411 protein-coding genes, 3 pseudogenes, 3 riboswitches and 2 other annotated features (2 of these 419 running past the window's edge) are annotated in these 461,373 nt (G+C 49.5%); of the genes and pseudogenes, 116 read left to right on the top strand and 298 right to left on the bottom strand.

Annotated elements, in window-relative coordinates; genetic code table 11:
• A protein-coding gene (locus ABEA66_RS03995; protein ID WP_345586241.1) for an aminopeptidase crosses the window boundary here: on the top strand, positions 1 to 312 show its 3' end. Its footprint begins 921 nt before the window's first position; only the last 312 of its 1,233 coding nucleotides appear in the window; its start codon lies beyond the left edge, outside the window; the stop codon is at positions 310 to 312.
• A 340-nt stretch (positions 313 to 652) separates the two neighbouring features.
• Here the strand turns inward: ABEA66_RS03995 and ABEA66_RS03990 are convergent, their stop codons facing one another.
• The 5 genes from ABEA66_RS03990 to ABEA66_RS03970 all read right to left on the bottom strand — a co-directional run bounded on the left by ABEA66_RS03990 (position 653) and on the right by ABEA66_RS03970 (position 5,858).
• Positions 653 to 1,192, bottom strand: a complete 540-nt coding sequence (locus tag ABEA66_RS03990) for a hemerythrin domain-containing protein (protein ID WP_192703694.1) — start codon at positions 1,190 to 1,192, stop codon at positions 653 to 655.
• Positions 1,193 to 1,294: 102 nt separating this feature from the next.
• The gene (locus tag ABEA66_RS03985; protein WP_079909658.1) at positions 1,295 to 3,337 is read right to left on the bottom strand and encodes a peptidoglycan D,D-transpeptidase FtsI family protein; all 2,043 of its coding nucleotides are present in this window, start codon (positions 3,335 to 3,337) and stop codon (positions 1,295 to 1,297) included.
• A gap of 21 nt (positions 3,338 to 3,358) precedes the next feature.
• Complete coding sequence (locus ABEA66_RS03980) at positions 3,359 to 4,072, bottom strand: HAD-IA family hydrolase (RefSeq protein ID WP_345586238.1); 714 nt, start codon at positions 4,070 to 4,072, stop codon at positions 3,359 to 3,361.
• A gap of 167 nt (positions 4,073 to 4,239) precedes the next feature.
• The gene (locus ABEA66_RS03975; protein WP_345586235.1) at positions 4,240 to 5,397 is read right to left on the bottom strand and encodes a transglutaminase domain-containing protein; all 1,158 of its coding nucleotides are present in this window, start codon (positions 5,395 to 5,397) and stop codon (positions 4,240 to 4,242) included.
• Between the two features lie 38 nt (positions 5,398 to 5,435).
• Entirely contained in the window at positions 5,436 to 5,858 is a 423-nt protein-coding gene (locus ABEA66_RS03970; protein WP_079909656.1) for a hypothetical protein, read from the bottom strand.
• Positions 5,859 to 6,233: 375 nt separating this feature from the next.
• Between ABEA66_RS03970 and ABEA66_RS03965 the strand changes: the two genes are divergently transcribed.
• From ABEA66_RS03965 to ABEA66_RS03955, 3 genes are all read left to right on the top strand, one after another.
• A complete protein-coding gene (locus ABEA66_RS03965) occupies positions 6,234 to 7,406 on the top strand; it encodes an MFS transporter (RefSeq protein WP_345586345.1) in 1,173 nt (390 codons plus the stop codon).
• A 143-nt stretch (positions 7,407 to 7,549) separates the two neighbouring features.
• Positions 7,550 to 7,651, top strand: coding sequence for a sporulation protein YjcZ (locus tag ABEA66_RS03960; protein ID WP_225948327.1), 102 nt, complete (start codon positions 7,550 to 7,552; stop codon positions 7,649 to 7,651).
• A gap of 287 nt (positions 7,652 to 7,938) precedes the next feature.
• Positions 7,939 to 9,519 (top strand): S-layer homology domain-containing protein, encoded by a 1,581-nt coding sequence (locus ABEA66_RS03955; protein ID WP_345586224.1) that lies wholly within the window; start codon positions 7,939 to 7,941, stop codon positions 9,517 to 9,519.
• A gap of 112 nt (positions 9,520 to 9,631) precedes the next feature.
• Here the strand turns inward: ABEA66_RS03955 and ABEA66_RS03950 are convergent, their stop codons facing one another.
• The gene (locus ABEA66_RS03950; protein WP_345586222.1) at positions 9,632 to 10,399 is read right to left on the bottom strand and encodes a pirin family protein; all 768 of its coding nucleotides are present in this window, start codon (positions 10,397 to 10,399) and stop codon (positions 9,632 to 9,634) included.
• Between the two features lie 263 nt (positions 10,400 to 10,662).
• On the opposite strand from ABEA66_RS03950, the gene ABEA66_RS03945 reads away from it, so the two are divergent.
• A complete protein-coding gene (locus ABEA66_RS03945) occupies positions 10,663 to 11,031 on the top strand; it encodes a toprim domain-containing protein (RefSeq protein WP_345586220.1) in 369 nt (122 codons plus the stop codon).
• A gap of 25 nt (positions 11,032 to 11,056) precedes the next feature.
• Here ABEA66_RS03945 and ABEA66_RS03940 read toward each other — a convergent pair whose 3' ends face one another.
• From ABEA66_RS03940 to ABEA66_RS03900, 9 genes are all read right to left on the bottom strand, one after another.
• Positions 11,057 to 11,980, bottom strand: a complete 924-nt coding sequence (locus tag ABEA66_RS03940) for an AEC family transporter (RefSeq protein WP_192703689.1) — start codon at positions 11,978 to 11,980, stop codon at positions 11,057 to 11,059.
• A gap of 22 nt (positions 11,981 to 12,002) precedes the next feature.
• On the bottom strand, positions 12,003 to 12,617 hold the full coding sequence (locus tag ABEA66_RS03935; protein WP_256865279.1) for an SCO family protein: 615 nt from the start codon (positions 12,615 to 12,617) through the stop codon (positions 12,003 to 12,005).
• Between the two features lie 86 nt (positions 12,618 to 12,703).
• Positions 12,704 to 13,654 (bottom strand): heme o synthase, encoded by a 951-nt coding sequence (gene cyoE, locus ABEA66_RS03930; protein ID WP_079909650.1) that lies wholly within the window; start codon positions 13,652 to 13,654, stop codon positions 12,704 to 12,706.
• A gap of 372 nt (positions 13,655 to 14,026) precedes the next feature.
• A complete protein-coding gene (locus ABEA66_RS03925) occupies positions 14,027 to 14,896 on the bottom strand; it encodes an urease accessory protein UreD (RefSeq protein WP_079909648.1) in 870 nt (289 codons plus the stop codon).
• Positions 14,889 to 15,554: an urease accessory protein UreG gene (gene ureG, locus ABEA66_RS03920; protein WP_079909647.1), complete on the bottom strand. Its 666-nt coding sequence runs from the start codon at positions 15,552 to 15,554 to the stop codon at positions 14,889 to 14,891. Before ureG ends, ABEA66_RS03925 begins: the two co-directional genes overlap by 8 nt.
• Before the next feature lie 50 nt (positions 15,555 to 15,604).
• Positions 15,605 to 16,309: an urease accessory protein UreF gene (locus ABEA66_RS03915; protein WP_079909646.1), complete on the bottom strand. Its 705-nt coding sequence runs from the start codon at positions 16,307 to 16,309 to the stop codon at positions 15,605 to 15,607.
• Between the two features lie 38 nt (positions 16,310 to 16,347).
• Positions 16,348 to 18,096, bottom strand: a complete 1,749-nt coding sequence (gene ureC / locus ABEA66_RS03910) for an urease subunit alpha (RefSeq protein WP_345586210.1) — start codon at positions 18,094 to 18,096, stop codon at positions 16,348 to 16,350.
• The gene (ureB, locus tag ABEA66_RS03905; protein ID WP_345586208.1) at positions 18,077 to 18,466 is read right to left on the bottom strand and encodes an urease subunit beta; all 390 of its coding nucleotides are present in this window, start codon (positions 18,464 to 18,466) and stop codon (positions 18,077 to 18,079) included. Before ureB ends, ureC begins: the two co-directional genes overlap by 20 nt.
• Positions 18,463 to 18,789: an urease subunit gamma gene (locus ABEA66_RS03900; protein ID WP_192703683.1), complete on the bottom strand. Its 327-nt coding sequence runs from the start codon at positions 18,787 to 18,789 to the stop codon at positions 18,463 to 18,465. Before ABEA66_RS03900 ends, ureB begins: the two co-directional genes overlap by 4 nt.
• A 426-nt stretch (positions 18,790 to 19,215) precedes the next feature.
• Between ABEA66_RS03900 and urtA the strand changes: the two genes are divergently transcribed.
• The 7 genes from urtA to gerQ all read left to right on the top strand — a co-directional run bounded on the left by urtA (position 19,216) and on the right by gerQ (position 26,151).
• Positions 19,216 to 20,481 carry an urea ABC transporter substrate-binding protein gene (urtA, locus tag ABEA66_RS03895; protein WP_079909642.1) on the top strand — a complete coding sequence of 422 codons (1,266 nt, stop codon included), beginning with the start codon at positions 19,216 to 19,218 and terminating at the stop codon, positions 20,479 to 20,481.
• Positions 20,482 to 20,582: 101 nt separating this feature from the next.
• The gene (urtB, locus tag ABEA66_RS03890) at positions 20,583 to 21,488 is read left to right on the top strand and encodes an urea ABC transporter permease subunit UrtB (RefSeq protein WP_079909641.1); all 906 of its coding nucleotides are present in this window, start codon (positions 20,583 to 20,585) and stop codon (positions 21,486 to 21,488) included.
• A gap of 206 nt (positions 21,489 to 21,694) precedes the next feature.
• Positions 21,695 to 22,813: an urea ABC transporter permease subunit UrtC gene (gene urtC, locus ABEA66_RS03885; RefSeq protein WP_079909640.1), complete on the top strand. Its 1,119-nt coding sequence runs from the start codon at positions 21,695 to 21,697 to the stop codon at positions 22,811 to 22,813.
• A gap of 145 nt (positions 22,814 to 22,958) precedes the next feature.
• Complete coding sequence (gene urtD / locus ABEA66_RS03880; RefSeq protein ID WP_345586201.1) at positions 22,959 to 23,747, top strand: urea ABC transporter ATP-binding protein UrtD; 789 nt, start codon at positions 22,959 to 22,961, stop codon at positions 23,745 to 23,747.
• Positions 23,734 to 24,429 carry an urea ABC transporter ATP-binding subunit UrtE gene (urtE, locus tag ABEA66_RS03875; RefSeq protein ID WP_345586199.1) on the top strand — a complete coding sequence of 232 codons (696 nt, stop codon included), beginning with the start codon at positions 23,734 to 23,736 and terminating at the stop codon, positions 24,427 to 24,429. The genes urtD and urtE overlap by 14 nt, the downstream gene beginning before the upstream one ends.
• Positions 24,430 to 24,712: 283 nt before the next feature.
• Positions 24,713 to 25,540, top strand: a complete 828-nt coding sequence (locus ABEA66_RS03870) for an aldo/keto reductase (RefSeq protein ID WP_079909637.1) — start codon at positions 24,713 to 24,715, stop codon at positions 25,538 to 25,540.
• Positions 25,541 to 25,686: 146 nt separating this feature from the next.
• Complete coding sequence (gene gerQ, locus ABEA66_RS03865; protein ID WP_192703677.1) at positions 25,687 to 26,151, top strand: spore coat protein GerQ; 465 nt, start codon at positions 25,687 to 25,689, stop codon at positions 26,149 to 26,151.
• Positions 26,152 to 26,435: 284 nt separating this feature from the next.
• Here the strand turns inward: gerQ and ABEA66_RS03860 are convergent, their stop codons facing one another.
• From ABEA66_RS03860 to ABEA66_RS03745, 24 genes are all read right to left on the bottom strand, one after another.
• On the bottom strand, positions 26,436 to 27,257 hold the full coding sequence (locus ABEA66_RS03860; protein WP_345586192.1) for an ABC transporter permease: 822 nt from the start codon (positions 27,255 to 27,257) through the stop codon (positions 26,436 to 26,438).
• Positions 27,258 to 27,262: 5 nt separating this feature from the next.
• Positions 27,263 to 28,075: an ABC transporter permease gene (locus ABEA66_RS03855; protein ID WP_192703675.1), complete on the bottom strand. Its 813-nt coding sequence runs from the start codon at positions 28,073 to 28,075 to the stop codon at positions 27,263 to 27,265.
• The gene (locus ABEA66_RS03850) at positions 28,072 to 29,118 is read right to left on the bottom strand and encodes an ABC transporter ATP-binding protein (protein WP_345586189.1); all 1,047 of its coding nucleotides are present in this window, start codon (positions 29,116 to 29,118) and stop codon (positions 28,072 to 28,074) included. Before ABEA66_RS03850 ends, ABEA66_RS03855 begins: the two co-directional genes overlap by 4 nt.
• Before the next feature lie 190 nt (positions 29,119 to 29,308).
• A complete protein-coding gene (locus tag ABEA66_RS03845; RefSeq protein WP_345586187.1) occupies positions 29,309 to 30,619 on the bottom strand; it encodes an ABC transporter substrate-binding protein in 1,311 nt (436 codons plus the stop codon).
• A gap of 203 nt (positions 30,620 to 30,822) precedes the next feature.
• Positions 30,823 to 31,539 carry a KDGP aldolase gene (locus ABEA66_RS03840; protein WP_345586185.1) on the bottom strand — a complete coding sequence of 239 codons (717 nt, stop codon included), beginning with the start codon at positions 31,537 to 31,539 and terminating at the stop codon, positions 30,823 to 30,825.
• Positions 31,540 to 31,582: 43 nt separating this feature from the next.
• Positions 31,583 to 32,683 carry a DgaE family pyridoxal phosphate-dependent ammonia lyase gene (locus tag ABEA66_RS03835; RefSeq protein ID WP_345586183.1) on the bottom strand — a complete coding sequence of 367 codons (1,101 nt, stop codon included), beginning with the start codon at positions 32,681 to 32,683 and terminating at the stop codon, positions 31,583 to 31,585.
• Positions 32,684 to 32,709: 26 nt separating this feature from the next.
• Complete coding sequence (locus ABEA66_RS03830) at positions 32,710 to 33,366, bottom strand: DUF4310 family protein (protein ID WP_345586181.1); 657 nt, start codon at positions 33,364 to 33,366, stop codon at positions 32,710 to 32,712.
• 1 nt (position 33,367) lies between these two features.
• The gene (locus ABEA66_RS03825; protein ID WP_345586179.1) at positions 33,368 to 34,156 is read right to left on the bottom strand and encodes a DUF4311 domain-containing protein; all 789 of its coding nucleotides are present in this window, start codon (positions 34,154 to 34,156) and stop codon (positions 33,368 to 33,370) included.
• A 51-nt stretch (positions 34,157 to 34,207) separates the two neighbouring features.
• The gene (locus ABEA66_RS03820) at positions 34,208 to 34,546 is read right to left on the bottom strand and encodes a DUF4312 family protein (protein ID WP_192703669.1); all 339 of its coding nucleotides are present in this window, start codon (positions 34,544 to 34,546) and stop codon (positions 34,208 to 34,210) included.
• Positions 34,547 to 34,551: 5 nt separating this feature from the next.
• Complete coding sequence (locus ABEA66_RS03815) at positions 34,552 to 34,917, bottom strand: glycine-rich SFCGS family protein (RefSeq protein WP_079912838.1); 366 nt, start codon at positions 34,915 to 34,917, stop codon at positions 34,552 to 34,554.
• 5 nt (positions 34,918 to 34,922) lie between these two features.
• A complete protein-coding gene (locus ABEA66_RS03810; RefSeq protein ID WP_345586176.1) occupies positions 34,923 to 35,294 on the bottom strand; it encodes a PRD domain-containing protein in 372 nt (123 codons plus the stop codon).
• Positions 35,285 to 36,418 carry an amidohydrolase/deacetylase family metallohydrolase gene (locus tag ABEA66_RS03805; protein ID WP_345586174.1) on the bottom strand — a complete coding sequence of 378 codons (1,134 nt, stop codon included), beginning with the start codon at positions 36,416 to 36,418 and terminating at the stop codon, positions 35,285 to 35,287. The genes ABEA66_RS03810 and ABEA66_RS03805 overlap by 10 nt, the downstream gene beginning before the upstream one ends.
• Before the next feature lie 2 nt (positions 36,419 to 36,420).
• Positions 36,421 to 38,283, bottom strand: coding sequence for a BglG family transcription antiterminator (locus ABEA66_RS03800; protein ID WP_377740233.1), 1,863 nt, complete (start codon positions 38,281 to 38,283; stop codon positions 36,421 to 36,423).
• A 112-nt stretch (positions 38,284 to 38,395) separates the two neighbouring features.
• Positions 38,396 to 40,135 carry a phosphoenolpyruvate--protein phosphotransferase gene (gene ptsP, locus ABEA66_RS03795; protein WP_345586172.1) on the bottom strand — a complete coding sequence of 580 codons (1,740 nt, stop codon included), beginning with the start codon at positions 40,133 to 40,135 and terminating at the stop codon, positions 38,396 to 38,398.
• Between the two features lie 46 nt (positions 40,136 to 40,181).
• Positions 40,182 to 40,439, bottom strand: a complete 258-nt coding sequence (locus tag ABEA66_RS03790) for an HPr family phosphocarrier protein (protein WP_079912587.1) — start codon at positions 40,437 to 40,439, stop codon at positions 40,182 to 40,184.
• A 337-nt stretch (positions 40,440 to 40,776) separates the two neighbouring features.
• A complete protein-coding gene (locus ABEA66_RS03785; RefSeq protein ID WP_345586170.1) occupies positions 40,777 to 41,307 on the bottom strand; it encodes a hypothetical protein in 531 nt (176 codons plus the stop codon).
• A gap of 137 nt (positions 41,308 to 41,444) precedes the next feature.
• A complete protein-coding gene (locus ABEA66_RS03780) occupies positions 41,445 to 42,008 on the bottom strand; it encodes a HupE/UreJ family protein (RefSeq protein WP_192703663.1) in 564 nt (187 codons plus the stop codon).
• Between the two features lie 25 nt (positions 42,009 to 42,033).
• Entirely contained in the window at positions 42,034 to 43,122 is a 1,089-nt protein-coding gene (locus ABEA66_RS03775) for a hypothetical protein (RefSeq protein WP_345586166.1), read from the bottom strand.
• A 121-nt stretch (positions 43,123 to 43,243) separates the two neighbouring features.
• Complete coding sequence (locus ABEA66_RS03770; RefSeq protein WP_345586164.1) at positions 43,244 to 44,254, bottom strand: Gfo/Idh/MocA family protein; 1,011 nt, start codon at positions 44,252 to 44,254, stop codon at positions 43,244 to 43,246.
• Complete coding sequence (locus ABEA66_RS03765) at positions 44,247 to 45,266, bottom strand: Gfo/Idh/MocA family protein (protein WP_345586162.1); 1,020 nt, start codon at positions 45,264 to 45,266, stop codon at positions 44,247 to 44,249. Before ABEA66_RS03765 ends, ABEA66_RS03770 begins: the two co-directional genes overlap by 8 nt.
• Before the next feature lie 14 nt (positions 45,267 to 45,280).
• Positions 45,281 to 46,372 (bottom strand): ComEC/Rec2 family competence protein, encoded by a 1,092-nt coding sequence (locus ABEA66_RS03760; RefSeq protein WP_345586160.1) that lies wholly within the window; start codon positions 46,370 to 46,372, stop codon positions 45,281 to 45,283.
• Positions 46,372 to 48,000 (bottom strand): extracellular solute-binding protein, encoded by a 1,629-nt coding sequence (locus ABEA66_RS03755; RefSeq protein ID WP_345586158.1) that lies wholly within the window; start codon positions 47,998 to 48,000, stop codon positions 46,372 to 46,374. The genes ABEA66_RS03760 and ABEA66_RS03755 overlap by 1 nt, the downstream gene beginning before the upstream one ends.
• Before the next feature lie 55 nt (positions 48,001 to 48,055).
• Entirely contained in the window at positions 48,056 to 48,937 is an 882-nt protein-coding gene (locus ABEA66_RS03750; RefSeq protein WP_079912595.1) for a carbohydrate ABC transporter permease, read from the bottom strand.
• A gap of 16 nt (positions 48,938 to 48,953) precedes the next feature.
• Entirely contained in the window at positions 48,954 to 49,859 is a 906-nt protein-coding gene (locus ABEA66_RS03745) for an ABC transporter permease (protein ID WP_079912596.1), read from the bottom strand.
• A 219-nt stretch (positions 49,860 to 50,078) separates the two neighbouring features.
• Between ABEA66_RS03745 and ABEA66_RS03740 the strand changes: the two genes are divergently transcribed.
• The gene (locus ABEA66_RS03740) at positions 50,079 to 52,343 is read left to right on the top strand and encodes a helix-turn-helix domain-containing protein (protein ID WP_345586153.1); all 2,265 of its coding nucleotides are present in this window, start codon (positions 50,079 to 50,081) and stop codon (positions 52,341 to 52,343) included.
• On the opposite strand, the gene ABEA66_RS03735 is transcribed toward ABEA66_RS03740, so the two are convergent.
• The 9 genes from ABEA66_RS03735 to ABEA66_RS03695 all read right to left on the bottom strand — a co-directional run bounded on the left by ABEA66_RS03735 (position 52,335) and on the right by ABEA66_RS03695 (position 62,386).
• A complete protein-coding gene (locus tag ABEA66_RS03735; protein WP_345586151.1) occupies positions 52,335 to 54,635 on the bottom strand; it encodes a sensor histidine kinase in 2,301 nt (766 codons plus the stop codon). The two genes, ABEA66_RS03740 and ABEA66_RS03735, sit on opposite strands and share 9 nt — an antisense overlap.
• Positions 54,613 to 55,305 carry a response regulator transcription factor gene (locus ABEA66_RS03730; protein WP_345586338.1) on the bottom strand — a complete coding sequence of 231 codons (693 nt, stop codon included), beginning with the start codon at positions 55,303 to 55,305 and terminating at the stop codon, positions 54,613 to 54,615. The genes ABEA66_RS03735 and ABEA66_RS03730 overlap by 23 nt, the downstream gene beginning before the upstream one ends.
• Before the next feature lie 200 nt (positions 55,306 to 55,505).
• On the bottom strand, positions 55,506 to 56,297 hold the full coding sequence (locus tag ABEA66_RS03725) for an energy-coupling factor transporter transmembrane component T family protein (RefSeq protein ID WP_079912599.1): 792 nt from the start codon (positions 56,295 to 56,297) through the stop codon (positions 55,506 to 55,508).
• Positions 56,276 to 57,184 carry an energy-coupling factor ABC transporter ATP-binding protein gene (locus ABEA66_RS03720; protein ID WP_345586147.1) on the bottom strand — a complete coding sequence of 303 codons (909 nt, stop codon included), beginning with the start codon at positions 57,182 to 57,184 and terminating at the stop codon, positions 56,276 to 56,278. Before ABEA66_RS03720 ends, ABEA66_RS03725 begins: the two co-directional genes overlap by 22 nt.
• The gene (locus ABEA66_RS03715; RefSeq protein WP_345586145.1) at positions 57,181 to 57,993 is read right to left on the bottom strand and encodes an ATP-binding cassette domain-containing protein; all 813 of its coding nucleotides are present in this window, start codon (positions 57,991 to 57,993) and stop codon (positions 57,181 to 57,183) included. Before ABEA66_RS03715 ends, ABEA66_RS03720 begins: the two co-directional genes overlap by 4 nt.
• A gap of 18 nt (positions 57,994 to 58,011) precedes the next feature.
• A complete protein-coding gene (locus tag ABEA66_RS03710; RefSeq protein ID WP_079912602.1) occupies positions 58,012 to 58,506 on the bottom strand; it encodes a CD3072 family TudS-related putative desulfidase in 495 nt (164 codons plus the stop codon).
• Complete coding sequence (locus ABEA66_RS03705; protein ID WP_079912603.1) at positions 58,493 to 59,089, bottom strand: CD3073 family putative ECF transporter S component; 597 nt, start codon at positions 59,087 to 59,089, stop codon at positions 58,493 to 58,495. The genes ABEA66_RS03710 and ABEA66_RS03705 overlap by 14 nt, the downstream gene beginning before the upstream one ends.
• A 604-nt stretch (positions 59,090 to 59,693) precedes the next feature.
• Positions 59,694 to 61,217, bottom strand: a complete 1,524-nt coding sequence (gene arfA / locus ABEA66_RS03700; protein WP_345586140.1) for an arabinosylfuranosidase ArfA — start codon at positions 61,215 to 61,217, stop codon at positions 59,694 to 59,696.
• Positions 61,218 to 61,396: 179 nt separating this feature from the next.
• Positions 61,397 to 62,386: a LacI family DNA-binding transcriptional regulator gene (locus ABEA66_RS03695; RefSeq protein WP_345586138.1), complete on the bottom strand. Its 990-nt coding sequence runs from the start codon at positions 62,384 to 62,386 to the stop codon at positions 61,397 to 61,399.
• A 273-nt stretch (positions 62,387 to 62,659) separates the two neighbouring features.
• On the opposite strand from ABEA66_RS03695, the gene ABEA66_RS03690 reads away from it, so the two are divergent.
• The 4 genes from ABEA66_RS03690 to ABEA66_RS03675 are packed head-to-tail and all read left to right on the top strand — an operon-like array spanning position 62,660 to position 65,142.
• Positions 62,660 to 63,028, top strand: a complete 369-nt coding sequence (locus ABEA66_RS03690; protein ID WP_345586136.1) for a GntR family transcriptional regulator — start codon at positions 62,660 to 62,662, stop codon at positions 63,026 to 63,028.
• The gene (locus ABEA66_RS03685) at positions 63,025 to 63,918 is read left to right on the top strand and encodes an ABC transporter ATP-binding protein (RefSeq protein WP_345586134.1); all 894 of its coding nucleotides are present in this window, start codon (positions 63,025 to 63,027) and stop codon (positions 63,916 to 63,918) included. Before ABEA66_RS03690 ends, ABEA66_RS03685 begins: the two co-directional genes overlap by 4 nt.
• Positions 63,918 to 64,601 (top strand): hypothetical protein, encoded by a 684-nt coding sequence (locus ABEA66_RS03680; protein WP_345586132.1) that lies wholly within the window; start codon positions 63,918 to 63,920, stop codon positions 64,599 to 64,601. The genes ABEA66_RS03685 and ABEA66_RS03680 overlap by 1 nt, the downstream gene beginning before the upstream one ends.
• 49 nt (positions 64,602 to 64,650) lie before the next feature.
• Positions 64,651 to 65,142 (top strand): CcdC protein domain-containing protein, encoded by a 492-nt coding sequence (locus tag ABEA66_RS03675; RefSeq protein WP_345586130.1) that lies wholly within the window; start codon positions 64,651 to 64,653, stop codon positions 65,140 to 65,142.
• 138 nt (positions 65,143 to 65,280) lie between these two features.
• On the opposite strand, the gene deoD is transcribed toward ABEA66_RS03675, so the two are convergent.
• From deoD to ABEA66_RS03615, 12 genes are all read right to left on the bottom strand, one after another.
• Positions 65,281 to 65,994, bottom strand: coding sequence for a purine-nucleoside phosphorylase (gene deoD / locus ABEA66_RS03670; protein ID WP_345586128.1), 714 nt, complete (start codon positions 65,992 to 65,994; stop codon positions 65,281 to 65,283).
• A 218-nt stretch (positions 65,995 to 66,212) separates the two neighbouring features.
• On the bottom strand, positions 66,213 to 67,337 hold the full coding sequence (locus ABEA66_RS03665; protein ID WP_345586126.1) for a glycoside hydrolase family 88/105 protein: 1,125 nt from the start codon (positions 67,335 to 67,337) through the stop codon (positions 66,213 to 66,215).
• 306 nt (positions 67,338 to 67,643) lie between these two features.
• A complete protein-coding gene (locus ABEA66_RS03660; RefSeq protein ID WP_345586124.1) occupies positions 67,644 to 68,489 on the bottom strand; it encodes a DUF4367 domain-containing protein in 846 nt (281 codons plus the stop codon).
• Positions 68,486 to 69,052, bottom strand: coding sequence for a sigma-70 family RNA polymerase sigma factor (locus tag ABEA66_RS03655; RefSeq protein ID WP_345586122.1), 567 nt, complete (start codon positions 69,050 to 69,052; stop codon positions 68,486 to 68,488). Before ABEA66_RS03655 ends, ABEA66_RS03660 begins: the two co-directional genes overlap by 4 nt.
• A 92-nt stretch (positions 69,053 to 69,144) precedes the next feature.
• Positions 69,145 to 70,461, bottom strand: coding sequence for a voltage-gated chloride channel family protein (locus ABEA66_RS03650; RefSeq protein ID WP_345586120.1), 1,317 nt, complete (start codon positions 70,459 to 70,461; stop codon positions 69,145 to 69,147).
• A gap of 76 nt (positions 70,462 to 70,537) precedes the next feature.
• A riboswitch (Fluoride riboswitch) is annotated at positions 70,538 to 70,597 on the bottom strand.
• Positions 70,598 to 70,656: 59 nt separating this feature from the next.
• Entirely contained in the window at positions 70,657 to 71,709 is a 1,053-nt protein-coding gene (locus ABEA66_RS03645) for a phosphotransferase (RefSeq protein ID WP_345586118.1), read from the bottom strand.
• Positions 71,710 to 71,956: 247 nt separating this feature from the next.
• Positions 71,957 to 72,358 (bottom strand): NUDIX hydrolase, encoded by a 402-nt coding sequence (locus ABEA66_RS03640; RefSeq protein ID WP_345586116.1) that lies wholly within the window; start codon positions 72,356 to 72,358, stop codon positions 71,957 to 71,959.
• A 161-nt stretch (positions 72,359 to 72,519) separates the two neighbouring features.
• On the bottom strand, positions 72,520 to 74,826 hold the full coding sequence (locus tag ABEA66_RS03635) for a glycoside hydrolase family 95 protein (RefSeq protein WP_345586114.1): 2,307 nt from the start codon (positions 74,824 to 74,826) through the stop codon (positions 72,520 to 72,522).
• A gap of 198 nt (positions 74,827 to 75,024) precedes the next feature.
• Positions 75,025 to 82,596, bottom strand: a complete 7,572-nt coding sequence (locus ABEA66_RS03630; RefSeq protein ID WP_345586112.1) for a pectinesterase family protein — start codon at positions 82,594 to 82,596, stop codon at positions 75,025 to 75,027.
• Between the two features lie 381 nt (positions 82,597 to 82,977).
• Positions 82,978 to 84,495 (bottom strand): extracellular solute-binding protein, encoded by a 1,518-nt coding sequence (locus ABEA66_RS03625; RefSeq protein WP_345586110.1) that lies wholly within the window; start codon positions 84,493 to 84,495, stop codon positions 82,978 to 82,980.
• Between the two features lie 14 nt (positions 84,496 to 84,509).
• Positions 84,510 to 85,637 (bottom strand): glycoside hydrolase family 88/105 protein, encoded by a 1,128-nt coding sequence (locus ABEA66_RS03620; RefSeq protein WP_345586108.1) that lies wholly within the window; start codon positions 85,635 to 85,637, stop codon positions 84,510 to 84,512.
• A gap of 62 nt (positions 85,638 to 85,699) precedes the next feature.
• The gene (locus tag ABEA66_RS03615) at positions 85,700 to 88,048 is read right to left on the bottom strand and encodes a helix-turn-helix domain-containing protein (protein ID WP_345586106.1); all 2,349 of its coding nucleotides are present in this window, start codon (positions 88,046 to 88,048) and stop codon (positions 85,700 to 85,702) included.
• A 151-nt stretch (positions 88,049 to 88,199) separates the two neighbouring features.
• Between ABEA66_RS03615 and ABEA66_RS03610 the strand changes: the two genes are divergently transcribed.
• Positions 88,200 to 89,042: an AraC family transcriptional regulator gene (locus ABEA66_RS03610; RefSeq protein WP_079912618.1), complete on the top strand. Its 843-nt coding sequence runs from the start codon at positions 88,200 to 88,202 to the stop codon at positions 89,040 to 89,042.
• A 75-nt stretch (positions 89,043 to 89,117) separates the two neighbouring features.
• On the opposite strand, the gene ABEA66_RS03605 is transcribed toward ABEA66_RS03610, so the two are convergent.
• Together ABEA66_RS03605 and ABEA66_RS03600 are read right to left on the bottom strand one after the other, a co-directional pair.
• A complete protein-coding gene (locus ABEA66_RS03605) occupies positions 89,118 to 90,683 on the bottom strand; it encodes a glycoside hydrolase family 43 protein (protein WP_345586101.1) in 1,566 nt (521 codons plus the stop codon).
• Positions 90,684 to 90,708: 25 nt separating this feature from the next.
• Complete coding sequence (locus ABEA66_RS03600; RefSeq protein ID WP_345586099.1) at positions 90,709 to 92,184, bottom strand: glycoside hydrolase family 28 protein; 1,476 nt, start codon at positions 92,182 to 92,184, stop codon at positions 90,709 to 90,711.
• A 279-nt stretch (positions 92,185 to 92,463) separates the two neighbouring features.
• Here ABEA66_RS03600 and ABEA66_RS03595 point away from each other — a divergent pair, with 279 nt between their 5' ends.
• The gene (locus ABEA66_RS03595; protein WP_345586097.1) at positions 92,464 to 93,843 is read left to right on the top strand and encodes a dipeptidase; all 1,380 of its coding nucleotides are present in this window, start codon (positions 92,464 to 92,466) and stop codon (positions 93,841 to 93,843) included.
• Between the two features lie 94 nt (positions 93,844 to 93,937).
• Here ABEA66_RS03595 and ABEA66_RS03590 read toward each other — a convergent pair whose 3' ends face one another.
• Together ABEA66_RS03590 and ABEA66_RS03585 are read right to left on the bottom strand one after the other, a co-directional pair.
• Complete coding sequence (locus ABEA66_RS03590; protein ID WP_079912622.1) at positions 93,938 to 94,597, bottom strand: MgtC/SapB family protein; 660 nt, start codon at positions 94,595 to 94,597, stop codon at positions 93,938 to 93,940.
• Between the two features lie 82 nt (positions 94,598 to 94,679).
• Positions 94,680 to 94,844: a hypothetical protein gene (locus ABEA66_RS03585; protein WP_179136151.1), complete on the bottom strand. Its 165-nt coding sequence runs from the start codon at positions 94,842 to 94,844 to the stop codon at positions 94,680 to 94,682.
• Between the two features lie 178 nt (positions 94,845 to 95,022).
• Between ABEA66_RS03585 and ABEA66_RS03580 the strand changes: the two genes are divergently transcribed.
• Positions 95,023 to 95,715, top strand: coding sequence for a metal-dependent hydrolase (locus ABEA66_RS03580; protein WP_079912623.1), 693 nt, complete (start codon positions 95,023 to 95,025; stop codon positions 95,713 to 95,715).
• A gap of 108 nt (positions 95,716 to 95,823) precedes the next feature.
• Here the strand turns inward: ABEA66_RS03580 and ABEA66_RS03575 are convergent, their stop codons facing one another.
• Entirely contained in the window at positions 95,824 to 96,375 is a 552-nt protein-coding gene (locus ABEA66_RS03575) for a PadR family transcriptional regulator (RefSeq protein WP_079912624.1), read from the bottom strand.
• A 133-nt stretch (positions 96,376 to 96,508) separates the two neighbouring features.
• On the opposite strand from ABEA66_RS03575, the gene ABEA66_RS03570 reads away from it, so the two are divergent.
• The gene (locus ABEA66_RS03570; RefSeq protein ID WP_345586092.1) at positions 96,509 to 97,699 is read left to right on the top strand and encodes an alpha/beta hydrolase family protein; all 1,191 of its coding nucleotides are present in this window, start codon (positions 96,509 to 96,511) and stop codon (positions 97,697 to 97,699) included.
• A gap of 140 nt (positions 97,700 to 97,839) precedes the next feature.
• Here the strand turns inward: ABEA66_RS03570 and ABEA66_RS03565 are convergent, their stop codons facing one another.
• The gene (locus ABEA66_RS03565; RefSeq protein ID WP_345586090.1) at positions 97,840 to 98,172 is read right to left on the bottom strand and encodes a winged helix-turn-helix transcriptional regulator; all 333 of its coding nucleotides are present in this window, start codon (positions 98,170 to 98,172) and stop codon (positions 97,840 to 97,842) included.
• A gap of 207 nt (positions 98,173 to 98,379) precedes the next feature.
• Between ABEA66_RS03565 and ABEA66_RS03560 the strand changes: the two genes are divergently transcribed.
• A complete protein-coding gene (locus ABEA66_RS03560; RefSeq protein WP_079912627.1) occupies positions 98,380 to 99,579 on the top strand; it encodes an MFS transporter in 1,200 nt (399 codons plus the stop codon).
• 130 nt (positions 99,580 to 99,709) lie between these two features.
• Here ABEA66_RS03560 and ABEA66_RS03555 read toward each other — a convergent pair whose 3' ends face one another.
• Positions 99,710 to 100,543 carry an AraC family transcriptional regulator gene (locus ABEA66_RS03555; RefSeq protein ID WP_079912628.1) on the bottom strand — a complete coding sequence of 278 codons (834 nt, stop codon included), beginning with the start codon at positions 100,541 to 100,543 and terminating at the stop codon, positions 99,710 to 99,712.
• Positions 100,544 to 101,229: 686 nt separating this feature from the next.
• On the opposite strand from ABEA66_RS03555, the gene ABEA66_RS03550 reads away from it, so the two are divergent.
• On the top strand, positions 101,230 to 104,568 hold the full coding sequence (locus tag ABEA66_RS03550) for an S-layer homology domain-containing protein (RefSeq protein WP_345586088.1): 3,339 nt from the start codon (positions 101,230 to 101,232) through the stop codon (positions 104,566 to 104,568).
• Between the two features lie 135 nt (positions 104,569 to 104,703).
• Here ABEA66_RS03550 and ABEA66_RS03545 read toward each other — a convergent pair whose 3' ends face one another.
• The gene (locus ABEA66_RS03545) at positions 104,704 to 105,945 is read right to left on the bottom strand and encodes an MFS transporter (protein ID WP_345586086.1); all 1,242 of its coding nucleotides are present in this window, start codon (positions 105,943 to 105,945) and stop codon (positions 104,704 to 104,706) included.
• 360 nt (positions 105,946 to 106,305) lie between these two features.
• On the opposite strand from ABEA66_RS03545, the gene ssuE reads away from it, so the two are divergent.
• From ssuE to ABEA66_RS03510, 7 genes are all read left to right on the top strand, one after another.
• Positions 106,306 to 106,860: an NADPH-dependent FMN reductase gene (gene ssuE, locus ABEA66_RS03540; protein WP_345586084.1), complete on the top strand. Its 555-nt coding sequence runs from the start codon at positions 106,306 to 106,308 to the stop codon at positions 106,858 to 106,860.
• Between the two features lie 143 nt (positions 106,861 to 107,003).
• On the top strand, positions 107,004 to 108,347 hold the full coding sequence (locus ABEA66_RS03535; RefSeq protein ID WP_345586082.1) for an LLM class flavin-dependent oxidoreductase: 1,344 nt from the start codon (positions 107,004 to 107,006) through the stop codon (positions 108,345 to 108,347).
• A 34-nt stretch (positions 108,348 to 108,381) separates the two neighbouring features.
• Positions 108,382 to 109,731, top strand: a complete 1,350-nt coding sequence (locus ABEA66_RS03530; protein ID WP_345586079.1) for an LLM class flavin-dependent oxidoreductase — start codon at positions 108,382 to 108,384, stop codon at positions 109,729 to 109,731.
• A 61-nt stretch (positions 109,732 to 109,792) separates the two neighbouring features.
• On the top strand, positions 109,793 to 111,151 hold the full coding sequence (locus ABEA66_RS03525; RefSeq protein WP_345586077.1) for an LLM class flavin-dependent oxidoreductase: 1,359 nt from the start codon (positions 109,793 to 109,795) through the stop codon (positions 111,149 to 111,151).
• A gap of 34 nt (positions 111,152 to 111,185) precedes the next feature.
• The gene (locus ABEA66_RS03520; protein ID WP_345586075.1) at positions 111,186 to 112,235 is read left to right on the top strand and encodes an aliphatic sulfonate ABC transporter substrate-binding protein; all 1,050 of its coding nucleotides are present in this window, start codon (positions 111,186 to 111,188) and stop codon (positions 112,233 to 112,235) included.
• A 148-nt stretch (positions 112,236 to 112,383) separates the two neighbouring features.
• A complete protein-coding gene (locus tag ABEA66_RS03515) occupies positions 112,384 to 112,920 on the top strand; it encodes a 3'-5' exonuclease (protein WP_345586073.1) in 537 nt (178 codons plus the stop codon).
• 29 nt (positions 112,921 to 112,949) lie between these two features.
• Complete coding sequence (locus ABEA66_RS03510; protein WP_345586071.1) at positions 112,950 to 113,510, top strand: SMI1/KNR4 family protein; 561 nt, start codon at positions 112,950 to 112,952, stop codon at positions 113,508 to 113,510.
• A 334-nt stretch (positions 113,511 to 113,844) separates the two neighbouring features.
• On the opposite strand, the gene ABEA66_RS03505 is transcribed toward ABEA66_RS03510, so the two are convergent.
• From ABEA66_RS03505 to ABEA66_RS03480, 6 genes are all read right to left on the bottom strand, one after another.
• Positions 113,845 to 114,711, bottom strand: coding sequence for an ABC transporter permease (locus ABEA66_RS03505; protein WP_345586336.1), 867 nt, complete (start codon positions 114,709 to 114,711; stop codon positions 113,845 to 113,847).
• Between the two features lie 30 nt (positions 114,712 to 114,741).
• On the bottom strand, positions 114,742 to 115,515 hold the full coding sequence (locus ABEA66_RS03500) for an ABC transporter ATP-binding protein (RefSeq protein WP_192703619.1): 774 nt from the start codon (positions 115,513 to 115,515) through the stop codon (positions 114,742 to 114,744).
• A gap of 174 nt (positions 115,516 to 115,689) precedes the next feature.
• On the bottom strand, positions 115,690 to 116,742 hold the full coding sequence (locus ABEA66_RS03495; protein ID WP_345586068.1) for an aliphatic sulfonate ABC transporter substrate-binding protein: 1,053 nt from the start codon (positions 116,740 to 116,742) through the stop codon (positions 115,690 to 115,692).
• 243 nt (positions 116,743 to 116,985) lie between these two features.
• On the bottom strand, positions 116,986 to 117,492 hold the full coding sequence (locus ABEA66_RS03490; protein ID WP_345586066.1) for a GNAT family N-acetyltransferase: 507 nt from the start codon (positions 117,490 to 117,492) through the stop codon (positions 116,986 to 116,988).
• Positions 117,493 to 117,570: 78 nt separating this feature from the next.
• Positions 117,571 to 118,458: an NAD(P)-dependent oxidoreductase gene (locus tag ABEA66_RS03485; RefSeq protein ID WP_144027961.1), complete on the bottom strand. Its 888-nt coding sequence runs from the start codon at positions 118,456 to 118,458 to the stop codon at positions 117,571 to 117,573.
• Between the two features lie 297 nt (positions 118,459 to 118,755).
• Positions 118,756 to 120,075: an ABC transporter substrate-binding protein gene (locus tag ABEA66_RS03480; RefSeq protein WP_345586063.1), complete on the bottom strand. Its 1,320-nt coding sequence runs from the start codon at positions 120,073 to 120,075 to the stop codon at positions 118,756 to 118,758.
• A gap of 442 nt (positions 120,076 to 120,517) precedes the next feature.
• Here ABEA66_RS03480 and ABEA66_RS03475 point away from each other — a divergent pair, with 442 nt between their 5' ends.
• Positions 120,518 to 121,531 (top strand): LacI family DNA-binding transcriptional regulator, encoded by a 1,014-nt coding sequence (locus ABEA66_RS03475; protein ID WP_345586061.1) that lies wholly within the window; start codon positions 120,518 to 120,520, stop codon positions 121,529 to 121,531.
• 61 nt (positions 121,532 to 121,592) lie between these two features.
• Here the strand turns inward: ABEA66_RS03475 and ABEA66_RS03470 are convergent, their stop codons facing one another.
• Both ABEA66_RS03470 and ABEA66_RS03465 read right to left on the bottom strand, forming a co-directional pair.
• Complete coding sequence (locus ABEA66_RS03470) at positions 121,593 to 122,171, bottom strand: VanZ family protein (protein WP_345586059.1); 579 nt, start codon at positions 122,169 to 122,171, stop codon at positions 121,593 to 121,595.
• A gap of 20 nt (positions 122,172 to 122,191) precedes the next feature.
• Positions 122,192 to 123,091, bottom strand: coding sequence for a M15 family metallopeptidase (locus ABEA66_RS03465; protein WP_345586057.1), 900 nt, complete (start codon positions 123,089 to 123,091; stop codon positions 122,192 to 122,194).
• A gap of 169 nt (positions 123,092 to 123,260) precedes the next feature.
• On the opposite strand from ABEA66_RS03465, the gene ABEA66_RS03460 reads away from it, so the two are divergent.
• Positions 123,261 to 124,946 (top strand): ribonuclease J, encoded by a 1,686-nt coding sequence (locus ABEA66_RS03460; protein WP_377740253.1) that lies wholly within the window; start codon positions 123,261 to 123,263, stop codon positions 124,944 to 124,946.
• 110 nt (positions 124,947 to 125,056) lie between these two features.
• Here ABEA66_RS03460 and ABEA66_RS03455 read toward each other — a convergent pair whose 3' ends face one another.
• The 4 genes from ABEA66_RS03455 to ABEA66_RS03440 all read right to left on the bottom strand — a co-directional run bounded on the left by ABEA66_RS03455 (position 125,057) and on the right by ABEA66_RS03440 (position 129,241).
• Positions 125,057 to 125,755 carry a response regulator transcription factor gene (locus ABEA66_RS03455; protein ID WP_079912646.1) on the bottom strand — a complete coding sequence of 233 codons (699 nt, stop codon included), beginning with the start codon at positions 125,753 to 125,755 and terminating at the stop codon, positions 125,057 to 125,059.
• 62 nt (positions 125,756 to 125,817) lie between these two features.
• Positions 125,818 to 127,041: a hypothetical protein gene (locus tag ABEA66_RS03450; RefSeq protein ID WP_345586055.1), complete on the bottom strand. Its 1,224-nt coding sequence runs from the start codon at positions 127,039 to 127,041 to the stop codon at positions 125,818 to 125,820.
• Positions 127,028 to 127,588 (bottom strand): RNA polymerase sigma factor, encoded by a 561-nt coding sequence (locus ABEA66_RS03445; protein ID WP_345586053.1) that lies wholly within the window; start codon positions 127,586 to 127,588, stop codon positions 127,028 to 127,030. The genes ABEA66_RS03450 and ABEA66_RS03445 overlap by 14 nt, the downstream gene beginning before the upstream one ends.
• A gap of 312 nt (positions 127,589 to 127,900) precedes the next feature.
• Complete coding sequence (locus ABEA66_RS03440; RefSeq protein WP_345586051.1) at positions 127,901 to 129,241, bottom strand: sulfatase family protein; 1,341 nt, start codon at positions 129,239 to 129,241, stop codon at positions 127,901 to 127,903.
• 183 nt (positions 129,242 to 129,424) lie between these two features.
• On the opposite strand from ABEA66_RS03440, the gene ABEA66_RS03435 reads away from it, so the two are divergent.
• A complete protein-coding gene (locus ABEA66_RS03435; RefSeq protein WP_345586049.1) occupies positions 129,425 to 130,297 on the top strand; it encodes a helix-turn-helix domain-containing protein in 873 nt (290 codons plus the stop codon).
• A 239-nt stretch (positions 130,298 to 130,536) separates the two neighbouring features.
• On the top strand, positions 130,537 to 131,940 hold the full coding sequence (locus tag ABEA66_RS03430) for an NAD-dependent malic enzyme (protein ID WP_345586047.1): 1,404 nt from the start codon (positions 130,537 to 130,539) through the stop codon (positions 131,938 to 131,940).
• 81 nt (positions 131,941 to 132,021) lie between these two features.
• Here ABEA66_RS03430 and ABEA66_RS03425 read toward each other — a convergent pair whose 3' ends face one another.
• Together ABEA66_RS03425 and ABEA66_RS03420 are read right to left on the bottom strand one after the other, a co-directional pair.
• On the bottom strand, positions 132,022 to 132,441 hold the full coding sequence (locus tag ABEA66_RS03425) for a MarR family winged helix-turn-helix transcriptional regulator (RefSeq protein WP_345586045.1): 420 nt from the start codon (positions 132,439 to 132,441) through the stop codon (positions 132,022 to 132,024).
• A 71-nt stretch (positions 132,442 to 132,512) separates the two neighbouring features.
• Positions 132,513 to 133,247, bottom strand: coding sequence for an SDR family NAD(P)-dependent oxidoreductase (locus ABEA66_RS03420; RefSeq protein WP_345586043.1), 735 nt, complete (start codon positions 133,245 to 133,247; stop codon positions 132,513 to 132,515).
• A gap of 246 nt (positions 133,248 to 133,493) precedes the next feature.
• On the opposite strand from ABEA66_RS03420, the gene ABEA66_RS03415 reads away from it, so the two are divergent.
• From ABEA66_RS03415 to ABEA66_RS03385, 7 genes are all read left to right on the top strand, one after another.
• On the top strand, positions 133,494 to 134,165 hold the full coding sequence (locus tag ABEA66_RS03415) for a response regulator transcription factor (protein WP_079912654.1): 672 nt from the start codon (positions 133,494 to 133,496) through the stop codon (positions 134,163 to 134,165).
• Between the two features lie 3 nt (positions 134,166 to 134,168).
• Positions 134,169 to 135,611, top strand: coding sequence for a HAMP domain-containing sensor histidine kinase (locus tag ABEA66_RS03410; RefSeq protein WP_345586040.1), 1,443 nt, complete (start codon positions 134,169 to 134,171; stop codon positions 135,609 to 135,611).
• A 43-nt stretch (positions 135,612 to 135,654) separates the two neighbouring features.
• Positions 135,655 to 136,440: a DUF3919 family protein gene (locus ABEA66_RS03405; protein WP_345586038.1), complete on the top strand. Its 786-nt coding sequence runs from the start codon at positions 135,655 to 135,657 to the stop codon at positions 136,438 to 136,440.
• 25 nt (positions 136,441 to 136,465) lie between these two features.
• On the top strand, positions 136,466 to 137,500 hold the full coding sequence (locus ABEA66_RS03400) for an ABC transporter substrate-binding protein (protein WP_345586036.1): 1,035 nt from the start codon (positions 136,466 to 136,468) through the stop codon (positions 137,498 to 137,500).
• A 109-nt stretch (positions 137,501 to 137,609) separates the two neighbouring features.
• A complete protein-coding gene (locus ABEA66_RS03395) occupies positions 137,610 to 139,268 on the top strand; it encodes an ABC transporter permease (RefSeq protein WP_345586034.1) in 1,659 nt (552 codons plus the stop codon).
• Positions 139,269 to 139,287: 19 nt separating this feature from the next.
• A complete protein-coding gene (locus tag ABEA66_RS03390) occupies positions 139,288 to 140,376 on the top strand; it encodes an ABC transporter ATP-binding protein (protein ID WP_345586032.1) in 1,089 nt (362 codons plus the stop codon).
• Positions 140,377 to 140,525: 149 nt separating this feature from the next.
• Positions 140,526 to 141,545, top strand: coding sequence for an extracellular solute-binding protein (locus ABEA66_RS03385; protein WP_345586030.1), 1,020 nt, complete (start codon positions 140,526 to 140,528; stop codon positions 141,543 to 141,545).
• 238 nt (positions 141,546 to 141,783) lie between these two features.
• On the opposite strand, the gene ABEA66_RS03380 is transcribed toward ABEA66_RS03385, so the two are convergent.
• From ABEA66_RS03380 to ABEA66_RS03365, 4 genes are all read right to left on the bottom strand, one after another.
• Complete coding sequence (locus ABEA66_RS03380) at positions 141,784 to 142,488, bottom strand: L,D-transpeptidase family protein (RefSeq protein ID WP_192703598.1); 705 nt, start codon at positions 142,486 to 142,488, stop codon at positions 141,784 to 141,786.
• 221 nt (positions 142,489 to 142,709) lie between these two features.
• Positions 142,710 to 144,821 carry an ABC transporter ATP-binding protein gene (locus ABEA66_RS03375; RefSeq protein WP_345586028.1) on the bottom strand — a complete coding sequence of 704 codons (2,112 nt, stop codon included), beginning with the start codon at positions 144,819 to 144,821 and terminating at the stop codon, positions 142,710 to 142,712.
• Positions 144,818 to 146,629 (bottom strand): ABC transporter ATP-binding protein, encoded by a 1,812-nt coding sequence (locus tag ABEA66_RS03370; RefSeq protein ID WP_345586026.1) that lies wholly within the window; start codon positions 146,627 to 146,629, stop codon positions 144,818 to 144,820. The genes ABEA66_RS03375 and ABEA66_RS03370 overlap by 4 nt, the downstream gene beginning before the upstream one ends.
• Before the next feature lie 133 nt (positions 146,630 to 146,762).
• Positions 146,763 to 147,089 (bottom strand): hypothetical protein, encoded by a 327-nt coding sequence (locus ABEA66_RS03365; RefSeq protein ID WP_345586025.1) that lies wholly within the window; start codon positions 147,087 to 147,089, stop codon positions 146,763 to 146,765.
• 227 nt (positions 147,090 to 147,316) lie between these two features.
• On the opposite strand from ABEA66_RS03365, the gene ABEA66_RS03360 reads away from it, so the two are divergent.
• Positions 147,317 to 148,297, top strand: a complete 981-nt coding sequence (locus ABEA66_RS03360; RefSeq protein WP_345586023.1) for a metal-dependent hydrolase — start codon at positions 147,317 to 147,319, stop codon at positions 148,295 to 148,297.
• A gap of 226 nt (positions 148,298 to 148,523) precedes the next feature.
• Here the strand turns inward: ABEA66_RS03360 and ABEA66_RS03355 are convergent, their stop codons facing one another.
• Entirely contained in the window at positions 148,524 to 148,748 is a 225-nt protein-coding gene (locus ABEA66_RS03355) for an alpha/beta-type small acid-soluble spore protein (protein WP_079912665.1), read from the bottom strand.
• A gap of 150 nt (positions 148,749 to 148,898) precedes the next feature.
• Between ABEA66_RS03355 and ABEA66_RS03350 the strand changes: the two genes are divergently transcribed.
• Positions 148,899 to 149,084, top strand: coding sequence for a DUF5325 family protein (locus ABEA66_RS03350; protein ID WP_345586021.1), 186 nt, complete (start codon positions 148,899 to 148,901; stop codon positions 149,082 to 149,084).
• Here the strand turns inward: ABEA66_RS03350 and trpS are convergent.
• Entirely contained in the window at positions 149,081 to 150,061 is a 981-nt protein-coding gene (gene trpS / locus ABEA66_RS03345) for a tryptophan--tRNA ligase (RefSeq protein WP_079912667.1), read from the bottom strand. The two genes, ABEA66_RS03350 and trpS, sit on opposite strands and share 4 nt — an antisense overlap.
• Positions 150,062 to 150,124: 63 nt before the next feature.
• Positions 150,125 to 150,397, bottom strand: a binding site (T-box leader).
• A gap of 178 nt (positions 150,398 to 150,575) precedes the next feature.
• Between trpS and ABEA66_RS03340 the strand changes: the two genes are divergently transcribed.
• The 3 genes from ABEA66_RS03340 to ABEA66_RS03330 all read left to right on the top strand — a co-directional run bounded on the left by ABEA66_RS03340 (position 150,576) and on the right by ABEA66_RS03330 (position 154,160).
• On the top strand, positions 150,576 to 151,724 hold the full coding sequence (locus ABEA66_RS03340) for a permease (RefSeq protein WP_345586018.1): 1,149 nt from the start codon (positions 150,576 to 150,578) through the stop codon (positions 151,722 to 151,724).
• 15 nt (positions 151,725 to 151,739) lie between these two features.
• Positions 151,740 to 152,699 (top strand): TIGR03943 family putative permease subunit, encoded by a 960-nt coding sequence (locus ABEA66_RS03335; RefSeq protein WP_345586016.1) that lies wholly within the window; start codon positions 151,740 to 151,742, stop codon positions 152,697 to 152,699.
• Positions 152,700 to 153,212: 513 nt separating this feature from the next.
• On the top strand, positions 153,213 to 154,160 hold the full coding sequence (locus tag ABEA66_RS03330) for an aldose 1-epimerase (RefSeq protein ID WP_345586014.1): 948 nt from the start codon (positions 153,213 to 153,215) through the stop codon (positions 154,158 to 154,160).
• 123 nt (positions 154,161 to 154,283) lie between these two features.
• Here the strand turns inward: ABEA66_RS03330 and ABEA66_RS03325 are convergent, their stop codons facing one another.
• Positions 154,284 to 155,594, bottom strand: a complete 1,311-nt coding sequence (locus ABEA66_RS03325; RefSeq protein WP_345586012.1) for an ABC transporter substrate-binding protein — start codon at positions 155,592 to 155,594, stop codon at positions 154,284 to 154,286.
• A 170-nt stretch (positions 155,595 to 155,764) separates the two neighbouring features.
• Between ABEA66_RS03325 and ABEA66_RS03320 the strand changes: the two genes are divergently transcribed.
• On the top strand, positions 155,765 to 156,550 hold the full coding sequence (locus ABEA66_RS03320) for an AraC family transcriptional regulator (protein ID WP_079912671.1): 786 nt from the start codon (positions 155,765 to 155,767) through the stop codon (positions 156,548 to 156,550).
• A gap of 81 nt (positions 156,551 to 156,631) precedes the next feature.
• Here ABEA66_RS03320 and ABEA66_RS03315 read toward each other — a convergent pair whose 3' ends face one another.
• On the bottom strand, positions 156,632 to 157,462 hold the full coding sequence (locus tag ABEA66_RS03315) for an alkaline phosphatase family protein (protein WP_345586010.1): 831 nt from the start codon (positions 157,460 to 157,462) through the stop codon (positions 156,632 to 156,634).
• A 503-nt stretch (positions 157,463 to 157,965) separates the two neighbouring features.
• A complete protein-coding gene (locus ABEA66_RS03310; protein WP_345586008.1) occupies positions 157,966 to 159,132 on the bottom strand; it encodes a serine hydrolase domain-containing protein in 1,167 nt (388 codons plus the stop codon).
• 170 nt (positions 159,133 to 159,302) lie between these two features.
• Here ABEA66_RS03310 and ABEA66_RS03305 point away from each other — a divergent pair, with 170 nt between their 5' ends.
• Positions 159,303 to 159,746 carry an Lrp/AsnC family transcriptional regulator gene (locus tag ABEA66_RS03305; protein ID WP_345586006.1) on the top strand — a complete coding sequence of 148 codons (444 nt, stop codon included), beginning with the start codon at positions 159,303 to 159,305 and terminating at the stop codon, positions 159,744 to 159,746.
• 312 nt (positions 159,747 to 160,058) lie between these two features.
• Here ABEA66_RS03305 and ABEA66_RS03300 read toward each other — a convergent pair.
• Positions 160,059 to 161,242, bottom strand: a pseudogene (locus ABEA66_RS03300) (MFS transporter).
• Positions 161,243 to 161,658: 416 nt separating this feature from the next.
• A complete protein-coding gene (locus ABEA66_RS03295) occupies positions 161,659 to 163,539 on the bottom strand; it encodes a rhamnogalacturonan lyase (RefSeq protein WP_455430504.1) in 1,881 nt (626 codons plus the stop codon).
• A 254-nt stretch (positions 163,540 to 163,793) separates the two neighbouring features.
• Here ABEA66_RS03295 and ABEA66_RS03290 point away from each other — a divergent pair, with 254 nt between their 5' ends.
• A complete protein-coding gene (locus ABEA66_RS03290) occupies positions 163,794 to 164,021 on the top strand; it encodes a hypothetical protein (protein ID WP_345586004.1) in 228 nt (75 codons plus the stop codon).
• A gap of 100 nt (positions 164,022 to 164,121) precedes the next feature.
• Positions 164,122 to 164,967, top strand: coding sequence for a helix-turn-helix domain-containing protein (locus tag ABEA66_RS03285; protein WP_079912677.1), 846 nt, complete (start codon positions 164,122 to 164,124; stop codon positions 164,965 to 164,967).
• Between the two features lie 82 nt (positions 164,968 to 165,049).
• On the opposite strand, the gene ABEA66_RS03280 is transcribed toward ABEA66_RS03285, so the two are convergent.
• The gene (locus ABEA66_RS03280) at positions 165,050 to 165,538 is read right to left on the bottom strand and encodes a hypothetical protein (RefSeq protein ID WP_079912678.1); all 489 of its coding nucleotides are present in this window, start codon (positions 165,536 to 165,538) and stop codon (positions 165,050 to 165,052) included.
• Positions 165,539 to 165,721: 183 nt separating this feature from the next.
• On the opposite strand from ABEA66_RS03280, the gene ABEA66_RS03275 reads away from it, so the two are divergent.
• Positions 165,722 to 165,949 (top strand): alpha/beta-type small acid-soluble spore protein, encoded by a 228-nt coding sequence (locus tag ABEA66_RS03275; protein ID WP_079912679.1) that lies wholly within the window; start codon positions 165,722 to 165,724, stop codon positions 165,947 to 165,949.
• Between the two features lie 203 nt (positions 165,950 to 166,152).
• On the opposite strand, the gene ABEA66_RS03270 is transcribed toward ABEA66_RS03275, so the two are convergent.
• Positions 166,153 to 166,548: an O-methyltransferase gene (locus ABEA66_RS03270; RefSeq protein WP_079912680.1), complete on the bottom strand. Its 396-nt coding sequence runs from the start codon at positions 166,546 to 166,548 to the stop codon at positions 166,153 to 166,155.
• A 234-nt stretch (positions 166,549 to 166,782) separates the two neighbouring features.
• Positions 166,783 to 167,175 carry a VOC family protein gene (locus ABEA66_RS03265; protein WP_345586002.1) on the bottom strand — a complete coding sequence of 131 codons (393 nt, stop codon included), beginning with the start codon at positions 167,173 to 167,175 and terminating at the stop codon, positions 166,783 to 166,785.
• 225 nt (positions 167,176 to 167,400) lie between these two features.
• On the opposite strand from ABEA66_RS03265, the gene ABEA66_RS03260 reads away from it, so the two are divergent.
• Positions 167,401 to 168,660 (top strand): methyl-accepting chemotaxis protein, encoded by a 1,260-nt coding sequence (locus tag ABEA66_RS03260; RefSeq protein ID WP_345586000.1) that lies wholly within the window; start codon positions 167,401 to 167,403, stop codon positions 168,658 to 168,660.
• Positions 168,661 to 168,765: 105 nt separating this feature from the next.
• On the opposite strand, the gene ABEA66_RS03255 is transcribed toward ABEA66_RS03260, so the two are convergent.
• Positions 168,766 to 170,553, bottom strand: a complete 1,788-nt coding sequence (locus tag ABEA66_RS03255) for a M3 family oligoendopeptidase (protein WP_345585998.1) — start codon at positions 170,551 to 170,553, stop codon at positions 168,766 to 168,768.
• A gap of 158 nt (positions 170,554 to 170,711) precedes the next feature.
• On the opposite strand from ABEA66_RS03255, the gene ABEA66_RS03250 reads away from it, so the two are divergent.
• The 3 genes from ABEA66_RS03250 to ABEA66_RS03240 are packed head-to-tail and all read left to right on the top strand — an operon-like array spanning position 170,712 to position 172,278.
• On the top strand, positions 170,712 to 170,891 hold the full coding sequence (locus tag ABEA66_RS03250) for a YycC family protein (protein WP_079912683.1): 180 nt from the start codon (positions 170,712 to 170,714) through the stop codon (positions 170,889 to 170,891).
• A gap of 3 nt (positions 170,892 to 170,894) precedes the next feature.
• Positions 170,895 to 171,134 (top strand): hypothetical protein, encoded by a 240-nt coding sequence (locus ABEA66_RS03245; RefSeq protein ID WP_079912684.1) that lies wholly within the window; start codon positions 170,895 to 170,897, stop codon positions 171,132 to 171,134.
• A 52-nt stretch (positions 171,135 to 171,186) separates the two neighbouring features.
• Positions 171,187 to 172,278: a diguanylate cyclase domain-containing protein gene (locus ABEA66_RS03240; RefSeq protein WP_345585995.1), complete on the top strand. Its 1,092-nt coding sequence runs from the start codon at positions 171,187 to 171,189 to the stop codon at positions 172,276 to 172,278.
• Positions 172,279 to 172,344: 66 nt separating this feature from the next.
• Here the strand turns inward: ABEA66_RS03240 and ABEA66_RS03235 are convergent, their stop codons facing one another.
• Both ABEA66_RS03235 and ABEA66_RS03230 read right to left on the bottom strand, forming a co-directional pair.
• Positions 172,345 to 173,040 carry a DUF2225 domain-containing protein gene (locus ABEA66_RS03235; RefSeq protein ID WP_345585993.1) on the bottom strand — a complete coding sequence of 232 codons (696 nt, stop codon included), beginning with the start codon at positions 173,038 to 173,040 and terminating at the stop codon, positions 172,345 to 172,347.
• Positions 173,041 to 173,148: 108 nt separating this feature from the next.
• Positions 173,149 to 173,538: a globin domain-containing protein gene (locus ABEA66_RS03230; RefSeq protein WP_079912687.1), complete on the bottom strand. Its 390-nt coding sequence runs from the start codon at positions 173,536 to 173,538 to the stop codon at positions 173,149 to 173,151.
• Positions 173,539 to 174,017: 479 nt separating this feature from the next.
• Here ABEA66_RS03230 and ylbJ point away from each other — a divergent pair, with 479 nt between their 5' ends.
• The 4 genes from ylbJ (at position 174,018) to ABEA66_RS03210 (ending at position 179,645) form a co-directional block, all read left to right on the top strand.
• Complete coding sequence (ylbJ, locus tag ABEA66_RS03225; protein ID WP_345585991.1) at positions 174,018 to 175,259, top strand: sporulation integral membrane protein YlbJ; 1,242 nt, start codon at positions 174,018 to 174,020, stop codon at positions 175,257 to 175,259.
• Between the two features lie 52 nt (positions 175,260 to 175,311).
• Entirely contained in the window at positions 175,312 to 177,861 is a 2,550-nt protein-coding gene (glgP, locus tag ABEA66_RS03220; protein WP_345585989.1) for an alpha-glucan family phosphorylase, read from the top strand.
• Positions 177,862 to 178,001: 140 nt separating this feature from the next.
• On the top strand, positions 178,002 to 178,679 hold the full coding sequence (locus ABEA66_RS03215; RefSeq protein WP_079912690.1) for a flagellar brake protein: 678 nt from the start codon (positions 178,002 to 178,004) through the stop codon (positions 178,677 to 178,679).
• 138 nt (positions 178,680 to 178,817) lie between these two features.
• Positions 178,818 to 179,645, top strand: coding sequence for an NAD kinase (locus ABEA66_RS03210; protein ID WP_079912691.1), 828 nt, complete (start codon positions 178,818 to 178,820; stop codon positions 179,643 to 179,645).
• Positions 179,646 to 179,721: 76 nt separating this feature from the next.
• Here ABEA66_RS03210 and ABEA66_RS03205 read toward each other — a convergent pair whose 3' ends face one another.
• The gene (locus ABEA66_RS03205; RefSeq protein WP_079912692.1) at positions 179,722 to 180,297 is read right to left on the bottom strand and encodes a YutD family protein; all 576 of its coding nucleotides are present in this window, start codon (positions 180,295 to 180,297) and stop codon (positions 179,722 to 179,724) included.
• Between the two features lie 132 nt (positions 180,298 to 180,429).
• Positions 180,430 to 181,338, bottom strand: a complete 909-nt coding sequence (gene lipA / locus ABEA66_RS03200; protein WP_256865467.1) for a lipoyl synthase — start codon at positions 181,336 to 181,338, stop codon at positions 180,430 to 180,432.
• A gap of 126 nt (positions 181,339 to 181,464) precedes the next feature.
• Between lipA and larB the strand changes: the two genes are divergently transcribed.
• Positions 181,465 to 182,253, top strand: coding sequence for a nickel pincer cofactor biosynthesis protein LarB (gene larB / locus ABEA66_RS03195; RefSeq protein ID WP_079912694.1), 789 nt, complete (start codon positions 181,465 to 181,467; stop codon positions 182,251 to 182,253).
• Between the two features lie 3 nt (positions 182,254 to 182,256).
• On the top strand, positions 182,257 to 183,324 hold the full coding sequence (larC, locus tag ABEA66_RS03190; RefSeq protein WP_345585982.1) for a nickel pincer cofactor biosynthesis protein LarC: 1,068 nt from the start codon (positions 182,257 to 182,259) through the stop codon (positions 183,322 to 183,324).
• Between the two features lie 42 nt (positions 183,325 to 183,366).
• Here larC and larC2 read toward each other — a convergent pair whose 3' ends face one another.
• Positions 183,367 to 183,840: a nickel pincer cofactor biosynthesis protein LarC2 gene (gene larC2, locus ABEA66_RS03185; RefSeq protein WP_079912851.1), complete on the bottom strand. Its 474-nt coding sequence runs from the start codon at positions 183,838 to 183,840 to the stop codon at positions 183,367 to 183,369.
• 192 nt (positions 183,841 to 184,032) lie between these two features.
• Between larC2 and ABEA66_RS03180 the strand changes: the two genes are divergently transcribed.
• Entirely contained in the window at positions 184,033 to 185,070 is a 1,038-nt protein-coding gene (locus ABEA66_RS03180) for a M23 family metallopeptidase (protein WP_079912696.1), read from the top strand.
• A 103-nt stretch (positions 185,071 to 185,173) separates the two neighbouring features.
• Here the strand turns inward: ABEA66_RS03180 and yunB are convergent, their stop codons facing one another.
• The 4 genes from yunB to ABEA66_RS03160 form a co-directional block, all read right to left on the bottom strand.
• Positions 185,174 to 185,959: a sporulation protein YunB gene (gene yunB / locus ABEA66_RS03175; protein ID WP_345585978.1), complete on the bottom strand. Its 786-nt coding sequence runs from the start codon at positions 185,957 to 185,959 to the stop codon at positions 185,174 to 185,176.
• Between the two features lie 341 nt (positions 185,960 to 186,300).
• Complete coding sequence (locus tag ABEA66_RS03170) at positions 186,301 to 187,365, bottom strand: dienelactone hydrolase family protein (protein ID WP_345585976.1); 1,065 nt, start codon at positions 187,363 to 187,365, stop codon at positions 186,301 to 186,303.
• Between the two features lie 6 nt (positions 187,366 to 187,371).
• Positions 187,372 to 188,190 (bottom strand): sugar phosphate isomerase/epimerase family protein, encoded by an 819-nt coding sequence (locus ABEA66_RS03165; RefSeq protein WP_345585975.1) that lies wholly within the window; start codon positions 188,188 to 188,190, stop codon positions 187,372 to 187,374.
• Positions 188,191 to 188,291: 101 nt separating this feature from the next.
• Positions 188,292 to 189,920 (bottom strand): hypothetical protein, encoded by a 1,629-nt coding sequence (locus ABEA66_RS03160; RefSeq protein WP_345585974.1) that lies wholly within the window; start codon positions 189,918 to 189,920, stop codon positions 188,292 to 188,294.
• 417 nt (positions 189,921 to 190,337) lie between these two features.
• On the opposite strand from ABEA66_RS03160, the gene ABEA66_RS03155 reads away from it, so the two are divergent.
• The 3 genes from ABEA66_RS03155 (at position 190,338) to speE (ending at position 192,884) form a co-directional block, all read left to right on the top strand.
• Positions 190,338 to 190,529 (top strand): hypothetical protein, encoded by a 192-nt coding sequence (locus ABEA66_RS03155; RefSeq protein ID WP_345585972.1) that lies wholly within the window; start codon positions 190,338 to 190,340, stop codon positions 190,527 to 190,529.
• 198 nt (positions 190,530 to 190,727) lie between these two features.
• Positions 190,728 to 191,984, top strand: a complete 1,257-nt coding sequence (locus ABEA66_RS03150) for an S-adenosylmethionine decarboxylase related protein (protein WP_345585970.1) — start codon at positions 190,728 to 190,730, stop codon at positions 191,982 to 191,984.
• An 18-nt stretch (positions 191,985 to 192,002) separates the two neighbouring features.
• Entirely contained in the window at positions 192,003 to 192,884 is an 882-nt protein-coding gene (gene speE / locus ABEA66_RS03145; RefSeq protein ID WP_079912701.1) for a polyamine aminopropyltransferase, read from the top strand.
• A 121-nt stretch (positions 192,885 to 193,005) separates the two neighbouring features.
• Here the strand turns inward: speE and ABEA66_RS03140 are convergent, their stop codons facing one another.
• From ABEA66_RS03140 to ABEA66_RS03115, 6 genes are all read right to left on the bottom strand, one after another.
• A complete protein-coding gene (locus ABEA66_RS03140) occupies positions 193,006 to 194,514 on the bottom strand; it encodes an extracellular solute-binding protein (protein ID WP_345585967.1) in 1,509 nt (502 codons plus the stop codon).
• A gap of 27 nt (positions 194,515 to 194,541) precedes the next feature.
• Positions 194,542 to 196,065 carry an extracellular solute-binding protein gene (locus ABEA66_RS03135; protein ID WP_345585965.1) on the bottom strand — a complete coding sequence of 508 codons (1,524 nt, stop codon included), beginning with the start codon at positions 196,063 to 196,065 and terminating at the stop codon, positions 194,542 to 194,544.
• Positions 196,066 to 196,359: 294 nt separating this feature from the next.
• Positions 196,360 to 198,675, bottom strand: a complete 2,316-nt coding sequence (locus ABEA66_RS03130; protein WP_079912704.1) for a helix-turn-helix domain-containing protein — start codon at positions 198,673 to 198,675, stop codon at positions 196,360 to 196,362.
• A gap of 431 nt (positions 198,676 to 199,106) precedes the next feature.
• Complete coding sequence (locus ABEA66_RS03125; protein ID WP_345585962.1) at positions 199,107 to 199,406, bottom strand: hypothetical protein; 300 nt, start codon at positions 199,404 to 199,406, stop codon at positions 199,107 to 199,109.
• On the bottom strand, positions 199,403 to 200,476 hold the full coding sequence (locus ABEA66_RS03120; protein ID WP_345585960.1) for an ABC transporter substrate-binding protein: 1,074 nt from the start codon (positions 200,474 to 200,476) through the stop codon (positions 199,403 to 199,405). Before ABEA66_RS03120 ends, ABEA66_RS03125 begins: the two co-directional genes overlap by 4 nt.
• 162 nt (positions 200,477 to 200,638) lie before the next feature.
• Positions 200,639 to 202,063, bottom strand: coding sequence for an AraC family transcriptional regulator (locus ABEA66_RS03115; RefSeq protein WP_345585958.1), 1,425 nt, complete (start codon positions 202,061 to 202,063; stop codon positions 200,639 to 200,641).
• 447 nt (positions 202,064 to 202,510) lie between these two features.
• Here ABEA66_RS03115 and ABEA66_RS03110 point away from each other — a divergent pair, with 447 nt between their 5' ends.
• Both ABEA66_RS03110 and ABEA66_RS03105 read left to right on the top strand, forming a co-directional pair.
• Complete coding sequence (locus ABEA66_RS03110) at positions 202,511 to 204,505, top strand: beta-galactosidase (protein WP_345585956.1); 1,995 nt, start codon at positions 202,511 to 202,513, stop codon at positions 204,503 to 204,505.
• Positions 204,506 to 204,698: 193 nt separating this feature from the next.
• Entirely contained in the window at positions 204,699 to 206,234 is a 1,536-nt protein-coding gene (locus ABEA66_RS03105; protein ID WP_345585954.1) for a leucine-rich repeat domain-containing protein, read from the top strand.
• A 135-nt stretch (positions 206,235 to 206,369) separates the two neighbouring features.
• On the opposite strand, the gene ABEA66_RS03100 is transcribed toward ABEA66_RS03105, so the two are convergent.
• Positions 206,370 to 207,107 carry an SDR family oxidoreductase gene (locus ABEA66_RS03100; protein WP_377740272.1) on the bottom strand — a complete coding sequence of 246 codons (738 nt, stop codon included), beginning with the start codon at positions 207,105 to 207,107 and terminating at the stop codon, positions 206,370 to 206,372.
• 188 nt (positions 207,108 to 207,295) lie between these two features.
• Between ABEA66_RS03100 and ABEA66_RS03095 the strand changes: the two genes are divergently transcribed.
• The gene (locus ABEA66_RS03095; RefSeq protein WP_079912710.1) at positions 207,296 to 208,222 is read left to right on the top strand and encodes an AraC family transcriptional regulator; all 927 of its coding nucleotides are present in this window, start codon (positions 207,296 to 207,298) and stop codon (positions 208,220 to 208,222) included.
• 228 nt (positions 208,223 to 208,450) lie between these two features.
• On the opposite strand, the gene ABEA66_RS03090 is transcribed toward ABEA66_RS03095, so the two are convergent.
• The 13 genes from ABEA66_RS03090 to ABEA66_RS03030 form a co-directional block, all read right to left on the bottom strand.
• Positions 208,451 to 209,086, bottom strand: coding sequence for a hypothetical protein (locus ABEA66_RS03090; RefSeq protein WP_345585949.1), 636 nt, complete (start codon positions 209,084 to 209,086; stop codon positions 208,451 to 208,453).
• Positions 209,087 to 209,498: 412 nt separating this feature from the next.
• Positions 209,499 to 210,482 (bottom strand): hypothetical protein, encoded by a 984-nt coding sequence (locus ABEA66_RS03085; protein ID WP_345585947.1) that lies wholly within the window; start codon positions 210,480 to 210,482, stop codon positions 209,499 to 209,501.
• A gap of 249 nt (positions 210,483 to 210,731) precedes the next feature.
• Positions 210,732 to 211,520, bottom strand: coding sequence for a pyruvate formate-lyase-activating protein (pflA, locus tag ABEA66_RS03080; RefSeq protein WP_345585945.1), 789 nt, complete (start codon positions 211,518 to 211,520; stop codon positions 210,732 to 210,734).
• 202 nt (positions 211,521 to 211,722) lie between these two features.
• Complete coding sequence (gene pflB, locus ABEA66_RS03075; RefSeq protein ID WP_345585943.1) at positions 211,723 to 213,999, bottom strand: formate C-acetyltransferase; 2,277 nt, start codon at positions 213,997 to 213,999, stop codon at positions 211,723 to 211,725.
• A gap of 58 nt (positions 214,000 to 214,057) precedes the next feature.
• Complete coding sequence (gene adhE / locus ABEA66_RS03070; protein ID WP_345585941.1) at positions 214,058 to 216,673, bottom strand: bifunctional acetaldehyde-CoA/alcohol dehydrogenase; 2,616 nt, start codon at positions 216,671 to 216,673, stop codon at positions 214,058 to 214,060.
• Between the two features lie 22 nt (positions 216,674 to 216,695).
• Entirely contained in the window at positions 216,696 to 217,241 is a 546-nt protein-coding gene (locus tag ABEA66_RS03065) for a hemerythrin domain-containing protein (RefSeq protein WP_345585939.1), read from the bottom strand.
• 40 nt (positions 217,242 to 217,281) lie between these two features.
• On the bottom strand, positions 217,282 to 217,827 hold the full coding sequence (locus ABEA66_RS03060; RefSeq protein WP_377740275.1) for a DoxX family protein: 546 nt from the start codon (positions 217,825 to 217,827) through the stop codon (positions 217,282 to 217,284).
• Between the two features lie 387 nt (positions 217,828 to 218,214).
• Positions 218,215 to 219,003: a formate/nitrite transporter family protein gene (locus ABEA66_RS03055; protein WP_345585937.1), complete on the bottom strand. Its 789-nt coding sequence runs from the start codon at positions 219,001 to 219,003 to the stop codon at positions 218,215 to 218,217.
• 19 nt (positions 219,004 to 219,022) lie between these two features.
• Entirely contained in the window at positions 219,023 to 219,541 is a 519-nt protein-coding gene (locus ABEA66_RS03050) for a hemerythrin domain-containing protein (RefSeq protein ID WP_345585935.1), read from the bottom strand.
• A 258-nt stretch (positions 219,542 to 219,799) separates the two neighbouring features.
• A complete protein-coding gene (locus ABEA66_RS03045) occupies positions 219,800 to 220,459 on the bottom strand; it encodes a nitroreductase family protein (RefSeq protein ID WP_079912721.1) in 660 nt (219 codons plus the stop codon).
• 274 nt (positions 220,460 to 220,733) lie between these two features.
• Positions 220,734 to 221,183, bottom strand: a complete 450-nt coding sequence (locus ABEA66_RS03040; RefSeq protein ID WP_079912722.1) for an RrF2 family transcriptional regulator — start codon at positions 221,181 to 221,183, stop codon at positions 220,734 to 220,736.
• Between the two features lie 232 nt (positions 221,184 to 221,415).
• A complete protein-coding gene (locus ABEA66_RS03035; RefSeq protein ID WP_345585929.1) occupies positions 221,416 to 222,828 on the bottom strand; it encodes a sensor histidine kinase in 1,413 nt (470 codons plus the stop codon).
• The gene (locus ABEA66_RS03030) at positions 222,829 to 223,542 is read right to left on the bottom strand and encodes a response regulator transcription factor (RefSeq protein ID WP_345585927.1); all 714 of its coding nucleotides are present in this window, start codon (positions 223,540 to 223,542) and stop codon (positions 222,829 to 222,831) included. It abuts the gene before it with no gap.
• Positions 223,543 to 223,709: 167 nt separating this feature from the next.
• On the opposite strand from ABEA66_RS03030, the gene ABEA66_RS03025 reads away from it, so the two are divergent.
• The 4 genes from ABEA66_RS03025 to ABEA66_RS03010 are packed head-to-tail and all read left to right on the top strand — an operon-like array spanning position 223,710 to position 226,504.
• Positions 223,710 to 224,627 (top strand): ABC transporter ATP-binding protein, encoded by a 918-nt coding sequence (locus ABEA66_RS03025; protein ID WP_345586328.1) that lies wholly within the window; start codon positions 223,710 to 223,712, stop codon positions 224,625 to 224,627.
• On the top strand, positions 224,624 to 225,376 hold the full coding sequence (locus ABEA66_RS03020; protein ID WP_345585925.1) for an ABC transporter permease: 753 nt from the start codon (positions 224,624 to 224,626) through the stop codon (positions 225,374 to 225,376). Before ABEA66_RS03025 ends, ABEA66_RS03020 begins: the two co-directional genes overlap by 4 nt.
• A 12-nt stretch (positions 225,377 to 225,388) precedes the next feature.
• Positions 225,389 to 226,120, top strand: coding sequence for an ABC transporter permease (locus tag ABEA66_RS03015; RefSeq protein ID WP_345585923.1), 732 nt, complete (start codon positions 225,389 to 225,391; stop codon positions 226,118 to 226,120).
• Between the two features lie 18 nt (positions 226,121 to 226,138).
• A complete protein-coding gene (locus tag ABEA66_RS03010) occupies positions 226,139 to 226,504 on the top strand; it encodes a YxeA family protein (protein ID WP_079912727.1) in 366 nt (121 codons plus the stop codon).
• 100 nt (positions 226,505 to 226,604) lie between these two features.
• Here the strand turns inward: ABEA66_RS03010 and ABEA66_RS03005 are convergent, their stop codons facing one another.
• From ABEA66_RS03005 to ABEA66_RS02990, 4 genes are all read right to left on the bottom strand, one after another.
• Entirely contained in the window at positions 226,605 to 227,048 is a 444-nt protein-coding gene (locus ABEA66_RS03005; protein ID WP_345585920.1) for a cell wall hydrolase, read from the bottom strand.
• Between the two features lie 107 nt (positions 227,049 to 227,155).
• Complete coding sequence (locus ABEA66_RS03000) at positions 227,156 to 227,773, bottom strand: FMN-binding negative transcriptional regulator (RefSeq protein WP_345585918.1); 618 nt, start codon at positions 227,771 to 227,773, stop codon at positions 227,156 to 227,158.
• Between the two features lie 130 nt (positions 227,774 to 227,903).
• Positions 227,904 to 228,422 carry a spermidine/spermine N(1)-acetyltransferase gene (gene paiA, locus ABEA66_RS02995; protein WP_345586326.1) on the bottom strand — a complete coding sequence of 173 codons (519 nt, stop codon included), beginning with the start codon at positions 228,420 to 228,422 and terminating at the stop codon, positions 227,904 to 227,906.
• Between the two features lie 27 nt (positions 228,423 to 228,449).
• Positions 228,450 to 228,902, bottom strand: coding sequence for a MarR family winged helix-turn-helix transcriptional regulator (locus ABEA66_RS02990; RefSeq protein WP_345585916.1), 453 nt, complete (start codon positions 228,900 to 228,902; stop codon positions 228,450 to 228,452).
• A gap of 114 nt (positions 228,903 to 229,016) precedes the next feature.
• On the opposite strand from ABEA66_RS02990, the gene ABEA66_RS02985 reads away from it, so the two are divergent.
• Positions 229,017 to 229,664, top strand: coding sequence for a YczE/YyaS/YitT family protein (locus ABEA66_RS02985; RefSeq protein ID WP_345585914.1), 648 nt, complete (start codon positions 229,017 to 229,019; stop codon positions 229,662 to 229,664).
• Positions 229,665 to 229,734: 70 nt separating this feature from the next.
• On the opposite strand, the gene ABEA66_RS02980 is transcribed toward ABEA66_RS02985, so the two are convergent.
• Entirely contained in the window at positions 229,735 to 230,808 is a 1,074-nt protein-coding gene (locus ABEA66_RS02980; protein WP_345585912.1) for a phosphotransferase enzyme family protein, read from the bottom strand.
• Positions 230,809 to 230,996: 188 nt separating this feature from the next.
• The gene (locus ABEA66_RS02975) at positions 230,997 to 231,635 is read right to left on the bottom strand and encodes a TetR/AcrR family transcriptional regulator (protein ID WP_345585910.1); all 639 of its coding nucleotides are present in this window, start codon (positions 231,633 to 231,635) and stop codon (positions 230,997 to 230,999) included.
• A gap of 181 nt (positions 231,636 to 231,816) precedes the next feature.
• Between ABEA66_RS02975 and ABEA66_RS02970 the strand changes: the two genes are divergently transcribed.
• Positions 231,817 to 232,575: a glucose 1-dehydrogenase gene (locus ABEA66_RS02970; RefSeq protein ID WP_345585908.1), complete on the top strand. Its 759-nt coding sequence runs from the start codon at positions 231,817 to 231,819 to the stop codon at positions 232,573 to 232,575.
• A gap of 52 nt (positions 232,576 to 232,627) precedes the next feature.
• A complete protein-coding gene (locus ABEA66_RS02965; protein WP_345585906.1) occupies positions 232,628 to 233,512 on the top strand; it encodes an SDR family oxidoreductase in 885 nt (294 codons plus the stop codon).
• 1,420 nt (positions 233,513 to 234,932) lie between these two features.
• Here ABEA66_RS02965 and ABEA66_RS02960 read toward each other — a convergent pair.
• The 5 genes from ABEA66_RS02960 to ABEA66_RS02940 form a co-directional block, all read right to left on the bottom strand.
• Positions 234,933 to 235,817 (bottom strand): ROK family protein, encoded by an 885-nt coding sequence (locus tag ABEA66_RS02960; protein ID WP_345585904.1) that lies wholly within the window; start codon positions 235,815 to 235,817, stop codon positions 234,933 to 234,935.
• A 20-nt stretch (positions 235,818 to 235,837) separates the two neighbouring features.
• Entirely contained in the window at positions 235,838 to 237,319 is a 1,482-nt protein-coding gene (locus tag ABEA66_RS02955) for a glycoside hydrolase family 32 protein (protein ID WP_345585902.1), read from the bottom strand.
• Between the two features lie 74 nt (positions 237,320 to 237,393).
• Entirely contained in the window at positions 237,394 to 239,004 is a 1,611-nt protein-coding gene (locus ABEA66_RS02950; protein ID WP_345585900.1) for an ABC transporter substrate-binding protein, read from the bottom strand.
• 61 nt (positions 239,005 to 239,065) lie between these two features.
• On the bottom strand, positions 239,066 to 239,947 hold the full coding sequence (locus tag ABEA66_RS02945; protein WP_079912740.1) for a carbohydrate ABC transporter permease: 882 nt from the start codon (positions 239,945 to 239,947) through the stop codon (positions 239,066 to 239,068).
• A 17-nt stretch (positions 239,948 to 239,964) separates the two neighbouring features.
• Positions 239,965 to 240,882: an ABC transporter permease gene (locus tag ABEA66_RS02940; RefSeq protein ID WP_079912857.1), complete on the bottom strand. Its 918-nt coding sequence runs from the start codon at positions 240,880 to 240,882 to the stop codon at positions 239,965 to 239,967.
• Between the two features lie 527 nt (positions 240,883 to 241,409).
• Between ABEA66_RS02940 and ABEA66_RS02935 the strand changes: the two genes are divergently transcribed.
• From ABEA66_RS02935 to ABEA66_RS02925, 3 genes are all read left to right on the top strand, one after another.
• Positions 241,410 to 242,447, top strand: coding sequence for a LacI family DNA-binding transcriptional regulator (locus ABEA66_RS02935; protein WP_345585896.1), 1,038 nt, complete (start codon positions 241,410 to 241,412; stop codon positions 242,445 to 242,447).
• A 285-nt stretch (positions 242,448 to 242,732) separates the two neighbouring features.
• A complete protein-coding gene (gene mreC / locus ABEA66_RS02930; protein WP_345585894.1) occupies positions 242,733 to 243,524 on the top strand; it encodes a rod shape-determining protein MreC in 792 nt (263 codons plus the stop codon).
• Between the two features lie 161 nt (positions 243,525 to 243,685).
• Positions 243,686 to 244,543, top strand: coding sequence for an SDR family NAD(P)-dependent oxidoreductase (locus tag ABEA66_RS02925; RefSeq protein WP_345585892.1), 858 nt, complete (start codon positions 243,686 to 243,688; stop codon positions 244,541 to 244,543).
• A gap of 100 nt (positions 244,544 to 244,643) precedes the next feature.
• Here ABEA66_RS02925 and ABEA66_RS02920 read toward each other — a convergent pair whose 3' ends face one another.
• Positions 244,644 to 245,156: a MerR family transcriptional regulator gene (locus tag ABEA66_RS02920; protein WP_345585890.1), complete on the bottom strand. Its 513-nt coding sequence runs from the start codon at positions 245,154 to 245,156 to the stop codon at positions 244,644 to 244,646.
• A gap of 252 nt (positions 245,157 to 245,408) precedes the next feature.
• On the opposite strand from ABEA66_RS02920, the gene ABEA66_RS02915 reads away from it, so the two are divergent.
• Positions 245,409 to 246,548 carry an NADH-dependent flavin oxidoreductase gene (locus ABEA66_RS02915; RefSeq protein WP_345585888.1) on the top strand — a complete coding sequence of 380 codons (1,140 nt, stop codon included), beginning with the start codon at positions 245,409 to 245,411 and terminating at the stop codon, positions 246,546 to 246,548.
• Positions 246,549 to 246,701: 153 nt separating this feature from the next.
• Here ABEA66_RS02915 and ABEA66_RS02910 read toward each other — a convergent pair whose 3' ends face one another.
• Positions 246,702 to 246,929, bottom strand: a complete 228-nt coding sequence (locus tag ABEA66_RS02910) for a hypothetical protein (RefSeq protein ID WP_345585886.1) — start codon at positions 246,927 to 246,929, stop codon at positions 246,702 to 246,704.
• 2 nt (positions 246,930 to 246,931) lie between these two features.
• Positions 246,932 to 247,912, bottom strand: a complete 981-nt coding sequence (locus tag ABEA66_RS02905; protein ID WP_345585884.1) for an ADP-ribosylglycohydrolase family protein — start codon at positions 247,910 to 247,912, stop codon at positions 246,932 to 246,934.
• 124 nt (positions 247,913 to 248,036) lie between these two features.
• Here ABEA66_RS02905 and ABEA66_RS02900 point away from each other — a divergent pair, with 124 nt between their 5' ends.
• Positions 248,037 to 248,438: a VOC family protein gene (locus ABEA66_RS02900; RefSeq protein ID WP_345585882.1), complete on the top strand. Its 402-nt coding sequence runs from the start codon at positions 248,037 to 248,039 to the stop codon at positions 248,436 to 248,438.
• A gap of 54 nt (positions 248,439 to 248,492) precedes the next feature.
• On the opposite strand, the gene ABEA66_RS02895 is transcribed toward ABEA66_RS02900, so the two are convergent.
• The 10 genes from ABEA66_RS02895 to ABEA66_RS02850 form a co-directional block, all read right to left on the bottom strand.
• Positions 248,493 to 249,128, bottom strand: a complete 636-nt coding sequence (locus ABEA66_RS02895) for a zinc dependent phospholipase C family protein (protein WP_345585880.1) — start codon at positions 249,126 to 249,128, stop codon at positions 248,493 to 248,495.
• A 35-nt stretch (positions 249,129 to 249,163) separates the two neighbouring features.
• The gene (locus tag ABEA66_RS02890) at positions 249,164 to 249,691 is read right to left on the bottom strand and encodes a nucleoside-triphosphatase (RefSeq protein ID WP_345585878.1); all 528 of its coding nucleotides are present in this window, start codon (positions 249,689 to 249,691) and stop codon (positions 249,164 to 249,166) included.
• 191 nt (positions 249,692 to 249,882) lie between these two features.
• Complete coding sequence (locus tag ABEA66_RS02885) at positions 249,883 to 250,383, bottom strand: SRPBCC family protein (RefSeq protein ID WP_345585876.1); 501 nt, start codon at positions 250,381 to 250,383, stop codon at positions 249,883 to 249,885.
• Positions 250,383 to 250,727, bottom strand: a complete 345-nt coding sequence (locus ABEA66_RS02880) for an ArsR/SmtB family transcription factor (protein ID WP_345585874.1) — start codon at positions 250,725 to 250,727, stop codon at positions 250,383 to 250,385. Before ABEA66_RS02880 ends, ABEA66_RS02885 begins: the two co-directional genes overlap by 1 nt.
• 21 nt (positions 250,728 to 250,748) lie before the next feature.
• Entirely contained in the window at positions 250,749 to 251,084 is a 336-nt protein-coding gene (locus tag ABEA66_RS02875; RefSeq protein WP_345585872.1) for a DUF1801 domain-containing protein, read from the bottom strand.
• A gap of 170 nt (positions 251,085 to 251,254) precedes the next feature.
• Positions 251,255 to 251,410 (bottom strand): hypothetical protein, encoded by a 156-nt coding sequence (locus ABEA66_RS02870; protein ID WP_345585870.1) that lies wholly within the window; start codon positions 251,408 to 251,410, stop codon positions 251,255 to 251,257.
• 153 nt (positions 251,411 to 251,563) lie between these two features.
• On the bottom strand, positions 251,564 to 252,166 hold the full coding sequence (locus ABEA66_RS02865) for a TetR/AcrR family transcriptional regulator (RefSeq protein WP_345585868.1): 603 nt from the start codon (positions 252,164 to 252,166) through the stop codon (positions 251,564 to 251,566).
• Positions 252,167 to 252,373: 207 nt separating this feature from the next.
• Positions 252,374 to 253,195 carry an SDR family NAD(P)-dependent oxidoreductase gene (locus ABEA66_RS02860; RefSeq protein WP_345585866.1) on the bottom strand — a complete coding sequence of 274 codons (822 nt, stop codon included), beginning with the start codon at positions 253,193 to 253,195 and terminating at the stop codon, positions 252,374 to 252,376.
• 423 nt (positions 253,196 to 253,618) lie between these two features.
• Positions 253,619 to 254,446, bottom strand: coding sequence for a sugar phosphate isomerase/epimerase family protein (locus ABEA66_RS02855; RefSeq protein ID WP_345585864.1), 828 nt, complete (start codon positions 254,444 to 254,446; stop codon positions 253,619 to 253,621).
• A gap of 197 nt (positions 254,447 to 254,643) precedes the next feature.
• The gene (locus ABEA66_RS02850) at positions 254,644 to 256,350 is read right to left on the bottom strand and encodes a glycoside hydrolase family 2 protein (RefSeq protein ID WP_345585862.1); all 1,707 of its coding nucleotides are present in this window, start codon (positions 256,348 to 256,350) and stop codon (positions 254,644 to 254,646) included.
• Between the two features lie 112 nt (positions 256,351 to 256,462).
• On the opposite strand from ABEA66_RS02850, the gene ABEA66_RS02845 reads away from it, so the two are divergent.
• On the top strand, positions 256,463 to 257,281 hold the full coding sequence (locus tag ABEA66_RS02845) for a helix-turn-helix transcriptional regulator (RefSeq protein WP_345585860.1): 819 nt from the start codon (positions 256,463 to 256,465) through the stop codon (positions 257,279 to 257,281).
• Between the two features lie 22 nt (positions 257,282 to 257,303).
• On the opposite strand, the gene ABEA66_RS02840 is transcribed toward ABEA66_RS02845, so the two are convergent.
• The 18 genes from ABEA66_RS02840 to ABEA66_RS02755 all read right to left on the bottom strand — a co-directional run bounded on the left by ABEA66_RS02840 (position 257,304) and on the right by ABEA66_RS02755 (position 276,279).
• Positions 257,304 to 258,923 (bottom strand): helix-turn-helix domain-containing protein, encoded by a 1,620-nt coding sequence (locus ABEA66_RS02840; RefSeq protein WP_345585858.1) that lies wholly within the window; start codon positions 258,921 to 258,923, stop codon positions 257,304 to 257,306.
• Positions 258,923 to 260,749: a cache domain-containing sensor histidine kinase gene (locus ABEA66_RS02835; protein WP_345585856.1), complete on the bottom strand. Its 1,827-nt coding sequence runs from the start codon at positions 260,747 to 260,749 to the stop codon at positions 258,923 to 258,925. The genes ABEA66_RS02840 and ABEA66_RS02835 overlap by 1 nt, the downstream gene beginning before the upstream one ends.
• A gap of 304 nt (positions 260,750 to 261,053) precedes the next feature.
• The gene (locus tag ABEA66_RS02830) at positions 261,054 to 262,403 is read right to left on the bottom strand and encodes an ABC transporter substrate-binding protein (RefSeq protein ID WP_345585854.1); all 1,350 of its coding nucleotides are present in this window, start codon (positions 262,401 to 262,403) and stop codon (positions 261,054 to 261,056) included.
• 128 nt (positions 262,404 to 262,531) lie between these two features.
• Complete coding sequence (locus ABEA66_RS02825; protein ID WP_345585852.1) at positions 262,532 to 263,362, bottom strand: carbohydrate ABC transporter permease; 831 nt, start codon at positions 263,360 to 263,362, stop codon at positions 262,532 to 262,534.
• Between the two features lie 21 nt (positions 263,363 to 263,383).
• Complete coding sequence (locus ABEA66_RS02820) at positions 263,384 to 264,328, bottom strand: carbohydrate ABC transporter permease (protein WP_345585850.1); 945 nt, start codon at positions 264,326 to 264,328, stop codon at positions 263,384 to 263,386.
• A gap of 316 nt (positions 264,329 to 264,644) precedes the next feature.
• Entirely contained in the window at positions 264,645 to 265,904 is a 1,260-nt protein-coding gene (gene tyrS / locus ABEA66_RS02815) for a tyrosine--tRNA ligase (RefSeq protein ID WP_345585848.1), read from the bottom strand.
• Between the two features lie 159 nt (positions 265,905 to 266,063).
• Positions 266,064 to 266,249 (bottom strand): hypothetical protein, encoded by a 186-nt coding sequence (locus tag ABEA66_RS02810; RefSeq protein WP_345585846.1) that lies wholly within the window; start codon positions 266,247 to 266,249, stop codon positions 266,064 to 266,066.
• A 14-nt stretch (positions 266,250 to 266,263) separates the two neighbouring features.
• Positions 266,264 to 266,851: a P-loop NTPase family protein gene (locus ABEA66_RS02805; RefSeq protein ID WP_345585844.1), complete on the bottom strand. Its 588-nt coding sequence runs from the start codon at positions 266,849 to 266,851 to the stop codon at positions 266,264 to 266,266.
• 9 nt (positions 266,852 to 266,860) lie between these two features.
• Entirely contained in the window at positions 266,861 to 268,324 is a 1,464-nt protein-coding gene (locus ABEA66_RS02800) for a serine hydrolase domain-containing protein (RefSeq protein WP_345585842.1), read from the bottom strand.
• 46 nt (positions 268,325 to 268,370) lie between these two features.
• Positions 268,371 to 269,480, bottom strand: coding sequence for a HAMP domain-containing sensor histidine kinase (locus ABEA66_RS02795; RefSeq protein WP_345585840.1), 1,110 nt, complete (start codon positions 269,478 to 269,480; stop codon positions 268,371 to 268,373).
• Positions 269,465 to 270,139 (bottom strand): response regulator transcription factor, encoded by a 675-nt coding sequence (locus ABEA66_RS02790; protein ID WP_345585838.1) that lies wholly within the window; start codon positions 270,137 to 270,139, stop codon positions 269,465 to 269,467. The genes ABEA66_RS02795 and ABEA66_RS02790 overlap by 16 nt, the downstream gene beginning before the upstream one ends.
• Positions 270,140 to 270,515: 376 nt before the next feature.
• Positions 270,516 to 271,370, bottom strand: a complete 855-nt coding sequence (gene ant(6) / locus ABEA66_RS02785; protein WP_345585836.1) for an aminoglycoside 6-adenylyltransferase — start codon at positions 271,368 to 271,370, stop codon at positions 270,516 to 270,518.
• 169 nt (positions 271,371 to 271,539) lie between these two features.
• On the bottom strand, positions 271,540 to 271,716 hold the full coding sequence (locus ABEA66_RS02780; protein ID WP_377768411.1) for an ATP-binding protein: 177 nt from the start codon (positions 271,714 to 271,716) through the stop codon (positions 271,540 to 271,542).
• Between the two features lie 15 nt (positions 271,717 to 271,731).
• Entirely contained in the window at positions 271,732 to 272,220 is a 489-nt protein-coding gene (locus ABEA66_RS02775) for an NUDIX hydrolase (protein ID WP_345586324.1), read from the bottom strand.
• A gap of 118 nt (positions 272,221 to 272,338) precedes the next feature.
• Positions 272,339 to 273,307, bottom strand: coding sequence for a proline dehydrogenase family protein (locus tag ABEA66_RS02770; protein WP_345585834.1), 969 nt, complete (start codon positions 273,305 to 273,307; stop codon positions 272,339 to 272,341).
• 82 nt (positions 273,308 to 273,389) lie between these two features.
• Positions 273,390 to 274,196, bottom strand: a complete 807-nt coding sequence (locus ABEA66_RS02765) for a helix-turn-helix domain-containing protein (protein WP_345585832.1) — start codon at positions 274,194 to 274,196, stop codon at positions 273,390 to 273,392.
• Between the two features lie 293 nt (positions 274,197 to 274,489).
• Positions 274,490 to 275,587: a sensor histidine kinase gene (locus ABEA66_RS02760; protein WP_345585830.1), complete on the bottom strand. Its 1,098-nt coding sequence runs from the start codon at positions 275,585 to 275,587 to the stop codon at positions 274,490 to 274,492.
• Positions 275,584 to 276,279, bottom strand: coding sequence for a response regulator transcription factor (locus ABEA66_RS02755; RefSeq protein WP_345585828.1), 696 nt, complete (start codon positions 276,277 to 276,279; stop codon positions 275,584 to 275,586). The genes ABEA66_RS02760 and ABEA66_RS02755 overlap by 4 nt, the downstream gene beginning before the upstream one ends.
• A 262-nt stretch (positions 276,280 to 276,541) precedes the next feature.
• Between ABEA66_RS02755 and ABEA66_RS02750 the strand changes: the two genes are divergently transcribed.
• Positions 276,542 to 277,222: a DUF2306 domain-containing protein gene (locus ABEA66_RS02750; RefSeq protein ID WP_345585826.1), complete on the top strand. Its 681-nt coding sequence runs from the start codon at positions 276,542 to 276,544 to the stop codon at positions 277,220 to 277,222.
• Positions 277,194 to 278,222, top strand: coding sequence for a DJ-1/PfpI family protein (locus tag ABEA66_RS02745; RefSeq protein ID WP_345585824.1), 1,029 nt, complete (start codon positions 277,194 to 277,196; stop codon positions 278,220 to 278,222). Before ABEA66_RS02750 ends, ABEA66_RS02745 begins: the two co-directional genes overlap by 29 nt.
• A gap of 98 nt (positions 278,223 to 278,320) precedes the next feature.
• Here the strand turns inward: ABEA66_RS02745 and ABEA66_RS36295 are convergent, their stop codons facing one another.
• From ABEA66_RS36295 to ABEA66_RS02735, 3 genes are all read right to left on the bottom strand, one after another.
• Positions 278,321 to 278,602: a DUF7674 family protein gene (locus tag ABEA66_RS36295; protein WP_425571472.1), complete on the bottom strand. Its 282-nt coding sequence runs from the start codon at positions 278,600 to 278,602 to the stop codon at positions 278,321 to 278,323.
• Positions 278,603 to 278,617: 15 nt separating this feature from the next.
• Positions 278,618 to 279,058 (bottom strand): VOC family protein, encoded by a 441-nt coding sequence (locus ABEA66_RS02740; protein ID WP_345585822.1) that lies wholly within the window; start codon positions 279,056 to 279,058, stop codon positions 278,618 to 278,620.
• Between the two features lie 291 nt (positions 279,059 to 279,349).
• Positions 279,350 to 279,709, bottom strand: coding sequence for an MmcQ/YjbR family DNA-binding protein (locus tag ABEA66_RS02735; RefSeq protein ID WP_079912782.1), 360 nt, complete (start codon positions 279,707 to 279,709; stop codon positions 279,350 to 279,352).
• A 950-nt stretch (positions 279,710 to 280,659) separates the two neighbouring features.
• On the opposite strand from ABEA66_RS02735, the gene ABEA66_RS02730 reads away from it, so the two are divergent.
• Entirely contained in the window at positions 280,660 to 280,812 is a 153-nt protein-coding gene (locus tag ABEA66_RS02730; protein WP_345586352.1) for a hypothetical protein, read from the top strand.
• 21 nt (positions 280,813 to 280,833) lie between these two features.
• Here the strand turns inward: ABEA66_RS02730 and ABEA66_RS36290 are convergent.
• From ABEA66_RS36290 to ABEA66_RS02675, 13 genes and pseudogenes are all read right to left on the bottom strand, one after another.
• Positions 280,834 to 280,974: pseudogene (locus ABEA66_RS36290) on the bottom strand (hypothetical protein); the annotation flags it as partial.
• Positions 280,975 to 281,095: 121 nt separating this feature from the next.
• Positions 281,096 to 281,635, bottom strand: coding sequence for an HAD family hydrolase (locus ABEA66_RS02725; RefSeq protein WP_345585819.1), 540 nt, complete (start codon positions 281,633 to 281,635; stop codon positions 281,096 to 281,098).
• A gap of 4 nt (positions 281,636 to 281,639) precedes the next feature.
• Positions 281,640 to 282,668 (bottom strand): ABC transporter ATP-binding protein, encoded by a 1,029-nt coding sequence (locus ABEA66_RS02720; protein ID WP_345585817.1) that lies wholly within the window; start codon positions 282,666 to 282,668, stop codon positions 281,640 to 281,642.
• Positions 282,643 to 283,704, bottom strand: a complete 1,062-nt coding sequence (locus ABEA66_RS02715) for an ABC transporter ATP-binding protein (RefSeq protein WP_345585815.1) — start codon at positions 283,702 to 283,704, stop codon at positions 282,643 to 282,645. Before ABEA66_RS02715 ends, ABEA66_RS02720 begins: the two co-directional genes overlap by 26 nt.
• A gap of 19 nt (positions 283,705 to 283,723) precedes the next feature.
• On the bottom strand, positions 283,724 to 284,869 hold the full coding sequence (locus ABEA66_RS02710) for an ABC transporter permease (protein ID WP_345585813.1): 1,146 nt from the start codon (positions 284,867 to 284,869) through the stop codon (positions 283,724 to 283,726).
• A gap of 3 nt (positions 284,870 to 284,872) precedes the next feature.
• On the bottom strand, positions 284,873 to 285,871 hold the full coding sequence (locus ABEA66_RS02705; protein ID WP_079912788.1) for an ABC transporter permease: 999 nt from the start codon (positions 285,869 to 285,871) through the stop codon (positions 284,873 to 284,875).
• Between the two features lie 60 nt (positions 285,872 to 285,931).
• On the bottom strand, positions 285,932 to 287,905 hold the full coding sequence (locus tag ABEA66_RS02700) for an ABC transporter substrate-binding protein (RefSeq protein ID WP_345585811.1): 1,974 nt from the start codon (positions 287,903 to 287,905) through the stop codon (positions 285,932 to 285,934).
• Positions 287,906 to 288,194: 289 nt separating this feature from the next.
• Positions 288,195 to 288,377, bottom strand: coding sequence for a hypothetical protein (locus ABEA66_RS02695; protein ID WP_345585809.1), 183 nt, complete (start codon positions 288,375 to 288,377; stop codon positions 288,195 to 288,197).
• Between the two features lie 23 nt (positions 288,378 to 288,400).
• On the bottom strand, positions 288,401 to 288,604 hold the full coding sequence (locus ABEA66_RS36285; protein ID WP_377740296.1) for a glycerophosphodiester phosphodiesterase family protein: 204 nt from the start codon (positions 288,602 to 288,604) through the stop codon (positions 288,401 to 288,403).
• A gap of 510 nt (positions 288,605 to 289,114) precedes the next feature.
• Positions 289,115 to 290,110, bottom strand: a complete 996-nt coding sequence (locus ABEA66_RS02690; RefSeq protein WP_345585807.1) for a glycoside hydrolase family 130 protein — start codon at positions 290,108 to 290,110, stop codon at positions 289,115 to 289,117.
• A 52-nt stretch (positions 290,111 to 290,162) separates the two neighbouring features.
• Positions 290,163 to 291,710: an extracellular solute-binding protein gene (locus ABEA66_RS02685; protein WP_345585805.1), complete on the bottom strand. Its 1,548-nt coding sequence runs from the start codon at positions 291,708 to 291,710 to the stop codon at positions 290,163 to 290,165.
• A gap of 66 nt (positions 291,711 to 291,776) precedes the next feature.
• Positions 291,777 to 292,649, bottom strand: coding sequence for a carbohydrate ABC transporter permease (locus tag ABEA66_RS02680; RefSeq protein WP_192702206.1), 873 nt, complete (start codon positions 292,647 to 292,649; stop codon positions 291,777 to 291,779).
• A 14-nt stretch (positions 292,650 to 292,663) separates the two neighbouring features.
• The gene (locus tag ABEA66_RS02675; protein ID WP_345585802.1) at positions 292,664 to 293,620 is read right to left on the bottom strand and encodes an ABC transporter permease; all 957 of its coding nucleotides are present in this window, start codon (positions 293,618 to 293,620) and stop codon (positions 292,664 to 292,666) included.
• Between the two features lie 173 nt (positions 293,621 to 293,793).
• Here ABEA66_RS02675 and ABEA66_RS02670 point away from each other — a divergent pair, with 173 nt between their 5' ends.
• On the top strand, positions 293,794 to 294,000 hold the full coding sequence (locus ABEA66_RS02670; RefSeq protein WP_345585800.1) for a hypothetical protein: 207 nt from the start codon (positions 293,794 to 293,796) through the stop codon (positions 293,998 to 294,000).
• Between the two features lie 10 nt (positions 294,001 to 294,010).
• Here the strand turns inward: ABEA66_RS02670 and ABEA66_RS02665 are convergent, their stop codons facing one another.
• The 3 genes from ABEA66_RS02665 to ABEA66_RS02655 form a co-directional block, all read right to left on the bottom strand.
• Positions 294,011 to 295,870 carry a sensor histidine kinase gene (locus ABEA66_RS02665; protein WP_345585798.1) on the bottom strand — a complete coding sequence of 620 codons (1,860 nt, stop codon included), beginning with the start codon at positions 295,868 to 295,870 and terminating at the stop codon, positions 294,011 to 294,013.
• A 15-nt stretch (positions 295,871 to 295,885) separates the two neighbouring features.
• Positions 295,886 to 297,502, bottom strand: coding sequence for a response regulator (locus ABEA66_RS02660; protein WP_079912796.1), 1,617 nt, complete (start codon positions 297,500 to 297,502; stop codon positions 295,886 to 295,888).
• A 93-nt stretch (positions 297,503 to 297,595) separates the two neighbouring features.
• Positions 297,596 to 298,639, bottom strand: coding sequence for a LacI family DNA-binding transcriptional regulator (locus ABEA66_RS02655; protein WP_345585793.1), 1,044 nt, complete (start codon positions 298,637 to 298,639; stop codon positions 297,596 to 297,598).
• Between the two features lie 154 nt (positions 298,640 to 298,793).
• Here ABEA66_RS02655 and ABEA66_RS02650 point away from each other — a divergent pair, with 154 nt between their 5' ends.
• Entirely contained in the window at positions 298,794 to 300,197 is a 1,404-nt protein-coding gene (locus tag ABEA66_RS02650) for an FAD-dependent oxidoreductase (protein ID WP_345586322.1), read from the top strand.
• A 20-nt stretch (positions 300,198 to 300,217) separates the two neighbouring features.
• Entirely contained in the window at positions 300,218 to 300,841 is a 624-nt protein-coding gene (locus ABEA66_RS02645; protein WP_079912799.1) for an SGNH/GDSL hydrolase family protein, read from the top strand.
• Positions 300,842 to 301,166: 325 nt separating this feature from the next.
• Here the strand turns inward: ABEA66_RS02645 and ABEA66_RS02640 are convergent, their stop codons facing one another.
• The 10 genes from ABEA66_RS02640 to ABEA66_RS02595 form a co-directional block, all read right to left on the bottom strand.
• A complete protein-coding gene (locus tag ABEA66_RS02640; protein ID WP_179136160.1) occupies positions 301,167 to 302,477 on the bottom strand; it encodes an ABC transporter substrate-binding protein in 1,311 nt (436 codons plus the stop codon).
• Positions 302,478 to 302,849: 372 nt separating this feature from the next.
• The gene (locus ABEA66_RS02635; protein WP_345585790.1) at positions 302,850 to 303,800 is read right to left on the bottom strand and encodes an MTP-1 family protein; all 951 of its coding nucleotides are present in this window, start codon (positions 303,798 to 303,800) and stop codon (positions 302,850 to 302,852) included.
• A 282-nt stretch (positions 303,801 to 304,082) separates the two neighbouring features.
• Complete coding sequence (locus ABEA66_RS02630) at positions 304,083 to 305,618, bottom strand: response regulator transcription factor (protein WP_192702199.1); 1,536 nt, start codon at positions 305,616 to 305,618, stop codon at positions 304,083 to 304,085.
• On the bottom strand, positions 305,615 to 307,345 hold the full coding sequence (locus tag ABEA66_RS02625; RefSeq protein ID WP_079912862.1) for a cache domain-containing sensor histidine kinase: 1,731 nt from the start codon (positions 307,343 to 307,345) through the stop codon (positions 305,615 to 305,617). Before ABEA66_RS02625 ends, ABEA66_RS02630 begins: the two co-directional genes overlap by 4 nt.
• A 212-nt stretch (positions 307,346 to 307,557) precedes the next feature.
• Positions 307,558 to 308,673, bottom strand: a complete 1,116-nt coding sequence (locus tag ABEA66_RS02620) for a glycoside hydrolase family 88/105 protein (protein ID WP_345585783.1) — start codon at positions 308,671 to 308,673, stop codon at positions 307,558 to 307,560.
• Positions 308,674 to 308,774: 101 nt separating this feature from the next.
• Positions 308,775 to 310,415 carry an extracellular solute-binding protein gene (locus tag ABEA66_RS02615; protein WP_345585781.1) on the bottom strand — a complete coding sequence of 547 codons (1,641 nt, stop codon included), beginning with the start codon at positions 310,413 to 310,415 and terminating at the stop codon, positions 308,775 to 308,777.
• A 44-nt stretch (positions 310,416 to 310,459) separates the two neighbouring features.
• Positions 310,460 to 311,338: a carbohydrate ABC transporter permease gene (locus ABEA66_RS02610; RefSeq protein ID WP_179136161.1), complete on the bottom strand. Its 879-nt coding sequence runs from the start codon at positions 311,336 to 311,338 to the stop codon at positions 310,460 to 310,462.
• Between the two features lie 13 nt (positions 311,339 to 311,351).
• Entirely contained in the window at positions 311,352 to 312,308 is a 957-nt protein-coding gene (locus ABEA66_RS02605; RefSeq protein ID WP_345585778.1) for an ABC transporter permease, read from the bottom strand.
• 345 nt (positions 312,309 to 312,653) lie between these two features.
• Positions 312,654 to 312,971 carry a hypothetical protein gene (locus ABEA66_RS02600; protein WP_345585776.1) on the bottom strand — a complete coding sequence of 106 codons (318 nt, stop codon included), beginning with the start codon at positions 312,969 to 312,971 and terminating at the stop codon, positions 312,654 to 312,656.
• Positions 312,972 to 313,020: 49 nt separating this feature from the next.
• The gene (locus ABEA66_RS02595; protein WP_345585774.1) at positions 313,021 to 316,137 is read right to left on the bottom strand and encodes a family 43 glycosylhydrolase; all 3,117 of its coding nucleotides are present in this window, start codon (positions 316,135 to 316,137) and stop codon (positions 313,021 to 313,023) included.
• Between the two features lie 417 nt (positions 316,138 to 316,554).
• Here ABEA66_RS02595 and ABEA66_RS36280 point away from each other — a divergent pair.
• Positions 316,555 to 316,638: pseudogene (locus ABEA66_RS36280) on the top strand (IS3 family transposase); the annotation flags it as partial.
• Positions 316,639 to 317,153: 515 nt separating this feature from the next.
• Entirely contained in the window at positions 317,154 to 318,092 is a 939-nt protein-coding gene (locus tag ABEA66_RS02590) for a VOC family protein (protein ID WP_345585772.1), read from the top strand.
• Between the two features lie 93 nt (positions 318,093 to 318,185).
• On the opposite strand, the gene ABEA66_RS02585 is transcribed toward ABEA66_RS02590, so the two are convergent.
• Entirely contained in the window at positions 318,186 to 319,295 is a 1,110-nt protein-coding gene (locus tag ABEA66_RS02585) for an ABC transporter ATP-binding protein (protein WP_345585770.1), read from the bottom strand.
• A gap of 284 nt (positions 319,296 to 319,579) precedes the next feature.
• On the opposite strand from ABEA66_RS02585, the gene ABEA66_RS02580 reads away from it, so the two are divergent.
• Both ABEA66_RS02580 and ABEA66_RS02575 read left to right on the top strand, forming a co-directional pair.
• Entirely contained in the window at positions 319,580 to 319,960 is a 381-nt protein-coding gene (locus tag ABEA66_RS02580) for a MerR family transcriptional regulator (RefSeq protein WP_345585768.1), read from the top strand.
• Positions 319,961 to 320,022: 62 nt separating this feature from the next.
• On the top strand, positions 320,023 to 320,784 hold the full coding sequence (locus ABEA66_RS02575; RefSeq protein ID WP_345585766.1) for an SDR family oxidoreductase: 762 nt from the start codon (positions 320,023 to 320,025) through the stop codon (positions 320,782 to 320,784).
• Positions 320,785 to 320,855: 71 nt separating this feature from the next.
• Here ABEA66_RS02575 and ABEA66_RS02570 read toward each other — a convergent pair whose 3' ends face one another.
• The 8 genes from ABEA66_RS02570 to ABEA66_RS02535 form a co-directional block, all read right to left on the bottom strand.
• Positions 320,856 to 322,253 carry an ABC transporter substrate-binding protein gene (locus tag ABEA66_RS02570; RefSeq protein ID WP_345585764.1) on the bottom strand — a complete coding sequence of 466 codons (1,398 nt, stop codon included), beginning with the start codon at positions 322,251 to 322,253 and terminating at the stop codon, positions 320,856 to 320,858.
• 38 nt (positions 322,254 to 322,291) lie between these two features.
• Positions 322,292 to 323,440, bottom strand: coding sequence for a DUF4179 domain-containing protein (locus tag ABEA66_RS02565; protein ID WP_345585762.1), 1,149 nt, complete (start codon positions 323,438 to 323,440; stop codon positions 322,292 to 322,294).
• Positions 323,415 to 324,023: an RNA polymerase sigma factor gene (locus ABEA66_RS02560; protein ID WP_377768406.1), complete on the bottom strand. Its 609-nt coding sequence runs from the start codon at positions 324,021 to 324,023 to the stop codon at positions 323,415 to 323,417. The genes ABEA66_RS02565 and ABEA66_RS02560 overlap by 26 nt, the downstream gene beginning before the upstream one ends.
• Before the next feature lie 147 nt (positions 324,024 to 324,170).
• Positions 324,171 to 324,719 (bottom strand): cysteine hydrolase family protein, encoded by a 549-nt coding sequence (locus ABEA66_RS02555; protein WP_079912819.1) that lies wholly within the window; start codon positions 324,717 to 324,719, stop codon positions 324,171 to 324,173.
• A 120-nt stretch (positions 324,720 to 324,839) separates the two neighbouring features.
• The gene (locus tag ABEA66_RS02550) at positions 324,840 to 325,199 is read right to left on the bottom strand and encodes a winged helix-turn-helix transcriptional regulator (protein ID WP_079912820.1); all 360 of its coding nucleotides are present in this window, start codon (positions 325,197 to 325,199) and stop codon (positions 324,840 to 324,842) included.
• A gap of 302 nt (positions 325,200 to 325,501) precedes the next feature.
• On the bottom strand, positions 325,502 to 326,506 hold the full coding sequence (locus ABEA66_RS02545; RefSeq protein WP_345585756.1) for a Gfo/Idh/MocA family protein: 1,005 nt from the start codon (positions 326,504 to 326,506) through the stop codon (positions 325,502 to 325,504).
• A gap of 86 nt (positions 326,507 to 326,592) precedes the next feature.
• Positions 326,593 to 327,681 carry a low temperature requirement protein A gene (locus ABEA66_RS02540; RefSeq protein WP_079912865.1) on the bottom strand — a complete coding sequence of 363 codons (1,089 nt, stop codon included), beginning with the start codon at positions 327,679 to 327,681 and terminating at the stop codon, positions 326,593 to 326,595.
• Between the two features lie 204 nt (positions 327,682 to 327,885).
• Positions 327,886 to 329,598: a methyl-accepting chemotaxis protein gene (locus ABEA66_RS02535; RefSeq protein ID WP_179136163.1), complete on the bottom strand. Its 1,713-nt coding sequence runs from the start codon at positions 329,596 to 329,598 to the stop codon at positions 327,886 to 327,888.
• A gap of 131 nt (positions 329,599 to 329,729) precedes the next feature.
• Positions 329,730 to 329,814: riboswitch (cyclic di-GMP riboswitch) on the bottom strand.
• Positions 329,815 to 330,089: 275 nt separating this feature from the next.
• Here ABEA66_RS02535 and ABEA66_RS02530 point away from each other — a divergent pair.
• Positions 330,090 to 331,121, top strand: coding sequence for a BMP family protein (locus ABEA66_RS02530; protein ID WP_345585754.1), 1,032 nt, complete (start codon positions 330,090 to 330,092; stop codon positions 331,119 to 331,121).
• Positions 331,122 to 331,684: 563 nt separating this feature from the next.
• On the opposite strand, the gene ABEA66_RS02525 is transcribed toward ABEA66_RS02530, so the two are convergent.
• Entirely contained in the window at positions 331,685 to 332,551 is an 867-nt protein-coding gene (locus ABEA66_RS02525) for a stalk domain-containing protein (RefSeq protein ID WP_345585752.1), read from the bottom strand.
• 264 nt (positions 332,552 to 332,815) lie between these two features.
• Between ABEA66_RS02525 and ABEA66_RS02520 the strand changes: the two genes are divergently transcribed.
• Positions 332,816 to 333,241, top strand: a complete 426-nt coding sequence (locus ABEA66_RS02520) for an exosporium protein C (RefSeq protein WP_079912824.1) — start codon at positions 332,816 to 332,818, stop codon at positions 333,239 to 333,241.
• 194 nt (positions 333,242 to 333,435) lie between these two features.
• The gene (locus ABEA66_RS02515) at positions 333,436 to 333,849 is read left to right on the top strand and encodes a MerR family transcriptional regulator (RefSeq protein ID WP_079912825.1); all 414 of its coding nucleotides are present in this window, start codon (positions 333,436 to 333,438) and stop codon (positions 333,847 to 333,849) included.
• An 82-nt stretch (positions 333,850 to 333,931) separates the two neighbouring features.
• On the opposite strand, the gene ABEA66_RS02510 is transcribed toward ABEA66_RS02515, so the two are convergent.
• The gene (locus ABEA66_RS02510; protein ID WP_345585747.1) at positions 333,932 to 334,864 is read right to left on the bottom strand and encodes an NAD(P)-dependent oxidoreductase; all 933 of its coding nucleotides are present in this window, start codon (positions 334,862 to 334,864) and stop codon (positions 333,932 to 333,934) included.
• A 139-nt stretch (positions 334,865 to 335,003) separates the two neighbouring features.
• Positions 335,004 to 335,261 (bottom strand): serine hydrolase, encoded by a 258-nt coding sequence (locus ABEA66_RS36275; RefSeq protein WP_377740307.1) that lies wholly within the window; start codon positions 335,259 to 335,261, stop codon positions 335,004 to 335,006.
• Between the two features lie 173 nt (positions 335,262 to 335,434).
• Here ABEA66_RS36275 and ABEA66_RS02505 point away from each other — a divergent pair, with 173 nt between their 5' ends.
• From ABEA66_RS02505 to ABEA66_RS02495, 3 genes are all read left to right on the top strand, one after another.
• Positions 335,435 to 336,610, top strand: a complete 1,176-nt coding sequence (locus ABEA66_RS02505; RefSeq protein ID WP_345585745.1) for a glycosyltransferase family 4 protein — start codon at positions 335,435 to 335,437, stop codon at positions 336,608 to 336,610.
• The gene (locus ABEA66_RS02500; RefSeq protein WP_345585743.1) at positions 336,611 to 337,627 is read left to right on the top strand and encodes a phosphotransferase; all 1,017 of its coding nucleotides are present in this window, start codon (positions 336,611 to 336,613) and stop codon (positions 337,625 to 337,627) included. It begins immediately after the preceding gene.
• A 165-nt stretch (positions 337,628 to 337,792) separates the two neighbouring features.
• Entirely contained in the window at positions 337,793 to 338,089 is a 297-nt protein-coding gene (locus ABEA66_RS02495) for a hypothetical protein (RefSeq protein WP_345585741.1), read from the top strand.
• Between the two features lie 167 nt (positions 338,090 to 338,256).
• Here the strand turns inward: ABEA66_RS02495 and ABEA66_RS02490 are convergent, their stop codons facing one another.
• The 5 genes from ABEA66_RS02490 to ABEA66_RS02470 all read right to left on the bottom strand — a co-directional run bounded on the left by ABEA66_RS02490 (position 338,257) and on the right by ABEA66_RS02470 (position 342,253).
• Positions 338,257 to 338,712 carry a DinB family protein gene (locus ABEA66_RS02490; RefSeq protein WP_345585739.1) on the bottom strand — a complete coding sequence of 152 codons (456 nt, stop codon included), beginning with the start codon at positions 338,710 to 338,712 and terminating at the stop codon, positions 338,257 to 338,259.
• A 393-nt stretch (positions 338,713 to 339,105) separates the two neighbouring features.
• The gene (locus tag ABEA66_RS02485; RefSeq protein WP_345585737.1) at positions 339,106 to 339,462 is read right to left on the bottom strand and encodes a hypothetical protein; all 357 of its coding nucleotides are present in this window, start codon (positions 339,460 to 339,462) and stop codon (positions 339,106 to 339,108) included.
• A 441-nt stretch (positions 339,463 to 339,903) separates the two neighbouring features.
• A complete protein-coding gene (locus tag ABEA66_RS02480; RefSeq protein WP_345585735.1) occupies positions 339,904 to 340,779 on the bottom strand; it encodes a cysteine hydrolase family protein in 876 nt (291 codons plus the stop codon).
• A gap of 149 nt (positions 340,780 to 340,928) precedes the next feature.
• Entirely contained in the window at positions 340,929 to 341,093 is a 165-nt protein-coding gene (locus ABEA66_RS02475) for a hypothetical protein (RefSeq protein ID WP_345585733.1), read from the bottom strand.
• Between the two features lie 197 nt (positions 341,094 to 341,290).
• Positions 341,291 to 342,253, bottom strand: a complete 963-nt coding sequence (locus ABEA66_RS02470; protein WP_345585731.1) for a phosphotransferase — start codon at positions 342,251 to 342,253, stop codon at positions 341,291 to 341,293.
• 259 nt (positions 342,254 to 342,512) lie between these two features.
• Between ABEA66_RS02470 and ABEA66_RS02465 the strand changes: the two genes are divergently transcribed.
• Positions 342,513 to 342,776 (top strand): hypothetical protein, encoded by a 264-nt coding sequence (locus tag ABEA66_RS02465; RefSeq protein ID WP_079912548.1) that lies wholly within the window; start codon positions 342,513 to 342,515, stop codon positions 342,774 to 342,776.
• Positions 342,777 to 343,307: 531 nt separating this feature from the next.
• Here the strand turns inward: ABEA66_RS02465 and ABEA66_RS02460 are convergent.
• From ABEA66_RS02460 to ABEA66_RS02415, 10 genes are all read right to left on the bottom strand, one after another.
• Positions 343,308 to 343,646 (bottom strand): hypothetical protein, encoded by a 339-nt coding sequence (locus ABEA66_RS02460; protein WP_345585728.1) that lies wholly within the window; start codon positions 343,644 to 343,646, stop codon positions 343,308 to 343,310.
• A gap of 117 nt (positions 343,647 to 343,763) precedes the next feature.
• Positions 343,764 to 345,644, bottom strand: coding sequence for an FAD-dependent oxidoreductase (locus tag ABEA66_RS02455; protein WP_345585726.1), 1,881 nt, complete (start codon positions 345,642 to 345,644; stop codon positions 343,764 to 343,766).
• Positions 345,645 to 345,984: 340 nt separating this feature from the next.
• Positions 345,985 to 347,094: a sensor histidine kinase gene (locus ABEA66_RS02450; RefSeq protein ID WP_345585724.1), complete on the bottom strand. Its 1,110-nt coding sequence runs from the start codon at positions 347,092 to 347,094 to the stop codon at positions 345,985 to 345,987.
• 35 nt (positions 347,095 to 347,129) lie between these two features.
• The gene (locus ABEA66_RS02445) at positions 347,130 to 347,822 is read right to left on the bottom strand and encodes a response regulator transcription factor (protein ID WP_345585722.1); all 693 of its coding nucleotides are present in this window, start codon (positions 347,820 to 347,822) and stop codon (positions 347,130 to 347,132) included.
• A gap of 573 nt (positions 347,823 to 348,395) precedes the next feature.
• Entirely contained in the window at positions 348,396 to 348,971 is a 576-nt protein-coding gene (locus ABEA66_RS02440) for a dihydrofolate reductase family protein (protein ID WP_345585720.1), read from the bottom strand.
• A 607-nt stretch (positions 348,972 to 349,578) separates the two neighbouring features.
• On the bottom strand, positions 349,579 to 350,796 hold the full coding sequence (locus ABEA66_RS02435) for an MFS transporter (RefSeq protein WP_345585718.1): 1,218 nt from the start codon (positions 350,794 to 350,796) through the stop codon (positions 349,579 to 349,581).
• A 68-nt stretch (positions 350,797 to 350,864) separates the two neighbouring features.
• Positions 350,865 to 351,440 carry a TetR/AcrR family transcriptional regulator gene (locus ABEA66_RS02430; protein ID WP_345585716.1) on the bottom strand — a complete coding sequence of 192 codons (576 nt, stop codon included), beginning with the start codon at positions 351,438 to 351,440 and terminating at the stop codon, positions 350,865 to 350,867.
• A gap of 252 nt (positions 351,441 to 351,692) precedes the next feature.
• Positions 351,693 to 351,776, top strand: a riboswitch (cyclic di-GMP riboswitch).
• Positions 351,777 to 352,383: 607 nt separating this feature from the next.
• Positions 352,384 to 353,205 (bottom strand): NAD(P)-dependent oxidoreductase, encoded by an 822-nt coding sequence (locus tag ABEA66_RS02425; protein WP_345585715.1) that lies wholly within the window; start codon positions 353,203 to 353,205, stop codon positions 352,384 to 352,386.
• A 60-nt stretch (positions 353,206 to 353,265) separates the two neighbouring features.
• Positions 353,266 to 353,652 carry a MerR family transcriptional regulator gene (locus ABEA66_RS02420; RefSeq protein WP_345585714.1) on the bottom strand — a complete coding sequence of 129 codons (387 nt, stop codon included), beginning with the start codon at positions 353,650 to 353,652 and terminating at the stop codon, positions 353,266 to 353,268.
• A 211-nt stretch (positions 353,653 to 353,863) separates the two neighbouring features.
• A complete protein-coding gene (locus ABEA66_RS02415; protein WP_345586317.1) occupies positions 353,864 to 354,298 on the bottom strand; it encodes a GNAT family N-acetyltransferase in 435 nt (144 codons plus the stop codon).
• Positions 354,299 to 355,127: 829 nt separating this feature from the next.
• On the opposite strand from ABEA66_RS02415, the gene ABEA66_RS02410 reads away from it, so the two are divergent.
• The 4 genes from ABEA66_RS02410 to ABEA66_RS02395 all read left to right on the top strand — a co-directional run bounded on the left by ABEA66_RS02410 (position 355,128) and on the right by ABEA66_RS02395 (position 361,300).
• Positions 355,128 to 357,467 (top strand): helix-turn-helix domain-containing protein, encoded by a 2,340-nt coding sequence (locus ABEA66_RS02410; RefSeq protein WP_345585713.1) that lies wholly within the window; start codon positions 355,128 to 355,130, stop codon positions 357,465 to 357,467.
• A gap of 404 nt (positions 357,468 to 357,871) precedes the next feature.
• Positions 357,872 to 358,759 (top strand): ABC transporter permease, encoded by an 888-nt coding sequence (locus ABEA66_RS02405; protein WP_377740359.1) that lies wholly within the window; start codon positions 357,872 to 357,874, stop codon positions 358,757 to 358,759.
• Positions 358,760 to 358,771: 12 nt separating this feature from the next.
• On the top strand, positions 358,772 to 359,650 hold the full coding sequence (locus ABEA66_RS02400) for a carbohydrate ABC transporter permease (protein ID WP_345585711.1): 879 nt from the start codon (positions 358,772 to 358,774) through the stop codon (positions 359,648 to 359,650).
• A gap of 57 nt (positions 359,651 to 359,707) precedes the next feature.
• Positions 359,708 to 361,300 (top strand): extracellular solute-binding protein, encoded by a 1,593-nt coding sequence (locus ABEA66_RS02395; RefSeq protein WP_345585710.1) that lies wholly within the window; start codon positions 359,708 to 359,710, stop codon positions 361,298 to 361,300.
• Positions 361,301 to 361,435: 135 nt separating this feature from the next.
• Here ABEA66_RS02395 and ABEA66_RS02390 read toward each other — a convergent pair whose 3' ends face one another.
• Together ABEA66_RS02390 and ABEA66_RS02385 are read right to left on the bottom strand one after the other, a co-directional pair.
• Positions 361,436 to 361,996, bottom strand: coding sequence for a nitroreductase family protein (locus tag ABEA66_RS02390; protein WP_345585709.1), 561 nt, complete (start codon positions 361,994 to 361,996; stop codon positions 361,436 to 361,438).
• A gap of 106 nt (positions 361,997 to 362,102) precedes the next feature.
• Positions 362,103 to 362,402 carry a hypothetical protein gene (locus ABEA66_RS02385; protein ID WP_345585708.1) on the bottom strand — a complete coding sequence of 100 codons (300 nt, stop codon included), beginning with the start codon at positions 362,400 to 362,402 and terminating at the stop codon, positions 362,103 to 362,105.
• 159 nt (positions 362,403 to 362,561) lie between these two features.
• On the opposite strand from ABEA66_RS02385, the gene ABEA66_RS02380 reads away from it, so the two are divergent.
• Positions 362,562 to 363,038, top strand: a complete 477-nt coding sequence (locus ABEA66_RS02380; protein ID WP_345585707.1) for a MarR family transcriptional regulator — start codon at positions 362,562 to 362,564, stop codon at positions 363,036 to 363,038.
• Between the two features lie 195 nt (positions 363,039 to 363,233).
• On the opposite strand, the gene ABEA66_RS02375 is transcribed toward ABEA66_RS02380, so the two are convergent.
• The 18 genes from ABEA66_RS02375 to ABEA66_RS02290 all read right to left on the bottom strand — a co-directional run bounded on the left by ABEA66_RS02375 (position 363,234) and on the right by ABEA66_RS02290 (position 383,303).
• Complete coding sequence (locus tag ABEA66_RS02375; protein ID WP_345585706.1) at positions 363,234 to 364,436, bottom strand: MFS transporter; 1,203 nt, start codon at positions 364,434 to 364,436, stop codon at positions 363,234 to 363,236.
• 318 nt (positions 364,437 to 364,754) lie between these two features.
• Positions 364,755 to 365,705, bottom strand: a complete 951-nt coding sequence (locus ABEA66_RS02370) for an ATP-binding protein (protein ID WP_179136143.1) — start codon at positions 365,703 to 365,705, stop codon at positions 364,755 to 364,757.
• Between the two features lie 445 nt (positions 365,706 to 366,150).
• Positions 366,151 to 368,277, bottom strand: coding sequence for an alpha-N-acetylglucosaminidase (locus tag ABEA66_RS02365; RefSeq protein ID WP_345585705.1), 2,127 nt, complete (start codon positions 368,275 to 368,277; stop codon positions 366,151 to 366,153).
• A gap of 14 nt (positions 368,278 to 368,291) precedes the next feature.
• Positions 368,292 to 370,862, bottom strand: coding sequence for a glycoside hydrolase domain-containing protein (locus ABEA66_RS02360; RefSeq protein ID WP_345585703.1), 2,571 nt, complete (start codon positions 370,860 to 370,862; stop codon positions 368,292 to 368,294).
• 38 nt (positions 370,863 to 370,900) lie between these two features.
• Positions 370,901 to 372,190 carry an ABC transporter substrate-binding protein gene (locus tag ABEA66_RS02355; RefSeq protein WP_345585701.1) on the bottom strand — a complete coding sequence of 430 codons (1,290 nt, stop codon included), beginning with the start codon at positions 372,188 to 372,190 and terminating at the stop codon, positions 370,901 to 370,903.
• Between the two features lie 338 nt (positions 372,191 to 372,528).
• Entirely contained in the window at positions 372,529 to 373,029 is a 501-nt protein-coding gene (locus ABEA66_RS02350; protein ID WP_345586315.1) for a DinB family protein, read from the bottom strand.
• A 49-nt stretch (positions 373,030 to 373,078) separates the two neighbouring features.
• Entirely contained in the window at positions 373,079 to 373,468 is a 390-nt protein-coding gene (locus ABEA66_RS02345) for a nucleoside 2-deoxyribosyltransferase (RefSeq protein ID WP_345585698.1), read from the bottom strand.
• 71 nt (positions 373,469 to 373,539) lie between these two features.
• On the bottom strand, positions 373,540 to 373,866 hold the full coding sequence (locus tag ABEA66_RS02340; RefSeq protein WP_345585696.1) for a GyrI-like domain-containing protein: 327 nt from the start codon (positions 373,864 to 373,866) through the stop codon (positions 373,540 to 373,542).
• Between the two features lie 270 nt (positions 373,867 to 374,136).
• Positions 374,137 to 374,346: a hypothetical protein gene (locus tag ABEA66_RS02335; protein ID WP_079912522.1), complete on the bottom strand. Its 210-nt coding sequence runs from the start codon at positions 374,344 to 374,346 to the stop codon at positions 374,137 to 374,139.
• A gap of 173 nt (positions 374,347 to 374,519) precedes the next feature.
• Positions 374,520 to 375,311 carry an SDR family NAD(P)-dependent oxidoreductase gene (locus ABEA66_RS02330; RefSeq protein ID WP_345585692.1) on the bottom strand — a complete coding sequence of 264 codons (792 nt, stop codon included), beginning with the start codon at positions 375,309 to 375,311 and terminating at the stop codon, positions 374,520 to 374,522.
• 199 nt (positions 375,312 to 375,510) lie between these two features.
• Positions 375,511 to 376,521 (bottom strand): AraC family transcriptional regulator ligand-binding domain-containing protein, encoded by a 1,011-nt coding sequence (locus ABEA66_RS02325; RefSeq protein ID WP_345585690.1) that lies wholly within the window; start codon positions 376,519 to 376,521, stop codon positions 375,511 to 375,513.
• Positions 376,522 to 376,661: 140 nt separating this feature from the next.
• On the bottom strand, positions 376,662 to 377,561 hold the full coding sequence (locus ABEA66_RS02320) for a phosphotransferase (RefSeq protein ID WP_345586313.1): 900 nt from the start codon (positions 377,559 to 377,561) through the stop codon (positions 376,662 to 376,664).
• Between the two features lie 210 nt (positions 377,562 to 377,771).
• Positions 377,772 to 378,278 carry a GNAT family N-acetyltransferase gene (locus ABEA66_RS02315; RefSeq protein WP_345585688.1) on the bottom strand — a complete coding sequence of 169 codons (507 nt, stop codon included), beginning with the start codon at positions 378,276 to 378,278 and terminating at the stop codon, positions 377,772 to 377,774.
• A 135-nt stretch (positions 378,279 to 378,413) separates the two neighbouring features.
• Complete coding sequence (locus ABEA66_RS02310; RefSeq protein ID WP_345585686.1) at positions 378,414 to 379,922, bottom strand: stalk domain-containing protein; 1,509 nt, start codon at positions 379,920 to 379,922, stop codon at positions 378,414 to 378,416.
• Between the two features lie 120 nt (positions 379,923 to 380,042).
• Positions 380,043 to 380,450 carry a GNAT family N-acetyltransferase gene (locus ABEA66_RS02305; RefSeq protein ID WP_345586311.1) on the bottom strand — a complete coding sequence of 136 codons (408 nt, stop codon included), beginning with the start codon at positions 380,448 to 380,450 and terminating at the stop codon, positions 380,043 to 380,045.
• 232 nt (positions 380,451 to 380,682) lie between these two features.
• Positions 380,683 to 381,087, bottom strand: a complete 405-nt coding sequence (locus ABEA66_RS02300) for a nuclear transport factor 2 family protein (RefSeq protein ID WP_345586309.1) — start codon at positions 381,085 to 381,087, stop codon at positions 380,683 to 380,685.
• A gap of 92 nt (positions 381,088 to 381,179) precedes the next feature.
• The gene (locus ABEA66_RS02295; protein ID WP_345585684.1) at positions 381,180 to 381,644 is read right to left on the bottom strand and encodes a DinB family protein; all 465 of its coding nucleotides are present in this window, start codon (positions 381,642 to 381,644) and stop codon (positions 381,180 to 381,182) included.
• A 372-nt stretch (positions 381,645 to 382,016) separates the two neighbouring features.
• On the bottom strand, positions 382,017 to 383,303 hold the full coding sequence (locus ABEA66_RS02290; protein WP_345585682.1) for a hypothetical protein: 1,287 nt from the start codon (positions 383,301 to 383,303) through the stop codon (positions 382,017 to 382,019).
• 244 nt (positions 383,304 to 383,547) lie between these two features.
• Here ABEA66_RS02290 and ABEA66_RS02285 point away from each other — a divergent pair, with 244 nt between their 5' ends.
• Positions 383,548 to 384,336, top strand: a complete 789-nt coding sequence (locus ABEA66_RS02285; RefSeq protein WP_345585680.1) for an S-layer homology domain-containing protein — start codon at positions 383,548 to 383,550, stop codon at positions 384,334 to 384,336.
• Positions 384,337 to 384,686: 350 nt separating this feature from the next.
• Here ABEA66_RS02285 and ABEA66_RS02280 read toward each other — a convergent pair whose 3' ends face one another.
• Positions 384,687 to 385,148 carry a hypothetical protein gene (locus ABEA66_RS02280; RefSeq protein WP_345585678.1) on the bottom strand — a complete coding sequence of 154 codons (462 nt, stop codon included), beginning with the start codon at positions 385,146 to 385,148 and terminating at the stop codon, positions 384,687 to 384,689.
• A 481-nt stretch (positions 385,149 to 385,629) separates the two neighbouring features.
• Between ABEA66_RS02280 and gap the strand changes: the two genes are divergently transcribed.
• Positions 385,630 to 386,640 carry a type I glyceraldehyde-3-phosphate dehydrogenase gene (gene gap, locus ABEA66_RS02275; RefSeq protein ID WP_345585676.1) on the top strand — a complete coding sequence of 337 codons (1,011 nt, stop codon included), beginning with the start codon at positions 385,630 to 385,632 and terminating at the stop codon, positions 386,638 to 386,640.
• Between the two features lie 93 nt (positions 386,641 to 386,733).
• On the opposite strand, the gene ABEA66_RS02270 is transcribed toward gap, so the two are convergent.
• The 23 genes from ABEA66_RS02270 to ABEA66_RS02160 form a co-directional block, all read right to left on the bottom strand.
• Positions 386,734 to 387,276: a copper amine oxidase N-terminal domain-containing protein gene (locus ABEA66_RS02270; RefSeq protein ID WP_345585674.1), complete on the bottom strand. Its 543-nt coding sequence runs from the start codon at positions 387,274 to 387,276 to the stop codon at positions 386,734 to 386,736.
• Positions 387,222 to 388,325 carry a hypothetical protein gene (locus ABEA66_RS02265; RefSeq protein WP_345585673.1) on the bottom strand — a complete coding sequence of 368 codons (1,104 nt, stop codon included), beginning with the start codon at positions 388,323 to 388,325 and terminating at the stop codon, positions 387,222 to 387,224. The genes ABEA66_RS02270 and ABEA66_RS02265 overlap by 55 nt, the downstream gene beginning before the upstream one ends.
• 178 nt (positions 388,326 to 388,503) lie before the next feature.
• Complete coding sequence (locus ABEA66_RS02260; protein ID WP_345585671.1) at positions 388,504 to 388,836, bottom strand: antibiotic biosynthesis monooxygenase family protein; 333 nt, start codon at positions 388,834 to 388,836, stop codon at positions 388,504 to 388,506.
• A 201-nt stretch (positions 388,837 to 389,037) separates the two neighbouring features.
• Positions 389,038 to 389,217: a hypothetical protein gene (locus ABEA66_RS02255; RefSeq protein WP_345585669.1), complete on the bottom strand. Its 180-nt coding sequence runs from the start codon at positions 389,215 to 389,217 to the stop codon at positions 389,038 to 389,040.
• Between the two features lie 105 nt (positions 389,218 to 389,322).
• Positions 389,323 to 390,411 carry an MBL fold metallo-hydrolase gene (locus ABEA66_RS02250; RefSeq protein WP_345585667.1) on the bottom strand — a complete coding sequence of 363 codons (1,089 nt, stop codon included), beginning with the start codon at positions 390,409 to 390,411 and terminating at the stop codon, positions 389,323 to 389,325.
• A gap of 170 nt (positions 390,412 to 390,581) precedes the next feature.
• Complete coding sequence (locus ABEA66_RS02245; RefSeq protein WP_345585665.1) at positions 390,582 to 391,040, bottom strand: GNAT family N-acetyltransferase; 459 nt, start codon at positions 391,038 to 391,040, stop codon at positions 390,582 to 390,584.
• A gap of 53 nt (positions 391,041 to 391,093) precedes the next feature.
• A complete protein-coding gene (locus ABEA66_RS02240; RefSeq protein ID WP_345585663.1) occupies positions 391,094 to 392,575 on the bottom strand; it encodes a copper amine oxidase N-terminal domain-containing protein in 1,482 nt (493 codons plus the stop codon).
• 239 nt (positions 392,576 to 392,814) lie between these two features.
• On the bottom strand, positions 392,815 to 393,714 hold the full coding sequence (locus ABEA66_RS02235; RefSeq protein ID WP_079912506.1) for an SDR family oxidoreductase: 900 nt from the start codon (positions 393,712 to 393,714) through the stop codon (positions 392,815 to 392,817).
• A gap of 351 nt (positions 393,715 to 394,065) precedes the next feature.
• Positions 394,066 to 395,025, bottom strand: a complete 960-nt coding sequence (locus tag ABEA66_RS02230; protein ID WP_345585659.1) for an AraC family transcriptional regulator — start codon at positions 395,023 to 395,025, stop codon at positions 394,066 to 394,068.
• 345 nt (positions 395,026 to 395,370) lie between these two features.
• Positions 395,371 to 397,413, bottom strand: coding sequence for a carbohydrate-binding protein (locus tag ABEA66_RS02225; RefSeq protein ID WP_345585657.1), 2,043 nt, complete (start codon positions 397,411 to 397,413; stop codon positions 395,371 to 395,373).
• A gap of 326 nt (positions 397,414 to 397,739) precedes the next feature.
• Complete coding sequence (locus ABEA66_RS02220; RefSeq protein WP_345585655.1) at positions 397,740 to 398,549, bottom strand: inositol monophosphatase family protein; 810 nt, start codon at positions 398,547 to 398,549, stop codon at positions 397,740 to 397,742.
• A complete protein-coding gene (locus ABEA66_RS02215) occupies positions 398,546 to 399,361 on the bottom strand; it encodes an HAD family hydrolase (RefSeq protein WP_345585653.1) in 816 nt (271 codons plus the stop codon). The genes ABEA66_RS02220 and ABEA66_RS02215 overlap by 4 nt, the downstream gene beginning before the upstream one ends.
• Before the next feature lie 23 nt (positions 399,362 to 399,384).
• Positions 399,385 to 400,149: an MgtC/SapB family protein gene (locus tag ABEA66_RS02210; protein WP_179136148.1), complete on the bottom strand. Its 765-nt coding sequence runs from the start codon at positions 400,147 to 400,149 to the stop codon at positions 399,385 to 399,387.
• 41 nt (positions 400,150 to 400,190) lie between these two features.
• Positions 400,191 to 401,330 (bottom strand): ABC transporter ATP-binding protein, encoded by a 1,140-nt coding sequence (locus tag ABEA66_RS02205; RefSeq protein WP_192702106.1) that lies wholly within the window; start codon positions 401,328 to 401,330, stop codon positions 400,191 to 400,193.
• A 1-nt stretch (position 401,331) separates the two neighbouring features.
• The gene (locus ABEA66_RS02200) at positions 401,332 to 403,170 is read right to left on the bottom strand and encodes an ABC transporter permease (protein WP_345585649.1); all 1,839 of its coding nucleotides are present in this window, start codon (positions 403,168 to 403,170) and stop codon (positions 401,332 to 401,334) included.
• 29 nt (positions 403,171 to 403,199) lie between these two features.
• The gene (locus ABEA66_RS02195) at positions 403,200 to 404,099 is read right to left on the bottom strand and encodes a sugar phosphate isomerase/epimerase family protein (RefSeq protein ID WP_079912499.1); all 900 of its coding nucleotides are present in this window, start codon (positions 404,097 to 404,099) and stop codon (positions 403,200 to 403,202) included.
• A 29-nt stretch (positions 404,100 to 404,128) separates the two neighbouring features.
• A complete protein-coding gene (locus ABEA66_RS02190; RefSeq protein ID WP_345585646.1) occupies positions 404,129 to 405,340 on the bottom strand; it encodes an ABC transporter substrate-binding protein in 1,212 nt (403 codons plus the stop codon).
• Positions 405,341 to 405,370: 30 nt separating this feature from the next.
• Positions 405,371 to 406,594, bottom strand: a complete 1,224-nt coding sequence (locus ABEA66_RS02185) for an ABC transporter substrate-binding protein (RefSeq protein ID WP_179136139.1) — start codon at positions 406,592 to 406,594, stop codon at positions 405,371 to 405,373.
• 92 nt (positions 406,595 to 406,686) lie between these two features.
• On the bottom strand, positions 406,687 to 407,886 hold the full coding sequence (locus ABEA66_RS02180) for an ABC transporter substrate-binding protein (RefSeq protein ID WP_345585642.1): 1,200 nt from the start codon (positions 407,884 to 407,886) through the stop codon (positions 406,687 to 406,689).
• Between the two features lie 89 nt (positions 407,887 to 407,975).
• Entirely contained in the window at positions 407,976 to 408,839 is an 864-nt protein-coding gene (locus ABEA66_RS02175) for a phosphatase domain-containing protein (protein ID WP_345585640.1), read from the bottom strand.
• 105 nt (positions 408,840 to 408,944) lie between these two features.
• Positions 408,945 to 409,952 carry a LacI family DNA-binding transcriptional regulator gene (locus ABEA66_RS02170; protein WP_345585638.1) on the bottom strand — a complete coding sequence of 336 codons (1,008 nt, stop codon included), beginning with the start codon at positions 409,950 to 409,952 and terminating at the stop codon, positions 408,945 to 408,947.
• A 202-nt stretch (positions 409,953 to 410,154) separates the two neighbouring features.
• Positions 410,155 to 411,009, bottom strand: coding sequence for a protein-tyrosine phosphatase family protein (locus tag ABEA66_RS02165; RefSeq protein WP_345585636.1), 855 nt, complete (start codon positions 411,007 to 411,009; stop codon positions 410,155 to 410,157).
• Between the two features lie 67 nt (positions 411,010 to 411,076).
• Positions 411,077 to 412,450 (bottom strand): sulfatase family protein, encoded by a 1,374-nt coding sequence (locus ABEA66_RS02160; protein WP_345585634.1) that lies wholly within the window; start codon positions 412,448 to 412,450, stop codon positions 411,077 to 411,079.
• A 258-nt stretch (positions 412,451 to 412,708) separates the two neighbouring features.
• Here ABEA66_RS02160 and ABEA66_RS02155 point away from each other — a divergent pair, with 258 nt between their 5' ends.
• Together ABEA66_RS02155 and ABEA66_RS02150 are read left to right on the top strand one after the other, a co-directional pair.
• Positions 412,709 to 413,035: an SPW repeat protein gene (locus ABEA66_RS02155; protein WP_079912491.1), complete on the top strand. Its 327-nt coding sequence runs from the start codon at positions 412,709 to 412,711 to the stop codon at positions 413,033 to 413,035.
• Between the two features lie 101 nt (positions 413,036 to 413,136).
• Positions 413,137 to 413,301 (top strand): hypothetical protein, encoded by a 165-nt coding sequence (locus tag ABEA66_RS02150; protein WP_179136136.1) that lies wholly within the window; start codon positions 413,137 to 413,139, stop codon positions 413,299 to 413,301.
• 80 nt (positions 413,302 to 413,381) lie between these two features.
• Here ABEA66_RS02150 and ABEA66_RS02145 read toward each other — a convergent pair whose 3' ends face one another.
• From ABEA66_RS02145 to ABEA66_RS02045, 21 genes are all read right to left on the bottom strand, one after another.
• The gene (locus ABEA66_RS02145; protein WP_079912490.1) at positions 413,382 to 414,458 is read right to left on the bottom strand and encodes a lactonase family protein; all 1,077 of its coding nucleotides are present in this window, start codon (positions 414,456 to 414,458) and stop codon (positions 413,382 to 413,384) included.
• A gap of 75 nt (positions 414,459 to 414,533) precedes the next feature.
• Positions 414,534 to 415,334 carry a polysaccharide deacetylase family protein gene (locus tag ABEA66_RS02140; protein WP_079912489.1) on the bottom strand — a complete coding sequence of 267 codons (801 nt, stop codon included), beginning with the start codon at positions 415,332 to 415,334 and terminating at the stop codon, positions 414,534 to 414,536.
• Between the two features lie 207 nt (positions 415,335 to 415,541).
• Positions 415,542 to 417,218 (bottom strand): collagen-like domain-containing protein, encoded by a 1,677-nt coding sequence (locus tag ABEA66_RS02135; protein ID WP_345585628.1) that lies wholly within the window; start codon positions 417,216 to 417,218, stop codon positions 415,542 to 415,544.
• A 29-nt stretch (positions 417,219 to 417,247) separates the two neighbouring features.
• Positions 417,248 to 419,608 (bottom strand): S-layer homology domain-containing protein, encoded by a 2,361-nt coding sequence (locus tag ABEA66_RS02130; protein WP_179136135.1) that lies wholly within the window; start codon positions 419,606 to 419,608, stop codon positions 417,248 to 417,250.
• A gap of 363 nt (positions 419,609 to 419,971) precedes the next feature.
• Positions 419,972 to 420,472, bottom strand: coding sequence for a DUF421 domain-containing protein (locus tag ABEA66_RS02125; protein WP_345585625.1), 501 nt, complete (start codon positions 420,470 to 420,472; stop codon positions 419,972 to 419,974).
• Positions 420,473 to 421,005: 533 nt separating this feature from the next.
• Positions 421,006 to 422,403 carry a sulfatase family protein gene (locus ABEA66_RS02120; RefSeq protein WP_345585623.1) on the bottom strand — a complete coding sequence of 466 codons (1,398 nt, stop codon included), beginning with the start codon at positions 422,401 to 422,403 and terminating at the stop codon, positions 421,006 to 421,008.
• Positions 422,400 to 423,863: an ABC transporter substrate-binding protein gene (locus tag ABEA66_RS02115; protein WP_345585621.1), complete on the bottom strand. Its 1,464-nt coding sequence runs from the start codon at positions 423,861 to 423,863 to the stop codon at positions 422,400 to 422,402. The genes ABEA66_RS02120 and ABEA66_RS02115 overlap by 4 nt, the downstream gene beginning before the upstream one ends.
• A gap of 37 nt (positions 423,864 to 423,900) precedes the next feature.
• A complete protein-coding gene (locus tag ABEA66_RS02110) occupies positions 423,901 to 424,716 on the bottom strand; it encodes a carbohydrate ABC transporter permease (RefSeq protein ID WP_345585619.1) in 816 nt (271 codons plus the stop codon).
• Positions 424,717 to 424,726: 10 nt separating this feature from the next.
• A complete protein-coding gene (locus ABEA66_RS02105; RefSeq protein ID WP_345585617.1) occupies positions 424,727 to 425,668 on the bottom strand; it encodes a carbohydrate ABC transporter permease in 942 nt (313 codons plus the stop codon).
• A gap of 13 nt (positions 425,669 to 425,681) precedes the next feature.
• Positions 425,682 to 426,686, bottom strand: coding sequence for a Gfo/Idh/MocA family protein (locus ABEA66_RS02100; RefSeq protein WP_345585615.1), 1,005 nt, complete (start codon positions 426,684 to 426,686; stop codon positions 425,682 to 425,684).
• Between the two features lie 30 nt (positions 426,687 to 426,716).
• Positions 426,717 to 428,105 (bottom strand): sulfatase family protein, encoded by a 1,389-nt coding sequence (locus tag ABEA66_RS02095; protein ID WP_345585613.1) that lies wholly within the window; start codon positions 428,103 to 428,105, stop codon positions 426,717 to 426,719.
• A 49-nt stretch (positions 428,106 to 428,154) separates the two neighbouring features.
• Positions 428,155 to 428,961 carry a sugar phosphate isomerase/epimerase family protein gene (locus ABEA66_RS02090; protein ID WP_345585611.1) on the bottom strand — a complete coding sequence of 269 codons (807 nt, stop codon included), beginning with the start codon at positions 428,959 to 428,961 and terminating at the stop codon, positions 428,155 to 428,157.
• A gap of 106 nt (positions 428,962 to 429,067) precedes the next feature.
• Positions 429,068 to 430,174, bottom strand: a complete 1,107-nt coding sequence (locus ABEA66_RS02085) for a Gfo/Idh/MocA family protein (protein WP_345585609.1) — start codon at positions 430,172 to 430,174, stop codon at positions 429,068 to 429,070.
• A gap of 234 nt (positions 430,175 to 430,408) precedes the next feature.
• Positions 430,409 to 431,839, bottom strand: coding sequence for a sulfatase family protein (locus ABEA66_RS02080; protein ID WP_345585607.1), 1,431 nt, complete (start codon positions 431,837 to 431,839; stop codon positions 430,409 to 430,411).
• The gene (gene cysC, locus ABEA66_RS02075; protein WP_345585605.1) at positions 431,836 to 432,456 is read right to left on the bottom strand and encodes an adenylyl-sulfate kinase; all 621 of its coding nucleotides are present in this window, start codon (positions 432,454 to 432,456) and stop codon (positions 431,836 to 431,838) included. The genes ABEA66_RS02080 and cysC overlap by 4 nt, the downstream gene beginning before the upstream one ends.
• 675 nt (positions 432,457 to 433,131) lie before the next feature.
• Positions 433,132 to 433,965, bottom strand: coding sequence for a carbohydrate ABC transporter permease (locus ABEA66_RS02070; RefSeq protein WP_377740329.1), 834 nt, complete (start codon positions 433,963 to 433,965; stop codon positions 433,132 to 433,134).
• Complete coding sequence (locus tag ABEA66_RS02065) at positions 433,962 to 434,828, bottom strand: carbohydrate ABC transporter permease (protein ID WP_079912477.1); 867 nt, start codon at positions 434,826 to 434,828, stop codon at positions 433,962 to 433,964. Before ABEA66_RS02065 ends, ABEA66_RS02070 begins: the two co-directional genes overlap by 4 nt.
• A gap of 114 nt (positions 434,829 to 434,942) precedes the next feature.
• Complete coding sequence (locus tag ABEA66_RS02060; protein ID WP_345585603.1) at positions 434,943 to 436,301, bottom strand: ABC transporter substrate-binding protein; 1,359 nt, start codon at positions 436,299 to 436,301, stop codon at positions 434,943 to 434,945.
• Between the two features lie 162 nt (positions 436,302 to 436,463).
• Positions 436,464 to 438,005 (bottom strand): response regulator transcription factor, encoded by a 1,542-nt coding sequence (locus ABEA66_RS02055; protein ID WP_345585601.1) that lies wholly within the window; start codon positions 438,003 to 438,005, stop codon positions 436,464 to 436,466.
• Positions 438,002 to 439,834, bottom strand: a complete 1,833-nt coding sequence (locus ABEA66_RS02050; protein WP_345585599.1) for a cache domain-containing sensor histidine kinase — start codon at positions 439,832 to 439,834, stop codon at positions 438,002 to 438,004. The genes ABEA66_RS02055 and ABEA66_RS02050 overlap by 4 nt, the downstream gene beginning before the upstream one ends.
• A 21-nt stretch (positions 439,835 to 439,855) precedes the next feature.
• Positions 439,856 to 440,749, bottom strand: a complete 894-nt coding sequence (locus ABEA66_RS02045) for a helix-turn-helix domain-containing protein (protein ID WP_345585597.1) — start codon at positions 440,747 to 440,749, stop codon at positions 439,856 to 439,858.
• A gap of 530 nt (positions 440,750 to 441,279) precedes the next feature.
• Between ABEA66_RS02045 and ABEA66_RS02040 the strand changes: the two genes are divergently transcribed.
• From ABEA66_RS02040 to ABEA66_RS02030, 3 genes are all read left to right on the top strand, one after another.
• Positions 441,280 to 441,573 (top strand): hypothetical protein, encoded by a 294-nt coding sequence (locus ABEA66_RS02040; RefSeq protein ID WP_345585595.1) that lies wholly within the window; start codon positions 441,280 to 441,282, stop codon positions 441,571 to 441,573.
• A gap of 47 nt (positions 441,574 to 441,620) precedes the next feature.
• Positions 441,621 to 441,896, top strand: a binding site (T-box leader).
• 63 nt (positions 441,897 to 441,959) lie between these two features.
• Positions 441,960 to 443,258 carry an aspartate aminotransferase type Ic gene (locus ABEA66_RS02035; protein ID WP_345585593.1) on the top strand — a complete coding sequence of 433 codons (1,299 nt, stop codon included), beginning with the start codon at positions 441,960 to 441,962 and terminating at the stop codon, positions 443,256 to 443,258.
• Between the two features lie 173 nt (positions 443,259 to 443,431).
• On the top strand, positions 443,432 to 444,793 hold the full coding sequence (locus ABEA66_RS02030) for a catalase (protein ID WP_345585591.1): 1,362 nt from the start codon (positions 443,432 to 443,434) through the stop codon (positions 444,791 to 444,793).
• 85 nt (positions 444,794 to 444,878) lie between these two features.
• On the opposite strand, the gene ABEA66_RS02025 is transcribed toward ABEA66_RS02030, so the two are convergent.
• Positions 444,879 to 446,240, bottom strand: coding sequence for a DJ-1/PfpI family protein (locus ABEA66_RS02025; RefSeq protein ID WP_345585589.1), 1,362 nt, complete (start codon positions 446,238 to 446,240; stop codon positions 444,879 to 444,881).
• 315 nt (positions 446,241 to 446,555) lie between these two features.
• On the opposite strand from ABEA66_RS02025, the gene ABEA66_RS02020 reads away from it, so the two are divergent.
• Positions 446,556 to 447,479 (top strand): S66 peptidase family protein, encoded by a 924-nt coding sequence (locus tag ABEA66_RS02020; protein WP_345585587.1) that lies wholly within the window; start codon positions 446,556 to 446,558, stop codon positions 447,477 to 447,479.
• A gap of 10 nt (positions 447,480 to 447,489) precedes the next feature.
• On the opposite strand, the gene ABEA66_RS02015 is transcribed toward ABEA66_RS02020, so the two are convergent.
• Complete coding sequence (locus tag ABEA66_RS02015) at positions 447,490 to 448,113, bottom strand: C40 family peptidase (protein ID WP_345585585.1); 624 nt, start codon at positions 448,111 to 448,113, stop codon at positions 447,490 to 447,492.
• 289 nt (positions 448,114 to 448,402) lie between these two features.
• Here ABEA66_RS02015 and ABEA66_RS02010 point away from each other — a divergent pair, with 289 nt between their 5' ends.
• The 3 genes from ABEA66_RS02010 to ABEA66_RS02000 all read left to right on the top strand — a co-directional run bounded on the left by ABEA66_RS02010 (position 448,403) and on the right by ABEA66_RS02000 (position 451,487).
• Positions 448,403 to 449,977 (top strand): stalk domain-containing protein, encoded by a 1,575-nt coding sequence (locus ABEA66_RS02010; protein WP_345585583.1) that lies wholly within the window; start codon positions 448,403 to 448,405, stop codon positions 449,975 to 449,977.
• A 228-nt stretch (positions 449,978 to 450,205) separates the two neighbouring features.
• A complete protein-coding gene (locus ABEA66_RS02005) occupies positions 450,206 to 450,682 on the top strand; it encodes a MarR family winged helix-turn-helix transcriptional regulator (RefSeq protein WP_345585581.1) in 477 nt (158 codons plus the stop codon).
• Positions 450,672 to 451,487: a class I SAM-dependent methyltransferase gene (locus ABEA66_RS02000; RefSeq protein ID WP_345585579.1), complete on the top strand. Its 816-nt coding sequence runs from the start codon at positions 450,672 to 450,674 to the stop codon at positions 451,485 to 451,487. Before ABEA66_RS02005 ends, ABEA66_RS02000 begins: the two co-directional genes overlap by 11 nt.
• 57 nt (positions 451,488 to 451,544) lie before the next feature.
• Here ABEA66_RS02000 and ABEA66_RS01995 read toward each other — a convergent pair whose 3' ends face one another.
• The 7 genes from ABEA66_RS01995 to ABEA66_RS01965 all read right to left on the bottom strand — a co-directional run bounded on the left by ABEA66_RS01995 (position 451,545) and on the right by ABEA66_RS01965 (position 460,342).
• Positions 451,545 to 452,120: a LysE family translocator gene (locus ABEA66_RS01995; protein ID WP_345585577.1), complete on the bottom strand. Its 576-nt coding sequence runs from the start codon at positions 452,118 to 452,120 to the stop codon at positions 451,545 to 451,547.
• A gap of 145 nt (positions 452,121 to 452,265) precedes the next feature.
• Positions 452,266 to 453,141: a sugar phosphate isomerase/epimerase family protein gene (locus ABEA66_RS01990; RefSeq protein WP_079912464.1), complete on the bottom strand. Its 876-nt coding sequence runs from the start codon at positions 453,139 to 453,141 to the stop codon at positions 452,266 to 452,268.
• Between the two features lie 50 nt (positions 453,142 to 453,191).
• On the bottom strand, positions 453,192 to 453,980 hold the full coding sequence (locus ABEA66_RS01985; protein ID WP_345586305.1) for a carbohydrate ABC transporter permease: 789 nt from the start codon (positions 453,978 to 453,980) through the stop codon (positions 453,192 to 453,194).
• A gap of 103 nt (positions 453,981 to 454,083) precedes the next feature.
• Positions 454,084 to 454,959 (bottom strand): carbohydrate ABC transporter permease, encoded by an 876-nt coding sequence (locus tag ABEA66_RS01980; protein WP_079912462.1) that lies wholly within the window; start codon positions 454,957 to 454,959, stop codon positions 454,084 to 454,086.
• 598 nt (positions 454,960 to 455,557) lie between these two features.
• Entirely contained in the window at positions 455,558 to 456,895 is a 1,338-nt protein-coding gene (locus ABEA66_RS01975; RefSeq protein WP_345585572.1) for an extracellular solute-binding protein, read from the bottom strand.
• Positions 456,896 to 456,995: 100 nt separating this feature from the next.
• Positions 456,996 to 458,573, bottom strand: coding sequence for a response regulator (locus ABEA66_RS01970; protein ID WP_345585570.1), 1,578 nt, complete (start codon positions 458,571 to 458,573; stop codon positions 456,996 to 456,998).
• The gene (locus ABEA66_RS01965) at positions 458,570 to 460,342 is read right to left on the bottom strand and encodes a cache domain-containing sensor histidine kinase (RefSeq protein WP_345585568.1); all 1,773 of its coding nucleotides are present in this window, start codon (positions 460,340 to 460,342) and stop codon (positions 458,570 to 458,572) included. The genes ABEA66_RS01970 and ABEA66_RS01965 overlap by 4 nt, the downstream gene beginning before the upstream one ends.
• A 168-nt stretch (positions 460,343 to 460,510) precedes the next feature.
• Here ABEA66_RS01965 and ABEA66_RS01960 point away from each other — a divergent pair, with 168 nt between their 5' ends.
• Both ABEA66_RS01960 and ABEA66_RS01955 read left to right on the top strand, forming a co-directional pair.
• A complete protein-coding gene (locus ABEA66_RS01960; RefSeq protein ID WP_345585566.1) occupies positions 460,511 to 461,176 on the top strand; it encodes a helix-turn-helix transcriptional regulator in 666 nt (221 codons plus the stop codon).
• A protein-coding gene (locus tag ABEA66_RS01955; RefSeq protein ID WP_345585564.1) for an alanine racemase crosses the window boundary here: on the top strand, positions 461,173 to 461,373 show its 5' end (the start). 924 nt of this gene lie beyond the right edge of the window; only the first 201 of its 1,125 coding nucleotides appear in the window; it begins with the start codon at positions 461,173 to 461,175; its stop codon lies off the right edge, out of view. Before ABEA66_RS01960 ends, ABEA66_RS01955 begins: the two co-directional genes overlap by 4 nt.

Here is a 461,373-nt window from a genome sequence, read left to right as displayed (position 1 = left end):
GACGAGGGCTCGCATTATTTGGGCGAGGTTGCGCTTGTCCCTCATCAATCCCCGATCTCGCAATCTAACATTTTGTATTACAACACGCTGTTTGATGAGAATGCTTCGAATCACCTGGCCATCGGCAGCGCCTACGCGTTTTGTCTCGAAGGCGGCAAAGGCCTGTCCCAAGAGCAGTTGAAGGAACGGGGACTCAACACGAGCATGGCCCATGTCGATTTCATGATCGGCTCCGGTGAGATGGATATTTTCGGAGTCACGGCAGACGGCAAGGAGGAGCCTGTGTTCCGTAAGGGGAATTGGGCATTTTGAAACGAGTGAAAAAGGGGGCGCTGCTAGCGCCCCCTTGTCTGTTTAGAAACCCGTAGAAATTAAACTATGACAATCTACTCCAGTGGGATATGCCCCTCCAGCCGCTGTTGAAACCCGTGAAAGGTGATCATGTTGAGCGGTATTTTCACGGGTTTCAAAGGCGGACGTAAACTCTTCCGAGGCATCCCCCACCTCCATATAGCATAGTTCTCGCAAAACAGGTTTCTAAACAACACGGGAGCGCTAAAAAAGCGCCCCTTTTTTTAATAATATAGAGTGAATACATTTTGGGTTTACCCGCAAAATGCCAGGTTCAGATTCGCCCCTCACTTTATAGGGCTCATGAAAATAAATAATCGATATCGGTGAGTACCCGCTCCGTCAAAGGAAAAACAAACTCCTCTTCCTTCTCCAGATGATCGATAAGGATACGACAAGCCTGGGTCAAATAAGCTCCGGCGCGTTTGATCTGCATCGCGTCCGAATCCGGCTTGAGCGCGTGAACGGCTCTGAAGAACGAGCTCAAATGATCCATCGCCCGCTCATGGTCTTTCTCCAGCATCCATAAGGAAGGTACGATCGTCGGCTTGTTCTGCTTATGGAAATAGACATTCAAGAATGGGTAGAGCACCTCTTCCTCCCATTTGGAATGGCGGTCCAGCTCCTCCTGAAAAGCCATCGCCCACAGCCTCAAATGCACCAGCGTTCCCCTTGCCTTGCCCTTGTCGGCTTCCTGCTCGGCTTGGATCGACTGCTCTTTCATTTTCAGCAGCACCTGCATTAACTCGGCATGCTCCAGCTTCAAACGGTCCACCAGCTCGTAAAGCCCGTTAGGATGAGCGGTTACCGACGCAGCCTCCGGCTTGTCGTGCATGTTCATGGTTCTTCGCACCTCCAAGGATAGTAATGATCTGTTCTTTACAGATTACTACGCTACCCCTTGGTTGTATGTGCGACTTCTAACACTTTTTTAGATGAGAGCTTACGGCTTGGGAGTTTCCGATTGCTTGCCTTTAGGCACACCGTCCAGACCGTAAGCTTGATCGTAAGCATCGAAAATTTTGCGCGCAATCGGAGCCGCGTTCCACGCCCCGAAGCCGCCCTCCGGTACGACGACCGCTACGGCAAGCTTCGGCTTTTCGGCAGGCGCATAGGCTATAAAGACCGCATTGTCGATCATTTTGCCGCCGACCGATTGGGTGGACGTACCCGTTTTGCGGGCCACCGAATAAGGGAAGCCCTCGAAGCCCTGCACATTAACCTTAAGCATCCCCCTGGTAATCGAATCCCAGTATGCATTAGGGAACGTCGTTTCCTCCAGCACCTCCGGCTTCATTTCCTTAACCGGCTGGAAGTCGTAGGTTTCGATTTTGTCGACCAGGAGCGGCTTCATTTTTTTGCCGCGGTTGGCGAGCGTTGCTGCGTACTGCGCCATCTGGAGCGTCGTATATTTCTCGTTCTGGCCCCAGGATGCGTAGACCATCCGGGATTGCAGCGTCTCCTTCGTATTCGTCTTGAATTCGCTGATCCCCGCCGATTCTCGCGGCAATCCGCTGCCCGTCAGGACGCCGAGTCCGAACTTGTTCAAGTAGGACTCCCAAATGTCGACGGCCTTTTGGCCGCTGCGCATGTACAGCGGATTACCGATCATTGCCGACATGAACGTATTCGACGAATGCCAGATGGCGTCCGCTGCATTAATCGGTCCGTAAGCCGCACGGTCCGAGTTGGTCAGCTTGGCGTTGTTATCTTTACCGTAGGTGAACTCCCCTGTATCGTTATAGGTCGTGTTCACTCCAAACAATCCTTCGTTTAACCCTATCAGCACGGACAGCGGCTTAATGATGGAACCGACATAAACGATGGAGGTCGGGTGATTTTTCAATTCGTTTTCCGGATAATCCGGATAAGCGGTCGTTATGGTGCCGTTGTTAATAAAAGGCTGGATGCGGCGGTATTCCTCCGAGGACAGCCCTCCGCTCCATACGCCGGGATAATAATCCGGCATGCTGGCCATAGTCACGACCCGCCCTGTGTCGACTTCCATAGCGACGGCATAGCCGGCCCTGGCATTAGGCGCATAGCCGTAATGCGAGGCGCGGGCTGTAGCGGACTTCGCATAAGCCAATTGGTCCATAATCGCCTTTTGGGCGACCTGCTGAATATCTTTATTAATCGTCAAGATCAGATTGTTGCCTTTCTTAGGCGGTTCAATAGAGACCTTTCCGATGATTTTTTGGGACGCGTTGACAGGATAGGTTTTCATCCCGTTCTTCCCGCGCAATTCCTCCTGATACATCAGCTCGATACCGTCATACCCGACATCCTCTGTATCCAGGTATCCCTCGGTATTGTTTTTATTTTTATAGAAATCAAGTCCGTTCTTAGGCTCTCTTGCCTGAGAAAACGGCCTCATGTACCCGACAAGCTGAACCGCGATTTGCGAAGGATCATAGTTCCGGACACTTTCCTCCATAACCTCGAGCCATTTCAGCTCGTCCCGATGCTCCAGCAAAAAAGCGATCTCCTTGTCCGTCAAGCCCGATTTAATCCGCCGCGGAACGAAGGAGTAGCTTGGGGCTGTGGTGGAATTTTTGTCCAGATCATACCCGACGTCCATCGCTTTAATAATATCCGCCGCCGTCAAAGGAGCCTTGGCAGGATCGCCGAACTGCTTGAACAATTCCTCCAGCCTTTTGGCCAAGGCAATAACCTCATCCTTCTTCTGGTCGGATTCCATCCGAAAATAGAGCGACTGCGTGGAGCTGGTGTAAGCCAGAGGATTCCCGTTGCTATCGAAGATGTTGCCGCGTATCGGGGCGATCGGCGTATCCCGCTTGGTCGTCTGGGCCTCTGCAGCCTTCAGCTGCTTGCCCTCTACGAATTGAAGAATAGCGAGTCTGACAATAAGGACGGAAAATAAAAAGAACGTACAGAAGAACAATAAATTAATCCGAACGGTAAAATGACGCCGCTTGTTCGTTTCATGCTTTTGCGGATCATCCGTCGACATGGACTTTCTCATGATGTGACAGCTCCTTTACTATTACCCGAGCAGCTCACGTAATGAATGAATGCCAATGCCCGAGTGATAATCGTAACGTTTGATTTTGACAGCATCGATACCCGCCTGATTCGGCGCCCAAATATCGTTCAAATCATGATCCCCTACATAGAGCACATCGGCCGCCGATAAGCCGGAACGCTCCAGTGCCAGGTGGAATATGGCCGGGTCCGGCTTCTCCAAGCCGACCAGTGTGGACACAATAACAGGGTCAAAATGATGCAAAATGCCTTTATGCTCCAGAATATCGGGCAGCGTTGCAGCGAAGTTGGAAATAATACCCAGGCGTAATCCCCGATCCTTCAGCGCAGCAATGCTTTCCTGGACATCCTCGAACAATTGGTATGGCTCCGGTCCTGTGAATAAATCATAAAGTCCGTGGCAGCATTCGTGAATCTGGTCCTCGGTCCAATCTTCCTCATGAACGCCGAGCTTTTCCAATATGTAGTGATAAATCTTCATCCAGAAAGCCCGGTCCGATTCCGGCGTGCATGCTTCAAAAGGATCCAGCTGCTTCCCGTAGTAAAACAGCCGGAACGCTTCGGTGAACAGATCCCCCACCTGCTCCTCCCCCCGATGAAGGGAACGGCTTGCCAGAAATTGCTGCATAATAATTCTTGATGCCGGTATCGTCATCAGCGTATCCCCTACGTCAAAAAAGACGGCTTTATACGCTTCTATTGGTTTTGGTAACATCCGAATGTACTCCTTTGCCGTATTTCTCCCAAGAACATCCATAAAAACGCTTATTTTCGACAATATTCCGCCAAAAATGCGAATCCTCTCTAGTTTATCATACTTTGCCCGAAAGAGAAAAAGCCGGCACTCCCCCATACGCATCGGAGAGGTCCGGCCTTCTTAAGCTAAGCTTCACGAATGTGCGTTTCATTAAAATTCGGCGGGTTAAACCAATTGCCTCCGCTGGCGACCCAGGTCGAGTCCAGCGGCACCCATTTCTTGCTCTCCGACAAATAGACTTCATTCCAGGCATGAGGACCATATCCGCCGCGCCCGTCATAGCCAAGCCCCGTCACTACCTTCACATCAAGACCGGCGGAACGGGCCATTACCGCATACAAGCGGGAAAAATCGATACATACGCCTTTCTTCGTCGCAAAGGTTTCTTCCGGCGTTTGCTCCTTCCAAATCCTCTGCTGCTCATACAGGTTGACTTTATCCCAATCATACTGAATCCGCGTCCCTACATAGCGGTACAGCAGACGAGCCTTTTCCTCGTCCGTCCCGGCTTTGGCTGTAATCTCTTTGGCAGCCTCAGCGATATTATTGGGAATTTTGGCATCCAGCACCTCATACTTGCGCTGCAGGATATTATCGAATTCCTGTTCGACCGCTCTGGTAAACACAGGCAGCCGGCTTGCGAGAAAATCCCCGGTTACCGGACGAATGATCTCGTTGGCACCTTTTTGATATAAGTCCGAAGCCTGGATGTAGTTGGCCGCCGGTGTCTGTGGAAATAATGTGGCAGCGATGAACAGCACGGCTATAATAAGCAGCGAGCGGCCAAGCCCGGTCACGCAGCCGATAACCCCGCCAAGAATGCTGCTGATCAAGGTAGGCCCCCCGCCCCGGCGACGCGCATCATGTCTTAATGTCTCGGCGACCCAGCCGTCCATGACGGGATCGATGATCCGATACAGCAGCTGCTTCAGCAGCATATACCCAAGGACGAACAGTACGCCGTAACGCAGCAGCGTAAAATCCCTCACACTTGTCATAAATGTATAATACAGCTGCTGGAAGAAGCCTATATCCGTTGCAGGAATGACCAACTGAAGCGAGATTAGCCATGCCTGCACCTTCGGCGACAGCCAGGAAGCTATCCGCCAGGCAAGAAGCACACTAACAACGACGGCGACGGCCTCAGCTACCATCAGCATCAAATGGCGTGCAGAGGAGGAGGCTCCGCGAAACATCCCTTGGATAACGGAAACTAGTAACGTGGCCGCTAATAGCAGGGTTATCCAGTTGGTCGATCCGATAACGCCGATCCAATCCGTCACATTCTCACCTCACTTGTATTCCGCTGCAAGCTGCAGGGTTAAATCTTCGTATTTTTCTTGGCTTGTTCGATAAGCGCGTTAATGACATCATCCATTTTCATGGTGAAGGTCTGATTCATGAAGGTAACCTTAACCTCATTGGATTCCGGATTGCCTTCGAGCTTCAAGCTTTTTGTCGTTACGGTAAAGGTACCGTCCGGGTTCTGCTTGTACTGTGCGTCCTTCATTTCCCCGGAAATCGCCTTCAAGGCTTGATTCTTCGCCTCCGCCGTCACTGCGGTTCCCATCTCCATCAATTGATCCTTATAATCTGCTCCGTAGTAGAACAGCCCCGCAAGTACAGCCAGTACGATAATCCATTTCACGACGGTTTTTACAATTTTAATAACCAAAAACAAAACGATGATCGCGCCGACAATAATAAACCAACGATCCTGCAAAAACGACATTAAAAAATCCAACTTCCATCTCTCCTCTAAGCGTAACCTTTTTTTGTTCCCCTGATTGCCCTTACTGATTGTCTTCTTCTCTACGGCGCCTTAGCTCCGCAAGCCTTTGTTGGATATGCTCCGACTTGTCCGCCCGTCTTGCCTTGCGGTAGGTGGATCGCAATCGCAATAAAGCGATGAGGACGATAAGTGCTAGCAACATAAGAATAACCGGATCCACTGTAAGCCGCCTTTCTTGATCACGAAACACGCGTATCGATGAATTGTACGTACGCCGGCGCAAAGGGTTGCAAAATAATGGTACTAACCCTAAGGCTCGTCACGTACAAGTAATGATAAGGCATTCCGTTGAACCGATTCACAAACATGAGATACGAGGTGAAGATGTTGAAAACCGCAATATGGCTGTATTTGTTTATGTTTGTCGCCTTTTTCGATCTCCATGCACAATACCCCATCTTGTCGCCGTTCGCTATTTCTCTCGGTGCCGTCCCATCCTTCATTGGACTTATATTAGGTGTGTATTCCATTACTCATCTTCCCGGAAACCTGCTGGCAGGCTACGGTGTCGATAAGTATGGCAGCAAACGGTTTATTGTGTTTAGCCTGATTGTAGCAGGTATCCTGCTATTAGTTCAATCCCGTGTTACCGATCCGTGGCAGCTGCTCTACATCCGATCGGTCAGCGGCTTCGTACTGGCCTTCCTGTCGCCTGCTTGCCTATCTATGCTCGCCAAAATCGCCAAGGATAAGGTGCAGCAGAGCAAGCTGATGGCAGGCAACGGCTTCGTTCATACGATGGCCTCCGTGCTGAGTCCGGCTGCAGGCGCTTATCTGGTAGCCAAGCTGGGCTTTGTCCAATCGTTCAACCTTCTCGGGTGGCTTCTTATTATTACCGGGGTATTGGCGATATTCGGCGTTAAAGAACCGGCCTATCGGGAAACTTCCCTGGCCGCATCCATACATGGACACGAAGCTCTTCCGGCCTCAACGGAAAACGCAGACCCATCCGTTCAGGACATCGGGAAGCAAGGGGTCCCTTGGCTGTTTTTTGGCATTCCTCTCGCACTCTCCTGTTCACAAGGGATTTTATTTTTCGAGCTTCCGCTTATGAAGGAAGCGAGCCAATCGATTCTGACTTCGGGAATTTTGTTTTCTCTAGTCAGCCTTGGAGCGCTGGTAACGCTCAGCATGCTGTTTATTAACCGGATCTCGCCTTTTCTGCGAACCAGCATGGGGAGCCTTGCATTGGCCTTTATCTTTTTCGGCATGTCCGTGAATTGGCCGATTCCCCTTCATGTCTCTTTATTCATGATCGGCATGGCCAAAGGAGTCATATATCCATCCATCGCTTCCTTGCTGGCTGCTCTTTCAAGCGCCAAGCGGTACGGCCGCATTTTTTCATTTTTATCGATTTCCTATTCTATCGGAGCTTTTATAGGACCCATTGTTGCCGGACATTGGAGAAGCCATACTTCCCCGTTCTTTATGGCGTTCCTCTGCCTGATGCTCGCTCTCTGTCTGCTCCCCCTCAAGACGTTCAAACCTGTCGAGGCCTGATAATCATCTCTCCACTACATTTACCGCCTAATACGCACCCACATAATTTGCCGTAAATGGGTCAACGCACAGACCTTCCCCCCTCTCCTACATACTATAAATCATGTCAGGAGAGTACTTTTCAGATTGAGGGGGTGAATTCAATGGGAGGAGTCGGTGAAGTAGGAGGCATCTGGACTTCCACAGCTGTAATCCTGGTCCTTTTCATTCTTTTGGTCATCGTTCTGAGAGGCTGCTTTTATTAATTTTAAGTAACATGGCATACCAACCGTCCGATAAGGACGGTTTTTTCTTTTTTGTTTCATTGTCATTAAAGCGGGGTAAAGCAAGGTTAGGATCGAGCATGTGTTTCAGCTTAAGGGGAGGGAATATTCCACATGGATTAAATTTCCACACGGGGACCACCCCAAAAGAAGAAATGCTTTCGAACGTTTGTAATTGAGAATTCGCAAGGAGGAGGTGAAAGTATTCGATGCAGGAGCCTACCGGCCATTCAAACCATTTTTCAGGTAAAGATAGGAGTGAACCATTCATGAAGCCAGCTGTCTTTAAAAAGACGGCGCAAGTAACCGTATTGATGATGCTCATCTCGGCATTACTGCCCGTTCTAGCTTTTGCGGCAACCGGTTTTAAAGACGTGACTTACCGCAACGGCACCGTTTCCGGTTCGGTCTATTCCGATGTATACAGCGTGAATGCGCAGGTGTACCTGTATGACCCGAACGGAACCTATGTAGGTACTGCCAACTCCGCTACATATAGCGTATATGAGGGTGTGTACACTTACAATTTCTCTTTGTCCAACGTTCCTTATTATCAATATTTGAACCTGCTGGAAAAAGTAACGGATTCCGTCTATCATACGGTTTATAACACGACCGGCAGCAGCGGAAGCGGCAGTGGTAGCCACGGCGGCGGTGGTGGCGGCGGATATATTCCATCCGGACCGAGCATCAGCGTTCCTTCCGATGGATCTATCGACGCTAATACGTTGAAAACCGCGCTGACTAACAACGACGTTGTTGAATTGGTATTGAGCGGCGACATTGCCCTCATTCCAGCCAAAGCTCTAGTTGATTTTGTAGGCGACAAGAATAAAGCGCTGAAAATCACCGGCAGCAAAGGAACTTATACGCTTCCTATTTATGTACTGAATTTGAGTGACCTTGCAAGCAAGCTTTCCATTACGACGGACGACATGTTCATCAAAGTGGGAATCAAAGCGGCAAGCGACACGAACGTAAGCGACATTAAAGCGGCTGCAGCTGCATTAGGCGCTACTGTAGCAAGCGATTCCGTCGACTTTACTCTGGAAGCCGTCGGCCAAGATGATAAATCCCAAGCAATCGACCTGGGCAGCAACTACATCAGCCGTACGATTTCACTTGCAAAAGCAGTTGATTCTTCCAAAGCAACTGCCGTTGTATTCGATCCAACCAGCAAAAAGCTCAGCTTCGTGCCTGCTTTGTTCTCTTCTTCGGAAGACAGCAGCGTAGCTACAATCAAACGCAACAGCAACAGCATTTATACTGTTATTGAATTGAATAAAAGCTTTGCAGATAGCAAAGGCCATTGGGCACAATCCTACATCGATTTACTTGCTAACAAGCTCGTCATTGACGGTGTTACTGACACGACTTTCGAGCCTGAACGCAGCATCACCCGCGCAGAATTCGCAGCATTGGTCGTTCGCGCATTGGGTCTTGACCAAAACACAGGAGCAAGCTCCTTCAAGGACGTAGCTTCCACAGACTGGTTCTCCAGTGTCGTTGCAACAGCTGTTAATGCTAAAATCATTGATGGCTACGAAGACAACACCTTCAGACCGAACCAGCCTATCAACCGCGAAGAGCTGGCTGCTATGGTAGTACGCGCACTGGCTTATGCAGGCGCTAAACCGGACGTATCCTCGGATCGTCAAGCACAGCTGCTCGCTAAATTCAGCGACTCGAACCAAATCGTTTGGGCTCAGCAGGAAATGGCCGAAGCTATCGAGGCGGGCATCGTAGACGGCATGACCGATACGACTATTGCTCCTACGAAACAAGCTACTCGCGCACAATCTGCTGCAATGCTGAAACGCTTGCTGAGGAAAGCGAATTTCATTAACTAGGCACCAGTTTTCTCCACTCTCCATTTCTTCTCTATGAAATAAGACGGCCTGACACAATGTCAGGCCGTCCTTTTATTTCCGCTGAGGAATGTTTACATTCGGATACATCTGCTCATCTCTTTTGGTACAACGGGTAATCCACATTGCCGGGTACTTCAATCAACAGCAGACGCAATCCTGCTTCTGTCTTCACCGTAACCTCGGACGCATGTCCGGAATCGGCTTCCAGCACCGAAAAGTCTCTATGGTGAAATGCCGCCGGTTCCCCTGCCCCGGTCCACTCCCCATCGCCGCGAACCGCCAGCGCTGCCAGCGTGCGTCCTGCAGAGAGAGTATGAGAGTAGGCTTTACCCGTGGCAAGCTCTACGTCCCACATACACGCATCGGCAACCAGCTGAACAGGAGCCCCCTCACCTATCACCGTTTTGACGGTTACCCCATCCGATACGGCAGCCGGGAAATGCTCGTGATCATATTGATGATAAGTCGGCGTACGCAGCAAAGCTTCCTTAATATAAGGCTCGAACCAGATCTGAAACCCTTCCGAATCAGGACCGATAAACCGTTCGCTATGGGAAACCCCCGACCCGGTCTGCATGACTTGCGCCCCTCCGGCTGCCACTCGGCTCTGTGTACCTAATGAGTCGGAATGCTCAGCATGACCATGAATCATGTACGTAATAATTTCAAAAGCCTGATGGGGGTGCATCGGGATATACCCTTCTTCCGGCGCATGCGCCCATGCCCAGTAAAATAACGGACCGATTCGCTTTACAGCCGAGCCTTCCCCCGGAAACCCGATAGGCTTCAGCTCCGTAATCTTCCCTCCGTCAAACGCTCCCTTTGCCTGCTTAGCCGGTGGATAAATCGTCAGCTTCATTAATAACCCCTCCTATTCAGACTAACCACAACATGTCGAGTAATAAACTTACTATTTTATAGTTGCTAATTACATTATAAGTGTTACCTCTTCTCTCGTCAATCCTTCTCCGGCGCAAGCCCTTGCCGAACCCTCGCCCCTTCATGATCTGAAAGCGCAAATTTCGACATTTCCTGGGAAATTATATGATGCCCCGCTTGGAACCAGTGACAAAACTGGATATACTACAGAAGAAGCCGATTTCGGAGAGCAGGAGGATGGCGATGAGTATAGCGATCATTGTAGAAGGCAAAAACGACAAGAGTAGACTGCGGCGGCTCTTAATGGAGGAAGTGACGATTCTGTGCACCTTCGGCTCTTTAAATACCGATCGTCTGGAGGATTTAAAGAAAAAGGTCGGTACCAGCGAGGTCTATCTGTTCACGGACAATGATTCCTCAGGCAAAAAAATCCGTGCGATTCTAAGAGATACGTTCCCCGACGCAGAACAAATTTATACCAGACGGGGCTATGCTGGAGTGGAAGGCACACCGGATGAATATTTAATCCAGCAATTAGAAAAAGCCGGTTTGGAGGAGTACATTATATACCCGCCCCAGGACCCGGCTCTGAATTACCCGACATCGTTATAAAACGCATTGATTATATAACCAGTACCTATGCAATGAACTTCATTAGATAGATGACCATAGTCACTGTAAAAATACTGAAGATAGTAGAAGAAAATACGACTTGAGAGGAAAATTCCGGTTCATTATCATACTCTACGGCAATCAGCACGCTGCTTAAGGAAGTCGGTACAGAGCAGGATAGAACCAATGCCTGTGCCATAATCCCATGGATGCCCATCAAGCAGACGATGGCAAATCCGACCGCAGGCCCAACCAAGAGCCGGAGCACGTTCGACAGCATCACATCGGACAGCTTGAGCTTCCATTTCATGCTGCCCAATTGAACGCCAAGAGTTATCAATGCTGTTGCTATGAAGGCGTTGGATACATAATTGATCGGCGCATAAACCGGTTCCGGCACAGGAATATGAAGCCAGCGCATGATGAAGGCGATCGGTATCATATAAATGACCGGCAGAGAAAAGATGGTCTTCAGCGTCTGTCTCGTATCCTTTTTATGAGCATTAACGCTGTAGATACCATAGGTATTCGGCAGCAAATTTTGCATCATCATAATGATGATTTGGATCGAGAGTGTGAACGCATCTCCGACAAAGACCAGTTGGTTAAGCGGAATAGCATAATTGGCGCTGTTATAAAAAATAACGCTGTTGCGCATCGCCGGTACCATCCCGCCCTGATAGCCCCTCATACGGATAACGATTTCAACCAGAATGAACATGGCAATGAAAAACAAAGCGAAAAAAGCAAGCGTTTGGACCAGAAGCCCAAACGTCAGCGTCGATTCGTATAGCATTTTAAAGACAAGTGCTGGCGAAAATAAATAAAAATTAAGCTTGGATAATGTCTTGATGTCCAGCTTGAACGCCCGGTATAAAATAGCTCCCAATGCGATCATGACCGATAGCGGGATTACGTTGTTCATTAAGATATGTGTAAAGTATGTCATGCCTTGACTCCCTGCTGCCTTTCTACTCTTTGCTCAATGTGATCATATCCTGAACAATTCGGTCGATATTAAGATCTGCGTCGTTGCCGTTGTAATACGTTCTTAGATCCCCTTTTTTGTCTACGAGAAGAATGACATTATTATGAGTAAAATTGCCCTGCTGATCCTTCACAACCATCACGCCGAACTTGTTAGCCAGATCCATCGTGGCCGCTTCATCTCCGCGCAGGAAATACCAGCCCTTCGGATCGGCATGATACCGTCCCGAAAATTCCTTCAGCTGAGCGATCGTGTCTTTGGTCGGATCGAATGAGATGGATACGATGGCGGTTTTATCCCCAAAGACGCCTTTCTTGATGAGCTCATCTTGTACCTTGGACAGCGAGTACGTAGTAGGAGGACACACGTCCGGGCAGGTAGAGAAGAAGAAATAAACAAGCTTCGACTTGCCTTCAAGATCCGTCAATCCGACCTGCTTGCCGTCGATGTTTTCGAGCTTGAAATCAGGCGCTTTTTTGATGACGCCCATTTTTTCTTCCTTTCCTTTTAACAGCATGTAGCTGAACGTTCCGATCATGGCGAGAAGTATAACCATGACGATAATTTTGAATGCATTGCTTTGGGCTTTGGCGTTCACCTTCGGACTCCCTCTTTTCTCAAAAAAAATATCCCATGCTGCCATGGGATTAGTACTTGCCTATCACCTAAACTCCCGGTGGTACATTATCCTTGCTTCACTGTTGTAATGACCATGATAATGAACATCAGCGTCAAATAATTGATGGAGTAAATGAACGTTTTTTTCGCCCATAGCACTTCATCCTCCGCTTTAAATCCTTTCATGGAGAGGAATGCCCAATACAAGCCCATAACCGCTGCTGCGATGAAAAAGAACACATTGACGTAGCCGTAAACGTAAAGCAGCAGAGATACCGGAACCAGCAGCACGATATAGCGCATCATACTGATTTTGGTCACATAAGTGCCTCTAACAACCGGCAGAAGCGGAAATCCCGCTGCACGGTACTCCTCCATACGACGAATACCGAGTGCCCAGAAGTGCGGCGGCTGCCACAAGAACAAAATACCGAACAAGATCAACGCCCCGGCATCAAGGGTCGGATGAACGGCACAGTAGCCGATGACCGGAGGCATTGCACCGGAAAAGCTGCCGACAAAGGTGCTCCAAACCGAGGTGCGCTTGAACCATGCGGTGTAAATCCATACGTAGACGAACAATCCGATCATGCCGAGCAGCGCAGACATTGGATTAACGAGAAAGAATAATCCTGCCAGGCCGATAACTCCCAAGATAATGCCGTAAGCCAATACCACTTGAGGAGATAACTTGCCGGTTGCAAGGGCACGCTTCTGCGTACGGGCCATTTTAACATCCATGTCACGGTCCAAGTAGTTATTAAGCACACAACCGGAAGCCATAACCAAAGCGGTTCCGATCATGGTATACAACAATTGCAGCCAATTGACATTCCATCCGGATGCAACCCAGAACCCGCCGAATGCCGTAATGGAATTAGAAAAAATAATTCCCGGTTTGGCTAGCTGAACGAAATCTCTCCAAGTAACGGGATCATGTTGAGTGGTTTCCAGTTTTGTTTCCGACGCAGCTGCTATTCCCTCCGCAGGAAGGTCTAGCCTTAATTGCTCTTCCACATTTATTACCCCCTTAAAGTTTTCCCGGAAGAAAACTTATATGTTCAAACAAAGATGAAGGAGGAACCCAATGTCCTCCGATTTGTCTATTTAATAATATCAACACGGGACCGGTTTGACAACAAAGCAGACCCCGAGTTCAAAATATTGTCGATATATAAACTTTAAGCTCCTTATTAATTCCTGTGCAGGAAATCATCCGCCGTTGAAAAAGCAGCCTTTATCCGGGCGATGTAAGCCTCCAAAAAGCTTCTCCCAGGCTTCGAAGCGGATTCAGATGCTTAGCAGGAAGCCCTGAATGTCAAAAAAGAGTCACATTCGTGACTCCAGATTGTCGATATTTCTACCTATTGTTCTTAGTATTTCCTACTATTATTTGCGTATAACTAAAGGCTCGGCTGAAAATATACGACTTCGTGAAAACCTCCAGGCCTTTTCCAGAAATTCCTGAACCTCATATCCTTTAAACCCCAGCACGGAGACCAGAACGCCCAACCGGCAGGAACGGCTTACCCCGTAAAATAAAGAAGACATACGAGGCGCGGGCGCAGCTAATCCGGTTATTTGGTCCAAATATTCCAGCAGAGCCTCCGCGAAAGAGGCATCCGCCTCCTCGCTGAACACATACAGGGTTCCGTAATGCGTGTAATTCCCCCAGCTGCCGATGCCCTTCAATGACTGTACGCTCGGTTGTATTCTCTGCCTTCCGCAAAAAATCCATTCATCGTCGTAATATACGTGGAATTCGTTCTTATACTGTTCATATTCGAACAGCTCTCCCCGGTGTGTCCGGCCGGGGCAAACCATCTCGGAGGCAATCAGCGTCGAGGACTTTTCCATCCGAACCTCGGTCAAGCTGTTAAAGCAAGCGTCTTTATACAGCATCAGCGGCTCCGGCATATACTCGACATAGCTGCCCTCCATCAGATGAAGCTTCTGGGTTTGCCGGCTCGGCTCGTGCAAACCCTGACCCTCCGCATCTCGAAACCTGGGATGTACCTTGGTATAGGATTGGTTCGTTACATATACTTTGGTGTTCTGGCCAAAGCGCCAATCCAGCTCGTAAGCATCACCGGACATAATGCCCGGCGACGCGTCCATGAGGTAAACCCCGAGCTGTCCTTCGTCAAACGGAAAGGCCTTTGCGATCTTCAGCGGATATGAATGATACCGGTCTCCGAGCCGCGTGACACCATTCACATCGGTGAAGGATGCAGACACACGGCCAGTTACTCTAGGCATGACGATATTCCTTCTCAATCCATTGCACGATCTCGTCCAGACCTTGCCCGCCGAACAAATTGGAGAATACAAACGGCCGTTCGCCGCGCATTCTAAGCGTATCCTCTTCCATTACAGCCAAGCTCGCTCCGACATAAGGAGCCAAGTCGATCTTGTTAATGACGAGCATGTCGGAACGGATGATGCCGGGCCCCCCTTTGCGGGGGATCTTCTCTCCCTGCGCCACATCGATAATATAGATGAAGCGATCCACCAGCTCCGGACTGAAGGCTGCGGCCAGATTATCCCCGCCGCTTTCAATGAAAATGATGTCCAGATGGGAGAAGCGGGCTTCCAGCTCCTCAATCGCTTCGAAATTCATCGATGCATCCTCGCGTATCGCGGTATGCGGGCATCCTCCGGTTTCCACCCCTATAATCCGTTCCGCAGGCAAAGCCTCCGACCGAATCAGGATATTGGCATCTTCCTTGGTATAAATATCGTTAGTAATGACGGCTATGCTGTATCTGTCGTTCAGCTTGCGGGCCAATCGCTCTACCAGAGCCGTTTTGCCCGAACCAACAGGCCCTCCGATACCGATTCGCATCGGGCGCTCCTGACGGTCACGTTGCGGTGTTTCCCATTGGTGGTGATGATGATGCGTTCCTCCTTGACACATAGACAATTCCTCCTTTTAAATGTTGAACCTGTTTTATTGAGAGCTAACGGCTATGACATAAACAATCGTGAATAGAGAGATTCGTGGCGCATCATGGCAATATCGGCTGACGGGGTATTGGAATAACCGTCATCGAGCACATCCAAATGGCTGACTTCCCGCCAAGAACGCGAGATCACAGGAAGCAGCTGCCCAAGCAGGCGCTGGCCCTCGGTTTGGCCAATGGACATCAATCTCAGCCCGCTGTTAATAGAAGTCATTGCACATGTATACAAATACCCTTCCGCCGCCATATCGAGCGGTACCTTCAAATGATAAGTGACCCATCCGTGAATCAGCGGATGCGTACCAAAGCAATGCTTGGCTCGAATCGCTTCCTGCAGCGGTTCCCAGGGCAGCTCAGGATGAACGGCTTGAGCCAGCTGACTCAAACGGCGCCCCATTTTGAGCACGCCTTCCCTCGTTTCAATCGCGATACGCTGAACATGCTGCATTCGGTCGACCTTCCAAAGCGACGGCCAAGCCTCCTCAGGCGCATACTGATAAACCGCTTTGACCGCAAGAGCATCTACAGGAGCCCAGCTATGCTTCAGCATCGTTTCAATATATTCGCGAAGCTGCTCCGGCCGTTGAACCATACCCAGCTGCACCAAAGTTTCTAATCCAAACGAGTGCGAGAAGCCGCCGATTGGGAGCGCAGAATCAAGAAGCTGCACATAAGAGAGCCATGATGGCGTAGAAGAGTCCGTCTCCATTCGTGGTTCCTCCTCCCGAATCCTAGTTACTTCATTATTTAAAATAAAAAGTACCTTTGGGCCATCGGAAGCACATCCGCCGGCTCGCATGTGATGACCTTGCCGTCCACCTTGACTTCATAGGTTTCAGGATTCACCTCTATTCCAGGGGTTTCGCCGTTATGAATCATATCCTTCTTGGTAACGGAACGGCAGTTTTTCACCGGCTCGACCCGCTTTTGCAGCCCTAGCTCGTTGTGTACTCCCTTATCAAAAGCAGCCTGGGAAACGAAGGTGATGCAATGCTTCAGTGCTTTGCCGTAGGAACCGAACATGGGCCTGCCGAATACCGGCTGGGGAGTCGGAATGGATGCATTGGGATCTCCCATTTGGGCATAAGCGATCATCCCCCCTTTGAGCACCAGCTCGGGCTTAACCCCGAAGAACATGGGGCTCCAGACGACCAGATCGGCGAGCTTCCCAGGCTCGACGGATCCTACAAGATGCGCTACCCCATGGGTGATGGCCGGATTGATGGTATATTTGGCAATATAGCGTTTAATGCGGAAATTATCCTGCTCACCCGCTTCGCCGTCATCGGCATTCGCTGCCTGAAGTTCATCCGGCGACGGCAAATGCCCGCGCTGCTTCTTCATCTTATCCGCCGTCTGCCACGTACGGAGAATGACCTCCCCTACCCGGCCCATGGCCTGGGAGTCCGAGCTCAGCATGCTGAACACACCCATATCGTGAAGAATGTCTTCCGCGGCTATCGTCTCCGGCCGGATCCTGGAGTCTGCGAAGGCGACGTCCTCCGGAATTCGGCTGTCCAGATGATGGCACACCATCAGCATATCCAGGTGCTCCTCTACCGTATTAATCGTATACGGCCGGGTCGGATTCGTGGAGGACGGCAGCACATTGGACTCCGCCGCTGCCTTGATGATATCCGGGGCATGGCCCCCGCCGGCACCTTCCGTGTGGTACGTATGAATGGTACGGCCGCCTATGGCTGCCAGCGTATCTTCCACAAAACCGGATTCATTCAAGGTATCGGTATGAATGGCTACCTGAACGTCAAAGCGGTCCGCAACCCGAAGGCAAGCGTCGATAGCCGCCGGCGTGGTTCCCCAGTCTTCGTGCAGCTTTAACCCGATGGCTCCCGCCTCTACCTGTTCAACCAGCGGTTCAGTAAAGGCTGCATTGCCTTTACCGGTGAAGCCGAGGTTCATCGGAAACGCTTCAGCCGCCTCCAGCATCCGATACATATGCCACTTGCCCGGAGTACATGTCGTGGCGCTCGTTCCCGCCGCAGGTCCGGTACCCCCTCCTATCATGGTGGTCACACCGGAGGCCAGGGCCGTTTCGATCTGCTGGGGACAAATATAATGAATATGAGTATCAATACCGCCGGCCGTTACGATCTTCCCTTCCCCCGCTATCACTTCCGTCCCGGCTCCGACGATCATGCCGGGATGAACGCCGTCCATGACATCGGGATTTCCCGCCTTGCCGATAGCTGTAATGATCCCGTCTTTAATCCCGATATCGGCTTTTACGATCCCCCAGTGATCGATGATAACGGCATTGGTTATCAGCGTATCGAGGACGCCTTCGTCCCGGGTATGCCGGCTCGATTGTCCCATACCATCGCGAATCACCTTACCGCCGCCGAATTTGCATTCATCTCCATATACGGTATAATCCTTCTCAATTTGAGCCCACAGCTCCGTATCGGCCAACCTTATGGAATCTCCGACAGTAGGACCGAACATTTGAGCGTAAGCGCTACGATTCATTAGCACCATGCGGTTGCGTACCCTCCTTCCATGCTTCCAGCCTCCGACCGACCTCTTCAGGCATCGAACCGTTCACAGCCTTGCCCTGAGATAACCCGTTCAGCCCGAATGAAAGCCTGTCACCCCCCAATTCCACAAGCTGGACCGGCTTCTCCTCTCCGGGCTCGAACCTTACAGCCGTACCGGCCGGAATATCAAGCCTCATGCCGAACGCCTTCTCCCTATCAAAGGAAAGACCCCGATTCACTTCGAAGAAATGATAATGAGAGCCGACCTGAATAGGTCTGTCACCCAGGTTGGTGACGATAAGCCGCACAGCTTTCTTTCCTTTATTCAGCTCCATGTCCCCTGAACGGACACGATACTCGCCAGGAATCATTCTCTCGCCTCCTTCCGCTTATACCCTATTGGGTGATGTACGGTCACCAGCTTCGTACCATCGGGAAAGGTCGCTTCGACCTGTACCTCGTGAATCATTTCCGGCACACCTTCCATAACTTGCTCAGCGGACAGCAGGGTCGTACCATACTGCATCAATTGAGCCACGGTCATCCCATCGCGAGCCCCTTCCATAATCTCCGAAGTGATCAATGCGATGCTTTCCGGATAATTCAGCTTCACACCCCGCTGCAATCTTCTCCGGGCCAAGTCAGCCGCTACGGTAATAAGCAATTTTTCTTTTTCTCTTTCTGTTAAATGCATAGGTAGTACTCCTCCCCAAGATCTTGTGTCATATTACATAACATAAAAACACGAATATTCGGGAATCTTTGCCTTTATTATATTCGCATTTTCATATCCTGTAAACTAAAATGTTAGTTTTTATAACAAAACTCAGTTCACATTTTACGACTATCCACATATAACTAACTCATAACCAACATATTCTCATTGTTTTTAAGTACTAAAACACGAACATAAGGCATTATAAAATATTTTGTGTAAAGTATATTGACATTTAAGTTACACGCGAACTATGATATGTCATGTGAGAAATGTTTCCACATACAAAACATAGCCATTGGAATCATGAATCACCCGATGGGCCAGCCCAATCTAGAAAACCATACTGAATCATTAGAGGCAGGCTTTCGACCAGGTATGAAAATTGAAAAGGAGTGGATCGTCATGAAATTAAAGAGAAAAGGAATTCCCGTACTTATGGCAGTCTGTATGTCAATTTCGGCATTGCTGGCCGGATGCGCTACCGAAACCAAGCCGGCCGCCTCCCCATCCTCAACCCCAGCAACCGCCAGCTCAGATGCAGGAAAGGATGATACCATTCCGGTCGGTATTCTGCATTCCCTTACCGGCACCATGTCTATCAGTGAGGTTTCCGTAAAAGATGCGGAGCTGATGGCCATCGAGGAAATTAATAAGGCAGGCGGCGTCCTGGGTAAGCAGCTCAAGCCGATTATCGAGGACGGAGCGTCGGATTGGCCTACCTTTGCAGAGAAAACGAAGAAATTGCTGCAGAAGGACAAAGCGGCCGTCATCTTCGGCGGTTGGACCTCGGCTAGCCGCAAGGCTGTGCTTCCTGTCGTAGAGCAAAATAAAGGACTCTTCTTCTATCCGGTGCAATATGAAGGGCTGGAGGCCTCCCCCAATATTTTCTATACCGGGGCAACGACGAACCAGCAAATCGTTCCTGCTGTAACCTGGCTGCTGCAAAATAAAGGCAAAAAGTTCTTCCTGCTCGGTTCCGACTACGTCTTCCCGAGAACAGCCAATAAAATCATCAAAGAACAGTTGAAGGCCGAAGGCGGCACTCTGATCGCAGAAGAATATACACCGCTCGGACATACGGATTACAACACGATCATCAGTAAAATCAAGAAAGAGAAGCCGGATGTCGTATTTAATACATTGAACGGGGACAGCAACGTAGCCTTCTTCAAACAGCTGAAGGATGCGGGAATTTCTTCCAAGGATTTGACTACCTTGTCCGTGAGTGTTGCGGAGGAAGAAATTCGCGGTATCGGCGCATCTGTTCTGGAGGGTCACTACACGGCATGGAACTACTACCAAACGACGGACACGCCGGAGAACAAAAAATTCGTCGAAGCCTATAAAGCGAAATACGGCAAAGACCGTGTGACGGATGATCCGATCGAGGCAGGCTATTTCGGAGTCTATCTGTGGGCTGAAGCCGTGAAGAAAGCCGGCAGCGTAGACGTGGATAAAGTCAAGGAAGCTGCCAAAGGCATTGAGTTCAGCGCGCCGGGCGGCAAAGTCAAAATTGACGGAGACAACCAGCACGTGTACAAAACTGTGCGCATTGGCCAAATTCAGGCGGACGGCATGATCAAGGAAGTATGGAATTCCGGCCAGCCGGTGAAGCCCGATCCATTCTTAAAAACCTACCCTTGGGGAGCAGAGGTAACCAAGAAATAGTCGCAGACTTTGTCGGGGAATGAATCGAACTTGGAATTTGAAAACGGGGCTGCCCCCTTTCCAGCGGGCGGTCCCCCGTTTTATGACGGAGGATGAGACCAATGAGCTTACTGCTATTGCAATTATTTAACGGCGTTTCGTTAAGCTCCATTTTGTTACTGATCGCTCTCGGTCTGGCAATTACGTTCGGATTAATGAACGTCATTAATATGGCACACGGAGAGTTCATCATGATCGGCGCTTATATGGCTTACACAATACAGCAGCTGTTTCAAAAGTTTTTGCCTGCTTCGGCGTTCGGATGGTACTTTGTCTTGTCGCTCGGCGTGGCGTTCGCGGTCGCATTCGGAATCGGCTGGCTGCTGGAGGCTGTCTTGATCCGTTACCTGTACGGCAGACCTCTTGATAGTTTGTTGGCGACCTGGGGCGTCAGCCTGGTTCTGCAGCAGATAGCCCGGCAAATTTTCGGAGCCCCCAATGTGGCCGTCAAAGCGCCGGAATGGCTGGAAGGAGGCTTGGCCCTCACCCCGGATCTGATGCTCCCCTACAAGAGGCTCTTTATTATCGGCCTTGTTATTGTATGTATCGCCATTATCTATTTCTACCAATACCACACCCGTGGCGGGCGCAATATGCAAGCCGTCATGCAAAACCGCAGCATGGCCTCATGCCTTGGCATCTCGACCCGGCGCGTCGATGCTCAAGCCTTCGCGTTCGGCTCTGGGATGGCAGGGATCGCCGGGTGTGCGTTAACGCTCGTGGGGCCGATAGGACCTACCATTGGCACCTACTACATCGTGGATGCTTTTATGGTCGTCGTTCTCGGAGGAATCGGGAAAATCATCGGTACGGTCGCCGGAGCGCTCGGGATCGGGGTGCTAAACACCGCATTCGAGTACACCACAAGCGCAACTATCGGGAAGGTCATCGTCTTCACCCTCATCATCGCCTTCCTGCAGTGGAAGCCTTCGGGGCTGGTCACCATCAAGTCCCGCGCTTTGGATTGAGGAGCTTTACGAAGTAAGTTTCCTTACGGAAACTCAGCGAGTGCTTACGAAGTAAGTTTTGCTTACGCAAAACCAAGTCTATGCTTTCGAAGTAAGTTTGCTTACGCAAACTCAGCGAGTGCTTACGAAGTAAGTTTTGCTTACGCAAAACCAAGTCTATGCTTTCGAAGTAAGTTTGCTTACGCAAACTCTCAGGAGTTGATACCATGACCATTACCAACACAAAAATGAAAATCGGAATCACTGTCATCCTGTTAATTCTGATGATGGCAGCGCCCATGTTTTTATCCGAATTCCGCTTGTCGCTGCTGGGCAAATTTCTAGCCTACGCCATCCTGGCTATGGGGCTGGACCTGATCTGGGGCTATACCGGCATATTGAGTCTGGGCCACGGTGTGTACTTCGGGCTCGGTGCCTACTGCATGGCTATGCATCTGAAGCTCGTCGCTTCCGAAGGAGGGCTTCCCGACTTCATGTCGTGGAGCGGTATCGACAAGCTCCCCTGGTTCTGGGCACCGTTTCATTCCGCGGCAGGCGCCTTTCTTCTCGCTTTGCTCGTCCCGATGGCCGTCGCTTTCATCCTGGGCTATTTGACCTTTCGCAACCGAATTAAGGGCACCTTCTTCTCGATCTTGTCGCAGGCCCTTGTTATCATTACCGTTACCCTTTTCGTAGGCCAGCAAGGATATACCGGCGGGACTAACGGATTGACCAATTTCAATACGTTTCTCGGTTTATCCGTAGCAGAGCATTCCACTAAGCTTGCTTTGTATTACGTTACCGTCGCCGTAGTCATAGGCACTCTTCTCTTATGCCTCTGGCTGGCAGGGACCCGGCTCGGCAAAATTCTCGTAGCCATTCGGGATGCGGAAAACCGTGTTCGTTTTATCGGATATAATCCGGTTACGTACAAGGTGTTCATTTACTGCTTCTCTGCAGGGCTTGCGGGCTTGGCCGGCGTGCTGTTCGTGCTTCAGGAGGGCATTATTTCTCCTGCGCAGATGGGCATCGTTCCTTCCATCGAGATGGTGCTGTGGGTCGCCATCGGCGGGCGGGCTTCCATCTTCGGGGCTATTCTTGGGGCTGTCATTACCAACACGGCCAAAACCACCTTCAGCGAAGCTTATCCCGAATGGTGGCCCATTATTATGGGAGCCATGTTTATTGTCGTCGTGCTGTTTCTCCCCCAAGGCATCGTCGGTACCTGCAAACAGTTTGCTGCCAAGAGAGGATGGTTTCAGGCGAAATCCGATTCCGCCTCCCCTGCTTCGACGCCGCTGGTATATTCAGGCTTGGAGCCCGAAGCGAACCCGCTCCAAAAATAAACCGAACCTGCAGCGGGACTCAAGCCGGTTGCACAGTACGCTGCACCGCATACTATGAACTTGTTGTGCGCTGAGGCCAGTGTTCTTTTGGAAAACGATAGCCGTAAGCCTTCGACTTCGGAAAATCTAAGGAGGTCTTAAAACCATGATACAATCTTCAGCAAGAAAAGAAACGGCAGCCGATCTGGTCCGTGTCGAACAGCTAGAGGTAGACTTCGATGGCTTCAAGGCGATCCGTGGTCTTGATTTCTCCCTGCAGCCTGGAGAACTGCGATTCCTCATCGGTCCGAACGGTGCCGGTAAAACGACCCTGCTGGATGTGCTGTGCGGCAAAGTAAAGCCCTCCAGAGGAAAAGTAGCCTTCAAGCATATGGATCTGGCCAAGTACCAGGAGCATCAGATAGCACAGCTCGGGATCGGAAGAAAATTTCAGGCTCCATCCATCTTTGTCACCTTGACGGTTCTGGAAAATTTGCTGCTTTCCATGCGCCAAAAACGCGGTCTGCTGAGCTCGCTGATTACGAAAACGACTCCGGAGCAGCGTGACCGCATCAAATATTACATGCAAATGATCGGTCTTGCCGAAAAAGCGAAGCAAGTCGCCGGCTCCCTTTCCCATGGCGAAAAGCAATGGCTTGAAATCGGGATGCTCCTGATCCAGGAGCCGGAGCTGCTGCTGCTTGATGAGCCTGCCGCCGGAATGACGGACAGCGAAACGGAGAAAACCGGCGAGCTGCTCCACAAAATCAGCAGCCGGCAAACGGTGATTGTCGTCGAGCATGATATGGAATTCGTTCGGAACTACGCCAAAACCGTTACCGTTATGCATGAAGGCACGGTGCTTCGGGAAGGCACAATGGAAGAAATTCAAAATGACGCCAAGGTAGCCGAGGTCTACTTGGGGAGACGGGGTGAACGCAATGCTGATGCTTAATGCAGTGGAAGCCGCCTACGGCGAAAGTATGATTTTACGCGGCGTCAGCATGAAGGTTGAGCCAGGCCAGGTGGTCTGTCTGATGGGCCGTAATGGCGTAGGCAAGACGACGCTGATGAAGACGGTGATGGGGCTTATCAAGGCCAAAGGCGGCAGCCTCTCGTACAACGGGAAAACGATAACCGATTCCCCCCCGGACCGACGCGCCAAGGCAGGAATCGGCTACGTACCCCAAGGGCGGGACATTTTCCCTCAGCTGACCGTAGAGGAAAACCTGCTGCTCGGCCTGGAGGCCGCCGTGACTCGAAAGCATACCATCCCCGAATCGGTCTATGAAATGTTCCCTGTCTTATGGGAAATGAGACGACGCAAAGGCGGAGACTTAAGCGGCGGTCAACAGCAGCAGCTGTCTATCGCCCGCGCCCTTGTCGGAGAGCCCGAATTGCTGCTTCTTGATGAACCGATGGAAGGTATTCAGCCGTCTATCGTGATGGAGATTGAACAGGTTATCGAATCGATCAAAGCCCGCAGGGAAATGTCGGTTTTGCTGGTTGAGCAAAGCTTGACCTTTGCTACGAGCATTGCGGATTACTATTATGTGCTGGATAAAGGCACTATTGTAGCCGAGGGCGGTTCAGCGGATTTAAGCGAAGATCAGGTGAAGAAGCATCTGGCCGTATAAAATCAACCGCACGCGGCCCTGTACCCCGGTTCCATCCCCCTCAACTTCCCTGCTGCAGCTTTATCAGGATTTCGATGGAGATCACTCGCCAACGCTAATGACAGCCTTGACCCCCAGCCGGAGGTACAAGGCTGTCATTGTGTTTTCATGCGGTGCCGCCATCCCCGTGATTTTTTACCTGGTAACAAAGTATGGTAAAATAAACATGTCTGCCGACTCCCTCACAAATCGAGGCCGGTTTTGCGCAGTTATAGAAAAAACATAATAATGAGGAGGCACCTGCATGACTCAGCATATTTCCGACAGCACCGTTCTTAGCAACGGCGTCAAAATGCCTTGGCTTGGGCTAGGCGTATGGAAAACCCAAAATGGAGAAGAGGTCATTCAAGCTGTTAAGGCCGCGATTCAGGCAGGCTACCGGAGCATTGATACAGCCGCCGTATATGGTAATGAAGAAGGCGTCGGCACAGCCATCAAGGATTGCGGTATCTCCCGCGATGAACTGTTTATCACCACCAAAGTATGGAATGCCGACCAAGGCTATGACTCTACTTTGAAAGCATTCGATGAAAGCCGCCGTAAGCTCGGACTGGACGTTATCGACCTGTATCTCATTCATTGGCCGGTTAAAGGCAAATATAAAGATACCTGGCGCGCCCTGGAGAAGCTGTATAAGGACGGCGCGGTGCGAGCTATCGGCGTAAGCAACTTCCTCGTTCACCATCTGGAGGATCTGTTGGCTGATTGCGAAATAAAGCCGATGGTAGACCAGGTGGAGTTCCATCCGCTGCTGACCCAGCCGGAGCTGCGCAGCTTCTGCCCGCAGCATCAGATTCAGTTGGAAGCCTGGAGCCCGCTCATGCAAGGGAATCTCGATATTCCTTTACTCGCTGAGCTCGGAGCCAAATACGGCAAATCTCCCGCACAAATTGTGCTTCGCTGGGATTTGCAGCATGGTGTCGTGACGATACCAAAATCGATCAGCGCTCACCGCATTCAAGAAAACGGAAATGTGTTCGATTTCCAGCTTACTCAAGACGAGATGGCAAGTATTGACGCATTAAACAAAGAGCACCGCTTCGGTCCGCATCCGGATCACATCAACTTTTAAAACGGATATTCAAGCACGAAACAGCTGTCGTATGTTCATACGGCGGCTGTTTGTTTTTTCATCAAAACTAGTCTAATTGTCCAAGCCATCATAATAGGTATTAATGTAGGAGCAAATTAATCTTGTCTAAGGAGGAATTTGTGAAGATGATAAACAACCCTTTCAACAATGGGGGACCCCAGCCTTTCCGCAGCTACGGTGGATATCAAGGGTTTCCGCAAGGCTTTCAGGGGTACGGTCAGGGACAACAAGGCTCACAGACGATGCACCCTCCAGGCCCAGGCGGCGCATACATAGGCCAACCCCCTGGAGGCGGTGCTCCTCAACCAGGCGCTCCGCAAGGAATACTCCCGATTGAGCAGTCCTATATCGAGAACATTTTGCGTCTCAACTTGGGCAAGACAGGAACCTTTTACATGACGTATGAAAATAATTCCGAGTGGAATGCCAAGATTTTCAGGGGGCGCATTGAAGCGGCTGGACGCGACCATATTATTATCAGCGATCCGAAGACAGGAATGCGCTTTTTGCTGCTGATGGTCAATCTGGACTACGTCACCTTTGACGAGGAGCTTCAATATACGTATCCGTTCGCGCCAACTCCACGTTAATCCTATGCAAAAAAAGAGTGCTTAGCAAGCACTCTCAGATTGTCGAGAAACCTATAAGGCTTGAACTATTGCTAATATACTACGGTGGGGTATGCCCCTCCAGCCGCTGTTGAAACCCGTGAAAGGGATCAGATTTAGTGGTATTTTCACGGGTTTCAAAGGCGGACGTAAACTCTTCCGAGGAATACCCCACCTCCATATTTAGCAAAGTTCTCGCAAAACTAGGTTTCTCGACAGACTCAGAGTGCTTAGCAAGCACTCTCTTTTTATTCCCTCCAAAGCCCTTACCCGGCCACACTCGAGTAACGCTTAAGCCCGAAGCTCCAAATGCAATAGGTGATGGAAATCATCACTGCCGCTACGGCAGGCACTCCCCACATCGCCCAGCCGTACTCACCCGGACGAAGCAGGAAGGCCGCAGGGAAGAAGCTGCCGACCGCATACGGAATCAGGTACGTCAACAGCCCGCGAAGCAGCGGATGAAAAATTTCCAGCGGATACCTCGTGAAATCGTAAAGCCAATTGACCGGATAGATGACCGACCGTATTTCCTGGACCCAGAAGGTCAGCACGCTGATGGTCAGAAGAACCGCGAACTGGATGACCGCGCTGCTGATCAAGGCGATAATGACGTACAGTACCGTCCCGACGGACCAATGCATATTCAGATGAGCTCCCGCATAGCCCATAATGACCGCTCCCGTAATCAGCTGCCCTACGCCATTAAGCTCTTGAGAGTTACCTATGGCCTGGAACAGCACGCCCACAGGGCGGATCATCATAATATCCAGCTGCCCCCGGCGGATATAGCCGGTTAAAGAAAAGGGCGCATTGAATAGGGTCTGATTCAGCGCCTTCCCTGTTGCCGCCAGTCCGAACAGGAAAACCAGCTCGTAAAAGCTCCAATCCGCCAGCTTGGGGATGCGTTGAAAAATGACCGACAAAAAGACCAGCGTGCTTCCCTGGGCAACGATCCCCGCTATGACGGCGATCAAGGTATCTGCCCGATATTCCACCAGAGTCTTGAAATAAATCTTCAAATATTGGCCGTACATCCCTATTAAATAAGCGGCTTGCTGAAACGCATTACGCTGCGGCGCAATCATACCTGTTACCCCCCGTTAATCGTCAATCGCTTGGCTGCCTTCATCCACAGCAGGCGGCTGATCACAATCATCACAACAGCCCAGCCTAGCTGCTCCAGCAGCGATTGAACCATCTCCCAGCCTGTCAGACGTCCCGTGTAGATGGATAAAGGAATATACGCCATAGACTGGAACGGCAAATACTCCATCACCTTGCGCAGTGCGTCCGGAAAAAACTCAAAAGGAATCAGCGTCCCTGCGAAAATATCCACTACCGCCCTCTTCGCCAGCTGAACGCCAAACGTATTGGTAGTCATAAAGGAAATCATCATAATGATTGAATTAATGCTGAATGCGACAAAAAAGCCAATGCAAAGGCTTACAACAAAGCCTAACGCAGCCATCAGGTTTGCCGGAGGCGATATGCCCAAAATAAAAATCAAGAGCAGCATGGCCGGTATGTTGACCCACAGCATTTCTACAATGAAAAACCCCGCCGCCTCCGAGAACCGCTGCATTTGAAAATCGACAGGGCGAATTAAATCGAGCGCAATATCGCCATTCCTGACACGCTGCGCCATAGCATAGGTCGGGGCCCTTTCCGCCGGAGACCAGCGTGCGAAATTGATCGCTTGTCCCACCATGACGTACGTTATCAGCTGCTCCCACGGCAGTGCCGTCTCCGTCGAGTACAGATAGATCGCCTTCCACAGCATATAATACATGACGCTGAACATAAGCGTGGAGAGCAGCGTCATAATAAAATCAAAGCGAAACTGCAGCCTCTGGCGGACGGCAATCTGCGACATGCCTATCATGCGTTCTACCGCTTGCATCATCGGCCCGGTCCCCCCACGGCTGCATAAGCCGGCTTCGGCTTGGAATCTATGCCTTCCCGGTAGATGCGGCTGATCAAGGCATCGATGCTTTCGTCCTGCATCGTCAGGTCCCGCGGGTTCGCTTGTTGCAGCAGCAGTCTCAACAGCTCCGACGTGTCCGTCCTGTGCTGGTCGTACGTAATTCTGACCACCTGCTCATCGGTATGTACAGCTACCTCCCCCATACTTGCGAATACGTGCGCTGCGGCTGCCGCTGCCTGCCCGTCCGGGAAGACTGCACGAATTTGGCGCTCCGTCGCAAAATGATCCTTGATGTATTGCAGGCTTCCGTCATAAATCAGGTTTCCTTTATCGATGATCATCGTCCGCGGGCAAAGCCTTTCGATATCATGCATATCGTGGGTCGTCAAAAGGAGCGTGACATCCTTTTCCCGGTTAATGCTTTCGATAAAAGCCCGGATACGTTCCTTGGCTACAACGTCCAGACCGATCGTCGGTTCATCCAGAAATAATATTTCCGGATCATGCAGCAGCGCGGCCAATATTTCGCAGCGCATTCTTTGCCCTAACGACAGTGTCCTTACCGGCCTCTCCAGCAAATGGCCGACTTCCAGCAGCTCCGAATAATCCTTTACGTTTTGATGATAGCGCTCCCATGAAATGCTATACATATACCGCAGCATATCAAAGGAATCCTTGACCGGAAGATCGAAGATCAACTGACTTCGCTGTCCGAACACGACACCGATTTGATAGCTGTTCAGCTTCCTATTCCGTGCCGGAACTACCCCAGCCACCAGAATCTCTCCGCCGCTAGGCTCCAGAACGCCTGTGAGCATTTTGATCGTAGTCGATTTGCCCGCCCCGTTAGGCCCTAGATAAGCCACGCTCTCCCCCTTCTCAATCGTGAAGCTGATGTCGTCTACCCCCACTACCTGGCGCTTCTCCGGGTTAATCAAGCTGTGCAGCGCTCCGAATTTCCCCTTGCGTCTGACGTTTGTCTCAAACACCTTTCGCACATGTTTCACTTCAATTAATGACATCGTCTATCATCTCCCCCTGAAGCTTGTGATGCGGATAATGTATTATAGCAGACTTTTTTCCAGATTTGGCATATAAAACAAAAAATTCTGACCGAAATCAGAATGGGATTGACGGGAAACCTGTATGACTATCAGGAATGAATTTCTAGCCAATCCGCAGTCTTAATTACTATCAGAATTTTTTATTTCATTATTTCCGCGCGCTGTCAATCGCCTTATTAGCCGTCTCTTCAGCTTCACGCATCACGGTATTGACATCCTTGTTCCCCAGCACATAGTCCGGGACCAGGCTCACGAGAGGCTTCTCGCCGATATTCTCATAAGCTCCCTTCACCGGGATCGGAGCAAACGGCTTGTAGAATACAGCGTTCCAATTCAGCTTCTTGCTATAATCCGCTCCCATGGACTTGCGCACCTCTTCGCTCTTCAGCGGCGTTATAAAGCCAAGCTTGGCTCTTGCCATCTGATATTCGTCGGAAGCCAAATACTTGATGATTTCCATCGATTCTTCCTTATGCTTGCTTGTTGAAGCCAGGATCGCATACGTAGGTATCGGCTGGAAGCCTACGTTCGGCAGCTCCTTATATGTCGGCGCGGACACCATGTCGAAGTTCATGCCCTGCATATTCGGATCGGTCGCAAGCTCTGAGAAATATACATACATGGCGAGATTTTTCTTCTTGATAAATTCATCCTTGCCCGGCATTTTGTTCTTGTTGTCGGTCAAATATTTTTTGAACCCGGAATCCTGAGCTTCCCCTTTGAAGACCGTCTCCATAATCGTCTTCCACTTCTCATTATGGAAGGTAGATTTCGACGTCTGCGCATCGACATAAGGAAGCGAAAAGTTGTTCATCAGCAGCATATGCCCCGTGTTGCCGACGAGCCCCAAATACTGCGTGCCGTCCACCTCTTTGCTCAGCTTTTTGGACAGCTCCGTCATTTCGTCCCAGGTCATTCCATCCTTCGGGTAAGGGACGCCGAACTTATCGAAGATGTCCTTGTTGTAAAAGGTAACGACCGACATCATGCTGACCGGCAGTCCCCATATTTGCCCGTTTGCCATCGTCTTCATCGCATCGATCGTCACCGGCTCGAACCGGTTCAAATCAATGTTATTTTTCTTAATAAGGTCCGTGATATCATATTGGATTCCCGGATTGATGACTCCGTCAATAATCCCCGTATGCGCCTCAAGCACGACGTCGATTGCCGTCCCTGCCGTGACCAGCTCCTGGGCTGTCGTTCCCTGCGTCCGCTGGATGTAGTTGAACTTCCAGTTCGGGAATTTCTTCTGCAAAAACTGGGTCACCGCCAGCTGGAAATTTTCTGGAGAGGTAGCTCCGCTGGAGGTCAGCGTAAATTCCAGAGGCGCGTTAAAATCGATCTCCTTGGCGGTCTTCCCCTCTGCATCCGGTGACGCCCCTCCTCCGCATCCTGCCGTCATTCCGCTTAACAAAGTGATTGTAAGCGCTTTTATAACAATGCTGCGTTTCATCATGAGTCCCCCTATCTTTTGAGTAAATTGGTTATTTTTGTATTATAGATCATAGAAATTATATTTTCTTCATAAAAATAGGCACAATATGGTTATATATTTCGTTTTTTTGTCTTTCTTTTCGAATGTCCCCATTCCCCCTACAAACAAAAACAGGGACCTACGGTTAAAAAACCGTAAATCCCTGTCATCCCTAAACTGGCCTGCTATCTGCAAAAACGGGCCAGCTCCCTTACATCCTCGATGCGAGTCAGGCCGGTGGCCTTGTCGATAATGGAAGTGTACACATGAGGAATAATATGCTCCGCACCATTGGCGGCGCACACTTCAATAACTTGGCCGATCGTACGAAGATCAATGCCGCCCGTCGGCTCGAAAATGCGGATCCCGTATTTCACGGCAGCTTTGACCATAGCCGCCACCTCGTCCAGATGGTCCGTTCCTCCGATTGGATAAAACTTGACGGAATGGACGCCGATTTCAGCGAGCATCGCTGCCGCAGCATCGCAGGAAACCGTTGCTTTCAAAGCTTCGCTCTGCGGTCCGGTCGTTATGATAACTTGACCCGGCGTACCGCTCGGAGTAATCAGCGCATTGACGATGGAATGCGTGCTGCCTGCGCTTTTCAATGCTCCCAGGGTATATCCTGCCGCAGGGAATACCTGGTTGACATGAGCCGGCTTCGTTTGGACAGCGACGTCCGCCACCTTGTTCCACATGGCCGGATCGCCTGCGCCCAAGCCTACGGAAACCGGAACGCCCGCTTGTTGAAATTCGTGAACGGCAGCAACGGCCGCCTCTACGGTTGCGAAGTTTTTGACCATTAAGCCTACATATACATTACCCTGTGCGGCTTCAACGATTTGCTTGGCATTGTCTGCGTCTTTCGCCAGCACGTTTAATTGAATCTTCGGATTACTCACAGTAAGTCCTCTCCTTCATATGTCCTGTTGTCGCTAGACTTCATTACTGAGCCAGTACCTCTTTAAGTCTTGCGACGATGATTTGCTCCTGCCCTTCCAATAAAGGTCGAGGATCGATATTAATTAGGCCTAGATTGGCATAATGATTGCGCGTATAAACGGCAGGATTGCCTGCTTCCAGCTGTTTAATGACATCGTAAGCCGTTTTTCCCGTTACCTTGGCGTCAATGGCCAACTGCGCGCGGTAGATGGCGCGGCCCGCTTCATCCTGAAGGATCGTACCGGTAACTCCCGGTGTATCCTTAAGCTGCTCGATCAGCCACTTCATGCGTTCCAGCTGCTTCTCGGATTCATCCGGCTTATCATCATAACGCTGCAAAGCAGTGAGGAAGCCGACAATGCCTTCCTTGCCGATTTTCATCGGTCTTGCAACCCCGTGATACTGGGCCCGGCAGGCTTCGATTAACGAGGCGCGTCCGCAGATCATGCCGGATGTAGGGCCTTCGATCGCTTTGCCCCCGCTGTAGACGACCAGATCGGCTCCCATTGCGATATACTTGCGCAAATCCTCTTCAGCCGCCGCGTCGATGATCAGCGGAATCCCTTTTTCCTTGGCGATCGATATCATCGTTTCAATGGACTGCATGCCCTTTTGCACCGCATGATGCGATTTGACATAAAACAGGGCAGCCGTGTTCTCATTCACCGCTTCGGCAATATGCGCTCTCTCCACATGGTTCGCCTGACCGACCTCCACGACTTTCCCTCCGCCGATGGCGATCATCTGCGTAATGGAAGCGCCGAAGTGAACCGCATGGCCCTTCTGGATAATAATTTCATTCGGCACTCCGCTCGTATGCGGAATGCTCTCGATCAAGGACAGCTTCGTTCCGGCGATAACTGCAGCGACGGCAATGGCCGTTCCGGCCGCAGCCCCAGTCGTAGGGCAGCCATCCTCTGCGCCGGTTACGGATGCAATCACTTTCCCTGCCGCTACCATCAATTCAGAAACATCCACGTAGTCTTTAGCAGCTGCGCTTAATGCCTCGCCAACAACCGGAGCGACGGCGCTTGCGCCGAGTGCGGTCATTTTACCGCTCGCATTGATGACTTTTCTGCAGCCGTATTGTTCGAATATACTCATGGCTTACTCCTTAGCTGAATCGTATTTTATTTCGTAATAATCGGGAAGAAGGCTCCCAGAACCATAGCTCCGATAATAGCTCCGCCGGCAATCGGCTTTTTGAAATAATAGAAGATCGCTGCGCCGACCGTCGCCCCGATGCCTACAGGGATGGATGCCATAACCGCAGAGATAACGATAAGCGGTCCCAAATACCGTCCGGCAGCGTTCCCTGCGCCCATCATCACATCAGCGCCGAAGGTGGAATTAGATGCATTGATCGTAAATTTGCGGATCATAATGATGACAAAGCCGACCAGAAACCCGACTACGGCGCCTGTCAGCAAGGCCAGCGGGAATGAGGTTAGCGGAGCCGTAATACCTGCGCCGAGCATCAAAGCCGGAACGCCGATCCCAAGGCCTGTTTGCAGCGAGCCGCCGATGTCCAAGATACCGACCAGCGGTCCTTCCAGGATACGGGCGAACAAGAAGCTCGCACCGAACGCCGCGGCAGCCCCGAAGCTTCCTCCTTTAATCCCCGCCTCCAGCAAGGCGACGATGGCAATATCATTGAAGGCCCCTACATGGTACACATAATAGAGATGCGTTCCGGCAAAAATCCCTGAAGCCAAGCAAGCGACAAACAAGGTAAACGCCCACTCCGAATACCAAAACCCTTTTTTCACTTGTTCTACTTGTTCCATCTTACTTCACCACCGATCCAAAGAATGCATGAAGATCAATCAGCCATTGCGGAATGACTTGCACGTTCAAGCTGTGCAGTAAAGCGACATCGAAGGCGCGGAAAAATCCGCTGAGAATATATAAGAGTACGACAGCGACCACGAGCGTCTTCGTAATGCGGTTCCAACCGCTGTCATCGACGCCCTTGCCGATCAGAATGCCAAGCACAAGCCCAGGAACGGCATTCCCCATGACCAGATGCGCCAATCCGCCTAACGCGGTCGCCCATACGCCGGTTCTTTTGCCGGCATCCATCGCCGCTGTCCAGAATACGATAGGCATGATCGGATTGATCAGCCAGTTTGCCGCAGGCACCAGCACCTTGGTTGCAATTGCCTGCAGGGAGGCCGGGATCGCTGCGGCCGTAGAGTTCAGTACGGCTACGACTACGGCGCCGATAATAGCGCCCACGATGGCCATTTTCTTCGGATCGTGCAGTGTTTCTTCCACGTTCTTGTTCTTCGCGAGCAGAATCGCAGCCGCCCAGTTCGGTATAATCCGATGATCGACATCCTGCGTTAATCCACCGGCACCGACAACGGAGGCCCATGCGTTGAACAAGAAGCCTAAACCGAACGAAAAATGCGCGACAGGATCGCCCTCGCAGGCGTTAAGCTCTCCGAATGTCCGGAATGCCCCCATCCCTTGAACATTGGGCGCATGGAACATCCGGGCCGCACCCGCTCCTACCCCAAACCCAACCAATAGACCGATAATAATGGATTCGAATACTATCGTAAGAGTATTCATATGGTTCCCCCTAACTTGGTTTCCAACATCAATGGCATTCTTTCATCCCGCTCATCTCATCCGAAGAATGCGTTGTAAAGGAGGCAATGCTTCCGTCTGCTGCTCGAACGGAACCTCAGAGAGCATCACAGCCCGAATTTTCACATCCACCCGAATCGTAATGTCGTACCGGGTTCTCGTTCTAGGAAACAATAAGCCCAGAAACCGCTCTCTATAGGTGTGCTCCGTCGCCTTCAGCACCTCCACATCCTGCGGCTCGATCTGCAGCAGAATATCGGGAATCTCCTTGGCGATGTTCTTTTTCATTTGCGACAACGCATTCTGGAAAGCACCGGCCTTTGTCTCCGCCGTTCCGCTAACGATTATCGACTTCTCCATCACCTGGAACATGAGCGTTACCCCCTGTGTTTTTTGATATAAGCTTCCGTCAGCCTTCTACCCAGCTCCTCGACATCCATAAAGCCGAAGCCGATAACCTTCTTGCCGGCGTTGATAGCCGTCACCCCTGCATCAACGGAGCGAAGTCCGAACTCCATCGGGTACTTGTATTTCGTATTTGCCGTTACGGCGCCTGCTCCGCCGCTGCCGCAGAAGGAGATGCCGAAGTCCGCGTTTTCCTTATGCATCACATCGCCGAGCTTCATATCTGCTCCGACGCCGGGAATAACAATCGCGATGCCGCCAGCCGCTTCGACCCCTTTTGCAACATTTTGTCCTTTACCCAAACGGTCGCCGATGACTACTTTTACTTTATTTTCCATGTCCATTACCCCTCTTCATTAAATTTGGCCGCTTCAAAATGTACGGTTAAATAAAAGATTTCCGCCGTGTCAAGCTGCCGCTCCGATGTCTTCAAAGCCTGTTGAAGTACACGCTTGCTCAGGTCCACGAGTTCGGGACTCACTTCGTCAAACATTTCTTCGTCCAGCTCGGGCAAATATTCGTTATTCTTCACTCTGCGCATAAAAGCCAATAGATGAATGCCGATGACTAACGTTTTCTCATAGGATAAGTTCAAGCCGGATTCTCTGGCGATATCCGTCATGAAGTCCAGCACGGGTCGCAGCTCATTGAGCTCTGCCTCTGTAACAGTGGTCTTCTCCGGTATTTCCTTTAGTAGGTTCTCCATCATTTGCATGGGTATATTTCTCCAGATTTCATGGTGTATTGTGCTTGGATCAGCTTGTCATAGTGCAGCGTTTCCTTCTCGGAATCGACCAGCTCGACCGGCTGCTCCACGATCTTAAGGATCGAAATGTCGGCGATCGTTCCTTCCTTTAACGTCCCGATCTCTTCGGATTTACGCAAAATTTGGGCAGGGGCCGCTGTAGTCCATTCAATAATTTGCTCCATGGAATAGCCTAGCGCCAAAAACTTGGTCATCGTCATCGTCAAGCTGTATACAGGCCCGTGAAGCCAATTTTCCAAGTACAGATCCGTGCTGATAGAATACGGCGTAATGCCTAATTCGCGGGCCTTATTCATCGTTGCGAAGCTGAAGCTGGAGCTGCCGTGCCCGACATCAAACCGCACTCCGCGATCCAATGCGCGTTTGGCCTGCGGAATCAGCTGCCCGTGTTCATCAAGAATGCCTCCCCGTTTGCCATGAAAAGCATGGGTGACGACGTCTCCCTCATCCAGCAAATCGAGGACCTCTTCCAGCTTTGGCGGGGCGTTGCCGATATGAACCATCACGGGAAGCTCCGCTCGACGGGCTACCGATTTGGCGACAGCCAGAGGATAAATCCCGTTTTCCTTCACAACCGAGCCGCTCATCCGCGCTTTGATGCCTATGATGGTGTCGGGGTATTCCGCGATGCGCTGCAGGGTGGACTCGGCTGTCAGCCTGCTCATGTCCGCCAATTCGCTTCTTCCTTCCACCAGCCCCGGACTGGAAATGTTCAGCCAGGCAAGCACCTGGGTAGCACTTGGCTTCACGCTTCGTTCCAGGAACTCGGGGAAGTTCTGCTCGCCGGAGCTGCCGGCATCTGCAATGGTCGTTACTCCCTGATCGATCCCGATCGTATCCGGCTTCATCCCCATTTGAGGCACAGCCTCAAAAATATGAGCATGAATATCGATCAGGCCCGGCGTGACCAGACAGCCTTCCGCATTCACCCGCCGCAGGATTTCACCACCGCCTGTCCCCGGCTTCCAGATCCCGGCGATGCGATCTCCCTTGACGGCCACATCATACTTGCCGGAACGGCCGGTAGCCGGATCGATCACCGTTCCATGCTCGATTAGAACGTCGATTTGCATAGTCATTCTCCTTTATCTAGAGGTTCAAAATATCTCAGAATCGCATGCAGCTCTCCCTCTGTAGCGCTTACATTTTTCCTCTGCAATACTATGTTCAATTCCTCTTTCAAAGCCATTGCCTTGCTTCCTAAGAGAGGGCTCTCTCCGTACTGCGCGTAGGCCGTGCCAAAATGCAGCCGGTTGACCATAAAAAGAAGATGCAGGGTCAAGCCCTCTGCCCGCTCATCGCTCAGATAGTCTCTGAAATGAGCGATCACCTCTCTGCTAAGATCGTAGCCGGTATAAATAATGTCCTGCACCATATTCTCCAGCTGCCCTGCATCATACGCGAGCCTTTCAGGTCTTCGGAGCCCCGCGGTGTTCCTCGCAGACGCTCTCGCCTTAGTGCTGCCGAGCTGATTCAGCTGCGTCTGTATCGCCTGAAAATCACGCTTTCCGGGAATGGAATGAATCACAACGACCGGCACGTTCACGTTCACCGGCAAAATCGAGATGACCAGGTCCACCGGCACCTGCTCCAATACCTTCTCCACGTCCATCACCGAACAGGAAGCCGCGAATTGAAGGTGCTTGATTTCATTTTCAATGATCGTCATAAGCCATTTCGAGGTGCCTCTGCCCGTTCCGCATACGATAAGCGCCTTCCACTTTTGCTGTTCGGCTTTACGCTCGTAGGCTGTCTGGAAATGAAGCACGATAAAGGCGATGTCCGGATCCGTCAGCTGAATTCCTATCGGCCCTAACACATCCGAGCAAGCCTGCTTCACATAATCGAACATGGTCCGGTAGGAATGCATAATTTCCTTCAGCAACGGATTCGGCTCCACGACACCATAGCTGTGCTTCGTCAGCTTATCCGACATATGAGCCAGCAGGTTATTGAACAGCTCTTGATCCTCCGAGAAAGGAAACCGCATCTGCTCCGTCACATGCCGAATCATGTCATGGGTTATCGTGTACACATCCGGCAGACCCTCGCCCTTGCTGACCTCATATGGAAAAGGCGCAGCCATGCCGATAGCCTGCAAGCTGACGAACCATACGTCATCATCCGTCAGCGAGATCGTTTCATGCTCCGGGAGCATCGAGAGCACTCTGCGAAAAATTCGGAAGATGCTCAGGCTGTGCTCGGAGACATGCTCCTGGCTTCTCGCCTCGTTCTCCACAAATTCACCTTGCTGCCGTTGCCTTTGAATTACAATGCACAGCCGGATAAATACGCCGATGATAACTCTGTCCGACAAGAGTACACCGATCTCGGCTTCCGTCTCCCTCACAATTCGGGACAAGGCTTCGAACAGGGCGTCCAAGTCCTGGACCGGCTCCAGAAATCTTGCCAATACCTTGTTAAAATGCAGCGCAGGCTTTTGCTGCTGGGCCACGCCTTGGACGATTTGAAGCATGTCGTTGCCGTCGAGCAAATCATGAATGACCTTCTCCAGAACGGTACGCCTTTGCCTCTCCGTTCCTATCAATCGAATGCCGAACCGGCTGCGCTCGAGCAGCAGCTGCCAGTCCCGGAAAAATGCCTCGGCAATCGCCAAATCGGACAAAATCGTATTGCGGCTGACGTCGTTTTTCTTCACCATCTCGCCGATGGTGATATGCTTGTCGCTAAGCAACAAATCCAGAATGATACCGCGTGCGCGTTCATGCTGGTTGACGAAGACGTGGCTCCCGGAAGCCTCCAGCTTACTGAGCAGTCCGGTTCGCTCCGATTCGTCACACTCGATCCAGATGCCTTTGCTCGGATTGGAGCGCATGAAAATCTCCTGCTCCTGCAGCCAGACACGAATCGTTTCCAGATCGTATTTGATCGTCCGTTCGCTTACATTGAACTGATCTGCAAGCTCCTTGACCCTCAATGGCGCAGGATCCAGGAGCATTTTTTTGAGAAGCATTCGTGAACGTGTAGAAAGTGCTATCGGACTCACCTCTGTTTGCAATAAGTTCGTGTCCGACAAGTCCGCCGAGTCCTTACGCTCTCCATTCGGCTATAGCCGGTACTCTGCTCTCCACATGAAGTTTGATATGTTCTGAGGAGGTCATCTGGAGCACCTCATCTGCAAGCTGCTTCATCTCATGCCGATCCAGCTGATGGAGCAGCGCTCGAGCCGCGAGTACAGCCCCTCCGCTCATGCTGAATTCGTCCAGTCCCATCCCCAGCAGTATAGGTATCGCCGTCAAATTACCGGCCATTTCCCCGCACATGCCGACCCATTTGCCTTCGCGATGGGCGGCCTGAATGACGTGATCGATAATGCGGAGAACCGCTGGCTGGAACGGTTCGTTCAGATAGGCCAGACGCTCGTTCATCCGATCTGCCGCCATCACATACTGGACGAGATCATTCGTGCCGATGCTGAAGAAATCCGCTTCCTTGGCCAATTGATCGGCCACGAGTGCCGCCCCGGGTACCTCGATCATAATCCCGACTTCCATTGAGCGATTGAACTTGACGTTCTCCCACTCCAGCTCGTTTTGTACCTCGGCGAGCAGCGCTTTCGCCTGTCTCAGCTCCTGCAGGGTAGCAATCATTGGAAACATAAGCTTAATATTTCCATAAGCGCTCGCTTTTACTATGGCACGCAGCTGCGTCTTGAACAGCTCCGTTTCATCAAGACACATGCGGATGGCGCGGTAGCCGAGGAATGGATTCGCTTCCTTCGGCAAATCCAGGTAGGGCAGCTCTTTATCCCCTCCGATATCCAGCGTGCGGATGATAACGGGCTGATCTTTACCAAAAATCTCGGCAGCGACCTTATAGGCCTGAAACTGCTCCTGCTCCGTCGGGAACTGCTGTCTTCCCATGTACAGAAATTCGGTCCGATATAACCCGATCCCTTCGGCACCGCTCTGTTTAGCCGCCAGTGCATCCTGCGCATTGCCGATGTTAGCGACCAATTCTACCCGATGCCCGTCCGCTGTCCTGCTGGGCTGTCCGCCGTATTTCTTCAGCTCGTCGCGGCGGGCTGCGAACCGGATTTGCTTGGCTTTATATTCCTCGATAATTGCCGGCTCGGGATTGATATACACCTGGCCCAGGCTGCCATCCACAATGACGTAATCTCCCGTTCTCACCTGGACCGTGCCTTCCCGCGAGCCTACTACGGCGGGAATTTCCATCGAACGGGCCATAATGGCGGAGTGCGATGTCCTTCCTCCGATATCTGTAACGAAGCCGGCAGTTGAACTTCTGTCCAACTGAGCCGTATCCGACGGAGTCAGGTCATGTGCGACTAAAATAACCGGAGCACCCGACTCCTGCTGCGGCCTCGCATCCTTACCTTCGAGCAGCCTCAGCACACGGTTCGTAATATCCCGAATATCGGCTGCCCGTTCCCGCAGATGCTCATCCTCCATGCTCTCGAAAATCCCGATGATCGCCTTCGATGCATCGTCCAGGGCTGCCTCCGCATTGATGCGTTTGGAGAGGATAGCTTCCTTCGCGGCTCCCGTAAATTCCTCATCCTCGAGCAGCCAGATTTGGGACTCAAAAATTTTGGCCTGCTCTGAACCTACTGCAGCCCGGGTCTGTTCAATAAGCGCTTCCAATTGGCTTATGGCAAGCCGTATGTGTGCCTCCAGACGCTCCGCTTCTTCCTGTATTTGCTCCGGCGCGATCTCGTAGCGTTGTACCGTATGGGTATCGTTCTTCAGGACCAACGCAGGTCCCATAGCAACTCCCGGTGCAGCGGCAATCCCTTGTAACAGCACAGTACCGCCACCTCCTTATCCTGTCATTCAAATCAATATCTCTTATCTATTCCAAAATCGATTCGAGCATGGCTCCGACGGCATCCAAAGCTTCCTGCTCCTGCTCTCCCTTTGTTTCCACAATCACTTTATCTCCACAGCGCATTTCCAGCGCCAGCACTCCGACGATGCTTTTCGCATTGACGCGTTTTTCGGCCTTGGTGATGAACACATCACATGGAAACGATTTCGCTTTTTTCATTACATCCCCTGCAGGCCTTGAATGGATTCCTAACGGATTCGCAATAGTAAATTCCTTCTGCATCCTCTTTCCTCCGATTATAGAATCTTGTTGATAGCTATCATATAACAGAGCAGTAAGCCGCATCTGCATTTTAACAATAACTTAACACTCCAGCGTTGCAAAGATTCAACCTTTTGCACCTTCGTTCGTGAGGCATATTGCAGGAATACATCTCCTGCAATATGGGCGAGTCAGTTGGGAACTGAAAAACAAAGAAGCCGACCCTCCGTAAGGAGAATCGACTTATCGTTTCCTGTTATTGCGGGCGGCATGCGCCGAAGTCACGATGAAACGATCGCCTGCCTTTGCTTGTTCCTCTTCACCTGCATGAGTAATGCAATCCAATTAAAGCGCGGACCTAAGCTAACGCCTGCTCTTGGTTGAGGCCATCTTGGGAATCAGATTGCCCGGACTCGGCCAGAGATGCGGTTGCCGATACAGGAGCTACCCCTGCTCCAAGCAGTTCATTGGTTTGCACCATGATCTGGCCTTCAATAGCCCAGAACGTCCTCAGCTGTCGTTCCAGCTCGCCAAACTCCGGCTGCGAAGCAAAGTTCGGAGCATATCGGGCTTTGTCCCAATACAGCATCGCCTGCTTGAAGCCGTCGTTCGCCGGGTAAACCAGCTGATTCGCCCATATTCCAATGGATTTAGGGGAATAGCTCTCCGTGGATAAGAAGCATTCTACGAAGCCCTGAGCCCGATAATGAAAATACAGCCCCTTGTTGAAAAAATGATAAAATCCGCTCCACGCCTGCGGAAGAAAAGATTGTCCTTTGTTGGTCATACGAAACATAATGTCCTGGATATGCTGCCCGCTGACGCTCAGCTGCAGCAGCAGGCCGTACAGCTTATCGAAGGTAGCCGCGTAAGGATTATTCCGTGCCATCGTACAAGATTCCACCTTTGCCTATGGATATCTATACTATATGCACCATAAGCCCAATCTGCTTCAGGCATTTTCGTATAGAGCTACCGCGCTCCATGAGCCTCAGCAATAGTCCATCATGAGCCGCTAGCACCCAGTCACGCAGCCCATCCCAAACGCTGGATCAGCCAATACAGCCCTATGACGAAAATACATGCCGAGGTTCCCCTGAAAAACCAAGCGTATACCGGCTTTCGCCTCCGCAGCTGCACAAACAGCGGAAGCAGAATCGCAACGATTCCCAGCTGCCCTAGCTCGATCCCGACATTAAAAGAAATGAGCGAGGTGACCAGATAGCTTTGGTGAAACCCGATTTCACTTATCGCACTTGCAAATCCAAGACCATGGATCAGTCCGAACACGAACGTCAGTATCCAGCGCCAATGGAACGACTTGACGAAGAAATTTTCAACGGCCACATAACATATCGTGAGGGCAATCCCCGCCTCGATCCATTTGGGATACACCGGCACGAGACCGAGCGCAGCGAGACAAAGAGTAATGCTGTGGGCGATGGTGAACGCGGTAATGATTTTTAATATGGCGGTAAACCGCTCCGCGGCGATAAGCAGCGCCAATAAAAAGAGCAGATGATCATAGCCGGAAAGAATATGCTCCAGCCCCAGGTTGATGTACATGAACACGACGGTCATCAAATCCATATCGCTTGCGCTTCCTTTCCATAGGTTATAGGCCCAGCCAGGCCGCCACGAACACCAGAATGAGCGCAGGTTTGCGAAACCATCCGATTCCACGGTTCCAGCCGGTTGCAAGCAGCGGTCCGGCAAGCTGCCGGGACCCGATATGCAGGACATACAGGATGCCGAGCCACGCAAGCCAACCGCCGGATGCATACAAAAGCAGTGAGATCATTCGGAATGAATGATCCAGCTGCAGCTGCCCGATCAATCCTGACGAACCCGTGCCCCAGACAAGCCCGAGCAATGCGGAGACAGCCCTCCCGCTGCTCTTTGAAGCCTTGGTCCACCAGTACACCATCATGACGCCAAGTCCAATAAGCACGGCATCATGCAGCCATGCAGCAGGTACCTTCGAAGCCAGCTTATCGGCTGCCGTAAGGCCGATTAAGCTGTACAACGAGGCCGTGGAGACCGAAGCAAACGTTTCTTTGACAGATCTCCCAGAAGCTGCGATACACAACAGGATAAGCCAGGCGAATAGACTGCGAATTGTATGCTGTGCTCCGTACGCCATGTAAGTCCCTAGCTGCCCCGGATGAAACTTCGCATTGCCGTCCGGCATATAACGGACCGCTTCCGAATCCTTCTCCACAACCCAATGTCCGGCAAGCTCATGGCCTTCCTTGTACAGCTGAATGTAGTTCTGATGCCCGGCATCCAGGTCATGAATAAACAGCTTGTAGCGTATCGTAACATTGCCGATGGACATGGGGGAATGAAAGGCAAGCGCGATACTCACAACGGTATCCTCCGTCTGCTTCTGAACAGCCGTCTGGACGCTAACCACTTCCGCTTCCATTCGCTGTTCATTATTGAACAGCACAAGATGCTCCAGCACATAAACGCTGATAGCTTCTTTATGCGCTTCAAGCTCCGCATCTTCCAACGATTGATCGCCGTTCGTATCGTACTGCAGCAGCATTGGAAACGGCAGCAGAAGCTCGTAATCTATAGTGTTCTCCTTCATAGTGACATAGGAGTACCCGTTATTGTAGTTATGCGCCTGAACGCTCAAGCAGGACAAGCAGAGCACAATCGCGAAGCCAACCATACTAGCGATGAAGCGGCGGCCCACTGGGCACCTACCTTTCTTTTGGCATCCCGCTGCCTTATCCCTTGATAGATCAATACCTGACGGCAAACGGGAAACGGCGTTTACCCCGGCCTCCAGCCATGGATAAACGCCGCTCGCGTACTCATCCCATAATCTCGCTCATCGCGACGGATGCTTTTCTTTTGACGGATTCATATGCCGCCAGCGCAACGGCTGCAGACCGCATGCCGTCGTCGCCGCTGATCGGCACGGAGCCGTTTGCTTTAATCGTCCGGACAAAATCCTTCAGCATATAGGCATCCATCCGATCGCCCCAATGGCTCCACTGGGCCTTGCCTGCATCGTTATTGTACACTTCGTTCTTCTGCCCGAACGCATCCACGCTGATCGTTCCGTTCGTTCCGATAATCTCCATCGTCACGTCGCCCCAGAACGGGAACGACTTGCTGCGCGACCAGCTTGTGTCAAGGACTGCAACAGCTCCGTTCGTGAACGTCACATGTACCATCCCGGCATCCTCGACGGGCAGCTCGTGAAACAGCGTCCCCATCTCGGCATATACCCGGTCCGGCTCACTGCCCAGAAACCAGCGCATCAGGTCCATCACATGGACCGTGTGATCCAGCACCGCACCGCCGCCGGACAAGGCGGGATCTACGAACCAGCTCCCCGGCATCGAGCCGCGGTTCGTACCTTTGATCGCTACAATCTCTCCGATATCTCCACGGTCGACGGCCTCCTTCGCTTCAACCACCGCAGGCAGATAGCGGCATGGGAAGGCGGTCATCAAGCGAACTCCGTTCTCTTCACAAGCCCGGATCATCGCCTTCATCTCCTCCACCGTCGTTCCGAGCGGCTTCTCGCAAATGACGTGTTTGCCGGCCTTGGCGGCAGCTAGGGTGATTCGGGCGTGATGGACGTTCTCCGAGCAGATGACGACCGCATCCAGCTGCTCCATCGCGAGCAGATCCTGATAATCCTCGAAATACGGGATCCCGTACGAATCCAGTATAGGCTGTACTCTTGTCCTGCTCTCATCCGATATTCCTACGATGTCCACATCGGGCATCGATACCAGCTCACGAAAGTAGCTGCGCCCATGGGAATGGGCAAAGCTGATCATCCCTACTTTCACTTTGTTCGGTTCAGACATGCGGCACTCCTCCCTTCAAGCCATGTGCGTCCGTATCCAGCCGGACAGGCTGGCCCGTCTGAGCCGAAGCCATGGCGGCAAAAGCAATCTCCATAGCCTTGTACGCATCCCCTGTGCTCACGACAGGCTCCGAACCGTTACGCAGGCATTCGGCAAAATGCTCCAATTCATAATAATAGGGGTCATGGTAGGCCGGGCTCTTCGGCACCGCGACACGAGGGCGTTCCTCGTCTGACGAACGCGCTGTATGTACCCGCAGGGAAACCGCATCATCCGAATGAAACCGGAGGATGCCCTTGGTCCCGGCGAATTCGACCGCCGTCGTGAACGGGCCGGGATATCCCCAGTATCCCTCCAGATTCGCAATGGCGCCGTTCTTGTACCGCAGCGTTACCAGCGCGTAATCCAATGCTTCCGTCGTGCGTTTCATCGCGAACACCGACTCCGCCTCTCCGAAGACGCTGCGCATATAGTCGATATCATGAATCAGCAGATCGAGAATAACGCCCCCGCTTTTCTCTTCATCGTAATACCAGGACTTCGCACGTCCCGGATGGCCTCCGATCCGCTTCGTATGCATGACGCCCGGGTCGCCGATAATACCTGCCCGCACCTTGGCGGCCAAATCCTTATAGCTAGGGAAAAATCTCACCACATGGGCGATAAACAGCCTGACATTGTTAAGCCTGCATGCTGCTATCATTTCCTCCGCATCCTTTAGGGACGGCGCAATTGGCTTCTCACACACAACGTGAACTCCTGCCTGCGCAGCCATCAGCACGAGCGGCTTATGCAGGTATGTCGGCACACAGACGCTGACGATATCCGGCTGCTCCGCCGCCAGCATTTCCTCGAAGCTCGTATATGCTTTCGTACCGTTCGCTAGCGCCGTTTTCTCCGCCAATTCCTTATCCATATCGCAAACTGCGGCTAATTCAACTCCGGGAACGGAGCTCCAATTGCGCGCATGGGTTCTGCCCATAATTCCGCAACCTACTACAACGGCCTTCATCTTCTGTTCTCCCCTCATTTCTCATCCATTTGCGCTCCCGGCATGGCGGACTTGATAGGACGCTTGCCTTCACGCTCCGTTATGACGTTCATCGTTTGACCGTCGGATGTAATCAACACATTCCCGTGCATTCCTGTAGAATACGCCGTAATCCCTTTCTTCTTGTACCGCTCCATCAGATTCGGACTGACGAACAGATTTTGGCTCAGTACGGAAATCTTCGGACTCACGGTATTCAGAAATACTTCCGAGGAGGATGTCGATTCGTTGCCGTGATGAGGCGCATGCATCATATCGCTCTTCAGCTTCGGTTCTGCAGAGGAGCCGATGAGCTCCAGCTCCCGATGCTTATATATATCCGCCGTGAACAGGAACGATGTATCTTTGTACGTCAGCTTGAATACCAAAGCAAAATCATTAATTTCCGCTGCCGAGTACGATTTGATTGCATCCGGCAGCGCCCCCTTCGGCGGGCTCAGCACCTCGATGAATACGTCGCTGCCCAACTGGAAGGCAGAGCCTTCCTCAAGATAGGTCACCGGGATTTTCTTGGCATTGACGGCTTCCATCGTACGGCGGTAGTAGCTTGAGTTGGTATAGGGAAAGTTCTCCATATAGAAGGCTTTCACTTCTTTGCTGCTCACTACCGAGGCGAAGCCGCCGATATGGTCCGAATGCGGGTGGGTATTCAAAGCTATATCAATACTGTTAATCCCCAGCTTGTTCAAATAGTTCACTACCTGCTGACCTGCGTCATTGACTCCCGCATCAATGAGCATGGTTTTGCCGTCGGGCGACTGTATCACGATGCTGTCGCCCATCAGCACATCCCCGTCCAAGTACAAATACCGGACGGTCAGCAGCCCTTGGTGCCTACCGGCGTCGAAGATCTCCGCGGTGCGCAGCTTGTCTGCAGGCGTCGTGCTTGGTGCCGCAGTGGATGCCTCCGCAGGCTCCGACGGCTGCACTGGCTTCCATTGGTGCCAGCCGACGGCAATAAGGGCGAGCAGCACCAGCGCCGCCCCGGCCAGCTCGAGCCGTCTGCGCCAACGGCTCTTGCTTCCGGGAGCATCGCCTTGATTCCCTCTAGGCTCCCGCTCCGTCATTATTTTTTACTGTACCTTTCGTAAGCGGCCTGGTACGTCTTCATATATTGATCGAGACCCATTTTTTGTACCGTAGCCACATATTTGTCCCATTCATCGAACGATGCGGAGCCGTTAACGAACTTCGCTTCCATCTCGGTGACATAAGACTGAATATCCTTGCCGATCGAGGACATCAATTCGGTTTCGGTATCGGTGAAGTTGAAGTTGTTCCATATTTCCTTCACAGCATAAGGCTGGGCTTTTTTACCGGTGGCAAGCGCCTCAGGCAGCGTCTCGGAGCCCTTGAAATATTTCTCCTGCACATAACCCGGGTAGCTGCCCCCGAGCCATGTGAAGTATTTGGCCAAAGCCTGGTCCTGCGTTAAGCCTTGAGGATTTTTGGTAATGTCCTCGACATACTCGAGCTTTCCGTCAGCCCCCTCCTTATATGTCACGTCCTTCTGGCCCATGAAGTAGAACTTCGCGCCTTCCTCGCTGTAGAAATAATCCATCCATCGCAGCGTAGCTTCCGGATTTTTGTTCTTGTTGGTGATCGCAAATGCGCCGACATGGACCATAGGCACTTTGACATGAGAGTACAATTGATCGCCATGAGGCCCTTTCAGAGCGCCCAGACCGATATAATTTTTCTGATTCATCAGTGTAGCCGGATTCGGAATAACGGTGGAGCCGAGCACTCCCTTCTGTCCTTTGGCATAAAGCGCGCTGTCTTTTATCGTGAAGATTTCTTTGTCCAGCAGGCCTTCCGCGTACAGCTTGTTCACATATTGCAGCAATTCCTTATATTTCGGGTCGGTCTTCGTGAATCTCAGCTTGTTCGTGGCAGGATCAATGTCGACATAAGGATGTCCGAGTCCCCGGTTGCCAAGACCCCAAGCACCTTTCACCTGATTGATCAGGTTACCGATACCGGCGCTGCTGTATGGAATTTCATCGTGCTGACCGTTTCCGTTAAGATCCGTTTCTTTTACTTTCTTCAAATATTGGTAAAATTCCTCTGTCGTCTTGGGTTCTTCTATTCCCAGCTTATCCAGCCATTCCTTGTTGACCCACAGCGGAGTTCCGATCAGCATCGGCAGGAAGGTGGGATCATAGAACGAAGGAAGCGAATAAATATTGCCGTCCGGCATCGTCAGACCCTTTTTGATATCCGGATATTTCTCCATCAGTTTCTTGAAATTCGGCGCATATTGGTCGATCAGATCGTTCAGCTTGATGAAGACACCCTGGCTTCCGTATTTGGAGAGCTCCGCTGCGGATAGTCTGGCAGAATAGAAAGCGTCCGGGTAATCGCCGCCTGCGAGAACAAGATTTTTCTTCTCGGTTAAATTTTCGAAAGGAACGAGCTCGAAGGCAACGTTAATGTTGGATTGCTTGGCGTACTCCTTCCATACCAGCGTATCCTCGAACTTATTGCCGTTGGTAGGCGATTTCCCCGTAAAAAACTTCAACGACAGCGGCTCGTTCACAATCGGCATTCCGCTTGGATTCACATTCTTGCCCGTACCATCGGCACCCGGCTTCGCCGCACCGCCGTTGTCGGAATTCGAGGAGCAGGCTGCAAGCATCCCGCCCGCCATCGTCATTGTAAGCATTGAAGCGATCCACTTATTGCGTTTTTTCATATCCAGTTCCTCCTCGGATCATTCCATTTTCATTATAGCGTAATCTTGTATCAAGCTAGCCTTTTATGGCCCCGACCATGATGCCCTTGACAAAATATTTTTGCAAAAACGGATACAGCAGCAGCACCGGAAGGTTCGCCACGATAACCGCCGCATACTTGATCGCCTCGGCATCCATAACGCTCTTGGCGAGTGTGGAATCGCTTACGTCCACCATCTCCTGCATCTGCCCCTGCACCAGAATTTCCCGCAGGATGAGCTGCAGCGGATATTTGGCCCGGTCTGTCAAATAGATCAGCGCATTAAAGTACGCGTTCCAGTGCCCTACGCTGTAGAACAGCACCATGACGGCAAGGATCGGCGCCGATAGCGGCAGCACGATGCGGACCAGCGTCTGCATATTCGAGCAGCCGTCGATGGAAGCGGATTCCTGAATTTCATTCGGAATACTGTTCTGAAAGAAGGTCCGCATAATGACGATGTTCCACACGGACACGGCGGAAGGAATGACCAAGGCCCAGAAGGTGTTCAGCATCCCGAGCTTCTTGATGAGCAAATAAGTAGGAATCATGCCTCCGCTGAAAAACATCGTAAACAGAATGAGCGCGGTAAATACATTGCGTCCGTAAAAGTCCTTGCGGGACAACGGATACGCAGCCGCTACCGTCATGACCAGATTGATCGCCGTTCCTACCAGCGTATAGGCAATCGTGTTCGTGTAGCCGGATAAAATTTCTTTATTTTGAAAGATACGCTCGTACCCTACCATCGTAAGCCCTTTGGGCCACAGCCATACTTCTCCCCGGATCACCATCTCCGGACTGCTTATCGAAGCAACCAGTACGAAGACCAGAGGGTACAGAACAGATGCGGTCACTAAGGCCAGAATGATATAAATGAGTATCTCGATCCCTTTATCTGCCCGGCTTTCGAGCATTGCAGTCTCCCCCTTCCTACCATAGACTCGTTTCACTTACTTTGCGCGCGATCCGGTTCACCGACAGCAGCAGCACGAAATTGACGACCGAATTGAACAGGCCGACTGCCGAGGAATAGCTGAACTCAGCCCCTAGAATACCGCTTCGGTAGACGTTCGTGGATATGACATCGGATGCGGACATATTCAGCGAATTTTGCATCAGGAATACTTTTTCAAATCCAACTCCGAGGATCGAGCCTACGTTCAGGATCAACAGAATCACGACCGTCGGCATAATGCCCGGCAGATTAATATGCCAAATGCGCTGCAGCCGGCTGGCTCCGTCCATTCTTGCGGCTTCATGAAGCTGCGGATCGATTCCGGACAAGGCGGCCAAATAAATAATGGAGCTCCAGCCCATCTGCTGCCACACACCCGATAACACGTAGACCGTCTTGAACCAGGCCGGATCGGTCAGGAATGCAATCGGTTCTCCTCCGAACCATTGGATCAGCAGGTTGATCATCCCGCTCTCCGGCGCAAGAAACATCATGATCATCCCGACCGCAACGACGGTCGATAAGAAATGCGGCGCGTACGTTACCGTTTGAATAAACCGGCGGTACAGGCTTGAGCGCACTTCATTAATCATAAGCGCCAGAAGAATAGGTACGGGAAAGCCGACCAGGAGCTGGTACAAGCCGATGCCCAGCGTATTTTTCATAATCCGCCAAAAGTAGAAGCTCGAGAAAAAGCGTTCAAAATGCTTGAACCCGACCCACGGACTCCCCCATATTCCTTTGGTTGCAATGAAATCCTTGAAAGCAATCTGGACCCCATACATGGGCACATATTCGAATACGATAAAGAAAATCAGGACCGGCAGGAACAGCAGATACAAGTCCGCATTTCTTCGTATTCGTTTGATCGCTGTATTCATGGTCACCTTCCTTTCTGCGTTACACGCTCTTGGTGTTCTTGTTCCTGCTTCGGATCATACGACGACTTGCGGCGTCCTGCCTATTGTCTTTTCTTTGGTTTTCCGGCTTTACCTTGGTTTCTAAAAAAGTGATAAGAATCTAAAATTTTGTTCCTTCCCTGTTGGAACCGCATCTTGTAAGATAAAGAAACAGCCAAAGTTGTCAAAGGGGTCACTCGAATGAAACGAATCCGCACCAAAAAAACTTCTTTGTTTTTTACCATTCTTATCAGCTTTTTGGTCATCATTCTGTTGTTCTTCACGTTCAACATGGTTGCGTTCGCGTTTTTTAAAAGCAAATATCAGGAGGAGCTTATCCGCTTCAACCGGCTGAGCCTGCAAAATACAGCGGAGCGTTACAACACGCATTTTGCCAGAATCAAGTCCGTGCTCTATAAAATGTATAACGATACGGATGTAACGGGCTTTAACCGGCAGCTGGCGACCAAACCGTCCAAGGACGTCGACTACCTTCAAGGGAAAAAAATTATCGAAGGCTTGCGAACCGAGGTATATACTCCGCAGCTGTTCCTGGATAATATCGTCGTGTATTTCGGCACCGGTTCCATTACATTCGATAAAGAAGGCAGCAGCAATGCGGAGGATCAGTTCAACCAGCTGTATACGAGCGGGATTTATCCATTATCGTTCTGGGAATCCCAGCTAACCCGGCAGTCCAATTTCACCCTGCTGCCCGCTTCCGGGTTTCAAACCGCCTGGAACATTCCGGACAAGAAAGAACTGCTGCCCATCAGCTTCAAGCTTCCGGACAGCAGCTATATGGTTACGGCCTATTTGGATATCAGCAAATCGCAGCAGGCGTTCTTCGACGATAACGATCATTCGCGTCAATTCATGATACTGGATAAGGACAATGCCATGATATACCGTTCATCGGGAGAGCAATCTGACGAAGAGCTTCCTTCCTTTGCCTCCGGCCTGGATTATGAGCTGAAGAACGGCATCTATTATTTCAAGGAAAAGGACAGCGAAGGGCTCACCTATATTACGGCTGTACCTAATGCCGCTATCGCCGCTCAGCTGAACCGGCTGATGGTCACTCTGCTGGTTATTTTCATCATGTCCATCGCGATAGCGCTTGCTGCATCTTTCTTCTACAGCAAGCGGATCAACCGGCCGGTCAAGCAGTTGATCTCCTCCATCGTGAACGGGCAAAGCGCGGATATGATCAGCTCCATCAGCGAATTCGCCTTTATCCATCAAAAAATACTCGATCTTGCAGAGGAGAAAAATATCGTTCAAACCGAGCTGTCCAGCAAGCAGTCGATACTCAAAAGCTATAATTACATTAATAAATTGAAAAGCATTAACACGGATATCAATGAATGGAAGGATTTCATAGCCGCAGAGGAAAGCTTTACGATTGTGCTCTTCCTGCTAAGATTCCGCAGCGGTCCTTTTGACGAATTGGTGCTGAAGCAGGACCGGGCGGCTTACTATTTCCGGGAGCATATCTCGCTGATGTTCTCGGAGAAAATACCCGGATGCCACACCTTTCAGATGGAGAAGAATCAAATTTTGACAGTTATCAGCGGTCGGTACGAGCAGGAATTGATTGAAGAGGTGCTGCAGGAGCTTAAGATCGTGTTCGATCGGGACAGCGACTACAGTCTGTTCACTATAGCCGTCAGCTCCTGGTTCGAGCATTCCTCCCAATTCAATCACGCCTACCGGCAGGTGCTGGAGATCGTTCGTCAGGCAAGACTGGTGGAAGAAACCCAAATCATGTTCGGCAGCCGTCCTCTCCCCGCTACCTTTACTTTAAGCCCGGCGCAGGATCAGGAATTGAACGCCACCCTTCAGGCCGGGGATGATACGGGGGCCATTTTACTCATAGAGCGGTTTCTTGACGAAATGGCCAGCAAGGAAGCCAGCGTTACGCAGTTTACTCTATTTGCGGAATCGATCGAAGCCAAAGTTTGGAAGTTTATGGATATTTATAAAATCGAGCAGGGCGATTCGTGGGCGCTTAAGCCGCTGATGCAGAAATTGAAGGACTGCTGCACGCTTATGGAGTACAAGCAAGCCTACCGTGACCTGCTCCAGCTGGCAGCAGCCTTGATTACGGAGAAAAAAGGGGAAAGCGACCCAATCATCACCTTCGTCATGGATCATCTTCATACGAAGTACGGCGAAGAGCTATCCTTGGATTATTTGGCGGATAAGCTGAACATGTCCAGCGCCTACCTGTCCGTGTATATCAAGGAGAAGACCGGCACGAATTTCAGCGATCATCTGAACGATATCCGCATCCGCAAAGCCCAGGAGCTGCTGTCCGGCACCGATACCAGCATTAATGACGTTGGCCAGCAGATCGGCTACCGCAACAGCACGTCCTTCAACCGGATGTTCAAGAAATGGACCGGAATGACGCCAAGCGAATACCGCAGAACCTCTATGGTGACGCAGGAATCGTTACATTGAATATGACATCAACAAGTCACTTGGCCCCTCCTTCGGGGAGGGAGCCTCTTGGGGGAATGTCACGATCGCTTTGAAATAATCGCTGTCGATCTCAATCTTCAATTGTCCCTGCTGAAGCTCGACGATGCTCTTGGCGATCGCCAGCCCTAAGCCGGACCCTTCCGTATGTCTGGACCGGTCTCCGCGTTTAAACCGCTCGAACAGCTCCTCCACCTCAAAATCGATCTCGTAGGCGGAGACGTTTTTCATGGTCAGGACGATCTGGCCTGCTTGTTCTTCCAGGGAGACATATACCCTCGAATGAGGCAGAGAATATTTCAGCGCATTGCTCAGCAGGTTGTCGAACACTCGCCATGTTTTGTTGCCGTCCAGCCGGGCCAGAATATGCGGATGGGCTATCTGCACACGGAAGGTCACGTCGGAGGAATCGATTTTATCGCTGTATTCGGCGAGTGCCTGGGTCAGCAGCGCTGAGACATTAACCTCCTCGATCGTCAGCTCCACCGCACCGCTGGACATTTTGGAAGCCTCGAACAAATCATCGATCAATATTTTCAACCGCTGCGATTTCCGGTCCAGCACGTCCACGCAGCGCGCCGTTTCATCCGCCGTCAGCTCCTTCTGCTTGAGAAGATCGATGTAGTTCAAGATCGACGTCAGAGGCGTTTTCAAATCATGCGATACGTTCGTGATCAGCTCCGTTTTGAGCCGCTCGTTCCTTACTTGGTTTTCAAGCGAAGCCTGAAATCCTTCCCGCATCCGGTTCAGATGCTGTGCGAGCTGCGGGAGATTTCCGCGGCCTTTGGCCTCGATAGGCTCCGGGAACCGGCCTGCCGCCATCTCGGAGGAGAAGGCCGTCATTTGATTCAGCATGCGGATTCTCCGCAGCGCATAAGGGCCGACCCAGGCGGCGAACAGGGCGAGATAAAGCAGGCCTACCATCGCGCCCCCGCCGGAACCGTACAGCATGGATTGCTTCAGCATGAGGAGCACCGGCCCGATCAGCACGGTAAGGACGAACAAGAGACCGGCCTTGAACATTACTCCTTTGGTCGTCAGTCGGCTTCCAATGGAGCCCTTCGCCCGACGGTACAGGCATCGCTGTCTCAGCTCGCGAAGGGTATCGCGGCGGCGGAATAACCATAGCGCTTCTTCCAAGTGGAACAGCAAATAAAAGATACATAGAGAGAGTGCGCTCAATTGATACACATGTTCAAACCGCAGAGGCAGCCGGAAGAAGAATGCGGTATCAACGGCACAGCCCCAGCCGATCCATGCCGCCGGAAGCATAAGCAGCGCTCTCACATCCAGCGGAATACGGCGCCACAGGGCAGCCGTACGGCTCTCTTGAAACAAAATGCGGGCTGCGCCGCTGCGCCTCCAGTACAGCATGAATCCCAGTGCGCCGATAAGGCAGACTCCACCTAGAATAAGCTCTTTTATAATCCGCTCTCTTACAGATAAATAATAGGTGTAATCTTTGTTAATAGACTTACTGTACAGAGCGTTCTCGGGTAGGATCAATAAGCCGGATAGATGCCTATCCTCGAATGAGTTGCTCATAAACTGCAAGGAGGATGTAAAGTCTTTGTACGGCAGCGACGTATACATCTCCGGGGACAAAGGAAGGGCAATGCTCTGCGCGGCTTCGCGGTACAATGCCGTCTTGGTCAAGTCCTCCGCACTCGACGGAGCTGGATTCATATTCGTATACGTCTCATTGGTTTCGTTATCGCGAATAAAGTAAAAGATGGCGTCGTTATAAGCATCCAGCTGTTTTTGCCGATCCGCGTATTCCTGATCGAGGACGGCAATACGTTTCTTGACCATCTCTGCCAAGAGCCGGTCCCCGAGTTGCTGCGACTCAGCCAGCTTCTGATTGCGCTCCTCCGTCAGCTGAGCCGTTAGATCGGCATTGCCCGACTTCTCTGCCTGCTCCATCTTCAAAGCATAGCTTTGCCTAATGCTCGCTTCTCTGGCCTCTTTCCCTTGATCGGCTTCCCGGTAAGCCTTCTCTTTTAAGGCATCGTACTCCGCCTTGCCGATTTTCTCGATATCCAGCTTCTGACTGTAATTTTTGTAGCTCGAGTCGGGATCGATATACTGCACCTTCAGCATCGTATAAAAATGATATATTCGGCTGTAGAGCGGTCCGCCCTTGGCATAATAGTCTGTATCCAGGTAGGAGGCATGCTTGAAGGAATCGATGAAGCAAAGAGCGGATATAGCCCATAGAACCGTGATACATACTGCTGCCGCAGCCAGCGCTTTATTTTTCAATTTTGTAGCCAATGCCCCACACCACCTTCAAATATTTGGGTTCCCGCGGATTGATTTCGATCTTCTCCCGGATTCTCCGCACGTGGACAGCCACCGTATTGTCCGCATTCCAATAGGGCTCCTTCCACACCTTCTCATAGATTTCCTCAATGGAAAAAACGCTTCCCCGGTTCTCCATCAGCAGCTCAAGAATTTTGTATTCCGTGGCCGTGAGACGAACCTCCGTTCCGTCCACAGAGACGGTTTTGGTGCGCCGGTTCAACACAAGCCCCCGTACCTCAAGCTCGTCCTCGTTCGGCTTATAGTTCCCGAGGTTCGTATATCTTCTCAGCTGCGATTTCACGCGGGCCGCCAGCTCCAGCGGATTGAACGGCTTGGTCATGTAATCATCGGCTCCGACATTCAAGCCGAGAATTTTATCAGTGTCCTCCGACTTCGCAGAAAGCATCAGAATCGGGATATTCTTATTCTCGCGTATGCGCAGCGCCGTCCGGATGCCGTCCAATTCAGGCATCATAATGTCCAGAATAACCAGATGGATGTCTTCCCTGTCCAGCAGATCCAGAGCTTCCAATCCATTAGCCGCTTGATATACTTTCAAATTTTCATGTTTTAAATAAATTTCAATCGCGTCCCGAATTTCCGATTCATCATCCACAACCAGCACATGATAGGTTTGCATTGTTATCATCAGCTTCATCCACCTTGCTATGTAAAGGGTATCGGGTCTTCTCCAAGTCGTCCCGTCATCTTTATAGTAAGAGATAATTTTAACAAATGTACGATAAAAAGTCTGACAAATTTCTTAAGAATCCGGTTGGCGTAAATACAAAAAAAGCTGCTCCTCAAGCAGCTATACACCCGCTTAAGAAGCAGCCCTACTTACAGCCAAACCATCAAAACAAGAAGCAATACCGACGACGCAAGTACCGCGTAGTCCTGGAATGTGAATCGATAGAGGCGGATCGGAGTCCGCCCCTCATCCCCCGTGTAGCAGCGGGATTCCATGGCTGTCGCCAAATCTTTGGCTCTTACGATCGCTAGAACGAACAATGGCACAAGCATCGGCAGGACTCCACGAAACCGGGCCAGCACCCCTTTGCGGTGAAATCCGCCTCCTCGCGCGGTCTGAGCCTTACGAATTTTATCGAATTCCTCCAGCAGAAGCGGCAGAAACCGCAGCGCTATAGAGAACATCATGACGGCTTCGTGAACCGGCACTTTCCACTTTTTCAGCCCGCTTAACAAGAGCTCTAGCCCTTCTGCCAATATGATGGGTGAGGTTGTTCTGACAACGAGCGACAAGACTATTACGATGCCGAGAATCTGTTCGCACATCAAAATCCCTTTGATAGCCCCTTCATATGAAAACTGCAAAGGGCCCCACTGAATCATCCTCTCCCCTGGCACCGAAAGAAGCATGGCTTGGTACACCATCGTCGAAGCAAAAAACAACAGCAGGGAAAGCGTCGTTACGGCCAGCACCCGCCACGATAATTTGGCAATCCCCCATAAAGCAATCAGCAGGATGATCATAAAGCTCTTCATACCCAAGTTGTGGGATGCAAGAAGACCTATTGCGAACAGAACGGCGGCCACGATCTTCATTCGCGGATCCCATTGTTCAAGCCAAGAGTTCTTCTTTTGATAAATCAAATAGCTTGCTGCGGCCATGATATCCCCTCGCTATCCGATTTCAATTTGCGCTGAAGCAGCTCCAGGAGCACCGATGCAACTTCACTGACATCCCAAGGATGCGGAAGCTTAATTCCGTGAGTGTCCAGCACTAGCTGGGCCAGCGCCAGTGCAGCTGGCTGTTCCCAGCCCATCGCATCCAGTACGGCCCTGTCGGATAACAGCACATCAGGCGTTCCTTCGGCTATGAAGCTGCCATCCTTCAATATCAGCATGCGGGAGGCGTGTTCCAGCATCTCTTCCAGCTGATGGCTGACCCAAAGAATCGTCGTGCCCCGCTCCTCATTCAGCTGATGGAGCATAGCGAAGAGCGCGGTTCTCGATGGATAATCAAGGCCGGCGGTCGGTTCATCTAGAATGATGATCTCCGGCTCCAGTACGATCACGCCCGCAATGGCGACACGCCGTTTCTCTCCTCCGCTCAGCTCGAACGGACTGCGCTCCGCATAGGTAGCGTAATCGAGCCCTACCGCGTTCATGGCCTGCTTGACCTTCTCATGTTTTTGCTCCGGCGCAAGACCGCTGTGACGCAGGCCGAACGCCACATCCTCCGCTACTGTGGCGGAGAACAGCTGATGCTCGGGATATTGAAAAATAAAGCCGACCCGGTCAAAAAGCTCCGGCCGCTTGGCCGCATACGGATCGATTCCATCTATCAGCATGCTACCAAAGCTGGGCTTTAAAAAGCCTTTCAGCAGCTGCATAAAAGTAGATTTGCCTGAACCAGATTTTCCTGCAACCGCCAGCATTTCTCCGCTCCGAACCGTTACGTTGACATGATCCAGCACAAGAGGAAGCTCCGTAACCTTCGTGTTTCTGCGTCGCTTCTTATAGGAGAAAGAAACTTCTGCCAGCTCTATATTCACAGCCATCTCCTCCATTCTTCCAGGTCGGGAGAAGCCGATATAGGAATGCCCGCTTTGCGTAAAGACAATGCAAGGCTTCTCTCAAACGGAAGCTCCAGACCGCAAGCCTCCAACAGTTCTCCCTCCAGCAGCAGCTGTTCCGGTTTGCCGGTCGCGCGGATACGTCCTTTTTCGAACAATACCAGCCTATCGGCATTCACTACTTCTTCCAAATGATGTGTAATATAAATGACCGCAAACGGCTGTGCCCGGCGAGCCGCATGCAGGATGTCGACGAACTGTCTTCTGGCGATAGGATCGAGCATAGAGGTCGATTCATCCAGGATCAAATACCGGGGAGAGAGCGCCAGTACGGAGGCTAGTGCCAGCTTCTGCTTCTCGCCGCCCGACAAGTGTGCTACAAGCCGATCCTCATCCACCGGCAAATTCACCAGCTGAAGCGCCCATTCCGTTCGCGCCCGGATATCGTGCTGCGGCCAGCCGATATTGGACAGACCGAAAGCGATATCCTCCCCGACCGTTACGCCGACCTGTTGATTTTCCGGATTTTGAAATACGATCTGCACGACACGGCGAATGGCGGAGATCCCTACTGGATCGGCTGTACTTATGCCTTCAACCGTGATGGCTCCCTTCGTCGGCAATTCGATCCCGTTCAACAGCCTCGACAAGGAAGATTTGCCGGAGCCGTTCGGCCCCAGTAAAGCTATAAATTCATTCGGAGCGATATCGAGATCGATGTCCCGCAGAGCCCATTCATTCGACTCCGCCCCGAAGTAAGAAAACGAAACGTCTCGAATCGATATCATCGGTTTTTCACGCCCCCTTTACCCGTTCGATACCGCTCTGGTAGAACCGAATACGCTTTTGTCATCACGAGGATCGAAAGTACCGTCTTCCGTGTTCGGAATTTGCCAGAAGAAATCGATATGAACACCTTCTTCCGACGCTAGGGCAAGCAGGTCCTGCATAAATACACCTTTACCCGGATCGCATGAGGGACTGCCTGATATCCCGAGTCCCCCTACGATCTCATATCCGTGATCCTGATATACCTTCAGCTGCTCAATGACCGGTGCCAGAATGCGCCGATTATGCGCATGGAACTCGGGTGTGTCATACTCCTCTACCGTCATAGGCGGACGTTCCGGCCCAAGGAAGGTAAACTCAGGGCACGGCAGCTGTACGATCCCGTATCCTTGCTCATCGGACCACTCTACAGCCGCCCGCATGATTCCCGGACTCCTTGCTTCATGAGATACGACGGCATTTTGATTCAGTACGCAATGGGAAGCTACGATGATTTTTTTACTTCGCTTCATGAGACACACCTCCTCGCTTCGGCAAAGTACGTCCGGAACGGCCTAGCAGCGATTGCGGAATTCCTTTGATAATGTAATAAACGAGAATAGCGGACAATATTTTATCGACCAGATTATCGAACAGTCTCGGCAGGAAGGCAGCCGTGAATACGCTCGATCCTGCTTGCTTCAGCCACAAGACGGCAATATCCTGTGCCCCGCCGGTCAATCCCCCGAACACGCCGATCGCAATGACTGACCCTACCGCCGGGCATACAATACCCAGAATAATACCTGCAATCACCGATGAAGAGAGGGTATATCCCCGCTTCACGGAAATCCAGCCGACAACCAGACCGGCAATCGCGTTCACGACGGCAAATGGAATCGAAGTATACGATTTCGTTACACCGAGCACCAGATTTGTAAGAATGCCTACCAGCATCCCCCATAACGGACCAAACAAAGCTGACATAAAGATCGTTCCTACTGTATCCAGAAACAAAAACGGAATTTTCAAACTGCCGACAACGGTGCCAGCGATCACGTTGATAGCGACCGCCAGAGCCCCTAATGTAATGATGACTGTTTTTTGGTTTCTCATGCCAAATTACCTCCGAGGATTCAAGAATAAAAACAATGCTTTCTTAACAGAAAGATCGTGCTTTATAAGCGAATCCGAATTCCCCCTTTGTACATAAACGAGGCAACATATTGGCGCCTTACGAATGTTCCCTACCGACGAATATAAATCCTAGTAAAGTTATAGTATAACTTGTAAATAATTTAATGAGTTTTTGCCTATTAGTCAATAGTCATTCCCCGAAATCGGAGATTTTGTCAAGAAGAAAAAAAGAACACCCTCTCTCCACTAAGGAGAGCGATGTCCTTTTTGCAATGTTTCTTCGGTAGTCACGGAAGGAAGTCAATTTTGTTTGTGGCATGCTTCCATCTTCACGGCCTGCTTGCGTATCTGTTCTATCGTGAATCCCTGCTGCGCGCGGGGCAGCCAGACGGTCACAAAGATGATTGCAATATTTCTGGAACATAGGATCGAACGGATCCACTAAACTATTCGTCGGTAGAATCCAAGCCATGCTCATGCCACTTAAGTTCTTCCCGGTAATAAGCCTGGTTTTCCCTTGCCCATTTACATATCGCGTTCACAGGATTAAGTTTTAATGCTGACCTTAGGATTGATTTATAAGTTAGGTAGTAACGGCATGTTTCGCCAACCGAATCACATTCCAGGAAAATTTCGATAACGAAGCCTCGATTCTTCCATCCTTCACCTGCGCGTTGCCGCGGTTATGAGGAGCTACACGGTTGGATTGATTCACCGTATTTCTTGCTTTCACATCATCGTCTTCCAGCACGATGTGCTCCACCACTTGATAATCGTTGAAGCTGCGAACATCACATTCCAGCAACAAGGATTCGGTCAAGTGACGGTTCACGGCGAAGATCACCAGTTCATCCTTCTCTTCGTTATATACCGCCGTCGACTCCAGGTACGGAACGTCCGTGAAATCCTTGCTATCGTATTTAGGAGATGAAACGATAGGATTTAGCGCGACGCCTCTACCGTAAACGGAAGTATGCATGTACGGATAGAAAATCGTTTGCTTCCACGCTTCGCCGCCTTTTTGGGTCATGATAGGGGCAATAACATTAACCAGCTGCGCCATGCAGGCGATTTTGACGCGGTCCGAGTGCTTAAGCAGCGTGATCAGCATGCAGCCGACAAGGATGGCATCCTCGAACGTGTAGACATCCTCCAGCTGAGGAGGGGCGATTTGCCATGGGTCCAGCTTGCGGTCGGCATCATGGGAATGATACCATACGTTCCATTCGTCAAAGGACAGGTTGATCGTTTTCTTGCTCCGTTTCTTTGCCTTTACGTAATCACAAATCGCGGTGACCGAACGGATGAAAGCGTCCATATCGAGGGAACGGGCAACAAAATTGGCCGTGTCGTTATCCTTATTGCCATAGTAAGTATGCAGCGAGATATATTCCACATGATCGTACGTATGATCCAATACCGTGGCTTCCCAATCGGCAAAGGTCTTCATCCCCCTGTTGGAGCTGCCGCAGGCAACAAGCTCGATAGTCGGGTCGACCCATTTCATGACCTTGGCCGCTTCGCAGGCGAGACGCCCGTATTCCTCGGCGGTTTTATGCCCGATTTGCCAAGGACCGTCCATTTCATTGCCCAAGCACCAGGTTTTGAATTTATGAGGCTCCTTGTACCCGTGCGAAATCCGCAGATCGCTCCAGTAAGAACCGGAAGGATGGTTGCAGTATTCAACCAGATTTCTTGCGGCATCGATTCCGCGTGTTCCAAGGTTAACCGCCATATTCACTTCCGTATTGGCTTTCTTCGCCCAATCGGCAAACTCGTTCGTGCCGATTTCATTCGTTTCAATCGTTCTCCAAGCGAGCTCCAGGCGGCGGGGGCGGTTCTCCTTCGGTCCTACTCCATCCTCCCAATTGTAACCGGATACGAAGTTCCCGCCGGGATAGCGTACCAACGGAACATTCAGCTCCTTCACCAATTCGATGACGTCCTTGCGAAAGCCCTGCTCATCGGCAAGCGGATGCTCCGGCTCATAAATGCCCTCATAAACCGCACGGCCCAAGTGCTCAACGAACGATCCATAAATTCTTTTGTCGATAGATGAGATGATGAAGTCCTTGTCCAAAATCATAGTCGCTTTGCTGCTGCTCATATCCTTGCTTCCTCCTTTAATATCCTATGTATATTTGACCGTGTGCGCACACGAAATGATGAAAAAGAAATTCCTGCTCGGGACATCCAGAATCGTGTTGTATTTGCTGCACATCCCTCTAAGCAAGCCTCTATAATCTCCGTGTGCGTGCACGTTAAAGCCAAAAAAGAAGAACCGGATCAGGTCGAATCCCCGGTAATGACTTGATACGGGAGCCGCGGTACAAGTGTGCGGGTCCCCTGCTCGATTTGCTCGATCACGCATTGTACGGCTCTGGAGCCGAATTCTTCTACGGCGTATTCTACTGTAGTTAAAGCAGGCGAGACATATTTCAAAACATCAATATTATCGAAGCCCATAAGTCCGACATCGTCAGGGATGCGGAGACCTCTGCCCTTTAAATGATTCATGACCTCCAAAGCGTAGATGTCACACGAGCAAATGATCGCTGTCTTCGTCCCGCTTCCAAAGTCCATCCGGCTGATAGACCCTATATAATCCTTGTCCGTGATAACGGTCGGCTGCGCCTCGATCCCGCTTTCCTTGAGCCCTTCGAGGCAGCCCGCGAGCCGCTCTTCCTGCGTATAGATGTTTGTTTTTCCCCGGTACGCCAGCGGCGGGCATACATAGATGAACCGCTCGTATTGCTTCCCGCAAATATATCGTACGGCTTCCTTCATCGCCTCCCGGTCATCAATCCCGATGTAGCTCCAGTCGTCGGATACATAATTGCAGATCGTAACGACAGGGATGCTCAGGCTTTTTAAATAATCGTTGAAAGCTTCTCCCTGATTAATAGCAAAAATGATAATGCCGTCCACCTTGCGGAGAAGCAAGTGCTCGATGCATTTCTTCTCGTTCTCCGGATCCTTGTTCGTTAATACCAGATCGACAAAGTAGCCTTGCTGCCGTGAAGCCGCTTCTATCGAATTCATCAGCTGGGAGAAGGAACGGTTATACAAATCGAACAGCACCACGCCGATCGTCATCGTTCTTCCTTTGGCCAAGCTTCTCGCCATATGATCAGGCTGATAATTCATTTGTTCGGCGACCTGCAGGATGCGTGCTTTGGTTTTCTCGCTGATTCCCGGCCGATGATTCAAGGCACGATCTACCGTACCGGGAGATACTCCGCATAGAGCTGCAATGTCCTTAATCGTAACTCCCATAAAGCCTCCTAGCTCAGTTGCGCAGAATGAATCTATAATAGCACCGTGTGCGCACACGAAAACGATACTAAAAATAATATAGGCTCATTTTTCCAACCTGTCAATCAATATTTAAAGCTATGAATCATGAAAGTCGAAGCGAGCTCGGCTTCGTTCCTCCCCTGCTTCAACATCAAAATAGTTAAAAGCTTATTGACAAATATGCTCATCACTTGTATGGTTAGTTACATAAGTAATTAACCAGTTTGGTAATGGAGAGTTGGTGAATACATTATGGTGATGATAGACGACAGCCGTCCGATCTTCGTGCAAATTGCCGAAAAAATCGAGGACGACATCGTTGAAGGGCGGCTGCCCGAAGAATCGCAGGTTCCTTCAACGAATCAGTTCGCCTCCTTTTACCAGATCAATCCGGCTACGGCCGCTAAAGGTGTCAATTTGTTGGTGGATCAAGGAATTTTGTATAAAAAGCGAGGGATCGGCATGTTTGTATCGACAGGAGCCCGCAAAGAATTGCTGAAAAAAAGAAAACATCAATTTTATGAGCAGTTTGTCGTGACGATGATCCGGGAAGCGGAGAAGCTTGGGATCACAAAGGAACAGTTGTCGGAGATGATCCAGAAAGGGGATGCCCATTCATGAGCCATGCTGTTGAGGTTCAAGGACTTAGCAAATCTTATGGCGGCGTCAAAGCGGTTGATGATATCCGTTTTGTCATCGAATCCGGCAAAATATACGGACTGCTCGGCAGGAACGGCGCCGGAAAGACGACGATCATGCATATGATCACGGCACAGCTGTTCCCTACAACCGGGGATGTAAAAGTATTCGGAGAGGCCCCTTATGAAAATAACCGTGTTCTAAGTCAAATTTGCTTCATCAAGGAAAGCCAGAAGTATCCGGAACACTACAGAATTGAAGACATCCTAAAGCTTGCTCCAGATCTATTTCCGAATTGGGATGAGGAGTTTGCCTATTCGCTGATTGAGGAATTTCAGCTTCCCCTGAAGCGAAGAATCAAGAAGCTGTCGAGAGGAATGCTCTCCTCGGTAGGTGTTGTCATCGGCCTCGCCAGCCGGGCACCGCTGACTATATTTGATGAGCCGTATTTGGGGCTTGATGCCGTTGCCAGGAGCTTGTTCTATGATCGATTGATTGAGGATTACGCGGCTTTCCCTCGAACGATTATCTTATCTACCCATCTGATCGATGAAGTCAGCCGCATGCTGGAGCATGTCATCGTCATTGATAAAGGGAAGCTGATTCTGGACGAAGAAGCGGAAGCGCTGCGCGGGCAAGCGGTTGCCGTGGCAGGCCTGGCTTCTGTAGTCGATAGTTTCATTGCCGGTAAACAAACGATCTCACGCGAACCGTTCGGCGCGTTAGTAACAGCTACCATCATGGGCAGCTTGAGTGAAGAGGAGCGTAATTGTGCGGCGGCTCTAGGATTGGAGCTTGCTCCGGTATCCCTGCAGCAGCTGATCGTTCATCTCACCAACGGCAAATTCGATAATAAGGCGGTGGAAGCCTGATGAATCGCGTTTCAGCCATAACCACAATGCATTTAAGAGACAAGTGGATATCGATCCTTCTCCCTTGGGCCATTCTGCTCTCAAGCTTTCTTATTAACGTGTTTATTAGCTATTTGATCAATAACCGAGAGTCATATTATACCGGCGGTCTTATATCGATTTTCATAAGCATTACCATTATCGGAGCGGTCACCTTAGCTCATACTTTTCCGTTTGCACTAGGCATGAGCGTACGAAGAACCGATTATTTTCTGGGCACTTCCTTAGCCGCGGTAATTGTCAACGTGGCTTCCGCCCTGATGTTAAGCATATTATCCTTTGTGGAACAAACGACGGATGGCTGGGGGGTCAAGATGCACTTTTTCAACCTTCCTTTCATGGAGACCTTCAGCATCCTGGGACATTTTGTGGTTTACTTCGTTCTCCTGCTGCATCAGCACTTTCTTGGATTTGCTATATCCAGTATTCATCGCCGTTTTGGCCCGACCGGATTATTTACTTTCTTCGCGGCAGTATTAGTCCTTCTTAGCGCTCTTGCGCTCTTATTGACTCACTACAATCTATGGGTAGGAATCGCTATGTGGTTCGCCGGTCATCTTGCTCTGTTCCTATGCTGCCTGGCAATTGCGGCAATCCTCTACGGATTGGCTTCCTATGCACTGCTGCGCAGGGCGACCGTTTGAATAATACCTGCACCAACTTTGCACAATAACCTTAAATTGGGGGTAGATTATGACGACTCAAACGCTAATCCAATTCATCATCATCGCTGTAGTTATCGTTCTTGTCGTTTGGCTCAGATCCCGGCGCCAAAATAAGCCCATACGGAGTAAAGGCTATCGCATGCTGCTTCCTCCGATCCTGCTTCTTGTCGTTTTCGGCTTTTCAATCCGTTCCTTAACCCAAATCCCCGATCACCCGTTTCAGCTTCCTGCGATTTGGGAGATAGTGATAGCCGGCGTTCTCGGCATCGCTCTGGGCAGTATTATGCTCTATCACACCGGGTATGAGAGGCGCGAGGACGGTTTGATCTATGCCAAGCGCAACAAAAACTTCAAGTACGTGATCATCGCGGTCATCTTGATCAGGGTGGGCTTATCCCAATATTTTAAAGGTCTGGATTATACGGAATTCACCGTATTGACTATGGTTATGGCCTATATGTACATCTGTGTTTGGCGTGTAGGCAGCTTTATGAAATTCCGTCAGATAAGCAGCAGCTAATGTATGAACAACAATAGGAAGGTATAGCAAAAGCACCTCCAGAAGATGACGCAGAGCTGTCAAATGGCTCCAACAAAAATCATCCTATGGAAGGTGCTTGGTTATTTTTATTACCAGGACCTTATCCCTATCCCGGCATTAATCCTCGCTAATCGCGGCTTCCAGCGCAACAACGATCATATCGTTGAATGTCGTCTGGCGTTCCTCCGCCGTCGTGTCTGCCTCACCGCTGAACAAGTGGTCGCTGACCGTAAGAATCGATAAAGCCTGTACCCCATATTTAGCCGCGATCGTGTACAATGCGGTTGTTTCCATTTCCACAGCGAGAACGCCGTATTCGGCCATTCTTTTGACCAGTTCCATGCTGTCACGGTAAAAAGCGTCCGCTGTCAATACGCTGCCCACCTTGATAGAAAGACCCTTTTCCAGTCCGGCTAAATAAGCTTGTCTCAGCAAATCAAAATCCGCATGAGGCGCAAAATCGCATCCCGGGAAAATATGCTTATTCATGTTCGAATCCGTGCTCGCCGCCATGGCGATGATCACATCACGAATTTTTACATCCTGCTGGATTCCTCCGCAAGTACCGACGCGGATCAATTTCTTCGCCCCATATTCCCGAATGAGTTCATTGACATAGATCGAGATCGACGGCATTCCCATGCCGGTTCCTTGAACGGAAATCCGTTTTCCTTTATAGGTCCCTGTAAACCCGAGCATGCCTCGGACCTCATTGTAGCAAATGACATCTTCCAAGTACGTTTCCGCAATATGCTTGGCCCGGAGCGGATCTCCCGGCAGCAGTAATGCTTCCGCAATTTCGCCTGCTTTGGCGTTAATATGGATACTCATTCAAAATACCGTTGCATATCGACATGCAGCGGTATTCACCTCCCTTGTCCTACTTTGTTGTAATCTACGGTTACTAATGTACCATGAAAATGAAAATTGTACTAACGAAGGTTAGCTATACCCGGATGTACCCTGCTTCGTGCCAAGTAAATGGAAAAAGAGCCGCCTCCCGGCTTCTCGCCGAGGGACAGCTCTATCTACCTATTCGAATAGCCTTGTTATCTCTGCTCTTCGTCCGCTGCTTCAATTTCCAGGCAAGCCATGATGAACGGAGCGGAGCCTTTCGGATCGTCTCTGCGTGTTGGCTCACTGATATAATAAGCGTAGGAACCGTCGCGGTAAGGCTTGTTGCCAAGGCCTGCCACGCTGCAAATGTGATCCAGGTACAAATGACCGTTCTCGTCTTCGCCTACGCAGCGCTCAACAAGACCTGCATGTCCGCGGCGCGCCGCGTTCAATGCGTCTTTGCCCAAATAGCCTTTGCGCGCGCCTTTAGCCAATGCGCAGACGAACATCGAGGAGGCAGAGGCTTCCAGATAGTTGCCTTTGCGGTCTCCATGGTCCATAACTTGGTACCACAGACCGGATTCCTGATCCTGATAGCGCATGATGGCTCCGGCCAAACGGTGGAAAATACCTACGATGAGTCCGCGCTTCGGATGATCCAGCGGCAGGTAATCCAGCACGTCTACGATCGCCATCACGTACCAGCCGATAGCACGCCCCCAGAAATGAGGGGAACAGCCGGTTTCTTTGTTAGCCCAACGCTCTTCTTTGGATTCATCCCAGCCATGGTACAACAGACCGGTTGCCGGGTCGCGGGACACTTTTTCCATCAGCAAAATTTCATTGGCTACGTCGTCATACCACTCGTGCTCGCCGGACAGCTTCGCGTAAGCCGCCAGCAGCGGCGAGGTCATATAGACACCGTCCAGCCACATCTGGAACGGATAAATTTTCTTGTGCCACAGACCGCCTTCGCTGGTGCGAGGGTGGCTCTTCAGTTGAGTTACAAGCAGCTCAATAGCTTTTTTATATTTTTCCTCGCCCGTCTTTTCATATAACAAGAATAAGGATTTGCCCTGATTGATCTGATCTACGTTATATTCGTTCAATTCGTAGGTGTCAATCGTGCCGTCCTCGCGAATAAACAGATCCATGTTCTCTTTGATGTACCGATAATACTTATCGTCTCCTGTTTTCCTCCACAGACGCTCCATTGCTGTCAGCGCGCATCCGTTTTCATAATTCCAGCTTCTTCTTTTTTGAAACGGCATATCGGAAACGATAGGATATTTTGTCATAAAGGAATCCGCCATAGCTACAGACCAAATCGTGCTCATTATCAAGTTCCTCCTCTTATAAATAAAAAGTTGGGTAGATTCGTTCCTTCTTCTTCCCATGGAAAACGGGGCCCTGCATTAGGCGCTCGCCCCTGCTTCTTGCAGCCGATTTGCCGAAATCCGAACGGCCTGCTGCATAGTGCTTCGATACTACATTAGCATATCTGCGGACAAGAAGCCTTACGTTTTTTGCTGTTTTGGAGGCAGAAATAATAGTATATTGTTCCTCGCAGCGCTGGATACGCCAGTAAGTGCCAAAAAAGCAAAAACGAGCAGGCAACTGGTCGTCACCCGCTCATGATCTCATTACCGTATGGACTCCGCGATCTTGATGACCTCATCTTTCTCGAGTCCTTTGGCTGTTAGGCTGTACAATACGCCGTTCGCTTCCCAATCAATAGAATGCTCGCCCGTCATGACGGCATCGACTCCATGGATTTGGATCGCCTCAATCTTATTCGTTGTGGACATTCCGAAGGCCGTTTCTTCATCGGCATGTCGCTGCTGCATGAAGATTTGCTTGCCTGTCGCCGGCTGCTTGTAAAAGATATTGATGTACTTGGAGACGCTCACGACGCCCTGCTCATCCTTATAAAATTCAGCGCGGTCAAACACATACCCCTCAGGCTGATAGCTTGGGAGCAATACCTGGAAGGATGTATACTGATTCAGCTGCCCCGGATCGCGAACAACCAGAGTATTCGATTCCGAAGCCGCCTGATCTTGCGCACTTACCATTACCTGCTTCTTCATCTCATCGACAGGTATATGCGTTACAGAAGGCTCCATCTGCGATACGGAAATATGGCCGAGCGAAATCGTGTTAATAATTCGGCTCACAATATCAGATGCAAATGAAGGCTGTACTATGGATAAGCTAATGATCCCAACAGCAGCCACGGATGCGGCAGAAGCCGCCAGCCGAGTCCATTTTTTCCTCGAGCCTCGGGTCTTCTTCCCGTTTTCTTTGTTCCGCATAATCCGATGGTACATCGTTTCCGGGTCGCTGCGCTGGCTGTAATCGCGGTTTGCGAGCACACGGCCCAGTTCAAATAACGGCTTGTATTCACTAGCCGCAGCCGTCTCCTTCCCTGTCTCCAAATAGGAATCCATCTCATCTGCAAAGCTTCCGTGCCGCTTGGCTTGACTCATTCCAATTCCACGCTCCCCAGTGTCTTTCTTAATTTTTTCATGCTGCGGTACAGGATCACGCCCACATTATCTACGGTGATATGAAGCAGCTCGGCAATTTCCGTATTCTTCAGCTGTGCGCCGAACTTCAGTGCGATCAGATTCCTTTCTCTAGCGCTTAAGGCTTCCAAGGCCTGCAGCAGACTGTCATTCACTTCCCCTTCAATCGCCAGTCTTTCCGGCCCTTTTCTCCCGGATACCAGCTCCTTGAAACCGTCCAGCGAGAAAAGTCTGCGCCTTTTTTCACTACGAAAATAATCGTTCACTACATTCCTTGCAATGGCGAACAGCCATACCTCAAAGGGAGCTTTTCCATGAGAAAATGTATCTATTTTCTTCATCGTTTTCTCAAAGATCTGGCTGGTTAAATCCTCGGCCGTATAGTGGCAATTCACACGATAGCTGGCGTAGTTATAAATTCTTTTGTAATACGATTCGAATATCCATGTAAAATAAGCTTCAACGTCTATAGGATCCATCGTTTCTTTATTTATTAAATGAGGGGATATCGCGCGCTCCTGCAATGGGGGAACTCCTTTCCAAGGAATATTACTTAGCTAAGTAATTCAACTGTAAATACGCTTCCCAAGGAAATTCATTACACCCCAATCCCATATCATTTCGTTTTTTTGGATAGCCGTTGTCTGACGGAGGCTAATGTGGCTTTGTCCGGAATCGGATGCAGTCTCGACTTGGATACGGCAATTTGCTGGGAGGTGTAGATCCCCGTATGACCCGAGAACAAATAGCTTACTGCACAAGCCATAAACATATAGAGCATGCCTTCCGACCCGAACAGCTCCATCCCCATGACGAAGCAGGCGATCGGCGTATTGGTTGCGCCGCTGAACACGGCGATAAAGCCTAATCCGGCAAGGAAAGGCGCGGAGAGGTGCAATAAATCGGCCAAGGCATTGCCCAGCGTTGCGCCTATGACGAATAACGGAGTGACTTCCCCTCCTTGAAAGCCGGCTCCGAGGGTTAATGCTGTAAATATCGTTTTCCACAAAAAGGCCCAGTGCGGAACCGGTCCCTCAAACGACTCTTGGAGCAGCGGGATACCCAAGCCCAAATAATCGCGGGTGCCGAAAAGATAGACGAGAGCAATAATCACGATGCCTCCGGCAAAGCTTCGGACCATCGGGTTTCCGAACAGCTTCGCGTACCATGCTTTGAGCTTGTGGGTCAGTTCACTGAATAAAATGCTGGCGAAGCCGAACACAACGGAGGCCAGTACAACCTTCAGCACAACCGGCACGGACAAAGCAGGAACAGGGCCCATAACGTAATGGATATGGTGAATCCCCCAGGCTGTCGTAATCAAATCCCCTACAAAGCTCGCGACGAAGCACGGAATCAGCGCTTGGTAGCTGACAAGCCCGACAGCCGCTACTTCGAGACCGAATATCGCTCCTGCAAGCGGTGTTCCGAATACCGACCCGAAGCCGCTGCTGACTCCGCACATTAAAAGCATTTTCCGGTCCGCTTCATCGACCTTGAAGAGCTTGCCGACCAGCTCCGAGAAGCTCCCGCCCATCTGGACGGCTGTCCCCTCCCGGCCAGCAGAGCCACCGAATAAATGAGTCAAAAACGTGCCAAGCAGGACCAAAGGGGCCATCCGGAACGGAATCGATTCTTGTCCGCCTTGAATCTGTTCGAGGATCAGATTGTTCCCTTTGCCTGAGTTCTTGCCTATTTTGAAATAGAAATAACTCATCAATGCGCCGCCGAACGGCAGCAGAAAGAGCAGCCACGGATACTGCAGGCGGTGCCCGGTCGCAAAATCCAGACTCGCCAAAAACAAGGCGGAGGCCGAGCCCGATAAGACGCCTATGATTCCTCCATAAAATATCCACTTGATAAGCGATCCCAGCAATGCCAGATGCATCACTTTTTCCGCATAAAGATATGCCGTTCTTGCAAGGTTTCTCATTTCATTTATGCTCCCGTCATCGTATTAACATGGAAAGCTTCAGGCAAAAAACAGACTCCTACCAGCGACAGTAACACCACTGGTAGGAGTCATTAGCCCAAAGGCGGTTATGGCGAACTCCATCGCCCGATTCACTTTTTTTTCATTGTAATTGAAATGACTGGAAAGGTCAATGCTTTATAGCAGTAAAGCGGGCTATTCGGTCGGCTTATGAATACCGAGCTCTGATAGCCAGTCCACGTAAACGGGAATCCACTCGGCATAGTCGATTAGGGACTGTAATGTTTTAACGGTTTCATCGGTTCCAAGCTCTTGTTCAGAAGCATCAGCACATTCAAGCCCCAGAGACCGTCTGATATTATATGACAGCCAATCCAATTTCCCGCGGAACCCGTAGTTCAATGCATCAAGCGCGTTGTCTCCGACGGTTCCTCCCTCACTCCGGTACGTTTCGATGATGGTGCAGAATGCCTCTTTACTTGCGTTGCCCGCTTCAGCCCCTGACCAATACAATGCCACTTCCAGCATCTCTTGCGTCGGATGGATGGCCCCAGCCGCTTCCCAGTCAATAAGGACCGGAGTATGCCCCTTATTCCAAAGCACATTCTTCAGATCCAAGTCCCGGTGGCTGATAACCCTGTTATTTCGCAATTTGGCTCCTGTCTTGTCAGCCAAAAGCTCCCATTCAAGCAATAGATGCGTATGCTCCGTAAGCATATTATACCATGGCAATCCTTCTTGTTTTCCCATAAGCGCGTAAGCACGCCAATCCGCTAACGGTGCTTTGGATGCATCCTGCTTATGATTCTCCCTCCTGCACTCGACAAGCTCCGCAAAATCCGCCCTATGCAGCTTCGCTAAAACTCTCCCCATCTTTGTGCAGCAGTCTAAATCAACGACCCCTGAGGGTAAAGTGCTTCCATCCATCCATGGAAACAGTAAATAGTGCTGTCCCTCCACTTCATGCATGCAGCTTCCATTGGATATAATTGCAGGTATCGTGTCGATGCCTTGTTGAAGCGCCAATGCCGCCACTTTTTCAGAAAAAATAAAGCTGGACATGGCGGTCGTACGCTGCATGATTTGAGGATTTAATGCCTTCACTGCATACCGACCCTTAGCGGTCGTCATTTTGAACATTCTATGGAGAAATCCGCCGGTAACAGAAACAGGCTCTGCCATAAGCGGCCCGAGCTGATAGACAGAGCTTAGCTTTTCGAATTCCAAATGATACTTTACCTGATCCATGACCATCAATCCTTCCCGTCCCACAGATTCACTATCGGTATTCCGTTCTCCAACCGGGATCTGCTCTCGGCTATCCAATCTTTAATAAATCGTACCATATAATGGATAATGAGAATGGATAAAGAACTATTTTAGTTAAATATTACTTCCCTTACTCAAAATGAGGGCCCGTTAATCGGTTTTTCCCTCAAGGTCCCTCAACAAAGTAAAATCCTCCCCCATAAAAATAGGAGAGGATTTCATCAAATTAAAACAGCAGCTTCATCTCATGCAGTTGGTCAAAAATGATTTGGCTGACCGGTGAAACACGGTTCTTGTCATGGTAACCGAGCCAAAGCAGCTCCTCGATCTCGGAAGCAGGGCGAAGCTCGCCTTCGAAATCGGCCGTATAGCAGGCCATCCGCACCATAACGCCTTCCGATTTACCATGGGCCTGGGCCTCAAATGTCCCGATAGACGATATCGTCTCCGGCTTGATTTTAACTGACAGCTCCTCTTCTATTTCCCGAATTAGAGTCTCCCTATCGGTTTCACCGGGCTCCCTTTTCCCTCCGGGAATGTAATAAACTTCTTTTCCCTTGGACCGGGCGCCTAGTAACCGTCCTTCGACAACATGGATCCATGCAACTTTATCAATGGTTGGCTTCATCAGTATTCCCTCGATTGTTTTCTGAAAATTATAGCATGACCGGCCTCAACATCAAAACTCGGGAAGAATCCTTAGCTCCAAGCAAAGCAACAAATGCTGTAAGGATACCATTCTGATGAAAAAACCGCCAAGCTCCGAGGCTTGACGGTTTCATCTATTAGTTATATAGCAATCAGAGTATAAGTATGATTCGGGTTCGCTGTAAATAAAATATCGCTGCCTGCCGTCCCTGCTTCGATCGGCTTTCCATTTTCATCAACAACTCGCACCGGTTGATCAACTCTTACTTGACATACTCCCCCATGGGAGGACCGGACGGTCGCCTGCTGAAGTTTGCCTTCCTGCCAATCGATCCCGATCTCGAATCCGCCTCTTGCTTTAAGTCCTTTTACGAAGCCCTGCTTCCATTCCGAAGGAAGGGCCGGAAGCAGATGGATCGCTCCCGAATGGCTTTGCAGCAGCATTTCGGCAACTCCCGCTGTACCTCCGAAGTTGCCGTCAATTTGGAACGGCGGATGGTTATCGAATAAATTGTTGAGCGTTGACTTGCGAAGCAGCTCGTTCACATTAAAGGACGCCTTCTCCCCGTCTCCGAGTCGTGCCCAGAAATTAATAATCCATGCGCGGCTCCACCCGGTATGACCGCCTCCATTGGCAAGCCGCCTATCCAACGTAGCCCTTGCGGCCGCAGCAAGCTCCGGCGTCTCCCAAGGATTGATGGACGTTCCCGGATGCAAGGCGAACAGATGGGAGATATGCCTATGTCCGGGGTCTTTTTCCTCATAGTCCTCGAGCCATTCTTGAATTTGTCCGTGTCTGCCGATTTTGGTCGGCGGAAGCTTCTGCATCGTCTCCTCAAGCTGAGCAAGGAAATCCTGGTCCTTTCGAAGCAATCGTCCCGCTTCTATGCAGCCCTTGAACAGCTCGGTAATAATTTGGTTATCCATGGCCGGACCGTAACAGAGCGTTCCAGATTGACCGTTAGGAAGAATATAGGTATTCTCCGGTGAAACGGATGGAGAAGTAACCAGGTGTCCGCTTCCGTCCTCAATCAGGAAATCTAGGAAGAAGACCGACGCTTCCTTCATCGTCTCATAAGCCTGCTCCAAAAATGCCCGGTCTTGCGTAAATTGATAATGCTCCCACAGATGAAGGCACAGCCAAGCCGCACCCAGGGTCCAGTAGGTTGCCGGCAAATAAATGTCCTGCGGTGCCGTATCCGCCCATATATCCGTATTATGATGAGCGACGAAGCCGCGGCAGCCATACATAACCGACGCGGTACGGCGTCCGGGCTCCTTCATTCTTTCGATGAGATCGAACAATGGCAAATGACATTCCGACAAATTGCAGCTTTCCGCATGCCAATAATTCATTTGAGCATTGATATTAATCGTATATTTGCTGTCCCACGGCGGAAGCATCTGATCGTTCCAGATACCCTGCAAATTCGCCGGAAGCGATCCCGGGCGGCTGCTGGCAATAAGCAGGTAACGGCCGAATTGAAAATACAGGGCGACAAGACCCGGGTCCTTCTCCCCTTCTCTTATCCGCTCCAGCCTTTCCGGCGTAGAGAGCCCGGACAAAACATCCGATTCGCGGCCATCTGTTCCCGGGTCCCCCAACTGTAGAACGACTCTATCGTACAAAAGCTTGTAATCCTTTATATGCTTGCTTCGAAGGGCGTCATAAGCTTGGGAAGCCGCCCGTTCCAACAGCTCGTCACAAGCCTGCTCCGGATCGGAATAACGGAAGGTCGTTGCCCCTGCAAGCAGGATCGTAACGGCGTTCGCACCTTCTACCACAACGTACTCTCCGATCGTGCGGGTCGTCCCCCCCTCGGAGCATACTTTGGCTTTTAACACATAATCGGTACCGCCCGTCCCATAGCAGCTGTTACGCATAACAATAGTGTCATGAGACGTTTTCGTAGAGCAGTCCATATATTTGGCTTTTTTTCTGTCGAACCGGGAATGAAAAGAAAGGCCTTGCGGCTTATCGGTCTCCAGCCGTACCACGATGATGCCGTCTGGATAGCTGGCAAACGTTTCCCGCTTATACCGGTAACCGTCCATCAGGTAACTGCAGGACGTTATCGCCGTGTTCAGATCGAGTTCCCTTCGATATTGAAGCGGCTCCTTTTGATGGTGGTCAAAATGAAGCAGAAGATCGCCGGCGGTCATATAATGCCGCTGGCTGCTGGGTGTGCCGGAGAAGGCCAGTTTGGCCAGCCGATGCGCTTCGTCCAGCCTTCCTTCAAAAAGCATCTTCCTGATGACCGGCAGATGCTCCAAAGCATCATAGTTGTTGCGATCGGAAGGGCCTCCATACCACACCGTGTCCTCGTTCAGCTGAATTCTCTCGTCCTTCACAAGGCCGAATACCATAGCTCCAAGCCTTCCGTTACCGACAGGAAGCGCTTCATTCCAGTCCCCTGCGGGGCGCTTAAACCAAATGCTCGAATTCATCCTGGCTTCATCCTTTTCTGCTTAGATTCCCGAACTGCATTGATTATACATGAAGCTGGCAGCGAATACTTTACATTTCCTTGCTCAAAAAGACGCCGATTTTTGCATATAATTGCTCGGCGGCACCCGGTAACATATCCTATCTGCAAAATAACAAACCGCACGACCGTAAATAGATTACGACCGTGCGGTTCTTGATTAATTCATGAATTTCAGATGCTGCAGCATACGCTTCAGCATTACCGCTGCTTGTGCTCTCGTTGCAAGCTCGCCGGGCGCGAAGGAATGCTCCCCGGTACCCTGCATAATTCCTGCCTTCACGGACCAGCCCACGGAGCTGTGCGCCCAGCCGCTAATCGAAGAAGCGTCGGCATAGGCTTGAGACAAATCCGCCGTCTCTGTTGTAGCCATGCCAGCATAATTGGCAGCTCTTGCAATCATGACGGCCATTTGCTCTCTGGTAATGGTTGCGTTAGGCTGGAATTGCCCTGTTTCGTAGCCCTGCACCAATCCCGCCGCAGCCGCTGCACCAACGGCACCAGCATACCATGCGTGGGCATCCACATCATGAAATGCTGCGCCTTTCGGATTCTCGTCAAGTCCCAAAGAACGGACGAGGATAGAAGCGAATTCCGCTCGGGAAATCGAGCGATTCGGTTCAAATGTCGTCTCGGAGCTGCCTTGAACGACCCATTTGGATGCCAAGAGCTCTACCTCTTTTTGCGCCCAATGCCCCTTCACATCCTCGAAGGCTTTGGAGGATTCGATGACTGCATACACGCCGTTGCCCGGGTGCAGCCATGCTGCCTTCGTAACGCCGTTTTCCGTTACAAACAACGTCGGTACAAATCTCATTTGTCCTGTAGCCGGGTTGATGATAACACCCGTCACTTTATTCGGATCAACAGCTTTCGGGAGCACCATCGTTTTGGCTGTATAGGACCGGGTATTAACCTCTTGTTCCGCTCCTTGAACTTCTAGCGTTAAACGATATTCCATTGGCTGTGTCAGCATGGTGCCGCCAAGCTGTTTGGCTTGGGCTTCCGCACGCTGTGCTGCTTGTTGATTGGCCGGCGCGATGCTCACATGCACTGCTGCATCCTTCGAATTCGCTGCCGCCAAACCGGATACGGCCTTCAAAGGCAGCTCATAAGAAGCTGTGCTCGTGTTAACCACAACGACTGCATTCGGCGATCCTGTCCCGGCGTTAATTAGCACTTGGGAAGGCAGCTCGATATTCACTGCCGATAAAGTATTCAAGTCAAGCACTATGGTCGAAGACTTTTGCTTCGCTGCCTGGTTCAAGGCTTCAGCAAGCTTGGCTCCATCAACCGTCACTTTCGATACGACGGTACCGTCGGCAAGGGTTTCATTCTTCACCTGCATCGCGTTGGCAGGCAGCTTGACTTGACCTTCAGCCGCCGGGCTTCCTGACGATGTTTCACCGTTTCCGCCCGCTGCAGCGCCTCCGCTGCTGCCCCCGGACGACCCGCCGGAGGAAGGACCACGTCCATTGCTGCTTCCATGGGTTCTTACAGCTGCAGTTAAAGCCTGGCTCGTATTGCCAGCCGCATCAATTGCTGTCAGCTGGAACGTATAAGGCGCCGCCGGCAAAAGTCCGGTTACCTTATAAGAGAGAACATTACCGTCAACAACCGCTTCGTTATTGTTATTCCATACGAGCTTATATTTAGCTACCCCGACATAGTCTTTGGCCGCGGGCCAGCTCAATACAACGCTCGTATTCGTTAACACGCTTGTATTTAATGTGCCGCCATTCCATTCTGGCGCCTTCGTATCCACTACCGTCACGCTGACATCCGTGCTGTAGGTCGAGTACGTGACGCTCGTCACCGTAGCCTTGGCCGTTCCCTGCTTCAAGCCGCTGATGAGGCCTGCTGCGCTGACGCTCGCTGCGTCATTGCCTCCCGACCAGACCACCTTCTGGTCGACCGTCTCCGGCAGCACTGTGGCATGAACCTGCACCGAATCTCCCGCTTCCAGCTGCACAGCAGGTTGATCTACTGTGATTCCGGTCGCTCCTTGCCCTGGCTTCGGATTAGGGTCCGGATCGACAGATGCTTTGGCTGTTGTCGCTGTAGCGCTTAAGCCCGCAGCACTCTCGTTGCCCGCACCGTCCCGTGCTTTTACAAGGAACGTATACGCACTATCTGCTTTCAACCCGTCTACTACGAGACTCCTTACATTTCCTTGAACACTGCTGTGCAGCTTTCCGTTCACATAAACGTTGTAGCCTGTTACTCCGACATAATCGGCTGCCGCCGGCCAGCTTAATGCTGCCGAGCTGCTGGTAATGCTTCCGATCGACAAGCTGCCGCCGTTCCATTCCGGCGCCTTCGTATCCACTACCGTTACGCTGACATCCGCGCTGTAGGTTGAGTAAGTGACGCTCGTCACCGTCGCTTTGGCCTTTCCCGGCTTCAAGCCGCTGATGAGGCCTGCCGCGCTGACGCTCGCTGCATCATTGCCACCCGACCAGACCACCTTCTGGTCGACCGTCTCCGGCAGCACTGTGGCATGAACCTGCACCGAATCTCCCGCTTCCAGCTGCACAGCAGGTTGATCTACCTTGATTCCGGTCGCTCCTTGCCCTGGCTTCGGAGGGTTCGGAATCCCTGGTATTAACCAGACAGGTTCCTTCGGATTCCAAGTGTCCGTTCCTCCAAGTGTGGACTGAACCGTAAACTGCTCCGCCTCGGCGGCCGTCAATTGCTTAGACCATGTATAACGGGCGCCTGCGTTGGCTCCCGGCCCTTTGCTTGCATACTCGGCAAACCTTGCAGTCGCCTCATTCGATGTATTTCCCCAGTTGTTCCATCCGTTAGTCTTGATGTGATCCCCCATGGTACTGTTCACATAGGTTACACTGGCATACGGACGCCACGGTCTTCCAAGCTCCACTTGTGCCGTTAATCCGGGCTCGGAAGTTAGCGTGCTGTTAAGGAACAGATAACCTGGCTTGCCTTCATTGGACGAGGCTGCCGTTACATAACCGGAAGCCCGGCTGTGAAGGGTAACATTCTCAAAAACAGCAGGAGAGCTGCCAAAAATATAATCGACACTGCCGGCGATATAGCTGTCCACAAAGTATTGTCTGCCCTTATCGGCAAACAGCGTGTCCTGATAACCGAGCAGCTTCACATTGCGGTATATCCCGCGATCCCCTTCGGAATACAGGGCTACTGCCTGGCCCGCCGTGAGCCCTGCACTGTTCTCAACCGTCATGTTCTCAAGCGTAAAATCGGTACCGCTCACTTTCAGCGTGTAACTTCCATTGGTGCCCAGCTCTGTTCCGCCAGGCCCAGGGGTTTTGGCAGAATCGCCATTAACCAGGATCGTACCCTCGCGGCTCTCTCCGATCATCGTAATCTTATTCTTGGAAGAGCCAATATTCACCTTCTCTTTATAAACTCCGTTTTTCACCCGGATAATCGTAGGTGCAGCGCTGTTATCCTGCACCTGGTTTATCGCATCCGTAATGGTTGTATAATCTCCAGGCTCTGCGCTGTTTTGCGACACTACGATGACTTTCGCAGGGATAGCTTTCACAGGTATGGACGGATAGCTCGATCCATTCTCGTTAATAGCAGACACCGCATAATAGTACGTGGTCCCAAGCGTTAAGCCCGTATCGGTAAATGTGACCCCTGTTACGCCGTCAGCTGCTACGGAGTAAGGTCCGCTCGGGCTGGTACTCCGAACCACCTGGTACGATGCAGCTCCAGTTACATGACTCCAGTTCAGAGTAACCGAGCCTTCGCCGGCCTCAGCCTTCAGACCAGCAGGTATTCCCGGCTGCCCTGCATCGGCGCCCGGCCGAATCGCAACGATGCCCGAATCCAGGCCTGCCGCGGACAACCCGGCTGCGGAAACCTTATAATAGTACGGTTTTCCATCCTCCAGATTCGTGTCTTTGAAGCTTGTTCCTGTCACATTAGGAGCAATGACAGAGTAAGCGCCGTCGGGTGAGGAGGAACGCTTCACTACATAATGGTCCGCTCCGGGAACTGCCGGCCATTGAAGGGCGATTTGACGGCTGGCCGCAACGGCTGTTACTTGCGGAGTACCGAGCGGCTCCGAGGCTGCAATGGTAATCGGTTGGGAAGCAGGACCTTCACCGGCTACGCTGGTTGCCGTTACGACATAGGAGGACAGGGAATCGTTGGTCAAGCCGCCGATCCGGTAAGCAGTCCCTTTAATATTCGTTGCTACAACCTCATAGCTGCCTGTCGGTTGGGATGCCTTTTTGACCGTGTAATAATTGGCATTTTCCAACGGGTTCCAGCTCAAATCGATCTGGGCATTTCTTGACACCGCCTTCAGGCCTTCGGGTGCCGGAGGCTTTACCGCGGTTTCCGTAGGCATGACCTGAACCTGATTGGAATTGCCCGTCTCTCCGCCAACTCCGTTAGCGGTAATAACATAGTAATACACCGTATCATTCGTAACCGTAGTATCGATGAAGGAGCTGCCGGTTACATTCGTTTGAATTACGCTGTAGGGACCTCCGTTGGTCTCGCTGCGTTTAATGTTGTAGGACTCCGCTCCTTGCGGCTCTACCCAAGTCAATTGAACAGCCCCGTTGCCCGGAACCGCCATAAGCCCTTTTGGGGTTTCAGCCGGCTCGACGTATACCCTCAAATTATCAAAGTAGAAGCTTCCGTTCCCGCCACCAGGCGTTTTGGATAAGATACGTCCGATTCCGTATTTTTTGAAATCCGTGGTCGTAAAAGCAAAGGTCTGAACAAACGCATCATCAATATAAATATCTACGCTATCCGCTGCAGCATTGGCTACCAGCTTCAAATTATGCCAAGCCTTTGTGCTTTGCGGCGGGTCCATCAATTTATAATAATTGCTGCTGCCCTTATTGTAAGTTAACGTATACGACCCTGAAGCCGCAGGTGATGTAGGCTTCCTGACTTCAATGGTAAAGGCTGTCTTCTGTCCATCAGCGCTTTGCACTTGAAGCGGTACCGACGTACCGGATTCCTCCGGGAAATAAAAATCCGTTTCAATGATGACGGTCCCGTACTGAGGCGTAAACTTCCGAATAAATTGTGTGTTCACATTGGCTCTGTCGTACAAGTAAAGTGCTTTAGCTGAGGAGTTTCCTGTTGAATCTGCCGGCACTCCTGAGGCGACAACTTTATTTTTGTCGGTTTGCGGATTCGGCGACACTTCATAAAGTGCCGGTGTTGTATTCAGCTCCACATTTTCAAAGTCTTCATCTACATAGTAAATCGGTTCCGGTTCTCCGGTGGGCTCCACACTAACCTCGGAAGAAGTAAAGCTTTCGCCCTTGCTGTTCACCGCACTGATCACGTAGTAGTATGCCTTGCCCGGTGTCAGCTTTGTATCCGTGTAATTCGCACCAATAATTCCAGTAGCGATTGCGGTATAAGGGCCTCCCGGCATATCGCCTCTTTTTACATTATAGGATTCGGCTGAAGCATCCACATTCCATGTCAGCGTTGCGGATTTATCTCCCGGGGTTCCGGTTAGGCCTGTCGGTTCCGCAGGAAAGTTTGGGTCGACCGCATGAAGTTCAACGCCGCTAAAATTCGAAGTGTTGTATTTGTTAATGTCGTTATCCGCCTTCGAGGCGTCAGCAGCCAAGCCGTAGAACACCTCGTCCGGCATGTCGATCGTAACTGTGCCGATCTTTTGCCAGTTTACCGCATCTTGGGAAATGAGCCCTGTGAAGTGATCGCCAAGGCGAACCAGCTTAACCCAATAAGGCGTGTTAATAAAAGCATCCGGCTCGATTCGTGCTGTATTTCCCCCGTCTGCATCACGGGTGATCATTACTCCTTTTTTCCCCATTTTGACATAAGGGATAGACAGGAAGGCCATTTTGGAGGAAGGGTCTAACGATTCGCGAATCATGACGCCCGCTTCCGCATTATCGTCATTGGCCGTAACATGCTCTACTCTCGCAATAATTTCCCCGTTGCCGGATTGCTTCTGATACGCATAGTGGAACGCATCCGCATTTCCGCCGACATCCCCCGGCGATTTCACAGTAACGGTCCTGGCATCAGCTCCAAGCTGCGTATGTCCTGGAATTCCAACGCTTCCAATGTCAACGGCTTGCCATGGGCCTAACGTCGTCGTCGTATTAACATGTACCGTCACGTTATCCGATTGGGTCCCTACACCGCTGTTATCAATAGCGCGGGCCACGACATAATGCGTGCCGTCTTCCACGTTAGTCCAGGTAAAGCTGTATGGTGCCGACTTGTCCTCGCCTACCTTCGTTCCATCAATGAAAAACTCGATCTTGGCAATTCCGTCCTTATCGTCCGCCGAAGCGTTGATGACGATATCGCTGCCTGCTTCAGTAATCGTATTATTGGCAGGAGACGTAATGACAGCCGTCGGGTTATCCGTATTGCTGCCGGATGCATTCCCTTGGACCACCAGATCATTCAAATAAACTTCCAGATTCGTATACCCTTCCGGAGAAAGTGTTATCGAATTGCGGTCATCCGGATTTGACGGACTCAGCCCGTGAGCCGTTTCCCACGCATCATCCATCCCGTCTCCATCCTGGTCTACGACGGAAGAGCGCACCTCCGGATATTCGGCAAAACCGCCCACTTCTTTGGGGGAGTTAATATGCTGACCGGTTCGGTTCTTCACATCATTGATAACCCGGGCATCGATGGCATCCCGTTTAGGCAAGGTAGCGCCAGCATTGGCCAATACATTAGCATAAGCATCCTGTGCGGATTCCGGCACATAACCGGCTACATCAGCCCGCGTCGATTGCTTCGACGATGCAAGGTCAACGACGGTTTGTACGCCTTTCCAGTTATCTGCGGTTACTGCAGGGTCACCATCCATGTAATTGCCGTTAAAATACATCTTGCTCTCCGGAATCACATCCAGGAATAAAATGTTGCGTACATTGCGGTACGTGTTCGGGCCATATTTGTAATAGTTGCTATCCAGATTATAGTAGCCCTCGCCGCCGCCGTAAGAGGAAGCAATACCCCAGTTATAGATGACGTTGTTGCTTGCATCCGTAATATCTAGAAGCTGCTTGATGGTCGGGAAGCGCGGATTGCGGCTCACGCTATGGGCGATCAGGTTATGGTGGAACGTCGCGTTATTTCCGCCCCATATGCCGCCGTAGCCGTGCCGCCCCTTTTGGTGGCTTGTCATCAGCATGCTTTCTTCCGATATGGACCACTGCACCGTTGTATTCGTGTTCTCATACAGACTGACGACCTCATCTACCGACCAGCTGAAGGAGCAGTGGTCAATGATAATATCTTTATGATAACGAATTCCAAAGGCATCATCCTCGCTCGCAAAACGATCCCCTAACCGAAAGCGCAAGTAGCGGATGATCACATTGTTCGCTTCAACGCTGGTCGTGTAGTCGCTGACCGTAATTCCGTCGCCAGGTGCCGTTTGACCTGCAATGGTAATATTGGAGCCCAATATTTTGAGCGACTCCTTCAAGTGGATGGTGCCACCGACGCGAAACACGATGGTTCGGTTACTCTGACTAACGGCATCCCGCAGGGAGCCTGGAATGGGCGCTTCATTCTTGCTGTAGTCCGCCAATGTATTGACAATATAGACTTCCTGACCCCGTCCGCCCGTCGTATACTTGCCGCCGCCTTCCGCACCCGGAAATGCGGGCAGCTTGACGGCTGTCGTATCCGCTGAGGCTTGACCCGGTACGAACGACGCCAGCATGGCTGCAATCAGCGCATAGCTTATTACCTTCTTCAAGTCTTTTCTCCTCCTAAAAAATCTTTGATGACCTTGGCTTGATGCATTTGATTTTGAATGCGGTTCCAATTAGCATTCAACATCCTTTTGAGCCATACACCTCCTGAAGCTTCCTGCCTAAACGTAGAATCGTTTAAAAGCGCTCAGTAAAAACATTACGAACTCGATTATGCTCTGATAACGCATTCATAGCTATACCTGCAAGATAACTTCATGTTGAAACCTGTCCAATATTTACCAAACACTGCGAATATAGCTTGTAAACAACATGCGATATGCCGGATTTAACCCAAATCCGCCAATGTAAAAAAGCACCCTGACCGTATTTGTACGAATCGGGATGCTTTTGGACTTTTCTTTAAGGGAGCCTACGGAATGTTCTTACTGCTTACGGCCTCGCTCATAAGCCGCTTTGTATTCTTGGGCCATCTTCTCTCCGCCCGCTTGCTTCCACCTTTCGATTTCGGCCTTCCAGCCGGCTTCGTCGATCTTGCCCATGATGAAATTCGTTTCCGCGTCGCTGATAAGCTGCTCCAGCATCCGCCCTTTTTCGGAGAACGTGGCAGAATCCAGCGTTAACGCAGGATTAACGACGATGTATTTCTCATTTTCTTTCGTAATCTGATTGTTTTTTAAATATAAATCGCTTTGCTTCATCGGCTTCGATATATTATAGCTTTCATTGCGCTGCGGCAGTGCATCACGGTACGGCTTCACCTCTCTTGCATCCGCCTCCGGGTTCAATGGCACGGTGAATTCTCCCTTGTCTTCCCAATGCCTGCCTTCAAGCCCTTTAACAAGAAGCGTCGCCATAGGAGGATCCATCAGCTGGTCAATAAACCTTAATATTCTTTTCAATTCGTCGACCGTTTGGACCGTATCTCTAGGAATGGCCAGGAAGCCCGCATTTCCGCTTTCCCCGGGCAGTCTTCTGCCGAAGGGTCCTTCTACGGGAGCTGCATCGATGACAGCGGTCGGTACTGCCTTGATCAGCTTGTCCTGCATGGTCTGCGCATTGCCTCCAGACATCCGGATAGCCGTGCGGCCCGACTCAAAAGCTTTATCGATCTCTGTCGCATCGACAACCGCAAAATCCTGATTAATCAGCTTCTCCTCATACAGCTTGCGAAACAGCTTCATGGTGCTGAAGAAGGGCTCCGTCATGAATTCCGGGATGAATTCTCCATTTTCTACCTTCCACTTGTTCGGACCGCCTTGAGCTACGGTGAATCTGGTTAACGTGGAGGAAGTATCCTGGTTATATTTTTTATCCAGCATAAATCCGTAGGTATCGTCCTTACCGTTATGGTCCGGATCCCCCTTCGCCATGAGCTTGATGACGCTGTACCATTCATCGAGAGTTTGGGGCAGCTGCACGCCGAATGCGTCGAACCAATCCTTGCGGTAATGAACGGCAGCCCGGCCCAGCTCCCTAAACAGAGGAACACCGTATATTTTGCCATTTACGGCAATGTTGTCATAATAGCGCCGATCCTGTGCAGACAAATTTTTATAATCCTTCAAATAAGGCCCGATTTCCCAAAACAAATCTGATTTCAATGCCCCCATGATTGTCGGCGTATAATTAAGCTTGATCAGCTTCGGCAGCTCGTTGGAGGCGATCATGACGTTCACCTTCTCATCGTAGCCGGAAGTCGGAATCCATTGTATCTGCAAATCCGTCTGCGTATAGGCTTGAATCGCTTTCTCCATCTCATTGTCTTTAGGCGGGATGTCGCCCGCTTGATTCACAACAAAGGTTAGTGGATAAGCCTCATCGGAGCTCCTTTGGGCCGAGCCTTTCCCCCCATCCTCTGACGTTCCGTCTGTACATGCCGTCAGCAGCACAGATAGCAGCAAAAGAATGCTCATCAGCGATGCTTTGCGTTGAATATCCATTGCCGCCCCCCTCATTAGGAACTAGTCTGAGTCACCTCTATCCCGGCCAAAATAAACGGAGATACCGCTTTCGGGTCGTTATGAACAATACCTTCCCCTATATAGTAGCTGTAAGAGCCGTCACGGTAAGGGTTGCCTCCCAAGCCTGCAACGCTGTTGCACTGGGTGAGATGATATTGGCCTTCTTCATCCGTAACAACCAGATGCTCAAGCAGTCCTTGATATCCACGGACGGCCTGCTCTCTGGCTTCATTCCCAAGCAGTCCCAACCGATTGCCCTTGGCCAGCGCATAGACGAACATGGAGCTTCCCGATGATTCCAGGTAATTGCCTTCCCGTCCTGCTTGATCCAGCACCTGCGGCCACAGTCCTGTCGCCGGATCCTGCACCTTGCTTAAAGCCGCAGCCAGCCGCCGCATAACCGCCTTCAGTTCACCCCGGTTCGGATGATCCGACGGAAGACATTCCAGCACATCCGCCAGCGCCATCATATACCAGCCCATAGCACGGCTCCAGACATGAGGAGAACGGCCCGTACCAGGCTCCGCCCACTGCTGCTGAAGCGAGGAATCCCAGCCGTGCCGGAGCAATCCGTTTGCCTCATCCCGCGTCTTCTTCTCTACCAGCAGGAGCTGATAAGCCGCTTCATCCAGCCATGCGCGCTCTCCGGTCAAAAGCCCGTAACGGGCGAGAAACGGCGAAGCCATATAAAGACCATCCAGCCACATTTGGGAGGTGTAGCCTTTCTTGTGCCAGAAGCCTCCTTCTTCCGTACGCGGATGAGACTTCAGCTGGGACATTAGCAGCTCGATCGCTTGACGGTACTTTTCTTCTCCCGTCGTTTTCAGTAGAAGAAACAACAGCTTTCCTTGATTGACCTGATCCAGATTGTAGTCTTCCACCTTATAATTCAGAATCGTACCGTCCTGCTGTACGAATAAACCCATCATTTCACGGATGTAATGAAGATACTGCTCATCACCGGTTATGTCATAGCAGGCCTCCATGGCTCTAAGAAAACAGCCATTTTCATAATGCCACCGCTTGGTCAAGAATCCTCCTCCGTCCGGCTTCTTATAGCGAAGCATGAACTGTCCGGCCCACTCCAGAGGATCGGCAATCCCTTGTTTATTCCATAACATAGCTTGTTCCACCTTTCTATTTTATAGGTCAAATGGTTACCGGTACTACAGGGTTCAACCTGTTATGAGGACTGCTCCCTATCGAGCATTTCCCTGTACTGTCCCGGTGTCGTTCCGTAGGTTTTCCGGAAATTGCGGATAAAGGCGCTGATATTTTTATATTGAAGCTTTTCGCCGATTTCCGATATTTTCATCGTCGTTGTTTCGAGCATGACCTTAGCCATACTCATCCGGTAATCGGATAAATAGTCGCTGAACGAAACGCCCATCTCCTTTTTGAACACGCGGCTTAAATAAACCGGATGAAAATTCAGCGTCTCGGCGCACGATTCCAACGATATTTCGGCGTCGTACAGATCGTGAATCATTTTGACGATGCGGTCGGCAATGTTCACGTACTGGGTGTCCGCCTTCTCGGAGAGCATCGTAATGATCGGGACAAACAGCTTGGTTTGGAACCAAAGAGCGATTTCCTCGCGGGTTTGCAGCTTTAGGAGCTGCTCCACAGCGCCTTCTCCCTCTAGTATTTTCCTCAGGGAGACCCCTTGGTCCTGAACAATGTGCAATATGCGCGACATGAGCTGAATGAGCAGAAGATGGTGCTCGTTCATAAAACCGTCCTTATTCAGCACGGAAGACAAATATTGGTTGAAAATGTCAATCGCCTTCTCCAGTTTCACCTCCTGCAGAGCTTGAGCCAGCTGATCCTCCATCAGCTTCAGATGAGAGTAGACCTTCGACTCCACCGCTTCGTTATGCTCGATGTCCTCATAATGGGCGATGATATCAGGGCCCAGATGAATCCGGCATTTCAGTGCGGCCATGCTCTCCCCATAGGCTTTCACCGTATCGTTCAGCTGGCTGAATGCCCTGCTGATCCCGATGCTGACCTGAAGCTGCAAATAGAGCTCCACCTTGGCTTTAATCAATTCAGCAGTCTGATAAAAATAAGCCTTCACCTGCTCCGGGTCATCGACTGCCGACGCCAATAAGGTGACCTGGGAGGTTCCGAGCAGTATCGGGCTGAACCGCGTCTCCACAGGCAGCAATTCTCCCACAATATTGTTAATGGCAAAAAGCAGCAGCTCGCGATCCTGTTCCTGATACCTCGTATCCTGCAAATGATCGATTTGCAGGGTCAGCACCCCTAATCGTTTCCAATCTTTGGGGAATCCATAAAGCCCGGAACGATACATCCGGTCGCCGTCATGGATTTGCCCTGTAAACAGCTTCAGCACAAAAAACTCCTTCAGATGCCCGGATTGGCCCTGCATCTGTTCTTCCAACCGGCTTCGGGAGACGGCAAGCGTTTCAATGCTTTCCTTGATGTACTGCAGCTCATCCCTTTTTATGCCTTCCCGGGAAGCCTCGGGTTCGATTCTTTGCGTCAGCTCCAGCAGGCTGCGAATCGGGGAATACATTCTTCGGCTTCCGAAATAACCAATGATCAATACAACGATAAAAATAAACGAACAAGCAGCGGCTGTAAGAACCGCCGTTTTCTTCGTATCCTTCGTCATTTCGGCGATCGAAGCAACGGAGACATAGGTCCATCCGTTATACCCGGAGGAACGGTATAGCACAGCAACCTCCCTGCCGTTCATCCTGGCGTTGAAGGAGCCTTCCTGCTCCCGCGCACTGCCGCTCCTCTCCTGCACGATTCGGTTGATGTCGGCATAAGCCGCCGTGGAATCGGAGGATGCCAGGAAGGCTTGCCCCGACGAATCCAAAATATAATTCGAGCTGCTTGAGGAGCCGTGATTGGGGGTCAGCATAGCCCGAATATCCGCTGCCGCTATTTGAACGACCAGAAGCCCTCTCGGCGTGTTCGTTCTGGGAAGCAGCGGTATTTTTTCCACGAGGCTGATCGTATCGGACGCAGGGCTGCGGACGGCCCCGGCAGCTTTGGAAGAAGCACCCGCCTCCAGCTGCCCGCCTGAAGGGGCGGTCCATTTCATCGTGCTCCAAAACATGCTGGCGGGATGGGCGGCATAGTTATAGATCTCACTTTTATTTTCGTACGTGCTCAGCTTCTTCATCACACCCAGGTTAACGACCCAATCCTTTTCCACATTCACAAGGTAGGCTTGCTTGATAACGGCGGTCGATTGCAGATTGGTCAGCTCAGCCGTTAGCTCTCGGACCTGCACGAAATCTTCTCCATCGAGAGACGTGTCCATAGCCGACTGAATCATAGAGGAGTTGGCCAGCTGGGTTGCAGACATTTCCAGCGATTTCAACGTTTGCTCAACCCTCATTTGGGTTTGAAGCAGCAGCTGCATGTTGGCTTCACTGACCTTTTTTTCAATATCCTGCGTCGCCAAATAATAAGATACCAAGCCGATAAACACCGTTGGAAGCGCTCCCAGCAGGAGGCTGAAGCTTAACAACCGCACTAAAAATTTGGACATGACCTTATCCCCCTTCCCGCATGTTATACCACGATACCGAGTGAAGTACCGCCCGATCAACGATATCCTAATTAGAATTAGGACGCGCCGCACTTTCCCTTGCACTTCATGCCTTGTCTTGCTATGCTAGGCGAAGAGGGGGGAACCCGCGTTGAAGACGGATTTTGAAATCCATTTTTCCAAGCAAGCCGAGAATTCGGCGATGGACATGTACCATTATCACGACTTTTATGAGATCTATTATTTGTTCGGCGGAGAACGCTACTACTATTTAGAAAATCATATATATCACGTAACCAAAGGCTCCGTTGTCTTCGTCAATAAGAACGATATCCATAAAACCCTAGAAGGCGGGGCCGGACATGACCGCGCGGTTCTTTACTTCACAGACCGTTTTTTAAGCCGGTTTCAGCCCGATCAGCTGAATCTGCTGCTGTCTCCGTTTCGTTCAAGCAGCAAGGTGATATCCTTTAATAATCAACAGCAAAGCTATATAGAAAACCTGCTTTTTCAAATGAAAAAAGAGTACATGGATACCATGCTCCCTGGCCGGGCCGAATTTTTCGAGGCGCTGCTAGTGCAGCTGCTTCTTTATACGTCACGAATATGCATGGAGTCCGATCAAATCACTCCGAAGCCGATGGACGGCAAAATGACCGAAATTATCGGGTATTGCAACGAGCATTACAGGAAACCGCTTACTCTGGAAAGCGTATCCTCCCGCTTTTTTATAAGCCCCTACTATTTCAGCCGTTTGTTCAAGCGTACTACGGGATTTCATTTTCCCGAATATATCAATACGCTGAGAATCCGCGAGGCTCAAAGAATATTAAGGGAGGATCACGGCAAAATGATCGAGGTTGCCGAGCAGGTCGGGTACTCCAGTATCACGCACTTCAACCGGACGTTTAAACAGGTAACCGGGATGGCGCCGATGACGTACAAAAAAATGATCCAGGCCTCTCCGGAAACCAAGACGCGTTCGGAGAAGTAAGAATCCGCTGTCCCTCCACAGGCGGATAGTTAAGAAGGGGACGGGACCGGCAGCCACCAGTCCCGTTAACCTTCTCTATTCGATTCGGAACCAATCGAAATCCGCATAGCCCCGTGCGTCGGCAGCCTGCCCTTGGCTCAGGCAGAACAAGCCCAGCTTAGCGCCTACCCAGTGGCCCTCTACCGCCTTGAATACATCGCCTACCGGCGTAAAGCTACTTCCGTCCAGGCTGTATTCGAACGTGCATTGTGCTTCAAGCACAACCTTCACTCTCAAGTAAACCGTCTTCGCAGTGGACGGTAACGCAAGCTTCTCCGCTGTTTCCTCGGAGGAGCCTTCTTTATTGCCTTGACCCTTCACAAAGACAAGCTGCAGCCCTTCCTCAGCCGACTCTAACGCAAGGTAGCGGTACTCGTGACCGAACACGGTCAAACCCGCACGCTCTTGTGCGCTGCCCGGTGCGAATTCCAGCTTGGCGGTCGCCGTAAATTCAGGAGCAGGGAGCTTCTGGCAAAGAATGCTTGGCAGATCGTAGAAGGTAGATGTTCCTGCCGGAAGAGGCTGAGCATGCAATCTCAGATGGCTTTCGCGCGCATCCAGCGAATACCATTCCTTCCGGTTATTCGCCTGCCACTGCCACTGAAGACCTAACGAAGGCTTCTCGAATTCATCGCTCATGTCCGGTACGGCAAACGGATATTCTCGTCCCACATTCGGCTTCTTGTGTACGAGTACAGGCTCGCCGATTCCGTCTCCGTTGGTGTCGATCCCCATAGCCGGCCAATCGTTCTCCCAGGTCATCGGCTGAAGGTGGACAATACGTCCGTAAGCGTCCCGATCCTGGAAGTGAATGAACCAGGACTCGCCGGACTCCAGCTCCACATAGCCGCCTTGGTGAGGGCCATTTACGATGGAATCCCCTTGATGAAGCACGATTTTATCCTCATACGGTCCAAAGATGTTTTTGGAACGCAGAATGGTTTGCCAGCCTACCGCTACGCCGCCGGCCGGTGCGAAGATATAATAGTATCCGTTCCGCTTGTAGAACTTGGGACCCTCAATTGTCGGATGATCTTCCGTCCCGTCAAAGATTAGAGTGCCTTCGTCAAGCAGAGACTTGCCGTCTGGGCTCATCCGGCATACCTGCAGCTTGCTCTTGATGCCGCAGCGGCTTTTGGCAAACGCATGCACCAGGTAAGCTTGGCCATCTTCATCCCACAGCGGGCAAGTATCGATATATCCTTTGACTTCCTTCACCAGGTGGAGAGGAGTCCATGGGCCTGCAGGATCCGTAGCGGTCGTCATGAAGATGCCTTCATCCGGCGCTCCGAAATAAATCCAAAACTTGCCGTCATGGTAACGAATGCTTGGCGCCCAGACGCCGTCTCCATGGCGGACGCCATCGAATTCCGGCGGCAGCTCCTGGATTGCATGGCCGATCAGCGTCCAGTTGACCAAATCCTTCGAATGCAGGATCGGCAGCCCCGGAGTGCTGTTAAAGCTGGATGCGGTCATGTAGAAATCTTCCCCGACACGAATCACATCCGGGTCCGAATAATCCGCATAAATGATCGGATTGCGGTAGGTGCCGTCACCCAAATCGGCATACCATACCGGTTTTTGTTGACTGCTTACGTTCATGTTTCCAATCTCCTTTAGTTAGATGTTACCCCGCTAAACCGGAACGGGGACCGTTGCTTACGTTACCTTCCGCATCGATAAACCGGATGCCCCGGCTGTTATGTTCCTTAAACTCCATTCCCGGCCTGGACGTTACCCGCACGTCGCGGAACAGCACGCCCTCGGCATCAATGCAAGTAATTCCTTCATTCGCAACAACGTTCACCCGATCGAACCGCAAATTTTGCAGCAGCATTTCCGGAAGCCCGCGAAGGAAGATTCCTTTATCGGCCCCTGAACAGTAAGTATCGGAAATCGAAATGTTGCGGAAGCATGGAGTTTCCTCCGTTACCGGATCCATATCGGCGTATTCCTGCTTGATTTCATAATACATATCGAATACGATGGCATCCTTGATGATGTCCTTCATCCAAATATTCGATATGGTTATGTTCTCTACAACACCGCCGCGTCCCCGCGTGCTCTTGAACCGGAGCCCGTTATCCGTTCCGATAAACGTGCAATCCGATACCTCCACATGCCGGACGCCTCCGGACATTTCGCTGCCTACTGTAAAGCCCCCATGTCCGTGGTAAACGGTGCAGTTGCGAATGGTTACATATTCCGTCGGTACCCCTGTGCGCCGGCCCTGCTCATTCTTGCCTGATTTCAGACAGATCGCGTCATCGCCGACATCAAAGGAGCTGTTATGAATATTAGCGTAACGGCAAGATTCCAGATCAAGACCGTCCCCATTCACCGAATGCCAAGGATTGCGCACGGTTACATTGCGGATCGTCACATGCTCACATAACCGCGGATGCAGACACCAGCTGCCCGAGTTCTGGAAGGTCGGTCCATCCAGCAAAACGCCTCGGCAGTTCGTCAGCCCGACCAGAACCGGCCGCAGATACACCTTGTACGGTTCATAGGCGGCAATATCCATTATGCCCTCCGCCTGTAAAGCCTCGGTTGCCTGTCTGCCTTCGCTTGCCTCCCGGGTAGGCCACCACAAATTATTGGCGTCAACGACGCCCCCCGAGGAGACGATTTGCTTCCATTGCCGTTCGGTCATTTTATGCTTCTTCACGCATCTCCAGGCATCGCCGGATCCGTCGAAAATTCCAGAGCCCGTGATGGCTATGTCGGTTAAATTCTCTCCATATAAAGGAGGCATGGCACGTACAGCCTGCAGCCCCTCGTAATTGCTCGGAATCAGAGGGTAATCATCAAAATCTCGGCTGAAAATAATCAGCGCTCCATCCTCAGCGTGCAGCCGTACCTTGCTCTTCAGCCTTATCGGTCCGGTCAGCCAAATTCCCTTGGGAATGATGACCGTACCCCCGCCTGCGGCGGCACAGGCCGTCACGGCTTCATTAAAAGCATCTGTATTCTTAACTATCCCGTCGCCTATTGCTCCGTAGTCGGTAACGGAACAGGTCCATTCAGGGAATATGGGTACACGGACATCCTCTGAACGAAAAGCCGCATCGCCCGTTTCAACGATCTGTTGCTCAGTCATTATGAAGCTCCTTTTTCCATTCCAAATAAGGCCGGATCCGACTTGCTGCATGCAATATCATTGTAATGCAATCCCCCGGCGCGTTCTACACAATACATGCTCAGAATGAAGCAACTTAACAATTCTTGCACTCTTGAAGAATCGAACCTTATGGAGAGACGGCTCCCCGATTCGGACTCCGCAAGAAACTATGATATATTGGAATAAACATCCTCTTGCCTTGTGTTCGAGAGGATCGCACACCTGTTTCACTAAAATAACTTATGAGGTGAACCGATTATGGAACCTGCATTGCAAGCTTATTTGGCTGAGCATCGAGACCGTCATTTGGAGGAGATAAAGGAATTCGTCCGCATTCCGAGCATCAGCGCCAGCACGGAGCATAAGCCGGACATGATCCGGGCCGCCGAATGGCTGGCGGAAGCGCTGCGTAAAGCCGGACTCGAACATGTAGAGGTGCTGTCTACTGCCGGTCACCCTGTCGTTTACGCGGATTGGCTTCATGCTCCGGGACAGCCAACCGCCCTTATTTATGGACATTACGATGTGCAGCCGGCCGATCCGCTGGACCAGTGGGACACGCCTCCTTTTGAGCCTGTCATTCGTGACGGCAAGCTGTACGGACGGGGAGCCACGGATGATAAGGCGCAGCTCTACACCCATGTCAAAACCGTGGAGGCTTATTTGCAAACGATCGGCAAGCTTCCGGTCAATGTGAAATTTTGCATCGAAGGGGAAGAAGAGATTGCAAGCCCCAGTCTCCCCGCCTTTCTGGAGCAGCAGGCAGAACGGCTGCAAGCCGATGCCATCGTCATCTCCGATGGACCGATGCACGATGTAGGCATCCCTTCGATCTGCTACGGTCTTCGCGGCTTGTGCGGCTTCCAGATCGACATCCAGGGGCCGAAGAACGATCTTCATTCCGGTTTGTATGGCGGGGGTGTCGCAAATCCAGCAACCGCTCTCGTTCAGCTGCTCTCCTCCATGCGCTCGGAGAATGGACATATCGCCATTGAAGGCTTTTACGACGGAGTCAATGAGTTGTCCGATACGGAACGCACCGCATTCCGGGAGCTTCATTTTGACGATGCCAAGCAGGCAAACGAGCTTGCCGTACCCGAGCTGACCGGGGAGGAAGGCTACTCGTTCCTTGAGCGGACAACCGCCAGGCCGACGCTTGAAATTAACGGCATCTATGGCGGGTATCAAGGAGAAGGGCTCAAGCCTATCGTCCCTTCGACTGCCAGTGCCAAGATCTCCTGCAGGCTTGTCGACAACCAGGAGCCCGATCAGGTGATGAAGCGGATTGAAGCTCATATCGAGAAGTATAAGCCTGCCGGAGTCACAGTGAAGGTACAGCAGACCCATCGCGGCAAACCGTTCTACATCTCACCGGAGCACCCGTATATCCAAGCGGCTGCCCGAGCGTATGAGGACGGCTTCGGCAAGACGCCGGTCTATATTCGCAGCGGCGGCTCCATCCCGATCGTCGAAGTCTTCTCCAAGGTGCTGGGAGCCCCTGTCGTTATGATGGATTTTGGCCTTCCGGGAGAAAATATGCACGGGCCTAACGAGCATTTTCATCTGGAAAACTTTGACAAAGGCGTCGCCACCTTGTGCCGTTATTGGCAGGAGCTGCATGGCATACAGAACAAGTAGCGCAAAAAGAAGCCGTCTTTGCTTAATCCGCAAGGACGGCTTTGTTGTTAGCAGGAGGATTCTTCTATACAGAGCAAGGCAGTGCTGCGCCGTCCTAGTGAATTTCTATCGACTTCACTATCCGGTTTTCCTGGATAAAGGTCAGGAAATCCTCCACCCCGTAGCCGCCCGGAAGCCGAACCAGCATGACCAGGTGAATCATTTCATCCGAATGCTCCTCCACCTGCAGGCTCAGTACTGCGATCTGTTTCTGCTTCAGCATTTGCTGAATGCCTTCCATACAGCCGGGCAGATTCGAAATTTGCATGGTCACCTGCTCCGTCTTGGGCGAAGCCAGCCAAGGAAACCGCCGGTGCAAAATAATTTGCGCCAATATTATAATGACCGTCGTGCCTATTCCCATCAGAAACATGCCGGAGCCGATGGCCATCCCGATCCCGGCTGTAGCCCAAATTCCCGCCGCTGTCGTTAATCCCTTGACCGTATGCTTATGCATAAAGATCATCCCGGCACCAAGAAACCCTACGCCACTGACGATTTGTGCGGCAATACGTGAAGGGTCCAGCCCAAGATTGGGCCACCCTATTTGATCCTGAAAGCCATACTTCGAGATGCACATCATGAGAGAGGACCCGATAGCCACAACGAAGTGAGTCCGAACTCCCGCCTCCTTCATCCGATTCATACGTTCATAGCCTATAAATGCCCCGCAAATGCCGGCGACAATGACACGCACCAAATACTCGTATTCCATCGGCTCACCTTCCTCTTCTTTTCATCTCTTAAGAATTACCCATATCTCGTCCCAATAATCTTACCGGAACGGCACCAGTGCCTTATAAGCTCCCCTTTGTCCCTTGGGCTTGCTTCGATACATCCTTAGGAGATCGTCTCCGGATAAAGCAGCTTGACTCGCGCTTTTCCAGGATGCCTGCAGCCTTTTTATTATTATTGCGGGTAGCCAGCTCTTCTTCCGCTGGAAAGAAGGCCGTCTTTCTCATGTTGGTCAAATTCCCTGAAGTATAATACATCCCAGCCGTTTTGCCGCTTAAAAAATCGGCCGGGGGCTCTGTCCCTGCGATTCCGAATTAACGTCCCTATCGAGCCGGTTTGAATGACGTTGGCCCGTCCTTTATAATGAAATCAGCTAACCAAATGCTAAAGGAAGAGGTGTCATTTATGTTAAAGGTGGAATATCACGGCCATTCCTGCGTTCAATTGTCTGACGGCGAGCATTCACTGATTATCGATCCGTTCCTTACGGACAATCCGTCGGCTATCGTCAAGCCCGAATCGATACGTGTCCAGCACGTCCTGCTGACCCATGCTCACGCAGACCATATTCAAAACGCCGTTGAAATCGCGAAAGCCAACGACGCTACGCTGATCGCTATCCATGAGCTGGCTACCTATATGAGCTGGCAGGGTGTGAAGACCCGGGATATGAATATCGGGGGCCGGCTCTCGCTTGGCTTCGCAGAGCTGCAAATGGTTCAAGCCTTCCACAGCTCAGGCATTATCGACCATAACGCCAAGCAAATTATATATGCCGGTATGCCGGCCGGCTTCATTATTCGCTGGAACGGCCGCACCATTCTGCATGCGGGAGATACAAATCTGTTCCTGGATATGAAGCTGATCGGAGAGCGCAACGACATTGATCTGGCATTCCTGCCTATCGGAGACCTGTTTACGATGGGACCGGAGGATGCCGCCGTCGCAGCCGAATGGCTGCAGGCCAAGCAGGTCGTTCCCGTGCACTACAATACGTTCGAGCTCATCCGCCAGGACGGCGCTGCATTCCTGGAGCTGCTCCAAAGCCGCGGCATTCAAGGAACCCTCATGCACCCCGGCGAGCATATTACTTTATAATTCCGGATGATCCGGCTCATGCCCAAAAGCCTGCTAATCGCATTCCTCCGAATGCGTCAGCAGGCTTTTTCCTATGCAGCCGATCCTCATTCTAACTACAGCTGACGGTTAGATCCGGTTCTCCTTTAACCAGCCGATCATTTTGCCGCACCACTCCGCGTAGCTGCGCTCGAAGCCTATTCCCATTTCGATAACCGCGACTGTTGAGAACAACGGATGGCCGCTAGATAGCTCACCTTCCCCTTCCCGGAATGAAGCGGCTCTCTTGGACAGCTCCTCCTGACGCTTTTCATGCTCTTGCCTTTTGGCTTCGAGCTGCGGAATGAGATGCTCTGACGGCACCAGCCAGGAGTTGTACTGCTTCAGCAAAAATTCATCCCAATCTCCAAGCTCGCTCGGTTCCATAACCCACGCCTTCAGACGTTCCAGGCCCGCCTCCGTAATCTTATACACCTTCCGAGCCGGCCGATAGGATTCCTTCTCATGGGCTTGCAGCTGCACGGCCCCTTCCGCTTCCAGCTTGGCTAACGTCGGGTACAGCTGATTGTTGTTCATTTTGTAAAAGTTATTAATCCTGCTGTGCATTTGCTGCTTCATATCATACCCGCTTAACGGCTCACGCGCCAATAAGCTTAAGAGTACATATTGAATGGTGCTCATTAAAATGACCTCCTCAAAAAATAAGTTATTTTTAACATAGGTTATCATTGACATATTAAAACATATGTTATAAGTTAATATTAACCTATTACGCGGTTGCGAACAACCGCCATCTCTAAGGAGCGATGTGGATATGAAGCTTATTTTTAATGACCAGACCTTTTCATTTGAACTGTTGAGAACCCTGAGCTACGCCCCCTATGGAGGAGCCGATATCGGCGAATGCCTGCTCACTGCCTACCGCATTCAAGAAGGAGATTTTGAGAGCTGGTACAAGGAGTGGAACGCCACCGCAGAACGAATTCATGCTTTGGCAGATGCCGCTCTCGCAGACGGACAGCGGGTAAGCGCCCGTGAGGCTTATCTCCGTGCTTCCAACTATTATCGTACCGCCGAATTCTTCTTGCATGGTGACCGTCAGGATCCCCGTATTTTGGCAGCATGGGGGAACAGCAGGGACACATTCCGGCAGGCCGCTCGTCTTATGGATGCTCCGGTGGAGGAAGTGCTCATTCCCTATGAAGGAACCCACCTGACCGGTTACTTCTATAAGGTAGATGGGTCCGATACGCCCCGTCCGACTCTCTTGATTCATGGCGGGTACGATTCTACCGGAGAGGAGTTGTATCTTGGAGGGGCGGCAGCGGCCATCCAGCGCGGTTATAACTGCCTTACGTTCGAAGGTCCCGGTCAAGGCTCGGCCATCCGGCTTCAGCAGCTTCCGTTTCGTCACAATTGGGAGAAGGTCGTTACGCCGGTCGTCGATTACCTGATTACCCGGCCTGATGTGAATCCGCATCAGCTTGCCCTGATGGGCATCAGCTTCGGAGGCTACCTTGCCCCGCGCGCTGCGGCGTATGAACATCGGCTTGCCGCATGCATCGCCAACGACGGCCTCTATACCTTCCGGTTCAGCGAGATGGCACGGCCATTTATGAAAGGCAGGGACGATGTATCCCCGGCCCATTACGAGGAGGTCATAACCGAAGTGATGAAGCGGCATACCGGAGTAAGGTGGGCGGTGGACAACGGCATGTTTACATTTCAGGCGGATTCCTTGCTGGAGCTGGTTGAAAAAACGGAGCCTTGCTCGCTGGAGGGCGTTGCGGAGCAGATTGTTTGTCCTACGCTGGTATGTGAAGCGGAGGCCGATCATTTCTTTGCCGGGCAGCCCGAGAGGCTCTATCATGCGCTGACCTGCCCGAAAACGTATATGAAATTTACGGCGGAGGAAGGCGCTGAAGAGCATTGCCATTTCGGGGCACTGCAGCTGTTCAACCATCGGATATTCCAATGGCTGGATGAAGTGCTTCATATCCGTTAATCCGCTCCGAACGTCGGGCTTGCCCCGGCCATACCCGGATGTACTCCGGTGATGATATATGCCAAAGAGCTCCTGCCTTCACGCAGGAGCTCTTCCTATTCCTTCGGCCGATCCTCATACAGATGCGGCCGCTATTTATTTTATGGCTGTTGATTGCCCCATTTCATTACCCACTTGTCCATTTCCTTCAGTGCCGTCTGGAAATCAATTCCCTTCTCCGTCAAAGAATACTCCACCGTGACCGGTACTGTCGGAAACACTTCACGGCGCACCACTCCGGTCTGCTCCAAATGTCGCAGTGTATCCGTCAAGGATTGGGTTTTCACTATGGCGATATCCCTTTGCAGCTGCTTAAACCGCCTTGGCCCTTTATACAGCTCGGCAATAACGAGAAAGGCCCACTTGGCGCCGAGAATCCGAAGCACCTCGCAAATGTTGGAGCCTGTCGGTTCGTTGTCATGTGCACTTTCCATCCCTGCACCTCACTTACTTAAAGTTAGTTGATCCAGATAACAGGACAATATCCAAATATTTTGCCTTCTTTCATTATTATATTGCTCTCCTTATAATGTCAATCAAGGAATCGTCATGAAATTCCGAATCATCAAGCAGACATGTGCTAGCCATGCCGCTTATGCTGCCACAGCATCCCATAAATAAGTACCGAAAGGATGGACAATATGAATCGCTTATCCTTATATCTTCTTTCCATAGGCGCCTTCGTGACAGGGACCTCCGAGTTGATCGTCGCAGGCATTTTACCGGCCATAGCCGATGACCTCGGCGTTTCCGTTGCCTTGGCCGGACAGCTTATTACGGTGTTCTCCCTTTCCTTTGCCATAGGAACACCCGTTATCGTTGCATTGACCAACCGCATCCAGCGCAAAATAGCCCTGTTAGTTTCCCTGGCCTTATTCTCTATTGGCTGCCTATGCTCCTTTATGAGTCCCGGATACGGCTTTTTGCTTGGTTCGCGGATTGTTATTGGACTTAGTGCAGGAGTTTACACTGTCATTGCTTTCGGCTCCGTCGCCAAGCTGGTTCCCCCGGAAAAGACGGGCAGCGCTATCGGCATGATCGCCCTCGGAATCAGCAGTGCAATGGTCCTGGGAGTCCCGTTAGGAGTCGTCATTGCCAAATGGTGGAGCTGGCAGGCCATTTTCGCCTGGCTCGCCGGAGTTAGCCTGCTGGTCATGCTCGGCATGCTTTGGCTTCTTCCCCGCATCGAGGGGGATGCCCCGGCATCATTCGGGCACCAATTCCGAGTGCTTAGAAACCCCGTTATTGCGAGCGGATTATTCCTGTCCCTGTTCATGACTACGAGCTGCTCACTTATGAATACTTATTTAACGCCGTTTTTACTCGATATTCTCCATCTACCATCTGCTTCTCTGGGGCTCATGTTATTCGCTTTGGGAGTATCCGGTGTTATTGGCTCCCGGGTCGGAGGAAGCAGCGTCGATCGGTGGGGCACCAAACGGATAATATCCATCTGCCTGACGGCAATCATTGTGTCACTCGCGCTGCTTCAAGCGCTCCATTCTTCATGGATGTCAGGAATCAGCCTCATCCTGATTTGGATGCTTGCATTATCCATGCTTGTACCGGCGATTCAAACGTACTTTATTCAACAAGCTCCACTATCGTCCAATCTGGTCCTTGGCTTCAATACCTCGATCCTCCACCTAGGCGTAGCGGTCGGTGCGGGTGTCGGCGGATTGGTAGTCCATACCGTCTCCACCGTGTTGTATCATCCTTGGCTTGCAAGCTGTATTGCAATCATCGCTTTAGCTATAGCCGCCCTCTCCTTTGCCTTGAGCAAAAAAAATAAACCGGCAAGTCACGAATCCGTGCTGCCTCATACAATAGAAAGGGGATGAAGCCGCCGACATCATATTGTCGGTTGGAGGGCGGGGACACCTCCCCCCCACTCAACATATTTCGACATCCAAGTCTGCATCATGTCGTTTTCATACGACGTTGTTCGCCCTTTTTCGACTGGCTGCACTGTTACTGGCATAGCTTGCGAAAAGCGGTGGGTGTCAGCCCCTCGCTCCTCTTGAATATTTTAATAAAATAGCTGGGATGGTCGAACCCGACCATTTCCGCTATGCTCTTAACCTCCAGATTCTCTGCCTGTGACAGCAGCTCCTTGGCCTTCTGAATGCGAATTCGGTTAAGATATTCAATCGGCCTTGTCCCCAACGTCTGCTGAAACAATACGCAGGTATAAGGCATCGAAACCCCCAGCTGATCCGCCAGATCCTGCAGCGTGATAGTTCTGTTATAATGCTGTTCAATGTAGCTCAATGCCGGCTGGATCATTTCATAATATTCATCTGACGATTCATGGCACTCAAATTGGGATGAATAACGGTGCAGATCGAGCAGCAGACCATATACCGCCTGGGAGCAGTCGTGGCTGGGAGGCATCCTCTTGGCGCTGAAAAGGGCATAGATCTCCTGAATCCGGCCTAATAGTTGATCCGGTTGTTTAATATCCAGCACGGTAGATTCATGAAAATGAAGCGTTCTCAAAATATCCTTGGTCAATCGGCCTTGGAATTCAACCCATTGAACCGACCATGGAGACTCTACAGGATAATAATGATGCGGCACCGATGGAAACAGCAGCATCCCCTGCCCCTTGGATACGGTTATTTCCTTGTCTGCGAGCTTAAGCACCCCTTTGCCGTCCACGCATTGAACCCACTGAAATGTTGGAAGGCCATTTTTTCTCAATACCTCCGGCTGGTTCTTCCATCCCCCGATAGACGCTATATAGAGAGGCAAATGCACGTCTACTTCCGTCGGCGTATTCCATATTTTCCGGATCAGATTCATGTTCACTTCTCCCAATAACAGTTTAATATTGTTATATTATCACAAAATAGTCTGATTGATTCCATAAAATACTAGATGTTATTATGATACATGTCAAAAGGATAATCAATTTAAATATTTAAACTACAAGAGAAATAAAATGAAAGTAACCCTACAATAATGGGATAATATGTAAATTTTATAACGCGTTATCGCTATGACTTTCCTGCTTAGATTATAGGTTTACAAGCATGATATTTTTGCAAGCGCTTTACTTTTTTCGACTTAATTCTACTTTCGCATATTCAAAAACTAATACTAAACTACTCTGTCCCTTCTATCGAAGGACCTACTGGATACCCCACACTACATGATCTCTTGCCCGATGTGAATCCAAATACCTAAGGAGCGAGAGCATGCGAGCTCATCATTGCCATCCGACATAACGGAACCAAAGCCATTTATTCCAGCAGCGATGAGATGACTCCCATTTAGCTTTTTTTCATTGTAAGCGCTAACACTATGGATGATCAAGGAAATATATGTATTTGTTCAAAAAAAAAAAAATAAGATGCATGTGACATTTCTAATGCACCGCATGCACTTTATTATAAATAGCTTCAAATGTAAAAAAACAAATAAAGAGAGAACATTTTTGTGGTACGAGTGGGTTCAATACAACAAAAACATGTTATGGAGGGGCAGCAATGAAACGTATTATTTCAACCGTCATCTCATTATCCATGGTTTTCGCGATGGTACCCGGTATCGCAGGAGCAGCAGACGCTCCCAAGGATTCTTCTTCGTTCAGCGATTTGAAAGACCTCGATGCCGCTTCGAAGGCCAAATTCGATGAGATGCTGAAAGCAGGCATATTTGATGGAGTGCAGGATGGCTTGTTCGGTCTGAAGGACAAAATGACACGCGCCCAATTTGCCAAGGTCGCTGCACAGATCTTTCAGTTAAAAACGGACATGACGTTAAAAACCTCAAGCTTCACCGATGTGTTATCAGATGATCCGTCAAACGGATATGCATTGCCCTACATAGAGGCTATTTCCAAAGCCGGTATTACCGACGGAGTCGGAGACGGGCTGTTTAACCCCGGCGGACAAGTTACCAAGGAGCAGCTGGCGGCTTTTCTGATCAAGGGCTTGAAGCTCGACGCCAAACTAAAAGAGACCAAAGGCGTTCAGGACGATACCGTATCGGATTGGGCCAAAAGCTATGTTGCTCTGGCTCTGGAGAACAAGCTGATGTCTAACGGACCCGGCGGAAAATTCGAAGGCAGCTCTCCTGCTACCCGCGATTTGCTGGTCCTCTCAGCCTATGAGGCCCGCAAGCTGAGTGCGGCCTCCAAGATTGAAACAGTGACGAAGGTTTCAATAGAGAAAGCGGAGGTTACCGGCGCCAAGACGATTACGGTTACGCTGAACGGTGCAATCGCCGATACGGCCAAGCTAAATGCGACGGTAAGCCGTGGTTCGACAGCCGTTCCCGCTGCTGTAAAATGGAGCGAGACCAAACACCAATTCGCTATTGTAACGGAAAGCACCATGAATGAAGGCACCTACACCGTGAAGCTGGAAGCGGTAAAAGACGGAGGATTAACCGTAGACAAGGGCAAGGCCGACGTCACCGTTCAGAAGGAAACCATCACTACGATTGATTTCATCTCGGCGTCCGATACGATCGCCCAAGGGAACAAAATCACCGTTTCCTTCAAGGCGGTCAACCAGTACAACGAGCAGTCCGATCAGCCTGCTTCGCGCTTCGATATTCGAACCAGCCCGGATTTGACCGTTCAATCTTCACCCAAAGATCAAACGTTCAGCATTAAAATCGACGATTCCTTCGACCGTAACGATAATATAATCTTTACGATTTCGGATCCGGACAAAGCAGTGCATGCCACTAAAAACTACCGGGTCGGGGATAGACAATCCGTCGCCAAAATCGAATTAGGCAAACTCATTTTGAAGGGTACCAAGAAAAAGCTGGAGGCCGGCGATTCCGCAACTCTCGAGTACAAAGCCTACGATCAATACGGCTTTCTGGTAACGGATCTTCCAACTTTACGCAAGGAAACCATCACCTATGTTACAGGAGCTGATGCACTTGAGTCCGGTACGATTTCGGAAGACAGTGTTCGGGTGGATAAAGGCTTCGGCTTTTTCGAGGATGAAGACAATGACGATAGACCGGATTTGAAAATTAACACGGCTCATATCGACTCCAGATCAAAATCAGCAGACCAAGAAATGACCCTGGCTGTAACAGCGAATGCATCAGGCCAGACAGCGACGACAAAAATTGTCGTAACCCCATTAAATGTTCCTTATGACATCAGCTTCGGCAAGCTTAGCGCTACTACGCTCGCATGGGGCGACGACGATGCCTACCTGCCTATTGAGGTTAAAGATAAATCAGGGAATGTGCTCAGCACGGATGATGTCCTTCAGTTTGTTAACGATATCCGGGTTTATAGCACCGGCACAGCAAGAGTCGATATAGACTCGAGAATCGCCACCGAAGGTGTAGCTAAGGGCAAGATTAGAATCGGCGGGCTTAAGGTGGCCGACGAAGATACGCGCAAAGCCGGAACCTTGAGTATTGAAGTTGTTGTCGGCAATTCGGATCAGAAAGCAAGCTTTAACACAACGGTATCGGAAAAGAGACACCCGGAGCAAGTCTACGTTTCGTCCGAGCCAAAACCAAAGATGCTTCCTTCGATGACGTCCTTTGGCGTATCCACTAACAATATGCTTGTGGAAAATAAAATGAAGCTTAAATTCAAAGACCAGTATGGAGAGGATTTTGACAAAGACTATTCTGGCTATGAAGTGGATCTTAGCTTGAAGCGCACTGGCGGGACAGTTACTAATGCAGTCTACTTCTCCAAGGGCTCCTTCACCGGTACGCCAACATGGGTGCTGGCTGCAGACGAAGCATCATCCAAATATACAAGCCAGCTTACGTTTAAGGGTGATGACACACGTGCCGAAGGCTACAGCGCTCCAAGCACAAGCATCAAAGCCATCAGAGACACCGATCTTACCTTTACACCGATTCCAGGTGACACTAACGAGGCAACCTATCAAATGACAGCCAAGCTGTATAAAGTAGATGCTAAAAATAGTACCACCCGTTCAGAAGTTTCAACCGTTACACGCACCGTTGATCTCCTTCAAGCCAAGGAAGCTGATAAATTAAAATACTCGCTTAAAGCATTTGCCAATGGGCTTGTGGCAACTGATGAGCTTGACTTTAACACGTTTGCAAGCAATCCGTCAGCAAGTCTGGCTCCATTCACACTACCTATCGTTAAAGCGCCTGCAACCGATATTGACGTTTTAAAAGGTTACTTCGCTGGAAAAATCGAATTGTCGGCTACCAATAATTCGAATGAAAATGTAGCGCTGCCTAACAACCTGATTCAGCAAATTAGTATAAGTGGAGGAGCAGCTGTCCCTATTGCAAAAATCAAAGTCGATTCATTTAATTTTGACGCTTATGGCATTATGGGGACCAAAGAAGGAACAGCAGATGTAGCAGTCACCTTCCTCCCTTCAAATGTTACAGGTACTCGCATTGCTTCCCTAACCAAAATTCCTGTCAAAAAGGAATATCCGGCGACAGCCTCTCTGACAGCCGGGGAAAACGGCAAGGCCAAAGAAGTCTGGCTATCCTTGCTAAACAATCTGTCTCTCCACTCTGGGGATTCTGCAGTGAATGGTCAAACTCAACGCAAAAAGACATTCGGCGATTTGAAGCTTAAGGACCAATACGGCTACACCGAGTACAAAAACTACGGCGTCTACCGTTCCGCCGACTTCTATGGCACAAAATTTGCAATCAGCAACGCCAAATGGTCCGATCCTGCTAACCCGGGTGTGCTCCGCATCGATGTCGACACCAAAGCAGGTACAGGAGTTTATGTCTACGAGCCAGGTCCAGGCGGAAGCCGAATCATCTCCTTCACGGCCACTGTGTTTAGCGGAAACAAATCGCAATCGGTGGATGTGTATCCGGATCCGGAGCATTAATACAGAGACTCATTTTGCAATATTTGTAAAATAAGCCAAAAAACTCATCTACTCAAACAAGGTTGGTTGTATCGCCAAATAGTGCATCAAAAAAAGCGTCCTGTTCTTTATTGACAGGACGCTTCTCATTAAATTTTACGCTGACTCAACCGTTTTACGCGATTCTGTAATCCGCTTGGTTTGAAGGACCAGCATGATAAAGTGCAGGAAAAAGACTCCCGAGATAATATAAAATACGACCGGTATCCCCATGTTGCTGGCGACGACGCCTCCGAACAGAGAACCCAGGACGTTGCCTAACGAATTGGCGCTTGCATTATAGGAAAAGACGCTTCCCTGAATCGTAGACGGAGTCAGGCTCCGCAGCAACGAGCTGATCGAAGGAATCAAGCCGCCTACGCATAGCCCGGATAAAAACCGCGCTCCCATTAAAATCCACGGATTGGATATTTGCGCCTGTGGAATATACAACACCGAAATCATGAGCAGCGAGCATAGCAATACAATAAAGTGCCCGTGCCGATCCCCGAGCCTTCCCAGAATAGGAGCGGCAATCATCGTCCCCAAAGCGCTCGAGGCAAAAATAAGCCCCGCCATGATTTCAACATGGTTCTCGATATGCATGCTCTTCACATAGAGCGTGATAATAGGACTGATACTTTGAAAGCTTGCAGCGATAAGAAAGGTCGAAATGAATAACGTTAATATCGCCGGCTTGTGCTTCATGACCTCTTTCAAGCTCGTTCTCTCTGGCTTCTTCTCACCCGATGCCTTCCATTTCAAATCGCGAAAATGGAATTTGGCATACTTTCGCGTCTCCTTGACACCGAACAAAACGAATACGGCTGCAATAAAAATGAAAAAGCCTGTGAAAAAGAACGAATTCCTCATTCCCAGCCATTCGGCCATCACACCGCCAAGCAGAGGGCCCAGCAGCTGCCCGGAAACCTGGCCGGTCTGAAGCGTGCCTAATGCTTTGCCTACTTGCTCCTTAGGAGTCTCAATAGCCATCAGAGCGACCGCACACGTCGAGAACCCTCCCATAGTGCCAAAAAGAGCTCTAAGCAGCAGCAATTGCATCGGGGTATGAACCAGCCCCATCGCTGCGATAATGATTGCGAGCCCGAAGCCCGAACGGATCATGGTTACTCTCTGGCCGTACTTATCCGAGAATTTCCCCCAAAAGGGAGATACGATGGCGATCATCAAATGATTGACCCCAAAAATCATGGCGGCCCATAGAGCGGCCTGCTTCACATCGTGAATGCCGAGCTCCTGAACATACAGCGGCAAAAATGGAATAATCATTCCGATCCCGACGGAGCTGAAAAAAGTACCGAACCATAAAATGAACAAATTGCGCTTCCATGCTTCCATCCCGGATAGACCTTCTTTACTAGTAAATTGTGCAACAACCCTCTGGAATGCACTAGCCATAAGGACTATTGTTAGATTACTCCCAAAGAACGAAAGAAACCATGGATTTCCATGCTGTGAAACATGTACTATCTTGCTTTTTCTCGGGTTACAGAAAATAGCCGGAAGCCTAATGCTTCCGATTAGATATTTCTGAAATCCACCCTTGACGAACATCCAATACAGTGGTACCATCCTAAATATAATTATTCATATGTATTTAGTCGGTTTTAAAATGGTCTACCGGTCAACTGGAGACTCCTTCCCCTATCTATGGGGCAGGAGTCTTTTTTATTCCCCTAACCGAAGGAGTGTTATTCCATGGCAAAAATAGCTGTTATCTCTGGAAGCCCGTCTGCCAGCTCCCGGCTGAACGGTGTACTTCGCAGCATTGAATCGTCTCTGCTTGCGGAAGGACTGGAGCTGGATTGGATTGAGGTTCGAAGTCTTCCGCCGGAGGATCTGATATTTACGAATTTCCAAAGCCCTGCTATTGTCAAGGCCAATGAAATTATAGCCAACGCAGCTGCTGTCATTGTCGCAACCCCCATCTACAAGGCGTCCTACACAGGTGTAACGAAGACCTTCCTGGACTTAATTCCGCAGAAGGGACTGGAGGGGAAAATCATTCTTCCCGTTGCCATAGGCGGTACGATCGCCCATCTGCTTGCGCTGGATTATGCCCTCAAACCGGTTCTTGCCGCATTGGGTGCAAAGCTCCAACTGTCTGGCGTGTATGCGCTCGATACCCAGGTAGAGCGCCGTGAAGACGGTACCTTTGGACTGGCCGATGAGCTGGAGCAGCGCCTAACGGCTTCGATCGGCGAATTCGTTCAGGAGATACGACATCGTCTATCGTTCAGTCCCCTCGCTTGATGCTTAAAACACTGGCAAATATCAACATCATCCATACCGTCCATAAGCCGATTGGATAACCAAAGGCTTCCAGCTGTCGCCCTATCGAGGTTCGACAAGTCCGGAAGTCTTTTATTATTTCATCAGACGAGGGGGAACCAATTATGACGACAACCCAAAGAGAAATGCATCTTAATTTATTCCTTGTCCCCGCCGGGCACCATGAGGGTGCCTGGAGACATCCGGATACGGACGCGAGGCAGCTGATGCAATTCGAGCATTATCAACGGCTGGCTCAAAAAGCGGAGCAGGCGAAATTCGATTCGCTATTTATGGCGGATCGTTATTCCGTCTCCAAGAAAGGCGTTGCCTATGGAGCGTTGACGGGACTTGAGCCGCTTACGCTGCTCACAGCCCTCTCCGTAGTTACCAAACGGATAGGCCTCATCGCCACCGTGTCCACCAGCTTCAACGAGCCCTTCAATGTCGCCCGCCGCTTTGCTACGATCGACCATTTAAGCTCAGGGCGTGCCGGATGGAATATCATCACTTCCGGAACCGACGAGGAAGCGAGAAACTTCAACTTCGACCGAATTCCCGGCCATGCGGAGCGATACGAACGGGCGTCAGAATTCGTCGAGGTAGCCACCCGCCTATGGGATAGCTGGGAAGACGATGCGCTCGTGCTTGATCAAGCGTCCGGTACTTACGCAGACAGCAGCAAGGTGCATGAGCTTCACCACAAAGGACGGCACTTTTCCGTTGAAGGCCCGCTCAATGTGCCTCGCTCGCCGCAAGGGCGGCCCGTCCTTGTTCAGGCAGGCTCCTCGGAGGACGGACGCCATTTTGCCTCGGCCGTCGCCGACGCCATTTTCACCGCTCAGCAGACACTCACTGATGCTCAAGCCTTTTATTCGGATGTGAAAGCCCGCGTCCGTCAACAAGGCCGCAATCCCGAGCACGTGATCATTTTACCCGGCATCTGCCCCATTATCGGGGAAACCGAGTCGGAGGCCAAGGAAAAAGAAGCGATGCTCCATGAGCTGACCAATCCGAAATACAGTCTGCTCCAGCTGTCCAACCGGGTAGGCTTCGATTTGACGGCCTATCCTCTGGACGAACCGCTGCCTGAAATTCCCGAAACCGTGCTGGCACGAGGGCATCAAAGCCGGGCGCAGCTCATTATCGAGCTTGCGCGCACCGAGAATCTGACCCTGCGCCAGCTGCTCCTGAGGCTTGCCGGAGGACGCGGTCATCGCACCATTGCCGGTACGGCCAAGCAAATTGCCGATGAGCTGGAGGTCTGGTTTACAGAAGGGGCTGCCGACGGCTTTAACATCATGCCCCAAGTTATGAAGGGCGGCCTGGACGATTTCATCGACCTGGTCGTTCCGGAGCTACAACGTCGCGGATTGTTCCGTACCGAGTACAAGGGGCGTACGCTTCGCGAGCATTACGGCTTACCTCATCCGCATCCTTCATTCACTGCTCAGCCACAACTTCAATAATCACTGATCCGGGTCTTAAGGAAGGGAGATACTTATGAGTGTAAAAGCTAGACAAATGCATTTAGGCGCCTTTTTGTTCGGTGTCGGGCACCATGTCGCCGCCTGGCGTTATCCGGATACGGAAGCACACGGTATCATGGACCCGGCATTTTATGAGCGCTTTGCTCAGACAGCAGAACGCGGCAAGTTCGATATGCTTTTCCTGGCGGATTCATTGGCATTGCTCGGCAGCTCCCCCTCCCATACCGCTTCGGTTCGCCCGGAGCCCATTACCCTTCTCTCTTATCTTGCCGGGGTCACCGAACGAATCGGGTTGGCGGCTACCGTATCGACGACCTACCATGAGCCTTATAACCTGGCCCGTGAATTCGCTACCCTCGATCATCTGAGCGGAGGGCGGGCAGCCTGGAATGTCGTTACGTCCAGCCGCAACGAAGAGGCTGCCAATTTCAGCAAGGAGAAGCATCCGGACCATGCCGTCCGCTATGAACGGGCCAGAGAATTTATCCAGGTTGCCACCTCCTTGTGGGATAGCTGGGAGGATGATGCTATCCTGTTTGACCGGCAGAACGGACAATTCGCCAACCCCGACAAAGTTCACCGGATCGACCATCTGGGAGAGCATTTCAGGGTCAGAGGTCCGCTGAATGCCCCTAGACCGCCCCAAGGGCGGCCCGTGATTATCCAGGCCAGCTCTTCGGAGACAGGCCAGCAGCTCGCAGCCGAAACCGCTGAGGTGATTTTTACTGCATGGCAAACATTAGAGGAGGCGCAGCTCTTTTATCGCAATGTCAAATCTCTTCTCGTTAAGTATGGACGCACGGCGGATGAGCTCAAGATTATGCCCGGCATCTTCCCTGTTATCGGAGCAACGGAAGCGGAAGCCCGGGAGAAGGAGCAGCTGCTGCAGCAGCTGGTGCTGCCATCCGTCGGCCTATCGATGCTCTCCGGGTCCCTGAATGTCGATCTGCGGGATTACCCGCTGGACGGCCCGCTTCCGGAACTGCCCGAGCTCGAAGCCATCAACGGCGGCAAAAGTCGATTCAAGCTCGTGTCCGATATGGCCAAACGGGACGGCCTTACCATCCGCCAGCTGATCTATCGTGTCACCGGAGCGCGCGGGCACCGGACGATCTATGGCACCCCCGTTCAAGTTGCCGATCAATTGGAGCTATGGTTCAACGAGCGCGCCTCCGACGGCTTCAATATTATGCCGCCTTATTTGCCTGGAGGCTTGGGGGAATTTGTTGAGCTGGTCATCCCCGAGCTGCAAAACCGCGGATTGTTTCGCACGGAATATACCGGAACTACGCTTCGTGATCACCTCGGCCTGAAGCGTCCCGCAAGCAAATTCAGCCGGCCTTCGGCATCCTCATCTATTTGAGCTTCTAGTACAACATTTTGGTACCTGCATGTAACGTATTTTGACCGAGGAGTGATCGACTATGGGAGAAACAAAACGCCAGCTCCACCTGGGAGCCTTCCTTTACGGTGTAGGGCATCATATTGCTGCCTGGAGATATCCGCTGACAGATTCGCTGGGACTGTTTACCTTTGAATTTTATAAACGATTTGCGCAAACGGCAGAACGAGGCAAGTTCGATATGATTTTTATCGAGGACATCCCTGCGCTGCCTGAGCAGCATGAAGCCTCCGTTCAGCATACCGTCCCCGTCCGGGCCGAGCCCCTCACGCTGCTATCCACGCTTGCTTCCGTCACTTCCCGTATCGGCTTGGCCGGAACCGTCTCCACCACCTACAGCGAGCCTTACCACGTTGCCAGAAAATTCGCTTCCCTTGACCATTTGAGCCGCGGGCGTGCGGCCTGGAATGCCGTGACGACGAGTATGGAAATTACAAGCCAGAACTTCGGCCAGGACCACCACCTGGACCATTCCATCCGCTACGAACGCGCACAAGAATTCGTCGAGGTCGTCACGTCGTTGTGGGACAGCTGGGAGGAAGGCGCGCTTCTTATCGATAAGTCATCCGGAGTCTTTGCCGATCCTGACAAAATCCATGCGATCCGCCATCAAGGGAAATTTTTCTCGGTACGGGGCCCTCTTTCGATTCCTCGTACTCCCCAAGGAAGACCCGTGCTCGTTCAAGCCGGTTCCTCCGAGACGGGCCAGGATTTTGCGGCAAAAACGGCTGAGGTCGTATTCACGGCATGGCAGACGCTGGAGGAGGCGCAGTCCTTCTACAGCAGTCTGAAGGGAAGGCTTAAACAGTATGGCCGCTCCCGAGATCAATTGAAAATATTACCCGGTATCCTGCCCGTTATCGGAGCTACCGAACAAGAAGCAAAGGAAAAGGAAGCCCATCTGCAGGAGCTAGTGCTTCCCGAAGTCGGCTTGGCCATGGTTTCCCGAACGCTTCGGGTGGATCTGTCCGCCTACCCTCTCGACGGGCCTGTGCCCGACCTGCCCGATGCGGTGAACATTAACGGAGGCAAAAGCCGCTATCAGCTGCTGGTCGATATGGCCCGCCGCGATAAGCTGACCATCCGGCAGCTCGTGGCCAGAGTTACCGGGGCGCGCGGTCACAAAACCATCCATGGGACGCCGGAGCAGATTGCCGACTTTCTGGAAAACTGGTTTATCCACGGCGGCTGCGACGGGTTTAATATTATGCCTCCTTATTTGCCCGGAGGGCTGGACGAATTCGTGGATCAGGTCATTCCGATCCTGCAGCAGCGCGGTTTGTATCGGACGGAATACAGCGGAACGACACTTCGCGATCATTTAGGGCTGGCCGTGCCAGGCAACCGGTATCAATTAAGGCCGCAGCAGCAAGCCAATTAATGGCAGACCGTTAAATTACAAGGGGGTTTTCATTATGGCAGCGAGGAAAAAGAAGACGATATTATCCATCCTGACAAGTATCATTGTATTTTCCGTGGTGTTAGCCGGCTGCGGCAAGACATCCTCTACGGATACCGCCTCCGCTGCCCAAGCAGGTTCTGCGGAGAAATCCAAGGAAAAGATCGTCGTCAATATCGGAGTCCAGGGAAAGACGGGCATTCTTCCCTATGCGAGGGATAAGGGTGCCTTTGAGAAAGCTTTTGCCGCCGTTGGGGCCGAGGTCAAATGGAATGAATTTGCAAGCGGTCCCCCGCACTTCGAAGCGCTGGCCGCCGGCCGGCTCGATTTCGGCTCCGTCGGAGGGACCCCCGTAGTCTCCGGACAAGTCGGAGGCATCGACTTCAAGGCTATCGCCGTAACCAGCGACGGCAAGAAAGGCAATATGATTGTTGTTCCCAAGAACAGTCCGATCAAAGAGCTGAAGGATCTGAAAGGCAAAAAAATCGGTGTGGCTAAAGGCAGCAGCGCCTATAACTTCCTTTATCTGGCCATCGATAAAATTGGTCTTAAGGGCGACGACGTCAAGGTGATTCAGCTGCAGCCCGATGAAGCAAGACCCGCTCTGGACTCCGGCGCGATCGATGCCTGGTCGATCTGGGAGCCATATGCTACGACGGCCGTATTTCAGACCGGGGCCAGAATACTGGTGACCGGCCAGGATTTGAATATTAACGCCCCCGGCTTCCTGATTGCCCGAACCAAATTTACCAAGGATCACCCGGACCTCACCGTTCTTTTCCTTAAAACCTATGAGGAGGTCCGCAAATATTATGTGGAGCATAACGAGGAAGTGACTGAGGAGCTGTCCAAATCCCAGAAGCTGGACAAGGAAATCATCAGCACTGTATTAAAAAACACCGAACCGCTTCTTTCCCCCATCACCCCAGAATTCGCCAAAGCGCATCAGGAGCAGGCCGACTTCCTCTATTCGGCAGGAGCCATCAATAAAAAGCTCGAAACGAGCCAAGTGCTGGAGAGCAAATTCGTGGAGCAGGCTTTGAAGGAGCTGAAGGATAAAAAATAGGCAACCTCCTTCTTGAAAAAAGGGCCAATCGTTGGCTCTTTTTCTTTTTCCCCGATACTTGGGTTATAATCAAAAATTACACTGACCTTTAGACCGCTTTATTGTACTATCATTCCTAACTACATTTAATAGAATGGATGAATAGGACATGAACTACATTATTTTTGATTTAGAGGCCACCTGCTGGGAAAACGACCGAAGCAAACCGAATGAAATTATTGAGATTGGAGCGGTCAAGCTCAATCAGCAGCTTCAACGGATAGATGAATTCCAAACCTTCATCAAGCCTGTGTTGAACCCCTGGTTATCTGATTTCTGCAAGACACTAACCTCTATTACCCAAGAGGATGTTCAAGCAGCTCCTTATTTTCCCCAAGGTGTCCGCGCGTTCCAGGATTGGATTGGTCCGGGGCCCTTTTACCTCTGCTCCTGGGGTCTCTATGATAAGAATCAGCTAATTAAAGACTGTAAGCTGCACAGTCTAAGCACGGATTGGCTGAAGCACCACATCAGCATCAAGCATCAGCATGGTAAAATGATCGGCCGTGATCGGGGCGTCGGTATGGAGAGGGCACTTCAAATGCTGCATTTGCCTATGGAGGGCCAACATCACCGGGGGATCGATGACGCCAGAAATATTGCGAAGATTTTTGTCCGGTTATTTGATAAGCTGGAGTTTAGCTGAGTCTATCGGAAACAGGAGGATGAGCATCTTTGTGGTACCATGTATTTGAACTGGAGCATGTCAAAAGACCGCCAGCTGACGAGAATGAGCTTGACCGTTTTGTTACAGCCTGGAATGCGGCGTTATCCGAGCAAGAGATGGCTGAGATTGCGGGCAGACAACGAAATCCGTTTCCTGCAGGACATGAGCTGTACGATCAGTACAAACCGTTCGACCCCGCTTCATGGAAGCTGCCGCAGAAGGCGTTTCCTGCCAACTATCTTGATTTCTTGCGCTATTCCAATGGCGGGGAATTTCAGAACGGCGACAGGTTCTTTCAGTTTTTTGGCACAGATCAGCTCCGGGAATACAATCTGGCTTACGAGCTGCCCGAATACATGAAGCATGCCGTTTCTTTTGGCATGGATGGCTGCGGGAATCACTATCTATTTGATATGCGGGAAGAAAGGAACAATAACGAGTATCCGATCCTTGTCGCGCATTCCGGGTATCTCGATTATGACGGATGTGTTCTTGTCGCCGAATCCTTTCTTGAGCTGTGCACGGGAAGAACCTCGATGGATGAAGAGATGGATCGGCGTTGGGTGTAGAGCCCCAAACGAAATAACCCCACAAAGTGGGGCGAGTCTGTTGGAAAACCTGAAAATCTGAAAAATTGCTTCGGTCCCCCAGTGGGGTATCCCCTTCCGGTCGCTGTTGTTCTCGGGAAACTTTGATTAAATTTGCTCTATAGCGGGAATTTCCCGAGAACAAAGGCGAACGCTATCGCTCCTATAGGAGATACCCCACTTACCACCTTTCGCATTTTTCCGTATGATAGGGTTTTTCAACAACCTGACCCCAGCAGTTGGGGCTTTAACCTCGAAATGGATTAATAATTCAAGAGGGAAAGCACCTCCGCTTCCCCAGCTCTATGTTATTGAATTAACCATTATAACTGTCGCGCCACTTGAGCAGCTTCTTCTCCATTAGCCGGACCAAGGAATCGGTCAATTTGCCCACGATAGCGAAAATGATGATTCCGACAAACACGATCTGTGTCTGGGAAAATTGACGGGCATCCATAATCAGGTACCCGATCCCTTCACTTGACCCCATCAGCTCGGCAACGACCAGCCCTAACCAGGCAACGCCGAGAGATAGCCTTAAGCCAAGCAGCAGATTCGGCATCGCAGCCGGAATCACGAGGCGCGTGATTTGATTCCACCGGCTGAATTCGAGGATGCGGGCTACATCGAACAGCTTTGAATCAGCGCTGCGGATTCCGAGAAACGTATTTACATATAAAGGGAAAAAGGCGCCTTTGGCAATCAGCAACACTTTGGACAGCTCCCCAAAGCCGAACCAGAGGATGAACAGCGGAGTAATGGCCAAGTGCGGAATCATGCGAAGCATCTGAACCGTAGGGTCCAGCGTTTCTTCCGCTCTCCGGAACAGGCCGCTCACTAACCCGAGCAGCAGCCCCAAACCGCCACCCAGCAAAAAGCCTACCGCAGCGCGGTACACGCTGATTTGTAAATGCTTGAACAGCTCTCCGGAGGAGATCAGATCGATAAAAGCCTGGAGTATGGCTAACGGAGTCGGAAGCAGCGTCTTGGAGATCAGCTCCAGGCTGCCCGCGATTTGCCATACGATTAATACGGAAACCGGCAAAATCAACCCTCGAATGACGATCGCCCATTTGTCGTTTCGCTTTCGCCTTGCCGCCGCATCCTTTCCCTTTACTTGCTCCGGCTGGCCTCCAATCGCCTCGGCGCCGGCTGAGCCGGTTATCGTCCCTGTCGAATGCATCATTGCACTCACCCCTTCTACGAATGTTTGTTAAATGCCCGAGCTGTCTACCAGCTCCAGCTCATCCACGCGCTCAAACTCATTCAGTACCTTATGACGCATTTCCTGGAAGGACGATGTCGTCTTCTTTCTTGGAAAAGGAAGATCCACAGGAATAATCTTGCGAATGGTGCCGGGCCGGGCATTCATGATAACGACCCGGTTAGCGAGAAAGACCGCTTCGTCGATATCATGCGTGACGAGAATCATCGTCGTCTTGTTCTGCTGCCAAATATCAAGCAGGACCTCCTGCAAGTGGCTTCTCGTAAATGCGTCCAGCGCACCAAAGGGCTCATCGAGCAGCAGCACCTTAGGCTTGCGCAGCAGCGCTCTCGCGATGGCTACCCGCTGGGACATCCCTCCCGACAGCTCCCGCGGATAAGCCTTCTCGAACCCTCGGAGGCGGACAATCTCGATCAGCTCATCCACCTGCCGCCGGACCTCCGGATCGCTAAGCCGCAGATCGGCCGCAATATTTTTCTCGACGGTTAGCCAAGGGAACAAGCGGTGCTCTTGAAAAATAAAGCCTTTATCGATGCTCGGGCGGTCCACAGGACGGTTCTCCAGCAGCACCGTCCCCGTATAGGCCGTATCCAGACCCGCTATAATTTTTAATAAAGTGCTTTTGCCGCAGCCGCTGGGGCCGATGACTGTGATGAATTCGCCTTGCTTCACATGAAGCTCAATCTGATTCAGCGCTTGGACGGGGCCTTGCGGAGCGGCGAATTGTTTAGATAGTCCGTGAATTTCGAGCGTATGGGTCATTCATAATCTCCTCCCGGGACTTGACTTATACAAAAAAGAGACTCCCCGCCATAGCCGCCCGGGTCCGCGAACGGACCTGCGACAGCTTCAGGAAGTCTCCGGTGTTCCGGTTGACTGCTGCTTAACCATGAGCCAGCCTTTTGACACAAGCTGAAGGTCGGCCTCTTGGTACAGCTATTTCTGTTCAGCCTTATACTGCTCTAACGCTTTAGTAATATATTGGTTGTCTACGACCTTGGACGTATCGATTTTCTTCTTAATGGCCCCCTGCTCATAGATGGAGTTGGCCGTTTCCTGCTGAATTTTGATGATTTCATCTGTAATCGGCATATTGGTAGGCTCCGTATTCTCAATGACCTGCCGAATAATTTCACGGTCGACCTTCTTCAGCTGGGCGTAGACGTCTATCGCCTCTTCCAGATGCTGCTTTTGCCATTGCTGCGTCTTTTCCTCCACCTTCAGATACAGTGTCACCAGATCAGGGTGTTCCTCGGCAAACTTGGTGCGTACAATCTGAAAGCCTGCGCCTTTGGCATCCAAAGCCGTTCCGTCCACCAATACCCGTGCTCCATTCAGCACCTTCTGGGTGGACATGAACGGTTCCCAGATGGCCCAGGCATCGACGGAGCCGGTTTCAAAGGCAGGCTGGGCTTCATCCGGCTGAAGCGAAATGATTTGTACGTCGGCCGGCTTCAGATTAGCCTTCTCCAGCGCTTTATAGACAACCGTCTGGGCCGAACTGGCCTTGGCAAACGCGATTTTCTTCCCTTTCAAGTCCTGAATCGTTTTGATCGGACTATCCTTTTTCACCAGAATGGCATTTCCTTTGGAGCCGAAGCTGGCCGCAGCGATTTCCTTGAACGGTACATCGGCCGCTTGGCCGGAAATCACCGGCAGGTCGCCAACCCTCCCGAAATCCAGCCGATTGGAGGCAATCGCTTCAAAATAGGAAGGACCGCTTTGGAATTCCACCCAATTGACCTTGGCGCCGGCCTTAGCGAATTCTTCCTCGAACCAGCCCTTCTGCTTGGCAAGCAGGATCGGCCATATGCTTTGCTGAATGCCGATATTGACGACCAAGGGCTCCTTGGAGCTTGCTCCGGCAGGCCCTGCGCTGTTGCCGGTCTTGCCGTTTTGTTCCGCGCCCTGTGAGCTGCCGCAGCCTGCAAGCAGCATCATTCCCCATATAACTGCCATAACAAAAGACACCCATTTTACTCTTCTCATAAGTACTCCTCTTTCCGATCCATCTCATGATTAACGCAAAAAAACCTTACTGCTCCTTTGTGAATTAACAATAAGGCCTTCGGTTTTCCGATCGGCAAAAAGGATATGAAGATTTACGTCAGTGATCTTCCTATATCATAATGCCACTAATTCCAATGTGTCAACTAGGAATTTAAAATAAAAACAAAACCTGCAAGAGAGCCGCTGTTCCGCAACAGCCCTCTCGCAGGTCACCCTTATTAATTAAACCGGACGGATTTCTTTCTCCATAATGTAATCGTCCATCACAAACCCGTTTCCGATATCCGCAACCTGGGTGCGCAGCTTTTTAAAGCCCTTCTTCTCGTACACCGCAATCGTCGCATCATTATAGCGGTTGACGGTGAGCCATATCGCGCTTAAGCCCCTTTTGCGGCACAGCTCGACCAAAAATTCCATGGCCCGGCTTGCAAACCCTGTGCCGCGATGCTCCTTCAGGATATACAATTTACTTAGGAACAGCTTGCCCTCTTCTTGCTTTACTCCCATATAGCCAATGTTGGAGCCGTTCAGCTTCATAAAGTAATATTCGTAGCCTTGATGCTTCAATTGATCGGTCAGGGCAGGGTAGGATTGAAATTTTTGCACCATATAATCGATTTGTTCCCGGGATATGATGGTTATAAAATATTCATTCCAAATTTCCGCTGCCAGCCGAGCCAAGTCCGTAACTTCTTCCTCCGTTTTTACTTGGGTAAAAACAGGTTCCATAAGATCACCTCTTTGTATCCTGCCACAGAGCTCGTAAGAAGCCTGTCCCGCTTCCCGCCCCGAGTTCTCTCCATGGCTTTACAGCTGCTGCTGATATACCTTGAACAAGGCCTGGGTACCGCTATCCTCTTCGCCCATCTGAGCAAGCTGTTCGTACAACGCGCGGGCCTGCGCCAATCCCGGAAGCTCCAGCTTCATCTCCTTCGCGGAGTCCAACGCAATCTGCATGTCCTTGATAAAATGCTTCACATAAAAGCCGGGGGCATAGTCCCCGTTAAGCATTCTCGGAGCGAGATTGCTCAGGGAGAAGCTTCCCGCCGCTCCCGATTGGATGCTTTTCAACACGGTAGAAGGATCGAGTCCCGCTTTTTGTGCATAGATCAGGGCTTCACATACGCCCATCATATTGGAGGCAATGGCGATTTGATTGCACATTTTCGTAAACTGCCCGGAACCGGCAGGTCCTTGGTGAACGATCTGCGTCCCCATTGCTTCCAGCACAGGCAGCGCCTGATCGAAGGCCTCCTTGCTTCCGCCAACCATAATGGAGAGCCGCGCTTCTCTTGCCCCGACATCTCCTCCCGAGACAGGAGCGTCTAGTGCAAGAATCCCCCGCTTCAGCGCTTCCGCCTCAATGCGCTTTGCCAAAGAAGGACTGGAGGTGGTCATATCTATAACAATAGTTCCCGGCTTGGCATGAGGAATAACTCCCTGCTCACCGAGGCTGACCTCTTCGACGTCATGAGGATAACCGACCATCGTAATGATCACGTCGCATAAAGGTGCCAGCGAGGAAGGCGTCTGATGCCACTCGGCCCCTTGGGCGACCAAGGATTCAGCCTTTTCCTTCGTCCGGCTGTATACATGGAGCTTATAGCCCTTGTTCATCAGATGGCCCGCCATGCTTTTACCCATCACTCCTGTGCCAATAAAACCGACAACCGTATTTTGCGCTGTTCTTTCCAAGCTAAGGTCCCCTTTTCCATTCGAGATTCAGATCATATAGAGAAAAGACATCCCTCTCCCACTGCAGAAAGAAACAATGTCTCCATCGGTACGGTCGACAAAACCAATCATGAAATGCTTGAAGAATGCCTGTTTCCAACCTAACATTGCTGCAAAGCGTTGTCAACTTAAGGAGCTATGACCTAATCAATAACCATGCCGGACTGATCAATGGATGCGCGAAATAAAAAGCAGGGCACTCCCGCAAGATAAGCCAGTAAGTCCCTGGTCATCATCGGTGGTGCTCCTGCTATCACGTTACTTGGTCTCGGATTCAATCTTCTTGTTAACCTGCTCCTGACCGTTTCGAAGTACGGTATTCACATCGGTTTTGCCTAACAAGAGATCGGTAATTTGACCCCGAATGGCATCCTCTACAAACGTATCGTATCGGGTTTTGGCCGCCGCCGGCGCGAAGGTGTTGCTGAATACGGCATTCTTGATATTCTTATCCTTCATGGTCGTGTCCTGGCCGAACACCTGCTTGATCGCATCGTTCTTCAGAATCGTAATGCCGCCTGACTTGGAAAATTGCGTCTGGTACTCATCGCTGATAAACAGCTTCACGACCTCCATCGCCTCATCCTTATGCTCGCTGGTCGAAGTGATAAACATATAAGTCGGATAGGATTGACTGCCGACTTTCGGAGCATCCTTGAAGGTAGGCAGTGCCGTCACATCCCAATTCATCTCGCGGGTCCAGTCGTAATCCCCGTACATGAAGCTGAACATAGCGACATTCCGGGCCTTGGAGAACTCGTCAATGTACGGAATCTTGTACCATTGCTTCTTCAAATCCTCAAGCACTGGGCCGTAGCCTTCGGATTGCATCGGCTTCATCAAGGTTTCCTGAAGCAGCTTTTTCCATGCATCCGTTTCCAGCGTCGCTTTTTTGGAGGAGGCATCGACATTGGCAAGAGACAGCGGGTTCAGTCTTAAAAAGTGATTGATCGATGTCGTATAACCGACGTAATTGACGCCGTTATCGCTTCGAGTCAGCTTTTGCGATAAAGCCGCCAAATCATCCCAAGTCATTCCGTCTTTAGGGTATTCCACCCCGAATTTATCAAAAATATCCTTATTGTACATCAACACCAGCGTACTATTGCTGATCGGCAGGCCATATAGACCGCCCATGACCTTGATAGCATCGATCGTCGACGGTTCAAACCGGCTTAGATCTACATTATGCTTTTTCACCAGATCGGATAAATCCTGGTTCAGCCCTATATCCAGAAGCGAGCCCTTCAACCCGATTTGTCCTATGGAATCGATGAAGATATCCACCTTCGTCGTCCCGCTCGTAATCATCTCCGCCAAGCTGACCGTCTTGTCTTTGGGCACGAATTTCACCGTAACATTCGGCAGCTTTTGCTTTATGTAATCTCCATATTGTTTTTGAAACTGCTCTTCGGAAAGATTCCCGTTATGATAAAAATATAAGTCCACCGGCTTCATATTCGCCGCAGCCTCTGCATCACCGGTTGACGACGCCGGCTCCTGCTTGGTACCGGAGCATCCGGACAAAATCGACCCGAGCAGAAGCGTTCCTGCCACTGCCATTGTAACCTTTTTCATGATATGACCCTCCCTTTTTACGATCCAATAAACCGCTTTCATATTGATGAAGCTTCAATGAATAGATATGATGGGTACCCGCCTGCACTAAGAGGTTAATGCAATAAAGCTATAAGTACTGAAATCGATTTCATGATGTATTATACTCAGCAGCTGGAAATATTGTCAAACAAAAAATGATAAAGCACGATTTTTATTGAATTTTAGCCGGTTTATAAAAATAAACTCTAATGGAGTCTCTGTTTAAATGAACTGAAATCGATTTTATTAATCCGCATTTGACTGAGCACTATTTTCGAATAAATTTCCAACTATATCCGGTTTGTTCAGCTTAATCCAACAATCGACTCCTTCCTATTCTATGAAATGATGAGTATTGCAATCGATTTCTTTATAGGTTATAGTCTTCTCAGAATAAAAATCTGTACTAAGGTAGATGAGAATGGACATAAAAATCGTCGATGTGGCCGCCAAAGCCGGCGTCTCCCCCGCTACGGTATCCCGGGTTCTAAATAATAACAACAATGTCACCTCCAAGACGAAGGACAGGGTCATGAAGGTGATTCATGAGCTCGGTTACCAACCGAATGCCGCCGCCAAAAATCTTCGTTCCCAGAAAACGATGGCTATCGGCGTTATCGTTCCGGAAATTAATAACTCCTATTATGCAGAAGTGATCAAGGGCATCGAAAATCAGGCTTATGCCATGAAATATAAGGTTATTATCTGCGATACGTCGAACAACAAGGAAAAAGAGCTGGAATTTATCAATCTGCTCATGAATAAAACCGTTGACTGCATGATCCTGGTAACCCCGATGATGTCGGATGAGGAGATTTGCCATTGGGCCGATATGGATTATTCCATAGGCATCGTCGGCAGATATATTCATCACGATAAGGTTCCGTGCGTTCATACGGACAATGTGAAATTTTCGAAGGAAGTCGTGAACCATTTGGTAGAGCAAGGGCATCGGGAAATCGCGTTTCTTAGCGGCTATGCGGATGCCATCGACAGCTATGAGAGACTGGAGGGCTATTTGAAGGGCCTGCGCGAGCATCATATTCCGTTCCGTCCCGAATGGATCGAGAACGGGAACTTTAACAAGCAGGGCGGATACGAGGCGTTAAAGAGATTAATAGAGAAAAAGGTCAGCTTCACCGCTATCTATGCCGCGAACGACGAAATGGCGCTTGGTGTGTATCAGGCATGTGGTGAACTTGGAATCAAGATTCCGGAACAGCTCGCCGTCATCGGCGTGGACAACAATCGCATCAGCCGGTACATCACTCCTCAGCTCAGCACAGTGAACCAGCCGAAGATGAAGATGGGCGGCGCTATCGTCGAGAGATTGATTCATCAGCTCGAGAACGGTGAAGTGACGGACAACCGGGTTATCATTCTGGAGTCCCAGCTTATTGTCCGCGATTCTTCGCGGAGCCTGCCGCAGACGTAAGCGAACAACCGGGTGTATATCAGCCGGGCTTGCATGGTAAGACACAGCATCTTCTACACGGTCAGCCCGCACCCTCGCCCTGGCCGTTAGGCTGCCTGCGGAGCGGAGACTTGCTTTTGGCTTTAGCCGCCTGCGCTTCCTTGGGCTTTCGCCTCAGGTTGCATATGCGGAACACAGTGTAACCTATCATTCCTCCTGTTACATTCAGGATCATATCATCGACATCGAAGGTGCCTATCGATAGCAGCAGCTGTATCATCTCAAAGCTTCCGCTCCATAACAAGGAGGTCATCAGCATCCCTGCCCACGAACGGCAGCAGCGGCGGAAATACAGCGGGGCCATTAGGCCAAACGGAATAAAGACTTCGATATTACCGATCAAATTATCCGGCGGAAACTGCAGGAAATCGATAGGCTGTTTCAAATCCTGTGTAATCTCTTTGAAGGGAATGATGTTCCCGGACGCTTCATAACGCTTAATAATATCCCGCGGATTCTCCCAATTATGCTTGAACCGGTCGATCAGATAATCGAGCTCCAGCGGGCCGAGCTTGAATAAAATAGCCTTGGTCAACAAATACAAATAAACGGCAAATACGGCCGGCAGTACAATATTTTTGCCTGGATGGAACGATCTCATCTATGCCCCTCGCTTCCTGCTTACAAATATAAAGTGAGTATCACGCCGTCCGAATTATTGCCCGTAATTTCGTATCTCCGGTTAGCCGGGATCGTAATCTTCATATTTTTGGAGTACGGATAATAACGGATTTCATAGGTGTTGCCTTCCGTATGGGCCGTAATAGTCATCTGCTCCTTCAAGTAATCCAAGTACTCCTCCAGGGTCATATTGTTCTCCTTCATGATGGCGCTGTGGGGCATGCCTACATAACGAAAATGCCACGGCTCATACTGAATGCCTGTAATGGCAGTCTTGTCCTTCGGATAGCGGAGGATAAATCCGTACTTCCATGCCTCCTTGAGCAGCCACTTGCCCTCCGGCGCCTGATTCATCTCCTTCTGGGTCGATCCAATATCCAGCGATAACCCGAGATTATGCTCGCTGTAGCCTGCCGGTAAAGCATAGTCAGGGCCCATCTCCCGGAACAGCTTGTCCTGCTCCTTCTCCTCCCGATAGCCGCTGCTGATCATAAAATGATTCACGCCGTCTTTATTGGCGGCCTCCATCATTTCGCCGAACTCTTTCGCCACTTCCCGGGACAGTCGAATCGTATTATCTAATAGAGCGAAGCCGCGGATCAGCTCTTTATGCTCGTATAACCGAACTATATCCGTCTGCTCTCCTTCCGAACGTACGGCATTCTTTTTATTCACGAGAACCAGCTTTCCTTTATATACTTGATCCTTGGCTACGGATATCGTTACTTGCTTGGATGAATCTGCCTGCTTGCCCTCACTCCTCTGCCTCGAAGCATCTCCAGATACTTGGACCGGAATTTCCGCATTCCCCGGGCTTCCATTAGCATTCTCCCTGGTATGCTGCAAAGCCTCGTAACCTAGCAGCGCCACAATGACAAACAGAAACACCCACTTCTTCATCTCCATATTCCCCCTTCGTTGATATCCATTTAGGATAGAGGAAAACGTTTAAAAAGAATTAGGCTTTATCTAAAATTTTTCTTAAATATGATGCGGCGCACCACTAATTGCCACGAATACAAGAACCCGGCTTGGCTCACTCTATGCATGAAAACGGCTGGAATCACGGATGGGGGGAACTTTGTTGAGCAGCGAGAAGAAATTGTCCATTTTCGCCCTTGGAGGCGTGAATGAAATCGGTAAGAATATGTATGTAATACAGTATGAGGACGACATGGTCGTCATTGACTGCGGCTCCAAATTCCCTGACGAGAGCCTGCTGGGGATTGATCTGATTATCCCCGACATCAGTTATCTGATCGAACATAAAGACAAAGTACGTGCTTTGATTGTTACCCATGGTCATGAGGATCATATCGGCGGAATCCCCTATATATTGAAGCAATGCAATATGCCTATCTATGCCACGCGGCTGACGATAGGGCTCATTCAAATCAAGCTGAAAGAAGCCGGTCTGCTGGCCGACACGGAATTAATAGAAATTACCTCGAACTCGGAAGTAGAGCTTGGGTCCATCCGCGCGACGTTCTTCAAAACCAACCACAGCATACCCGACTGCCTGGGTATCGCCTTCCAGACACCGGAGGGGACGGTTGTACATACGGGTGATTTCAAGTTCGACCTGACCCCCGTCAATGAGCAATACCCGGATATTCACAAGATGGCGGAGATCGGCAAGAACGGCGTCCTTGTTTTATTATCCGAAAGCACGAATTCCGAACGCCCGGGATTCACTCCGTCCGAACGTAAAGTAGGAGAATCGATAGAGGAGGCCTTCACCAAAGCGCGGCAAAAGGTAGTCATCTCTACCTTTGCTTCGAACGTTCACCGGCTCCAGCAAATTGTCGATGCGGCCGCGATGACCAACCGCAAGCTGACGGTCCTCGGACGGAGCATGGTGAACGTGGTCAAAATCGCTTCGGAGCTTGGGTACCTAAAGATTCCCGAAGGCATGCTCGTAGAAGCAGGAGAGGTGGCAGGGCTGGAAGCCGAACGGGTCGCCATCCTTTGTACGGGAAGTCAAGGAGAGCCTATGGCCGCACTGGCCCGGCTGGCCTCCTCTACCCATCGGCAAATCAAAATATTGCCGGGGGATACCGTCATCTTATCGGCGACTCCGATTCCGGGGAATGAGAGGAATGTGGCGCAAATCGTCGACAATTTATTTCGTCTCGGCGCCAATGTCATTTACGGCTCCGGCTCCGTCACGGGCATGCACGTTTCGGGACATGCCAGCCAGGAAGAGCTTAAGCTGATGCTTACCTTGATGAAGCCGACTTATTTCATTCCGATCCATGGGGAATACCGCATGTTGTACCAGCATCGGCTGCTAGCCGAAGCGGTCGGGGTCAAGAAGGAAAATATCTTCATCCTCCATAACGGAGATGTTGTGGATATTCAAGATCAAGCCGCGTCCCAAACAAGAAAAGTATCGGCAGGCAACACGTTCGTAGACGGATGGGGGATTGGCGATGTCGGCAACATCGTGCTGCGCGACCGCAAGCATCTCTCGGAGGACGGCATTCTTGTCGTCGTCATCACGCTAAGCAAAGCCGAGGGCCATATTTTATCCGGGCCGGATATCATCTCCCGCGGCTTCGTCTATGTTCGCCAATCAGAGGCTCTGCTCGATCAAGCCAACCGCATTGTAACCGAAACGATCAATAAATTGCAGGCCGAGAACATTTACCAATGGAGCTCGCTGAAAATCAGCGTCAAGGATGCTTTGGGACGCTATTTATACGAGAACACAGGCCGAAGACCGATGATTTTGCCGATCATTATGGAAATTTAAGTAAATCCCGCTTCGGGATGGTAGTTCTTACTCCAAGAAAGCGCAGCGTACGGCTTGCCCCTAAGCAGGCCGTACGCTGCGCTTCTGTGTAAAAATAAAGTACTGTGGATTTAAGGATTGAAGGTATAGCCAACGCCCCATACTGTTTTGATCAGTTTATGTTTATTGGTGTCGTCCCCGATCTTTTTCCGCAGTGTTCGAATATGAACCATGACCGTGTTATTGCCGCTCTCATAATAGGCTTCTCCCCATACCTGCTGAAAAATATGATCCGCGCTGAACACTTTTTTGGGGTGGCTGGCAAGCAAATGCAAAATATCAAACTCTTTAGGCGTCAGCTCGATAACCTCCCCGTACAGCACCACCTTCCGTTGATCCGGGTAGATGCTCAAGCCGCCGGACTCGAGTACGGCTTCGTTATCGGTGGAATGGCGGTTCAGCTGCATATACCGGCGAAGCTGGGCATTCACACGCGCAACCAGCTCCATGGGATTGAAGGGCTTGATCATATAATCGTCGGCCCCCATCACAAGCCCGGTTATTTTATCCATATCCGACGTCTTTGCACTCAAAAATATGATGGGCATATGATATTGCTCCCGTATGAGACGGGTAACCTCATATCCGTCCATTTTGGGCATCATAATGTCCAGAATGGCCAAGTCGATCGGCTGGGTTTGAATGACGCGCAGGGCTTCTTTCCCATCCGGAACCTTAATGATCTGGTATCCCTCTTTCTCCAGATGCAGCGCAATCAAATCCGCAATCTCGGCCTCGTCATCCGCCACCAGTATCGTAATTCGTTTCATCTAATCTACTCCCGTAAGAAATCATCTATCTAGCTATCATTGTTCCCCATTGGGTTACAAAATCATTTCCCAAGCAGCAGGCTGACCCGCTTCTTCCATATGTCAATGAAAGGCTCGTCTACAGCCCATTGTATCATGACAATGGTCTCATCCGCATCCAGATTGACGGATAACAGCGGCGCCGGAATCAGCTGTTCCTTAAAGGGATACATGATAATATGTTTCGCGGTGACAATACCCACCAATTCCCCGTTAGGCGAAGAAAAGGCGTCTAAGGCATCGGATACGGTACGGCGTATATCGCTCCAGCTTGCAGACAGCTTGTCGTAGGAAACGACGGAATCGGGCAGCTTCAACTCAACCTCCTTAAGCTGCGGCTTGACCGGGTTGAGCCCAAGTGGTGATGCCTGATAGGAGGCAACCTGCGGTACCCACTGCCCCTCCTTCCGTGCAATCGCCCAGCTATCGCCCTGCTCACCCTGCAAATCCGGGGCCAGTGCGGAGCCGTACAGCTTGCTCAAGGAAACATGGGGTTCATTCTCCGGTAATGATTGAGCCGGCAGCTTCGTTTTGGTCAGATCCTCCACATCCTTGACCCAAACGAAATCACGCGGCGCGTCCTTCCCCTTGTCCTGCTGCACCGTTTGGGAGACGGAAACGTACCGATTCCCGGCGAAAAGCAGCTTCTCCGACAGCCTCACCTGCTGCTGGGCAGGATTGGCTTCTAACACCGAAGCGACGTTTTTCTCCGTTGCAACGGCAACGGACAGCTTCTGGTAGACTGAGCCGGCGCTCTCCAAGCGCTGCGGAACGATTCTCAAAAACTCCGTTTTGTAAGGCATCAGAATGCCGCTGCCCTCTGCCGATTTCCGAAGCTCTCCCTGCTCCTCAGCCAGCAGCAGCGTACGGTACGTGCTGTATTCCGGACTCCCCCCGGAAGCCGGGTGATCCTTTCTTAAGCCGATCAAGACGGCGGAACGGACCGGGTCCGCCTTGATCGTCGTATTCCATAACGGTATGGCGGGCTTGGATGCCGGCGATTCGTTCCATGCGGTTTCGGGTGTATGCTCCTTAAACGGGCTGTACCAATGGAAAGAAAGAAATACGGCTATGGCAGCAAGAGCCGTGCATAAGCCGGCGCTCCAAGGCATCCACTGCTTCTTCTTTTTGCGGTCCTGCTCGTCGATGCGCTCCCCAATCCGTTTCTTTAACGCCTCCGAAAAACCGTGCCGGATGAGTGGCCCTTCAGCCATCCCCTGCTTCAACTCGTCGTCAATCGGCTCCATTGCTTTGATTCTCCTTTTGTTTGGCCATTTTTTTGCGGGCGTGGAATAATCGCGACTTGACCGTTCCTTCTGTCACTCCCAGGATTTGTGCAATCTCCTTCATCGACAGCTGGTAGTGTGCGTAAAGCAGCAGCACCTCGCGGTACTTGACCGGCAGCTTCAGCACCATCCTCCACATATCGTTAACCGCGATTTGCTCAATAACCGTTTGCTCGGTGGCCGGCTGCGTGCTCGAAGGAGCTATGTAATCCATCAAGGTGACTTTGCGGTAAAAGGCTGACCGCCGGTAATCCACTGTCATATTGCGGGTAATGGTCAAAATCCATGTTTTCACAGATGACTCTTGACGAAATGTATATAAATTGCGGTATACCTTGATAAATACTTCCTGTGTGATGTCGTCGGCTTGATCCCACTTGCGCGTCATGCTGAAGGCATAGTTCCAAACATCCTTGCCGTAGGCGACCATCAGCTCTTCCAATATCGCCTTCTTGTCGGAGCTTGCCGATAAATATCTCAAATATTCCAAATTCGCTTCCGATTCCAATACTGCCACCTCAATTATGGACGAGCCACCCTCTTAATAAGTTCAAAATCCTTAATGAATGCTTTCTGAATCTCTTATGTACAATTTCCGTATTGCTGCCGCTAGCAGCAATTACCTGCAATATGAATAAGACGATGGAAGAGCATGAAAAGTTACCATTTCTGCCTATTAAATTCCTGTTAAGCTGTGGGGGCCATGGCTTCAAAGCATATATCACAAAAAAGCCCTGCTTGCAGGAAGCAGGACCTCGAGGTAAATCCATTACATCATATGGTTTCATATAGGTTTCATTCGGGATAGGCTTCATGCGGCTCAAGCTTCTTCCGGATAAAACGGTACCTCCAGGGAGTCGCCTGCCCATCTCTGCCATTCGGTCAGCTCTCGATGCAGCTCGATGATTTTCCCCCGATTTGCCGGATCTCCGGATACATCGTCGGTTTCCCACGGATCCTTGTTCAAGTCGAACAGCTGTACCCGAACCTTGCGATCAGAATCCGGCGAAATGTAATAAATCAGCTTCCACCGCTCATCCTTCACCATCCTTTGAAGGTCCTTATACGCTGTGAACACGGTGGGACGGATCGGCTGCGAGGAAGCCTTCTCATGCATAGCGGGCAGCAAGGACAAGCCTTCCACTGTTGCCGGAACCTCCGTTCCGGTCAGCTCGCAAAGCGTCCGGTAAAAATCCATCTGGAGATGCACGTCCGGGACGATGCGACTTTGCGGGATTCCTGGCCCCTGCATGATCAGCGGAATGCGAATGCTGTGATCATACATATTTTGCTTGCCCATTAGACCGTGCTGCCCTATAGCAAGACCGTGATCGGCCGTATAAACCACGATCGTGTTCTCCATTAGGCCCCGTTCCTCTAGCTTGCGCAGCACCTTCCCGATTCCGTCATCCATATGGGTGATCATCGCATAGTAATCGCCTAGATGTCTGCGAACCGCTTCGGGGGTTCTGGGCCAAGCCTCCAGCTTTTCATCCCTTACCGACATCTCCCCGTTATCGAACGGGTGCTCCGGAAGCACATTCGGAGGCAATGGGAGGTCCTCGTCATGATATAACGAGCGAAATTCCGGCGGAGCCGTCCGGGGATCATGAGGAGCCGTATAGGCCAAATACAACGCAAAAGGCTCGCTGCGATCGTATTCCTCCAAAAATTGAACCGCCGCTTCCGTAAAAATATCCGTGGAATGCTCGTTCAAGGTGTATGCTTCGCCTGGAGTGTCTTTTTCCCCAGGATGGTATTCTTTCAGCGGTACTGCATAATGACTGTTCATCCCGCCGAAAAAGATGCGGCTCCCCCCGGCAAAGCAGCGGTAGAACGCCTCGGCGCCGTTATGCCATTTGCCGATGGCATAACTGTAATAACCGGCTTGACGCAGCGCTTCGGGCCACAACACATACCCCGGATCCAGCGCATTCTCCTTGACGCAGCGGAAGACGCTCGCCCCGGCAAGGAGGCTGGCTCTGGAGGGCATGCATACCGCTGCACTCTTTCCGCCCATCGTATGCGTCTGCTCAAAACGGGTGCCCTTGGATGCAAGGGCATCCAAATTCGGCGTGCGTACGGACTTGTCCCCGGCACAATGAAGCGACTGATGACGGTGATCGTCCGAAATGATAAACACAATATTCGGCTTGGACATCGTATTCCCCCTAAACTTTTCCTTTACTAGGAATAGGGTACAGGAATATCGTCCAAAGTCCCATGTCAGATTCGCTGAACCGGCATGTCAAATTCGCCTACCCGAATATTTTCCCTTCTTCATTGACGGCCCGCATTCCCAGCCTCTATGATGGTTGTATCATCAGAATGACGGAGGTCCATCATGTCAAATAGGCATACTCCTTCTACGGCCATCCAGGGGCTCGAGCGGCTGCTCGGCGATTTGCTTGCCTCCCCTTATATCTTTCGCATTTTGGCCAGCTACAACGTAAGCGTGAAGACCGATTGGATGATTCGCGAACGGGTGCTGAACGAATTTCATATGCTGTACGTCGTTTCCGGATCCGGAACCTATATCGTCGAGGATACGGCGGTCGATTTATCCCACAACCATGTGCTTTTCATTTCGAACCAGGTACGGCATCGGGCGTTCCGGAATCAAGACATCCCTTTTCGGATCATCCCCACCCGCTTCCAGTTATACTCCCCGGCAGAGGAGCAGCTAATTGCGTATAACGCCGAGCCCTTCTATCTGCATTTTTCTCCGGGCAACGCTTTTGCCATGCAGCAGCTTTTTGAAAAGGTGCATACGTACAACCAGCTTCCAGCCTCCGTCATCAAGGACACCCTGTGCCATTCGGCCGTTGCCGAAACGCTGGCAGGCATGCTGCAGGAACTGAAGGCGCCGAACCAGCCCCTATCGCTGCATCCCGGCTTGCTTCGGTTGAAGCAAGTCATGGATGAGCAGCCGGCGGAACGCCTTAGTCTTAGTCAAATGGCCGAGATTGCCTCCCTGTCTCCCAAATATGTATCCGCCTTGTTCCGGCAGGCCTTCGGTATGTCTGTAAAGGAGTATCAAATTCGAACAAGAATGGATTATGCGGAATACCTGCTGAAGCATTCCGACCAGACTGTCAAGCAGCTGTCAGTCCTGCTTGATTACCCCGACCCCTATGCTTTCTCCAAGCAGTTCAAGCAATATCGGGGCTATTCTCCGTCTTCAGTTAGAACAACCCGTCTTCAAGAAAACCGGTAGATAGCTTGGATAGCGGAATTCCCGCTGCCAAGCATCTGCTTTTTTATTTGCGGAAAGGCAAAATGGTTTCTTCCGATTTTTATTAGTCCCTTTTGGGGAAGCCTAATATTCGGAACCTTTTCCGAAATCAGCCGATTAGGAGCCGGATGTTCCGGTATGCCTTCCATCACTTTTCCTATGCCGGCAATCGGATACTGCTTATGACAGCATGAATACATAACAGGGATTGGATGAGAGAAATGTCACATACCAGCATAGTCATACGCGTGGAGCTGATCCACGAGACCACCACCTTCGGCGATGTCGCTTCGGCCATCAGCAAAGCGTCGGGAGACATTAGCTCCATCGACGTCATTCGGGCAGGTAGAGAGTCTTCGATACGCGATATTACGGTCGATGTAGCCGAGTCCAACGAAGCCCGCGTGATCGAAGCGTTATCGAAGCTTGAAGGCATCAAGCTGATCAACGTCTCGGACCGGACGTTCCTGGTTCATCTGGGAGGCAAAATCACGACCCAGCCTACGCTGCCCATCAAAAACCGCGAGGACCTGTCGCGTGTCTACACCCCGGGTGTAGCCAAGGTGTGCACCGCCATTCATGAAAATCCGAAAAAGGCGTTCTCGCTCACGATTAAGCGGAATACGGTAGCCGTTATCACGGACGGTACGGCCGTGCTGGGTCTGGGGGATATCGGGCCTCACGCTGCGGCTCCCGTCATGGAGGGCAAGGCGATGCTGTTCAAGCAGCTCGCTAACGTGGATGCGTTCCCGATTTGTCTCGATACGAAGGATACGGAGGAAATTATCCGGACCATTAAAGCGATCAGCCCGATCTTCGGCGGCATTAATCTGGAGGATATCAGCTCGCCGCGCTGCTTTGAAATCGAAAGAAGATTGGGAGAAGAGCTCGACATCCCCGTCTTCCACGACGATCAGCATGGAACCGCAGTAGTGGTCGTTGCCGGTCTATTGAATGCTCTTAAGGTCGTCGGCAAACGTATGGATCAAATACGCGTCGTCGTTAACGGGATCGGGGCCGCCGGCGTGTCTATTTGCAAAATGCTGCTCGGATCCGGTGTAACCCGTCTTGTTCCCGTCGATCGGGAGGGAGCCATTGTTCGGGGAGGAGCTTACGATCACCCCATGTGGCAGTGGCTAGCCGAGCAGCCGCAGGTTGAAGCCAAGGATGGAACGCTCAAGGACGTGCTCAAGGGGGCGGATGTGTTCATCGGGGTATCCAGAGGCGGAATTCTCGGCGCACAAGATATTCAGACTATGGCTTCGGACAGCATCGTATTCGCCATGGCGAACCCTAAGCCGGAGATTGATCCGGAGGAAGCGCTGCCTCATGCAGCCGTATTTGCTACAGGGCGAAGCGATTATCCCAACCAGATCAACAATGTGCTGGTATTTCCCGGTATTTTCCGCGGTGCGCTGGACTGCCGGGCCAAAACCATCAACGAGCCGATGAAGCTCGCGGCGGCGCGCGCCATCGCTTCCGTCGTGACGGAAGCGGAGCTGAACAAGCATTACATTATCCCAAGTATCTTCAACGAGCGTGTTGTCACCAACGTCCGCAAAGGCATTATCGAGGCCGCTATCCTGACCGGGGTGGCCCGCAGAATTCCGCCGGATTTCAGGTAAATTGAATGCGCAAAGAGCCCCTTCGTTGAATGCGTAGGGGCATCGTTGTAGCTATTTTTTCTTATTCACATTGGGCTGAATCTAATCTTCGCTATTCAGCTTTTTATACAGGTTGGCCAGCTGGCTCCGCTCCTGCTCGGTTAGCTTTTTAAACAAATCGGTACGCAGTCTTTGCCCCTCCAGGGTGGCTCTGTTAAGAACCTCCGTCCCTTTGTCGGTAATGCCCAAATAAACAATTCGGCGATCAGACTCATCCGTTATTCGGACAGCTAATTTCTTAGCGACAAGCTTCTCGGATAAATAGCTGAGCGTTGGAGGGGTAAAGCCTAATAGTTTTGCAATATCCGAAGGCCGGCTCTTGCCATGCTTCTTTAAATGGCTGAGCACCAGAACATGAGAAATGCCAAGGTCCTCACTGAAAGTTTTGTTCCATTGGACAATCAACTGGTTGGTAAACTGATCCATGTTGTGTATAAGCTCGAAAAGGGTCTGCTCTTCCATACCATCCTCCTGGGAAAAATAAACGACGACAGCCCCCATTAAAAAATGAAGAGCTTCCATTATCTTACACGTTATTGAGCCGAGTATCCACCATCAATGACTATTTCTGAGCCTGTAATATACGAAGATTCATCTGAAGCAAGGAACAATGCGGCTTGGGCAATATCGATAGCTTGTCCTAACCGCTGCAAAGGTGTTGCCTGGATTAATCGGCTCAGCAGATCCTTTGAGGTGCTTAAAGCTTGCGTCATTGGCGTTTCAATGATCCCGGGGAATAGAGCATTCACCCGAATGCCTTGACGGCCAAAGGTTGTAGCGGCAGCTTTGGATAATGCGCGAACTGCGCCCTTCGATGCCGAATAGTGATTAAAGCCTTGACCTATCAAGGCGGTGTAAGAAGAAATATTGATGATAGAACCTTTCTTTTGGGCCGCCATGTAAGGAGCAACATGCTTTATCCCTGCGAACGGGCCAAAGCCATTTATCGAGAGCATTTTCTGCCAATCCTCAGCATTGATTTCCTCAAATGGCTTCTCAGATGAGATGCCTGCATTGTTGACAAGAATATCAATTTTGCCAAAGCGATCGTAGACCTCCTTGGCCAGCGCCTGCCAATCCTCATCCGAAGCAACATTCAATTTCATTCCGTAAATATTGTGTTTCTGACTTGCTTTCTCAAGTGCTGCCTCATTAATATCTGCGGCAATAACAATGGCACCTTCTTGCGCAAACAGCTCACCCATGCTTTCTCCGATACCCGAAGCGCCGCCTGTGATGATCGCTACTTTATTATCTAATCTTCCCATATTTCATTCTCCTAACGTATTTGGATTGCTAACGGTATTTAAACAACTAATTATTAGATGTCTAATTATTTATATCTTGATAGTATCAGAATAATGACCTCAGCGCAACGGAGGAACTTGGCAGTTCCTATTCAGTTGTTACTTCAAAGCACCGTTCCCCACCTTTTCCCACACATCCAAGCTTTACAACACAAAGGACTCGTGTAGAATAAGTACTATTATCGTCTACGGAAAGGAAGCCAGGATGTGAACATTTTAATCATCGAAGATGACTCCAGCATCCAAATGCTGCTGAAGCTGAGCCTTGAGGTCGAAGGCTTCCGCCCTATCGTTGCGGGTACGGTCAGCGAAGGGCTTCGCGAGCTGTCCTCAAGCTCTATCGACCTGATTTTGCTGGATTTGATGCTGCCCGACCAATCCGGATTCGAGCTGCTGAAGCAGCTGCGTCTTGCTTACAAGGATATTCCGGTAATCGTGCTTACGGCCAAGAACGAAATGAATGATAAAATATTAGGCTTCCAGCTGGGAGCCGACGACTATTTGACGAAGCCCTTTGAAACGAGGGAGCTGGTGCTTCGCATTCGCGCCGTCATGCGCCGAATGAAAGCGGATACAAATCCATCTTCTGATTTGCTGCAGATTGGCGTATTGGAGATCGACCGTGCCGAGCGCACCCTTAAGGTAGCCGGCAAGCTTGTGAAGACGACGAGCAAGGAATTCGAGCTTATGTGGCTGCTGTGTAAAAATCCGAAGAAGGTGTTCTCCCGGGAGCATCTGCTCGATCAAGTCTGGGGATATGATTACTACGGTCAGACGCGCGCCGTGGATATGCTCGTGAACCGCCTCAGGGAGAAGCTGAAGCCTCATGAGCATATCCTCGCCACGGTTCACGGGACGGGCTACAAGCTGGAGGCCTAGACTATGAGACTGCGGAATAAATTTTTCATTCAGCATATGATTACGATTATCATGCTGCTCGCCGCCATGTATGTCGTCATCAATTACACCTTGAGCAAAAGCATGATCGAGAGGGATACGCAGACCTTGAGCCAGTACTACTCCCTTCACCGTATCGAGGCGCTCAAAATCGTAAACGACAAAAAAATCAGCATTGAGCAGCTGTTTTCAGGCGCCTACGCTCCTTTGATCGCATCGCATCTGGCAGCCAACAGCAACTTTCAGGTGCAGCTGTTCGATTCCGAAGGTACGATCGTCGGGGACAGCGGGAACCGGGAGGATCTGATCAAGCGGAGCGATATCGATGCCGCGCTGGAAGGACAGACCGCATCGGTCATTACGGAGGTGGAGGGGATGAAGCTGTTAATTTATGCATCCCCTTTTAGTTACGGAGGCAATATCGTCGGCGGCTTCCGTTACCTGCTTGATCTGAAGCAGCACGATCAAACCTTGACGGAAATGCGCAGCTGGTTCATTGGAGTAGCTCTGGGCTGCCTGCTTATCGCTCTGCTGGCCAGTTATTCCTTCTCGCTCTTCATCATGAAGCCTCTCCATGCGCTGCAGCAGGCGCTAAAACGGGTTGCCGTCGGGGATTTCAGCCGCAAGATCGTCGTTCGCAGCCATGATGAGGTGAGAGAGCTTGCCAACGACTTCAATCAGATGTCGCAGGCGCTTCAGGAGCATATCGAGCTGCTGCATTACGAGCAGGGCAAGCAAAAAACGTTTTACGACAATGTGACGCACGAATTGAAGACGCCCCTGACCTCGATTATCGGTTTTTCCGATTTGATAGACAAGCTCGATCGGGTCGACGATATCCGCAACTGCAACGTGTACATTCGCAAAGAAAGCACCCGTCTGCTGCAGATGGTCGAAGATCTGCTCCAATCCTCCCTTAAAGGGGACGAGGCTTGGAGAATACAGCTTGAGCATGCCGATCTGGCCGTAGTCCTTACAGACAGTCTGCGTATCGTGGAGCCTACCCTGCAAAAATCAATGATCGGAACGACTCTTGCGTCTGAAGCCTGTCCGGCGTATTTCGATCCCAAGCGCACCCAACAGGTGCTCTTCAATCTGATCGACAACGCCATCAAGCACAGCGAATGTACGCAGCTGTCCATAGAGCTCGAACCAGACACCGCAGCCGGCAGCTGCATCATCCGTATCGCAGACAATGGACGAGGGATGACCGAGCAGGAGGTACAGGCTCTGTTTCTTCCTGCCGAGCAAAAGGAGCCGCGGCCGGTCACAAGGCATTCCCACGGGCTTGGCTTGCTCCTGTGCAAGCAGCTGATGGAGCTGCAGGGCGGAAGCATCGATGTCCGCAGCCGTCTTGGAGAAGGCACCATCGTACAGCTGCATTTTCAGACACGCCTATTGCCCGCCCCTGTTTTGTTACAAAATTGATACAAACCTACGATTTTTTTGAGATAAAAGGAGAGTATTCTACATGCAAGAGGAGAAGAAAAGGCTTTCATGGATGCGTCTCATCTTGTTGCAAATCGTTATCGGCTGTACGCTCATTGGCATCTTCGCTTATGTATTCCGCATTGGCATGGATGAAGTAAGAATCATCCCGAGGGAGCTGAACGGCCGCGATATGTTCGACGGCGTCCCGATGAGGATGAACATTACTTACCCGGGGATAGGCACGATTTCCATAGAAGACCCCAAAGAGCTGATCACGTGGAAGGAATCCTTTGCCCGCTTGCTTAGCTCCGGCCGGCAGGAAAATCGCGCAAACGCTTCCCGTATGCTGCTGACGGGCTCTGTCGCCTATCTCGACCAGGAGGATATGTCGTTCCAGATCGGAACGAGCGGGTTTCTCTTCGGCTCCGACTCGGTTAACTCGCTCGATGTCAGCGCGGAGATCCGCAAGCTTCAGAATATGCTGATCGACAAAACGCTCACTGCAGATACGGTTGGAGGAGCGATCGAGAATACGGGGCATGAGGTTTTCCGGCTGGAGAACGGCTCCCTGACTCCGCTACCCCAAGAGGAACGGGCTGTTCTGACAAAGCAAATGCGAACCGCCGTGCGGCTTATCGACTTCAGCCATTTTGATTTCTCCGATAAACCGCCGGGCTCCCACTTTGTCGTGCAGCTTGCCGAAGAGGAGAAGAACCGCAAGCATTGGCTGCATATCGACCGGTATGATAACGCTTACTTCGTTGTCTTTGATCTGCTCGACGAGACGAACCATAAAGCCTATTTCAAGCTAAAAGAAGCCTCCTAATGAACAGAGGGGATGGTTGGTAGAAATGGCTAGAAAGAAAAGCAATAGTTCCGTGATATTCGCTTCGGTGGCTGTCATTGTCCTGATAGCCGGATTTTTCCTGTACAAATCGGGCATGTTCGGCGATAAGGCCAAGGGCAAAATTACAGTGTACTCGATTTTCCAGGAAGAAGAAGCACGTAAGATTCTGGATAAGTTCAAGGCGGAAACCGGCATTGATTACGAAGTGCTCCGGCTGCCGAGCGGCGAAGCGGTAACGCGCGTGCAGAATGAAATGGGCAAGCCGCAGGCGGACTTCCTGATGGGCGGACCTGCCGATTCGCACGAGGTGCTTAAGAAAGCCGGCGCGCTGGAGAGCTACATCTCCCCGAACGCGAAGGACATACCTGATAACATGAAGGATAAAGACGGGTTCTGGACCGGATTTTATTTGAACCCGGTTGCCATCGGCATCAACGAGCAGCGCTGGAAAGAGAAATACGGTACAGCCCCTTATCCGCAAACGTTCAAGGATTTGCTGGACCCTAAGTTTAAAGGCGAGATCGGCATGTCCGACCCTGCGACCTCCGGAACGGCGTACACAGCAGTAGCTTCTCTGGCCCAGGTATGGGGTAAGGATGAAATGCTGAAATATGTGGCGCAGCTACTCCCTAATTTGAAGGAAAGACCGAAATCCGGCATCGAGCCGATCCAAAAAGCCGCCAAAGGCGAATACACCATCGGGGTCACCTTCCTGGGCGATCAGCTGAAAATCAAAAACCAAGGCAATCCGATCGTCAGTATCGTTCCTGAAGCAGCAGGCTATGAAGTAGGCGGCCTGGCCATCGTCAAAGGCGGACCGAACACAGCCAACGCCAAAAAATTGATGGACTACATGCTGACCAATGAGCCTGGCACGCTCTACAGCGAATCTGCAATGGCGGTATCCGTGAAGCCGGGCGTTCCCGTTCCGAAGAACGGCATTGATATCAAAACGACGAAGTACAATACATCCTACAGCTTATGGAAGGCTGCCGAACAGCGCAAAGAGCTGCAGGACGCTTTGAAAGACTTGAAGTAACGATAGAGGTATTTTTCGGGACACACAGGGGAGTCTTTCGCCACAGCTTGTTCACGGCAGACTCCCCGTTTTTAACCTACAACGTATTCGGAAGGTGGTCGTAGCCCCTATGATAACAGAAAAAACGGGCATGAGCGCATCCGTCGGCCGGCTGGCCCGAGATCCTTCTTCCCTGATCCTCGTTCTGATCAGCTTTGCCGTGCTGTGCCTCTTTGTCGTGTACCCGCTCCTCTATGTCGTTGCGCTGCCAGGCGCTGACAGCTGGGGAACCTTTTTCAGCAAGAGCCGGTACGGTACAGCCCTGTTTAACACGGTCGTCAGCTCTACCTTGTCTGCTCTGACTGCAACGGTGTGTGGATTTATATATGCTTATTCGATTCATTACAGCAACATCCGGGGGAAAAAGTTTTTCCGGTTCATTGCCTTTCTCCCCATTCTTGCTCCATCGGTCATGACCGGGCTTGCTTTCCTGCTCCTGTTCGGACGGGGCGGCATGGTATCTCAATGGATGAAATCATGGTTCGGCGTGGAGCTTGACCTCTACGGTCTTCCGGGACTCTGGATCGTGCAGACGATCTCCTACTTCCCGCTTGCTTACATGACCATTACCGGCGTACTCCGGGCGATCTCACCGAATCTGGAAATCGCCGCTCAAAATCTGGGCGCCCGCGGCTTCTACCTGTTTCGTACCATTACGATGAAGCTGGCGCTGCCGGGAATCATCAACGCGTTCCTTCTCGTTGCGATCAACTGCTTTGCAGATTTCGGGAATCCGAAGCTGATCGGGGGCAATTATTCGCTCCTGGCTGTTGAAATCTACGGAGAAATTATTAATAACGAACCGAGACTTGCCTCGGTCATGGGGATCATTCTGGTTATCCCTGCCCTGCTCGTGTTCGCCATTCAGAACAAGCTGCTGGCCAAAGGCTCTTATTCTACCATTACGGGCAAGCCTGTCTCGGGTCTTAACCGGGTTACGACTTCCCGTAAAACCGACATCGCCTTGTTTACCTTCAACAGCATCATGTCGGTCTTCATCCTGTCGATGTTCGCCATTACGATTTTGTTCGCTTTCACCAACAACTTCGGGCGGGATAACACCTTTACGCTCGACCATATTATGAAAATCGTATTCAATCCGTCCTCACCTGCCGTTATGAACAGCCTTGTGCTGTCGCTGGTCAGCTCGTTTCTGGCCGTCGCCTTCGCCCTGGTGCTGGCTTATGTTATCGTACGCAAGCCGTTTCCGGGTAAAAGAGCGCTCGATTTCGTCGCGGTTCTGCCGATTGCCCTTCCGGGGACCTTCGTCGGCTTGGCTCTGATCGTTGCGTTCAGCTCGGGACCTATCGTGCTTCAAGGCTCCGCCGTGCTGATTATTGTCGCCATGCTGCTGAAGCAAATGCCGGTCGGCTATCGCGGGTTAACTGCCGCATTCAAGCAGGTGGACAAATCGATTGAGGAAGCCGCTACGAATCTGGGAGCGGACAGCAGACGGACACTGACGACGATTGTCTTCCCGATGCTGCAGAAGACGGTGGTCGCCAACTTTGTCTACGCTTTTATGAAAAATATGAATACCTTGAGCACCATCGTGTTCCTGATTACCCCCAAATGGGTCGTCGCCGCCGTCTCCATCTTCAATTATGCGGAGACCGGAACCTACTATTGGGCGGCCGCCGTGGCTGTCGGCCTAATGGGAGCGACACTGTTAACACTCGGTATCATGAAGCTTATTTTCCGTTCGAAGGTCAAAATATTCGATTTCTAACCCGTCAGGAGTGAGGCGCATGAGCTCGCAAGTATTACTGGATTTAAGAAATGTCAATAAAGTGTTTGGCGATAATCACGTCCTCAAGCAGATTGATCTGAAGATTGAGCGCGGCAAATTCATCACGTTCCTTGGACCGAGCGGCTGCGGCAAAACTACGCTGCTCCGTTCCATCGCAGGATTTTATACGATTGATGAGGGAGAGATCCTTATCGACGGCAAGCTTGTCAACGATCTTCCGCCGTATAAGCGAGGCACGCCGATGGTATTTCAGGAATACGCTCTCTTCCCTCATATGACCGTATTCGATAATGTCGCTTACGGTCTGGATATTCAGAAGCGTCCCGAGGCGGAAGTAGAAGAGCGCGTCAAGGAAGCGCTCGCCAAAGTCAAGCTGACCGGCCTTGAGGAGCGCTACCCGCACCAAATGTCCGGGGGCCAGCAGCAGCGCGTCGCGATGGCGCGGGCATTGGTCATGAACTCCCCGATCATTCTGCTCGACGAGCCGCTCTCCAACCTGGACGCCAAGCTTCGCGAGGAGGTTCGCGTGGAGCTGCGCACGATCCAGCAGGAGCTTGGATTGACGGTCATCTACGTGACTCACGATCAGCTGGAAGCCTTGTCGATGTCGGATTATATCGTCGTCTTCAACAAAGGAGCCATCGACCAATACGGCACCCCTCACGAAATTTACTATAAGCCGCGCACTCCTTATGTCGCCGATTTCATAGGGACAACCAATTTTGCGGATGCGGTAGTGCGCCATACAGCCGGAGGGCAAGCTACGGTGGAGTATACGATAAAAGAGAAGGCGAGGACCTGCACGGCGAACAGCGAGGAACAAGTGCAGCCGGGGGAGCAGGTATTGCTCAGCATTCGCCCTGAATCGATGCGCATCAATGCCGCCGTCAGCGATACGGATTTTATCGTCAGCGGCTTCGTGAAGTCCTCGATGTTTCTTGGTGAGAAGGAGCGTTATTTTATTCTTGACGATACGAGGAAGGAATGGATCGTGGACGTCTACGATATTGGGCAGACCCGATTTGAAGGCAACGTCACGATCAGCGCCGCCGCCGATAAAATACATTTGATCAAAACCGGTTCATAATATAGGGTGAACTGAAAAAACATAACCGGGGCCTCGGCTTCGAAGCTGATTCAGGTATTTTGCAGGGAGCCTTGAAAGTTAATAAATGATGAAAAAAAGGAAACCTTCGTTTCCTTTTTTGGCTGTTCGGATGAGGGGAGAGACACAACATGAGAACAAAGGAATGGCTTATTTTGCTTGCGGCGGCGGTATTGACCTTTGCCGGGTTCATGCTCTTCAGCGAAAAAAAGAGCAACCAGCCTCTTAAGGTGTACGTCGTCTTCCAGGAGGACGAGGGGCGTATCCTGCTCGAGAAGTTTAAGAAGAAAACGGATCAGCCCTATGAGCTCATCCGCATGTCCAGCGGTGAGGCAAGCTATCGTCTCATTGCTATGGGGAAGACGGGAATCGACGTCGTCCTCGGAGGCCCTGCCGACCTGCATGAGCAGCTTAAGAACAAGAACAAATCCTTACACTACCTCTCTCCAGCCATAGGCAGCATTCCGTCTAAATATAAGGATAGCGACGGTTATTGGACAGGCATGTACATGGGGGCTCTTGCCATCGGCGTCAACCAGACGGTCTGGCAGCACGATCCCAAGCTTGCCTCCCTTCCTCTGCCGGAACAGTACGAAGATCTCCTTCGTCCGGAGCTCGAAGGCAAGATCCAAATTCCCGACCCGGAGACCTCCGGGACCGGCTATACGCTTCTCGCCTCGCTTGCTCAGCAGCGCGGTGAACGTGAAGCGATCGAGCTGATGCAGAAGCTGAAAAAACAAAGCAATTCCACCACCTTCGCCGGGATTACCAGCGCCCAGCGGCTCGCTGAAGGCGAGGTTGCGGCTGTCGTCAGCTTCCTGGGCGACCAGCTGCGGTTCAAAAACTCGGGATATGACATCCTCTCCTCCATCCCGCCACAGGCCGGCTGGGAGATCGGAGGCATCTCCATCCTGAAGGGAGGTAATAACCTTGCCGCCGCAAAGCAGCTGGTCGATTTCATGCTGTCCCGGGAGGTGCAGGCAGACTATATGAATACGGCCTTCTCGTTCCCTGTAACGCCCGATATTCCTGCTAACCCTTTGCTCGCGTCTGTAAAGCTGGAAAACTTATACCCCGCCTACCGATTCGATATAGCCGCCAATGTCCGTGAACGTCTGATCGGCCAATGGCGTGCGGCATTGCAGGAGTAGCCAGAAAATATCCCCACAAAGTGAGGCCTTGGCTTCGAAGCTGATTCAGGTACTTTGCGGGGAGCCCCGAAATTATAATCTATAATAATAAAAAAAACACATAGTGGGGCCAGGCAACGGGGTACTGAAGCAATTTTTCACAATTTCAGGTTTCTCAACAGACTGACCCCGCATAGCGGGGCTTTCTTCGAAGCTGATTCAGGTACTCTGTGCGGTACCCCGATACTCTGGAGCGTAGTTACTCCAACAGACCGAGCTCCTCATACACTTTTCCCGAAACGACTCCATGCTGAATCAAATGGCGGTCTTTCTGAAACTTTTTCAGAGCGGCTGTCGTATCTGAACGAAACTTGCCATTGCAGACTCCGTTAAAATATCCGGCGCTCTTCAAGCGCGACTGGATTAACTGCACATCTCCTCCGACATCGCCTTCCGCAAGTTCCCTCGGATTATGTCCCGGATCCCCTAACACATGTCCGTATATCGTAACCTTGGTTCCGAGAGGAATCAGATCGTACAATTCAATAACACTTCTGTTGCCCATTCGGATGCAGCCGTGACTCAAGTGCTGACCAATGGAATAGGGCTTGTTGGTGCCATGAATACCGTAATTACCCCAGGGCACATTTAACCCGAGCCACCGCGGACCGAACGAAGGGCCCCAGTCCTTCCCTTTGTACACCACCTTGTATTCACCTACGGGTGTCGGTGTCGACGGATTTCCGACCGCAACCGGATAGGTCTTGATGATTATCCCATGCTTACGTACAACAAGACGGTGCTCCCGGGGAAAAACTTCAATCGAATAGACCCCCTCATCCGCTACAATAGGCAGCGACGGATCGGCATGAACGGACCGGAAACAGGCTCCATTGCTAAAGATCAAAATAAATATTGCGAGTACAATGGTCTTAGCCGAAATAGCAGGTAGGCAGCTCTTCATATCTCCGTTGTCACCACTTGTCCCATTTTCATTTTGTCAGTTTAAGTTTGCAACGGATACAATATTTTATTCTCGTTTCTTGGAATACCCAGGCATATAAAAAACTATTCAAGTGCTTTGCGAAGAGAACTATCAACAGGATTTAAAAAAAGAACGCAGCTGTATCAGCGGCGTTCTTTATTGATTAGAAAAACAGCAACCGTAAGGAGCAGCTCCATCCATTATTTCGCAGCAGGCATCGGCTTCTGATCCTTATACTGCAGCTCGTATAAGCGGTAATAATAACCGCGCTGCGCCAGCAGCTGATAATGGTTGCCGATCTCGCGCACTTTGCCTTTGTGCATGACGACGATTTGGTCGGCATGCTGGATGGTGGACAAACGATGGGCGACGATCAACGTAGTTCTGCCGGCAGAAATGTTATGCAGCGCGTCCTGCACGACGATTTCCGTCTCCGTATCGATGTTGGATGTCGCTTCATCAAGTATAAGAATTTCCGGGCGGAAAGCAATGGCGCGGGCGAAGGACAGCAGCTGCCTTTGACCCAGCGAGAGATTGACTCCGCGCTCTCCAAGGGGAGTCTTGTAGCCTTGCGGCAGCTCACGGATATATTCATCCATGTGCACCATTTGGGCAGCCTCCCTGATCTGCTCGTCCGTAATGTCCTTGTTGTTCAATCGGATATTCGAAGCAATGTCACCGGTGAACAGGAAGACATCCTGCTGCACGATACTGATGCTGCGGCGCAGCTCATCGAGCGGTATATCTCGAATATCGATCCCATCCAAACGGATGCTTCCTTTTTGAATGTCATAGAAACGGTTAATCAGCTGAATAATCGAGCTTTTGCCGGCACCTGTGGCACCGACGAAGGCGATCGTCTGACCGGGCTGGATGGTAAAGCTTACGTCCTTGAGAACCCAATCCTCTCCATTGTAGGCAAACCATACGTGATCGAACGTAATTTCGCCGCGGATTGGCTTCGGCAAGCTTTGAGTAACTGGCGCATCCACGATAGAAGGCTTCTCGTCCAGCATATCGAAGATTCTCTCCGCCCCTACCATCGCCGTCTGGATCTGATTATATTTCTCCGCGAGGCTCATGAGCGGCTGGAAAAACTGCCGTACATAATGCGTGAAGGCATAGACGATACCGAAGGTAATTCCGCCTTCAATAACACTTGCGCCGCCGTACCATAGCAGAAGGGCAATAGCCACGTTCCCCAGAAATCCGATAGCCGGCTGGAAAATCGAGTTGATGATCGTCCCCCGCATCCCGGCGCGGTAATACCCTGTATTATGATGATCGAACTGCTCCCATTGCCGCTCCTCGCGGGTAAATAACTGCGTGATGCGAATTCCTGATAAATTTTCGGCCAGGAACGAGTTCAGGCGCGACAAGATGACTCTAGCGGTTCGCTGCGCTTCCCGAATGACGGAACGGTACCAGAACGTCAGCACCGCCAGGAAAGGAATGACGGCAAACGACAGCAGAGCGAGCTTCATGCTCATCTGCATCATAATGACGATCGTTCCGAGCAAAAAGATGACATCCTTCACCAGGTTGACGACGACCTGAGAGTACAGCTGATTCAAGGATTCCGTATCCTGAGTGACCCTGACGACAAGCCGTCCTACCGGATTCCGGTCAAAATAGGACATCGACATCCGGCTCAAATGATTGAACAGCTGCTGCCGGATATTAAAAATAATCGTCTGCCCTGTGTACTGAAGCAGATTGCTCTGCAGGTAATTCAGGATGGAGCCGGTGACCACCGTAAGAAGAAATAATATCCCCAGGGTTGTAAAGCCGCTGTAGTCCTGCTTTTTAAATAGATCCAGAACCTTATCTTCAAGCGGGACCGCTTCATAAACCTGACCGCCTGCAGCAAGACGCGCCGGGCTGCCCTCCTGCTCCAGCTTCACTTCCGTCTGCTGGGCCGGTAGCCATCCGGAGATCATATACTCACGGTCTTCCAAGCTTACGATCTGCTTCTTCTCCGCTCCATCCGGGATAGCGGCCTTGGCAGCCGCATCCGGGTCAAGCCGGACATACACCCGGTTATCCCAAGCCGCCTGAGCGCCGCCCAGCGGTTCAAGCTTATCGGCCTGGCTCTTCTCCACTGCAAGCATCGGCTTGTGCAAGCCGTTAATATGACCGTCGATGGCTATCTTCATTAAATAAGGTCTGGCCAGATCGGCAACCACTATCAGAAACGAGAGTACAATGCACAGCAGAATCATTTTCCAATATGGCAGAGCATAGGACATCAGCCGGGTCAGCAGCTGGCTGTCTTTGAAGTTCTTGACGTCTTTCTCCTTATGAATATTCATGCCCCTGCCCCCCTCTGGTAAAGCCCGCTGCCATGAATCCCTTCGTTCTCCTGTCCCTCTTGCCGTTCGGCTTCTTGATCCAGAAGCTGTTTATGATACATATCCGCATAAATGCCGTTGATGCGAAGCAGCTTCTCATGGGTTCCGGACTCTACGATTTCACCTTCGTCCATCACCACGATCTGATCCGCTGCCTGTACGGAAGAAATCCGGTGGCCGATAATGATCGTCGTCCGCTTGGTCATCACGGACTTCAGCCCCTCAAGAATGAGATCCTCCGTGATCGTATCCACCGCGGACAAGCTATCATCGAATATAAGGATAGAAGGCTTTTTGATAATTGCCCGGGCAATGCTCACACGCTGCCGCTGGCCCCCTGACAGGGAGATCCCGCGTTCGCCAAGAGCCGTATCGAACTGCTCCGGGAATTCCACGATATTATCGTATACCTGCGCCACCTTGGACGCTTCGATGACCTGCTCATCCGTATACGGCTTCGGGTCGAACCCGATATTGTCGCGAATTGTGGATGAGAACAAGAATTGATCCTGCGGAACGATGCCGATTTGGCTGCGGAGCGTTTGCAGCGGAATTTCATGAATATCATTCCCGTCAATAAACACCGTTCCTTTGGGCGGGTTGTACAGCCGGACCAATAGATGGACGAGCGTGCTTTTACCGCTGCCGACTCGTCCGACGATCGCAAGGCTGCTTCCCTTCTTCACCTTCAAGGATATATTCTTGAGCGTAGGCTGCCCCGCCTCCGGGTATGAAAACGTGAGATTACGGATCTCGATGTCTCCGTCGATGTCCTTAATTCCCTGATTAGCCGACATATCGTCGACGACTTCCGGCTGTGTATTAAATATTTCAAGCAGACGCAGCTCCGATGCTTTCCCGCGCTGCATTAAGTTGACGACCTTGCCCAGATTTTCAATCGGCCCCATCAAAAGCGATAAGTACGTATTGAAAGCGACGAATTCCCCTAGCGTAATGATGTTTTTAAGCACCATAACACCGCCCAGCACGACCGATACAAGAAAGCTGAAGCCTACAATGCCCGAGCTTAGCGCCCCGAACAGCGAGTTGGATTTGACAAACCGGCGGTTCATATCTACCGCATGCTGATTATCCTGTGTGAACAGTTTGCTTTCTTCCCGCTCCTGTACAAACGCTTTCACAACTCGAATACCCGCTGTGAATTCCTGCACCCGGCTCGTTAAATCCGATATGGCTCTCTGCATGTCCACCGATTGCTGCTGGATCCGCTTGTTAAACTTATAAGCCAGCAGACTTAACAACGGCAGCGGCAGCATGGTAAGCAGTGTCAGCAGCGGATTAACGGACGTGACCATGGCAATGATCGAGATAAGAATCAGCATCATGGATTCCATAATGTTGAAGTAGCCCTGCATCGTAACCTCGCGGACCACCCCCACGTCGCTGATCGCATGCGACATTAGGTCTCCGATTCTCTGGTTGTTGAAATATTGGGCCGAAAGCTTCTCCCAATGCTTGAATAGCTCCCCTCTCACCCGCATTTCCAGCATACGGGACAAACGAAACAAGTAAATCCGGCTTGTCGAACGAAAGAAAGCGATTCCCAGACCGACGGCAATCATCCACAAAGCGAACTTGATCGCCTCGCTGTAGCTTAATGTCGAACTTTGCAGCTTGTCGGTAAATTGCCCCAGCAGTTGAGGTATCAGCAGCTGCAGCAAGCTCGATATGGACAATAATGCAAACCCCATTAGGTAAGGCCATCGGTTCCTCTTCACATGATCCCAAAAAATATTACGCCTCTCCATCCGTTTTCCCCCCGCGGTATCCCCCATTATGCCTATCTCTTGTAGTCAAAATCGAGTCTTATTCCTAAGCTAATGTTAAGATTACCGCGATTGCTCACAAGTTACCATGGATTTACTTGCTTCAAAGTATGGACTATTTTACTTTTTCAAAATGCCAAATATGGACCTTCTCAATACCTCCCTTAACCCACTCCCCGAGCCGGGACCAGTTGGTACTGTCAAAAGGATTGCGATCGGAGGCTGTCGCCTCCCGCTCTTCTGCCTGCCCTTGTCTGACCTGCTTCAGCAGCTGGTATTGCTCCTTCGACATGTCGTTCCATAATTCGACGAACAAGCCCGGTTGATCACTTCCTTCAAAGAACTCCACATTTTCGTGAAATGCCCGAACTTCCGTCACCCACTCTGAATAATTTGACCTGTAAGCGGGTAAGATTTGATATTCCACAAATACTTTAGACATTTTTTCACCTCGTTGCTTTATTTTGATCAATAAAATGATACACTAATAATATGCCTGCGCGCCCGTGCAGCTCAAGTTTAATCACAAAACGGGTGAAGCGGCCTTAATAGTAACGGGCATCCAACAAGAAGCCCAAGCCTATAAGAATCAGGATTTCTTCGAAAAGCTCAGTGTATGCTTACGATGCAGGCTTTCCTTCGGAAAGCCCTTAGGAGGAGACAAACATCATGGACAGCGGAACACACCTAGTGATAGGATTCGGACTAGCCGGATTGGCTTACGTCGACCCTATCGTTGCAGCGGACCCTACCGTTTCCACTGCCGTACTAATTGGAACCGTACTTGGATCCCAAGCGCCGGATGCAGATACGCTGCTTCGTCTCAAAGGCAATGCCGTTTATATCAAAAATCACCGCGGGCGTTCTCACTCACTCCCCGCGCTGCTGATTTGGACGGCGCTCATAACCTTGGGGCTTATGCTCGGATTCAGGGATCTGCCTGTATGGCACGTCGCTATGTGGGTATTCATCGCCGTAGCTTTCCACGTATTCACCGACTTGTTCAATACGTACGGCACCCAGGCCATAAGGCCCTTTTCGGAAAAATGGATTTCATGGAACATCATTCATATTTTTGATCCGGTTATTTTCATTTCCCACCTTATCGCCATCTTCATGTGGTCGGTCCATTTGGCCCGTCCGGATGTGATTTTTCCAATTTTATACGCTGCTTTGGCTGTGTATTATATTTGGCGATCGTGGTATCATCATTACTTGGAGTCTCACTTGTACGAGAAGGATTCCCGTTACGAGAAAGGGGACCGCTATTACCTGATCCCGACCTTTCATTTGTACGTATGGCAAATCGTCAAGAAAAAAGTTAACGGTCACTTCGTTCTGGGAGAATACAAGCATAATCAGATTAAATGGATAGACACGACATCATGCGCGGCGCATCCCGCCGTCGAAGCTTCCAAAAAGCATAAGGATATCGCATCCTTCCTGTACTTTTCCTCCTTCGCTTGCGCAGAATTAAGGCATCATGACTGGGGATATGAAGTGAGATGGATCGACGTGCGGTACCGGCACCGGAGACAATATCCTTTCGTTGCCGTAGTTACCATGGACAAGGAATTTCAATTTCTCGATTCCTATGTGGGCTGGCTGAGCGATTCCAGACTGGAGAAAAAATTGCGGGTCAATACGTAAGCGGCACAAGAAAGAAGCTGGGGCGTACTTGCTTCTCTCGACCTGCCAGATTCGTTAACGTTCGACAGGGCTGCTGCGACAGCCCTTTTTCTTTTCTCCCACTGAGCTTAGTCAGGCTGCATTCGGCAATTGTTCCACAAGCAACAAAATTCATCGACAAAAAAGCCCAAGGATTTCTCCTTGAGCTTCTATGATGATACGTTGTTTCGAAGCAAACCATTCTCGATTAACGGAATTGACCTGCCAGCGATTGCTCGGCGATTTGTACCAGACGACGAGTGATGTGACCACCGATCGCGCCTGTGTCACGAGTTGCCATGTAACCATAGTACCCGTCTTGTGGGATTTGAATACCCAACTCTTGCGCTACTTCGAACTTCAGTTGGTCTAAAGCTTGGTTCGCTTGAGGTACGACTAGTTGGTTGCTGCTGCGGGATTGTCCTTGTGCCATGATGATCAGCACTCCTTTCAATCTGAATGATATCTTTGATGTATTTGCAAGCTTGCAAAGTTATTATGTGACGTACACCAAAAACTATTCACTCATTTTGAAAAATGTTTTTGATTTTCAAATACTCTTGAGAAAGGCGGTGCTTTCCGCATGAACAAAGGACTAGCTCTCTTCTTCGCCATCGTAGGAGCCTTGCTTCTGGCCTGCATCAGTCTTGGACTGAGTCTCGGGAACATATGGCTCGTTCTCCTCTTCACGGTCCTGTCCGTAGGCTTTATCGGCTTCGGCTTTGTCGTCAAAGCGAGAATGAGAAGACGCAACGGCAACGAAGGCTAGAGGATGAAGCCCATTTTTTCTTTTACGGTATTCAAGATTTTCTCCGCTTCCACCGAGGCGCGTTCTGCCCCTTGGCGTAAAATTTGACGAATCTCGCCGGATTTGCGGATATCGTAATATTTTTGCTGAATCGGCTCCAGATGGGCGACAACCTGCTCGGCCAGTTCTTTTTTGAACGGTCCGTAGCCTTGTCCTTCGTACTGGGCTTCGATCTCGGCAATAGACTTGTTGGAGCATTGAGCATAGATACTCATCAAGTTACTAACCTCAGGCTTGTTCTGAGGATCGAATTTCACTTCTCGGCCCGAGTCGGTTACGGCTCGGCTTATTTTTTTGCGGATGACATCCGGCGCATCGAGCATAGCGATAAAGCTGCCTTGGTTCGCGCTGCTCTTGCTCATTTTCTTCGATGCATCGTCCAGGGACATGATCCGTGCTCCAACCTTCGGAATGTAAGGCTCCGGAATGGTGAACGTATCTCCGTAGCGTTGATTGAAGCGGTGAGCCAGGTCACGGGTCAGCTCCAGATGCTGCTTCTGGTCATCGCCTACAGGCACCAGGTCGGCGTTGTACAGCAAAATGTCTGCTGCCATCAGGGAAGGATAAGTGAACAAGCCCGCTCCTACGGAATCTTTGCCAGCCGCTTTATCCTTAAACTGCGTCATTCTCTCCAGCTCGCCCATATACGTGAGCGTCGTCATCAGCCATCCGAGCTCCGCGTGCTGATGTACCTGCGATTGCAAGAATACAGTTGCTTTGGCCGGATCTATGCCCGCTGCGATGTACAGGGCGGCAACGGCTTCCGATTGCTCGCGAAGCGCCGCGGGATCCTGCGGAACCGTTATCGCATGCAAATCCACAACCATAAAGTAACAGTCGTGTGTATGCTGAAGCTCCACGTAATTTTTCATCGCTCCGATATAGTTGCCCAAGGTGGGCAAACCGCTCGGCTGCATGCCGGATAATACTCTTTTCATCTTCATTTCCTCCTTGTGATTCTTGGTTACCCATGTTTGCCACGCAAAAAAGGCCCTTCCGCCGCAAGGGACGAAGGACCGTGGTGCCACCCTAATTTGCCTGATGATAGACATGTTATGCTTCTATTTCATCAAGCCTTAATCTCTTGTAACGGAGAGTACCCGGACCAGCCTAGGACCCGGAGCGCCAAGCTATCCTACGCTTGTTCTCTGCTTCCGAGTCGTTCAACCGTCAGCTCAAGGACCCATTCAACGCCAGCTATCTACCGGTTCACAGCGGCCACCGGCTCTCTGAAAGACTCGTTGTCGTCTACTTGCTCCTGTCATTGCTTGTACCTGTTATGTTGAACAGTTTGCTTCTTGTTATCATAAACAAACGTTCCTTCCGTGTCAATCCTCCGGCGTCTGCACGTTATTTTCATGACAATTTTTCCGTTTCGCCTGTCCTATATACCACTCGTCCCGCATATTATATAATAATAATTATTACGAATTAGAAAGGGAGAAATGTCCATTGCAAACGACGCTCATGCGCTGGGGCACCAATATCCTTGCCCTGCTATGCATTATCATGCTTCTGCTAATTTATACCCAGAAGCAGCCGCCGGATCTCAGCTTTTTTCACAGCGCCGAAATGCAAAGCTTCAAAACGCTGTTCTTGAGCATCATTCTGGAGGCGTTCCCTTTCGTTCTGCTTGGCGTGCTGGTCTCGGCCCTCCTGCAAATGTTCGTCTCCGAGCAGACCATACGGCGCCTAGTGCCCAAAAACCCGGTCCTCGGCATCCTGTTTGCGTGCGTGGTGGGCATCATTTTTCCCTTATGCGAATGCGGAATGATCCCCGTGATCCGGCGTCTGATGAAAAAAGGAATGCCCGTCTATGTAGCTGTTGTCTTTATTCTGGTGGGGCCGATCATTAATCCCGTCGTCTACGCCTCCACCTACATGGCGTTCCGCAGCCGTCCGGAAATCGCTTATTCCCGCATGGGGCTTGCCTTTATCGTCGCTCTCGCACTCGGGCTGATCGTGTACAGGTTTATTAAAAGCGATCCGCTTCGCGGCAGTCTGTCCGTAGCCGCGGGAGGACATCATCATGGGCCGCATACACACGGACATGACGTCCACCATCATCACGAGCATAACGTACATAACCATGATCATGCTGCCCATAACCACGATCACCAGCACGATCATGAACCTAACGGACATCGTCATACTCACTCGCACTCACATGCCCATTCCCATACCGGCATCACGGGCCGATTGTTCGGCGTGCTCGGCCACGCGTCGGATGAATTTTTCGATATGGGCAAATATTTGATCCTCGGCGCCATGATCACGGCCGCGATACAGACGGTCGTTTCGCGTGAAAGTCTCATGTCCATAGGTCAGGGAGACTTTCAATCCCATTTATTTATGATGGGTCTGGCCTTCGTCCTGTCCTTGTGCTCGACCTCGGACGCTTTTGTAGCTTCCTCCTTTGCGACGACCTTCTCTGCGGGCTCGCTCTTGACCTTCCTTGTGTTCGGTCCAATGCTGGACATTAAGAGCATGCTGATGCTGCTGTCCGCTTTTAAAACGAAATTCGTGCTGAAGCTATCCGCCCTTATCATTGTTGTTGTGCTTGTATGCTCTTTGGTATTCGAACGAATATTTTTGACCTAAAAGGAGCGTGACCCTGTGAGTCCGCGATTGTTAAGTCTGCATCACCTTATTAAATCCGCGATCCTGTTCGGGTTCGCCATGTACATCGTCTATCTGGTCAAAACGGATAACATTCTGTACTACATAGCCCCCCGGATGATTGATTATGTCAAATGGTCTGCCTTAGGCTTATACGCCATTGCCATTTATCAAGTGTACCTCGGCATCAGTTCTTTATGGAGGAGGAACGCCGCCGAGTGCGACTGCGGCCATGACCATACTCCCTCTTCGTCCTTTCTCAAAAACACGGCCATTTACGGCCTGTTCGCCGTCCCGTTGTTGTTCGGCTTCCTGCTGCCGGATACGTCAATGGGAAGCAGTCTTGCCGCCAAAAAAGGGATGAACCTCAGCAGCTCCAGCAGCGTCAAGAAGGACGCCGTCAGCTCGGCTCCCGTTCCTTCGGCTTCCCCATCGGGTTCGGGCTCATCCGAAGCGGCATCTCCCGCAGCGCCGGCAAGCCCCAAATCGGAAGCCGCGGCGCCTGCGAATTTGGACGATCTGTTCCCGTCGGATAAATTTACGGCGCAATATGCCAAATTCGCCAAGCAAATTTACAAGTCCGATCTCATTCGGGTTAAGGAAGAGCTGTACCTGGAGACCTTGACTACGGTCGATTTGTATATGGATCGTTTTATCGGCAAAAAGATGGAGCTCACCGGCTTTGTCTACCGGCAGGAGGAAATGAAATCGAACCAGTTCGTCGTCGGCCGCTTCTCCGTCTCCTGCTGCTCCGCCGACGCTGCACCGTTCGGTGTCCTCGTCGAATACGATCGGGCGGCCTCGTTCGCCGATGATTCCTGGGTTACGGTCACTGGGACCATTCAAAAAACAAAATATAACGATATGGACATTATGATGCTCAAGGTTGAAAAAATCGCCAAAGCCGAGCCGTCCAAATCGCAGTATGTTTATCCGAATTCTGAATTTGGAACATGATGGGAAGCAAAAAACCGGGCTTTGTGAGCTCGGCTCAGTCTGTTGAGACTGGAGCTTGAAGAAATTGAAAAATAGTATCGGTCCACCGGTGGGGTATCCCCCTCCAGCCGCTGTTGTTCTCGGAAAATTTGATTAAACTCGCTCTACAGCGGGTATTTTCCGAGAACAAAGGCGGACGCTACCGCTCCTCCGAGGGATACCCCACCTATTACCTTTCGTATTTTTCTATATGAACAGCTTCTCAACAACTGATCCGAGCTTATTGGCTCGGTTTTTGCTTGTGTAGGGAGCTAGTAGTAACGCGATGTCGTCCGCGTTATAGCTCCTATGTTAGCGCGGCACCTGACGTTGGTCAGCCACATGCGTCGCATGTGCTAAGAGCACAGCCCCTCGCTTCTCTGGGTCGAAGCATTGCATCATGACAGACCGGACCTGCTTTGATACAATAAAGCATAAGCAAAGCTTAGCGATACATACCGCCTTTCATTCTTAAACCAAAAAGGAGTTATCCCCATGATCAAGCAAATAGACTGGCAAGGAACACCGGCCTACACCCTGGAGAACGACAAGCTGATCGTCTCGATCTGCCCTGCGCTCGGCAACAACGTATACAGCATCTGGGACAAAACTCTCGACCGCGAAATACTTCGCGTCCCGGCTTCGCCTGCGGAATTGGAGCAGCAGCCGGTCCAATTCGGGACGCCGATCCTGATGCCGCCGAACCGCATTCGGGAAGGGCGCTTTCAATTTCAAGGACAATCGTATCAATTCGATGTGAATCATGTGACCGGCAATCATATTCACGGCATGCTCCGCAGCCAGTCTTGGACGGTATCCGATTCCGGGAGCAAAGATGGAAGCCTGTTCATCACCTCTACGATCCGCCTTGCCGATGACGCCAACGTTCAACGGCAATATCCGCATCCTTTGGAGCTGGAGGTTACCTATGTACTGGAAGGCAGCCGGCTGAACCAGGTTTTGAAGGTTCGCAACACCGGCTCGACGCCTGCCCCGTTCGGCTATGGGCTTCATACGTGGTTCCTGCTGGACGGAGAACCGGACAAGTGGAAGCTGACCTTGCCTGTCAGCGGCATCTGGCAGCTTGATGAAGCGAATCTCCCTACCGGTGAAATTACCCCGCTGGGACAATATGAGACGCTGCGTGAAGGTGCAGCACTACAAGGCCATAACCTGGATACGGTCTTCCAGATCGGCGACAATCCTTGTCTGGCCGTCCTGTCCAAGGAAAATGTAGAGATTCGCTACAGCGGCTCCGAGCTGTTCAAGCAATGGGTCATTTATACCAAAGGGGAAGCTCATGATTTCATCTGTCTGGAGCCTTACACATGGGTTACGAATGCGCCGAATATCGACCTCCCTGCCGACATCACCGGCTTGCGCGGGATCGAGCCTGGCGCAGCCCTGGAGCTAGAAGTGACTCTCGAAGTCATTTACAAATAGACGCCTCCACAAATCGACCCTCGCAGTGAACCGCAATTTATAAATGCTGATGTTAAAGATAAAGAGACAGTGACCTGGAAGCAGAATCCTGCTTAAGGCACCGTCTTTTTTTTCAACACAACGTCACTGCTTCCCTACCTCGATAATGTATTTATCCCCTTTTTCCCCCGCCTCTCTCAAGACGGTATTGATGTCCTTGTTCTCAGTCACCATGGACTTGGCGGCTTCCTTCAGGAAGGAATACATTTTGGTATCATATTGGGTAGCTTCCGGAAGAGGAGCAGGCTTCGCGGCGAAAATACCGGCCAAATTTTTCCCCTCATACAGCTTGGTGTCGCTCGAGAACTGCTTTTTCAAATTAGCATCCTTTAGAATCGTAAGTCGAATCCCTTTATTCATCGACTTTTGCACGTCTTCGTTGATCAAAGTTTGAATGGCCGCAAAGGCAGCGTCTTTATTTTTGCTGGTTGGAGTGATCATCGCCATATGGAAATCAATTTCCCGTCCAAGTCCGGGCTTATCGTCAAAGGAAGGGAACGATACGATATCCCAGTTGAAATCCTTACTCGCCTCCTTCAGCTGCGGCAGCCGGGTCGTTAAGTTGGCGATCCAATACGGGTACATAGCCAGCTTCTGATCCTTCAGGAAATAATCGATGCCGTACGTATACTTTTTATTGCCGTCAACGATTCCCGGAATTTGATACAGCTGGTCGTATAAGCCGAACACTTTTTTATAAGGATCACCGGTAAGTACCGTCTTCTCCTGCTTCTCATCGACGACCGGAAGCGAATAGGCGCGGCTCAGCACCTGCGGATCTCCCATATCCAGACCGACATACTGAGTCCCCTGCTCGAATCGGGTTACTTTGCGCGCAAGCTCAATCACTTCGTTCCAAGTCATGTTATCCTTAGGATAAGGAACCGCAAATTTATCGAAAATATCTTTGTTGTAAGCCATAACCCCATAATTCATGGCGTAAGGTATGCCATAGATCTCGCCTTTAGGACCGAACTTTTTGAGCAAATTGACCGCTTCCGGCTCCAGCACGTTGAAATCGACATTTTGCTGCTTGATTCGGTCGTTCAGATCAATACCCAGATTTTGCTTCAGCAAATCATGTAAATAATAATTGCTCGTTAAAATGACATCAGGCAGCTGGTCCGCCGTAATGAGCTTATCTAAAGAGCTGCCTGATACCAGTTGCACGTCGATGTTCGGGTATTTCGCCTTAACCGGCTTCGTCACGAGCGATTCCAAATCGGCGTCGCTTAATATCCCAGCATTATGATTATAAAAGGTTAAGGTAACCGGCTCATTATTATACACATTTTGGCTATTACCTGAATTTTTCGACTCATTGCCTCCGCATCCGGAAAGCAGCAAAACCATGACCAAACCTAACCCTGCACATCCTCGAACTTTGTTCCTCATTCTTATTCAGGGCCCCCCATTTTGTCCATTTTTCAAGGAATCAACACCATATATTGCCTGGATGAAATTATCGGCTGACCTCCTCATGCTAACCTACATTGCCAACCATTGGAATGATCAATATAATTAAAACATGAACTATCGTGTCATTTCGTTGTATGGGGGAGCCAATGGAAAAAACAGTCCTTTTATGCGGGTATTCTTATCATCTTCAGAGGGTGAAACGAGGGGATAAGCGATTCGGTTTGGACAGCTATCTGCTTCGCCTTCAGACGGAGGGAACAAGCAGGGCGGAGATTGAGGGGGAAGATGTCAAGATGGAACCGGGGGACCTCATTCTGCTGAAGCCCGGGTCTTCTTATCAGCTTGAGGTTGATACAACGAACGGCAGCGGGGATTACTACCTGTTCTGTCAGGGGGAGTGGATGGATGAATGGTGGAGCCGTTACCCCAAGCCGATAAAGTCCCGAATCAAAATCGGCGAAGCCGTCCTTCACCCATGGAGGCAGATTATTAAGGAAACGCGTCGTTTGAACGAAGAGAACCAGGAATTAACCGACTATTTGCTTCGGGTACTCTGCCTATCCATTGACCGAGCCGTCACAGATACCAGTGCATCCTACAGCAGAGCCGTAACCGCCTTAAAAATGAAGCAATACATCGAGGAGCATGCCCACCAAGCCTTCAAAGTGGAGGATGTCGCCCGGCATGCCTGCTTAAGTGTTTCGCGGGCCTCTCATTTTTTTAAGGAATGCTATGGCAAAACTATGGTGGAATACGCTTTGGAATATCGTCTGGCTACAGCTTTGGAGCGCATGAGACATACCGGGATGTCGATGGAAAGCATCGCGGAGAGCTGCGGATTTGGAAGCTATACGTACTTTCATCGGGTATTCAAAAGCAAATTCGGGCTGTCCCCGTCCCATTTCCGCAAGCTTGAAAAGTCCTTCCGGTAAATAGGCGGCTGCGCTGCCATCCTTGCAAACCTTCACGATGAAGCCAGCCGCTTGCCGCTCCATCGTGATCTTCCGGCGAGGTTACCCCCTTCCCATTCTCATCAGCCAGCCTTTGGGTACCTTCGCTTCCCATTCCTGCGGCTGTTCGAGCCCCATGGCCCTGCATACGACGGCAGCCGTATCCATAAGCCCCAGCTCTGGAGGTACCTTGGAGCCGGCTTCAATCCCCGGTCCCGAGCAAGTCCAGAATACCGTTTTATCCAACGGATCATCGCTGCCATGGCCCTTGGGATTGACTCCGCCGCCTCCGTGATCCGTCGTGATCACAACGAGGCTATCCTCCCCCCAGCCTGCCCCTTCCACCGCATCGAGCAAAATACCGGTGAACCGGTCCGTCTCCGTTATAGCCTCCAAATAATCCGGTGTACCATAGCCGAACTTGTGTCCTGCGTAATCGGGATAATCGAACTGTATGAATAATAAATATAAATCCGGGTTGCTTCTTATATAATCAGCTGCAGCCTCTGCCAGCTCCTTGTCCGGCAAAGACACTTTATGTACTCCGATGCCCTCCTCGATAATTCCGTCCATAATCGGCTGCCAGCAGGTAAAGGCCGCCAGCTTGCAATCGGGATAAGCCTCGTGTGCCATCCTGAAGAACGAAGGATAGGGCGAATCGGAGGGATATCTAGAGGCGGCCGCCGTTTCGTTAGTCAGTCCGTGCTTGACCGGGGTAACCCCGTGCAGCAGCGAGCCCCAGCACTGTGCGCTGATCGTCGGTGATACGGTCTGAGCTGTAAAGGTGGAAGCCCCCCTCGCCATCCATCGGTCCAATACGGGCGTTGACGTTTGCTGGACAAAGCTTCCTGCACCGTCCCACCCGATCACAATAATTCTATTGATTGATTTCATGTGTTGATCATCCAATGTTCCTCACCCCTTACGTGTGAAAGTGGGTATTGCTCCAATATATGAATACCTGCACCTCCATTGTATAAGGTTTTCACTAATAGTCAACACCAAATGCAATTAAACACAACAAATCACACAAAATAACTCACTCATGTATTGGGAAGTTCTTTTTTTCGGTACCATGTTCTGATTCGCTGAATGTCCAAAGAAAATATAGTTTTTGACTGGATTTGTTGAACCTGCGCAGAAGTCTGAATTACAACACCGTTAGGCTCCGAAAAATAAGCATTAGACTGACTTCCATATAAAACCAGCCGCAGCCCTGGACCGGAAATATAAAGTCCTAGACTGCGGCTGGTTTATTGCTGTCGTTCTCCGTTTAGTTTAACGACCGTTTGTACTGCATGGTAAGTTTTCCTCTCAAATTACTTAGTTAGCGTAATCTCATATCCATCCAGAGTCTGCATACTTCAAATATTTGTTCAAGACAACGTTCTTGCTCATTACTTAACTTCTCGAATCCCCCTGTAGACAGATTCGCACAGCTCTGTTGTAAACCTGCCTGACATTCCTTCAAGCGCCGTATTGGTGAACGCTACAACACTAAGCTCCTCACTCGGATCAACAAACCAGGAGTGACCATAGGTGCCGCCCATCCGCCACGTTCCCGGTGATTCAGGTGTATTGGCAGCTACTGGGTCTTTAAGCAAAGTGAAACCAAGTCCAAAGCCTCTCCCCGGCCAATAGGGCATCACAAGGTTACCAATTTGATTGGTTGTCATTTCTGTGACAAGAGCCTTCGGCAGAATCGGATCTCCTCCCTGCCGCAAAGCTTCCAGCAGTTTAAGAAAGTCTCCTGCGCTGCCAATCATACCGGCTCCCCCGGAAGGATAAGCTGTCTTATCGGTAAACCTGTTGGGTGAAAGGAGGAATCCTGCCGTCCCCTCCACGAAAGGAATGGTATCCGAATCTTGTAAGCGCCGAGGCTCTCCAGCGCTGTCTGCGTAAGCCGTGGTCAATCTGTCCGTGTCCACGGCCTTGAAATCCGTGTCCGTCATGGAAAGCGGCTGAGTTACAAGCATCCGTACGGCTTCACTTAGTGGCATTCCAGTAACCTTTTCGATGACCGCTCCGAGCACGTCTGTTGCTATGGAATACCTCCACATTTTCCCCGGCTCATATAAAAGCGGGACAGAAGCGAGTCTTTGCAGATTCTCTTCAAGTGTAATTCCCACCAAATCCATGCCGTCCGATACCCCGGCAAGCTCATAAGTTCCCTTTTCTTCCTGGAAGAAACGGTAGGTTAAGCCTGCGGTATGCGTCATCAGATGGCGAACGGTCATGGAGGCATCCTGTCCGTTTGGCAGTTTGGGACGAAAGGCGGGCAACCATTTTTCCACCAGATCGTTTAACTGCAATCTCCCTTGCGAAATTAATACTAAAGCCGCCGTTGACACGATCGGCTTGGTTACCGAAGCATATCTAAACAATGCATTTTCCTGCATCGGCCGTTTCTGCTCGCGGTCGGCCCAACCAGCAGGCCTGCTGTAAACGAGGTTTCCGCCTAATGCAATTTGGACGACGGTACCTACGATCCTTTTTTCCTCAAGTGTGCGGTCAATTACCTCATTGACGCTTTTATGCATGAATTCCAGGTCTGTCTTTATCATGCTTCTCATCCTCTCCTGCTGTAATTCACTTGATTATTTATAGCAAGTGTGTTTATTATATAAATAATTTCCGCCGCCTTACATAAAACAAACAAGTTAAATAAAGAAGTTTTCGATGATTATAAAGGTATTTAAAAGAAATAACTTTAAAATTAAAGGGGACGATTTTCTTGGACGAAATCGATAAAAACATCCTGCTCCAATTGCAGAACCAGGCGAGATTATCCATGACAGATTTAGGAAAGCTGGTGGGACTGTCTCAGCCAGCCGTAACTGAACGTGTGAAACGCATGGAAGAAAAGGGGGTTATCGAGGAATACCGAACCGTCATTTCTTCACAAAAAGTGGGTAAGCAATGCACAGCCTATATGCTTGTTCGGACCCGGAATTGCTATCCTTTCCTTGATTTTTGTCGTTCATCACCGGAGGTCACGGAATGTTATCGGATAAGCGGAGAGCATAATTATTTATTGAAGGTCCTCACGGAAACAACCCAGGAGCTGGAGGAGTTTGAAAACCGGTGCGACCAATACGGAACCTACACGACTCTGATCGTAATGTCTTCACCGATCGCTTATAAAAATCTCATTGGAGAAACGAATTTGCTCGCATAAGATGTAATTCTAAAATCTCAAAAAAAGAATCCGCCTTTGCAGCGGATTGAGTTTGTCGAGAAACCCTGTTTTGCGTGAACTATGCTACATATGGAGGTGGGGTATGCCTCGGAGGAGTTTACGTCCGCCTTTGAAACCCGTGAAAATACCACTAAATATAATCTAATTCACGGGTTTCAACAGCGGCTGGAGGGGGATACCCCATCGGAGTATATTGGCAATAGTTCAAGCTCTATTAGGTTTCTCGACAGCCTAAATCCGCCTTTGCAGCGGATTCTTTTTTTGCTTATGTTACACATACTCGTGACTCCTTTAGGAAGGAAAGCCATGCTTTTTAGCTAGCCAAGCTGCAAGCAAGGAGGGAAGCAGCAGGATGATTAATGAGCTCCAAGCAGTTCGAGAAGAAACCCGCCGATTATCCCTCCTCCGCCGATTGCCACATTCCACGCGGTGACCAGCATCGATTGGGCTATATCTGCGCTATTTCCCCCAGCTTGTGCTATTGCTGTTTGCAGTAAAGTGGCTGCCCCGCCAAACGTAAGCCCCCACGCCGTAACGCCAAGAATGATGATGGCAGGCTGATGCATTCCGATTCCCAAAGCTGCAGAGGCCAAAGCAAATCCCGTGATACTGATTAAAACCAGTATTCTTAGAAAACGGTCAATCAGCATGCCTATCACCCAAATGCCGACAACCGAGGTAATTCCGAAAATAAGAAGAACCAAATCCACTCGCTGAGCAAACGCGGTTTCCGCAAGATACGGTGCAATATAAGTGTACAAAATATTATGAGCTAGTACCCATGCCAAAACGACGAACAGAATCGGCCGTACACCGGGAATCAAGAAAACCTTGTGCAAAGGGAGCTGATCATCGGCAGGCTCTCCGGCATAATCCGGCACCTTCCAGAGCACCCAGCCAATAAGGGCTGCAGTCAGTAATGATACAGCTCCGAAAATGAAACGCCACCCTGTATATGTGCCGAAAAAAGTGCCAAGCGGAACGCCCAGCGCCAATGCCAGCGGGGTGCCAACCATAGCTACGGCCATCGCTCTTCCTTTCAACGAATCAGGCACCATTCGCCGCGCATAACCGGCCGTCATCCCCCACAGTACACCCGCCGAGACACCTGCGAAGAAACGTGCAACAAGCGTCAGTACATAAACGGAAGATAACGCGGTGATGGTGTTAAAAATAAGAAAGCCGATGATGCACAGCAGCAGAAGCGGCCGGCGTCTCCACTCGCGGGTAGCTGTTGTTAAAGGAATGGCGGCCAGAAGAGATCCAACCGCATAGAGAGTGACCAATTGTCCAGCAAGAGCTTCTGTGACCCCAAGATCCAGTGCAATTTGCGGCAGTAATCCAGCAGGCAGGCCTTCCGTAAGAATGCAGATGAATCCCGCCATGGCTAAGGCCAGCAGACCGACCCACGGAAGACGTTTGGAAGACGACACATTTGCTCCGCCTTTTCTTATAAGAGAAGTGTTTGAGTTCACGAAAAAATCTCCTTTATTTATTTTTTGCCGCTTAAAAAAGCGTTGGCTTTCGTATAAGCATATATAAATAAAACATTTTTTTACATGGATGATTAAAGGAGCATGAAGCGAATGAAAAGGAAAATACTTTTATTTTTATAAAAATTCCATGATTTTAAAGGCAAAAAGGCAGCATCGTCAGATGCCGCCTAATGTTAAATCGTAATCGACGAGCTTGAGACGTGTGGTGGAGATCCTGCTGCCGCTCTAGCGCTCTAGAAATAAAGGAGTCGTGAAGTTGAACGAATGTAAAAATACGGAACCAGCTATTCTCCCGGTAGCTTAATGACGTTCCTAGTCTAATGGTTTATATTCTTTTTACACTAAAAAAAGCGCAAACTCGGCAGAAACGCCAAATTCGCACTTTTTACAGAATGTTATGGTGTGTACATATTCGGCTGTGCCGGGGTACTCATCCCGTTGCCAAGGAAGTAGCTGGTATGGGGAGGCTGATTGTAGCCTACGTTTTGCCATGCAATGCCGAGCCGGTATACCGGATCATGCATCAACGTATACAACCGGGTGCTGGTCACATCCGTTGTCGTATAAATTCTCAGCGCCGTGCTGTCCGTCGTTCTCCACACGACTTCCTCGCGCCAATCGCCCAGCAGATCCGCCTGCAGAGTCGGTGTCGCTTTGGTGCTGTTGTTGGAGGCCGTTCCCGTTGCAGTCAATAAATTCGTCGTCGTAGAACTGCTGTAGTTCCACTTGTCAATCCGGATATCATCCAGCAGCTCCCGCTGTAAATCTCCATCCCACCATATACCGAAGTTTGTGGAGGAAGGCAGCGTCGTGCCGATTTTGGTCCCCGTGCTGGTATACAGACCGCCGTTAGCCCACACTTCTTCACCGGGGTAGCGTGGATCAATGTCGGCAGACATGCCTCGGCCTACGTCTTTGCCCGCATAGACACCCCAGATGGTCTGCCCTGTTTTGGCATCGCGGTATTCCAATCCGTATGCGGCGGAGGTACTCTCATGAACCTGGAACACCTCCAGGCCCGGACGGTTGGGGTCCAGATCGCCCAGATGCATGGCGTCGCCATGGCCTAATCCAGTCGAGTACAGCCTGCCTCCATTGTCGTCCACAGCCATGGCGCCGTAGATGATCTCATCCTTGCCGTCCCCATCCACATCAGCGACGCTCAGGTTATGATTGCCTTGACCGGCATAAGCGGAATTGCCTGACGCGTTCGAATCGAAGGTCCACAGCTTGGTAAGCTGACCGCCCCTCCAGTTATAGGCTACCAGTACCGAGCGTGTGTAATAGCCCCGTGCCATGACCAGGCTGGGCTTCTGTCCGTCCAAATAAGCAATGCAGGCGAGGAAACGGTCGACACGGTTACCGTAGTTGTCACCCCAATCGCTTACTGTACCGCGTGGAGGATCATAATTGGCCGTGACGAGCGCCTTGCCGTTCGTGCCCTGGAAAATAGTTAAATACTCGGGGCCAGACAAGATCCGTCCCGCCGAATTGCGGTAATCCGCAGTGGCGCTGCCAATGACTACCCCGGTTCCATCCGTCGTGCCATCCGCCGTTTTCATGGCCACCTCGGCCTTGCCGTCACCATCCAGATCATAAGCCATGATCTGCGTATAATGGGCTCCGGCACGAATATTTTTGCCCATGCCGATTCTCCAGAGACGGGTTCCGTTCAATTTGTATGCATCGACGAACACTTCGCCGGTATACCCGTCCTGTGAGTTATCCTTGGAATTGGAGGGGTCCCACTTCAAAATGATTTCATACTGCCCGTCCCCATCCAGGTCGGCCGCCGTAGCATCGTTGGCGCTGTATGTGTACGCTACACCGTCAGGGGTTGTCCCTCCGGCAGGCTTCTGCAGAGGCACAGTCAAGTAATTGGTCCCCCACACGCTGACGGTCGGCGATGCCGTCTGTTCTACTCCTCCCACCACAGCCCGGACATAGTAAGTGGAGCTTGCCGTTCCTCCAGTGTCCTGGTAATTCGTGCTAGATGTGATGGGAGAGCTGTTGAGCTTCGTTCCGTTGCGGTATAAGTTGAAGGAAGTGCTGCTTGCTTCCGTACCGAGCAGCCGCCAGCTTACGAACACCCCCGTGCCCGTCTTGACGGCGACCAGCCCTCTATCCAGCTTCTCCATTTGTCTGGCAACCCCCGCGGCTGAAGCTTGCCCGGGACTGACGAAGGATTGCAGAGGGAGCAGGAAAGAGCTTGCCAGCATGCAGCTCAGCAGCACCATGCCGGATTTTTTGAGCCTGCGTTTTACTGTTTTTAGCATTGTATACCCTCCTAAAAGTTTTCTGAAGGAAAAATTGACTTCGCAAGCTTTCAGGACGTATCTTTGATCGGGCTCATCATCTCACCCCCCAGTGAAATAGTGCGGCAGGGCTGCCGCGAATTTGGGTTCTTCGCCTCCCCATTTTCAGTTCGTTTATCGTCCCCCTTTTCCGCCTTCGATAAGGCTGTATTCATATCACCGTTAAGCACATTGGAAACAGATTGGCTATCTTTTTTCGAGGAGATAGATTTATCGTGATACTCGGTCATCCCAGAAATGATAGCGTTTCCAAAATGTTCACTAGCGATATTCGCCAAATCGTTGCCGGTTATTACTACAACAAGCTCTACAGGCTCATCCAATTATGGGTTTCACGCCACCCGGACCACGGTTTGTTCTCCCTTTTTCCCTACAGTGCAAGCTTAATGAGAAGCGGCGAAGCAGCTGCAGCAGGCAGTCCGCTCACTCAATTTACTGTCTAACGTCTTCCTTGTAAACGGATTCACTTTTTTGATCCGATTTTTTTTGAATCTATTGATTCGCCTTTGTGTTCATTATAATATACACGTAAAAGGGGGGAACATGATGGATTTGGCTAGTTTTTTGCACGATACTGCTAATGAGAATTTAACGACCATTCCCGGTATCTTGATTGCGGACCGCTATGAGCGCTCTTATGGCTACAAAGTAAAACGTTCCAAAGGGACGAATGATTTTTACTTAACGTATACGTGCTCGGGGAAAGGAATCTTTTATAATGGAAAAGAGTCATGCGAGTGTGCGGAAGGGGAAGTCAGCATCATCATACCGGGAACGCCCCATTACTATGCAACCGCGGAAAATGAGATTTGGCAGTTCTTCTGGTGCCACTTTATTCCCTGCGAACCGTGGATGCCTCTATTGCAGCTGCCCGAACCCATCAAAGGGATCAAACGCATCCGAATTGACTCTGAACTCATGAACGTGCGCCTTTCTTCAGCCTTCTCCAACCTGGTTCAATACACGCTGGAAACCGGACCGTTGTCTGAACGCCTTGCCATCAACGCATTGGAGCAAGTGCTCCTGCTCATTGCAAGCAGCCGCGCCGACAAGCTGCAGCATATCGACCCCCGCATTCAGGAAGCTCTCGACCTGCTGTCCAATCATTATTACAAGCCTTATACCGTTGCTTCATTAGCCTCTCACGTAAATTTATCCCCATCCCGTTTTGCCCATTTGTTCAAGAATCAGACCGGCGAGTCCGTCATGGAAATGCTCATTAAAATCCGTTTGCAGCATGCCAAAAAAAGGCTGGAGCATACTCCTCTATCTATAGCGGAAATCGCCGCAGAGGTAGGATTCAACAACCCGTTTTATTTTACACGCCAATTCACTTCATTTTACGGCTGTCCGCCGGCTGCCTTCAGGAAGAAAGTAAAATCGCTTTAACTCCTTCCGCCACGATGAGGAGTCTCAGGGTGACCGCATTCATCTCGCTGGGCCAGCTCTCGACAAGACGAATGCCGCCTTTTTACTGCTTTTGTTCAAGCTCCGCCAACAGCCGCTTCACTACCTCGACCGTATCGGCAAACAATGGACGATAGTCCAAGCCTTCTATGAAGGTCAAATAAGCCTTCGCTATAGACACAACCTGCTCTTCGTACTGAGACGCTTGCACGGTGTATGTTCCAAGCTCCCTGGACGGCCCCTGTTCTTTCTCCTCCAGCTCTGTCAATTCCAGCAAGCCTCCGTCCAGATGTCTCACCCTGTAAGAATACGCCCTGCATTCCGGATCGCCGCATCCGCAGCAAAAGAATGGAATCCGCTGCCAAAGGTCGGGCGCCGACCAACGATAAGGCTCCACATCAGACCGTGTGCTCAGCAGCATGGCGGGCAGTCCGACATCCACGCACAAAGGCTCGTCAATAAGCAGCTCCCCGTCGATTTCCAGCTTGACGTCCGCTTGGATGATTTGTAGTTCGGAGTCCCATGACCATCCCGAATAACGCAATTGAAACATAAGCTTCTCTCCTCTCGCTGCCAATCCATAATGCCCTTGCTTATTCTCTTCATTATAAAAAAACACAGCAAGCTTGTATAGAAGTCGACAAAGCTTGTTGAAGCCGTGTTAATAATTTCCAATTATTTCATGCGTATAATTTCACTTTTGGTACATACTACCTAGTGAACGGAGGTGATTACAATGGCACAAGGACAATCCCGCAGCAGTAACCAACTAGTTGTACCTCAAGCGAACCAAGCTTTAGACCAATTGAAGTACGAAGTGGCACAAGAATTGGGAATTCAAATTCCTCAAGACGGTTATTTTGGTTTCATGGCAACCCGTGATACGGGTGCAATCGGGGGCCACATCACTCGTCGTCTTGTTCAAATCGCTGAGCAGCAATTGGCAGGCAAGTTTACAAGATAATGATTCACTTCCATACTTACGCCAGGGGCGACTCCTACGAGCTGCCCCTTTTCTTGTACCAAATGAAAAACCCCGCCGACCTGTCGGCAGGGAAACCATTTTAAGCAAAGCTCAATCCTGCAATAAATAATTAAGAAAATAATAAGAATGAAAAAAGAAATAAGTGCTGATTCAAGCCATCAACGGTTTTTTTGTAATATAGATCATACATTCTGGTATTGCAGCTTCCGTTTTTTCTCCGCATCGGCAAAAATGCTTGCCATATTGTAATTCGATTCAAAGGCAATGCTCGTGCACAGCGTGTTCTTCTTCATGGCAAATTCGAATAAAATCTCCCCGTGGGTCCATCGTTTCAACTTCAATGATTCCAGCGCCGTTTGGCGAAACGATTGCACATGAACCTCCGATAAGCCTGAGTCCATGACTTCCAGCTGGTTCCCTCTGCTCTCTGCAGGGAAAGCCCTTACCCCGAATTTACCGATAACATTGTTACGGATTTGTACGAATACCGTCCCCGAAGTCAGATGTGCCAGTTCATCCCTAATCTCGCGGAATACAAAGTCCAGCTGTCTGGCTAAAGGCACATTTTCTAAAATCATCAACATCCTCCTATCTAGTTCGTTTGTAGTACACTTACAAAATCTTCATGTTTTTCTAGGGCTGTAGCCCTATTATATGTAAAAATTATACGTTTATCAACAATAAATAACAATTTTCAGAAAACTTCCCATCGTTCAACAAAATCCTACAAAAACAGACAACCGCCAGTCTGCGATTGTCTGCCCATTTCGTCTATTCTATCCCTCTTGGCGTTGAATTTTTGGTTCGTTTGGTTAAGCCTCATCGCAAATTTCTGCATTGATTTCAATGATATTTCTATCGGGATCGAGCACATAAATCTGAGGGAAGCCCGCTTTGGGATAAGGCCTCGCTTCATGCGGTATGCCATTCTGATTCAGCCATTGGATGGCCTCTTTATAGCTGCGCACTCGAATAGCAAAATGACCGTCCCGCGTATGAATTTCCCCTTCTCTTAAGGTTTCGCCGTTATGAACAATAAGATGCAGCTGCTGCCCGCCAGACCCAAGTGAGTACCATGCACCGGGAAAATCAAACGGAGGGCGCTCGATCTCCTGAAGCCCGATAATGTTCTTATAGAAAGCCTTTGACCTCTCCAAATCCCGTACGCATACGCTGACGTGGTGTATTCCTTCAATAGTCATCATGTTTCATTCCTCCAACCTGTAACTGTATAGGGCTTCCTCTATTGTAGTACTTTTATGACTTTTGGCATATTCCCGAAATTATCAAATACAGCCTGTTCCTATGCGCTCCATTCGTCCTACATTCTCCGTTATTGCTAGGACAAAGGGTATAGACCATGGTACTATTGGGTGATATAATTCTTCATAGTAAGATTTTAACATTTCATTCCTGAAGGGGACATGCTGATGAACTGGATTCAAGGCCTATCATTTAAAAAGAAACTGCAGTTCGGCTGCTACACGCTAGTCGCCATCTACTCCATCGCCTTGCTGATCGTCATTATTCAAAACTCGGAGCATCTGATCGCGGGCATTTCATTTCTCGTTCTTATGATTGCGTTAACCTTTCCTTTTATAAGCTGGTTTGAGAGAACGCTTACAGAGCCAATAACTACGATTTCACGTGTTGCTATCAACGTCTCCAAAGGGGACTTCTCCCAAAAAATCCAGATTCAAAGCAATGACGCTTTGGGCGAGCTCGGCACTTCCTTCAACAAGATGATGGACAAACTCCGCGAAATTCTGCAGAATACAGGCGATATGTCGAAGCATGTCTTCGATTCGAGCCGCGACATTTTCCTTAAAAACGAAAATTTACGCTCTGTTCTTGAGCAAGTCGCTCTTTCTTCCAACGAGCTTGCCTCCGGCGCCAATCAAATCTCGGAAGAAATATCGGATATCTCTGTAGCGACCAAGGATATTGAGCAAAAGGTAACCACCTATACCGCATCCACCAAAGAGATGGATTCCCGCTCCGGACAGATGCTATCCCTCGTCGAAAAAGGTATGAAGGCCGTCGAAACACAGAGCGAGGGCATGAAACGCAACGTAAACGCTACATCCAACGTATCGCAAACCATTGATCAGCTGGCGCAATTGGCCAACGGGATTTCACAAATGACCCGGACGATCTCCGATATCGCCGAGCAGACGAATCTGCTCTCGTTAAACGCCTCTATTGAAGCGGCGCGTGCCGGCGAGCATGGAAAGGGCTTTGCCGTTGTGGCCCAGGAGGTCCGCAAGCTTGCAGAGGAATCAACCGTCTCTACCAAGGAAGTATTCCAGCTGGTTAAGGGCATTGAGGAAGGAATCCGACAAGCGCTGGTCCATATGGCGGAAAACGAGCAAATCGTCCACCAGCAGACTCAACTGATCACTGAAACTGAAACCGTTTTCGCAGACATTGTACACAGTGTCAAATTCATCTCGGAGCAAATCGCCTCCTTCGCCCGAGAAAGCGATCAGATGCTCGGCAGCGCACAACGCATCTCCGCCACGATGGAGAGCATTTCGGCCATCACCCAGCAATCCGCCGCAGGCACCGAGCAGGTATCCGCCTCGATGAACGAGCAAATCAACGAAGTGCAGGTTATGGTTGCCCAATCCGAGCAAATGACGAAGCTGGCAACCCAATTGCAGCAAACGATGCAAATCTTTAAGCTATAGGCCGCCGCATACGTTTATTGACTAACGGTGGTAACAGGAAAGCCGGGGTGCGCAGCACCCCGGTATTGGTGTTGAGAAGCCTATGTAGCTTGAACCACTGCCCGCTTACTCCGTCAGGCTCATGAATGCTTTGACATCCTCAACCGATAAATCCATCGCCCGCTGCCAGAAATCCGGCTGACGGAGGTCGACACCCAGATGCTTCTGCGCCAGCTCCTCCACCGTCATACTGCCGGTGTCGCGCAGCATCGCAATATATTTATCTTCGAAGGACTCTCCTTGGCGCAGCGCTTCGGCGTAAATCCCGGAGCTGAACATGTAGCCGAACGTATACGGGAAGTTATAGAACGGTACCTCCGTAATATAGAAATGAAGCTTGGAAGCCCAGAAATGCGGATGATATTCCTCCAGAGCATGGCTGTACCCTTCCTTCTGAGCTTCGATCATAAGCTCATTAAGGCGCTCTACGCTGACAATGCCCTTGGCCCGTTCTTCATAGAACCGGGTTTCAAACAGAAAGCGCGCATGAATATTCATATAGAACGCTACTGAGCGCTGGATCTTGTCTTCGAGCAGCGTAAGACGTTCTTCCTCCGTCGCCGCACCTTTGACGGCTGCATCGGCTACAACCATTTCAGCGAAGGTCGATGCGGTTTCCGCCACGTTCATGGCATATTCCTGCGCCAATGCCGGAAGGTCATTCATTACATGCTGATGATAGCCATGACCCAGCTCGTGGGCAAGAGTCGCTACATTGGACGCTGTTCCTGAATAGGTCATAAAAATTCGCGTTTCCTCCGCTATCGGGAACGAGGTGCAGAACCCGCCGGGTCTTTTGCCGGGACGGTCCTCTGCTTCAATCCAGCCCTTCTCAAAGGCCATAACGGAAAAATCGGCCATCTTGGGACTGAAACGGCGGAACTGATCGACAATCAATTGGGCTCCCTCATCATAGGTGAAATGCTTGCTTCCTTCGCCGACAGGAGCCTCTACATCATACCAGCTCAGCTTCTCGACTCCGAGCAGCTTCGCCTTGCGTTCCAAGTATTGAACGAAGATGCCTTTGCTCCGTTCAATGACTCCCCACATCGCATCAAGAGTTTCCTTCGACATCCGGTTGATCGATAAAGGCTCCTTATGTATCGTATCCCAGCCGCGGCGCTCGTAAAGCTTTAACCGGAATCCGGCCAGGTGATTCAGAGCATCTGCACAGTAATCGGCGTGCTCCCCCCATTGCTGCTCCCACAGCTGGAACAAGCGCTTCCGAACGGACCGGTCCGCACTGTGCATACGGTTAGCCGCTTGCCCTGCCGACAGCTCGATCGTCTCTCCGTTCTCCTCCCAAGGGATTCGGAATTTGCTGACGGTCGTATTATAGGCTTCACCCCATCCGTGGTAGCCGTCAATCGCCAGATCGTTCACCAGTGCTTCCAGCTCGGGAGGCAGCTTGTCAGCCGCTTGCGAGCGGCGCTCGGTCAAAGGAAAAGCGATGCTCTGAAGCTCTGGAGCTGCCACCAGCTTCGCCCAGACATCATCTTTGATCTCCGTCAATAATTGATCAAATCGGGTCAGCTCCGTTGCATAGGATGCCGATAACGTCTTGATCTTGCCTGCCAGTATGATGGCCTTTTTATCCGCTTGATTCTCAGCGGCCAAGCAGCCGACGAAGGAATCCGCTTCCCTGATTTTTTTTAATATGGATTGCAGTAAATCGATAACCGGTATGAACACGGCGGCATCGGCGGTTTGCGGTGCCTTGAACCCATCGAGGATAACCGATAATGACTTCAAATCCTTCTCAAGTGCTTCCAAAAAAGCATGAAACGCCGAGGAGCCGCTTCCGCCAGGGAAAAAACGCTCCAAATTCCATGTCTGCTGCAATGGTGTTTTCATGCAAACATCGCACCTTTCCTAAAAATTAGATACAATACATATTAAACCATAAAAAATGCGGAACCCAAAATAGCAAATCCACCATATTTTGGTTGAATTGTTATCGCGGGTGTGTTTAAATGGTGACTATAGATCTATTGACAGGAGTGAACGGCAACATGAAACCATTACAGATCTCGCCCGAAACAGCGCAAAAACTGGCAAAACAGCTTAACGTTCCTTTGGAGCATCTTATGCATATGCCCCAGCATATTTTAATGCAGAAGCTTGCAGAGCTTGCTAAAAGCGCTTCCAGCAAGGAAGAAACCGATGGCGGCAATACGAAACAGGAGCCTTAAGCAATGATTCCATTTCATAACACATGGCCCTACGAGCAGATCCGGCAGGATATTTACGTCCATGAGTGCCCTTTTTGCAATGAGTCTAACGTACTACTTCCCTTCAAGAAAAAAGATTTACAGGAGATTATGGATGGAGCCAAGAAGCTCCTGGTATTCCGATGCTGTCATAACAAGATCACGATTATAGGTGCCGATCAAGATTATTTGCTAGCCAATCAGCCTTTACGAAACTTGCGCTGACGGAAGGTTCGTGCAGCGTACGCTGACTCTGATCAGGAGTGGAATAAGAAGCATGTACTACATTTCCTTTACGCACGCCTGCACCTTGATTGCTCTCAACTATGTGGCTTTAAAATTGAAGAACCGGATCCTTATCGAACGCTACACAACGTTCATCGCCTCTCTATTGACGGGGATAGCCTCGATTATTACAATGCTGCAGCCGCTGCCTAATGACAGCCTGTTAACCGATTTACGGTTTGCTCCTATCGTTATGGCCGGCTTGCGGTTCGGACCGGTGGTATCGCTGCTGTCCGCCATCCTTCCTTCGTTATACATCTTTCATATGGATGAACCGCTTGCTGTCGTCAGAACCATGCAGGATTTAATTCTGCCCGCCGTCATCAGCTCGCTGTTCTATAAGAAGGATCAAGATAGCGGCTACGCCATGATTTCATTTCAAGACGGCCTGAAGATCTGCTTCCTGCTCGCTGCAATCCGGCTGGGTCTCGAATATTATTTACGGCACGAGCTGAGCGCCGGTCTCCTGCTGTCGCATGCAATTATGCTGGTGCTGTCCATTCTGGCGATTCAAGTTCTGATCGTGATGTATAACGATGACAACCGGTCCCAGATCTTGCAGCGCCGCTTCGAGCTTCTAGCCAATCAGGACGGCCTGACCGGACTGCCTAATTTGCGGAGCTTCATGAGCATTGCCCGGAATACCTTCGAGCAGAGACCGCTTTCCATCATGATGGTCGATATTGATAATTTCAAGCGCTACAACGATACGTTCGGTCATTTACAGGGAGACCAGCTGCTGCGCGAAGTCGGGCAGCTTCTCAGCTCCCTGATCGATGAACGCGATTATGTAGCTAGGTACGGCGGAGAAGAATTCATTATCATGAGCCACTCCGTAGATATTTCGCGGTTGGAGCACTATGCGCACAGGCTGTGTAAAGCGGTTGCAGAGCATTCCTACCAAGCCAAGAGCGCCCTTCCGGTCACCATCTCCGTTGGCATTTCCGTTTCCGACAGCGCTAACAAGGATCTGCTGCGCATCATATCCGAAGCGGATGAAGCTCTCTACCAATCCAAGAACAGAGGAAAAAACCGCTATACGTTCTATGCACCCGAACCTTCCCTGGCAACAAATAACGCATAATGCTTCATTCGATCCCTGAATGAGCACTATGCGTTATTTATTTTCCGTATGTAAGCTGCCTTGCTTTTACTCCATCATTTCCTGAGGGAGCTCCAGCCTCTCCGCCAGCATCTCCTCACGGGTAGCCGCCCACTGTTCGCGGGAGGCTCTGATCATAGCGGCATCCATGATGCGTTTATCGTTGATGACCCGGCCGAACCATTTGACCGCTTCATTATAGTTTTTGAGCCTGCGGTTCAAATCCCCCATCAAATACATGAGACGGGCGTTATTAAGCTCCGCACCTTCTGTTTCATACACGCTTGTGTAAGCGTCCAGCGCGAACTGAAGGAACCGCTGCTCCTGCTCCGTGTCATGCTTGTAACGGTACAGCCAGGCGATATGGTGCAGCAGGCCCGCGATGACGCGCCCCTTTTCGTTCTTAATCTGGGCGCAAAGCAGGGCCAGCTTATAAGTATACAGCGCGTCTTCCCAGCTTCGCTCCTGCCCGTAATCCTTCATTGACCACTGCTCCGCCACCTTGGTCTTGAACAGCTCTCTCTGAGCCGGCAGAAAGTGAGGGGATGTATTCTCCGTGCTGGCGTAGCCGCAGGATGGACATACCCTGACGACATAGTAATCGGGGTTGATGTCTTTATAATGAATACAAAAATCCGTATCCGTCTGCTTCGCTTTCTTGAAGCTCGGCCTTACTCTTGACGTCTCGAAGGTTGCTTCGCAGTACGCGCATTCGACCTTCACCTGAAATAAAGGCTCGACCACAAGTCCACTTCCTTTGTCATGTAGTTTATCCATTGGCGCAATAAGCGGATGGCTGCCAAACCATCCGCAAGTCATGACTTTAATCGAACCCGAAACAAAACGACCCGATCAGCTGTTCACGAAATGATAAGCAGGCCCCTTCAGCCTTTCGAGCACAAACTCCTGAAGCTCAGGAGCAAGCCCTACTTTGGTGAGCGCCTGCTTCATGCAGCCAAGCCATGCATCCGCATGCCGGGTTGTAATTTCGAACGGCATATGACGCGCACGCATCATCGGGTGTCCATGTACATCTGAATAGAGGGATGGACCTCCAAAAAACTGCGTCAAAAACATATATTGCTTTTCCATTACCGGATCTATATTTTCCGGAAATAAGGGACCGATTAACGGATGAGCTTGTACCAGAGGATAAAATTCCTCTACGATACGGCGAAACGTCGCTGCCCCTCCCAATGCCTCATAAGGCGTGATGTTCTGCGAATCCTGCTGACCGGACATCTCGTCTTCTCACCTGCTCTTTTTTATAAAATGGATCTATCCCTTGTTCCTTCTATATAACAAAAAAAGATGCTAATGCTCCACGCGATTAGCATCCAGACTTAGAAGAAACCGCAATATCCGAAGGGCATCAGCTTTCCAAATCCTCTTCACCGGAGGTCATTAAGGTTTCCCTAATGACATATACGAACGCACATACGAGAATTCCAGCAATCACACCTGTCATTTGACCAACTCCTCATTCTCATATTGGTACTATTGTACCATAAATCAACGTTAAATCCAGCCATTCTACAGTAAAATATCATATTTTTCTGACAGTTTGTCCCCGCTTCCCGGAGGCATGTCTCCCCAAGATCATTCATATAAGTAAATGATGGTTGTACAATTTCGGAGTCGATTTGCTGGCGCAAAAACTCTTAGCTTATGCTTCCGTCGCCAGTTTTTGCTGGCGCAAAAACTCTTAGGAGGATCTACCCATGAAAAAATATGGCTCGATAACGCTCATTTCGCTGATGATGCTGTCTCTGATGTGCCTGATGCTCCTGTTCCCGTCCGAGGTGTTTCGAGCGTCTATCAAAGGGGTAGCCATCTGGTGGGACGTTCTGTTCCCGGCCTTATTTCCCTTTTTTGTCATAGCCGAAATGATGCTCGGGGTAGGCATCGTTCATTTCTTCGGCACGCTGCTGGACCCGTTAATGCGGCCTGTCTTTAGAATTCCCGGCATCGGGGGCTTTGTCGTGGCAATGGGATTCGCGGCAGGCTACCCGATAGGCGCAAGGCTTACCTCGCAGCTGTGGGACCAGAAGCTGGTCAACCGCGAGGAAGGCGAGCGGCTGGTTTCCTTCACCACCTCCTCGGACCCTATCTTCTTGATCGGAGCCGTATCCATCGGCTTCTTTCACGATGCGGGACTAGCCGGCATTCTCGCCACGGCACACTATGGAACGGCGATGCTGCTTGGCATTATGATGCGTTATCACGGCAGGAAATCGCCTATTCCCGCCTTACAGCCTGGCCCTCAAACGGACAGTACCTCGTCACAGCCTATATGGCTCCGCGCGTTCAATGCGATGCACACCGCCAGGATGAAGGATGGCCGGCCTTTAGGAGAGATGCTGAAGCAGGCTGTCACCTCTTCCCTCTCGCTTATTTTCGTCGTCGGCGGACTGGTTGTCTTCTTCTCCGCTGTTATGGAAGTGCTGGCTTCCGCGCATATCATGAACATTTTCTACATAGGGATTAATGCGGTGCTTCAACAGTTTGACGTTCCGCTTGCGCTCTCCCAGGCGGTTGCAAACGGATTTTTCGAGGTTACGCTAGGCGCCAAAGCGGCCGGAGGAGCCGGTGCGCAAATTCCGCTCGTTTATAAGGTCGCGATCGCAGCCTTCGTTCTATCCTGGGCCGGGTTGTCCGTGCATGCCCAAGTGGTCAGCCTGCTTCAGCGGACAGATTTAAGATATCTTCCCTTTTGCTTGTCCCGACTGGCTCATGGCCTTATGGCTTTCACCGCCGTATTCCTGCTATGGGAGCCGATGCAATCGACCCGCAGCACCTTGGCCGCTATGGTTCCCGACATGGACGTCACTTCCCCTTTGACTACTTTATGGCAGTTTACGCTGCCGTGGGGACTCTTGACTTTTGTCAGCGTCATGCTTGCGCTTGCCGTGTTATTGTGCCTGTACTATGTGGTTAAGCAATGTATGAAGAGATTGATATAACAAGATAATAAGACCGTCTAAAGACGTACGAACGTAAAGGATGGTGGTTCTCATGAATACGAAATTTCCTTATGCGGATTTGAAGCTGCCCAAAGCCATAGAGCGATTGCCGGAAATAGCCTACAACCTGTGGTTTAGCTGGAATTCCGAGGCGCTTGAGCTGTTTGCCCGAATAGACCGGAATCGTTGGGACCAATTCGTGCATAATCCCGTTCGTTTGCTCATGGAAACCGAGCCGGAGGTATGGGAAGCGTTGATTCATGATGAGGACTTTATCCATCATTATGATCGGGTTATTCAGCAATGGGATGACTATTGCCACGAGCAGACCTGGTTCCAGAAGACGTATCCTGATTTCGTTTCCTATAAAATTGCGTACTTATCCGCCGAATTCGGCTTCCATGAATCGCTTCCTATCTACTCGGGCGGCCTCGGTGTATTGGCCGGAGACCACTGCAAATCCGCAAGTGATCTGGGAATTCCTCTTGTGGGTATCGGACTGCTGTACAAGAAAGGGTATTTTAATCAAAAAATCGATGCGGAAGGCAGACAACAATCGGATGCGCTATCCTACGATTTCTCCAAACTCCCTATTCTCCCGGTGCTGAACGACCATGGAGAGACGCTGATGATTGAGGTCCCTCTCGCGGATCGAATAGTCAAGCTGCAGGTATGGCAGGTGCTTGTCGGCCGGAATATAAACTATTTGCTCGATGCGGATATCGAAGGCAACAGTCCATGGGACCGGGATCTGACCGGTCAGCTGTACGGAGGCAATCAGGATGTCCGCATCGCGCAGGAGATCTTGCTCGGAATGGGCGGCGTAAAGGTACTGAGGGCGCTCAAGGTGCCTACCGCGGTGTATCACATTAATGAAGGGCATGCCGCTTTCCAGGCTATAGAACGGATTCAGGAGCAGCTCGAGGCCGGAATTCCTTTTCATGTGGCGGTTGAAGTCATTCGCGCGAGCTCCGTCTTTACTACGCATACACCGGTTCCTGCCGGGCATGATGCATTTCCTCTGCCTATGGTGGATTATTATTTCAGCTTTTTATTTTCCCGCTGGAAGGAGCATAAACATGCTTGGATGAAGCTTGGGCTGGAGAGTTCTAAGCCCCTGTTCAACATGACGCATTTGGCCTTGAATACGGCGGCTCTCCGCAACGGAGTCAGCAAGCTCCATGGTCAGGTGTCCAGGAATATGTTCCGCTCTTTTCACGGCAATATCGGCGAGAAGGAAGTGCCTATCGGGCACATCACGAACGGTGTGCATTTGAGCACCTGGCTGGCGCCTGAGCTTAAGGAGCTGTACAGCCGCTTCATGCCGGGAACCTGGCTTCGAAACCAGACGAACACCGATTTATGGCGATCCCTTGATTTGATTCCGTCAGAATCCTTATGGGAAGTTCATATGCACCTGAAGGAGAAGCTGATCCGCCTGGCCAGGGCCAACCTTCGGGAGCAGCGGAGACGCAACGACCTGCCTGCTGATAAGGTTGAGGAAGTGCGCGGCCTCCTGAACCCGCAGGTGCTGACCATTGGATTTGCCCGCAGGTTCGCTACCTACAAAAGAGCGAATCTGATCTTTAATGACTTGGACCGCTTGGATCGCTTGATCAATGATCCGGATCGTCCCGTTCAGCTTTTGTTCGCAGGCAAAGCCCATCCTGCCGATCACCCCGGTCAGGAAATGATCAAAGAAATTTATCGCGTATCTCAAATGGACCGGTTCCGTGGAAAAATCGTCCTTTTGGAAAATTACGATATGAACTTGGCCCGTTATTTGGTTCAAGGCGTTGACGTGTGGCTGAACAACCCTCGCAGACCTTATGAAGCGAGCGGGACCAGCGGGCAGAAAGCTGCCCTGAACGGCGTTATTAACTTCAGCGTGCTGGACGGCTGGTGGGAAGAAGGCTACGACGGCAGCAACGGCTGGAGCATCGAAGCCAATAATGATGCCGATTGGCAAACCCAGGAACGGGAAAATACGGAATCGATCTACCGGAAGCTGGAGCAGGAAATCGTCCCCCTCTATTACAATCAGGGAAAGCTCCCTCATCAGTGGGTAGCCCGGATGAAGCGCTCCATCCAAACTCTGGCTCCTGTCTACAATACGGACCGGATGGTGATGGATTATACGAATCATACGTACATCCCTTCGTTAAAAAGGACACTGGCCTTCTTAGCCGAGGATTATGATATGGCGACCAAAGTTGCGGATTTCAAGCAGTTTATTTTTGCCAACTGGCATTATGTTCGCATCCTGGAAGTGAACGATAACGTGAATAAGACAGCGGAAGCCAAGTCCCCGTTAACTGATTCCCGCCAACAGTTGAAGGAAGTTACCGCTACCGTAAGGTTTGGTCCAGTGTGGTATAAGGATACCCGTGTGGAGCTCGTATACTACGAGGAACGTCCGGACGGATGGCACCAGGTCGTAGTGGCTATGGAGCCGACCAAAGAACTAGAGGAACGAACCGTTCAATACAGGGCCGTTATCCCCTCTCATCTGCGCCATAGAGCTCATTTCTCCGTTCGGGTTCACCCGGTAAGCCCTAATTTCGCTACCTCCTTCGAAGTACCTTTGGTGACAACTTTGTGAACGAATCGCTCCCTATTAAAGACCATTTAGGTCTTTAGTTGGGGGCGATTTGCCTTTTCCGGTTCATCCGGCATTGTGTTATCTGTCAATATTGATTATTATGGAAGTAATGTTTACTACTATTACATAATGGTGATCCTATGAATTGGAACCAAGCTTTATCTTTCGAAATGATTGTACCGCGTATGAGCTGCAATCTTATCATTGTCGGTGAGACCAAAGAAGGCATGCCGTTCTGCTATGAAGACAGCTTCGTTCTGCAAAAGGTCGATGAACAGCAGCTGGTTGCCACGATGGAATTTCACTCGATGAATCCATTGGAAAAATTGCACCACGTGTGCTTTATCGAATTCTCGTTCCGTGAACGGGGTATTCTTTATTACGCCTTTGTAGACCTGCTTCACGTCGAAACCAAACGTAACGTTTGTTCCTTAACGCTATCAGCACCTCAGGATTTAAGCACGTTTCAAAATCGCCGGTTCCAACGTATCCATCTCCCGGTAAGGACGCCCCTTACTTGCCGTATTATTGGAGTCCGCAAAGCTTCGACCCATCAAGGGATCGCTTTTTCCGGACAAATTCAGGATATTTCTGCGGGCGGGCTTTCGTTTATTACGAATACGAGAATTTTTTATCCGTTGTTCCTGGAGCTTAGCTTCGTACTGCCTGATCATCCGAACAAATTTGTCATTAACGGTGAAATTGTCCGTGTGACGAATTTCAGCAATGATTCATACCGTATTGCCGTTGAATTCCGCGATGTCCCTGAGAGCTTGACCCATCAGATTGATGAATACTGCTCGCGATCCGAGGACTAACATGGTATGCTAATGAGGGCGGTTTTCCTTCGGAAAACCCAAGTCTATGCTTTCGAAGTTAGGTTTTCTTATAGAAAACCCAAGCCCATGCTTTCGAAGTTAGGTTTTCCTTCGGAAAACCCTTAGGAGGATATTCATTTGAAATATAACGTAGTACATCGCGGCGATGAAGTGTCCTTCCAATTAATGCAAACCTTCCACAGGCTCGTAGAACCGCATGGATTGATCCATGACGAGGAGACGCCTGATGTCGTGCTGTCTATCGGCGGAGACGGAACGATGCTCCATGCGTTCCATCAATACAAGGACCAACTGGAAACCATCGCGTTCGTCGGTATCCATACAGGCCGGCTCGGTTTTTTTGCCGATTGGAAGCCCGATGAAGTGGAGCTGCTTGCCGATATGATGATCGAGAGCTCCAGACTCAACGACCTTCGTGTCGTCAAATACCCGCTCGTGGAGATTCAAATTACAACCGCTCAAGGGATTGAAACGCAATTAGCCCTTAACGAATTTACGTTAAAGGGTGTAGATGTGACCCTGATGGCCGAGCTTCATATTAACGACGAGCCGTTCGAGACGTTCCGAGGAGACGGTATTTGTATTTCGACGCCGCCCGGCAGCACGGCTTATAACAAAAGCTTGGGCGGAGCCATCGTACATCCGTCGCTGGATGCCATCCAGATAGCCGAGATCGCATCTATTAACAACAGGGTTTTCCGGACGCTGGGATCTCCGATCCTGCTGCCCAAGCATCATCACTGCGACATTTATCCGCGGAGCCATCAAACGATCCTGCTCTCGCTTGATCACGTCATTATGCAGAGAAACGATATTATCTCGATTCGCAGTATGGTCGCCGCCGGAAAAAAAGTGAAATTTGCGCGTTTCCGTCCGTTTCCCTTCTGGAGCCGTGTACGTGAAGCGTTTATCGGATACGAGCCGATCCAGGAAAGAAAGCCTTGACCTATTGGTCAGGGCTTTTTTCTCTTGCTGCATACAAAAAGAGCCAATCCTGACGGACTGGCTCTTTAATTTCATTTTACTGCTGCTTTACATGCTGCTGGCCTTGCTTGGATGGATTACCTTGCTTGTTATGATGGTTACGCGGTCTTGAATGATGATTATGGTTTGCATCTTTGCTCTGTTGGTTCGGATGCTGGTTCCGTCGAGACTGCGGATGATGATTCTGGGGTTGTTGAGGCTGTTGAACCTCCTTTTGCGGCTCCCGGTTCGATGCAGGCTCTTTAGGCTCGGTATTATGAGGCTGTTCAGAGGCCGTACTCTCTTGCAAATCCGGCTCCGACTGCTCCGCGGACTCCTGAGGCTGGTTCGCTTGGTGCTTATTCGGGATTTTCTCGATAATAAAATAAGCACAGCCAAAATTGCAGTACTCATTCAGATAATCCTGCAAGGTTGCTATAGAGGTCTCTTTGGTTGCCTTCGGATGCGTATCCTTAAAGAAACCGCGCAGACGCAGCTGGTTGTAGCCCCAGTCACCGACAATAAAATCATATCGCTCCAGCACCTCGCTGTAACGATCGCGGAATGCATCCGGCTTCCAGCCGTTTTTATGGTCAACTACCACTTCGTACGTTTTATTGGCTATATGGATCACTAAATTGGGTCCCTCCTAAGAGTCCGGTGAAAAACTGCAAGCTGTTCAGGCAGATGATCATTCCCTTCGCCGTTGTCCCCGGATAGATAAAGTAATAATGATGACCGGGTTCGTCCGGGGCAGCCGTACGGTTTACGCCTGCCGAGCGGATTTCACTTGCTCATGCGCATGGTAAGAGCTGCGCACCATCGGACCCGACTCGACATGGCTGAAGCCCCTCTTCATTCCCTCTTCCTTCAATTCTGCGAATTGCTCCGGAGGATAATATTTGGTAACCGGCAAATGATTCAGCGACGGCTGCAAATATTGACCAATCGTCATAATATCGCATTGAACCTCTCTAAGATCGTCCATCGTCTGCAAAATTTCATCCCATTCCTCGCCGACACCCAGCATAATGCTCGATTTGGTAGGAATTTGCGGCGCCATATGCTTGGACCGCTGAAGCAGCTCCAATGACCGGCGGTATTTTGCCCGTGCACGAACTTTATCGGAAAGCCTCTCCACCGTCTCGATATTATGATTCAAAATATCCGGCTTGGCTTCCAGAACCGTACGAAGAGAGGATTCGCTGCCCAAAAAGTCGGGAATGAGCACCTCTACGCTGCACAGAGGAGAGCGCTTGCGAATGGCCGCAATCGTAGCCGCAAATATTGAAGCTCCGCCGTCCGCCAAATCATCCCTTGCAACGGAAGTGACGACGGCATGCTGAAGACCCATCTGCTCAACCGCTTCGGCAACCCGTTCCGGTTCCTGAAGATCCAGCTCGGTCGGAAGACCTGTCTTCACCGCACAAAACCGGCATGCCCGTGTACAGATGTCTCCCAGAATCATAAAGGTCGCCGTACGGTTAGCCCAGCATTCATGAATATTCGGGCACTTCGCTTCTTCACACACCGTGTGCAGCGTTTTGCCGCGCATCATATTTTTTAGTTCTTTAAAATTATCTCCGGTCGTCAGCTTAATTTTAAGCCAGTCCGGTTTACGCTCTATTTGACGAGTAGACATGGTTCTGTCCCTGCTTTCTAGTTCATTGTCCAATCTCTTTGAAGCTATTATATCAACGAACGTCAGAACAATCCACTTTCCATTTTATTTGTGATACACTAAGAGAGACATTATGCCAGCTATTTCAGTTCAAATCATATTCGGGGGAATGCGTTTTTTATGATAAATGTTGAATCGATACTCAAGCTTGTACGTTCCGGTGATCTTGATGTCTCTGAAGCACAACGGCATCTGGATGAAATCATGAATCAGTCCTCTCCAAACGGTCGTGTCGACGATCTGGGCTTTGCTACGCTGGATCTGGACCGCGAGAGACGAACAGGCTTTCCGGAGGTTATTTACGGTGAAGGCAAGACGGCGGAGCAAGTTGCTGTTATTTTTGAACGCTTGATGCAGCAGTCGGATCGCGTGCTTGCCACAAGAATCAGCCAGGATAAGGCGGATTATGTTCAAAGCAAGCTTAACGGCGTAACCTACAACCCGACAGCCCGCGTATTGACCTGGTACGGCTCGGAAGCGGCCCGCAAGCCTGAAGGCAAGGGCTACATTGCTGTCGTCTGTGCGGGAACATCCGATCTTCCGGTCGCCGAAGAAGCGGCATTGACTGCAGAGATTATGGGATGCCGCGTAGAGCGCATATTCGATGTGGGAGTAGCCGGAATTCACCGTCTGTTCCGCAGGCTGGATGTCATCCGCGACGCAACCGCCATCGTCGTTGCCGCGGGTATGGAAGGTGCCTTGACCAGCGTGGTTGGAGGTCTGGTCTCCAAGCCGGTCATTGCAGTGCCGACAAGCGTCGGGTACGGCGCCAGCTTTCAGGGACTGGCCGCACTGCTGGCCATGCTGAACTCCTGCTCCTCCGGTGTTTCGGTCGTCAACATCGATAACGGCTTCGGGGCCGGGTATAACGCAGCTCTGATACATAAAATTAGTATAAAGAGGGATTAAACGATGAAAATTGCCTATTTGGATTGTTTCTCCGGTATCAGCGGCGACATGACCTTGGCAGCCTTGGTGGATGCCGGAGCAGACCGCGATTATATCGAGGACGAGCTGCGTAAGCTGGATATCGAGCCGTTTACTTTGGAGTGGAAGCGTGTCAATAAAAAAGGCATCTCCGCCCTTAAGATGGATGTCGTCCTGGATCCTGAAACAGCTCCGTCCCATCACCGCCATTATTCCGAGATTGTAAGGCATATCCTTAACGCCGGATTTAATGAGCGGGTTGTTAAGCTGAGCTTGGCCATATTTGAAAAAATCGGCGTCGCCGAAGCGAAAATTCATGATATTCCTGTTGAACGAGTACACTTCCATGAGGTAGGTGCTATGGACTCCATCGTGGATGTTATCGGAGTTGCCCTGGCTATGGACTCCCTGGATGTGGAGAAAATTTACTCGTCCCCTGTCCCGTTGGGATCAGGTACGGTGCGCTGCGATCACGGAATTTATCCGGTTCCCGCCCCGGCTACTCTCGAAATGATGCGGGGGCTTCCAATCGCCCCGACCTCCTATTCTGTAGAAATGACTACGCCGACAGGCGCCGGAATCATTTCGGGGCTGGTGGATGAATTCGCGAAGGGCTATCCCCCAATGATCGTCGAGTCTATCGGTTATGGCGCAGGAACCCGCGATTTACCGAACCAGCCGAATGTACTCCGGGTTGTTATCGGGAAGGCCGATCCGTTCGTGCATAAATTCCAGATCGAGAGTATTCAGCCTGTCGCCGAGCATCAACACGAGCATGATCATCACCATCATCATCATGACCACGACCACGGGCATTCTCACGATCATCATCACCACGATCACGACCATGGGCATTCCCACGATCATCATCACCATGATCACGACCATAAGCATTCTCACGATCACCATCACCATGATCATGACCATGGACATTCACACGATCATGACCATGGCCACTCCGATGATCATCACCACGATCACGGGCTGTTACCCGAGCATGAGCATTCAACGCAAGGGGACTGCGGAGTTAACTCCTCCTGCGTGAAACAATAATTGTAAAATCCAAACCGCCCGATTGGGCGGTTTATTTTTTCCCTATTTTTCCTGATTCAAAAATTGACGCCTGACCTCATCATACACTTGCTTTAGCGGTACGCTATGCGTCCTTGCCGCGAGCTCGCACTCCTTAAACTCCGGCGCGAACTGAACCATTTGTCCTTTATGATAGCCGACTTTTACATGAATCGGCCCCCATGGCGTTGTCACTTGCCTGAATTCTCTGCCTAAACGATGGCAGGACGCCCTCATATACCGCAGCCCAATGGTTGTCGTCTCGCGAAAAATAACCTCTTCCAGCCGATCCAGCTGCTTCTCATCCGTCAAGACGTTAAGCATCACGCCAGGACGGCCTTTTTTCATGATAATCGGTATCCAATATACATCATTAGCACCCGCTTCAAAAAGCAGCTCACCGATATAGGAGCACAGCTCGGGATTCATGTCGTCGATATTGGCCTGAAGCAGCAGCATTCCGTCATCTATATGTTCATCCCTGTGTTGAAACCCCACGCTCATCCCTCCAAAACTATGTAGATGCTTATAAATTCCATCATTATAACAAAAATTGTGTCCGCTGAAAATAAATTGTTCCCCGCCAGCTTCAACCTTCTCTTGGATAAAATGCTTAGAATCGTCACATCCTATGACTAACTGATGAATGGACTGTAAAGTCATACGACCAATTGTGGAGGTTAAACGCTTATGGCAGCGAGATGGATGAATCCTATCCTCATAGTAGCTTTGTGCAGCAGTTTGTTCCTTGGAACGGCTCCATCAGCGGCAGCCCCGGCAGCCAAAGCTCCCAAACCGGGAAAGGACAGCAATAATATGAAGGCGGTTTTTGCCGACCGCAAAGATTTATTTGACAAAATGAGTGCTGTGACCGGAATTCCATGGTACTACCTGGCGGCTATCGATCAATATGAACGTACGATCAATTTAGCCCGCAAACGGCCCCATAGTAGCAGCGGACTCATAGGAATTCATTTTACTGAGCTTCAATGGTGCGGCATGATGAACCCGGATCACGAGGATACGAATGAAGGGACCATCGCTCTGTTTAACGGAATTGGCAGGGACGGCTCCGGAGACGGGAAAGCAGATCGAAAAAACGACCAGGACCTCCTCTATTCCATGGCAAGTCTTCTGCTGAAGCATGGCTCGGTTGAAGAAGATCTTCGTATCGGACTGTGGGAATATTATCAAAATACACGGAGCGTAGATCGAATCCAGGAGTTTGCTAAAATTTACAGCAAGTATGACACGCTGGATCTGCATGAACATGCGTTTGTTCTCCCTCCCAATGCGGACTATTCCTATCGCAGTACGTGGGGGGCCAGCCGCGGCTGGGGCGGATACCGGATCCACGAAGGAACCGACTTGTTTGCAGGATACGGCGTTCCTGTCCGCAGCGCGGCTTACGGGTTCATTGAGGAAATGGGCTGGAACCCCTATGGAGGATGGCGGGTAGGAATCCGGGATCTAAATAATGTCTACCATTACTACGCGCATTTGTCCGGTTTTAACAAGGAAGTCAAAAAAGGAGATATCGTCGCCCCCGGTCAAGTTATCGGATGGGTTGGCAGCTCCGGATACGGCAAACCCGGTACGTCCGGCAAGTTTCCGCCGCATTTGCATTACGGCATGTACCGCGATAACGGCTTGACCGAATGGTCTTTTGACCCGTATCCGCATTTACGGAAGTGGGAGCGCGAGGAACGCATGCGGAAAAAGAAATGAGCTTACAAGACCCTCTTTCTTGCAGAAGTGCAGAATGGCGGTCTTTTTTTCCACAGATAGCCGAAAAAAACCGACCCCGCAAAATAACAGGTCGGTTTGATTATTATTTGGGCAGGCCTTCGGCAGAGGAGCTCCCATGAGCCCCGGATTCCGCACCGTTCTTCGATTGCTGAGCGTTGATCCGCGGTAATGACAGATTAGGCGGAGGCGTGTTGGCACCGGTTGAGTTGCCTTTTCCATCAAAATAATACGTCGGTACATCACCCACAATCAGCGCATACGAGACCGGCACCTCCGTCTCAACGACCTCCGGCTCCGAATCAAAAGGTATTATGACGCTGACTTCCGCGGTAATATGAATATAAACCTCCACGAGGATCATATTAATACCGGCATTCTGGTATCTTGTATTCAAATCCACCTTTACATTGCCTGCAGGGACGAGTCTTACCGGGATGTTGGGACCGAAGGAAGCGATAATCGAGCTGTTCATCGCCTGCCCGAGCGGGATATGCTCCGGAATCGCCTGAAGCTGGGAAAGCTGGCCTTGCACGGTCTCAATCGTCTCCGCCGTAATCCGCATATGCTCTGCGTAATTCAGCATGAAGCCGGTGGTCTTGCCGTTCTTGTCCGTGCGCCAGTCAATAAGCTGTTCAAAGTTTGTTCCTCGCGCAATCCGGTCCGAAATGGCTTTATTAATCGCCTGCGTAGCCATTTGCTTGATTCTGACCTTTGCCAGGTTGACCAAGGGCGGCCTCAAGTTTTTCTCGATATATACGAACGATTGCACCGTCAATAACACGATAACGAGAAGAAGCAGCAGCATATTGCGTTTAAGCTTTTTTGTCCCCGTAGGACTGCTTCTCCACCTTCGTCTAAGCACCAGCATCCGGCATCCCCCTAACGTACGCAGAGCTTGTCGCCATGAATCAGACATCCAGGGCATGTACGTTAAAGCTTATGCATTACGGCGGAAAAAAAGAAGAGTTCTGTAATCACTTCGGATTCCCGCAGTTATGTATGTTGATCTTCAACGTCAATTCATGCTCCAGCTTGGGGAACCATTCCTTTCCTTGGCTTCGAAGCTGATTTAGGTACTTTGTGGAGCATATTAGCGATGACCTCGGAGGATCTTACTAATTCTGATGAAAAAAGGCCCGGCCGTTAACATAACGGCAAGACCTTGGTTCAAGCTCTAAAATTACTTATAAAATAGTAAAATGACAGCAGCTAAAGCCCCAGACTCGATTCCAGCCAATCATAAGATCGTGCTCCGGATATTTCATGCTTCCCTTCAAAAATCTCATACCCGAAATGGGCCGCAGCGCCTGCATCGTCGTATATCTTCTGCAGTGCTTCTATAGCTTCATGCGAGCCCTTGATAGGAAATACAGTGTCTCCGGTCCCCGATTCAATAAAAAGCGGCCTTGGGGCAATCAAACCGATCCACTCCGGCATCTCTCCGTATTCCAGCATGCCCGGGACATAGTTGTCCAGACAGTGATTGCGGTCCATAATGCTGGTCCTGAACCTATTCGCATAGCCGCTGATGACGGTAGCTCCGATCCTTTCATCGATGGCCGACGCCAATGCCGTCACCATTCCACCCCCCGACATTCCCATGCATCCGATATGCTCGGGATCGATGTCTTCTCTAGATTGGGCGTAATCCAGCGTTCGAAGCAGCTCATAGACCCGGACACCCGCTAACGATTGGCCCATCATCATGAGCGACGAAGCCAGTCTGAAGCAGGAGTTGGCGCCAGGCTCCAGAGCAGCGTCCTGCTCCATTCGGCGGTCGCCAAAGCCGAGCAGCTCCGGGGCAATGACGACAAAGCCCCTTTGCACAAGGGAGATTGCAAAATGCTTGTACAGATTCGGATTCCCCGTGTTATCCCTGCCATCCGGCGTCAGCCCGACCACTTCCTTGCTGCCGAAGCCATGTCCGTGAACAGCCAGCACGGCGGGGCGCTTGCCCCCGCCATTGACGGTCTCTCCCTTGGGCACCAGAACATAGGCAAGCATCGTTAAATCGTCGTACGTCGAGAACGCTACCCGTTCCCGGATATACTCTCCGCAATCCGCCGTTTCCAGCACGACGGGCTGAAGCTCCGCGGACTGTCCTGGCAATGGGCCAAGCAGTTCCTTCAGCTTCTCCCTCATGAACGGTCTTCGATGCTCACGTGCTGCTCCCGTTCCGAAAAAGGACACATGGCGGCCTGTATTCTCTGCATACAACCGATTCAAGAAGGCATTCGGCCTCGAGGTTGCCGGAGCGGCTTTGTCCATCGTCATGGATGCTTATACCCCCGCCCGGTGACGAAGCACATAGTCACGGGAGAAATCCATGCTATCCATATCTACGCCTTCCAGCGTCATATGTACCAGCGGTTTATGCTGACGAACCAGATCCATGAACATGCCGTAATCCAGCATCCCTCTGCCTGCAGCTACGGTCTCTAGCTTCCCGGAAGCATTCAGCCTCATATCCTTGGCATGAACGCTGACGACACGATTGCCCAAAAGCCGGAATGCTTCCTGCATGACCTCATGCTGACGCTCGAAGTTCTCTTGGGTCATCAGGTTTACCGGATCGATAACGACTCCGATATTGGACGACGGCATCTCGTCGATCAGCTCGGCCAATTGTGGAGCAGAGCCGATCAAGTGGCGATTTGCGGCCTCCAGGCCGATGAAGGCGCCCCACTTCTCCGCTTCCTCCACAAGCTCCTCCACGGCGGACCGAAGCCGTTTGGCGTAACGGTCGTATTGATCCGTATCAGGGACGCCGGTTTCCGTAGCCACGATCGCCGTACCGAAATGCTTGGCCATGCGCAGATGCTCCTTGAACCGGTCCACATTATGTCTGAATGCGGTATCATCCAGCTCGATCAAGCTGACATAGCAGCCCAGCACCGGAATCTTCACTCCGTTTCGATCGAAGGCCTCAGCGATGCTGTTGGCCAATCCGGGACTCAGCTTGCCCAAGCTGCAATCCACGTCCGAAATGGCTTTGGATAAGGCAAGCTGTACATATTTATATTGATACGAGGCGACCTTGGCCGCCAGTTCCGCGTAAGGAAACGTTCCTACATTGTGTGCTAAAATGCCTACTGACATTTTCCAGTCATCTCCTTTTTCTATGTATCCTCTTATCATGATACCAGTTTCAGGCGCTGCTTTAAAGTACAAAAGAAAAGGCACGCCGCCGGGTCCTTCCTTTATTGCACAGCCCGGTTCTTCACTCTGGCATACAAGAAGGTATTATCCGTCATATGTCCCTGCCCGTCATAGGCTGCGGCAAAGAAGGGTCTGCCTCCGCAATACACCGGCATTCGGCCGCGCACTCCCTGAAGCTCGGCCGCAAGATGAAGAAGTGCCAACGGCTCCAATGCGTCCAGCTTGGCATACTCATGATCTGCACTTGCCATGAACAAGCCTCTGTGACTGCGGTGCAGCAGCAGGCGGTCGCCGATTCTTTGCGCAAGCTGTAAAAATTTACGCTGATGTGTCGTCTTGAACAGCTCCAGCATGACGAAGATTCCATGAGGATGGGTACAAGCCGTCTCCATATTCAGGAAAGGCAACGCTCGTGCGGATTCTCCGATATCGCCAAAGCCGAGGCCCTTTGCCATGCTTCTCGCAACGGTCCACAGCTCTTCACGGCCGGACAGGCGATAACCAGTAACATAAGACCAGAGCAGCAGATAATCGGCCTTGTGAGCCTGGAGCTGCTGTCCTTCCTGCCCGTAGTATCCGGACTTCTCCATCACCAATCCCGTCAATCTCGTGCCGTTGGTCAGCATGGGGTGAACAGTATTGTCCGAAGGGTCATAGGCGTGTTGGCCATAGGCCGCCAAATCTTGAACAGCCCAGTCCAGAAAATCCCGGCCTGCATCCCCTAGAGCCTCCGCCAAGGACATCCGGCACAAGGCCGCCTCTCCAATGATGGTGTGCGCTTGATTAGCTGTAGTTAACGTAGCCTCGATCGGGGCATGCTCCTTCAGCTGTTCCCCGAATTGGTCGATCGCGCGGTCTCCCCGCACACCGGGCAGTACCGAAATGCTGAACTGGTAGCCGCCGAGACCCGTCTGGGGGTTCCTGGTTTCTACATACCGATAGGCTAGCCGTTTAGCCCAAGCCAGCGGCCTTTCATCACCGCTAAAGCGATGCAGCAAGGCAGCAGCATAATATAGATCGCTTCCCGCATTAATGAACGTTAAACCTTTGCTCGTAAAAAATACCGGGGAATTGTTGTCATATTCATGCTCCCAGACAGAAGAAGCCTCCCGCGTATGCCCGTTCTTCTCTACAGGTTGACCATGCCGGCTGAATTCAAGATTGCTCCAGTCGGCAACATGCCCTTCCCACAAGGCCTCGATATACGATGCCGTCTCTTCCGGGTCTACACGGTTCATCAGCTCATAGTAGGGATAATGGCATTTCAATTCGTGCTGCGGTCCCTTGTCCGCTGCAAATACCTGCCGTTTGCTCTGCAGATCAAACGCCATGTGGCCTCCCCAGCACATCAGACGGCCATAACGGAGATGGTCGAACGCATAACGGACAGCGCTTTCAGCTGCATTCCGGTAACGCGAATCTCCTGTCAATTCACTGAGTCCGTCCAACGTCCTAAGCCAGTTTTGCTGATTGGCCAGATTGGATACTATCCATGTCTCGCCTCCCGACAGCCATTGCACCGGCTCATAGGTTTCCGAGTGAATTCCATCGGCAAAGAGCGGAGTTGCTTCGGCACCATACCGGTCACGAGCTTTATCCATCATGATGTCGGCATATTGCTGTACGGCTCGGACATATCTTAACGCCGTCTGTTTTGCATGCTCTTTCATTTTAATATCCGCCTCCTCATTGCTGATTTACCTGATCACCATGCATACATACCCTTAACTAATACGTTGGCAGGACGAAAATATGCGCAGCAGCCAAGAGTCTTTGCTCTATGACTGCTGCGCCTTCGCTTCCTGTCGTTCAATTGTACTTGGAAACGCTCTTTTTTTCTAGCTATATCCCCAACGGAGGAATAATCATTAGATCACTTTTTTCGACGCGGCCCTGTGTTTAGCCACACTCTCAATGGAGAAAAAAAGGTCTATTCGGATCTCTAGCTCCATACCTTTACAACAAATCTTATTCTATATATGCATAAGGAATTATATTTATTATGCATTTCCATTATAAACAATTCCTGTGTTACAATGGACTCGATCATATAGCGGTTCCATTCCAAACCTGGGAAGGTGTTTCTTATGAATCCAGATATTGCTGTATTGATGTTTCTTGCATTGCTGTCTGCCGTATTGTATTTACCCGGCTATTTCCGCTCCAGTAGCAAACGCCGTAACCCCAAAGTAACGTACATTGAAGAGTACCGTGATTTACGCAAAGATAGAATCAATCATTCTGACAAACTGTGTAATAAAAAGAGCGGGACCTCATAGAAGCGATTCTTACCATCGATTAGAACCATCGCATACTTCGCACCTTTACTGCTTCATCCAATAATCCAATCAGACTCTCTTCCATTGTATCATTTACCTTTCCATAGATAAAAATTATGCGGTTGACTGTGTATTATTGAATCAGTTCCTCCTTTCATTCTATGAATACAATATAGAAAAGAAAGGAGTTGATAGATTATGCAAACCATTATAAGCATATTGGGAAGCGCCGGGGGTGTGGCCAAATCCATTCTGTCCATATTAGACAAGGCGTACGTAACAAGTGATGATCCTATCCATTCCATGATCCGCAGCAGCAAATTACATTTCATAGATAAGAAGCAGCGGGACCTGAATTACTACAAGCAATGGATCCCTCATTTATATCCTTCCGTCACTTTGCATCAGCTTGATCTTCAACGGGGTGACTTGCTGCGGCAGCATTTGATTGATACACAAACGACCGTTGTCATTGACGTCTCCTGGGCCGATACGGTTGATATGCTGGAATGCTGCAATGAATTGGGGATCAGCTACATTAATACCGCATTAGAGAATACCTCGGTTGACGAGAATGAGAAGCTTGAAGGGTTTACCCTGCTGGAACGCTACTTGTATTTCGAAAAGCATAGGAACCGATTTACCAATACCAAGGCCATTGTGTGCTCCGGCATGAACCCCGGCGTCGTACAATGGATGGCGCTGCAGCTGATGGAGCAAGCTCCCGGGGAGCATCCGCTGGCCTGTTACATCGTCGAGCAGGATAATTCCATGTACCTCGATCCTTCCTTGATTACCCCTCATACCATTTATTCGACATGGTCTCCCGAGTGCTTTCTGGACGAAGCAATTTTGAACTATCCGATGTTCGTAAGGGACGGCATGCCTCTATTTATATATGACGATGTATATGCTCTTGAGTTCGAGGTCACTCTCGGATCCAAAAAGTTCCATGGCTGCTTGATGCCCCACGAAGAGGTGCTTACTTTGGGCCAAGCGTTCGATATGGAGACCGGCTTTATCTATCGTGTCAATGATTTGACCACGAATGCTATTCGTACTCATCTTGATCAGGTTGACGATATTTGGAATTGGAATCATAAAGTATTGGACCCTGCGGTCGGCGCGCTGGAAGGCGAGGATTTGGTCGGCGTGCTGCTTGTCTATAAAGATAAGGAACGCTATATGTATAATGTGATGGACAACAAGACCATTTATGCGAGCTATAAAACAAATGCCACCTATTTTCAGGTCGCGTGCGGGATATACGGAGCACTAGCCACCATGCTGCTTGACGACATACCCAATGGCGTTCATTATGTCGACAAGCTCCTGCTTCAGACGGATACAGGCTATGGCCGATACCTTTCACGCTACATGAATCACTTTGTTACCGGCGAAAACAAGGGGACTGATGGCCTACTGCTGAAAAGATTGATAAAGATGAATCCATAAGGTGGTGCTTACTCCGTCATGGCGAACAAAAAACGTTCATTAACCGGTTATCAGAAGGAGGAAAATGACGAGCTGTGGCTTTGGGATGATATTCCGGAGCTGGGTATGGAGGTAGGATATAAGATTGATCGGCTCCTGCACTACGAGCAGTCCTCCTATCAAGAAATAAGCATTGCAGACACCCGTTCTTTTGGCAGGATGCTGATCCTCGACGGCACACCGCAAATTACATCGAAAGACGGTTTCATCTATAATGAGATGATTTCCCATATCGCGCTGGCCACCTGTCCGATGCCTGAAAATGTAGCTATGATCGGAGGCGGAGACTGCGGTCCTGCTCGCGAAGCTATGCGTTATGAAAGTGTGAAACGTATCGACGTGGTAGAAATTGACCAAAGGGTTGTCGATGCTTGCAAAATCTGGATGACACAAGATTCTAAAGACAATGCAGACGGGCGAGTACATCTTATATACCGAGACGGATATAAATGGATTCAGGAACAAACCAATGTCTACGATATCCTTCTGATAGACCGGTCAGATCCGTATGGCCCCGCAACAAGTCTGTATAAGCCTCCCTTTTATCAATACGTGCACGACAGCCTGACGAAAGAAGGCATAGCCGTCTTTCAAGCCGGGTCCCCTTACTACTCCTCCCATATCCTTAAAGGGACTGTAAAAAACTTGCAAAGACTGTTCCCTATTGTCCTTCCCTATACTTGTACTGTCCCTACCTTTCCGGGCGGAATCTGGTGTTTCGTGCTTGCATCCAAGAAATGGAGCCCGCTTCAAGCTGATTTGAGCAGGCTTCAGTGGACTCATTCGAAATATATAAATCCCGACCTGTTCCGGGCTTCGTTCATTTTGCCCAATTATATAAAGAGACTTTTGAACGAGTAACGCGAAAACCTGGTCGGCTTCCTGCAGAGAGCCGTAACGGATAAATGTCCGGGCGGCTCTTTTCTTTGAGAAGCGATTTAAGTCATCGAACCATTACGGCCGCATTGAAAGGGGGGCAAGCTTACTTCTTAGCAGCGTTGGCATACGCGGATTCATACTCCCTGATGATTTGTTCCCCGCCGGCTTGAAGCCATTTATCGACTTCTGCCTTCCATCCAGCATCATCGATTTTGCCCATAATGTATCGGGTCTGCGCATCCCAAATCATTTGGTCCAGCTCCTTGCCGCGTTCCGATACCGTTGCGGAGGTCAGCGTTAACGCAGGATTCGGAATCGCATATCGGATGTTCTCGCGAGTCATTCGGGTTCCTTTTTCACCCAGCGGCGTATCCTTCTGTTCTGCCACATGATACCCCTCGATATTGACGAGATTGTCCCGGTACGGCTTCACTTCTCTTTGATACGCGCTCAAATTGGTAAACACGGTTTTCCCGTCTTCCACTATCTTGTAATGTCTGCCTTCCAGTCCTCGCAGCTGCAATGTCGACAGTTCCGGGTCCATCAGCTTGTCCAGAAAAGCGAGCACCTTCTTCAGCTCCTCCTCGGTTTTCACTGAAGATTTAGGTACAGCCAGAAAGCCGAAGTTACCCGGTTCTCCCGCCAGACGTATGCCTCCAGGACCTGTAAAAGGAGCCACATCATACTCTCCTGCCGGAACGGTCTTCGTCAACTTATCCTGATAGCTTTTCCCGTTGTTATACACCCCGTTCAGCTTCATGCCGACTTTACCGGAATCCATCAGCTTGATCGCTTCCGAATCGTCAAACACCGCAAAGTCCTGGTTTATTAATTTTTCCTCATAGAGCTTGCGGAACATTTTCATTACGTCGTAATATTCCTTGGTCATAAATTCGGGGGTGAACTTCCCATTCTCCACTCCCCACCGGTTGGGAGCGCCTTGAGTTACCGCAATACGGGTCAGTACAGGCTGAGTGCCTTCGTTATATTTTTTGAACAGCACGGTTCCATAAGTATCCTGCTTGCCGTTCTGGTCTGGGTCGTTCAGCGTCAGCGCCTTCAGCACGTTATACCATTCGTCGATGGTCGTCGGAAGCTTTAGCCCCAGCGTATCGAACCAGTCCTTGCGGTATACGATCCCTGCCCGCCCGATATCGCGAAAGTTGGGAATCCCGTAAATCCTGCCTTCTACAGAGATATTTTCGTAATACTGCGGATTTTGTGCCGATAAATTGCCGTAGTCTTTGAGAAAAGGGCCGATCTCCCAGAACAAGCCGGATTGAATGGCGCTGATGGTCGTCGGAACATAATTGAGCTTCATGATTTTGGGCATTTCATTAGCCGCGATCATGACGTTTACCTTATCATCGAAGGCGGATTGCGGAATCCATTGAATATCCAGCTTCGTATTCGTATACTTTTCAATAGCCTGCTCGATCTCATTGCCCTTGTCAGGAAGATCCCCGACCTGCATTAACGCCATGGAAATGTTGAATGGAAGCGCAGCGGATTTGTTGCTCCCGCGGCTGGTGCCGCTATCTCCGCATCCGGATAAAATCCCGGTCGTTAACACCACTGCGCTGAATACAGCTGCCCTTCGTTTCAGTTTCAATCGCGCCCCTCCCGCCGGCCTCATTCATTATGACTTGCCCTTCGCTGCAGCATAGGCCTCTTCATACTCCTTGATCATTAGATCTCCGCCCGCCTTGCGCCATTTATCGATTTCCGCCTGAAACCCCGCATCATCTATCTTGCCCATGATATACTTGGTTTCCGCATCCATCATCAGCAGCTCAAGCTCTTTCCCTTTCTCGTTATAGGTCGCTGAGTCCAGGCTTAGAGCAGGGTTAGGAACAGCCCACTTCAAATTGTCCTTGGAGATTTTGGCTCCCTTCTCCCCAAGCTCGGTGTCCTTCAGAGGAAGCACGTTATAGCCTTCATAATTAAACAGGATGTCGCGGTAAGGCTTCACTTCCTTCTGGAAAGCCGTAAAATCCTTCATCTCCGTCTTGCCGTCGCCGGTTTTGACGAAATGCTTGTTCTCCACCCCGCGCAGCTGCAAGGTGGACATCGGTTCATCCAGCAGCTTATCGGCAAAAGCCAGAATGCGCTTCAAATCGGCTTCCGTTTTGACCGCTGACTTCGGAATGACGTAGAGCCCGTTGTTGCCTACTTCTCCCGCTACCCGAACCCCTGAAGGACCTGTCGGCGGCATAACGTCAAACTGCCCATTGGGATTGTTCTTTACGAGGCGATCCTGCATGCTCTTGGCGTTGGAGGAGACGGCAACCCGAATCGCGCCTTTCCCTGTGTCATAACCTTTTTCCACCTCGGCATCGTCGAGTATAGCAAAATCCTGATTAATGAGCTTTTCACTGTAAGCTCTTCTGAACAGCCGCAGCATGTCCATAAACTCCTTGGTCATAAACTCCGGAGTAAATTTGCCGTTCGCGTCGACACCCCATTTATTCGGAGCGCCGAAGCTAGTTGCGATGCGGGTTGTGACGGCCGCCGAACCGTCGTTGTATTTTTTGGGCAGGATCATGCCGTACGTATCCGCCTTGCCGTCCTTGTCCGGGTCTCCTGTGGCTACCGCTTTGAAAACGTTGTACCATTCCTCCGGCGTCGTCGGAGGCTTCAATCCCAGCGTATCCAGCCAATCCTTGCGGTAAATGACGGCACTTCGTGCGATATCCCGATAAATAGGAAGGCCGTACAATTTCCCGTCTACCGTGATATTTTCATAAAATTGGGCATCCAGCGCAGACAAATTTTTATAATCCTTCAAGTAAGGACCGATCTCCCAGAACAGACCGGACCTCATGGCACTGATCGCTGTAGGGATATATTTGACCCTGAGCATCATCGGCATTTCATTGGATGCCATCATGATATTGACTTTATCATCATAAGCGGCTGTCGGTATCCATTGAATATCCAATTTGGTATTCGTATATTGCTCCAGAGCCAGCTTCACTTCATTATCTTTGTCGGGGACATCTCCAACCTGCGCCGTCGCCATTGTGATCGTAAAGGGAGCATTGCTGTCGGTCTCTTTCTTCGGCAAATCCGTTGCTCCCGTATTGCCGCCGCTGCATCCTGCCGTCAATCCAATGACCATTAGCAGAGCCAACCAAGATACCGTCCGATTCCTGCTCTTCATTACCATGGACCTCCATTTAACATTCGTACAGTGGTTAAAATAACCCCTAATGTGGGGGTGAGTTTGTCGAGAAATCTGTAGTGCTTGAACTATTGCCAATATACTACGGTGGGGTATGCCCCTCCAGCCGCTATTGAAACCCGCGAATTGGATTGATTTAGCGGTATGTAGGGCCTTCGTCTAGAAGCTGCTTCAGGTAATTTTGGGCAGCCCCCAAGCCTATTGTGGGAAAAAGGCTGTCCCTTGTCATCATCGATGCACTGCAGGGCCAGCCCTCTCCATTGATTCTACCCATCAAGAATTGTCTTTATTGTACTGCTCGCGGTATTGTCCCGGCGTCATGCCGACGATTTTGCGAAACGTCCGGATGAAGGCGGTCGTATTCGTATAATTCAGCTTTTCCGCAATCTCCGAGATCTTCAAGCTTGTATTTTCCAGCCACGTCTTGGCCATGTTCATCCGATAGTCCGCCAAATATTCGCTGAAGTTGATGCCCATCTCCTTCTTGAACACCCTGCTTAAATAAACCGGATGGAAATTCAAGATCGAAGCGCACGCTTCAAGGGAAATATCCTGGTCGAACCGTTCATGGACCAGCTTCACCATTTGGTTGGCAATGTTCACATATTGCGATTCGGCTTGATGGTTCAGGAACCCGACGATCGGCTCAAACAGCTCCGTCTTGAACCATTTCATAATATCCTCCAACGTATTGAGCTTGAGGAAATGGTCCATGGTCGCTTTGCTGCCGAGCACCTTTTTCACGGCGCCTCCCTGCTCCTGCACCAGCTGGTATGCCTTGGAGATGAGCTGCATCATTAACGCGGGATATTCGTTGAAATGAATGTCCTTCTCTACGATGGCCGCAATATATTTCTCGAACACCATATCGACCCGGTCCAGCTCACCCAGCTTCAGCGAGTTGATCATCTGATCCTCCAGAAGCTTCAATTGGGTATAGACCGTGATCTCCAGCTCTTTCCGGCCGGCGTCAATATCTTCGTAATGGACAATGATTTCCTGCCCCAGGCTGATTCTGCATTTTAACGCCTCCAGACATTCCCCATAAGCGAGGACCGATTCCGTCACCTTGTCAAACGGGCGGCTTATTCCAATGCTGACAGGCAGCTGCAAAAACTCATGGATTTTTTGTTTGATCATCTCAGCCGTTTGGAAAAAATACGCCTTGCGTTCGGCCTCATTGTCGGACCGGCACACAAGCAAGGTCACTTGGGATTGATCCAGCAGCACCGGGCTGAATCTATCCTGCTGTGGAATGAGCTCTCCGACCATATTGTTGATCGCAAACAGCAATAGCTCCTTATCATGATCCCGGTATCGGCTCTCCTGCAGCGTATCGATCTGCACCGTCAGAACGCCGAGACAGCTCCATTCCGTAGGAAAACCGAATTTTTGCGACCGGTAGGCAAAGTCGCTGTCCGAGATTTGCCCCGTGAACAGCTTCAGTACAAGAAACTCCTTTAATTGGCTGAACTGGCCCCTCACCTGCTGCTGCAGCTGCTTCTCCGTGCTGAATAGCGTTCGGAACCGTTCCTCGATCCGGCTGAATTCGTCCTTTGGCCCGCTTTCCTCTACCTCGACCTGCTTGGTGAACTCAAACAACCTTTTGATAGGAGAGTACATGCGTCTGCTTCCATAAAAAGCAAGAATGCCGACCAGGACAAAAATAACCGTGCATGCGATAAAGGTAACCCATGCAATTTTCTTCGACTGCTTCGTTATATCCTGAATGGAAACAGCTGATATATAAGTCCATCCGTTATAAGGAGAGGAACGGTACGTAATGCCGAGCTCCTGGTCGTTAACATAAGCGTTAAAAAAGCCGGAATCCTCCTGGGTTTCGCGGATTCTGTCGGCAACCAGCGTCTGAATCCCCTGGCTGTTATCGACCTCGTTATCCTCCAGCAGGAAATTATGACCCTCCCGGTCCAGCACATAGACATCGCCCAGCTTCTTGTTATTCATCAAAAGGTTCTTGAACTGGCTGTTCAAAATTTCTACGACAAGAAGTCCTTTGGGCTGGGTCGTCATCGGAATGACCGGAATTTTATATACCATCCGGATCACCGGCGGTGAAGACGCTTCCTGAGTATTTCCTTCCTCGTCAACAGGCTTGTCCTGCGATTTCGGACTTTGGGTAATCCAGAACAGGCTGTTCGGGTATTTGGCGTAGGAGGTCATCACATCCCGGTCAGGATAAGTGCTGAAGCGGCGGAAGGTGGAGAAGCTGACCATCCAATCCATATTGAAATTAATCAAATAAGCCTCTTTGACGCTTGTAAACGTCTGCAGGTTGTATAATCCTTTGGATAAATCCCGGAGCTTGGCGAAGTCATCATAGCTCAAGCTTTCATTGACAGACGAAGCGACTAACGGCGAATTGACAAATTGAAGGGAAGTAAGCTCCAGCGTTTTTAATACTTGCTCGACCCTCATCTGTGTTTGCAGCAATACCTGCATGTTCCCGTCCTTGACTTTATCTTCTATATCGCCCGAAGCTATGAAATAAGAAATAAGGCCAATGGAAATCACAGGAATCGCCGCGACTATGAAAGTAAAACTGATCAAACGCACCAAATATTTCGGCATTTGACGATTCCCTCCTGTTAAGCAATCTGGCGGCTCCAGCTGCTATTCCTTGATGAAACCGCTTTATCTTTAAAAGAACGATGGAATGCAATACAAGGGCATGACTCCCGTATTACAACTCCAGAACTAGGAAATATTCGATGTTCATGAGACTAAAGCCACTTTTTTTCATCATTGTTTTCTATATTAAACTGCTTGAGAATTCTCGGTTCATTATACAGCAATGCATAGGGCACTGCAATCGACAAAAGCGTCTCCTCTTCTATCATACAACGAATCTATCAGGATAAAAATCTTTTATGCATTTCTCTTTCTATCTTGGGATACCACCCCATTACAATCCATAGTCCGAATTTAACTTTATAACCAAACGGCAAAAAAGCGCCCGGAAATATCGTTCCGAAACGCTTCTATATGTCATGGCAACGAGCTTATTTTTTCTTCTCCGCCTCAATCGCTTTATTGGCCGTTTCTTCCGCCTTGCGCAGGGCTGAGTTCAAATCGGCAGCATCGGTAGCGACCTCGGCGATGGCTGCTTCCAGGGGCTTTTGGGCCAGCGGCTCCAGCGGACTGCGCGGTGAGCTTGCGGCCGGTGTCAGGAAATAAGTCGATTGGAAGTGAATGTTTTTCCCCTTCAAATCCTCCCCCATAGCCTTGCGAATTTGTTCGTTTTTCAACGAGGTCATTTCGCCGCGCTTGGATACAATCATTTGGAATTCATCCGATGTCAAATATTTGAGACCTCCATAGCTGCGTCCTGCTGCTTGGAAATAGAGGCGATATTCCAGAAGGTCGGGTACGATTGCGGTCCCGTTCGCGGGGCATCCTTGAACACCGGGGAGGATACCATCCCCCAGTTCATTTGATCGAGCTCGTTCGTATTGGCTGAATACAGGTCGGATAAGTAGACGAACATCGCCAGGTTCTTTTCTTTATAGAATTCGTTCTTATAAGGCATTTTGTTCGAGTTGGAGGCAACGTATTTTTTATAGTCCGGCATATCGCCTTCGGCCTTATAAATCCCCTGATAGATTCGTTTCCAACGCTCGTCTTGAGCCAGAGACTTCTCGGTCTTCGGATCTACCGCACCGACAGAAAGCTGGTTAAGGCGGATATAATGCAGCGGGGATACGACTAAGCCCAAATACGTCTTACCGTTATCCGTCCTTGTTAATCTCTTGGCTATTTCCAGCGTTTCTTCCCAGGTCATCCCGTCCTTCGGGTAAGCTTCCCCGAAACGATCGAATATGTCCTTATTATAATAGGTCACCATCGTCATATCGTTGACAGGCAGTCCATAGATTCCGCCTTTGGCCAGCTGGCGCATAACATCGATGGGGCCCTGATCAAACCGGCTCAAGTCGATATTGTGCTGTTTGATTTTATCCGTAATGTCCATGGCCAGCCCGGGATTGATCAGTCCGTCAAAGATGTTGCCGGAGCTTTCGTAAATGATATCGATAGGCGTTCCCGCCGTGATCAGGTCTGTTATCAGGCTGCCGGTGCCCTTCTTGATATATTTGAACGTGTAGTTAGGGAATTTCGCTTTCAAATACTTCCCGTAGTTCGCTTCAAAGGACTCTTCGCTCAGCGCACCGCTGGACGTAATCGTCAAATCGGCTTTCTCCGGCGCCAGCGATGGGGTCTTCGCCTCCTTATTGCCGCCGTCCGTGCCGCCGTTTCCTGTCGGACTTCCGGTTGTCCCGCCTCCTCCGCAGGCAGAAACCATCAAGGATAGCATCGCCAGCCATAGAATAGATAAGGTCGTTCTTCTTCTCGCTCTATCCTTCCCCGCGTTCATATGAACCCCTCCTGATCTTGTTCTTGAAGCTCCATCAGAACCTTCAACATCAGAATAAGAGAGAGGAGGATTACGGTCTATCAGCTTATCTATACTTGATGGTGCAAGCTGATCTGGTGATTATTTCATGAGGCCTATGATCATGCGAGGAGTTCAGCCTGACTATTCGAACACAGGCTCACTGGTTCGTTCCGCAAGATAGCCCATCTCTTCGAACAGCGGCTTTCTCCCGTATTTCATTCGGAATTCGCCTGGTGTCATCCCTTGCCCTTTGCGGAAGGAACGAATGAAATTCTGAGAGTTTTTATACTGCAGCTTATACGCGATTTCCTTGACCGGCAGACCGGTTTCAATCAGCCATTTCCGGGCCATCTCATGCCGCTGTTTAGCCAAATATTCGCTGAACGTAATGTTCATTTCTTTATTAAACAAGCCGCTTAAATAATTGGGATTGTAATGCAGCCTGGCAGCTACGGTTTCAAGCGACAGATCGGTATCGTATTCCTCGCGAATCATGGTTACGATCTGATCGAGCAGATTTTTTTTGTAGGATTTCATGTTTCCCTCTAGTGTAGTCAGACATGGGTCCATCAGGACTTGCTTAAACCAACATTCTATCTCCGCTTCGGATTGAAGCTTTATGACTTGCTGAATCAAGGATGTCCGGCTGTTCTGCCAGACGTCATACAAAATCCCCCATTGCCGCATATGCTCCATAAAAGCAAACAGCAAACGGACCATCGACAGCTCCAGCATTTGCGGGCTGCCTGCATTGCGAACCATTTCCTTAACAACCTGATGAAGCAGGTTATCCGCTCTTTCGATCTCGCAATGCTTAACGGCTTCCAGCCACTCTTGCTCCAATTCATGTGGGAGCGGGTAACCGCCCGCGGATTCCGCCAAAGTATGCTCATAGTAATAAACCGGTTGGGAATGTGTCCATATCCGGTATTTAAATGCTTCCAGACTTTCTTGGTAAGCTGCCGGGATATACATCCGGTCGACAAAGACCGAGCTGACCCCGACGCTGATAGTAAGTGATAAATACTCGGATACCGCCGTCCGGACCCTGTCGACCCAGGTGTCTAACATGGCCCTGAATGCCGCATGATCCTGATCCCGGCCCGCGGCCAAGAGCACGATCTTCTCTTCGATGGAGACCGGCGTCAGACGAGAGGATGAAGGAATCAGCTCCTCTATCACATTACGGATAGCGAATAAGAGCAGCTCCCTATCATTCTCTGAAAAACGGGTATGCTCCAGCGACTCGATACGATACGTCATTACAGCCAGCGGATTCTGCCGGTCAGGAGCACCGCCGATGGCGGCAAGACGGGTTTGCAGCTCCGGCTGCGTGTAGCCCCCAAGAAACAGCTGCTTCAAAAAATACCGGTTCAGCTGCGCTGCCTGGTCGTCCAATTGCTGCTCCAGCCGTTGTTTCATGTCCGTCAAATACCGCAGCTGCTCCGCCATTACGGTATCGGGTTTGCCTTCCTCTTGCTTCCGTGCGCAGGGCACCTTCTCATTCATGCGCTTCTGCATAAAAAGAAGTCCCATCATCATCGATGCCAAGCAGCCTGAGATCAATATGCTTGATCTCCAGAATGAATCTTTCCCTGTCAACAATTCCGCGATAGCCAATGTTGTGCTGCAAATAAAACAAAGACTAAGGCATTTGTAAAAGAGCCTGCTTGCATGAAGCAAAGAATCAACCTCCTCGGGAAACAGCTGCTTTCTTCATACCGTTTAGCTTCATTCTAGCCCAATTCGGATGTCATACCATCAGCCGGATTTAACTTATTCTCGCCATACCTGCAATTCATCAAAGCGGCATATCGCATGTAACGGAAGAAATGACGGAATAACCCCTGCTAAACCTCTGATTTTCAAGAAAGTGCAAACAAATCAATAATGTGTAAGGAAATTGGGAGCGGTTATCAAGAATCTGCAATTGAAGGGCCGCCCGTATTCTTATAAGATGAATAAAATCGTGTAATGCGAGTTATTTATTGAGGGCTGGAGAGATGAAAAAAAATGGAAAAACGATTGTACCATGGAGCCGCTTTTTATCCGGAATTGTGGAGTTCCGACGTAATCGCCCAGGATATTCTACTTATGAAGGAAGCAGGTATTAATGTAGCACGGATCGGGGAGTTCGCCTGGTCCCGAATGGAGCCTGAGGAGGATAACATCGATATCAGCTTCTTCGTCGATGTAATCAATCAGCTGCACGCCAACGGCATTCAAACTGTCATGTGCACCCCGACTCCGACGCCGCCGATTTGGTTCACCCACGGGCATCCGGAGCGGATGTATGTCGATGAGAACGGCACGGTGATGGGCCATGGCTCCAGACAGCATGCTTGCACCAACAACGCTTATTTCAGAAAAAGAGCGGCCATCATCACGGAGCATATCGCCAAAGCGATTGGCCCGCTACCGGGAGTCATCGGCTGGCAGATCGATAACGAGTTCAAGGCTCATGTAGCCGAATGTATGTGTGAAACCTGCAAAGACTTGTGGCATCAATGGCTCCAGGACCGTTATGGCACGGTCGAGAGGCTGAATGAGGCTTGGGGTACGGACATTTGGAGCGAATATTATCACCGCTTCGATCAGGTGCCGCAGCCCGGAGCCGCGCCTTTTCTGCACAATTCTTCCTTAAGAACGATGTATCAGCTGTTCTCCTACGAAAAAATCGCTGAGTTTTCGGACGAGCAGGCGGCCATTATCCGCAACTATTCGAAAGCGCCTATCACTCATAACAGCAGTGTAGCCTTTCATGTAGATAACGAGCGTCTGTTTAAAAATCTGGATTTTGCCTCGTTCGATACGTATGCAAATTTCGATAATATGCCCGGGTATTTGATCAACTGCGATCTGTTCCGCAACTTCAAGCAGGGCAAAGATTTCTGGATTATGGAAACGAGCACCTCGTTCAGCGCTTCTCTGGAAAGCTATGCCAAGCCCCATCCGAACGGCTACTTGCGTTCTGAAGCGGTGGCCGCTTATGCGCTTGGCGCGGAGGCCTTCTGCTACTGGCTGTGGCGCCAGCAGCGGGCAGGCTGCGAGCAGCCTCACGGCTCGGTCATTAGCGCCTGGGGCAAGCCGACGGTAGGCTACCAGAGCGTATTGGAGGTGGAGCAGGCCCGCAAGCGGATTGAGCCTGTCATAGTTGCATCGCGCCCTACCCAAGCCGAGGTTGCAATCACGTATTCAGACCGTTCCAAAGCGTTCCTCAAGACGGAGCCTCACCGCAAGCTGAACCATCGCGGTTTGGTGACTTCGTTCTACGAGCGTTTCGTTGACATGGGAATCCACCGTGATCTGACCCCGGAAGGAGCCGACCTCGACGGCTACAAGCTGCTCTTCACTCCGTTCCTCCATTATGTCTCGTCGGACTACAGGGAACGTGCCAAGGCGCTTGTGGAGCGCGGCGGCATCTGGGTTATCGGACCGCTGACAGGAGGTAGAACCGAAAACCACACGGTACATACCGATGCTGCGCTGAGCCTGGAGCTGGAGCAATTGGCAGGAGTGGAGACACTGTTTACGTATCCGATGGAAGGCACCACGACGCTCGGCAGCGCCTTCGGCGTGTCCGCACCGCTGAGCATGTGGAGCTCGGTATTCGAACCGAAGGGCGCTAGCGCCGTAGGCCTTCTGGAGCAAGGGCTGACACCGGGCAAAGCCTTTATTACCGAGCACCGCTGCGGCAAAGGCAGAATCGTTATGCTCGGCTCCATGCCGACAGGGGAGGAAGGCGACCTTCTGCTGCGCAAGCTTATCGATCACTATGCGGCAGAAGCCGGCGTCACGCTGAGAACCGATGTGACCCCTGGCACCATTGTGGCTCCGAGACATACGGACACTCACGATCTGTGGGTCGTTGTCAATATGAATGGTGATGGAGGAACGGTTACTATTCCTGTACAAGCTACAGATGCGTTGACACAGGAAATCATCCAGCCGGGTACGCTGGAACTGGGAGCTTTCGAATATCGGATTGTACAATTTTCCCGGCAATAATTTTACATGACATGCAAAAGCTGGTTCACACCTAGGGTGAGCCAGCTTTATTTGTTCCCAATAATAGAACTTAACTCTAGTGATACAGTAGATACCGTACCGGGTATTGCCGATTTCAGGATGCTAGACTCTGCGGGGATTTGGTATACTTATCCAATAACCTACCCTTCGCGACCGGAAAGGAGCACTCCTCATGAAACCTAATATAGGCGACATCTATTGCGTCTATGTCGATAAGCTTCAGCAATATGCCGCATGTCAGGTCACCGGGCTTCAAGAAAGCTCATCCAGCCGTTCCCATGGGCTTATATCCATAGTAGAGCTTGATTGGACCGGGGAAAGCCTGCCGAGCGAAACCGAGCTTCAAGCGATGCGGCCGCTTCGCTGCAATTATTTGTTTTGGGACAACCGTCTGGATCATAGCTATGTAGATGCCAACGTACCGAAAAATTACCTTTTCGCAGGAACTATTCCTCCATTGATTACGGAAGAAACGAACAGCTACAGCGGTTGGTCTACGGGTGGAAGCGTTTATCGGCAGCGCCAATGGGAGCAAATCCCGGAACTGCTTCGAGAGCAATTTAAAGCTGCGTCCCGGGATGATACCATAGTGGAGTTGGAAGGTCATCAAGTCCGGCGTTCCACCAGCAGAATCCATGAATCCATTCTTGATAACTTGACGGACATGAGCGAGCTTAGCAAGCTCCCTTGTCTGACCCAAATTCAAGCCAGCCGCCTTTATGATGGGCTGCTCCCTTATTTAAGACATCATCCTTTTGTTATAGAGCTCCAATTGGGAGAACATGGCTGTACCTCTCTCGATTTGCGTGATACGCACCTGCAGCGGCTATCCGTCTACGCAGGAGGACTCGAAAGATTGGTTCTAAACCCGGAGCTGTCCACACTATCTCTATGGGGACCGATATCGCCCAAACTGCAGATCATAGCCGAGGACCAAGGAAGATGGATTCATGCTTCATTCACTTCTAAGCCTCCGCTTCATTGCGGACTGGATCGATTGAAGGGGTTGCATCTTACGGGTATTACCGAATTGGACCTGCTTCCTGTCATTCAAAGCTATCCCATGCTTCAGGAGCTCCGTCTATGGGGCAAGCCAGGGGTCATAGCCAATATAGGCAGCATAGCCGCTCTGCCCAAGCTGAAAACCTTCAGCACCTCCGACCTGTTCGGATTTACGCCGGAGGAGTTTCCTCATCCGGAGCAGCTTCCTCAATTGACATGGCTCTGGATGTCGAGCTTACCTGCAGATGCAGCCAAGTCCATAAAAGCCCGCTTCAAAAAAGAGGTCGCTAACGGATTGGATCTCTCCATTACGAAGCCGCGCAAACCGGAGTGGCTGGCTGAGAATTTGGATAACCCGTTTCGGGATTGGGACGGCCGCGAACATATCACATCGGCGATTGCCAAAAAAGCAGCCGCTTTGTACAAAAAGACATCGGCCGAGATTCATGCTTTGATCCGCCGGGCTCTTGATGAATCCGAGGCTTCGGAAGTACAAGCCCAATTGAATGCCATCGTCCGACAATATGCGGAGGCCTTTAATCGAATGGACCGCCGTCAGGGCTTTATCGAAACCGTAGAAAGGGAAGAAATATACGCAGTATTATCAGAGCTGTTGAATTCGGCAGCCGGCAGGCTGGCAATGGCCGGGGTGAGTGTTGATATGGAGGAGCTTTATGCCGCCTTCGACGCGGTTAGAGATTATTAGACCTGGCGGCGATAACGGGATGTGATGGTTCGCATTGCTAGTATAGTATCCCATAGGTCTCGGTCCCAATAGACGCACCAAAAAATACGGGAGCAAGCCGTTTGGCAAGCTCCCGTTGTTTGCTTTTTCATAGATTTAATTGAACCCGCCGTTTGAACGAATCGTCTGTCCTGTAATCCAGCGAGCCTTGTCGCTGACAAGCAGTTCGACCGCGTTGGCAATGTCCTCGGGCTCTCCAAGCCGTCCGAACGCATTCATTCGGCGGTACGAATCAACCAGCTCCGGCGATTTGCCGTTCAAGAACAACTCGGTTGCTACTTGCCCGGGCGCAATGCAATTGATGACGATATCTTTGGGGCCGAATTCCTTGGCCAATTGACGGGTCAACTGTTCAACCGCACCTTTCGTTGCAGCGTAGACGCTGTACTCTGGAAGCATAGCGCCAGCTACAGAGGTCGAGAAGTTGATGATCGTGCCGCCCTTTGCCATATGCTTCATGGCTTGCTGGCAAGCAAAATAAGTGCCTTTTACGTTGACCGCAAAATTTTGATCAAACATTTCCTCCGTCACATCGGAGATAGGCATACGTTCCATGATGCCGGCATTATTGACCAATATGTCCAATCGTCCAAATCGCTCGATCGTTTCCAAGAAGAGGCTTTCCACTTCTTTCACTTTACTTACATCGGCACGGATCGCGGCCGCTTCACCGCCGGATTGCTCAATCGTCTTTACAACCTCATTCGCTTTTTCTTGATTCGAGGTATAATTGACAACCACCTTCGCTCCGGATCGTGCCAATTGGATGGCGACCTGACGCCCGATACCCCGTGATGCCCCAGTGACGATAGCTACTTTTCCATTCAAATTCATTTTCATTCTCTCCTTTATTTTTTCATTGCGGCCGTTCGGTTTTACGCCGTGTTCGACCTTGTAAGCTTATTATAGGGAATATTTGTTTTCCCCCGTTAGAACATCCCTATTCAATCCTTGCCTATTTCTCTTTTATCCCGTTATGATGTAAATAAACATAAATCCCTTTTGGAAAGGAACTTACAACCATGGATGAATCCCTGCGCAAGGAGCTGGCCTTGCAGCAATTGGCGCTCTTGATCCGCCGTCATGCTCCGTCTAGCGGCATACATCGGACGTCTGTGCCTTCTTTGTCGCTGATGCATGCCACACAGTTGTCAGAACCGCTGGAATCCATATATAAGCCATCCATATGCGTCGTGGCGCAAGGGGCGAAGACAGCCTCATTAGCCGATGAGACTTACCGGTATGATCCATCGACATATCTGGTCACTTCCGTCGAGCTGCCGATTATCGGGAGAATTATCGAAGCTTCGCCCGAGGTCCCGTATCTGAGCTTGAAGCTGAGCTTCGACGCCGACGTCATTCTGGATATCGTGAAAGAGACGAACCAACCCGCCAACGTCCCTGCTGAAGCCTCGCGCGGCATCACCGTGAATCAAACATCAACTGCATTACTCGATGCCATCTTGCGGCTCATGCAGCTGCTAAACGATCCCGAGGACGTCCCGATTCTGGCGCCGCTCATCATCCGGGAAATTGTGTACCGGGTGCTTCAAGGCGAACAAGGCGACCTTCTCCGCCAATTCGCGATTATCGGCAGCCATTCTCACAGTATTGCTCAAGCGATTCAGTTGATTAACCGGGAATACGATCGCCCGCTCTTGGTCGAGCAGCTTGCAAAATCCGTAAATATGAGCACGTCGGCGTTTCATAAGCATTTCAAGCTCGTCACGGCGATGAGTCCGCTGCAATACCAGAAAACGGTCCGTTTGCAGGAAGCCCGGCGCCTCATGCTGACGGAAACCTTGCAGGCTTCCGATGCAGCCTTCCGCGTAGGCTACGAGAGCCCGTCCCAGTTCAGCCGGGAGTATGCTCGTATGTACGGACGTCCGCCGATGCTGGATGTTCAGGAGCTTCGCGGTTCCATTACAAGGTCTAATATGTTGGGCTGAAAAATTTGAGTGGCGGGAAGTCAAGGGTGGTAATAACAATCCTGACGATTCCCAACAAAAAGAGGTAGGTACTAAATTAGAGGTGGGATATTACAGTCTTACGTTCTTGATGAAAACTACTACTGGTGAGTCAGCTTCCTTAATGCCCTCGAGCATTAAGGAAGTGTCATTTTATATTTGTGGCTTTCTTGCTGATATTGCCGGGCAGCTTAATTGCTTATCCGGTTTTTATATAAATCCCAATGATTCCAACTCCCGATAAACTTCCTCTGCAGCACATTCAGGGTTCAGCCTTTGTATCATCTCGACAGTAACGGGGATACCCTCATAAATTTGTTCAACAACCTCTATGGGCAGCTCCAGTTCAAAATAATCTTCCGCAAATTGTACGAAATCTTCCGGTGTCTGGTAAATCGTTCCTAACAAAAATGAAGAGCCATCATCTGCTCCATTCGGCAGCTTAACATTCCCTTTCTGCCAGGTTGGATCACTATTTTTACGCCATATACAAAAAGTCACATCTTCTTTTTCAATTCCTTCATGCTCTAATAGAGAGAGTAATTCGTTCGGAACGTTATCATAGATGCCCGGCCATACCTTATGTTCATCTTGCGCATAGGGACTTAGCTGGGATTCATGGTCAAACCCCTTTATGATACAGCCATCGGAGGAAAACAGCATGATAAGGTGGTCCCCTGCCCCATTACGTATTTTGGCCATAGAAACTCCTTCATCCCATTCCTGAACAAAGCTATGATAACGAAGCCATTCCGTCTCACAAAGAATCGTATTTAAAGCTGCTTGAACGGCCATTAGCTTTTTTAAGCTTGCCGGTTCTGGTAATTGTTCTAACTCATTCAACATCTTTATCCCGCCTTTGACTATAGTAGCGCGACATGACCGTTGATGTTATGCCGGCAGCCGCGTCGCATGTTAAATAGGAGTAATAACCCTTACTTCAATATAAAACTTTGTAAACTAACAAAAAAGATAAATAAAGATACAATGATGGTTGTATAACCCCAAGTTCTTTTTCCGTTGCTTATAACTTCGGATAATCCCGAAGCCAATAACGACAACGCTAGAAATAACATTAAATAGGGTATCAGTTCAAGCTTTTTGTCATCAAAATATAGGAGGAAATACCAATTATAATGAACTGAAAAATATTATTTATTATTTTCAGCAACACTTTGTACCTCCTAAAACCATATAGAACAATATAGATAATACCATATGCTGGTATTTTCTCGCTAATCCTCGTTTAGCTTAAGGATCAGGGTTGTATCCACATCTCACCGCTCCAACTGTGAATTCGGTACCACCGATTGCCTTGCGGATCGTCCCATTGCTCGAAAGCCTTTACCTTTTGCGGGCTAATAAGTCCAAAGGCGGGAAATGGCATGGTTGGAAACAGATGCTGTTCCGTATTTTTTGTCAGCTCTAAGGTTTCATCTATTTTCTTTACACCTACGGGCTGTGCAAATTGCGGGTTTACCCAAAAGATGCTGCCGTTTTGGCCGCGCACATGGTATACTCCGTTGTCGGTCTTTTCCATGGCAAATACTTTTTGCGCTGGAATAAATCTGGCATCGGATGGCCGCTGCAGCCGGTTCCCCGTATCATACTCATCCATATATAAGGTTTCGGTAGGCAGATCAAGCTCCGAATTCAGCACTTCGACACGGAGATAATGAGGATTAGCTACAATCCACTGGTCTCCTAGCCAAGAAGTTTCGATGCGGTAGGATGAAGAATACATAGCGAATGGGGATTCAAATACCGCATTCGCATGCACGGTTTGCGGAGATAATACAGCCTCGGTCATTGCGGATCTGGTCGGCTCGGAGTAGAGCCGCGCATCCCATAACAAAGCGAGATAGGTATCCACAGGCTTCAATATACCAACCTTTTCCTTGTCAAGATGGATCCATAGATCGCCCAGCCATGTGGTCTTGATCTTAATCCACACCTTCCCTTGCGGATCCGCCTCAAGATAAGAAGGGTCTATGTCCTCTTCAACTGTGCTCACATCTTGTGGAGTAAGCGCCGCCCAAGGCTCAACCGATTCATCCGGCTCCGGATACAGATACGTATTTTCCAACAATGAAATCACCGGCGGCAATACCGATCGACCCTGCTTTTGATAAGCCAAGGAATTAGGGGGTGCTGCACCCTCAAGCTCGGCAGTGCAGCTGAATAGCAGCCCAAACGATACTATAACCGCCATAATCCCTTTCCCAGAACTTACTCTACCCATGCATATAAAGCCTCCCTTGGTTTAAAGCTGCTACAAGTTAGACGCTACAATTGAAACTAGGTTTTTACGCATTTTAAAATTTACCAAAAATTAATCAAATCGTTCCGACAGCATAAAAAGAAAACGAGGCGCTGGTCAACAGCGAGCCTCGTCCTTGTTTAGTTCAAATTTTTCGTTGGGAAATTCATCAAGATAATAAGGCCGCCGATGTCCGGCAGCCCCGTATTGGTATTATTAGGTACAGATCTCTTAGGCCGAACCTGCGGATTGAGCCATCCCCAACCCGATCAGCTGCCTGGCCCGCTCCACCTCCCTCTCGGTCGGTTCCGCTACCCCTTCGAGCGGGTATGGCTTATTCAACTGCTGCCATTTATATACCCCCATCCGGTGATAAGGCAGCAGCTCCAGCTTCTCGACGTTGGTCAGTTCTCCGATGAAAGCGCCGAGCTTCATCAGATCGTCTCCGCCATCCGTTATGCCAGGTACGAGTACATGGCGTATCCAGACTGGCTTGCCCTGCTCGGATAACAGCCTGGCAAAGCGCAGCATCCGTTCGTTGGGTTGGCTCGTCAGCGTCGTGTGCTTCACCGGGTCAATGTGCTTTAAATCGAGCAGCACCAAATCGGTCACATCCAGCAGCTCCCGGACATGATCAGGCTCACAGAAGCCGGAGGAATCGAGGGCTGTATGCAGGCCCCATCGCCGTTTGATTTCGGTGAACAAGGCGGTAACGAACGGAGCTTGCAAGGTCGGCTCCCCTCCGGTGACCGTGATTCCCCCTCCAGAGCGCCGATAGTATTCCAGATAGGTCTCGAGCTCGCTCAGGATATCGTCTACCTGGACGTTGCGCCCTTTGCCGGAGTCCCATGTATCCGGGTTATGGCAGTATTGGCACTGCAGCGCGCAGCCCTGCATGAACAGCACGAAGCGTATGCCCGGGCCGTCGACGGTTCCGAACGTTTCAATGGAATGAATGCGTCCGGTATGCACGTGGACGGTTCCGGTAGGATCAAGATGGGTGTGAAGGCTGCCGTTCATACGATAAGCTCCTTTCCTTGAACGCTTTAGAATCGTGGTGAATTACGATGACTCCACATGCGGAAACGTCTTCTGTGGTCGCTGCTACCCCAGATTTCCAGACAGTAATCCATGAATAAGCTGAAATACGGGGACGAGAGCGAACGAACACCCACGCTTCAGCAGTCTGTATCCGTTTGCTTCGTCCTCCTGTTCACCGGTCTTAAATCGATCCGTGAAACGTCCGGTGGATGACGTCGAGCTGCTGCTCCCGTGTCAGTTTGACGAAGTTGACTGCGTAACCGGAGACGCGGATGGTCAGCTGCGGATAATTCTCCGGATGCTCCATGGCATCAAGCAGATGCTCCCGGTCGAATACATTGACGTTCAGGTGATGTCCGCCGGTTGCAGAGTAACCGTCCAGCATGCTGACCAGGTTGTTCACCCTCGCCTCCTGCTCTTTGCCGAGCGCCTTCGGTATGATCGAGAACGTATTCGAGATGCCGTCGAGGCAGCTCTCATAAGGAATCTTGGCTACCGAAGCAAGCGACGCCAGAGCGCCTTTGCGGTCACGGCCGTGCATCGGATTGGCTCCCGGAGCGAACGGTTCGCCCGCTTTGCGGCCATCCGGCGTGCTGCCGGTTTTCTTCCCGTAGACGACGTTCGAGGTGATGGTCAACACGGACATCGTCGTCATCGCATTGCGGTAGGTCTTATGCTTGCGCAGCTTCGCAAGGAATGCTTCCGTCAGCTCTACGGCGATGCGGTCGACCCGTTCGTCGTTGTTGCCGTACTGCGGATAGTCGCCTTCGATTTCGAAATCGACCGCTATGCCCTGCTCGTTGCGAATCGGCCGGACTGTCGCGTATTTCAGCGCGCTCAAGCTGTCGGCTACGACAGACAGACCGGCGATACCGCATGCCATGGTACGCAAAATGTCTCTATCGTGAAGCGCCATCTCCAGCCGCTCGTAGCAGTACTTATCATGCATGTAGTGAATCACATTTAGCGTGTTGATATAGAGCTTGGCCAGCCATTCCAGCACCATATCGTACTTCGGCATAACCTCATCGTACGTGAGCGTTTCGCTCCGAATCGGCGCAATAGCCGGACCTACCTGGATGCCCAGCTTCTCGTCCACTCCGCCATTGATCGCATAGAGCAGCGCTTTGGCAAGGTTGGCTCGCGCGCCGAAGAACTGCATCTGCTTGCCGATTCGCATCGCCGATACGCAGCAGGCAATGCCGTAATCGTCGCCGAACTGCGGCAGCATGAGATCGTCGTTCTCATATTGAATCGAGCTTGTCTCTATGGACACCTTGGCGCAGTAGGCCTTGAACGCCTCCGGCAGTCGGGTCGACCACAGCACCGTCAAGTTTGGCTCCGGCGCAGGCCCGAGGTTATACAGCGTATGCAGGATGCGGAACGAGCTGCGGGTGACACGTGTCGTTCCGTCCAGCGCCATGCCGCCGACAGACTCTGTCACCCAGGTCGGATCGCCGCTGAACAGCTCGTTATAGTCCGGTGTACGCAGGAACTTCACGATTCGAAGCTTCATGACAAAGTGGTCCATCAGCTCCTGCGCCGCTTCTTCCGTCAGCCTGCCTTCCCTCAGGTCACGCTCGATATAGATGTCAAGGAAGCTGGATACGCGGCCGAGACTCATCGCGGCCCCGTTCTGCTCCTTGATCGCTCCAAGGTAAGCGAAGTACAGCCACTGCACCGCTTCTTTGGCCGTTACGGCCGGGCGGGAAATGTCGCAGCCGTAGGAGGCGGCCATCCGCTTCAGCTCGCCCAGCGCCGCGATTTGCTCGGATAGCTCCTCCCGGACACGGATGACCTCTTCGGTCATTGCGTCGACCTCGAGCTGCCGCAGCTCCTCTTGCTTCGCTTCAATCAGCCGATCGACGCCATACAATGCGACTCGGCGGTAATCTCCGATGATTCGGCCGCGTCCATAGGCATCCGGAAGGCCGGTAATGATGCCCGCCTTCCGCGCCGTGCGCATCTCGGTCGTATAAGCGTCAAATACGCCCTGGTTATGCGTCTTGCGGATTTCGGTGAACAGCCGGACGATATCTGGTGGCAGCTGAAATCCGTAGGCTTCGCAGGCATCAACCACCATCCGGATGCCGCCGAACGGCTGCACGGAGCGCTTGAATGGCGCGTCCGTCTGCAGTCCGACGATCTGTTCCTTCTCTTTATCAATATACCCCGGCGCATGGGACGTAATGGTCGATACCGTGTTAACGTCCACATCCAATACGCCTCCGCCCGCTATTTCCTGCTTCATCAGCTCGCGGATCCGCTGCCATAGCGAGACGGTCGCCTCAGTCGGACCAGCAAGAAAGGATTCGTCTCCGCTATAAGGAGTCAGATTCCGGTCGATAAAATCCTTCACATCGATATGCGTCCGCCATTTGCCGGGACGAAACCCTTCATAATACGCTTCCCATGATTGCTGCTTCTGCTGCTGCAAATCCGTTTCTTTCATTACCATGACAGGCACCTCCAAAGTAGGGTCAACTTATAGATCGAATGGAATAAGGACGGGCTTCTTATTCAAATTTCCCGTAAAACGCCTTGCGGTACAGCTCCGCCAGCTCGGTGACGAGCGGCATCCGCGGGTTCGCGGTCGTGCATTGATCCTCGAAGGCGCGATCGGCCAGCTCGTCGGCCTTGGCCTCAAATACTTGCGGATCGATGCCGAGCTCCGAGAAGGAGGCCGGGATGCCGAGCGCCTTATTGAGCTTGCGGATCGCCTCGATCAAGCTGTTCACACCCTCTTCCGTCGTACGGGCAGGCAAACCCAGGATGCGGGCAATTTCGGCGTAGCGCTGATCGGCTACAAAGTGACCGTATTTGGGAAACGATGCGTATTTCGTCGGCTTCTGCGCGTTATAACGGATAACATGAGGCATTAGAATCGCATTCGTCCTCCCGTGCGCCGTGTGGAACTCTCCGCCCCATTTGTGGGCCAGACTGTGGTTAATGCCCAGGAAGGCATTGGCAAAGGCCATCCCCGCAATCGTCGAAGCATTGTGCATCTTTTCCCTGGCCAGCGGGTCTGCCGTAGCGAACGAAGGCTCCAGGTATTGGAACACGAGCTGGATCGCTTTGATAGCAAGGCCGTCGGTATAATCGTTAGCCATGACGGACACGTAAGCTTCAATCGCATGGGTGAGCACATCCATGCCTGTATCGGCTACCGCTGTTTTCGGCAGGCTGTATACATAGTCCGGGTCGATAATCGCTACATCCGGCGTCAGCTCATAATCGGCCAGCGGGTATTTGGTATGGCCTGCCCGCTTGTCGGTAATGACCGCGAAGGAGGTCACCTCCGAGCCCGTACCCGAGGTCGTCGGAATAGCGACGAACTTCGCTTTGCGGCCGAGACGCGGATATTTGTATACCCGCTTGCGGATATCCAGGAACTTCTGCTTCAGCGACTCGAAGCTCGTATCCGGATATTCATAGAACAGCCACATTGCCTTCGCCGCATCCATCGGGGAACCGCCGCCAAGGGCAATGACGCAATCCGGCTGGAACGATTCCATCAGCCTTGTGCCGCGTTCAACCGTATCGACGGACGGGTCGGGCTCCACATTGGCAAAAATCTCAATGGAGACGGGTGATTTCCGCTTGCGCAAATAATATTCGACACGCTCGACGTATCCGAGCTTCACCATCATGGGGTCAGTCACAATCAGGATGCGCGAGATATCCGGCATTTTCTCCAAGTACTGCGTTGCGCCCTTCTCGAAATAAACCTTCGGCGGGATTTTGAACCACTGCATATTGACCGTACGGTGCACCACCCGCTTGATGTTGAGCAGATTGACCGCTGTGACGTTCGCCGTCGTCGAATTGCGGCCGTAGGAGCCGCAGCCGAGCGTAAGGGACGGCAGGTTCGTGTTGTAAATATCTCCAATCGCGCCGTGCGTCGAAGGCGCATTGACAATGATGCGTCCGGTTTGCAGCGCTGCGGAGAATTCCGCAATCACCGACTCGTCGTTGGAATGAATGACGGAGGAGTGCCCCATACCGCCGTAGGCGATCACTTCAGCGGCCCGGGCGATGCCCTGAGCGGCGTTCTTCACCTTGTAGCATGCCAGAACCGGGCTCAGCTTCTCGGCGGATAGCGGGTAGGCCTCGCCGACGCCTGCGAGCTCCGCAACAAGCACCTTCGTATCCGCCGGTACCGTGATGCCTGCCATACCGGCGATTTTCACAGCGGACTGGCCGACGATGACGGCATTGACCGCGCATTTCTCCGGGTTGATAACCAGCTTCGAAACCGCCTCTGTCTCTTCTTTGTTCAAGAAATAGCTGCCCATATCGCTCATTAACTGCTTCGTCTGAGAATAGATAGCTTCTTCGATGATGACGGCTTGTTCGGACGCGCAGATCATACCGTTGTCGAACGTTTTAGACAAAATCAAGTCGGTCACGGCCTGCTTCAAATTGGCCGTCTTCTCGATAAAGCACGGCACGTTGCCCGGTCCGACGCCAAGCGCCGGTTTGCCCGTGCTGTATGCCGCCTTGACCATCGAAGCTCCGCCTGTAGCCAGCACCAGCGCTACATCGGGATGGTTCATCAAGAGATTCGTCGCCTCCACAGACGGATGCTCTATCCACTGGATGCAGCCTTCGGGTGCGCCTGCTTTAACAGCCGCTTCCATCACGGTCCGCGCTGCGGCCTCGCTGCTGCGCTGAGCTGACGGGTGGAAGGCGAAGATGATCGGATTGCGGGTCTTCATGGCAATCAGCGCCTTAAACATGGTGGTTGACGTCGGATTCGTTACAGGCGTGACACCGGCGATGATCCCTACCGGCTCGGCCACCTTCTGGTATTGTTCATAAGGATTGTCTTCGATGACGCCAACGGTCTTGTCGTATTTGATGCTGTGGTAAATGTACTCGGTAGCGAACAGGTTTTTCGTAATTTTATCCTCATAGACGCCTCGGCCCGTTTCTTCAACCGCTTGCTTGGCGAGTGACATATGCTTATCCAGACCGGCCAGCGCCATCTGCTGCACCACCGCGTCCACCTGCTCCTGGTTCAGCTGAAGCATGGCCTGCAATGCCTTCCTGGCTTTTTGGACTAGTCCGTTTACTTCCTCTTGTGCAGATACCGCGCTTTCGGGTGCTGCCTGCTTTTCTCTGATTGCCATAGTTCCGCCTCCATTCCCGTATTTAAGAAAACAAATAATCCATATCCGTCAAAATTTGTTCCGTCATCGGGAACACAATCTGCTCCTCCTGACGCAGATGCTCTTGAAGCATGCGGCAAGCATGAATCAAATAAGCAGTCGCTTGGCTGGGCAGCATAGCCTCAGGGTTGTTCTCGATCACATGAACGGCTTTCAAGAAGGCATTCAGATTGTCGGATGCCAGTTCATGGTCCTTCTCCAGCATCCACAGCGAAGGCACGATAGAGGGTACATGCTTGCGGTGAAAGTAGTCGTTCAGGAACGGATACAGCTCATGCTCTTCCCACTCCGAATGACGCTTCAGTTCTTCCGAGAAGGCTTGCACTCTAAGCCGCAGCTGAAGCAGGAGGGGAAGCGGCCGTTCATGGTCAGCCTCCCGTTCAACCTGCCTTGCCTGAGCATAGAGCTCATTCAATCCGTGCAATAAATCGTCATGCTCCCGCTTCAATCGGTCCAGCGCCTCGGACAGTTCCGTTTCATGTGCGGTGCCCAAATCGGCTTGCGTCTCATTAGACATTTTCATGTTCATGATCATGACCTCCCAGAATTGCTTCCTGTTGTGATTTAGATTAAACATGCAGCGCCTTAGGCTTGCCGCCGGTGGTGGTAGGACCTTTATATCCCCCATGCTTCAGCTTTTGAGTCGCTTTGCGGATCAGAGGCAGCAGATAGTAGTCGACTCCGAATCTGCCGGCATTGGTTTCAGCAATAAACACCAGGCCGCCGAGCAGGATCAGCCAAGGGTTCGTGCTTACGGTACCCGCGAACAAGAACATGAAGTTCATCAGCATACCGAAGAATGCAGCCGCTGTCGTCAGCGCACCGAGAATTAAACCGAGACCTACCAAGAATTCACCGATTGGTATGATGATGTTAAACCATGCAGCGTGCGGCAGTGCAAAATGCTCCAAAAACGCTGTAAAGGTCGGATAAACCAGCTCATTGGTCGCCTTATCGACGATCGGCTTCGTGACAGCCCCCTTCATAAACCCGGTAGCGTCAAACCCGCCGGTCAACTTGTGCCAACCCGCCGTCATCCACTGCCATCCGAGATACACCCTAAGAATAAGGAAGATACCGGCCGCATAAACGTTTTCCCTTACCCATTTCAACATGATAATCCTCTCCTATGTTTTAATATGAAAATAGTTGAAGAACTGGATAGTGATTATTTTCACAAACTTATTTAAAAAAATCCTTTCCCACTGGAGATCGATGGAATCCGATGGAGGTTCTCTTCATAGCGGTTCTCTCCCTTTCTACTTTGTTTTTTCATCCAGGAAAGATGTGAAGCCTAATGCTTTGACGCTTCTATGGTTGCGGGCTTCTTTGTCCTCCCCATGGCTATAATTTACCAAATCGTTGGTGGTTTGTATGTGAAAAAAATCACATCTATTACTTTTTTTATCTGCAGAATCACACGTGTTAATTACGTTCTTCCGAATGAAGCGATTTGCCTTGCAGGTGCCGGTCAAGGAACGAGCAAGTCAGGTATCGGCTGGCTACCCTTCTCCTTTTTCTTGCAGCTTCCGCTTATATGCCACATGATAAATTCCTGCCACAAACAAGCAGCCTCCTACCGCATTCCCAATAAAAACAGGAACAAAATTAGCCGCAAACTCCCGCCAGGTCGCCTCCCCCGCAAAGATGGCCGCAGGAATGAGAAACATATTAGCGACCACATGCTGGAAGCCAAGCGCTACAAACGCCATGACCGGAAACCAGACGCCAGCAACCAAGCCTGCACCGTCATCCGAGCCGTAAGCGATCCAGACAGCCAGGGAGACAAGCCAATTGCAGCCGATCCCCGAGATCATCGCGGTCAGGAAGGGTTCCTCCAGCTTCGCATGCGTTAATCCAGTCATGTAGGCCAAATACGGCCCATGCTCCATCATCCCGGCGAGGTGGCCAAACACATAGGCAACGAAGATCGCGCCAGCGAAGTTACTCAGCGTAATGACCAGCCAGTTGGCAGCCACTCGCCGGAAAGAAGCTTTTCCCGCCATGCAGGCGAAGGGCAGGGCCATCATGTTGCCTGTCAGCAGCTCCCCGCCGGCTACCAGACACAATATCAGACCTAACGGAAAAACGGCGGCCCCGAGAAAGCTCCGGAAGCCCTCCCATTCTGGAGGAAGGCCCGCGCTTACGCGGATCGCAAGAAGAAAACCAAGTGAGATGAATGCGCCGGCGGCGAACCCGAGCGGAAGCTGGGCAGACAGAGGAAGATTCGCTTTCTTCACGCCGGCCTGCACAGTGCGCAGCGCGATTTGATCCGGTTGGGCGAAGCCCATAGAAATCCCTCCCTGCCGCCTAATAGCCGAACCTGTTCGAACGGTCTTCCAGCGCCTCGATGATCTCCTCTTCCTTGCGAAAATGATGCTTTAATATCGAGCTGGCCTGCAGCAAATAAGCCGCTATATCCTGTGCCTCCGGGCGGCGCACGGCATGATGGACTCTGTCAACGGCTTTGAAGAAGGCTCTGATGCATTGCTCGGCCAGCTCATGCTCCTGTTCCATCAGCGGAAATTGATCCAGCTCCTCTCCGAAATACCAGGCAATCATCGGAAACATCTTCTTCTCCTCCCATTGGCTGTGGGCCTCCAGCTCTTGCTGAAACGCTTCAGCCTTTGCCCTCAATTCACGGAGCGTGCCGGTCCAATCGGCGACTTGTTCCTCCCCGCCTATCTTCTTGGCTGCAGCGCAGAGTTCGCTTAAGCCTTCCTCGAGCATGGCGTGCTCTTCTCTCAAGCGCTGAACCGCTTCGTTAAATTCGTACAGCGGATGCCCGATCGTCGTAAAGCTCTTGCTCATATTGTCCTGCTGTCTCATAGGTACCCCTCCGTTTGGCTTAAGCCTTATAATGTCTTATGTAGCTCCAAGTTTAACGGAATGTAAGTGAATTGTATGTGAAAACAATCACAATACAAGGCAGTTTCTTATATTGCTTCGTGAAAAGGTTTATTTTCGTGTTCCTGATTCTGACTTATTTTCTAGGTAAACAGATAGATGTAAGCATTTTTATAGAATAGGAAAAAAAGACCTTCGAGGTCCCGTACATGATCGTACCGGTTCGAAGGTCGTTACTCATTAGTTTGCGGGCATTTCGTTAAAGAAGGTAATCTCCTCAATCGGCAAGCGTGTCGTCGGATGGCCTGGTTTTGCGGCTTTGCCGAGCGCTATCAGCATGATCGGAAGGTACCGGTCACTGATGTTGAAGGCTTCCTTAAGTTTGGCCGCGTCGTAGCCGCCCATTGGAACCGTATCGTAGCCATGAGCGCGTGCAACCAGCATCAGCTGCTGGGAAACAATACCGCCGTCAGTGTAAATGATTTTATTCAAAATCTCTTTCGGAAGCGCGCCGTACATGCTCACGGTTCTTTCCGCGAAGGATTTGGCCGTATCTTCCGGCATAAAGCCGCGTTTTACTGCTTCACCGTAAATTTCGTCGGCTTTTTTATAGCCTTCCGTATCCCCCAATACAGCGATTACCGCTGCCGCTTCAGTAACCTGAGACTGGTTAAAAGCGATCGGAAGCAGCTTCTCCTTCAGCTCTTCCGTTTCGATAACGAGGAAACGCCAAGGCTGAACATTGGAGGAGGAAGGTGCAAGCGTTGCTTCCTTCAGCAGCTCCTTAATTTGCTCGTGGGACAAACGGACCGATTTGTCATAGTGACGTACAGAACGGCGTTCGCGAATAACATCTGTGAATAGCGGGGAATTGGTCCCGGTTTGAGTTGAAGTTGACATATGAAATCCTCCTTAAATTAACTGCTGTTTATGATGTAGCACAGCTTCAAACGCTAGCTAATGCTTATCAGCGATTGACAGCTGCAGCAAAAAAACAATGACCTGAGCAGCTGGAAGAATGAGTGCATAAATTCATATCAGGAAACTGTGTGGAATAAAGCACAGTATATCCCAAAAAAATATGCATCATGCTTCAGCATTAAACTGTTGATTATATTGCACAGTATAGACTCTGTGCTGGCCGTTGTCAACTGTCTTATTGCCTAGGCTCATGTTAAGTTTTTGTTTCCAATTGATTGGCAATATCCGCTATCGTGTACTTGCTCAAAACTCCGCGCATGCTTTCATCCATTTCATTAGTGATTTCCTCAAGCACGGATTTCATGCTGCAGCCAAAAGGATGCGTGCCCGCTGTTTCAGTAATACCAAAGCATAGCTTGCTGCCTGTACGAAATACATCATAGATATCTACCAAACGAATGGACTCCGGTGGTTTCTGTAAGTGATAACCGCCGGCGCGACCTTCCCTGGTTCCGATAAACCCTTCCTTGGCAAGAACGGCAAGAATACGGCGCAGCAAAGAAGGCTCAGATTGAAGGTATTTGGCAAGCTCGATGCTCGGACAAGCTGTATTAACGTTCTCCTTAGACATAATGATAAGTGCTTGAACAGCGAGGCCGAACCATTTCGGGTGCTGCGACGTAGTACAATATTCCGGCTTCACCTTAGGCTCCCCCCTCATATCTCATATTATTTATAGCTATGAATCATTGTACCGAATTCCCGGACATCCCGCAATTACCAATCCTTAAACCTGCGTCATCTAAGCAATCCCTTAAAGAGAAGCTTGGCAAAAATAGCATGGGATCGTTACCAAATGGCTGACCAACGTTTGGCTGCCGGTTGGCGCCGGCAGCCGCGTCGTAGGTTGAACCCGTTTCTTGCTGCTTCCAATCTTACAGCGGATCCGCTTGTGCCCCATGAACAGAGTGTACAGGAAATTCCATCAATACGGTTAAACCTCTTTGGTCCGCTTCACTTTCAAGAATAAGACGGCCTGAATGTGCTTGCACAATCCTTGCCGCCATGGGAAGTCCCAGACCATGGCCTTGTTGAACAGATCTCTTTCTTTTTAACGAATAGGGCAACTCCGTAATAACCGCCAACTGCTCCTGGGGAATTCCCGCTCCATTATCCTTTACGATAAAGCGATACTTGGAGCCGTCCCTGGACAAAGAGGTTTCCAGCTTGATCCGGCAGCCCTGCGGATTATGCCGCACACTATTATGGACAAGATTGCTGATGGCCCGCAGCAGTAATCTTTCATCCCCATGGACTTGAACCGCTTCGTCCGCCAGCAGTAATTCAATTTCATATCGTTCTTCCAAGCCATTATTCAAAAAATCTGCGACAACTTGTCTTGCCAGCACAGATAAGCGGATGTTTTTTAAATGCAAAGGCTGCATTTCATACTCAAGCATAGAGACCAGGTTCAGGTCGCTTACAAGCGAGCGCAGCTTCTCCCCCTGACGCCGGATGATCCCGGCATGATGCCTCTGCTCCTCCGGCAAATCCCGATTATCCTCCATTTCACTTGCATAGCCTAGAACCATCGAGAGCGGGGTCCGGATATCATGGGAAATACCGGCGATCCAGTTGGAGCGCGCCTCATCCCGTGCCTTCAACGCCGCTGTTTTTTTCTGAACAATATCTGACGCGGAATTCATACTGCGGGCCAGATCACCAAATATCCCTTTGGTATCCAAGCGGACCTCTTGTTCCTCAGCAAGACGATGAACCCCTGCAACAAGGGGGCGAATCCTTCTTATTAGAAGTGTTCCCATAACGATAGATACAAGCAAAGCCACCGCTGCATTAAGAAGGAGCAGCCACACAATCCGAATAGGCAGTGACCTTACCCAGTCGGAAACAAAATTCAATTGATACTTTCCATAGCTGCTCTTAGGATAACCGACCACAACAAGACCATCCTTATGCTCCCAAAGGTAAACGGGATAATCCATAAGATAATACCGTGAGAACTTGGCTACATCGACCAGGTTGTAGGCTTGCGGTACATCATCGGGCAAATAAGCATTCCATTTCATTCGGCCATCATTACCGAGCAGCATGGCCCACGCCTTATGGCGCTGAAGAATATCGGCAGCATGCTCACCCAAGGTATAGCTGCCATCCTGCAGCTCCAAGCTTTCGGCCACTTCTTTAACTACGTCCTCTGGAGCCGGCCGCTGGCTAATTTCCCTGAAGATCAACACGCTTAGCAATATGAAATTGAAGATGAGGAGGAATATCGAGAGGATGATGGTCGAAGCGACATAGCGGCGCAGCACGCGTATAATACTGTCCACTTAGGTGTTCTCCTTCGCCAACAGCTTATATCCCAGTCCTCTGACAGTAAGCAGATAGATGGGATTGGATGGATCCTTCTCGATTTTTTCGCGTAACCGCCTGATATGAACCATCAATGTATTTTCGTAGCCGTAGCTGTCATCTCCCCAGACGGCTTGACATAAGGCATCACTCGTGACGATTCGGTTCCGGCTCTCATACAGCTTCAGAAGAATGGCATGCTCCTTGGCTGTCAATGGCAGTTCTTCCTGATCTATCTGCACGATCGCACTATCCATATGAATGACCCTTTCTCCTAATCGAAAGCTGCAAAGATACTCCGTCACAGGGGAGGAATAAACCCGCTTCAAAATCGCCATCAAACGCAGCACCAGCTCGCGCGGCAGGAACGGTTTCACCATGTAGTCATCCGCCCCTAAACCTAGTCCAAGCAAACGATCCTCATCCTCCCCCCGCGCGGAAAGAAAAAGGACGGGCATTTCCGAGAACTGTCTAATGGAGGACAAAAGGGAAAATCCATCTCCATCCGGCAGCATGACATCAAGAATCGCTATATCCGGCTTGTCCGTTTGGCAGCTCGCCAGAGCCGATGCGCTGTCAGCGGCCAGATAAATGCGAAAAAAGCCCTCTTTTCTTAAAAACCGTTCCATCATCATTCTGATTTCCGGTTCATCGTCAACGATTAAAATTTTCTTGTCTTTGACATTCTCCATTCTCCGTCACCCGACTTTCATTATACCTGAACCGAAGGGTGATCTGTTTGTTTTCTGAATCGATTTAAGGTGGACGTAAGGTTCTCTTTAGATTGCAGAAAGGCGGACCGATTACAGTGAATACCAAGAAAAGTACACCAAAGACGGAAATGGAGCTGAGCTTTCATATGAGTGATTCGGCCATTGTGCAAACGCACAGCTTGACCAAAACCTATGGGCGGATGAACCGCGTAAATAAGGTTGATCTTCATGTTGAGGATGGGGAAATCTACGGGTTTCTTGGACCCAACGGCGCCGGAAAGACAACTACACTAAAGATGCTTCTCGGACTTATCAAGCCATCGGAGGGGAACATCCACATTTTCGGAAAAAGCCTGAACAGGCACCGTCCCTACATTCTCGAGCGTACCGGCTCGCTGATCGAGTCGCCCTCTTACTATGGACATCTGACAGGTCTTGAAAATATGAGGATCATGCAGCGTCTGCGGAACGTATCGGATCGAAACGTAGATGAGGCGCTTCGTATCGTACGGTTGGACAATCACAAGGACAAGAAAGCGGAGCAATATTCGCTCGGAATGAAACAGCGGCTTGGAATCGCAATGGCCCTGCTCGCCTTCCCCAAGCTGCTAATCCTGGATGAGCCGACGAACGGTCTTGACCCTGCTGGCATCGGTGAAATCCGGGAGCTCATCAAATCACTGCCCGCACGCTATGGGATGACGATCTTGCTCTCCAGCCACCTGCTCTCGGAAATCGAACAGATCGCAACCTCCGTAGGCATTATCAGTGAAGGAAATCTGTTATTTCAGGGCAAAATGGCAAGTCTGCAGGAACAAGGCAGGCCCGCCATCCTGCTAAAAACCGGGAACAACAGCAAAACCGAAAGGCTCCTTCTCGCCCAAGGTCATAGCCCGCTCCACAGCGGCAGTCAGCTCGAGCTCGGTTATCTTGGGGACACAGACGTGGCGGATATCAACAGATTGCTTGTTTCACACGACATTCCGGTCATCCGAATCGAGGAACGAAAAAAAAGTCTGGAGGATATTTTCCTTGACCTGACGGGAAAGGAGCGCAGCTTGTGATCAAAGCAGTAGGACTGGAATACTTCAAAATCCGCCGCAAAAAGATTGGGGTCATGATTATACTTTTTCTTGCCGCAGAGCTGCTGTGGGTCCTTATGGCTACCAGCGTGTCTATAGCCCGTAATCAGGAGCATGCTGTATGGGAATCTGTCTTTTTTAGCATCTCGTCCATGAATGGGCTTTTTATGCCGATAATCTCAGCTATTGTTGCCTCCCGGATTTGTGATATGGAGCATAAAGGAGGCACTTGGACAATGCTTGCAGCCGCCAATGTGAGCCGCGGACATCTCTATGCAGCGAAGTATGTATGCGCCAATAGTTTGCTCCTTTATGGCATTCTTGCACAGACCGTATTCATACTTGTGTTCGGTTTGACTAAGGGTTTTCCCGGCGGCTTTCCTATCGACCTGCTAATCCGGTTCGTGGGGGGGACTATGCTGGCCACTCTTGCTGTTACGGCTCTTCAACAGTGGATTTCTTGGGTTGTGAGAAACCAGACCTTTGCGCTTTGCCTTGGAATGCTAGGAGGCTTTATCGGAATGACCGCCGGGCTCTTCCCTGCCGCTGCCAGACATTGGTTTATCTGGTCTTATTATTTGGATCTGAGCCCGGTTACTTACCGGTACGCCGAAGCTTCGGGCACCTATATGGAACAGCCTTTGGTTTCCGGGCTCGCGTTGGCGGCACTGCTCATGGCCATTCTGTTCTATATCGCCGGAAGTGCTCATGCTAACCGGCAGGAATACTGAGGAGGAACACAAATGATACGAAGCCTTTCCGCCGAGTGGCTCAAGCTGCGGCATTCCAGGATGAGTCTTATACTCGCTCTTCTCCCTATCCTAAGCCTGCTGATTGGATGTGCAAATTACTATTTGAACCGGGATGTCCTGAACAATGGGTGGTACAGCCTGTGGACTCAAGTCAGCCTGTTTTACGCAGAATTTTTCCTGCCCGTCCTGATTGCTATCTGCTGTTCTTATGTATGCAGACTGGAGCATCTGAACCGGAATTGGAATCTGGTACTGACCTCTCCGGTATCCGTCGCAAGTGTGTATCTTGCCAAATGGATTACCGTTAGCCTATTTATCTTATTCGCGCAAGCGTTGTTCTTAGGTCTGTACTGGCTCGCAGGTACTCTGCTTTCCTTGTCCGGGTCACTGCCTGTAGAGACTATAGGGTGGACGTTGCGCGGTTGGTATGCTTCCCTCTCCATCATCGCGTTGCAATTGGGTCTTTCACTGCAGATCCGCAGCTTCGCTACGCCTATCGGAATAAGTCTGTGCGCGGCATTAATCGGTCTTGGCCTGTATGTTGCGAAGCTGGGCATAGGTTACCCGTTCTCCCTGCTTACCATCGGCATGAGCGTGTTGAGCCAAGATAAGCTGACCGGCATACAAAACACCCTGTTTTGGTTAATGACCTTGGCCTACATTCTTGTTTTTGCGTCATGGTCTATTCGCCGGATGAAGAACAAAGATATGGTTACATCCTGATTAAGGAGGAATAGTAGAATGAAAAAACTATTACTGACGCTGGGAATTATGCTCTTGATTGTCGTATCTTTATGGATGTTCTTCTTTACTCCCGACAAATTGACACCCGAAAACCCAGCTGGCAAAACCATCTACTATACGATGGTATCGGGTCCCGGCGTACAAAATATGAACGGACGTTATGAGTATAAGCTGACAGTATACACAGAGAAGGGAAAAGGAAAGGAGATGGAGTTTTCGGCTGGAAAGCAGCTGAGAAACGAAGCTTATGTTCGGTTATATCACACTTTATTACGGGGCGTCACATACTGGGAAGAGGTGACCTTTGAGGAGCTGCCGGAGGCGGTTCAACAGAAGTATCGAAATATTCAAGCTGCCCACTAACCAAAAGCGGATGCCAGTGTATATGGCATCCGCTTCCTTGTACTCTACTGTAGCTGCGCTCGATATGGAGGGCAACTGCTGCAGCTTGTTAAACCTTAATTTAATACGTATTATAAATATTTTCGCATTCTTCCCCAGTAGGTTCAAAAAAGCAGTGCGGCCTATATCTTCCTACAAGCGGCTGATTATACCATGTATCCGGACATGGCTCGGGAGCTTCCGCTGTTCCCGGACGAAAATACCAGAGGGAGAATTTAGCCGGCCAAAACCGCTCCCCATTCACAGCCCGCCGCGCGAGACGGCGCTCCTGCTCTCTTGCGCTTTGATAATACATTCCATGAAGCAGCGCCTCAAACGCATGCGGCTGGTTGATCATCTGAGGAATAGTCCGGATTCCTTTAAAATCGGAGCAATTCGCCCTTATTCGGTTAATGCCAACATTTCCGACAAGAAGCATGCCCATTTCACCTTCGCCCACAGCTTCGGCTCGAAGTAACCTTGCCAACATATCAATATCTCTTTGCCTGGCTTTTACGACTGCCATCGGCTCACCTCTTCAGATTGTTCTAGACTCATCATATTGTAGGTGACACGAATGTATGACCGTTTTGCTGTCTTTTTGTTAAGGCTTGTCGGAATCCGTCATACCCCTTAGCTTAATGATCTAAGATTTTGTCTCATTAGAGAGGAAATTTGCTGCTCGTCTGTATTCGGTATCTTCTCTAGCTGTTGAATAACCAATTCCTGCCGTTGAATGGAATGATTTTGGCTTAACTTCGCTTTCCCTTCTATTCTGTCTATTTTCATTTTAAAGCCTTGAACCCCTTTATTCATACCGCTTAGAAAGCCGGGGTCTATATCCTGCAGCCTGTAGGAGCTGTCAGGGGCTTCGTATTTCAATACCATCTCATGCAAGGACTCCATTAACTCATTTTCGTCCTCAATAAATTCGACCTTCCCGTACACATGAACGGTCACATAGTTCCATGTCGGAACGGCCTTATTCGTCTCATACCAAGAGGGAGAGATATAACAATGGGGACCTTGAAATACCGCTAACACATCTTGATTCCTAATGTCTCTCCATTGAGGGTTTGGACGGGCAAAATGACCGTATAGGTACTTATGATCCTTATCGAGAATCAGCGGCAAATGAGTGGCGTAGGGTGTTCCTTCATGTTGAGAAAATAAAGTTGCAAAACTATTTTCCCTCATAATCTTGTAGGCAATGGAATGATCCGTGATTTTGAATTGCTCCGGTATATACATATGGTTTTCTCCTCCCATACTAAATTCATAAATCCTTTTAAAAGGATAAACCAACAATAAGCAAAATAGTGGACTAGCTGAAGATCCATTATTAATATTTTTCACTGCACCAATTCGTCAATGCTCTTTATCATATCAGCGTCATGGTCAATATAAAATCAATCTGTTCTTCATCGCCCATATAAAATGAGTGTGCTCCAGTTTGAACAAAACCCATCTTTTTATAAAAGTCAATGGCATTCTCGTTCTTTTCCCAGACTCCCAGCCAAATGCTCTTTTTGTTGTGTCCTCTGGCTATTTCCATTGCTTGGTTTATTAAATATTTTCCAAGCCCTTTTCTTTGAAATGGTTGTCTTATATAAATCCTTTCCACTTCGAGCGACTCATCACCCATTGGCTCGGATTGGGCATCATTCATATTCACTTTTAAGTACCCAGCAAGCTCTTCATCGAAAAAGACAAAATAAAATTCCGAAGAGATATTGGACAATTCCTTTTCCAACTGGGTAGTGTTAAATGCTTTTTCCAAATAGGCGTTCATATTTTCAGGCGAATTCTGATCTTTAAATGTGTCGTTGAAGGTTTCGATACTTACTTCTTGGAGTGTTTGTAGATCTTCACGGCCGCATTTTTTTATGGTTACAGTCATTTTCATAGACAGCTCCTTTTTACAGAATCAATAATTTCTCTTGTTTCCCTTTTTCACGAATTCCCAATCTATTTCTATATTTTTTCTAACTCTTTGAAGAAGATGATAAATGGTTTCTGCTTCTTTCTCGGAAAATCCAGCTAATGCGACGCTATTCGAATGATCATGCTCTCTTTTGATAAAAGGATACACCTCGTTCCCTTTATCTGTTGGGAAGAGCTTTTTTATTTTTTTGTTATGTTCATCCTCTTTCTTTTCGATAAAGCCATTCAGTTCAAGCTTTTGTATGGCACGTGCCGCGGTTGTCCGGTCAACTTTGATCATCTCCGCTAATTTTTCTTGAATGATTCCCGGGTTTTCACATATTCGGACAAGGTACAAATACTGGCCTTTTGTAAGGTCAAATTCTTTAAATTCTATATTGCTGATTGAATCTAATGCCCTTGCAATCATTCCTATTTCACGCAGGATTTCCTTCATAATGATCTCCTTAGCACAATTTTTGTTGCAAATGAAATAAAAACGATATATAGTAAATTTAACTTAAATTTGTTGTATTTGCAACATAAATAAACCTAAAAGAGGTCGAGGAAAGTGAAATATGTTTTTTATGTCGTAGGAATATTAATATTGACCCTTGGTATTTCTTTCACTATACAATCAGAGCTTGGAACTTCACCTTTTGATGCGCTTTTGGTGGGATTATCCATAAATGTGGGGCTTACGGTGGGGAGCTGGGAAATCATAACTGCTTTGATACTGATAGGCTGTAATTCGCTGTTAAAAAGACAAAGACCGGAAGTTTTGGGGATGCTGACAGCATTGATAACGGGGGTTGGCATTGATATGTGGCTTTTTTTATTGCACGATGTAATAACTCCTGAACAATGGTACAGCAAAATCCTTTGCTTCGGCATCGGTTTAGTTATTATAGGCTTAGGAACCTCCACCTATTTACACACTAATTTTGCCCCGATTCCCATTGACCGATTAACATTAATTATTAAAGAACTAACTAAATCCAATTTATTTTTTTCTAGAACCTTCATTTACGTCGTATTCTTGATCATGGCAATGATTTTCCATGGACCGATTGGTATTGGTACTTTACTAACCGTTTGCTTAGGGGGACTACTGCTTAATTACTTTATGCCATTGACTAAAAAAATTTTAGACCGCATAGTAATACACTCTAGTACGCTGCCCGATTATGATAAGGCTCGCAACCGTTCAACGGATTGATCAACGTCCTATACATCCTATTGCTTTATGGGGAATGCCGCGTTGATTCAGGGCACCCCCAACAAAACGATCAAATATCTCGTTCCTCACACTCGAAGGGTTCTTCATACGAATACATCTCATGGAAAAATCCTAGATACGGGACATCATCTTCCAGGCATTTTATGCAATAGGACAGCTCCTCATCACACGTCAGCTCTTCACCGTTGTTCCGCATACCCTCTAATGCATCTACAATATGTTCCATGATGGTCACCTGGATAAATAAGGGCAATTGATCCAACATTGAGTCTTCGATCTGGGTCTCGGATCTGTACCCCTTGAGCGCTGTTTTAAAGTAATCATCCATAAACTTTTGGCGTTTACCGGCGTCAGGTTCAGATCGTATCCAGCCCATGCCGCTTCTCCATAGATCTGCCAGATCATACATATACCAACCGTAGCAAGCATTATCGAAATCGTATACAGTGATTTGCCCTGTAGCAAAATCTATCGTATAATTCCCATCATTGTAATCAAAATGGATCATACCGAAAGATTCCGGGTTCCTGTCCAGCCCTTCCAAGGTTTTAAGGAGCTCTGCCAGCTTCTCCTTAAGCAGAGATAAGGAGCCGGGGATTAGTTTATCGATATACTCTGCATTGTATTTATCAAAAAAGCTATACCGACGATGGACAGGAGTGTACTCTTTCGACAATTGGTGCAGCTTCCCCAGAACTTTACCACAGTTATAATAGTATTCGGTAATAGGGACTCCTTCCCGGTACCGATAATGATTTTCTACAAGCCTTTTTCCCTTAGCCTTTTCAAACAGGCAGACAAAAAAGGTGTGATTATTATGAGTTATCTCTTCCAGCAGATTCCCTTTCCGGGAGCTGACTACATTCGAGACACTACCGCCATGCTCGAATAAATATCGGATATATTCCATTTCGCCCAGCAATTCTTCCCGGCTCCTGTCATTCAAGTAGGCGATTCTAATAATTTTGCCATCAGCGCCCTCTTTCTCGCAGCGATAAACGAGATTCCGTCCTCCGGCATGTGCCTTCACAGGCCTGATTTCATAGCCCTCCAACCCGTACAGCTCCGATATGAATGGAAGTAAATATGCATCGCATATTTTAACAGCCTCGTTATGAGTCATCCTATCTCCTTTCGGTGCTATCTGTAGTTAGTTTTTCACTTTCTATTTTACCGAGGGGTTCCCATTCATTTCCAAGGAAACTTTCTATATAACCAAAGTCGCAGCAGCAAAAATAAAAAATCAATCCTGCTCATTGTACTTGGCGAAGGATTGATTCCAACTTTATCCCGAAAGAAGGGAGCTGATGATTATAAGGTTTGCAAAATTTTCACGACCTGATCTTCAAAATTAGAATCGTCAATCGCATCCAAATGTTCTGGCCGGATCATTTGATATTTTTTCATTTGATAGAATTCCATAACGGCTTGTTTCAATGTGAGATCATACCACTGAATACTAAATGTCGGTTCCATGATACGCCGCAGCGTAGCGTCATCTTGGACCAAAGACAGCACTGCATTCATTCTGTTGAAAATGTGCTGATCCATCCCGGATTGAAAAAAACTTTCTAGATTTTTATTTCGATTTTGCTGAGCAATGACAAGTTCTTCAAAAAGTCGCGGATAAAACTCCTTGAGGTCCTGCAGGAACAAATCGGATATATAAATCACACAGATCAACGATTGCAGAAATGTTTGTTGGAAGCGCCTGATATAACATACGGATTCGTCGCTCACAACGGCATCAGCCTGTTGCAAATAGTTGATTTCATACTCTACAACCTGCTGAATAATGTCATCTTTTGATGAAAAATGCTTATACAGAGTCACCTTGCTGATATCCATAAACTTAGCAATATCATCGATTTTAAGTTGGCTAAATTTGTTCTTTCTTATAACAGGCTTTATTTTCTCTATATAGTGATGGGCACTTACGGGTTTTCTCACAAAACGAGCCTCCTTTGTACTTATACATCATATTATATCGAATTTGCCAAAACCACAAACTATTTTTACAAAATATAATTAATTAACTAATTTCATTAATTTAGTTTACTTTATTCACTTAGTGAGCTATAATCGGTCTTGCAAGATAAGCAATCATTCTAACGAAGGGAGAAAATGAAAGATGAATACTACGACAAAAGGTAAGTACGAGGGCAAGCGAGTCGTGATTACGGGAGGCAGTAGCGGATTCGGCCTGGAGACGGCAAAGTTGCTGGTGGATGAAGGGGCTTACGTTATGATCACCGGCCGCAATCAAGCTAGTCTCGATTCGGCAAAGAAACAACTGGGGAGCAACGCTATTGCTGTTGTTAGTGATGCCTCAAAGTTGAATGATATCAACGCTCTGGCCGACCGGGTAAAGTCCGAGTTTGGCAAGATCGACGCCCTGTTCGTAAACGCTGGTGTGACTAGCTTTGTTCCTTTTGAGTCCGTTACCGAGGAAGCTTACGATGAGATTCTCGCCATCAACACCAAGGGCCCGTATTTTACCGTGCAAAAACTCGTCCCGTTGCTTAACGAGGGAAGCGGCGTGGTGCTCACCACTTCGGTTGCAAACGTGCTGGGAATTCCATTAATCAGCACATACGCTGCCAGCAAAGCGGCGCTTCGCTCCATCACGCGCAGTCTTGCCCGCGAACTGCTACCACGGAAGATTCGCGTGAACGCGGTCAGCCCCGGCCCAATCGACACAGGCATTCTGGAAAAATCGATCCCGGCCGAAGCTGCGGAACAGACTAAGGCTCAGATGAGTCATGAGAATCCGATGCTGCGTCTCGGTGAGCCCCGTGAGGTTGCCAATGCTGTCCTATTTCTTGCATTCGATGCCACCTATACCACTGGGGCTGAATTCCCTGTTGACGGTGGCGGCTCTCAGATCTAAGTAGTCCTGGACTCGCAGTTTCAACAAGTCAAATATGGAAAGAAGGAAAATTATGCGTGTTTTTGTAACAGGAGCAACGGGCTTCGTAGGCTCTGCTGTAGTTCGTGAACTTATTGCTGCGGGGCATCAGGTTGTTGGGCTCGCCCGCTCGGATAAGTCTGCCGCGGCGCTGCAGGCAGCTGGGGCCGAAGTACAACGCGGTTCCCTTGAAGACATCAATAGCCTCCAGGAAGGCGTATCTGCAGCAGACGGCGTCATACACCTCGCCTTTAATCACGATTTCTCGAACTTTGCGGCAGCTGCTGAGGCGGACGGCCGTGCGATCGAGGCGATCGGAGCAGCACTGGAGGGTACCAAGAAGCCGCTAGTGGTTACCTCAGGAACATTGGCGCTCCCTCTGGGACGCATCGGGACGGAAGAAGATGCATCGGTCCAGTCTACGCCGCGGCGCTCCGAAGAGGCGGCGATCGTGCTGGCTGGTCGCGGGGTGAAATCATCGGTCGTCCGTTTGTCACCGTCCGTTCATGGCCCGGGCGAGCAAGGTTTTGTTCCGGTCATAATCGATATCGCGCGTGAAAAAGGATTTGTGGCGTACGTGGAAGAAGGACTTAACCGCTGGCCGGCAGTTCATCAACTTGATGCAGCACGCCTTTTCAGATTAGCGCTGGAAAAGGGGGGCACTGGAGCTGTGTATCACGGGGTTGACGATGAAGGCGTGCCATTCCGAGAGATCGCTGAGGTCATCGGTCGTAACCTGAACCTGCCGGTACGCAGCATTTCCCGCGAAGATGCAGATGCTTACTTCGGTTGGCTCTCCTTCGCCTCGTCAGCTGACAATCCAACATCGAGCGCACTAACCCGGGAATGCTTGGGATGGCGGCCAACACACCCTAGTCTTATCGCGGATTTGGAACAGGGTCACTATTTTACCAAGTAAAGCAATCACATGATACACCTCACTCCGTTTTGCAGATTCTGGACACTCGACATCTCGTTCGTCTTAGAGTCTATACTTCAGGTTTGCAAATTTGTCGAAGATCATTAGCGAACTTTTTCCCTTCAAGTATCAATGAAGTTCTAGGGATTCCTGCCCAAAGCTATAATCTTTTCTGAACCCCCGTTCGAACCGGGGGTTTTCTTATACAACAAAGAAGCCACATAAAATGCGGCTTCCATGTCATTATGTTCTTGTCGTCGGACAGTATGGGTTGCATTATCCACATAGATCAACTTACACGGCCGCAGCCCTCGACTACTCCGGCACTTTTTTTGCCCATTGCGAGGATACACTCTGACCGGATGCCTTCCATATAAGTTTATTAAGATATCATGACCGCTTGCATAAAGCCAATCCACGTCGTCAGACTATTGAATTGTAGCTCACCTTAAGCCTTAACATGCTCACTAATCAAATTGTTTCCGTAATTCCTTTATCTTTAAATCATTAAAACTCTTAGCAGCAATCACTCCATTTTCGGAGTCTTCAATTACCATACATTCCGTTGGGTCTACTTCAATAACTGAAAGACAGCTGATATTCTGGCTGCCTTACGTTAGTACTAAACTAACGTACCCGTCGTATTATGCCTGATTTAGTTCTAAGAACAGGAGGTTTATCGTAAGGGTCACCAACTAATCCAAATACTTGGGCAAAAGCTGGTTCCGTCTTGTATTTAACGATAACTCCACGTAGTTTAAAGTAATGTTTTCAAAAGCATCGATTTCAACTCCGTATCTCCCTATTCGAATTGTACTTCATTATCAACACTTGCAATTCGCTCAGTCTTACCGCAAATGGAGATGCAATTAATTCCTGTACGATTTGTAGAGTTGCGTAGTTCTGTAGAAACCATCAAAATACTCAGGACCAATTTTTGTATAATTCGCTTTATCGCTATTGATTGTCCTACTCAAGGTTTCCCGGCTAATAAGAAACATGACTAACCCTTCATTCTTCTTTTAGCTAGCTCCACACCTTATTGTATGCCGACAGAACGACCGGCTGCCGCAAACGTTTTTTTCGGCATTTTCATGACAATCAGCGGATGGTTATTCAACAAGATCAGGGCTACCCAGTGCCTTTTGTGCTTTGCTTCTACACAAGCTAAACCAAGCCAGGCTCACCAACAATCCTTGACGATTCAGCTCCGCTTACAATTCTCTCTAAAAAAACCAAAAGAAGTCATACCCACTTTCATGGTTATGACTTCTAGCTTCGCTGCTTCTTATACATCCTTATTCCCTTGCTCTTCGACCTCACTGATCAGTCGGTAACTTCCCTTCCGCATAACTAGAATCAAACAAGAAGAAGGCAGCCGATTCCTTAACGCAACCGGCCGCCATACCATTTCTCTATTCTAAGCTAAAGCCCGATCCCTGGCAGCAAGTCCCAGTGCCAAAGCGCCGCATAGTCCAGCTTGCTGACCCAGTCCGGGCGGCACGATATAATCATCGATGTGCTCCAGGATGGCGCTTGAATTTATATAACCATTCAGATTCGCTTGCACAGCCTTACGAATAAGTGGGAACAATTGGGATTGCTGCATCACACCTCCGCCAAGAATGATTCGCTGAGGAGAGTTAAATAAGATCGCACTTGTGATACTCTGCGCAATATAGAATGCCTCAATCTCCCATGCGATATGATCTGCAGGCAGCTCGTGCCCTTTTACCCCCCACCTTGCTTCAATCGCAGGACCTGCTGCCATGCCTTCCAGGCAATCCCCATGATAGGGACATCCGCCTGCAAAAGGATCGTCAGGATGGCGTCTCATCAGAATATGCCCTCCTTCCGGATGAACAAGGCCATGAATCAGGCGGCCTTCTGCATAGACTCCGACGCCAACACCGGTTCCGATGGTGTAATATATGCAGCTGGACAGCCCTTGGGCAGCGCCCCACGTCACCTCGCCGAGTGCCGCTGCGTTGACGTCTGTGTCCCAACCGAACGGAACCCGGAAGGCTTCTCTAAGCGTGCCCAGCATATCGAAGTTGCTCCACCCCGGCTTAGGCGTTGTGGTCACGTAACCATACGTTGTGCTATCTGGGCGTAAATCGATCGGCCCGAACGACCCGATGCCGATGGCTTCAACCTTCGTGTCTTGAAAATATTGAATTACTTTCGGCAGCGTCAGTTCCGGACGTTCGGTCGGGAAGCTAATCTGATCTTCGATTTCCCCCTGCGAATTCCCAATCCCGCATACGAACTTCGTTCCTCCGGCTTCAATTGCACCTATCCGCATATCATGACTCCTCTCGATGGCTATTTCTTGGCCTGCTCCGCAAAAGGCTTAACCTCATAGATATCCAGGGACATCCGCAAGTTTTGATCTTCTTCTGAGAACACGGCAAGTCCGGTACATTCCGGTCCAGGGAAGATCAGATCCGTAATGACGGCCTGGCCGCCTTGACCGAACACTTCTACGGAAGAACGGTCCACGTAAATGCGGAGTTCATAGAGCCCGTTTTGCACGTTCAGCTTGGCTGTATGATGTCCTAAGAAATGCTCATGGAATTCGTGCAGACCCGACGCCGTTCGATCAACATAAAGCTCCTCGGTTTCACCGTTCACTCCAATCACGGTTTCTGTATCCACACCTACTCTTACCTTAAATCCAGCAGACTTCCCGCGCGGGAACGCCGCCACCAGCTCATACGATTCCAAGCGAATCTCCGAAAGGCGCGTATTGATTTCATGAACCGTTTCCTCATTCATCGAAAGAACCTGTACGTGGGCGGATTCCAATTCCCTCGCAGGCTTCTGTACAAGAACGATGTCCCCGTGTCTTAATTCGAGAGAAAGCTCTCGTACGATCGTCATCGCACCGCGAAAGCCTTCAGTTGGCGTCTGGTTTGCGTACATCCAGTTGCTCATCCAACCGATAAATAGCCGTCTTCCATCTTCTGCAGGCACATCGGACCAGGATACGCCCGCATAATTATCTCTGCCAAAATCCAACCAGCGAACTCGCCTAGAAGCTTCATCCGGCGTGAACACTTCCCCATCGAAGTCACCCGTAAAATACTGCGTTCTTGAGCCTTCCACAAAAGCGGGATCCGCGCCGATGCTCACCAGCATGACCCATTTCGTGTTCGCAGGATCCCCATCGATCGCGAGCGGGAACAGGTCCGGGCACTCCCATACCCCGTCATGCGATCCGATCCCTTCGCCGAATTCGCTGGCAAAGGTCCAATGGATCAAGTCAGGAGAATGATACAGACATACCGTCTGCCCACAAGCGATAATCATCACCCACCTGTTCGTTGCTTGATGCCAGAACACTTTAGGGTCGCGGAAATCGACATAGGCAGCATGCTCAAGCACCGGATTCCCCTCGTATTTCGTCCAGGTTCTGCCGCGATCCGTACTGTAGGCCAGACTTTGACGCTGAATGGCTGGCTTTCCGTCCGGCATTTCCTTGTGGTGCGTAAAAATCGCGACAAGGCCTGGCTGACCTTCGAAGAACCCCGTCGTATTGTTCCAATCGACCACAGCGCTGCCCGAAAAAATCATGCCATGTTCATCAGGTGCTAGCGCAATCGGCAGCTCCTCCCAGGTCACAAGATCCTTGCTCACCGCATGGCCCCAGTGCATCGGTCCCCAGGTCATTCCGCTCGGATGGTGCTGGTAGAACAAATGATATTCTCCTTCGAAATACACCATCCCGTTCGGATCGTTCATCCAATTTTCCTTCGGTGAAAAATGATATACGCCTCGATAATTTTGCTTAGTCATCGTAGTCATGGTTGTTTTCTCCTCTACTCTTTATGAGGTCTTGAATTTGAACTCAAGGTCCTTCTCTCTGTATGGATCGATCATTATTTGGTTACTCTGTCATAACCGCCCTGCTTGATTTTCAGCCATTCCTGCAAGCCCAAGCGGTCCAGTTCTTTCAAATAGGCATCCCATTGTTCATCGATCTTGCCGTTCTGGTACCATTCCGTACGCATGCGAAGCACGTAGGCAAACAGATCGGTTTCAATGGTCGTCAAGCGATCGAGCTCATCTATGGAATTGAATACGCTTGGCATAACGTTCTCGGCCTTCATCTTCGGAGCCATAATGTTCTTGATAATATCCATTCTGCCTTTGGCGTCATCCGGCATGGTCGTGTATTTCCCATAATACGAATCCAGGATCGCGAGCGGTCCGCCAATACTTGTCTTCTCGCGCAGTTCTACAGGAGCCGCACCATTCAGCGGCAAATGTTTCAGCATCCCCTTCGCTTCATCGAATTCGAAGATGTTCTGCTGCTTGTCGTCTCCATATGTTCCCCAGTTGTTCTGAACCGATTGAATCGGATCATACAGCTGGTCCACCCACTTCGCTGTCGTTTCTACATTTTTATTGGCGCTCGTAATCACCATCTTGCCTCTCGCAAGGCCAAGCGCATTCGTTCTTGTTACATTCACTTCGCCATTAGGTCCTGCAAGCGGCGGCATTACTTCGTAATGATCATTCGCACCGCTGATGTTCGCCTTATCCCAGGAGAAGTAAAGTCCGTATTTCTGATCCTTTCCTTTGGCAAGGTAGGTACTCCAGTCCTGCGTATAGGCTTCCACGTCAATGAGTCCTTCTTGATACAGCTCGTGAATAAAAGATACCGCTTCTTTGTAATCTTTTTGTGCCGGCGTGAAGATCACTTTCCCCTCATTGCTAACGACTGCGTGGTCAGGGTTCTCGTTCAGTCCGAACGAGCCGAAGAGGAACGCCAAATCTTCCGCGCCCGGCTTATTAATGAAGGACAACGGAATTTCGTCCGCCTTCCCGTTGCCATTCGGATCTTTGGTCTTGAATGCAATTAATACTTCCTTTAATTCCTTCGTTGTTGTAGGCATCTTAAGTCCCAGCTTCTTAAGCCATTCCACATTGATCCAAGGCATGCTGTCTACGGCCTGGATTCTTTCTTTGCCGTTACCGAGCTCCTCAATCCACGGGAAGGCATAAATATTGCCGTCTGGCGCCGTAATCATGCTCTTGTATTCTGGCGCTTCTTCCAACACTTTTTTGAAATTCGGCATGTGCTTCTCGATAAGATCATTCAGTGGAATGATCGCTCCGTCCTTCGCCAGTTTGAGCAATTCATAATCACTGTAATCCGCATTGAAAATGGCATCGGGAAGATCGCCGCTAGCTACAGCCAGGTTTCTTTTCTCTACAAATACGTCCTTTGTGAAATTTTTCCACTGAATATGCACATTCGTCTTTTCTTCAAGCCGTTTATTAATCAGCTTGTCATTCGGATCCGCTGGAGCGAGCGGAGAGCTCTGTGTAATGAAGTTCAGCGTTACTTTGCCGTTCGGATCCTGCTCTTTACTCGCCGCAGTCTCTCCTCCACTGCCATTGCAAGCCGTAAGGATCATCAATGAAGCAAGGACAGAAGTAGAAGCCGCTTTCGTCGAAAGTTTTAATTTCTTTAGTCTTTTCATCTCAGATGACCTCCAAATTAGAGTTGAATGATAGCCACTTCATCTATGGGCAGCCTGTTCCCTATTTCAGGGAACCAACCATAACCCCTTTTTCAAAGTACTTCTGGAAGAACGGATACATAATGATGAGCGGTAAACTAGAGACGACGATCGCCGCATACTTGATAATTTCCGACAATCGCTTCAACTCCGCCATCGCGAGCTGATCGCTGATCATCCCCGGGTCCACTTGATTCTGAATGAGGATGGAGCGCAGGACGAGCTGTAGCGGATGAAGATTGGGATTGTCTAGATAAATCATCGCATCAAAGTAGGAATTCCACTGCCCGACAAAGGCATAAAGCGCGAGTACAAAAATAATCGGTTTGGAGAGCGGCAAGACGACACGGAAGAAGATTCGCATCTCCGAAGCGCCATCGACATTCGCAGCTTCCTTGAGTTCATTCGGCACGCCTTTGAAAAACGTTCTCGAGAGAATGATGTTCCATACATTCACAGCGCCCGGAATGATGATCGCCCATACCGTATTCAGCAGTCCAAGATTTTTCACAAGCAAATATGTAGGGATAAGTCCGCCGCTAAAAAACATGGTGATAATAAACAGCGTCATGAAAAATCCTTTTCCCCGGAGTCTGTCATCGGACAACGCATACCCCGCAAAGATCGAGATGAGGACGGTACATGCCGCAAATGAAACGGAATATAAAACGGCATTGCCAAAACCTCGAATCATAGCCGGATTCGATAGAATCTTCTTATAGCCTTCCAAGGACCAGTCAGATAGATGGAATGATATCCCTTGACTAAGGAGCACGGATGGATCCATAAAGGATGCGGTCAAGACATATATCAAAGGAATGACAACGATCAGTACCGCGAGCGATAGGAAGATCATGTTCAACGTGAGCAGGAATCGGTCGAATCCGGAATGTTTAATGGGCATGACTTGATGCTCCTTTCTTAGTAAAGGCCTTCGCCCTCATTCAGCTTCTTCACGATGAAGTTAACGGTGACGAGCAGGACGACATTAATGACTGAATTAAATAATCCTACGGCAGCTGAATAAGCATAGTCACCTTTCTGCAACCCGATTTTGTACACATACGTCGGAATAATTTCCGATGTTGGCAAGTTCATGGCCGTCTGCATCAGATAAGCTTTCTCGAATCCAATGGACATAATGCCGCCGGCTGCAAGAATAAATACGATGGCCATAATAGGACGAATTGCGGGTAGATCGATATGTCGTATTCTTTGAAGCAGATTCGCACCATCGAGGTTGGCAGCATGATGCAGCTCAGGATCGACGTTAGCAAGCGCTGCGACATAAATAATGGATGCCCAGCCGGCCCCAGTCCAAATATCGGATAAAATGTAGATCCAGCGGAAGTACTCCGGTCGAGACATGAACATGATCGGCTCTCCTGTAACCCAAGCGAAGAACTGATTCATCGGTCCCGTTGGGGACAAGAAAATAAACAGCATCCCGACCACCACGACAACAGATATAAAATTCGGCGCATACAAGAACAACTGAATGTTCTTTTTGACTCTCGCACGGCGAATCTGATTTAGCATCAAGGCGAGTAAAATAGGCACTGGGAAGCTCAGAATCAATCCGAAGAAACTCAATTTAAGCGTATTCATAAAAATGACTTCGAAATTGGGAGAGGACAAGAACTTCTCGAAGTTGTGCAGACCTGCCCACTTGCTTCCCAGAATCCCTTTGATTGGGCTGAAATCTTTAAAGGCGATGACCGCACCATACATCGGACCGTATTTAAAAATAAGGGTCAAAATCACAGCCGGCGAAAGCAGCAGATATAGAAAGTAGTGCTTCTTTACGTCCGTAAGCAAGGAACTCTTGCGTTTCTTCATTACTCTGCTGCGGTCGATTTCTATCGCGTTATGCAATGCCTTTACCTCCGTTCCTATACAAAGTTTACATTTTGATGCAGTAAGGGCATAGTTATAGGGTAAAATTGAAAGGTTTTCATTTCTGCGTATGTCCTGCTGCATTTACAATTTATCAGAGCAGCCATCTTCCGTCAATACATTTTGTAAAATTATTATTGTGCATTTGTAATAATAATTTGTTCATAAATCAGATTAAAGTTTTACATAATTACAATTTCAGACATTTTATATGAGGAGCGTTGTATTAAACATGCACTATTCACTACTTCATTAAGCTTTCATTGACTTTTTTACATAAAAATCGACCGCACCATGTTTATTTTGCACACTTTACATTTGCTAAAATTGCATTCAAATTGTGCATTTGTAAAAACGATATTGCTATTTCAAGCAAACTATTATACATTATAGGGAGTTGGACAAATGACAAATCTTGCACAATTCGTGTTAACTCTTATGAACATGATGACTGAGGTGAAATGACATACATGGCTAAGGAAAAGGTAACGATTCAGGACATCGCAGATGCTTTGGGGATTTCCAGGAATACAGCTTCCAAAGCCTTGAATGGATCGAACAATATACCCGATGAAACCCGAAACAAAGTGATAAAAAAAGCGATCGAGTTAAAATATAAGCAATTTGCTTTTATGGAGACAGACAACCTCCTATCAAGGAACTCCGGGAACATTGCATTATTAACCGAGAACCTGCCTGACACGTTCCACTTTGGATCGACATTGATCAGCGGCCTGGAGAAACACATCAGCGCGGAGGGCTACAATTTATCCATCCACATTATTAGAGACAATGAAAAGGAGTCCTTGTCCCTTCCGAACAATTTCGATACTTCCAACGTGGACGGCATCATTTGTATCGAATTATTCAACTTGGAATATAGTAAGCTGATTACAAGTCTTGATATCCCCACCATTTTTATTGATTGTTCTGCACATGTCTGTTACCCGGAATTTCAAGCCGATGTATTGCTTATGGAGAACGAACACAGCACCTATCAACTCACGAAAAAGTTAATTGATGCCGGTTATACTACGCTAGGGTTTATCGGGGATTATAATCACTGTAAAAGTTTTAATGAGCGCTGGGCTGGCTTTAACCGCGCCCTGACGGAATATGGCATTCAGCTTGATCGCTCGAAGTGCATTCTCGATGACGACCGGCAATTCTTCTCTAGCCCGGCGTGGGCCGACGATAAACTGTCGAATATGAACGAGCTGCCTTCAGCTTTCGTATGTGCCAACGATTATATCGCTGTTTCCTTCATGAAGGCGCTCAAGAACAAACGGTCCATTCCGAACGACATCGTCATTTGCGGTTTCGATAACGCGCCGGAATCCAGCATCGTTGAACCCCATCTCACGACGGTACATATTTATAGCAACGAGATGGGCATCAAGGCGGCCGAAATGCTCCTATCTCGCATTCATAACCCGAAGCAGCCTTATCAAGTCACCCACATCTATACCAAACCGATTATCAGAGAATCTACACCTCATATCAGTTAATAAACCTTTCAGATGTGATCAGCATAGCGTTAACTGAAGTACCCGACGGATACTGTTATGGTCCCGCAGCAACCATCTATGCTTCTTCAGAGGCAACAACAGCAGCAGCCTTGGATTTTAAGTCCTGGGCTGCTGCTTTATTTATTGAGCTAGAGTACCGTCGTATTATGAGATCAGCCAGTTTTTACCGGTTAGATCCCGCAAAAGTTGTCTGTATATTAGATTTGGTTTACAATAACTGGTAGAAGTTTAGCTGCCCAGATAGCAAGAAGGTGTGATTCATTGTTGGCCAAAAAATGGATATTTTTTTGTGTATGTTTCATCGCAGTAATTTCTTTCCTATTAATTTCTTATAAAAAGGAGCTGTTAGAATTTATTTCTCTGATTAAATCAACTTCTAGCGAAATAGCAATCACTCGAAAAGAGAATGACATATTAAAGAGAAACGCTCTTGTTTTCCAAGCCTTAGTCAAGACCGAGCTAAATAACGCTGAATATCAAAATATTGTACTGAATGAAGCATTAGCTTTCAAAAAAAGGTTCGAGGAAGAAACAGATTTTATATTGCAATATGCGTCATGTTCCACCGTTTCACATGATGGAATAATCGCAACCTCACTTAATATTGATCTTGGCGCAAATGATGGAATAAAAAAAGATATGGCTGTCATTACTCAGTCCGGATTAATTGGTTTAATAAGCGATGTACAAGAGCATAGTTCCGTTGTAGCTCTCATAACAAATTTAGGGAATGAACAAACTTCAAAAGCCATATCTGTTAAGCTAAAAGAAAATAATGAAACAACGGGTATCATTACAGAATTCATTAATGAAAAATTAGATACTGGTAACGATGAACAATACTTTGTCATGAAAAAGATAGAAGAGAACAGCAAGATCGAGGCTGGCAACACTGTAATTACTAGTGGACTTGGAGGAGTGTTCCCTGAAGGGATTAGAGTAGGAACAATAGACTCAATAAGTAATTCCTCAACATTAACTAGGGAAGCTAGAATAAAACTTGAATTTAACCCAAGTCAAATCTCCTATGTATTTATCGTAGAAAGGCGTAGTTAATATCAGGGATCAACCTCTGAAGAGTTGTGCATTAAGTCACAGTAATGACAGGAATAGCCGAACCATACAATTTTGTTCTAGTATCTTGACTTAGAGTCGACTCCAGCTTATAGAATGTGTGCTATCAGGTGAAATACCTCGTTAACTGGAGGAGGCATACAATGAACAAGAACCAACGTGAAAATATCGCATTGATTACGGGTGCAAGCTCCGGGATCGGATTAGAATTAACCAAGAAATTGCTGTCGGAGGATTGGCAGGTGGTTGCTTTGAACCGTTCCGACTTTCCGGCTGACGATATGAGTATTCAAAAAGCCATCCATGGCGGATGGCTTCGAATTTATAAAACAGCTGATCTTACCGATTACGCCAGCTTGAGAAGAACTTTTGAAGAGATCAAAAACAATGAACAGAGGATCGATATTTTGTTCAACAACGCCGGCGGGACCTTTCCCGAGCTGAGCTATTCGAAACAAGGGCGTGAAAAGCATTACGAACTGCAGACGGTCGTTCCATATATCATTCTGATGGAATTGAAGGAACTCATTACAAACGGTCGCTTAAAAACGATAATCAACACCTCATCTTCAGCGTTAAAATTCACGAAGCAATTTAATATCGAAATTCTAGAGCACCCCAAAATCTTCCGCAAGCTAATTGGTCCTTACGCCACCTCGAAGCTAGCCCTTTCGCTGTGGACTCAAGCTATCGCGCCGAAGCTTGCCGAGGACGACATTAAAATCCGCAGTGTTGACCCAGGTAGCAACAATACGCTGAGAAAAGGGAAAAACTCTGGCCTGCCCCTATTGGTTAAGCCGTTGATGAAGCTGTTTTTCTCCCCGCCGACCCACGGCGCCAACAAGCTGTATGAAGGTGCTCTCGGGGAACACCGCAATGAGACCGGGGTGTTTTTGCTGAAAGGTCAGGTAACTGAATTAAAATTTAAAGATCAAGCGCAAAACGTTTTGGAAAGGATTCATGCGATTTACAAACACGAATTTTTACAACGTAATTTTTAACCTTACGGTTGTATTGATCTTCCCGTGAGCGTAACGCGCCTGCCGATTGATACCGGCCGGCGCGTTTTAGTTGTTTATTAAGCTATCACGCCCCGCTAGCTTAATCTTCCGTCAGTCTACCAGTTGGTAACTTATCCGTTTTCGCATATGCGGAAAAATAACTCATCTCCATGACGGAAATGGGCTTTATCTTTTCTTTCTTCTTGTGTTCTTCTAAAGCTTCGTCTTGGCTTTGATCTGAGCATTCCTTACGGGGTCTCCCTTCTTTCAGCTTTATGTCAATAAAATCAACGATCTGCTGAAGTGAGGAAATTTGATTAACGATAGTTTCACGGTGACTTCTTAATTGATCCACCAGTTCGGGGTATTCCGCGGAAACGATGTCGACCGAAGCCGCCAAAAATGGCCGCATAGCCTCAAGCGGCATTCCCGTCTTTTTAAGACAGGATATCAGCTTGATCCTGTTGATATCCTCTTTTCGATAGACGCGATGCCCGTTTTCCTTTCGTTCAGCCTGAGGAAGCAGCACGATTTTTTCGTAAAAACGGATCGTGTCCTCGGAAATTCCAGTTTGCTCAGCGGCTTGCTTGATCGTAAACGTTTGTTCTGCCATTTGCGTCCCCTCCCGAATTGCATTCTTGAGTATTATACATCTTGGAGCCGACTCCAAGTCAAATTTGCTCTCCCAACTCTTATCCTTGGGCAACTCCTTTGTTATCTCCCCTTGACTTGGATTCGACACCAACTTTTATTATGGTCTGGCATAGAGAAAATCCCGACCATATAAAGGAGGAGATGTACATAATTCAAATGAGTGAACCCAATGCAATAATTCCAATAAATTCTACTAAAGGAGCGGGCATCTATGAACCCTAAATATCGACCTTTAATGGAGTCGTTTCATTTCAAGAATGGTATCGAAGTAAAGAACCGCATTGTTCATGCGCCAATGACGATATCTTATTCTCAGCAAGACGGTACGATATCTGATGAGTTACTCTCCTATTACGAAAGACGTTCGAACGGTGTTGGAATGGTTATAACGGGGAGTGCAATAGTCACATCAAATAGCAGGGTATTTGGCGGCGAATTGGCGGCTGATCATGATGATAAGATCCCGAGTTTACAACGCTTGGCAACAACAATAAAGAAACGTGGGGCAAAAGCCATTCTGCAAATCTTTCATAGCGGCCGCGAGAGTTCGCCGGAATTGACACCGGACGGTGATATTGTAAGTGCGAGTGCAGTTGCTAAAGAAGGGTCGAGCGTAATCCCTCGGGCACTTGAAGAAAAGGAAATTGGAGAGATCATTCGTGCGTTTGGCGCTAGCACTCGGAGGGCAATCGAGGCTGGTTTCGACGGGGTAGAGATTCACGGGGCAAATCGATTTCTTATTCAACAATTTTTCTCACCGTACACAAACCAACGCAATGATCGTTGGGGAGGAAATATGGACAACCGTATGGCATTTCCGCTCGCTGTTGTAGATGAAGTCCAAAAAGTGGTGGGGGAGTATGCCAAACAACCGTTTCTTGTGGGATATCGGTTATCGCCAGAAGAAGAATGGACACCCGGTATTACAATGGACGATACACTTAAATTGTTGGATGTCCTCGCAAATAAAAATTTGGATTATTTGCATATCTCTTTAATGGACTTTTGGTCTAAGCCTAGACGTGGAGTAGAGGAGCATCGCTCTAGAATGGAACTAATTTACGAGCTCGTCGGGCAAAGAGTCCCCGTTATCGGTGTAGGCTCGATCCGTACGCCTGACGAGGCACTAAGAGCGTTACAATCGGGAGTTCCATTTATTGCGCTTGGACGAGAACTGATTATCGACCCAGATTGGGTAGAAAAAATAACGCTAGGTGAGGAAAACGAAATTCGTACTGAGTTAACTTTAGATGATCAAGAAAAATTGGGGATTGCTGATCCATTGTGGATGAAAATCATCAATACTCCCGGATGGTTCCCTATCGCAGATAAAATAAAAAATAAATTGTAACGATCCATAATATTTGGTTTAGCGTGCCTAAGGCGCGCTTTTCTAATCTCTCTATTAAAACAAATTTCCGTTAGCATAAAGTTCAAGCTGTGATTCAAGCTCCCACTATCGTACCCGTTACTTCAATAAGGAATAGGGTACGAAAATTCTTCATTACTTTTCCTTATTAATTGCTTTGTATAGATACCAGCCACTCCAGCCTCCAACAAATACTATTAGTAGTTTAAAAATGTTGCGTTCAGGGTTTCCGTCTTGCAGCCAGTCTATATTAAAAATATAAGCTATACCTAGGACAATTCCGATAGCTAACAGCCCGAAAATCAACCTAATAAAATATTCTTTCATATGGAACCCTTTCTTTGCTTTAAATGTAATCATCATTTCTACGTCCTAAGAGCTGCAATAATAGGTGCTAATGCTACTAACTCCCCTCCATTTACTTTTTCAATGGAGGTGTACCAGCTATTGTTTAATGTTTCGGGAAACATGGCAGCAGCTATTCCGGCCCCCATTGAAGCCACGGAGTCGGTATCCCCGCCTAAGTTAGAAGCCAATAAAATTGTTTTATCCGCAGACTTTGTAAGCACAGCAAAGTTTATTGCCAGGGCTACAATATATGGGGTTTTCCAAGGCATGTATTTTTCTTTGATCCGATCTAGGGAGGTGTCTTTCTCGCTAGCAAGATCATCGAATATCTGCAAAATTAAATCAGCAATACATATAGGATCCTCTGAGCCTTCAGGCCGATACTTCTCCGAATTTCTCGCAGCTAAAACGGAATGTTGAAGAACTTCTTCCGGGGATTTATTATCAATTGCTGCGGAAACTGCAGCTGCTACTGCACTTGCGCCACTTATCGCTATTCTCCCGCCGTGGGTTGGGATGGACGCTTCAAACACAGAAGAAAGGAGATCTTGTATTTTAGCTGATGAATATAAAGCCCCTATAGGTGCGACACGCATAGCTGCCCCACAACCATTACCTTCAAAAGTTACGCGGCTTGGATCCCCCTGCTCCTGAAATCTTCCAAGTGCCAATGTAAGGCGATTAGACTTTTTACATAGCATAAGTTGCTTACCGACAGCGGTATGAGTAATCGGCAGTCCTTCTACAATCACTTTGGCAATCGCGAGAGTTTGCTCCGTATCGTCAGTTGTTTCTCCAAATCTATAGTCATAGTGCTTTCCTTTATATCTCGGCATGACCATTCCAACTTCGCCTTCAAATCCATTAATGCCATTGGGGAACCATTCACGAATCTCTTCATATTGTAAGGATTCAGTTTGTTTTCCAATCGCATCGCCCGTTGCGATCCCTTTAAAACATGCGGTAATCCTTTGTAGTGCAGTATAATTCGGTGCCATTGTTTTCACCCGTTTCGTTTGTAATTTGAATTTAGTTGCATGTTCAATTTAGATTCGCTTCTGCTGCCTGAAGTAGAGTATAGTAGGAGTAGTAGTTGAAAATATATTCCAGGAGGCTACAGCCATGTCACAGGAGATTTGGATTAACCTGCCGGTCAAAGATGTTGAGAGGTCGACTGCCTTTTTCAATGAGATTGGATTCCATGCGGTGAGCTTTGGTAACGAAAGAGCCAAGCTTGCCATAGGCCAAACAACGATTCTGCTCTTCCCGGATGCGGCGTTTGAGGAATTTACAGGTGCAAAAACCGCAGATACCTCCCATAGCGCAGAGGTCATTTTTTCCATTGGCGCTGAAAGCAGAGAAGAAGTAGATGCCTTTATTCAAAAAGTAGAGGTTGCCGGAGGAAGCATTTTTAGCAAGCCGAGTGAAACGGACGGCTGGATGTACGGCGCAGGATTCGCCGACCTGGACGGACACCGCTGGAACCTGCTGTACATGGATCAGAGCAAAATGCCGAAACGCTGATATGGAAACGCCGGTAACCTTAAGCAGGGGACCGGTGTTTTTTTGCACCCCGCTTTATTTTGACTGGAATTCAGATGTGATCTCTTCAATAACGGCAATAGCCTTAATTTTTGATAAGTTTATGTACTCGATAATGTCATCAAAATGATATACTTCCAGTCTGCAGTCTTTATTTTCTTCTATAATTTCAAAATCCCCGTACATCACTTCAATAAATTTCTGTATGTCGGTTTGAGTTATATCGTCTATATCTCTCGGGAGAGAATCCATTTCCAGCCAATCTTTAAGGTATCCCATATTATAATGACAAAGCAGCTTTGTATTCATTTTGCTAAAATCTGAATACCATCTTTGTAAAAAGGCCGGGTCTGAATCTTGCTTCTGTTTCAATTCATATGGATAATAAATATGTTCCATCCACATGTTATCGGAAATTAAATGTGTCAAGTATCCTAATGAATAGTCATCCTTTGTATCTGTTAAGTAGGTATCCATGTATCTTTGATAATTGACCTGCCTTGTTCTCTTGTCCACATCTCCTTCGAAATAATGAGTAATAACCTTCCTCTCAAACGAGAAAGCAGCATCAGGTGCAATTGAACCAATTAAAAAATCCTTCTTGTTTTTTATAACATCAAGGCTACAAGCGACTTTCTCACCAATTATTAAATGCATCAACCGCGACCCCATAAAACTCCTCCTTGCAGCACATTTTACCTAATGCGTTATAAAAACTTAAGAATATCATTTGCCACTGTTTTTGTTATCAACTCACGGTTTTCTTCATTCAAATGATAAAGTTTTATCCCGGGCAGTTTCTTTATCTTATCAATGCTTGGATGACTATCTGCACAAATGGTTCCTATAATAATATGCTGCGAACTCGAAATAACTTCATGGATCATTTTTTCAAAAGGGGCGGACAGCATTTGCATGAACCCGAGCTCGTCAATAACTGTAATCCTCTTTGTTTCTAACGATAGCTTCACTGCCTTTAAGGCGACATTCTCGAAAGCTTCTACGTCAACGCCATATCTCCCTATTCTTATCGAACTTTCGCTATCAACATTTGCAATACATGCATTCTCGCCGTTAAGCGTCACGCAATTAAATCCGGTACGATTTGTAAGGTTATGTATTTCTTCAGTATAAAAACCACCAAAATATTCCGGACCCACTTTTTGAATGATTCGTTTTATAGCTGTTGATTTTCCCGTACGAGGTTTCCCGGTTAATAACAAACAAGTTTCCAAATCATCACCCCCTGAAATATCCAGATATGAAACTATTCGTGGAAAATGTTAAGTTATCCTGTTCTTCCCTCAAATTTGACGTGGACAACCATCATCTCTGGGGCGGTCCAACACGTTCGCCGAAAGCTAGAGGCAAATGAAAAAGCCGCGGAGTAATTTCCCCGAGGCTTCCGTCTCACCGATGTATCGACTTACAGTTGACTAGCCAGGTAATTGGCCAGTTGCTCAAATGTGCCTTCGAACCCTTGTGAAACCATCTGTGCCATAGCGTCAAATGCTTCCTGTTCCTCAGCAGAGGCATTGATCGGACCGCCCTGCAGCGTTAAAACCGTCTTTCCCTCGTATTCTTCCAGCGTTAAAATATTCAGAATCTCAAGCGGCCAGTTCGGATTAAACGGAGCGCGAACCGTGTTACCTTCTTCGTCGGAAAAGGATTGGACCCATACCAGTTTCACCGGCTCCTGCACTTCCTGGTAAACGAACTTGCCCCACATTGCGTGCTGCCCATCTGGAGACTTCTGGCAGCCAAGAAACATACCGCCTGGACGAACATCCATTGTTACCACTTCAAGAGAGAACCCCTTGGGTCCCCACCAGTTTCCAAAGTGTGCCGGATCGGTCCACACCTTAAATACCAATTCTCGAGGAGCATTAAACTCGCGTTTCAATAAAAGTCCTTGTTGGCTGTTCATTAGACTTCCTCCTTGGGATTTTGGGATGAACTAGTACTTTCTAAATGATTGAGATAGTCGGATAGACGGTCAAAACGTTCTTCCCACATGCTGCGAAACGATTCGAGCCATTCATCCATTTCCTTTAAGGGTTCCGGGCGCAATCTGTAGATTCGCCGGTTGGCGTCCGCCCGTACTTCGACAAGATGGGCATCATTCAAGATTTTCAGATGTTTGGATGCCTGGGGTTGCCGAAGGTGCAACCGATCCGCAATTTCCCCGACCGTAAGCGGACCTTCGCGCAACAGTTCGATGATCTGCAATCGGTTGGGTTCTGCGAGCGCGTTCATGGTTGTCGTATTCATTGGCCCTCCCGATGAATTCTGTTACAGTTTACTGGAAGCTTGCTTCAGAAGCCCAGACAGCAGGGCAAGATCGGGAGTATCGCCTTCCCGCAATTTGATCCACTTCCGCTCGGCAGAACCTTCGAATCCTTTCGGAAAGTCGATGCCGTTTGCATTCATGATCATGAACGCAATAGCGTCCTTCGATGGCGAAATGACCGCCGCATAATGTCCATTTTTCAGAAAATGCGGTTTCTTGTACTGAATGCGTTCTTCGGCTTCCGGAATCGCTTCATGAATCATGTCCCTCAGGGTCGAACTGATCCCACCCTGCCATCTAGGCAGATTTTCGATGTACGCCGTGACTTCCTGATTCACTTTGTTTTTCCTCCTATTTGGAAAGTTCGTTGCTTATATACAAAATATACCATTACGGGAATATTCCAGTCAAGGAATATTTGCTTATGTCAATTCAACCAAGTTTTTGAACGATTTCTCGATCCTTCAGTACGACATGGTCTAGATCGTTTTTGACATGATACCAGTTCTCAGGACCCCCATTCATCCGAATTGGTCATGGTTTCGACGACGTTCAAATCATCAGCAGGTATCGTTGCTGCAATCTCGGCCATCGCATCCGGATATGCGAATAAAGGACTTGGCTGTTCCCGTTTGAGAATTTGCTTGTCGGGTACTATTATCATGCCTGGTCCAAATGCCCATTTAACCCTTGCGTCGTTTCAAATTGATAAGCGCCAAAAAATAAAAGGTCCACGAATCAATAGGATTCGTGGATCGTTTTTGAGTTCTAACATTAGGGTGCAGCTCAGGCATTGCAGAGCTCTTTAGGTTGGAACCTATTCCTCCATCACTGTGATATCTGTGAGATGCACAGCATTCCAGCAGGAGTGGATTGCTTCCTGTATGCTTTCGCGGGTTAATTCGTAAACACCGTGGAGCTCGGCTTTTAACAAGTAAACAAATTGCCCATAATGCATCTGAACCATCATTTTCGGATTCATTGGGATAAAGAGCTTCTGCTGAATGGCTTCTTCGTACAGTTTATTCATAGACTCGCACCATCCGCCTGTATAGACTGCCAGCTTCACCTCATCGTAAATGTAAGGCGAGAAGGAGTATTGCTCAATAAATTGAAAGCCCTCTGGGTATTTTTTACCCAAGTCGATCACACGTCCCCAACCTAATTCGAACTTTTCACGAATAGTTCTTCCCTGTAATAAAACTTCACGCACATACTCACCGTTAAAGGTAACAATTGCTTTGTACAATTCGTTAACAATGTCTTCTTTACTTTGAAAATAGTGATAGATGCTTCCCGTCGATACGCCGGACTCCTTTGCGATTAGCGCCATCGAAGTGGCCTGTAATTCCTTCCTGATGATGATGTTAAGTGTCGTTTCGAGAACGGATCGCTGCACCTTGTTGTATTTCTCAAACATTCGGCTCTTCCTTTCCCACTCTAAATCGAACGTTCATTCTATTTAGTATACACCTAATTCGTTCTTCAGTCAATGCAGCCGATTTATGTTTACAGTGATGGACAAGAAGAGCCTCTTTTCCCCATGGGTACTCGCTTACCTGAAGGTTTAATCAAGATCATCCAAAGCAATTTCTCATTGTTACTGCGGGATATGGTTTTGCTATCTTTACATATAATCCTTAGCTATTGTCTCCAAATATTCTTCAATCGGCACAGAGTTTCTAAGAGCCATCAGATTGTTGCCTGCCGCGCCAATGACAGTACGGAATTTATTGCTTTCTCCCTTTGCCAGCGCGACAATAGCATCCACGATAATCTGGGGATCATCCAAGAGGCCGCTTGCTTCCGAGGCATTCATTAAATTTTGCACTTTCGTCATCAGATCGTCGTAATCTTTAATGTTTTCATCTCTGTTCCAAATAGTATTTTCCATAAAATGATTTCCTTTAGAACCGCCCTGCTCGATCAATCTCAGCTCGATATTCAATGGCTTCAACTCGTAATAAAGGCCTTCCGTCAACCCTTCCAAGGCGAACTTGGACATGTTGTAAAGCGATCCGAGCGGCACCGCTGTTGTTACCCCCATGAAGGAGCTGATGTTAATGAACATGCCTCCGCCATTGGCCCTATAATGCGGCAAAAATTTACGAATAACATTGATCGGTCCTCGAGTGTTAACGGCGAACTGCCAATCGATCGCTTCCTCTTCAGCTAATTCCAACGGACCGTAAGTACCCATACCAGCATTATTGACAACAACGTCAATCTTCCCGAATGCCGCTATAGCTTGATCCGCTGCTGCTTGAACCTGTTCTACTTTTGTGACGTCCAACTTAAAAATTTTAATATTGTCATATGCCGTAAGCTCCGTTTCATTCTCTGGCGTACGCATGGTAGCCGCTACGTTCCAGCCCATTTGAGCAAATCGAATCGCTGTCAGTTTACCCAATCCAGAACTTGTTCCCGTAATAAAGACTGTTTTACTCATAATTAAACCCTCCAATGATTAGATTGAACGATCAATCTAGAAAAAGTTGTTAGATCGAATGTTCATTCTAATTATGTTGTATGCTGTTCTTTTTGTCAAATAGAGCATGTTTTTTAGTTGAGGGGTCGGCTTCCACAGGCCATTATAACTCTATATTAAAAAATAGATGCACAAACAAGCATTGTCCGAACAACGTGCCGGCCACCACAATAATTGACGGGAAAAGCCTTGGATTCACCACTAGATTTGACGGAACCCAACCGAGAAAATTGCCGACAATTAGCCTACTTTCTTCTGCCGATGACGAAGGGATGGGCTATTTCGATGTTAAAAAAAGAAAATGCCCCCGAACCTTTGGTGAAGAGACTCGGGAGCATTTCATAAATTTGGAACATAATACTGCTAACAAATCTGAAAAGTTTGCTACAAATAAGGCTCTACTATTCGCCGTATTCTTTCCAGCCCTTCCCACATATCGCCGGGGCCGTCATAGATCAGTACTACGGCTCCGTTATAACCGGTCGCCTTCAGCTGCTCCAGACAGCTGCGGAATTCCGGTTCATCAGGGATACCGGCATCATCATAATGGGCCTTGGCATGTACGGATACGCTGTAGGGCAGCGTCATTGAGATTTCGTCATATTTGGCCTGTCCCGTGAAATTGCCGAAATCCGTAATCATCCGGAACGAATGATGTCCCTTTTCCAGAAGCCGCAAACAGTTAGCTCCAGTGGAGGTCAATGGGCGGAAATTTTCCGTGACAACCTGGACCCCACGGACGGAAGCATATTCCTGCAGCTCGGACAACCGTGCTGCCGCGCGTTGCAGGGCCTCCTCATCGTATGCCGGAGAATCCCCGGCAATAACCCGTATTCGCTTTGCTCCGGCCTGTGCCGCTGCTTCGATCCAATGCTGCACCAGACGGTAATCGGCCATGCGGCGCTTCTCATCGGCTGAAGACAAATCGCCGTAATCCAGAAGAAGCGTGTCGAAGGAAATGCCCGATGCTTCAAATTGCTGCCGCAGCTCCTGCAAATAGTCCGGCTCGGTGGAAGGAAAATGAAAATGACACACCTCGACGGCACTGTATCCCCTGGAGCTGGCCTCGGCAGGCAGTTCAAGCAAGGATAAGACTTGCGGCTGATCCTGCTCGCGGGTAATATGACTGCCGGTCTCCTGATCCCACTGCGTCCATCTGAGCGGACCGAGCAGCCTGTGCAGACTCCATGTACTTACGGATAAATAAGACATCGTCTCGCCTCCTGCAGCTTCATATTGGATGATGCATTCATCGAAGCTGCCCAATGGGAAAATTATACAGGACGTTGCCCTGCCTTACAATAAGGCATTCGGAAACTTTTCTCCCCAATACATCAGCGTTTTGTCCATATGGATAGGATACAATGTACCGGCAATTCCCTTCGCTCTGACTGCCTTGCCATCGATCACTATTGATCCCTTCGATAAATCTCCTTGACCAGACGATAAGCCAGCTTAGGCTTGCGATATTCGTTCAGCAGTCCTTTATTGTTAAAGCTCCTTGCGCGATCACGGAAGTAAGGGCGGTCGCTTCGTACATCGACGCGGATATCGGCAAAATGCCAAATAAGAGTACCTACAATGCGAGAATCCTCGCGGAAAATGTTAAGCGCCTGCTGCACGACATCCGCCTGATAATCCTCGCTGAACAAGCGGGGCTCCCAGCCCGTGTCTCCGAATATACCGGCCGCACCAAACTCGCTCATGATGAGAGGCTTCCCTCCAGCGCCTTGTGCTTCGGCATTGCGGTAATAGTTTTGCAGCATGTCGCGAAAGCCGTCGACGCTCCCTTGGTACCAGCCGTAGTATTTGTTGATTCCGATGACATCGAAATAAGACAAGACGGTATCTTCTTCCGGATGCATAGTGGCATAAGTAACCAGTCGGCTTTGATCCATACTGCGGATTTTGCCCACGAATTTCTTGGTAAGCTCAAGCGCCTCTTGGGTTCGAGTATCGATCTCGTTATGAGCCCCCCAGAAAATGATGGAAGGATGATGATAGTCACGCGTAATCATTTCATCCAGCATGCGGACGCCTCGCTCCGCAAACAGAGGGCTGGCCAGCGTTTCCGTGCTCATAAAACAGCCCCACATCGGAATTTCGCTCCACAAGAGCATCCCGTGCTCATCCAGCAGATCGATCCAGAACTGGCTTTGCGGATAATGCGAGCCGCGAACGATGTTACAGCCCAAATCCTGCAAAATCGCAAGATCCTTCAGCATGAGCTTGGGCGGGAAAGCAAAGCCCCATTCCGGATGCTCTTCGTGGCGGTTCACGCCTTGCAGGTACAGCTTTTTGCCGTTTAAAAGAATTTGGCCGTCACTCACCTCAACGGTTCGGAAGCCGGTACGGTCGATGTAATCGTCTTCGCCTGCCTGTACGGTGAACAGATACAATTCCGGACGGCCGACGTCCCATTTGCGGACATTGTCTAGGCTTCCTCGAAGCGTTACCTGCGCAGACTGTCCTGCAGACAAGCTTACTATAGCAGCCGGGAAAGCCAGTCCTTCCGTAGAGGCGTTAACGACGACCTCGCTGTCTTCGCTGCTTAATGATTGCAGCTGCACCTGCAGGGAAATATCCGCTTGGTCGTTTGTCAGCTGATAATCCATTTTCAATGATTCGATGTAGACGTCGGGCAGCTCTTGAAGCTCTACGGAACGAATAATTCCGCCGTAGGAATACCAATCCGCCACATCGGTAGGCAGGGTTTGCCAATCCAACGTGCTGTCTGCACGAACAATAAGCTCATGCCGTCCTTCCGTCAGATGCGGAAGCACCACGCTGAACTGCGTATAGCCGCCAAAATGGCTGCCGACGTGCTGTCCATCAACATAAATATCGGCATGATGCAGAATGCCCTCGAACACTAACCGGATGCTGCTTTCCTGTGTTATGTCAAAATAAGTACGATACCATGCGGCACCGATATAATCGAACAAGCCTAATTCATTATTCCAGCAGGAGGGAACCACAAGCTTGCGGGAACCGGATGGGTAATTGTTGTACCATGCTTCTGTTTGGCCGACATTGCCGGGATCAGTGATAAAGTCCCATAAGCCGTCCAGCAGACGGGTTTTACGAAGGATGTGCTGGCGAAAAGTACGTATCAAAGGAAAAGCCCCTTTCCTGCTTTTTTCGAAAAGTGTATCATGAAGGAAATAGCATCAGCTATGGACAAAAGAGACAAGCATTTGTCAAAATCGCTATACAGGTGGGGTCAGGATGGAACATCATACACACAGAATCTATCATCAGCGTCTGGCTTATGAGAAGCTGCCTGTTGCAGGCTGGAAGGATATTCGGAATACGGTAGATGTTCATTCGCTGTATTGGATTATGAGCGGGGAAGGCGAATTCTCGCACACGCCGGAGGAAAAGCCCATCCAGGTGAAGGCCGGGACCCTGCTGTATCTAAAGCCAGGATTGACACTAGCGATGTCGTCGTCCGCGCACCAGCCTCTATATATCCGCATGCTTTTATTCGATGCTCTGGACGTATCCTATGAGCAGCAAGCCTGGCAGAAGCCTGTGTACCTGGACACGCTTTCCCTGCCGTTTATCAGGCAGTTTTCCCATGAGCAGGCGATTTGGGTTCACGAGCAATTCAAGCAGCTATGGTCGCTCCAGAGCAGGGATCCGAATGAAAGACAGGCGGAGTTTCAGTATGTGCTTTCAAGGCTGATTCACTCCATACAAGCTGCGAATGCCCAGGCAGATCCGTATAGGAACGCCTTCGAGCAGGCCAAGCTTTGGATAGAGACCTGCTACAACCGCCCTCTCAAGATGGAGGAGCTGGCCCGGAGCTTCCATATCTCGGTGTCGCAGCTGCGCAAAATGTTCGTGCAGTACACAGGCTTTTCCCCCAAGGAATATTTGAACCGGATTCGCAATGAGAAAGCCAAAACACTGCTGCTGCTGACAGAGGAGCCGCTGAAAGCGATCGCGGCTGCCTGCGGCTTTGCCGATGAATTTCATTTCAGTAAAATGTTCCGGTTATGGAATGAGGTTTCGCCGGCCCGGTTCAGAGCTTTGTATAAGTAATTGCGCTTTGGAAGCTTGGCCTCTACCCTTTTCGGCTCGATCGATAGGCGTTCGGAACTACGCCTGTCTGGGCCTTGAACAGCTTGCCGAAATAATTTTTATTATCATAGCCGAGCAGCTCGGCAATTTCCTCTATCGTCTTGTCTGTCATCACAAGCAATTCCTTTGCTTTTTCCATCCGCATCCGGGTCACGTATTCAACGAAATTTTCTCCGGTCTCCCTTTTAAACAGCCGGCTTAAATAGCTTGGATGCAGGTGCAAATGAGCCGCCGCTTCTTCGAGCGATATTTTTCGGTCCAAATGATTATAAACATAGCGCTGGCATTCCGCGATTTCGCGGTTATGCGACTCCTCATAGACTCGGCCCGCCCATTCCACCGCTTGCTGCAAGTACGTTCTCAGCCATGCCTCCACCTCACGCAAGGACGTGAACTCCAGCATGTCATGGTGAAGCAGCTCCGACGAGAAGGAGGATTGGTAATGCTGGAGCGACTTGAGCCGCATCCGCACGTCGAGGATCATTTTTAACAGCCACTCCTTCACCTCCATCGGGTGAAACCGGTGGTACTGTACAAAGTCGATCCATTTGGCCACGAATGCCGCGATCCGATCGGTTTGCTGTTCGAACACTGTGCGCCGCAGCTCCTCGAGCGCCGTCATGTACTGTGTCAGCAGCAAATCCCCTTGGCCGAACCTGTCGCTGACATGGTCGAGCTGGATAACCGATGACTCCGGCAAATAAAACCGTGCGTTTCTCGTTCCGGTCATGCGCTGGAGCTGTTCCTTGAGGGAACGGACCTCCTTCACCGGGCTGCCGGTCAAAAAGGAAAACGAAACCTTGGCATAATGCTGCAGGCTGGATTGGATGTCCCTCAGCTTCTGTTCGACTTTCTGAATGTTTTGGATATGCAGCTGCGAGTAATACGGAAACAGCAGGATGACTTCTCCGGTATCGTACGTAAACAAAGCGATTTCCTTGCGGTCGTTCAGCATTTCCTGAATAATATTTTCAATGGTATAGGCGAATAAGTCCTTCGATTGGTACCGATCCCCCGCTTCCTTCATCCGGTTCACATAGCCGAACACAGGAAGTACGGACTGCTGCTCCAGCCGAATGCCGAATTCCTCCGCCTTCCGTCTCCATTCCCCGGGATCCAGCAGCGGCTCATTGACGATGCCGCGAATGAAGCTGCGCTTGGAGGCACTGCGGCTTTGTTCCAGCTCCCGCTCCAGCATCCGGCTTTTGGAACGCTGGCTCGACTCCGCGTCCAGCTGCTCCTTCAGCCGCTCCAGTACCTCGGTAATGATCCGTACGTTCATCGTTTCCTTCAGCACGTACTCGCTGACACCAAGCTTTACCGCTGCCTGTGCATACGGAAATTCGTCGTGGCAGGATAGAATCACCGCCTTAAGTCCGGGATGACCTTCCCGCAATCGGCGAATAAGTTCCAGCCCATCCATCCCCGGCATTCCTATATCGCTTATAATCGCATCGGGCCTGTTCTGTTGTCCTGCGTTCAACGCTTCCAGCGGATCATGGTACGTCCCGATTAATTGAAACCCCAGCTGCTCCCAGGGCATGGAAGCGGTCAAAAATTCCAATACAGGAATATCATCGTCAACGATACATAAGGTGTACATTATCCATTATCCTTCCCTGAACCCGGAAAACGCAGCACAATTTGCGTGCCTTGCCCCGACCTGTTGTTAATCTCAAAATCGAATTGCTGGCCGTACATTATCTTTAATCGTTCAAACACATTGGTGAGCCCGATCCCGGAGAGTGTAGAGCCCCGCCGGCCGGTTTGGGATGCGTGAGGGGCGGATTCAAGCTGCGCTTGCAGCGCCTCCAGCTGCCCCTTCGACATGCCGACTCCGGAATCGATAACCTCCACCTGAAGCCGTCCATCCGGACAAATCCGGGAGGCGATCGTAATTTCGCCTGATTTGCTCTTCAAGCCGTGAAGGTATGCGTTCTCAATCAACGGCTGCAAAATAAACCTCGGCACCTCCTGCATCAAGGAATCGGAGGCGGCTTGAACGTGAAGCTGCACCCGGTCACCATGACGCGAATTGAGCAGCCGGATGTAGTGCTCGATAATTTCGATCTCTTCATGGAGCGGAATGTACTCGTTATTTCGATGGATCGTCATTCGGAGGAGCGAAGATAAGGAGCTGATCAGCTCCGCATTATCCTCGTCCCCCTTCATCATAATTTTTAGCCGAATGGAGTTTAGCACATTGAACAAAAAATGCGGATTGATTTGCGCCTGCAGCATCGCAAGCTCCGCCTTCCGCTTCAGCTCCTGCTCCCTCCGGTTGTCCTCCAGCGTCTGCTCGATCCTATCCAGCATTCGGTCGAAAACGTAACCAAGCCTGCCGATCTCGTCCGCTCCGCTCAAGTTCGACCGCTCTCTCAGCTGGCCGGACTCAATCCGTGCGACCGTCCGGACCAGTCTTGCAATCGGTTTCGTCAAAGCTCGAACCATATACAACAGCAGGATGGCGAACAGTACCAGAGAACCCAGCTGGATCATAAAATCGCTCCGGCGGATCGATTCGATTCTTTGTGCCGCTTTCTTATAAGGGCTCATGCTGACCAGCTTCCATACAGGAGTAATCTGATCCTGAAGCAGTATATATTCCTCGCCGTCCACCTTCAGGAAAGAGACTTGGTTGTCCGAAGGAAGCTCGGAAAAATAAGGAAAAGGCTGACCGATCTTCGATGAATCCTTATCGATCACGATCTTCCCCGCGCCATCTATAATCATCATCGAATCATTCGCTTGATATTGATCGAACAGCCGCTGGATCGAATCCATTTCCAGACTGACGACGACATACCCATAGGTTAGCGAATTCATGCGAAGCGGTTTGGCTGCCGTCAATAAATAGGGCTTCTTCGCCTCTGGGTCGTAGTTCGGCTCTGCACCGACCCACATCGCGTTATAGCCGGATACTTTGTCCAACTCACCGAACCAGCTTTTATGAAACAAACTGCTCGGATCAAAGGTAAAGGTCGTGTAGGAAGCAACGTATTGTTTATTGGGCAGCAGGACGGTCACATTCATGTGCCCGAGCGAGTTCAATACCGTATCCAGCCGTTTCGAAATTTTTTGCTTATAAGCCAAAACATCGCCCTGTGTGTGCTCCTCGCTTCGTCCCAGCTCCCGCACGGACACCTGAAGCTCTTCATCGAACTGGACGAAGTTCATCACGTACAGCATATTCTTTAGCTGTGCCGAGACGAACTGGTTCACCAGCCGCATCGTTTCCTGTGAATTATCGGTCACCTGGCTACGGACGACTTCACGCGTCAGCAGGTTCGATACGTTCATGGAAACGACCGAAGGCAGCACGAGACAAATCAAGATCGTCAGCACCAGCTTGTTGCGAAGAGATAATGAGCGTATCCAGCCTGGCACCTGCCATCCCTGCCTTTCGTCTGCACTGTAAGCAAGATTCATGATATCACACCGGGTCGCAAAAAAGGAGACCGTAGTCTCCTGAGTTTGCTTTGAGAAACCTGAAAAGAATTCAGAGTTGTACGTGGCACTCCGGTGGGGTATCCCCTTCCAGCCGCTGTTGTTCTCGGGAAAAATTGATTTAAACGCAGGATAGAGGTTTTTTCCCGGGAACAAAGGCGGACGCTAGCGCTCCTCCAGGTGATCCCCCACCTCCTCCATCCATCAGCTATCTTCTAAATTAGTCAGGTTTCTAAAAACTAAAGGAGACCGCAGTCTCCTCTAATTGCGACTAGCTTCCAGCTAGTTATTTATTGCTCTTTTTGATCTCTTCCATCTTCGCTTTCGCGGTGGAGATCGTCTTGTCCAAATCCTGCTTGCCTGTCAAATAGAGCTCAACCTGCGATAAGAATTCTTTTTCCTGCTGAAGCGAGTAAGTAGGAGGGATGACCAGCTTCGTCGCCTTATTAACCTTCAGCGTGTTCAAGAGCGATTCTTTATCGATCAGCGAAGCTACCTCCGGCTTGCCGGTTTTTAGAATCGCATCGACATTTTGCGCGATATCCGCTTTTTTCCAGCCTGAGAAGAACAAGCCTTGGATACCAATGCCTTCGGTCGTATACCATCTGACGAAATCATACGCTTCCTGCTTATGCTTGGAGTTCGCCGCTACGCCCATGAAGTCCGCCCCAACCTCGGTATATCCATTCGGGTCCTTGGCGTCAGCCTTCGGATAAGGTGCAAAGACGGTTTTGAATTTGCCGTTCAGCGCAAGCTCGCCTACCATCCAGTTCCCGGTAGCAAGCATGGCCGATTTTCCGGCATAGAATACGTCACGGTAGTTCAGCTTTTGCGAGATGACGTCAAAGTAAGGTACCGAGGTTTTGTCGATGTTTTCCATCCGGTTGCGCAAATCCAGGGAGAAACGAACCTTTGGATTGTCGATGTTTTCCGAGCCGTCGTCTTTGACGATATACGGGTTATTCACGTCATTGTTTTGTGCGAGCTGCGCGTAGTCCTTCCAGTTATGGAAGTAGGAGCCGTACTGCTTGGACGGGCCGTCGCCCTTGGTCAGCTTTTTCGCATATTCAGCGTAATCATTCCACGTCCACTCGGTCGGTACTGGAAGCTTCGCTTCGTCAAGCTTATCCTTGTTCAGCATGACGAACCATTCAATCATTTTGCCCGGAAGCGCGTAATATTTGCCGTTAATAGCCGGATCAATCTTGTATTCTTCCTTGACGTTGACGTTGCCCTTCTTCAAATATTCGTCCAGCGGCTCCAAAATGCCCGCACCGACGCGCTGCGCAAAATCGGATGCGCTAGAATACATGATAACGTCCATCTGATCGCCGGAAGCAGCCAGCAGGTCGAGCTTTTTCATCCCTTCCTGGGAATCGCCTTTTTCAGACATACTTTCGTAGACGACCTTCACGTTAGGGTGCGTTTTATTGTACGCCTCCACCGTTTTATTCCAGTTGCCCTGTGCTTCGGTATACCAGCCCTGTACCTTGATGGTCACGGGCGCTTTGGCGGCATCCTTTCCTTTATCGCCTTCCGCCGCAGGTGCAGTCGCCTTCTCCTGACCGCCGCCGCAGCCGGCAAGCGCAGTTGTAGCCAGCAGTACTCCGCTAAGCGCTAGTAAAGATTTTTTCATATTGCGAACCCCTCCATTATGGAATCTGTGTGATTGTAACCCTTTACACGACCGATCATATCAAATGCTCCCGGTTCCGTTGAGTCAATATTTTAACCAATTCAAGTCGTTTTTTGACCTGATGGGTACTATCCTTTGACTCCGCCCACAGCAATTCCCTCGATAACCTGCTTTTGCCCGAAGATAAAGATGATCAAGAGCGGCACAATCGCCGATACCGTACCTGCCATAATGAGAGAGTACAGATCCCCGTTCAGCGTGGCGAAGGAGCGTATTCCAACCTGAATCGTGAACAATTCCTTTGTTTTCAAAAAGATCAGCGGATTTTGATAATCATTCCACGTCCATATAAAGCGCAGAATCGCATAAGTGGCGATGGCCGGGCGAACGAGCGGCGTACATACGGAGAAGAAGATACGGAAATGTCCTGCGCCGTCGATTTTAGCCGATTCGATGAATTCATCGTGAACCCCCAGATAAAACTGGCGAAGCATGAACGTTCCGAGCACGCTGAATGATCCGAGCAAAATGAGGCCCAAATGCGTATCATACAGGTTCAACGAACGCAGCAGCAGAAATTGCGGTACCAGGATCGCCTGATTCGGGATCATATAGATAGCCAGCACGATAAGGAACAGGACATGCCTGCCGCGAAATTTGATTTTGCTGAATGCATAAGCGGCCATGGACGATAACAGAACGGATATAGCTGTAGTTGTTACAGTAACCTTTATCGAGTTCCAATAATACAAAGGGAAGTTCGTTGTTGTCCATACGGTCGTATAATTTTCTATTGCATTCCAGTGCCGGGGGATCCACTCGATCGGGAACGTAAATACATCCAGCTCCGGCTTCATGGAAGAAGAGATCATCCAGAGAAAGGGTGACATGAACATCAATCCTAAGGCAAACATGAGCACCGTATAAATCGCTTTTTTAACCGTATTCCATTTATCCATTGCGTTTCCGTCCTTTTTCTATTAGTAATTGACCCATCTCCGCTGGCCGATCCACTGTATCCATGTCACCACGAGGACAAAAAACAGGAGAACAATAGCCATTGCGGATGCGTAACCGGACTGCAGGTTGATGAAGGCTGCCTCGTACAAGCGATATACGACCACGGTAGTGGAATTCGCAGGTCCGCCATTCGTCAGCACAGCAATAATATCGAAAACTTTGAACGACCCGATAATGCCGGTTACCAGCAGGAAAAACGTCGTTGGCGACAGCAGCGGGACTGTAATGCGGTAAAATTGCTTCCATTTGGAGGCGCCGTCGATATCGGCAGCTTCATACAAATCCTTCGGAATTGATTGCAAGCCCGCCAGGAAAATAATCATGTTATAGCCGATATTGACCCATACCATCAGCCCCATAACGCAGTACAGCGCAACGTCGGGATCAGCGATCCACTTGGGAGGATTGGCCACACCGAAGGACATTAACATTTGGTTGATCGGACCGTAGCTTGGATGGAACAGCACCTGGAATACGATGGCAACGGCTACGATACTGGAAATGTATGGAATGAAATAAATGATTTTGAACAAATCCTTGAAAAATACCTTCTTATCAATAATAACGGCGAGCAATAACGAGCAGATGAGCGTCACCGGCACGACAATGATGAGAATCAGATTGTTCTCAAGCGACATGATGAACACACTGTCCTTGAACAGCTTGATAAAATTATCGAAACCGACAAGCTTCATTTTGGAGAAGCCCGCAACGAAATTCCAGTTCGTGAAGCTGAGAAAAAACGAGGCAATAATCGGAAACAGTGTCAATGTGAAAAGCCCGATGAGCATCGGACTGACAAAAGCGACCCCCGCCAAATCCTCCCGCCACTGCGTCGAACGTTTCCTCCTGCTATGGCCGACCGGCGGACTCGAGGCGTATTGCGTATGTGTTTCGGTAGACATGAATTTCACCCCATGTAGTATTTTTCTATAGTCTACCTTGCGGGGACAGGGACCGTAAGCAACAAAATTAACTTGTTGAAGCAAAGATTTAACCACTCTGTCCAGATAGCTGAGGTAATTAAACCACACATTGGCTCCAATAAAAAAACCACAGCGCGACCGTTAGTCGCGTTGTGGCAGTGCCGGTAAGTCAAGTTTCCCGTTAGATATACATTGATTTACTATACTTCATGTATCATATTCTTCATCTGCCAAATGGATAGTGACTTCTATCCGGTTCGGGTTGTGTCTTTTCCCGCCTTATCGTCTTCATTTTCTATCCAACCACAATTTTAACGAATTTCCTTTTACCTGCCCGAATGATGTCGCCGCTATGAATCTCCACTTGTTCATTAGGTTCAAGCAGCTTAATCCCATTTATTTTTACAGCCCCCTGAACAACATTACGTCTTGCCTCACTGTTTGAGGAAGCAAGTCCGAGCGTAACAAGCAGCTTGGTAATTGAAATATTACCATCCTGGAGTTGATCTTTTCTCAAATACAATTCATCTATATTTTCAGGAATGGAACGCTTTTGAAATACCGTGATAAAATGCTGCTCCGCTTCGTCGGCTTCTTGGTCGCCGTGATACAAACGAACATATTCTCTAGCCAGTCGAACTTTAGCATCGCGAGGATGTATCTCCCCGTCTTTCAACCCTTGCCGAAGCTTCAGAAGCTCCTCGTTTGTTATGCCTGTACTTAATTCAAAGTATTTAATCATGATATCGTCTGGGATCGACATGGTCTTACCAAACATCTCATTGGGCGATTCGTCTATTCCGATGTAGTTATTAAGACTTTTGCTCATTTTCTGGACTCCATCGATTCCTTCCAGTAAAGGCATCAAGATGGCCGCTTGGCTTTCTTTAAAACCAAAAGCTCCTTGTAGCGTTCTTCCCATTAAGATATTAAACGTTTGGTCCGTACCGCCAATCTCAATATCGCTTTCAAGCGACACCGAATCGCACCCTTGCATGAGTGGATAAAAGAACTCGTGGATATGAATGGGCTGGTTATTAGAGTATCGCTTTGCAAAGTCATCACGTTCCAGCATTCGTGCAACAGTAACTTTGGCAGCTACCTGCAGTACTTCTTGAAAATTCATTTTTCCGAGCCACGATGAGTTAAAATGAAATTTGGTCTTTAGCGGATCAAGTATTTTATAGACTTGCTTTTCATAGGTTGCTGCATTTCGTTTTACATCCTCCTCAGACAGTTGTTTTCTAGTCTCGGATTTCCCCGTAGGGTCCCCGATTCGTCCAGTAAAATCACCTATAATCAGTTGTACTTCATGCCCCAAATCCTGGAATTTCCTCAGTTTGTGCAGTACTACGGTATGGCCGATATGGATATCCGGTGCTGAAGGATCCAGCCCTAGCTTCACCTTAAGAGGCTTGCCTGTAAGGACTGAATTTGCAATTTTTTGTATCAGAGCATCCTCGGGTATGATTTCAACTGCTCCTCTTCGTATAATGCTCAGCTGTCGTTCGACCTCTTGTTTTTGTTCGTCAGAAAGATGATGGATTGTTTCCATCTATGTTCCTCCATTCCATGAATAAAATAAAAAGACAACCCTCAATATCCCGAAAAGGGACGAGAAGGCTGTCTCGCGGTACCACCCTAATTAAAGAAGCAGAATAAGCTTCTTTCACTTATTTAACGTAACGGCATCGACATGCCGAGAAAAGCTTACTCATGATTCCATCATTTTCACCATTCCAGCTCCGGATTGTAATTCAGAAAGATAACTGCACCGGTTCACACCATCCTCTGTAGACATTCGTTCATCTTTCTTACTTGGTGTTCGACCATCCATCATTGCTTTATCTGATATTCGATTTGTTACATTTAACCATATAGTGGTAATAATGTCAATCATTATATTGATCCTTCCTACTTTGAAAATAACTCTAAAACGTCCAAGTTATCATTTACAGTAATGATCTTGTCTTTGCAATCACATGTCTCGATAAAATGAGGCAGCTTCACTAGATTGTATTCTTTGTTCCACTCGATAAGGTTCAGCGTACCTTCGAGAGTCTCACGCTTTGTGCTCATAACAGCCCCTGAGGTACGTTCTTCATATCTCTTCCATATTCTTGCTTCTTGAACCGACAAAGGAGGCATAAGAACAACAATCTTATCCGCTGCAGAAAAGCTTGGAGCTACCCATGATCTATAGGCCCCTTCTATGATCCACGAGTCTTGGGCGACCATATCTCTTAGCTTTTGATCCCGCCCCTCTGCCGGAGCTTTTACCCCATATACCTCCGCTTCATTATCCCAATAGATTTCGTCCAATTCGTAATACGGTATCTGGAGTTTTTGACTCAGTAATTCCGATATGTAGGATTTGCCGCTTCCTGCACCGCCAATAATATGTATTTTTATGCCAATCCCCTCCTTTGTTGTGTGATGCAATTTTACCATAATTGGGTTATTGTGGGTGGTTTCACTCAATCCCACAAGCCCAAGCTTCATCGAGCATCCTTACCAACCGGTTCTCTTCTTGGCTTTGTAATACAATTTTAAACTGCCTATCATGCTCATTACATTGGCCAGGGATAGTACAATAAGCCATATTACCAGGGATGACATGGTGGTCCATAGTCCAAACCAGGGAACAACTCGCCCGGCACCGATCAATGTTGTCAATGGTGACAGAAACAAAAGAAGGAAGATCGGGAACAGTCTCCCGACGGATAAAAGAATCAGCCTTACGGTAGTGATGCCCTTTCGGCTCCTGCGGATACGGGATTGTCTATACACTGCCCACAGAATCGTCGCAATCACCAGAAAAATCATAAACGCCTCCATGGTCCCGCTGCTAAAAGGAGAGGCTTCCGCTTGTCTACCCTTTACTATCGCTGCGATGCCATCGATAAAAGCGTGATAATCGATAAAAGCGTTTAAGCCAGTGTCAAACATCATCATGATGCCCAGCTGCTCGTTCAAATATATGGCTTCTTCCGCTTTATAGGTCCAGAAAATTCCGCTATGGGAAATCGTCCTGGCCCCGTGTTCATCCGCTTCTGCAAGCCATCCCATTCCATAGGGGCCGATCTGTCCGGCTGCGTGGTATTGATTCAACAGCTCTGGGGAAAGAAGACGGCCGCTGTATTGAGCAAGCATCCATTTTGCCATATCTTCTGCAGTTGAAACCATACCGGCGGGGCCGTCAACAAACCATAAGGGCTCATCTTGGATTACAGGATAGCCGAATAAAAGATAATGTCCCCGAGGAATGGCGGGATTCTCATTGATTTGTTGTGTCGTGCTGACGTTGAAGGTATGGTTCATCCCCAGAGGTTCAAATAGATGTTTGTTCAAATAAGCGGAGAAACTCTGACCGCTCACTCTCTCCACCAGAAGAGCCAAATATTGATAATTAGGGTTGTGGTAGCTATAGGCTAATCCAGGAGAATGGGCAAGCTTAACTGTATTCAGCGATTGCTTAATGTCTTGCAGCGACCGATAGGGATGGACATTCGTCATGTCCGGATTCACTTTGTCATTCAGACCGCTTGTTTGATTAAGCAAATGACGCACCGTCATATCACGAACCTGTTCGTCACTTGGTGAAAGCTCGGGAAAGTACGAGATGAACGGTGCATCAAGATCGATAAGTCCTTTATCCGCCAGCTGCAGGACAGCCAATGCAGTAAAGGATTTACTCAATGAAGCAATGGGAAAAGGGGTATTGCCGTTGATCTCGCGGCCATCTGAAAATGTACCGTAACCTTGGGCATAGAACACCTCATCATTATTGGCTACGGCAAGAGCTGCACCCTGAATATGATTGGCTTTCATATTTTTTACGACGAAGTCGTTCATTTCTTGCTGTATTTCAGCTTTGTTTCGGATTTCCATTGCGGAGGCAGGCTTAGTCAGGAATGACAGCACCAGCAATAAACAACTCAAGCATAGACTTATTTTCTTGTACCTAATGGTCATAGTTACACTCCTTATCACGTGATAAGGAAATGGTAATTTATAATTTTCAACTATTTATCAATTCCGCAAAAAAACTTGCTCTTACGACCCCGCCGCCATGGGAGCCGTTTTCTATATGCAGACTTCCTCCGTGCTTTTCACACAGTACTTTACAAATATAAAGTCCCAGTCCATGATGATCATTCGCATCCCATACTTCACCGCGGTAAAAAGGGAGCATGGCCTTCTGAAGCGCTTCGTCAGAGAAGCCGGGGCCGTCATCCATAACAGTTATCGTAAAAAAGCCCTTGCAAAGGCTATAATGAATGCTCACCTTACGCGAAGCATAACGCGCTGCATTAACCACCAAATTCTCAAAAACCTGCATCACCAGATGGACATCCACAGCTATTTCGTTCGTATCCGCAGCCATAGAAGAGTCAAACATCTTATTGCATGGTTCGCTAATTTGTCTGGCGCTGCCACTCAGCAAGGATACCAAATGATCCATTTCAATCACACGGCTATGTACCGGCATATCCTCAAGCTTCTGAATGGAATTCATCGCCTCCGTGTAGCTTTCTAGACGCATAATATGGACTTTCATGGTTTGTAGCATGTCCAGAAGCTTGTCCTCGGGGATCTTATTTTGAGGCAGGTAGGTGGTCACGAATTCGGAATATCCTTTCAACACGGATAGGGGCGTCCTCAAGTCGTGGGCAAAAATAGCATTAAGCTGCTTTCGTTCCTCAACGGACCGCCAAAGCGTTTTGTAATTGGTCTCCAATTGTCCGCGCATGGTTTCAAATACACGGCATAACTCCCCCATCTCATCCTTACCGTCATAGGAAATATGAAACCCTAAATCATTGGCCGACATTTTCTCCGATGCGTTCATCAATAGCTCTAGCGGCCGTTTCAGTTTGAATCTATAAAAGAGGCTGGCCATTAGAACAATAGAGGCCGCAACAGTTAACAGCACTACCCCGACGAGGGATGGCAGTACCCAATCGTTCACGGCAGCATCATCGGCAAGCTGCAGACGTATGGCTTCCGCCCACTTAAACTCCAATACGATGACGGCCATATCGATAACAAGCATAAGCGTGCACAAAAGGATGAAGGATTGCAATAAGGTCATTCGCTTCAGCTGCAGCCAGCTCAGGATTTTCGCCATTTGTACCCTACTCCCCAGACGGTTTCTATCATGTTGTCGCAGCCATGCTCTTTCAATTTCATACGAATTCGCCTGATATGCTCGGCTATCACGGAGCTGTCGCCTTCGTCATTCAAACCCCATAGCTTTTCATAGATGCGTTCTTTATCGAACACCATACCGGGATAGGAAGACAGCAGCTCAATGATATCGAATTCCTTTTTGGCAAAAGGAATTTTTTGGCCATGAAGGTACAGGGCTCGTGCCGAATAATCGATGACCAGCTCTTCACTAAACCTTATCGACATTTTATTGTGACTTCGCCTTTCCCTGCGTAAGTGAGCTTCTACTCTCGCGCCAAGCTCCATAATGCTGAACGGCTTTAGAATATAATCGTCCCCTCCGGCCTGGAACCCTGCAATTTTATCCGCATCCTCCACTCGGGCCGTTAGAAATAAGATAGGACAGGATACAAAATGCCGGATTTTTCTGCACAATTCAAGACCGTCAAGCTCAGGCATATGGATATCGAGTAAAACAAGGTCCGGCTGATTTTCAATTTGCCGCAGCGCGTCATTGCCGTTCTTCGCCGTCATCACGAAATACCCGTTCATTTCAAAATAATCTTTCAGCAGCTTCCGAAGATCGGCCTCATCATCAATGATCAGAATCTTATTCATATCCCTTCCCTGCTTTCCCATTTCCAAATTATCTATAACCAGCATATCAAAAATCGTTGGGTATCCCAAGAGATGCTGCGGAAGCGCCGTGATCGCCAGAAAAAAACCGCCCGTTAAGAGGGCGGTTGCGTCTGTTGAAAAGCCTGAAAATCTGAAAAATTGCTTCGTTCCCCCGGTGGGGTATCCCCTTCCGGTCGCTGTTGTTCTCTGGAAACTTTCATTAATTTCGCTTTATATCGGGAATTTCCAGAGAACAAAGGCGAACGCTATCGCTCCTCCAGGGGACACCCCACCTACCACCTTTCGCATTTTCCTGTACGATAGGGTTTTTCAACAACCTGAACCGCCCGTTAAGAGGGCGGTCCATAAGCATTGCTCACGTCAATGTGGAATAAATGTTGTCCGTATACTTAGTAATAGCTTCATCGTAATCCGGATACTTATATCCGAGACTTTCCGATACTGCTTTGGAATATTTTCTGAATAACTCGTAACAAGTGAATAGTGACCTCCACATTTCTTGATACCCATTCCCGGAATAGGTTGACAGGAGGCTGTCCCAATCTTCCTTCGGAAGATACCGGTCTATAAATTTATAGTTCTTCCCCACGCTAAAAGTATAGCCATACTCCGATCCGATATGCCAAGCCATCATTCTCAACAAATTAGGCCGGGCAATCTCGTTCAAATGGTCAATGGCAAAAAGGATTTCCTTTCTCGCCAGCCCTTTTACTACGTAAGTGGATACCATCCAGAACTCATTGCAGCAGTCATCAAATTCCCTTGCTGTCGGCCTTTTAATCCAATATTGACGATCATCGGCGATTACTTCCTGCTGGATTCGATAATCCTTATCAAGCAAGACCTCAACCAAACCGTCGCTATTAGTCAAATAATCCTCCCATTCGTGGATTGGAATGAGGGTCAAGTCTACTTTATTCCCGTCTTCAAAATGAATTAAATAGGAAAACCAACTGCCCAGCTCTGATGGAAAAAGCTCCATATCCTCAGGCTTTTGCATCATGATACGATTCCCAAACCTATCGAGCCACCGATCATTCTCCTTGAAGGAATCCATCTCGGTTACAAAGTAAGAAATGTCATAATCCTGAAATGGATCAGGGGGAATATTTTTGTTGGTACGTGATCCTTCCAAAGTGACCAATCGAATTCTATCATCCTTCATAGCAAAATCCAAAAGCATTTTCATCATTTCCTGTTCACTTCTCATCTTGAATCAAGCCTCCCCTATTTTTAGGTTCAAAATGTAAAAATGCGGGACGGCGGTCCACGAATTCGAGTGACATCAGATGTTCTCCATGGGAAACGTTATAATTTATCCAGCAGCATTTTCATAAGTCATATCCTCCCTCTTTCTATCAAAAAATGAACCATCCAGCCTAGCACATCGGCAAGTAAATGGTAAACACCGAGCCCTTGCCTGCCACGCTTTGCACCTCAATCTTTCCCCCGTGTGCAAGGATGTTTTGCCGCGCGATCGCAAGCCCGAGACCGGTCCCGCCGCTGGGACGAGGTCTGGAAACTTGCCTGAGCTGTATCCCTAATGCAGCCCTCATCATCTTGACTCAATGCTAATTGGGCAGGACATTCATACGGTGTTTCAAATAGAATTTGATAGCCGCACAATCGATGTTAATAAACTGAAGCGGATCGTTGTAGATCCGCTCGGCCAGTTCCTCTACTGTGATCCATCTCGCTTTTTGCGCGTGGTCGCCTTCTTCGAGCAGTTCGCCCTCAGCCTTACAGATGAAGTAATAACCAACCGAATCGATTCCTCCTTTAATCGTTTGATACGCAGTAAATGGCTTAACACATTCCACCACAATATCAGGATTGATTCCGTCCGTATCGATTCGCGTATCTTCCCCTTCAATCCAAGTGACATCCAAACCGGTTTCTTCTTTCACTTCCCGGCGTAATGCAGTTAACAATGGCTCAAACTTTTCCACCCTGCCTCCCGGCAGCTCCAGCTGTTTCGGTTCATTCGGCTTATTTCGTGTCTGGATTAGAACTTCGGTTTTTCCATCGCGTTCACGCTCGACTATGGCACGGGTGTTCACATAAAACAACAATATTCACTCCTTTTCTCGAGAAAAAACAGTTGGTTTTTCTGATATTTTCCTACGTAATCTAATAGTAAATAAATTCCAAACGAAAATATAGACTTTTTCTCACGTTTTACTCATAATCCTTCGCAGAATCTATTTCGCCGGAACCCGTAATATCTAGAATCGCCTGAAACAGATTGGGAGGATATTCGGCAATCCGATGACATAGGTACAAATACCACTCATGACCATAGGTCAAATAAATACGCACAGGATAGCCTGCCTGTTTCAGTTGGCTGCTCAAATCCGGCCGAATGCCGTATAGCATCTCGAACTCAACCCCCGGCTCATGAAGCCATTCCCGCAGCATGATCTCCTTTATGACAGCCTCGTCATGGGTGGCAATCGACACGCGGTGGCCTTGGCGTACAGCCTGCTCTACAAGCAGCAAATATCGCTCGTTGAGAGCGGACGAACGCGGGATCGAGAGCTGTTCCGGCTCCTGGTACGCCCCCTTCACGATACGGACCCGGCCAGGGATAGACTGCAGCCCGATCAAGTCCTGAGGCGTCCGGTTCAATTGCGCCTGAAGCGTGATGCCGATATTGCCATGAACGGCCGCCGCCTTTTCATAAATCTGCAGGATCGAATCGGTCTTGCCCGATTCCTCCATGCTTATAAACAGTTCGATGCCGGCCTGTTGAGCTTGTGAGGCTAATGTCACCAGCTGCTTATACGCTAGCTTGCTGTCTATAGACAAGCCAATGTGGGAAAGATCGAACGATACACGAGCCGGCAGCTTCCGCTCCTCCAATGATTGAATGAGCCGCGACAGCTCGAGTGCTGCCGCTTCGCAGGCTTGAACATCTGCTGTATTTTCACCGATATATTCGAGCGAGACGGCATATCCTTTTTCCATCAGCCGTTGTCCGGCCTCCAGCCCCTCCTCCCGCTTCTCCCCAGCTACATACTTTGCTGCCGCACGCTGCAGCAGCCGGTAAATAGCCGGCGTTTTCTCGACGTAAGACTTCAAATCGTGTCGGCGGGCAATGGATTTCATCGCTTCGGCAAACTGTTGTTCCAAATTCGTCGTTGTCATTCACTAGACACTCCCTCGTCTTGTTATACAGAAATAGTGTACAGACAAGACAGAAGGACGGATTGTAAAAAATTGCGCTGATCTAGGACGATACCGCATAGGCTTGGGGTGTCGTACCTACGATTTTGGCAAAAGCCTTTCCAAAATGGCTCTGGTCATAAAAGCCGGTATCCGCGGCAATATCGGCAATGGGCCGTCCATGTTTCAATTCCCGCTTGGCGTGATTGATACGCAGCAGATTTTGGTATGCATGCGGTGGCAGGTGAGTACTTTTCTTAAACAAGCGAATAAGATGATACCGGCTGACCCCGGCTGCGCGTTCCAGCATTTCAAGCGTAATTTTATCCGTATAATGCGCTTGAATATATTCCTTGGCCCGGTTGACGTATTTCTGCTCCAGCATGCCGCAGGATTCGTGTGTCAGATCGGAAGCGTGCTTGTCTAATAATGCGCACACCAGCTCGATTAACGCCGCTTCGATCTCGAGCGGAGAAGCCCTTCGGCTCATTGCCTCCACCACGTGATTAAGCAGCTTGCTGCAAATTTCATTCTTCCCGGCTTCTAGCAGGAACGGGAACTGAAGAAGATCCGCGTCAGGCAGCTCCAGAGCAGCGAACCATTCCGGTTTTATAAACAGCATCTTGTATTTCCATGTCGTATCATCCGCCGGATGGCAGGCGTGCAGCATGTGGGGCGGAAAGCTGATCATTCTCCCTGTCTCTACAAGCCGCAAGACGCCGTCACACCATGCCTGCGTTTCTCCTTCATCAATGAGACCGATGGAATACTCCTCGTGAAAATGCTTCTGATACGCCAGATCGCTCCTGCGGCATTGCTTCGCTTCCACAAAAGGCAGCGCCTCATCCCGGTAAAAAATCACATCCGTCATATACAACCTCCGAATTGAAATGACCCTTAAAGCGGGGCTCTTGGCTCATGCATCTTTTATCCTAATATACTATCATAATGGCTGCTTCCATTGAGATTCCTATCAAAAGATATCAAGTTATGTTCGCCGGGCGATCTCAAAAGAAAGAGTTCATAGTCCGGTGTGACTGATGTATTTTTTATACCGATCGTAAACTGTGTTGCGCTTCTTAAACTCCATACACCTTGAAATTCATAGCAGGACGCTCCATATGAAATACCCAAATTGTACCGTCACTTAACAATCATGCAAATTCACGCTGTGTGCAAGCTATCCCGCTGTGCGGGAATCCATCCTGTAACCACCGCTCCCCCTTGCGGATGGTTACCAGCCGTCAAATCCCCGCCATGAGCACTGAAGATGCGCTTCGCGATCGTTAATCCGAGACCGGTCCCGCCGGATTCCCGGTTTCGTGACAACTCGCCTCGGTACAAGGGATCGAATACACGACCTAGATCGGCTTCCGGAATCCCGGGACCCGAATCCCGGATGGTTATCGTGGCTCTATCCCGATCATAAGAGCATCCCACATAGATGACACCATGGTTTGGCGTATGCCTGACCGCATTATCCAGCAGGTTGTTGAAGGCCCGTTCCAGGAGATAAGCATCCCCAATAAAGCTTCCTTGTCCTGAGCCGGCAGGCGGATGGTCCAATTGAATGGAAATCCTTTTGGACTCGGATAAATGACACAAGGTATCAACCGATTTCCGCAGAATATCGATAATCTCGATTGGTTCTTCCTGTTGTACGGTTTCCATGTACTCCGTTTTGGCAAAAGCGAGAAGATCGGAGACCAGGCGATCCAGCTGATTGGATTTCTCCTTACATACCTTCACATAATGGTTCATTTGCTCCGGGCTCGAGGCGATGTTCAGCTCCAATCCGTCCAAATACCCTTTGAGGGCGAACAGCGGTGTTCGCAAGTCATGTGCAATAGCGCCGATGAAAAACCGCCTTTCCTCCTCAAGAGCTGTTTGCCGTTGAACGGATTCACGCAGCCCGGCCACCATGATGTCAAAGCCTTGGCGGACTTCAGTAATCTCACGAACTCCCGAAGGCGGCAGCGTGATATCCAAATCTCCCTCCGCAATTTGCCTTGCCGCCCTTCCCATCGATTCCAACGGTTTAATAATCCAGCGGCGAAATCCGTAGCCGAACACTAAAGCCGCAAGCAGCAAGCCGACGGACGACGCCGTCCAAATCCCGACCCGGCTTGGTCCCCTATCTGCCGCACCGATTTGTATCGACCTGGTTTCGGCGAAATAAACGATAACGTAAGTAAGCCAGGCAAGGGTTAAGATGATAAACAACGAAAAGAACAACACCGTACGAACCTTGAACGCCTTCATAGCGGATTCCCCTCAAACCGGTAGCCGATTCCCCACACATTCGTGACATACTGCGGTTGGTTGGGCTCAGCCTCAATTTTTTCACGTAATCTTGCCATAAGCACCCGGACGGTATGTTTATCCCCTATCCCGTCCCAAAACCGGTCCAATAGCTGTTCGTAAGTAAACACTTGTCTAGGATGCTCGGCAAACAAACGGAATACTTCATATTCTTTGGGGGTGAGAGATACCTTGTCTCCGCTCACGTAAACCTCCCGGGTAGTCAAATTCAGCTGAAGCTTGCCGTAATTAATAATCTTCTCGGCGGCGGCCTGCCCGGAATTGCCCGCCCGGCGCAAAACCGCCTTGACTCGCGCAATCACTTCGACGGGAGAGGCCGTCTTCACAATGTAGTCGTCGCCGCCGATACCGAGCCCCCGGATCTTATGGATATCGTCGTCACGTGCGCTTAGAAACAGGATCGGTACATTGCTGGTTTCGCGGATTTTCCTGCATAGTTCGAAGCCATCCTGCCCAGGCATCATGACGTCCACGATCAGGCAATCTGCCGGATGGCGATGGAATAAGACCAGCGCGGTATCCGCATCCTTTGCTGTCATAACGTGAAACCCGTCGTTTATCAAAAAGTCCCTCATAAGCTCCACGATACGGATGTCATCGTCAACGACCATAATGGTTTTCTGCTGATTCATAGAAATCACAACCTTTTCGGTTTTCGGCATAATGCAGCTTTTTCACATTGACAGTATATCACTTTCCCCTGCGGCAGCCCATGTGATGATTCGTTCGAGACCGGTTTGTGATGGTTTTGTGATGGTTTTAGCCCGTGTCTTGCAACAGGTTTGGGTTATGCTTACAGACATCAGCAAATCCAGCATACAAAGGGGACGATTCATGTGACACATGGGAAGATGACTTGTCATAGCCGCTTGCCGCAGAGGGGACTGAAGTTGAATGAATAGCAAAAGCATTTATCGAGTTATGATCGCGATGGCCGTCGCATCGATCCTCTGGGCCATCTTGAATCGATTTGTATGGGATCCTGGTGCAGCGGAATTCCTTTCACACAAGAGCGGTCTCAAGCGCACCGTTCCTATGCCGGCGTGGCTCACGGTATTGGATGTCCACATCCTGTTCGCTTCCGCTGCCTTATTGGCAGGCGCCCTTAATTTCTCCAATCGGCTGCTTCGTCATTACCGAAAGGTACATCGATGGACCGGATACATGTATTTGTTCAGCGTGCTTGCCGTCTTGCTGACCTCCGGCTATATGGCACCTTATTCTACAGGCGGGAAAACCGTCAGTGTCATGTTCAATCTGTGGAACATAGCTTGGTTTGCCGTCACTCTGATGGCTTTTGTCTCCATTAAACGAAAAAGGATAGCCGAGCATCGCAATTGGATGATACGAAGCTACGCCTTTTGCTTTACGAACCTCTCCATCCACCTGTGCCTGATCGTATTTTCCGATTGGCTTGGTTGGGGCTACGAGAAAGCCTATACATGCAGTGTCTTGGCGAGCATCCTGCTTTTGCTGGCAGCAGCAGAAGCTGTGATTAGAATCAACGGGAAGAATTTCATTACAATCACCAAGGGAGAGAATACGAATGCCGAATATCCAAATCGTCTTGTTTGACGGCTTTGATCTCATGGATGCCATCGGTCCATATGAAGTGTTCATGGCTGCAGGCATGCTTAGCGGGAGTCATTTGAATGTGAACTTCGTCAGCGCAGAAGGCGCCAGAATCGTCCCAAGCGGCATGAAGGGCCCCGGACTGCCGGCTAGTGGGTTCATTGATCCGAATTGCGCCGGTATCCTGTTGGTTCCAGGCGCCATGGGCAAGGTTGGACCGGAGGATGCGGGTCCGGATGCGGTTGTGACGCAGCTGCTTCAGGCCAAGGAGAGCGGGCTCATGCCGCTGCTTAGGCAAGCGATGAACAATGAGAGCATGACCGTCTCTACCGTATGCGGGGGAGCTATGCTGCTCGCTATGGATGGACTGTTAGAGGGGCGTTACGCTGTTACCCATGTTCTGGGGATGGAAGCGTTCGGTGCGATGGGGGCCAAGCCTGTACCTGCCCGGGTCGTCGTCGACGGGCGGCTCGTCACTGGCGGAGGGGTTACATCGGGCCTTGATGTGGCTTTGTATTTGGTGGAGCGCGAATGGGGCCCGCGTGTCGCTCACGCGGTAGAGAAGCTGTTCGAATACGAACGCAGAGGGACGGTTTGGACCGAAGCAGGGCTGGAGCCGATGAACTTCATGAAATCAAGCGATTCAGGAGAAGAAAAGTCCCCCTCCGTGAGGTTAAATACAGCGGAGAGCCTCTCCGATGATACCGTTACCGGAACATGGGATTTGACCATCTCCACCCCTGTCGGCAAATTTCCGATCGTCATGACACTCACCGAGGTTAATGGAGCAGTTCAAGGCACGTTTCAACAAGGGGATGAACTAACGGAGCTGACAGACCTGCGCATTCAGAACAGCCATATGACATGGTCCCTTAGCATAAAAAAACCGATGCGCCTTCATTTGAAATTTGACGTTACCGTAGAGGGGGACCAACTGTCCGGGCTGTCCAAAGCCGGCATGCTGCCCTCTTCGAAGGTTCTGGGGGTTCGGAGGACATATTGAAAAGAACAGGAGCAGCTGCCTCGGGCACTCTGCTCTTTGTTTGTACTTGATTGCTTATCATTTTTGTGGTTCCATACCGGGTGGTTCATTCTAATGCATCACTCAGCTTTATATTCAATGCTTGTTCCATTTACCCTGTTAAACTCTTCAACTAATTCTTGATAAGCTTTATCGTCCTTCATTCTCCACTTAAAGAGGCTTTTCACTTTTGAAAAGATCTCCGGCGTTATCCAATAAGGAATTGCTTGACAGGTAAGTTTATCATCTACAAGATGCTCATAAAAGGATACGCCAGCCGCATTCCATAAATGTTTGGCCCGCTGACTGGAATACCACCCGGCATACTCATATATTTTCTTCAGCTGTTCTTCATCACCAATACGTTAGCATCACTTTTAGGTGCCATACGTGTTTAGCTCTATTTTCCGTCCATCCGGGTCGTAAAATGCTATTTCCCTGCCGCATCCGCCGCGATCGTTAATTCCATCCGAAGCTATCTCTACGCCGAGTTCTTTCATTCGCCTATAAATGTCTTCTATTTCTGAGTTTTTGACCCTAAAGAGGAGAACCGCGTGATTATATCCATCTTTGTTATTAAAGCTCAATGATAATTGATCTTCCGACTGAATAAAAAACAGCGTTAAGCCAGTTGCGGTATGAAGTACGACTAAATCCGTATTGGGTTGGAGGGGGGAATGCTTCGAGGCATTAGGGTCGAATCCGAAAACGTCAACGTACCATTTTGCAGTAAGGTATGGATTTTTTGCCGTAAGATACAGTGTCATTAAATCCATAATGAAAGGCTGGGTTCTTTTTTCAACGGTTTGTTCACTCACTTTGATTCTCCTCTCGGTTTTTGAATCGACTCATCTATCACTATTCGAGAGGTATCCAATATTTTCCTTTAATAAATCATGTTACGTTTTTTAATATCAGTATCATTGAGCTTCAGCCTTTATTTGGGCCTTCAAACAATCAAATGATGGACTAGGGATTTCTTACTAATCCCAATGGCAATACCTACGTTCCCATTTACCATAATAGGATTCGCTTGGATTAGGTCAAGCATAAAAGAAAAAAGGGAGCTTTGCTTGAAGCAAGCCCCTCCTCTATGGTTTCAATTATAACTACATTCCGATAAGTCCTTGCCGTTCCGAGTTCGGAAGCTTGGCGACGACGAGCTGGTAAGATTCCCTAAGCATCGTTACAATGACATCATCAGGAACCGAGCCGTCCAGGATGACCGTATTCCAATGCTTCTTGTTCATGTGGTATCCGGGAATGACTGACCCGGGATAGCTTTCGCGCTGCAGCCAAGCTTCCTCTGGTGACGTCTTCAGGTTAACGCTCTCCTTGCCCTGTTGATTGCCAAGCAGAGCGAACATTTTGTTACGAACATACAGAACCGGCATATGCGGATCGAAGGGATACCGCAGGCTTGTACCGTAGTAGCTGAGTCCTATCTCAATGATTTGTTCATGATTCATGGGCACGTTCCACCTCATTCGTCCATCTTTGCAGGAATCCGGGAATCCCTTTTTCCTTCCTATATGGAATATTACCAAAATCAACTTCCTAACGCACGCAGGGAACGTCTCCTTTTCAGGGGCTCACCTGAATGCGGATGGATGGTGGACTCCAACTTTTTTTCATCGATCAAATACTTTCGCAAATGACGGATATCAGGGCTAATAATTTTTTTGTTTATTGTGGCTATTTGTAAGTTTTAGGTGTCTAATCCTATGTGAAAACAAAGGAGGTTCACATGTGTCTGGGCCCAATGACAATTTCGATCAAATCTATGAGCAATATTACAAAAAAATCGTAAGGTATCTTTCTCTGAAGGTTGATATCCAGACAGCCGAGGACGTCTCTCAGTTAACGTTTGTTAAGGCAATGGAAAATTGGCAAACTTTTCGGGGAGATTCGTCAGTTTCGCCTATGATTAAGCAAGGGGAACTCCCCACATTTTAGAGTTAGAAACCGATTCATGGGATTTTGAAAAAATGAAGGGATTCCAGTTCTCCTACCTTCTGTGTGAGTTTATCCTGCAAAAATACGGATTAGAAGTTCTTAATAAGATTATTAGAACGCCAGACGACTTCGAAGGTGTCTTCTCTTGCTCTTCCCTGGAACTTCATAACCAATGGAAAACAAATATAAAAACCCAGTTGAATCTTTAATTGTTCGATTCTAAATTTTCTTTCCGCTTTGTCCATGCAGTTTCACCTTATTGGCATTATTAGCTTTCGTCTAACTATTCGGGATGTTGAACACTCCTACCTTTAGATGTCCGTTGTTGGCCAGCTGCCGTCATGTTGTATAAAAGTAGCGTACCCATTTGAATTCCTGTAAAACGAAAAACGAGCGCCTCAGTACGATGGGTTACGCACGAGGTCAAAAGCCTCAAAAAGCCCATCCAGGAGGTCGCTCTATCATGAAGTTTAAGGCACAGGAGAAGCAAAATCAACTCATAGAAAACATTACCGTTCATCATCTGGCTGTTGGCGTAGATATCGCACAAGAAATCCATGTACCCCACGCCGTCAGTGAACCCGATCATGCACGGTACGCGGCGTTCGCGGTATAATGCAAGAAGCTCCTCCGCCTCTTCCATCGTGCGGGTAAACGGCTTTTCCGACAGGGTCGGATTTCCCGCTTCGATGCATTTTTTTAAGATTTTCGTACTTCCGATACCGTTTATGCTCCGGCAGTCCGAGCTCCTCTCCTTTGCTCTACACCTCCGATTCATTCACGTCACAGATAGCGGCAATAATCGTCCCCTCCGGGCTTAGCAAATTCCGATTGTGACCGTTGGCCATTCTCCCCAAGTACCCGCTCTCCGAGGTTTATTGCTTAATGCTCTCCCTCCCTTACTCCGCTTCCACATATTCCTCATTTAATCGTTCGACAAGATCGATCAATTCCATCGGCATATGGATCGTGTAATCAGGCCGCTCACTCTCATCGGCAGGCTGCTTGGGATATCTCGGCGTCCAATCCAGGAACACGCTCGTGAACCCCATTTGGTTGGCGCCCTTGATGTCACGGCTAAGGTTGTTCCCCACCATGACGATCCGTGACCGGTCCCTCTCCTGCAAATCAAGTGCCCCCATGGCAGCCTTGAACATTCTCGGGCTCGGTTTGGAGGCTTTAATCGTTTCCGAATAAATCATCGCTGTGAACTCGTCATAAATCCCGTTCTGGATGAACATGTTCTTAAACGATTGGGCCAGCCCGTCCGCCACCAGGGCCAAGGTATATCCGCGTTCGGCAAGCGTTCTGACCATGAGATCCGCCCCCGGGATTACGTTCGCCCGGATCACGACGTCATGTTCGTCCCGGATTTCCGTGCCCTCATCAATGATCGTGTCTCCGCTGTCGAGAAATACAATGATTTTTTTAGGCTCCATGCTTCTAATCCACCTTCTCGTAAGTATTTACGCCTTTCAATGCAAGTTCTCCCGCATAATGGCAGGACACGAAGTGCTGATCCGCAATCTCGAGTACGACCGGTTCGTCGGTGACGCATTTCTCCGTTTTGTAGGGACATCTCGGGTGAAAATGGCAGCCGCTCGGCGGTTTGGCGGGGTTCGGCACTTCTCCCTCCAGAATAATCCGTTCCTTGCGGATGTTCGGATCCGGTAGAGGAACAGCGGATAGTAAAGCTTCCGTATACGGATGCCCCGGACTTGCAAAAATCGAATTGGCCGGTGCCAGCTCGACGATTTTTCCCAGATGCATCACGGCGACGCGGTCCGAAATATGTTCGACGACACTGAGGTCGTGGGAAATAAAGATGTAAGTAATTTTGTATTGCTCCTGCAAGTCCTTAAGCAGGTTAATGATTTGCGCTTGGATGGACACGTCGAGTGCCGATACCGCTTCATCGCAAACGACCAACCTAGGCCGGCTGGCGAGTGCCCGGGCAATGGCGATCCTCTGCCGCTGTCCTCCGGAGAACGCATGGGGATAACGTTCCAGATAGCTGACGTTTAAGCCTGTTTTTTCAGCAATTTCCGCAACCCGTTCCCTTACCTCCGCCTTGCTCAGTTTCCCGTCGGCCGTTAAGGGCTCGCTGATAATATTAAAAACGCTCATTCTCGGACTTAATGAGGAGTACGGATCCTGAAAAATCATCTGAATGTCCTTGCGGTAGTTATTATATTCCTCGCCCTTCAGCTTAAGGAAGTCCCGCTTCGTTCCTTGCTCGGGATAATAGATCACCTCGCCGGACGTCGCATCGATGCCGCGGACGATACATCGGCCCAGCGTCGTTTTGCCGCAGCCGGATTCACCGACGATGCTGAACGTCTCGCCTTCCCGAAGCTCAAAAGAAATATCCGACACGACGCGTACGGGGGCATGCTTGCGAAAGCCGAACAAGCTCTTTTTCCCTTCAAAATGCTTCGTAAGCCGGTTAACCTGCAGTATCGTCTTGGGCATAGCGTACCTCCCCCCCTTGCTCGTTATATAGGAAACAACGGACGGTATGATCGGCATCGATTTGGGTTAACGGTACAGCCTTCTTGTCGCATAAACCGGGTATCCGGTCCTTGCACCGGTCATAAAATCCGCACATCTGCGGCATATTCAGGGCAAGTGGCACCGTGCCTTCTATCGACTCCAGTCGCTTATTTTTGCGTCCAAGCTTCGGCATGGAATGCAGCAGTCCTTTGGTATACGGATGCTTCGGATTATTGAAAATTTCCTTCACTGGGGCCTGCTCCACTATTTTGCCTAAATACATGACCGCCACCTCGTCACACATCTCTGCGATGATCCCGAGATCATGGGTAACGAGCAGTATCGCCATGCCGAACTCCTTCTGCAGCTCCTTCATTAATTCGAGCACTTGGGCTTGAATCGTAACGTCAAGGGCCGTCGTCGGTTCGTCGGCGATGAGCAGCTCCGGATTGCAGGACAGCGACATCGCAATCATCGCCCGCTGCCGCATACCACCTGAGAATTCATGAGGAAACTGTTCGAATCGCTTCTCCTCGTCGGATATGCCTACCTTGCGCAGCATCTCCAGGGCAATCTGCTTGGCCTCACGCTTATTCTTCGTGCGGTGCGTCAGAATGGCCTCCATAATCTGATTGCCGATGGTGTACATCGGAGAGAAGGCCGTCATCGGCTCCTGAAAAATCATAGAAATCCGCTTGCCGCGTATCGCTCGAATTTGCCGTCCCTTCGGATCCATCTGCAGCAGATCGGCCGGCTTCGTCGAAGGGGCCACACCCCCGTGGAACACAATGCTGCCGGAAGTTTCACACTCCTTCGGATTGATAGCAATAATCGCCCTGCTGGTCAAACTCTTGCCGCAGCCCGACTCTCCGACCAAGCCTAACGTTTTCCCCTTCTTGATTTCAAAGTCCACACCGTCAACAGCAGCCAGTGTGCCGGCATCCATACGGATGTGAATCTTCAGATCTTGAACGGTGAGCAGAGGCGACCCGGGGTCCGTCTGATGTGCCGTCATAGGTTTTCCCTCACTTCCATTATTTCTTATAAGGATCGGCGGCATCGCGCAAGCCGTCGCCCACGAAATTGTAGGCAAGCACCGTAAGGATGACCGTGCCCAGCGGGATCAGCTTCCAAGGGTATAAGGCGACATTCTCAATTTGCTGTGCCTCCTGCAGCAGCACGCCCCAGCTTGTGGCCGGCGAACGGATGCCGAGACCCAGAAAGCTCATCGCGGTTTCGCCCAGAATCATGGACGGGATCGCTAACGTAGCGGCTACGACCAGGTAACTGATGAAGCCCGGTACCAGGTGCACCCGGATAATTTTCATATTGCGTACCCCGGAGATTTTGGCCGCCATAACGTAATCTTCATTCTTTAAGGAAATGAATTTGCTTCGTACAACCCGGGCGAGACCCGTCCAGTCAATAAATGCGAGGATGATCGTGATATAAAAATACATTTGAACGACCGGGATTCTAGGCGGAATGGCGGCAGAGAGCGCCATCCAGAGCGGAAGCGTCGGAAAGGAGCGGATGATTTCGATTAGTCTCTGGATAATGGAGTCGAGCAGGCCGCCGAAGTATCCGGATATGCCGCCGATCACAATGCCCAGGATGAAGCTGATGGTTACGCCAACCAGCGGAATGCTTAATGAAATTTGGCTGCCGAGCACAATTCTGGAGAACAGGTCACGTCCCATGCCGTCCGTGCCGAACAGGAACAGCTTTCCGGGTGGATCCACCCCGAACAGATGTTTATTCGTGGGAATGACCCCCCACAGCTTGTAGCTCTCTCCCTCTACGAACAACTTGACGGGGTATTTGACTTGCGTATCGTCCACATATATTTTGCGGAGGGTGACCGGATCCCTGCTCGATTTAAGCCCGTACACAAACGGCTGCAGATGAAACTTCCCTTCCGCATCAATCCACCTTACCGCCATAGGTGCCGTATTAATATACTGGCTGTCATAGCTCAGGAGCCCCTGCGGGGCGATAAATGGGGCGAATAGGGCAACGACATATAATACCAGCAGGAAGACCAAGCTCACGCGAGCCAGCTTATGCTTCTTGAATTTCTTGTACATTAAGCGCCACTGCGAGCTGTAATATTCCTCGGTCGCAGCCTTCGCCTTGCGTCTGCCGAAAAGCGGGGTCGGATGTTTGAGTATCGTTTTCATTCGCTACGCACCTCGATATTCCGTCCGGATTTTCGGATCAAGCCAAGCAAGCAGAATATCCGAAATCAATGTTCCGAACACGGTCAAAATGGCCATGAAAAACAACCATGTCCCTGCCAAATACATGTCTTGTGCAAGCAATGCGTTATACATAACGGGTCCTTGCAGCGGAAGGTTCAGTACAATCGCCGTGATGGTGGATCCGGTAAAGATATGGGTCAATGACCAGCCGATGGTGCTGATAATGGGATTGATCGCAGCACGGGTCGGATATTTCAGTATAATCTTCATCTCCGGCAAGCCTTTGGCTCGGGCCGTTACCACGTTGGGCTTATTGATCTCCTCCAGCATCTGTCCTCTCATGACACGCATAAGCTCGGCGGTACTTGCCATGCCGATGACGATGATCGGGATGACCATATGCTTGAGCAGGTCGAGCACCTTCGCAACCGACCAGGCGCTGTTGGCATGTTCTTCTGAGAAGAGTCCGAGCATCGGATCGCCTAGATACACATAGGAGAGGTACATCAAAATAACCGCCAGCAAGAAGTGGGGCGTTGCCATTCCGAGAAACCCAATGGCCGTGAAGATGTAATCTCCTACGGTGTATTGCTTAATAGCACTGTAAATGCCTACAGGGATTGCAATTAGATAAGTGAAGGCCATGGTAACCAAGGAAACGATCAATGTCAGGGGCAAATATTGTCCGATGACCGCCGTCACCGGCTTGTTGAAATTGTAGGAGTACCCGAAGTCAAAGTGCAGAATAATATTTTTGGCCCAGTAAAAGTATTGAATAAACCAGGGCTGGTCCAGACCATATTGCGCTCTCATTCGCGCCATATCCTCCGTTGTCATGACATCTCCTGCCGCTGCCATTTTGGCGGCATAAGTCGAGACGAAGTCGCCCGGAGGAAGCTGTATGATGTAAAAAACGATCACGGAGATCACAAATACGACAGGAATCATGAGCAGGCATCTTCGTACGATATATCGCAGCATCCGTTCTCCCTCTTTTCTTAGAAAAGGGGGAAGTCACTCCCCCTCTTGGGTCACTGACGATTACTTAAAAAAGAACTGCGCTGGATGCGCATGGCCCAGATTGCGGAATTCGTCGATATCCACCAGATCCTTCGGAACGTTCCTCAGGTTATTCTTCACCACAGTCAGCGACGGCGTAGGGCCGGTATAACCGATCACCCATTGATTTTTCTGGTGCAGCTTGATGATTTCATTGCTGTATTTCAAAATTTCCTCCTGATTTTTGGCTGCCTTCACTTTATCCCAGTTCTCCAGGATTTTGGCTACGTCCCCTTCCGGCTTCACGCCTTCCTTCCCTTGCGATTGGGTATACAGTCCGTAATGACCGAGCCAAGGGGTCAGTACCCGAAGCGGAACCAGTTCGTCCGGACGATACGCTACGTTGACCAGGTTCACCGTATTCGGGAAGGCCGGCACTTTGTTGCCGTATTTCAGATCCTGTAAGGTACCCTGATCGACGATTTTCAGGTCGGTCTTGATGCCTACCGCCTCGAAATATTTCTTGATTAGTTCCATGAAAGGCGCATTTGTGGTTGTATCGGTATAGAAGGTGAGTGCCAAATCGGAGCCGTCCGCGAACAATCGGAACTTCTGGCTATCCCGCTTCGTTAAGCCGATTTCATCAAGCAGCTTGTTAGCCTGGGCTACGTCATAGGTCGCCCATTGCTTCTCCCAGCCCTCCTGGTAGCCAACCAAGCCCTTCGGTACCGATGCCTGCTGCGGCTTACCGAGTCCACTGGTGATTATCTCAGAAATTTCATTGCGATCGACGGCAACGGACAACGCTTCCCGGAACCGGATATCCTGGAACAAGGTGCGGTACTTCGGATCCTCCGTCGTCTGATTCAATTGAATGCCGGTGCTCGACCACGCGGTATTCGTCCACTGCAGTACACGGTAGTCGCCGCGCTTCTCATTTTCCTTCAGTACCGTGAAATCTTTAAACGTAAATTGGTTCAAATCGTAATTACCCGCCAAGGAGTCAAGCAGGGATTGGTTAGGATCCTGTATTTTTTTCAAATTGATCCGGTCTATGTAAGGTAGCTGCTTGCCTTGCTCGTCAACCTTCCAATAGTACGGGTTGCGCTCCATAACGAATACGTCGCTGTTCGGATCGTTTTTGGCATGCCATGCTCTAAGGGTTGGAATCTGCGGGTAGATCCAGAAGTAATATCCTGTTTCAACAAGGAACGATTTAACATCCTTAAAGCCCCACTGCTTCGCAATTTCAAGCGCCTTTTCCTCGCCTACAAACTCGGGTAGAATCGTCTTGTGGAAGTGAGCGGGGGCAAAAAACCACTTATTGTCAATAGCTACCCGTTCCAAGAACAGTACGCTCGGATATTTATGCTTCACTTTAAAGGTGTAATCATCCACCTTCGTCACTTCCGCGAGGGCTTTCTCCCCTGTGATTGGGTCAACCGAATAATAGGCATCGTAAATTTTCTTGCCGAACGTTTCTTTCTTCAGCATGTGCTCCCAGTAGAAAATGACGTCGTCCACCGTAAACGGAGCTCCATCGGACCATTTCATACCTTTACGCAGATGAATCGTAAATTCCGTGGAATCCGCATTCACCTCATAGCTTTTGGCTACGTTCGGTTCGACGCCGCTGCCGTCTGATTTAAAACGAAACAACGCTTCCTCCGTCGGCTTTCCGATAGCCCATCGGTCGTTCGGCCCCTTCCACGGCATGCGCCATTCCCCGCCATATTTGCCGATTTCCTCGACGACGCCTTCCACCATCACATCTTCCTTTGCAGGAATTCGTTTGTCGATCGAAGGCAGGCTTCCGGACTTTACCGCTTGCTCCAGCACCGGAGACTCGGTTAAAGCGCTTACAGAAAGAACTGGCGTTTTGGTCGGCGTCTTAGCCGGTTCCGTGACATGCGGCTTGTCGGCAGGCGCCTTCGCTGTATCATTGCTGTCTTCACAAGCGGCCGCAAAAAGAATGAAGATTAGCATAAGGACATAAACGGATAATCGCTTCACCATGCAAATACCCCCTTCAAAGGATCCAACCCAATTAGGCCCTGCTTTTCATGAAAGCTTGCATGACTTACGTAAACATAATCCCATCAGCCGGATTGTTGGCCGGTCCGTGTCCCCTCCCCCCCTTGCTATGAAACCGGTTTAATGAACGACAAACGACTCCTCTTGTGTAGGACTACACTCAAAGCTTATTCACACTTAAATTGGAAATTTCGCGTAAGCGCTTACTCAAATCCTGCCACTTTAGAGCCTTGTACTTTCAATTATTATATTCTTCCCTCCAGAAATAATGCTATTCTTTGAAAATATATCTATCCCGCTCGCAACCGGAAAAATATACGGATTGTGACAATCCGTGTAGACGTATCAAGTCAGCGATCGGTACAATACTTTCATCCACCTTCAGGTCATGATTCATCCTTACACCCGAAGCGGCGATAAGCGGCAAGATGTCCTCCAGCCGATGGATCTTCATAGCTGTCACTGTCCCGCCACACTCTACAGCAACGGATAATGTAGTATTTCTTCATAAGTCATTTCGGAGAGGCTATGCCATGTACCATCGACTGAAGGTAGATGATCATCATGGGCAAGTATGGGCACTCCATCCCGTGTAACCCGAATGTCCTCCTCTATGACGTCCCCCCAAGCCGGATACCGGTCACCACCGACTCTATTGTATTGTCTATTGTCCCCATACACCCGCTATGTGCGGTTATTATCGGAAATAATGACGTATTCAAATCTCCTTTCGATTTAGATAGCGCTGTCCCTCTCTCTAAGGTTAAGCGCCTAACCTCTCGCTTTCGCGGCTCTAAACATTGCCTGGCGAAACGGCGCCGCTCTTTTTTCACATTATGCCGAATTTCATAAATCGCTCATCCCCCTGTTCGTTAACGACAAAGTCTCGACCTGATCGGTCAATCATTCCTCAAGCAAGTAACTGATCTGCCAGCCTAACGCCTACTTCTCCCGCGGTGTGATCATAACAAGTGCGAGCATACAGCAGCACTTTTAACAATCAAATTCCTTGGGGTCAAACAAAAATGACCTCCTAAACGAGAAACGAGCCTTAGGATCGATTCCAGAGGCTCGTTTTTCTTTGATTTTTTTCGTGCATGGCACTATGATGCATGGTATGCAAACGGCTGGGACCGCCGGAACCCTTATCGGGCTCCGGCAGGCTGCTATATGACGTATGAGGCCGGTCGATTACTTACTGCTCAAGCACAAATTCACCAGATCGTCCACATGAGCGGTAGCCAGGCATTCCACCGTATCAGCGCCGCCGTAGTAGATTTTCACCTCGCCGTCGTCCTCGAGAATCATACCCCCAGGGAAAATGACGTCATTGCGGAAGCCTTCCCGCTCATAGAACGTTTCCGGGGCCAGCAGCGGCTCGCTGCTCATGCCGACGATCTTATACGGATTGTTCAGATCAAGCAGCATGATACCGGCACAGTAGCGCTTCTTCCAGAACGGCTCCCAGCCGTTCTTTCCGCGGGACGGATCGATGTCCACCGAGTGGAATGTCGTCAGCCAGCCCTTGGACGTTTTGATCGGTGGCGCTCCCGGGCCAATCTTGTCATTGGCGAAAGGCACCTTCTCCAGACCGAGCAGCAGCTCCGTGTTGCCCCAATATTTCAAATCCGGCGAGTCGGAAATCCAGATGTCGAAGCTATCCTTGCCGGCCTTGCCGTACACCGGGAACGGGCGCTCCAGACGCACGTATTTACCACCGATTTTCTCCGGGAAGAGCACCATGTTGCGGTTGTCCGGCGCCGACATGCTCAGCACCTCGAAGCTGACAAAGTCGTCCGTCACCGCCACCCCGCCGCGTACACCGTGCTTCGTATCCACCGCGAAGCAGAGATAGCAGCGTCCATCGATGACCGTCAGGCGCGGGTCGTACGTGCGGATGATCTCCTCGCTCTCAATGCCGAAGCAAGGCTTATTCTGCACATCCCAATGAATGCCGTCTTTGCTGAACGCCAGCCCGATGTTCGTCGTGTTGCTTGGCAGCAGTGTCTGCTCTTCCACATTACCGTAATCGTTGCGGAACAACATGACATAGCGCCCTTCATATTTGGTTACACCTGCGTTGAACACAAGCGCAGGATTGTAAGGAACGTCCGCCGCCGTCAGAATCGGATTGTTCGGATGACGGGTAATGATCGGACTGGATTGAAGAGAGCCGATGATAGACATGATATGATGCCTCCATAATAAAATGTATGAAAAACCAGCTACCAGTGGACTATTACTTCTTCACCTTAGCGTACCAGTCGTTAACTTCCTTGTAGCTTGCATCGCCGCCGGCCGCCTTGTACTTGGTCAAGAAGGCGTCGAGATTACCGATCTGCTCCGCTCCGAAGATGAGCTTGGTCGTGTAGTCACCCGCCATCGTATTAAGCGATTGGAAGCTCTTGGAGAACTCCGGCATGTAAGGCGCATAGCCTAACAAGTCGGCGACCTTGGTCGTCTCCGGCTGCACCCGGTTCATAAAGTTCCAAGCGTCGAACAGGCGCATATCTTTGCGCACACGGGCTTGCCAGTAGATCGGGTAGTTCTTGTCGTCCGTACCGGTCAAGAAGTTGTTCGCCTGGTTCCGTTCATCAGTAAAAATCGGGTTAATCGGCGTATAATTGCCATCCTTAAACGTATAGTGTTTGTTCTCCTCCCCAATAGCCATCGTCTTGAAGGTGTCCTTTTCCAGCTTGGCGTTCATCCACTTGACCACATCCTCCGGATGCTTCGAGGCTTTCGGAATGAACGTAATGCGGTCGAAGCCCTTGGTCGCGGACAAGCCGATTTGCCCATTCTTTCCTGTCAGTGCTGGGATAAACCCGCCCTTGGCTGCAGGCACGTTCTTCGTCAGGGCATCCATAATCGCCGGTACGTCGGACCAGTTCATCATAATCATGCCTGCCCGGCCGCTGGTGAATTTTTCTTTTGCGGTAGCGTCCTTGTTAGCGGCATATTCCTTATCCAGCAGCCCTTGCTTGAACAAGTCGGTGACGAATGCGACATAGTCCTTGTAAGCCGGGTCCATGACGCGCGGCGTCAGCTTGCCATTCACATCGTTCCAGAAGTTCGGCATACCGAAAGCGCCTACAATGTTAGCGATGAAAGATGCTTCACCGCTGACTGTCAGTGGAATGTTTTTATCCCCGTTGCTGCCAGGATCCTTCTCTTTAAAAGCCTTCAACACTGCCACCAGCTCATCCAGTGTCGTCGGCGCTTTCATCCCGACCTTGTCCAGCCAGTCCTGGCGAATAAACAAGTTGGTGTTGACGGTGAAGAGGCTTTTGGTCGGAATGGCATAAAGCTTGCCGTCCACCTTGGCCGCTTCCAGCGCTTCTGGATCGACCGCAGCTTTAATATTTGGACCGTATTTATCAAGAATCGGACCGAGGTCAACAAGCGCGCCTTTCTTGGCATAATCGGAATAAAGTGCCTTAAAATCGGTGGAGCCCGCCGTTGTTACCACATCATAAGGCTCGCCAGAAGCGATCAGAATGTTCAGCTTATCCTGCGGCTTATCCTGCGGAAGCATATCGTACTGCACCTTGTAGCCGGTGGCCTGCTCCAAAAATTTGGCCACGGGATATGTGTTGTAATCGTCCTTCTGCCAAATTTGCAGAGCTTTCAATTCCGGCTTGGGGCCGGCGGATGCACCCGGAGCTGCCGACGATTTGGAGCCAGTATCGGCTCCTGTGCCCGTGTTATTGCCGCAAGCGGCCAAAGCTGTGACCGACAAGCAGGCGGTGAGTGATAGGAATGTCAGTTTTCTGTATTTCTGCTGCATACGTAAACCTCCCCTAATAATGTTAGCATATCATTAAGCCCCTATGGTTTGGGCATTAACGCAAACTCAACCTTTCACAGAGCCGATGAGCACGCCTTTGACAAAATGCTTCTGCAAATACGGATACACCAGCAGCATCGGAACGATGGAAGCGATGACGGTTGCCGCCCGAATGCCTTCCGGTGAGGCGTTCATCAGCTCGTCCGCCGTCTTGCTCATCGAGGAGCTGTCTGCATCGAGCACGATGTCACGAAGGTACAGCTGCAGCGGCTTCAAGCTCGGGCTCGTGATGTAGAGCATCGGGTTGAAGTAGTCGTTCCAGAAGTACACGGCGTAGAACAGCGCGATCGTTGCCAGCACGGGACCGCTAAGAGGCAGCACGATCCGGAACAAAATCGTCAGGTTGCGGGCACCATCCATTTTGGCCGATTCCTCGAGCGCTTCGGGTAAAGATTCGTAGTAGCTTTTGATCACAAGCATATTGAACACACTTATCAGTGCCGGGAGAATGATGGACCACAGGCTGTTCACCAGATGAAGCTGCTTTATAAGCAAGTAATTCGGGATGATCCCGCCGTTGAACATCATGGTGAAGATGAACAGAATCAGGATTAGGGAGATACCGGGCAGATGTCTCTTCGACAATGGATACGCCGTGATTGCCGTGAGCAGGATCGAGAGCAGCGTCCCAACGATCGTGATGAACAGCGAGACAGAGATCGAATGCAAGAATTGAGCCGAGGATACGACATACTTCATCGTCTCCAGCTGAAATCCGACAGGAATTAGCCCGACCTGGCCGGAGATGACAGCCGATTCCTCGCTCAGCGCCTTGGACAGCACGTTAACGAGCGGGAGCAGCGTGATGAGTCCGCAGATCAACAGCAAGATATAAATGAAAGCGTCTAGTGACCAGTCACCTAAAGTTTTTTTACGCATAGTTCGATCCACTCCTACCAGATGCTTCGTTTGATGAGCTTCTTGCTGAGCTCATTGCCCAGGATGATTAAGATGAAGCCGACGACGGAATTAAACAGCCCGACCGCTGTGCTGAAGCTGTAATCCTGCTGGCCAAGACCTTGCCGGTATACGAACGTGCCGATGACGTCGCCCGATTCATAGACAACCGAGTTGTACATCGTTAAAATTTGCTCGGTACCGGCTTCCAGCAAATGTCCAAGGCGCAGCACCAGCACAAGAATGATCGTCGGCAGGATGCCCGGTAGTGTAATGTAGAGCATTTGCCGGATGCGTCCCGCTCCGTCGATGGCGGCCGCTTCGTACTGCTCCTGCTCGATACCGGCGATTGCAGCGATGAAGATGATGGCGTTCCAGCCGGATTCCTTCCAGCCGGCGGTGAAGACGAGGACACTCCGGAACACGTTGTTGTCAAGGAAGAAAGAGATGGGCGTTCCACCGAAATATTGTATGACGTTGTTGACCATGCCTCCGCTTGGCGACAGAATCGTCACGAACAGCCCGGAAATGATGACCCAGGATAAGAAATGCGGAAGGAAAATGACCGTCTGCACCGTCCGCTTGAACCATACCTTCCTCACCTCGTTCAGAAACAGCGCGATCAGGATCGGGATCGGGAAGAGCAGGACGATTTTGTACAGGCTGATGATCAGTGTGTTAATAAAGACGTGGTAGAACTCCTCCGAATGGAACAGCTTGTTGAACTGATCGAGCCCCACCCACTTGCTGCCGGACACGCCGTCGAAGATGTTGAAATCCATGAATGCAATGACAATGCCGTACATCGGGGTATATTTGAACAATAGCAAGAACAGCAGCCCCGGGAGCAGGATCAAGTAAAGATCCAAGTTGGACCGGATCAGCCTCCATCGATCGCTCTTGACTGTGGTACGCGCTTTTCCGCGCTTCAAGCTTACATCAGTCACGCTCATCGTCGACTCACCTCCAAGTTGTTATGTGTTTATTATAAGGAGGATGTCAGGAAGGCTGTAGATGGTGATATTTTTGTTTCTGGTAGTTTCTTATGGTCTTGGGGGGGAGATGTTTCAGTACCGACGTTGGTGCGCGATGGGTAGTGAGGTGCGTATGTAGAGGTTGGTGCGGAGTGAGCAGCACCCCTATAAGCAATGTATACTTCTCAAATGATAAGAAAAAGGCATTGGGTTTTTATCCCGAATGCCTCCTCAGTATTGATTACTTCAGCGTATCGAGCTGGACCTCGCAAGGGCTGTACCTGCAGGTGTATGCCGACGGGGTTACTGTTCGCGGACGTGATTTCATGAACCGCACCTGGATTAAGGAAGCCGATTGAACGATCCCGCTCAAGGTCTAGCAGAAGCAGCTGGGCCTTGTTTGTCTTGTCGTACTCCCTTGGACCTGACGGTCACTGTCGTTCCTGCGCCCGGCTCCGACTGAACCGTCAAACCGTACTCCTCGCCGGCGAACAGCTTGATCCGCTCGTTCACATTGTACAACCCGTAGGAGCTGCCAGTGCCGTCCGCCCTCATATCAGGCCGCGGCTCCATGAGCAAACGATTCGCCAGCTCCGGTGCCATGCCGATGCCATCATCTTGCACCGATAGCACCAGATCCTCCCCCTCCATTCTTGCACGGATGATGATTTCTCCGGACTCCCGCTCCGACTCCCGAATCCCGTGCAGCAGCGCATTTTCCACGATCGGCTGCAAGGTCAGCTTCGGCATCACATAGAGCTCCAGCAGGTCTTCCACCTGAATATGGAACACGAAGCTCCGCGGGAACCGGCTCTGCTGGAGCTCCAGGTACACCTTCGCCAACTCCAGCTCATCGGTGACGCTGACGACATCCTGGCCTTTATTTAAGCTCAAGCGAAAATAACGGGCCAGCCCGCCAATCATTTGGCTGATCTCGGGAGCCTTATGCCCGATAGCGATCCAGTTGATCGTATCCAGCATATTGTAAAAGAAATGCGGATTGATTTGCGCCTGCAGCGCCCGCAGCTGCGCTTCCCGCTCCTGCACTCTCGACCGGAACGTCTCCTCCATCAAGTCATGGACCTTGTGGATGAGGTTGTCGACGCTTTTTTCCAGCAGATTGAGATCCCCGCCCCCGTCAGCCGCCCCGGACCGCTCGTCCAGCCGTTCGATGCCTTCCCGCTTGATCATTCTAATGACGGTCTGCATTCGGTTGTTCAACCCTCGAACGACAAGAGCCATCAGAATAAAAACCAACAGCAGGAACAAGAGCGTAGCTCCCAGCAAAGTGACAATGCCCGATACTTGGTTAAGTGCAACGGCGCGCGAGCTGATCTCCGCTTTTGGCACCTCGACCACCAGCTTCCAGCCGGTGGAACGAATAGTCGTGAAGACGACATAGCTTTGGTCCTTATCTCTGACGATGGGGGATACGCCCTCCCCGTTGCCTGCCATGGCTTGCACCACACCGTCAGACTTCAGCCTCGTTCCAAGCAGTGACCGGTCCTTGTCCAGCACAATGGTGCCGTCAGGAGCGAGCATATACACATGCTGTTGATTGTTCAGCTGGATCGTCGACAGAATATCCTCAAGCGTCTTGACCGTCACATCGATGACGAGTACGCCCGAGAACGCATCGTACCTGTCGGGGTCGCGCAAAACCCGAGCATTCGATACTACATAGATGTCGCCCTTATCGATATATGTTTCCTCATACGCTCCCGTCCAGATCATTCGGCCGCCTGCGTTTGCCACCTCCGGGTACCATGAACGGTTCAGCAAGCTGTCCCACGGGAAAAAGTTCACTCGCTCGTTGGAAAAGTATTTCGAACTATCGACGAACAACCGGACGCGCAGCACCGCAGGATTCGCTTGGGCGTTATCGATCAGGTAGCCCAGTTCCTTCATCGCATCCAGCTGAGCGGCATAGGACGACGATTCCCGCAGGTACGTATGCAGCTTCGGATTCATCAGGATGGCATTGGACGTGTCGCGTATGGAATCGAACCGGCTGTTCAGGTTAATTTCTGCCTGCTTCAGCGTCTGCAGCATCGTCTGCGTCACTTCTTCATCCAGAATTTGCGAGGATTTCTGGGTGTACCAGTACAGCAGCACAGAAGCCGGCAGCAGAATCAGCACCACATAAGCGATCAGCCAACGTCTTGCTGCCACCACGCTTTTGGTGAGCATCAGCACATATCTCCAGCTTCGCGACAGGAACCGCCTCATCTGCTTCCACCGCCTTTACAACACATCATCCCGATACGAGCTCGGGGTGAATCCGGTATATTTCTTGAACAGCTTGCTGAAATAACTGGGATCCGAATACCCGACTGCATAACAAACTTCATAGAACTTGTTGGCTGGGTCCCGCAGCAGTGCCTTCGCCTGCTCTACACGAACCTTGGTTAAGTACTCGTTTATCGTCTCGCCTGTCTCTTGCTTGAACAGCAGGCACAAGTACGTAGTGGATAAAAAAACTTCCTTCGCAATATCCGAGACCTGCAGATTCTCCGCGTACCGCTTATCAATCAACGCTCGGACGCGCTCGATCACATTCTTCGACTTGCCGCTTCGCTTCTCACGAATCCGTCCACACACCTCGAGCAAATACTGCTCGACAAGCTGCTTGAGATCACCCAGAGTCTCCTGCTGGAATACTTGAACCATCAGCTGGCTCTCCTTTTCCTCCGCATCCTTCCGGGACACGCCGAGTTCCAGCTGGACCCGGCCTGCCAGAAGCAGCAGCTGCAGGCTGATGTTGCGCCCGTATTGGAAGCCCTCCCTACGCTTTCGGGCTAACGCATCATAGATTTCCTGAAGACCGACCAGCAGCTTGTCCTCATCCGCCGCTTTCAGCGAGGAGATCATCCGCTCGTCCTGAGCCGGGTCGAACCGATAGACACCGTCATCGCTCTGCTCCAGATTGTCCATGGAGATGATCTGGTTCTTCCCGAGGTGCCACCGCTGATCGGCGGCTTCTCTGGCTTGAGCGTAGGAACGCGGCAAAGAGGCTAGGCTTGCAATCTGCTCTCCGACGCCAATGGTCACGCTGATTTTCAAATACTGATAGAGCGCACCCTGCACATCCTCTGCCAATTTAAAGAGAAGTGACTCCTGGTCATCCCCCTCGTTCATTCGAAGGATGCCTACGAATTCGACCATGCGGTTCTCGAAGACGTAGCCCCCGATCTCCCGGTCGATCAGCTCCTGTACGATATTGAGCACCGAGTAGGACAGCAGCTGCTTGTCCCGCTCGGAGCGGGACTCCACGACGTCCGCCGAATTATCGAAACGGATCACAATGACCCAGTAAGGAGCCTCAAACGGCAGGTGAAGTCCCAGAAAATCGATCCGATCCCGTATGCGAAGAGGCGAAGCAACTCCGTCGCGAATGAGCGACATGAGGAACTTTTCGCGCAGCAGCGGCATGCCCTGGGTAAGCTTCACCTGCATGTCCACAAAGAGCCTGCGCTCCTGCTCCTCCGTCCGCAGCGTGTCGACGACGCGCTCCATCACCGCTGTAAGCTCGTGGACATTGACGGGCTTAAATATATAATCGACCGCTTTCACCTGCAGCGCCGATTTTAAATAATCCGCATCATTATGCCCGCTGATGAAGACGATCTTCAACTGCGGGTAACGCTCGCTAAGTATATTCGACAGCTGGATGCCATTCATCTTGGGCATGCAGACGTCGGTCAGCACCAAATCCGGCTTGATCCGCTCAATAACCTGAAGCGCCGCCAGTCCGTTCTCCGCTTCGTCCACCACTTCGATTTCGTAGATGCTCCAATCAAAATAATTTTTCAATCCATGCCGAACTGTCGGCTCATCGTCAACGATGACCAGCTTGAACATCGATGTCAGCCTCCCACCTTAGCAATAATCTTTATTATCTCTTAAACAAGAGGCCTTGGGCATAGGAGATTCTTATGATTTCTGGTTGAATCCTTAGTTGTATGGCTCGGACGACGTGCTGCCGAGATGCAGGTCGCAATGAATCCGGATATGCTCAAACGGCAGCGCCGGGTTCGCGATGCGCCACAGCATCCGGTCGGCTGCGCGGTAGCCGGTTTCGTGAATCGGCAGCAGCGGCCTCGTGAACGGGGGTAACTGCGAGTCATCGGACTGCTCGTTCAGGAAGCCGATTAGCGAGATCCGCTCCGGCACCCGCCACCCCAGCCGCCTGCAGGCATCGTAGACAACCGGCACCTCGTCGTTAATCCCGCAGATGACCGCGGTAGGCGCGTGGTGAACCATCAGTTCCATCAGCTGCTCCTGCCATTCAGGGCCGGTTCTCTTGCCGATGGAATGGAAGGCCGGATCCACCCTGCCCCCAAAACGGTCCATCGCATAGCAGAACGCCTGCCAGCGCAGAATGTAGCCTCGCTGCTTATGAATGTCGCCAACGTACATAATGCGGCGGTGTCCAAGGTTGTGCAGATACGCAACGGACTGGTAGGCTGCGTCGTAAACGTCCCAGATGACACTGTCAATTTTTACGCCGGGGGGAGGGAAATTAAGCAAAATCTTCGGCACCTGAAGCCGGAACAGGTTCGATTCCCATGCTGCCGAGTCGATGCTTGGCGCGATGAAAATCCCGTCCGCGTACGTCATGCCGCTTGCCTCGATCCACTGGGCCATTTGCCGCTCCCTCAGATCTCTGGGCAGCATCAGCAGCTCAATTTGATACCCGAAGGAGAAAAACCGGTCCTGCAGCCCCTGCAACAGCAGGCGATTATATGGGACAGATTCCTGGGTTTGCACCAGCACGAAGCGCCGCCGATCGTTCGGGTAAGGGGTAATATGATCGAGCCGGAGGCTGCGGATCTGGTCGAGTGTACAGTAGCCGAGCTTCTCGGCGGTTTGAAAGATACGCTGCCGTGTCGCCTCAGACATGCCGGGCTTGCCCTTGAACGCCTTCGATACGGTCTGGACGGTTAATCCGAGCTCCTTGGCGATGGTAGTAAGCGTCACTTCCTTGCGGATAGGCAACGGGTCCACACCTCCATTCTGTATGTGTCTATCGTAGCATGACATCGTTTTTAATTAAACTAAAATTAAACTAGTTCCCCCCTTCCCAGTATCTATAATGAGAAGCAAAGAGCCATATTGCAGTACATTTTTGGACTCTGAGAGGAGCATATTGATGTCAAATACGGTTAAGAAGACGGTTACGGTTCCGTCGCAAAATCTTGAAGTAAGCTACACCCCGGATGTTGTCGTTATTGGTGGCGGTGCCTCCGGCGTTGCTGCGGCGATTGCCGCTGCCCGCAATGGAGCGAGCACCCTGCTGATCGAGCAGCGCGGTTATCTTGGCGGCATGGGCACTGCGGCGCTTGTGCCGGCCTTCTGCCCTTATACCGACGGCCAGAAGCCGGTTATTCGCGGTATCGGTCTGGATTTGCTGGAGAAGATGAAGATCGAGGCTGGGGAAGATTTTATGAGCCGGTATAAGGACCTGCTCGACTGGGTGCCGATTGATGTGGAGACGCTGAAGCGCGTATATGATCGGGAGGTGCTCGCAAGCGGAGCCAAAATCCTATTCCACACGGTGGCAGACCAAGTGCTGCTGGAAGGAGACCGGATCAGCGGGCTGGTCATCAGCAACAAGTCGGGGCGGTCGGTTGTGCAGGCGAAGCTGTACATCGACGCATCCGGCGATGCGGATTTGGCGGCGCTGGCCGGCGTGCCGTTCCAGGTCGGAGGCGATCAGGGCGAGCTTCAGCCGGGCACGATGTGCTATGTGGTGACCGGGGCGGACCGGGCGCGGTTCAAGCAGTTTCTGGAGGAGACCGGTGAGCGCGGGCAGCTGGAGCGGACCGTTACGGAGGCGCAGAAGAACGGCGATTTACCGGATGGCCGCAAGCGGATTTCCGGTATGGCATGGATTACCGACTCTATCGTCGGGTTCAACTTCGGCCATATTTTCGGCATTGATGGGACGAAGGCGGAGGATCTTACCCGCGCCGCCATCGAAGGCCGCCAGCTGATCGATACGCAGATCCGCTTCCTGCGCAAATATGTGCCTGGTTTCGAGCACATTCATCTCGTGCATTCCGGCGATCAGGTCGGCATCCGCGAGACGCGCCGGATTCAAGGGGATTACACGCTTGTCGTGGAGGACTTTCTGTCGATGCGGACGTTCGAGGACGATATCGCCCGCAACTCGTACTTCATCGACATTCATCTGGCGAACGCCAGCAGCACGATGACGATCAAGCATTTGCCGAAGGGAGAGTCGCACGGGGTTCCTTACCGCTGCATGCTGCCGCAGGGCAAGTCGAACCTGATCGTCGCCGGACGCTCGGTCTCGTCCGACCGCCCGGTGCAGGGCTCACTGCGCGTCATGCCGAACTGCTTCGCCATGGGCGAGGCCGCCGGTATTGCCGCAGCAATGGCCGCCTCCGCAGGCGTTGGCTTCCGCGAGGTGTCTATCCCCGAGCTCCAGCGCAAGCTGATCGAGCAAGGTGCTTACCTCGGTGAGCGCCCAGGACAGGCGAATGACGGCGTGGAAGTCGATGCGGTTACTTTTGAAACGGAATGCAATTAAGGATGGAGTGGTAGCGTGTGATGGAGAGGCCATTGCAGGGCAAGTGGCTTGGTGCCACGTGGGGGACGCTGGGCGACAGTATTACAGCGGCAGGCGGCTATCAGCCGCACGTCCAGTCGGCGCTGGGGTTCACGGAGGTATTCAACTACGCGGTGGGCGGGTGTCCGATGACCGCCGGAGGAGACCGCGATTACGGTGCGACGACGCATGTCGGACGGACGATCGCTGCGGATCTCGATTGCGTGACGATCTTTGCGGGCGTGAACGATTTTCGGCTCGATAAGCCGCTGGGCGAGCTTGGTAAGGCAGATGTGTATACGTTCTATGGGGCTTATACAACACTGATCGAGGATATATTGATGAAAAATCCGCGCTGCCGGTTGAGCTTATGGACGCCGCTGCAGCGGGATAAGGACGGGTATGATATTTTTTATGTGAATGCGGCTGGGCATCAGCTTGTCGATTACGCGGATGCGGTGGTGGCGATTGGGCGGCAGTATGCGCTGCCCGTGCTGAATTTGTATGAATTGAGCGGGCTGAACCGGCTGACGCTGCCGTACTTTACTTCGGACGGACTGCATCCGAACGAGGCGGGCCACCGGCGAATCGCCGAATTGGCGATTCCGTTTTTGGCAGGCTTGTAGGCCGCTTCATGCGGCGGCACGATTTAGAGCATCCACAGGGCGATATTCGGCTCAGCGGACACGCAGGAGACGATTTAGCACCACGGATGCTCTATTTGCTTGAGGCCGCTCGTGTTAGGATGGTGTCAAAAAAGTTTGTGTATCATCATAGTAAGTAGGTTCAACGGGTCTATGAATCTCCTGAGAACATAGGAAATATCTCTATGTTCGCAGGAGGTAAACCAAGCATCGCGCAGCAGTCTGCACTTTACTTATTTCATTGGATCTGAGGCTCTTTGTAATACCTCTCACTCATAGATGAGTTCCTCACTCCCATTTCCAGCTTTTATTTTTGCCGGTTCGCTTCAATATTCTTTGATATTTGTTCTTCCGCCTCCCTCAGTGCTGTGTTAATATCCTTCTCCCCTTTGACGACAGGAATGATGGCATTGGACATATAACCTTCCGCGAATGAATCGTATTTGCTTACCGGAAGTGCTTTTGCAGGGCTGCTTTTAAAGGCAGCTTTCACATTCTTGCCTTGCAAATAAGGCAGGTTTTTGCCGAACTCCTGCTCTATGCTGCTTGACTTCAATACCGGCAGCCGTGCATTGCGGGCTACTTCCGTCTGCACCTCATCAGATAGAATCGTGGAAATGACTTGAAACGCTTGATCTTTATACTTGCTCTGCGCCGTGACGTGAAGAATCCACTCATCCACCTGCATGCCGGTGTTGGGGCGTTCTTTGAATGACGGGTACTGAGCCAAATCCCAATTCAAATCCTGCGCATCCTTCAAATTCGGAAGCATATTAACGGAAGTGAACATAGCGAGCGTTCGTTCTTTCATAAACTGATCCGTACCGGCGCCAGCCAAACGAGGTGTATTATTTCCGGGAATATCATAGATGCTTTTCAGTAATTCGAATATTTTTTTCCAGTTATCATTGTTCACAGTCGGCTTCTCTGTTACCGGATCGACAAAGCCGTATGACAGCACGGAAGCCATGCGGGTCGATTTATCCGGCTCCAAGCCCCGATACTGCACGCCGCCGTCGATGCGCGTCACTTTTTGGGCCAACTCTCTGACTTCCTCCCAAGTCATGCCGTCCTTCGGATATGGAACACCGAATTTGTCGAATATATCTTTGTTATAATAGAGACCGCTGAAGTGCATCGTCCATGGAAGCCCGATTAAGTTATTTTGCCGGCTTGCCGATTTTACCGATTCTACGGCGATCGGGTCCAACCGCGAAAGGTCGAAATTGAATTTTTTAATCAGCGGTTCCATATTTTCTTCCATTCCGGTTCCTACAAACCGGTAAATGATCGGGGAGGCGGTCATCACCAAATCCGGTATGTTGCCGGCGGCCATCAGCTTATCAAAACCGTTCTCCGGTTTTGACAAGTCAATGGGTTCGATTGTAATGTGCGGATAGCGTTTTTTCATTGGCTCCTCAAAGTACTTCTGGAACTCTCCAGGTCCAAGCCATCCCATACTAATACCAAATTTGATCGTGACGGGCTCGGTCGAAACCTGAGGCGGAGCATTCTTCTCACCAGCGGGCTGCTCACCGGCCGTTTTACCGTCATTTCCGCCGCTGCAAGCGGTTGCAAACAATAATAGTGACAGTGCGGCCATTCGTTTCATTCCCATGTCTTTTCCCCCATTCATCAATGTTGGAGCGAAGTTTCACACGTCTCGGCGAACGATTACAATATGCCATATGTACGGGCAAGTCGAAAATAGTTCAGTATTATGCCGGAGTCACCGCCACGGTCGATCCGTGATGGTATAGAATGTCGCTTGCAGGCAGGAGTTCCGCCCGTTGCCGTTGTGCAGAATAATAAACAATGCCAATGATGAGAACCCGAATGTGCTTATACCTACGGAATCCCACAGGATGCTAGCCACCCTCCCAATCTTGGGCGACTAACCACCAGCCACAGGGGAGATCCCGATCCTTAAGTGATCTTCAGGTCGTCATTCATCATCCTGCGGGATTCGCATTCACCTCATCTTCCTCCTCTAAACAATACGCCCATGTCCTTCGAACGGATAGTCGATCGTAATACGCCCCGCCTGACAATCGCCAATGCCGCTGTAAAGATCGGACTTGCCGTCCGGACGCATAACAATTCCCGAAGTAAAGACGCAATCGACTAAATGTGGTGCCTTGGCAGGTCCCGGCGGGTAGCAGGAGCGGCTTCCGATCAAACGAAGATCCGAGGACTCTCGGGTGGTTGGATCGAAGACGAAGGCCATGTTCAGGTACACCTTCACTTCCCCTCCATTCTCATCCATATCCTTGTAGCAAATGTGGCCGATGATGCCGATTTTGCCGCTATCAAGTAGATAAGCCTGATTAACGCCTCCCCATTCACCTTCCCCGAAGATGCCGTAAATGTACGGTGCGTTCTCAATGACGTCTGCAGTTAACTCTTCCAGTCTATCAATGACCGTGAAGCCGATCATTGCTTCGCTCCCATATTTGCCTCTAGTCTCCGCGCCACGTGGACGCGAGAAGACACCGATCTTGCCATCCGACAACGGAACAAGGCGAATATCTTTCATTTTGTTAGGTCCGGTAGTGAAGTAGTACAAATTATGGAGGTCGGTACCACGGAAGAAATAACCAAAAAACGTACTGTATCTTCCACTCTGATATTGCACATGAGTCCCTCCCATTACTAGCTCATCGCCGATCTCACTGATGAAAGGGTCCTCCAGAGTATAGATCATGCTATCCTTCACCACGGTCCATTCATCCTGCCCCGTCTCCTCGAACAGGCGGACCCAAGAGCGGGCCCACTCTTCACGACGTTCTACCCGTCCGAACAAATAGCGCTTCCCGTCCCGTATGAACGGAATCGAAATATTGTAGACATCAAAACCGTCTACACCATGAAATACCAGTGTCTGGCTCTCATAGATCTTTTTTGCCGCCTCAAATTCAATTCTTTGCTTCTGCAGGGTCAAATTTCTTCACACCTTCCTTTTGATTTCGACTCGCTTATTTATTTTAGAAGCCTGATATTCTTAGTGAATTGCTCCAGGTATCCGTAACTACCTTATCCATACCATATTACCCATTTTTTCCAGCTATGCTAGGAAAGCCTTGTCGTATTGTCATTCACGTAAAAAAAGAACCGGCTTCCGATCAAACGAATCGATGATGCGCTTTCCAAAAGCCGGTCCATCCAGTCCTCTTCTATGGCGAGGTTTGGGCACGGTGTAAAATGAACTTTTTTCCTGGAAGAGTCACTGGCCGGCCATCTGCTTGCGGTATTCTTTGGGCGAGACTCCCGCTATTTTATTGAAGATATGCGTGAAATAATTGGAGTCGTTGAAGCCGGTGGCTTCGGAAATTTCGAATATTTTCATATCTGTACTTTTCAGCAGAAGCTTCGCTTTCTGTACGCGCAGGTTCTGGATATAGCCGGTTACACTTTCCCCGGTTTCCTTTTTAAACAGATTACTGAAGTAGCTGGGGTTGAGATGGACATGGGCCGCCACCTCGGCCAAGCCGCATACCCCCATGTATGACTCTTCAATAAACCGGATAGCTTGCTTGACCGGATTATCATTCTTGCTGGCAAGCCAGTTATTGTGTGACCGCAGGAACTCATGGATGTATCCCTGCAGCCATACCGCAATATCATCCGGCGTCACACATTTGTAGACAGTATCCCACTCTATGGGGCGCACAGCCATTTGCCATTCGGGAAACTGGACCTGCACTAGCCGAAGAATGGCAGCAGCCAGCAGCAGCGCTTCAATCTTGGCGGTTTGCGGGGGCAAATGGCTGATCCGGACGACTTGCTCCTGCAGCTCACGGCTCAGCCGGCTGTTATCCTCCGACATAAGCCAGGTTACAATTTCCTTTTCCTTCTCGTAAAGCGCCGTCTGGTTGAGCAGTGATTCATTGGCAGAACCGTGGTCCCTGTCCCCTTCCCGGCAATACCGTCTGTAGCCCTGACGCAATTCCTCCGTACTGGCGCATAGCCCTTGTCCGCTGTATTCAAGAGCCAGCCTCAGATAATGATGGACCGAGTCGGTGAGTATCTGCGGCCATGAGGGGAATGTATCCGGCCGGGAAGCACTCCGGTCCACCAATAAAGCCCACTCCGATGCATTCATGGGAAACAGGCGAAAGCCGCCGGGAAACCATTTATTCAAATGCTCCCCGGCAATATTGGCGAAAGCAAATTGCAAAAGCGGCACATCCTCGGCGGAATAATGCTTCTCTGGAGGAAAATAGGTGGGAATACGGAGAAAATGCAGCTCACATTGCTTCATCCGCTTCAGCAGAGCCTCCACCTCTTCACCGTTGCAGGGCATGCCCATAATAGCCGAGCGCAGTTCGCTGTCTTCATGCTGACGCTTCCAGCCCTCCACCAAGAACTGAGACTGGCTTTCTTCAATCAGCTGCACATAAATCCGATCGAGTACGCTTAATATATCCGTTTCCACACAAGGCTTCGTAATAAAGTCCACCACGCCGAACTTGACGGCGGACTGGGCATACGAAAAATCCTTGAATCCGGTTACAATCACAATCTTCGTCAGCCAGCCGCGGCTTCTGATTTCTTCTGCCAGCTGCAGACCATCAATATGGGGCATCCGGATATCGGTCAGCAAGAGATCCGGGACACATTTCTCCATCATTGACAAGGCGTCCCGGCCATTGGCCGCTTCCCCAGTCACCACCCACTCGGCGGACCGCTTCCCCACCAGTTTCAGCAGCCCCTTGCGGAAGTTAGGCTGATCCTCTGCAATAAACAACTTGCCCTTCACCCGTTTCCCTCCTCATGACTCCCCAGTGTCCCGGATTTAATAGGAAGCGTCATGTGAACAACCGTTCCTTTCCCTTCACTACTGGTAATTTCCACCCCATATGCGGGTCCGTATACCAGTTGAATGCGCCTCAGCACACTTTTGTAGCCGATTCCTGTCTTATCGCCGTCCGGCAGCACAGCCTCCGCCTCGGTCAAGGCTCTCAAGGTTTCTTTATCCATACCGCATCCGTTGTCAGCCACTACGATATGCAGTGCCTCATTTAACAGAAACGCTTTAATCCGCAGCACCCGGTCTTTCTCCATATCACGGAAAGCGTGTACAAAAACATTTTCCACCACCGGCAGCAAGAGGGATCGCATCATCCGCAGACTCAGCAGGGACTCTTCAGCTTGGATAATGGTTTCAATCTCGCCAGTGAACAGCTCTGTCTGGATCTTGATGTAATTGCGGATCTGATGCAGCTCTTCGCCAAGAGTCGTATCCGTCTGGACAGATTTAAGGGAATACTTCAACATCTCCGAGATGGCGTTGATCAGAAGCGCCGTCTCCTCCTGATCGTTGCTGTACAGCTTCCAATACAGCTCATTGAACAGGTTGTGCAGATAATGAGGGTTTAGCTGTGCCTGGATGGCCTTCAGCTCCGATTCCCTCTGGCTGATCTGGGCCAGATATACCTTATTAATCAGTTCGCTCACTTGCTCCGCCATGCTGTTGAAGCTGTCTCCGATGAAGCCCAGCTCATCGCCGGAATCCACTTTGACACGGACCGTGAAATCGCCGGAACGCAGCGTACGCAGTCCCTGCATCAGATGGGCAAGAGGAGTGAGGAGCGTCCGGGTGGAAATCGTAATAAGTAACGCACTGAGCAGGATCACGCCGATTCCGGCAAATGCCAATACTTGGATAATGTCTTTATTTTTCCTCTGTATCTCCTGTAAGGAAGCCCCTCCATATAGGGTAAAACCTGCCGGAATCAGCTCGTGGCGGACAAACAGATAGGTGATGCCATTCATTTTGACATAACGAGGATAATGTGCCTTTGTCAGTTGCAATAGTTGCTCCATCTCACTCTGATCGGTATTGGAGTAGAGCACACCGCCCATAGGCTCCAGCAGCAGCACCTTGCCGCTGCCGTTCTCCGTAAGATCCCGCAGCACCTTGGATACCAGGCTTTCCTCCATCACCATCACCATGGTGCCGTACGGGATCAGCTTCTCATTGAGCATCCGTCTGGCTGCAACCAGAACCGTTCTGCGGCCGTCCGGATCAATGGTACTGGCCGCCTCGGCCCGGCCCCAGACCATATTCCCCCGATGGGGCTTAAGCTTTTCCATCATCCTGGTCAAGTCATCCGTTCCCGGCTCTCCTGACGCACCGGTTTTGGAGAGAGCCGTCATTTCCCCGTTCTCATTGTACAGGAAAACGGAACGGATGGACGGCGCATCCACCAGCAGCATATTCAACTGCTCTTCTACATACTTGCGGTTCTTGAATTGGGTGTAGGAATCGCTTACGGGAACGATGTTCTCCTTGAGGAACAGTTCGATGGACGGATTCAGGATAATGGATTGGGATACGCGGTTGATTTCCTGGAAGGACATCTCCAGTCTGGCCAAAGCCTGTTCGTTGGCGATGGAGAACTGCTTGCTGATTTCATCCTCCATTAACTGGATATTTGACCGGTAGACCATCCAGCCTGCCAAGGCGAAGGCAAGTGTTACCATACACGAGAGCAGCACAATCAGTTTGATCTTGAAGCTGCCCTTTATTTTTCCTGCTATATAACCCGGCCAGCTTGTCGGACGCAGTCGGCTCCCCTCCCCCCTTTGAATTTCATATTGTATTATAAAACGGTTCCTTCCAAGCAAACAACGTTTACATTTTACCTGTCTACGTAGGAAGGAAACGCTTCACGTTCCGATCCGGTTGACCTGTATTATTTTAAAGCTTCATACAAGGCAATTAGAGCAAGGGACTGTCCGTATGCCATTGGCATAATGGTAATGTTTTTATAATGGTCTTTGTCCATTCCCATACCGGTTCCGGCCGACACATTCAGCACGGTTCCGTCACCGCTGATATTTTGACAAACCGCCTGGATGGCCTTGTCTGCAACAGGCTGATAGGAGGAATCCAGAATACCGGTTTTTATGCCTTTTAGGATACCCGCGGCAATTGCGGCCGATCCGGATACCTCTTCATAGCTGGTTGGGTCTTGCAGGACGGTGTGCCATAGGCCGGAAGCGGCCTGGAGAGGAACCAGAGCGTTGACCTGGGCCTTATACGTATCAACCAGAAATTGACGGACACCCGGGTTCATCGTATCCTGGCAAGTTTCCAGGTAATCGACGAGGCCGTAGGTGAACCAGGAATTGCCGCGGCACCAGAAGATGCTGCCGAAATTATCATTGCGCTCGAAGCTCCAGCCGTGGAAGAACAGTCCGGTATGTTTGTCGAACAAGTACTTGATATGGAGCAAAATCTGGTGTACTGCTTCTTGCTCCCACTCCGGCCGGTTGAACTTGCGCCCGGCCTGGTTCAGAAACAGAACCGCCATAAAGAGCGTATCAATCCATAACTGCTCATTGTGCAAGTGGATTCCATCCCGGTTACCAATGGCAGTGACTGTATGCTGGAAGCCGCCTTCTTTGGTTTTGGGCAGCTCATGAACGAGCCAGTCCGCATGATCCCGGCATAGCTGTTCCAGCTGCTTGGAAGGCTCAAGCTGATCCAGGAGCAAAACCAGAGCCAGATAAGGGGCGGTCGTATTAATGTTTTTTGACGGCAGGCCGACCTCCATATTGCGGGAATACCAGTTCTGAAAAAACTCCATATAGCGAGTATCGCTGTAATACTTCTGCAGCTTGTACAGACCATAAAGACCGACGCCCTGGGGCCAGTCCCATTCCTCAATTCCGAAATCCCGTTGGACAATCCCTTTTCTCGTATCGGCCTGGACCGCGGTTTTATCCTTTTCATAGTCGCTGCCGCCCAGATTCATAAGTTTGTCCACTACCAGTCCGATTTTTTGAAGCAGCATTTCATTTGTCATGATTCATATACTCCTTCTCATATAAATTGTTCCGAAAGCAAACTTGGCCCGGCCTTTGCCGGACCAGGTCCGCATTTATCCTATTCCAGGCCCTTCAGCCCTTACTTGTGTTGGGAGCGGACCAACTCCAGGATATCCTTGCCGAGGAAGGCTCTGTCCTTATTTTCTTTATACCAGGTATTCATGAATTCCTCGATCTGTTTGCCGCCGCCTCTCTCCCAGGCAGCTTTAGCATCTGCAATGGCCTGCTCAGGGGTATATTGGGCCCCGCCAATAATGCCTTTGGTAAAGATGTCCTTCATTTCCTTGTCGATATTGGTATTGATCACTACCAAATCGCTCGGCAGGGTAGGCATATGCTCATAGTGACTCAGCGCGGGATACTGGGCCTCGGGATTAAGCAGAAACTCGTCGGCTTTCTTCAACATGTCCAGGCCAGCCTTCTGGTCAGGATCATTCACGTCGAACGCAGTGGTGGAAATCAGAAGCGGATTCTCTGGGATTGAGTAGAACATGGAGTAGTCCATGGCCCAATCCAGCTCCTTGGCATTCTTCGCAGGATCAATGACCTTGGGAAAACCGTCCTCGCCTTTCTTCCAATGCTCTCCCTCAATTCCTTTCTTCAAAATAAGGGCGTTTTCCGGCTTGATGATGAAGTTAATATATTCCATAGCCGCCTTGGGATCCTTGGCCGCGGCATTGATCACCGTGGTCATTTGAACCGGATTGACCACATGATGAACGAATTGTCCCATAGAAGACTTTGGCTGCGCCATCGGCGCAATCTCCGCCCCCGGAACAACCTTGCGGAGCGTTTTAACGTCCGTTACCGTATTCTCAAACCAGTTGGTGATAGCAGGAGGAAGATAAACGCCTATTTTTCCGTTCAGAAAATCCTGCTTGGCTTTGGCTCCATTCTTGTCCGCCAAGTAATCCTTATCGATAAGCCCTTCTTCAAATAATCTTTTCTTGAATTTAAGAGACTCCAGCGAATTATCCCAAGTCCTGACAATTTTGTCATCATTGGAGATTTTCCAGCCGTACGAGCCGAACATGGAATCCACCATGCCATCCGAGGTGTAGCTCATATTGGTTCCATAAGTATCCTTCTTCCCGTTGCCGTCAGGGTCCTGCTCAACGAATGCTTTCAGAACGACAAGCAATTCGTCGGTGGTCTTCGGAACCTCTAGCTTCAGCTTTTTCAGCCAATCCATCCGGATAAAGGCTACACTCTGCAGATGAGGCTCATTAATTTTGCCGATTTCGTAAAGCTTGCCGTCCGGCTTGGTGCCTATTTTGCGAAGCTGGGGGTACTTCTCCAGCAGCTTCTGGTATTCAGGGGCATATTGCAAGTAATCGTCCAGAGGCATCAATTGCTTCTGCTGGTACAGGGAATTCCTGAATCCCGTATCATAATCATTGACAATATCCGGCGCACTGCCCGATGCGAACAACACATTCAGCTTCTTGACTGCCTCTGCCCGGGCCACCGGCACATACTTGGCCGTAACGGGAGAATGCTCATTGATCCACTTGGTCCAACGGTTGTCCTCAACCGTTCCCTCTGCTGCGGGAATATTGCCCCTGTCATAGTTGGAAACGGTAATTATGGCTTTTCCTTGAGCTTGCCCTTCTGTCCCTTCTTCCTTTTGACTGCAACCAGCTGCCCCTGCTGCCATAACCGCCGACAGTCCCAGCGCTAAACTGATCTTCATTTTTGGTGCGAATGTTTGTCCAAACATGTGGAATCCCCCTCATCCTTCTATGATTTATTTCATTGTTGCCGCTAACCCTTGATTGAGCCAAGCATAATGCCCTTGACAAAATATTTCTGCAGGAACGGATATACCACCAGCATGGGCACAACCATAACCATAACCCCAACCGCTTTCAGCTTTTCGGATACCATCTCCTGCTGCTGCATCATATCCATGGCCGACATATTAAAGTTCCCCTGAATTTGCAGCATCCCCTGGACGATAACAGTAAGATTCTGCAAATTCGTCTTGTTGATGTAAAGAATAACACTCATGAACATGTTCCAGTAGCCCACTCCGTAGAATAACGTCAGCGTAGCCAGCATGGGAAGAGACAAGGGCAGTATGATGCGCATGAGCAGTTGGACCTCGCCGCAGCCATCCATCTGGGCGGATTCCGCCACTTCACCCGGGATGCTCTCAAAATAGCTTTTCATAATCAGCATATTATAGGTGCTGATCAGCCCGCCAAGCCAGAGGGACCAGTAAGTGTTGGTCAAATGCAGGCTGTTCATGACCAGATAGGTAGGGATCATGCCTCCGCTGAAAAGCATGGTGAACAATGCAGCTGTTGTGATCGGCTTGCGGGCATACAGGTAACGGCGGGATAAGGGATAGGCCGTCAGCACCGTGGCCAGCATGCTTAAGGCCGTTCCGCATAAGGTAATGATCACGCTGTTGGTAAAGGCGCGCAAGGCTGGCGTATTCTCAAAAAAGTATTGGTAAACGGTGAAATCAAGCCCCACCGGCCAGAACCAGACCTGGCCCAGGTCAACCGCGTGCCCGGAGCTTACGGACAGCGCAATCAGATGCAGGAAAGGCAGGATGCAGGTGAGCGAAATAATGATCAATACCACGTGAATAAGGATGACAAAAATTTTTCCGCCTGTGGATTCTCTCAAGAGCATTTCCCTCCCTTCTTTAGAATAATCCCTGATCGAATTTACGGGCCAAGGCGTTGGCCGACAGCACAAGTACCAGGCCGACGAAGGATTCAAACAAGCCCATGGCTGTGGTCAGACCGAATTGGGCCTGCTGCAGCCCCACTTTGTACACGTAGGTGCTGATGACCTCCGCTTTCTGCAGGACAGTGGGATTCTGCAAATTGTAAACCTGGTCAAACCCTACTTCCATCAAACGGCCCATGCCAAGAATCAGCAGCAGGATAATCGTAGGACGGATACCCGGCAGGGTGATATGCCAAATCTGCCTAAGCTTGCCTGCACCGTCCATCCCCGCGGATTCGTACAGGCTGGGGTCAATGCCGGAGATAGCGGCGAGATAGATAATAGCGCTGAAGCCCATCTCCTTCCACATGCCGGAGCCGACAAAGATGGCGGTCCATGAGTTTGCGCGGTACAGGAAAGGCACCGGCTCCATCCCCCATTGGCCCAGCAGTTTGTTGATGGTGCCGCCGTCGATGGAGAACAGGGTCAGGATAATGCCCGCAACGATAACCCAGGACAAAAAATGAGGCAGATAAATAATGGTCTGAATCCAGCGCTTCAGCCAGCTCTTCCGAACCTCATTCAAGGCAATGGCGATAAGAATCGGCGCAGGGAACCCGAAGACCAGGTTCAGAACGCTTAGGGTGAGGGTATTCCAGATAATTTGCAGCGTGACGTTGGACTGGAACAAAATCTCGAAATATTTCCATCCCACCCACGGACTTGACCATATGCCATCGTGAAAGTTGTAGTTCTTGAAAGCTATCACAAGACCGCCCATAGGCAAGTAGCGGAATATCAGATAATAAAGCACTCCCGGTATAAGCATGACAAATAGCGGAATATTCTGCCGAAACCGCTTTGTCTGGTAAAAAGCCTCTTTGGCTGCCGGTACTCTATCTGTTCCTACGGCGGCAGGCGTCGTTTTCATGGCTTCCCCTTCTTTCCTGATGAAAGTTTTTGTTGGACGTGATGCTTATAATGTACCGCGGTTCGTCCATTCCAGGCCTTAAAAATCTTTAGGTCTTTCTGTGCGATTTTTGTTTCTCCTCCAAATCAGCAGGGAGCCTCACGGAAAAGGGCAACACTGGGTCCTTTTCAAAAGTCATCAGCCGAACACGCCCTATGCCCGCTTGGAATACCGTTCCGCCAACATCCCCCCTCCGCAAATCCTACGCCCTGACAAATCCGCCTATGCGGAACGCAAAAAACCAAGGAGCCGGGCGGACGTTCCCTTGGCTCCTTGGTTTTTTTACCTGTGATCCACTCAATGGCTTTAGTTGCTACGCCAGGCTATAAAGCGCACGATCATGACGGATACTTCCGCCCGGGAGACAACACTGGCAGGCTCCAGAACGTTCCCTGGTTTGCCGTTCCCATGGTTGGTATACATTTGGACGGCGATCTGATTCAGGCTCACTCCGGTTACATGCAGCGGCTGTGTATAGACTACGATGGTCAACTCCACATGGGGACTGGCTTTATGGGTATCCGTCGCAGAGTAACGAATCCAATAAGTGCCGGGAGAAAGATTTGCGATAGTATCCCCTTCGACATTCAACCAGGTGCTCCCATAGCCGGAGGACCATTCCATGGAGGGGTTGACCCCGGTGATGCGTCCATCATTGGCCCCAACCGCTGTTTCATTGCTGCCCTGCGGGCGCAGCCTTCGGTCCTCCGATAACCATCGCTTTGAAATCGTCAAAGTCGATGGAGGCGTTGGCATAGCCATCGATGCCGAACCGCTGGCCGGTCAGCTTGTCGCCGCCTGTGTGCCGGAAGTTGTAGTCAGTGGCCACCTCAACATCGTCTATATAGACGGTATAAGTCTTGGCGTCCCAGTTTGCCACCATTTTGATTTTGTACCATGTATTGTACTGAAAGTCTTTGACTTTGACCTTAGTGGACGGTCCATTCTGGACTACAATTTTCCCCATATCAAAAGCCGTGACCATGGAATAATTGCCTGTGCCGCTGTCATTTCGCATCATGGCGCCATTGGCGTACTGGAAGCTGGTGTTTAGTCTGGCCCGGTATTCGATGACGATACGCTGATCCGCCTCAGCCTTAACCTCGCCTGCATACGGTAGGAGCAGGTTTGCCTTGCCCGAGGTAGCGGTTGTAGTCAGCCGGAGGAACTTATTCCCGGCCTCTTCCTGCACAGTGGCGGTAGCGCCATTGGTTAGATCTTCGGTGGTAATGCCGTAAGGGTATTTGCCAACCGTATCGCCGGAGAAATCCCGGTAAGCGTTATACATTACGCCGTCCCGAATGCTGTTCAGCGAACCTAACAAAGCTGCTTCCGCTTGAGCAAGCTTATCTAGTTCCTCGTTAAACTGTTCTTTACTCAGATCGGCGTTTGCAGCCATTTCTTCCGCCTTGTTCACTTCGTCCACGAAGGCATCATACTTGGATTGGCTATAGTTACCCAGCCCGTCACCCAAAGGATAGGAGAAGTTGGCCAGCTTGTTTCGGAGTTGATTCACAATCTCATCCAGGCCCCATCCCGGAATAACGTTTACGGAAACAGTGGAAGGAAAATCACGGCCATCCAGCTTCAGGGTGACAGGCACCTGAACAGTACCAAGGGAGTTGAGGTCAAGTCCCTCCGGTTCCCAGCTGACAACCTCAGCCTTCTTCGGCTGGCTGTTGTAGACAACATCAACAACGCTGGGCAGCTTAGGGGCCACTCCGGAAGGAATCTTCACTACTGAAGTAACCTGAACCACATCAGAAGCTGCAATAACGGTCAAGTTGAGCTCTGCTTTCTTGCCGTTGTATTCTGCTGTAATAAGAGCTGTGCCCGGTTTAACCGCATATATCGATTGGGTCACAGAATCCGAATCAATCCTAACCACCCCAGGATCGCTGCTGGTATACTGGGCAGTCGCTGTCACATTCTGAACCTCATAATTGTTATAGTGTGCCGTTACCTGCAATGGTCCGCTTGTCTGCCCGCTGGTCAGGATGCGGTGCAATCCGCCGAAGGCAACGGACTGCACAGCTCTAGGATCCGCAGAAACGGTAACCGTGGCTGTGGCTGTTTTCCCGTTATATGTGGCGGTGATTGTGGTACTGCCCGCACTTACAGCCTTAACCCTAACCCCACCGTCAATAACGGCGACCTTCGTATTGGAAGAACTGAAGCTTGCTCCTGTGTCAACAGCGGTATAGGTAGCGTCTGTTACGGTATACAGGGGCAAGCTGCGGGTTTCACCCAATCCGAGCGTGTACCCCGGGGCATCGAATAGCATTTCCGAGGTTTCCAGCTTAAATATATCCAGGCTGTCGATTTCGGCAAAGTTGTTCCCCTTCGAGAAGCGGAGAATATTGTCGCCTTTCTTCAGAAAGACCTTCGCCGCGGAAAGTCCCCAACGATTCACGCCGGAATAGACGATGTTCAAATTGACGCCAGAGTTCCCGTTGATCGACAAAATATGGGAAGCATCGGCCGCATTGGGCGAGCCGTTGGCATTGCGCACGGACAGCATATAAAATCCCGTCTCCGGCACATTGACAGTAAACTGGGCATAATCACGAGCGTTCTTGATGTTGGCGACCTTCATCCCGCCGGAAGCGGTGGCCTCCATCCGGACAGCGGGAGAGGTTTCACCGCCCGGATCCTTTACCAGCAGCGCGTTTTCCGCTTCATAGCGCTTCCGCGTCGGCTCGCCCGAAGGCGTGGCAATCGGCAGGTTCGGATCGGCAGGCTCTCCCAGGTTTGGTGTATTATCTGTATTCCAGGTGAATTTCTGCGCGTGGACTTTGCGGGTCCATCCCGCTCCTGGCCAGCGGGCCGCATGGTAGATAATCCAGTCCTCTGTGCCGTCAGGAGACGTGACAATGCTGTGATGGCCCGGGCCATAAACACCGTTGGCGCTGGAGAAGATCGGCTTGTCTTTTTTCACCCAAGAGTCCGGATTCATCAAATCGTCGCCGATCTTGGCTGTGATCAGCCCGAGACAATAACTGTCGGTCCAGCTTCCGTTTGCGGAATAGACCAGATTGATTGTGTCGCCCTTTATCGTGACTTGCGGGCCTTCATTGATGCGGGCCGGGGACGATTCCCAATCATATTGAGACGTGGAGAGCAATACCCGTTCCGAGCTGATGGTCCGCGGATCACTCATCTGTGCGAGATATAAATTTTGGAAGCTTCCATCCGTTCCTTCCCAACCGGACCAGATGAAATAATGCTGCTCGCCCACCGTCAGCACAGTGCCGTCGATCGCCCAACGGTCGGCAGGATCGGTAATCTTCCCTTTGAACTCCCAGGAGCCGGTCAACGGATCTTCGCTCGCGTTCTCCAGCACGTACATGCGGTGGTTTGCGTTGGTTCCGTTGTCGGCTGCAAAGTAAATAAACCATTTGGATTGGCCGTCGGTATCTTTGAGATAATGCATTTCCGGCGCCCAAACATTGGAACTGTACATAGTGCCCTTAACCGGCGACCAGGCCAGACGCCTCTCGCCCGCCTCCAGGCCGGTGATCGTCTTCGCTCTACGGATCATGACGCCGCTAGCGTTGGCAAAAACGTTGTAGTAATAGCCATCCGTGTGCTTGTAAACCCAAGGGTCGGCTCCCGTCTGCATGATGACATTATAGAAATCGGACACATTCTTCCCCTCCTGTGAAAACGCCGGCATCGAATCCGCCGTACCCGGCGACGGCTCTGCAGCCCCGGCTAATCCGCTCCATTGTGGCAGCATCAGCAGCACTGCGAGACAAAGCAGTAGATGTCTGAAGTTATTTTTGACCATGTACAATCCTCCTTGGAATCATATCATCCTATTGTCTACGGCGTTCGTGCTACCTAGAGAAGCAATAGATTATCCGCGGTACGAACTGTAGAATCACCTCCCTTCAGCCCAGCTGAGACTGACCAACGCAGCTTTGCTTGTCTATTATCTTGCTGATGACAAGCTGGAATTCTTTTCGGGGAGCCCGCAGGGACCTATCCCATCACCTCACAACAAACAAACCAATTTTATGTGGAGCTTTCGGCAGACAGGAATGATCGCTCGCAATAAATCGCTTTCATTTTCACTATGAGCTTCGCTCCATGGATGCCTACACTATACTGTGACCCTTCCTTTCTTGACCTTAAGATTCTTTAGGTCTTTCTGTACGATTTTTGTTATTTACTCGCATCCGGACAGTCCGTTTGAAAGCGGAATTACTACAATCACAAACGGATAATGGCAAGACTAAAAGGCATGAGTCCAATACAGTACCGAACTCATACCCAAAACACTACCTAACCATACATTGTCTAACTATTGCTGTAATGATAATAAAATAAATTCTATTATTAATTTGATGATAAATATCGCTGGACCGATATGGATAATAACTATTGCGAAGTATCAAGTTTCAGGAAGATACTGACGTGGATTTTTAGATCGTTTAATCCGCCTAATAGGTCTGTCTTATACAAGACTACAGCTAAGTCTGAGTATAGCGAGAATTACAATGATAATCTGTACCAACATTCACCCTTTTAATTGCGGGTGACGTCCATAGTGACCAGGTAGAGCATTTTGAGCAGCGCATCGTCAAAGGGAATATGCTTTTTCCCCTTGTTACTTTCCTTAGCTGCCGGTGATAGGTTACACAGAATATTTTACAGACTCTACGAAAAGGCACCGCCAGTAAGTGTCTTTTTTATCGTTATCTTTTGTCATCCCTCGATACCGCAATCTGAAAGAAATATCGAAAGATTCCGTGTGCTACAATCAAAAAGTGTAAACCCTATAAACCAAAGGAGGAGATGATGATGAGTAACGCCAACAGTCAATATGAGAAGGGTATCCAGCCGATCATACCGCACTTATGGTTCGACAAAGAGGCAAAAGAAGCCGCAGAATTTTATTGTTCCGTATTTCCGGATTCCATTATTACGAGCATGACGACCTTGCACAATACGCCATCGGGTGATTGCGATACTGTATCGTTCAACGTCTACGGACATCCGTTTATGGCCATATCTGCAGGTCCTTTCTTTAAGATCAATCCTTCGATTTCGTTTATAGTAAATTTCGATCCGTCTCGGGAAAAGAACGCAAGTGAAAAGATCGACGAGATATGGAATAAGTTGTCAAAAGGCGGATTGGCGCTTATGCCGTTAGACAAGTATCCGTTCAGCGAACGGTATGGCTGGGTTCAGGACAAGTTTGGTGTATCGTGGCAGCTCATTCTTACGAATCCGGACGGTGAGCCGCGGCCCACCATTGTCCCCTCCCTGATGTTCACGGGCAATAACAGCGGCAAGGCCGAAGAGGCACGTGAGTTCTATCTCTCGGTATTCCGAAATGCACAACCTGGCGCCCTCTTCCGATACGGCCCTGGCCAAGAGCCCAACAAAGAGGATACGGTGATGTTTACGGACTTTATGCTGGAGAACACCTGGTTCGCAGCAATGGACAGCGCGTTGGAACACCCGTTCAACTTCAACGAAGCAATTTCCCTCATGGTCTGCTGCGAGACGCAGGATGAAATTGACTACTATTGGGAACAGCTTTCTGCCGCACCTGAGGCCGAGCAATGCGGCTGGCTTAGAGACAAATACGGCGTATCGTGGCAGATCTGCCCCGCCGAATTGAACGAGATGTTGGCGACAGGCAGTCCGGAACAGCGCGATCGGATCACGCAAGCGTACTTGAAGATGAAAAAGTTTACGATATCGGAATTACAAAATGTTTTTCATATGAAATGAGCAATATGCCCATTATTTTAACAGGCTGCCGATGACTGGCAGCCTGTGTTATTATGCTATCGTACCGCATCATGCCGTGTATGTCATAGTGATTTAGCTTATTCGATCCCCGGTTTCCAAGTGAAAAAACAACGCCTCTGACATATTCGGAGTTACGTACGTTATTTCGTCCTCCTCCAATCGAATCCCAGGGTCAGCACGCACGATGAGCGGCTGCTTCTGGTGAATATCCAAATGCAGGAACCGATCCGCCCCCATTAGCTCGCTGTGCTTGTAGTATGCAGGGATCGCAGTCTGTTCGTCCGCCTCTTTAGCCAATTCCATATGCTCAGGCCGGATTCCAAGTGTTACCGTACGGTTAACCTGTTTGTGTTTGATTAGTAGACTTGCTGCATGCTCGGGAATTTTTAACCAAAATCGTTGGGTGTGGAATTCCAGCTTTCCGGGAATATTTTCAAGAACTCGGCCTTGGATAAAGTTCATTGGCGGCGAGCCGATAAAACTGGCTACAAACATATTGCTCGGTGTGGAATAAATGACTTCCGGCGTATCCACTTGTTGAATGACCCCATCCTTCATGACAGCAATCCGGTCTCCCATCGTCATGGCTTCGATTTGATCATGAGTGACATAAACGAAGGTCGCAGCAAGTGACTTATGAAGCTTAATGATCTCCATACGCATATGTGCACGCAGTTTCGCGTCTAGGTTGGACAACGGCTCATCCATCAGGAATACCTGCGGATTACGGACAATTGCGCGCCCTAAAGCTACACGCTGCCTTTGTCCGCCGGACAGCTGCCCCGGTTTGCGGTCTAAGTACGCGTCTAATTCCAAAATGCGCGCAGCCCGCTTCACGGAAAGATCAATCTCATGTTTCGGCAGCTTGCGCAGCCTCAGTCCAAAAGCGATATTTTCGTAAACGCTCATATTCGGATACAGCGCATAATTTTGAAATACCATTGCAATGTCCCGGTCCTTAGGTGGCAAATGGTTGGCCAGCGTATCCCCGATATAGATCTCGCCCTCGGTGATATCCTCAAGTCCCGCAATCATGCGCAAAACCGTTGATTTCCCGCACCCCGACGGTCCTACCAGCACGAGAAATTCCTTATCTTCAATTTCCATATGGAAGTCCTTTACCGCCGCATGCTTGTCCTTGCTATATTTCTTATATAAATGATTGATCATTATTTTTGCCATTCCATAACCTCCTGAGCCTTCAAAATGCTGCGAATAAGCGAAAAGACTCTGGAAATCAAAAGAAACAAGGCTGTTTTCACGCCTGTTTACTTTTGGGTTTTCTCAGAGTCTCCCACCCAAATGGTACAATGTATTTAGCATACATCAGGTTCATTATCGGAGTGTTATGCACATGTAAAGTAATTTTAAATATAGAGGCAGCTTATTTATTATTGACTTAAACCATGGTTTAAGTCGTATCCTATTCTTGTCGACAATGAAAGAAACCATTTGGAGGCCTTCAAATGAAGTACTATTCCATTAGCGAGGCTTCGGCCAAGCTTAATATTCCGGAATCCACGCTGCGTTATTATGAAAAAAAAGGGCTGCTGCCGCTAATCGAGCGCGATGAAGCCGGCCGGCGGTTATTTTCAGAGGATCAAATATCGCTGCTTGAAACCGTCATTCGTTTGAAAAACACGCACATGCCCATAAGTAGTATCAGGCAGTATATTGATTGGGTAGTTGAGGGAGAAAGCACAACCCAGCTGCGGCTAGAAATGATGATGAAGCACAAGCAGGCCGTGCTGGCTGAAATCTCGCTGATGACGGAGGCCATGGAAGGAATTAACTTTAAAATTGCACGCTATACAAAACGAATGCAGGAAAGAAAAGAAGAATCATAAGGCGAATATCAGACATAATTAAATAATGAATCTAAGAACTTTATGGAGAAGAGGAACTCATAATGAAGCTTTCAGGAAATACAATCCTTATTACAGGCGGAAGCACTGGAATAGGATTAGCTTTTGCCGAACGCTTTATAAAAGCGGGAAATCGTGTTATCGTGTGCGGCCGACGTGAACAGGTGCTTCAAAAGGCGAAAGAACAATTCCCCAGCCTGATTACCCGTGTAATTGATTTGGACATTGAATCCGAACGTTCAGCATTGTTTGATTGGGTTACTGCGAACTATCCGGAAGTGAATGTATTAGTTAACAATGCAGGAATCCAACAACGCTTCAATGTATTAAAAGCAGACGCTAGGAACAATTGGAGTTATTTCAGTAAAGAAATCACAACTAACCTGGAAGCACCTTTCCATCTCTCCATGCTGTTCGCTCCTTTTTTGGCAGCAAAAGAAGAAGCGGCTATCATTAACGTGACATCCGGGTTAGCTTTTACACCATTTGCTATTGCTCCGATTTATTCAGCAACGAAAGCAGCCCTGCATTCCTTTACAATGAGTCTACGACACCAGCTTTCCGACACGTCTGTTGAAGTCATTGAGGTTGCTCCTCCGGCAGTGAATACGGAATTAGGCGGGGCCGGGCTGCATACGCAAGGGGAACCTTTAGATGCATTCGCAGATGGAATTTTCAAGGGGTTGGAAGAGGGCAAGAAGGAAATTGGCTATGGTACTTCGGTAAATCGTTTACGCATGTCGCGAGATGAAATTGACGAATACACAGAAACTATGTATAAAGCCACGAAAGATTCTATCAAATAACTGTACTTACAAAAAGACTAAGGGCTGCCCAGGCAGCCCTTATATATTCTTCTGTGAAGCATGTTAAATCATTACTGTTTTTGCTTGACTGCATTATAGATTTCCTGACCCTTAGTCTGCATTGTGTTTAGCGCTTCATCTATGGACTTCTTTCCGTCAACTACCAGTTGGACCTCGTTTCCCGCCATTTCGTTGAAGGTTGCATAAAACTCCGAAGGTACCTGCTCCCCGGCTTGAAGACCCCGGTTACTCATTTTCAGCATATAAAATGGCTCCAAATCACGGCCATCCCGTTCCTTCACATAAGCGGTTCTTGAAAGAAAGCCGAATTGTTCGGTTTTGGCCAACTGCTTCGCCATTTCGTCGCTGTTAATGTATTTGACAAGCTCCCAGGCTGCTCTCGGGTTGGATGATTTGGCATTGATTGCGAAAATTTCGGATACGTCAATAGTGCTTGAAGCATCGGGATTCTTCGGATCGACCGGCACCGTAACGATATCCCAATTGACAGGATTGACATCCTTCAGTTCCTCCTTAGCCCGCACAATGTTGTTAATCATATAAGGAGATTCCAGAGTCATGGCGACCTTGCCGGTGACGAACAAGTCTCGTTTCAGCCAAGCCTCATTCGAATCGGCCGGATCACTTGTCTTACCGGTATAAACCGCTCCCGACTTTAAAGCATCTGCGGCCAAACCAAGTGCATGCTTCCACCCCTCCGATTGGAGAGTCACCGTCCCTTTAACGGGATCCATATCCTCTAATCCGTGTGTTGTTCCGATGCTGTTCATTAAATAGTAACCAAGAGCCTTATTCTCGCTTACAATCCAATCGGCAGAATTCCTGGCAAATCCGTAGATACGGTCATTCCCATGTCCATCCTTCGGGAATCGTTTGGCCAGCTGAAGCACTTCCTCCCAGCTCATTTTATTGTGCGGGAGCGGCACACCGAATTTCTCAAATAAATCTTTATTGTAGAACAGTGCCTGGCTGTAGAAGGACGGGGCCAAGCCGTAAATGTTACCGCCGCCCTTCGATTTGAGCAGATCCATGACGTTAGGCAAAATGTTTTCCGTATCGAACTTGTCCTGGCGGATAACAGGGTCCAGCTGATAAAGCCTCCCTTGTTCTGCCCATTCTTTAAATCTCTCCGGCGAATGGAATACAAGCACATCCGGCTGTTCGTCATCGATGAGCTTTTGAAAGCCCGGGCCACTCGTATCCTGCATGGAGACAACCTGAACATCTATATTCGGATATTTCACAGAAAACATATTTCCGTACATCTGGAGAAAAGAATTTTTATCGTAATAAGCCACTTTAATACTCGCCTTTTCGTCTTTACCAAGCGGTTTTACCATATTGGAGGACTTTTCTCCTCCCGTCCCGGCTAAGCTGCCGGAATCACATCCCGCCATCATGACGGATAAAACCAATCCGGCGGTTAACCCCAGTCGACCTAATTTCATTACTATCCATCCCTTTTTGAAGATTAGCTAAAGTCTAACTATTCAGCTTTTCTGATCGGTTCGTCATATTCCAAATTGTAGAATTGTCCCTTTGAATTATATTGACCCATCACCGTGGGTGCGCCTGATTTGGTAAAATAAACGACGGCCATCATTTTAGGATCCTTGGCTGCTTGATAGCCTTCCAAATCGATTTTCAATAATTGCTTTGCCTGGACCTTCGCATTTTTCAACAGTTCAGCTTCGGTATATCCCTCTATGGTATCGAAGACGTCAGGGAACTTGTCTATCTTGTCCTGCAGGTCACTTGCATTTACTTTGAGAATTTTGCGAGTTCCCTTTTCCACGGTAACAAATACCGGAAACTTATCGGAAGCGGCAAAATGAAACTCATACGCCTCCTTGCCGTCCTGGACTATCAATAGCGGATTATTCAACGGCCCTTTCTTCAAGCCTTCCAGACCATTGCCGACAAATACGGATTCAGCCGTCTTTAGCGCCTCCAAATCTACTTCCTCATTTGCAAGGCTCTTAACCACTCTGTGCAGCTTGCCGTTCTCCAGCTCGATGAAGGTATTATTGACACGGGTATTCAGATACAAGGCGCCGCTTTTGATAGGTGAATCATCCGGGAGACCGTATTGTACCGAGATCCCCACGGTATCGACTGCGATATTTTGGCCAGGGAATACTTGCTGCAGTGCCGCCTCCATCTCTTTTTTGTAGGAGTCCTTCAAATCGCTCCACTTCACATCCAGATGAACATTTTTAAGCTCTCCTCTTGCATTCAGCATGATTTGACTGTACTCGGACCCGTCCATCTTATACGTCATCCCGGAATCTTCCCCCATGCTCCACGGCTCTGGCTTGCTGAATGTGAAGGCATTGCCTGTGAAATCTCCCACTAGCTTGAGGATGCTGCTCATCAACGGAACATTCTTCAGAGATGCTGCCATTGCCGGCGAAACAAGAGCACTGCTGATGATGCAGACTCCCAATATCGCTGCTGCTGAAGTAACCATGAATGCCTTTCGCATACGATTGCTTTTGTTTGCAATGGATGTCGGCTCCTCGAGCCTGCTCATTATTTTGTCGCTGAAGCTGTTGACAGGCATCTCCATCCTCTGAACGGTGCGTCGGATATGCAGCAAATTCCATGATTCAGGTTCGTTCGGCCACTTCTCCATTGGCTGCACCTCCTTCCTGTATCCTTTGGTTGATTAGTTTTTTTCGAAGCCGCGCGAATCTCTGACGCAGAGTTGCCGGTTTGCAGCCCATAATTTTGCCTATTTCCTCAAAGCTGTATTGTTCAACCACTCGAAGCAGCAAAATATTCCTCTCCTCCCAGTTCAGATGCATCAGCATTTCGTTGACAGCTTGCTCGGTGTAATTAACATACGTTGGAGCCGATAAGGACAGCCGTTCTTTGCAAAGCGATAGGAGACGGTGCCAGCGGCTCTGCTTTCTAATAAGATCCACACAATGAAAGTACGCAATTTTGTAGAGCCATGTGAGCAAGGATGCCTGCTTCTCGTAACGGGACAAATTCTGATACGCCTTTAGAAATATTTCCTGTACCGCATCCTCCGCTCCCTCACGGCTTTTCAGAATACAGTAGCAATAAGTATAAATTTTCTTTTCATATTCGCGAATGATAATGGCATACGCTTGTTTATCGCCTGATACCACCCGTTCTATGGCAGTATCGATCGCTTCTGAATGATGTTCAACCTGTTGTGCCCCGGGGCTTGGTTGTTCCAATGGGTTCACCTCCTGATGTTTGCCGGCATTACTATATTAAACGACCCGTGAAGCCCGAATTGTGACAGGAGTGAAATCTGGGTTAAGGAATTAAAATAGGGAGCAGCCGCCTTAAGCGATCCGCTCCCTTGTATTTAATTGAAATGAGAAAGTCTATTATATCATATCGCGAAGAGTGCCGGTCTCTATGACCTGGGCAAAGGTACCCTGCAAGGAGGCCATAAAGGTATCATGAACGGTTTTTGCAGGAATGACTGTATCATCCCATACTAAATCTTTGGTGGTACAAGCCTCACCGAGCAAGATGACTTCATATCCCAGGCGGTGTGCGGTTCTCACAGTCGAATCAATGCAGATATGGCTCATCATGCCGCAAATGACTAACCGCGTTACATTCATCGAGTCAAGATGATGTTGCAGCTCCGTTTGAAAAAAGCTGTCCGGAGTATGTTTAACAATCACTTTTTCATCCGATAAGGGACGTACTCGTTCATGAATTTGAATCCCTTCGGTACCGGGCAGGAAAAATGAAGCATTCTCCTCCAGTAGAATACACTGAATATGAGTGACTGGCAAACTCTTCGCCCGGAACAACGACAAGGCTTCTTGTGCATGGGTTACCGCTTTATCGGTATTGAATAACTCGTTTCTGCCTCCTTGGAAATAATCATTCTGAATGTCTACTATAAGTAACGCTGTATTCATGGTTCACGGCTCCTTTACCTGTAGTTAAATTTGGTTCTGAAAAGTATTATAGTATCGGTAAGGTGAACCGTGAATTACCCACTTTTTTGTGGGTATGGATTTTGCCATGGATACAATTTCTTAATAGCTGATGCCTTTGCGGTCAAGAAGCTCGGTTTGCCCCAGCTCCACCATGTATTCAATGCCTATCTCCTGCATAATCAATACCGCATCCAACAGCTTTCTTCCGCGGTCCGTCAGATAATATTCAACATGCAGCGGATAGCCTTCCGTTTTGATTTTATCAACGATCCCGCAGGATTGAAGCTCTCTTAAATGCTGTAGCAGCATCTTCTGGGTAATCTGGTCAATATCCCGCTCCAGTTGAGCTAAGGACAAGCTCCCGCTTCTCAATTGAAAGACGATCATCGTCTTCCACTTGCCTTTGATAATGTCATGAACAATCTCTAGCGGACAGGAACATTTCTCTCGAATGATCATAGAACTCACCTCTGTTTAACTAACTTACGTTTTTTACTAGCCGATAGGGAACCCAGCTTCCGTTAGAAACGAAAACCGATTTAAAAACAATATCCTTTCTTCCGTCTACTTGGTTATAGTCGATAACCTGATAGCCAATTCCTAAATAGATGGATGTTCCTCCATCTTTGTATACCTGTGTCTTGATTGCAAAAAGCGGCGGTCTATCGTTTAATGCCCTATTGTAATCAACCATGAAAAGGATGGGCAGTAAGAGCAGAAACAGGGAAATAACCAACAGAAGCAGCTTCTTATTTCTAGGCTTATTCAAAATGAACGACTCGTTTCTCATCGGCCGATACGAGCGCTCGCAGGCACGCTTCCGTCACGTAAAAGGAATCTTCGGCGCTGACCAGACAGCGCCCTTCTCCATTAATTTGCCGCACGAAGTCGGCAAATATTTCGCGCTTGGGCACCAGCGGCAGCTCCTGCACGCCGATTTGCCGCTCATTGATCAGCAATACCTGCTGATCCCGGACCTCGAGCACGCCGGCGGTTCCGGCGATGCGAATCCGGTCGTCGCCGTGCGACGGCGCTTCGTTCGGCCGCAAGTAGTCGATGCTGACCGAGGCGGCGGCTCCGCCGGACATCGTAAATTGGCACTGTGCCGTGAGCTCCAGCTCGCCGTGCCCTTCATTAAATAAGGTGGAATGAGTCGCATACACCGTTTCAAACCTTTGGCCGCTGTACCAGTGGACCCAATCAATAGCATGGCTGCCGACCCAGGGAATCGTGCCTCCATAGGTATGCCGCTTCGTAAAAGGCTCGCCCCGGCGGCCGAGCCGGTATGACTTCTGCGCTTGCAGCAGCCGCACTTCACCCAACGCGCCGCCGCTAACGGCATGCCATGCCGTCAAAAAAGCCGGATGATATCGAATGCCTAGCATCGCGGCAAGATGTACGCCTTTGTCCTTTGCAGCTGCATAAACCTCACGCAGCATAGCCAAGTCGTCCAGATTCGTCGCGATTGGCTTTTCGACAAACACATGGATGCCTCGCCGCAGCGCCTCCGCTGTAATTCGGGCGTGGTCGTGAAAATAACACGCGACTGCAATTATATCCGGCTCGACATCATCCAACAGCTTCATGTAATCCGCATAAACGACGGGCGAATGGCCCTCCTTCTGTGCCGTATGAATGACCTTGTCCATCGTCTCTCCTGCGGACCCGACCGATACGGCGGCCAGCGTGACGTCCGGCAGCTCGCGCAGCCCGCCGAACACATAATTAATGTGCCCGGTTGCACCGATTATCGCGACTTTCATCATTGACACCTCTATTCATATTTTGTAACGGCAATTGCGTCGTAGTTGTTAGAAAGCTAATGTGTCCCGTTGGCCCGACGTTTTTTAACTCAAGTCGTTAATTTAGCATAGACCGCAAAGAAGATCATCAATTCTCCAATGATGACGGTATTGGGCATTAGGAATAACCAATCCGCCGCAAAAAATACGCCTAGCATTCCTAAGAATAAGACCAAATGAGAGATCCGCAATCTTTGATGGACATGTCTATATCTGTGGAAGACCAGCGAGGTCGAAAAGAAGTAGAGCAATACCGATCCAAAAATAAAACATAACATATATTTATAATGCAGCTGTTCCAAAAATAACAATTGGATCGAAGCAGCGATCATGCACAGGGATGAATAAATAAACAAATGGCCATAAATGATCGTTTGCCCGGCCGTCTCCAGCGTCTTGTCCACCTTTTTCTCGACATTGTCAAAATACTGCCACCACATCGCGATAATAAATAGAAACGTGAGCAATGCAAATAAAATCGTCTGCCACGTCCAATGGCTCGACTGCAATACGGAAAGGATGCTGACAACCGATTCGCCTAGAAGAATGAGTGTAAACAAGGAGAAGCGTTCTAATAAATGATGCGTATGGATCGGGCTTTTGACCAAGTACTTCCGACCGATTAAGGGGAGTAACATATCTACAGCAATTCCCGCATACAAAACGGCATAACGAATCCACGAGTCAAAGAATAATGATAAAGCGGAGATCACCAAGCCTACCCAGAAGCTGCTTCCCAAATAACGGGCCGTGGTCCTTCGGCCGGCTTCCTCTTTCTTATGCACCAAAAGATATTGGATGGCGGTCATAGCTCTTAAACCCACATAGCCTATTAAAAATGGAACGTAGTATTGGTCAAAATCGACCGACAAGCTGGCCGTCATGATCAATACAAAAAATAATTGCAGGATCAGCATGATTCGGTGGGAAAAGATATCTTGTCCGAACCGGTTGACAAAGAGCGACTGCCCTACCCATGCCCACCAGATTGGAACGAAGATGAGGAAGAATTTCGTAAAGTATTCTGCCGGAATGGAGCCGGCTTCGGTATGCAGCAAGACATGACCTGCCTTGGAAACGGCTGCTACAAAAAGTAAATCATAAAACAGCTCCAGCCAGGTCACCTTTTTATCGGCGATCGCTGTATGAAGCTGGTACCCCTTGGTATGTTCCTTCATTATTATACTCCTTTGCTTTTGTGTGTGCTGAGCCCTCCATCGTATAGATTTGTCTGCTACCCCTATCTTAAATGATGCAGCCGATTATGAATAGGATAATATGCAAAAACCGCTGCCGGTTAGAACCAACAGCGGTTTGATATGATTTCCCTCGGCTGGGGGCAATTAGCTCTTAAAGCGCAAAGTCATCTCGTGCAGCTCTTGAGCCATCCGTGTCAATGCATTCACGGATTCCGAAATTTCTTCCATTGTAGCCAGCTGCTGCTCTGAGGCGGCCGCTACACTTTCCGTCTTCGAGAAGGCGGCTTCTGTAATGCTGCTCATATCATGGAGAGAAGCGGTAATCTCCTCGGTGCCTGCCGACATTTGCTCCGATGCCGCAGAGACCTCCTGCATCTGATAAGCGACCTGCTGCACCGCATTCATAATGTTGCGGAAAGCTTCTCCCGCCTCCTGCATGATCACGGTTCCATGCTCTACTTCTTTGCTGCCTTTCTCCATGGCGATCACCGCAGAACGGGTTTCACCTTGAATTTGCTGAATAATCTCCGCGATCTGCTCCGCCGATTGCCGCGACTGCTCCGCCAGCTTCCGAACCTCGTCGGCTACGACGACAAAGCCTCTTCCGTGTTCGCCCGCTCGCGCAGCTTCAATGGCGGCATTCAACGCAAGCAGATTGGTTTGCATCGAAATATCAGTAATAACATCGACAATTTGACCGATTTCATCGGAACGTTTCCCCAGTTGATTAACCACCTTGGCTGAATCGCTCACGGATTCCCGGATCATATCCATTTGGGACATGGCTTTCTGGATCGAAATGTTGCCTTCCTCAGCTTCCTTGGAAGCTTCCATGGACATGGCGGATACGTTGCCCGAAAATTCTGCAATCCGATTAATGCCGGTCGCCATCTCTTCCATTGCTCTTACGCTCTCGGTAGTACTCTGCATCTGCTGATCTGCGCCTCCGGCAATGTCCTGAATGGCCGCAACGACATGATGGGTGGTTTGGGCGGATTGCTCCGAGCTCGCTGCTAATTGCTCCGAGCTTGCAGACAAGTTCTGAGATTCATAGACGATCTTCGCAATGATTTCTCTAAGGCTCGCGATCATTCCGTTGAAATCCTTCGAAAGAAGACCGATTTCGTCTTTGGATTGGTATGTAGCGTTAACCGTTAAGTCCCCGTCCTGCGCTTTAGCCATCAATTGCTGGATACTGCGGACCGGTCTGGTGATCATATTAGCAACGCCATACCCGATCAAGGAGCAAAGAACAACGGCAAGCACTGTAACAACAATGATGATGGAAGTTGCCACCTTGGAGCTTTCAATACTTTTATCGTAAAAGATTTTGGCATCCTCTTCATTGTACTTAACAACGTTCTCCAGGCTTTGAATCATCTCCGCACGGATCGGCTTGAACGAATTTACATATTCCTTATGCGCCGCTTCTTTTTGGTTGGCAACGGCCAATTCATCTACTTTTTTCTTGGCATCGTTGTTTTTAGGGATTAAATCGACGAAGTGCTGGTACTGCTCCTGTGCTCTCGGGGACAACGTGATTTGTTCGAGATTTTTTCGTATAGCCTGATTTTTATCGCGGGTTTGAGTAATTTGCTGTTGAATTTGTTTAATAATCGCTTCATCTTTCGCCAGCAGCAATTCAAGCTGCAAGGAATCCATTTGCGAATTACCGAACAGAAGCCCTTCAACAAGACTATTCGGGATCAAGGTTTCTTCGTACATAACGCGGGCATTGTTAGCCATCTTGTCCATGACGAAATAGCCTGTAATGCCGATAATGAGCAGGAACACGATGGAAAGCCCCAGCATTCCGCCTATTTTCGTTTTGATTCGCAAGTTCTGGATAAACTTCATGATCCAAGCATCCCCCATTGAAATATTTGTGTAATGAGACACTAAACGCTTTATCACTTTAAAGAACTCAAACATTTTGACAAGGCAAAAAAAGTCCATCCCCAAAAAAAGGGATGGACTTCCCCCCATTTTTCGGTGGCCCGGCTGCCGTAGATCAAAATCCTTAGGCCCGAAGCTTTGCGTCCCCCTCTTTCGAGAAGTTTGCCTTTTTCGTGATATGGGTATATCGTTTGGCCAAAGTATAATATAGCGTTTTGAAAAATACAAGACCTCTTTACTAAAACTAAATACTTACTTTACGTACCGAAATGTCGAATTTTAGGATAATCGTCATGGTTGTCCTAGGGAAAATAGGCCTGCAAATGACGTTTTTCCGCGAAAATTGTTTCACCTCCTCTATTTCTTTTCGGCATAATTTGACAAAAAATGAAGTCTAGTTTATTCTCTGATTTGTCCGGACAAAACTACTTTTTGGAAACGAGGGGTACATCTTGAAAAAACTTCTTTCGAAATTGGCTTTGTCGAGCTTGGCTATGGCACTTGTATTTACATCCGGTTTAGCTACTGCAGAAGCTAGCAAGGACCCGTCTCACACCAATAATAAAAAGGCTAAAGTCGCCCTATTGATTCCAGGTTCATCCAAGGATGGCGGTTTTATGGAATCTGCTTACCGCGGATTGGTAAAGGCAGAAGAGGATTTCAGAATCAAAGCGACCTACGTGGAAAATATCCCGCATGATACCGCACAAATCGCGGATGCATTGCGTCAATTGGCTAAGAAAAATCCGGATATGATCATTGCTCATGCAGGGCAAAGCTCGGAAGCAGTGAAGCTCGTAGCCAAGGAATATCCAAAAATAAAATTTGTGAATACACAAACGAATTTGACCGGCAACAACCTGTCCAGCTATCAAGTTAAGCAAGAAGAATCCGCATGGCTGGCGGGCGCAGCAGCAGGACTTTTGACTAAAACCAACGTAGTTTCCCATATTTCCGGCGCACGCGTAGGTCCCGGCCTAGCGGGACGCGCGGCCTTTGCCGACGGTGTGAAATACACGAATCCTAACGCAACGCTCCTTACCACGTTTACAGGCAATCAGGAAGATGCTGACCTAGCGAAAAGAGTTGCACAAGCCCAAATTAACGCGGGTTCGGATATGATCTTCACCATGCTGAACATGGCCCGTAACGGCGTTACCGAAGCGGCACGCGAGAACGGCGTATACCAATTCGCTAACGTTCGCGATTATTATGCCGATGCACCTGATGTTTTCATTGGATCTGCGATTTCGGATGCAAGCCTGACTGTATACGGAGCAATTAAAGATTTGACGGAAGGCACATGGAAGCCGAATACGGTGAAAAAAATCGGGCTTGAGAATCCGGATGCCGTTCGTCTTGCCCTGTCACCTATTGTTCCACAAGATGTGAAGGACAAAATTGCAGCTTTCGCCGATAAAATCAAATCTGGTGAAATTGTGATTCCTACCGAATACACCGGTCCTGAATTTACAAATTATTAAGCCTGCGTTCGGATAACGATACGTTAGGTTTGTACCAAGAGCATTTCTTTACTCTCGAGAGGGGGTAGAGAAGTGCTTTTCTTTACTCAATGTATTAAGACGAGCGAAGAAGGAAGATTCTAATTTCACTACCGAATTGTCATCAGCTTCTGGAAGAAATATACTAATAATGAGGTTCGAAGAATAGTAGAAAAGAGGCATCGCAAACAAGATTCACAATGCAGGTGACAGGGGGATTATATGGAGACTGCAAATGTTTTTACCAATTTCAGACCGATCTATCTATTGTTGATCATTGTTCTAATTGTCTCCGTGTTAGTGATGCTCTTCCAGAAGAAGCACTATCCATTAGTGAATGGATTTACCATCAGCCTTATCCTATGTATTTGTCTAATAGTATCCGGTTTTATGACTTATCAAATAGGAATTCTCTCCGATGCATTATCCATGGGCGGCGACCCTGTTTCTTTTATTATGTTTATTATCGTTGCGATTTTGTCGGTAATTAGTTTGCTGGTGTACCTTGGTAAAAGCAAATGATTCTACTTGGTTATGTTTCAAGCTCAATTAGGCAAGCTCGTTTTCTTAAATGAAATATTATTCATTGTAAACCCTTCATCTTTAAACGAATATTCGATTACAATATCCCCTATAGATTTCAAATAATCTCCTTCGACTCCAACAGCTGCTTTTATTGTATTATTGGACATTTCATATTGAATAAAATTTTCATATCTAATTTCAGAAATGTTAGCCGGGAACAGTTGGGAATATTCATAAGGGACATCCTTTACATTTATTTTGGAAATCGCATCACCTATTTGTATCTCAACTTCAGTATCAGATATGATTCTTGTTGTGACATTGTTTTTAACGATATCTAGTGGATTTTCTATATTATATTCCGTAAAGTTTTCAGGATTAATAATATGAATAGCTTCATTAGAGTAGCCTGTGCCATGACCTTGACTTAAAATAATAACCAACTCTTTCTTTTGATCATTATTCAAATCCAAATAAGACAATTGCGGTAAATCTTCTATCATAGCAATGGTGTCCCAATTGAAAACTTTTTTAACACCTTTGATACTTAATATTAGATCTTTATACAAGTTATCAGCTTTATTTAAAGCGTACAGGTACGTTTCTTCCTCTGGAATAGAAGCAATCATTTTGATGTCGGCATTAATATCTACAGCATGTCTTTGGTCATCCCAACTTACTTTGGCACCTAGAGATTCAGCAATGGACCTAACTGGTACATACACACGACCATCTATGAATTGGGGATTCCAATCTGTCTTTTCTTTACCATTAAGATAAATAAGTATTTTTTGTTCCCATGCGTTAATGTCTTGAATCCCAAAACTCGACAAACCTATTATCAAAAGCGATAAGGAAACAATTAGCTTTGTTTTTTTTAATACCATTCTAATTCCCCTTGTTGTAAGTACTTCTTAGTTTCTGAGTCTTATTATACCCTATGTCATTGGTAACCCATATAATGGAAAATGAAAATTCGCGATATATCTACGTGGAGCTCTTTAAAGAGGCTTCATTTTTTTATTTCAAACCCGTCTGTTACCAGCATGAGTGGAGATTTCCAAAAAGATGCTTCTATTAAATGTTTGTCCAATCATTTTACTAATCTCTTACATATCTTGATGTATCAAAAAAAAGAGGAGCTGATATTTTTGGTACGTATTCTTGATAAAGCAGCCGTCCAGCCGCTTAGTAAATTCAATCCGGCCAGATCGTTCACTATTCGGCGTTCCCCCCAAAAATCCGGCATAGCATCGATCCCTATACGGATTCCAGCGAATTCTCAACCGAATCGGGTGGACTTGGTAGCTTCCATTGGTGTCAGAGGTATCAAAGGCATTGCGCAGATTCGTTTTAGAGTCTTCCGCGATAACACAGAAATTTTCAACACACAGCAAGGCATCGAATCTACGGGTTCGGAACAAAATTATATCGTTACCTTCCAGGCTGAAGATAGAAATGTAAAAGCAGGTGCCCATGCTTACACAGTCACGGCAGAAAATCTTACTGCAAATACAAGAGTGGATGTTGTAGGGCCTATATCGTTTAGTGGATTAGCTGTTAAAACCAGAAATTAACAGCGCCTCTATGCCTGAAAGATGCTTACAAAAGCATCAGTAATAGATTTTCTAAGTGAGAAAAAGCAGCTCGTTCCGCAAGGGAGTGGGCTGCTTCTTTTTTTGAAAATGATTTTCCCGCTTCGCTCAATGCTTGGAAGTAATGGAAGGTACCTATATAATAGAAATAACATCTTTATGAAAGGGGCTATCCGATGAAAATAAGCCAGCTTTCGAAAGCAACCGGCGTCAGCGCCCGTTCTATCCGGTATTACGAAAAGCAAAAGCTGCTGACCGCAAAGCGTTTAGATAATGATTATCGGGAATTTGACGAGGCAGACATCAAGCGAATCAAAACGATACAAATTTATTTAGAACTCGGTATGTCAACGAAGGAAATTCTTGAAATTTTAAAGTGCCATGAAGATTTAGATGCCTATGATAGTGATGAGTTCTGTGAGGAAATGCTCGGGGCCTATGAGGAAAAACATGCGGAGATCGTCCAACAAATTCAAACGATGACTATGGTACAACGCAAACTCGAACAACGTATAGAAAAAATGAGAGGCCAGAAAGCGATGATAAGCACAGCGATCGCTTCCGCCGAACAATCAAGCCAAACTCTATGAGCGGAAAAGGGTATAGAAAAGGTCAGCTCTATGGTCTAGAACTGACCTTTCTGTACCATTCCGACAAGCTGCTGGCAATCGCTTAAACCGAAACGGGTTTCTGGATAAGCTCAACTAGCCTCGAAAGTCCATCGGTACCGTAGCCTTCTGCAACCCCCCGATTGATCAATTCTTGAATCGGTGTCATCAGCTCCGTACTCACGCCCTGCTCTCGACACGCGTCAATGAAATTAATAAATCCCGCCTGGTTGACATAAAGGCTGGACACGTTCGTTAGGTGATCACCTTCATCAACCGACTTCGCCAACAGAGGCAGAGAGGCCGACATTGCCTGAAGCCAGGGAATCACAATGGACGTGAACGCTTCCGCTTTGATCTGCTCCGAACGGACCATGGCAACTCCATGGAAGAACCCCCCGAACATCCCATACATGGCACTTAGCAGTGCTAAGTCGTATAGGGCCGCCAACCCGGGGTCATCGCTAAGATAATTCGCGGCCCCTAGACATTGTAGCGTCGGCTGATAGGTTTGGAAAACCTTTTCCGAACCGCTATACAGCACAAGTGCGCCGGAGGTTCCGATCATCTGCGGGACAGCCATGATCCCGCCGTCCAAATATTCGGCACCCCGGCTGGTTACCCAAGAGTCTGTTTGACGGGCTTGTGCCGGAGTCCCGTTTGTGAGGTTTACGATCGCCCGGCCGGCCAATAACTCACCCGCCTCCTCAAGGATCTCATGTACGGCTCCGTAATCCATTACGCAGATCACCACAATCGGGCTCACTGTAATCGCTTCTTTCACTGAACTCGCTATCCTCGCCCCCTGCTTCATAAGTGCGTCAGCCTTGCCTGGCGTGCGATTCCAGACGGTCGTCTGATGTCCTTCATTCAGGAGCGTTTGGGCTAGAGCTGAACCCATCATGCCTAAACCGATGACACTCACCGATGGGAGATTAACTCCCGCTGTGCCAGAATCATAGCTTGCTGCAGTCTCACTTCGATCATTTTCTTTCATTCGGATATCTCATCTCCTTTCCCCCGTATCATAAAACATTGACACTGTGTCAATGTCAACTTAACTTTTGGGTGAAATTTATGTGGAATAAACGTTATGCTAAAATGCCCTTCATCAACGTTTTATATTTTTGTTCGTATTACCACGGATTGGAATTACTCTGACGATCAAATCGTTTCAACAAGATTGCTGCGGCTGTAAATTGTTTACTAACAGATCCGATACGGAATTTTGTCTCCACTTGATTTGGTATTAAATGTTCTCGATTAGCCAATCCCCATCCTCTACATATTAGGCATTTACCTGATTGGGCTATGAGAATAGTTCCACAGAAACCATCTACACTTACCTGTCCTTCGATGTATGCCTCGAGTCTATCAAGTACGTATTTTTCCACTAGTTCCCCTTCTTTTTATGGTATTGGGATTCTACTATGTACTAATCACTATTTGTCAACATCGTCCAAACACTTTTTCGTTGTCTACATAAATTATGCGTAAGCAGTTTTAGCTAAATATATGCGAAAGCCCATTTTACAAGCTCGCGCATTTATAGATGTGGACATATTTTTTGCTTGAAGTTCAAAAGGAAGAACGAATCAAAACGTTGGAAAGGATGGTTGCTGATATGGGAGGATTCCGTTCTCCTTACATTTGGGTGATGACAACGGAGTTTAGTCCACTAATCATCGGTGGTCTTGGAACTGTTGCTACCAACCTATCACAAGCGATGGGTAGAAAAAACATGGAGATGATCGTGTGGAATCAAGGTTCTGGCAAGCAAGTAACGTACACCCGGCAGAACGGATTGCTCGTAATTGGTGTTCCCCGAACTGCACTTTATTTTGACAGCAGCAAGCGTTCTTACAAAATCGGTTCTTTAAGACGGGCGGCCTCAAAATATATTAGGAGAAAACCGGATGTTATTCATGTGCATAGTTTGGAATATGCTAGGGAAGCATTGTTTTACAAGAAAAAGTATCGGATTCCCATTGTGTACACTTGCCACTCTTTAGTTGAATCAGGACAGAGATGGGAAAAAATCTTAAGGGAAATTATTCTAGGTGCCGATCGGGTCATTGCTCCAAGTAAATGGTTGCGGGCTAACATTGTGAAGAGATATCCAAAAGCTTCATCAAAGACAATAGTAGTCCCCCATGGAATAACGCCTTCCTCCCATGCATCAAAGGCACCTTGGCATAAGATTCTCTACGTCGGAAGAATGATTTCGTCCAAAGGGGTTACCTCCTTAGTAGAGGCTACGGGTATGTTGGCGCGTAAGCGTAGTAAGCTCAGTTTAACGATCATCGGCAAAGGCTCTAGCAAATATCGAAATAGACTTGCTGCCATCGCACGACGTAAAGGATTTGCATCGAAAGTCCGATTTTCGGGCTTCATTCCTCCACATAAAATAAAACATAAATATGCATCCTTCGGTATAGTCGTCGTACCAAGCATTCAGGGGGAATCATTTTGTCTTACAGCACTTGAGGCGATGGCTTATGGCAACCCCCTTGTTTCCACCCGAGCCGGCGGTTTGAAGGAATTTGTCAATCATCGAAACTCACAAATTATTCCATACGTTACTAGTAAAGCCATCGCAACATCGATCGAGCAAGTCTTGACAAACCCAGCGAAAACAAAGTGGAGAATACGAAACGCCAAGCTCATGGCGCGGCGCTATCGGTGGCCTGATATAGCCGAGCGATACAAAAAATTATTTGTACGCCTAAAAAGGAGGAAGTAAATGGGTAACAACTACACTCCTGAAGCAGCTGCATTGCTTACCAAGTTTAAGGTAAAGGCCAAACGAATAGACTATGTCCAAAAAGGGGTTTATAAAGTTGTCTTGATCGATGGCAGTATGCATTGCTTAAAGCGTATGCCCTGCCCGGTGACTCGTCTGCATTGGATGGATAGAGCACTCCTTAGAATTAGGAAAAAGGGGTTTCCTAAAATCGCCTGGCGAAGGCCACTGACGCGGGAAGGGAAACGATTATTCGTAAAAACACATTCTAGAACCAATTATATACTCACCCCATGGATACAAGGAAGATGGCCTAACCCTCGTTCAAGTAAAGATATGCGCGCATGCGGAATTGCCTTAGCGAAATTTCATAATGCGGGCCGGAGCGCTGATTTTTTGAAAGCCGGTTCTTCTAACATGTTGGGAAGCTGGCCAAGAATGATTCGGGGACAACACCTTTTCTTGAAAAAGCATGTAACTACTGCCTATAAAAACGGGTACCACAGGCGTATGGATAATCTTCTTAAGCAGCATGGACATGAAATTTTGGGCTATTCTAAAGCAGCATCTCAGAGTTTACTCAAGTCTAAGTATAAGGCAATTTGCAGTGGAAGCCGAAATAGGGCTACCTTGTGTCATGGAGATGGTGGACCGACTAATTTTATATTAAATAGTACGGGAACTCATCTGATCGATTTTGAAACCCTTCGAGTCGACTTACGCGCTTACGATTTATACAGGGTCCTGTATAATTCGTGTAAGGATCATAAATGGAATTTTGCGATCGCTCGTTCCATCCTCGATGGATATCAGTCGGTTACCAAGCTCAAAAAAGAAGATTTTGCTCTTTTGAAGGTCTGGCTGCGTTTTCCTCGAACGATGTACCTTTTGCTCAGGAAATTTAATCATAGAAGTTTAAAAGATAAAACAACTTCGGAGAAAGAATTCCTGCAAGTTCTTCAGGACGAAAGGAGAATTACCTCCTTTATCAGGCATTTGGACAAATATGCGAGATAACTGTTCCAGCTTACAAGGCTCGCTCAAGCACAGCACCCATGCTGTCGCGTAATCCGCCGTCCGTTCCGAAGCGGTTGGAAACCAGTCTGTATCAAATATCACTGACTTCAAATTTTCATTACTATACAATGGAACGATGATACCTTTTATTGGAGGAAAATAATAATGAAAGAGCATATCGTCCATTTTAAAATGATTAGTAAGACAGGAACACGGCTGCTAAGAGGGCTTATTTATTTGGAGGACCATCAGAAACCTACAATACAAGACTTTGAGCAATGTCTTAAGGACTGTGGTCATGATGTACGCATAGAAAATAAAGAGAAGTTTATTTTCAAAGCATATAGACCCGGGGAGGAATATCTCATCGATGTTCTTGAAGATTACGAGGATCCTCATACAAGGGATCGGTATGCTGATAGCTTGGCCAAAACGTTCATAAAGGACAACAATCCCATTTAGTACGCGTTACATTAAATCCTTACTGTATTAGTATGGCGATCGCTCCCGGTTCCAAACCGTAGAGTGATCGCCATTTTGTCAGATAAACAGTTCTTGTTATAGCATGGACAGCGTGCCCTATTCGCCTCACGGCCAACAGACCTATTAATGGTGATTATTACGCCCTGTCAGAGCCTCGCGAACGTGATGTAATCGACTTGGGCAGGCTCTGCCGATTCGATTCGAAGTGCCCGGTTGATCTGTCCCCGGTGATATTGCCCATGTAAGAGGACCTGCAACAGGATGTCCCTGACGGACGTTCGGAATGGAACCCCACTCTGGTTCGCATAGTCGACCATCTCGTCCAACTCGGATTCCTCGAGTTCTTCGATATAGATGCGATATTGCTCGGCGTTTTCTTCGAACATCGTCCGGATTGCCGACAGGTCTTCCGCTTCCTCCCACAACGAATATTGCGTGCTGGCCTTGCCCTGCAATCGGGACAGCCAGACTCGTTCCGCGACCGCGACGTGCCGAACCAGCTTCAGAAGGTCCTTGTTCTTCGTCTCACTCTCCTCAAGCGCGTCCAAGATGCGTCCGTCTGCCCAGTAGAGATGGTCCATCATGCACTTGATCGTCTTCATTTCGGTTTCCCCCTCTTCGTCTCATCAAAAATTTGTTATCCGTTAGTTTAATCATTTGAATGATTAATTAAGCTATCGTTCCGTAACCTTAGATGTAAAAAATAAAAATATATAATACGGATAATACAGAAGAAAAAAATAATGCTTGGTACAAGAAAATAAAATGAAATTTCAATCGATTCTGGATATAGAATTGTTGATTGTCCTCCACCCCGTCACTGAAGTTCTCTTTAAGATACTTCATAACATCACATCCGATTAATGTTCTCACCAACATCTATACGTTTTCACTCAATAGAAGTTACGTTGTTATCCTGCCTGGTAGTTAAGAAAATCCTCGTTAAACAAAACAGGCGATTGATCTCGGTTTCATCGCTACGTTATCGCTCTCCGTTAGTTCAATCCCGACTCAACGATTTCTGAATACCACTTCACCAAATTCAAGCTGAACTCTCGATGCTCCTTGGTAAAACGCGCCTTAATCATCCCATCCTTCAGTGAACTAATGCCCATACCAAAGTGGTCATCTAGTTCGTGAATAATAAACTCGAATATTTCGTCTTCGTTCTTACCCTGATCCAGTAATGAGATTAATTGCACTGTGATACAGTCATATTCATCACTTGGTGCACCATCTGCAATTAAGCCAATGGGGTCCCATGCATTTACGATTGGTTCAAGCTGCGTGTATAACGTATTGTAACGCTCCTTTATTTTTTTGATTTGAGTATTAGATGGATGTTCCCACAAAAGTATCACCTACCACAAAAAAGTTATTGATGTAGTCTGCCAGTTACTTCAACGGACAACGACAGCCGATCATTTGCCAGCTGCCGGTTTGGATCTTCACGTACCTCATGGATATCAACCCTCCCATGTCTCACGGAGTTTTCGCTCCCACATTCCTACATCTTGTCTATGAGGTGGAGGTCGGATTTACAGCCCGACAGGATCTTCGTCCGTATGTTAGTTTTATTCCGACTCATCCGCACTTCATTGTCTGTACTTTCACTATCTACTATGAAAAGTGTGAATTCAAGTTCAAACGTAAATTCTGTGAACCGAGAGATATCCAGCACCATCTTTTCTTCACTAAACTGATGCCCCTTTTAGTGAAATGAGTGGTTGCGTCTTTTTCAACGTGTTGTCGCGTGCGATCTGCTCCCTAGTTATTAGTATTGTACACGTCCCTCACTGATTTATTGCTTTCTTTATTGATTCGATCAAGGCACTTGATGTAGTTGAATACCCATATTTATTTTCTATATAAGCAATATGTACTTTGGTTTTCCACAATCCGTCTAATGTCTCGGCAGTTTCGAAAGTTGATGTCGCATCGCGAACGATATTACACATAAAACCATAACTACTCATGTTTTTCATACCATAATTGCTATATTGAACACATATATCGGTTTCGAATCCCATATAAAATAGAACTTTGATTCCTCTTTCTGAAAGAAGCCTATGAAACTGGGCATGGTCATAAACAAGTAAATCATCCTCTTGCGGCTTGGCGGGTTCTGCAATATCTATGAACTCGTAGACACTGTCATTTTGTTTCAACCATTCCCAATTATTGATTTCATTCGAATGCTGGGATTGCCAATGCTGAACCCATTCTTTTGGCGGAAATATCTCTATTTCCCCCGTAGTTAACTGCTCAGAACTAGTTTCTTGCATGGATCTTCTAAGCCGTTCTCTTTCAGCAATTGTAGTAGAATCAATCCATTGAGGGTACTTTTCTAAAAAAAACGGATGATTACAATGAAATATTTGAACCCCCATTTGCCTTAATTCGTTAACTGCAGGTGCAATGACTTCTTCAATTATTTGCCGTTTTCGTATTGCATGCGAAACCCCGCGTTCTGTACTCAATTCAAAACCCAATTCTGGTACGATGGCTCCATTCTCCCAACCGAAGTTCCAAATATCAACGAGGGCAATTCCGATTTCTTCCGTATCCAACGTGTATTGTGATGCCATACGTTTAAAGCTTGATTCTGTGAACGGTAAATTAGGAACTGGTGACATTGGGGTGTATTCTAAGTTAATGGTGAACTTCATACTTCCCTAATCATTCCCTTCTATCCTGATCTAAACTTATAACCCATTTTATCTTCATTTTGTATAGTCGGATCATTGTGTTAAACTGTCTGTTACTTCAACGAAAACGGCAAACAATTTTTAGCCGGCTGCCGTCATGTCTGATTGAACTATCGTTCTCCGTCAGCAGAATGGTTATTGCATTTTTCTTGCAATAATTCAATAATCCTTTCGTTTTGGTCAATTTGAGTTATGATATTTGAGTTAAGTTTTTGAATAGCAACAAATATTCCAAACAACGCACCTAAAATTAAGAACCCTACAAGGCCATCCATAATTGACTCCTTTCACGAAAAAAAAACTTGGTTTTAGAACACAAAACAATTCCATTGATATTCGTGATAACAACTTAATTTCCTTTTTATGTAATATGTCCAATGAGTATGGTTGCAATAATCTGCCGTTAGCGCGGCTGCCGATCGATGCCGGCAGCCGCGTCGAAGTTGTATTTAAGCTATCGTTGTCCATTAGTTCAACAAAAAATGCTTTTAAGATTTGACCAGTTATCTGCTATCCAAATCGATTCGTCTACAAACCTTTGAATCGCGGGTCCGCTTCTTTCAGCATTTACACCAACCCATTCAGCCTCTTTCCACCAAGTTAATTTAACAGAACGAACAATCTTTTCACGCGTCAACGGTAAGCTTTCATTATATCCTTTGACGAATGCATTAGCTGCTTCAAGCATAAGTTCATCGTACCATAGTGTACAAGATAATATTGCTCTTGATATATCAAATTCAGGATATATAAAGCTTAGTCGATCAAAATCCAATATGGCTGAAAGACTATCTTCATTAAATAGCAGATTATCAACCCAAAGATCCCAGTGAACCCATCCTATTTCGCATTGTGAAAATAACGACATATCGATTGTCTCAATTATCCTCTTTTGTTTTTCTAGGGCAGTAATGTAATGTTGAGAGTTCGATGTCACAGCTTGATCCCAGCGTCTGGCCCAACTCGCTAACATTCTTTCTCTCGATGGGATGCTCCAATCGAGTTTCTTAGATAAAGAATGACTATTTCCAAGAATTCGATGCATTCTTCCTGTTGCCCTTCCCAAAGAATACATTTGCTCCGCATTAGCCTCGCCTGGGCGAATTAATTTACCTTCACAGAAATCTGTTAGTACGAATCGCTCGCCATAAGGTGTCTCATGAATAAGCACACCATTACAATCAAAAATTCGTGGACAAGGTATATTTAAATTATTTAATTGAGTTTGAAAACCAAGAGCAATCCTTACGCTATCAAGATTGCTGTAGCGATGCCAATTGTATTGCTTAACGAATAGAGGGCCTCTATCTGTATTCAGTTTCCACTTTAAATTTTTATATCCCCTATTGATCTCTTCGAAATCATAGGTTTTTATTTCCCAATTTTTATTGATCGTATCTATTATTTCATCTCGAATGTTTTCGGAATTACTCACTAAAACACCCCCAAATTATGGAATATCTCACACCATAATATCGAATGTATGTTTGTATGTAAACCATTTATTATGCTGTACTTCCCCTTTAGAATAGTTAAGATGATTCATTTCCCTTATTTATACAACAATTTAACATTTTGATGTTAGACTAAAGCTATTATAGAAACAGAGTTTAGGACTGGATTAACTGAAAGCTGTAAAAGACGAAGTGTTATGACGACTAGAAGCGTAGTGTAAATGAATAGGAGATAGCAGAATGAATGAAATTAAGAAACAGGCTTACAGAAAGCTAATTTACTTGGCATTCCTTGACATAAAAAACAGCGGGAGTTTTAATGAGGAAAACTGTTATAGAAATTTTCGAATTGCGCATGCGTTTCATAATCTTGCAGAATCCATGATTGATGACTTGAAAGGCTTCGATGAGGTGGAATTTTGGAATACGATTGAATCATTGGAGAAACAGTTTAACTTAAACCATTACAGAGAAACATTCTGTGATAATATTCGCAATCTTTAATAAATGTTATTTCAATTTTTATGAAAGAACAGTCAAACACACGAAAGTATCGTGAAACTGCTAAAGAACCCTATTGTGGGTATTATAACCTCAAAATGAAACGGCGGTAATCTGGACTAGAAAATCCTAGATTACCGCTTTTCTACTTGACGTTAGTCAGAGTAAATTAATAATGCTTTTTTAAGATTATGAACACGACTATATATCATCTCTCTATCGTCCGGCTTTTATACCCCTTTTTCATATGTACTTATACGGATTCTACCATCAAACTCATAAGGACGGTCGTTTTCGTTTATGGTAAATTAGACCTTTGCACCATCATTTCTGCAAAGAAGGTAACCCGTTCGATTTTCAAGCTTTGCTTGCGGACTTCCTCTAGCGACGGCAGATGAAAATTAAAGATCCTAAAACCCCCATGCTGGAGATCAGAACGAAATCGATTCTGAATAAAGTATTCTGCAGTTAATAGTTCTGACCGACTGCCGTCATGCCTAGATGAACACGACCGTCTCCTATTAGCTTAGCAAGTTAACATTCAAATGAAGGGAATGAGAGCCTCGAAAGTTGTGCATGAAATGCCTTCTCCCATAGCTCCCATTGTTCGATTCGTAATTCTCCGACGATTTGTAATCCTGAGGGTTCAACTGAAGCGTATAGGTAGTTAGGTGATATTCCTTCCTCACCAAACCACATAGGACATTGATGCGGCTTAACAAGACATTGTGGCAAGACCAAATAAACTTGCTGAAGTTGTTCCCATGTGGCTTCAATAAACTCATTGAAATTTAAGCAGTACACTCTGTCAACTGAAATAATACCTTTTTCGTTTGCTACAAGCTCTTTATTATCATAAAAGCAAATATCCATTAATCGTTCTCCGTTTCATCTGGCGTAAGTCTGAAATACGCTGAGATGAAGCTGCCGTGCGAGATGATCGGCAGCCTTCCTCGCCGTACTGTTTTATAAATCGTCCAAGAGATAGTGTCAGTTGATACGAACACCCGTCAATGTTTCGACGGCATCTTTGAGCATCATGAACACATCTCCATCCGTCAATTTATTAGGGTCTGCTATCAGTGCAATGGTGGATTTAGTAACAAGTCCCTTGCTTAACAATTCGGCCTGAGCGTTTTCCGGGGTCGTCTTAATTCCTGCTCCTAGTGCAATCGTATAGCTCGCTTGCTGCAAGGTCAATGCTTGCTTCGCAGGTTCATTCACATTTTTCAGAGCTTCAGAAGGGTTTCCTGCAAAATATGGCTTATATTTTTTCTTTATAATATTCAGCTCATTCACAATACGCTGCATATTGGAAGGGTTGTCCAGTTTAAACGCCTCGTTATGATACGAGCCCACAGCCAGCCCCATGTAAACGGCGGCTTTCAGGCCATCGTATTGCTTATGATTCATAAAGCTCATCTTTTCGGTCGTATAAGGCTTCAAGTCCATGCCTTGATCATTAAGCGACTTCTGCAGCTCGGCTATCAGCGGTTTCGATTCGGCCATCGCTCGAAAAGTAATTCCATGTTCGATCGCCAGCTTGACGGCCGCCCCCGCTGCTTGCCCTTCAGCCATACCGACCGGAATGACACGTGCGCTGCCGTGTGCTAGCGTATCGTAGCTGGCGGATCTTCCCACGACGAGAATCCCGTCCACATTGTTCGGAACGATACTGCGGAACGGTACCGCATATTTCAATGGATCCACGACAACAGACCCGTTATCATTCGGAGAAGTTCGTTGAATATCTGCAGGGTAAGAGCCGAAGGCGATGCGATCCCACTGGTCCCGGTTCTCCAGTAAATCGATGACGCTTAAACGATACAAGCCGTTCAGATGGCGTGTCTCACGAACATAGAGTTCAGGAGCGATTCCACTGAATTCAATATTTTTGAACTCCTCGAATTGTTTCAAGTAGTTAACGACATTCGGGATTTCTTTGTTCGCAATATCCATTCCTTCCTTGACGGATTGAGGATTCAAGCCGTCAACTCCGAAGATTTGCAGGGCGTTGATCAGAATCGTCCCGTCGAGCTGCCGGCCAATATTGAGACCGCGCATTTTCACGCGTTCTTTGTTAAGCGGTTCGTAGCCCTTCATTTCTTTGCCGTAGCCCCATGCGGACATTTTACTGACGCCGGTATTGCTGTCCCCGTCTCCATTTAACCGTTTGGCAATCAAGCTCCATGCCTTATCATCGATATTATTCAAGCGGAATACCGCGGTGACCGCCATTCGCGATGCTTCATCACCCAGATCCTCGCGGCCGATTGTAAACGAGGCTCCGGAAGCGGCCGCCACATCTGCGTCTTGGGTAGCGTCAATGACGGCTTTTGCTTGTACATTTTGCTTCGTTCCGTCCGGTAAGCCGACAGTGATGCCTTGGACCCCTGCGTTAGCCCCATCCTTTTGCACAATCGGCTCCACGGAGGAAGCCTTCATATACAGATCTATATGTTTCTCCGCCTTAACCAAGTCGTAAAAAGCATTGGCTCCCGTCGTTACATCAAAAGAATGGCCTTCCGTTTTATTGTACCATTCCGTAAAAATTCCTTTGTTATAATAATCCTGCTCTTTTCCCGGCAGCTTCGTGGATGTTTTGTCCCAATTCATGTCGATGCTGTTCAACCAACCGACCGTCATCAGCCCGCCCAGAACTTGCCGGTTCCGGCTGTCGATCAGCAGTGTCTGCAGCCCGTTGCGAGCCGCTGAGATAGCTGCTGCAATCCCCTCGGGGTCTGTACCGACAACCACTACGTCATAACTCTCCTTCAACTTGTCCACGGATTGAACGGCCTGAGGCTCGCGCTTCACATTCCCGGTCGGCGGCACATGAACTCCTGCATCGCCGTTTTTTGACGAATTCATATACCATCCCATCCCCAGTCCAAGCAACACTATGAATATCGCCCCCGCTATAAACTGAGCCCTTTTTTTAAACATGATGAACACCTCTGCCTATATTATTTGTTATAGCAGGATGGGTACTTCATTATCCCTGCCGTCGTTTAGCATAAACGAGAAATGTTAATGTTCCTTATGCAGGCGCTTAGCGGACGCTTAAATGATTCTTAATAAAAATTAAGAAATGCTGCAAACAAAAATAACCCCACAAAGTGGGGCCTTGGCTTCGAAGCTGATTCAGGTACTTTCGGGGAGCCCCGAAATTTTTTAAATTCTACACTGTAAAAAAGGCCGGTTAACGGCCTTATTGTGATCCTGGAGATACATTTTCATATATGGGAAGTCTGGTTTCAAAGACCGTTTCCTTGCGGCTGCTCCGAACCGAAATCAACCCGCCATGGATCTCGATAATGCTTTTCGTGATGGCCAGCCCAAGCCCGGTTCCTCCGGTCTGTGAAGATCTTGATTTGTCGGTTCGATAAAATCGTTCGAAAATATAAGGGATATCACGCTCGGGAATCGGTTCGCCATAGTTGACGATTTCCACGACAGCCTCGTTTTCAACCTTGCTGATCCGGATATCGATAGATTTGCCGGTGCTTCCGTAACGAATCGCGTTGGATATAATATTTTCGTATGCACGCATTAATTGGTGGCCGTCGGCAAGCACATACAAGCTATCGTCCGGGGCAGTCAATCGGCATGACATGTTTGCTTTTCTTAACTGGGGGGTGAATTCCTCCGCCAATTGCTTCAGGAAGCCCAGGATGTTTACTTTTTTCATTTGAAACTGAATGCCTTGCCCGCTTAGCGACGTGTACTCGAAGAGGTGGTCGATCAGCTTTTTTAAGGTTTTCGTTTTTTCATAGGCAATGTTTATGTAATACCGCAGCTCCACCTCATCTTTATAGCGATCCGTCTCAATCAGCTCCAAGTAACCGAGAATCGAGGTGAGCGGAGTGCGCAGATCGTGAGATACCCCTGTGATCAGCTCGTTTTTGGTTTTTTCGGCATTTCGCTCTTCTTCAATCGACTTCCGCAGCTGCTTGGTCATATGATTAAAATGTTCCGCCAAGACACCCAATTCGTCCGATGATTTGGTCGTAATTTCATACGACAGATTGCCCTGAGATATCTCTTGCAGCCCCCGTGTGATCTCCTCCAAATACGAAAAAACTTTACTGCTGAGCACAAAAAAATAGATAAGGAAAAGCACGCAGCCGGAAATAATCATGATCGGCGTGGAGCCAATATGATTGACGACCCAGCGCGTCGGCGCAGAGAACGGCCATACAAAAACAAGCTTCAAAAATAGCCGATAACCAATAAGTTCGGTGACGGCAGTTAATGCAATACTGAGCACGAACAGCAATATAAATTTCCAGCGCATCGTATTGATGAATTTTATTTCCACGTCCGAACTCCAATCCGTCCTTATGATATTGTAGACTACTCGATCGTGTAGCCTATTCCCCATACGGTTTTGATGTACTGCGGGGAGCTTGGATCTTTTTCGAGCTTTTCGCGGATTTTGCGGATGTGAACCATAACCGTATTATTGGATTCGTAGAATGGCTCGTTCCACACGGATTCGTAGATTTGCTCCATACTTAGCACGTTGCCGCGGTGTTGGGCAAGCACTTGCAAAATAGCGAATTCACGCGGCGTCAGCTTGACCTGGTTGTTATCGATAAACACTTTATGCGTCTTCAAATTTATGATGAGATCATCGATCACCAGTTCACTTTCATCCTTTGCTTGATTCGCATGGAACTGCATGAATCTGCGAAGCTGCGATTTGACCCGGGCAACGATTTCCAGAGGACTGAATGGTTTAACAACATAGTCGTCCGCTCCAATGCTTAATCCCGTAATTTTATCGATCTCTTGGCCTTTAGCGGATAGCATGATGATCGGCATCTGCTTTTCCTCGCGTATTTTCATACAAGCTTGAATCCCGTCCATACGAGGCATCATGACGTCAAGAATGATCAAGTCAACCGTAGTCGTTTGTAAAATTTCCAAAGCCTCGACACCGTCACTCGCCGTACACACATGAAATCCTTCATTTTTCAAATAAATTTCCAGAAGATTGGTGATTTCCTTCTCATCATCAACCAGAAGTATAGTGGCTCCAAACATAAAATCGTCTTCCTTTATCTGAAATTTAAGCGGCTCATGCCATTATCTTACACAAATAGTACGAAAGGCAAGACGGTTTATGACAATGGGTAACTGTGTTACTTTAAACATCTTGCATAATGGTTCTACAGAACGGACCGTCATAAACAACGCTCAAATTATTTCTATATCCGATTCTTGTGGTGTGAATAGTGTTTCCAGCGTTCAGTTATGGATTCATTCACCAAATTCAACGTAACATAGATGCATTATTATGACAAATACCCCTAAACCAATCTGCCAGTTTCGAGGTCCGGTTAAATTATCCAGTTGAAAAATAACAGCAGTTGAATTCAAGCCAACTGCCCTTAATGTTAATTGATTCTAACAATTGTGGGCACTTTATTGAACTATCTTGCCAATAGTATAACGCGGCTGCCGGTTTGTACCGGCCGCCGCGTCTTAGTTCGTTATATAGCTAGCGTGCCCCTTAGTTTAAAAATGGAAGCCGCTCATAACTTCCGGATTGCGTAAATTTCACTCGATTAAAGTAAGCCCGAAAACGTATCTCCTGAATTCACTCTAGTGTCACGGTCAGACGATCACGCGGTAGTGAAGCTGAACAACTCCGCATCGGAAGCGGCGCTCACCGAGCAACTCGAGCCGCATGCTGAGGTTGTCCGGCAATGCTCGCTTACCTCCACCCAAGATTATCGGATTAACAAGCAGATGACACTCGTCGATCAGTCCCGCGCTCATCGCCTGCCCAGCAAGCTCGGTGCCGCCAATCGTAATGTCGGCTCCTGAAGACTCCTTCAGCCTCCGGATCGCATCAGGATCGAATTCGCGCTCGATCCTAGTCCTAGCGTTTGAAACCGACTGAAGTGTCCGGGAAAACACGATCTTCTCAGCAGCTCGCCAAATCTGTGCGAAGTCCCGCATTACCTCCGGTTGATCGCCGCTGGACGGGTTCATTTTGATGTTCGCCGTCTCCCAGTACACCATCGACTCGTACATTCGACGCCCGTATAGGTAGGTGCCAATCGGCCGCTGGAAGTCAGTCCAGAACGCAAACACCTCGTCATCGGAGATCGACCACTCGAGATTACCACGCTCGTCCTCCATGTAACCGTCCAAAGATACGTTAATAGGGTAGATCAGTTTAGCCATTTCGATAACGCCCTCCAATCTCTGTTCATAAACTATATTTTAAGACATTTCAGTTCGGATTGTTTCTTACAGATTGCTAATCTAATCTGCCCTTTCGCTTAATGACAGAAAGAGCAGCTGCCGCGGCAATCTGCTCCCTGATCATCCCATGATCGTCTTTGTTAGCTTAAAGCTTTTTTCGAAGAAATACTGTAAAACTCACCATTCAAAATTTAGAATCCCCCTCATTTTTTGTATAATGCTTTTGGCATAATACATTACTTTTACTTTTGATTCAATAATTGAATAGCAAACAGAAAAGATAATAAGTATGGTAATTTGAATAAATAGTTGCCCTTTAAAGAAGTCAAGTACCCATATTAATACTGGAAGATATAGCATGAATAATACAGCTTTGGTTATGATTTCGCTCATCCATATCCCCCTAACCCTAATTAAAGGTTATCACTAGTTATAACGCATAAATTTAGTCGTTGTTGCGGTATCCTGCCATTGCTTCAACGGTAGACGGCTGCCGATGCGTCAAGCCGGCTGCCGTCGTACCATGATTGAGCTATCGTCTGCCGTTGGCTTGGCTTAGAACGTATGGATTACTCAACTGCGCTTCTCAATCAATGAGATTTTCCTTCCCTAATCTCGAAAACTCCGTCGCATAATACGCCATGGCGATGGCCGGTAAGGCGATTCCGATCAGCAGTGCCGCCTCCCAGCCCCCCATCGCATAAGCCCATCCCCCTGCCGCTGAGCCGATAGCGCCCCCTAGAAAGAAAATCGCCATATACAAACCGTTAAGCCTACTGCGAAATTCCGCTCCTAAAGAGAAAATCACCCGCTGCCCGAGAACCATGTTGGCGGAAACCCCCATGTCAAGTAAAATCGCCGCAACTACGAGGACGGGGACTGCGAGTGCAGAATTTGATGGAACCAGCAAGGGAAGCAGCCCGGAAAAGATGACGATGCCCAATGCCCATCCCGTAGCCGGGCGAACCCATCCACGGTCTGCCATACGGCCCGCTGCTGGCGCCACAATTGCCCCCATTACCCCGACTAATGCGAACAGAGCGACCTCCTTCTGAGTGAAATGGAACGGCGGACTTGTCAATACCAACGGAACTGTAGTCCAAAACAAACTGAACGTACCGAATACACAAGCATGATAAATTGCCCTCCGGCGCAATGCTGGTGTCGCCTTCAGCAGATGCAGCATGGAGTGCAGCAGCGCCGGGTAAGCTGTAGCCGCCGAAGGCTTCCTTGAGGGCAATGCCTTTGCCAATACAAGAGCCAGCGCGAAAATCAATGCGGCGGAGATGAAATATATGGCGCGCCAGCCCATATACTCCGCCACCAAGCTTGAAATGGGACGCGCGAGCATAATCCCCAGAAGCAGCCCGCTCATGACGTTGCCCACGTTGCGACCGCGCACAGCTTCTGGCGAAAGATGAGCCGCATACGGCACAAGGATTTGTGCTGCTACAGAACCTACTCCGATCACGAGTGAAGCGGTGAGGAACAGGATGGCGCTTTTGATTACAGCGGCAATTGTCAAAACGGCGGCTGTTAGGAGCAATGATGAAACGATCAACTTACGATTTTCCAGGATGTCTCCCAACGGTACGATAAATAACAAGCCGATCCCGTAGCCGACTTGAGTCAACGTAACGATGAGGGCGGCAGCCCCGGAGGAGAGTCCGATGGCCGAACCGATCGAGCCTATCAATGGTTGAGCATAATAAAGATTTGCCGCTATGATGCCGCAAGCGGCTGCTAGGATAAAAATCAGCGCTGGCGAGACCGATTTTTCCGTTGGAATGGAAGCTGAATTCATAGAAAGTCCCCTTTTCTTACCAGAAATTTTCTGGAACATTCGTTCCGGAATGTGCAAAAAAAAATGTTTTATAGCATTTCCATCACCATGTCTATCATCTGCTGCATCTTGCCGCGGTCACCCTGCACCTTCACAACGATATTTATACTATGATTCAGGTTTGTGAGCAGATAAGATAAAGTCTTGATATCTTTCTCAGGCATGATTTCTCCCGTCTCCTGACCTTTGCGCAGCAGCTCGTAGAAGGATTTCTCCAACTCGTCAAACCGCTCCCTGATCAACACATTCAGTTGCTCGTCTGGCGAATCCATGCTGACCGCTGCATTAGTAATGAGACAGCCCTTCGGCGACTCGCCGCCCAAGGCGGAATCAATGTGTATCTCGAAGTACTGCCGGATTCCCGATTTGGCGGATGTCGCATTAACGAGGATGTCCCGTTTGGATTGCTTCCACTTCTTGTACCAGTTAATCGCTTCGATATACAGCGCTTGCTTGTCCCCGAACGTTTCATACAAACTTGATCTGCTAAGATCCATAGCTTCCAGCAAATCGGGAATGCTTGCCGCTTCGTAGCCCTTCTTCCAAAAAACGAGCATCGCTTTATGAAGCACCGCTTCTTTATCAAACTCTTTGTAGCGTCCCATGGCTCTCCCTCCTTTTCCGTAGGTACAGTATATACTTTTTCGGAACGATAAGTCCAGTATTTTCTACAGATATGAAAGCTAGCTCAGGCTGGGATAAAACTAGCTTCCATTATACCCTTCACACCATGTCTTTAATCGTCTAGCAAAGAATAAGTAACAACTCCAAAAATAGGTGAAAAGATTCATATTTCTTAAAATAACTGAAAAACTGTGGCATACGAAACAGAAATAATAAGAAAATTTTGTTACTATAGTCCCGAGGTAAGCAATGAAACCACGTCTATATTTGGGCACTTGGACTTGGTTGAGCTAGTAGTGCAACCGGACCACCTTTATTTATAGGGGGTTATCTTAAATGAAGTCCACACTAAATATTGAACATGTTATCAATGCATTAGGTATCTCAACAAATCGTTTCCAATCATGGGTTGATCAAAATCTTTCAATAGATATAAATACGCTTGTGGCAAACCCGTTGTCATCCCCAACTCATTTGCAAACCAACGGTTCGCAATGAACATCAATTCGATTGAGAATGCAATCGGCCGGCAGCTCTCTGACTCCGAACGTAGCACCGTTGGATTGATCAACAGATGGGATCAGGAGACAAAAGAGAACATAATGTCTCTTTTGCTTGATGCATGGAAGAACGGGTTTGCATTGGGACGTAAAAGCAGCGTCGGCAGACGGTAAACGTAACTGGATCCATCGTTCATTTACTGCTACATTTGTTAAGTCTTAAATCCCCGCTTATCGTCGCTGAGCATCTTAACGTCTTTATGTTTAAACTCCACGTCGTATGTCTTTCTTATTTTCCCCATAAAAATCCCCTCCAAGTACACTGTAGTGCGCTTTCTTAGCACTGTTTACTTAAAGGGGATAATTTTCATCTGCGAAGTTTACAGCAGCCACTAAAAGAGTACGAATAACATCGACCGTAGCGTTATGTTCTGCTCCGATCTCCGTTCTCCAGCATATCAAGCAGCAGGCTGGAAAGCGGAGCTGGAACTTGTGCATTTTGCGCCACCGACAGCAGGAGGCTGACATCTTTCTGCGGAATTTTACTTTCGGATATGGATGACTTCTCGGCTATCATTTTGCCATAGTTTTGATAAATTGGGGCGGTAAACAGTGTGCTGGTAAGCATATTGACCGCTACTGTGGGATCAACCCCGCCGCGCTCAGCTATTCCTAGTGCTTCTTCCAGTGAGCGTGCGGCGGAGACGATTAGGAAGTTACCGATCAGTTTGACGAGTACAGCCGAACCGGCTTCCTCGCCAAAGTCAAAGATCCCTTTAGCTCCCATCGCTTCCAGCAGCGGCCGCACCCGCTCCTTTGCTTCCTGCGGACCCGCTATAGGAATCCACAATTGCCTGGCAGCGGCTGCCTCCGGCCGTCCAAAGATAGGCGCCTCAACATAGACGGAACCGTGCTGCGCGTGCAGATCCGCCAGCTTCCTGCCCATATCCGGCGACACCGTACTCATTGATACATGAATACCGCCTATGCCCAGGCGTTCTAGGAAATCTTCGCTTTTGACGACGTCTTCCAATGCTTCATCGTCCCAAACCAAGGTGACGACGATGCCACCGGTTGTCACGGTGTCAGCTGGACGGACCGCCTGCAGCGCACCTTGGGCCACGAGCGGCTCCGCTTTTTCTGGGGTGCGGTTGTATACGGTCAATGCATATCCTGCTTGGAGCAGATTGGCAGCGACTGGCATACCAAGCAGTCCGAGTCCGATAAATCCAATGTTTTCTCTCATGAATTTAACCTCCATAGAATACTAAACATGACGTTAACGTCATGTTTTAAGCAAAAAAAATTATTCGCTTTCATTGGCCTCGAGCCATCGCTCGAAACGTTCTATATTCGACTGCAAATCGCTGCGGAACTGCCCGAGCGCTTCAAGCTTCTGGTCCGTGTCAGCCAGATGCTGGCGCAGTATACCGAGGACTTTCCGTTTCGGCAGCACCCCGCTCGTATCCGTAAAGTAAAGCTCGATTACGTCCCGAATTTCCTCCAAACTTAGGCCAATCTTCTTCAACTGATCGATCTTATGCAGACGAGCAACCGTTTCTTCCGTGTAGTAATGATGACCATTGCCTTCGCGCTCGCCAGATGGAAGCAATCCAATGCTCTCGTAATAGCGAACCGTGCGCTGGGTTACCCCGGCTCGTTCTGTCAAATCGCCAATGCGCATGCGGTTCATGATGTATCACTCCTTCCAAAATATAATATGACGTTAACGTCATGTTTGCATGATAGCATTTGGATTGGAAAATGTAAAGGACCTGAACTTCGCCCTACTTATGATACGATTCAGCGCGAATGATCTTAAACTATCCTGCCCGTTAATCACTTAGTCGAGTTTGATATACTTATCAAAGCGGTAGGAGAATTAGGCGTACTGAAGATAATACTTATACTATACGAGAATAGTAAGCTACATCGGTAACTCTGCCGCGTAAACTCGATTCAGGCAACACCGCTACCAAAGTAAATCCGAGTTTTTCAATTAACTTTTTTGACTTCATATTTTTATTATCTATAGTAGCAAATAGGCGTTTAAGGTTTAATGTGCTTTTACAATGCTCAATGACTGCGGAAACCGCTTCATACGCAAAACCGCATCCCCAATGCTCCCTCATGAAGCGATAACCAATTTCACCAAGATAACCTTCTGCTATTTCTGGAATCATTACATCACCGATGAATTCATCAGTATCTTTTAATGCGACAGTCCATTTTGTTTCATTACGATTCCTAACCATTTCTAACATTGACTGTTCATCACGAGGGGGATTACTTCCAAGAAATTCCCTTACTTCATCATTGGTTAAACATTTTAAGCATATTTGGAATGTCTTTTTCCGCTCTCGGACGTAAAATCAATCGTTCTGTTTGAATTTTCGGTGCTTCTTTTTTTGCCATGATTTATTCCAGCCTTTCGTACATTATATAATATATCTTCGTTACGATTTATCGCCCAAAAGACGAACAGATACGCATAAAAATCCTAATGTAATCCTAGCACAAAAATATGAATTACGTGCCATGTCCCAACGTCCCTGCCCTTCGCCACGATGACTATGAATCTTTACCGTAGCGTAGCCATTACGCTCATAAAAAGCGTGTTGGGGAAGGCGGTGGGGTTTTAAAGTGGTTTCTAGGATTTATGCAATTTTGTATAACTCATCCGTTCAACTATCCAGCCCGTTACTTCGATAAACCAAAAGAGGAGGTGTCCTGGCGCAGCTCCAAACAATCATTTCCCGTTAGAATTCCTGCAAAACGAATAATTTGGCGTTTGAATAAAAACGAGCGCCTCGGTACGATGGGGTTACGCATTACCGTTCACCATCTGGTCGTTCGCGTAGACATTGCCCAAGAAGTCTATGTCCCCCACGCTGTCAGCTTTTGAGTGATTGATCGGGGAACTCCCCTCGAGTTCGGTAACCATCGTGAGGGGTTCGAGCTACTCTAGCGCTGGATCCGGGATCTGCTTTGTGTGACATGCTTGTCTATGCTTTCATAAAATAACTCCCTGATTCATAATATGTGCCATGTAAATGAATATAATTATAGATTAAAGCGCTTTACATTAAACTGACTGGTGCCCTACAATGATTGGTAGATTAAGTAATGGTACGTCTCCATCCGGTTTGTAGGAGGTTGTCCACGAGCATGTTCCCACAAAGCTTAAAAACATTTAAGCATAAAAGCATTTTTGTCAAAATGCTTGTTATGTTTAATGCATTTATCATCTCCACCATCCTCATCTTTGGCTACGTCTCTTATTCCAAATCATCTTCCCTGCTGATTGAAGAAGTGGTCACCTCCAATAATAAATATATTGAACAGGCGCGAAATAACATCGATCGGGCAATCGAATCGTGGGACGTCTTATCTTTCCAGGTTTCACTGCAAGGTCCAATCCGCCGCGCCCTCTATTTGTCTGAGCAGACATGGAACCTCGATCAGATGCTGTTTCTGGATGTTATACAATATTTGAAAAGCGTCAAACTCGCCAACCCGCTGATCGCCGATATATGGCTGCAGCCTTACCGGTACCCTGTTGTCCTCAACCACGAATCCAAATACAATTCGGACTATTTCTACAGCCAACTTTATACTACCAAGCCTGAAATAGGCTGGCGAAAAATAGAGACGGGGCATTTCGGCTACACGTTCATGGGGCGGTTCGACGTCGTTTCTTCCGATGCTTCTCAGTCCGTAATTACGTTTGCACGAACCGTTCCGCTCAGTGAAGCATCTCCAACCGGGATATTGTACATGAACGTCAAAACCGAAGACCTGGCAAATATGCTGCAAAGCATTAGCGACCCGTACCCTGCATTTATTTACGCCATAGACGCATCGGGCCAGCTTGTGATCAACAGCTCCGTCCGCTCCGAGCATGATCAGCGGATCTATTCCGTCAAAGGGATTATTGCGGATAAAGTGAAAGCCCAAGGAACTCGAGAAGGGTATCTTGAGGAAAAAATCTCCGGCGAAAGCTACCAGATCGTATTCACCTCGTCTTATGTCAATGGGTGGACTTACATTAGTGCGGTGCCAACCGCATTTATTACGGAAAAAGCGAACAAATTCAGGCAGTTCACGCTATTTGCTGCCGTACTTTGCCTCGCAGTCGGTGTTATTATCTCCTATTTTTTGACGGAACGGATGTACCGGCCAATTTACAATATCATAGCTTATATGAATTTGTTCGAACGTAAAAAGGACGAATTGCCGGGCATTCGTAAGGAGGATGAACTCGGATTTATTGACAGGATCATCAATTACGTATACTTCGAGAACCATCAGTTGAAGGGCGAATTCGAGAAAAATCTGCCTGCGCTGCAGCAAAAGATCTTATATGATTTGATAGAAGGCCGGGTTTCCTCAGAGAAAATGGCCGAGGCTGTAGAGAAGCTTCAGCTTCCCTTCGTCTACGATGCGTACCAGATCATCGTGTTTGAGACGGTGGATTTTTCCGTCGACGAGCAGCTCAGTCCCCATGAGCCCGATATCATAAGCATGATTGATCAAATGGCTGTAAAAACCGACGCAGAACTGCCGCGTTTTGCAGTCAAATCGATTAAAAAGCGTGTCAATAAAATCGTCACTGTCGTCAATCTCGATTCCCGGAATCCGAACCCGGAGCTGATCAGCGATTTGATATGCCGCGTGACCAAATTTTTCGTACGGGAGCACGGGCGGACCTTTACTATCGGCATAGGCAATGTATACAAGCGGGTGGAGGATGTACCGTTTTCCTATGTGGATGCGTTGACCGCGCTGGAATACAAACTAGTCAAGGGACAAGGCAGCGTCATCTACGTGGATGAAGTAAGCAAACTACCCGACCGTTCTTACATGTATTCCTTTGATACGGAGAAAAGAATCATCAATGCAGTGAAAACTGGCAGCACAACAACGCTATCAGAGCTTCTGCAAGTGTTGTGGAAGGATAATCTGGAGAGTGCCCCTCCAACTCCGGAAATTGTTCACCATTTGTTTCACGCGCTTGCCGGGACTGCTGTCCGGACGATTTATGAAATCGGTTCCACTACGGAGGAAATATTCGGCCGTTCCTTCAGTTTATACCGTGAACTCGACTTACAGCCTGGCGTTGAGAACAAAAAGCAGTGCATTGAAGAGGCATTCCGAATCATCGGTGAATGGATTCAAGGTAAGAAACAAGGCCAATACACCCAGCTGCTCGGGAAGGTTGAACAGTTTGTTAGGACCAATTACCACCGGGACTTGTCCCTAGCGGTCGTGGGAGAAGCACTTGGATTATCCTCATCGTATTTAAGCAGCATTTTTAAAGATATCACGGGCATGAGCTTCGTCGATTACGTCAACTCGAAGCGGATCGAGCAGGCCAAGCTGCTGCTGCAGACCACGAACCACTCTGTGGCGGATATATCAGAGCGGGTCGGCTTTACGAGCTCCAACACGTTTATCCGTGTATTCAAACGTCATGAAGGCGTCACGCCAGGACAGTTCCGTCAGTGAAGGGGTCCATCGTATGCAGGTCTCAACCTGAGCTATCACTTGAATCTCACTTAGCCGGCCCTCATCTTTAAGAAACGACGGGGCCGGCCATTTTTTTTGCATGTTTTCCCGGCTAGACTCGAAAGCGAACCAATTAATCCGTCTATCGGATCCCCCCCAAGATTAGCCTATAAATCCAAACAAATCGCCCCTATTATCATAAAAAATGAGGATGGTTCTAAATAATCGGAGATGGAAAAATCGTTTGTGAACGGTTACATTATGGACACGAAATTGAAATTACTCACTTGATAACATCCATTTACCGAAAGGAGGCGTTTCGTTCGATGGCTAAGCCCGAAGCCGCTGTTCCCCATTCCGTGGCACCGTCCACGGCTGTCAATCCGTCACAATGGCGAAAAACGATGAAAAAAGCTCTGCCTTACTACCTCATGTTTCTGCTCCCTTTCATTTACTATGTCATTTTCCGCTATGCTCCCGTCATTATGGCTGTCTTGATCTCTTTTATGGATTACAACGTATACAAAGGCATTTTGGCAAGTCCATTTGCCGGGTTCAAGCATTTCATCGATTTCTTCGATTCAATTTACTTCACCCGGTTGATCCGTAATACGCTGATAATCAATCTGCTGAACCTGGTATTCGTGTTTCCGGCTCCGATCGTTTTCGCATTACTATTGAATGAAGTGCGCAACGCCTTCATCAAAAGATCCGTTCAGACCATTAGCTATTTACCGCACTTTGTCTCCACCGTCATTGTTGCGAGCATGGCCGTGACGTTCTTGTCTCCGAGCGTCGGACTCATTAACAACCTGCTCGTTCAGTTCGGTATAGAGCGGATTGCCTTTCTTCAGAAGCCGGAGTATTTTTGGTGGATCTACACTTCCATCGATTTGTGGAAGACGCTTGGCTGGTCAGCCATCCTCTACTTTGCCGCGCTAACAGGAATCAATACAGAGTTGTACGAAGCGGCGAAGGTCGACGGGGCGAACCGTTGGAGGCAAATGTGGCATGTCACCTTGCCGGGCATCGCACCAACGATTATCATTTTGCTTTTGCTTAAAATTGGACACATGCTGGAAACCGGATATGAGCTCATTATTTTACTATACAATCCCAACACGTATGTAACGGCGGATGTGATCGGTTCCTATGTTTACCGGAGGGGTATCTTAGAGGCCAATTACAGCTTTGCTTCCGCCGTCGGGTTGTTCCAGTCCGTGATGGGGCTGGTGCTCTTGATGATCTCTAACCGATTGGCACGCAAATATTCGGAAACGAGCATTTGGTAAGGAGGACAAACAATGCCGCTGCGCCGTTTGACATGGGGAAGCCTGATCTTCAACACGCTTAATATGCTGTTTCTGGGACTTGTCGTGGCTATCACCATATATCCGTTCTTATATGTTCTTGCCGCTTCACTCAGTGAGCAGATTTATATTTCGCAAGGAAAAATAGGCATTATTCCGATGGGGTTTCAGTTGGAAGCTTATAAAAGGGTCATCGAATTTCCGATGCTCGGACGCGCTTACTTCAATACCGTAGTTTATACGGTCCTTGGGACCGCGGTGAGCCTCTTTCTTACGGTGCTGGCTGCCTATCCGCTTTCGAAGAAGGAAGTTCCCGGGCGAAATTTGCTCACCGGCTTTATCCTTTTACCGATGCTCTTTAGCGGCGGCCTCATCCCCACCTACCTTGTCGTGAACGCGCTTGAGATGCGAAACACGATATGGGCGATCATTATTCCGACTGCTGTTGCATCATTTTACGTGTTCATCCAGCGCACTTTTTTCGAGCAAATTCCCGCAGAGCTGGAGGACGCCGCTCGTATCGACGGATGTTCCGCGATACAGACGCTGCTGCGTATATATTTGCCGCTGTCGGTGCCATCACTTGTAACCATCGGGCTGTTTTATGCCGTAAACCAGTGGAATAGCTTTTTCCCCGCAATGATTTATTTGAACGATGAAAACTTGTTTCCGGTACAAATCCTGCTGCGCGACATCGTTATCCAGAACCAGACCGATCAAGTAATGGTAGATGTCCATGACGACAAAAATCTGCTCAGCGAATCGATCAAATACGCGACACTGATTGTCGCAACGCTGCCAATCTTACTCGTATATCCGTTCATACAAAAATATTTTGTGCAGGGCTCCATGATGGGATCGATCAAAGGCTAACCGCGAAATCACGGGATTTGCGTCCCTGATAAAAAGGATAAGGGAGGTTTTGCAGCTATGACAAATTCTAAGTGGACCAAAGGAATAATTAGCGCCATCGCGCTGATCGTGACGCTATCCGGATGTCAGTCCGGAGGCTCTGATCAGAAGACTTCAGGAACTCAAGAATCCCAGAATGACCCAAGCGGACAGACGGCAGTCAGCGGTAAAGTGCTGGACAAGAAAATCGAGGTCAATGTCTATATGCGGCCGAGAACCGAGTCGGTTGAATCGAACGATCTGCCGTGGATGAAGCCAATCGTCGAAAAGACCAATGTGTATTTCAAGTGGCTAAAAGCCCCCAATGACGATAAGGACTACATCGAGAAGTTTAATTTAACCTTGGCCGGCGGCGATCTTCCGGATATGATGGAAGCGACTCCAGACCTGCTCAATAAGGGCGGTGAAAACGGGGCCTTCGAACCGCTTAACAAGCTGATCGACCAATATATGCCGAATTTCAAAAAGGTTATGGAGAAAAATCCGCAAATCCTAAAAGACATCAAATCGGATGACGGCAACATTTACTTCTTCCCGCAAATCTCCGCGGTCAAAACCATCAATTTGCAAATCGTCCGGCAGGACTGGCTGGATAAAGTCGGTATGAAGGCACCGACGACCACGGATGAATTGTACGAGGTGCTGAAGGCTTTTAAGGAAAAGGACCCGAATGGCAACGGAAAGAACGATGAAATCCCGTTTACAACGCGCAATAAGCTCAAAGGGCTGTTAGCTCTCGTCGAGCCTTTCGGCGTGTCGTTCGAGGAGGATTTTTATGTTGAGAACGGCCAGGTTAAATACACCTATACGAATCCAAAGCTGAAGGATGCGCTCGCTTTCGCCGCGAAGCTGTACCGCGAAGGCTTAATCGACAAGGAGTACATTACGAACGACCAGAAGGTTTGGGAATCGCGCTTCACGAATCAACAATCGGGTATTACATTTGATTCGTTTCCGCGCATCGAATATTTGGAGAAATTAGTTGCAAAGGCCGAGCCGAAGGTCAATATGATTGGCATTCCTCCGCTTAAAGGCCCCTCTGGGGACGCATATACAAAAAGCCAACAAACGTTAATCAAGAACGGCTTTGCCATTAGCTCGAAATCCAAGTACAAGGTGGAACTTGCCAAAATGCACGATTGGTTTTATAGCGAGGAAGGACAGCTGGCAATGAATTTCGGAAAGCTCGGCGAAACGTACACAATGGATAACAATCAACCGAAGTACACTGACTTGATCATGAAAGACCCTAACAAATCCCCATTGATTAAAATGTACGAACTCGGCCACCGCGAATTTGCTTATCAGTGGGACATCCGCTATGAGAATGCCATGGTAACGCCAAAGATTGAAAAAATCCGCGATTCGATTACGCCATTCATCAAGGATAAATATCCGGTTGCCCTTTCCTTTAAGCAGGCAGAGCGCGATGTCCTCAATTCCAAATTCGCGGAAATAACGACATACAAGGATGAAATGGTGAACAAATTTATCATGGGAGCCGAACCGCTTGACAAATTTGACGCCTATGTCAAAAATATCGAGAAGATCGGTCTGGACAGTGTCCTGAAAATCCAGCAGGCTGCCTATGAGCGGTACACAAAACGTTAAACGAAATGGTAGTGGGAGCATTAACGCGGCTGCCGGTTATTGCCAGCAGCCGTGCATTGGACCTACCACCAACTTCGCCATGATCTTCCCTTCTCCTACTATTTCCGTTCCCCCCCCCGCACTGTCCACAGCTTTTTACCAAAGAGTCAGCTTCTTTTCGGCTGGTGTACGCGGCTTTGGACGGGGAGCTTTGTCAAAGAAGCCCATGTGAAGGATACCTACGATACGTTCGTCTTTCCGTACGCCCAGTCCGTCCTGAAACCCGGGATCGAATATGAACTCGATGGTAGACCATATCATGCCGAGATTGTTCTCCCAGCCAAGAAGTTGAAAATTTTGCATGAAGCAGCAAACTGCGGCAAAATCTTCATTTCGCTTGTGCTCGTTCTTCTCTTCCTTCATCACTACGATCAGATGCGCGGGAATTTCAAGTATCTTATTTCTCATGAACTCCTTAAGCTTGGATGGCAGCAGACGATACCGCTTAAGGTTGCCGGATGCAGACGTAATCAGGTCAACCAGACGTGTCTTGCCGCCGTCGCTGTCCACATAAATGAAACGCCATGGCTCCCGCAGCCCGTGATTCGGAGCCCACACAGCGTCATTCAACAGTTGAATCACCAATTCACGAGGCACAGGGTTCCGATTAAATGTGCGAATGCTTCTTCTCTCCCGAATTGTCTTGGCGATACTCATGACAATCATTCTCCTTTCGCAATCAGCGGCCCAGGCCGGCTGTACCGATCCGCCGGCAGCGTGTTTTAATATCCGCCGCAATCCGCTTTTTGTCTGACATAAAGGTCTATTCAGCGGCTTTTCCCCGCCAGCGATCTGTGCCTTCCTTTACCATTTTCAGTGGATTCAATTCCGAAAGGGTTATTGCCCAGGCAATATACCTTTCCAGGCCAAATGAGTGCCATATAGACATCGTGCGGTATAAATCCCCTTCATCACAATAAATTGTTTCACATGAACAAAAAAATAACATATAAAACAAAAGGATTAAAATACGCCAATCAACATCATATTCATTTATTGTTTCATATGAAACAATATCATTGTAACTCCCCCTTTTCTTGGTGTCAACCTCCAGCTCTGCCATATTGTCGGCCCCTTTTTCAATCAGTGAGCTGGACAATTTCTCAGGGTAGTATGGCTTTAATCATCGTATCCATGTACCTGTATCCCATATTGTTTCTCAGGAAAATACTTATGATATAATAAACAAACAAACATGCATAGTCGAGGAGATAGTTGAATCATGGATTCAATCAAGACAAATAAAAGCGCAATTCTTGAACTTTTCATTCAGTTTCTTCAGCAAAAAGAGCAATATGAATCATGGATAACCGGATCTTATCTTGAGGAAATTCGGAAGAATATAGGCGTGGAATTAATCCTGAACATGACGGAGCTGCATACCATTGCATGCATTGGAGAACGGGAGCCGATTAATGTTACATCGATCGCGGAAGCGTTAAACTTAAGCAAAGGGAACACCTCCAAGGTCACCAATAAATTATTGAAGGCGGGTTGGGTACGAAGGGCCCAGCTCAGCGATAATAAAAAGGAAGTATATTTTCGGCTGACCCCTGTCGGTAAAAAGATCTTTGCTGTTCATGACGAGCTCCACACCAAGGAAAAGCAGAGAATGTACGAGTTCCTGGAAAAATACACCGAAGCAGAGCTTGAATTGATTAAACGACTGTTTGGAGATCTGATTGATTTCTATCGATAAAGCTTGAACAGAAATGCATTACGTAAAACTTCATGATTTTTCCCTAATGCTTTTAACTCCTTCTGTACCATTCTGATACCTTTGAGTGGCCTTCAATTTCTCATCTAAACTGAATTTAGGCAAAAAAATGCACCTCCATTGTTAGTTGTGTCTAACAAATGGGGTGCAGTTCAAAATGGTTAAAGTTCCTTTCCCTCACTTCGCTATTTCATGCGTGCGCGGAGGCGCAGTTGTTCCAGCCCCTGCCCTATTCAGCATCAGGTAAGCCAGTATGGAAGTGACGCAGCCGAGAGCTCCGACCATCAGGAAGCCGTTCTCCAGGGAAAACCAATCTCCTGCGACTCCCATGATGATGGGGCCGCCGAACATTCCCAAGCCGTAAATCGCCTGGTAGAATCCCATTGCCGTCGCACGTTTGCCGGTATCCATATGTTTAATGCTCAACGACATCAGCACAGGAGAAGTAAAGCCTCTTCCGAAGCCGGCCAAAGCTTGCGTCAGCATAAGCACCCAGAGCGACGGGGTGAATGGAATCGCCACGGTAAACACCCCGCTGATGATAAAACCGACAATGATCGTGTTTCGCTCTCCCAGCTTTTGCGCCAGATGCCTCCCTCCGAACCAGGCGGCTAACGCGGTTGGAAACGTGGAGAAGAAGGTCAGCAGCCCCATATCAAGCTTGGTGGCTCCTAGCGATTGGGCGAACACCGGCGTGAAGCCGAAAACTGTGGCGAAGGTCAGTACCTGAAACAGAATGGATAAGAAAGAAACGGTAAGCAGCGTCCGATCCTTCGCAACATCCAGGACACCCTCGAAGGTAATTTTTTGCGCATGCTTATCCACCTTTTCAACCAGAAACCATGCACCTACGAGCCCTATCATCCCTACCGCTGCACCGATGATGAAGGAGGACTCCCACCCGAACCGGTCCGCGAACCATCCGCCGAGAAGGATACCGAGCATCTGTCCGGTCGAATTATAGAAGGACAGCGTTCCAAGCGCTCGTGTAGTGTCTTCTTTCTTGAAATAGCTTACGAACAGAATGGTAAAATCGACCCATGTTGCTGCCGCCGCACCCGCAAGTGCCCTCAGAATGAGTATCCAGGTAATCTCCTGCGTGATTAGAATGCCCAGTCCAGCCAACACGGAGAACAGCAGACCGAACAGAATAAACAATTTGCGCTTATGATAGCGGTCGGAAAGCACTCCCACGGGAATCCGCAGCAGCATCTGGCTTAGCCCGTACATGCCGACAATAAAGCCGGCCATCTGGTGGGAAGCCCCCAGAAACTCCACATAGGAGGCCAAAATCGGAACGCAGGTATACATGGAAAACCAGAACAGCAGGGTCACGGTGCAAAAAAGAGGAATTCGATAACTTGCCTCAGCATTACCCAAAGTGATCACTCCGCCCTATGTCAATGTATATCCAATCATAGTTAATCAGAGGATGCGTGACAAGAACTGTATTAAAGTCCATTTAGTAACCTCGAGGTAAGTAATGGGAAGTTCGGGAAAGGAAACCACTCATTTTTCCTGAACCGTAAACTCCACCCGCTCGGCTAGGATTTCAAACGAAGCATCATCTTCTTCTTCCTTCATAAGTACCCTCCTTATTTCCATAAGTACTATTAATAAAAGTGCGCCTGCTAAGTGCAGACGCGCCTTATTTTCACTATGAAACTATCGTTATCGCTCAATGAATCGGCTGCAGCTTCAAAGCTTCGGGAATTGTATCTTAAACATCGTTCCCGTTGAACTCGTTTCAATATCCATGTGAGCATTATGCCGTTTTGCGATGTCATAGCAAATGGCAAGTCCTACTCCCGTGCCGTTCGTCTTTGTCGTAACAAAGGGGGTTCCGGTTCCCAGCTGCTCCAAAATATGTTTTGGAATACCCGGCCCTTCGTCTGTAACTCGCAATTCTACGCAGGATGGAGTCTCCAGCGTCTCGACATAGACAGTGCCCCCGATTTGCATGGCCTCGAGAGCATTTCGCACCAGATTCAATATGAGCTGCTTGACCTCTTTTGAATCGAGCATGACATCAGATACTTTAGTTCGCTTCAAAACCAGCTTCTTTTTCGCTATGAAAGCCTCATTCTCTATCAGCGGGAGCATCCGGTCAATGACGTTCCATATATTATCTTGGCTTAATTCCTTCTTATGGACCTTAGTAAGAGACAGAAAATCGGAAATGATCTCATTTGCACGATCTAATTCCTCGATCATCAGGTTAACGATCGTTTCATCGACCCTCTGTAAATTAGAATGCATGATTTGCAGAAAGCCCTTCACTGTGGTTAGAGGATTCCTGACCTCATGACTGATGCCTGCAGCCAGCTGCGCTACATGGTTTAATCGATCCATCCTCTCCAATTCGATCCTTAACCGCTCCTGCGATTCCCGCAGCCGCCGTTTTTCAAGCATATAATCGGTAATATCTTCAGAAATGGACACAGCCCCAATAATTTCACCTTGTTCGTTGAATATCGGTTTGCTGTTCCAGACTGCGATTTTTCGAACCCCGTCAGGCCACACCAGTTCTACGACTTGCTTATTTTCCTTGCCTTCCAAAATAGCCTTCTGTAAGGTTAATTCTTTTGCAGTCAGACATCTTCCATGCTCATCGAAGGCAAGTACTGAAGGCGGGTCGTCCGCTGACATCGAGAAGTCTCCTCCTGATTTGATTCGGAGAAACTCGGCAGCCGTGGCATTATGTATAATTCTTTTGCAGCTTGCATCTATCGAGACAGATATACCACCAGGAAGATCAAATAATTCAGGAATGATGTCCGATAAGGGCTTTTTAATTATCATATGCTCTCCATTCTTATCCGATTTTCATAGGCTTAATCTTATCTTCTTCGACATCCTGCCGCGTATTCCTGCACCCTAGCCTAATGCGGTTACCAGACTTCCCCTGCAGCGTTTCTTAGGCTAACATCTCTTGTCAGATTTTCTGAGCACCGCCTTTACCAAAAAACAAACGCCCCGGGACGATGGGTTGTTACGAGGTCAAGCCTCTAAAACCCGTCTTCCAGAGACGCTTTACAACAAAGTATAAATGGTAAACTACCCGAATCGAATCATGAAAAAGTCCAGGATAGGATCATCCATTCCAAAAGCATTCAACCATATCGGCGTAGGTCTTGAACAACCGCCGGGATACGTCTACAGGATCTCCTGCAGCTTCCAACGCAAAGGTATCGCTTCCTTCCATCCAGCTAACCTCCCACTCGCGTATTTCCCGGTCAAAGGCTTGCTGATCGAAAGAATCGGGATCGTCGATGGAGGCCTCCAGGCAGGCGGAGAATCGTCTCCACCTTTGCAAGTAATAGCTCGCCATGATGCCAGACCACTGTTTGTGTGCATAGTCGTCAAAGGTAACCTCGGGCCACCAGGTGGAAATGATCGTGCGGGCATTGAACTCATGAAGCGCTATCTCATCCTGTGTGTTTCCCCACTTCTTCGCCCGGTCTATCCATGGGCCGGTAAGAAAATGAACATTGGTGCCGAGCAGCTCTTCCAGATCGACGATCAGTGCCTCCAATGCGTTCCAATATTCTTGAAATCCCGTACGGTCCCTTCGGGTGAACGCCTCAATCATCTTCAAATGCAGCGGCCTTGCCGTATCTGATAACACCTGCCGTCCTACATTCACCAAATCGTACTGATAGTTGATGGAAGTCCGCAATTCCTCCCCGCTCTCCAGCAAGGCTTCCCATGCACGCAGCAGCACCCGCACATCATAGAAAGGAACTACCGTTCCGTTGCAGGTTCGTCTAATTTCCAGCTTCGGTCTGGCGCAAACAACGGATTCATAATTAGCATTTTTTGAATAGACCGATTTGCGAAGCAAGCGCCATGCTTCTACTGCTGCATCACTATGTCTGCCATAGCGGCGCCGCAAGTAGGCTGCTGCCCATTCATCCGGATCGGGAGCCTCTGTCCGCCAAATCATTTCACTCAGCAGGTCGTAAAAAACCGGATTCTCCTCAATGGCTTCAGGAGCAAAGCCGATCCCCGCCATATCCCCTCTCCCCGGGTCATGCAGCGCCTGTGCCGGACCTTGCGCCAACGAATCCAGATCCCCGAACATCCCGTTACGCGCACCGAAGTTGTGCAGCATGCACCAAATCCACGGTTTTCCGTAAAAAGCATGAGATTGCTTCCATTTGGCATTGCTCTCCGCATGCAAATCCAGCATCAGCAGATGCTCCTTCGGAAGGGAACGCACAATGGGCTCGGACATCGACCAGCTCTGCATGACCCAGATTCCATCCGGATCATGGTTCAGCATGCTTTGACAAACAGCCTTTGCCGACTCGGTGACATACTCCGTCGAGGTGTCAGGCGATTTCCCTTCATGGAACAAATCCATCGCGTACAAGTGGTCCGTCCCGTAAAGCCTCTTCTGCTCCTCGTAAAAGTGACCGGCCGCTTCGTCAAACAAGGGATCCCGCGGGTCCAGGAAGTGAATGCCCGGCATTCCAAACCATGACTTCAGCTGCAGGATGTTGGCATCCGGATGCTTCTGTTTCAATGCGGCAGGCACATGACCATAGAAGCCCGCTAACACCGGCGTCATGCCGAGCTGGCGTTCACGCTCCAGAATTTGCAGCTGCAGCTCTCTCTGCCCTTCAATCCAGCTTGTTGGAAGCGGCCCTCCCATACCGTCGACATTCCCCATATAGTGCCAGGCCAGGTAAGCCGGTCCTGTCAAATGCTTGAGCATTTCATCGTCGGACAGCCCCAGCTTGCGCCCTGTCTCCATCCAAACCGCTTCCTGTCCCGTTGCGGCTAGAGGCATGTTAATGCCGTGCAGCGCCATCCAATCGATTTCCCGCTCCCATCGCTTCCAATCCCACCAGGTCATCGTGTAGTTAAAGGTACAGAAATTGTACATATATCGATGACGATAAGGGGTTATTTTACGAACAGCCTCTCTTACGGGCGGCAGCTGGTCCGGCAGCGACAACTGATCGCCTGACCAGGAAATATGCGCATGGCAGCTGTATTTTAAATACCAGTGAAGCGCGGAAGCGAGACTGATACCGTTCGATCCCCGCAGCACGATTCTCTTCCCCTTATTTTCAATCTCAAACACATCGCGTCCCTGGTCCTGCGCAATCACTTCCAGCTCAAATTGCTCGGCATAAGCTGCACCCAACAGACGATGCAATAACCCTACTACGACTTCTTTATCCACAACGTTATTTCTTACAGCACCTGTCATTAGCTTGTCTCCTCCTATAAGTTCCCGCTTCCGCTTCGGACGATAATGATCAATCCCTGCTGCGGCTGCAGCGGTATGGCTTGCAAAGATTCCAAGGCTCTCGAATCTTGAATATTGTCAATTGCCGGCACTTCGATACATAGCGAGTCGGGCTCCCAGCCAAGCTGCCCCCAATCGATATGAAGGGAGCATTGGACCGGTTCGTCCGCCCAGCTGGCCGCAGCAATGAGCATTTGATTCTGCTTGCGGTATACGGTAACAGCTACATCCTTGCGACTAGGCGCAATCGGATTGTCCGGATGCCAGTAGCCCAGCATTTGCGCATCCTGGATACCAAAACGATCCCATAGCTTCCAGAGCCCCTCCGGGCTATGACCGAACCAGCCAAGCCGATTGGACATCCCGTAAATCATGCCGCGCCAAGGGTTGCCATCACCCAGCATTTCCCCCATAAGCCCGAAGGGAATGCCGCTGATTTCAACCAGCCAATACTCGGGACGGACCTCGTTGTATTTGAACCCTTCCCCGATCCACAGGCTGTCGAGATAAGGGAAGAGCTCCATATATAAGTCGGCATTATTTACAAAGCCCGCCCTTTCATTCATGTGGTTCCATGTATGAAAATCGATCAAGGAGCCCGGTTTCGTCCGGTCCAGTATTTTGCGGACACGCCGCATCGTGAAACGATCATAGGCCGTATCGTCGATATACAGGCCGTCCATATCGGTATGCTTCAGCAGCCAATTCAAGCCTTCCACATAGTAATTGACTAATCTCGAAGTCCCGTCCGTTACTATAGCCGCATCGATTTCCCCCGTGTATTTTCCTGCTTTAAATTCATGCTTCCACGCAGGAATGATGTCATCCCCCAGATGCTCTCGAACCCACTTCGCCGCATCGCCCTGCCATAAAGAAGTGACCACATCCGGATTCGGCCTTGGAAATATCTCATCCCCCAGGCTCCGGAGCGCTTGCAGCTCCGTCATATGATCGCTGATTTCCCTCACGGTATAATATAGCTTGACTTGCAGATTCCTGTTATGCGCTTCCGCTACGAACCGGGCAAGAGTCTCCGTTTCCAGGAACGGATAATTAATGAACGGATGGGCATCCGCGCCATGGTGGATATTGATGATATTGGCGCCGCTAGCGAGAGCCTGTTCTTGCCAATGATCCATCACCGCTTTGCCCTCCAGCCGATGCAAATACCGGTTATTCCAATGGGCATTCATCTCTATCGTCTTGAGCGGAGTGATCATCAGATCAAAGACGAAGCGCAGTTCTTCTCCCTGCTCCATCATTCGTTCACCGCTATAAGCGCGTAATACAGCTGCATGTTCCCGATGTAAGAGCTTGACGCCGCCTTTGCCTCGATTCCCCCAGCTATCCGGTACCGTTAAGGGACGGTGCTTGTAATAAATATTGACGAACGGTCTGCGGCCTTCTGGATCGAGCAGACGGAGCCGCAGGCCCGCATTAACGTCACCAATCCACATCGCATGCTGATGTTTAGAAGGATCCCAGTGCCAGTCCAGATGCTCGGGAAGAAAGCCTCCCTTATGCCCGAGTCCCATTCCATAACGTGCTGCACCCGGAGCATAAGGAATATCAAGCCACATATCGCTGACATGTACAGTCTTCTTCGCCTTCAAGGTTACTTCATAATGGACGTACCCATCGTATTCGAGCTCGCCTTGACACCTCATCTCGAACGAAGGGCAATGACTTTGGGCAGACCATCCAATTCGGCTGTCCGTTTGTCTCTCGAAGCGTACTCCTCTGCTCTCCCAGACTGCCTCTCCTTCCGGGGTTTGGACAGCAAAACGAATCGGTTCTGCAAGAATCGGCTTCCCAACATCCGTGAGTCCGTCTACAGCGTCATTGAACCGGCTTTCAATTGCTTCGGGGAACCCATAGTCATTAAGGGTCAGCTCTCTGCCTAAGCAGCCCACCCTCCGATCCTTCCAGGTAACCGGAATGTAAGGTGCCGTCACTTCTTCGTCGATAGCCAGATCCGAGTTCAGCCATCGCAGACGGGAATGCCTCCACATCTCGCTATCTCCGGCATCGTCCAGAGGCTGGCCAGCTACCGTTAGCTTTACGGTAAACGGCTGAATACCGCCGCAAGCTGAAAAGGTCCATACTCCGGAATACGAAGCCGCGGGCACATCTCTGGGAACGGAAATTCCAATCCACAGCGACTGAACGCCTCCCTGTCGGACAGTAACTTTTTTCTTAAACGGCTGTCCGTACGCATCCATGCCTCCCATGGCAAAGCACTCGATTCCGGAAGCAGGAATGCGCGACCCTTGAGAGGACACCAGATCCGTGAATTCTGCTTGCACGTCTATTAGCGAGCAGCGAGCGGCAAACAAGACGACTTGCAGCACATAGAACTCTCCCGGCCGCACAACAGCTGCAAACTCGCGACGCTGGGAGCGCTCCAGCCAATCTTCCGGAAAATCCTGAAGCCATAGAATCGGCCGATTCCTCTCCTCCCCGAATAAATAATAGGGCTCTTCCGCCTGGGAAGCGATTTCAAGAATTTGCTGTTTCCACAGCCGTTTTCTATTTGCGCTGTCCATGAATCCCGCTCCTGTTCCATTTCAATTAGCAGCCCCTGCTACTTCATTGCCCCTTCGATAGCTTTATTGGCTTCCTCTTCCGCTTTTCTAAGAGCCGTGTTAATATCTTCATTTTCAGCGTAGACACGGTTCAAGGCATCGTTCAGCGGCTTGCTTGCCAAGCCCTCATAAGCAGACGGGGCCGGCCTTGGCGCAAAGCCCGTCTTGAAAATAGCCTCCAGATGCTTCCCTTTGACACTGGCGAAATTTTCCCCGAAATGCTGGAACACTTTGGCATCCCGCAGCACAGGGACTCTGCCAATTTTGGCAAATTCCGTTTGAGCCTCTTCGGAGGATGCGATAAGGGACATGATTTGATATACAAGCTCCTTGTGCTCGCTCATCGAGGACATTAACATGACATGAACGTCCGGCATGGAATGAATGCCCGGCTTATTGGCAAATACAGGCGAAGTGACCATGTCCCAGTTCATCGGATTCCCCGCCTTAGAGGCTTCTTCCAGCGGAATCAGGCCGTCTGTCGTCCAATAATCGTACATGGCAAGGGTGCGGGTTTTGTAAAACGCATCCGAATTGGCCTTGGCCAGATCCATGCCCGGGATCGTCTGAAGCTGCTTCAAAAATTGAAACAACTGTTTATAGCCATCCGAATTGATAGCCGCTTTATTCGTTTGCGGATGAACCTGTTGAAGCGATAATTGCCCTGCCAGGTGAGACACACTTCCAGGCTGAAGCCCCATATAAGGGACGCCATCTATCGAAGCCGTCAGCTTGCGGGCCAGCTCTGCCGCCTGATCCCAGGTCATATCGTCCTTAGGGTAAGGAACGGCGAGCCTGTCAAAAATATCTTTGTTATAAAACAGCACTTTCGGGTTTTTGTACATAGGCAAGCCTGCAAACTGAAGTGAAGGAAAGGTTCTAAACATGTCGGCAATAGGCTGATCGAAGATACCGGTATCAAAATGATATGCTTGCATCATAGGCCCGATATCGCCGACCACCTTCAGATCAATCATACTGGGGATGGAGGAAAACGATGTGACGATCAGATCCGGGACATACCCCGAGGTTAAGCGTTCGCTGTAGTTTTTCTCGTTCAGTCTTTCCAAGGTCACGTGGGGGAACTTCTTTTGAATCGGCTTGACAAAAATGTTGTCCCACTGCTCATCGGAGAACGTAATGACGCCTAACACTTTTAATGTGACCGGCTTGGACGGATCATCCTGACTTCCTCCCTTCTCTGCATTTCCTCCTAGTGGAGCGCATGCCGATAGCATGAATACAATCCAAACCATCAATAAACCTACCCAACAGCGGCGCTGAACCATATGCTTCCTCCCTTATTTAGATGAGTCCCTTCACCTTTCCACCTCATTCTAAGCGTTCCGCTGTGTAATGGCTTTACATAAATCACATCATTCTAATGAAAATTATCCATAATATGGAATCCTCTAAATACGATCTATCCTAGTCCGTTTTGAAGCGCTACATTGTCCGCGGCATGCAAAATAACCCCACCAAAGTGGGGCGAGTCCGTCGAAAAACTTATTGAGCTTGAACTATTTCCAATATACTCCAGTGGGACATGCCCCTCCAGCCGCTATTGAAACCCATGAAATGTCGTTATTTTTAGGGTATTTTCACGGGCTTCAAAGGCGGACATACTTCAATGATACGTTCCGGTAATGTTGTCCTGATTATCATTCAATAATTTGGTTATTATAACGATTTGGCCAGCATGATAGCTATAATGCTCACATACTTGAACTAGTATCGTTTCTATATCCCTTGAGTAATAGGCGTTAGTTTCAAACGCGGGGCGGACCACCATTTTGTTCCAATCCTCAACCGAATAATGTATGGTAATGCTTGTTGTTAGATCAGATTCTGTAATCCCTTCTATTATGCTAGAAGATTGCCGCCTGACATCGTTAAGCAGCTCTATCAAAGCTTCACGTGACATTCCATTGTTGGTGGTGAATTCGGATGATCTGGTCCGATTAAAGGGGGCATTGCCAATACCGCTGACAATATGTTGGTACTCGTTCCCCGCCAAATGAAGACATAAGTTGCCGACGCTATTCATATTAGGCTTACATCTATGCCATATTTGTTCATCTGAGAGAAGCTTCAAACAGGATTCTATTCGTTTGAGCTGCTTATTCATTTCATTTAGAACCAGTGTGTTTAGTTTCATAGCGATAAGGTCCCTTCCACTATTTTATGAAAAGACAGACCGTTTTTATTAGCTCGTCCATCGGACCGATGATCTGTTCAACTTCCTTTAAATGATAAAAAGAACAGGTTGTTTTCATATCATTAATTTCATCTGTTGAAGAGTACAAAACGATCTTCTTTTTTGCAGCCAAAGCAATACCTAACTCTACGTGGCTGCCCTTCCCCGCGGGGATCATTACGATGACCACATCGGCATCCAAAACACCAGATACTTCATCCTGGCCAATCTGACGCAGCTTGGTTATAGAATCGATATTGGAATGGTTTGTCCAATCATATGTCTGGATCAACCCGTGAGATTTCAGGCTTTTTGCAGCTACCCGGACATTCTCTATATTTTTAAGGCTGGATGCTATGTAAAATTTCATGAACTGTCCCTCTTTTAATTGCGACGGAGACCCTTTCTATAGTCTTTAACCGCATGTATAAGGTTTAATGATCAATCGCTTTTCCTAACCGGTATGTAAATTTCCATCTCACTATCGTCGGAAGTTTTGTTAAAACGTTCATCATAAAGTTCCACAACAAAAGAAGTCCGGTCTTCTACCCATCCGTTTTTTCTTATGTATTCATTGATCTTCTGATAGCCCTTCCATATATCTGTAACGGCACCCCTGTAGGTTGTCATGACGAAGGATTGATTCTCGATTAGCTTGGCTCTGGCTGCAGGTAACGCTGTGGAAAAATCCTTATAAAGACACTCACCTCTAATGCCTATTAAGCTAAAGGATTTAACTACGTGCTTCGTCATCATGTTTTCCCCCATATAGCCCCTCACCTTTCCAGGTATTATCAGTACCAGCACACACAGCAAGATTCGGACGTCAAAAAGCTGCCTTATTTTCCCCTTCGCAAATATGTCCGGTTGGATGGGTATTGGAATATTTATCCACATACGTAAATCATACCGAATATACGTTCGATTGTAAAGAAAAAAGTGTACCCGCATGAGGCTGTTCTCATACAACCTGAATAGAACCAGGCATGGTTGGAATCTGAAAATCCCTCAAAATCAGCCAGGTCCTTCAAATGGTAATTAGCGAATCCGGTAAAAAACACCGACATTTCCTTGTTCAACAATCGTAAATCCATGTTGGAGCAAGCATAATACAGCATCTTTGACTGGGGCTCCTACTTTAATAAATCTCTGGCAAGGCTTTGCACTTCCGATAATCCGGATTCTGCCGATATTCGCAAAATTTTTCTTGGATCGAACAATAATGACGACATCTGGAAAGCGGGCCATGTTATCAACTCCTTTGAAGGGATATCCTATGGTATTCATCTTCGAAAAAAGATTCTTGGGCAAATCCGAAAACAAGAGGGTTGAAAATGCAGAAGGCATGCGCACCGACTGTCCGTGAGTCCTGGCAATAAAAAAAGCCCCACAAAAGTGGGGCGGCTTTAATAGAGCTTATGCTAAAACATGGTAGGTACCATGCCCCCGTCCATACGGATAGGAGAACCTTTAAACGCAGATGCATAAGGACTGCATATGAATGCGGCCAATCTGCCGATTTCAAAAGGCCTGATGAACCGCTGTATTTCGGATTGGGGCAGGTTAGCTGCCATAAATTTTTTCTCTTTTTCCGAAAATTCCATATCACCAGGAAACAAGCTATCAATGATTTGATATACATTTTCAGAAAGCGTTGGCCCCGGCAGGATCGTATTGGAGGTGACTTCCGTTCCTTTGGTTAGTTTAGATAAGCTTTTGGATAGCGATAATAACATAGATTTGGTCATGGCATACTGAGGCATTTGTCCTGAAGGCATGATTGCTTCCTCGCTTGCGATAAAGATGATTCTTCCATCATTATTCTTCAACATGCCAGGCAGATAAAATTTAGCTAAACCATTAGCGGCAAGGACATTCGTCCGGAAATAGGTTTCCCATACTTCATCGCTAACGTCCTCATAGGACATGATTTCATAAACTCCCATATTGTTAACCAAAATATCAACTTGGGGATATTTCTCAAATAATGCTTCTCTTTGCTGTCTATCCACAAGATCGGCTGCGGCATTCTGCGGAGAGGTAGAAGGGAACTCCGACTTCAATTCCATTACGGTTCGTTCCACTTCTTCCGGATTCCGTCCGTTAATAAGTACATGGACTCCTTCTCTCGCAAGCTCAATCGCGATGGCTTTCCCTATCCCTTTCGTCGATCCAGTTACCAAAGCTGTTTTGTTCCTTAATCCCATATCCATAACCTAAGTCTCCTTTTGTTGTCATTCACATCAAGCTGATTTGAAGTTTCTTCTTAGAACCCTTGTGGGTTGGATAAAGATTATATTACTTGGTCTGGATCGTTCGGTAACTAGCGCGCCACGCCAAACTTCTTGTTTAACCCGCCAAATCATGAAGTACGGAACATACCGCCCAGTTAGAAAGGAGTAGGCACGGATTCTATGACGGCGGGTGTGCTTTTAAATATTCGGAACGCCAATTGGAAGGAGTATCCCCTTCCCAAAGCCGAAAAGCGCGGTAAAACGAGTTTTGGTCTTCATATCCAATTAAAAAAGCGACTTCTTTGATTTCGAGTCTACGGTCTGCCAAGTATTCCCGTGCCTGCTCATGCCTGACCTGCGTCAGCAGCTCCTTGAACGTCGTCCCTTCGTTAGTTAGACGCCGCTGCAGGGTACGATCGCTCATGCCTAATTCACTAGCCACGTAGTGAATGTCTAGACGCCCTCCGGTTAGGCTGCGCTTCAAGATCCACTTGACCGTCTCAGTGATGGATCGGCTGTGCTGTTCATCCAAGGATCGGTCCAATACGGGAGTCAGAATCTCCAGCAGCTCCCTGTTATACGAAATAAAGGGGCGGTCCAGGTCTCTTCGATGCAGCATCAGTCGGTTACCGGTTGCGCCAATCCGGATAGGGCATCCGAAGTAAGCTTCAAGGGCCTTTACATCACCCATCGAGTGAGTAAATTCCACGGACCTTGCAGCTAATGGCTGGCCCGTCCCCCGTCTACCCAGCTCCAGAAGAAAAGCAAGCGTGGTTCCAATCAAGACTGGCGGTCCGGCTTGCCCGCCGCGCGTCCATTCCAATTCGATGGTACAGCTCTCGCCATCCTCGGTGATACGCAAGCTTTCAGGAGGGCATAATTGTTTGTAGCGGGCCATTCGGCAAAGGGCATCGCGATAGTCGCGAGCATGGTAAGTCGCCAAGACGGTCGGCGGGTATTGTGTCGTTTCAAAAACAGTCACAAGCTTGATGATTCCGATGGCCGTGTCGCCAATAAGATCGGAGTAGGCTTGCCAGATTCTAAAATATTCATCAGCAGTGACTGCAGCTGATTCGGTAATAATGGTTAGCGGCAGCCGCGCTTTGCGGGCCACGTCCTGCGGGGCAATTCCCAATTGCTGCAATCCCGTCCAAAACCCCGGCGGGAATTTTATTCGACCCGATTTCATTACGTATGAATCTCCTTTAGCTGCCTGGCTACTCGTTCCTTTGTGAATAAGTATTCCCCAAATTGTTCTTATCTTCATTCTAATATGCCGTGAAGGAAAAACATAATCCTTGTGAAGCTGCCAGGGAATCTCAGAAAGTGTTATACCATCTCCTGGTACAGATTTTCCACATCCTTCACCAGATCCGGTATCCAGGCTTCTGACCCGGGGATTATATCTGTACCCCCATAAACAAGCCATCGCAATGTCTTTATAAGCCAGCATAAACCGCCTATTCGCAATTGCCAGTTCAGATGCTCCATATGCAGATCAGTTACTTCCAGGTAGGCTGAAATCACTTCTTCGCTTGTAAGATCGCTCCAAGCGCTTGCCTCCATAATCAAGCAATACAGGTCACCAAGATGGGGACTTAAATATGCAATGGACCAATCAATCGGCATAATGCCATTGTCTTGAATCAACAGGTTCTTTGCATGGTAATCATGATGTACTATTGAGGTTGGTACTATTTGATAGAGTCTTTCTAAATGACAAGGCAACACCTTCTCGAGCTTCCATAAAACTTTATATTCCGTTAGCCTTTGAGACTGCAATAGGTCGCAAAAAAGTCTCAGGATATTTTCCTTTGAAACGAAATAAGTGTCGATGACCTTCTTAGGAAGCATCCTGTCAATGTTAGCCGTCGCACCCACTCTTAGTCTTGCCAATTCTCTTGATGCCTCAAGAAAATGGGCGGGGTGCGGCTCTTGTTCCAGGTTTTTCTCCCCCGCATCCTCTATGATCATGACTCCACTGTCCTTCAGTTGAACGAATTCATAAATCCGAGGAGCTTTAATCTGCAAAGGATACACAAGATCCAGGTAGATCCCTGCTTCTCCCGACATCTCACTCCCGCCCCATTTTATAATGCGTGTTTCACCTGTCGCGAGCTTCCCTCTGTAGACTTCGGAAAGCGCCCATTTTCGTAACAGTGACCATTCCGTAACCTCATTCAGCACGGGGATCGTTGCGCAATAATCTGAAAAGCATGTTGGAATCACCAAGGCTTTCCCTCCCACACCCTATTCTTACGATACATATTTTTACATATATGGCGAAAAAGATATAGACTTATCTTTCTCCGTTTGATATGATGTTGAATAAGGTCTTGGAAAATTTCGGGACTCTTTTTTTGTTTTTGCAAATACAGTAAAGACCATCCCGCAAAGGATGGCCTTCAAATTTGCCGTTACAAACAACGCTGTGTACCGTTAGCCCAACGATTTTAGATATAAATCATAAGGAGGAACCTTTTTCGGATTCCCCTGTGAATCAAATCCATGCTGATCAATGACTTTTGTTTTGATAAAATTACAAAAACCCCAAGCGTTATACATCTGAACTAATTTTTCTTCCGTTTGTTCCACGCCTATTGTTACTTCATTAAATCCATTTTCAAAAATCCTTCGGAGGACTCTATTCATTAAACAACTTCCGACACCGTTTCCCTGATAGTCAGGGTGAACTCTGTATGATAATAAATAAGCTCTATTAATCCCGTTTGCCTCGTCCTTATCTTCTGATACCCAAATCAAATGCAGTTCTCCTATGAGCATATCCTTATATTCCGCTACCCAAATTTCCTGTACTTCTAGTTCGATTCTTTTCCTGAAAATATCTTTTGTCATTGAAGGCTTGTTCCAGGACCAATGTAAATCATCAAAGTCCTTAATACTTCCTCGACGATACGAAACCATAGAAGTATCCACCGATATCACCCTTGTACCTCCGTCCATTTATACGACTAGGCTAATGAAAATTAATTATTGGAAATATTTTGAAGTTTTCCTCATTACTTCAATGAACCTCAAGAGGAGTTATCCTCGAGACAGCCCCACACGAATCATATCTTATCAATGAATCCATCTATCATAGACCATATCATCAAGTCCGGAAGTCATCATCCATTTTCCATTGACATATTCGATTTTTATAATCAGGGAACCGTACGGCTCATCAAGTACTATAGTATCTAATGTAATTTCTACAACATTATCTTTTTGACTTAGTATCTTGGCGGTATCAATCAGAAATTCGGTCGCCCATCCGTGTCCTCCATTTATGGAGTTGACATACAGCCGCCCTTCATAATCCTTATAAAGAGGAAGACCTATATCTTCCGTTTCCAGATATCGGCTATAAAATCGCTGTTGAGCGATCTCTTTTGTAAATACGTCCTCTACTGCTTTTTTTAAATCCGCTATGGATTTCACGTTATCCATCATATCCGCCGGCGATTCTCCGCTTTGCTGCGGTATGCCTGTTACAAGACAGTAAGCTTCTTCACCCGGAATCGTTTGCGTCCGATCGATGTTGAAAAATCCAGATCCGTTAAACATTCCTGCAACGATAACTTCAGCCTTCGGCAGAAGTACTTTGAGAATCTCCTTTGCTTCACGATCCGTAAGACTTCCATTTGCATGAAAGCTGGTTTTCATCGTATTTACGTAGCTCGACATCGATTGATATTCTGCCGTTAACTTCTCATTATGCGGATCATATTGTACATCACCCGGACGGATGATGGTGAACACTTTATCTCCCCGTTCTCCAACTTTCGATATATGCCCGGCCTCCATAGCGGTTTGCCCATTGCGACTCCAATCGTCCTTGGTCCAGATACCAATCGAAAACACTACTCCCCCATATCCTTTGTTTGCTGTGTCGATAAAAGAAATGGTTTCGAATGTGGAAGTCTCGTCTATGGTTTCTGCCACATCATATTTCCCCTCCCAGCTCTTAGGAAGATTGAGGGTGAAGCTGTGTTTTTTGTTTTCATACACGATGCTTGGAGCCGCACTAGTGAGGTGGCCGTTTACATGATCAACATGGAGGTTCACCGTCGAATACGATCTAAAATCCCCCAAGCCCTCGGAGACGAAGGTTTGGGCGTCTACCCCAAAATCATTTCCACGAATGACAGCCTCACCGATTTTTTCATTGTTATCATTGTAAAAGGTAAGGGTCGCCCCAACAGTATTTTTGGTATTCCCTACACCTTCCATTTTCAATTGACCGGTAACCTTGGTGCTGCCGCCGTCTTTAGTTAGGATTAAATTACCAGCCCATATCCCTTTGTGATCCGGGTCCGATAAGTCAAGGCTACGATTTTTAACCAAAATCTTTTGCGTATCCTGATCATAATCGATCGTGGCACCCAAATTCTCGGCTACGAATCGAATTGGTACGTACGCATGACCGTCAACATTCAGCACTTTGTAATCATCGTTTAAAGAAACCTGACTTCCATTGATTTCGAAATGGGCAGGAAATAGTAACGCCTGGATAGAATCTGACGCGAAGGCAACAGAAGCACTTGCAACGAATAAACCGCAGCACAAGCCCGATACAAATTTTAGCATAAACGGACCTCTTTTCCTGTTTATATCCTTAGACGTTCCTATGCAGGTTTAGTTACAGATGCGTAGGAAGAATATTTATGCCGGCTTTATCGCCCGCGGCAGCTTCTATGTATACATTCCTTAAATGGATTTCACAAGCAGGATCTCTAAGGGCTCATTTTCTAACAATAAGCAGCCCGAATCTTTATATCCTAATTTCCTGTAAAAATGCTGCGCTTGTTCATTAGCAAGAGTAGAGGTCATGACCTTGCCGCTTCCTCTCTCCTTCATTCGTTGTTCCCAGAAAAGCACTGCTTCTTTCCCTGCGCCTTTCCCTCGATACTGCTCATCAAGCCATATCATATTCAGAAAAGGAATGCTATCCCAAAAGTAACCGTACCTTAACCAGCCCATATTGACGTTCTGCTGATCTCGTATGATGAATATTTCATGTTCTTTTATTTTCCTAGCGATCAGACTCTCTAGCACATGATGGTCATGTTCTTTAATGTAATCATAATCAGCGTCATTAGCATATTGAATCTTCAGCACATGGTCCCCTCCCCTTTTCCGATTTATGAGGTCTGGAGCATAGACCCGCTAGACGAGTCGTAATAGCAGGATCAGACTAAAACAAAATACGGAAACAGCAACGGCCATGGACGAGTATCCATCCTTGACTGTCGCTGTTTCCTTGCACTGAAGTGGCGTTACCTTGAATGGCATGTGACCAGGACCCGTACGGCTGCGGCAGCAACCTTCCCTTCCCTCTCCTAAGCTATTACGCAGTCTCGTAGTTTTTTAACGGCATGCCTACGTATTCGCGGAAGGAACGGATCCGATCCGCCTCGAACTCAAAGATCACCGCAAGCTCATTGCGATAAGTCAGACCATTCAGAGCCCCTTCTGCACGAAACACCACCATCCCCCGGATCTCATTATCAAGCTCAATGAGCGGAGTCATCTGCACCTGCAATACCGAGCGCTCGAACCTGATCAATTCCTCGAACCGTTCTTTGCCTTGCTGCTCGTGATTCCATCCCTCCAACGGGAGCGGAACGGAGAAATGAAAATCTTCCGTAACCTGATTAAGAAAATCTGCGGTATCTCCTGTTTCGAAAGCCTTCTTAAAAGCATCAAATACTCCTAGGGCTCGGGATGGTACCGATCCTTCGTTTTTCTGCAAGGAAGAAACCCGCTGTAGTACTTCACCGGTATTCACGTTCGATTTTATCATAATAAATCGCCTCCTGATTCGGGTCTTGTTAGGTCATTCGCTTATTTGACGAGCTTAAGCTGGCTGGAAATAACCCCGAGGTGAATGGCTTCATGCATCAAAGCGAAATTAAACAATTCGCCGGCCGTATTGAATTGAAATGGCCCCATTGCAAACGGGGATTGCAGCTCCTGCTCGAGCATTTGAGGTGTCAGTTCGGAGAGACGGGACAGCTGTGCCGTTAACAACCCAATCAGTTCATCCTTCGATGGAGGTGTCACTGTCCAATCCGAAGGCTTCGTTCCGGAGTTGAACAATGCCTCATATTGCGGCGGAATGTCAGATGGGAAGCCGAAGCTTAGCGAAGCGTACTTATCCAACCAATAAACCATGTGTCCGATATTCCAGCGTACCGTGTTAGAGAAGCCCTCCGGTTGAATGTCCATCTGTGTCTCCGCTACTCCCTGTAGCTGGCCGATGACGATCTGACGAAGCACTTTTCCTGTATGGATAATCGATTGTGTCATTGTTAAATCCTCCTCCTATGGGATGTTCTGTTCACATCTAAAGCATACCTCTGCCACCCCAGAGCAACAATCACGAAATTCCGATGCAATTGATCGGTTTCAGTAATGATTATTGGAGAATTTATCGGATCAGGAACCCGGAGGAGTGTAATTTAGCAACATACTCCTTTGAAGCTAAATCAGTCCTGTACCTTCCATTCGCTTAAAAGAATGCCCCCTTAACTTAAATAACCCCACAATAGTGGGGCTATGTATGGCCTTCAATGCAGATTCAGGTACTTTGTGCGGAGCCCTGAAATTTTATAAATTCTATCTTCACCTAAGCTGGCTATTCGGACACCTCTTTCTTGCAAATACATAGGTATTGTGAATTTAACCTAAATTATTATCCGGATTTCCGTCAGGGTTCGTTCTGTCATACCCTTCATCTCCGCCACGGTGATACGGCTCTACCTCCGTCCCATCGGCTCTCGTATAACCACTTACCTCATGCGGATCTACATGATGTATGCCTGCCTCGCTGGAATCGTCACCACCAAGATCAAGGTCGAAGTCGCCCAAATCCAGGGCTAGTCCCGTTGGAATTGCAATAACGGCGGCTGCCGTAAGCAATCCCTCCGCCCCGCGACTCATGCGGGATGGATCGCCGCTGACAACATGTCCGATGCTGCGGGCTGTATGTTCAATCGTATTCACCGCCCCTTGCAGGACGCGTGAGCCCGCTTCCTTTAGGTTATCGGCACCTTGTCTTATCATCACGTCGTCATCATCAATAACACCATGAATGACGTCAACTGCACCTTGGACCGCTTTGGCAGCCGTTACACCGGAACGCTCAACGGAGCCTCCGACAGCCTTGCCAATCCTGCCAATCATTTTGTTTCCCGTCAATGCTTCTATGATTTCGAACGGCACGCAGACCAGCCTTCCCAAAATTTCACTTAAAAAGGTACCAAACCGTTCAATAATTCCAGGTTCATACTGCTCTACGTCCGCATCATTGAGTATCCCTGCTGTTCTTCCCCGCAAATAAGCCGAACAATCGCGCACATCAAGCTGCGTCAACCGCTCCAGTTCCCGGACACGGGCAATAATCTCATCAGCCAACCGGTTCGCCTCCGCCTTCGCCTGCTGCCGCTTCATTTCGAGCCGTTCCATCGCCTCATCGATCCAGGCCGTTTCCTTTCCGCCCGATGACTTTTTCGCTTCGATATAACGCATAGCTGCTTGCTCGGCCTCACGCTCGATTCGCTCCAGCGATTGTCTCTTGGCCAGCTGTACGGTTTCCAGCGTAAGTGCCGCTCTCTGCTCAATCTCTGCCTTCAGCCGCTGCTCCGCTTCGCGGACGCGAGTAATTAACTGCTCCATGCGCTGCTCACGGGCATGCCTCTCCGCCTCACGATGTTCCAGGATGCGGTCAGCCTGGCGTTCCATGTGCTCATAAGCGTTGCGACGAGTCTCATCGACCCGCTGAATGACGGCTTCCGCTCTTTGACGAGCCTCTTCTTTTCTTGCACTATACCGTTCGAACACCTCATTAGCGGCCTGCTCAGCGCGTCGTTTTTTCTCCAAATAACGGGTTACCGCATCCTCTGCAGCTTGATCTATCGATTCCGCATGACGGTCTTGTCTCTGTTTGTCATCGTCCATTACGTCCATCTGTCTCCTCTTTATTCCATGCTCTCCCATTAGTATATAGCAAAAAGCAACCTTGAACAGACTCAAGATTGCTAAAGATCTGCTTGCATGCTCTATACGAACCTGCACATTATTTGTTAAACAGGAAAATTTCCTCCCTAACCAATAGGCAATATTAACCATATCCTGTCATTTACGAGAAACAAGCCTGTGTGCTAATATGTGGAAACTACCACTACAAAATAGAAAAGGAAAGGGATTCATCATGAAGAAAATCGCTCTTATTCTTACTATCGCATCATCTCTCGTATTCGGAGCGACAGCCACGAACGCACAAGGGGCAACCTTCAGTGACGTGAGTGAGACAAAACACTCCTGGGCGGTCAAAGCCATCGACTTCATGAGTGAGCACGGGGTCATCAACGGATACTCTGACGGGACGTTCCATCCTGACGCAGGTGTAACCAAGGCGGAGTTCGTAAGCATGTTCTCCCGTTTGTTCGATAAGTACGCCACCAACGATTCCCATACCCGCCAGTTCAAGGACATTCCTGCCACCAACTGGGCATATGACTCGGTATCGAAAGTGATGTCGGACTACACGTACTTTACATACAGCAGGGACGACAGCGGCATGTACTTCCACCCGAACACGGAGCTGACACGCCTAGGTGCCGTCAAACTGATGCCTGGCCTGTACGATGAGCTGAAGGACGATAAGGAAATCTACAACACCCTGCGGAGCATGAACGACATCAAGGTATACGAGAATGTCAGCGGGTACGATAAGGACGGACGGTTCGATGAGAACGCCGACCGCACGAACGCCGAGTTCCCGATCATCTTTAAGGATGGAGCACTGGACGACGACTACTCTGGAATCGTTGGCACGAAGATCGCAAGCCTTCAAAGGGAAGGACTGATGACCGCCTATGAGGGAAGCTTCAGCCCGAACAAAACACTCACGAGAGCCGAAGCCGCCACAACCCTCTACCGCTTGTACACTCAGCTAAAGGGTGATGGTAAGCTGGCGCAGTACTCTACAATTCAGTAATCCAAAAACAGGAGCGCGGGGGTTGACCTCTCGCTCTTGTCTCTTTAAGACGCACCGCACCCTGAGACATTGCCCCGAGACGTTACCTCTCTCATCAAGATTTTTACATCGAAATCAAGGACTTCTAATTTAATAAGGAAATCGTTGGAGCCACCTAGGAAGCCTTCGATCTTACCGAGCAAAGTGCGGAGCCCACTCCCCATTTTCTGCACATATTTTATGAATCATACTGTCGCTTCCCAATAAATGTAAGGTAGAGGGTATGTACTATCGGGGCTACAGTCCCGCCCCGTTCCGCAAATGCTTAAACCAATAACCTGCAACAAAACACTTTGCCGACGAAGCCCGGCTTATTTCAGCTCACCGATCCACTCCCATTTGAACGAGTCATAGTTTCTGGGACCGCTGAAAATGTTGACTTTCTTCTTCTCCCCCGGCATAAGCGTAAATTCGAGCGACGTATCTTCTGCGATCATTTTATTATCTTTATAAAGCATGACATGTACTTTTCCATTGAAGGCTTTAGCTTTATTAAAATTACCGACATACACATGATGATCGATCGTTCTAGTTACAGTAGCCGTTTTGATGGTTAAACGCAGGTTTTCCCCTGATTCCTTGTTAGGGTTGCCTTCTTTGATCATTTGCTGGTCCAGCATGGAAAATGCCTCTTGCATTCTTTTCTCGTCCATATGGTTGGAGATTCCTATAATGGCGTTGAAGAAAATCATAATTCCAGCAAAAACAGAGCAAGCCCAGATCCAGCCGGCCCTTTTGCTTACCGCTTTACTTTTCCAATTATAAAGCAGCACTCCAAATATGACTCCTAAAATGAGTGCAAGCCCGTTCATGATTATCGCCGCTGCTCCTATTGTTCCCGCCTCCTCTGTGGTCACCTTATTCTCTTTAAAATACGTCAGACAAGGGAGATAGTTGCTGCTTTCGACGCAAATTATCCATTATTTACAAATTTCCCTTTGAAAGCCACCTGCTCTTTTAAGGAAATGAAATTTTAAAATATGATACAGATGGGAGTAGACAGCAAGTGAATTTTAAGTTACATTTGGATAAAGCAGTTGCTTTAGTGATTTGTTCATAAGCTAACCGGGACGTAATTTGTCTTATAGGGACAATAATTGTCCCTTATGCAAATGTTCGGATCATTTGAATGGATCATTTCACACCCTAGTGGGACATAATTTGTCTTATATGGACTTAAAATATCCCTATGCTGTTTTCTCGGCAAATCACCGTATTTGCCTTGAAATAATAATAAAAAATGGAGGTAATGGTATGACAGTCAAAATTGGAATTAATGGATTTGGCCGTATTGGTCGTAATGTGTTTCGGGCAGCATTAAATCATTCGGAAATCGAGGTTGTAGCTGTAAACGATCTGACTAACGCTGAAACGTTAGCCCATCTGCTGAAATTTGATTCCAACCAAGGTGAATTGTCGGCGCAGGTCACTGCGTCGGGCGGTCATATTTATGTGAATGGCCGCAAAATCACTGTATTGGCTGAACGAGAACCTTCACAGCTCCCATGGAAAGATCTTGGAGTTGAAATCGTCATTGAATCGACGGGAAGATTTACAGATAAGGCCAAGGCAGAAGGGCATATTACGGGGGGAGGAGCGAAAAAGGTCATTATTTCGGCGCCTGCAACGAATGAAGATATTACCATCGTCATGGGCGTAAATGAAGAAAAGTACATTTCCGAAGAGCATCATGTCATTGCAAATGCTTCCTGCACGACAAATGCTCTAGCTCCCCTTGTTAAAGTGCTCCATGATCAATTTGGAATTAAACATGGCCTGATGACAACCGTCCATGCCTACACGAACGATCAGCATATTCAGGATCAGCCTCATTCCGACTTAAGACGCGCGCGGGCGGCGGCCGTTTCCATGATTCCTACTTCAACAGGTGCAGCCAAAGCTATTGGTTCCGTGCTGCCGGAGCTCAAAGGGAAGCTCAATGGCTACTCTCTGCGCGTGCCCACTCCAGTCGTCTGTATTGTTGACTTAAACGTTGAAGTATCCAAAGAGGTTACTGTCGATGATGTCAATCATGCGCTCAGGGAAGCGTCTGAAGGCTCCATGAAGGGTATTCTCGGTTACAGTGAGCTGCCTCTGGTTTCCATTGATTATCAAGGGGATGACCGCTCCTCTATTGTAGACGCCCTGTCTACATTAGTAACCGATGGTACGATGGTAAAGGTCCTCTCCTGGTATGATAATGAATGGGGTTTCTCCAATCGTGTAGTTAATCTTGCTCAGTACATTGCTAAAAAAGGCTTATAACTCGCGACGTAGGAAGGCCGATTTCTGTCCTGCAAAAAAACAGCGGGACCCTAAGGTCCCGCTGTCATCATTATGTGGCCGCTGGAAAGCCCATCAATTTTTGGTCACTGTAAGCATGAAAGGCTCATCCGGATTCCAGTGAATTTCTCCGTCCAGCTGCTCGACGAGGAAACGAACCGGCACATAATAGACTCCATGGATGAATAGCGCCTCATGACCCATATCGACCTGTTGGCCGTTGACAAGAGCCGTCGCACTATTTGGCGTAAAGCGGATTTCCTTCTTGCCTGTATGGATCACGACGCTGCTGCTCTCGCTACCCCATTCCGCTTTATAGCCCAGCTTCTCGGCTATTTCACGCGCTTGTCCATAAGCTACATCATCAGAGGTAAAGCCATAAGACGGCAAATAATCATAATCGTACATTTCTTCTGCCATCGTATCGAATTCGGTCTTTTCCATCAGCCACAGGATGAACTGCTTGCGCGTTATTTTCAAATCACGCTTCAAGAACGTATACAATGCGGAGTTTTCATCCACCTGCTCCATGAACGCCTCCGGAGTACCAAGCTGGGCGATATCTATCGCATCCTGCGAGGCGAGAGCCGAAGGCTGAACCAGCCATTCATATTCCAACGCTCCATCTGGAACTGTACCTTCCCGCCCTTAAGTCCGCCGATCTCATCTTTGAACTGGACGTTCAAGCTTGCTTTTCTTACAAACTGCTGCGGGTCCACGAACATATCGAGATGCACCTTCGTATCCGGAGAAATATGAATCTCCTGCTGCTTCGCTGTTACGATGGAAGACAGTGTAGCAAGTAGAAACTTCTCGGCACCATAAATGCCTTCTACCGAAATTTCTTTATCGGTAAACCATTCCTGGTAACGGCCCCCGAGCGCTTCCTCATCCTTGAGGTAGTCGTACAAGCTGCCCGCCAGCTCCCGCAGCCCTTTATCATCCAAGGTTAGTGAGCGTAAGTATTTCTTGAACAGGTCCGGCATCTGGGTACCCATAACATCAAAAGCCACGGTTGTTCCTGTCGCTTGGCTGCCATGGACCTCAACTACCTGATTGCGCTGAATAGACAGGCTATCCGTATTCGGCAGATTGCGGACCAACAGCTGAAGCCCCTTCTTCGTCAAATCGCGTTCACGCTCGCTGACCGCTTCAGATAACGGCGTCGATGCCCTGCCCAACTGCATCCATTTACTCACGCGGTAAGGCAGCTCATCAGAAAGCGTTCCAAGCTGTAAGGTAATCGGATGCCGTGCACCCTCCATTTGAACAACCGCCTTATCCCCTTGCACCGAATATTCAAACGGGATTTGAAGCTGAGCCTTGGTCAGCAAGCCTTTACCGGAAACGGTACCAGACTTCTTATTCACCTTCATCTCGTTCAAGCGAAGCTCCAAGCCGTTTAACAGCTCGTAGCCCTCCAGATAAGGCCTCGGATAGCCAATCCCGAGCTCATCCGTTTTGCTAAACTTATCGGAGTCTATATCAAATTCAAACTTCAGAGAAGTGGACCCTTCATAGGATTCAAGCCCCATTTCCTGATCAAACAGCTTCACCGGGTCAAATCCGTCGACCGGTTGACAGCCTGCCAGCACAAGCAGCGCGACCAACAGTGCAACGATTCCCCTCTTGCTCCAACCATACATCAATGTCATCCCCCTCTTCATCTATGATCTCTCCTACTATAAATGGAAAATATTACTTCTAGCAAGTAGTTTTTATGAGATTCATAGAGTTTCCCCGGCCGCTAACCTCCGGACAAAGAATAGCGGCAGCCATGGACGAGAGCTAAGTCCTAGACTGCCGCTGCAATCAATTTCGCTGCAATTATTGCTGGATGACGGATTACATTTCAAAGAAATTATCCCGCTCGACCTTACACACTCTTAGACCAAATCGTTGATACCAAACCGCTTTTCCCTTTTCCTGAGCAACTTTGTGCAGGGCATGGTCCTTCCAATTTTTTATTGATTCTAGGGATTCCCAGTAGGAAACTGTGATGCCCAGCCCCCCTTGATCACGGACACTGCTTTCTATACCCAAAAAACCCGGCTGTGTGGAAGCCAGTTCAACCATCTTGTCTGCCATTTGTCCGTATCCATGATCTCCGGCTGTAAGCTCGGATGTAAAAATAACCGCATAGTAAGGCGGCTGGGGAGTTTTTGCAATTCCGCTCATGAGTTCCTCCTGCATTAGGTTTGGATTCATTCGATTAAGAAGCTGCTTTGAATAAGGGGCTGGAAATTCACCATCGGCAAATAAATTTGTTGAAGCTATTTGCTACACAAACCCATCTTGCTAGGCTAAAACCTAGCTTGGTTTGGTAAAAGTACTGATCTTAAATATGGTCGCTTCCCTCTCATCCCGTAATAAGTAGTATCATAGCCGAAAGATTGGCTTAGGGGAACTGCTTGTAAATCGGGCACGCTCCAGTTCTTCGGCAATGACGCGGATGCCTTCTTCTATATCACGCTCATCGGTCCGAATGATGCTGAGACGCAGCAAGTTCAGCTTGGGGAAGGAGGACAGGAACTGCTGATCGGACAGAAACACGTCCACTCTCCGATCCTCCAATCGCTTGACCAATTCCTCTGCATGGGAATCCGGCGGAATGCGTACGGCAGTGAAGAGCCTTTCTTAGCATACATATCGTATAAGGAGGGATTATTTCCACCATGGATAAGCAGCTGCTAGCTCTCCGTTTAAATGGATACTCTCGCCAATTGGAGGGGCAACAAGACTCACATTTGCTTTTAACGCCTCTACCAATGCACGTTCTATAGGTTCTTTCCAGCCATGATAAGCAAGAGTAAAGGCACCCCAATGTATGAGCATCATATTTTTCCCGTTTACATCTACATGAGCCTCTACAGCCTCTTCGGGTGTCATATGAACCCAAGGCCAGCGCCGGTCATATTGACCTCCTTCCATTAGGGCAATATCAAATGGCCCGTACTTTTCCCCAATTTCTTTAAAATGTGCACCATACCCCCCATCTCCACTAGTATAGAAACGGGTTCGTTTTCCAATTATGACCCAACCGCCCCATAAAGTTGTATTTCGGTTAAAAAGCCCTCTTCCCGAGAAGTGTTTGGATGGAGTCAAAGCAATGGTTAACCCTTTGAACTCCGTTTCGTCCCACCAATTGAATTCTGTGATCCTTTCCTTTGCAACTCCCCAACGGATCAAATGTGCACTCACGCCGCAAGGAACGAAGAAATGACCAACCTTGTCCCTCAGCTTACGTATAGATGGATAATCTAAATGGTCGTAATGATCATGGGTAATAAAAACCGCATCAATAAGCGGTATTTCATCAATAATATGCAGCATATCTTCACTGTAGCGTTTGCTTCCGACGAAAGAAACAGGTGACGCTACCGGCCCAAGCATCGGATCGACAAGTATCTTTTTATTATCGAGACTGAGTAAAAAAGTAGAATGCCCAAACCAAGTTAAACTATCTTCTTCGCTTTGGATTCGGTTCCAATCAATTTTGGAAACGGGCAATTGACCGTCAGGCTTACGGTCTTTACTACCCGAAATAGAATCCCTAATCATTGAGAAGTAATCATATACACTTATATCCATCTTGGTAGGCACCTGATTGACAAACTTCCCATTAACATAATTATCAAACTTAGTGTATCGTTCTTTCTGCTCGCTGCTTGGGTTTCCACCAAATACTGGGTGCATGTTTATAAACAATGCTGCAGCACATAAAGCAAATAAAAATATCAAAAAATAGATCATTTTTTCCCCGCAATCCCTTCCTTTTGATGCTTGATATTAAATATTTTACTTTCACAAGTCTCCATAATCAATTTTGAAAAAACGTCTCTTGACCTTCAAGCAATTAACCGTCATTTGTCGGGTGGGAGCAAAAATTAAAACCTGCAACTATACCCCAATAGTTCAAAATCCTAAGTGCCTTTCTTTTCGAGGTACACCAAGCTGAAATCATGGGATATCAAGCGCTCTTTAAAGGCTTTATATCCTAGCTTCTCGTATAGGGCGATATTCTTTTCGCTCTTGCTCCCCGTAAACAACTCATAACGAGAATTGGGGAAGCACCCTTCTATAGCATACATTAACTTTTTTCCTACACCTTTATTTTGATGGTTTGGATCCACCAGGAGTTTGCCAATGTAACACGTTCCGTCTTGCTCAATTGCTCTAACAGAACCAATGATGGTATCAGAAACTACAGCTTTGAGTACCACGTGGTCTTCAAACTGTTCTTGCAGCTGTTCGAGAGTCTGAACAAGGGGTTCAATACTGTAATCGTTGTATAGTTCAGCTTCGCTCCTATAAGCCGCTTTTTGCAATAAGAGGATTTTTTCAGCATCCGATATAAAGGCTCTTTCAATTTGAGTGTCCATCAAAAATACACCTTTCTTGACTCATTCTGAACTCTTCTGAGTGAGTCGTTCATTTATTCAAATAAGATACTCTTCACCCTACCGTTGGAGCGGTTCACTTCAAGCCAGTCGATAGTTGCGGTATGTTCGTCGTTAGGATTATGGCGAACCAGCTCAAATATATGGATTGTGACGCTATCAGCATCGGAATGATCAACCTCCGACCGATATATAGGTCCGTTGTTGTCCTGGTCGCGGACATTATGGGAGGCAGCGGTTGTCTTCTTTTCCCCTGTGACGATGTAGAAAGCTTCTTCCTCCGTCAGCTGAAACTGATCGGGGGCGCCTAATGTCAGGTCCCCGTTGTCAAATCTCTCCATTTGCAATTCAATGAAGCGATCGGCGTACTCTTTGTTCAGAACCTCATATATGAATTCCTCGCTCAAGGAAAGAGCGGCAAGCTTTTTGCCAAGCTCCTGCTTGTTATAGCTTTGGATTTCCCCAAGCGGCTCAATCGTTTGCGTGTTCGTATCATAGATGGCCAAATTCTCGCTAATGACCTTGTTGCGGTCCATCGTGCTGTAGGACCGGACAAGCAGTGCTACCTTCGTGCTGTCTATATAATAGGTAAACACATCGGAGAAGCCGTTCCGATACACATCGGGAAGTTGTAAACGGGTGTACAGCTTCGTTAGAAAAGGGGCATCATGAATACCCGAATTATGCAGGTAAAATGTTCCTTTAGGTTCGGCATTAAATCCTCCGAATCCATAGCCCGGATAATCGATAGTAATGGAATTTTCCGTAAACGTCATCGTAACCTTGCTGTATTCGGGGTCAGAAAATACAAAGTTTTCGCCGTCATATGTGAAGTCGGAGTCCAACTCCCCTAAGTTGTGGCTGAACCCGTGAACGACCGAAACATGCAGATGATAACGTCCGTCATCGAGTTTGGTCACTTCAGCCGTGCCGTTGTTTAACGGATTGTACCAAGGATACGTAAAGGTGCCGGTGACGATCTTATCGACGGATACTTGGGGTGAAACTGGCGGCTTGGCCGTACCTCCTTCGGTCTGTGTGATCCGGACCGTTCTTGTATCGGACTCCCAATCGACCTTCGCACCAAGAGACTCTGCGATAAAACGAACGGGGACCATCGTATTTCCATTAACAATGACAGGCGGAGCTTCTAGGAATATCTCCTTTTCATTCAAGGCAGCCGTTCCCGATCCCACCGTAAGGCGAATGACATTCTGGCCCTTCCTTGCCGTCACCGTCGAGGTATTGCCGTCCCATTCAACCTCCGCTCCCAGCCTTTCGAATATGCTTCGGAGTGGAACAAGTGTACTTCCGTTCCTAATGATCGGCGGCTGTTCAAGCACTAACGGGCTGCCATCCACTTGTACGGTTATAGCTTCGGAGGAAATGGCCGGAAGCGCCCCCATCTCTGCCCTGTTATCTGCACTGGCTTTTGTCATGTCCGGCGTAGCCGATAAACCGACAGCAGCTATTGTTAGCGCAATGGTTAATTTCAAAGCGTATGTTTTCTTCTTCATGGGTAAGATGAAATCTCCTTTATGATGAGAGTTATACCCTTCCTATTCTTTGTGCTCCAGTAAATTCCTTCTTGAATCGTTTGATTGACTCTATTGGGGAAAATGGCTATGCACTGACTCCAATATAAAATCAGGGACAATCTAGAACAGGAAAATAAGTTCTAAACTGTCCCTGATCATTTTTTGAACTACCGTCAAACGGACTTCCTTCCACTTAGACTCAGATAGTGTTAATGGGTTCAGTTATTGAAGTAGTGTCCCTGTTCGATATCCGGGATCAATGCGGGATGCATTGGCCGCCAGCCCAATCGTGACTGGGTCAGCGCACTCGACATCGGGTTGTCGGACGACGTGAAGGCGCCGAGAAAGCCGAAGTGGGCTTCTGCCTCTTCGCGGGGTATACTGACCACTGGCAGGTTTAGGTGACGGCCGATGGCGGCTGCGATGTCACGGAATGGCACACCTTCCTCGCCGACCCCGTGCAGCCGTGAGCCGGCCGGTGCAGATTCAACGGCGAGGCGGTACAGACGCGCCGCATCGAGGCGATGAACGGCCGGCCAGCGGTTGGAACCGTCGCCGATGTAGGCGGAGACGCCCTTGTTGCGAGCAAGGTCGATCAGCATCGGGACGAAACCATGATCGCCCGGGCCGTGTACAGACGGTGCAAGACGGACGACCGATGATCGTACTCCACGCTCCGCCAGAGCGATCACCGCGTTCTCCGCTGCTCCCCGAGGCACTTCGGCATTGACCGCGATCTCTTCCGTTCCGAGTAGCCCCGGTGGGGTCGACCATGCGACCAACAAAGTTCCCGAGGTGAACACGAATGGCTTGTAGGAGCCCTCGAGCGCCGCACCTAACGTCTCTACGGCTCGCAGATCGGTTGCGACTGCACCGGCGAAGTCCGAGAAGTCCGTCTTGAAGCCTAAGTGAATGACGCCGTCTGCTGCGGCAGCGCCCTTATGCAGGCTGTCGAGGTCGTCGAGGGCACCACGGTGTACCTCAGCCCCGACTGCTGTCAGCGACTCGGCAGCCTTGTCTGAGCGGGCAAGGCCGATTACCTGATGCCCTGCATCGATAAGTTCGCGGACGACGGCGGAACCGATGAAGCCCGTCGCCCCTGTAACAAAAATACGCATAATGAAGCCCTCCTTAAGTTGTTGAGCTGTAGATTTACTTGGATCACCCGCGGCGAGCATAACGATTAACACCGCCGGCCCCAAGAATAAACCCATTATAGTCTGCATCCCACCCGGATCTTTGCCTGTTCCTCGTCACTTCTTGTCTAATCCTCCAGAACACACCCCTGACCTCTGACCGCTCATGGATTAATCTGTAGGTGTGATCATCCGATAAGGCTTGTATTCAGGTGATAAAAAAGATAGCCCGCCAAGCCTTACGGCCGCGGGCTGAACAGGAATAGCAGGAGGCCGTAAATGCCTCGGGCAATTAAGGCTGTTGCAGGAATGCAGAGCTCTCCCCAGTTATGGTCATTCCGACATTTGCGTTTGTTGACGCAATCTGGCGACGTCTTTCCTTGGCGGGCTTCCGAAAAAACGGCTGTAATCCCGGCTAAATTGAGAGGTACTCACATACCCCACCAGCCGGCAGGCGGTGTTCGCATCCATGGAGTTGGAAACCATCAGACGCCTCGCTTCATGAAGGCGCAGCGCTTTTTGGTATTGCAGCGGACTCATTGAAGTGACTGCCTTAAAATGCTCGTGAAACGAGGACTCGCTCATATGTACCATCTTGGCCAAGTCTGTAACCTTCATCTGCTGGGAGAAGTTGTCGCGGAGCCAGGCAATCGTCCTCACAACCCTCTGCACGACCGAATCCGTAAAACAACTTTCAGCGATATGAACACCGAAGGGGCTGCGCAGGACTCGTATCAAAATCTCATCCATCACGAGAGGGGCAAGCAATTCAGCATCGCTGGGATTGGAGAGACACTCCACTAGCCTCGTCACAGCTTTGACCATGCCTAAGTCGGCGTTAATGACGTAACCGGCGCTCCAATTACGAACGATAGGCAGGCCCTGGGGATATACTTTCAGTGCCAACTCAGCAATCCTTTGCGGGTCAAGGTTCAGCTTAACACTCAGGAATGGTTCGGAATAACTGGCATGTGTAGTCTTCACAGCAATCGGCAGGGCAACGGGGAACATGAGCATATGCGCCCGGCCGAACTGATAGACCTCCTGCCCCACAGTGATGACCTTTGCCCCTTGTGCAACGATTAACAGAGAGGGTGAGTCGAAGGTTCTCACACAGTCAACGTTTACTCGTGAATAGCGACAGACGTGCAAACCGGGGATGCGCTGGCTAAAGGTGCCGTCATGAGGAGTATAGGTGTGGATCAGGCGTGCCAGACGGCCGATTTCTGCATCCAGCGACTCGTCGGCGTTACCTTGCGCCATTGGAAGCGAATTTTCATTTAGCATCTTCATCGTTTCGCACCTCCATTTTATTCAAATATTTTGGTTAAAAGATCCAATAATTCCGACTAATTTGATAGGTTCTAACCAATAGGACTGGTTTTGCAGGGCCTCCCAGGGAGGGTGTTCAGTAGGATCAGAGCAACCATTCGCTTTACTTCCATGGAAATAGCGATTTGGTGAGCATGTAGTAAATAATTACGAACGAGATCGTTTATGATGTACTCTAAAGATATCATGTGAAGTTCGTCTAAACTAGAATTTTCTGTTGCTGGCCCTTGCCTGGTTTAGAAAGGTTTAATTCTTCTGACAACTAAAGCCCCCGTACGGTTACGGGGGCTTAGTTTGGCTGTTATGTTACTGTATAAACTTGAACCAGTCGATATTGAATATAAATCCTCTTTTTCCTGTAAACTTCAGATAAACATCGTGAGTGCCTGTAGGACCGTTGATGGTACAAGATTGTGCCTCCCACGTATCCCAGCCGCCGGTGTCCGTTACCGGACAAGTGCCTACTAAAGTGCCTGTCGGGCTATCCAGTCTAATCTCAATGTTTCCTTCTTTTTTGGAAGCCACATTTGCAACAAATTGGGTTGGTCCTGTCATTCCAAATTGAACATTACGAAATCCGATGTAATCCCCCTCATGAATATTTCCAACAATCTGGCCACCTTTAGTGCTTGATTCAACCTTAATGCCTGACATGTCGTTGTAATTTTCTGCTTCTATCGTCGAATAGGCATCCGTGTTATAGTTTGTTTTGAGCCAGGCTTCCTTACTGAGAGTAATCTTGGAAACTCCCGCGTTTTGATTGACTGTCGGTACAACGCTGGACAGAGGGAAGGTTTGATAAACATAAGGCAATTGCTCGTCATACCGGTAGGTAAACGTAAACGGTGTAGTCGGCGGGTTCATTTTACTCATGTTTTCTACCCCGTCGATATGAGAAGACCAAGCCCATTTCCCGATAGTAGATTTGTCATACCAGGTTATTCCTTTGGTAAACGCATTATCGCCATTATTATCCCAGCTGCTGCCTGTATAAGTGCCGCTGCTGTTGGTTACTGTTGAATTGACAATGAGACTATGGTTCATTGCATTTTGGAATAGCATGTCAAAAGGTGCGTTCATATTAGCCGTATCGTCACCTTGGCGTTCGGCACCAATCAGCGGTTCGTTAAATGCATTATATACATTCGTGTCTGCCGCTATGGAAGCACCGTTCCTTGCATTGACTCCGCGAGATAATTTATCCCCGCCGTATTTGGCAATAGCCTCAACGCTATCCAATGCATTCTGATGAGTGGAATTATCAAAATAGTTATTGAAGATGTGCCCGGTGCCTTGACGAATCATGGGCAAGCGTTGTCCGACATTCTTATAGCTGTTATACGCTAAAGTCAGTCGAATTCTTTGATTCCCGTCTTTAATTTCAACGCCGTTAGGACCGACGTAGTTCGTATAATCTTTATCGCCGGAGCCTGACAAATGAACTTTCGAGTGGTATGCGGCATAAGCCATAATCTGATTTTTGGTAGCGCCTTCATTACGCATTTTATAATAAACGCTGTTTATCGGGTCCAATGTGCCTGCTATATATTTTTGCTCCATATAATCGATAGATTGATAAACAGAGCTGCTTACCGTTGGATTCGGATCAGCTGCTAGTCCGAATTCATTCCAGGAAAAAGTGACGTTGGATGCGCCATTCTCCAAATCTATCATTCCATCGGCCGCTATAGAAAACTTGCAATGGTCTATCCAAACGTTATTAGCGCCATTGACCTTGATAAAGGACCAGCCTACCTCCTTATGCTTTCCGGAGTCATCCCACTGCCACATCTCGTCAAAATTGAGATTTCTTATTACGATATCATTGACGGACGCCTGTAATTTTATTTCGGCATGCTTAATTGTCTTGCCTGAAGTAGAGAAAATCGTTAGTCCTTCTATATTGGCTATGCTTAATTTGGATACTCCGGATTCGATTAACAGCGGATTTGTAAATCCGTTCGATGGATTCGGGTATTTTGTAATAAAACTGTATTTAGACCTTTCCGTTGAATCGAGAGCTAATTCAGTCCATCCTAGGTGGATATCATCGGTAATTTCAATAACTTTGACTGCGCCGCTGCTCGCATCCGAGATGGCTTGCAAAAACTCTCTTCCATTGCTGACCGTACGATAATAAGAGGTTCCTATATAGCTGCTTCTATCCTTAACTCCTAAAGATGCATAGCCGGGAACCGTTAAAAAGCTGCTGTCATAGTTTTTCTCCACCTTAGTCGAGTTAGGTATGGAAGTGATCACCGCCGCCTCCGCTGTGCCGCCCGCACCAACGAAAGATGAAGTTACTAGTAGACTACCTAACGCCATGCTGCTTAAGATTTTTTTAATCAAGTCGTAGCTCCTCCTTAAGAGTAATCTGCCTCATAAATTCATTTTGCATTGCACGAATTACACGATATTAATGTCATCGCCCCCATTCTTAAAAGCGCTTCCAATATTCTCTATGGTGTATTCCTCTTGATGGGGAATTTGGAAATAATTAATATAGTATAAGATACATGAAAGTATAAAATTTGGCAACAAGCCGATAGCTTACTACATAAATACAAAAATAACCCCACAAAGTGGGGCCTTGGCTTCGAAGCTGATTCAGGTACTTTGCGGGGAGCCCCGAAATTTATAAAAACCGGCCTGCTCCCAGCAGGCCGGCCCATTAGCTATAATCCCAGCGGAATCATCGGCTTTAACAGCGCATCGTGAACGCCGCCGTTGCTTCCGACAATATGCTTCACGCTCAATTGATACGGATTCCCCAGGGTATCCGTGACTCTTCCACCGGCTTCTTCTATAATAAGCACCCCTGCCGCAACGTCCCACGCGTTAAGTCCGTATTCCCAGAACGCGCCCAGCTTGCCGGAAGCCACATACGCCAGATGCAGGGCTGCAGAGCCCAGCGACCGGATGGAGCGGCATTGAGGGGCTATCTCCTGAAGGCTTGTCATCACCGCTTGCCGGTTTGCCGCCTTGGACGGGAAACCGGTCCCTACTACCGTTTGCGCCAGTTCTGCCGCATTCGATACTGTAATCGGGCTGCCGTTCCTAAAGGCGCCTTTTCCCTTCTCCGCCCAGAAGATCTCGTCCCGGCACGGATCGTAAATAACTCCGGCTCTAAGCTCGCCGTAACAAGCCAACGCTATGGAAACCGTAAAGCCCGGGATGCCCTGCACGTAATTATTCGTTCCATCAATTGGATCGACGATCCAGACGAAGGGCTCCTTCTTGGCCTGCTCCAACCGCTCTTCCAGCTCTCCCGCATGAGCGAACGATTCCTCCTCTCCAAGGAAACCGTGCTCCGGGTAAGCTTCCTTCAAGCGCTGCCTTATGAGCTGCTCCGAGGCTTTATCCACTTCCGTGACGACATCGAAGACGGAGCTCTTCTGCTCGGTAGAGAAGTCCGTATCCATTCGGGAGTGGATCATTCGTCCCGCTTCTCTCGCTATTCTGCCTGCCGTTTCCACATAGCTCATGCCAGCTCTCTCCTCTTTTCGATATAATCTCCAATGATGGCGGCAATGGCATGCCGTTCATGATGCACGGTCACCGCATCAGCGGCGGCGGCCAATTGAGGGTGGGCATTTTCAACCGCATAGCCGAGATCGGCCTGCCGGATCATCGCCAGATCATTCAGGTTGTCACCTACCGCTATGGTGTACGGCTGGTCGATTTGCAGTATCCTGACCAGCTCTTCCAGAGCGGTTCCTTTGGTCGCATGTTGCGGCAAAATTTCCAAATAATTGGATTCCGAATAGACCATCTCGCAGGGCAAACCGCTGTTCAGAACGGCTTGCTCCAGCTCATTGGCCTTCTGGACCGAGTCGCTGATGATCATCACCTTGGTGACGGGACCGGCTATGAGGTCGTCAGTGAAGGGCAGACATACGACCCCGTCCTTCTTCTCGTGCTTTTCCAGTACCGCATTGCGTACCGGCGCATACACTTGGCCGTCCCGGTACACAAGCAGCGCCATATCGTCGGCCTCAGTGAGGGAAGCCATGAATCGGGACCATAACGAAAGCGGAATGGTCAGCTGCTTTTCATACAGCACCTTTTTGGTTACCGGATCCACAATCTTGGCTCCATTATATAGGATAACGGGCACGTCGATACCAAGCTTTTGTATGAAGGGCTCTACTGCAGCCTCCATCCGTCCGGTCGCTAAAGTAAACAGACCGCCCATTTCCTTAAACCGCCTGATGGCATTTTCATTCTCGGGACTGATTTGATGCGTTTGATTCAATAAGGTTCCGTCCAAATCGGAAATGAGTATTATTTTTTTCACATGTTCCAGCCACCCTGTCTGTTTTATATGGAAAGCGAATTTTCTTTACTTCCATTCGTTTTCAGGCCTTGAAGCAGCTGGGATTCCAAAGAAATAACAACGTCCATAGCAGCAATCTGCTCCATAGCGGAGACGAGCTGCTCCTGCTTTTTCATTTTCAGGCTAAAATGCAGGTTCATGGGCGGCGAAGCGGAGCTGTCGCTGGACGTATGCTCGTCGGGCATCATTTTCAAGTTGGCAATCTGCACATCATGATCTCCGAAGATAGAGGCTATGCGGCCCAGCGTCCCCGGCTTATCGATGATCTGGATCTCGACCTCGTGGTATCTGCGGTTTCTCATCAGATGCTTCTCCCATTTGTTCAGCAAGAACAAGCTGATCAGCACGAGAAAGGTACAGAAGAATGCGCCTGTGTAGAAGCCCGCTCCCACGCTCAGGCCGATGGCCGCCACAACCCATACCGAAGCGGCTGTCGTCAAGCCCTTGATCATGTTGCCGTTGCGCAGAATAGCGCCTGCTCCCAGGAAGCCGATGCCGCTGATGACCTGTGCCGCCAGACGGGCAGGGTCCGTACGAACATTCGTTTCATTGACAAACTGGGAAAAGCCGTAGATGGACAGCAGCATGATCGTCGCTGATCCGACACAAACCAGAATATGGGTACGAAACCCTGCTGCATGATTGCTGTATTCCCTCTCTATTCCGATCAGACCGCCCAATACAACGGCTAATATCATCCGGAGCACCAGCTCCCAATGGGTAATTTCCCATACGCTTCCGCTTACCATTGTCAATGTCTTTCTCTCCCAGCCCTGTAATTTATGTTTCTCTAAATAATATTACGCTTCAGTTCATTGTTCGGCACAGCATCGCTTGCTCGGGGAATCAGTCTTCCCGTCTCCTTGTCGTACACGTTGACCTTCTCCTGCGGGATGGTTACCCACACCGTCTTGCCGACGGGATAGTCCAGCTCGCCGATCACCTTCGCCAGCAGGAGATTGTCTCCGCGGGTCGTCAGCTGAATCAGCGTCTCCGAGCCGGCCGGCATGACCGAATAGATGCTTAAAGGAAACGCGCCATCGGTTTTGTCCGGCGATATGCGGATGTCCTCAGGATATACGGCCAGTACGGCCTTGCCCGAGACAGGCTGAACGCCGGGGATCACCATGGTGCCGAGCTCCGAATCCGCCATCAAGTTGCCGTTATGATACGATGCGTCGGCATCAATGAAATTGATCTTGGGATTGCCGATAAAATCCGCGACCCGCAAATCGACCGGATGACGATAAATATTCCTTGGCGTGTCGACCTGCACGAGATTGCCCTCGAAAAAGATGGCGATCTTGGTCGACATGGTCAAAGCCTCTACCTGATCGTGAGTCACGTAAATAATCGTCGTCTTCAACTCGCGGTGCAGCCGTTTCAGCTCCGCCCTCATTTCAAGACGCAGCTTCGCGTCCAGATTGGAGAGAGGCTCATCGAGAAGCAAAATTCTCGGCTCGGTCACAATCGCCCTTGCAATGGCGACCCGCTGCTGCTGACCGCCGGACAGCTCGGACGGATAGCGGTCCTTGTACTGGCTGATCCGCATCTTCTCCAGCGCGCTTTCCACCTTGCCGCGAATGTCTGCTTTCGGCGTTTTGTTAATGCTGAGGCCGAAGGCCACATTATCGAAGACCGTCATATGCGGCCACAAAGCATAGCTTTGGAATACAAGATTCAAGCCGCGTTTGGAGGGGGGCGCATAATAGCCCTTGGCTCCGTTGACCATTTCCTTGCCGTTGATCGTCAGGATCCCGCCCTCCGGATTCTCCAATCCGGTAATGACGCGGAGGGTCGTCGTCTTGCCGCAGCCGGAAGGCCCGAGCAGCGTCATGAAATCGCCGTCCTCGATAAACAAATCCAGATCCTTCAGTATATGATTGTTGTCGAAGTATTTATTAATCTTGCTCAGTTGGATTCCGCTCATATTATCCTCCTATGCCCTTCGAAAGATCGGCTTTGCCGTATTTCGTCGCAACAAAATTCGTAATCAATATAATTGCGATAATAATGATAACGATGGCATCTGCAAACTGCTGGTACCCTTTTTCCGCGTAACGGAACGTCAGTGTCGTCAAGGTACTCGTCTTCGGCGTCACGAGCAGGATGATCAGATCCAGCTCCTTCATGGCGCTGATAAACAGGAGCAGGAAAGCGCTTATAAGGCCTTTGCGGCTCAGCGGCATCATGATGTTGAAGAATCGCCGGAACCAGGAGGCTCCGTGCAGCTTGGCCGCTTCCTCCAGCTCACCGCTGATCTGCAGCATAGTGCTCGTACCCGACCGGGTTGCGAACGGCAGCTCTTTGACGATAGTAATCAGGATGACGATGGATAAGGTTCCGTACAAGGCAGGAAGCAGTAAGTGCGGCTGTGCGAACATGGATAAATAAATGGCGGCGAAGGATATGCCCGGGATCAGGTAAGGCATGAATGACAGCTGCTCTACCAATTTTCCGGAAAGAGATTTCCTCCCTTTGGAGATGACATATCCGAATATTAAACCCATTATAGCCGCGATTGATGCTGCCAGCAATGCGATTTGTAAAGAATTTTTTAAGCCCAGCCAGATCGTGTCGCTCTTCAAAATTCCGACCTCGCCGGAAGCGATGGAGAAGTCCGAATCCCCGAACCAATAGTGTGTGGTCAAGTTACTGAGACTGTAATTTCCGTCCTGCAGCATGAAGGTCTGCCACAAAAGAAGCAGCAGCGGGAAGATGCCCGCAGAGAACATGAACAGGAAGACGGCGGCGACGGCCGGAATTTTCCAGCGACCGAGCGGATTCAGATTTTTCCTCGAATCCTTGCCCCCGATCGTCGCGTAGCTTTTGCGCTTGCCGATAGCCCTCTGGTTGAAATAGATAGTCAACGACGAGATGATGATCAGGATCAAGCTCAAGACGTATGCGTCGGAGATCATCCGGTTCTTCATGCTGCCGTAAAGCATCGTAGCGATCGTGTAGTATTTGACCGGAAGACCAAGAAATGCAGCCGCACCGAACGTGCCCATACTTTTGGAGAACGTTAGAATCAATGCGGACAAAATAGCCGGAAGCACCAGCGGAAACGTAATTTTTCTGAGAATCGTAAACCGGCTTGCTCCCAATATATCGGCGGTCTCCTCCAGGCTGCTGTTGATCGAGCTGAGCGATACCGCGATAAGCAGATAAAAGAACGTGTAGTAGTGGGCAACGAGCACGATGGAGATCGGCAGAAAGCCATACGATATCCAATCCGGAGGGTTGATGCCGAAGACGTACTGGAGCATCCCCTGCGTCCCGCCGACCCGGTCATTCTTGAACACGATCAGCCAGGCGAACGACTTGATCCAGGACGGCAGCATGTAAGGAATAATGGCCAGGAACGCCCAGGCCTTTTTGTACGGAAGATCCGTCCGGGTTACTAGCCACGCCAGGCCGCCACCGATGATCATCGAGAAGATCGAGACGAATACGGCGATATTGAAGGAGTTCAATAACGGCTTGTAAAAGATCGATTGACTGATATCGCTGTACAGCACGTGAAGCCAGTGATTCAGCGTCAGTTCACCCGGCACGGCTCCCGGTTTCGATCGAATGTCCTCGGGATGCCATGTAAAGGTGTGCGATACAATTTCCCACATGGGAATGACAATAGTGTAGCCAAGAAACAGAATGGCGATGGTACTGATCAAATATAACGGATTCGTGAAAAAGCCTTTTACCAGATTGACGGCGCGGGTCATCGAGTACTTGGGAGCCGACGTGCCTGAATATTCGATATTGTTCACCACTTACACCCCTTTACAGTCCATGGCTGTTATGTTGTCGATTCGAGTAATGCTGCCGCCTGCAGTCGTCTGACCGAATCAAGGACATGCGCGCACAGCGACTGGTCTTGATCGAATTTGTTCATCGTGAGCTCCAGGTTATAAATCCCTTGATACCCCGCTTGCTGAAGGGCGGATACATAATGCTCCAGAGGAAGGCTGTTCCTGCGTGTCAGAGGATTATGGGTCCCTGTAGCTCCCATGCCGTGAATATGCGTATGGATAGCCTTTTGTAGGAATTCCGCGGGAGGCAGGTCCAGCAGCGGCTCCTCCGGCAGCTCCTTCAAGCCGCGGACATCCAGCAGATTCGAGTAGAAATGGCCCATATCCCATGTAATGCCGACATGAGGGCTGTTCACCTCGTTCACGATTCGGAGGACACCCTCGATTGAATCGCCGGGGTCAACCTTGCTCGATTTTTTGCGGTTATTCTCAATGCCGATGCGAAGCGGAAGCTGCTCGGCGTCAATCATGCCGACCCAATCGCGCAGCAGCTCAACCGTTTGGCGGTGAAGCTCCTCCTCCGAGCCCGTCTTGGCATCGAAGGCGTGCAGCGCCATCGTCAGGCTGTCCTGATACTTGTGAAAATGCTTCAGCACATAGCTCATCGAAGGATAAATTTCCGCGAACCGGGAGCCTGGATGCTCCCCCGCTACGTGTCCGTGAATCGTCACCTGAAGCCCGATATCCCATATCGTCTGGATCAGATCGCGATAGGCCCACTCGTCCGCTCCCCGCGGGAGAATCCGGATTTCGATAGAGCCGACTCCGCTCGACTTGAGCGCATCCAGCAAATGCTCCACCCGGTCATAATGGGCGATCAGATCGTTGGGACTGTCCTTGCTTGCTTTTCCAAGAAATACAGGGCTTTGAATCGAAAAACCTAACATGGGCAACACTCCGTTTCGATGGTGTGAACTTACTGATTTTTAATCCAGAAATTGACGACGTCCTGATAGACCTTGTAGAACTTCTCGCTGTCGTACTGCCATACGTTCAGCTCGTTAATGTTTTTGCTGTTCTTATGCTTCACATCGTCGCGGGTCATCCAGGAGCCGACTTCGTTGAACGGCGCCGTTCCCTCTCCCTTGCCGTCCGCTTCCCCGGCCATCCAGCGCAGCAGCAGCTTCGCCGCATTCGGATGAGGCGCCTTGTTGCCTACGAACAGCAAGCCTTCGTCTACGACCGACAGCCTCGGCTTCATATCCCAAATGATATCGGCCTTCAAGCCCTTGGCGGCCATTTTGCGAATATCTCCCGACACCCCGATGAACACGGGAGCCGGCTTGTTCGGCGCCGCTTTGCCTACGGCATCTTGACCGTCGCCGCTTGATTTTACGAGGATGACATTTTTATAGAAGCGCTGCAAAAATTCGTAGCCGGCGTTAGGCGTCCCGTTCAAGACGATGTCCGTACCGAACTTTTCTTTGTACGCTTTGGCCATTTCATCTGAATTGACGACGAACCCTACAAACATATCCATTTGAGTCGGTGACTGCATCGGATCGACCATCAGCACCCGGTTCTTCCACTCCGGCGTCGTCAAATCCCACCAGTTGTTCACCGGAGGCGTCTTATTCTGCTCAGTATTGTAGAACAGCGTGCGGAATTCCAGGTAGGGAACGAAGGCGATTCCTTTGCTGCGCCAAGGCTCGTAAATATGCTTTGCGATATCATCCGGGAGGTATTTGAACAGCATGCCTTTCTTGACCAGCTCCTCCTCGATGCCGCCGCCCACTTCCTTGGTCAAGACCAGATCGGCATTAAAGATGCCTGCAGCCTGCTCCCGAATGACCTTATCCATGATGACGTTGGATTTCAGATCGAACGCCTCGACCTGAATGCCGGGGTACTTGGCCTCGAACGTCTTTTCTACATCATTAATGCGCCCTGAAGTGGAGTACACCGTCACCTTGCCTTCTTTTTTCGCTTTCTCATACAGCTCATCTACCGTTTCCGTCTTGTACAAGCCGTTCTGCTCCGCCCACTCCGATTTACCCTGTCCTGATGCGGCTGCTGCTCCTCTATTGGCTGCGGGATCTGTTGAAGCTTTGGGGGTTGAAGTGCTGCACGCTGCGATTACTATGCTGAAGGCTGCTAGCAGAGCGCAAGTCGTCCTCGCTTTTTTCATGGATTTCCCCTGCTTTCCTAAATGAGTTACTCACTGCATTTTGAGCCAAAACTCCCTGAACTTCACATAATTTTTATAGAAAAAGTCGGAGTCGTAATCCCACACATGGAGCTTATCGATCGGCAGCTGGTCGGTCCGTCCGTTATCGGTTCGGGTCGACCACGAGCCCATAACATTGAAGGGCTTGAACCCGTCGCTCTTGCCGTCGGCTTCCCCTGCCATCCAGCGAATCATCAGCTTGGCGGCGTTGACATTAGGCGCTTTATCGGCCACATACAAGTAGGACGGCCCGACAACGGAAATGCGGGGCTTCACGTCATAGGTGGCGGCAATGTTCAGGTTCTTCTCCACGACATCCCTCAGCTTGCTGGAGGCGCCGATCCCGATAGGCGGCTTGCCTTGGCTAGTTGCGCCTACGGCTTCCACGACCTCGTCGCTTGATTTCATCAGGACCGGGTCATTTTTCAGGAAGCGCTTGATAAATTCGTAGCCGGCGTTTTCCGTACCTTCGAGCACGATATCCTTGCCGAATTTGTCCTTATAAGCCTGCTTCATTTCGTCGGCGTGCTGGACCATGGCCAGGAACAGATCCATCATATCGGCCGAATCGATCGGATCGTTCAGCAGCACCTTGCCCTTCCATTCCGGCAGGGTCAAATCCCACCAGTTCGTAATCGGAGATGTTTTGTACACGTCCGTGTTGTAAAAGATCGCTCGCAGGCTGAAGTACGGCACAAGCCCGCTGCTCTTGCTTTTGTAAGGCTCAACCATCTTCTCCGATAAATCTGAAGGCACATATTTATGAACCAGCTTCTTGGATGTGAGCTCCGTCGATACGGCTCCGCTGGCGTCCTTAACGAAGATGACGTCCGCATTGTAAATACCTGCCGCCTGCTCCCGAATGACCTTCTCGACAATATCATTGGTCGACAAGTTGAAGGCCTCTACCTTAACACCCGGATATTTGGCCTCGAAGGTCGCCTTAACATCCTTAATCCGGCTGGATTGGGAATAGACGACAACCTTCCCTTCCTGCTTCGCCTTGGCGTACAGCTCGTCGACAGTCTCCGTCTTGTTCAGCCCGTTCTTCTCCGCCCATTCATTGGCTGCCTGAATATTCGTTGCCGCCCCCTGCTTCCCGTCTCCGCCCGAGCCTTGACCTCCGGTTCCGTTGCCTGAATTGCAGGCAGCAAGCATGAACAGCATCGTAAACGAAACCAGCAGCGCGGTAACCGCTTTGCGCTTTGTCCTCATTATGATGAAGCCTCCCGTTTCATAATTTGCAGGCATATTCATCGATGATAGCGTTTGCAATAATTGTTTCTTTCAGAAAGGATATTCGTTCCCTACTGCTGCTTCAGCCAGAAGTCGCGGACCTTAGGCGAATTCTCATAGTAGAAGACCGGGTCGTATTTCCATACGTTCAGCTTCGCAAGCGGCAAATCCTCCACCTGCTTGACGTCCGACCGCGTCGGCCAGGCTCCCCAAATATTGAACGGCTTCAAGCCATCCCCGTTGCCGTCCGCTTCTCCGGCCATCCAGCGGATGAGCAGCTTCGCCGCATTCGGATGCTTCGACTGATCCCCGATATACAGGAGCGCCTGCTCCACATGGGACACCTTCGGCTTAATATCGTAGGAGACGCCGAGCTTGAGCCCCTGGCCCTGCGCTTCACGCAGCTTGGTGGAGACCGCCAGCCCGACAGGCGGCTTCGTCTGCCCTGTTTTGCCGACCGCTTTGACAATATCCCCGCCTGAATTGGTCAGGATCAGGTCATTCTTGGCCAGACGGCGAATGAATTCATATCCGGCATTGGGCGAACCGTTCAGTTCAATGTCCTTACCGAATTTCTCCTTGTAAGCCTGCTTCATGTCGTCCGCATTCTGGACGAAGGCCAGGAACAGGTCCATCGTATCCGCCGACTTCATCGGATCGCTGATCATTAGGCGTCCCTTCCATTCCGGCGTCGTAAGATCCCACCAGTTCGTGATCGGAGGCGTTTTGTATACTTCGGAGTTATAGAAGATTCCTCTCACTTCGACATAAGGAACGAAGCCGTCGACCTGCGTTTTATAAGGCTCCACCATTTTGCCCACAAGATCGCTCGGCATATATTTATGGACGATGCCTTTTTTGAGCAGCTCCATCGTGAACGTGCCGCCCGTATCCTTGGTGAAAATAACGTCCGCATTATAAATGCCAGCGCCATGCTCCCGGACCAGCTTCTCCAGCATATCGACCGAGCTGATATTATAGGCCTCTACCTTCACACCCGGATATTTGGCCTCGAAGGAGTCCTTGACATCGCTGACACGGCTCGACATGGAGTACAATACGACCGAGCCTTCCTCCTTTGCCTTGGCGTAGAGCTCTGCCGAAGTCTCTGTCTTATTCAGTCCCGCCTTCTCCGCCCAACCGGCTGCGTTGCCCGAATCTCCGTTTGCAGCATTGCCTTTACTGCCCGTCGTCCCCCCGCAGCCGCTTACGGCTAACAGGACCGAGCTCAGCAGCAAAGCGATGGTTGTTCGGCTTGCTGTCTTCCCCATGGGATAACCCCCTTTTTAATATTGTGCCAACAGCTGTTCGATTAAGCGCTTACCCTTATAAGGAACCATGTATTCCTTCCTAGCCGGAATCATCTTGCAGGCTGCTCCAGCCATTCGGACCATGATAATTCGTATCTCGTACGCGCGTTTTGAACGCAGTATTTGTAAAATCGACGGACAAAATCCAGCCGTTCCATCGCCGCCTCGTATTTGTAAACATCGTTCGGATCCATCCGGTGAAAATCTCTTCCGCCGATAGCGGTATTCCGCTGCAGCATATCGTCCAGACTTACGTTGACTGCATTCATCATCATGTCGTACATGCAGAAGAACGTACTGGCCCGGCCTACGCCTCCCCGGCAATGAAAATGAAGCCACATGCCTTCAGGAAGCTGCTGAACCCAAGCGATAAAGCGATCTACTTCCTCATTCGATGGTCTGTGATGATCCGTCACGAAAAACCGCTGATACCCTAATCCTTCCTCTTGGGCCAGTGCCTCTTCGCTCAACACCCGCACAGGCTGCTTCAACGGCTGCTCGATCAGTACCGACTTGCCTTCCACGTAGTCGAAGCTTATCTCCGCCTCGCTGCGCAAATTGTGAAGCAGCCGTTCGTTCACAGCCAGCACCTCTTCGTTGCTCAGTCCCTTGTTAGCCCCGTTATGCGCCCCAAGCCAATTGACCGCCATCCCATTGACAAAGCCGTGGCTTTCCTGCCGCAAATCCACCAGCGTAATCGGCACATCACCGATGATGCGTTTGAGATATTGAAGCTCCTTGTGGGAATATTGCCCGCTGGCGGAGGCTCTAAGCTCGCTGAATCCGGTAAGATCCGGTTCGCCCGAATCTGTGGATAACGGGGAAGCTGCCATGCGGAAGCGCTTGGGCGGCCGATCTATATTCTCTCTCTCCACAACCAATTGAATCCTTGCCTCTGCATCCGGATTTGACATCCAAACCGACCTCCCTGCAATGATCAAAAACCATGAAGTAAGCGTTATCATTCAGGCTAAAAATAGAGAGACTTGTCAATGCGAAGTCTCTATTGCTTTGTGCTGTTATCTGGCGATCCCGGAGCAAGTGTTCCGTACGATCAGCTGTGTCTCCAGCGTAATCGAATCCGCCGTCAGGAGATTGTCTGTCATCATCTGCATTAACAGCTCCGCCGCCTTGCGTCCCATCTCCTTGCGAGGCTGGGCTACCGTGGTCAGCTTAATCCAGTGCAAATCAGTGACCTCCAAATTATCGAAGCCGATAATGCTGATTTGGTCCGGTACGGCTACCCCGTTCCTGGCCGTGTATTCCAAAGCGCCTACACCGAGCAGATCGTTCGCCGCAAATACGGCCGTCATGTCCGGGAGCTCTTCCCTCAGTCTTTCCATAGCCTTATACCCGCACTCTATCGTTCGGCCGTTCCACGAGATGCCTCGGGGGGCCGGGGTAATCCCCTGCTTCTTCAAGCTGTCCATATAACCGCGATACCGTTCCTGACCGGTAAACGAATAGCGGGGCATCCCGATAAACCCGATCTGCCTATGCCCTAACGAGAACAAATAATCCATCGCGCGACACGCGCCTTCGTAATGGTTGACGTCAACGAAAGGCATGTTTAGCTCCTCGGGAGGCCGCCTGCGGAGGAAGACCACCGGGATGTTCAACCGCTGCAGCAGCTCCTTCGCGTCGTCATCCAGGAAGTCCGGCGTCACGATAATGCCGTCCATCTTCCTCTCCATCACGCTGTTCAAAAAGCGTTTTTCCTTATCCGGTCTCCGTGACGTATTCACATAAACGACCTGGTATCCGTTCTCCGACAACACTTCCTCTACATCATGGGCCATAGCCGAGAAAAAGGGATCGGTAATATCCGGGATCATCAGGCCTACCGTGTTGGACTTGCGTTGAATCAGGCTTCGCGCCAAAGCGTTCGGCGTATAGTTGAACCGCTTCATGGCTTCAAGCACTTCCTGCTTCGTTTCTTCCCGGATATCCGGATGGTTATTGAGCGCCCGTGATACGGTTGAGACGGAAACACCGAGCTGTTTGGCGATATCTTTAATAGTTAGCATAGTTGGGATTCTCCTTTGGTAACGTTTCCGGTAACGTTACCAAAAGTGTAAAATAAACCGCTTTCTTTGTCAACGAAAACATCTTTGCCTTGCGGTATATTTTTTGTCAGGTCAACTATCGTCCCCGAAAAGAAGCGTTTCGTGATTCCAAGCCCGGCTCTTACAGGAGCTCGCGGTCAACCATAAGCTGCGGCTTCGCTCCTTAAGAAGGCGAGCCGCTCGATGCCAGCCATTGCGACCATGTCGTAGCATAGCCGTCCCGATTGCCTGCGCAATAATCGTAAAATCGATGAAGAAAGTCCAATCGTTCCAAGGCAGGACCGTACTTGAATTCGTCCTTAGGATCAGCGCTGCTTACATCCTTGCCGCCGATTCGGACATGTCTTTCGAATAGATCCTCTCGGCTTACCCGGCCTGCGTGATGCAGCATGTCATACATGAGCATAAAGCTGGTCGTCCGCCCGACACCGCCGCGGCAATGAAAATGAAGCCACGTGCCCTCAGGCAATCCTACGGCGTAGCGGATGAAGCGGTCGACTTCTCCGTCCGACGGCCGGTGATGATCCGTCACAAAGAAACGGATATAGTCCGCCCCCTCGCTCCTCACCATCTCCTCCTCGGTCTGCACGAGCTTCGGGCCCGTGACCGGACTATCCAGATCGACAGATTTCTTCTCCAGCCGGTCGAACACAAGCTCCTGCGCATCCGCAAGCTGCTGCAGAAGACGGCCCTCCTCCGCCCGTATCTCCTCTTGGGTGAGATGCATGTTGCAGCCATTATTGGGTCCATACCAGCTGACCGCCATCCCGTTAACGAAGCCGTGGCTTTCCTGCCTCAGGTCGACAATCGTTATACGCGGCTGGCCAATCGTCTCTTGCATGAGCCGAAGTCCTTGCTGCGAGAATTGGCCGCTGCCCGAAATTCTCAGGTCAGTCAGGCCGGTGAAATCCGGCTGTTGGCTCAAGCCTTCCGCAAGCGGACTGGTCATGCGGAATTTTTTCGGCAGAGCGCGCTTATTGTCCACGTCGATGATGCGATGTACGATTTGACTTTGCACTTCTGTCCCTCTCCTTTTTCGGGTTTTCATTAACCTCACTGGAATCGTTCTATCAAGCCCAGCCGGGTCAGAACGGATTCGTCCTTACCGGAAGCGTCGTTTCCGTCTGCATAAGTCTATGAAGGAGCTTCCAGACCAGCTCCGCACGGACATCCTTGTATTCCGGGGCGTCCCAAACATTCTCGGATTGAAGGGGGTCCTTCCGCAAATCATACAGCTCCCCCTCCTCCCGGTCGTTCCAAACCGTCAGGCGGTAGTCATGACTGCGGAGCGTCTTCTCGAACACCTCGGCCGTATCGATACGGGATACCTCGAAGTTATGCTCGATCAGGGCGAAAGGCGGCCTGCCGGGGTCGTTCTCTCCCTTCAACAGCGGGAGCAGACTTCTCGCCTGCATGGAATGCGGCTTCATGCTGCCCGTCAAATCGCAGATGGTAGGTGCCAGGTCGAACAGCTGAACGATATCCTCCACTACAGGTTTCGTTGGAGGCTGCCGCAGCATCCCCGGCGTTCGTATCATCATCGGGATCCGAATGCTCTCATCCTCGGACCTTCCCTTGCCCCAGCGTCCGTAATCGCCCAGAAATTCCCCGTGGTCGCTGGACAGCAGCACCGCGGTTCGGTCCGACAATCCCGATTCATCGAGATATCGCAGGATCTCTCCCACGCAATCGTCGACATGGGAGACCAGCGTGTAGTAGGCCGCTTTCTTTTGCCGAATCGCTTCCTCGTTGTCCGCCGTAATCTCGCAGTTTCTCGGCAGAGTAACTGCGGCGGGATCATACCGGTCGGCCAGATCGGACGGGACGATAAACGGGGAATGCGGATCGAAGAAGCTCGACCACAGCAAAAAAGGAGTGTCCCCGTAATGCTCCATGAATTCTATGGAAGCCGTACTGACCCACTTGCTGTGAGAAGCCTTTGCCGGGAAGCGGCCTCGGGCGGACAGATGATCCGTCCGGCTTCTCACGCGGGTTGCTCCCGGCTCCAGCCGGACCGCCTCCGCATATTCGGGATAGTTGCGCTCCACCCACTGCGTATACGGATCCCGATAAGTGCCCCGCTCATCCGTAACCTGCAGAGTACGGTACCCGTAGCTCGGATGCGGTGCCGTATGATCGCGGTACGTATGATTCTGCACATGCAGCTTACCGATATGGGCGGTATGATAGCCGCGCTGGCTCAGAATATGCGGGAACGTGACCTCATCCTCCGGCAACCGGACGCCTCCGCCTCTTACCCGGTGGGCATGGGGGAACCGTCCTGTAAGGAGCGAGGATCTTGCCGGCATGCATGCCGGAGCGTTCGTAAACGCATGGGTGAACCGGACTCCCTGTTCCGCCAGCCGATCCATATTCGGCGTATGGACCTCTCGGTTGCCTGCGCAAGAGAGGGCATCCCACCGCAGCTGGTCCACAGTGATGATGAGGATGTTCATCATGGGATTACACCCCCTTTTTCAAAGTGTTTCTTAACGAAATGTAAGGGAAAGCGCTTAACCCTACCTGTTAAAAATATCTCCCAATAGATTCGTCAGGAGCTTCGAATAAGCAGCACAGGTTTTTGGTAACGTTACCGGAAACGTTACCAAAATTGTAAAATAATCCGCGATTTCTGTCAACCCTAAAAATGAAATCGCTTTATTTTTAGTAACCAACCGCCTATCTGCTACATATGATTGTAATGGGAGGTGCTTTGGATGAAAGTGAGAAGCGTCTTGATCTTACTCTTCGGACTTTGGTTAATAGTATCGCCTTGGGTATTCGGTTATACGGAATCCGGGGCAGCGTTCTGGTTCAGCATGGGTGTCGGGCTTATTCAGATCGCAGCATCCCTCTGGTCCATAAGCCAAGCAACGGGAGACTCGCTTCCTAACCTCATCACGGCCGTCACCGGTTTCTTCATGGCTATCGCCCCCTTCCTGCAACGAATAAATGACCATAAGCAGCTATGGCTCGGCGCGGCATTAGGTGTCTTCACGATATTATGCAGCTTCGTCAACCTGGGAACCCGAGGACGGGAATAGCCGCGATTCCGCCATCAGGATTACGATCTCATGAGCTAAGGATGCATAGGATCCCCCAAACTGTAAATACTTTACATAAATGATAAAGCCGAGGTGGAACTATGCTCCGTAATTTCCTTACGCTTCTCAAAGACTATTTCCTGCCCAATCAATTGGATAACCCGTTTCATTACTATGATGAATACGGTCATTACTCCTATTCCAAAATTGCCGAATTGGATTATGAGCCGATCAACGACGATCCCGACTACAAAAAGTTTCAATAGTATCGTCGCCGGAAGCGGCTTACGCAAACGCCAAAAAGGTCCTCTCCCTATCAAAGGGAAAGGACCTGTTTTATGCTTCCTTAGGAAGGCAGCTTGTAGTAGCGAACGCAGGTTGGTTGCGGAATCGAAATCGATTGCCCTGTTGCCGACAGCCTGCCGCTGACTGGGTCCACCTTAAAGACGTGAACCGAATTGGAATCTTTGTTGGCAGCCAGCAAATAACGTCCGCTTGGCGTCAGGCTGAAATGGCGCGGATGCTCGCCCCCTGTGGAAATATGCTGAACCAGGCTCAGCTTGCCGCTGCTCTTATCGATAGCGAACACGGCGATGCTGTCATGTCCCCGGTTGGAGCCGTACAGGAACGATCCGCAAGCGGAGATCTGCACTTCAGCGGTGCTGCTGGTACCGTTAAAGTCCTCCGGCAGAGCGGATACCGTCTGAATTTCCTGCAATTTGCCAGCCTGCCCATCGTAGGTAAATACGGTTATCGTCGAATTCAATTCGTTAATAACATAAGCGTAAGCCAGGGACGGATGGAAGGCAAAATGCCGCGGCCCGGACCCCGGAGCCAGCTTCACATCGTCATGCGGCAGGAACTTGCCCTGCTCCCGGTCCAGACGGTATACCTTGATTGTGTCCAATCCCAGGTCAGGGACGATCACGAATTGATCGGTCGGATCGGTATAGATCGAATGAGGATGCGCGCTTTCCTGCCGCTTAGGCACTACGCTCGAGCCTTCATGCCGTACCTTGTCCGATAGCGGGCCGAGCTGGCCGTTCGGTTGAACCGGGAACAGGTTAATGGTCCCTTCCGAATAACTGACGGTCATCGCAAACTTCTCCGCATGATCGAGATTGATATGCGTCGCCGATTTATCCAGGCTTGGCTCCTGTCCGGCCAAAGACAAGGCACCCGACTCCGAATCAATCCGGTACGTCAGCACGGCTCCGCTGTCCTGCCCTTCATCCGCTTGAGTATAGGAATACAGCAATCCCTTGGACTGGCTGACCGTCAAAAAGGTAGGGTTGATCAGACCCGACACGGTTTCGATACTTGAAAGCTCCCCCGATTGCTCGTCCAGCATATAAACGTGAATCCCCGGCGATTGTTTCCCCGCATAGGATCCGAAATAGGTAATCCATTTGGCATTTTCCATAACAGCATCTCCTAATCCTTTGGCAGTTTTAAGCTTATTGTACCCAATCGTTCCCTACATTGCCATGTTTCCGGGTTAGACCAAGGATACCTGCTCGCCGCCGCGAATTTCTAAGATATCCCCATCAACACTGATCCACACCGATTTAGCGGAAGGATTGTAGACAAATTCGCTTGAAGCGGAAAATTGAAGCTGGCGGAACGCTTTGAAATAGTCAACGATTTCGATATTCGTTGCATACCAGATATCGTCCTTGTTACTGATATATTGGCAAAAGTTCTCGATCAAATCCCAATTGTTATCCGTGTCGAACTCATAGCTATGACCCCATACGTACATCATGTACAGGTATTGTTTTTTATGCAGCTCTACGAAAGTCTCGGCCAAGCTCATTAAATTCCGCTTGTGGTGGCAGGTCGGCTTCCACTCCATCCAATCGTCAGGAAGCCCGAAGCCCCCGGTCGTCTCTACGACCCTGGCGTATTCGATGCCCAGATAGGGCAGCGTTTCTTTAATCTGGCGGTTGAAGGAGCCGTTAGGATAGGACAGCCCGCGAACCGTATAGCCTACCATCTTTTCCAGCGCCTTGCGGTCCTCCAGCACCTCTTCAAGCAGCTGCTCTCTCGGTGATCTCACGATCGTCGGGTGTGTGACGGTGTGGGTGGACACCTCTTGCCCCTTGTACAGCTCCGCGGCCTCTTCCTTCGTGATTCTGTCACCGGTACCCATCAAACCGGAATTAATATGAAAAGCGCCCTTGATTCCATAGTCGTTGAAAATCTGGACAAGCCTGCGGTCCGCCGCTCTCCCGTCATCATAGCTCATCGTCAGTACTTTGAATTTGCCTTGCGGATAAGTCATCAATATTTTAGGCATTCCCGTAACAGCCTCCTATATGGATATCCATAGTGTGCAAATCTACTATAGCTCTAGTTTATCACCGATAGCATATTGTGGAAATGATTTTAGCAGGATTGAGGTTTCCGGCTTGCCTACGATTGCAATCTTCCGGTTAAAATAACAAAAAAGCCGCTCAAAAGCCTAAGATGACTTTTGAACGGCTCTCCTCATTGCTTCCCGCCTTTATTTAAGAAAAAGATTCTCAGGAGCAGGCGTTACGGTAGTTATGCTATAGCCAGACTGGCCCGGTTGGCTGGCAACAACGGGGGTAAAAATACCGCCGCCGCCATTACCGCCATTGCCTCCGCTGGCACCGCCGCCATGACCGAACCCTACATAAGATGACGATCCGGCATTAGCTCCGCCAGCACCCCCATTGACTTGCAAGCTTCCGGTAACGGAGGGAGAGGTGGACGAGATGAGATGGATAATACCGCCGCCACCTCCGCCGCCTCCGCCTTCTCCGTCTCCCCCGTTACCGTCCCAGCCATTAGAACCGTTTCCTCCATTTGCCCTGATTGCTCCAGCAATGATGATACCGGTCTTGGCTCCAATAACGACAACACCGCCTCCGCCTCCGCCTACTCCATAAATCCCTGATGAAGGGGTTTGCGGATTGGTCCCGTTATTGCCATTCGCATTAATGGACCCCGAGCTGACCAGCCTAACGGTTCCTTTGGCCAGTAGAACAATAGCGCCTCCGCCTTCGCCTCCTGCGCCATCCGAATCCCTGCTCCCCGCTCCTCCTCCGGCAGCACCAGGCAAAGTCGCTTGTGCAGCTTGCAGATAGGAAAGGCCTACTCCGCCGTTAAAAACCCCTGCCCCGGCCAAGGAAACGCCGGAATTCGCGGCACCTTCCCCGCTATCCTGAGCCCCGGGAGCGACCGTAAGGGTCCCGTTAATCGTTATATCCCCTGTTGCCCGTATTACGGTTCCGCTTGGCACGGTAAGATTGCCCGAAATCGTGACCGAAGTAAATTGAAGATTCGTAATAGCACTGGATCTTCCCGTTAAATCCGTCGATGTTGTAGCATTCCATGCCCCTGCGGATCCGTCTCCATACATGCTGACCGCATCTCCCGAACCGGCCGGCCCTTGCGGACCCGTAGCCCCCGTCGGGCCTACTGGACCTTGCGGGCCTATTGAGCCTTGAGGGCCGACGGGTCCGGTCGCACCAGGATCGCCTTTGTCTCCCTTGACACCTTGCGGACCTGCCGGACCGATATCGCCCTGGTCTCCCTTATCTCCTTTAGGCCCCTGCGGACCCGCAGCTCCCGTTGGTCCGGCTGCCCCTTGATCGCCCTTATCTCCCTTAGATCCTTGGGGGCCAACAGGTCCTGCCGGACCGGCCTCTCCTTGGTCTCCCTTATCTCCCTTCTGGCCCTGCAGACCCACCGGGCCTACGGCTCCCGTATCCCCTTGGTCACCTTTATCCCCTTTCGGGCCTAGAAGGCCTTGCGGGCCTTCCGGACCCGCCGGTCCAGCCGGTCCCACAGCCCCGGTGTCCCCTTGGTCGCCTTTATCCCCCTTGGCGCCTTGCGGGCCTGCCGGACCTGCCGGTCCTACGGCTCCGGCATCTCCTTGATCGCCTTTATCTCCTTTGGGACCTTGAGGACCTGCATCCCCTTTTTGCCCTTGCGGACCTGTGGGACCTTGATCTCCTTGAAGCTTGAGGGTATACATCTTTTCGCCTGCATTACAGCTTGCTCCCGGCGCCAAAAAGCTCATTTGTCCGCCGGCGCTTACGCATACATTAATAGAATCAAGCAGCGTCGCTGCCGCTTGTGCCCCGGAGCCTTGATAAGCGAACGTAAGAGATACGATGGCCGCAGCCATGCTCCATTTACCTAGTTTTCTCATTGCGAATCCCTCTCCCGAATAAATTCCTGTTACATGAACTGAATCAGCCTCAGCATCCGGCCAAGCATGGTTGCAGCTTCAGCGCGGGAAGTGTAGCTTCCTGGCTTGAATTCCTTTTGCTCGTTTCCTTCCACAATTCCCGCTTGAATAGCCGCTCTAACATCATTTATTGCCCATGCTGACACTGCGGCTTCGTCAGCGAACTTTTGAAGAGCCGCAGCATTTCCTTCCGGCTGTACCGATGTGTACTTCATCGCTTTCATAAGCATTCCGGCCAGCTCTTCTCTTGTAATGTTCTGCATAGGGCGGAAGGTCCCGTCGTCATAGCCTGAGATCAGCCCCGCCTTGTACGCCGTGTTAACCGACGATTCATACCAGCCTCCTAATGCATCGGAGAACGGGCTCTGTTCTTTGGATTCGTTCAAGCCCAGGGCTCGTACCACTAGGGCTGCCATTTCGGCGCGTGTAATAGAAGCATCGGGGTCAAAGGCGGAATCGCTTCGCCCCTGAATCACCAGCTTGGACGCAAGCTGCTCCACGAGAGTCTCCGACCAGTGACGGCTTAGGTCTTCGAAGGAAACAGGACGGTCAAGGACTGCATATATACTTGTACCCTGCCGTTTCATCACGGCAGACCATTGGCCATCGACCATGCGAAAATGCGTCGGAACAAAGCTGAACCGGTTTGCATCGGGAATCCACCAGACGCCGGTCGCCGTTTCCGGAGGCTTCACGTTCCCTAGCCCCAGAGACCTTTCGATGTAACGGTGAAAGCTCGTGATAAATACTGACTGATGATTGTCCCCTATCACCTGAACTTCAAATTCCATCGGGTCCGTCAGGAGGCGCGCATTCATCTGCTGCCCCAAAGCTTTGATAGCCGCCAGGGTACGCTGATCCGGTTCACGGATGCTGATTTGCAGACTCACGGAGGTCTCCGGGAAGCCGTACGTCGTACTGTAAGCTTGTAAATCCAGCTCGGCTGCAGGCAGCGTCATAGTCGCCGTACCGGCTTTAATCAACAGTACCGTCTGAGGATTCAGCTGCTGAATCTGCTTCAAAATACCAGCCGGAATCTCGACCTTACCGCCTTCAGAGGATGTCGTGATAGTTACCGTTCCCTTCTGGATGTCCTCGACGGTTATGGTCTGCTTTTGATTCAACCCGTCTGTCGTAATAATTCCAATCTGGAGCCCGGGCGGTGTACCCGGAGAAGACGATCCTGATGAAGCAGGCCGAGAGCTTCCTCCTCCGCCGCTTGATGGGGCAATGACCTGAATTTTGGCGCTGGCGGTCAGTCCGCCGTACGTCGCGGTCAATACCGTCTGTCCGGGCTGAAGAGCCTTGATGATTCCGCTGCTGTCAACAGAAGCAACAGAGGAATCCGACAAAGCATAGGCAGCATATCGGGATACTGGGGTCATGCTTCCGTTGGAGTATACCGCTTCCACAACGGCGGCCTGCTCTTGGCCTCTTCTTATAACAAAGGATTCCGGGTTAAAGGTCAGCTTTGTTAACACATTCTGAGGGCTTTCTCCCGTGAAAATAACCGCTGCGCTCGAAGCCATCGGCTGTCCATTCACCATCCCGCTAATCTGCGCAATCCCGGAGGATAACGGAGCCTTCAGGATAGCCTGGTAATAACCGTGATTCACGTAGGTTGCAGAGAGAGTGACAGGGATAGGAGCCTGATTCGGGGCGTCCGCAGGAATGGCTCCAGCTTCAAGCTGAACTTCCATCGGAGAAGCCGATTCGGCATTGGGCCTCATGTATCCCAAAGTTCCGTAAAGCGGCGACACCATTGCCGTTTCCATACTCCCATAAGTGACATAGGTTACGCCGCTCAATTGCCCCAGCGTAGTTGAAAGCTGAAGAGAATCCGCGCGTTCAGCAATGTCATTTCCATGGCTGTCTTTAAGAAACACAGAGATGACCGTCTGACTCGCCCCATCCGCCGGCAGCGATTGCCGTTCCGCCACAATGAGCGTCTGTGAAGGAGAGACAGCACCCGCCGTAAAATTCACTCTGGCCATGTCAGAAATGACGACACCGTCTACATCCGCACTAATATACGCTACTCCCGACGAGACGGGTGCCGTCAGCACGGAGGTGTACTGCCCGTACACGGAGGCTGTAACCTGCGGATCCAGCTGGCCTAGAGTCGTATGAAATTTTACTCTGTCCGGGGAGACGGATAGATCGTTCCCGCTTCCGTCCTTCAAAATCGCAGATAGGATTGTGTGACTGTTTCCGTCTGCCAGCAGCACCGTTTCCTGCGCATACACCGAACCGATGACGGTCGCCCCTGGAGATGTATTATTGGCAGCAGCAGCGGAAGGATTAAAATGAAAGAAACCTGCAATCAGCAAAAAAGCCATAGCTTGGGCCATAACTTTCCGCAGCCTGACATTCCAAAAGCGTGTGGTATACATCTTAATTCGACCATATCCTTTCCTATTGGTTCATGAATCTAGTTCGTTGGTATTGCTCCTTATGGAAGCCTTCCTCCCATTCTTATGTATTATTTACATCAGTAGGAAATGAGTCCTACCATGCATTGCGATATTCATTATACATGAAGCTTGCATCATTGCTAGGTACATTATAAAAATTTTATACTTCCTCTATGAAAGCTTAATAGAAACGGACTCCCTCCTGTATTATTCAATGCAAAAAGGGACCGTTCTCGTCAAAAATGCTGACACTCGAACGATCCCTGCTATGTGTAAGTTGATAGGCTGCAAATCCTATCTTCATTCCAATTCGGGCTGGATAGGCTTTTGATGCCTATGATGCACGACTTCATCAAAAAGAGTTTCTTGCTGAGTGTTCTGCTGCGGCTGCTGCATGGGCTGTAAGGAGAGCACGAATTTTTCAAATTCTCCTACGGTCAGAGGCTTTGCATGCTTCATCCATTCGTAGCCGATCTGCCCGCTTATTTCCATGGTTGCTGTCTTGATATCGCTGATTGAGGAAATTCCTTTTTCCCGCAGCCTCGCTTCCAATTGGTCTACGGATAGACGAAGCTTCTTCAGATTAGTCGCTACAATCTGACCATCTTGAATAACGAGCGTCGACTTGCCCATAAACCATTTTTCAACCCAGTCGAATTGTACGGCAAGAAATTGAACCGTGAGCAGAAGAGAGACAAAAATGCACAGAGTAACAACGGTTTGCCAAAGCCCCTGACCGTCAACGGCATGTCCTATCATAGAAGCCATGGACAGCAGGGTGATGATTTCCAGCCCCGTCATTTCACCTGACCGTTTTTTTGCCTAAGGCTCGTTGCAAGCAAAAGCAGACTAGCAGGACGGTCATAGCTTCCCATATAAAATTGAATTTCATATGCTCCTCCTTTACAGCAATCTATTTCCCTCTTAGACGAGGGAAGCATCGATCCCATCGGCGCACTTGTGTCTTGCCCATCCTTACAGTGTTCCCCCTGCGGCAGCCCTTTTAAACCTTTGTAAAAAGAAGGGATGCTTTTGCGAGCATTTCTTCCTATAAAGAAACACACCCGCGCAATACGCGGGTGTGTCTGTTGAAAAACCCATGGAGCCTGAACTATTGCTAACATACCTCATGTGGGGTATGCCCCTCCAGCCGCTGTTGAAACCCGAGAAGTAGATTAGATTTAGCGGTATTTTCACGGGTTTCAAAGGCGGACATAAACTCCTCGGAGGCATACCTCCCCACCCTATGCAGCATAGTTCGCACAAATAAGTTTTTTTTCAACAACCTGACCCGCTGCACGCGGGTTTGTTTCTTTTCCTACAGATCGACGACATCACAATATGGCATTATGCAGCAGCTGGTTGCGCATCCATTCATTTTGCACCAGGCCGTCACCTTCCGCTATCAATTGCTCGTACAGCCTGGCCCTGTATTGAATCAAATGCTCCTTGCAGCCGGGATCATTAACCCGGTTCGTCAATTCATATGGGTCCTGCTCCAGGTCGTACAGCTCATCGACATCCGTCGTGTTCCAGATGTATTTCCAGCGCTCCGTGCGCAGCATTCGTTGGGTGTACAGTCCGAACTGCTGCCCGTTATACGTGGAGACAACGTCCTTTCTCCAATCCGGTACCTCTTCCCCTTTTAACCAAGGCACAAGCGAGCGTCCATGGAAAAAGGAGGGGACGGGGATTCCCAGCAGCTCCAATAGAGTCGGCGGTAGATCCAGCAGATTGCTTACGAAGGAGTCGCATCGGATTCCGCCTTGCTGTATGACGTGAGGGTATCTCACAATGAACGGAACCTTGACGACATCGTCATATAAAATATAATGTTTATCCATCATCCGATGAGAGCCGCACATATCTCCGTGATCGGCTGTGAACACGACGAGGGTATCCTCAGTCGCACCCGACTCCTCCAGCGCTTGAAGCACTTTGCCGATAGCGTCGTCCGTCTGACTGATGATCCCGTAATACCTGGCAACGATCGGCGCCCAGTCCTCCCATGTAAAATCGTCCACCTGCCAGCTAAGCAGCTGCTGTTTTTGAATATACGGCTTGTTGAGGAACGTCTCCTCAAATCCGCCCCATTGGGGTATCGTCTCGGGCGCATACATGGATGCGAACGGCTCCGACGGCCGGCAGGGGAGATGCGGCTCCGTAAAATTCAGCTGTATGTACCAGGGAGATTCCGTCTCTCCCGAGGTCATCTCCCCAATAAGACTGCAAGCTTGAGCCGCTAACCAATGCGTCTGGGAATCCTCCAACGGAATCGGATTTCGCTCCCCGGCATATCCCGCATGAAACTGCACCTCGGGGTATTTCTGTTCGATCATCCTTTTGTAAGACGCGAAGCTGACAAAGGAGTCATAGCCATAATCCAGAGGAGTATACTCGGGATGAACATCCCATTTGCCGAGAAGCACGTTGCGATAGGACCGCTGCTGAAGCTCCCGTGGCCATGCGTACTCCGTTGGGGCAAGCGCCGGAACAGGCAGGCCGTTTTTGAAATTCCATAACGCCCCGAAAGCTTCCGGCCTTCTGCCGTTGATGAACGACTGCCTGGCAGGACAACAAGTAGGAATGGGTGTAAATGCATTCTCGAACCGGATGCCTTCCGAGGCAAGCCGATCGATATTCGGTGTCTGAACGGGGTATGAGCCATGATGCCCCACGCAGTCAAAGCGCAGCTGATCCAGCATTATCACTAGCAGGTTGGGCGTCTTCATGGCATTTTGATCCCGTAATTATTTTCTTTGGTCCAGTTGTTGTCGCTTATCTTCTTCCTGGCTCCGTCCACCATCAGCTTCTTCAGCTCGCTTATATATTTATCCAGGGTACTCGAGCCCTCCAGATACAGCTGGCCCAGCTTCTGATTATATTCGGTCACGTTCTTATCCACCTCGCCGGCATAAATATTGAGCTGCATCCGTTCGCCAACAAACTGAAAGCCCTTCAGCTTATCCGGAAGCGCTGCATTGGCAATGACAGGCGTGCGGTACAAGCTTTCCGCCAGCAGTCCCTGCACCTTGGGTGATGTCGTATAGGCGAGAAAATCGACGGCAGCTTCCATTTTTTCAGGTGCAATGGTTTTGGGGATCGCCATGTTCCCCGCTGGCACGCCTCCAATCTCCATCAGCTTGCCTATCGATTCCGGGTGATTCTCCTTGGTCAAATAAGGCAGCGGAAAGGCTGCCATTTCGAATTTGCGGGCGCTCGTTTCGAACAGAGCCTTGCTCTGCCCCGACGTGCGCATGACCATAGCGGCCTTGCCGCGCAGGAACAAATCTCCCGCTGTTTCGAAATCCAGCCCGTTGTAGCCCTTGGGCCAATATTTACTCCAGTTTTTGACGATGGGAAAGACATCCTTGAACGGTGCCTTTTCAATATCGATGATGCCCTGATCTACGCCTCTCACGTATTCGTTCACTTCGATAAAGCCGCTTTTATCTATATCCAGCTTATCGTACGAGCCGGCCAGCAGCTCCTCTGTCAAGATCCGGATCGTCCAGTTGTAGTTATAGTCGCCAGGCTTGGAGTTAGGGAACGCGAAGGGCACGACATTGATCTTCAGAAGCTTCTCCTGCGCATCAAGGAACTCGTTCCATGTCTTCGGTACATTCGTAATGCCTGCCTGGGCAAATAAATCCTTGTTGTACAAAACGCGGACCGAGTTAACATAGTTAGGGGCGCTGGCATAGGTTTTATCATCCCCTATCAGCTGCTGCAGGATTGTCGGAGGGAACAATTTCTCCCACGTCTGATCGCCGGAATAGGCTGTTTTTTGCTTATAATAGGGGGTCAGATCGACCAGCAGCCCTTTTTTCAAATCCTCTTGATCCCAAATATAGCGGGTTGTAAATAGATCCGGGGCCGTCTTGCCGATCAATTGGGTCGTCACCCAGGTCCGATGCTGCTCGACTCCGGCGAAGCTCTGCATTTGCAGGCTCACCTTCACTCCCGGATGCGAATCCGAGTATGTCTTTGCAATGCTTTCCCATGATTTGCGCTCCGCTTCATCCCCATCGCTCTCCAGCATAACCATGACGTTCAATTCGATCGTCTTGCCTCCGCCATTTGGAGCTTCACCGCCAGGAGCCGCCGTATTGGTGGCCGTACAAGCGTTAAGCAGCAGCATGCCGGAGCTCATGGCAATAAGCGGAAACGTCCAGCTTTTGCGAGCATTCAATCCCATCACCCCATCTGTTCAAATCACTAGATAAGAGCTAACCCTTCACTGCACCTGCCGTAATACCGGAAACGAACGTCCTCGTGGCAAACAAAAACAGCAGCAGCAAGGGCAAGGACGCTATGACATAGCCTGCAAACTGCATTCCCTGTACTTGATCCATCGGACCGTGAACACTTCCGAGCGCCAGGATGATCGGTTTGACTTTATCCCCCGAGGTCACGACCAAAGGCCACACATAGTTGTTCCAGCCTAGCAGCGCGTTGATGACGGCGACGGTTGAGAGAATCGGCACCGACAAAGGAATCGCGATTTGCCAATAAATTCTCACATCCCCCGCCCCGTCAACCTCCGCGACTTCAAGCACGCTTCTGGACAGCCCTTCAAAGAACGTTCGGATCAGCATCGTCGCCATAGCGGAAGCGCCGGCCATCGGACCGAAAATTTGCGCCCAGTACGTATTGATCAGGCCCAGATTTTTGAACAGGATGAACTGCGGGATCAGGATGAGAAAGGAAGGCACCATCATCAGCATGATAATCAGGTAGTAGAGCACGCCCTTTCCAAAAAAAGAAAACCGGGCAAACGCATACCCCGCCAATGTTGAATTGACCAGCACACAGATAATAATGCCCGATGTAATCAGCAGCGAATTCCATAAATAAGGCCACAGCTGAACGAACGCTTGAGCGTAATTGTTCACGTGCAGCGGCAAGGACGGCGACCAGAATTGGTGGATCACCTGATCGCGGTATTTCAGCGAGGAAATAACCAGCATATAAAACGGAACGAGCGTCAAGAGCAAGAGCAGCGTCAGAACCGAATAGTTCGCTGCAGCACCCAGCCTCCTCATGATTCACCCCCTATTCGGCCTGATCCGCCTGCTTGATAAAACGGTTTGCCGCAAGAGTGCATAGCAGCAATATGGCAAACACGACAACTCCGACAGCGGATGCGTAGCCGAGCTCGTTATATTCGAAGCCTTTTTTATATAAGTACAGGGCGGGCGTCAGAGTCGAGAACCCCGGGCCGCCGTTGGTCAGGACAAGCACATTTTCAAAGCTTTGGAACTGCTGGATGAAGGCAAGGATGAGAACCAGCCTGATCGGATTGCGAAGCAGGGGGAGCTCAATATGCCAGAACCGCCGCCAGCCGCTCATCCCGTCCATGCTGCCCACTTCAAACAGCTCTGCAGGAATCGCAATGAGTCCGGCCAGATAGATCAGGAAGAAGATGCCGGATACCCAAGGGAAGCCGATAAACACAATGGACCACAGCGCCGTCCCGCTCTCTCCAAGCCAGGCGTGAATCAGCTGCCCGAGACCAACTGCGTCCAGTAGACGGTCTAATAAACCATCGCTTACATAAATCCACTTCCACAATAAATAGACAATGATTTGCGGCACCACCATCGGCAGCACAAACATGAATCTGTAAAAGGATCTCGCGCCCGCCTGCCGGATGCGGAATACACCGATAGCAGCAAGCAGCGGAAACGTCAGTTGAATCAAGAGAAAGCTTCCGGTGAACAAAGCGATGTTTTTGAGAGAGACGTAAAAAGCAGGATCATGAAACAACCGGTTGAAATTATCCCAGCCTACAAACCGGTTCACGTTAGCGCCGTTCCATTCGTAGAACGATTGAAGGAAAGCATGGACGAACGGCGTATATTTGAACAGCCCGATCGACACCAGAATTGGAGCCAGAAATAAATAGGCCTTCAGATGCTTCCCTAGCCGTCCAGTTCGGATGCCGCCTGATCGGGCCTTCACGGGATGATTCATGATAGGCGTCCGGTTTGCCATTCGTCCAACCTCCTTATCCTAGAGAAGGCACCTCAACTACGGCTCCTCCGGATTGATGGGAGCGGATCGCCGCCTCGATAATTTCCTGGGCAGCCAGAGCTTCGGCACCCGAGCCCTCGATGTCTTCCGGCGAAGCCTGCTCCTTCAGCTGCTCGATGAACCGGTTAATCCGGTTGCCGAACGTGTCGTTGAAGCCCTGCATGCCGCGCATGATCGAGTTTTGCATCACCAGCTTTTCGCTGCTTTGGCGCGGATAATACGTAATGCTTTCGTATACGTTCTCGATGACGAATCTGCCTTCGGTTCCCGCTGCTTCGCACCACTCAATCGGATGCAGCATGGACATATCGTAGCTCCCCGTCAGATGGCCGACCGCACCGTTAGTGAACTCCATATTGACGCTGGCCGTCGACCAGGTTGCACGTCCCGGCGCTTTGGTCATAAAGGACTGGACCCGCTTTACATCGCCGAAAAAGTAGCGCATCACATCGATGGAATGCGGGTGCAGCGCCCTCATATGAAACCATTCGGTGAAATCCGCCTTGTTGTCGATCGTGAGCCGCATGTTCAAGAATAAAGGCGTGCCGAGCATATGACGGCCGATCCATTCTTTCCCCATGGCCGCTGCGGGAGTGAAGCGGTGGTTCAGGTTGCAGCCGAATCGCACTCCCTTGTCGGCCGCTGCCTTCACCATCGTGCGTGCCTCCTCGATGCTGTTCGAGATGGGCTTCTCGACAAGCACATCCTTGCCCGCTTCGATCGCAGCCATCACCGGTTCATAGTGATGGCTGCCCTTCTCTTCTCCTCCGGTCGCCACGCAGACCATATCGATCTCCTCGATCGCAAGCAAGCGCCGGAGATCGGTATAAGCCTTCACTCCATAAGCGAGGGCTGCTTCCCGCGCTCTGTCCTCCATGATGTCGCAAACCGCGACAAGCTCGGTATCCGGGTGCTGATGGTAATAACGGCAGTGAATCTTGCCGATATTGTTGACCCCGACTACAGCAATTCGTATCATTGCGGCTGCCTCCTATACGGTTTCTCGGATCTACTTGCTCTTGTTCGCCTGGAGCGAGCGGGCCGTAAGCGAGCTGCCTATATGCAGCGTGTCGTACGCTTGCTGGGAGGAGGTGAACGGAGCATCCCCTTTGCCATGCCATCCGAGGTTCGTGTACATCGGATTCGTCCGGCCGGTCTCCTCTTCACGGCGCGCGATATGCGCCTCCATCCTTGCGGTCAGCAGCTCGACGATTTCCGGCTCCTGATCGGCCACATTATGATTCTCCAGCGGATCTTCAATCAGATTGTACAGCTCGACCTCCGGCTTGAAATGAAAGTCGGGCTCAAGCGCCCGGATGAGCTTCCAATGAGGGGTGCGCCAGCCGTGCTTGCGCATCCAGGTGCATTCCGTAATGTACAGCTCGCTGATTCGACGCTCCGGCTGACCGCTGATGAAGGACAGCAGGCTTTGGCCTTCCATCTCCAACGGCTCATCGATATCCAGCAGCTCCAGTATCGTCGGCATAATATCGTGAATTACGCTGACCTCCGACACCCTTTTTCCGGCAGGCACCTTTCCCGGAAATTTAATGATCAATGGCACGACCAGCGTGCAGTCATACAGTCCATGATGGTCAAAGTAGCAATCATGCTCATACAAGGTCTCCCCATGATCGGAGGTGACAACGATCAGCGTTTCCTCGGTCAATCCCAAGGAATCGACAGCCTGAAGGATATTCTGAATGCCGGCGTCCATATAGGCTACGGCCCCGTCGTACTGGGCGCTCACATATTCTTGATCCGTGACCCCTTCCGGAATCCATGACTTCAAGAAATCCGCAAACGGCTTGAAATCATATACCGGCTCCATGGAATGATTGTCTGGATCCCGTTCATCGCCTCCGTAAAAGATCCGTTCGTACGGCTTCGGGGGTAAATAGGGAGAGTGAGGGTCCATATGCCGAAGGAACAGGAAGAACGGCTTGTCGTCCTGCGCCAGACGATTCAGTTCGGGAATGGCTACCGCGTTCAAATTGTCCGCTTTCGGGCAGCGGCCCGTTTCATCGGGCATCCATGCCTCATAGTCCAAGTACTTGTCGAAGCCCCGTGACGAAGGATTGCCGGTAAAGCCTACGCAGGTCGTGTTATAACCATGCTCGCTCAGTACTTCGGCCAAGGTTCGGCCTTCCAGCGGCCCTTTATGTCGGAGGGCGACCACGTCGGTGCCGAAGCAGTCCCGGCCGGTAAGCATCGCAGCATAGGCCGGTGTCGTAGGGATGCTCGGGCTGAAGTGCTGCTCGAACAGCACTCCTTCACCCGCAAGCTTATCGAGATGCGGTGTCGTCAATCGGGAATAACCATAAGAGCTCATTCTATCTCTTCGCAGGCTGTCGATGCCGAGAAGGATCAAATTCGGCTTTTTGGGGGATGTGGACATAGGGTTTGCACGCTCCTTCAAATCCGTTGAGATGGGTTAACGGGGGCCCTTATCGGGCGCCCAGCTGCTTCAGGCAAGCATTCAGATAGCCATAGGTTTCGGCCGCAATGATAGAGACCTGAGCCAACGAGTGCTCCGGCTTGGCTCCTATCACTTCAAGGACGACCGGGCCGTCGTATTGATGGTCAACCATCGCCTTGCAGTAGGCGAACAGGTTAATGTCTCCGCGTCCGCATGCCTGCAGCTCGATCGGTCCCGGCCCCTGCTCACGTCCCCGGCAATCCCGGATATGCACGTGATTCACCTTGCTGATCACGGCAGGCAGCGCATCCTCCGGATTTTCATTCGCCCGGTAAATATGGCTCGGGTCCATATCAATGCCGAATGCCGGGGAAGATACTTCGGCCATCGCTCTCAACGTAGTCGGCGTGTCATGGATCGCTTGACCGATATGTGCCTTCACGCACAACGTAACTCCCAAGGCAGCTGCCTTCTCCGACATCCGCTGGAGCTGATCGACCGAGCGTTGGACATCCTCCTCCACGCCCGTTTTGCCCCCGGGACCGATATTGACGATAGGGATCCCGATTTCCGCCGCAGCCTCGAATGCGGTTAAAAGCCGTTCCTCTTCCTTCACGCTGCCGAATTCCATCGACAGAAAGCTTAAACCGTTATCCTGAACGATCGAACGAAGCTCTGCCGCCTGATCCTTCCAACGGGCCAGATCCAGATGCTCGCACATCCCTTGAATGGCTGAGATCTCCACGCCATCATAACCGCTAAGCGCAATGTGCCGTGCTGCTTCGGCAAAAGTAAACTCTTTAAACAATACCGAATTGACGCCAAGCTTTATCATATCGATTACACACTCCCTTTTTTTCATAAGTCTATGGATTTTCGGAACGAACCACGCTCTCTTCCGATGGCTAGCATTCGTATATAATCCGGGATGTAACTAAAGATTATTTCATAGTCAGCGGATCGCCGTGGAAGGCTGGCAGCGGATGAGGCCGGACTACTGCGCCGCCTTGCTCATACGATTCGATCACCGCATACGTATACTCCAGCACAGCCAGCGCATCCCGGCCGGAGGCGCGAATATGCTCCCGAGGCACTCCATTCGTAATATCTTCGAGGAAGGCATGCAGCCTATTGTTGAAGGTCGTGTTGAACTCCGTTACACCGGAGGACGTCACCTCCGGCTGCGGATGGGACCCGATGGCCGGAACACCTTTTTGTGCGCGCCAATAGGATACCTTTTCCACGCAGTTTTCAATGCAGAAGGTTCCCTTCGTCCCGCCGACCTCCATCGTCCACCAGCCGCCAAGCCCATAGGTCGCATCGCCCCTTTGACTGAGCAGATAGCCTGCGGCTCCGCTGGCGAACTTCACATGAATACTGTTGATGGATACTGTAATATCCCCGGCGCTTTTGCGGAAGCCCGCCTGATTGGAGAACGTCTGGATATGAGTGATATCCCCGCAGTAATAGCGCATAACACTGAAAGGATGGGTTAAGAACGCTTTCATATGAAAATAGGGCTGGCCTTTATCCTTGGGAGATTTCGGGGCCGAGTACAGCTCCTCACCGCCGTTGAAGCCCATTTTGGCCAGACAGTAGACGGTTTCGCCAATATCTCCGGAGTCCATATACTGTCTTGCCCGTTCAGCGGGAGCGGAGAAATAATGATTCAGGTTGCAGCCGAGCGTCACCTTATTCTCGGCAGCGAAGCGCACCAGCTCTCTGCCTTCACGGATGTCGTTCGCCAGCGGCTTCTCTATCAGCACGTGCTTCCCGGCAGCAATGGCCTGCATGGCTGGTTCAAAATGCCAGCTTCCGTTATCGATCCCGCCGGTCGTTACATCGACGATATCCAATTCCGGCTCCTGCTGCAGCATATCCTCCAGACTGTAGTAAGCCCGGACACCGTACTTCTCCGCCGCTTTATCGGCCCTTTCCCTGACTACGTCACAGACTGCAACGACCTCGCCCAGCGGGTCGGAGGCATAGCATTCCGCATGCCGCATTCCAATCCCGTTCATTCCGACAATTCCGATTTTCAGTGCCATCGTTCGCGCCCCTCCACTTGCTTCGTCACCTAGAATCTGCAAGCGGGGACTGCACCACCTTTCCTGATTTAGTGTGCGAAACTTTTCTGCGAGCCTTTTGCCGTGTGTCTAAGTTCTCTCGGTTCTGAGGTGCTGTAGCTGTTTCCATCATATTCCACCTGTGATTCCGCAGCATTGCCGATTCCGACATCCTTAGAGTCGATTGTGTCAATCGTAAGCCGGATGATGGTTGGTTTATCCCCCGTGCTTCGAGGCCGCATTCTCCAAAGCGTCGTAACGTTCCCTCTGCGGATTCTGAATCCACTCCTCCCACGTTAAGCCTACCTCGGCAAGAATGGCTTCGATTCTCCTGCGAAACGGCAGCTGCGCTTCATGAATTTGTCTCAGCATCGGGTCCGCTCTACCGGCTAATTTAGTCCTCACATAGTGATTCAGCTTCATCTCCAGCTCCTCGGCCAATTCCGGTTCCGCATCCGCTATATTGACAAGCTCTCCCGGATCATGGAGCAGATCATATAACTCCGTCACCGGACGCTGAAAAAGCCCCGGATCGTAATACCGGATCAGCTTATACCGTTCCGTCCGAATCGCCCTTGCCGCCTGCCAGGCACATTCGCTCAAAAAGACTTCGTCAAGCGTCCCCTTCGCCTCTCCCAGAATGGAAGGCCATAAGCTTCTTCCGTCGATCCCGTCCGGCATAGCCATCGCAGTTCTAACTCGTTCGGATGGTACGGCTTTTGCTGCGGCCTCCAATATCGTGGGCATCAGATCCGCATGCTGGACAAAGCCGTTAACCCGCACCGCCTCCGGTATTCGTCCGGGCCACCGCATGATGAGCGGAACATGAACCGTTGGCTCATACAGCCCGCAATGATCCCAATAAATCTCATGCTCGGTCAAGCTTTCCCCATGATCTCCGAACAAAACGAGCATCGTCTCTTCCTTGATCCCCAAGTGCTCCAAGGTATCATCCAGCTCCCAGAGCAAATCGTCCAGATAGCGGATTTCGGCGTCGTACAGCGCGTTCATATATTCCGCATCGGTCACTGGGCCGAGCAGCTTGTAATGATGATGCTTGAAAAATGGATAAGCCGGATGCTCATAAGCCGAAGTCATGCCTGAGCCATCCTTGCGGTAGGGATCCCTGTTCTTGCCATAAAAAGATTCGATATATTTCTCCGGAGGCAAATAGGGCGTATGGGCGTCCCAGTAATGGAGGAACAGAAAGAAATCCTCCTCTTGATGCTCCCGAATCCAGGGCAGCGCCAGATCGTTAACGGTACGCCCGTCAATCCATCGCTTGGGCCCGGAGCTGTTCAAGTAGTATTGATAGCCTCGGGCGAACCACTCCTTCAGGTTATACAAATTGTCTACGGCGCAGGTCGTGAACCCGGCAGCCTTCAGCAAGGAGGGCAGCCATTTCACGCTTTTGGGCAAGTAGGCCAGCTCGGAGCCGTGGGAGACGATTCCGCTTGATAACCCTATTTTTCCGGTAAAAATAGCCGTATGCGCTACCTCCGTAGGGATATCCGCAGCATAGGCCCGCTCCATCAGCACGCCTTCCGAGGCAATCCGGTCGATATGCGGGCTTGTCGGTTTGTCGTATCCGTAGCAGCCAAGACGGTCGGCACGCAGCGTATCGAGAGAAATCAGGATGATTTTCATCGGATGTTCCTCACCTCTTCGATCGCCTTGCCTTCGCCAGACTGCTCCCTCCCGGCAGCAATGGCCGACTGCACAGTCCATGCTTCGGCCTTCCAGCGGTTTCTCCGCAGCCATTCCAGGATCTGCTCTGTATTAGCTTCTAACGAGCGCTTCTCCGTATCGATGGTGAGATCCGGTTGTTCGGGTATCTCATAAGCATCCGAAATGCCTGTGAACTGGGGGATCTCCTGTCGTCTAGCCTTGGCGTACAACCCCTTCACGTCCCGTGCTTCGCACTGCTCAAGGGAGCAGCTTACATACACCTCGACATAACCGTTCACATGGCTCCGCAAATAATCGCGCATTTCCTTATAGGGCGTGATGGCTGAGACAAGGACGGTTATGCCGTGTCCGGACAGCAAATTGGCAATGTAGGCTATGCGCTGAATATTTTCGAGCCGGTCGCTCCGGCTGAAGCCCAATCCTCTACCGATGGCCGCTCGGACGGCATCTCCATCCAGCAGCTCGACGGGGCGGCCGATTTCCTTCAGCCTCGCATATACTTGCTGCGCCGTAGTCGTTTTGCCGGAGCCTGAAAGGCCTGTGAACCAAAGTACACTACCGCTGGAGCTTTCCATGTACTCTCCTCCTCAGAGTTTTCGAAAGAAAACTCACTTCGTAAGCATTGGCTTCGTTTTCGTTAGAAAACTCACTTCGTAAGCATTGGCTTAGTTTTCGTCAGAAAACTCACTTTCGTAAGCGTTGACTTCGTTTTCGTAAGAAAACTCTGAATTTGTTGAGAAACCCAGTCTCAGAAGGTGGTTGTGTGCTCCAGTGGGGTATCCCCTTCCGGCCGCTGTTGTTATCGGGAAATTTTTTATACAATTTATAGCGGTGATTTCCCGATAACAAAGGCGGACGCATTCGCTCCTACAGGGGACCCCCCACCTCCAGCCTTCAACTATTCCTAGTAACCCAAAGCACTTGAAATGTTGCTACTATACTCCAGTGAGATATGCCCCTCCAGCCGCTGTTGAAATCCGTGAATTTGATTAGACTTAGCGGTATTTTCGCGAATTTCAAAGACGGACATAAACTTCTCCGAGGCATACCCCACTTCCCTATTTAGCAAATTTCTCGAAGATTTGGATTCTCCACAGAGTTTTCTTCCGAAACTCCCTAGTAAGCAGCTGCATAAAGTGTTCTAACGAAAACCAGCCTCTTTATCTCCTTCAGTTTACTTCGCTCTAGAGCAGGCTTCATTGTGCATTACGCCATTCGAATGGTCGATGCGGCCGGAAATCCGCTGAAGGCTAGCCCTTAACAGAGCCGGCCGTCATACCGGCGACGATCTTTTTGTTGAAGAAAATAAACAGAATCAGAGGAGGGATGGAAATCAGCACTACATCGGCAAACAGCAGGTTCCAGGACGTGATGTACATACTCATAAAGTTGTACAGTGTAAGCTGGACGGTCGCGTTCTCCGAGCCGGGCAGGAAATAGAGCGGATTGACGAAATCGTTGAACACGCTGACGGATTGAATAATGATGATGGTCGAAGATACGGGCTTTAGTAATGGAAAAATGATATGAGTAAACAGCTTGAAGCCGCCGCAGCCGTCGATGAACGCACTTTCGTCAATATCCCGGGGAATCGTGGCGGTAAAAGCTTTATACAGGATGGCGCAAAACGGAAAATGCAGGGCGATTTCCACCAAGGTAAGCCCCGGCAGCGTCTTGAACAGCCCTACGGAGTTGAGCACCCATATCGTAGGCACGACAGCAGGGGGAATCATCAAGCCGGCCAGCACCAGGAAGTTGAGCGTCGCCGCGCCCCTCCCCTTCTCCCTCCGCTGTAGGACGAAGCCTGCCAGCGAGCTGACAATGACCAGCCCTGCAATAGATAGAACGGTCAGGAGCGTACTGTTGTAAAACGCCCGAACCAGCATATGATCCGCCGCCTGCAGCACCGCTCTATAATTCTCGACAATATGAAAGGAATCGGGCCAAGCCATACTCATATCCGCCGCTTTGGTCGGAGATTTGAAGGAGTTAATAATGACGAAGTAGAAGGGCACCCAGAATATAACGGTCGATATCACGAGCATGAGGATGCTGACGACCGTCTTTTGCACGACACGATTCACAGGTCCACCTCTCTTCTGTTCAAAAACATATAGAGTGGAAATGCCAGGACCGAAATGGCAATGAACAGGATGACATTCCCTGCGGTAGCCAATCCGTAGAAGCCTGCCTGATACTGCTTGTAAATAATGGAAGCGATGAGGTCGGTCGAGAAGCCGGGCCCGCCCTTCGTCATGGCCCAAATCAGGTCAAACGTCCGTAATCCGCCAATGAACGCGAGAATGATGACGGAGTTCATAGCGGGTCGGCTGAGCGGCAAAGTAATATGCCAGAAGCCGCGGAACGCGCTTCCTCCGTCTATTTTCAAAGCCTCGTAGTAATGCTGGGGGATGGACATGATGCCGGCGATGTAAATGACCGTTGCGATACCGACGCCCTTCCAGACGTCAACGAGCGCAACGGATAGAAGCGCGATACTGGTATTCCCCAGCCAGTCGGGCCCGTTGATGCCCATGGCGGCTAGTGCGGTATTAATAACCCCTTGCGTCGGATGCATCATCGTGCTGAAGGCGATGCCAACGGCAATCGTACTAAGCAGAGTCGGGAAAAACACCATCGACCGGAAGTAATCCTTAAACCAGATTCGCGACGTCAGCAGCGTTGCGAGCAGCAGGGCTAGAATCACCTTGAGGCCGCAGGTCACGACGGCGAAAATCAATGTATTTTTGAAACCGATCTTCAAGGAGGACTCGTCAAAAAACATGATGTAATTGTCCAGCCCGATGAACTGCCATTTGGTCAGAGTCCAGCGGGTCAAGCTGAAAAACAGCGACATGATGGTCGGAAGCAGATAAAAGACGAAGTAAATGATCCCGGCCGGAAGCAGAAACAAGTAGGAGTACATTTTCTTTTGGGTAAGCGTCATCTGGATCCTTTCCTTTCATGTGGATAAAATTCGGCCCTGCCGTGGTGCGCAGGGCCGGATAGGCTGCGGTGAGAGAACCCCGCGAGCAAGCAGCTGTATCCCAATCAATGAATCTTACCACCCTGGAAGATTAAGCTGCTGCGCCTGCTTCTTGACATCCTTATCGTAGTCGGCTGCCCCTTCGGCTGCTGTTTTTTGCCCGGTTCCGACTTCGATCAATATGCTCTCCAGGTTAGGGCCCTTAACTGGCGAGATGAATTCCAGCGCCGGCAGTGTCTTTCCGTTATCAAAGTAAGTCTGCATATCCTTGACCGCTTGATATGCGTCGTCCGGAACCTGAATGCCTTTGACGACAAAGGGTCCGTTCGCCTTGCTTTTGGACATATAGGCTTTCTGGCCTTCCGGGGAAATCAGGAACTCGATGAACTTTTTAGCGGTGTCGATGTTCTTGCTCTTCTTATTAATGTAATAAGAGCTTGGCATCCATACGGTGAATCCGTTCAGGCTTGCATTATCGCTTGGAATCGGAAACACGCCGATATCTTGGACTTTATCCGGAAAGTTTTGAGCTAGAGCATCGATAGCGCTGGTCAGCATCGGGTACTGGACGCCGCTGCCTTCGGCAAGCATTTTAAGCCCCGTATCATAGGTCGTCGCCAGAAAATCCTTATTGTAGTAGCCTTTTTTGAACACCTCGCTGGTCATCTCAAACCCGCGAAGCGCCGCCGGCGTCGTCGCATATTTGGCTTTGTTCTCCGTATAATCCTTGGCAAATGTCGGTACCTGCGACTGCACGTTATAATGATTGGCGAGCACGAACAGCTGTGAGGTCCATGTCGTTTTGTAGGACCCGATGATAGCAGTTTTCCCTGCGGCCTTGATTTTATCGCTGTTGGCTATGAATTCCGCCCATGTTTTGGGAACGGACAGCCCCAGCTCGGCATAAACCTTTTTGTTGTACAAAATGCCGCCGACATTGGAGGAACCGCCGGGCACCCCGAATACTTTGCCGTTGGAGCTGATCGTCTCCTTGTACGAATCCAGCAGATTCGCCATGTACGGCTCTTTTGACAGATCGACGAAATTTTCTTCCGGATTCAAGGCTTGCAGCAGCGACCCCGAGTTATATAACAAAATATCGGCCATTTCTCCCGTTGCCAATCGCGTCTTAACCAGGTTGTCCCCTTCGGTGCCGTCCGGCTTAATGTCGAATTTGATCTTGATGTTCAGCTTTTTTTCCGCTTCCGCTGCAACCGCTTGGGTGGCAGGATAGGCTGTTCCGGTCGAGCCAATGAGAAGAGTCAGTGTAGTCGGTTCATTCGTTTTGCCTGCCGAGGGGGCTGTGGAAGGGGCGCTGCCGCCGGGGGCTGAGGTCCCTCCGCCTGAAGTCTGGCCTGAAGAGCTGCATCCAGCCGCAAGCACCGAAATCAAGGCCGCATAGGAAACAACCGTGAAGAGTTGGGTTCGTTTCATCTTTCTTTCCTCCCTTAGTGTTTGTCTGAAGGAATAACCTGCTTCGTAAGCATTCGCTTATTGAGAAGAGCATACCCGATGGCGACCGAGCTTTACGTTGACTTGTTGTAGGTTTATTGTAAGCGGGCCCTGTGTACAGCGAATACAGGTGATTTGTACGGATTAAAGGGGGGAATTTTTCCTAATGGCACTATTCTCTCTTGCATACGCCATAGGGGTCTGGCCGACATACTTTTTGAACAGCGCGCTAAAATGCTTCGTATCCTCATAACCGACCAGTTGGCTGACCTCCTGAAGCCGGTCGACGCCCCCGCTCAGCAGCTCCTTCGCCTTGCGGATGCGGTAACCGGTGATGTATTCGGAGAAGGTCGTGCCGGTCTGACTCTTGAACATCCGGGACAAGTAGCCCAGACTGATGTGATGATCGCAGGCGAACTGCTGCAGCGAGATGTTGTTCTGATAATGTCGATGAATATGCTGCAGCAGCATGGGAACAAGCCCTTTGGGATTCTCGTCTTGAGGCTCATGTCCGCAATACAAATCAACCAGCTTCTCCTGCAGCCATTGCGTCAGCTCGGCATAGCTGGTGCAGCCGTTCAAGCTGCGCAAATCCTCCTGCCAATCCGTCCAGCTCACCAGCCCGCCGCTCGAGGCCGCAAGACGGTAATGCAGCGAGAACAGCATATCCTGCACGAACAGCTTCAGCTGATGCCTCGTCACACGCTTTTGAGTCAATTCCTCAATAATGCAATCCAGCACCTGATGTCCCTTGAGCAAATCGCCTTTTCTGTAATGAACGTCCATCGCGCGGACTTTATCCCACACCTTCAGCAGATCAGCCTCCTGCCGTTTCATGCCCGGAATAAGGTAGGCTGACATACCGAAAACCGCCTGCTCCTCTATGCACTGCTTCAGCTGCAAAAACAGGCTGCGAACCGGCTCCTTCTCCTTCTTAACGGCGAACGCCATCTGAAGATGTGCGTTAAGCCGCTTAAGCCGATCAAAGAGATGGGGCAAGGCGGACCGCAGCAGAGATTCCTCTGCGGGAAGCATAGGAAGGAGCAGCAACCTGTGCCTGGCATCCAGATCGACGCTGACCATGGCTCTCTCCGGATCGCCGCCATACTGCAGCTGTTGTTCCAGGGAATGGATTTCTTGATCTACCTGCCTCCAGATAGGCGGCGTATCTTTTGAACCTATCGAGAGCAGTACCATCCCGTACATAGAGCGGTTCACTTCTCGCTCAATCTCTGCCCTTTCAAGCCTTACTTCCTCCGACAGCAGCATTTGGGCAAGTGAGCCTGCGAACCATTCGCTCCTTCTTCTTCTTTCCTCCTCGATATGGACAAGCGCATGGTCGATGGCTTGAAACAAAGCCTCCTTCTTCACCGGCTTCAATAAATACTCCCCCACGCCGAACCTCATGCTCTGCCGGGCATATTCGAATTCATCGTGAACGCTCAGGATGATGCATTTGATCGAGGAATCCAGCTTGGCCAGCTCTTCAATCAGCTCCAGTCCATCGATTCCCGGCATGTTAATATCCGTCAGCACGAGGCTCGGACGCAGCCGGCCTACAGCCGTTAAAGCATCATCCCCATTATCGAAGGCGTGAATCCGGTGCCTGGCGCCATACTGGGCCTGCATCATCTGTTCCAGCTCCGCCAGAGCCCACCGCTCATCCTCCACTACAAAAATATTCATAGCGCAGCCTCCTCCGCCTTGCGGCTTTCTTTGACCTCCGTAACGAACGGTAAGACCAAGGAAACAGAGGTTCCTTCACCCGGCTTGCTGGCAACGGTTAACCCGTATTCTTTGCCGTAATACAGCTGAATCCGTTGGCGAATATTCAATAATCCGATGCCGTGGCCGGCATTCTCATAAAAATTCAGCGCATTGGACATCTGGAACGCTTTCTGCAGCTGGGCTAAGGTCTTGGCACTTATTCCTTCTCCGTTGTCGTGAACGGTGATCGTGAGCATCCCTTGAGCTTCCGCTGCACGAAGCGTAATGCAGCCTCCCGATTTGGTTCTGCGGAGGCCGTGATTAAAGGCGTTTTCGATCAAGGGTTGGACGGTCAGCTTCAGTATCCGGGCTTCGAGCAGCTCAGGCGGAATGTCACAGCAGAGCTGAACCCGGCTGCCGAACCGATGCTGTTGAATGTTGAAGTAATTGTGAATATGCTCGATTTCTTCCTGCAGCCTTACCGGATGCTGCATATTTTTCATACTGTATTGAAACAGTCCGGCCAGCGACTCGGAAATCTCGGCTACCTCTTCGATTCCTCTCAGCCGGCTGATCGATTTCATGATGTTCAGGGTATTGTATAAAAAGTGAGGGTTGATTTGTGCGTGCAGAGCCGATAGCTGCGCATGCTTCTCCGCCAGCTTCGACTCATAGACTTCGTGGATTAGCCTGGAAATACTTTCCAGCATGTGGTTGTACATTCGGCTCAGCTTGCCGATTTCGTTGCGGCCGGAATAATCCATTCTGTGGCTGAAATCACCCAGCTCAACTCGCGACATGTTGCGCATCAGGTTGTTAAGCGGCCGCAAGATTTGATGAGACATCAGGTAGGAAACCACAGCAATCAGTAGCATCGTCAGCACACCGACCAGAAGGACGATGTCTTGAATGCGTTTTTGCTTCTGAAGAAGCACATCCTTGGGGATGAGGATGACCGTATTCCACCCGGTATAGCCCGACTTGACAACGGTATACAAATACTCGGTATGCCTCCAGTTCAGCTCACCCTCCGTGTCATTTCGGCTGAGCACGCCAGGGTCGAACATGTCCTGGGCGCTCTCTGCGGCATCGATCCCATTCTCATAGATGATTCGGCCCTCGTCGTTAACCATCAGCACATTCATCGTATGCTGCATTTCATTCGCGTTGGTGTTCGCCAGCACCATATTAAATGCATTTACATTGATATCGATTTGGGCAAAGCCGATAATGGTCTGGGTGGGGATTTTCGTAATTTTACGGATAAACGAAATCCCTTTCTCGGCATGCTGCTCATCCGTGTTGATTTCGTAAGACGGCAGACTCACGAACGGCTTCTTGCTTAAGGACACGGTTAGTGCGCTCAACTGCTCCGGTGTCAGCTGGTTTCTCGGCCTCGGCTCCACCCGTTTGGAATATTGGTACAAATGGTTATCGAGCGAGTAGATGGAGATGCGCTGAACGTACGCTTTGGGATAAGAGAAATTGAACAAAATCGGATTCAGCTTGTAGCCCACAACCTCTTTCTCCACAGGATCGGTCGCTTTGTAAAAGTCGAACAGAATCCCCTGAATGGACGGGTCGATGGAGATGGCAAGCGACAGCTCCTCTATGTTCTGAATGTACAGATCGATCATTTCGGAAAACTGCTTGGAGATGATCTTCGACAAGGAAAACGTCTGGTCTTTAATATCGCTCGTATTCTTGTAATAAAAAATACCGCAGGTAATCCCTACAATGAACAAGGAGACGACGGAATAGGAAATAAACATCTTCGTCTTCAGCAGCCGATCATTCCAATAGCGCATAAGCGGCCTCCGCGAAAGGGATTAGGAGGTTTCACGGTATTTGCCCGGCGAGCAGCCTACCTCCCGATGGAACAATCGGCTGAAAAAGGCAGGGTCCTCATACCCGACGCGTCCGGCGATAGTAATCACCTTCTCATCGGTTTCCAGCAATAAATGCTTCGCCCTCTCGATGCGGATCCGGTGAATCATATCCACCACCGTCATGCCGAGCGACTCTTTAAAAATCCGGTTCAGCTGCCGCGAGCTGATATTGAATAGCTCACACAGGTCGGAAATACTAATTTTTTTATCGTAATAGCGTTCCAAATAGCCGCAAATTCTTCGGACAAGAAGCTGCTTTGTGCTGCTGCGCACATGCTCTCTGCCGCTTTGCCCTTCCGCATGACGGTATGCCCGGGACAGCAAAATAAGCAGCTCTACCATCTGAAGCCGAATAAGCGGCTCGAAGCCCGGCTGGCGGTTCTCAAATTCATGGATGATCGTCTCCAGCAAAAATTGGGTGCGCGTCGCATCCTGACCGTTCAAATTCAGGCAGCGGTGAAAACGCTCTCTTTTATCCAGAAAAGGATGCACGTAAAAATAGTCCATCGACTGCGATACGCCCAGCTCCTGCAGCCATTTGCCCTGAATCAGATCGGACAGGAACAAGCAGTTGATGATCTCGATTTCCTTGCCGGGTTTGATGCTGTAAGTATGAACCTCCCCGGGATTGATGATGAACACGTCCCCCGAGCGGATATCGTAAAAGCTCCCTTCAAACACATGCTGCGCCTCGCCCCGAACGACATAGACCAGCTCGACGAAGTCATGCCCGTGCAGCAGCGGAACATGCTCATGGTCATGAAAAAAACGCCGGATCCAGAACGGAAACGACTGCTCTTTAATAAATTGGCTGCTGTGTAACTGTCTCTCCACTTGGAAAACCTCCTAACAGTTTTACAAAGTAAAACAAGCTTGGAAAGCAGCTGTACCGTCTTTCTTAAGGCACAAGGTCGAGTTGTTCCCGAACGTTCTCAGGAGTTGCATCCTTTACTCTTATCATACGGTAATAATGGAGTTCCATCATGGTCATTTCAGACACTATTATAGCCTATTTGTACGCAAAAAAGCGGGAACCTTGTCGGCTGGGTAAATGTTCGGTAAAAATAAAAACCTTATTCGGTTAAACCCGTACATTTGTGCGTGAGGAGGAACCGATGTGGGATTCCGGCCGCTGTTGAAGTCGTGTTCCTCGAATTATAGGCTTGCAGCGGTTGGAACACGAGCTTCAAAGGCGGACGCTCCCGCTCCTCCACCCCACATCGATTCCTCTCTTGTTCTACTTTTAGGCATGACTGTTAAAAAAATATCTTCTTGCTTCTCCCCCTCGACAGCCTATTTTCCTACATTCTCATGATATAATTTGAATAAATCGTAAAAAATGGATACTTTTATAGGAGTTTCTAATGAGATATCTAAAATGGTGCATGATTTCTTTGGGCTTGTATACAGTACTAACCCTTCTCGCGTGGTTCATCGACGAGGTAGGATGGAAAAAGGGAGTAACGGAAGGAAGCTACCAAATCTGCGCGAACTTGATTTCCAACCTTCAATTCGTCTTTAAAATGGTGCTTGGAATCGATGATGTCATTAATTATAACTTTAGACTTTTACCGTTTATTATGGGGGCTGTTGTTTGGTTGCTTGCCGCCATTTTCTTGTGCAAAAAAAGAATCCGGTCAGAAGAAGTTATACGTTGACAAAACAAGCGTACCTTTGCTACTATATTTTCAAAATTCAAACAAAATACAAGGCTATGAAGAGAACAGTAATTAGGAATCGTTATTTACAGAGAGCTCCTGTTCGGTGGAAAGGAGTAATAAGGATCTTAATGAACAAAGGCTCGGAGCCTCGCACGGATCTAGGATAGGTTCTTTTCTTAGTGATGCTGCGACGGGATCTCCCGTTATAGAGATAGGGTATAACCAATTTGCTTCCAAATTGCCGTACCCGAAAAGGTTGATATGGCGACATATCAATAAACCGAGGTGGTACCACGAAGCTAATAACTCTCGTCCTCAAGATCCATGATCTTGAAGGCGGGAGTTTTTTGGTTTTTTTTTCAAATTGGAGTGAAAGCGGGGAAATGGAGATGCAAACCGATTTTTTGAAACTGGAGACGCATGAATTAAACACTATTCACCAAGAATTACTGGGGAAATACAATGAATACAAGAGCATGAATCTGAAATTGGATATGTCCCGGGGGAAGCCCTGCCCTGAGCAGCTTGAGCTATCTATGGAAATGCTGGATATTTTGAAATCAGACGAATCCTTAAAAGCAGCTGATGGTACGGACTACCGCAATTATGGAGGAGTCGATGGAATACCCGAAGCGAAAGAGTTATTTGCACAAATGCTCGGAGTGAGCCCCAAAGAGATCATTATCGGCGGTAATTCCAGCCTGAATATGATGTACGATACTCTGACCAGAGCCATGCTTCTTGGCGTCGGTGCGGGCGAATTACCTTGGGGAAAGCTCCCCAAAGTGAAATTTCTTTGCCCAAGTCCCGGTTATGACAGACATTTTGCCATTTGCGAGCAGTTGAACATCGAGATGATAACGATAGATATGAATCCGGATGGCCCGGATATGGATACCGTTGAAGCCCTTGTTAAAGAGGACGATTCCATTAAAGGGATATGGTGCGTCCCCAAGTACAGCAATCCCGAAGGAACTACTTATTCCGATAAGGTAGTGGATCGGCTTGCTGGCATGGAGACAAAGGCAAGGGATTTTCGAATCATTTGGGATGATGCCTATACGGTTCACCATCTATCGGATACACCGGATCAGCTCAAAAATATCCTGACAGCCTGCAAAACTGCCGGAAACCCCAACCGTGTTTATATATTCATCTCTACTTCCAAAATAACGTTTCCGGGCTCAGGCGTTGCGATGCTGGCATCCAGTGAAGAGAATATTAATTTTATTAGAAAACAGCTTGGGGTTCAAACAATTGGTCCGGATAAAATAAACCAGCTTCGCCATGTTCGATTTTTGCCAAGTCCGGAACATCTCAAGGCTCATATGCAAAAGCAGGCGGCTATTATCAAGCCGAAATTTGATTTGGTTTTGCAGCAACTTGAAGCTGAGCTGGGCGGCAAACAGATTGCCGAGTGGAGCAAACCCAATGGGGGTTATTTCATCAGTCTCAACACGCTGGATCATTGTGCGAAAGAAGTTGTAAGCATGGCAGCCGGGCTTGGAGTAACCTTGACTAATGCAGGAGCTACTTATCCTTATGGAAAAGACCCGCGAGACCGGAATATTCGAATCGCTCCTACTTTTCCCTCCATCCATGAACTCCAATTAGCGATCGAGGTCGTGTGCATTTGTGTTCAAATTACCAGCATCAAGAAGATTTTGGCCGATAGGAAGTAAAGCTAGTTAACGCATTGCCCGCGACCGGGGCAGTGCGTTTTTCTATTCTTTTGTCCTTTGCCGCAGCTGCCATCTCTAGTTCTTCGACCTGAAGTGCCGTACTGTCTGTCATATTCACATAGAAGCATTTCATACCTTTTACTATACTGGCATGCCGATATGGAGGTTGAGAAATGAACGAGAACCAGAGAAATCGCCCTAGCTACGGGCCGGGAGAGGCTCCTTCAGCTTTTCATTCGCAGACGGTAGGCGAACGCGGCCCCATATTGGAACAGGACAACGTTCTGCATGAGACGCTGGAGACTTTCATACATGCAAAGCTGCTGGAAAGACCCGTGCATGTCAAAGGCTATGGCGCATTCGGCTACTTTCAGACCGTAAATGCCATGACGGCCTACACGCAGCTTTGCTTCTTGCAGCATCCGGGGCAACAGGTCCCTGTCGCGGTAAGATTCTCCTTGGCCGTCAGCAACAAAGGCACGCCGGATACTTCCCGCAACGTGCGCGGATTCGCCACCAAATTTTATACGGATCATGGCGTGTTCGATCTTGTCTGTAACCATCTCCCCGTGTTCTTGGTCCGGGATCCCATCCGCTTTCCGGAGTCAATCAAGGCCTTCCTGCCGTCACCCGTCAACAATCTCCTTGATCCTGAACGCTTCTGGGGCTTCATCGCCCGAGCGCCGGAATCAACCCATTTTCTCGTCCGGCTTTATTCCGATGCGGGTACTGTCAAAAGCCTTCGCCACATTCCGGGTCACAGCGTCAATACTTATGTCTGGAAAAACGCACAAGGCGTCCGCACCTATGTGAAATACCATTGGCTGCCTCTTGCGGGCATTCAATATATTGACCGTCATGAAGCAGCCCGGCTCGCCAGTGAGAATCCGGATTATGCCGGCAAGGACTTATTCGATACGTTAGCAGCGGGAAAGCTCGTCGAGTACGGGCTTTATGTACAGCTGATGAACCCCCAAGATGAGTCCTCTCTCCCCTACGATCCGCTGGATGATACCAAGGTATGGGATGAGCGGCAGTATCCCCTGCACCCAGTCGGGAGATTGGTATTAAACCGCAATCCGGATCATTATATGGAGCAAGTAGAGAAGCTCGCCTTCTCCCCTTCGAACCTGCTGGAAGGTGCAGAACTGTCAGACGATAAGATGCTGCAGGGACGCGCCAACATTTACTGGGATTCGCAGCGCCGGCGGCTCGGTCCGGACTTCCGCAAAATTCCGATCAATCACCAGCACAATTGGACGCCTGCTTCCCTTGTGACCAGCGGCAGCGGAAGATTCGTGGAAGGACGCATCGAGCGGTCCGACCTGACCAAACAAGACGACTTCGCGCAGGCCGGTCAGTATTATCATGCTCTTGCACCAGTGCAGCAGGAGCACTTGGCAGATAACCTGGCCGCTGATCTTGCCGGCATATCTCCCGAAACGCAACGCATCGTGCTTGGCTATCTGCATCAGGCATCTGCTGAGCTCGGGGAACGGGTCGCCCGAAAGATTCAAACGCAAGCCAAGGGATAAGCCTTATTTGATGTTTGTAACAAATTCCTCTAATAGTAAAGAAGCATCCAGACCAGGCGTCTGCGATGCTTTTTGGCTTATTGCCTCATGCGGAAACGGTCTTTCTCCTTACGAAACGTCTCTCTGCCAAATAAAGGACGAACAGAGACAGCAAGGTGATGCCAATCGGTATGCCGAATGCCTCGTACGAAAATGGTGCCCCTTCCAACTGAAGCTGACTTGTGGAGCGATACTCAAGCCGCTTGGCGGCGAATTTCGCCGTCCGGATATCTTCCTGCTTCGCCAAATCTTCAAACGCAGGCTCCATCGCGAACCGTTCCGGTGAATCGCTATGCAGGTAAAGCTGCTCAGCCTTCCCGCCGTTCTCGTTCCAGCTTCGGATATCGCTCGCAGCCAGCTTCTTAACGTCCGGACCTACGAAAATCATTTTGTCGAGTTTCGGAGCATCCGCTAGTTGATATCGGGCGACCAGATTCAGTCCGTGCCGGGAAACGATCGGCTCTCGTTTGCTTGATACCGTTATGGTTGTCGTCGTGCCGGAGGCCCCATACGTATCAAAAGCCGAGGATAACATCAGCTCGTCGGCCCCGTCATATAGCAGAACCCCATTCTTTTTCTTGCTCCATTGAAACGCGTTGTTCAATACATAGACGATATCGCTTAATCCGGCCGTGAAAGGCTCCATTTGCGGACGCTGAACAAAATGATAGGAAGGGTAATTCATTTCCTTCGCCACTTTCGCAGCTGCCGGCTCTCCCTTTTGCCTCGATATGACGTACAACGCAGCATCTATCCCTGAAGTAAGTCCCGCCGAAGAGATTACATTACCGTCATGCACGTAACGCTGATCCCTTTTCCAAGAAATCTCGGTATATTTCTTTTCCAATCTCCCGATATCTCCCCAATGCGTTGCTGCGGACTTTCCGTTAAGAAGGCCGGCATCCGCCAAATTCTCCGCCCCATTGCAGATCGACAGCAAGGTCGTTTCTTTGCCGGAATGCTTCTTTATCCATTCACGGACAGGCCTGTATTTATCCTCATCCAAGATCGGCATGAATGGAATTACGATGATATCCGGACCTTTGCCTGTCAATTGATCCAATTCATCGAAAGTGACATGCGGCACGACATCTAGGCCGCCCGTCAAAGATTTGATGTTTTTGTCGGGAGCTGCCGCAAATACATTGTACTCCCCCGTCATGGAGAACATTTCGTAGGGTACAAGAAAATCGAACACCTCGGTCACTTCGTTTGCTAATACAACAGCCACGGTTTGCTTTTTCGAATCATAGACAGGAGCTTGGACGCTTTGTAAAGAAGCAGGAACCGGCTTATCATAGGCTGACATCGCCTCCTGCATCGTGCTTACAAAACCGATCGCTCCAGACCCTCCCACAACTAGAACCATTACGCACACATACACGATGAAACGCCATACTTTTTTCAATTTCCTTCTCACCCTTTTTTAGTTAATTATTAAATGTTATTAACTTTAACAATTTAAGTGTAGTGTGAGAAGACTAATTAATAAACTCGGCTAGGGACTATATTTTTCCACGACTATGGTCCAGGTAAAGGTTGGTTTTTTCTCCAAATTAGCAGCTAAAAGCTCCGTATATAATCATAACAAACCGGCCCTTTGCTGAATATGACTCGATAGGGCTATTCGCTTATAGGTCTGACCAGATGGCCACGCATTATCCCTGCTTACCAAACATAAATTTATATACGAAATGGATATAGGAGGGGAGAGTGTCGATTAGTGCCAGTATATCCACCTATCTTGAAACGTGGTGATACCATTGGAATTGTAACCTTGGGGAGTCCTCTTCATTCTGACACGATCAATAATAGTATTTCTTTTTTACGTAACATGGGATTTCAAATTGTTGTAGGCAACTATGTCTATTCAGATGATGGATTTCTTGCGGGGACGGATGAACAAAGAGCATCTGATCTAATGGATATGTTTAAGAATCCAAAAGTGAACATGATTCTTCCTACTAGAGGAGGGGTTGGAGTTCTGGGAATTCTCCCTTATTTGGACTACGAAGTCATTGCTGCGAATCCAAAAATACTTACCGGTTACAGTGACATTTCCGTATTAATGAATGCCTTATATCAATTTTCCGACCTGGTTACGTTCTCCAGCCTGCTGCTTTTTGATTTTAGGGCCACGACTCCGGCCTATAATTTCGATCAATTTTTTGAGGCCACTTCTAAAGTCGTCGCCCCTAGGGTTATTCGAAACCCTCCCAATAGGGCACTTTCCAGTAAAGTTGCTGGTAATGTGACGGGGCCAATTGTCGGCGGTAATCTTTCTTCCATAGTGGATACGCTTGGTACTACGTATGAAATCGATACGAAAGGAAAAATTATATTCCTTGAAGAAACACATGAGCCGATAAATAAAGTGTATCGAATGATCAATCATTTGAAAATTGCAGGGAAGTTTAATGACTGTGCCGGAATTGTCATGGGGGAATGTACAGAATGCCAAACGGCCTATGGCACATCTTACAATGATCTGATTGACGAGGTCTTAGTTCCAATAGGTAAGGCGCTTATGACCAACCTGGCGTCCGCTCACGGAATCTATAAGGCTGCCATACCTATTGGAGCTGTGGCTAACTTAAACACCTATAATAATACTTTGACCGTTCTTGAACCAACGGTTAGTTTATAGGATACAACAACTATTTGATTAGACGGCGTGCTCCCCAATAATGGGAATCATAATAGGGTGTACCGAATAAGGTGCTGATTTTTACTTCTCTTGTTCCCATGGTTCCAGCTTGTAATATCTTGTTATTGCCAATATAGAGGGCCACATGGGACACCCCTGCTTGGTAGGTACCACTTAGGAACACCAAGTCGCCTTTGCGTAACTGATCGGCTGGAACATACTCTCCTAGCTCGCTCTGCATGGAGGATGAATGAGGAAGCTCCATTCCAATCTCTCTAAACATATACTGAGTAAAGCCGGAACAATCAAATGCTTGGTACGGCTGATCTCCTCCAAATACATAGGGAACTCCTAGCTGGGTCATTCCTTTGGCAATCATTGCATCCGCTTGTGCTTCCCAGTTTTGCTTATGTCCATTGGGCAAGTTTAGGACCAGACCCTCATAAATATTATTCGGATCAATGTTGGGGTTTATTTCCACTAAACTGGATAAACTTACGCCTTGTTGATTGGCAATTGTCCAGAACGTATCACCGTCTTTAGCCGAGTACTGATCATATGTAGCTGCAGATGCAACGCTAGAAAACATAATACTTATGGCTAACGCGGAACTCAAGATGACAGATTTCTTCATTGTAACCTCCTAAGTCGTATTAGTCTTAATGTAATACCTCCCTAGTTTTAACCTTAACATCAATCTTTTCGGGTGGGTACACTCAAAATATGGTAACTACTTGGATGCCGCCTGTTCGTGAGCTGATGCCGCCCTAAGTAAAGGAGCTGTCTCTAAAGGTCTGAATAGACCTGGGAGAAGGCTCCATTTATTTTTTGTAAAAAAGAGGCATATCCCTCATTTTGTCGAAACATGGAAGAGAGAAATCACTTTGTATTTTCACATTCACTTGTTTGAGGGAGAGATTTGTTTGAAAAAGAGTATAAGCGCCACATTGATCGCCGCATCTTTGCTAATGTCCACTACGGCTGCTTTCGCCCAGGACTCGCCCATCACGGTTTACGTAGATGATCGACCGATCAGCTTTCAAGAATCGCCAACCATCGTAGAGGGGACGACCCTGGTGCCGTTTCGCCCGATTTTTGAGCAATTAGGCATCGGAGTCTCATGGGATGGTAGTACCCAAACCGTCTCCGGGCAGAAAGATAGGTGGAGCATTCAACTGACGATCGGTCAAACGCAGGCAGTTGTCAATGGCCAAGCCAAAACGCTGCCCGTACCGGCGCAAATTATTAATGGATATACCTTCGTTCCGCTTCGATTTATAGGCGAGGCGACAGGCCGAGGCGTAGCCTGGGATAACGAGACGAAGATTATTCAAATCAACCCAACGCTTATATCCCAGACCAACGATATCCTGTACTCCAAAGACCTTCGCTATGAAGGAGATTTGAAAGGAGACGTAAAGGATGGCAAGGGCAAATATTACTACAAAAACGAGATTTGGTACGAAGGAGATTTTAAAGCGAACCGAATGGAAGGATACGGCAAGCAGTACGATCCGGATAACCGTAAATCTTACTATGAAGGACAATTCATAAATAATCTGTCTCAAGGACAAGGAAAAATGATTTATGACGATGGCTCCTACTACGAGGGTCCATTTAAGGAAGGGGCCAGGGACGGCGATGGCAAGCTGAATTATGCTAGCGGCAAACTTAAGTACGAAGGCAAATATGTAAACAATGTCCGTGAAGGTCTGGGCAAATACTATCTCGAAGATGGCAGCCTGTTCTATGAAGGCGAGTTTAAGGATGGCACCATGGATGGTCTAGGTAAGTCCTACATGGCGGGGCATCTTAGCTACGAAGGGGAATTCGTCAAAGGAAAGCAGCAAGGCAAAGGCAAGCTTTACAGTCCAAAACAGCCATATTCGTTATGGTATGAGGGCGATTTTAAGGACGATCATCCCGATGGCGCCGGTAAAATGTACGGTGATAACAACCGTTTGAAATACGAGGGGATTTTCAAAAGCTACAAACTTACTGGCGAAGGCAAAATTTATTACGACAATGGCCAGGTCTACGAAGGTGAAGTTTACAATAACAAAGCAGAAGGCATGGGAACCTTATATGATGCATCGGGAAAGGCCGTCTCCAGCGGGTATTTCAAAAATGACATCTATAATGGTGAAGCCCCTGCTGACAAAGATGAGTCTTTTATCATCGCAGAACTGAAAAAGAGCTTGAAACAAAAGGTGATTGACGGAATGACCCCCAATTCCTATCATTTAAACCCAACTGAGGCGATTATGCTTCTGGACCTGCCTACGCAAAAAGCATTGGAACAATTTCAACAGCTTCCGGATAACGCCAAAAAGCAGTTCATGAATGGCTATGCTCAGGAACACTGGGGAGATGTTCTCGGAGTTAGGCATTGTTATACGAAAGTTACATATCAAGGCACTGTGTATGCTGAAGCTGATCTGAGCTATCAAATCGCCGATGATGCGGTGAAGCTCACCACATATCCGAAAGGAAAATAAGTTCAGGAACTGTAGATTTGCACTTCAATATCAAAGTCTTTCGAATAATAATGGCTGATGCATTTGTGTTTGAAAATAAACTTTTACAAATGGAGTACGTTGTTAATGGAGCTTCCTGATATATCCCGTAGCTCCATTTTTTTAAAAAATATTATTTGCTTTGTGCAAACAAATAAATTAAACTTAGAGCAACCAAGATAAATTAATTTTACTAGGGTGGTGTTTAATTTGACCAAGAGCCGCAATGAGCTGCGCAAGCTGGCTCTAGGAACTCTGAAGCTAGTGAAAGAGTTCCAGCATGCACAGGATCAAAGGTCCGATCTGGATCGAGTGACGTTCGAAATCCTGATGCTCGTTAAAATCCGCGAGCAAATTCGCTTGACGGATATAGCTAAAGAATTGCAAATGAATCCCTCCTCAATTACCAGACGAATTCAGAGTTTGAAACAATTAAACCAGATTTCCGTGATTTCCGACCCGAATGATCTCCGATCAAGTCTCATCTGCCTAACCGAAATTGGCGAAGAGATGCTCAAGGAATTCTTCGAAAGAAGTGTCGATGGGCTGGCCCATATTCTTATGGAATGGAACGATGATGAGATTCGGGTACTTGCCGATAGTCTGACACGTTACGCCGATGCAATGGAAACATGGCGGACATCAACTGCCAACACCCAGGAAGGGGTTAATGATCATGGAGAATAAGGAAAAGCTTCAGCAAAAACAGTATGCGAACCCAGGTAATTTCAATGCACGAATCTATATGAACCGTATGTTCAGCACGAACAAATACCCGTGGCCCTGTTGGATATTTGATCAGCTCAAGCTAAAGGAGCCCGCCAAGGTTCTCGAGCTCGGGGGAGGCAACGGGTTACTGTGGATGGCGAACGCCCAGCGGATTCCGACACACTGGGATATTACCGTTACGGATATTTCTTCCGGAATGCTGGAGGATGCCAGGGCAAAACTGGATGATTTCAGAGGCAGACTTCACTTCGTGGTCATGGATGCCGAGCAGCTCCATTATCCTGACGGTGTCTTCGACATCGTCATCGCCAATCATATGCTATACCATGTGGATAGAAAAAAAACCCTATCGGAGATTAAGCGGGTTTTAAAAACGGACGGCACCTTCTACGCTAGTACGGTGGGCAACCGGAACATGCTGGAAATGAGAGAGATCGTCAATGCGTTCGATCCCAACTCCAAGTACAATGAAGTGCTCGGCTCCATTGAGAGCCGCTTTTCTCTTGAGAATGGAAGAGATCAGCTATTGGAGCATTTCAGCGATGTAGAGCTTCATTTGTATGAAGATTCATTGGTGGTAACGGAGTCCGATGCCATTGTGAACTATGTATTGTCTATGAATGGATTTTCCCCAGATCAGGTTGTTCTGGACCCCGGGATGGCCAATCGATTTAAACAATTTATTGATCAAAAGATGGCTCAATCCTACGGCAAAATCCGCATTCAGAAATCCTCGGGTATTTTTATCAGCAGCAATCGTTAGGGTTATAAACCATGCCCTCATTTGCTTACAACACATAACACCTCTGCATTAGCTTGGCTACAGCCAGATCATGAGGGCGGCGTAAACCAATAATAGAGCCATCATAACACTTGCTATCCTATTATGCTTCTGAAAAAACGATTTGAAGACCCTACCGAAAAGCACCCATGTTGTAAAAGCTAAGAAGCCAATCAAGGTTAACGCCACAATACTTACCGTCACAGCGGAAGCCGTACTGTAATGGGGCATAACAAAGGCTGGAATGACCGTCCATGAAAATAGTACTACCTTTGGATTTAGAAACTGCATCATAAAGCCGGATAAAAAGGTAGCCGTCTGGTTTCCTGTTGGATTGGACGAATGCGATTTACACATGAGATAAGCTAGGTATAGCATGTATATGCTCCCAACAACCTGCATGGCAATTAGTATTTTCGGTATGACCGTTATTAGCAAGTTATTCAGAACAGCGGAAATCACAAGCAATAAGCCAAAACCGGCCGCTGCACCGTACGAATACTTCATGGCCTGCTTTGCCCCAAAATGGTTAACGGTGGACAAGATGACGAGATTAGTAGGTCCCGGTGTAAAAGTGGCAATCACGCAGTAAATCAAAAAAGATGTCATGTCCATGAGAACGCTCCTTTCAAGCTCTTCTCATATCCATTTATACGGTGAAAGGTATTTGTATCCGTCGCAAAAAAGCACCAGGCCCGGCATCAAAGCCAAGCTGGCGCTCCATACATGATTCATCTCTTACCTATCACTAATGAAAGCTTCATTTATAACGGCGGATAAACTCCACCGCTTTGCGAATATCGGCCTCTGGCTGCGCGCCGACTTCCCGCTCGATCGTTAAATAGCCTTGGTAGCCGATCTCCTGCAGGGCAGCAAAATAAGCGTCGAACGGTACCTTGCCCTCCCCTAACGGTACTTCTTTAAAAATTTCGCCGGAGGATACCATCTGCGCAATTTTGCCGTGATCCATAGGCTCGAAGCCAAGTGCGCCGTACACTTCTCTCGGATCGACTTCACGGAAACGGATGCCGTCTTTGACATGCGTATGAACAATGTAGTCCTTCAACAAATGAACCCCCTGGACAGGGTCGTCGCCGGTGACCATGACCATGTTCGCCGGGTCGAAGTTGACGGAAACACCGTTCGTGCTGAGCGAGTCGAGGAAATGCTTCAAATGGGCCGCACGCTCCGGTCCTGTCTCAATAGCAAAGTAAGCGTTCAAGCTCTTGGCATACTGCCCGAGCTCCTCGCAGGCGGACTGCATGCTGTGGTAGACTTCGCTTTGCTCGTCCTCCGGTACAATCCCGATATGCGTGGTCACGATGTTCGTACCAAGCTCAAGCGCCAAATCCAGAATCCGCTTCGACTTCTCCACCTTGGCCGCATTAGCCGTACGATCCTGGAACCCATGTCCGCCGAGGTCGCCGCATAGAGCAGAGATTTCAAGACCGAGAGAAGCGATATAAGCTTTCAGCTCTCTTCGCGCATCCGCCGACAAAGCAGCCGGGTCCATCTCCCCGCTCACCGCATAAATTTGCACGCCTTCGGCGCCAACCTCCTTCGCCTTTTTCAAGCCTTCACGCACACCGATACCAAAGCTGTCGACAATAACGCCGATACGATTGGACAATGCCATGCTCCGTTCCTCCCTGCTTATCCTTGATTTTATTTTCCTTCGATTCCATTTTACCCCTTTACGGCCCCTGCCGTCATTCCTTTCATGATCTGCTCCTGAAATAGCAGGAACACGATGATCGTCGGCAGCACGGCAATGGATAATGCGGCCATCGTCAGCTTGTAATCCGTGGAATAGCCGGTAGCGAACACCGAGAGACTGAGCGGCAGCGTTTTCAGAGCGGGCTTGCTGATAAACACAAGTGCAAACGCAAAATCGTTCCAGAATCGTAAGAAAGCGAGAATAGCGACGGTAGACAACGCAGGAATACTAAGAGGCAGCATGATACGGAAAAAGATGCCCCAGTACCCGGTTCCGTCCATTAGCGCAGCTTCCTCAATTTCTTTGGGAACAGAGGTTAAATAAGCGGCGGTTACGAATATAGCAAGCGGCAGCTCAAACGCGGTGTAGGGCAAAATCAACGCCCCGTAGCTGTCCAGCAGCCCGATTTTTTTCATAATAATGAATAGCGGCACCAGCGTGCTGTGAATGGGAATCAGCATGCCAAGCAGGAAAAGTCCTATCATCAGAGGCTTCAGCTTGAACTCGAATCTTGCCAATACATAAGCTGCAAGCGCTCCAAGCACCAGAGTAAGCACCAAGGAAGCAATAGTAACAATGGTAGAGTTAATGAGCGAAACGCCCATACCGGATACTTCCCAAGCGCGGCTGAAATTATCCCAATGCCACTGCGACGGTAATGAAAAAGGAGCCGAGAAAAACTCCTCATTGTTTTTGAACGCACTCATGAATAACCAAAATAACGGGTACAGCGTAACTAAAGCGTAAAGCGTGAGCATGATGTTGATGGAGCCCCTCTTTACCTTTTGCCCGGTTTGCCCTTGAGGGAAGGCGGTCGTCTTCACTGCATATCCGGATTCCATCGTATTCCCTCCCATTCGTTTATCTCGTTTCCCGCTTCATCAAATATTGGCTTCCTACGATCAAGGCCAAGCTCAGAATAATGATCGCCGTCGACACGGCGCTGCCGTAGCCATAACGGAACACGTTGAACGTATTATTGTACATATAAGAAGCGAGCAGCTCCGTGGAATGAGCAGGACCGCCGCCGGTCATCACGTAGATCAAGTCGAACGCCTTCAAGCTTCCGGAAATACATAGAACGACCGCAACCTTGATCGTATCCCAAATCATCGGCAGTGTAATGACGAACAGCTTGCGCACCGGACCGACACCGTCGATCTGCGAAGCATCGTCAATTTCCGGGGAAATGTTTTGCAGCGCAGCGATGAACATAATCATGTACGGACCGATATAATTCCAAATAATCGGCACCATGATGGCATACATCGAAATTTTCGGATCGGAGAGCCATGCTTTTTTCCACGAGGCAAGACCCAGGTTTTCCAGCAAAAAGTTCAAAATCCCAATTTGCGGATGATAGATATAGCCCCAAATAATCCCTACGACTACGGATGAAAGCACCATCGGCATAAAAATGGAGGCGCGGATCATACGTTGAAACAGCGTGTTTTTCAATAGTACAATGGCAAGCACCAAGGCAATGGGCACCTGGCCGAATACGGATGCCGCCACGATCAGCATATTGTTTTTGAACGACTTCCAAAAAATCGGATCCTTGATGACCTCCGCATAATTGTCGAAGCCGATAAACTTCGCAGCTCCGATCCCCTTCCAATCAAAAAAACCGTAATAAGCGGACCAAAACACCGGTATGATAACAAAAAAAGCGTATAGCACAAAGGCCGGAAGAAGCGCAACTGTTATGAACCCCCGTATGCGTGCCGCTGATGTCATGACTTCCCTCCTAAAAAGTTTCGCGTTAGCGAAACTGGCTATGTTGGCGTGGGCGGTGAGAAACCCTAATTTATGAAATTTAATTTTACCCCGATGGGGTATCCCCCTCCGGCCGCTGTTGTTATCGGGAAATATTTATTTAATCCGCCTTTTTTAGCGGTGATTTCCCGATAACAAAGGCGGTCGCTATCGCTCCTGCAGGGGATCCCCCACCTATTACCTTAAATTTTCAAATAAAGTAGGGCTTACCGCCAAGCCTAGTTTCGCAAACGCGAAACTGACCTATTAAATATAAATGTAGTTTCGCGTGAGGGCGATACTCGGCCTGAGAAGCCTGCTTCCCCGCGAAATTGGCTAAAACGGAGGTGAGATATGCCTCGGAAGAGCGAAAGCGTCCGCCTTTGTTATCAGGAAAATACCCTTATAAAATTAAGAATTGAAATTTCCTGATAACAACAGCGGCTGGAGGGGCATATCTCACCGGAGGTATACTAGCCATATTTCAAGTGTTCAAGGCTTCTCACCAGCTGATTCGCTCCAGAGAAACCAATGGCCCCAGCCTTTCGCCAAGACTGGAGCCATCTGCTGTCCTGCTACATTATTTGACTCCCACCGATTTCGCCTGCGCTTCCTGAATCTTCTTGGCGATATCCTCCGGCTTGCTGCCCATCAGCAGCTCCTGCAAGCCATTGTTCACTACATCCGCTGCCGCAGAGCTCAGCACCCCGTCGTATACCGGCGTTCTTTTCACTTTGCCGAGCATTTCATAGACTTGCGCGAATAAGGAAGATACTTTCGTCTTATCCAGCTCTACCTTGTAGCTGACCAGCTGATTGCTCTCCAGAGTGGACTTTTGAGCGGCAGGGCCGGATAACGCATAGATCAATTCATAAGCCGCATCTTTGGCTGCGCCGGTTGTTTTCTTGCTCATGCCGAGACCGGTGCCGACAACGCCGGACAGCGAGTTCGGATCGCCTTTGCCGCCTGGCACGGACGGAAGTACGGTGACGGCCATGTTGTCCAACGTTTCTTTGGATGCGCTCGCCGCAAGATTCGTCAACGCCCAGCCGCCGTCGATCATCATCGCCGCCTTGCCCTGCGCGAAATACTGCTCCATTTGCGTATTGTCGATGCTGTTGAAGCCCTCCTGAAACGCTCCCGCTTTGCCGAGCTGCTGCAGGTAGCTCAATGCTTGAATGAATTCCGGGTCGGTGAACTTCGCGCCTTTTTGATTGGCGGCGTTCAAGAACCATTCGGAGCCGGTAACACGATCGGCCAGCGAGCTTAAAATACTAGACTGGGCCAGCCAAGCCGCTTTATTCCCCAGCGCTATAGGCGTAATATTGTTCTTTTTGAACGTTTCCACGAGACTCATCATGTCATCCCATGTTTTTGGCGGCTTCACGCCATATTTATCGAAGATCGATTTGTTATAGTAAAGAATCGACGTTGGGGACAATCCCATCGGAGCGCTGTACGTTTTGCCATCGATAGTGAAATCATCGAAGGAATTCGGCAGGAAGCCATTTTTCCACTCCGGCTTGCTGTCCAGCAGCGCATTGATCGGCTGGAGCAGATCGCCGCCTACGAACTCTTTGGTCATAACCCCAGGCCACATGACGAACAAATCCGGCATTTCGTTTGCCGCAGCAACCGTTTTCAAACGGGCTCTATAGCCATCGGGCGGAATCCCCTGAATATCCAGGTCCACGTTCGGGTGGTCTTTCTTGAATTGCTCCATAATCGCTCTCATGTTTTTGGCACGAAGATCGTCGCCCGTGTAGTTATGCCATAAGGAAAGCTTTACTTTGGCCTGCGCTTTATCTTTGCTGCCGCTGTCTCCAGCCGCTTTGCCGTCCGTACCGGTTGAACCACAGCCGGCCAGAAGAGCCGTTGCCATAACCGCTGTGAGTGCTGCCGCCGCCGCTTTTTTCATATTGTTATACCCTCCTTGGTCTTCTCTTTACAGGTTTAAGTATAGGGGACAGTCCCGGCATGCAAAACGGGAGAGACTTCGGAGTGATGGGGGAATTTTTTCAGCCTTTTGACAGCTGGCGATAGTCCGAAGGGGTATGTCCCGAGTATTTCTTGAACTGCTGGCCGAAATATTTGATGTCCTCATAACCGACGCGGTTGGCGATTTCGCTGATTTTGGCCTGAGAGCCCTGCAGCCATTCGGCCGCCTGCCTCATCCGTTCCTGGGTTACAAACTCGATATAGTTAAGACCCGTCTCTCTCTTGAACACTTCGCTGAAATGGTTCGGGTTCAAATGGACGAACTGCGCCACCTGCTGAAGCGATAAATTCTTATCCAGATTAACTTTGATATAGGCGATGGATTTATGAATGTAAGAGAACTTGCTCTCCGCCAAGGACTCATGATAAGCGGACATCATTCCCGACAGCAGCCGGAATACATCTTCTTCAGGCTGGCCAGGTGACTCCCAGGTAAACAAATGGGCGGCAGGCTGTGAACGTCCATGCTCTTGACCGCCTGCCAAATCCCCGGCACACGAACCAGCCCTCTCCAGCCACCGGTGCCCGGATAAAAGGATCGACTGCAAATAAGCCTGCAAAGACGACGCCGTCACGGATGCGTCCTCCATTTGGGAACGTACCTTCTGATTCACCCAGTGCCGCAGCTCCGTCGGATTATTGCTCATCAGGATGGCGGAAAGCTCGGCTTCCTCCTTCTGGGAGCACACGGTCCTGCCTCCTTTGCGGTCTTTCACTTCATCGATCGTATACAGCCCTCGCTCCCCGGCCAATCCCCGGAAAGAAAACACATGCTCCGCCTCCAGATAGGACATTTTGAGCCCGGCGTAGTCGTTAACGGCACAGCCCGCCGCTGCATAGACGGTGCACTTCAACGTCTGCTCCACCCGGAGCAGCGCACGCTCCAGCACTTCGCGGTCCGCTATGTCAGGCGCTGCAGGCAGCACAAGCACGATCCGGTCCTTCTTAAGCAGCGTGACAGTCGGGAGCAGCTCGAACAGCATATTTTCGGCGGCACCAAGCAAAAGCCTTGCAAGCGGGTTATCCCCCCAGCCCAAAGCAGATACGAGCATAACCCTCATAGGCGCAGTCTTGCCCTGCGGCTGCTGCAAGCCGTTTTTGCAAAACCAGACCCGCAATTGCTCAGGAATGCTCTCCTGTTCCAACCCTTGTATAATCAACTGCTCCAGCAGCTGGCTGCGCAGTGCCGCCGTTTGGACCGTTTCCTGCTTGAGCGCCTCCCACTTCTCCAGAATGCGCTGCTTTGCCTTCAACGCAGCCTTAATGATTTCCTCAGGACGGCTCGTCTTAAGCAAATAATCCGTAACCCCTTCCCTTAGCGCCTGCTGGGCATAAGTAAAATCGTCATAGCCCGTTAGAATGACAATCTCCGTGTCAGGCAGTATGGCTTTTACCTTATGCGCCAATTCGATTCCGTCCATACCGGACATGCGAATATCGGTCAGTATAATATGCGGCTTTTCCACCGGAACCCGCTCAAGCGCTTCTTCCGCAGAGGAGGCCGGCGGCAGCAGCTCCATCCCGAGCTCCTTCCAGTCGATCACCGTGCACAAGCCGGTGCGGATGATCACCTCGTCATCTACAATCAAAATTCTCATGTCAATTCCTCCCCTATCGGAATGGTGAACGAGATTTTCGTTCCTTTTCCCGGCTCGCTGTCTATCTCTAGCCCCGATTCATGGCCGTAATGCAGGAGCAGCCTCTGATGGACATTGCGCAGTCCGTAGCTGACTCTTGGTTTAAGCATCCCCGTTCGGGTATCCTCCGCCTTTATGTTTCTGCGGATTTCCCTCAGTCTGGCCGGCTCCATGCCGATTCCCGTGTCTTCCACCACAAATTTCATCCGCGATGCTCCTAGCAGCTCGCCGTGAACGTATACGTAGCCTTTTTCTTTCCTCTTCTGAATCCCGTGTATGACGCTGTTCTCGATCAATGGCTGCAGCAGCAGCTTCAGCATCGGGGTTTGCAGCATGGCAGGATCAATGAAAAACTCGATTTCGAATTGCTCCGGAAAACGGATCGATTGGATATAAGCATAGTTTTGCGCGTGAGCCACCTCCTGCTGGACGGGGCAAAATTCCTCCCCCTTATTCAGGCTGAATCGGAGAAAATCACTCAAGGCGCCGACCATTTCGGCAATTTGCCGGTCCTTATTCATCAGCGCGATCCAATGGATCGACGACAGCGTATTGTACAAAAAGTGCGGATTGATCTGCGCCTGCAGCGCTTGAATGTCCGCTTCCTTCTTCATCGCCTCGTTCTTCTGCACCTGCTCCTTCAAACGCTGGATACGGTCGCTCAGCTTGTTGTAGCTGCGCAGCAGCAGGCCGACCTCATCCGTGCTCCGCACCTCAAAGTGAGGGATCGGCTCATCCGGATTGATGTCCTTCATATTTTGGGTCAGCTTGGTCAGCGGACGTGTTACCCATTGCAGAAAATAAATGACAAGTCCGGCCGCCATAAGCAAAGCAAGACCAACCGCTACGGCCGTTACCATCAGCACATAGCCGTTCTGCTTCATGTAAATTTGGGTCGGGATAAAGCCGACCAGCTTCCACCGCTGTCCGGGGATCGTATAATACAGAATCGTTTTCTGCTCCTTCCCCGTCCCGTAATTCAGAATGCCGCTGTCTTCCTCCATCTCCCCCATATCCGGAAACAGATCCGTAATCATATGATTCAGCCACTCGGGCTTGCCGCTCGATAATACTCGGCCCTGCTGATCCAGCAGGAGCACGAAGCCGCTCGATTCCCACCCCGCTTCCGTCAAATACCGGGCGATCTCAGCCTCGTCAACGCTGATGGAAATCATTCCGAGACTCTTAAAATTGTTGGTGCTGCGAACAGGCCGCACAAGGGAGATGACCTTCTTCAAGCCCTCCGTCGTCTGATTCTCGTACAGGGGCGTCCACCATCGCGTGCTGCTGTGGTAAATCTGCTCATTTTGCTTCAGCACCTCGGGAAGCCCAGACTGGAGTACGGTTGTGTTGGAAAGCGGAGGCTTTCCTGTGTCGCTTGTAATCGTAATGTTCGAAATATGCTTTTTGGAAAAGGCCAGATTGGTTAAAAAGCCGACGTTCAAGGTGAACCGGACGACATCCTCTTTTTCATCATCCAAGTAGGCTTGAATATCCCGCTGCCCGATAATGAACAAGGACATGCTCTCCACATCCTCGATAATAAAATCCAGCTTACCCCCAATCTGCCGCAGCGTGTTCATCCCGGACTGCTTGGCCTTGTCCTCCGTAATGGAGGTGGCGATCGTATAAGAGACGACCCCGGTTAATAACAAAGGCAGCAGAATCGCCAGCAGCAAAAACAGGGACATTTTTCGTTTTAACGATTTCCCGAACCAGCGCCACATCATAGATTCCCCCAGGCATCTTCATTTTGTAATCGCATACATCATTCCATCGTATACTACCATACTTTTTTTCTTTTAAACAAACTTTTTGTTTGACTTTTGAAAAGGTTGTGATACTATCGTTCTCAGAAAGGTCCCCGGATGACCGGGAGAAAGGAGACGCCCTTCGTTATGGAGCATATTCGCGAGGAAGCCGAATTTCTGAACAGCCTGGTGAAAGGAATTGCCGCTCAATTCGGCGACAACTGCGAGGTCGTGCTGCACGACCTGACGGGCTCGTATGAAAGCACAATAACAGCGATCGAGAACGGTCATATTACCGGCCGAAAGGTCGGAGATCCCGGCACGAATCTTGGCCTGGAGCTGCTCCGCGGCAATCATGTGGACGGCAACAAGTTCAATTATGTAACCCAGACCAAAGACGGCCGCATTCTTCGCTCCACCTCCATCTACATGAAGAACAGCGAAGGCAAGACGGTCGGAGCGCTGTGCATTAATTTTGATATTACCGAGCTGATGATGGCGGAGAAAACACTTCAATCCCTCACCTCCACCGGATTGCAGACTGAGGTGAAGGAATCGTTCGTCAGCAACGTCAGCGATCTGCTGGATGCCTTGATTCAAGAAGCGCAGGAGCAGATCGGCAAGCCGGTCGCTGTCATGACCAAGGAAGACAAGATGAGGATGATTCAGCTGCTCGACCGCAAAGGAGCCTTCCTGGTTAAAAAAGGCGGAGAAAAAATTTGCGGCTATCTGAATATATCCAAGTATACCTTGTACAACTATTTGGAGGAAGGCAAAACACTACTGGAAACAGAAGGGAATGAGGAAGCATGAACCCTACCGTTGCTTCGTCCTTTGTACCGGAAACGCCCTGTATCATCATCCAGGATGAGATCATGAAGCACAACATTCAGAGCATGGCGCATACAGCCCGCCGGCATCAAGTCCGCCTGCGGCCCCATGCCAAGACGCACAAGATGCCCCACGTAGCGCACCAGCAAATCGAGGCGGGAGCCGTAGGCATTACGGTA

Origin of the sequence: Paenibacillus vulneris (genome assembly GCF_039543185.1) — a bacterium.
Classification (GTDB): Bacteria; Bacillota; Bacilli; order Paenibacillales; family NBRC-103111; genus Paenibacillus_S; species Paenibacillus_S vulneris.
The sequence above is the reverse complement of the archived record's forward strand: the minus strand, read 5'-3'. Positions and strand labels throughout refer to the sequence as shown.

Bases quoted from the DNA above. Each gene is read 5' to 3' on its own strand.
- ABEA66_RS02625 (WP_079912862.1), bottom strand. From the start codon at position 307,345: ATGGTAACACTTGCCTTCGCCTTGGCAGGCTGGATGGTCTACCGGTCA.
- ABEA66_RS03460 (WP_377740253.1), top strand. From the start codon at position 123,261: ATGGGGGGAACTTTGTTGAGCAGCGAGAAGAAATTGTCCATTTTCGCC.
- ABEA66_RS02410 (WP_345585713.1), top strand. From the start codon at position 355,128: ATGTTCCCACAAAGCTTAAAAACATTTAAGCATAAAAGCATTTTTGTC.
- ABEA66_RS02360 (WP_345585703.1), bottom strand. From the start codon at position 370,862: ATGGACAGCGCAAATAGAAAACGGCTGTGGAAACAGCAAATTCTTGAA.
- ABEA66_RS02290 (WP_345585682.1), bottom strand. From the start codon at position 383,303: ATGGACGTAATGGACGATGACAAACAGAGACAAGACCGTCATGCGGAA.
- ABEA66_RS02185 (WP_179136139.1), bottom strand. From the start codon at position 406,594: ATGAGGACAAAGCGCAAAGCGGTTACCGCGCTGCTGGTTTCGTTTACG.
- ABEA66_RS02680 (WP_192702206.1), bottom strand. From the start codon at position 292,649: ATGCGTAAAAAAACTTTAGGTGACTGGTCACTAGACGCTTTCATTTAT.
- ABEA66_RS02430 (WP_345585716.1), bottom strand. From the start codon at position 351,440: ATGGGACGCTACAAAGAGTTTGATAAAGAAGCGGTGCTTCATAAAGCG.
- ABEA66_RS03120 (WP_345585960.1), bottom strand. From the start codon at position 200,476: ATGAACGCGGGGAAGGATAGAGCGAGAAGAAGAACGACCTTATCTATT.
- ABEA66_RS03395 (WP_345586034.1), top strand. From the start codon at position 137,610: ATGATAACAGAAAAAACGGGCATGAGCGCATCCGTCGGCCGGCTGGCC.
- ABEA66_RS02265 (WP_345585673.1), bottom strand. From the start codon at position 388,325: ATGAAGAGGGGGATGACATTGATGTATGGTTGGAGCAAGAGGGGAATC.
- ABEA66_RS02755 (WP_345585828.1), bottom strand. From the start codon at position 276,279: ATGAATCAGCAGAAAACCATTATGGTCGTTGACGATGACATCCGTATC.
- ABEA66_RS03270 (WP_079912680.1), bottom strand. From the start codon at position 166,548: ATGATTTTAGAAAATGTGCCTTTAGCCAGACAGCTGGACTTTGTATTC.
- ABEA66_RS02545 (WP_345585756.1), bottom strand. From the start codon at position 326,506: ATGATGAAAGTCGCGATAATCGGTGCAACCGGGCACATTAATTATGTG.
- ABEA66_RS02565 (WP_345585762.1), bottom strand. From the start codon at position 323,440: ATGGAGAAGTGGCCGAACGAACCTGAATCATGGAATTTGCTGCATATC.
- ABEA66_RS02645 (WP_079912799.1), top strand. From the start codon at position 300,218: ATGGAGAGGCCATTGCAGGGCAAGTGGCTTGGTGCCACGTGGGGGACG.
- ABEA66_RS03635 (WP_345586114.1), bottom strand. From the start codon at position 74,826: ATGAATTCGAGCATTTGGTTTAAGCGCCCCGCAGGGGACTGGAATGAA.
- urtB (WP_079909641.1), top strand. From the start codon at position 20,583: ATGAGCTTACTGCTATTGCAATTATTTAACGGCGTTTCGTTAAGCTCC.
- ABEA66_RS02905 (WP_345585884.1), bottom strand. From the start codon at position 247,912: ATGGCACCGAATTATACTGCACTACAAAGGATTACCGCATGTTTTAAA.
- ABEA66_RS02140 (WP_079912489.1), bottom strand. From the start codon at position 415,334: ATGCCTAAAATATTGATGACTTATCCGCAAGGCAAATTCAAAGTACTG.
- ABEA66_RS02125 (WP_345585625.1), bottom strand. From the start codon at position 420,472: ATGACGGGGCTGGAAATCATCACCCTGCTGTCCATGGCTTCTATGATA.
- ABEA66_RS03625 (WP_345586110.1), bottom strand. From the start codon at position 84,495: ATGGATATTCAACGCAAAGCATCGCTGATGAGCATTCTTTTGCTGCTA.
- ABEA66_RS02475 (WP_345585733.1), bottom strand. From the start codon at position 341,093: ATGGATGGCCTTGTAGGGTTCTTAATTTTAGGTGCGTTGTTTGGAATA.
- ABEA66_RS02080 (WP_345585607.1), bottom strand. From the start codon at position 431,839: ATGAAAATCATCCTGATTTCTCTCGATACGCTGCGTGCCGACCGTCTT.
- ABEA66_RS01960 (WP_345585566.1), top strand. From the start codon at position 460,511: ATGGAGCATATTCGCGAGGAAGCCGAATTTCTGAACAGCCTGGTGAAA.
- ABEA66_RS03560 (WP_079912627.1), top strand. From the start codon at position 98,380: ATGAATCGCTTATCCTTATATCTTCTTTCCATAGGCGCCTTCGTGACA.
- ABEA66_RS03500 (WP_192703619.1), bottom strand. From the start codon at position 115,515: ATGACCCATACGCTCGAAATTCACGGACTATCTAAACAATTCGCCGCT.
- ABEA66_RS03095 (WP_079912710.1), top strand. From the start codon at position 207,296: ATGGATGAATCCCTGCGCAAGGAGCTGGCCTTGCAGCAATTGGCGCTC.
- ABEA66_RS03705 (WP_079912603.1), bottom strand. From the start codon at position 59,089: ATGAGAAACCAAAAAACAGTCATCATTACATTAGGGGCTCTGGCGGTC.
- ABEA66_RS03160 (WP_345585974.1), bottom strand. From the start codon at position 189,920: ATGAAAGAGCATGCAAAACAGACGGCGTTAAGATATGTCCGAGCCGTA.
- ureG (WP_079909647.1), bottom strand. From the start codon at position 15,554: ATGTGTCAAGGAGGAACGCATCATCATCACCACCAATGGGAAACACCG.
- ABEA66_RS03245 (WP_079912684.1), top strand. From the start codon at position 170,895: ATGATTCCATTTCATAACACATGGCCCTACGAGCAGATCCGGCAGGAT.
- ABEA66_RS02230 (WP_345585659.1), bottom strand. From the start codon at position 395,025: ATGAAGATGCTAAATGAAAATTCGCTTCCAATGGCGCAAGGTAACGCC.
- gap (WP_345585676.1), top strand. From the start codon at position 385,630: ATGACAGTCAAAATTGGAATTAATGGATTTGGCCGTATTGGTCGTAAT.
- ABEA66_RS02000 (WP_345585579.1), top strand. From the start codon at position 450,672: ATGGAGAATAAGGAAAAGCTTCAGCAAAAACAGTATGCGAACCCAGGT.
- ABEA66_RS02015 (WP_345585585.1), bottom strand. From the start codon at position 448,113: ATGAAGAAATCTGTCATCTTGAGTTCCGCGTTAGCCATAAGTATTATG.
- ABEA66_RS02665 (WP_345585798.1), bottom strand. From the start codon at position 295,870: ATGAGGCGGTTCCTGTCGCGAAGCTGGAGATATGTGCTGATGCTCACC.
- ABEA66_RS02175 (WP_345585640.1), bottom strand. From the start codon at position 408,839: ATGTCAAATCCGGATGCAGAGGCAAGGATTCAATTGGTTGTGGAGAGA.
- ABEA66_RS03165 (WP_345585975.1), bottom strand. From the start codon at position 188,190: ATGTCAGTAGGCATTTTAGCACACAATGTAGGAACGTTTCCTTACGCG.
- ABEA66_RS03480 (WP_345586063.1), bottom strand. From the start codon at position 120,075: ATGAAAAAGGTTACAATGGCAGTGGCAGGAACGCTTCTGCTCGGGTCG.
- ABEA66_RS03050 (WP_345585935.1), bottom strand. From the start codon at position 219,541: ATGAGACAGCAGGACAATATGAGCAAGAGCTTTACGACGATCGGGCAT.
- ABEA66_RS02050 (WP_345585599.1), bottom strand. From the start codon at position 439,834: ATGCGCTATTGGAATGATCGGCTGCTGAAGACGAAGATGTTTATTTCC.
- ABEA66_RS02950 (WP_345585900.1), bottom strand. From the start codon at position 239,004: ATGAAAAGACTAAAGAAATTAAAACTTTCGACGAAAGCGGCTTCTACT.
- ABEA66_RS03015 (WP_345585923.1), top strand. From the start codon at position 225,389: ATGATACGAAGCCTTTCCGCCGAGTGGCTCAAGCTGCGGCATTCCAGG.
- ABEA66_RS02055 (WP_345585601.1), bottom strand. From the start codon at position 438,005: ATGAATATTTTTGTAGTGGAGGATGAGCGGTGGGCTCTGGCGGAGCTG.
- ABEA66_RS03295 (WP_455430504.1), bottom strand. From the start codon at position 163,539: ATGCTAAAAACAGTAAAACGCAGGCTCAAAAAATCCGGCATGGTGCTG.
- ABEA66_RS03745 (WP_079912596.1), bottom strand. From the start codon at position 49,859: ATGAATACAGCGATCAAACGAATACGAAGAAATGCGGACTTGTATCTG.
- ABEA66_RS03640 (WP_345586116.1), bottom strand. From the start codon at position 72,358: ATGAAGCCAACCATTGATAAAGTTGCATGGATCCATGTTGTCGAAGGA.
- ABEA66_RS03465 (WP_345586057.1), bottom strand. From the start codon at position 123,091: ATGAAGAAGTGGGTGTTTCTGTTTGTCATTGTGGCGCTGCTAGGTTAC.
- ABEA66_RS03230 (WP_079912687.1), bottom strand. From the start codon at position 173,538: ATGTCCGGTCAGCAGGATTCGCAGAACATCACGCCTTATGAGGCATTG.
- ABEA66_RS02130 (WP_179136135.1), bottom strand. From the start codon at position 419,608: ATGGCCCAAGCTATGGCTTTTTTGCTGATTGCAGGTTTCTTTCATTTT.
- ABEA66_RS02170 (WP_345585638.1), bottom strand. From the start codon at position 409,952: ATGCTAACTATTAAAGATATCGCCAAACAGCTCGGTGTTTCCGTCTCA.
- ABEA66_RS02595 (WP_345585774.1), bottom strand. From the start codon at position 316,137: ATGGTCAAAAATAACTTCAGACATCTACTGCTTTGTCTCGCAGTGCTG.
- ABEA66_RS01995 (WP_345585577.1), bottom strand. From the start codon at position 452,120: ATGGACATGACATCTTTTTTGATTTACTGCGTGATTGCCACTTTTACA.
- ABEA66_RS03825 (WP_345586179.1), bottom strand. From the start codon at position 34,156: ATGAATACTCTTACGATAGTATTCGAATCCATTATTATCGGTCTATTG.
- ABEA66_RS02980 (WP_345585912.1), bottom strand. From the start codon at position 230,808: ATGACTCATAACGAGGCTGTTAAAATATGCGATGCATATTTACTTCCA.
- ABEA66_RS02205 (WP_192702106.1), bottom strand. From the start codon at position 401,330: ATGAGCGGAATCCAACTGAGCAAGATTAATAAATACTTCGACAACAAT.
- ABEA66_RS03855 (WP_192703675.1), bottom strand. From the start codon at position 28,075: ATGATGCAAGCGGTAGAACGCATGATAGGCATGTCGCAGATTGCCGTC.
- ABEA66_RS02440 (WP_345585720.1), bottom strand. From the start codon at position 348,971: ATGGCTAAACTGATCTACCCTATTAACGTATCTTTGGACGGTTACATG.
- ABEA66_RS02465 (WP_079912548.1), top strand. From the start codon at position 342,513: ATGAATGAAATTAAGAAACAGGCTTACAGAAAGCTAATTTACTTGGCA.
- ABEA66_RS03680 (WP_345586132.1), top strand. From the start codon at position 63,918: ATGAATCGCGTTTCAGCCATAACCACAATGCATTTAAGAGACAAGTGG.
- ABEA66_RS02365 (WP_345585705.1), bottom strand. From the start codon at position 368,277: ATGACAGGTGCTGTAAGAAATAACGTTGTGGATAAAGAAGTCGTAGTA.
- ABEA66_RS03360 (WP_345586023.1), top strand. From the start codon at position 147,317: ATGGACAGCGGAACACACCTAGTGATAGGATTCGGACTAGCCGGATTG.
- ABEA66_RS02490 (WP_345585739.1), bottom strand. From the start codon at position 338,712: ATGAAGACGATCAAGTGCATGATGGACCATCTCTACTGGGCAGACGGA.
- ABEA66_RS02835 (WP_345585856.1), bottom strand. From the start codon at position 260,749: ATGAATCTTGCTTACAGTGCAGACGAAAGGCAGGGATGGCAGGTGCCA.
- ABEA66_RS03690 (WP_345586136.1), top strand. From the start codon at position 62,660: ATGGTGATGATAGACGACAGCCGTCCGATCTTCGTGCAAATTGCCGAA.
- tyrS (WP_345585848.1), bottom strand. From the start codon at position 265,904: ATGGAAACAATCCATCATCTTTCTGACGAACAAAAACAAGAGGTCGAA.
- ABEA66_RS02730 (WP_345586352.1), top strand. From the start codon at position 280,660: ATGAAGTTTAAGGCACAGGAGAAGCAAAATCAACTCATAGAAAACATT.
- ABEA66_RS03790 (WP_079912587.1), bottom strand. From the start codon at position 40,439: ATGCAGAAGGAATTTACTATTGCGAATCCGTTAGGAATCCATTCAAGG.
- ABEA66_RS02150 (WP_179136136.1), top strand. From the start codon at position 413,137: ATGCTCCGTAATTTCCTTACGCTTCTCAAAGACTATTTCCTGCCCAAT.
- ABEA66_RS02100 (WP_345585615.1), bottom strand. From the start codon at position 426,686: ATGATACGAATTGCTGTAGTCGGGGTCAACAATATCGGCAAGATTCAC.
- ABEA66_RS03530 (WP_345586079.1), top strand. From the start codon at position 108,382: ATGAGTGTAAAAGCTAGACAAATGCATTTAGGCGCCTTTTTGTTCGGT.
- ABEA66_RS03495 (WP_345586068.1), bottom strand. From the start codon at position 116,742: ATGAGAAGAGTAAAATGGGTGTCTTTTGTTATGGCAGTTATATGGGGA.
- ABEA66_RS03315 (WP_345586010.1), bottom strand. From the start codon at position 157,462: ATGAAATCAATCAATAGAATTATTGTGATCGGGTGGGACGGTGCAGGA.
- ABEA66_RS02600 (WP_345585776.1), bottom strand. From the start codon at position 312,971: ATGGAATGGTCCTCCGGCTATGGGAGCACCTGGTTGAATGTCGAAGGG.
- ABEA66_RS01990 (WP_079912464.1), bottom strand. From the start codon at position 453,141: ATGGCATTGTCCAATCGTATCGGCGTTATTGTCGACAGCTTTGGTATC.
- ABEA66_RS02610 (WP_179136161.1), bottom strand. From the start codon at position 311,338: ATGCTCTTGAGAGAATCCACAGGCGGAAAAATTTTTGTCATCCTTATT.
- ABEA66_RS02515 (WP_079912825.1), top strand. From the start codon at position 333,436: ATGAAAATAAGCCAGCTTTCGAAAGCAACCGGCGTCAGCGCCCGTTCT.
- ABEA66_RS02710 (WP_345585813.1), bottom strand. From the start codon at position 284,869: ATGAAAACGATACTCAAACATCCGACCCCGCTTTTCGGCAGACGCAAG.
- ABEA66_RS03180 (WP_079912696.1), top strand. From the start codon at position 184,033: ATGGCAGCGAGATGGATGAATCCTATCCTCATAGTAGCTTTGTGCAGC.
- ABEA66_RS03955 (WP_345586224.1), top strand. From the start codon at position 7,939: ATGAAGCCAGCTGTCTTTAAAAAGACGGCGCAAGTAACCGTATTGATG.
- ABEA66_RS02660 (WP_079912796.1), bottom strand. From the start codon at position 297,502: ATGTTCAAGCTGGTCATCGTTGACGATGAGCCGACAGTTCGGCATGGA.
- ABEA66_RS03420 (WP_345586043.1), bottom strand. From the start codon at position 133,247: ATGGGAAGATTAGATAATAAAGTAGCGATCATCACAGGCGGCGCTTCG.
- ABEA66_RS03490 (WP_345586066.1), bottom strand. From the start codon at position 117,492: ATGGAACCTGTTTTTACCCAAGTAAAAACGGAGGAAGAAGTTACGGAC.
- ABEA66_RS03770 (WP_345586164.1), bottom strand. From the start codon at position 44,254: ATGTCTGAACCGAACAAAGTGAAAGTAGGGATGATCAGCTTTGCCCAT.
- ABEA66_RS03310 (WP_345586008.1), bottom strand. From the start codon at position 159,132: ATGATAAAGACAGACCTGGAATTCATGCATAAAAGCGTCAATGAGGTA.
- ABEA66_RS02770 (WP_345585834.1), bottom strand. From the start codon at position 273,307: ATGACAACGACGAATTTGGAACAACAGTTTGCCGAAGCGATGAAATCC.
- ABEA66_RS02585 (WP_345585770.1), bottom strand. From the start codon at position 319,295: ATGGCAAAAATAATGATCAATCATTTATATAAGAAATATAGCAAGGAC.
- ABEA66_RS03620 (WP_345586108.1), bottom strand. From the start codon at position 85,637: ATGTTATGGAATAAACAAGGGATTGCCGATCCTCTGGAGTGGGCCGGA.
- ABEA66_RS02865 (WP_345585868.1), bottom strand. From the start codon at position 252,166: ATGTTTGAGAAATACAACAAGGTGCAGCGATCCGTTCTCGAAACGACA.
- ABEA66_RS02500 (WP_345585743.1), top strand. From the start codon at position 336,611: ATGGGTAACAACTACACTCCTGAAGCAGCTGCATTGCTTACCAAGTTT.
- ABEA66_RS03695 (WP_345586138.1), bottom strand. From the start codon at position 62,386: ATGGGAGTTACGATTAAGGACATTGCAGCTCTATGCGGAGTATCTCCC.
- trpS (WP_079912667.1), bottom strand. From the start codon at position 150,061: ATGAAAAGAGTATTATCCGGCATGCAGCCGAGCGGTTTGCCCACCTTG.
- ABEA66_RS02870 (WP_345585870.1), bottom strand. From the start codon at position 251,410: ATGATAATAGTACCCGACAAGCAAATTCTCAAACGGGAACAGCCAAGT.
- ABEA66_RS03135 (WP_345585965.1), bottom strand. From the start codon at position 196,065: ATGAAGAGCAGGAATCGGACGGTATCTTGGTTGGCTCTGCTAATGGTC.
- ABEA66_RS02570 (WP_345585764.1), bottom strand. From the start codon at position 322,253: ATGAAATTAGGTCGACTGGGGTTAACCGCCGGATTGGTTTTATCCGTC.
- ABEA66_RS03665 (WP_345586126.1), bottom strand. From the start codon at position 67,337: ATGAGCACGATTTGGTCTGTAGCTATGGCGGATTCCTTTATGACAAAA.
- ABEA66_RS03750 (WP_079912595.1), bottom strand. From the start codon at position 48,937: ATGCTCGAAAGCCGGGCAGATAAAGGGATCGAGATACTCATTTATATC.
- larB (WP_079912694.1), top strand. From the start codon at position 181,465: ATGATAAATGTTGAATCGATACTCAAGCTTGTACGTTCCGGTGATCTT.
- ABEA66_RS03925 (WP_079909648.1), bottom strand. From the start codon at position 14,896: ATGCCTAGAGTAACTGGCCGTGTGTCTGCATCCTTCACCGATGTGAAT.
- ABEA66_RS03055 (WP_345585937.1), bottom strand. From the start codon at position 219,003: ATGGGCTTCGCCCAACCGGATCAAATCGCGCTGCGCACTGTGCAGGCC.
- ABEA66_RS03240 (WP_345585995.1), top strand. From the start codon at position 171,187: ATGTACTACATTTCCTTTACGCACGCCTGCACCTTGATTGCTCTCAAC.
- ABEA66_RS03060 (WP_377740275.1), bottom strand. From the start codon at position 217,827: ATGTTGAAATGGGTAAGGGAAAACGTTTATGCGGCCGGTATCTTCCTT.
- ABEA66_RS02790 (WP_345585838.1), bottom strand. From the start codon at position 270,139: ATGAATAAGATTCTGATCATTGATGATGAGGCCGATCTTCGGAAGCTG.
- ABEA66_RS03130 (WP_079912704.1), bottom strand. From the start codon at position 198,675: ATGCCGAAATATTTGGTGCGTTTGATCAGTTTTACTTTCATAGTCGCG.
- ABEA66_RS02435 (WP_345585718.1), bottom strand. From the start codon at position 350,796: ATGAATTCAGCTTCCATTCCAACGGAAAAATCGGTCTCGCCAGCGCTG.
- ABEA66_RS02690 (WP_345585807.1), bottom strand. From the start codon at position 290,110: ATGTCTATCATCGGCTCTCTTCAATCCAGTCCGATCATTACCCGTCAT.
- yunB (WP_345585978.1), bottom strand. From the start codon at position 185,959: ATGCTGGTGCTTAGACGAAGGTGGAGAAGCAGTCCTACGGGGACAAAA.
- ABEA66_RS03685 (WP_345586134.1), top strand. From the start codon at position 63,025: ATGAGCCATGCTGTTGAGGTTCAAGGACTTAGCAAATCTTATGGCGGC.
- paiA (WP_345586326.1), bottom strand. From the start codon at position 228,422: ATGACTGTAACCATAAAAAAATGCGGCCGTGAAGATCTACAAACACTC.
- urtE (WP_345586199.1), top strand. From the start codon at position 23,734: ATGCTGATGCTTAATGCAGTGGAAGCCGCCTACGGCGAAAGTATGATT.
- ABEA66_RS02900 (WP_345585882.1), top strand. From the start codon at position 248,037: ATGTCACAGGAGATTTGGATTAACCTGCCGGTCAAAGATGTTGAGAGG.
- ABEA66_RS02445 (WP_345585722.1), bottom strand. From the start codon at position 347,822: ATGTTTGGAGCCACTATACTTCTGGTTGATGATGAGAAGGAAATCACC.
- ABEA66_RS02395 (WP_345585710.1), top strand. From the start codon at position 359,708: ATGACAAATTCTAAGTGGACCAAAGGAATAATTAGCGCCATCGCGCTG.
- ABEA66_RS02340 (WP_345585696.1), bottom strand. From the start codon at position 373,866: ATGGGGGAAAACATGATGACGAAGCACGTAGTTAAATCCTTTAGCTTA.
- ABEA66_RS03105 (WP_345585954.1), top strand. From the start codon at position 204,699: ATGAAACCTAATATAGGCGACATCTATTGCGTCTATGTCGATAAGCTT.
- ABEA66_RS02105 (WP_345585617.1), bottom strand. From the start codon at position 425,668: ATGGCAAACCGGACGCCTATCATGAATCATCCCGTGAAGGCCCGATCA.
- ABEA66_RS03405 (WP_345586038.1), top strand. From the start codon at position 135,655: ATGCAAGAGGAGAAGAAAAGGCTTTCATGGATGCGTCTCATCTTGTTG.
- ABEA66_RS02970 (WP_345585908.1), top strand. From the start codon at position 231,817: ATGAATACTACGACAAAAGGTAAGTACGAGGGCAAGCGAGTCGTGATT.
- ABEA66_RS02295 (WP_345585684.1), bottom strand. From the start codon at position 381,644: ATGACACAATCGATTATCCATACAGGAAAAGTGCTTCGTCAGATCGTC.
- ABEA66_RS03505 (WP_345586336.1), bottom strand. From the start codon at position 114,711: ATGCATTCGACAGGGACGATAACCGGCTCAGCCGGCGCCGAGGCGATT.
- ABEA66_RS03950 (WP_345586222.1), bottom strand. From the start codon at position 10,399: ATGAAGCTGACGATTTATCCACCGGCTAAGCAGGCAAAGGGAGCGTTT.
- ABEA66_RS02180 (WP_345585642.1), bottom strand. From the start codon at position 407,886: ATGGGGAAGACAGCAAGCCGAACAACCATCGCTTTGCTGCTGAGCTCG.
- ABEA66_RS02525 (WP_345585752.1), bottom strand. From the start codon at position 332,551: ATGGTATTAAAAAAAACAAAGCTAATTGTTTCCTTATCGCTTTTGATA.
- ABEA66_RS03250 (WP_079912683.1), top strand. From the start codon at position 170,712: ATGAAACCATTACAGATCTCGCCCGAAACAGCGCAAAAACTGGCAAAA.
- ABEA66_RS03280 (WP_079912678.1), bottom strand. From the start codon at position 165,538: ATGTTTCAATTGCGTTATTCGGGATGGTCATGGGACTCCGAACTACAA.
- ABEA66_RS03375 (WP_345586028.1), bottom strand. From the start codon at position 144,821: ATGAATATTCATAAGGAGAAAGACGTCAAGAACTTCAAAGACAGCCAG.
- ABEA66_RS02400 (WP_345585711.1), top strand. From the start codon at position 358,772: ATGCCGCTGCGCCGTTTGACATGGGGAAGCCTGATCTTCAACACGCTT.
- ABEA66_RS03440 (WP_345586051.1), bottom strand. From the start codon at position 129,241: ATGTCCAAGCCGAATATTGTGTTTATCATTTCGGACGATCACCGTCAT.
- ABEA66_RS02455 (WP_345585726.1), bottom strand. From the start codon at position 345,644: ATGAATTCGTCAAAAAACGGCGATGCAGGAGTTCATGTGCCGCCGACC.
- ABEA66_RS01965 (WP_345585568.1), bottom strand. From the start codon at position 460,342: ATGATGTGGCGCTGGTTCGGGAAATCGTTAAAACGAAAAATGTCCCTG.
- ABEA66_RS03740 (WP_345586153.1), top strand. From the start codon at position 50,079: ATGAAACGAATCCGCACCAAAAAAACTTCTTTGTTTTTTACCATTCTT.
- ABEA66_RS02620 (WP_345585783.1), bottom strand. From the start codon at position 308,673: ATGACAAATGAAATGCTGCTTCAAAAAATCGGACTGGTAGTGGACAAA.
- ABEA66_RS02370 (WP_179136143.1), bottom strand. From the start codon at position 365,705: ATGTCAGCGGACGACCCGCCTTCAGTACTTGCCTTCGATGAGCATGGA.
- ABEA66_RS03985 (WP_079909658.1), bottom strand. From the start codon at position 3,337: ATGAGAAAGTCCATGTCGACGGATGATCCGCAAAAGCATGAAACGAAC.
- ABEA66_RS03110 (WP_345585956.1), top strand. From the start codon at position 202,511: ATGGAAAAACGATTGTACCATGGAGCCGCTTTTTATCCGGAATTGTGG.
- ABEA66_RS03085 (WP_345585947.1), bottom strand. From the start codon at position 210,482: ATGGGTAGAGTAAGTTCTGGGAAAGGGATTATGGCGGTTATAGTATCG.
- ABEA66_RS02355 (WP_345585701.1), bottom strand. From the start codon at position 372,190: ATGGTTCAGCGCCGCTGTTGGGTAGGTTTATTGATGGTTTGGATTGTA.
- ABEA66_RS03760 (WP_345586160.1), bottom strand. From the start codon at position 46,372: ATGACGGAGCGGGAGCCTAGAGGGAATCAAGGCGATGCTCCCGGAAGC.
- ABEA66_RS03390 (WP_345586032.1), top strand. From the start codon at position 139,288: ATGAGCTCGCAAGTATTACTGGATTTAAGAAATGTCAATAAAGTGTTT.
- ABEA66_RS03525 (WP_345586077.1), top strand. From the start codon at position 109,793: ATGGGAGAAACAAAACGCCAGCTCCACCTGGGAGCCTTCCTTTACGGT.
- ABEA66_RS02190 (WP_345585646.1), bottom strand. From the start codon at position 405,340: ATGAAAAAAGCGAGGACGACTTGCGCTCTGCTAGCAGCCTTCAGCATA.
- adhE (WP_345585941.1), bottom strand. From the start codon at position 216,673: ATGGCAATCAGAGAAAAGCAGGCAGCACCCGAAAGCGCGGTATCTGCA.
- ABEA66_RS02345 (WP_345585698.1), bottom strand. From the start codon at position 373,468: ATGAAATTTTACATAGCATCCAGCCTTAAAAATATAGAGAATGTCCGG.
- ABEA66_RS02780 (WP_377768411.1), bottom strand. From the start codon at position 271,716: ATGAGGGCTGCATTAGGGATACAGCTCAGGCAAGTTTCCAGACCTCGT.
- ABEA66_RS03715 (WP_345586145.1), bottom strand. From the start codon at position 57,993: ATGATATCGATTCGAGACGTTTCGTTTTCTTACTTCGGGGCGGAGTCG.
- ABEA66_RS02310 (WP_345585686.1), bottom strand. From the start codon at position 379,922: ATGCTAAAATTTGTATCGGGCTTGTGCTGCGGTTTATTCGTTGCAAGT.
- ABEA66_RS02220 (WP_345585655.1), bottom strand. From the start codon at position 398,549: ATGAGCTATGTGGAAACGGCAGGCAGAATAGCGAGAGAAGCGGGACGA.
- ylbJ (WP_345585991.1), top strand. From the start codon at position 174,018: ATGAAAAAATATGGCTCGATAACGCTCATTTCGCTGATGATGCTGTCT.
- ABEA66_RS02650 (WP_345586322.1), top strand. From the start codon at position 298,794: ATGTCAAATACGGTTAAGAAGACGGTTACGGTTCCGTCGCAAAATCTT.
- ABEA66_RS02580 (WP_345585768.1), top strand. From the start codon at position 319,580: ATGAAGTACTATTCCATTAGCGAGGCTTCGGCCAAGCTTAATATTCCG.
- ABEA66_RS02425 (WP_345585715.1), bottom strand. From the start codon at position 353,205: ATGAGAGAAAACATTGGATTTATCGGACTCGGACTGCTTGGTATGCCA.
- ABEA66_RS02845 (WP_345585860.1), top strand. From the start codon at position 256,463: ATGGAACATCATACACACAGAATCTATCATCAGCGTCTGGCTTATGAG.
- ABEA66_RS03595 (WP_345586097.1), top strand. From the start codon at position 92,464: ATGGAACCTGCATTGCAAGCTTATTTGGCTGAGCATCGAGACCGTCAT.
- ABEA66_RS02925 (WP_345585892.1), top strand. From the start codon at position 243,686: ATGAACAAGAACCAACGTGAAAATATCGCATTGATTACGGGTGCAAGC.
- ABEA66_RS03785 (WP_345586170.1), bottom strand. From the start codon at position 41,307: ATGGCACGGAATAATCCTTACGCGGCTACCTTCGATAAGCTGTACGGC.
- ABEA66_RS03535 (WP_345586082.1), top strand. From the start codon at position 107,004: ATGACGACAACCCAAAGAGAAATGCATCTTAATTTATTCCTTGTCCCC.
- ABEA66_RS03730 (WP_345586338.1), bottom strand. From the start codon at position 55,305: ATGCAAACCTATCATGTGCTGGTTGTGGATGATGAATCGGAAATTCGG.
- ABEA66_RS03355 (WP_079912665.1), bottom strand. From the start codon at position 148,748: ATGGCACAAGGACAATCCCGCAGCAGCAACCAACTAGTCGTACCTCAA.
- gerQ (WP_192703677.1), top strand. From the start codon at position 25,687: ATGATAAACAACCCTTTCAACAATGGGGGACCCCAGCCTTTCCGCAGC.
- ABEA66_RS03600 (WP_345586099.1), bottom strand. From the start codon at position 92,184: ATGACTGAGCAACAGATCGTTGAAACGGGCGATGCGGCTTTTCGTTCA.
- ABEA66_RS02675 (WP_345585802.1), bottom strand. From the start codon at position 293,620: ATGAGCGTGACTGATGTAAGCTTGAAGCGCGGAAAAGCGCGTACCACA.
- ABEA66_RS02380 (WP_345585707.1), top strand. From the start codon at position 362,562: ATGGATTCAATCAAGACAAATAAAAGCGCAATTCTTGAACTTTTCATT.
- ABEA66_RS03645 (WP_345586118.1), bottom strand. From the start codon at position 71,709: ATGGATCAGGTAAAGTATCATTTGGAATTCGAAAAGCTAAGCTCTGTC.
- ABEA66_RS03820 (WP_192703669.1), bottom strand. From the start codon at position 34,546: ATGTTCCAGGTGATGGAGAAGTCGATAATCGTTAGCGGAACGGCGGAG.
- ABEA66_RS03915 (WP_079909646.1), bottom strand. From the start codon at position 16,309: ATGGAGACGGACTCTTCTACGCCATCATGGCTCTCTTATGTGCAGCTT.
- ABEA66_RS03815 (WP_079912838.1), bottom strand. From the start codon at position 34,917: ATGGAAAATAAAGTAAAAGTAGTCATCGGCGACCGTTTGGGTAAAGGA.
- ABEA66_RS03710 (WP_079912602.1), bottom strand. From the start codon at position 58,506: ATGAAGCGAAGTAAAAAAATCATCGTAGCTTCCCATTGCGTACTGAAT.
- ABEA66_RS03860 (WP_345586192.1), bottom strand. From the start codon at position 27,257: ATGATTGCGCCGCAGCGTAATGCGTTTCAGCAAGCCGCTTATTTAATA.
- ABEA66_RS02805 (WP_345585844.1), bottom strand. From the start codon at position 266,851: ATGAAGCTTGGGCTTGTGGGATTGAGTGAAACCACCCACAATAACCCA.
- urtC (WP_079909640.1), top strand. From the start codon at position 21,695: ATGACCATTACCAACACAAAAATGAAAATCGGAATCACTGTCATCCTG.
- ABEA66_RS02910 (WP_345585886.1), bottom strand. From the start codon at position 246,929: ATGATGATTACATTTAAAGCAAAGAAAGGGTTCCATATGAAAGAATAT.
- ABEA66_RS02035 (WP_345585593.1), top strand. From the start codon at position 441,960: ATGGAGATGCAAACCGATTTTTTGAAACTGGAGACGCATGAATTAAAC.
- ABEA66_RS02135 (WP_345585628.1), bottom strand. From the start codon at position 417,218: ATGAGAAAACTAGGTAAATGGAGCATGGCTGCGGCCATCGTATCTCTT.
- ABEA66_RS03000 (WP_345585918.1), bottom strand. From the start codon at position 227,773: ATGTATATACCGGAGCAATTCAAAATCACGGATCATTCCATTGCCTAC.
- ABEA66_RS03380 (WP_192703598.1), bottom strand. From the start codon at position 142,488: ATGAAGAGCTGCCTACCTGCTATTTCGGCTAAGACCATTGTACTCGCA.
- ABEA66_RS03100 (WP_377740272.1), bottom strand. From the start codon at position 207,107: ATGAATTTGAATGGAAAAGTAGCTATCGTCACTGGGGCATCACGGGGT.
- ABEA66_RS02705 (WP_079912788.1), bottom strand. From the start codon at position 285,871: ATGCTGCGATATATCGTACGAAGATGCCTGCTCATGATTCCTGTCGTA.
- ABEA66_RS02040 (WP_345585595.1), top strand. From the start codon at position 441,280: ATGAGATATCTAAAATGGTGCATGATTTCTTTGGGCTTGTATACAGTA.
- ABEA66_RS03350 (WP_345586021.1), top strand. From the start codon at position 148,899: ATGAACAAAGGACTAGCTCTCTTCTTCGCCATCGTAGGAGCCTTGCTT.
- deoD (WP_345586128.1), bottom strand. From the start codon at position 65,994: ATGAGTATCCATATTAACGCCAAAGCAGGCGAAATTGCGGAAGCATTA.
- ABEA66_RS03835 (WP_345586183.1), bottom strand. From the start codon at position 32,683: ATGAGTATATTCGAACAATACGGCTGCAGAAAAGTCATCAATGCGAGC.
- ABEA66_RS02510 (WP_345585747.1), bottom strand. From the start codon at position 334,864: ATGAAAGAAAATGATCGAAGTGAGACTGCAGCAAGCTATGATTCTGGC.
- ABEA66_RS02915 (WP_345585888.1), top strand. From the start codon at position 245,409: ATGAACCCTAAATATCGACCTTTAATGGAGTCGTTTCATTTCAAGAAT.
- ABEA66_RS03515 (WP_345586073.1), top strand. From the start codon at position 112,384: ATGAACTACATTATTTTTGATTTAGAGGCCACCTGCTGGGAAAACGAC.
- ABEA66_RS02920 (WP_345585890.1), bottom strand. From the start codon at position 245,156: ATGGCAGAACAAACGTTTACGATCAAGCAAGCCGCTGAGCAAACTGGA.
- ABEA66_RS03940 (WP_192703689.1), bottom strand. From the start codon at position 11,980: ATGACATACTTTACACATATCTTAATGAACAACGTAATCCCGCTATCG.
- ABEA66_RS02090 (WP_345585611.1), bottom strand. From the start codon at position 428,961: ATGATAAAGCTTGGCGTCAATTCGGTATTGTTTAAAGAGTTTACTTTT.
- ABEA66_RS03385 (WP_345586030.1), top strand. From the start codon at position 140,526: ATGAGAACAAAGGAATGGCTTATTTTGCTTGCGGCGGCGGTATTGACC.
- ABEA66_RS03830 (WP_345586181.1), bottom strand. From the start codon at position 33,366: ATGGAACAAGTAGAACAAGTGAAAAAAGGGTTTTGGTATTCGGAGTGG.
- ABEA66_RS02385 (WP_345585708.1), bottom strand. From the start codon at position 362,402: ATGGCAGAGCTGGAGGTTGACACCAAGAAAAGGGGGAGTTACAATGAT.
- ABEA66_RS02095 (WP_345585613.1), bottom strand. From the start codon at position 428,105: ATGTCCACATCCCCCAAAAAGCCGAATTTGATCCTTCTCGGCATCGAC.
- ABEA66_RS02030 (WP_345585591.1), top strand. From the start codon at position 443,432: ATGAACGAGAACCAGAGAAATCGCCCTAGCTACGGGCCGGGAGAGGCT.
- ABEA66_RS03455 (WP_079912646.1), bottom strand. From the start codon at position 125,755: ATGAAACGAATTACGATACTGGTGGCGGATGACGAGGCCGAGATTGCG.
- ABEA66_RS02065 (WP_079912477.1), bottom strand. From the start codon at position 434,828: ATGACGCTTACCCAAAAGAAAATGTACTCCTACTTGTTTCTGCTTCCG.
- ABEA66_RS02460 (WP_345585728.1), bottom strand. From the start codon at position 343,646: ATGGATATTTGCTTTTATGATAATAAAGAGCTTGTAGCAAACGAAAAA.
- ABEA66_RS02250 (WP_345585667.1), bottom strand. From the start codon at position 390,411: ATGATCTATTTTTTGATATTTTTATTTGCTTTATGTGCTGCAGCATTG.
- ABEA66_RS03275 (WP_079912679.1), top strand. From the start codon at position 165,722: ATGGCACAAGGACAATCCCGCAGCAGTAACCAACTAGTTGTACCTCAA.
- ABEA66_RS02245 (WP_345585665.1), bottom strand. From the start codon at position 391,040: ATGGACACTCAAATTGAAAGAGCCTTTATATCGGATGCTGAAAAAATC.
- ABEA66_RS03330 (WP_345586014.1), top strand. From the start codon at position 153,213: ATGATCAAGCAAATAGACTGGCAAGGAACACCGGCCTACACCCTGGAG.
- ABEA66_RS03605 (WP_345586101.1), bottom strand. From the start codon at position 90,683: ATGAACGTAAGCAGTCAACAAAAACCGGTATGGTATGCCGATTTGGGT.
- ABEA66_RS02160 (WP_345585634.1), bottom strand. From the start codon at position 412,450: ATGATGAACATCCTCATCATCACTGTGGACCAGCTGCGGTGGGATGCC.
- ABEA66_RS03155 (WP_345585972.1), top strand. From the start codon at position 190,338: ATGAATCCAGATATTGCTGTATTGATGTTTCTTGCATTGCTGTCTGCC.
- ABEA66_RS03370 (WP_345586026.1), bottom strand. From the start codon at position 146,629: ATGGAGAGGCGTAATATTTTTTGGGATCATGTGAAGAGGAACCGATGG.
- ABEA66_RS02390 (WP_345585709.1), bottom strand. From the start codon at position 361,996: ATGAGTATCGCCAAGACAATTCGGGAGAGAAGAAGCATTCGCACATTT.
- ABEA66_RS03810 (WP_345586176.1), bottom strand. From the start codon at position 35,294: ATGCAAATGATGGAGAACCTACTAAAGGAAATACCGGAGAAGACCACT.
- ABEA66_RS03150 (WP_345585970.1), top strand. From the start codon at position 190,728: ATGCAAACCATTATAAGCATATTGGGAAGCGCCGGGGGTGTGGCCAAA.
- ABEA66_RS02535 (WP_179136163.1), bottom strand. From the start codon at position 329,598: ATGAAGTTTATCCAGAACTTGCGAATCAAAACGAAAATAGGCGGAATG.
- urtD (WP_345586201.1), top strand. From the start codon at position 22,959: ATGATACAATCTTCAGCAAGAAAAGAAACGGCAGCCGATCTGGTCCGT.
- ABEA66_RS03470 (WP_345586059.1), bottom strand. From the start codon at position 122,171: ATGAGATCGTTCCATCCAGGCAAAAATATTGTACTGCCGGCCGTATTT.
- ABEA66_RS02420 (WP_345585714.1), bottom strand. From the start codon at position 353,652: ATGAACCGCATGCGCATTGGCGATTTGACAGAACGAGCCGGGGTAACC.
- ABEA66_RS02945 (WP_079912740.1), bottom strand. From the start codon at position 239,947: ATGCCCATTAAACATTCCGGATTCGACCGATTCCTGCTCACGTTGAAC.
- ABEA66_RS02810 (WP_345585846.1), bottom strand. From the start codon at position 266,249: ATGATTGACATTATTACCACTATATGGTTAAATGTAACAAATCGAATA.
- ABEA66_RS03580 (WP_079912623.1), top strand. From the start codon at position 95,023: ATGTTAAAGGTGGAATATCACGGCCATTCCTGCGTTCAATTGTCTGAC.
- ABEA66_RS03990 (WP_192703694.1), bottom strand. From the start codon at position 1,192: ATGAACATGCACGACAAGCCGGAGGCTGCGTCGGTAACCGCTCATCCT.
- ABEA66_RS02145 (WP_079912490.1), bottom strand. From the start codon at position 414,458: ATGGAAAATGCCAAATGGATTACCTATTTCGGATCCTATGCGGGGAAA.
- cysC (WP_345585605.1), bottom strand. From the start codon at position 432,456: ATGGAAAGCTCCAGCGGTAGTGTACTTTGGTTCACAGGCCTTTCAGGC.
- ABEA66_RS03765 (WP_345586162.1), bottom strand. From the start codon at position 45,266: ATGAAGGCCGTTGTAGTAGGTTGCGGAATTATGGGCAGAACCCATGCG.
- ABEA66_RS02110 (WP_345585619.1), bottom strand. From the start codon at position 424,716: ATGAGGAGGCTGGGTGCTGCAGCGAACTATTCGGTTCTGACGCTGCTC.
- urtA (WP_079909642.1), top strand. From the start codon at position 19,216: ATGAAATTAAAGAGAAAAGGAATTCCCGTACTTATGGCAGTCTGTATG.
- ABEA66_RS03430 (WP_345586047.1), top strand. From the start codon at position 130,537: ATGTCACATACCAGCATAGTCATACGCGTGGAGCTGATCCACGAGACC.
- ABEA66_RS03320 (WP_079912671.1), top strand. From the start codon at position 155,765: ATGGAAAAAACAGTCCTTTTATGCGGGTATTCTTATCATCTTCAGAGG.
- ABEA66_RS02990 (WP_345585916.1), bottom strand. From the start codon at position 228,902: ATGAAGGAAATCCTGCGTGAAATAGGAATGATTGCAAGGGCATTAGAT.
- ABEA66_RS03325 (WP_345586012.1), bottom strand. From the start codon at position 155,594: ATGAGGAACAAAGTTCGAGGATGTGCAGGGTTAGGTTTGGTCATGGTT.
- ABEA66_RS03780 (WP_192703663.1), bottom strand. From the start codon at position 42,008: ATGGATTTGATGACCGTCGTGTTCATGTACATCAACCTGGGGCTGGAG.
- ureB (WP_345586208.1), bottom strand. From the start codon at position 18,466: ATGATTCCTGGCGAGTATCGTGTCCGTTCAGGGGACATGGAGCTGAAT.
- ABEA66_RS03520 (WP_345586075.1), top strand. From the start codon at position 111,186: ATGGCAGCGAGGAAAAAGAAGACGATATTATCCATCCTGACAAGTATC.
- ABEA66_RS03090 (WP_345585949.1), bottom strand. From the start codon at position 209,086: ATGTTGAATGAGTTAGAACAATTACCAGAACCGGCAAGCTTAAAAAAG.
- ABEA66_RS02760 (WP_345585830.1), bottom strand. From the start codon at position 275,587: ATGAAGGCGTTCAAGGTTCGTACGGTGTTGTTCTTTTCGTTGTTTATC.
- ABEA66_RS02715 (WP_345585815.1), bottom strand. From the start codon at position 283,704: ATGACGGCACATCAGACGGACCCCGGGTCGCCTCTGCTCACCGTTCAA.
- ABEA66_RS03980 (WP_345586238.1), bottom strand. From the start codon at position 4,072: ATGTTACCAAAACCAATAGAAGCGTATAAAGCCGTCTTTTTTGACGTA.
- ABEA66_RS02720 (WP_345585817.1), bottom strand. From the start codon at position 282,668: ATGCCCAAGACGATACTGCAGGTTAACCGGCTTACGAAGCATTTTGAA.
- ABEA66_RS03255 (WP_345585998.1), bottom strand. From the start codon at position 170,553: ATGAAAACACCATTGCAGCAGACATGGAATTTGGAGCGTTTTTTCCCT.
- ABEA66_RS03215 (WP_079912690.1), top strand. From the start codon at position 178,002: ATGAATTGGAACCAAGCTTTATCTTTCGAAATGATTGTACCGCGTATG.
- ureC (WP_345586210.1), bottom strand. From the start codon at position 18,096: ATGGTGCTAATGAATCGTAGCGCTTACGCTCAAATGTTCGGTCCTACT.
- ABEA66_RS02235 (WP_079912506.1), bottom strand. From the start codon at position 393,714: ATGCGTATTTTTGTTACAGGGGCGACGGGCTTCATCGGTTCCGCCGTC.
- ABEA66_RS03575 (WP_079912624.1), bottom strand. From the start codon at position 96,375: ATGAGCACCATTCAATATGTACTCTTAAGCTTATTGGCGCGTGAGCCG.
- ABEA66_RS02860 (WP_345585866.1), bottom strand. From the start codon at position 253,195: ATGAGTAAAACAGTCTTTATTACGGGAACAAGTTCTGGATTGGGTAAA.
- ABEA66_RS02640 (WP_179136160.1), bottom strand. From the start codon at position 302,477: ATGGGAATGAAACGAATGGCCGCACTGTCACTATTATTGTTTGCAACC.
- ABEA66_RS03650 (WP_345586120.1), bottom strand. From the start codon at position 70,461: ATGAGAAACCTTGCAAGAACGGCATATCTTTATGCGGAAAAAGTGATG.
- ABEA66_RS02765 (WP_345585832.1), bottom strand. From the start codon at position 274,196: ATGACGGATGTGATTTTTTACCGGGATGAGGCGCTGCCTTTTGTGGAA.
- ABEA66_RS02955 (WP_345585902.1), bottom strand. From the start codon at position 237,319: ATGACTACGATGACTAAGCAAAATTATCGAGGCGTATATCATTTTTCA.
- ABEA66_RS02260 (WP_345585671.1), bottom strand. From the start codon at position 388,836: ATGAGCGGAATTGCAAAAACTCCCCAGCCGCCTTACTATGCGGTTATT.
- ABEA66_RS02495 (WP_345585741.1), top strand. From the start codon at position 337,793: ATGAAAGAGCATATCGTCCATTTTAAAATGATTAGTAAGACAGGAACA.
- ABEA66_RS03170 (WP_345585976.1), bottom strand. From the start codon at position 187,365: ATGACGATGGACAAAGCCGCTCCGGCAACCTCGAGGCCGAATGCCTTC.
- ABEA66_RS02480 (WP_345585735.1), bottom strand. From the start codon at position 340,779: ATGAAGTTCACCATTAACTTAGAATACACCCCAATGTCACCAGTTCCT.
- ABEA66_RS02330 (WP_345585692.1), bottom strand. From the start codon at position 375,311: ATGGATATGGGATTAAGGAACAAAACAGCTTTGGTAACTGGATCGACG.
- ABEA66_RS03805 (WP_345586174.1), bottom strand. From the start codon at position 36,418: ATGCAAATCGACGTTCTAATCGAGCATGGAACGGTGATCGATCCGGCT.
- ABEA66_RS03660 (WP_345586124.1), bottom strand. From the start codon at position 68,489: ATGAGTCAAGCCAAGCGGCACGGAAGCTTTGCAGATGAGATGGATTCC.
- ABEA66_RS02060 (WP_345585603.1), bottom strand. From the start codon at position 436,301: ATGAAACGAACCCAACTCTTCACGGTTGTTTCCTATGCGGCCTTGATT.
- ABEA66_RS03615 (WP_345586106.1), bottom strand. From the start codon at position 88,048: ATGTCCAAATTTTTAGTGCGGTTGTTAAGCTTCAGCCTCCTGCTGGGA.
- ABEA66_RS03545 (WP_345586086.1), bottom strand. From the start codon at position 105,945: ATGGAAGCATGGAAGCGCAATTTGTTCATTTTATGGTTCGGTACTTTT.
- ABEA66_RS02800 (WP_345585842.1), bottom strand. From the start codon at position 268,324: ATGACCATTAGGTACAAGAAAATAAGTCTATGCTTGAGTTGTTTATTG.
- ABEA66_RS03285 (WP_079912677.1), top strand. From the start codon at position 164,122: ATGATGGATTTGGCTAGTTTTTTGCACGATACTGCTAATGAGAATTTA.
- ABEA66_RS01985 (WP_345586305.1), bottom strand. From the start codon at position 453,980: ATGCTCACGCTTTACGCTTTAGTTACGCTGTACCCGTTATTTTGGTTA.
- ABEA66_RS02825 (WP_345585852.1), bottom strand. From the start codon at position 263,362: ATGGATAAATGGAATACGGTTAAAAAAGCGATTTATACGGTGCTCATG.
- ABEA66_RS02210 (WP_179136148.1), bottom strand. From the start codon at position 400,149: ATGGTAAGCGGAAGCGTATGGGAAATTACCCATTGGGAGCTGGTGCTC.
- ABEA66_RS03475 (WP_345586061.1), top strand. From the start codon at position 120,518: ATGGACATAAAAATCGTCGATGTGGCCGCCAAAGCCGGCGTCTCCCCC.
- ABEA66_RS03265 (WP_345586002.1), bottom strand. From the start codon at position 167,175: ATGATGACTATTGAAGGAATACACCACGTCAGCGTATGCGTACGGGAT.
- ABEA66_RS03945 (WP_345586220.1), top strand. From the start codon at position 10,663: ATGAGTATAGCGATCATTGTAGAAGGCAAAAACGACAAGAGTAGACTG.
- ABEA66_RS03590 (WP_079912622.1), bottom strand. From the start codon at position 94,597: ATGGAATACGAGTATTTGGTGCGTGTCATTGTCGCCGGCATTTGCGGG.
- ABEA66_RS03005 (WP_345585920.1), bottom strand. From the start codon at position 227,048: ATGGCAGTCGTAAAAGCCAGGCAAAGAGATATTGATATGTTGGCAAGG.
- ABEA66_RS03845 (WP_345586187.1), bottom strand. From the start codon at position 30,619: ATGATGAAACGCAGCATTGTTATAAAAGCGCTTACAATCACTTTGTTA.
- ABEA66_RS03065 (WP_345585939.1), bottom strand. From the start codon at position 217,241: ATGAACATGAAAATGTCTAATGAGACGCAAGCCGATTTGGGCACCGCA.
- pflB (WP_345585943.1), bottom strand. From the start codon at position 213,999: ATGGTAATGAAAGAAACGGATTTGCAGCAGCAGAAGCAGCAATCATGG.
- ssuE (WP_345586084.1), top strand. From the start codon at position 106,306: ATGGCAAAAATAGCTGTTATCTCTGGAAGCCCGTCTGCCAGCTCCCGG.
- ABEA66_RS03850 (WP_345586189.1), bottom strand. From the start codon at position 29,118: ATGTCATTAATTGAAGTGAAACATGTGCGAAAGGTGTTTGAGACAAAC.
- ABEA66_RS03555 (WP_079912628.1), bottom strand. From the start codon at position 100,543: ATGAATCTGATCCGGAAAATATGGAATACGCCGACGGAAGTAGACGTG.
- ABEA66_RS02550 (WP_079912820.1), bottom strand. From the start codon at position 325,199: ATGATCATTCGAGAGAAATGTTCCTGTCCGCTAGAGATTGTTCATGAC.
- ABEA66_RS02350 (WP_345586315.1), bottom strand. From the start codon at position 373,029: ATGAATAAGCAGCTCAAACGAATAGAATCCTGTTTGAAGCTTCTCTCA.
- ABEA66_RS03725 (WP_079912599.1), bottom strand. From the start codon at position 56,297: ATGGCCGCAGCAAGCTATTTGATTTATCAAAAGAAGAACTCTTGGCTT.
- ABEA66_RS02085 (WP_345585609.1), bottom strand. From the start codon at position 430,174: ATGGCACTGAAAATCGGAATTGTCGGAATGAACGGGATTGGAATGCGG.
- ABEA66_RS03870 (WP_079909637.1), top strand. From the start codon at position 24,713: ATGACTCAGCATATTTCCGACAGCACCGTTCTTAGCAACGGCGTCAAA.
- ABEA66_RS03570 (WP_345586092.1), top strand. From the start codon at position 96,509: ATGAAGCTTATTTTTAATGACCAGACCTTTTCATTTGAACTGTTGAGA.
- ABEA66_RS02935 (WP_345585896.1), top strand. From the start codon at position 241,410: ATGGCTAAGGAAAAGGTAACGATTCAGGACATCGCAGATGCTTTGGGG.
- ABEA66_RS03260 (WP_345586000.1), top strand. From the start codon at position 167,401: ATGAACTGGATTCAAGGCCTATCATTTAAAAAGAAACTGCAGTTCGGC.
- ABEA66_RS02575 (WP_345585766.1), top strand. From the start codon at position 320,023: ATGAAGCTTTCAGGAAATACAATCCTTATTACAGGCGGAAGCACTGGA.
- ABEA66_RS02750 (WP_345585826.1), top strand. From the start codon at position 276,542: ATGAATAGCAAAAGCATTTATCGAGTTATGATCGCGATGGCCGTCGCA.
- ABEA66_RS02840 (WP_345585858.1), bottom strand. From the start codon at position 258,923: ATGTACACCTTATGTATCGTTGACGATGATATTCCTGTATTGGAATTT.
- ABEA66_RS02940 (WP_079912857.1), bottom strand. From the start codon at position 240,882: ATGAAGAAACGCAAGAGTTCCTTGCTTACGGACGTAAAGAAGCACTAC.
- speE (WP_079912701.1), top strand. From the start codon at position 192,003: ATGGCGAACAAAAAACGTTCATTAACCGGTTATCAGAAGGAGGAAAAT.
- ABEA66_RS02325 (WP_345585690.1), bottom strand. From the start codon at position 376,521: ATGAAATCGGGTCGAATAAAATTCCCGCCGGGGTTTTGGACGGGATTG.
- ABEA66_RS02895 (WP_345585880.1), bottom strand. From the start codon at position 249,128: ATGGGGTCGCGGTTGATGCATTTAATAATTGGTGAGAAAGTCGCTTGT.
- ABEA66_RS02120 (WP_345585623.1), bottom strand. From the start codon at position 422,403: ATGAAGACGCCCAACCTGCTAGTGATAATGCTGGATCAGCTGCGCTTT.
- ABEA66_RS02735 (WP_079912782.1), bottom strand. From the start codon at position 279,709: ATGAATCATGAACAAATCATTGAGATAGGACTCAGCTACTACGGTACA.
- ABEA66_RS03675 (WP_345586130.1), top strand. From the start codon at position 64,651: ATGACGACTCAAACGCTAATCCAATTCATCATCATCGCTGTAGTTATC.
- ABEA66_RS02725 (WP_345585819.1), bottom strand. From the start codon at position 281,635: ATGGAGCCTAAAAAAATCATTGTATTTCTCGACAGCGGAGACACGATC.
- ABEA66_RS02405 (WP_377740359.1), top strand. From the start codon at position 357,872: ATGAAAAAAGCTCTGCCTTACTACCTCATGTTTCTGCTCCCTTTCATT.
- ABEA66_RS02285 (WP_345585680.1), top strand. From the start codon at position 383,548: ATGAAGAAAATCGCTCTTATTCTTACTATCGCATCATCTCTCGTATTC.
- ABEA66_RS03010 (WP_079912727.1), top strand. From the start codon at position 226,139: ATGAAAAAACTATTACTGACGCTGGGAATTATGCTCTTGATTGTCGTA.
- ABEA66_RS03435 (WP_345586049.1), top strand. From the start codon at position 129,425: ATGTCAAATAGGCATACTCCTTCTACGGCCATCCAGGGGCTCGAGCGG.
- ABEA66_RS02745 (WP_345585824.1), top strand. From the start codon at position 277,194: ATGCCGAATATCCAAATCGTCTTGTTTGACGGCTTTGATCTCATGGAT.
- ABEA66_RS01980 (WP_079912462.1), bottom strand. From the start codon at position 454,959: ATGACATCAGCGGCACGCATACGGGGGTTCATAACAGTTGCGCTTCTT.
- ABEA66_RS03900 (WP_192703683.1), bottom strand. From the start codon at position 18,789: ATGCATTTAACAGAAAGAGAAAAAGAAAAATTGCTTATTACCGTAGCG.
- ABEA66_RS03045 (WP_079912721.1), bottom strand. From the start codon at position 220,459: ATGTCAACTTCAACTCAAACCGGGACCAATTCCCCGCTATTCACAGAT.
- ABEA66_RS02605 (WP_345585778.1), bottom strand. From the start codon at position 312,308: ATGAAAACGACGCCTGCCGCCGTAGGAACAGATAGAGTACCGGCAGCC.
- ABEA66_RS02695 (WP_345585809.1), bottom strand. From the start codon at position 288,377: ATGAAGATCCATCGGCTGGAGGACATCTTGCCGCTTATCGCCGCTTCG.
- ABEA66_RS01975 (WP_345585572.1), bottom strand. From the start codon at position 456,895: ATGAAAAAAGCGGCGGCGGCAGCACTCACAGCGGTTATGGCAACGGCT.
- glgP (WP_345585989.1), top strand. From the start codon at position 175,312: ATGAATACGAAATTTCCTTATGCGGATTTGAAGCTGCCCAAAGCCATA.
- ABEA66_RS03400 (WP_345586036.1), top strand. From the start codon at position 136,466: ATGGCTAGAAAGAAAAGCAATAGTTCCGTGATATTCGCTTCGGTGGCT.
- ABEA66_RS02885 (WP_345585876.1), bottom strand. From the start codon at position 250,383: ATGAACAGCCAACAAGGACTTTTATTGAAACGCGAGTTTAATGCTCCT.
- ABEA66_RS02965 (WP_345585906.1), top strand. From the start codon at position 232,628: ATGCGTGTTTTTGTAACAGGAGCAACGGGCTTCGTAGGCTCTGCTGTA.
- ABEA66_RS03550 (WP_345586088.1), top strand. From the start codon at position 101,230: ATGAAACGTATTATTTCAACCGTCATCTCATTATCCATGGTTTTCGCG.
- ABEA66_RS03410 (WP_345586040.1), top strand. From the start codon at position 134,169: ATGAGACTGCGGAATAAATTTTTCATTCAGCATATGATTACGATTATC.
- ABEA66_RS03565 (WP_345586090.1), bottom strand. From the start codon at position 98,172: ATGGAAAGTGCACATGACAACGAACCGACAGGCTCCAACATTTGCGAG.
- ABEA66_RS02830 (WP_345585854.1), bottom strand. From the start codon at position 262,403: ATGAAAAAATCTTTACTAGCGCTTAGCGGAGTACTGCTGGCTACAACT.
- ABEA66_RS02820 (WP_345585850.1), bottom strand. From the start codon at position 264,328: ATGTCTACCGAAACACATACGCAATACGCCTCGAGTCCGCCGGTCGGC.
- ABEA66_RS02590 (WP_345585772.1), top strand. From the start codon at position 317,154: ATGAGTAACGCCAACAGTCAATATGAGAAGGGTATCCAGCCGATCATA.
- ABEA66_RS02155 (WP_079912491.1), top strand. From the start codon at position 412,709: ATGAAAGTGAGAAGCGTCTTGATCTTACTCTTCGGACTTTGGTTAATA.
- ABEA66_RS02195 (WP_079912499.1), bottom strand. From the start codon at position 404,099: ATGTTAGGTTTTTCGATTCAAAGCCCTGTATTTCTTGGAAAAGCAAGC.
- ABEA66_RS02880 (WP_345585874.1), bottom strand. From the start codon at position 250,727: ATGAATACGACAACCATGAACGCGCTCGCAGAACCCAACCGATTGCAG.
- ABEA66_RS02700 (WP_345585811.1), bottom strand. From the start codon at position 287,905: ATGGTGAAGCGATTATCCGTTTATGTCCTTATGCTAATCTTCATTCTT.
- pflA (WP_345585945.1), bottom strand. From the start codon at position 211,520: ATGAACGGCAGCCTTCACACCCATCTTGATCCTACCGGAACCGTCCAC.
- ABEA66_RS03755 (WP_345586158.1), bottom strand. From the start codon at position 48,000: ATGAAAAAACGCAATAAGTGGATCGCTTCAATGCTTACAATGACGATG.
- arfA (WP_345586140.1), bottom strand. From the start codon at position 61,217: ATGAGCAGCAGCAAAGCGACTATGATTTTGGACAAGGACTTCATCATC.
- ABEA66_RS03425 (WP_345586045.1), bottom strand. From the start codon at position 132,441: ATGGAAGAGCAGACCCTTTTCGAGCTTATACACAACATGGATCAGTTT.
- ABEA66_RS03025 (WP_345586328.1), top strand. From the start codon at position 223,710: ATGAGTGATTCGGCCATTGTGCAAACGCACAGCTTGACCAAAACCTAT.
- ABEA66_RS01970 (WP_345585570.1), bottom strand. From the start codon at position 458,573: ATGAGAATTTTGATTGTAGATGACGAGGTGATCATCCGCACCGGCTTG.
- larC (WP_345585982.1), top strand. From the start codon at position 182,257: ATGAAAATTGCCTATTTGGATTGTTTCTCCGGTATCAGCGGCGACATG.
- ABEA66_RS03585 (WP_179136151.1), bottom strand. From the start codon at position 94,844: ATGAGAAAGACGGCCTTCTTTCCAGCGGAAGAAGAGCTGGCTACCCGC.
- ABEA66_RS02795 (WP_345585840.1), bottom strand. From the start codon at position 269,480: ATGGCGAAAATCCTGAGCTGGCTGCAGCTGAAGCGAATGACCTTATTG.
- ABEA66_RS03450 (WP_345586055.1), bottom strand. From the start codon at position 127,041: ATGGAGCCGATTGACGACGAGTTGAAGCAGGGGATGGCTGAAGGGCCA.
- ABEA66_RS02335 (WP_079912522.1), bottom strand. From the start codon at position 374,346: ATGGCCCGCTTTCCAGATGTCGTCATTATTGTTCGATCCAAGAAAAAT.
- ABEA66_RS02240 (WP_345585663.1), bottom strand. From the start codon at position 392,575: ATGAAGAAGAAAACATACGCTTTGAAATTAACCATTGCGCTAACAATA.
- ABEA66_RS02855 (WP_345585864.1), bottom strand. From the start codon at position 254,446: ATGTCTTATTTATCCGTAAGTACATGGAGTCTGCACAGGCTGCTCGGT.
- ABEA66_RS02615 (WP_345585781.1), bottom strand. From the start codon at position 310,415: ATGTTTGGACAAACATTCGCACCAAAAATGAAGATCAGTTTAGCGCTG.
- ABEA66_RS03960 (WP_225948327.1), top strand. From the start codon at position 7,550: ATGGGAGGAGTCGGTGAAGTAGGAGGCATCTGGACTTCCACAGCTGTA.
- ABEA66_RS02960 (WP_345585904.1), bottom strand. From the start codon at position 235,817: ATGCGGATAGGTGCAATTGAAGCCGGAGGAACGAAGTTCGTATGCGGG.
- ABEA66_RS02555 (WP_079912819.1), bottom strand. From the start codon at position 324,719: ATGAATACAGCGTTACTTATAGTAGACATTCAGAATGATTATTTCCAA.
- ABEA66_RS03030 (WP_345585927.1), bottom strand. From the start codon at position 223,542: ATGGAGAATGTCAAAGACAAGAAAATTTTAATCGTTGACGATGAACCG.
- ABEA66_RS03365 (WP_345586025.1), bottom strand. From the start codon at position 147,089: ATGTCTAAAGTATTTGTGGAATATCAAATCTTACCCGCTTACAGGTCA.
- ABEA66_RS02685 (WP_345585805.1), bottom strand. From the start codon at position 291,710: ATGCAGCAGAAATACAGAAAACTGACATTCCTATCACTCACCGCCTGC.